We start from the raw sequence: 461373 nt of genomic DNA on the forward strand, positions 1-461373 counted from the left end.
GGGCGTGTGGGTGATTGCCGGCAATCCGGCCAAGGTGCGCTGGCGGCCGGTGACGGTGCTGGGCCTGGACGACGACCATGCCACGGTTGCCGGCAAGCTGGCGCGCGGTGAGCGCATCGTGGCACTGGGTGCGCACCTGTTGCGCGACGGCGAGCAGGTGCGGGTGGTCAACACGATTGCGCCTGCCGCCGGCGCCACGACCGGCGCCAAAGCCGCAGCCGCGGCAGGAGCGCAGCCGTGAGCGAAGGTGGGTTCAATCTTTCCGCGCTGGCGGTGCGCGAGCGCTCGATCACGCTGTTCCTGATCGTCCTGATTTCGCTGGCTGGCCTGGTCGCCTTCCTCAAGCTTGGCCGTGCCGAAGACCCGGCCTTCACCGTCAAGGTCATGACCATCGTGACCGCCTGGCCCGGCGCCACGCCGCAGGAAATGCAGGACCAGGTCGCCGAGAAACTCGAAAAGCGCCTGCAGGAACTGCGCTGGTACGACCGCAGCGAAACCTATACGCGTCCCGGCCTGGCGTTCACGACCTTGACCTTGCTGGACAGCACACCACCCAGCCAGGTGCAGGAGCAGTTCTATCAGGCGCGCAAGAAGGTGGGCGACGAAGTCGGCAACCTGCCGGCCGGCGTGATCGGGCCGATGGTCAACGACGAATATGCCGACGTCACCTTCGCGCTGTTCGCGCTCAAGGCCAAGGGCGAGCCGCAACGTTTGCTTGCGCGCGATGCGGAAAGCCTGCGCCAGCGCATGTTGCACGTGCCGGGCGTCAAGAAGGTCAACATCATCGGCGAACAGCCCGAGCGCATCTTTGTCGAGTTCTCGCACGAGCGCCTGGCCACGCTGGGCGTCGGTCCGCAGGAGGTGTTTGCCGCGCTCAATGCGCAGAACGCCTTGAATGCGGCAGGTTCGGTGGAGACGCGCGGGCCGCAGGTGTTCATTCGCCTGGACGGCGCGCTCGACAGCCTGCAGAAGATCCGCGACACCCCGCTGGTGGTGCAGGGCCGCACCCTGAAACTGTCGGATATCGCCACGGTCAAACGCGGCTACGAAGATCCGTCCACCTTCATGATCCGCAGTGGCGGCGAGCCCGCGTTGCTGCTGGGCATCATCATGCGCGATGGCTGGAACGGGCTGGATCTGGGCAAGTCGCTGGACAGCGAAGTCGGCGCAATCAATGCCGAGCTGCCGCTGGGCATGACCCTGAGCAAGGTCACCGACCAGGCGGTCAACATCGACGCGTCGGTGGGCGAGTTCATGACCAAGTTCTTCGTCGCACTGCTGGTGGTGATGCTGGTGTGCTTCGTCAGCATGGGCTGGCGCGTGGGTATCGTGGTGGCGGCCGCGGTGCCGCTGACGCTGGCGGCGGTGTTCGTGGTGATGCTGGCCACCGGCAAGAACTTCGACCGCATCACGCTGGGGTCGTTGATCCTGGCGCTGGGATTGCTGGTGGACGACGCCATCATCGCGATCGAGATGATGGTGGTGAAGATGGAGGAAGGCTACAGCCGCGTCGCCGCATCGGCCTATGCGTGGAGCCATACCGCCGCGCCGATGCTGTCCGGCACGCTGGTGACCGCGGTCGGCTTCATGCCGAACGGCTTTGCCGCCTCCACTGCCGGCGAATACACCAGCAACATGTTCTGGATCGTGGGGATTGCGCTGATCGTCTCGTGGGTGGTGGCGGTGGTGTTTACGCCCTACCTGGGCGTCAAGATGCTGCCGGATCTGAAGAAGATCGAAGGCGGCCACGCCGCGATGTACGACACGCCGCGCTACAACCGCTTCCGCAATGCGCTGGCACGCGTCATCGCGCGCAAGTGGTTGGTGGCCGGCTCGGTGGTGGGCCTGTTCGTGCTTGCGATCCTGGGCATGGGCATCGTCAAGAAGCAGTTCTTCCCGATCTCCGATCGCCCTGAAGTGCTGGTCGAAGTGCAACTGCCGTACGGCAGCTCGATCACCCAGACCAGCGCGGCCACGGCCAAGCTGGAAGCCTGGCTGGCCAAACAGGACGAAGCGAAGATTGTCACCGCGTATATCGGCCAGGGCGCGCCGCGTTTCTTCCTGGCGATGGGTCCGGAGTTGCCGGATCCGTCGTTCGCCAAGATCGTGGTGCGTACCGACAACCAGCACGAGCGCGACGCATTGAAGCTGCGCATGCGCAAGGCGGTTGCCGAAGGCTTGGCCTCCGAAGCGCGCGTACGCGTGACCCAACTCACCTTCGGCCCGTACTCGCAGTTCCCGGTGGCCTACCGGGTCAGCGGGGCGGACCCGCAGGTGGTGCGTGGCATCGCCGCGCAGGTCAGGCAGGTGATGCAGGACAGCCCGATGCTGCGCACCGTCAACACCGACTGGGGCACGCGCACGCCCACGTTGCATTTCACCCTGGACCAGGACCGCCTGCAGGCGGTGGGGCTGACCTCGGCCGCGGTGGCGCAGCAACTGCAGTTCCTGCTCAGCGGCGTGCCGGTCACGTTGGTGCGCGAGGATATCCGCAGCGTGCAGGTGATGGCGCGTTCGGCTGGCGATACGCGCTTCGATCCGGCACGCATCGCCGACTTCACCCTGGCCGGTGCCAACGGCCAGCGCGTGCCGCTGTCGCAGGTGGGCAAGGTGGATGTGCGGATGGAAGAGCCGATCATGCGCCGCCGTGATCGGGTGCCGACGATCACCGTGGGCGGCGATGTCGACGACCAACTGCAGCCGCCGGATGTCTCGGCGGCGATCACCAGGCAGCTGCAGCCGATCATCGACACATTGCCCAGCGGTTACCAGATCAAGGAGGCCGGTTCGATCGAGGAATCCGGCAAGGCAACCACCGCGATGCTGCCGCTGTTCCCGATCATGCTGGCGGCCACCTTGCTGATCATCATCCTGCAGGTGCGTTCGATCTCGGCGATGGTGATGGTGTTTCTGACCAGCCCGCTCGGCCTGATCGGCGTGGTGCCGACCCTGATCCTGTTCCAGCAACCGTTCGGTATCAATGCGCTGGTGGGCCTGATCGCGTTGTCGGGCATTTTGATGCGCAACACGCTGATCCTGATCGGGCAGATCCATCACAACGAGGCCGAAGGGCTGGACCCGTTCCATGCGCTGGTGGAAGCCACCGTGCAGCGTGCGCGGCCGGTGATCCTGACCGCGCTGGCGGCGATCCTGGCGTTCATCCCGCTCACGCATTCGGTGTTCTGGGGCACGCTGGCCTATACGCTGATCGGCGGCACCCTGGCCGGCACGATCCTGACGCTGGTGTTCCTGCCGGCGATGTATTCGATCTGGTTCAAGATCCGGCCCGATTCCGGTAGCACCCGGGCAGCGACGCAGCACGCCTGATGCCGCTCGGCCGTGGCGGCCAAGCCGCCATTATCGAAGGCGGCGGCGCGCGGTCGTTCACCCGCGTGGGCCGCGGCCGCGGCCTGCGAGGAACCGGTAGCCGGCCGGCAGGCCGGCGTGCGGGAACCGTGGCGCCGCGCAGGGCACAGACGACAGTGCGTCTTTGCCTTGCGGTTTGCCTGGTGAGGCGGAGACTCAGACCTGGTCGGTCGGAAGCACGAAGACTTCGGCGATGTTGACGTTGGACGGTGCCTGCGCCGCGAACAGGATGGTGTCGGCACTATCCATCGGGTCCAGCATGCGAACCGTGCCGGCATAACCGGCCATCATGGCCTGATATTCCGCGCTGGTGGTCTGTGCCGGAAGCTCGGTTGCGACGATGCCCGGTTGAAGGCTGGTGACGCGGATGTTGTGCTTCTTGCCGACTTCCATCCGCAGGCCTTCGATGAACGCGGTCACTGTAAACTTGCTTGCCGAGGACACCGCAAGTCCCTGGCCAAACACCTTGCGCCCGGCGATCGAGGAAGTATTGAAGACGTGGCCGGACTGTTGCTTGATCATCTGCGGCAGCACCGCTGCGGCCACGTTGGGCACGCCTTTCACATCGACATCGTCAGCCAGGTGGCAGGCCGAGGTGTGCGACACGCCATCGTCGTGCATAAGGCGGCGGCCTGCCCGCCTGTGCCAGCCTGCATCGACGGGCCGCCCGTCGCGCCGTAGCGGCGGCGTGTATCCATGCTGGCGCAGGGCGCGCGTGGCGTTCTCCACGCCGAGGCAGGCAAACGCTTGCGCCCATGCCGCCGGCCACCGAATCCCCGGCCATTCACCCAGAATGGCCGTGTGGCCTCACAATAGGCGGCCAGCTCCCAACCGATGTCGCCATGCGCAAGACCTACCAGCTCAACCTCGAAGGCAAGAACCGCGACCGTCTGCTGGAATCCAGCAAGCACGATATCCGCAAGTACATCCGCCGCGAGCGTCGCAAGGACTTGCCGGAAGGAGCGGATTATTGGGATTTCGACATGCGCTTCGGGGTGGACGAGGCCAGTGCTGCGCCGCTGCCGCCGGCCGAGCTGATCCGCTCGATCAATGCGCTCACCAGCGAAGGTGGCGGGCAGTTCTTCGTGGAAATCCTGCGCAAGCCCGGCAAGCGGACTGCGCGTGCCGATGGCGACAGCGCCGCGGGTGGCGAGCTGGATTTCGAGCAGGACTGAGTCTTCGCGTGGCGTCCGCCTTGGCGTGACGCCAGCGCGTCAGGTGTCACCCACCGCCTTCAGTCGGGCTTGCCTGCCTGCGTCGCCGCTGCCGCGCGTTGCTTGTCCTTCTTGCTCGGCCGCCTGCCCTTGATGCCGCCGTTGTCGTCCGCAGCGCGCGTGCCGGTATTCGGCATCTGTGTTGCAGGCGCCGCGGTCGCCGGGCTCGGCTCGAACCCGGCGACCACGCTGGTCGGTACGCGCAGGCCCTGGCGTTTTTCGATCAAACGCCATTGCGGCTGGCTCTCTGCCGTGATGAAGCTGATCGCAAGACCGCTGGCGCCGGCGCGTGCGGTGCGGCCGATGCGGTGGGTGTAATCCACCGTCGAGCGCGGCAGGTCGTAATTGATCACGGCCGGCAGCGCGTCGATATCGATGCCACGCCCGGCCAGGTCGGTGGCCACCAGCACCTGCAGCTCGCGCTGTTTGAAGGCGTGCAAGGTACGCTCGCGCCGGCCCTGACTCAACTCGCCGTGCAGCGGCTGCGCGTTGATGCCGGTCTTGCCGAGTTTTTCGGCGACTTTTTCGGCGGTGTGCCGGCTGGCGACGAACACCAGCACATGCGACCAGCAGTGTTCCTGCAGCAGGTGGCGCAGCAGCTGCGTGCGCTGGCCGGCATCGACGGCGATCGCGCGTTGTTCGATCGCAGGTGCAGCCTCCGGGGTGGCGGCAACGGTGATGCGCAGCGGGTCGCGCAGGCGGCGCTTGGCCAGCGAGGCGATGCCGGGCGGAAACGTGGCCGAAAACAGCACGCTCTGGCGCTGCGTCGGCAGCAAGGCCAGGATGCGATCGAGCTCGGCGCCGAAGCCCAGCTCGAGCAGACGGTCGGCTTCATCCAGCACGAGTGTGGCGACCTCGCTCAGGCGCAGCGCGTTGTGGTCGACCAGATCCAGCAGCCGCCCGGGCGTGGCGACCACGATATCGGCACCACCACGCAGGGCGAGTAGCTGCGGATTGATCGAACTGCCGCCGGTGGCCGCCACGATCTTGAGCCGCCGCGGCAGATGCGCGGCCAGTTGGCGCAAGGTGTCTTCCACCTGCGCGGCGAGTTCGCGCGTGGGCACCAGCACCAGCGCACCGAGCACGCGCGGCGCTGTGTCGGGCGCCAGGCAACGTTGCTGCAGCAGCGGCAGCGCATAGGCCAGCGTCTTGCCCGAGCCGGTCTGCGCCATCGCGATCAGATCGCGCCCCTGCAGCATCGGCGCAATGGCCTGCTGCTGGATCGGCGTGGGCGTGTGGTGACCGGCGCGTGCCAGTGCAGTATCGAAGAATGGCTGCAGCTGTGGCGACAGCGAGAGATGGGCAAATGACATGGGCCGATTATCCAGGCATTTGCGCTGCAATGGTCGGTGGGACGTCATGCAGGGTTGCCGCTGGGCAATGCATCGATGGGCGGGCAGGGCGCTGCAACCAGAGCGCAGCGCCGCCGCGCGGCAGCGCGTCTCTCCATATCGTCCAAGTCCATCGCGGCACAACGCGTAACGCAGTCAAGACTTCGACCCCATGGATTCTTAGGCGCGATCAGATGCTTAAGTCAAAGCCTGGTGCATCGAATGCGCGGTGCCCTCACCGCTTGCGGGACACGCCGTGAATCCATCCGTGGAGGCTCCTTGGCGGCATTCATGCCGCCAAGGGTCCCGCAAGCGGCGAGGGCACCGCACCAGAAAGTTAGTCGGTGGTCGAATGAAAGCTGCTTGCTCGACATGCATCGACCACTGAGCCATTGAACCCACCCATCGTTCTCCAACGATGCACATCGCGCACCGCTCTTGACCGTGCACACAGACCATCGCGACTGGTCCTTGCCCACCCACCGTCGCGGGACCTTACGCGGCATGGATGCCGCGTAAGAGCCTACAGGGACGTACTTGCGGCGTGTCCTGCTATGGTGCGCGGGCAAGGGCCCTGCAGCCAAACCCGGGGTTTGCAACTGATCGGATGCGCCGCAATCCAGACGCCGCGTCATGCCTGCTTGTAACCGCGCACACCGACCATCTCGACTGGTCCTTGCCCGCTCACCGTCGCGGGACCTTACGCGGCATGGATGCCGCGTAAGAGCCTACAAGGACGTACTTGCGGCGTGTCCTGCGATGGTGGGCGGGCAAGGGCCCCGCAGCCAAACCTGGCATTGGCAACTGATCGGATGCGCAGTAATCCACACGCCGCATCACGCACTGCTCTTAACCATGCACACCGACCATCTAGACTGGTCCTTGCGCGCCCACCGTTGCGGGACCTTACGCGGCATGGATGCCGCGTAAGAGCCTATAAGGACGTACTTGCGGCGTGTCCCGCGATGGTGGGCGGGCAGCGCCTCGCAGCCAGGATCAGCCGCTCTACCTGCAATCCGTGCCTCAGTTGGCCAGCGCCAGATCGTCCAGCAGTGCGCGCAGGAAGCGCGCGGCTTCGCCGCCGGTGGCTGCGCGGTGGTCGAAGGTCAGCGACAGCGGCATCACCTTGTGGGTTTCCACCCCGCCCATCACCGGAGTGAGTTGGTAGCGTGCGCGGCCGGCGGCGACGATGGCCACGCATGGCGGCACTACTACCGGGGTGGCGTAGCGGCCGGCGAACATGCCGAAGTTGGACAGCGAGATGGTGTAGCCGCTCAGTTCCGACGCGGCGATGCTGCGGTTTTCCACCTGCTGGCGCAGCCGGTTGACGCTCTCGCGGATGCCGTGCGCGTCGAGCATGTCGGCATTGCGTAGCGCGGGCACGAACAGGCCTTCTTCGGTATCCACCGCAATGCCGATATCCACCTGGGTGTGCAGGGTGCGGCTGAGCGCCTCGCCGTCGAACCAGGCATTGAGCGCCGGCACCGACTGGCACGCCCGCACGATGCCGCGCACCAGCCGCACGGTGACATCGTTGCCGGGCTGCCAAGCGTGGATGTCGGCATCGTCGTTGAGCGTGGTCGGCACCACCTTGCTGTGCGCATCGGCCATGACCCGCGCCATGTTGCGACGCACGCCCTTGAGCTGCTCCGGCTGGCCTTTGGCGACCACGCTGGGTGATTGCGTGCGCATGGGTTTGCCGTTCGCAGACAGCGCTGCACGTTGTTGCGCATCGCGCGCTGCAGTGTTTGCGGCCTGCGTGTTCGCAGCGGCATGTTGCGCGGCTGCATTCGCGCTGTTGCCATTGATCGGCGTCACCGACGCACTCGCACGCGGCGCAGACAGCGGCGCGCTGCCGGCCGCGGCGGCCTGCTTCACATCGGCCATGGTCACCGTGCCATCCGGGCCGCTCGCACGGATCTGCGCCAGGTCCACGCGCAGCTTGCGCGCCAGCGCGCGCACGGCCGGCATCGCGCGCACGCCGCCCACGGCAATCGCCTGTTCGCTCTGCACCGCGTTGGAGCTCTGCATCGCGCCGACCACGGTACCGGCGTCGTCACGCTCGCTCCCGCCACTGGAATCGGCGTCGGCAATCTCGCCGCCGTTGTCGGAGGTGACCACGCGCGCGGTCGGGCCGGCCGCGCTGTCGCCGGTGCTGGGCGTGTGCGTGGGTGCGGGGCCATGCGAGTGCCCTGTGTCCTGACCATCGGCGCGCTGCGGCTGCGAGGCGTCCAGCGCGAACTGCGCCAGCATCGCACCGGTGACGATGATGTCGCCGGCGGCACCGGCGAGCTTGGTCACGGTGCCGGAAAACGGCGAGGGCACCTCGACCACCGCCTTGGCGGTCTCCATCGAGACCAGCGGGTCGTCCAGGCGCACGCTGTCGCCCTCCTTGACGAACCACTCGACGATGGTGGCGTCTGGCAGGCCTTCGCCCAGGTCGGGCAGGTGGAAATTCTTGGCTTCGCTCATGGCAGGTTCTCTTGCGCCGCAGGCAGCGGCGGCGTGGTGTCGTCGAGGAGTTCGAGGTCGGCGGCCGGCAGCCAGCCCTGCATGCCATCGGCACGCTCGGACCACCACCAACCACCATGTTCGTAATGCAGCAGCACGTCCTCGCCCTGGTGGGCATCGAGTTCGCGTGCGTCGTAGTCGCGCAGGGCTTCGGCCTGGCCGTCGCCCAGCGGGCGCAGCCAGGCCACCGGGGCCCAGCCGGCATGGCCGTCGCCGGTGTTGACCCAGGCGAAGGCCGGCCATTCCTCATCGCGCACGCCGATGGTCACCTGCTGGCCAGCACGGAAGCGGATCGGGTTGGCGTACGCGGCACGGTAATCGCAGAGCAGACGGGCGCGCATGTCAGCCGGCGGCCACCGCGCGACGGGCGGCGGTGACGATGCGCTCCACGCTCGGCAGGTACTTCATTTCCAGCCGGAACAGCGGGATATGGGTGTCGTAGCCGGTGACGCGTTCGACCGGTGCGAGCAGGTCGTACATCGATTTTTCCGCCAGCTGCGCGGCGATCTCCGCACCGAAGCCGGCGGTGCGCGGGGCTTCCTGCACGATCACGCAGCGGCCGGTCTTGGCCACCGATTCGGCAATGCTGTCGAAGTCCAGCGGGCGCAGCGTGGCCACGTCGATGACCTCGGCGCTGATGCCTTCGCCGGCGAGCTTGTCGGCCGCTTCCAGCGCTTCCTTGACCTGCGCGCCCCAGGTGACCAGGGTGACGTCGGTGCCGTCGCGCAGCACGAAGCACACGTCCAGCGGCAGCGCTTCGCCGTCGTTGGCGACCACTTCCTTGTACTGGCGGTAGATGCGCTTGGGCTCCATGTAGATCACCGGATCCGGGTCGCGGATCGCGGCCAGCAACAGGCCATAGGCGCGCTGTGGCGAGGACGGCAACACCACGCGCAGGCCGGGCACGTTGGTGAAGATGGCCTCGTTGGCTTCGCTGTGATGTTCCGGCGCGCGGATGCCGCCGCCCCACGGCACGCGCAGCACCATCGGGCAATGCAGGCGGCCGCGGGTGCGGTTGCGCAGGCGTGCGGCGTGGCAGATCAGGTGATCGACCATGGGATACACGAAGCCGTCGAACTGCGCTTCGGCCACCGGCTTCATGCCCTGCGCGGCCAGGCCGACGCTCAGGCCGGCGATGGTGGTTTCATCCAGCGGCGTGTCCAGCACCCGCTCGCTGCCGAAGCGCTGCTGCAGGCCGGCGGTGGCGCGGAACACGCCGCCGTTGACGCCGACATCCTCGCCCAGCACCAGCACCGCAGGGTCGTGTTCCAGCTCCCAGGCCAGCGCCTGGGTGATGGCTTCGATCAGGGTGATGGGCGAACTCATGGCGATCTCTCCGCGCGTGGCTGCGGCGTTGTAAGGGGCACTGGCCTGCTGCTGTGTCGCAGCCAGGTGCGACTGGTTGAGCTCATCCATGACGGGCCTCCTGCGCCATCACCTCGGCGCGTTGGGCCAGCAACTCGGCCGGCGGGTCGCCGTAGAGGTAATCGAACATCGCTTCCACCGGCTGTACCGGCGTGTTGAGGTAGGCGTTGACCTCTTCGTCCACGCGCGCGCCGCATTCGGCCTTCCAGGCGGTTTCCTGCGCCTCGTCCCACAGGCCCTGCGCGGTGAGATAACGGCGCAGCCGCAGCAGCGGCTCGCGCGCCCAGCCCTGCTTGACCTCTTCTTCGCCGCGGTAGCGCCGCGCATCGTCGGCGGTGGTGTGATCGGACAGGCGGTAGGTCAGGAATTCGATCACCGTGCCGCCGTCGCCGGCCAGTGCACGCGCACGCGCCTGGCGCATCGCCTCGAGCACCGCGATCAGGTCGTTGCCGTCCACCTGCAGGCAATGCAGGCCGCCGGCCAGGCCCTTCTGCGCCAGCGTCTGCGCGCCGGTCTGCGCCGAGCGCGGCACCGAGATCGCCCAGCCGTTGTTGATCACGCACAGGATCAGCGGCAGCTTGTAGGCACCGGCCGAATTGAGCGCGGCGTAGAAGTCGGTCTTGGAGCTGCCGCCATCGCCGCAGCAGGCCACAGCGACCTGCGGCTTGCCCTGCAGCTTGAACGACAGCGCCGAACCGGCCGCGTGCAGGCACTGGGTGGAGATCGGCACGCAGATCGGGAAGTCGATCGCCGCGTCGGCATCGCGCGGATAGTCGCTGCCGCGTTCATCGCCGCCCCAGTACAGCAGCACGTCGCGCGGACGCACGCCGCGTTCGAACATGGTGCCGTACTCGCGATAGCTGGGCGCGAACACATCGCCGCTGCGCATCGATGCGCCGATGCCCACATGGGTGGCTTCGTGGCCGAGGCAGGCCGCATAGGTGCCCAACTTGCCGGTGCGCTGCAGCGCAACCGACTTGCTGTCGAAGGTGCGCACGAACAGCATGCGCTTGAACAGCGCGAGCAACTGTTGCGGGTTGGCGGCGTCGGCCGGCAGGTCGTCGCGGACGATCTGGCCGTCCGCATCCATGTATTGCAGATATTCGATCTCGAACTGCGCGGCTACGCTCATTGCGGCGACACCTTCACCAAGAAGTTTCAAATGATATGAGTTGCGATGTTAAGGACCACGCAGCAAAAAGCTGTCCTGCACCGCAGCACACAATGATGCTGGCTTGCACAAAAAAAAGGGCGCGGACCAGGCCGCGCCCTTTGTCGCAGTACAGAACTGCGACGTGTTGCACTGCGATCAGCGGCGGCCGGTGCCTCCACCGATCGGGGTGACGATCAGCGCCGTGTTGTCGGCCGGGTTGGCATCGGGCGAGGTCGAGCTGGCGCTGGCCTGCACCCGCACCGCGCGTTCGGCCGGGATCGGCTTTGCCGCGACGGTCAGCTGGAACACGGCCTGCGCGCCCGGCTGCACTGCGGCGGCGGTGCTGCAGACAAACACTGCGTTGCGCAACGACGGCAGTTGCTTGGTGCAACGCCAGCCGCTGGGCGGCACCAGCAGCGACAGCGCCGACACCGTGTTGCCTTCGATCCGCACGCTGGCACCGGTGGCCGCTGCGTTGCCGCGGTTGTCCAGCAACACCCGGTAGGTGGCATTGAAGGCGGTGGTGGGCAGCGTGGCGGGGCCTTCCAGGCGCGTTGCCAGATCACTGCGCAGCGCTGGCTGCACACTGACGGCGGCGGTGTCGGTGTTGTTGTCCGGCTGCGGGTCGGGCGTTTGCGAGGCGACCGAGGCGGCCAGGGTCAGCGTGCGTCCTGCCAGTTCCGCGCCAGCGTCGACCTGCACGGCAAAGCGCTGTGCATTGCCGGATGCCAGCGAGGCGATGGTGCAGGTGACCACTGTCTGGGTCGCGGTTTCCGGCGCCTGACAGCTCCAGCCCGGTGCCGCGGTGACCCGTGGGCTGACCGCGGCATCGAAGGCCAGTGCCACTGCGGCAAACGCCGCGCTGTCGGGCCCACGGTTCTCCACCTCCACACTGAAGTCGATCCGCTCGTCTTCGGTGACCTGTGCGCGTGCCGCAGTGACCGTTGCGCCCAGGTCGGCACGCAACGCGGGCGCCATGCGCAGCAGCACCACGGTGGGGTCGTGGTCGGACAGGCGCGTGGGCGTATTGGCATCGTTGCGCGCGGTGCCGGGGAAGTCGGCATTGATGCGTGCGTGGCCCACCGACAGCGAGGCGATGCCGGGTGCGCGCATCAGCGCCTCGTTGGCCAGGATGTGATCCAGCGACTGCACGTTGCCGTCGAAGGCGTACGAGTAGCTCTGGTCGGGCGTGTTGAACCAGGTCAGGTCGGTGTAGTCCGGGTTGACCAGGTCCGCGCCATCGCCGCTCACCACGGTCTGCGCATCCGGCGCCGGCCTGCCGGTGACGGTGCCCATCGCATCCACATAGCCGTCGTTGAACTCGAAGGCGTTGAAGTCGCCCATCACCAGCACCTGTTCGGCCGGGTCGAGCTGCTGGCGCGTCTGCAGCAGGCGCGCCAGGTACTCGGCCTGGGCCTGGCGTTTGGCGCGGATGCGGGTGCCTGCGGCATCGTCGGTCTCGGCGCCGTTGAGCGAGCGTTGATGCACCACGATGGCGGTCAGCGGCAGCACGCGGCCATCGGCCTGATGCACCCTGGCGCTGAGCACCAGCGGCGGGCGATCGTTGAGCAGGCTCACGCCACCGCCCGGTTCGGTCCAGGTGGTGGTCTTGCCCTCCTGGGCGATGGACACAACTTCCACGCGCGGCATGCCGGCCGACACCGCACCGGTCTTGACCAGGAAACCGACGTCGATGCCGCCGACGTCATTGCCTTCCTGCAGGTAGGCCACGTACTGCGGGTTGGGCTGGCCGGAGGCGATGGCATCGGCGTTGATGCGCGCAGCCAGGGTCTGCAGCACGCTGATGTTTTCCACCTCCACCGTGCCCAGGATGTCGGGCGTGTGCAGGTAGTTGCGGATCGCCAGCGAGGCCTTGTTGAGGCGGGCCTGGAACGCGGCCGGGGTGAGCACCGGTTCGCCGATCGCCGGGTCGTTCTGGTCGTCGAAGAAGCGCTCCATGTTGTAGGTGGCCACGGCCACGTCGTCGGCCTGCGGTACCGGTGCCGGGCGCGGTTGGTCGGCACCGTTGCAGTTCACCTGCGGGGTGCGTTCCGGATACAGCGTGTAGCGGCGGAAGCTGTAATCCAGCGGGCCGGTGACATCCAGCACGACGCAGCCGGAGGCCAGATCCAGCCGTTCGGCGCCCACGCCGGCACTGCCGACGGCGATCACTTCCGGGTTGGTGTTCCAGCGCGGCACGCCGGCAGGCGAGCCAGCCGGCAGCGGGTCGGGCAACTGCACGCCGGGCTCGCGAAAGGCGCGCGGCAGGCCGGTGACCACTGCATGGAACACGCCATTGCTGGTGGCAGTGGCGTTGGTCTCGTTGACGCTGCCGCCGGTGGGGGCATTGACGGTGAGGCTGGCGGCGGTGACACGCATGCCTTCCAGCGCTTCGAGCTGATCAAAGGCGCCGTTCGGGTTGGGGAAGTTCGCGCTCAACGCCACCGGCATCGGCAACGGGTTGCCGGTGGAATCGGACAGCACGGTCAGGCTGCCGCCGATCTCGGTCAGCGGCGGCTGGGTCGGGTCGGCGGTGGGCACGTACTCGAGCACCGTGCCCTGCACGCGCACCCGGTTGCCGATGGCGGCGGCATCCGGCGGTGCGCTGCCGGTGTAGACGTAGACGCCTTCGGAGGTGGCCGGATCGCCATCGGTTTCGGCATCCGGTGCCTGCAGGAAGAAGCCGGCGCTGCGACGGGCAGTGACGATGCCCGAGGTGGCGACCACCTGGCCTTCCAGCGGCGAGCGTGCGCCCTTGCCCTGGATGGCGTGGATCGGCAGCAGGCTGAAGTCGTCGTTGAGGATGGTGCCGGTGGCACTCAGCGTGGCCGGCAACGCGCCGGTGAGGCCGCTGATCTGCAGCGCGAAGGTCTCGTCGGGCTCGGGCGTGGTGTCGCCCAGCACCTCCACGGTGATGCTGGCGCTGCGCTCGCCGGCGGCGATGCGGACGCTGGAGGCGGGCAGGGCGACATAGTCGCTGCCGGCCGTGGCCGTGCCATCGGCGGTGGCGGCGGTGAAGCTCACCCCGCCTGCGCCGGCCGGCTGGCTCAGGCTCAGCGTGAACACGAAACTGCGGCTGCCGCTGTTGCCTTCGGCCTGGCTGACGTCGGCCAGCGTGGCGATCGGCTGGCCGCCGCCGCTGCACAGCCGTGCGGGGCTGGCGGCGTTGCGCGGCGCCGGCGCGCCGGTGGCGAAATCGGCCGCGTTGTTGTCGGTGTCGGTGCAGCCATCGCCGCCGCGCAGCACTGCCAGCGTATTGCTGGGCGCCGGCGTGGGCGCATTGCCTTCGGCGCAGCTGGCGGTGCTGCCATAGCCGACCAGGTCGGCATTGCCGGTGGGGCAGGCGCCGCTCAACGCGGAGGCGCTGTTGCTCAGCGCCACCTTGCCGGCGCCGCCGCCCATGGCGATGGTGCCGGTGGCGTCGGGCGTGGGCAGCGCGACGCTGCCGCCGCTGCCATCGGCCTGCTTGACCAGGTAATAGCCGCCGGCCGGAACGCTGCCTGCCAACGGCGTGACCTGCCAGCTGCTGCCGGCGGCCGAGGCGTATTGCACCGACCAGCCGTCCAGGCTGACCGTGGTGCTGCCGATGTTGTGCAGCTCGACGAAATCGCTGCGGAAGGTGGCACCGCTGTTGCCGCCACCGCCGTAGACCTGGCTGATGACGACCTGGGCATTGGCGTGGCCGGCAACCGCCAGCGCACAGAGAAGTAAGGCTGCACGACGCTGCAACACATGCATGAGATGAGAGTCCCCTGATCCATGAGACGTGAAGCGCTCCCCTGGTCCGGCCACGTCCCTGGCCGGCAGCGCCGTTCGATTCTGCATGAATTTGCAGACCTTGGTTGACGATACGGTGACATCGGCGCAGCGGCTGCGACTGCCCTGTCGAAAGCGGCAGGATTTTTCAGGTGTGAAGTACCGGTCGCGTACGCCACGGCATCGTCAGGCTGCCAAGTAGGCAGGCCACCCAGGCAAACCGGACGCTTCTACGGCAGCGCGCTGCCGCGACATGCATCAAGGCCGCGCGCTGCAACTCCTGCCTCCCGAATCCCGAATCCCCAATCCCGAATCCCCAATCCCCAATCCCCAATCCCCGCCACTGAGCTACCCTGACCGGCCCGATCCACCTGCACTGCCATGCCCGTCGACAAGAACCTGCGTGACCTGGAACCCGGCATCCACACCGATCTGGAGGGGCGGCTGACCTACGGCGGCTATCTGCTGCTGGACCAGTTGCTGTCGGCGCAGCAGCCCCTGTCCGAGCCGGCGCACCACGACGAGATGCTGTTCATCATCCAGCACCAGACCTCCGAGCTGTGGCTGAAGCTGCTGGCGCACGAGCTGCGCGCGGCGATGGTGCACCTGCAGAACGACCAAGTCTGGCAGTGCCGCAAGGTGCTGGCGCGCAGCAAGCAGGTGCTGCGCCAGCTCACCGAACAGTGGTCCGTACTGGAAACGCTGACGCCGAGCGAGTACATGGGATTCCGCGACGTGCTGGGCCCCTCGTCCGGCTTCCAGTCGCTGCAATACCGCTATATCGAGTTCCTGCTCGGCAACAAGAACCCGCAGATGCTGCAGGTGTTCGCGTACGACCCGCAGGGGCAGGCGCGGCTGCGCGAGGTGCTGGAAGCGCCCAGCCTGTACGAGGAGTTCCTGCGCTACCTGGCGCGCTTCGGGCATGCGATTCCGCCGCAATACCAGGCGCGCGACTGGACCTGCGCGCATGTGGCCGACGACAGCCTGCGTCCGGTGTTCGAGCGCATCTACGAAAACACCGACCGCTACTGGCGCGAGTACTCGCTGTGTGAGGACCTGGTCGATGTGGAAACCCAGTTCCAGCTCTGGCGCTTCCGCCATATGCGCACGGTGATGCGGGTGATCGGCTTCAAGCGCGGCACCGGCGGGTCCAGCGGCGTGGGCTTTCTGCAGCAGGCGCTGGCGCTGACGTTCTTCCCGGAGCTGTTCGACGTGCGCACCTCGGTGGGCGTGGAAGGTCGTGAGCCGGCGGGTGGTGGCCGCGGTGAGCCTGAAAAGGGCTGAGCGGGTCGCTACGGGCGTCATCCCCGCAGAGCGGCCGCCATCAGGCCGGCGAGTCCTGCGAATTTGACGCGTACATGACGTCTAAGTGATCCTCGCGCGTCTCCCGGGGTACGCTCCGGGCACCCAGCCATTACTGAATACGCAAGGGACATTCCATGAGTGTTGACGCTACCGCGCCGACTTCCGCCGCCACCCCGCCGCCGCCGGCACCGCCCGAGTTCCCCACGCTGCTCGGTCATCCCCGGCCGCTGTGGATGCTGTTCATGACCGAATTCTGGGAACGCTTCGCGTTCTACGGCATTCGTTGGGCGCTGGTGCTGTACATCGTGGCGCAGTTCTTCAACGGCGATGCCACCGGCCAGGCGCCGGCCGGACGCACCTACGGCGCCTATCTGGCGCTGGTGTATGCGGCAGCGATCTTCGGCGGCTACGTGGCCGACCGCGTGCTCGGCTACCAACGCTCGATCCTGGTCGGTGCGGCCGTGATGGCCACCGGCCTGTTCCTTATCGCCATTCCCGACCACACCATGTTCGAGATCGGCCTGGCCACCGTGGTGGTGGGCAACGGGCTGTTCAAACCGAACATCTCCACCATGGTCGGCAAGCTGTACTCGGTGGCCGATCCGCGCCGCGACAGCGGCTTCACCATCTTCTACATGGGCATCAACCTCGGCGCGATGATCTCGCCGGTGCTGACCCAGCTGCTGGCCGAAAAGGTGTTCGGCACCGACGCCATGCCGTCCTACAAGATGGTGTTCATGGCCTCCGGCGTGGGCATGCTGATCAGCCTGGTGTGGTTCTGGATCGGCCGCGCGCAGCTCAAGGGCATCGGTGCACCGGCGCCGAACGCGCAGGGCATCGGTCGCGTGCTGATGGTGCTGGTCGGCTGCGTGCTGGCCATCCCGGTGGTGTACTTCCTGCTCGCCGTCGGTGCGGACGTGCTGCAGATCGTGCTGACCGTGTTGTTCGTCGGCCTGTCGGTGATGCTGCTGGTCGAAGGCATCCGCGAAGGCAAGGTGCAGCGCGACAAGGTGATCGCAATGCTGATCATCTTCGCCTTCAACGTGCTGTTCTGGATGTTCTTCGAACAGGCCGGCAGCTCGTTCACCTTCCTGGCCGACAACATCGTCGACCGCAGTTTCGGCGACTGGACCTTCCCGACCGCCTGGTTCCAGTCGGTGAACTCGATTGCCATCATCACGCTGGCGCCGATCATCGCCTGGATCTGGGTCAAGGCCGGCCGCTTCAACCCGTCGATTCCGCGCAAGTTCGGCCTGGGCCTGCTGTTCAACGGCCTGGCGTTCCTGCTGCTGATGTTTGCACTGTCGAGCCTGGTCAACGATGCTGGCAAGGTGCCGTTCTGGACCTTGTTCATGGTGTACGTGATCCAGTCGGTGGGCGAGCTGTGCCTGTCGCCGATCGGCCTGTCGATGGTGACCAAGCTGGCGCCAGTGCGCCTGGTCGGTTTCGGAATGGGCGGCTGGTTCCTGTCCACCGGCATCGGCAACAACCTGTCGGGCATTTTTGCCGGGCATGTCAGCGGAAGCGAAGGGATGAGCGTGTCTTCGGCCCTGAGCGGGTATACCTTCGGATTTTGGGCGCTATTGGGCGCTGGCGCGGTGTTGTTCCTGATCGCGCCGTTGATCAACAAACTGATGCATGGTGTGAAGTGAGGAGAACAGCGATGCCGATCAAACCCACTGTCTGTGGCCTGCTGCTGGCAGGTCTGTTGAGCGCCTGCGGGCAGCCCACCGAGCAACAGGAGGCGCCACGGCCGCTGGATACCTCGATGCAGAAGCCGCCCAGCGCCGATCCCAGCCAGCCGGTGTCCTCGGGCAATACGCCCACCGCGGCGGACATCGCCGCGGCGGCGGCACTCAATGCGCAGTACGACCCTTCGCGCGATCCGGCCGCCGATCTGGAGACCGCCAAGGTCGAGGCCAAGCGCGGCGGCAAGCGCATCGTGCTCAATGTCGGCAATGCGGCCTGCGAGCCGTGCAAGGCGCTGGACGAACTGATGGGCGGCGATGCGGAGCTGCGCAGCTTCCGCGACGCGCACTTCGTGGTGGTCAAGGTCAATCGCGATGCGGCCAACGAGAATGCCGCGTTCCTGTCGCAGTTCGCCCAGCTCAACGACTATCCATCGCTGCTGGTGCTGGACAACGACGGCAAGCTGCTGACCACCCAGACCGGCCCGGACCTGCGCAAGGGCGAGCGCTTCGACCGCAGGAAGCTGTTCGACTTCCTCAAGCAGTGGGCGCCGCCGCAGGCCTGATCCGTCGTTGCCGTGGCATGCAAAAACCCCCGCACTGCGGGGGTTTTTTTATCAGTCCTTGCCGGCCATGCGCGGCAGCCCGTCCTTGGCCAGCCGGTCGATCAGTTTTTCCAGGACCTGCTGCTCCTCGGCACTGAACACCGACATCAGCCGCTGTTCCATCTCGTTGACCAGCGGGGCGACGGTCTCGTAGACCTGGCGGCCGGCCGGCGACAGTGCCAGCATCGAGCGGCGGCGGTCGTCGCCATGGGTTTCGCGGCGGATGAAGCCGCGCTCCAGCAGGCGTGCAACGGCGCGGCTGACTGCAACTTTATCCATCGCGGTGCGGTCGGAGACCTCGCTGGCCGAGGAACCCGGATACAGCGCCAGGATGGTGATCACCCGCCACTCGGGGATGGCCATGCCGTAACGATCGCCGTAGACCTTGGCGATGTTGCTGCTGATGCGGTTGGACAGCACGCTCAGGCGATACGGCAGGAACTGCTCGAGGTTGAGCAGCACAGGATGCGGCGGCGGGGTGGGGGCGTCGAGATCGCTCATGTTGCACTGTGTCTTGATTTTGGTTTCATTTGCAACTACAAACCTTGGGTGGCCTGCGCATTCTCGCGGGTCTTCTGCCACCCCGCATAGCCCTGCGGACGGCCTAGCGTGGAGAAACGACGATGAGCGCACAACCGAGCAGTACCGCAACCCGCCCGAACCTGGGCATGCAGGTCACCACCTTCGACAATCCGATGGGGATCGACGGGTTCGAATTCGTCGAATTCGCCGCGCCGGCCGACCAGGCGGCGCAGCTACACGACTATTTCCGCAAGATGGGCTTCAGCGCGGTGCTGCGCCACCGCAGCCGTGCCATTACCGTCTATCGCCAGGGCGGGGTCAACTTCCTGCTCAACGAAGAGCCCGATTCGTTTGCCGCCGATTTTGCCGCCGCGCACGGCCCGAGCGCCTGCGGCTTTGCGATCCGCTTCCGCACCCCGGCCGAGACGGTGCTGCAGACCGTGCTGGGCAACGGCGGCGAAGCGGTGCAGGACAAGGCCGACACTCGCGCCGTGCCGGCCCCGGTGGTCAAGGGCATCGGCGACTGCATGCTGTATCTGGTCGACCGCTACGGCGATGCGGGCAGCATCTACGACGCCGACTACGAGCCGATCGAAGGCGCCGACCAGCACCCGGCCGGCTTCGGGCTGACCTTCATCGACCACCTGACCCACAACCTGTACTTCGGCAACATGCAGCGTTGGTCGGACTATTACGAGCGCCTGTTCAACTTCCGCGAGATCCGCTACTTCGACATCAAGGGCGCCAAGACCGGCCTGGTGTCCAAGGCGATGACCGCCCCGGACGGCATCGTGCGCATTCCGCTCAACGAGTCCTCCGACCCCAAGAGCCAGATCAACGAGTATCTGGACGCCTACCACGGCGAAGGCATCCAGCACATCGCCTGCTTCACCGACGACATCTACAGCTCGGTGGAAAAGATGCGCGAGGCCGGCGTGACATTCCTGGATACGCCGGATACCTATTTCGACGTGGTGGACCTGCGCATCCCCGACCACGGCGAGGATGTCGAACGCCTGCGCCGCAACAAGATCCTGATCGATGCTGACGTGGACACCAAGCAGCGCAAGCTGCTGCAGATCTTCACCCAGAACTGCATCGGCCCGATCTTCTTCGAGATCATCCAGCGCAAGGGCAACGAGGGCTTCGGCGAAGGCAATTTCCAGGCGCTGTTCGAGAGCATCGAGCGCGACCAGATGAAGCGTGGGGTGCTTTGAGGGCGGGGATTGGGGATTCGCTGTTCGGGATTCGGGATTCGGGATTTGTGGTTGGTGCGGTTAACTGGGTCTGTGCGGGCTTGAGTGGTGCAAAGTGTTGCGATGTCCAGCCTGGCTGCCCGTCACGTCGGATGTGGTTCCGGTACGGATCCAACGAAGCGGGTGGCAAGTGGTCGCAATCAAGCGCGCTCAGGCAAGGTATTTTTCCGACGACACAAAGCAACGAAGACGCACGTCGTTAAAGCCCCTCTCCCCGCCAGGAGAGGGGCTTAATCCGCCAGGTTTAGCTCTTCTACGGTAGGAAGGCGGCCTGATTCAACTCAATCCCAACCTTCTGCATCCGGGAAGGGAGGGCCAAGATCCGGACGCATGCCATGCATAACAACCAGCACTACATGACCGGTTTCGGCAACGCGTTTGCGACCGAGGCGGTGGCCGGTACCTTGCCGGTGGGGCAGAACTCGCCGCAGCGTGTGGCGCACGGGTTGTATGCCGAACAGTTGTCCGGCACCGCGTTCACCGCGCCACGCAGCGAGAACCGGCGTAGCTGGCTGTACCGCATCCGCCCGGCGGCCGTGCATGGCAGTTTCTCCCTGGTCGAACAGTCGCAGCTCCACAACGATTTCGGTCGCGGCCCGGTGCCGCCGGATCAACTGCGCTGGAGCCCATTGCCGCTGCCGTCCACGCCAACCGATTTCGTCGACGGTCTGTACACCATGGCCGGCAACGGCGGGCCGGAGGCGATGTCGGGTGTCGCCGTGCATCTGTATGCGGCCAACGCATCGATGCACGATCGCTTCTTCTACGATGCCGATGGCGAGCTGTTGCTGGTGCCGCAACTGGGCCGCCTGCGCATCCACAGCGAGCTCGGTGTGCTGGAGCTGGAGCCGCAGCAGATCGGGGTGATACCGCGCGGTGTGCGTTTCCGCGTCGAGCTGCCCGATGGCGAGGCGCGCGGCTATGTCTGCGAAAACTTCGGCGCATTGCTGCGGCTGCCCGACCTGGGGCCGATCGGCTCCAACGGGCTGGCCAATGCGCGCGACTTCGAAACGCCGCATGCGGCTTACGAACAGCGCGAAGGTGCGTTCGAGCTGGTGGCCAAATTCCAGGGCCATCTGTGGCGTGCGGACATCGGCCACTCACCGCTGGACGTGGTGGCCTGGCATGGCAACTACGCGCCGTATCGCTACGATCTGCGCCGCTTCAACACCATCGGCTCGATCAGCTTCGATCATCCGGATCCGAGCATCTTCACCGTGCTGACCTCGCCCAGCGACACGCATGGCACGGCGAACATGGATTTTGCGATCTTCCCGCCGCGCTGGCTGGTGGCACAGCACACTTTCCGCCCGCCGTGGTTCCATCGCAACGTGGCCAGCGAGTTCATGGGGCTGGTGCACGGCGTCTACGACGCCAAGGCCGACGGCTTCGCGCCGGGTGGTGCCTCGCTGCACAACTGCATGAGCGGGCATGGCCCGGATGCGGCGACCTTCGACAAGGCCTCGCATGCGGACCTGACGCGCCCGGATGTGATCGCCGACACCATGGCCTTCATGTTCGAAACGCGTGCGGTGCTGCGCCCCACCCAGCAGGCCTTGCAGGCCGCGCACCGGCAGGGCGACTATCAGCAGTGCTGGTCCGGATTGCGCGCGGCGTTTCAGGCGCCCGGCTCAGAGGATGCGCAGTAACTCAGGCAGTTGGGCGAATGTGCTGATCAGGCGCTACGGCAGTCAGAGGTCGCAGGTGTCGGATCGAGGGTTCCAGTTGTCCGCTCAAGCCGCCTGCAGCGCATCCGGCAACAGCTCGCCAATCCGGGCACGTACGCGCTCGGCGTAGCTTGCCGAGGTGATCTGCGGCAACGCGCGCAGCGCGTCGGCAATAGCGGCGCCGATGGCGTCCTCGGCGCGTGCGGCCTGCAGCTGCCGATGCAGCGCCGCGGCGGCCGGGTCGCGTTGCAGCTGCAGGATGTCGAGCAGGTACAGCCGTGCATTGGTGGCCGCGCGACGGCGCTGGCGCTGCAGGTCTTCTTCGCTCGGTGGTGCCGCTGGCGGCGTCACGTGGGTACCGGGCACGCCCGCCGGCGAGGAATCAGACGCCTGGGCAGTGCGTGTCGCACTCCCTGCCTGCGTGCCGAACTCCAGATAGCCCATCGCGCAGAGCGCATGCACCAGCGCGGCGCCGTCGCCGCCCAGCAGCACGGCCAGCGTTGCCAGATCGCGCTGGCCGTCGGCCAGGATCAGCGCCCGTCGCTGCAGCAAGGTGAGTGGACTGCGGTGCGATTGCAGCGCGGTGAGGGCGAGCTCGGTCTTGCGTGGGGTCATGGCGGCGGTCCTGCGAGGCACCCAGCTTGCCCGCCGCCAATGAAGCGCCGATGACATCGGTACGAGGCAATGCCAGCGCGTTCTGCACATCGTCGCGATGTGGGCTGTGTACGCTGTAGCGGACCCGTAAGGAATGCATGCATGACCACCAGATTGCTCGGTTTGATGGGCGCATTGCTGTTGCTGACCGGCTGCAACCGTGCCGAGGACGCCACCACGGCCGCGCCCGACGCGGCACCCGCACCGGTGGCAGCCGCCAACGACCAGCCAGCCGGGGAGGTTCCGCCGGCCACTGCGCCGGCCGGCACGCTTCCGCCGCAACTGCGCCAGCAGCCGGCTGCGCTCGCGCGCCTGGATGGGTACGGCGATCTGCGCCTGGGCATGGACGCAGCGCAGGCGCGCGCTGCCTGGGGCGGCGACCTGCGCGGCGAACCGGCGACCGACGGCGGCTGCTATCTGCTACGGCCGCAGTGGGCCGAGGATGCACGCCGCTTCGGTTTCATGTTCGAAGGCGATCGCCTTGTGCGTTATCAGACCAACGAACCCAAGGAGCTCGCCCCGGGCGGCGGCAGGGTCGGCATGACGCTGGCGCAGCTGCGCGCGCTGTATCCGGCAGGTCTGACCGAACAGCCGCACAAATACGTCCCCGGCGCGTTCACCCTGCGCATGGCCGATGCGGCCACCCGGTCCGCATTGGTGTTCGAGACCGATGCCGACGGCAAGGTCAGCAGCTGGCGGGTCGGGCAGCCGCCGCAAGTGGATTATGTGGAAGGCTGCGGCTGATCCGTCACGGCCGCCGCGGCGCCGCATCGGCGGCGCAAGCGGCTTCCGGCAGCGCAGCGTGCGCGCGCATAGTCGATTGGTAGCATGCGCGTAGAGCAACGTGTCGAGACCATCCGGGCAGGGGGTCTCGAAGCAGCTGCGCAGCTCAGCGCGGATCCTTGTCCGGCTCGGCGTGCTGTTTGGCGGTTTCCGCGTTTTCGCCCACATCGCCTTGCGTCTGCGGTGTGGGCAGGCCTTCCTTCTTCATCTCGCCATGGTTGGGCACTTCCGGGCGGTTTTCCATCATCAGCGACAGCGCGGCCTTGGCCATCAGATGGGCACTGATCGGTGCGGTGATGAACAGGAACACGGTGATCAGCAACTCGCGCGGTTGCGGGTCCACACCCAGGAACAGGTGATAGCCGACCGATGCCAGCAGCACGCAGCCCACCCCCAGGGTGCTGGCCTTGGTCGGCGCATGCAGGCGCTTGAAAAAATCCGACAGCTTCACCAGGCCGAGCGCGCCGATCAGGATGAAGAAGGTGCCGACCAGCAACAGCGCGCTGAGTAGATATTCGGTGAGCGCAATCATTCGACGATGTCCCGACGCAACACGAACTTGCTCAGCACCACGGTGCTGCCGAAGCCCAGCATCGCGATCACCAGCGCGGCCTCGAAGTAGATCGGCGAATCCAGGTACATGCCCAGCAGCATCAGCTCGGCGATGGCGGTGATGGACAGGGTATCCAGCGCCAGGATGCGATCGGGCACGCTCGGGCCGCGCAGCAGGCGCCACAGCGCCATCAGCATGGCCAGGCCCACCGTGTGCATGCAGATGACGATGGTCGATTCGATGAACATGTGGCCGGTCACGGAAAGATCTCCATCAGGGGCTTCTCGTAGCGGGTCTTGATCTCGGCGATCAAGGCGTCCGGGTCGTCCAGGTGCAGCACGTGTACCAGCAGATACTTGCGGTCGTCCGAGAGCGCCGCCGACACTGTGCCGGGAGTGAGCGTGATCATGCTGGTCAGCGCGGCGATGCCGTGGATGTTGGCGATATCCAGCGGCACCCAGATGAAACCGGGGTGGATGCGCGACTCCGGGCCTAGCACCTGGCCGGCCACCTTGATGTTGGAGCGCACGATGTCGCCGGCTGCCACCAGCAACATGCGCGGCACCGAACGCAGCGAGCCGATGCGGGCGAACTCGCGGTCCAGGCGCGCCGCAAAGATCGGCACCACCCAGCCCAGCAACAAGCCCAGCACCCATTGCTGCGGCCCGAAGCTGTCGCTGAGCAACAGCCAGAAAATAAAGACCGTCACGCTCAGCGACGGCGAGGGCAGCAGCCGGCTGCGCAGCGGCATGCGCGTACTCATGGCTGCCTCCGTTGCGGCGTGGTGGCGCGGACCTGCTCGACGTAGGCGCCGGGATCGCGCAGTTGCACGCCAGCCGCGTCGGTGTAGCGCATCAACGGGCCGGCACCGGCCGTCATCGCCACCAGCCCGCTCAGCAATAGCAGCGTGGCGGCGGTTTCCACCGGGCGCATGCGTGCACGCCGTTGCGGCTGCAGCTCGGGAACATCCTGCACCGCTTCGGGCACGCGCCAGAACAGGCGCACGCCGGCACGCGTCAGGCCGATCACCACCAGCAGGCTGCTGCCCAGGATGGCGAACCACACTGGCCCGACCAGGCCCTCGGGCACGTGCTGCAGCAACGCGGCCTTGGCCAGGAAGCCGGACAACGGCGGCAGCCCGGCGACCGCGACCGCGGCGACCATGAACATCGCGCCGGGGATCCCGCGCCGCGGCAGTGGCGCGACCACTTCCTTGCGGTCGCTGGCGCTGCCGCGGCGACGCCGGATCAGGTCCGACACCATGAACAACGCCGCAGCCACGAAGCTGCTATGCGGCAGGTAGTACAGGCCCGCACCCAACGCGCCGGCATCGTCCAGCGAGAAGGCGATGAACAACGTCGCCGCCGAGAACACCACCAGATACGACACCATCACCCGCAGCCGCGATGCGGCCATCACCCCGAACGCGGCCATCAGCAGCGTGGCGATGCCCAGCCACAGCAATGCGTGGCGGCCGAAGCCCTGCAGCGCGCCGGCACCGGCGCCGAACCACAGCGCCGACACACGCAGCGTCGCGTACAGCCCGACCTTGGTCATGATGGCAAACAACGCCGCCACCGCCGCCGGCGCGCGCGAATAGGTCTCCGGCAACCACAGGTACAGCGGCAGCAACGCGGCCTTGCTGCAGAACACCAGCAGCAACAGGCCCAGGCTGGCCTTGGCCAGCGGCAAGTCCTGCGCCGGCAACGCGGCGATGCGTTGCGACAGCTCGGCCATGTTCAAGGTGCCGAACACGCCGAACAGCAGGCCCAGCGCGATCAGGAACAGGGTCGACGCGCACACGTTGAACACCACGTAATGCAGGCCCACACGCATCTGCAGCCCGCGCCCGCCGCTGAGTAGCAGACCGTAGGAGGCGATCAGCATCACTTCGAAGAACACGAACAGGTTGAAGATGTCGCCGGTCAGGAACGCACCGTTCAAGCCCATCAGCTGGAACTGGAACAGTGCATGGAAATGCGGCGCGCGCCGGTCCCAGCCGGCGCAGGCATGCAGCAGGCAGGCCGCGCCCAGGATCAGGGTGGTCAACAGCATCCACGCCGACAGGCGGTCGCCCATCAGCACGATGCCGATGCGCGCCGGCCAGTCGCCGAGCAGGTAGACCAGTACCTGGCCTTCGGCGGCGCGCGCGAACAAGGCGATGACCGCTGCGGCCAGCAAGGCCATGCTCGCCCATGCCACCGTGCGCTGCACGCGCGGCCCATAGCGGCGGTGTTCGACGAACAGCGACGCCGACGCGCCCAGCATCGGGATCAGGATCGGCAGGATCAGCAGATGGTTCATCGCCGGGCCTCGCGCGTGTCCACGCCGGTGGTGGCGTCTTCATGCGCATCCACGTGATCGCTGCCGTTGTCGCTGCGGCTGCGGATCGCCAGCACCAGGCTCACCGCGGTCATCGCGAAGGCGATCACGATCGCGGTCAGCACCAGCGCCTGCGGCAACGGGTCGGTGTAGTGCATCAGGTCGGCCGGCACGCCCTCGCGCAGCACCGGCGCCTGGCCGCTGCGCAGCCGCCCACCGGCGAAGATCAGCAGGTTGGTCGCGTACGACAGGAAGGTCATCCCCAGGATCACGTCGAAGCTGCGTGCGCGCAGCAACAGGTAGATCGCCAATGCGGTGAGAACGCCGATCGCGCTTGCCACTGCCAGTTCCATCAATGCTGCTCCGCGGTGCGTGTCGAACGTTGGGTGGGGTCGATCTCGCCGCGCTGCGAGCTGCGCGTGCGCGAGGGTTTGATCGTGCCCATCATCGACAGCATCAGCATCGCCGCACCGAACACCACCAGATACACGCCGACATCGAAGCCCAGCGCGCTGGCCAGTTCCAGGTCGCCCAGCAGCGGCAACGGAATCTCCAGATGCCCGCTGCTCAGGAACGGCATGCCGAACACCAGCGCACCGGCACCGCTGACCAGCGCGCACAGCAGGCCGATGCCGATGAGGCGGATGTAGTCGAAGCCGAAGCGCGATTCCACCGACGAGGCACCCTGGATCACGTACTGCATCAGCAACGGCACCGCCAGCACCAGCCCGGCGATGAAGCCGCCACCGGGCGCGTTATGGCCGCGCAGGAACAGGAACAAGGACACCGTCAGCGTCAGCGGGAACATGATCTGCGCCAGATCGGCCGGCACCGGCAACTTGATCGGCGGCCCGGGCATGCTGCGCTCCGGCGCCATCCGCGAGCGCCGCAGCAGCGCGTGCACCACCAGCCCGGCGATCGCGAACACGGTGATCTCGCCGAAGGTATCGAAGCCGCGGAAATCCACCAGGATCACGTTGACCACGTTGCGCCCGTAGGCTTCCGGCAGCGCACGCTGCAGCAGCTCGCCGGCAACCGTGTGGCTGGGCTGGGTCATCAAGGTATAGGCCAATGCGGCAAGCCCGGCACCACCGACGACGGCGATGCCGGCATCGCGGAGCTTGCGCAGGCGCGCGGGCTCGGGCAACGAGCGCTCGGGCAGGTAATTCATCGCCAGCAGCATCAGCACCAGCGTGACCATCTCCACCAGCAACTGGGTCAACGCAAGATCCGGTGCCGACAGGAACACGAAGGTCATGCTGACCGCCAGGCCGGTGCCACCCAGCACCAGCACCGCGAGCAGGCGCTGCTTGTACAGGAACAGGCTGCCCAGGGCGCAGGCGATCATCAGCAGCCAGATCGTCCAGCCCAGCAGCGGCAGCGGGGTGGGCGCGGGCCAGGCCGGCAATGCGCCGCCCTGCAGGAACGGCACCAGCGCCACTACGACAGCGCTCAGCACCAGCAGCATCAGCATGCGTTGCAGGTTGCCGTTGGTGACCGCATCGGTCATGCGCACGGTGCCGGCGAACAGCGCGCGCAGATTCCAGTTGAACAGCGCCTTGCCGGGCGAGCGGTTCTGGATCGCGTACATGTCCAGCGTGCGGCGCAGCGCCATGTACAACAGGGTACCGCCCACCATGCCGGCGATGCTCATCGCCAGCGGCCAGTTCCAGCCATGCCACAGCGCCAGGCTGTAGTCGGGCAGGCGCGCGCCCAGGATCGCGCCGGCACCGGCGCGCAGCACCGGCGCGATGGTCCAGGCCGGCACGATGCCCACGGCCACGCAGATCAGCACCAGCACATCCACCGGAATCCGCATCCAGCGCGGCGGCTCGTGCGGAGTGGTGTCCAGGTCGCGCGGGCCCTCGCCAAAGAAGGTGTCGTGCACGAAGCGCAGGCTGTAGGCCACGCCGAGCAGGCCGGCCAGCAGCGCGGCGATGCTGGCCAACACACGCATCGTCTGCGGCGCATCGGTTTCCAGCGCCACGGCAAAGAACATTTCCTTGGACAAAAAGCCGTTGAGCAGCGGAACGCCGGCCATCGCCAGCGAGGCGGTGATCGCCAGTACGCTGGTGACCGGCATCAGGCGGCGCAGGTTGCCCAGCTTGCGCATGTCGCGCGTGCCGGTCTCGTGGTCGATGATGCCGGCGGCCATGAACAATGAGGCCTTGAACACCGCGTGGTTGAGGATGTGGAACACGCCGGCCACCACCGCCATCGGCGTGGACAGGCCGAACAGCATCGTGATCAGGCCCAGATGCGAGATGGTCGAATACGCCAGCACGCCCTTGAGATCGTGCTGGAAGATCGCGTGCCATGCGCCGAGCAACAGCGTGATCGCACCGATGCTGGTGACCGTGTAGAAGAACAGGTCGGTGCCGGCCAGGGCAGGATGCAGGCGCGCCAGCAGGAACACGCCGGCCTTCACCATCGTGGCCGAATGCAGGTACGCCGATACCGGCGTCGGCGCCGCCATCGCGTGCGGCAGCCAGAAGTGGAACGGGAACTGCGCGCTCTTGGTGAAGATGCCCAGCAGCACCAGCCCCAATGCATAGGGATACAGCGGACTGGCGCGAATCAGATCGCCGGCCGCCAGCACCGCATCCAGCTGGAAACTGCCGACGATGCGGCCGATCATCAGGATGCCGCCGAGCAGGGCCAGGCCGCCACCGGCCGTCAGCACGAAAGCCATGCGCGCGCCTTCGCGCGCATCCTTGCGGTGCGACCAGAAGCCGATCAACAGGAACGAGCTGATGCTGGTGAGTTCCCAGAACACCATCAGCAACAGCAGGTTGCCCGACAGCACCATGCCGAGCATCGCGCCCATGAACAGCATGAGATAGGCGAAGAAACGCGATGCGCTGTCGCGTGCACTCAGGTAGTAATGCGCATACATCACCACCAGCGCACCGATGCCCAGCACCAGTAACGCGAACATCCACGCCAGGCCATCGAGCCGCAACGAGAACATCAGGCCGATCTGCGGCAACCATGCGTACTGGCTGCCGATCACCTCACCGCGCAACACGGCCGGTGTGAGCGTCGCCAGGATGACCAGCCCGCCCAACGGCGCGGCCGCAGCCAACCACGCAGTGATCGAACGGGAGGTGCGCCAGAGCAGCGCAGTGGCGGCCGCCATCACAAATGGCAGCGCAAGCAGGATTTCCAGCGAGAAAGGCATGCAGGGAACACAAGATTCGCGAGCAGGCCAGAGAGCTTAACAAATCGTTGACTGACGCCAGCGTCAACGCCGTGGCTGCGCGCCTGCGCAAATCGCGGCCGGATCGGCGTCGCGCCGCTGCCTGTCACTCGCTATGCTGGGATCACCCAGACTGCATCCGAGCCCTGTGACTGCTGCCGATCCCGCTCCGTCCACTGCCGTTTCTGCGCCGCGCGCCCTGGTGTTCGGCGGCAGCGGTCAGATCGGCGAACGCCTGCTGACGCGGCTGCTCGGCCGCGGTTGGCAGGTGACGGCCTGGTCGCGCCAGCCACGTGCCGCGCGCGCCGGGCTGATCTGGCGGCAGGGCGATCTGGCCATGCCGGCTGCCGCGGGCGAGGCATTCGAGGTGATCTTCAGCTGCGGTCCGCTGGACCATTTCGCGCGTTGGTATGTCGAAAATCCGGTGCGTGCTCCGCGCATCGTGGCGTTCGGTTCCACCAGCCTGGAGGTCAAGGAACACTCGATCGACGCGGCCGAGCGCGATGTCTCACAGCGCCTGGCAAATGCGGAACAGGCGCTGTTTTCCGCAGCCCAGGCGCGTGGCGCCGCGGCGACGGTGCTGCGCCCGACCCTGGTCTACGGTGCCGGGCGCGACCGCACGCTCACCCAGATCGCCGGGCTGGCGCAGCGCACCGGCGCCTTCGTGCTGCCGGCCAACGCGACAGGGCTGCGCCAGCCGGTGCATGTGGACGATCTGGCCAGCGCCGCGCTGGCGGTGGTCACCCAGCCGGCGACGCAGCAGCGCAGCTATGCCGTCGGCGGCGGCGAAGTGCTGGCCTACACGCAGATGGTGGAGCGCGTGCTGGCGGCGCTGCCGCGACCGGCGCGGCTGTATCAGGTGCCGCCCGGCCTGTTCGGCCTTGCCCTCACCGCTGCGCAGCGGCTGGGGCGCCTGCGTGGCATCAATGCGGCCGCTTTGCAGCGCATGCGCGATGACCTTGTGTTTGACCTGGAACCGGCGCGTCGCGACTTCGGTTATGCGCCGCGCGCCTTTCGTCCCCTGCCCGAAGAACTCGGCATCGGCGAGTGAGGCTCGTCTGGGCGTATGTGCTTCGAAGACCTGCATGGCGCGCGGTCCGCTAGCTCTGCTGCGCAAGGCGATGCGGCACGACCGTTAGCCGCTGCAGCGCTTCGGCGTAATCCGCTGCTTTCAGGTCATGACCACGCCGGCGACCGGCCACGTTATGGCTGTCGTCGCGCTCAGTACCGCCAACCCAGCTGACGATAGAGCTTGGCCAACACCCAGATCGGCCCGATCAGCAGATAGGTCAGGTCGGTCAGGAAGCTCGGCTTGCGGCCCTCGATCCGGTGGCCGACGAACTGCGCGACCCAGGCCAGCACGAACACCGTCAGCGCCGTGGTGAACAGCCCGGTGAGCCCGAGTCTGCCTTCGAGCAACCGGCACAGGCAGCCGAAGAAAAAGAAGATCCCCAGCATGCCCAGCCCGAGCGGACGCGATAGGCGGTTGTAGTACGACCAAGCCGCGAACATCGACAACGCCGCCCACACGCCGCTGCTGAACCAGGTGCCGCCAACCGGGATGCACCACAGCAGGGCCACCACCGACCACAGGATCGCCGGCACCGCCAGCACGTGGATCTGCTGATTGGTGGTGTTGCGGTGGTCGTCGGCGTAGCTGGCGAAATAGCGGTCGATCGGTCGCGCGGTCTTGGTGCGTTCGGTCATGTTCCCTCCCAGGAATGACCCAAGCATACGCGCGCGGATGGCACTGTGGCAGCCGTACTCCCTGCCACGCACAGTGCGCGTGGCAGGGGCCGGTGTGCATCAGTTGACCGACACGGCGCTCCACGCTGCGGCAACCGCGCGGTACTGTGTGGATGTGCTGCCGTATAGATCGGTGGCCGCGCTCAACGTGGCCCTGCGTGCGGCCGCGTAGTTGGTCGAGGAGGTCATGTAGACCGTCAACGCGCGGTACCAGATGCGGCTGGCCGCTGCCCGGCCGATCGCCGTCAATGCCGTATTGCCGTTGCAGACCAGCCCGGCCGGCGTCACGTTCCAACTGGTGCCCGACCCGAAGCCGCTCGGCACCACCGCGCCTTCGGCCAGCAGATAGTAGAAATGGTTGGCCACGCCCGAGCTGTAATGCACATTGAGCGAGCCCAGGCTGCTGCTGTAGCAATCGGGCGAATCGCCATCCAGGCTGGGCTTGAACATGTAGCGCAAGGCCAGCGTCCCGCTGCTGTTGCCCGGGATGATCTTCTCGCCGATCAGGTAGTTGCCCGGCTGCGCGCTGTTGTTGGCGGAGTACTCCACCATCGCGCCCATGATGTCGGACGTGGCTTCGTTCAGGCCGCCCGACTCGCCCGAATACACCAGGCGCGCGGTGCGGCTGGTCACGCCATGGGTCATCTCGTGGCCGGCCACATCCACCGACACCAGCGGCGTGAACGTGCTGCCGTCGCCATCGCCGAAGGTCATGCAGAAGCAGCTGTCCTGCCAGAACGCGTTGTTGTAGCGGCTACCGTAATGCACGCGGCTGCGCGCACCGACACCATCGTTGGCGATGCCGCTGCGCGCATGGGTGGTGCGGAAATAGTCCCAGGTCAACGCCACGCCGTAATGCGCATCCACTGCCGCGGTCACCGTATCGCTGTTGGCGCCGCTGCCCCAGGCGTTGTCGGCATCGGTGACCAGCGTGCCGTTGCCGGAGGTGCTGTTGCGCATGTTGTAGGTGGCGCCGCTGCCGCGGCTCAGATCGGTCAACTCGTAACCGCTGCTGCAACGCGTCGTTGCCAACGCCACGCTGCCTGCATACAGCGAACGCCCGGTGCCGGCCGCACTGGTGCCACCCGCGCAGGCGGTGTGCACCGTGTCCCAGGATTCGAGAATGCGTTGATTGATTGCGTCGACGATGTAATGCATTTCGGTCGGCGTCTGATCGGGCTTGATGCCGCTGTAGATCACTTCATAGACCAGCCGCGGTGCGCCCTGGCGCGCATACAGGGCCAAGCTTGCGCGCGGCGCGGCATCGGGTGCCAGATCGAACTGCGCACCGGCCGCGCGCACTGCCGTGTCGGCATCGATGCCGGGCACGATGCTCGGGCGCGCGCTGGTGTCCATGCTCTGGCTCAACTGACGCATCACTCCGCGCCGCGAATGCACCACCACATCGCCGCCGATCACCGGCAGGCCCTGATACGTACGATCGAAGCGCACATGCTCGCTGCCGTCGGCATCGACAATGCTGTCGCGCGCGACAAACGCATCGGCCGTTGCACGATTGGCCAGCGCCGCAGCGTGATTGCCCAACAAGGATTGCGCGCGCGACACCGCGGCATCTGCAGAAAGATCCGCAGCAGTGGCGACAGCAGACAACGATAGCGCGCAGCAGATCGCAGCGCCCAGGACATGAACTTGCATGACGACTCTCTCCCCGAAAACGTGCAATGCAAAGATCGGCGGCGATACGCATCACGGCCGATCGCGACTGGCAACAGGTGCCGGCAGATAAACTTGCACAGTCCATGACAGCACAGTAGTAAAAGTTACAGCTGTGTTGCGTTCTGTGCGCCGCGCCACTTTGCGGTGTGGAGGGCATCGCAGAGCAGCAGGAGTGTCACTGCGTGTGCGACATCGCCAGCGCAGCAGGCTTGCCGTCTTGTCGCAATCTGGAGGGTGCACCAACCTCCAGCGACGCACAATCCGCTGGCAACAACAGGCAATCCGCGCAGGTGTGTGCAGTCAGACGCGGCCGCAGCGACGCTCTCGGCGCTACTGTCGAAAGCAGACAGGCACAAAAAAACCGGCCAGACATCTGGCCGGTTTTTCGTGCTGCGGCGTTGAACCGTCAGCGGCCGCCGATCGCGACCCGCTGCTGCTCATCCTGCGCACGCTGCTGCGAAGCCTGGCCAGCCAGCAATTGCGCATTGGTCTGTTCCAGCGGGGGAGCTGGCTGGTTCAGATCCACCGCCGCACGGAAGCCCGGCGTGGTGCCCATGACAAATGCCTTGCCATCCTGCACGGTGACGTTCTGCAGTTTGTCTGCCGAATCGATACCGTTCTGCTTGGCCTGCAGGGTGACGTGGGCCGCGGTCTCGTTGGAGATCATGCTGGGCAGCTTGCTGCGGATTGCGTTGTGCAAGGCATGGTCCGGATGCGAGGCATCGTCGAGCGACGGCCCCTTGGGTGCAGCAACCGGCGTCTGCACTGCCTGTGCCTGGGCCGGTTGTGCGGACAACGCGGCCTGCGTGTTGCGCCCCACCACGCCATCGGGCTGCAGCCCGTGTTGCTTCTGGAACGCAATCACCGCCTCACGCGTGTTGTCGCCAAAGCGGCCATCCTCGGCAAGCCGGTTGCCCTGCGCATCGCGCACGCCGAGACGGTTGAGGTCCTGCTGCAGCTTGCCCACATCACTGCCTTGCTCACCATGCCGCAGCGTGCCATTGCCAGGCGCTGCCGCCGGCTGGGGCGCGCGCGCGCCGGACTCCTGCTGATGGCCCTGATTCCAGAATGTCTCCGGACTGGTCAGCTTGCCGTTGGCATCGCGCAGCTGGTAATGCACGTGCTGCGCGTACTGGCTGTTACCGTTCGGGCCGCGTCCACCCATTGTGCCGATGGCATCGCCTGCAGACAGCGTCTGACCTTCCTTCACCTTGAGCGCGTCCAGGTGCAGGATCTCGTGCGAGTTGCCCTGTGCATCGCGAATCTTGACGGTGCCGTAGTTGCCGCCCGCGAAGGTGACGGTTCCGGCGACCGGCGAATGCACCGTCGGGTGCTGCATGTTGCGGCCTGTCTGGCCACCCTGGTAGTTGAAGTCGGTACCGCCGTGATCACGGGCACTGCGATGCTCGCCGTAATGGCCGGTGATGTGCGGTGCCGTCCCGTTCTGCGGTGGGAGCATCCGTTCCATCGTCTGCTGAAACGAGCTGGATCCACCATGCTGTGGCTGCACAGGTGCTGGTGCAGTGTGCTGCACCGGCTGTCCGAGCTGGCCATGGGCTAGATTGTTCATCAGTTCTGGAGTGATATCGCGCTGCCAGCGGGCAAACCGGTTCTCGCGGTCGGCCAATCCATTTGGCGGATCGCCGCCGTTGATCGCAACACCTGCCGCATGCGCGTCCTGCCTGGCGGCCTGCGGCACGTTGTTTTGCCAGTACCAAGTGGCGATGCGGGATGCGTTTTCAGGTTGTGCCGCCAGATCGGGGTGTGCCACCAGATCCAGGTTCAACGCTTCGCCCGCCGCACGATATTGGTCCTTGCCGGTGAGCTGCATATAACCGCGGCCACGGTACAGGTAGCCGTCGCCGGGCTCGTTATTGCCCATGCGTCCGCCATACATCAATTCGGCCAGTTTTTCCGGTTGCCCGCGCAGGGCATCCAAACGTGCCTGCTCCAGGGCTTCGGGGCCCTCACGCAGTGCGGAGCGCACCTTCGAACTCACCTGTGAGGATCCGTGCGTGTAGCGGAACCCTTCTTCCAGGCGGTTGAGGCCCATCGATTCATGACCCACCTGGGCCATGAAGTTTGCCAGCTCCTTCGGCTGGGTAATGCCTGCAGCATAGGCTGACTGGAGCAGCCCTGTTTCACGATCGGTTGCCATGGTGTAACTCCTCATTTCTCAGCAACATGAAATAACGGACTCCTTCCTTGTCCGTGCAAACCATTACGTCCCTTTAATTCGCCTTCTCGGCTGCGGCGTCGTCCAATGCCGCAGCTTTCTTCAATGTGGATGGATCAAACTCCTGAAACGCCACCGTGCCGAAGTCTTTGGCGGTCAATTCCAGGGTGTTGTGCTGCTCGGTCTCGGTATCGGACAGGTCACGCACCACCTTGTCCAGCAACCAGGTCTGCTTGTCTGCCGAATACTTGAACGTGAAGTCGTCTGCCCAGCGCTCGCGCGATCCGCCGGAAATGGAAATGGTGAATTGCCCGGTCTGGATGCGCGAAAACGCGTAGGGGTCGCCTGCCAGACCGCCGCAACGGGCGCATGGCACGATCTTGCTGTTTTCTGAGGCCTTCTGCAGCGCACCGTTTGCGGTCTGCGTCAGCAACACCACCGTACGCGGTTGTCCCTCGCCAAGTTTTTCGGCGCCGCTGGAGGGTGGTGAAATCACCATCAACGCATCGGAGCGGCCCGCGCCAGTCAGATCGCCACGGATGGTCTCCAGAGCCTTCGATCCCGCCGGAATGAAGGAGTCTATCGTGCCCATAGGTACAGTCCCTTGTGTCGGTGTTGCGGGGGTTGGTGCGGCAGGTGCGGACGGCGTCGTCGCCGCGGTACCTGCGGCGGCGGTCGACTGCCCGGTCGCACCGCCAGCTTGAGGTCCGTTACAGGCCGCGAGTGCAACTGCCAATGCAGGGCCGATCAGTCGGAAAGGACGCAAGGTTATCTCCTGAAACGTTGGCGGATATGCCATTACCAGTGTCGCCACTAGCGCGCTGATTAAAGGGACTGGTCGTCCACCTTAACCAGCATCCAGCAGGGGCGCTGGGCGAAGTGGTAGACCTGCTGATCGCCGGTGTCCGGCGTGCGGACCAGTACCTGGCGGCCATCGGCCTCTTCGGAAATCGTGACCTCGCGGCCGCCGTTGCGGGCTGCCTCCAGGTTGGGAATGACAGGCCATTCGACCTTGGCCAGCGGAACCGTGCGGGTGACCGGGGTGGGCTCGGGCTGCGCGTCCGGGTCGAGTTGGATCATCGTCAGCGGATCGGCGGTGGCCTTTTCCTGTACCGCAATGTCTGCACTGAAGCTTTTCAGAAATGCAGAGAAGTCGGCGTTGGGGCAGGTTGTCGCCTGCGCAGGCGTTGCCGGAGCGGTGGCAGGTGCCGGGGCTGCGGGTGCTGCATTCGCAGCAGGCGTCGCAGCGCCGGCGGGCTCAGCTTGCGGCTTGCAGGCGACCAGCGCCAGGCTCAGCGCGAGAGCGTGCAGAGACGTTCGGAAACGGGCCAAGGGATCCTCCTGATCATAGCGGGGCAACTGGAACGCGGGCAGGATGGTATACGCGCGCTGCTTGCCAATGTGTGAAGGCTGGCGGAGTCGTGGCTTGCGCAAACTGGCCGGCATGCGGCAGGCCAATACCCTCGCAGAACAAGCAGCCTGACGGTGGCCCGGTGCTCGGGTGAGTCCACGGCCATTGATTGCGGTCAGCAAAGCCGGGTTATCTCGATCGATCCTGCGCAAAAGTCATGATGATTTGATCATGGTTTGGCCGGGGATTTATCCGGTATGGCGCGGCTGACTATATCCCGTTTGAAAATACATCGAGTGCATCCGCACCCACCCATCCCTGCGCGCAGTCGCCGACATACTGGCCCGGCGCGGCAACATTTCAGCTCTCGCCAGTGGCGGTCTTCGAGCGTTGGATCGGCCTGTCGCCATATGTTCCGCATGCCGGGTTGTTCTTGCATCCGGCGACGCTGTCTGCAGGAATCGCAATGACGCGGTAATACGGAGGTTTCTGTCCGACGCGGCTGCGGAATGAAAAGTATGAGAGCGCCATTGCGACTTTTCTGGGCAACAGACCGCGTCAGGTGCGTCCTTCAGCGCTCAATAAAGAGCGCTGCCCGCCATTGTTGCTTTACTACAGCCTCAAAGCCCCGGACGCGGGGCCTTGGAGATCAATCGACCGAAATACCCGCCAACCGCTGCAATGCCTCGGCGTATTTTGCGCGCGTGCGTTCGATCACTTCTGCCGGCAGGCTGGGGCCGGGTGCGGTCTTGCCCCAGTCCAGGGTTTCCAGATAATCGCGCACGAACTGCTTGTCGTAGCTGGGCGGGCTGGTGCCGAGTTCGTACTGGTCGGCCGGCCAGTAACGCGACGAGTCCGGGGTCAGCATCTCGTCCATGATGTACAGGCGGCCATCGGCATCGGTGCCGAATTCGAACTTGGTGTCGGCCAGCAGAATGCCGCGCTCGGCGGCAAAATCGGCGGCGAAACGGTAGATGCGCAAGGTGGCATCGCGGACGCGTTCGGCAAGCTCGGCGCCGACAGTCATGACCATCGCATCGAAGTCGATGTTTTCGTCATGGTCGCCGACCGCGGCCTTGGTCGACGGGGTAAAGATCGGCTCGGGCAGTTTCTCGGCCTGGCGCAGGCCGTCGGGAAGTTCGATGCCGCTGATCTTGCCGGTACGCTGGTAATCCTTCCAGCCGCTGCCGATCAGGTAGCCGCGTGCGATCGCTTCCACCGGCACCGGCTTGAGCTTGCGCGTGACCACGGCGCGCTTTGCATACAGCGCCGGGTCCACGCCCTCGGGCAAGACCTGCTCCACGCTGATGTCGACCAGATGGTTTGGCATCAGGTGTTCGGTCTTGTGGAACCAGAAGTTGGAGACCTGGCACAGCATCTCGCCCTTGCCGGGGATCGGGTCGGGCAGCACCACGTCGAACGCGGACAGGCGGTCGGTCGCCACCATCAACAGATAATCGCCCGGGGGCGCGTCGGCGGGCAGGCGCTCGCGGGGAATGTCGAAGACATCGCGGACCTTGCCACGGTGACGCAACGGCAGGCCGGGCAGATCGGATTGCAACAGCGTGGTCGACACAGGCACTCCTAAGGACGTCGCAATGACGCTGTCCCCGGGACCCGGCGGGCCCGCGGGTGGGCAGCGGGCCGCGTAGTGTACGGCGCTTCGGCGCGCGCCGCTGTATTTATTGGGGCCGCCCCGGTGGGCGGCGTGCATGCCGCGTCAGCCAGGCCGGGCGGGCGTTCGGGTAAGATCGCCAGCCCGCCTTCCCGCCCCCGATTGCCCATGTCCTGGTACGGAAAACTGCTCGGCGCACTGGCCGGCGCCCTGCTGTTCCGCGGCGCGCCGGTACTCGGGCTGATGATCGGCCTGGCGATCGGGCATGCGGTGGACGCCGGCTGGTTCAAGCGCCGCGCCGACAACCCGTACGAAGCGCTGGGACTGGAGCCGGACGCCACCACCGCCGAGATCGACCTGGCCTACCGCCGGCTGATGTCGCGTTACCACCCGGACAAGGTGGCCAACGCCGAGCCGGAAGCACGCCGCCAGGCGGAGAAGAAGGCCAGCCAGATCAATGCGGCCTACGATCGGATCCAGCGGCTGCGCAAACGCTGATCCAGCCTACGCTGCAATATCGCTGCCAGGCACCCGCACAGGGTCGGCATGGGCGCCACAAATGAAAACGCCCGACCCATGACAGGTCAGGCGCGGTCACTCGGACGCTAAGCACTCAAAAGCGATAGGTCGCCGTCAGGCGCACCGCATTCGACGAAAAGTCGGTATCGCTGCGACGCAGGTCGGTGCCGGCCGGATTGACGCGCAGAAACGGGTTGGTCGCCGGCGCGGTACCCGGCCCGACCCGCACGCGGGTGTCTTCGTCCTGCAGGCGGGTGAACAGGTATTCCACACCGACCGAGACGTTGTCGCTCAGGCGGCGCTGCAGGCCCAGGCCGGCCTGGTAGCCGTCGGCGCTGTCGCCGCCGCTGCTGGTGAAGCTGTTGGCGGTGTTGCTGCTGGAGAAGCTGTGGTCGAACTCGCCGCGTGCCACGCCGGCGGTGAAATAGGCCAGAAAGTCGCCCTGCGCGCCAAAGGCATAACCGATACGGCCGCGCAGTGCGGCGGTGCGGTTGAGCTGGCGGGTGAAGGTGTAGAACGCCGGGGTGGTGCTGAAGGCGCTGACGCTATCGCGCAGGTCGTTACGGGTGTACTCGGCAACGACGCCGTAGACCCAGTTGCCGGCCTGCCAGTCGTAGCCCAGCCGCGCACCGTATTCGGCGCCACCCTTGTCCTTGCTGCAGCCGCTGGCCGGAGTGCGCCCGGCCGCCGCGCCGCCGCAGAACCCGGGCGAGAAGGCATCGGCGCCGGTCGGGGTGCTGACCTGGTCGCCGTCGCGGCCGTCCAGGTTGGTGTCGAAGCCGAAGCGGCCGCCGGAAACGCCACTGACGTCGGCGCCGCCGACATTGGCGCCGATCGAGAAACCTGACCAGTCGGCCGGGCCGGTCTGGGCCCAGGCGGACGGGGCGAGGGCCATCAAAAAAACAAGCGCAGCGGAGGCGAGCGGGGTGGTCTTCATGCGGTGTCCTTGGCGAAAGGGCGCGGTGCGCCGGTTCAGCTGCATACGCAGGCTGGACCGCTGCGGATGCACTGGCTTTGCGCGCCTGCGACAATGTGTTTTCCGTTCCTTGACGAGCTGCCCATGCAACCGACGGCGATTGCCCCGTCCATCCTGTCCGCCGATTTCGCCCGTCTGGGCGAGGAAGTGAACAACGTCCTGAAGGCCGGCGCCGACTGGGTGCACTTCGACGTGATGGACAACCATTACGTGCCCAACCTCACCATCGGCCCGATGGTGTGCCAGGCGCTGCGCAAGCACGGCATCACCGCGCCGATCGACGTGCACCTGATGGTCGAGCCGGTGGACCGCATCGTGCCGGACTTCGCCGAGGCCGGCGCCACCACCATCAGCTTCCATCCCGAAGCCAGCCGCCATGTGCATCGCACGATCCAGCTGATCAAGTCGCACGGCTGCCAGGCCGGCCTGGTGCTCAACCCGGCCACCCCGGTGGACATTCTGGACTGGGTGCTGCCCGAGCTGGATCTGGTGCTGGTGATGTCGGTCAATCCCGGCTTTGGCGGGCAGGCCTTCATTCCCTCGGCGCTGGACAAGCTGCGCGCCATCCGCAACAAGATCGACGCGCTGGGCAAGCCGATCCGGCTGGAGATCGATGGCGGGGTCAAGGCCGACAACATCGGCGCGATCGCTGCCGCCGGTGCCGACACCTTCGTCGCCGGCTCGGCGATCTTCAACGCGCCCGACTATGCGCAGGTGATCGCGCAGATGCGCGCGGCGGTGGATGCGGTGCGATGAGCGCGCCTGCGCTGCAGATCCGCGCCGCCACGCCCGACGATGTGGCGCTGCTGCATGAGCTGATCACTGCATTGGCGGTGTACGAACGCGAGCCCGATGCGGTCAAGGCCAGCCCGCAGGACCTGCGCGCCAGCCTGTTCGGCGAGGGCGCCACCGCGCATGCGCTGATCTGCGAGCAGGACGGCCAGGCGCTGGGATTTGCGGTGTATTTCTTCAATTACTCGACCTGGCTCGGCCGCAACGGCCTGTATCTGGAAGACCTGTTCGTGCGCCCGCAGGCGCGCGGGCAGGGTGCCGGTCTGGCCTTGCTGCGGCACCTGGCCCGGTTGGCCGTGCAGCGTGGCTGCGGGCGTTTCGAATGGTCGGTGCTGGACTGGAACCAACCGGCCATCGACTTCTATCAGGTGGCCGGTGCGCGCCCGATGGACGGCTGGACCGTCTACCGGCTCGACGGCGAGCGCCTGGTCGCGTTCGCCGCCGGCGCCTGAGCGCGCCCTGCGCGCCGCCGCGGCACGCAAAGAGAAGGCCGCTCCCCTTGGAGCGGCCTTCGAGAAAATTGGAGGCTGATCCTGCCTCCGCCCGTCGTCCCTGCTATGGCCTTCCACTCTCCGGGTTCTCGGTGACATGCCGATGACAGCCCGGCGACATTGCGTATTCACGATGCGCGCAGCGGGCCGCTGCTAGCCTGCGTCCACCACCCCCACAGCATTGGCAGCGTGCATGGCCGCGTCCCACTGGCGTCTGATCCTCAACGGCAAGTCCACCGACAATCTGGACCTGCGTGAGGCGGTGGGAGCGCTGCGCAAGCGTGGCATCCAGCTTGAGGTGCGGGTCACCTGGGAAGACGGCGATGCCGAGCGCTATGTCGGCGAAGCGGTTGCCGACGGCGCCCACACCGTGATCGCGGCCGGCGGTGACGGCACCTTGAGCGAAGTGGCCGCGGCGCTGGCGCATCACACCGCCGATGCCGCCACGCTGCCATCGCTGGGCCTGGTGCCGCTGGGCACCGCCAACGACTTCGCCACCGCCGCCAACCTGCCGATCGAACCGCTCGCTGCGTTGACGCTGATTGCCGAGCGCCCTGCCGAGCCGATCGACCTGCTGCGCATCGACGCCGAGCACGGCCCGCACTGGTGCGCCAACGTCGCCAGTGGCGGGTTCGGCACCCAGGTCACCGTCGAAACCGACGAAGGCCTGAAGAAGATGCTCGGTGGCCTGGCGTATCTGATCACCGGCATGTCGCGGCTGGGCCGCATCGACCCGATCAGCGCCCGCTTCAGCGGCCCGGATTTCAGCTGGGAAGGCGAGTTCATCGCGCTTGGCCTGGGCAACGGGCGCCAGGCCGGCGGCGGCCAGGCGCTGTGCCCGGAGGCCCTGATCGACGATGGCCTGCTCGACGTCACCATCGTGCCCGCGCTCAACGGCGAAGTGGCCGCCACCCTCGGCACGCTGGTCACCGGCGGCAAACAGGCCGCGCTGGAACGTGTGGCCGTGCGCGCGCGGCTGCCGTGGCTGGAGATCGTCGCCCATCAGCCGCTGACCTTGAACCTGGATGGCGAGCCGGAGACCTCGCTGCATTTCCGCATCGAATGCGTGCCGGCGCGGTTGCGGATGCATTTGCCGGTGGAGTGCCCGTTGCGGAGCGCTTGAGGGTGGGGAGTCGGGAATCGGGATTGGGGAATCGGTAGAGCGTGGGCTGGCTGTTCTGCGCCAGGCTGGCCCGCCCGGCTTCGCAATTTGCTTGGCTTTCGCCTCGGGCCTGCTGCCCTGGCGCGGCAGTTGCGCTACAGTAGGGACGTGTCCCGCTTGACGACTCCACGCTCCTTCTCTTCCGCTCGCCGCTGGTGGCGATGGTGGCCCGTTGCCGTCGTCCGCCCCGCCACAGAGTCCCGGAAGGAAAGTCGTCTTGATCACTGCAGAGCAGTTCCAGCGCCAGGCCGCTGAAGGTCACACCCGTATTCCCGTCGTCCGCGAAGTGCTGTCCGACCTGGACACGCCGCTGTCGGTCTATCTGAAGCTCGCCGACGGCCCCTACACCTATCTGTTCGAATCGGTCGAAGGTGGCGAACGCTTCGGGCGCTATTCCATCATCGGCCTGCCGGCGCGGCGCGTGTACAGCTTCCGCGGGCATACGCTGGAAATCAGCGAGCACGGCGAAGTGCTGGAAACCCGCGAGGTCGCCGATCCGCTCGCCGAAGTGGACGCCTTGCGCGCGGAGCATTCGGTGCCGCAGCTCGACGGCCTGCCCGGCTTCACTGGCGGCCTGGTCGGCTGGTTCGGCTTCGAGTGCATCCAGTACATCGAACCGCGCCTGGGCAGCGGCGACAAACCCGATGAGCTGGGCACGCCGGACATCTTGCTGATGCTGTCCGAAGAGCTGGCGGTGTTCGACAACCTCAAGGATCGGCTGTACCTGATCGTGCACGCCGACCCGCGCCAGCCGCAGGCCTATGTGCGCGCCAACCGGCGCCTGGACGAACTGGCGCACCGGCTGCGTCAGGGCGGTGCCGGGTATCCGCAGGCGCAGGTTTCCGATGCGATCGACGAGTCGGACTTCCACTCCTCGTTTACCCGCGAGGAATATCACGCGGTGGTGCGCAAGGCGCAGGAATACGTGCGCGCCGGCGACATCTTCCAGGTGGTGCCGTCGCAGCGCTTGCGCGTGCCGTTCCGTGCGCGTCCGGTGGATGTGTATCGCGCGCTGCGCGCGCTCAATCCCTCGCCGTACATGTATTTTCTCGATGTGGGCGGCACGCAGGTGGTGGGCTCCTCGCCGGAAATCCTGGCGCGCCTGCGCGATGGGGTGGTCACCGTGCGGCCGATCGCCGGCACCCGCCCGCGTGGTGCCACGCCCGAGCAGGACAAGGCGCTGGAAGTCGAATTGCTGGCCGACCCGAAAGAGCGCGCCGAGCACGTGATGCTGATCGATCTCGGTCGTAACGATGTCGGCCGCGTGGCCGAACCGGGCACGGTCAAGGTGGGCGAGCAGTTCGTGATCGAACGCTATAGCCACGTCATGCACATCGTCAGCGAGGTCACCGGCACGCTCAAGGCCGGCCTGAATTACAGCGACGTGCTGCGTGCGACCTTCCCGGCCGGCACCGTCAGCGGCGCGCCGAAGATCCGCGCGCTGGAGATCATCCGCGAACTGGAGCCGGTCAAGCGCAACGTCTATTCCGGCGCGGTCGGTTACATCGGCTGGCACGGCGATGCCGACACCGCCATCGCGATCCGCACGGCGGTGATCCAGGATGGGTATCTGTACGTGCAGGCCGGCGGCGGCGTGGTCTACGACTCCGACCCGGATCTGGAATGGCAGGAGACCATGAACAAGGGTCGCGCGCTGTTCCGTGCGGTCGCGCAGGCGGCCAAGGGGCTGTGATGGACGGGCAGGGCAACGCTGCGCGCATCAGCTTCCGCAACGATTACAGCGAGGGCGCGCACCCGCGCCTGCTGCAGGCCTTGGCGCAGGCCAGCGCCGAGCAGAACGCCGGCTACGGCACCGATCGGCATACCGCGCGTGCGGTTGCGTTGATCCGCAGCGCAGTCGCGCAGGCGCAGGCCGAGGTGCATTTGCTGGTCGGCGGTACCCAGACCAACCTGACCGCGATCGCGGCGTTCCTGCGCCCGCATCAGGCGGTGATCGCGGTGGAAGCGGGGCACATCGCCACGCACGAAACCGGCGCCATCGAAGCGACCGGCCACAAGGTGCTGACCGTACCCGCATTGCACGACAAGCTGACCCCGGCGCTGATCCAGCCATTGCTGGATGTGCACGGCAACGAGCACATGGTGCAACCGCGCCTGGTCTACATCTCCAACAGCACCGAGAGTGGCACCATCTACAGCCGTGCCGAGCTCGAGGCGCTGTCGCGTTTCTGTCGCGCGCACGATCTGCTGCTGTATCTGGATGGCGCACGCCTGGGCGCCGCGCTGACCGCCGAGGGCAACGATCTGGATCTGCCCACGATCGCCGCGCTGACCGATGCGTTCTACATCGGCGGCACCAAGAACGGCGCATTGCTCGGCGAAGCGCTGGTCATCGTCACTCCTGCCTTGCAGGCCGACTTCCGCTACCTGATCAAGCAACGCGGCGCGCTGCTGGCCAAGGGCATGCTGCTGGGATCGCAGTTTGCCACTCTGTTCGAAGATGGCCTGTTCTTCGAGCTGGCCGCACACGCCAATGCGATGGCCCAGCGCCTGCGCGCGGGATTGCTGGCCGCTGGCGCGCAGTTCACCAGCGATTCGCCGACCAACCAGCAGTTCATCGCCGTCAGCGCGCAGCAGGCCGCGCAGCTGGCGCAAGGCTACGACTTCGAGCGCTGGGAAGTGCGCGCCGATGGCAGTCAGGTGATCCGCTTCGTGACCTCGTGGGCGACCACGGCCGCGTCGGTCGACCGGCTCTGCGCGGACTTCGCAGCGCTCAGTCATTCGGCCATGCATCCATAACCATCTATCTCATCAAGGAAGACCCCGATGAAGCGAGTTGCCCTCTGGATTTTCGCAAGCCTGTTGATGCTGCCGCTCGCGGCGACAGCGCAGGTCAACAGCCTGCCGTCACAGCCGCATTTGCTGGTGAAGGGCCAAGCCTCGCGGACGGTTGATCCGGACCGTTTCATCCTAGATCTCAAGGTCAGCAACACCGATCTGCAGCCTGACCTGGCGCGCAAATTTGTCGAGGAACGCGCCCGATCGGTATTGGACGGCCTGCGACGCAACCACGTGCTGATGGATTCGCTCTATGCCTCGTCGCTGTCGATCTCCCCGCAGTCGCGCTACGAAAATGGCAAGTCGGTGTTCCAGGGGACCCGCGTGGAGCGCAAGATCCGCGGCACCTTCTCGTCCCTGAAGGACGTGCGCGCCTTTCTGGGTGGCCTGGAGGCCAACGAGAATGTCCAGGTGTTGTCGATGCAGAGTGCATACGCCGATGCGGCCAAGCTGCGCGCCGAACTCAAACGCGAAGCCGCAACGCAATCGCGGGAATCCGCCCAAGGGCTGGCCAGCGCCTACGGCGTGCGGCTGACCGGGATCTACAGCATCTCCGATGTGGCGCCCAGTTTTGCCTACGGCGTCGAAGCCGGCACCTGGTCTGCGCCTGCAGCGCCAACGCCCAGCTCCGTGGTTTCGCCGCCCTCGCCACCGGCACCCCCACCGCCGCCGCCGCCGCCACCTGGTGCAGATGGCAAGGTGCAAGGCCTCGGCGAAAGCCTGCTGACCGGCACGATCACCTACACCGAGAACATCTATGCGGTCTTCCTGATCGCGCAATGAGTCGCTGCCGTGCGGGTCGTCTGCGCGCAGGGCGTCCATGACATGGGGAGCGCCTGCCCACCGGGGTGCGCGAACCGTAGTATGTGCGCGACCGCAGCGCCAGCGTGAACCGGCCGGTGCGGGAACTGAAGGATTTCCGCAAGCTCGCGGTACCAGCAGGCGGTAGCGCGCCGGTGGAGTTCGTGTTGCGGCGTGCGGACCTGTTGTTCATCGGTCAGGCATTGGAACCGATCGTGGAGCCGGATGTATTCGCTGTGTGGGTGGCGCCATCGGCTGAAGCTGCAGGACTGACGGCGAGCTTCGAGTTGATGGAGTAAGGTGACGTGCGGTGACGTTGGTCGATGTTCATGACCTCGAGCACCGTTTGCGTCTGAAGTCCGATGATGACCTTTGCCCGGGCGGTCGGTACGACCGCCCACGCGGATCACGTGCTGCGCAATGATGCGTAAGAGCAGAACGCGGGTGGGCCCGGAAATCCGGGCCCACCGCGGCTTGGTCAGAATTCCTGCCAGCCTGCGCCGTCTGTTGCGCCGGTGACTGACTCGAGTTTGCGTGGTGCCCGGTGCGGAACAACCTTTGCAGGTGTCTTCAGGGGCGCTGCCGTTTTCCTGCTGCCGGAGTTCGCAATGGCTGATGTGGCAGCAGCTGCGCCGACCGGAACAGCTTTCTGTCCGTCGATCTTGAAGACCGCCACCGCCTCGGTCAGCTGCGTCGCTTGCTCTTCCATCGCACGTGCTGCAGCCGTCGCTTCCTCGACCAGGGCTGCGTTCTGCTGCGTCGTTTCGTCCATCTGCGTGACCGTGATGTTGACCTGCTCGATACCGGCCGACTGCTCCTGCGACGCCGCGGAAATCTCGCCCATGATGTCGGTCACGCGCTGCACGCTGGCTACGATCTCGGCCATCGTGGCGCCTGCGGTATGCACCAAGGTCGAGCCTTCGGCGACCCGCTCGACCGAATCGTCGATCAGGCTCTTGATCTCCTTCGCCGCAGCGGTGGAGCGTTGGGCCAGCGTGCGCACTTCCGAGGCAACCACGGCAAATCCGCGCCCCTGTTCGCCGGCACGTGCCGCTTCCACGGCGGCATTCAAGGCCAGGATATTGGTCTGGAACGAGATTCCGTCGATGACGCTGATGATGTCGGCAATCTTCTTGGACGAGGCCTCGATACCGGCCATGGTGCCCACCACCTTGCTCACGATCTCGCCGCCCTGGGACGCCACGCCTGCCGCGCCGATCGCCAGTTGGTTGGCTTGACGTGCGTGCTCGGCGTTCTGGCGCACGGTGGAGGTGAGTTCTTCCATCGAGGCAGCGGTTTCCTCCAGGTTGGCCGCCTGTTGTTCGGTGCGCTGCGACAGGTCCTGGTTGCCGGCGGCAATCTCGCTGGCCGCCGAATTGATCGACACGGCCGACTGCTGGATGCGGCCAACGATTTCGGCAAGCTGCGCGGCGGTGGTGTTGGCGTCATCGCGCATCTGCGCGAACACACCCCTGAACTCGCCGGTCATGCGTGCGGTCAGGTCGCCTGCGGCGATGGACTGCAGCAGCGAAGACAGCGATTGCAGGTTGCTGTCCGCGGTGGCCATGAGCAGGTTCAAGCTCTCCACCATGATGCGGAAATCGTACTGGAAACGCTCGGCATCGCCGCGCGCGGTGAAGTCACCGTCCGCGGCAGCCTGCGCCAGCTGCTTGATCTCGATGTTCATTGCGGACAGGTTGGCCTTGACCTCGTCCATGGTCTGCGTCAGCACGGCCTTCTCACCGGGCAGGCGCTCCATGCTCTCGCTCAGGTCGCCGATGGCATAGCGGCCCATGATCCGTGCAAGGTTGGACTGCACGGCCAGGTGGGAGGCCACAAGCGCATTGGTGTCCTCGGCCATGCGGCCGTAGTCGCCCGGGAAGGCCTGGGCATCCATGCGGAAGCTGGTCTGGCCTTCGTCGTGGCGCTTGGCCATGTCGCCCTGTGCAGTCAAAAGGGCCTGCAGCTGTGTCTGCATGCCCTGCATGGCGCGCAGCAAGCGGCCGGTCTCGTCCTTGGCCTGTGTCTGCACGTTGTTGCCGAGCTGACCATTGGCGATCGCCTCGGCTGCGTTGGTGGCGCGTGCCAGCGGCTGGGTCAGGCTGCGGGTGATGAGCCAGGCTAGCAGGCTGCTGACCAGCACGACCGCGGCACCGCCGAGGATGAGCAGGAGCTTGCCGCGATCCATCGACCGGACTGCTTCTGCGTAGGCCTGTCTGCTCTGTCCTTCCTGCCGGGTGACGAGCTCGCGGATCTTGTCCTGCCAGGCGAGCGTGGCAGGCCGCGCCTGTTCGCTGAGGATGTCCTGGGCCTGCGCGTTCTCGTTCTTGGCGGCCAGTGCCATGACTTCGTCGTTGAACTTCACGGAAGTCGCCCGACGCTCGTCCATCTCGTTACGGATCTTCCGCCCTTCCTCCGAGCTGGACAGCGTATCCAGCCTGGTGCGCAGCTCCTGGTAGCGCTGGCGCTGGGCGTTGATGGTGTTGAGCGCTTCGGTGTTGAGCTCCTCGCTTGTCGCCATGGCATACGTGCCCAGTGCGATCAGCAGCGAGGAGTTGGCATCCAGCATGCCGTTGCCGATCTGGATCTTGGCGGTGCGGTCGAGAACGATGAAGTCCAGCTGCGCGCGTGCGTTCGCCATCGTGCTCAGGCCGGTGGCCACCAGCAGGCCTGAGAGAAGAATCAGGATTCCGAATGCAACGGCCAGGCGGTGGCCGACGTTGAAGCGTTGAAGAAAGGCGATCATGGACGTCCCAGAAGAGATCAGTGGAGGCATCGATTTCCACGCTGTTAGCGAGCCTGGCACCGGTTCCCCAATAACGGCGTCCTTGTCCAAAACTGGAATGTCTGTCACTAAATTATCATCGCACCCTTCAGAAAACGCCCGAGCTGTCGGGGTGCTCCTGACGCAAGTCAGGACGGGCGGCTGCACGCCTGGCACAAACCGCTGTTCGCCGTGCCGCCGTCTTGCCATCCTCAGGCTCGGCAACACCTGCCTGCGTTTTAAAACGCGCTGACTACATGGCGATGTTGCCGACCTGCCTGGCTACATGTAGATGGCTCTACTGATCCGGGCGCCGAAGCCTGCATCGGGATTGGTTGCGGAGTCGCCCAGCCTTTCCTGCATGACCGCCACGGCAAGGTCGCGACGTTTCGCCAGTCGGCTGCGGTCGGCGCTGGCAAGTGCATCGCCCATCTCGCTCCTGGTCAGATCGGTGCAATACGCAGGCGCTCCTGGCTGCTGGCGCCAGGAATCAGCCAGCTGGCCCGAATAAAACGCGTCGAAGCCGGTGTCATTCACCAATGCCATCGCGACCTCGCGATCGTTGTCGCGATCAGCCGCCACGGGGATGGCGATACGGCCGGGCGCAGTGGCCGGCTGGCCTTTCTCGGCAAGCGAACCAGACCCGATCGCATTCCATGCCTTGGCGATCGGGCGACCCAATTGCTCAGCCACCCACAGGCTCTCGACCTGGCCCGCTTCAATCGCGTCAATCTTGCTATCACGCGCGGGGTAGTAGTTGGACGTATCGATCAGTACGACATCACTTGAAACCTGCGCCAGCAGCGGCTTGAACTCCGGAATCCTGTTCAACGGGATCGAAAGGATGATGGCATCGACATCGACCACACACTCTTGCGCAGTCACCGCGCGAGCGCCCGAGGACAGCAGTTGCAGGTCAATCGTCTCTGGCCCACGCGAGTTGGCAACCTTGACCTCATGGCCGAGCGAACTCAACTTTTTCACCAACGTCTTGCCGATATGGCCGGTGCCGATAATGCCTAGCTTCATGATGCGTTCTTCTGTGTAGAGAGCGGGATGGTTTGCGGGGCGAGGGAAGTGCCTTTCACGCAGGAAGCGCCCAGCCCGAGCGCAGCACGTCCTGCAGCGCCTGCCGCGCGTCGCTGTCCGCGTCACCGCTGGCAGCTCCTGCCCAGGCGATCGCAAGCGCGGCAAGAAAGATGTCGCGGCCAGTCAACGATGCCCTCGCCTGACCAGAGCGTTGTGCAGCCTGCAGAAACACGCCTGAGGCCTCGACCACGGATTGGCAGGTCGGCATCAACACCGAACTTGGCTGGGACCATGCGGCCCGTAGCGGCTCCGGAAGACCTTCGTAGGCATTCATCCAGTTTCCCAACGCCTCGATCCATCGTTGCAGCGCACGCCCCGGGTCGTGCTCTTCTGCCCTGATGGCCATGCGTGCTTGCTCGAGGTTGGCGTAATGCGTTTCCAGTAGCGCTGCCAGCAGGGCGTCGCGGCTGGGGAAGTGCCGGTACAAGGTCCCCGGGCCAACGCCTGCGCGCTTGGCAATGCTGTCCATCGACACGTCGATGCCTTCCTCGGCAAAGGCGTTGCCGGCGACCTCGAGAATATGGGTCCTGTTGCGTTGGGCATCGGCGCGGGGAGGGCGTGGCTGAACGTCGGAGGACATGGGTCGGTTAGTCTGGCTCTTGATATCCGGAGTGTATCTCCATATATTTCCCGACACAAACGGAGCGTGTCTCCTTTTTGCTGGGCACTCTGAACCGGGAGGTTTCGAGACTGCGGGCGGCGATCGGCCGTCGCCGTCTCCGCCGGTTGCCACCGCCGGACGCACGCACCACCACTGCAGATCGAGGAACGCATGAGCCACTCCAAGACGATGATCATTGGCCTGCACCTGGGCAATGGCTACGGGTCTCAGCCGGGAGCCTGGCGCATGCCGTGGGTGGATCCGACCAACTACACCAGCTTCGATGCCCGCGTGCGTCAGGCGCAGGCCGCCGAGCGTGGGAAATTCCAGTTCATCTTCCTGCCTGACGGTCCGAGCGCGGTGGCCGATATCGACAACGAAGCGCCTCACTTCAACCTGGACGTGATGATGACCCTGGCTGCCGTTGCGCGCGGCACCGAGCGTATCGGTCTGGTGGCCACCGGCTCCACGACGTTCAACGAGCCGTTCAATCTTGCGCGGCAATTCAAGGCGCTGGACATCATGAGCCACGGGCGTGCCGGCTGGAATGCGGTGACCTCCAGTGGCGAGGATGTCGCCGCGAACTACGGGCGAAAAATTCCGCCCAGCGCGGATCGTTACGCACGTGCGCACGAGTTCGTGCAACTGGTGCAGGCGTTGTGGGGCAGTTGGGGGAAGGATGCCTGGCTGCACGACCAGGCCTCTGGCCGGTTTGCCGACGCCAGGCAAATTGCGCCGATCAACCTGCAAGGCAAGTTCGTCGGCTCCCGCGGACCGCTGTACATACCACCCTCCGAGCAGGGCCAGCCGGTGATCTTCCATGCCGGCGGCAGTCCCAATGCGTTGGAGCTGGCCGGACGTTATGCCAGTGCTGTGATCGGTGCGTGTTTCAGCATTGAAGATGCCCGCGCGCAACGCACCGCCTTCCGCAACGCCGCCAAGCAGGCCGGCCGCGACCCGAACGAGATCAAGTTCATTCCAGGGCTGATGACGACAATCGCGCAGGATCGCCGTGCGGCACTGGATCGCCGGATTGCACTGACCGCGCAGACGTTTCCTCAGCGGCTGGGTTACCTGCAACAGATGCTCGGGCTACGTCTGGATCCTGCTGCACTCGAGCGGCCTCTGTCACCCGCGCAACTGGCTGCGGCACGCCCGTCGCCGCATGATCCTCGCTCGACAAAGGCGCTGCAGATCGCGCGGGAGGGCTGGAGCCTGCGCGACATCCTGGCCCATGGCGTCATCGACTATCACCCGGTGATTGTGGGCCCGGCGGTCGAGGCGGCCGACCACATGCAGGCCTGGTTCGAGGCAGGTGCGGCCGATGGTTTCTGGATCTCACCGGATATCAATGACGACGGCATCGATGCCTTTGTCGATGGAGTCGTGCCGATCCTGCAGCAACGCGGTCTGTTCCATCGCGATTACCGGGGCACCACGCTGCGCGACCACCTGGGCGCACCTGCCCAATACGGGCGCGATCCACGCATCACTGCGTGAGCCGCAGCACGTCACACACATCGGAAGGAGCACACATGAACATCGGCATCATTGGCGCAGGCAATATCGGTGGCACCCTGGCACGCAAATTCGTCGCGGCCGGGCATGTCGTCAAACTGGCTGGTTCAAAAGGCCCCGACAGCATTCGCGAATTGGCAGAAACGATCGGCGCCGAGCCTGTCGCCGCTGAAGAGGCGGTCAAGGACGTCGAGGTGATCGTGCTGTCCATCCCGTTCGCCCGGATCCCCGAGGTTGCCGGCCTGTTCTCCACGGTACCCGCAGAGGTGGTGGTGATCGATACCTCGAACTACTACCCGCAGCTCGGCACCAGTATCCCGGAAGTCGACGGCGGCAAGCTGGAAAGTGTCTGGTCCAGCGAGCAGCTTGGTCGGCCCATCATCAAGGCATTCAACGCCGTGCTCGCCAGGACACTGGCTGAGCGCGGCAAGCCCGCAAGCACGCAGAACCGGATCGCCATCCCGGTGGCAGGCGACAGTCCGGCCGGCAAGGCGATCGCGCAGCAACTGCTCGACGCTGCCGGGTTCGACTCGGTCGACGCGGGAAATCTTGCAGATTCATGGCGGCAGCAGCCAGGCACGCCTGCGTATTGCACCGAGCTTCCGACCGCTGAGCTGGCGTCAGCGCTCAAGGCCGCAGTGAAGGGTGATGCACCGGGTCATCGCGATGCACTGATGGCCGAGTTCTTTGGCGCCGACGCACCGCCAAGTCACGAGACGATCGTTGCGCGCAATCGGGCAGTGACCGCGCCGCGCTGAGATCCGTTTCCAGGGGATCGGAAGAACCCTCGCGAGGAGCGGGTGCCAACCCGAATGGATCCAGCCGGTTGCACATCGCACCGGTATGGTCCGCGCGCTGCAAAGGTCTCAAAGGCGCTCACCTGGAAGCACTGGATGCGCGCGGCGAACATGCCTGCGCATCTCGCGGTAGCAGCCTTGCAGCCATTCATGCGCCACGGGTGAATGACCGGCGTCAGCACGGCGGTGGCGCCGTGCTGACGAGTTGGATGTTCTGCGCCAGCCCTAGAACTTGACGGTAGAAAGCATTCCCAGCATCTCGTCGTAGCTGCCATTGGCCGCCGCATCGCGAAGAAACCTGGCGCGTTCCACGACAATCTCCTTTGGCGTGTTTTCTGCATGCAGCAGCGCCAGTGCTTCGTCGAGGAATTCGTCCAGGGGCATGGCATGTTCGTCGTTGCCCTGGCCGTACAGTTTGGTGCGAACGCCCGGAGGCACCAGCTCCACGACTTGCACGGTGCTGTCGGCCAGCTGCACACGCAAGGCTTCGGTGAACGAGTGCACCGCGGCCTTGCTGGCGCTGTAGGTCATTGCAGCCGGGAACGGCACAAAGCCCAGCGCGGAACTGACGTTGATGATGACGCTGTCGTTGTTGCCGGCAAGTTGCGGCAAGAATGCATAGGTCATGCGGATGGTGCCGAGCAGGTTGATGGCAATCGCCTCTTCGGCAGCCTGCAAGGACTCTGGCTTGAAGACGTTCTCGCTCGGCATGATGCCGGCATTGTTGATCACCACATTCAAGGCGGGGTAGCGCTCGGCCGCCACGCGGCTGGCCTGGACGATGGAGTCCGCGTCCGCAACGTCGATTTCGATTGCCTCGATGCCTGGATGCTCGGCAGTGATCTGATCCAGCAGCGCTTTCTTTCGCCCTGACACGATGACCATGTTGCCAGCCTGCTGGAGCCGCAGCGCCAGTCCGAGGCCGATGCCAGAGGTCGAGCCGGTAATGAGGATGGTGTTGCCGCTGTTCTTCATGGATGTTTCCTGGGTACGGAAGGGGTAGAATCCAAACGGACAACAGTCCGCTTGCCCTGAAACGTTGGCGGACAACTGTCCGTTTGTCAATAATTTCAGTGAGGAGCAGGGTGTGGAAAAGCCAACGCGGTCCGATGCACTGCAAAACCGCGAGCGCATCCTGTCCGTGGCGCTTGCGGAGCTGGTGCGCTCGGCCGATGTGCCACTGAGCGCAATCGCCAAGAAGGCGGGCGTCGGGCAAGGGACCTTCTACCGCCACTTCCCGACGCGGGAGGCCTTGGTGGTAGAGGTCTATCGCCATGAAATGCTGCAGGTCACCGGGTTCGCCGAGCAATTGCTGAAGACGCGTCCGCCGGAGCAGGCGCTACGCGAGTGGATGAACCGTCTGGCCGAATACGCCATTACCAAGGCGGGCCTGGCGGATGCGCTTCGGGTTGTCGCCAACGCGAAGGAGTGCGCAGGCAACGCAGGCTATGCCCCCGTGATCGCTGCCGCCCAATTGCTGCTGGATGCCAACGAGAAGGCCGGAACGATTCGTCCAGGGATCACCACGGACAAGTTTTTCCTGGCGATCGCAGGGATCTGGCAGATCGACGCCACCGAGAACTGGCAGCCACGCCTGGCCTGGCTCATGGAGACGGTGATGGAAGGATTGTGCGCGGGAGCGCCAGGACGGCCCGCAGGCGGATAGTGGCGGCAAGCGCTGGATTCGAAGCGCGCAGCAGCGCGCATGCCGCACCCGCTAGGTCTCCAGCTTGCCTTGCTTGAGCTTTTCCCACATGTCTTCGGCTTGCCGGGGTAAGCCGCCGGTGTGACGTATCAGGCAGATCTCCATGCCGATATCCCAGTGCGTGTCGCCGGGCGCTGCATGGACCAGCAGCCCTTTGGCGAGGTCCTCTTCCACCAGTGTGCGCGGCAGCCACGCGATCCCGGCACCAGAGCGGCACATGGCCAGCAAGGTCGCTGCAAGATCGGAAGTGAGCGCAGGTGTCAGGCGCGGCTCCACATCCTTGAACGCTGGATGCCCGGCGATGATGCGGCCCAGGCCGGAATCTGCACTGTAGGACAGCAAGGGCATTGCATCGGTTGAGGCAAGCGACCAACGCGGACTGCCGTCGCCGTTTTCCTTCGCTGCACTGAAGGGCTGGAGCACATCGTTGCCGACCACAACCCGCTCGAACTGTTCCGTGTCCAGCCCAAGACGCATCCGCGGATGATGGTGGCAGAGCAGGAATTGCGCTGCCCCTTGCAGCATCAATTTTTCGCACGCCCTGAGCGTGTCGGAGACCAGCTGAAACGCACCGATACCGGTGTTTGATTCGATGCGCCTGACAAATGCCGGAAAGAACGTGAAAGAAAGAACATGGGTGGCGAGGAACGCTAACGCAGGCCGGTGTCGCCCGGCCACTTCCAGTGTTTCCTGCCGCGCAGCGTAAATACCCGAGACCAACCCGGATGCTTTGCGAACGAACGCTTCGCCGGCCGGCGTCATCAGCACTTCCTTGCGCGAGCGCGTGAACAGCGGCGTGCCCAACCATTCTTCGAGGGCATGAATGCGCCGACTGAAGGCCGGCTGGGTGACAAAGCGACGTTGTGCGGCGCGCGAGAAATTCAGGGTCTCAGCCAACGCCAAGCAGTCTTCGAGCCATGTCAGTTCCATGATGCCGATTGTGCATCAAGCGCATAAAAAAGGCATTGGCAGCGTTTGGGCGCTGGCACTTACGCTCCGACTCGAGCTTGCAACGCCTCCACAGGCAGGTTGTCCAGCAAGCGGCAATTCCGGTGGGTTCGCATGTCGACGGGAGCGGGCGATCATGCAGAAACAAAGTGGCATAAGACAGGTGCTTGGCCAACTCTACGTGCAGGTCCTGATCGCCATCGTCATTGGCGGTCTGGTGGGCTACGTGTGGCCGCATCTGGGTGTGGTCTTGCAGCCTGTTGCGGAGGGTTTCATCAAGCTCATCAAGATGCTTCTGGCACCGATCATCTTTGGAACGGTCGTGGTCGGGATCGCCAAGATGGGAAGCGTCAGAGAGGTCGGAAAAACCGGCATCAAGGCGCTGATTTATTTCGAGGTCGTGTCGACACTCGCGCTGGCGATTGGTCTTGTCGTGGTGAACATCATCCGCCCCGGCGAGGGCATGAACATCGATGCCGGTTCGATCGACAGTAGTGCGATCGGACAGTATGTCGATCGCGCAAAAGACGATGCTGGCATGATCGATTTTGTGCTGAACATCATTCCCACCACGCTGGTGGACGCCTTCGCCAAAGGCAGCATGCTGCAAGTCATCCTGGTATCGGTGTTGTTTGCAGTGGGGCTATTGCAGCTGGGCGAGCGTGGAAAGCCCCTGGTCGATCTCATCGATAACGGGCTGCAGGCACTGTTCAAGATGATCAACATGGTGATGCGACTCGCGCCACTGGGCGCCGGTGCGGGCATCGCTTTCACGATCGGCAAGTATGGCCTCGCCACCCTGTGGTCGCTGGGGCATTTGATGCTGGCCGTCTACGTGACGTCGGCACTGTTCGTGTTTGTGGTGCTGGGAGCGATCGCACGGTGGACGGGCTTTCCACTTTTGCACCTTCTCCGGTTCATCAAGGACGAAATACTTGTCACGTTCGGAACCTGTTCCACCGAAGCCGTGCTGCCGCGCATGATGATGAAGCTCGAACTGGCCGGCGTGCGCAAATCGACGGTTGGCCTGGTTCTGCCCACCGGATACACCTTCAATGCGGACGGCACCTGTATCTACCTGACCATGGCAGCCATCTTTGTAGCGCAAGCGACCAATACGCCGCTGCCGGTCTACCAACAGATTGCCTTGCTTGGGGTGTTGTTGCTGACCTCGAAAGGATCGGCGGGTGTCGCTGGCGCGGGTTTCGTTGCGTTGGCCGCCACGCTTTCCACCATCGACACGGTGCCTGTTGCGGGGCTGGTGCTTCTGCTGGGCGTCGATCGCTTCATGAACGAGGCCAGGGCGGTGGTCAACCTGATCGGCAACAGTGTCGCCACGCTCGCCATTGCCAAGTGGGATGGCGCGCTGGATCTGTCCAAGACCCGGGAAATCATGCGTCGTCAACAAGCGGGCGAGCCCATGCCTGTCGCAGCCTCTTCAACCGATCCATAACTCACACCAACCTGCGGGAGACCACCCAATGCGTATCATCGATGTCGTTGAAATCACCAAGCCGATCTCCTCGCCGATCCGTAACGCCTACATCGATTTTTCGAAGATGACCGCCAGTCTGGTGGCGGTGGTCACCGATCAGATGCGCGACGGCCGTCGGGTCGTCGGCTACGGATTCAACTCCAATGGGCGCTATGGACAGGGCGGGCTGATACGCGAGCGCTTTCGCGATCGCATCCTGGAGGCAGACAGTGCATCGCTGTGCAACGACGCCGGCGACAATCTGGATCCGTCCAGGATCTGGAAGGCGATGATGTCCAACGAAAAGCCGGGTGGTCACGGCGAGCGCTCCGTCGCAGTGGGCACGCTGGATATGGCGATCTGGGATGCGACCGCCAAGATCGCCGGCATGCCGCTGTTCCGCTATCTGGCGCAGATGAAAGGCCGGCAAGCCAATCCGCGCGTCTTCGTCTATGCAGCCGGTGGCTACTATTACCCGGGCAAGGACAACAGTGCCTTGCGCAAGGAGATGCGCGGCTATCTGGACCGTGGTTACAACGTGGTCAAGATGAAGATCGGTGGCGCGTCCATTGACGAAGACCGCGGCCGGATCGAGTCGGTGCTTGAGGAAATCGGCAGCCAGGCCCGCTTGGCGGTGGATGCAAATGGGCGCTTCGACCTGGAGACTGGCATCGCCTACGCCAAGATGCTGCGCGACTATCCGCTGTTCTGGTACGAGGAAGTCGGTGATCCGCTCGACTACGCGCTGCAAGCCGCCCTGAGCGAATTCTATCCGGGGCCGATGGCAACCGGCGAAAACCTGTTCTCGCACCAGGATGCACGCAACCTGCTGCGCTACGGCGGCATGCGCCCGGACCGCGATTACCTGCAGTTCGATTGCGCGCTGTCGTACGGCCTGGTCGAGTATCTGCGCACGCTGGAGGTGCTGGAGCAGTTCGGCTGGTCGCCCGCACGTTGCATCCCGCACGGTGGTCATCAGATGTCGCTCAACATCGCCGCAGGCCTGGGTCTGGGCGGCAATGAGAGTTACCCGGACCTGTTCCAGCCATATGGCGGGTTTCCGGATGGCGTCAAGGTCCAGGATGGACACATCGTGATGCCGGAATTGCCGGGTATCGGCTTCGAGGGCAAGTCCGACCTGATCAAGGTCATGCGTGAGCTGGCCGAATAGGACGGGATGGCATTGGCTGCGTTTCTGATGGGCGAACCACCTGCGCGGGGCGTGCCTGTGCCGACCTTCGCAGGCGCATCAGGACTATGCCCCGCCTCACCCCAGCCAGTCGGCGCAGGCGGCTGGCTTGTTCCCGTCGGCGCAACGTGTCTGCGCCTTCTGGCGCAGGCGGGTCAGGACTGCGCTGCCTGTCGGGCTCTGCTTGCTCCAGGTCTTCAGTGATGCGCCGACTTCCTCGAAGTGCTGGCGATTGTCTTTGAGATAGCCATCGGATTGCCGCGCCAGATCGCCGATCACTCGGCTTGCAAGCGTCTCGATACCTGTACCGTCCTCCGGGCTGAGCCGGACCAGCGCATCCAGATAGGTCATGCCCCGCTCAACCACGGTCCCCTGGCTACCATTCGAATCGTAGGCCTGCTTGAACCATGACAGCGCAGCCTTGGTGTCACCGCGCTGTTCGGCCAGGATACCCAGGTAGGGCATGTAGTAGGACGGTGTCTTGCTACGCGTCAACTCGGCCTGCATCAATTGCGCAGATCCCTTGTTATCGCCCACCAGCGCCAACAAGCCGGCAGCACTTGTAATCGTGGACTGACGCTCTTCATCGGTCTTGGCTTCCGTCACCGCCCACTGCACGCGCTGGTGCACGGTCGTGACCACGTCTGCAGGCAGCGGAGGTTGCGGCTTATTCATTTCCGCTCTGGTCGGCTGTCCCTGTGCCAGGCGAGCAAGGTCGATCTCGGCATACCCGGTCCGCAAACGATCAACGATGGGCAAGGTGGGATCGGCATAGGCCTGCGCCAACGCCTGATTGAACTCCCTGGACAATGCGGCACGTTTGCCCGGATCGTCGGTCGCAGAAGCAACCAGCGTGGCAGCACCACGCACCAGCACATCAAGATTGTTGCGCACCTCTGACGGGTTGGAAAACACGGTTTGCAGCAACGTGTACGTCGCCGGGCTTACGACGGGCTTCTGCCTGGTGACAGCTACTGCCAGCAGCTGGAAGCGACGCTGCAAGGCCGGCTGTGGTGCCGCCTTCGCCAGTGCAGCCAGGGTGGCGGGCGCAGCCTTTGCATCGACCAGTTGGTCGTCCTGCAACCAGCTGTAATTGCCGAGAAGAGTCCACTCGTCCGGCTTTAGCGTTTGTGGAGCGTTGAGCGCCCGCTCCAGGATCTGCTTTGTACTCGCGGTGGATTGAGCTGCAACGCGCAGGCTATCGACAAGCTGGGCGGTACTGCTGTCGCCCACCAGCCGGGTGATTTCGCTGCGATCCGGGCGTAGCAGGATGACCGTGGGATACCCCCTGACGCCGAAGCGTTCGGCCCAGGTCTGGGCTTCTTGCAGGTCTGCGTCCAGATGCACTGCCACGAATTGCCGCGTCTGCGCGATGAACCCCGGGTCCTTGAACGTGGTGGCCTTGAGCCGGTTGCACGGTGGGCACCAGATGGCGCCCCAGTACAACAGGAGTGGTTTGCCGGTGTTCCTGGCCTCCTCCAGGGCTTTTTCTACATTCCCCTCATGCCAGTTTATCGCGGGCGCCGCTGCAGGCCGCGTTGCTGCCGCGGGCGGCGCCGATACCGCCGACGGCGTTGATCTGTCGCAGGCCGTCAGCGCTGCCAGCAACGCGGAAAGAGCGATGAGCGTGGGGGACGGCGAACGAAACGACAGAGCCATGGGAAGCCTTTGCGTGATGGAGGTCAGCTGAGCGCGGTTGTCTGGAAACACCTCCACGCATGCCAATTTCTCGAAGCATCACGTCTTTCAAGTTTGCCCGGAGCGGAGGATGCGAACTGCCGTCACGCCGAACGCATCGTTAGGGACGCATGGCGGCGAGCATTGGATCCAGGCTGGAGACAGCCGGCGTTCCGCGCGTGAGGTGCAAGTTGTCTAGCTGGTCCGGACCTGTCGGAGCACTGTGGTCCGGGGAGGGACAGCGTGGATGACGCGTCTGCATGGCTGATCGCGTTGATCGCACACAGGAGCGCTGAGCGAGCCCGTGCGAAGATATGCTTCGGTGTTGCTCGCTCCCCGGCCGCTTGGGTATCCAGGCGGGTTGAAAGGGATCAGGGCGGGTATCGGCGGGTTGTTTCGGGCTGTTGCCCTTTAAAAACAAAGAGATAGGCCTGAAATGTTACTGATGCTCGACAACTACGACAGCTTTACCTACAACCTCGTGCAGTACCTGCAGGCGCTGGGTGCCGAGGTCACGGTGGTGCGCAACGACGCGATGAGCGTGGATCAGATCGCCGCGCTCAGGCCCGAGCGCATCGTGATCTCGCCCGGCCCGTGCACCCCGAACGAGGCCGGTATCTCGCTGCAGCTGATCGAGCAGCTGGGCCAGACCACGCCGATCCTGGGTGTGTGCCTGGGGCATCAAAGCATCGGGCAGGTCTATGGCGGCGATGTGATCCGCGCCGACAACATCATGCATGGCAAGACCTCGCCGATCCGCCACCAGGGCAAGGGCGTGTTCGCCGGCCTGCCGGACAGCTACGAAGCCACCCGCTACCACTCGCTGGTGGTGGACAAGACCACCTTGCCCGACGCGCTGGAAGTCACCGCCTGGACCGAGAATCCGGATGGCTCGATCGAAGAGATCATGGGCCTGCGTCATCGCCAGTTTCCGGTCGAAGGCGTGCAGTTCCATCCCGAGTCGATCCTGACCCAGCACGGTCAGGCCTTGCTGAAAAACTTCCTGCAGCGTTGATCGAAATGCGCAGCGCGCACGTCGCAAGGGCCGCCGTAACCTTCGTCAGTCTCGATGCAGTCTTCGGCGCCATCGATGCACCAGCGACCCATGCGCGCAATGCCTGCAATGACCTACGCGATAGCATGCGGCGGGTTTCCCGCCTCGCTTCGTTCACACCTGCATCCGGATCACGATGAGCACCGCCAGCGACAGCTTCCACTTCTACGAACCAGGCCAGGGCCACGGGCTGCCGCACGATCCGTTCAACGCCATCGTCGGTCCGCGGCCGATCGGCTGGATCGGCTCGCGCAGCGCCGAGGGCATCGCCAATCTGGCGCCTTACAGCTTCTTCAATGCGTTCAACTACGTGCCGCCGATCGTCGGTTTCGCTAGCATCGGCCGCAAGGACAGCCTGCGCAATATCGAAGCCACCGGCGAGTTCAGCTGGAACCTGGCCACGCGCCCACTGGCCGAGGCAATGAACGCCAGTGCTGCGATGGTGCCGGCGGAGGTCGACGAGTTCGTGCTGGCCGAGTTGCAGATGGCGCCATCGCGGCTGATCGGTGCCCCGCGCGTGGCAGCCAGTCCGGTCAGTTTCGAATGCCGGCTCAGCCAGCTATTGCCGCTGCAGAGCGCAGCCGGGCAGGCCATCGAAACCTGGCTGGTCCTGGGCGAAGTGGTCGGCGTGCATCTGGCGCACGCGGCGTTGCAGGACGGCATCTACGATCCCGCAGCCGTGCAGACGATTCTGCGCGCCGGCGGCGCCGCCGACTATTTCGAAGTGCAGGCGCAGGCACGCTTCCGCATGCGGCGCCCGGGCCAGTGAGCGCTGCGCGCCGCGTCGCTGCATGGCATTGCCGCCATGCGCGACTGCAGCGCCAGCATTGATCGACCAAGCTCGCTGCCGCCTATCTTTCCCACGTTTTGCCACGGTCCTCGTCCATGCCCATCACCCCGCAAGAAGCCCTGCAACGCACCATCGAACACCGCGAAATCTTCCACGACGAAATGGTCGAGCTGATGCGCCAGATCATGCGTGGCGAGGTCTCGGACATGATGGTCGCGGCCATCCTCACCGGGTTGCGGGTCAAGAAGGAAACCATCGGCGAGATCGCCGGCGCAGCCACGGTGATGCGCGAGTTCTCGCGTCGCGTGGAAGTGGATGATCGCCGGCATATGGTCGACATCGTCGGCACCGGCGGCGATGGCTCGCATACCTTCAACATCTCCACCTGCGCGATGTTCGTGGCCGCCGCCGGCGGTGCCAAGGTCGCCAAGCACGGCAATCGCAGCGTCTCGTCCAAGTCCGGCAGTGCCGACGCGCTGGAGGCGCTGGGCGCGGCGATCGAGCTGCAGCCCGAGCAGGTCGCCGCCTCGCTGGCGCAGACCGGTATCGGCTTCATGTATGCGCCGGTGCATCATCCGGCCATGAAGGTGGTGGCGCCGGTGCGCCGCGAAATGGGCGTGCGCACCATCTTCAACATCCTCGGCCCGCTGACCAACCCGGCCGGCTCGCCGAACATCCTGATGGGGGTGTTCCATCCGGACTTGGTCGGCATCCAGGCGCGCGTGCTGCAGGAACTCGGTGCCGAGCGCGCGCTGGTGGTGTGGGGCCGCGATGGCATGGACGAGCTTTCGCTGGGGGCCGGCACCCTGGTCGGCGAGCTGCGCGATGGCCAGGTGCGCGAATACGAAGTGCATCCGGAGGATTTCGGCATTGCGATGTCGGCCAGCCGCAACCTCAAGGTGGCCGATGCCGCGCAGTCGCGCACGATGCTGCTGCAGGTGCTGGACAATGTGCCCGGCCCGGCGCTGGACATCGTCGCGCTCAACGCCGGTGCCGCCCTATACGTGGCAGGCGTGTCCGACAGCATCGCCGAGGGCGTCGTGCGTGCGCGTGCGGTCCTGGCCGATGGCTCGGCACGTGCAAGACTGGACGCCTATGTCGCCTTCACCCGGCAGATTGCCTCACAGGCCTGACCCCTCCCACTGCACCGGCAGGCATGCGGCGGCATCCCGATCATGACCGCTGGCATGCTGGGGCTGGCGCGTGGCGGCCGGTTGCGGCCGTCTTGACCGATAATGCCCGACCGCCAGGACCCGATACGATGAGCGATATCCTCAACACCATCCTTGCCCGCAAGGCCGAAGAAATCGCCGAGCGCAGTGCGCGCGTGCCGCTTGCCGAGCTGATCGCGCGCAGCGCCGACCTGCCGCTCACGCGCGGGTTTGCCGCCGCCATGCAGGCCAGCATCGCCGCCGGCGAGCCGGCGGTGATCGCCGAGGTGAAGAAGGCCAGCCCGTCCAAGGGCGTGATCCGGCCCGACTTCCACCCGGCCGACATTGCGGTCAGCTATGAATTCGGCGGCGCCAGCTGCCTGTCGGTGTTGACCGATGTGGACTTCTTCCAGGGCGCCGATGCCTATCTGCGCCAGGCGCGCGAGGCCTGCACGCTGCCGGTGCTGCGCAAGGACTTCACTGTCGACCCCTACCAGGTCTACGAGGCGCGCGTGCTCGGCGCCGATTGCATCCTGCTGATCGTCTCGGCACTGGACGATGGGCAACTGGCCGAGCTCTCCGGCCTGGCCATGCAACTGGGCCTGGACGTGCTGGTGGAAGTGCACGACATCGACGAGCTGGAGCGCGCGGTGCAGGTGCCGGTGCCGCTGGTGGGCATCAACAACCGCAATCTGCGCACCTTCGAGGTGACGCTGCAGACCACGCTGGACATGCGCGCCGCCGTGCCGCGCGACCGCATCCTGGTCACCGAAAGCGGCATCGTCACTCCGGCCGACGTGCAGTTGATGCGCAGCCACGGCGTGAACGCGTTTCTGGTCGGCGAGACCTTCATGCGCGCGGCCGAACCCGGCGAGTCGCTGCGTCAGCTATTCTTTGCGCATGACTGAGGCGTATCCCGTACCGCGCGACGACGCACCGCTGGTGGTCTTCGATTTCGACCACACGCTGTATGACGGCGACTCCGGCAGCCATCTGTTCGCCTGGCTGATCAAGCGCAACCCCTTGCGTCTGCTGGTGGCGCTGTTGGCCTCGCCGATCCTCGGCCCGATGGTGGCGATGCTGCCGACCCGCCGCCGCGGCGTGTCCGGGTATGTGTGGATCGCCACCTTTGGCCTGCACCGCACGCGCGAGTTCAACCGCTTCATCGATGCGTACGTGCTCAAGCATGAAGCGCAGATCCGGCAGCGCCTGTTGCCGCACGCCTTGAAGGTGTTCACCGACCACCGCGCTGCCGGCGACCGCGTGGTGGTGGCCACCGGCGCGCCGCCGGAACTGGCGCGCGCCATTCTGGGCTTTGTCGCCCATCAGGATGTGCCGGTGATCGGCAGCCTGGTCGGCCCACGCCTGGGCGCGGTCACCGCGCGACGTCACTGCCACAACGAAGAGAAGATGCGCATGCTGCGCGAACGCGGCTATGCCGACATCGCCATTGCCTATTCGGACAGCACCGCGGATCTGCCGCTGTTGAAGGCCGCGCGCGCGCCGGTGGTGGTCAATCCGAAGGCCAATCGCGAAGCGCTGTTCCGGCAGGTGCTGCCGGCCGGCACGCCGATCCTCAACTGGGGATGTCGCGATCGCGGTGGCAAGGCGCTGTAGCGCCTGGCGCCGGTAGCGGCGCGCAGCCCGGCGGACACGGCAGGTATTCGAACTCGGCAGCTACCGCACAGAGGCACGGATTGATTCGCGCGCATCCAGTGGCTGTTCACCAAGATTTACTGGTCACGCCAAGCCCGCCGAAGCAGCAGGGAAGGGTAAGCAGCTAGTAATGCACGGCGCGCACGCAGCACGCGGCGGCGCAGCGCGCCCGACTGCATCAGTCCGCATACCGTGCGGCATGCGGTTCGCTGCGGCTGGTGCAGTGCTGCACCAGCCGCGACCACAACCGGTCAGCGGGTGCCGTAGAGCACGACGGTCTTGCCGCGTGCATGCAGCAGGCCGTCGGCCTGCAGCTTCTTGAGCACGCGCCCGGCCATCTCGCGCGAACAACCCACCAGACGTGCCAGCTCCTGCCGCGATACGCGCAGCTGGGTGCCCTGCGGATGACTCATCGCTTCCGGCTCCTTGGACAGGTCGTGCAGGGTGCGCACGATGCGGTCGGTCACGTCCAGGAACGCCAGGCGGCTGGCTTTCCTTGTGGTATCGAGCAACCGCTTGGACAGCTGAACGCCAATCGCGTACAGGATGCGGGGTGCATCCGGCGACAGACTGGTCTGGAACAGCTGCTGCAGCCGCTCGTAGCTGATCTCGGCCAGCTCGCACTGGGTGCGGGTGCGCAAGATCACCTCGCGGGTATCGGATTCGATGAACAACCCCATCTCGCCGACGAACTCGCCGCTACCGAAGTAGCCCAGCACCAACTCACGATCGTCATCTTCCTCGGCAATGATGCTCACCGAGCCACTGATCACGTAATAGAGGGTGCCAGCCGGGTCTCCCGGCCGGAACACATCGGTCCGGGTCGGATAGCGCCTGCGATGGCTGTGCGCCAGGAAACGCTCGATCGTGCCCGCGTCCAGCGCCAGAGAAGGGGTAGCGTTACGTACCGTCGTAGTCACAACCGTCGTGTTTCCTGGGCTCATGGTAGTTCCGCGTGTAATTCCTGAAGCTTAACGGCATGAGTCATGCAAGGTAAACCATTCTTAACGTCGGCATTTCGTTGCTGGGATCTTTGGCTCATAATTGTTTCCTTTCCCGCCTTCCATAAGGACAGACCGACGTGGTCAAGCCGTTGCCTCGCCTGAGGCTACAGGGGTTCAACAACCTCACCAAGGCGTTGAGCTTCAACATCTACGACGTCTGTTACGCGCGTACCGAAGAGGAGCGTCAGCGCTACATCGAATATATCGATGAGCAGTACGACGCCGATCGTCTGACGCAGATCCTGACCGATGTTGCCGAGATCATTGGCGCCAACATCCTCAATATCGCACGACAGGACTACGATCCGCAGGGCGCATCGGTCACGATCCTGATCTCGGAAGAGCCCGTCATCGACAAGAAGCAGGCCGGCAAGGAGCTGATCTCCGATGCCGTGGTCGCTCATATGGACAAAAGTCATATCACTGTCCATACATACCCCGAGACGCATCCGCAGGAAGGCATTGCCACGTTCCGCGCCGATATCGACGTCGCCACCTGCGGCGTGATCTCGCCGTTGAAGGCGCTGAACTACCTGATCGAGAGTCTGGAGTCGGACATCGTGATCATGGATTACCGCGTCCGTGGCTTCACCCGCGATGTGAAGGGCAAGAAGCACTACATCGATCACAAGATCAACTCGATCCAGCACTTCCTCGCCAAGAACGTGAAGTCGCGCTACGAGATGTTTGATGTCAACGTCTATCAGGAAAACATCTTCCATACCAAGATGCACCTGAAGGACTTCGACCTGGACCAGTACCTGTTCGAGGAGCGCGCCAAGAATCTCTCGTTCAAGGAGCGCATGAAGATCGAAACGCTGCTCAAGCGCGAGATCGAAGAACTGTTCCACGGGCGCAACCTGAGCGAGTAAGCGCAGCGAGCGAGCTGTTGCGCGACCTGCCTGCAGGCGCGCGAAAGAACCAAGGCGGGACGGCCCGCCACGCGATGACCTCGCGTTCCACAGCCGACGGCGGCCCAGTGTGCAAACACTGGGCCGCTTTTTTTTTGTGCGTTTTTCAAGTGAGGAGTAATGCGATGCCCTGGATCTATCTGCTGCTGGCCGGCCTGTTCGAAATCGGTTTTGCCATGGGCCTGAAGTACAGCGACGGCTTCACCCGCCTGTGGCCGACCGTGCTGACGATCGGTCTGGCGGGCATCAGCCTGTGGTTCCTGACCCAGGCACTGAAGACCATTCCCGTCGGCACCGGTTACGCGATCTGGACTGGGATCGGCGCGCTGGGCGTGACCATCGCCGGCATCGCGTTGTTCGGCGACAGCGCGTCGTGGTCGCGTCTGGCCTGCATCGGCCTGATCGTGGCCGGGGTGATCGGGCTGAAGCTGGTGGGGTAGTCGTGGGCCTGCCTCCCAAGATTTGCTGTGCAAACCTTGGGCCCCACTTCGTAGCAGCCTATCCCCCCGCCTTCGGCGCGCCCCCTTAACAAAGGGGGCTCTGCTCCAGTGGGGTGTTGCGAGGTGTGGGGCATGGTTTGCTGGGCGCCGTCAGCCGTCAGCCGTCAGCCGTCAGCCGCCAATCCCCAATCCCCAATCCCCAATCCCCAATCCCCAATCCCCAATCCCCAATCCCCCCGGCTACAGCCGGTACGCCACCGCTTTCATCAGCTTGGAGGCCAGGGCCATGGCGCTGGGGATCGGGGGTGGGAGAGTGCGCGCGCCGGCCTGCTCGGCCTGGTCGGCGTGGCGGGCCTCGTCGATCTTCATCACGCGCAGGATCGCGCGGCTGCGCTGGTCGCCCTCGGGGAGGGTTTCCAGGTGTTCGTCCAGATGGGCCTCGACCTGGCGCTCGGTTTCGACCACGAAGCCTAGGCTCCAGTCGTCGCCGCGCAATCCGGCCAGGGCGCCGAGCGCGTAGCTGCCGGCGTACCAGAGCGGGTTGAACAGGCTGGGGCGGCTGTCCAGCTCGTGCAGGCGGTCGGCGCACCAGGCCAGATGGTCGGTTTCTTCCTGCGCCGCCTCCAGCAGATGATGCTGGGTGTGGGCATCGCGGGCGACCGCGGCCTGGCCAAAATACAGGCCTTGCGCGCAGACTTCGCCGACGTGGTTGATCCGCATCAAGCCGGCGGCGTGGCGACGCTGGTCCGGTTCCAGTGCGACGTCGGGCGTGTCGGCGGCCGGGTTGGGCCGCTCGGCGGGCGGATTGCCGAATACCGTGTCCAGCGCGCGCTGGGCTTCGACCAGCAGCCGGTCGAGCGGGCCATGCAGTCGGAAAGAGGAGATCTGGGTCATGCGCCGATTCTGGCCCCGGACCGAGCCGCTGCCAACCGCCAGCGCTCCAGCCAGCAGGCGACTTGCGTGGTCTTGTATCGTCCCGTACAATCCCGCCTCTTCTGTTTCGCCTTCACAACGCGTGGCAAAGTTCCAGCGGTCATTGCCGCTGCAATCCGCCCGACCACTCAAGAGTTTTCTCATGACTACGTTCACCGCCAAGTCCGAGACCGTCCAGCGCGACTGGTATCTCGTTGACGCCGCCGGCAAGACGCTCGGCCGTCTGTCCACCGAACTGGCCCGCCGCCTGCGCGGCAAGCACAAGCCGGTTTATACCCCGCACGTCGATACCGGCGATTACCTCGTGGTGATCAATGCCGAAAAGATCGTGGTCACGGGCAACAAGCTGAAAGACAAGAAGTATCACCGCTTCACCGGCTACATCGGTAACCTCAAGACCGAGAGCCTGGAGCAGGCGCTGCAGCGCCACCCGGAGCGCGTGATCGAAATCGCCGTCAAGGGCATGCTGCCGAAGGGCCCCCTGGGCCGCACCATGTACCGCAAGCTCAAGGTCTATTCGGGTGCCGAGCATCCGCACGCCGCCCAGCAGCCGCAAGTTCTGGATATCTAATCATGGCTATCACGCAAAACTACGGCACTGGCCGCCGCAAGTCCTCCACCGCTCGCGTGTTCCTGCGCAAGGGTACCGGCAACATCACCGTCAACGACCGTCCGCTGGACGAGTTCTTTGGCCGTGAGACTGCACGCATGATCGTGCGTCAGCCGCTGGAACTCACCAAGAACACCGAAAGCTTCGACATCCTGGTCACCGCCTCCGGCGGCGGCACCACCGGCCAGGCCGGTGCGATCCGTCTGGGCATCGCCCGTGCGCTGGTCGAGTACGACGAAACCCTGAAGTCCGAGCTGCGCAAGGCCGGCTTCATGACCCGTGACGCCCGCGAAGTCGAGCGTAAGAAGGTCGGTCTGCACAAGGCTCGTCGCGCGACCCAGTTCTCCAAGCGCTGATCCATTGCGTTTGTTGCGTCCCGGTTCGCCGGGGCGCCTGCTTCAAAAGCCCGGCCATGCCGGGCTTTTGTCGTTTTGGGGCCTGCGCAGTGGGCGCCTGCAATCGGTGGCCTGCTGTGTCGAGGCAGATTTTTCCTTGACCAGGTCAGGTGACTTTCGCAAACGCTGGCTGGTCATCTCGTGTGTACCGGCCGCTGCGCCTGCGCACGGCGGCATGGGGTGACGCCGCCGTGGCCGGGCTCTGTGCCTGACTGTTGGGTGCCTGTCTGACCCGGGATCCATTTTCGACCAGGGCGGGTGCCGCCTTCGGTGATCGCTGTTCGGCCTTGGGGCGGGAATGCCTGCTGCACGAATGCCGGCAAGCAGTAATCGGGCAACAAAAAAGGCCCGATCGTCAGATCGGACCTTTCGTGTTTGGCTGCCCCGGATGGATTCGAACCACCGAATGCCTGAGTCAGAGTCAGGTGCCTTACCGCTTGGCGACGGGGCAATAAAACGTGTTGAACCAAGAGTATTGCATGCCCAGGTGGGCCTGAAAACCTTGGTGGCTATGGGTGGACTCGAACCACCGACCCCAGCATTATGAGTGCTGTGCTCTAACCGGCTGAGCTACATAGCCTAGGGAGCCGGTAATTCTTACCAAGCGCCCGCGTGTTGTCAAGCATTTCGTTTTCAGCTTGTGAGCCGGCCGTCGCCGTGGCAGAGTCGGTGACAGTAGATTTTCAGGAGTCCGCATCGTGATCGATCCGGACGGTTTCCGGCCAAACGTCGGCATCGTGCTGATGCGAGAGGATGGTCAGGTGTTCTGGGCACGACGTGTGCGCAGGGACGGCTGGCAGTTCCCGCAAGGTGGCATGAATACCGATGAGACACCCGTAGAAGCCATGTACCGCGAGTTGCGCGAAGAAACCGGGTTGTTGCCCGAGCATGTCGAATTGCTCGGTGCCACCCCCGGATGGCTGCGCTATCGCCTGCCGAGCCGGGCAGTGCGGCGCAATGAGCGTCAGGTCTGCATCGGCCAGAAGCAGGTCTGGTTCCTGCTGCAGTTCACCGGCCACGAATCCCATCTCAAGCTCGACCACACCGACACGCCGGAGTTCGACCACTGGCGCTGGGTGGATTTCTGGTATCCGGTCGAGCATGTGGTGATGTTCAAGCGTGGGGTCTATGCGCGCGCGCTGCGTCATCTGGCTCCGCTGGCGCAGACCATCGCGGGCTCTGCGGCGGTCGGGGTGATGCCCGAGCGCGCGCTGGAGGCCTGGTTGCCGGGCAGCAGCGCGGCCGGGCACGACAGTCCGCGCAAGCGTCCACGCAAGCGGGGCGGGCCTCGTGCGGTACGGATTAATAATGATTAACGTTTGGAATTGACACCTATTCTCGTTTGCGGTGCAATCAGCGCCGGTCCTCTCCGGATCGCCAGCACCCGACCGATACCGTGTACGTCTGCATCTGTAATGGGGTCACCGACCACCAGATCCGCGAAGCGGCCGAGAATGGCTGCGCCAGCCTAGCCGAGCTGACCATGCGCACCGGCTGTGGTTCGAACTGTGGGTCGTGCCTGGAAATGGCGGGCGACGTGCTGAGCCAGGCCCATGCGAGCCGTGCGCTGCCGTTGCCCATGCTGGGGCTTGCCAGCGCTGCCTGAGCGCCTTCCGCTGTGCTCGCGCACTGTCGGTAACGGACTGCCGCGAGCAGGTTGCCGGTCTGGCTCGCTCTACAGTCGTTCTGTCGCGCCGCCAAGGCGCGATCGATAGGTCGCCTTCCTGGCTGACCATCATGCGGTCAGGTCGTAACCCTGCGGTTGCCGTTCGATCGACAGCGCGCGATCGTTCGGCGAATGATCGATGCGCACGTTACGTGCAACAGGCCATCTGCCGGCCACCTGCGGGCGGGCAGGCGTCGCGCAACTGATCACGATTCGCGTTCCTTCATGCGCCGCGGCAACGCGCTACAGTGCGGCCGGCTCACTGTCTCGGAGACATCGCATGAAGGGCGATACCAAGGTCATCGAGTACCTCAACAAGGTGCTCTACAACGAACTCACTGCGATCAACCAGTACTTTCTGCACGCCAAGATGCTGAAGAACTGGGGCCTGAAAGAACTGGCCGAGCATGAGTACAAGGAATCCATCGACGAGATGAAGCATGCGGACAAGCTGTCCGACCGCATCCTGTTCCTCGAAGGACTTCCGAATTTCCAGGCGCTGGGCAAGCTGCGCATCGGCGAGAACCCCACCGAGATGTTCCGCTGCGATCTGGCGCTTGAGCGCGAGGCAGTTGCCGTGCTGCGCGAGGCCGTGGCCTATGCGGAGACCGTCAACGACTACGTCAGCCGCCAGCTGCTGGTGGACATCCTGGAATCGGAAGAAGAGCACATCGACTGGCTGGAAACGCAGCTGGATCTGGTGGCGCGCATCGGCGAGCCGAATTACCTGCTGACCAAGCTGGACGACTGAGGGCGCTCAGCGCGGTGCTGGTCGGCGTTGTGTCGGGATCAGCGCAATAGGGTGAGTCAGTAGGCGCTTGTACTGCTGGGGAGCATGCAGGCGCTGCGGGCGCTGCATGGGTGTCGTGCTGTCGCTGTGGCTGGCCGCATTTGGCTGCGCGCACCTCACCCCCACCTCTCTCCGCGCTCCCGGGCCCGCGTCTGCGACGCGGGCGCTCCAGGGCACGCACGCCAGTGGCGCGCAAGCCCTGCCTTTTCGCCGCGGCGGAGCAGGGCGGAATTTTTCTTCGCGGGATGTCTTCGACTGTGTTGCCTGGCGGTTGTTGTCGTCGGCTGCAGGCTTGCGCGGTTCAGCCGGCTGTGCGGGCCTTGGCCTGGAGGCGGGCGACCTGGCCGAGCAGCGCCAGACGGGCGCGTGCGTATTCGGCAATGACCAGCGCCACCATCACCGAGGGGCGTTCGATGGTGCCGGTGCGCGCGGCCAGTTCGATCCGGCGCGCGGCATTGGCCAGCGCCTGGGCGCCGACATTGGCGCTGGAGGATTTGAGCGTATGCGCCAGATCGCGCAGCTGCATGCTGTCGCGGTTGGTGGCTGCGGTTTCCAGGCGCTCGATGATGCCGGGTGCGTCTTCCAGGAACAGCTGCAGGATGGTGATGGTGTCCGCGCCCGCCACCTCGTACAGCTCATCGATCACGCTGTTGTCCAGGATTGGCAGGGCGCGCGCCTGCGCGGCGCTGACGCTTTCGGGATCGCCTGCTGCCTGGCTGCCGATGGCCGGGCCAGGCAGCAGCGGTTGGCGCGGCAGCCAGCGCTGCAGGCAGGCGTCGAGCTGCTCGCGGGCGACCGGTTTGGACAGATAGTCGTCCATGCCGGCGGCCAGGCAGCGTTCGCGATCGCCGGCCATGGCGTTGGCGGTCATCGCCACGATCGGGATCGGGCGGCCGCCGCTCTCGGTTTCCATCGCGCGCCAGCGGCGGGTGGCGGCATAGCCGTCCAGCACCGGCATCTGGCAATCCATGAAGACCATGTCGTAGCGGGTGGACTCCATGCTGCTCAGCGCGGCTTCGCCATCGGTGGCGGTATCGGCGTCGAAGCCGAGCACGGCCAGCAGTTTCTGCGCGACCAGCAGGTTCACCGGGTTGTCTTCCACCAGCAGGATGCATACATCGCGCGCGTTGGCCAGCGCCGGCGCCATCGGCTCGGGAATCATCGCCGCGGCCAGCGTGGCCGCGTGGGCCGGCCTCGGCTCGGGCGGCAGCACCAGCGAGCGCAGGGTCTCGTCCGGGCTCTGGCGCGGCACCAGGGTGGCATTGTCCTGCAGCTCGGACGGCACCGGCTCGTCGCCGTACAGCCAGATCAGGCGTGCGCCGCTGAGGTCGTCCGGGCGCGCGAGTGCGCGATGCACGGCGCGTGCGCTGTAGCGCAGCGTGTCGTGGTCGGCGATGACGCAGCGGAAGCCTTCGCTGTCGCTGTGGCGACGCACCCGCTCCAGCGCTTCCTGGGTGGTTTCCATCAGCACGTGCGATACGCCCCAGCTGTCCAGCAGGCGCTTGAGGCGCTGCAACAGGCGGGTGTCGGAGCTGATCACCATCACTCGCGCGGCATCGGCGCCGGCGTTCTGCTGCAGGTCGCCGATGACCTTGAGCAGCGGGATTTCGAACCAGAACGTGGCGCCGCGCCCGGGCTCGGACTCCACGCCGATGCGGCCGCCCATCAGGTCGATGATGCGCTTGCAGATCGCCAGCCCCAGGCCGGTGCCGCCGTACAGGCGCGTGGTGGAGGCGTCGGCCTGGGCGAATGAGCGGAACAGGCGTGCCTGCTGATCCGGGGCGATGCCGATGCCGGTGTCGCGCACCTGGAAGCGCAGCAGATGCTGGGCGCGGGTCTCGCCCAGGCGACGCAGCTGGATGTCGACGCTGCCGCGCTCGGTGAACTTGATCGCATTGCCGATCAGGTTGCCCAGCACCTGGCGCAGGCGGATCGGGTCGCCGCGCACCAGCAGGCGCACCGACGGTTCGATATCCAGCCCCACGCGCAGCTGCTTGCCTTCAGCGGTGCGCTGCAGCAGCTGCACGACGCCGTCGAGCAGCTCGCGCAGGTTGAAGGTGGTGATCTCCAGTTCGAGCTTGTTGGCTTCGAGTTTGGAGTAGTCGAGGATGTCGTCGACGATGCGCAGCAGCTGCAGCGAGCTGCCGGTGGCGGTCTGCAGCATGTCGCGCTGGTCCAGGCTGAGCTGGCCGCTGGAGATCAGTTCCAGCATCGGAATGATGCCGTTGAGCGGGGTGCGGATCTCGTGGCTCATGGTGGCCAGGAATTCGCCCTTGGCCAGCGTGGCGGCCTCGGCGGCCTGCTTGGCGCGCAACAGTTCCTGTTCGAGCGCGCCGTGACGCTGCAGTTCCTGCTGCAGGCGCTCACGCGCGAGGTCGGCTTCTTCCAGGCGTTGCAACAGGGCGTACTGCGCGCGCGCGCTGCGGTAGCCGGCAACGGCAGCGCCCAGACCGAATACCACTGCCAGTGCTGCAGAGAGTGCCGTCACTGCGCGCCACGGCCCGTCGATGGCCGACCACTGCAGGCCGGCACCCAGCGCAGCGACCAGCGCGGTCAGCGTGGCCAGGCTGCTCCAGGCGCGAAGGCCTCCTGCCCGCGCTGTCACTCAGAGCACCGCGTTCGTGAAGTCGAAGTCCAGTTCCTTGCCGACCGTCTGCACCAGGTTGCCCTGGATGAAGTCCACGCCGCTCATCCACATCGCCGCAGCCGCCTGCGGATCTTCGATGCGTTGGCCGATGATCAGCAGGCCGCGCTGATGGGCGATATTGATCACGCTGCGCAGTTCGTCGCGGACTGCCGCGTTGCCGTGGGCATCGGCGAAGCGGTTGGCCATGCGCACGAAGCTCAGCGGCAACTGGCCCAGCAGCGCGTTGGCCTCGTCGCCGGGCTCGAACTGGCTCAGGCAGAACTGCACGCCGGCCGGCATCAATTTGGCGCAGAACTGCTGCACGGTGACCGCGTGGATCAGGGCATCGTCCAGGCGCAGGTCGACGATCAACGATTGCCCGGCCACGCCGCGCTCGACCAGCGCCTTGAGCAGCCAGTCGGCAAAGGCATCGCGTGCCAGCGTGCGCGGCGACTGCGACACAAACAGCCGCAGCGGCGGGTGGGCGTGCTGGTACAGATGCAGCAGGCCGAGCGCGTGATCCATGACCTGCTGGTCGAGATCGGCGATGCGTCCGGCCGCTTCGGCGGCGGGAATCACCTGGCCGGCCGACAGCAGCGTGCCGTCGGCCTGGCGTAGCCGCAGCAGCACCTGGTATTGCGCGGTGTCGCCGCCGGCCACCGCCACGATCGGTTGATAGGCCAGTTCGAGCTGGCCTTCGACCAGGCGCAGTTGCTCCTGTTGTTCGGCCTGGCTGGGGGCCAGATAGGCCTGCACGCCGTCGCTGCGCAGGCGTGCCTGCAGCGCGGTGCGCTCGACCGCTTCCAGCGCGCTGCCGGTGTCGTCGAAGCCCAGGCCCAGCGGTGCCACGCCGATGGCGCAGCGCACGTGCACCGATTCTTCCTCGCGTACCGGGAAGGCATGCGCCGACAGCCGCTGGCGGATCTCCAGCGCGTGCTGTTCCAGGCTGGATTCGGGCATGTCCACGCCCAGCAGCAGGAAGCTGTTGTCGTTCAAGCGCGCCAGTGGATACGGGTGCGCGGCGCTGGCCAGGCGATGCCCGGCCTGGGTCATCAGGCGCTCGTAGGCGGCATAGCCGTAGCGCTCACGCAGGCCGAGCGCGCTGGCGATTTCGATGAAGAACAGGCCGCCGGCCTGCTTGCGCGCCAGCGCATCGGCCAGCAGTTCCATCACATGGCCGCGCGTCGGCAGGCCGGTTTCCGGATTGCTGCGCACGCTGACCGGTTCGCCCGCCTGCTGCAGCGCCTGTTGGCGTGCGCGGCGGATGCGGTTGGAGACTGCGGCGATCAGGTGACGTGGGCGGATCGGCTTGGTCAGGAAATCGTCGGCGCCGCTGTCGAGCACTTCGAACTGACGCTCCGGATCCGGGTCGCCGGTCAGGAACACGATCGGCAGCAACTGCTGGCCCGGCTGCTGGCGGATCAGGGTGGTCAGGCGGATGCCGTCCAGCTCGGGCATGTGCAGATCCATCAGGATCAGATCCGGGTGGTAGTCCTGGATTGCCTGCGGCACGCTGGCGGCGGTCATTTCCACCTGCGCATGCATGCCGGCGCCGTGCAGCACGCTCTGCGCAAACAGCGCCTGTGAGCGGTCGTCCTCGACGATCAGCACGCGGTACGGCGCGTCGGCGGCGACGTTGTCATCGCCCTCGCGCGGGGGTGAGGCGGTCGTCGGTGTCGGCGCTGCGGCCGTCGCGTGCGTGCTGCTGCCTTGAGCAGCGGACTGCGCTGGCGCCATCGGCACGATCATTGCGGGTGCGGCAGCGAGCGCAGGCGCCGGAATGATGGCCGCGCTCACCGGCTCGGCAACGGTGGCCGCCGCCGCGGCCTCGTCGGCCCAGCGGCGCCAATAGTCGGCCGGCGGCGTTTCGGCGCGCAATGGACGATTGCGCGTGGCGGTGTCGTCACGGGTGAAAGGAACCGGATCTCGGGCGGCCATCGATACTCCCTGCAGTCGCGATGATTATGCGATGAACTTCACGATAGCGGGGAGCGACGTGCAGCCGGCGTGGTGGTGGAACGCATCGGCGCGACCAGCCGGCGCATGCCCCGCCACAGCAGTCGCCAGACCCACCACACCACCAGTGTGGCCAGCACGCTGGAGCCCACCGCAACACTGAGTGCCAGCCACGGGTGCGCCAGTGCCAGCGCCAAGGCGGTGGTAGTGATGGTGTCTTCGGCCAGCGAGGCGACCCAGTTGCTGGCCGGTTCCGGCGAGGTGTTGAGCAAGGCGCGGGTGCCGGCCTTGAGGGTATGGCTGGTCAGCGCCACGCCGGCGCCGGCGGCCAGCACGCCGGTGCTTAGATCACCGTCCGGCGACAGCGTGGCCGCGGCCAGGAAGGCGCCGGCCGGCACGCGTGCCAGGGTCTGCAGCAGATCCCAGCCCGAATCCACGCCGGGAATCTTGTCGGCGAAGAATTCGGCCACCGCCAGTGCACCGGAGGTGCCCAGCACCCACCACGATTGCGCCGGGTGCAGGGCGGGCGGCAGCTCGATCCAGCCGAGCAGGCCGGCCAGGCCGACACCGAACACGGTGAGATAGACACGGATGCCGGCCAGCCAGGCCAGCAGGATGCCGATCACGAACAGATGGGCTTCGCTCATGGCGTCGTCGATCCCTGCAAACAATTGCAGAACTATCGCAGAACTTTCGGATAACCGCCGGTCCAGCGCCAGCACGACGGTCAGTGGCGCTCTGGCACACTACGCCGCCCATGACTGCGCCGGCCCGTCCGGACCCGATGCCCATGCGACCAGCCGCACGCGTTCAGATCGTCCAACGTGACTCCGGCGGTGGCCGTTCCCGCGGCCGCTGGTTATGGCTGGTGATCGCACTGGTGTGGCTGGCATCGCTGGGCGGGGCGTGGTGGATGGCCAGCCGCACTGCCGCGCCGCGTCTGGTCCAGGCCGAGGCGGCGCTGCAGCAGGCGCAGCGCAACCAGGCCCAGCAGCGTCGGCAGATCGCGCAGCTGCAGCAGCGTCAGGTCAACCTGGCGATGTCCGACAAGATCAGCCGCGCCGCCAATACCGAGGTGCAGGCCTCGCTGGCCGAGCGCGACGAGCAGATCGCCGCACTGCGCGCGGATGTGGCGTTCTACGAGCGCCTGGTGGGCTCCACCGCGCAGCGCAAGGGGCTGAACGCGCACTCGGTGCAATTCACCGCCGAGGCCGGCGGCACCTGGAACTACAGCGTGGTGCTGACCCAGAACCTCAACCGCGGCGCGATCAGCCAGGGCCAGCTGCGCTTTGCGGTGGAGGGCGTGCGTGCCGGCAAGCTGGTCACGGTGAGCTGGAACGAGCTGCACCAGAAGCCGGATGCGGCCGGGCAGCCGTACTCGTTCCGCTATTTCCAGCAATTGGACGGCAGCGTGATCCTGCCGAAGGATTTCACTCCGCAACGTGTCAAAATCGCCCTGAGCGGCGATGGGGCGCCGGTCAATCAGACATTCGACTGGAAAGTCGCCGGGAATGGCGCGGGGGAGTAGCTGATGTTCGGAAACAAATCCAACCGTGGTGCGCAAACCGTGGTCGACACCTTGATCGGGCCGCAGGTGGTCATCCGCGGCGACCTGATGTTCAGCGGCGGGCTGTATGTGGAAGGCCGCATCCTGGGCAAGGTGATTGCCGAAGACGGCGCCAGCGCCACCTTGACGGTGGCCGAGCACGGCAGCATCGAGGGCGAGGTGCGCGCGCCGGTGGTGATCATCAATGGCCAGCTGACCGGCGACGTGCATGCCGCCGAGCGGGTCGAACTGGCCGCCAACGCGCGGGTGCAGGGCAATGTGCATTACCAGGTGGTGGAGATGAGCGCCGGCGCGCAGCTCACCGGCCGCCTGATCCATGCCGCCACCGCTGGCGCGACCGCCGCGTTGCCGGCGCCGGAGGCCGGCCGCGTCGAGCCGGTCAAGGCCTTGCAGGCCGAGACTGCCGACGCCTGAGGGTGTGGCCTGCAGCTGAAGCGGGCGCCGGATTTGGCAAGCAGCGCTTGAAGTGGGGCCGCCTGGCCCCCATGCTGACGCCATGAGCACGCTCGTTTCGCTACCCACCGCCGCCCCGGCCCCGGACTATCAGTCCATCGACCGGCCGCTGAACTTTTCCGTAGCCGCCGCCAGCAAGGTGCGCGAGCTGATCCAGGAAGAAGGCAACGCCGAGCTGGCGTTGCGTGTCTACATCCAGGGTGGCGGCTGTTCCGGCTTCCAGTACGGCTTCGAGTTCGACGAGAACCGCGCCGAGGACGACCTGGCCGTGGCCACCGACGGGGTGACGTTGCTGGTGGACCCGCTGAGCCTGCAGTACCTGATGGGCGCCGAAGTGGACTACACCGAAAGCCTGACCGGGGCGCAGTTCGTGATCCGCAATCCGAACGCCAAGACCACCTGTGGGTGCGGTAGCAGCTTCAGCGTCTGAATCGACGCGGTTGCTGGTGCCTGGTTGTTCGTGTGTGATGTTGCGGTCGAGTCGCGGGCAATCTGCTGCCTGCGACGTTCTCAGGTCTGACATGGTGCAGTGATAGCGGCAGTCGCGTGAATGTGTCGATACGGCCTCACGCTGTGCGCCGCTTGCGCGCGCTGTATGACTCTTGGTGCGACGCGTGTTGCGGGTCAACGACACCGCATCCGGGCGGATTTTCAAACGCCGATCTATGTGATCCATGCACTGCGCAGATGCCCGCCGATGCACTGGCGAAGCGCCACGCGCTATCGATGTACATGTCCAACGCGCTGTGAACATTCGCCTGCTGCGGGGTTCGCCATGCGCGCGCAAGCTTCGTGCGCGCGAGCTGGGCCGCGTGCGGCGATGGCGATACTGCACGCATGCCCAGCGCTGGTGCCAGCACATGCCGATTTGGATTCATGCATCGCGTCTTGCCTTGCGTGACGCGCGCGGGCGGTCGCCACTGCGCTGACCGAGCGTACCGCGCACCGCGCCGATCCCACCCCATGGCGCAGTCACCGCGCCGCCCAGCCCGCGGACGTTGATCGCGCAACGGATCTCGATCCTTCGACACGCCAGTCCCCTGCCCATTGCAGTCATCCACGAGAGACGCCTCACCATGTTGCAGATCAGATCCCGATCGATGCTGGGCCTGCTGGCCATGCTTGGTATCGCCAGCGCAGTGCTTGCACCCAGCGTGCAGGCATCGTCCGCACGCGGCAGCTTGCTCAGCAGCAACTTCCTGACCAGCTACACCCGTGATGCGATTGCCGCGTTGCTCACCTCCGAGCCGAAGGCCGAACAGCCCAGATGCAACGTGCGCGTGGCCGAGTTCAGCTATGCCACCGTCGGCGTCGATGGCGAGCCGGCCACTGCGTCGGGCGTGGTGCTGATTCCAGGCGGCGAGCGTTGCAGCGGGCCGTATCCGTTGCTGGGCTGGGGGCGGTCGACAGCGACGATCCGCAACGAGGAACAGGCCAAGGACATCCGTGACGCCAAGGGCGACGACCCGCTGGTCACACGTCTGGCCAGTCAGGGCTATGTGGTGGTCAGCAGCGATTATCTGGGGCTCGGTCAATCCAGCTACGGCTTCCATCCCTACCTGCATAGCGCGACCGAGGCCAGTGCGACGATCGATGCCCTGCGCGCGGCACGCAGCGTGCTGCAGCGCTTGAAGACGCCGTTGTCCGGCAAGGTCATGCTGTCGGGTTATTCGCAAGGCGGCCATGCCGCACTGGCAACCCAGCGGGAAATCGAAGCGCATCTGTCCAGCGAGTTTCATCTGGTTGCCAGCGCGCCGATCTCCGGGCCCTACGCGCTGGAGCGGACCTTCGTGGACAGCTGGAGCGGGAGCAACGCGGTCGGCGAAAGCAGCTTCGGCATCATCCTGGGCAGCTACGCGATCGTCGCGATGCAGCACACGTATCGCAATATCTATCTGGCGGCCGGACAGGTGTTTCAGGATCCGTGGGCGGCCCGAGTCGAGGCGCTGTTCCCCGGCAAGCTGGGCCTGACCGATCTGGTCCTGGGCGATACGCTGCCCGGGATCGACCAGCTCAAGGCGTACTTCCAGCCCGGGTTCTATCGCGATTTTGCCAATAATCCCGCCAATCCGTTCCGCAAGGATCTGGCACGCAACGACCTGCTGGACTGGGCGCCGCAGACGCCGACGCTGCTATGCGGTTCGTCCAACGACGCCACCATTCCGCTGAAGAATGCGGTGACCGCGATTGCCGCTTTCAAGCATCGCGGCAGCACCCAGGCAGCATTGGTCGATATCGGCAGTGGCGACCCCAACGACAACTCGGCGTTCGTGCATCTGACCACCAACGAACCGTGCATCGTCGCCGTACGGCATCAGCTGCTGGACAAGCAGCGCTGAGGCCGGGATGGGGTGTCGCTGACAGCGCTGGATGATCAGCGCGTCCAGGATCGGCGCTGGACGCCTCGCCCTGCGATGGAGCCTTGTCGCTGTCACCGGCGACAGGGCTGAAGATGCCGGGACTCGGACCCGGATGGCTGCGACACCATGTCGATCGCACGTGGCCTGCTCTGCAATGTAGCGCGCAATGTGACGCACTCATGACCGCCCGGCGGGCGCCAGGTGGTGTCGACGTCTGAACGCGCGCCGCCGGCCGGGCCTGCATCGATGGTGCGCTGCTTGCGGGCGATGCCGATTATCGGCAGGCTTGCGCCGATGTCAGAGTCTTCTTTTTCAACCTCCGGTTTTGCCTTCACCCATGCGCCGCTGGATCGTGGCGATCTGTTGCGTGACGATCCCGCGGCGCTGGCGCGTCTGTGGCCGCATGGCCGCGTGCTGCTGCTCGATGCCAAGGGCACTGCGCTGGCCGATGCGGATGGCCAGCCGCTGCTGATGGACGGTGCCGCGCTTGGCGACGGGCCGGACGGGGCGATCTTTCTTGGGCTGCGCGATGACGTCGGCTGGTTCTGCCTGCCTTCCGATGTGCTCGGTGTAGAAGCGCCGCAGCGCATTGACCTGCGCCAGGCCGCCGCCGACTGGCCGGCAGACATTTCTACCGCGTTCGCTTACGCGCGCGCGATGCTGCACTGGCAGTCGCGCACGCGCTTCTGCGGCGTCTGCGGCGGGGCGATCGCGTTCCGCCGGGCCGGCTTCATCGCCCATTGCACGCAGTGTCAGACCGAGCATTACCCACGCGTGGACCCGGCGATCATCGTGGCGGTCAGCGATGGCGCGCGCTTGCTGCTGGGGCGGCAGGCAAGCTGGGCGCCGGGGCGTTATTCGGTGATTGCCGGCTTTGTCGAACCCGGCGAGTCGCTGGAGCAGACCGTGGCGCGTGAGGTGTTCGAGGAAACCCGCGTGCAGGTGCAGGACTGCCGCTATCTGGGCGCGCAACCATGGCCGTTCCCGGGTGCGTTGATGCTGGGCTTCACCGCGCGCGCTGCGGCAAGCGAGGTGCCGCAGGTCACCGGTGAACTGGAGGACGCGCGCTGGGTCAGCCATGCCGAGGTCACCGCGGCATTGGCCGGCGAAGGCCAGATCGGGCTGCCGCCGCGCATTTCCATCGCGCGGGCGCTGATCGAGCATTGGCATCGCGCGCATGGCTGAGCCGGGGCGGGCGCTGCAGCGCAGGCGGATCGGGTGCGCCTGCATCGGCTCGGCTAGACTCGGCTGAGGAGGCCCACCCATGTTCACCACCCTGGTTGCTGTCGTCGTCGCACTTGCGTTGGGCCACCTGGCGCCCGCCCAGGTGGCGCGGCTGCGGCGTTTCGAATGGTTCGGCCAGTGGCTGCGCCGGCTGGACAGCCATGCCGCCGGGCGCGGTGCGTGGCAGGGGCGCTATGGCGTGGTGCTGGCGCTGTTGCCGGCCTTGCTGGTGGTGTTGCTGCTGCAATGGCTGCTGGACGATGTCTGGCGCGGGTTCTGGGCCTTGCTGTTCGGCGTGGCGGTGCTGGCCTGGACCTGGGGGCCGCGCGATCTGGACCGCGATGTGGAAGCGGTGATCGACGCCGACGAACCAGGCGCGCGCCGCGATGCGATCGCGCAGCTGCAGGCCGCCGGCGGCAGCGTGCACGAGGATGCGCCGTCGCTGGTGGAAGCGGTGGTGGTCAACGGGCTGCGGCGCTGGTTCGCGGTGCTGTGGTGGTTTTTGCTGCTGGGGCCGTTCGGTGCGGTGCTGTATCGGCTGACGGCGCTGGCGGTGGAAGGCCCGCTCTCGGTGCTGCTGCCGCCGCGCAACCTGGCCGGCGCGCGCTGGCTGCTGGCTGCGCTGGAATGGCCGGTGGCGCAGTTGATCACGGTGTCGATGGCGCTGGTAGGCAATTTCGATACGGTGTTCCGTGCCTGGCGGCAGGCGCATGGCAACCGCTGGTCGCTGGAGCCGCATTTTCTCGGTGCGGTGGCGCGTGCCAGCGTCAGTGCCGAACTGCGCGAAGAAGCGCACGACTACACCGATTCGGGGCTGGTGCCGGTGTGGCGCCGCCTGCCGGAAGTGCGCGATGCGATGAGTCTGGTCTGGCGCGTGCTGCTGCTGTGGATGGTGGTGCTGGCGTTGCTGGTGATCGCCGGCTGGGTCCGGTAGGCGCGCAGCCTGATTTCGATCGAGCGGCTGTTCGCGACCTGCTAACCCGGTGCCAGCAAGGTAAACGGGTACCAAGGCAAATTCCTGGCAACCCAATACGTCGGCAACGCCCATAACCAGAACTTCGGCTCGGACATGACGGCCACGACGGGTGCAAACCAGCGCGCGCGCCAGCCGGTTTTCCAGGCGATCAGGCCGGGCAGGGTGAACAGGCCGAGCACGGCGGCCGGGTTCATGGCGAAGGCGCCGGGCAGATCGAAGTGCACCAGCGCATACAGCGCGCGGGTCATGCCGCAACCGGGGCAGTAGCAGCCGGTCACGGCACGGAACACGCAGGGCGGGAACGGGCTGTTGCTCGCGTTCGGATCGAAGCGATACAGCAACGACACACCGAAAGCGGCCACGCTGGTGGCCGCCCCGAGTCCAAGCCAATGGCGTGGACGCAGTTCCATTACTGCATGTGCTGCAACTGCTGCATGTAGTCCATGTAGCCCTGCATGCCGCCGGTGGCGACCATGCCGATGTTGATCAGCAGGCCGATGACGGCCAGCACGCTGGTCACGATGCACCAGGTCTTGGCGGTGTTGGAGGCGCGACGTGCGCCGTCAATGTCGCCCTGGTTGAGCAGGCCGTTGACCTTGCTGGAGAACACGATCGCCACGATGCCGGTGATCAGGGCCGGGCAGCACAGGCAGAAGCCGAGCACGGTGGAGACGATCGCCCAGATCAGGTGATTGGGAATCGGGCCCGGTGCGGCGCTGGGCGAGGGATGGATCGGCGGTGGGATGGCACTCATGGTGAAGCTCCTTGGGTGGTAAACAACAGCGAGATGTTGCAGCGCGTGGGGAAGGCAGCGATGGGCCGCGCAGGCAGCGTCCACCGATCACGGCGAACGCGTCTGACACGGTGATGTGGCGTATGACGACTTCCCCCGGTCCTTCTTGTCGCGCCCGCTAGGCGAGCGCGGCGGCAATGCGTGCAATGGCGCACAGGCTACTCGCGGCACGCGGCGGACGCAAAGCCCGCGCTGGCCGCAGTCACGGTTGATCCTGGCGCAGTGCACGGACCTGCTGTTCGAGCAGCGCGGCGGTCGCCGCGTCGCCGGGAACCGCTGGGCCGGCGGCCACTTCGATATGCGCGCGGATCCGGCGCGGCACGCGCATGCGGCCCAGGCGGGTGTCGCGGCGGCTCCACATGCTCGACCACATGCCACGCAGCGCCATCGGAATCACCGGCACCTGGCGGCGTTGCAGGACCTTTTCCACGCCCGACTTGAACGGTGCGATCTCGCCATCCCTGGTCAATGCGCCTTCGGGGAAGATGCACACCAGCTCGCCGTCGGCCAGCGCCGCATCGATACGGTCGAAGGCCTGCTGCATCAGCGCGGGGTCTTCGCGCGCGCCGGCGATCGGGATCGCCTTGGCGGTGCGGAAGATCCAGCGCATCACCGGAATGCGGAAGATCTTGTAGTACATGACAAAGCGCACCGGGCGCGGAATCACCGCCGACAGGATCAGCGCGTCCATGTAGCTGACGTGGTTGCAGACCAGCAACGCGGCGCCTTCGTCGGGCACGTGGCGGTCGATGTCGCGCGTGCGCAGCCGGTACAGCACGCTCACCAGCACCCAGCTGAGAAAGCGCATCAGGAACTCGGGCACCAGGGTGAAGATCCACAGCGCCACCAGCGTATTGGCCAGCGCCAGGGCCAGGAACACCTGCGGAATGCTCAGGCCCGGCAGCGGAATGCGCACGCCGAACAGCACCAGCTGCGGCAGCTGCAGCGCGATGCCGATGATGGCGGCGGTGACGATGAACAACGAATTCTGGATATTGAGCCCGGCGATCACGCGCGAGAGTTCGGCCTTGGGCGTGCGGCTCTGGATCAGCGCAAACAAGGGCACCACGAACAAGCCGGTGAACAGGCCGATGCCGACCAGGTCCACGATCAGGCGCACGCTGCCGGCCTGCTGCACGAACTGGCCGATCGACAGATCGGTGGCCGGTGCAACACCGGGACGCGCGAAGTACAGGTCCAGCAGAAATGCGCTGATGCCGAACGCGCCCAGCGGCACCAGGCCGATTTCCACGGTGCGTCCGGACAGCCGCTCGCACAGCAGCGAGCCGACACCGGTGCCGATCGAAAACAGCGCCAGCGCGAACACGTACAGATCCTGCTGGCCGCCAAGATTGACCTGCGCGTAGGTGGGCAACTGCGCGGTCAGCACGGTGCCGACGAACCAGAACCACGACACCCCGAGCACGGCGTTGCGCACCGCCGGCGTGCGCCGGGTCAGGCGCATGATGGCGCGCGATTCGGGGATGGGGTTCCAGTTGATCTTCAGCTCGGGCGCGCCGGCATCGACCTTGGGCACCAGCCGCGCGACCAGATTGCCGGTGACGGCAATTGCGATCACTGCGGTGGCCGCGGCGACCGGCCCGTGGCTGCCGGCGATCTGGAAGATCAGCCCGCCGAAGATCATGCCGCACAGGATCGAGATCGAGGTGCCCATCTCGACCAGGCCGTTGCCGCCGGTGAGTTCCTCCGGTTTCAGCACCGAGGGCAGGATCGAATATTTCACCGGCCCGAACAGCGTGGACTGCAGGCCGGTGCAGAACAGCGCAACCAGCAGGATCACCATGTTCTCGGTGACAAACCCCACCGCCGCCAGCGACATGATCGCAATCTCCATCGTGGTGGTGATCACGATGAGTTTCTGCTTTTCCAGCTTTTCGGCGATCTGCCCGGCCAGCGCGGAGAACAGGAAGTACGGCAGGATGAACAGTGCCGGCGCCAGATTGGTGTACAGCGTGCGTTGCGCCGCATCGATGCCCAGGTAGAACAACAGGCCGATGATGGCCTGCCGATAGACGTTGTCGTTGAACGCGCCCAACGCCTGCACGGCGAAGAACGGCAAGAAGCGGCGCTGCCTGAGCAGGGCGAACTGACTGTGACCGGACATGCAGTTTCCTTTGCGAACGCGCGCAGCCTAGCAGGCTTCCACGGCGCGCTGGTGCATGCAGACGCGCTCAGCGCGGCGCGCGTGCCGATGGCGCACGTCGCGCGGCCTGTGCGCGCAGCAGCGCCATGAAGGCCCGTGCGGCCGGGGTGGGATCGGGCCGCCACACTGCATAGGTCAGAAAGCCGAAGCGCTCCCTCAGCGCGACCGTCACCACCCCGCGCATGGCCGTGGCCATGGTCTGCGGCACGATGCCCACGCCCAGGTCGGCCGCGACCAGTTCGCGCATCAGATCGGCATGGGTGACCTCGTATTGCTGGCGCTGCCGCAAGCCGGCCTGCGCGAAGGCCGCATCGACGATGCCGCGCACGCCGGCGCCGGCGATCAGCCCGGCCATCGGTTCGTCGTCCAGCTCGGCCAGCGCCACCCGCTTGCGCGTGGCGAAGCGATGGCTGGGCGCCACGATCAAGGCCAGGGCTTCCTCGTGCAGCAGCAGCCGCTGTTCCGGCACCGCGACCTGCGGGCCGACGCCGACCAGGGCCACATCCAGCCGGCCTTCGCCCAGGTCGTGCAGCAGGGCCTCGCTCATGGCGGTGCGCAGGTGCACGTCCACCCGCGCATGCGCGCTGCGAAAGGCGCGCAGCAGCGTCGGCAGCTGCACGGTGGTGAGCGAGGAGATCTGCCCCAGCGTGAGCCGGCCGCGCACCGTGCCCAGGGCCTGGGCCATTTCCTCGTGCAGGCGTTCGGCCGCGCGCAAGGTGGCGCGGGCGTTGTGCAGAAACACCTCGCCGGCTGCGGTGGGCCGCACCTGACGGGTGCCGCGCTCGAACAGGCGCGCACCGAGGGATTCCTCGATCTTGGCGACCTGGTGGCTGAGCGCCGATTGCACGGTGTTGCACCGGCGTGCGGCGGCGGTAAAGCCGCCTTCCTCGGCCACGGCCACGGCAAACTCCAGCTGGCGCAGGGTCAGCATACGATCTCCAAACGCGATGGACACGGTGAAAACAATACATTGGAAAGATGCCGCATCGCTGCCCACACTGCGCCCATTCCTACAGCAGGCACCTGCCATGACCGTCGAACCGATTGCCCACCCGCCATTGCCGCGCCGACTGGTGCTGCTGATGGCCGCCGCCACCGGGCTGGCGGTGGCGAGCAACTACTACGCCCAGCCCTTGCTGGAGACGGTGGCGCAGGCGTTCGGGATCCAGGTGCGCAGTGCCGGGGCGGTGGTGACCGCTGCGCAGCTGGCCTACGCGGCGGGGCTGCTGTTGCTGGTGCCGCTGGGCGACCGGCTGGAGCGGCGCGGGCTGATCGTCGGCCTGTTCGTGCTCAGTGCGCTGGGCCTGCTGGTGAGCGCCGCCTCGCATAGCTTCGGCATGTTGCTGGCCGGCACGATCGTCACCGGTGCCAGCTCGGTGGCGGCGCAGATCCTGGTGCCGTTTGCTGCGACCCTGGCCGCCCCGCACGAGCGTGGGCGGGTGATCGGCACGGTGATGAGCGGCCTGTTGCTGGGCATCCTGCTGGCGCGCACCGCGGCCGGGGTGTTGGCCGGCGTTGGCGGCTGGCATACGGTGTACTGGATCGCCTCCGGCCTGCTGCTGGTCACCGCCTGGCTGCTGTGGCGTGGGCTGCCGCGGCACCCGGGCAATGCGCAGCTGTCGTATCCGCAGCTGGTGAGTTCGGTGCTGACGCTGCTGCGCGACGATGCGGTGTTGCGCTCGCGTGCGGTGCTGGGCGGGCTGATCTTTGCCGGCTTCAGCATGTTCTGGACCACGCTGGCGTTCCTGTTGTCCGGGCCTGCGTATGGCTATGGCACGGCGGTGATCGGGCTGTTCGGCCTGATCGGTGCGGCCGGCGCGCTGGCCGCCAACCGTTCCGGTCACTGGTCCGACCACGGCCATGGCGACCGCGTCAGCTGGGGCGGGCTGGTGATGCTGCTGCTGTCGTGGGGATTGCTGGCGTTTGCGCCGCAGTCGATCGCGCTGCTGATCGTCGGCGTGCTGCTGCTGGATATCGCGGTGCAAGGGGTGCATATCGCCAACCAGAGCGTGATCTACCAGCGCAATCCGAACGCGCGCAATCGCATCACCTCGGCCTACATCACCTGCTACTTCATCGGCGGTGCGGTGGGTTCCACGCTGGGCACGGCGGCATATGCGCAGGCCGGCTGGAACGGTGTGGTGATCGGTGGGGCGGTGCTGGCGGTGGCGGCGCTGGGCTGGGTGGGACTGAGCGTGGCGCGCAAGCACTGGAAGTAGGTGCGGCTGCCGGAACGGCGCCGCGGCCACCGGATCAAGTGGCCTGCGCGCGCATCGCGGTGCGTCGGCATCGCCGCCCACATCGATGCGGCAGTGGCTGCGCGGCGTGCATGCGCACCGTGCATGCGCACCGCCGACGACGCACTAGGCCTTGCTGGTCGCCAGGCGCGGTGTGCCTTCTGCCGGCGCGGTGGTGACCGCCACGGCAGCGGCACGCAGTTTGGGCAGCAGCCGCAGGGTCAGTGCCAGCTGGTCGCGCACCAGGCGCTGCTTGGGCGGCAGTTGCACGGCATGCTGCTCCAGCGCTTCGGCAGTGGCGATTTCCTGGCTTTCGTCGTGTGCCGGCAGCGGCTGGTGTTCGCGCAAGGCGGTGGCGATTTCGCCCAGCGCGCGCTGCAGGTAGTCGCCGGCCTGCGCGATGGCAGGATCGTGTTCGCCATCGAGCGCGGCGCGGTGCGCGCCGAGCGCAGACAGATAGCCGAGCAAGGTGTTGGACAGCGCCAGGAAGCGGAAGCCGGCATCCAGGTTGCGCCGATAGCGGCCCGGTTCGCGCAGCATGTTGGACAAGGCCACCGACAACGCGGCATCGGCGTTGTGCATGTCGCGGCGCGCGATGCGGTAGGGCAGGTCGTCGCGCATGCCGCTGGCGTATTGCTCCAGCACCTGGGCCAGATAGCGCGCGCAGCTGGCCAGCACCGTGGCCATCACCTGGTTGAGGCGGCGGCCCTGCCAGTCCGGCAGGATCAGGAACGAGGCGGCCGCAGCGATTGCGCAACCGATCAGCGTGTCGATCAGGCGTGGCCAGATCAGCACGAAACCATCGCCAAGCAGGTTGAAGCAGAACAGCGCCATCACGGTGATGCCGGCGGTGGCCAGCATGTAGCGATCGGTGCGGGTGATGAAGAAGATCAGCGCGGCGGCCAGCGCCAGCAGCAGCTGCACTTCGGTGCCGGGGAACAGCTGCATCAGCGCCCAGGTGGCGACCAGGCCGATCAGGGTGCCGGCGATGCGCTGCACCAGCCGCAGGCGGGTGGCGCCGTAATTGGGCCGGCACACGAAGGCGGTGGTGAGCAGGATCCAGTAGCCGTTGTCGGCATGAATGGACTGCATGATGGCGTAGCCGACCACCAGCGCGATGGCCATGCGCAGGCCGTGGCGGAACAGCACCGAGCCGGGCGTGAGTTGCTGCATCAGACGCGCGGCCATTTCGCGCAGGGTGTGCGGCGAGGAGTCGCGCAGGCGGGTGTCGAGGTTGTCGCTGGTGGAATCGGATTGCGCCGCTTCCGACAGCTTGCGCTCGATGCTCTGCAGGTTGGTCACCAGCAATTCCAGCGCGCCGAGCAGACGCGCCAGTGCGGGGTCGGCACGCGCGTGCAGGTAGTCCAGCGATTGCCGCAGGTCTTCGGTGGCCAGGCGGCTGTTGTCGCCGTAATCGAACGGATGGCGCAGGCGGATCGCCTCGCCCAACGCGGCGCAGGCCTTGCCCTGCAGCGCGAGCAGGCGCTGGCAGCGGTACAGCACGTCGCTGTGGAAGAACGCGTCGGTCAGCGCTTCGTAGGGATAGTGCGAGGAGCTGGCGCGCTCGTGGAATTCCTGCGCCATGTAGTACAGGCGGAAATACAGGCCCGATTGCACGCCCGGCCGCCCCGAGCGGCCGAAGCGGCTCATGATCGCGGTCTTGGCGGCGTTGAGCGCGCCGACCACCTTGGCGTTCTGTTCGGCCAGCGCCAGCCGGCGTGCGTGCAGGTCGCTCTGCCGCACCGGTTCGAACAGGTCGGCCTTGAGCTTGAGATAACGGCCCAGCTCGAAGAACAGCCGCGACAGCCGTTCGCGCACCGGGCGATTGGCGAACAGCAGGGTCCACAGGATCGACAGCACGCCGTACCAGGTGGCGCCGATCAGCAGCAGCATCGCGCCATGCCAGGCGATCGACGGATCGTGGCTGCCGTGCTGGTCCATGCCGATCATGGCGTAGATCGACAAGGCCACGGTGGCCTGCGCGATTGAGGCGTAGCGCTCGCCCAGCGCGCCGAGCAGGGTCAACGAGAAGGTCGCCACCGCCATGCCGGTCACGAACGCCAGCGGATACGGAAACAGCAGCACCACCGACGCGGCAGCAGCGGCAAAACATAGCAGCGACAGCAGCACCGACTTGATGCGGCCCAGCCAGTTGTCGTCGGTCTCGGCGATGGCGCTGGCGATCGCGCCCAGAAACAGCGCCGGCACCGCGGTGAGCTGCTGCCAGTGCCAGCACACGCCCATTGCCACCGCCAGCGCGATGAACACACGCAGGCCATAGCTGGCCTTTTCATGGGCCCACAGGCGGCTCAGGCGGGTTTCGAAGGAAGTGGTGGCCACAGTCTCTGCAAGGCAAGGTGCCCGGGCATTATTGCCGCAGGCACGCGCCATCGGGGTGGAGGGCGGCTAGTTCTTTGTCAGTAGCCGCGTTGTCGCAAGTGCCTTGGGCAAGCCGCTCAGGCCTGTGCGCCCTGCTCGCGGGCGATCGCACGCCAGCCGATGTCATTGCGCTGAAAGGCGCTGGCCCAGTGGATCGGCTGCAGACCGGCATAGGCATTGCGCTGCGCCTCCAGCACGCTGTCGCCCAGCGCGGCAACGCACAGCACGCGGCCACCGGCACTGACCACCTCACCGGTCGCATTCAATGCGGTGCCGGCATGGAAGACCTTGGCGGTGGCCGGCACCGCGTCCAGGCCGCTGATGACCTCGCCGGTGATCGGGGCTTCGGGATACGGCCTGGCGGCGATGACCACGCCCAGCGATGGGCGCGGGTCCCACTGCGCTTGCGTCTTGTCGAGCTTGCCGTCAATGGCGGCGTCCAGCAGATCCACCAGGTCCGACTGCAGGCGCAGCATCACCGGCTGGGTTTCCGGGTCGCCGAAGCGCACATTGAACTCGATCACCTTGGGCGCGCCATGCGCATCGATCATCAGCCCGGCGTACAGGAAGCCGGTGAACGGCACGCCGTCGGCGATCATGCCTTGCACGGTCGGCTCGACCACCTCGCGCATCACCCGCGCGTGCACCTCGGGCGTGACCACCGGGGCCGGCGAGTACGCGCCCATGCCGCCGGTATTGGGGCCGGTGTCTCCATCGCCGACACGCTTGTGGTCCTGGCTGGTGGCCATCGGCAAGGCGTGGGTGCCGTCGACCATCGAGATGAAGCTGGCCTCTTCGCCATCGAGGAATTCCTCGATCACCACGCGCGCGCCGGCATCGCCGAAGGCGTTGCCCGAGAGCATGTCGCGCACCGCGTCTTCGGCTTCGCTCAGCGTCATCGCCACGATCACGCCCTTGCCGGCGGCCAGGCCGTCGGCCTTGACCACGATCGGTGCGCCTTTCTCACGCACATAGGCCAGCGCGGCGTCCACCTCGGTGTGTACCGCGTAATACGCGGTGGGGATGCCATGGCGCGCCAGAAAATCTTTCGCGAAGGCCTTGCTGCCCTCCAGCTGCGCGGCCTTGGCGGTGGGCCCGAAGATACGTAGGCCGGCGGCGTGGAAACGGTCGACCACGCCCAGCACCAGCGGCACTTCCGGGCCGACCACGGTCAGTTCGACATCTTCGCGCTGCGCCAGCGCCAGCAAGCCATCCAGATCATCGACCTTGATGGCGACATTGCGGCACTTGGCTTCGGTCGCGGTGCCGGCATTGCCGGGTGCCACCAGCACCTCGCTCACGCGCGCGGACTGCGCGATCTTCCAGGCCAGGGCATGTTCACGGCCGCCGGAGCCGATGACGAGGATTTTCATGTAAGTGCCGAGATTGGGGAGTCGTGATTGGGGATTGGTTGAAGCAAGGCAGAGACCGGAAACAGGAGAGACCAGGGCGACGTTGCCACTCCCGAATCCCCACTCCCGAATCCCGGCACGTCAGTGCCTGAAATGCCGCACGCCGGTGAACACCATCGCGATGCCGTGTTCGTCGGCGGCGGCGATCACTTCGCCATCGCGCATCGAGCCGCCCGGCTGGATCACCGCCTTGATGCCGGCCGCAGCGGCGGCATCGATGCCGTCGCGGAACGGGAAGAACGCATCCGACGCCATCACCGAGCCGGCCACCGTGAGCTTGGCTTCTTCGGCCTTGAGCGCGGCGATCTTGGCGCTGACCACGCGGCTCATCTGCCCGGCGCCCACACCGATGGTGCGGTGGTCCTTGGCGTAGACAATCGCGTTGGACTTGACGTACTTGGCCACGCGCCAGGCGAACAGCAGATCGCTCAGTTCGGCCTCGCTGGGCGCGCGCTGGGTGACCACGCTCAGTTCACCCAGCGACATGCCGCGGTTGTCGGACGACTGCATCAGCAGGCCCGAGCCGATCCGCTTGGTGTCGTAGTTGTTGAGGCCGTTGCCGTGCGGGATCTTGAGCACGCGCACGTTGGCTTTCTTGGTCGCATAGTCGAGTGCGCCCGACTCGTAGTCCGGCGCGATCAGCACTTCGACGAACTGGCGATCCAGAATCGCTTTCGCAGTCGCCGCATCCAGGGTCTTGTTGAAGGCCAGGATGCCGCCGAAGGCGCTGGTCGGGTCGGTGGCGTAGGCCAGCTCGTAGGCATCGCCGCAGCCTGCGCCCACCGCCACACCGCAGGGGTTGGCGTGCTTGACGATCACGCAGGCCGGCGCATCGAACTGGCGCACGCATTCCCACGCCGCGTCGGCATCGGCCAGGTTGTTGTAGCTCAGTTCCTTGCCCTGCAATTGCTGGAAGGTGGCCAGCGTGCCCGGCACCGGATACAGGTCGCGGTAGAACGCGCCAGCCTGGTGCGGGTTCTCGCCGTAGCGCAGGTCCATCACCTTGACGAAGTTGGAATTGATCTGTGCCGGGAACGGGCTGCGCGTGGGCACGTTTTCGGTGCTATCGGCCACCGCCGACAGATAGTTGCTGATCGCCGCGTCGTACTGCGCCACGCGGTTGAACGCGGCCACCGACAGCGCAAAGCGCCTGGCCGCCGACAGCTGGCCGTCGTTGGCGTCGAGTTCGGCCAGCAGCTCGGCGTACTGCGCCGGGTCGGTGGCCACCGCCACGCGGGCGAAGTTCTTCGCCGCGCTGCGCAGCATCGCCGGGCCGCCGATATCGATGTTTTCCACCGCATCGGCCAGCGTGCAGTCGGCCTTGGCGGTCACCGATTCGAACGGATACAGGTTCAGCACCAGCAGGTCGATCGGCACGATGCCGTGTTCGGCCATCACCGCTTCGTCGATGCCGGCGCGGCCGAGCAGGCCGCCGTGCACCAGCGGGTGCAGGGTCTTGACGCGGCCGTCCATCATCTCCGGGAAACCGGTCAGCTCGGCGACGTCGGTGACCGGCAGGCCCGCCTCGCGGATCGCCTTGGCGGTGCCGCCGGTGGACAGCAGCGCGACGTTGCGCGCTGCCAGCGCGCGGGCCAGATCGATCAGGCCGGTCTTGTCGGAAACGGAGAGCAGGGCCCGGCGCACGGGCAGGAGATCAGAGGCCATCGGTGGGGGATATCAAAGCGGAGCAGCCCATATTGTAGGCCGCGCCGGCGCTTGAATGGACCCGAGCGCCCGTAATGGCGTCGATCCATGCGCCGAAAAGGCGTTGCCAGGCGCTGCTGCAGTCTATGGCGGGCGCGCTGTCGCGCGGCGGCATCAGCGCCGACCGGGCGTTCGCAGCAGCGGTGGCGTTGCTGGTGGCCGCCGCGGCACCCGCTGTGGCCGGGCATGAACGTGTGCCACCGCGACGGGATTCGATGATTGCGCAAAACTCTTTTTGGTTCCGGTCGTGCACTGACGAACACAATCCGGAGCCGGTCGCAGATTGATCAAAAAGACCTGTCTTCGGGCGTGGAATGCATGCCTGTTCTTCGGTCATGCGCACCTGTCTTCTGCTACGGCGACAGTTGCCAGCGCCGGGCTGACCGACGATCTGTGCTCGCTGATTGATTCACTCAACCGGTTCACCAGCAACGACGCTTTCGGCGAGGCGTCCCGTCGCTACTTGCTGCAACGGCTGTCGCGCAGGAGCCAGCCTTGCCATCACTCCCCGCTGCGTCTTGCCGTCACGGCCGTCCATGACCCTGCGATTCAAGCAAGACACCGCAGCGCGCGTGCGCCTTGTGGCGTTCGTCGATGACCAACCGTCGCAGTGCCGGTACTGCCCTTGCCAATGGGCCGATCCGTCTCGCCCTCACGGCGGGACGCTCCGCACCCGTTCGTCGGCCAGGGCATGCATGCCGGTTTGCGCAGCTGCTCGGAACATTCCTATGAGATCACCCTTATGAATCGCGAAAAAGTCCTGGCATTACGCACCTGCACCAACAACATGTCCGATCACTGCGGGCTGATCTGGCCGCAGTCGGGCAGTGTCGAATGCCGGCATTGGCAACCCAGCATCAAGCAGGAAAACGGCCTGACCGGCCTGTTGTGGGGACAGGGAACCAATGCGCATCTGAACATGCATGCCGATGCGCACTGGGTGGTCTGCATGGTCGATACCGCCGACATCATCTGGCTGGGCGAGGAGGGGATGATCAAGTTTCCCCGGGCCGAGGTGGTCTACGCCGGCAGCCGTGCCGGTGCCATGCAGTGCATTGCCGCGGGCATTGCGCAGCACGCGCCGCCCCAGCCGGAGCCGCCGGCAACGCCGGTCATTGCCGCGGATTTCATTCCCAAGGCAGCGCAGGCGCAATTCACCGCACCGCTCGTCGAAAGCGCTGCACATTCCACCGCGCCAATGCCGGTTGCGACCCACGGCATCGATCCACAAACCGCACAGGCTTCAGCTGCGATCCTGCGCACACGCGAAATCGCCACCTACGGCAGCACGCTCACCGGCGCCGATCAGAGCCAGCTGATCGCAGGCTATGGAAGTACCGAAACCGCGGGTAACGGCAGCGAGTTGATCGCCGGCTATGGCAGCACCGGCGTGGCCGGATCCGACAGCACCATCGTCGCCGGCTACGGCAGTTCCCAGACCGCAGGCGGCGGCAGCACACTGACGGCCGGCTATGGCAGCACCCAGACCGCGCGCCATGGCAGCGATCTGACTGCAGGTTACGGCAGCACGGAAACCGCGGGTGCAGACAGCTCGCTGATCGCCGGCTATGGCAGCACGCAAACCTCCGGCGGCGACAGCTCGTTGACTGCCGGTTACGGCAGCACCCAGACCGCGCAGAACGGCAGCGACCTCACCGCAGGCTACGGCAGCACCAGCACCGCGGGCACCGACAGCTCGTTGATTGCCGGCTATGGCAGCACCCAGACTTCGGGCGGAGAAAGCTCGCTGACCGCCGGCTATGGCAGCACGCAGACCGCGCAGGACGGCAGTGACCTCACTGCCGGCTACGGCAGCACCGGCACCGCAGGTGCCGACAGTTCCCTGATTGCCGGTTATGGCAGCACGCAGACCTCGGGTAACGACAGCTCGCTGACTGCAGGCTACGGCAGCACGCAAACCGCCCGCACCGGCAGCGACCTCACCGCCGGTTATGGCAGTACCTCCACCGCCGGTGCCGACAGCACGCTGATCGCCGGCTATGGCAGTACGCAGACCTCGGGCGGCGACAGTTCGCTCACTGCGGGCTACGGCAGCACGCAAACGGCGCGCAAAGGCAGCGATCTGACCGCCGGCTACGGCAGTACCTCCACCGCCGGTGCGGACAGCACGCTGATCGCCGGTTATGGCAGCACCCAGACCTCCGGTGGCGAGAGCTCGCTTACCGCCGGCTACGGCAGTACGCAGACCGCGCGCAAAGGCAGCGACCTGACCGCCGGCTATGGGAGTACCTCGACGGCCGGTGGCGACAGCACCTTGATTGCAGGGTACGGCAGCACGCAAACCTCTGGCGGTGACAGTTCACTCACCGCCGGCTACGGCAGCACGCAAACGGCGCGCAGCGGCAGCGACCTGACCACCGGCTATGGCAGTACCTCCACCGCCGGCGCCGACAGCACGCTGATCGCCGGCTATGGCAGTACGCAGACGTCCGGTGGTGATAGTTCGCTCACTGCCGGCTACGGCAGTACGCAGACCGCGCGCAGCGGCAGCGACCTGACCACCGGCTACGGCAGTACCTCCACCGCCGGCGCCGACAGCACCTTGATCGCCGGCTATGGCAGTACGCAGACATCGGGCGGCGACAGCTCGCTTACCGCCGGTTACGGCAGCACGCAAACCGCGCGCAAGGGCAGCGACCTGACCACCGGCTACGGCAGTACGTCCACGGCCGGTGGCGACAGCACCTTGATTGCAGGGTACGGCAGCACGCAAACCTCTGGCGGTGACAGTTCACTCACCGCTGGCTACGGCAGTACGCAGACCGCCCGCAGCGGTAGCGACCTGACCACCGGCTACGGCAGTACCTCCACCGCTGGCGCAGACAGCACCTTGATTGCAGGGTATGGCAGCACGCAAACCTCTGGCGGTGACAGTTCGCTCACCGCCGGCTATGGCAGCACGCAGACCGCGCGCAAGGGCAGCGACCTCACCACCGGCTATGGAAGTACCTCGACGGCTGGTGCCGACAGCACGCTGATTGCCGGTTATGGCAGTACGCAAACCTCCGGTGGCGACAGTTCCCTGACGGCGGGATACGGAAGCACGCAGACTGCCCGCAAAGGCAGCGACCTCACTGCCGGCTACGGCAGCACCTCCACTGCCGGTTCGGACAGTTCGTTGATCGCCGGCTACGGCAGCACGCAGACGGCCGGCTTCAAGAGCATCCTGACCACCGGCTATGGCAGCACCCAGACCGCGCAAGAGGGCAGCATGCTCACTGCCGGCTATGGCAGTTCTTCCACCGCGGGCTCGGACAGCTCGCTGATCGCCGGTTATGGCAGCACGCAGACAGCCGGCTTCAAGAGCATCCTCACCGCCGGCTACGGCAGCACGCAAACCGCGCAGGAACGCAGCACGCTCACCACCGGTTACGGCAGCACATCGACGGCAGGGCATGACAGTACGCTGATTGCCGGCTACGGCAGTACGCAGACGGCCGGCTACAAGAGCATTCTTACCACCGGCTATGGCAGTACCCAGACCGCGCAGGAAGGCAGTTCGCTGATCGCCGGCTACGGCAGTTCCTCCATGGCCGGCCCGGACAGCTCGCTGATCGCAGGGTATGGCAGTACCCAGACCGCCGGTTACGACAGCACCCTGACTGCCGGTTACGGCAGCACCCAGACCGCGCAGAGCAGCAGCTGGCTGATCACCGGTTATGGCAGTACCTCCACCGCCAGCTTCCAAAGCTCGTTGATTGCCGGCTATGGCAGCACGCAGACGGCCGGTTACGAAAGCACGCTGACCGCCGGATACGGCAGCACCCAGACCGCGCAGGAAATCAGCTGGCTCACCACCGGTTACGGCAGTACGCAAACCGCCGGCCATGGCAGCATCCTGACTGCCGGTTACGGCAGCAATTCCACCGCCGGCTACGAAAGTACCCTGATTTCCGGCTATGGCAGCACGCAGACGGCTGGTTACGAAAGCACCCTGACGGCCGGTTACGGCAGCACGCTGACCGCGCTGGAAAACAGCTCGCTCACCGCCGGCTATGGCAGTACCGAAATCGCCGGGTTTTCCAGCACCCTGATCGCCGGTTACGGCAGCAGCCAGACCGCCGGTGGCGACAGCACGCTGACTGCCGGCTATGGCAGCACCCTGACCGCGCAGGACAACAGCTCGTTGACCGCAGGCTACGGCAGCACCGAAATCGCCGGGCAGGACAGCTCGCTGATTGCCGGCTATGGCAGCAGCTTGACCAGCGGCGTGCGCAGCTATCTGACCGCCGGCTACGGCAGCAACCAGATCGCCAGCTATGGCAGCTCGCTGATCGCAGGACACGAAAGTACCCAGATTGCCGGTCACCGCAGCATGCTGATTGCCGGCAAGCTGAGTTCGCAGACGGCCGGCTCGCGCAGCACGTTGATCGCCGGCATGGGCAGCGTGCAGACCGCGGGTGACCGCAGCAAGCTGATCGCCGGCGCCGACAGCACCCAGATCGCTGGCGATCGCAGCAAGTTGCTGGCCGGTAGCAACAGCTTCCTCACCGCCGGGGACCGCAGCAGGCTCACCGCCGGCGATGACTGCACGCTGATGGCGGGCGACCGCAGCAAGTTGACCGCTGGCAAGAACAGCATCCTGACGGCGGGCGCCAACAGCAGATTGATCGGCAGCCTGGGCTCCACCCTGACCGGTGGCGAGGACTCGGTGCTGATCTTTCGCTGCTGGGACGGCAAGCGCTACACCAACATCATCGCCAAGACCGGGGAAGAGGGCGTCGAGGCCGACACCGCCTATCAGATCGATGACGACAAGAACGTGGTGGAGAAGTTCGACGATCCGTTCGACACGCTCGCCACCATCGTGCCGGACCATGGCGGCGGCCCGGCCCCGGCAGCGGATCAAGCAGCGGTGACGCAATTGCCGAACTGAGCAGGCAACTCGCCCAGGCGATCGGCATCGCCGATCCAGCACTGCAGCCAACTGCCGGATCCCCGGCGGTTGACCCGATCAGATGAAGAGCGCGCGCGAGCAGGGCACGCTGGGCGCGACGGAAGTCCTGCGCCGAGGCGTGGGATCAAGAGCGAACACTTTGGGCAGCCCGACCGGGCATCAACACGCAGAACATTCCACAACGCGCAACGAGATCGGCCATCGGCCGCGTCATCACCAAGCGTGCCAGCGCAGCGCATTACCAGCCCGCAGCACACCCCAACGCTCTAACGATTCCCCAATCCGGATTCCCGATTCCCGGCTTACGTCAGCCCGTACTCTTTCAGCTTCTTGCGCAGCGTGGCGCGGTGAATGCCCAGCATCGCCGCCGCGCGGCTCTGGTTGCCTTCGCAGTGGTTAAGCACTTCCACGAACAACGGGATCTCCATCTCGCGCAGCACGATTTCGTACACGTCGTCGGCGTCGCTGCCGTCCAGGTCGCGCAGGTAACGGCGGACGGACTGGGCCACGTGTTCGCGCAGCGGCGACTTCGGGGCGCCACGACTGGTGTCAGGACGAGAGGGGGCTGCGTTCAAAGGAGGTTTCCCAGTGTCACGAAGCCGGGACGCGTGGCCGGCGAGGGGGAGTGAGTCTAGCGCGTGACCTCCCCGCTCGCCACGCCCGTGTGGCCGTGGGCGCAGGTCGGGTCCGCTCAGCGGAAGTCGAAACTGAAGGCCGCCGTGCTCGCGGCCGGTTCGCGCACGCGAAAGGCCACCTGCACCGCCTGGCCCGGCGCGAGCGTGTCCTGCGCGGCTGGCGGCTGGCCCAGATACTCCTGCGGCGCCAGCACACGCGTGCCGATCACCCGCCCGTCGGCGTCGGACAGCGACAGCTGCAGCCACGGCCAGGCCTGCGCCCAGCGTGCCTCGTTGCGGAAGCTGGCCTGGATCTGCAGCACGCCCGGCACCCCGGGCAGCGGGCGCACCTCGCGATTGAGCAAGGTCAGTGCGGCCGGCTCGCGCCAGGCCGGCAGGGTGCAGCGCGCCACCGTGCAGGCGGCGCTGACCAGCGGACGCCAGCGCGCATCGGCGGCCAGCTGCGCACGGTCGGCGATGATGATCTGCAAGGCCAGCAGGCCGACCAGCCCGACCAGCAACGCCCACTGGCGGCCGCTGGCGCGCAGCCGTGGCCGGCTCAGCCCGCGCCGTGCGAATGCAGGCGCGGCCTGGGCTGGCAGTGGATGGAACTGGGCGGGCGCCGCTGCGCCGGCAGCGTCCGCGTCGCTGCCGCCTGGCTCGGCGTCCGTGTCCGGAGCGCTGCCGGGTGCTGGCAGGGCGGCCAGGTCGGAAGCGGGGGCGGACGCGGTGCCTTGCTCACGCTGCCGGTCTGTGCCTGCCACGCCGCCTGCCGCCACGCCACCCGGATGCGGGGTGGTCGGCTGTGCAGCGGCAGTGCCGTCGAGCGCGCTGCGGGTGTCGCTGCGGCCGGCCGCTGTGTCTTCGGCAGGATCGCCGGGCAGCTGGGGCGTGGTCGCCGTGGTCCACGCCAGCCGGTCCGGCTCGGCGGCATCTGCCGCGGTCTGGCCGGCATCGCCAGGTGGCAGCACGACGTCCACTGGCATCGAGTCGCTATGCGGCGTCGCCGCCGGTGGCGCAGACGGCGGCGGAACGAGCGGCGCCGCCGGGGCGGCCACCGGCTCGGCCAATGGTGCCGGCACCAGTGCGTCGGCCGGCACCGGCGGCGCGTGCAGCGGCGCGTCGGCCGCGGGCACCACCGGGGTCGGGATCAGCGACGGGGCAGCCGGCGTCGCACGCAGGAACGTGGCCAGGGGGCGGCGCGGTGGCGGAGTCTCGGACATCGGCAGGCGTGCAGCGGGAAGAACCCTATTCAACCACGCGCACGCCAATGGGCGAACCCGGGCGCGTCATGCGTGCGGCACGCAGCCGCAAGCGCAGATGCCGCTTCCATCGACTGCGGGGTACGCATCCCGTTGGCTGGCCAACCGTCGCGCCGCTGTGACCACCCCGCCGCAGCCCAAGGCCGCATTCCAGCGCAGACCGCACTTCAGCCAACGAGCAAACGCAACAACCGGCGCACGTCATCCACATCCGACTGAGCCAGCTACCAACACCGAGCTTGCCTCACAAACGAAGCCCCAAGCAGCCTGCCCCCGATTCCCGATTCCCGATTCCCGATTCCCGATTCCCGATTCCCGAATCCCCAACTCAACGCCGACGCCGCGTCTTGCCCTCGGCCAGCAACAGATCGAGCAGGCCGCTGCGCTGGCGCGGCGCCAGCGTGTCGAAGCGGTTCAGCAGCACGCGTTGCTGCTCGTCCAGATGGCGGTACTGCGCGGGTTCTTCGGCGATCGTCGGTACCGGTGGGCCGAAGGTGCGCTCGCCGCGGCCGGTGGCCAGGTATTCGAACGCCATGCCGCTGCGCTTGGCCAGGCCGATCAGGTTGTCCACCGAAGGCGCGGTGCCTTCGGCCATCTCCCACTGCGCCACCGCGCTACGGGTCACGCCCAGCTCGCCGGCCAAACCTTCCTGGGTCAGCTTGGTCAGGGCGCGGGCTTCGCGGACGCGTTCGTACAACTTGCTCACACGGCACCGTGAGTGGGGAACGGGCCGGGAGATATAGCCCTAGCAGCAATCAGAGATAGTTCGTATACCTTTCATATGCCGATATGTTTGCGATACTGTCCGGGCGTCAATGATGACGGGATCACAGCGAACTCAAGGAGGATATCCATGGTCGAGCCAGCCGCTCCCAAATCCGCCCGTTCCACCACGCCTTCAACGCCGCCCGCCGCGCCACCGCCCGCGGCATGGCCGGCACATTCGCCGCTGGATCCGGCGATCACCCGCTTTCGGGGCGCGCCGTGTTACCAGGTCTGGCAGCGCCAGGACGCGTGGACCGCGGTGGCCGACGGCACGCAGTGGTCGGCCGGGCTGGCGCCGCGGTGGTGGGCGCTGCGCCAGCGGCACTGGCGGCTGCTGGCGCTCAGTGTGGGTTTGCTGGCGCTGGCCGGCGGCCTGGCCAGCCTGGGCCCGCGGACGTGGTCGCTGCCGGCCTGGGCGGCGTTGCTGCTGGCCGAGCTGGGCCTGCGCGTGCAGCTGGCCCGGCAGGCCGGGCCGTGGCGCAACGCGGCGCTGCGGCGTGCCGGCTGGCAGGCGGTGACCCGCCTGCGCGCCATCAGCGTGGCCGATGCGGTGACCACCGCGCAGATCCGCGCCGGCCGGCCACACCGCTGACCCGACGCGGCGTCAGTGGCGGCGCACGCCGTCGATGCGCATCCAGTCTTCGTCGCGTTCGCAACGCAGTTGCTCGAACCAGGGCGCGTAGCGCTGCAGCAGCTCCTCTTCCTGACCATGCAGGATGCCCGACAGCGCAATCCGTCCGCCCGGCGCCACGCGTGCGGACAAGGTGTCGGCCAGCGCATCCAGCGCCGAGGCCAGGATGTTGGCGACCACCACCGGATAGGTCTGCACCGGCTCGTCCTGCGGCAGGTACACCGCCAGCTGCGCCTGCAAGGCGTTGCGCTCGGCATTGTCGGCAGTGGCCAGCAGCGCCTGCGGATCGTTGTCCACGCCCACCGCGCTGGCCGCGCCCAACTTCAGCGCGGCGACGGCGAGAATGCCCGAACCGCAGCCGAAATCCAGCACGCTGCGGCCCTGCAGCTCGCCACTGCCGGCCAGGCTGTCCAGCCAGCGCAGGCACAGCGCGGTGGTCTGGTGCGTGCCCGAGCCGAACGCCAGGCCCGGATCCAGACGGATCACTGCGGCGTCGGGCGCTTGCGCGGCCTCGGGCAGCGCGTGATTCCACGGCACGATGAAGGTGCGCGCGCCGAACTGCATCGGCTTGAACTGATCCATCCAGGCGCGTTCCCAGTCGCTGTCGTCGACCGTGCGGAACGCGACCTGGCTCCAGTCCAGCCCGGGGTCGAACGCTTCCAGCGCGGCGAGTAGCACCAGCGCATCGCTGTCGCCGTCGAACAGGGCGTTCAGCACCATGGTGTTCCACAGCGGCGTTTCGCCGACGCCGGGCTCGAGAATGGCGCGCTCGTTGCTGGTATCGGCATTGGCGTCGAGCAGCGTCACCGCCAGCGCGCCGATGTCGTCCAGCGCATTCTGGTAACGGGGCTGGGTGGCGTCGGAGCAGGGCAGGGTCAGTTCAAGAAACGGCATCGTGGCGGTCGGGCAATTCGAAAGCGTGCATCGTAGACCATTCATGCAGGCGGGCTCCTGCGCGACGGGGGCCGGATAGGCAGACGCACCGCGTGCGCGATACGGCGGATGCCGTCGCCTGATCGGTGCAATCCGCACATGCGGCGCGGTGGTGCCGGCCGCTGCCGGCGCAGCACGCGGGCGCGCCGGCAACCAGACGCCCGCTGCGCACCACGCACGCCACACCTGCGCAGATCACCGTCCTCATGCAATGCACCGTCCGCCGTTCGCATCGGCAGCGTCCGCTTGCGCGCCAGCGTGCGTGGGCGCGGGTGCTAGACTCCGCGCCGTCGCTGCGGGGCTTTCCGCAGCAGGGTCGCCGCTGTCCATGCCGCTTGCTCGTGCCCGCCATCTCTGGCTGTTGCTGGCTCCCGTCGCGCTCGCGGCGGCGGCCTGGTGGCATGTGCGCGCGCAACCGGGCGATTCGCCCACCGCCGCGCTGCCGGCGGTTGCCAGCAATGCCCGTGCCGGCGCGCCGGCAGCGGTGGCGCACGCGCCCGCCGAACGCGGCACTGCCCTGCAGCTGCCCTACCGCGATGCGGTGGACGCGCAGCCTGACCTGTACCGCTATGCGCAGCAGTTGCAGCAGCAGGTGCGCGCCGGCAATGCGCAGGCGGGCTGGCGCCTGAGCCGCGTCTACGATTACTGCGCGCCGTATGCGTCCAGCCCGGCCGGTTACGCCGCCGACAGCGCCTGGATCGCCGCGCAACACACGCCCGGCGTGGCGGCGATGCACGCGGCGCGCACGCGCGTGGCGCAACGCTGCGCCGGCTTTGCGCCCAGCGACGGCCTAAGCCCGCGGCTGGTGGCGCAGCAACGGCAGGCAGCCGCGCGTGCAGGCAACCTGGCTGCCGAGGCGGCGTTGCTGGCGCTAGGCGAGCCGCTGCAGCGCTCACCCAGCTACAAGCGCGCGCTGGTGCAGCGCGTGCTGGCCTCGCGCGACCCGGAGGCCTACCTGGCGCTGGCGCCGGCAATGGGCGCGCGCGCCAGTGGCGATGACAGCCTCGACGGCTACGTGGCCGGCGATCAGTTCGCCGAGCTGGCCTGGCAGGTGGCTGCATGCCGGCTGGGGCTGGATTGCAGTGCAGACAGCACCCTGGTCACCAGTTATTGCGCCAACGCGGGCATCTGCTCGCGCAACAGCGCACAGGATTTCGTGTCGTTCGTATTCGATGCCGCGGTGCCGCGGCAGGGAGCAGACAGAGTGGATGAGATGGTCGATAGCTTGGTCTCCGAGCCGGGAGCGCAGTCATGAATTACCGTCGCCTGGCGCATGGCGCCAAGTTCTGGTTCTGGGTCGCGTTGTTCGTGGCGTATTCGGCCGCGGCCGTGGGCATCGTGATGATCGACACCGCCGATCACCGCTACCAGCCGCTGTCGGTCAAGTCGACCACGGTCGCCGCCGACGAACAGCAGCGACGGCATGGCGCCAGCCAGGTGGCCGCGGTGTACCGCGCCAGCAGCGCGATGCCGTTTTCGACATTGCCGGCCGGCTCCACCTTCCAGGTGGTGTGGCCGGATGGCTCCACCGAAACCATGACCGTGGTCGACCCGGCCTCCTCCAGCGGCATCGTGCCGGTGCCGGGCAGCCAGCAGCCGGCGCCGCGGATCCGCTAGCACCCAGGATCCGGTAGGAGCGCACCTGGGCGCGACGAGGTTCCACCGATAAAGCGCGGTCGCGCCCGGGTGCGCTCCTACGCATAGGTCGGCTGGCCGTGTGAGGCACTGCCGGCGCGATGCACCGGAAATAACGCAACAAGCCCGGTTTCCCGGGCTTGTTGCGCGGTGCACTGGCCGGTGCGATCAGACCAGCGCGATCGACTTGTTCTTGCGCTCGGCCAGGCGCTTTTCCAGATAGTGGATGTTCTGCCCACCGGCCTGGAAGCCCTTGTCGCGCATGATGCGCTGCTGCAGCGGGATGTTGGTCTTGATGCCGTCCACCACCATCTCGCTCAGCGCCACGCGCATGCGCGCAATCGCGGTCTCGCGATCGGGGCCATGCACGATCAGCTTGCCGATCATCGAGTCGTAGTTCGGCGGCACCTTGTAGCCGGCGTAGATGTGCGTATCCACACGCACGCCCGGGCCACCGGGCGGATGGAACGCGGTGATCAGGCCCGGATTGGGCATGAAGGTTTCCGGGTCCTCGGCATTGATGCGGCACTCGATCGCATGCCCACGCAGCACGATGTCGCTCTGCTTGATGGTCAGCTTGCGGCCGGCGGCAATGCGCAACTGCTCGCAGACCAGGTCGATGCCGGTGATGCGCTCGGTGACCGGATGCTCCACCTGGATGCGCGTGTTCATTTCGATGAAGTAGAAACGCCCGTCTTCGAACAGGAACTCGAAGGTACCCGCGCCGCGATAGCCGATGCGGATGCAGGCATCCACGCAGACCTTACCGATCTCGTTGCGCAGTTCTTCGGTGATGCCCGGGGCCGGCGCTTCTTCCACCACCTTCTGGTGGCGGCGCTGCATCGAGCAATCGCGTTCGCCCAGATGGATCGCGCCGCCCTGGCCGTCGGCCAGCACCTGGATTTCCACGTGACGCGGATTTTCCAGGAACTTCTCCATGTAGACCTGATCGTTGCTGAAGGCGGCCTTGGCTTCGGACTTGGTGGTTTCGATGGCGGCCTTCAACGCGGCCTCCGAATGCACCACGCGCATGCCGCGCCCGCCGCCGCCGCCGGCGGCCTTGATGATCACCGGGTAGCCGATCTCGCGCGCCACCTTGGTGTTGGCGACGATGTCGTCGCCCAGCGGGCCGCCGGAACCCGGCACGCACGGCACGCCGGCGGCCTTCATCGCGCGAATCGCCTCCACCTTGTCGCCCATCAGGCGGATGGTGTCGGCCTTGGGGCCGATGAAGATGAAGCCGGATTCTTCCACGCGCTCGGCAAAGTCGGCGTTTTCCGACAGGAAGCCGTAGCCGGGATGGATGGCCTGCGCATCGGTCACCTCGGCCGCGGCGATCAACGCCGGGATGTTGAGGTAACTGTCGCTGGAGGCGGCCGGGCCGATACACACCGACTCGTCGGCCATGGCCACGTGCTTGAGGTTGCGGTCGACCGTGGAATGCACCGCGACCGTGCGGATGCCGAGCGTGTGGCACGCGCGCAGGATGCGCAGCGCGATTTCACCTCGGTTGGCGATGACGACTTTATCTAGCATGGGATTGGGGATTCGAGAGTGGTGATTCGTAGAGGGCGCCGGGCTCGCGCAGATGGCGCGATTCGTCCAGCGTGCGGATCAATGCATTGAGCCTGGCAAACGTGCGATTCAAAAGATCCAGGGTTGCCGTATCGGGCGAACCGAACTGCAGCCGTGCGGCAATCTGCAGTTGCGTATCCAGTTCCGCCAGCGAACCCCGCGCCATCGACAGATAACGCAGGTACTCGGCAGTGGAACGCCGCGCGGCGCCTTCGGCAATGTTGGAGGGCACGCTGATCGCAGCGCGCCGCATCTGTGCCGTCAGTCCGAAACGTTCGGAATCAGGAAAGTCGTGGCTCAGGCGGTAGATCGCTTCGACAAGCGACATCGCATCGCGCCAGACCATCAGGCGCTCATGCGGTCGCTCTTGCGAATCCCGGCTTTTCCACAGCCGTATGGCTGTCATCACGACTCTCCCATCCCCGCCGCTCAGCCAATCACAAACAACGGCTGATCGAATTCCACTGGCTGGCCGGTTTCGCCGAGGATGGCCACGATGGTGCCGGAGACGTCGGCTTCGATCGGGTTGAACATCTTCATCGCCTCGATGATCGCCAGCGTTTCGCCGGCCTTGACCTGCTGGCCGACGGTGACGAAGGCCGGCTTGTCCGGCGAGGGCGAGGTGTAGAACGTGCCGACCATCGGCGCGCGCAGCACGTGGCCTTCCGGCAGGGCGGCAGCCTGCTTGGCGCCGCCGGTGGAGGCCTCGGTGGGCGACTGCATCGGCATGCTGGGGGCGGCCGGGGCCTGCGCGGGCGGGGCAGGTGCGTACTGCTGCACCGGCGCGCTCATCACGGTGGTGCCCTTGGGCACGCGTGCCAGGCGCACGCTTTCTTCGCCTTCCTTGATCTCGATTTCGGCGAGATTGGATTCTTCGAGCAGGTCGATCAGTTTCTTGATTTTGCGGAGATCCATACGGGCCTCATGAGGTGAATCGGTGGAGGTTGCCGGCGGCTGCCGGCGGAAGGGGGTCAGGCCGTCGGCGCGGGCGCCGGCGTGGGTGAGCGGGATGTCATGCGTCGCGTTCCAGCCGCGCGATCACCGCTTCCAGCGCCAGCCGGTAGCTGTCGGCACCAAAGCCGCAGATCACGCCGTCGGCCTTGTCGCTGAGATAGCTGTGGTGACGGAACGGCTCGCGCGCATGCGGGTTGGACAGATGGATTTCCACGAACGGCAATCCCACGCCCAGCAGCGCGTCGCGCAGCGCCACCGAGGTATGGGTGAAGGCGGCCGGGTTGATCAGGATGTAGGCGGTGCCGTCCTCGCGCGCGGCGTGGATGCGCTCCACCAGCACGTGCTCGGCATTGGACTGCAGGCAGGCCAGCGCATGCCCGGCGGCCTGCGCACGGTCCACCAGGGCCGCATCGATCTGCGCCAGCGTGGTGCGCCCGTAGACATCCGGCTCGCGGGTGCCGAGCAGGTTGAGATTGGGGCCGTGCAACAGCAGCAGGTGGGCCATGACATCCGGGAGAGCGGAAAGGCCGGAAGTCTGCGCGATGTCGCCGATGCTGTCCAGATAGGCGAAGTTAGGTCTGTTTTAAACGATTGTTTTAATTTCGCGGTGGCACGCTGCCGCGTGGGTGTGCCAGGCCCTGTGGGGCTGCGGTTTCGCGGCAGGCGCCCAGCCTTCCCGGTCGGTCGATCGCATGCCGACCATCTGCTGAATCACCATGGGGCGTAGTGCAGCGCGTCCATTCGCGGAAGCGGTGCGTTCGCTGCCGTGCGTCCCGGCCCCTGCTATCTGTCGTGCTGTCGAGCGGCGTGCTCGGCAACGCCGGCTGGTGTTCGCCGGGATCCAGCCACTTCAGCGCCGATCGGCGCTCGCTCCCTTCATCATCGACCCATGCCGTCCATGCATCAGGCACGCCGGTCGAGCCAGCGTGCCGGCCCGCGGGTCTGACCGACCGGCTCACCTAGCCGCGCGCAGCAACGCATCCTCGGTGATCGCGTTGGTCAGCACGGTCGGCAGCACCGCCGGCGGCGCGCCGGGGCCGTAGACCACGTACAGCGGCACGCCGACAGCCTGGTGCTGGTCGAGGAAGGCGCTGATCCTGGGGTCGACGTTGGTCCAGTCGCCTTTCATGTAGACCGCGTCGACGCGGCGCAGTGCGTCGCGGAAGTCGGCGCTGCTCAGCACGTTCTTCTCGTTGGCCTTGCAGGTCACGCACCAGTCGGCGGTCATGTTGACGAACACCACGCGGTTGTCGGCGCGCAGGCGGTCCAGCAACTGCGGCGAGAACGCCACTACGCCTTCGGCGGCAGTGGCGGCCGGCAGGCGCAGGCGGGTGACCCCGACCACCGGCACGATCGCCAGCACCAGCATCACCGCGGCCAGGCCCATGCCGATGCGATGGCTCTTCCAGCGGCTGCGCTCGAAGCAGAACAGGCCCAGTGCCAGCAGGGTGGCGCCAACCAGCATCAGCGCCAGCGCGTCCACGCCGCGCTGCTTGCCCAGCACCCACAGCAGCCAGATCGCAGTGAGATACATCGGGAACGCCAGCACCTGCTTGAGCGTTTCCATCCACGCGCCGGGCGTGGGCAGGCGCCGCGCCAGCGAGGGAATGAAGCCGATCAGCAGGAACGGCAGCGCCAGGCCCAGGCCCAGCGCCAGGAACACCAGCATCGCCAGCAGCGCCGGGGCGGTGAAGGCATACGCCAGTGCGGTGCCCATGAACGGGGCGATGCAGGGGCTGGCCACCACGCAGGCCAGTACGCCGGTGAAGAAATCGCCCAGCGGGCCATTGCGCGCTGCCAGCGACTGGCCGATGCCGCCCAGATTGCTGCCCAGCGTGAACACGCCCGACAGGCTCAGGCCCACCGCAAACATCAGATAGGCCAGCGCCGCGACGAACCACGGCTGCTGCAGCTGGAAGCCCCAGCCGGCCGCCTGCCCGGCCGCGCGCAGGCCGATCACCAGCGCGCCGATCGCCGCAAACGACACCAGCACGCCCAGCGAATACCAGATCGCATGGCTGCGCGCGTGGCTGCGGCTCTCGCCGCTGTGGGCCAGGCCCAGCACCTTCAGCGACAGGATCGGCAGCACGCAGGGCATCAGGTTCAACACCAGCCCGCCGAGCAGGGCCAGCACCAGCATGGCCAGCAAGCCCTTGTCGGTGTGCGGCGGCTGGGTGCGCTGCGGATTGTCGGCCGAGGCATCTGCGGCCGGCGCTGCAGTCGCCGCGGGCGTCGGTGCCGGCGCCGGTTCCGCAGGCAGCTGCCCGGCCGGCAGCGGCGAGATCATCAGCGGCGCCGCCTGCGCCTGGTTCTGCGGCGACACCGTGCCGGCGGGCAACTCCAGCGCCACCCGACGGGTCATCGGCGGGTAGCAGATGCCATCGGTCTGGCAGCCCTGGAAGGTCGCCACCAGGGTCGCCTTGACCGGTTCGGCATGCTCGCGCAGCAGCGGCAAGGTGACTTCGGCCTGGTCGAAATACACCACCACATCGCCGAAGTGCTCATCGCGGTGCGCCTTGCCCTGCGGCCAGCGCGGCAGCCCGGGACGCACGCCGCCGGCGCCTTCCAGCGCCAGCGAGGTGCGGTCGCGGTAGATGTAATAGCCGGGCGCGGGGGTGAAGCGCAGCAGCAGGCTGTTGCCGTCGCCGACGATGGCTTCGAAGGTGAAGGCCTGCTCGGCCGGCAGCGGCAGTGCGTCCACGCCGGCGGCCTGGCCGGTGCTGCCGAACAGCCGCGGGCCTGCCGGTGCGCGCGGCACCAGTGCGCCCAGGTTTTCGCGTGGGGTGGCGGGCGTCGTGGCGGGAGCCGAGGCATCGGGCAGGCGCACGCGCAGCTCGCGGCGTTGCGGCGGGTAGCACACGCCGGCGTCGGCGCAGCCCTGGTATTGCACCTGCAGCACGGCGGTCTGCAACCCGGCATCGGCCTTGCCGGCCAGCCTTGCCTGCAGCTGCTTGCGGTAGGTCTGCACCTGGCCGAAGAACTCGTCGTGCTTGCTCTCGCCTTCCGGCAGCGCCAGCTCGCCGGCGGCAAAGCCTTGCCCGGATTTGACGCTGATGCGGTGGCGATACAGGTAATAGCCCGGCGCGATCTTCCAGTGCAGCGCGATGCTGTCGCGGCTATCGGCGGTGGCGCTCAGGGTGAAGGCCTGATCCACCGGCAGCAGGTCGGCCTCGGTGACCGCGGCCTGCGCGGGCAGGGGCGCCACCAGCGCCAGCGGCGCGGCGAGCAAGGGTATGGCCAGCAATGCGCAGCGGGCGATCCAGCGGGACAGAGACTTCATGGACGTCAGGATTCCTTGCGGGTTTCGGCCCGGACCCAATCGAGATACGCCGGCAGCCCGGCGCTGGCTTGGACCGCGATCGCCTCCGGCAGTTCATACGGATGCAGCGCCTGCAGCCGCGCGATGGCGTCCGGCAGGCGGTCTTCCCAGGTCTTGATCAACAGTTGCACTTCCTGGCTGCGCTCGATCGCCCCGTTCCAGCGGTACAGCGACTGCACGCCGGGCAACTGGGTGACGCAGGCGGCCAGGCGCTCGTCCAGCAGCACGCGCGCAATGCGCTCGGCGCTGTCGGCATCCGGACAGGTACTGAACAACAGATGGAGGGAAGAGGCGCTCATGTGACCGCGCAGTGTAATCCCCTGTTTGCGGGGGATCGACCGCAGATTCTGGAACAGGGCATTAAGTTCGCTGGGCCTGGCGGCTGGGCGGCGATGCCTGCGCATTGGTGGCCGACCATGCGAGGGTGCGATGGCGCTGCAGCGGAGTAAGTGGGCGTAGTGCGGGGATGTGGTCGGAACAGGCCGAGCGACCACGCGCTGGCCGGGCGAGACAGCGAACCGGGGCTCAGCCGGTTATTTCATCCACCCAGCAGGCACGCCATGCTGCGACTGGCGTTTTGTAGATGCTGTCATACACGCCGACCTGCGTTACCCAGGTCCTGCGCCTGCCCACTGACGTTGCAGGTCGCGGGGCCGACGGCACTGCGCAGCAGGCGCGCGAGCGGGCATGTGGATTGCCGCTGCAGGCCGTCTCCCGGCCCGGCGCCTGGGGCACCGGGCCGGGCCGGATCAATTGGCCAGCTGGCAGCTGGCCGGCTTGGCCGAGGTGAACAGGCTCGAGGTCGCCCATTCGGGGTGATCCACGAACGGGTTGCGGTTGCCCTGGAAGCTGAAGATCACCTGGTTGCGCGCCCGCTCGGCATCGTCCGGCGGGTCGGCCTGGTGCCAGGCCAGCAGCGTGGACAACAGGCCCATATAGGCGGGCGAAGCCGAGGTCTGCACGATCTTGCTGCGGTCGTCGGTGAGTTCCAGGTCCGGCTCGGACTGCCCGGTGGCCGCGTCGGTGCCGCCTTCATAGCGGATCGCCATGTACATCACCGCACGCGCCATGTCGCCCTTGCGCTTGCCCCATACCTCGAAGGTGCCGCCGTTGCCATCCGGGGTGCGCACCCAGTTGGAATTGCCCGGATAGCGCCCGCTGCCGCCGCCACTGCCGTCATTGACCTCGGTGACCCGCTCGCCGCAGCTGCTGGTGCAGGCCGCGTACGGCTTGTTGCCGCGGTCGGCGTTGAAGGCGGTGTCGGTCAGATACAGCATGTGGGTGTCGGTGTAGGGCGCATACGGCAGCCCCTTGTCGCCGCTGGCGCTGCCGAAGCCCAGCGAGTTGGGCCAGGTGTGCTCGCGGTTGTAGGTCAGCCCGCTCCCGGTGCCGGCACGGTCGCTGCCCTTGGCGTAGCTGCGGTTGCGGTAGGCGTCCAGGATCCGGCCGCTGTTGTTGGGATCTTCGTCGGCCATCTCCAGGATGGTCCAGGTGCTGGTGCCCGAGCCGCTGTACGGATAGACCGTGTGGCCCTTGATCACGGTGTGCAGCGAACAGCGCAACTGGCTGGCATTGGCGGTGTTGACCCGCGAGTAGTAACCGGTGCCGCCGCCGCTGGCGGTGGCCACGGTGAAGGCGATCGACTGGTTGGCGGCCGGGCTCAGCCCGCTGGCATCGCGGATGGCGCTGGCGGTGATCGCCAGGGTGCAGCGCTCGCCACCGACCAAGGCGGTGTTGGTGGACAGGCTGAAGCGGGTGCCGCTGGTCGGGTAGCTCAGCGCCACCGTGCCGGAGCTGGCGCAGCTCAGTGCGAAGGCGCCGCTGCTCAGCGTCACCGCCTCGCTGAAGCCCACGCTCAGGTCGCCGGCGGCGGGAAAGCCGGTCGCGCCCTGGGTCGGGGTGGTGCTGGTGATCGTCGGTGCCGCGCCGGTCTCGCCGCCACCGCCGCTGCCGTTGAAGCTCTGGCCGCGGTTGCACGCGCCAAAGGTCTGCGCCGACGAGCCGGCCCAGCTGAAGTTGGACGCGCTGCTGCCGGTGCCGGTCAGTTGCAGCGAGCTGCCGACCGCGCTGCTGTTGCTCTCGCTGACCGGCAGGTTCTGGCTGGTGATGCCGGCGGCAGGGCCGCCGCTGGCGGTGATGGCGCCTTCGTAACTGAGGAACTGCACCAGCTGGCCGTTGGGGTCGACCAGCGCCACGCCGTCGTTGGGCCCGTTCTGCACGCCGTTGCTGGCGTAGCCGACCGTGACCACGCGCACCTGGCTGCCGCAGCTGACCAGGCTGCCTGCCGGCACCGCCGTGTTGGCGTAGACCGTCGCCGCGCCCGGCGTGCTGCCGTTGTACAGATAGATGCGGTAGCCGCTCAGCGATTCGCCGGCGGTGGCCACCACTTCCACCCCTTCGCCGCTGTCGCCGGAGGCGCCTGCGTCGTCGTAATGCAGTTCGTTGATGAACACCGCCGCGTGGGCGGTGGGGACGGCCAGCGCGAGCGCACAGGCCAGCGGAAGCGTGCAGCTGGGGGCCCAGCGCAAGGGGAAAGCACGGGCAGGGGACGGCAACCTCATCGACAGCTCCTTGTGATCGGGGAATGCGTGGCCGACTGTAAAACGTGTGCATGACAATCGGTGGAACCTGGTTCCATTTTTAGAGCGGCTGCTCCGGCGACTGCTCGGTGCGCACTGTCCGGCGTGCCAGTGGCTCGGTAGACGGTCTCAGGCGCAGCCGGCGATTGCGCAGCCCGGTTCCCACCACGGTTCCCACCCGGCTGACCGTCGCCAGCGGGCAATGCGCGCCAGGTCGTGTCGGCCGCTTCGCGGTCCTGGCACGGAACTGCCCGGCGAAAATTTTTTGCCCCCAGCCCTTGAAAGCTGGCCACACAGCACAATCTCTGGCCCGCACCCGCTCTGTCGGGTTTTTTCCGCGCGCTGTGCTGGCAGTCGTCACATGCGAGTGCTAACATCGCCGATAATTTCCAGACCAATCAATCACTTAAGAGGGTCTTTCTCTATGAGCATCAAGCCGCTTCACGACCGCGTTGTAGTCAAGCCGATCGAAGCCGACGAAGTTTCCGCCGGCGGCATCGTGATCCCGGACTCCGCCAAGGAAAAGTCCACCAAGGGTGAAGTCGTCGCCATCGGCGCCGGCAAGCCCCTGGACAACGGCAGCCTGCGCGCGCCGGTGGTCAAGGTCGGCGACAAGGTCATCTACGGCCAGTACGCCGGCAGCAGCTACAAGTCCGAAGGCGTCGAGTACAAGGTGCTGCGCGAAGACGACATCCTGGCGGTCATCGGCTGATAGCCGTTGCCGGCGGGATTCGGGAGTGGGGATTCGGGATTGGCCACTGCGCTTGGCGCAGCTGATCCCGCATCTCCCCCGAACCCCGCTTTAGCCAATCCCCAATCCCCAATCTCAAATTCCGGAGTTACAACAAATGGCTGCTAAAGACATTCGTTTCGGTGAAGACGCACGTACCCGCATGGTTCGTGGCGTCAACGTGCTTGCCAATGCCGTCAAGGCCACCCTGGGCCCGAAGGGCCGCAACGTCGTGCTCGAGAAGAGCTTCGGCGCGCCGACCATCACCAAGGACGGCGTCTCCGTCGCCAAGGAAATCGAACTGGCTGACAAGTTCGAGAACATGGGCGCGCAGATGGTCAAGGAAGTCGCTTCCAAGACTAACGACAACGCCGGCGACGGCACCACCACCGCCACCGTGCTGGCCCAGGCCCTGATCCGCGAAGGCGCCAAGGCCGTGGCCGCCGGCATGAACCCGATGGACCTCAAGCGCGGTATCGACCAGGCCGTCAAGGCCGCCGTCGTCGAGCTGAAGAACATCTCCAAGCCCACCACCGACGACAAGGCGATTGCCCAGGTCGGCACCATCTCGGCCAACTCGGACGAGTCGATCGGCAACATCATTGCCGAAGCGATGCAGAAGGTCGGCAAGGAAGGCGTGATCACCGTTGAAGAAGGCTCGGGCCTGGAAAACGAGCTGGACGTGGTCGAGGGCATGCAGTTCGATCGCGGCTACCTCTCCCCGTACTTCATCAACAACCAGCAGAGCCAGTCGGCCGACCTGGACGACCCGTTCATCCTGCTGCACGACAAGAAGATCTCCAACGTGCGCGACCTGCTGCCCGTGCTGGAAGGCGTGGCCAAGGCCGGCAAGCCGTTGCTGATCGTCGCTGAAGAAGTCGAAGGCGAAGCGCTGGCCACCCTGGTGGTCAACACCATCCGTGGCATCGTCAAGGTCGTGGCCGTCAAGGCACCGGGCTTCGGCGACCGTCGCAAGGCGATGCTGGAAGACATGGCCGTGCTGACCGGCGGCACCGTGATCTCCGAGGAAGTGGGTCTGGCGCTGGAGAAGGCCACGATCAAGGACCTGGGCCGCGCGAAGAAGGTGCAGGTCTCCAAGGAGAACACCACCATCATCGACGGCGCCGGCGACTCGGCCACGATCGAAGCCCGCGTTGGCCAGATCAAGACCCAGATCGAAGACACCTCGTCCGATTACGACCGAGAGAAGCTGCAGGAGCGCGTGGCCAAGCTGGCCGGTGGCGTTGCAGTGATCAAGGTCGGCGCGTCGACCGAAATCGAAATGAAGGAAAAGAAGGCCCGCGTCGAAGACGCCCTGCACGCCACCCGTGCAGCCGTCGAAGAAGGCGTGGTCCCGGGCGGCGGTGTGGCCCTGGTGCGTGCGCTGGTGGCCGTCGGTAACCTGACCGGTGCCAACGAAGACCAGACCCACGGCATCCAGATCGCCCTGCGCGCGATGGAAGCCCCGCTGCGCGAAATCGTGGCCAATGCCGGCGAAGAGCCGTCCGTGATCCTGAACAAGGTCAAGGAAGGCACCGGCAACTACGGCTACAACGCGGCCAACGGCGAGTTCGGCGACATGGTCGAGTTCGGCATCCTGGATCCGACCAAGGTCACCCGCTCGGCGCTGCAGAACGCAGCCTCGATCGCCGGCCTGATGATCACCACCGAAGCCATGGTGGCCGATGCACCGAAGAAGGACGAGCCGGCGATGCCGGCCGGCGGTGGCATGGGCGGCATGGGCGGCATGGATTTCTGATCCACGCCACTCGGCTGTTGCAGCACAAAGGACCCCGCCGAAAGGCGGGGTTTTTTTGTGGGCAATCGTGGATGCCGCAAGAGGTCGTGCGTGGCCACGCAGACCCCATCATGACCCGTAGGAGCGCCCCTGGGCGCGAAAGGGCTTCACCGGGAATGCCCCAATCGCGCCCGGGTGCGCTCCTACCGGGCACCGATGCGGCCAACGATTCGCGAACCCGACCGTGTCGAACCCACGCGTGCATAACCACGCAAACCCCATGACCCCGTAGGAGCGCCCCTGGGCGCGAAAGGGCTTCACCGGGAATGCCCCAATCGCGCCCGGGTGCGCTCCTACCGGGCACCGATGCGGCCAACGGTTCGCGAACTCGACCGTGTCGAACCCACGCGTGCATAACCACGCAAACCCCATGACCCCGTAGGAGCGCCCCAGGGCGCGAAGGAGCTTCACCGGGAATGCCCCAATCGCGCCCGGGTGCGCTCCTACGCGGCGCAGATGCCAGCGGTCCGCGCAATCGGTTCGCGGCCCCAACCGTGTCGAACTCGGCGCTTGCATGGCCACGCAAACCCCATGACCCCGTAGGAGCGCCCCAGGGCGCGAATGGGCTTCACCGGGAATGCCCCAGTCGCGCCCGGGTGCGCTCCTACGCAGGGGCGATGCCATTGGCTTGCGCAATCGGTTCGCGGCCCCAACCGTGTCGACGTGCGTGCCATCGCGTGGATCGCGAACCCCATCACACTTGCATGACAGTGTGTTGACATCGATGTCAGCGCCAACCTAGCGTCGCTGGGCAGGCGCTTGCGCCGAACGGTCGGGGGGCCATCGGACAGGGGGCGGCGATGCGGTGCATCGCTCGCAGGCGTCGTTGCAGTGGAACGCCACGCCGGCCATGCCGGCCTCTCCCGGGGATCTTATGAACTGCCGCAGTCATCGCCTTGCCTTGTCGATTTCCTTGTCCCTCGCCCTGACCGCCGCCATCGCACCGTCGGCGGCGGCCCAGCAGGCCGAGCCGGAGCAACCGCGCGCCACCTCCACCCTGGATGCGGTCAGCGTCACCGGCTCGCGCATCAAGCGCGCGCAGGTCGAAGGCGCGCAACCGGTGGTCACCATCTCTGCGCAGCAGATCCAGCAGGAGGGCTTCGCCACCGTCTACGACGTGCTCAACAGCATGAACCAGCAGGGCTCGGTGGAGGCCGATACGCAGTGGGGCTCGCATACGCCCAACGCCTCGCCGATCAACCTGCGCGACCTGGGCCCGGGCCGTACCCTGCTGCTGGTCAACGGCCACCGCGTGGCCGACTACCCGCTGCCGTACGGCGGCGAGAGCAACTTTTCCAACTACAGCAACATCCCGTCCGCGGCGGTGGAGCGCATCGACATCCTGACCGGCGGCGCCTCGGCGATCTACGGCTCGGACGCAGTGGCTGGCGTGGTCAACGTGATCCTCAAACGCGATTACCAGGGCGACCAGGTGCGGCTGCGCGGCGGCACTGCCACCGAAGGCGGCCGCGACAGCTTCGACGTGTCCTGGGCCGGCGGGCGCACCGGCGAGAACTGGAGCCTGACCTACGCGCTGCAGGCCACCCGGCGCGATCCGCTGAGCGGGCGCGATCGCCCCGAGATGGACGATTCCGACGACATGGCCTATTCCAACTGGACCGGGCAGAACCGCCGCTACGGCTTCAACCCGTTCACCGGCCTGAGCCTGGTCGATGCCAACACCAACGAACGCCTCGCGCCGCCCGCCGGCACCTGCGCGCGCTTCGGCGGCGAGTTCATCGACGGGCAGCGGCTGAGCTACAACCAGAACACCGGGGTGGTCACCAACGCCGGCGACTACTGCGGCGTGGCCCGCGACTACGGCGACTGGGGGCTGGTCACCGGCAGCGAGGACTACTCGGCCTATCTCTACGGCACCTGGAAGTTCGGCGAGCACACCGAAGCCTGGGCCACGCTGTCGGCCAACCGCAGCATCGGCCGCTGGACCTACGACCCGCCGTACGTGTATCTGGGCCCGTTCCAGGACGCCGACACCGGCCGCTCGCTGTACGCGATCCGGCAGCTCACCCGGCGCGAGGCCGGTGGTTGGGACCGGCTGGCCAACTACAACAAGGAGCAGTCCTGGGACCTGAGCGCCGGCTTGCGTGGCGTGTGGGCCGACCGCTTCGACTGGGAGCTGAGCGTGGGCCGCTCGCGCTACACGGTGGACGAATACGTACGCACCGTGGACACCGCCCGCGCCACCGATTATTTCCTCGGCAGCCCCACCGGCACCGCCGCCGACGGCACGCCGATCTATGCGATCAACCAGGCGCGCCTGTATGCGCCGCTGTCCTCGAGCGAGTACGACGAGCTGGTCGCCAAATCGCATAACTCGGCGTATTCGTGGGTGAACCAGGCCAGCTTCAGCCTGAGCGGCGATCTGGTGCAGGGCTGGGCCGGGCCGATCCGCTTCGCCACCGTGGCCGAAGTCGCCAAGCAGGGCTACCAGCTGTCGCCCGACCCCTGCGCCAACGAGTGCTATCCGGTCGATGTGGTGGACAGTGGCGGCGGCGAGCGCATGCGCAGTTCGGCCGGGCTGGAATTGCAGATTCCGCTGCTGTCGACGCTGAGCGCCAATGTCGCCGGCCGCTACGATCGCTACGGCAGTTACCGTTCTTCTGCGGCGATTCCGACCGATGTCGGCACCCAAAGCGACACCACCTGGAGCGCGGGTCTGGAATGGCGCCCGGTCGAGAGCCTGTTGGTGCGCAGCACGCTGGCCACCAGCTTCCGCGCGCCGGACATGCATTACGTGCTCGGCGAACCCAGCTCCACCAACCAGACCGTGATCGACCAATACCGCTGCATCGCCACCGGCGCGTATCTCACCGGCGGCTGCAACGACGAGAACAGCAACATCTACTACACCGTGGACGTGAACCGTCGCGGCACGCCGGATCTGCGCTCGGAAACCGGCCGCTCGTTCACCGGCGGGGTGGTGTGGGACATCGTGCAGGGTCTGTCTCTGAGCGTGGATTACTACCGCATCGAGCTGGAGGAAATGATCAAGGATCTGGACCGCGACGAGATCCTCTCGGCCGAAGCCGGCTGCCGCACCGGCACCACCATCAGCGGCGGCGCCTGGAACAATCCCGGCGGCGCCGGCTATTGCGACACCATCACCTCGCGCGTGTTGCGCAATGCCGACGGCACCATTGCCAGCATCGAGCGCGGCCCGATCAACCTGGCGCAGATGGAAACCTCCGGCATCGACGCCTCGCTGAAATACCGGCTTGCCACGGCGGGTTGGGGCAACTTCCAGTTGTCGCTGGACTACAACAATCTGCTGGCCTATCGCGAGCAGATCTACCGCACCGACAGCGATGAAAACCGCCGCGACGAACGCGTGCGCAGCCGTGTGCGCGGCAGCGTGCACTGGGACAACGGCGGCGCCTGGGACTGGACGGTGTACTTCCGCCGGCTCGGGTCCATGCGCGCGGTCAACTGGGGCACCTGCGAGCGCTTCGACGACGGCTACCAACCCAGTGCCTCGGACGCATGCGTGGTCACCGACACCGCCAACGTGCATCTGGGCGAGAGCAGCAAGCGCTACTTCGGCCGCGTCGGCCCGGCGATCTACTGGAACCTCAGCACCGGCTACAGGATCACCGACCACGCCAAGGTCAACTTCTACGTCAACAACGTGTTCAACGAAGTGGGCTACGAGAACAAGGAGCGCTTCTACGGTTACGGCTTCTACAACACCACCTTGTTCAACCCGATCGGCCGCGAAGTGGCGGCGGAATATGTGTTTACGTTCTGATTGAAGGTGGTGGCCGCATCGCACGTCACGGCACAGCGCCGTGGCGTGCGATGCATGGTCGATGGCATCTGCACAGGCAAGCCGTACGCGATCCCGGCCTGCCAACGCGCGCGTGGTAATGCCGCGCATCGGTTCGCCCAGCTTGTCGTGCGCCGCGGTGGTCGGCGCGACACATGCGGCCTGCAGGCCCCCCGCATTGGCAGCGCTGCAACGTTCCGTTGCCGATGAAACAGTGGCAACGGCCAAACGTGCGTGGTATCAATGCACTCAATGAACGCACCCCGCAGCCAGTTTTACTTTTGGTACTACGGTTTTCCGATGCCGCTGGCGGAGGACGGATTGCGCTCACCCTGAAGAAATCTTCAGCAGCATTCCCGAAAAGCCGCCAGCGCACACTGGCGGCTTTTTTGTTGCCGCCGCGCCTGGCTCCCTGATGCAACACCGCCCACCGAGACACTGTTATGCCGCCTGTGACCGATGACCTGCGTATCCGCAAGATCGAAGCCCTTGCCCCGCCCTCGCAGCTGCTGTCGCTGCTGCCCTGCGACGAGCGCGCCTCCGAGACCGTGACCAATTCGCGTGCCGCGCTGCACGAGATCCTGCATGGCCGTGACGACCGCCTGGCGGTGGTGATCGGGCCCTGCTCGATCCACGATCCGGTCGCGGCGATGGACTACGCGCACCGCCTGCGCCCGCTGCGCGAGCAGTTCGGCGACGCGCTGGAGATCGTGATGCGGGTGTACTTCGAAAAGCCGCGCACCACCATCGGCTGGAAGGGCCTGATCAACGATCCGGATCTGGATGGCAGCTTCCAGATCAACAAGGGCCTGCGGGTGGCGCGCGGTCTGCTGCGCGACATCAACAACCTCGGCCTGCCGGCCGGTGTGGAATTCCTCGACATCATCTCGCCGCAGTACATCGCCGACCTGGTGGCCTGGGGCGCGATCGGCGCACGCACCACCGAAAGCCAGGTGCATCGCGAAATGGCCTCGGGCCTGTCGTGCCCGGTGGGCTTCAAGAACGGCACCGGCGGCGACGTCAAGATTGCGGTGGACGCGGTGGGTGCGGCCTCGCACCCGCATCATTTCCTGGCCGTGACCAAGGACGGCCACACTGCGGTGGCCGCGACCGCAGGCAACCCGGATTGCCACGTGATCCTGCGTGGCGGCAAGCAGCCCAACTTCGACGCGGCCAATGTGGAAGCGGCCAGCCAGGTGCTCAACACGTCCGGCTTGCCGGCCCGCCTGATGATCGACGCCAGCCACGCCAACAGCGGCAAGAATCCCGAGAACCAGCCCAAGGTCATCGACGATATCGCCACGCAACTGGAAGGCGGCGAGACCCGCATCGTCGGCGTCATGGTGGAAAGCCACCTGGTCGGCGGACGCCAGGAACTGGTGCCGGGCTGCGCACTGACCTACGGCCAGAGCATCACCGACGGCTGCCTGGGGTGGGACGCCTCGGTGCAGGTGCTTGAGCGCCTGGCGACAGCCGTACGCGCACGTCGCGCAAGGCGGGTTGCCGAAGCTGCGTGATCGTTGATGCGGTGGGGCGAGAACACGAGGCTTCGCGCGGACCCTCATCCGGCGCTACGCGCCACCTTCTCTCGCCGGGAGAAGGGAGAAGCCCCTCTCGAGCAGCCTGGCAGTGAACACAAGCGCACGCGTGCTGATGGCCGCTCCAGAACGAGAACGCCGGGCCGGCGCAGGGAGCCGGCCCGACGGATTGGACACCACCCAGTGGTGACCCGTCGCGCCCAGCGGCAGGAGGGGGAGAGAGCCGTCCTGCCGCCGAATGCGAGCGGGCAGGAACGTTATCCTCCACATCCGTGACATCGCGATGTCGCAGCATGTCGATGCCAGCAATGAAGTTCGCGAAGCGTTAAACACTGGCATGACGGCCGTGCTCCGATCCCTCTAGCAACACCGCCACGCTGCGCTAAACCGCCGATTCCCGATTCCCGATCCCGCTCACCCCAACATATCCCCCGTCTCCAACCAGCGCTGATGCCACGACAGCGCCTCGGTCAGCAGATGCGGGGTGTGCTTGCCATAGCTGTCGCGATTGGCGCGCGCCACATAATCTTCCAGCGCATCGCGGTAGCGCGGGTGTACGCAGTGATCGAGCAACTGGCGTGCGCGTTGCTTGGGTGTGAGGCCGCGTAGATCGGCCAGGCCTTGTTCGGTGACGATCACCGAGACATCGTGTTCGGTGTGGTCGACATGGCTGACCATCGGCACGATCGACGAGATGCTGCCGGCCTTGGCGATGCTGGGGCTCAGGAAGATCGACAGGAAGCCGTTGCGCGCAAAGTCGCCGGAACCGCCGATGCCGTTCATGATGCGGCTGCCCATCACGTGGGTGGAATTGACGTTGCCGTACAGGTCGGCCTCGATCATGCCGTTCATGCCGATGCAGCCGAGCCGGCGCACCAGCTCCGGATGATTGGAAATCTCCTGCGTGCGCATGATGATGCGCTGCCGGTAGAAATCGATATTGCGCTTGAACTCCTCGTTGCCCTCCGGGCTGAGCGCAAAACCGGTGCACGAGGCGTAGCGCAGCACGCCATCGCGCAGCAGCGCGAGCATGCCGTCCTGGATCACTTCGGTGAACGCTTCCAGGTCGCGGAAGCCGCTGCGTGCAAGCCCCGCCAGCACCGCATTGGGGATATTGCCCACGCCCGATTGCAGCGGCAGCAGGCTGGCCGGCAACCGGCCCTTGCCCACTTCATGGCGCAGGAACGCGATCAGGTGCTCGGCGATGCGTTCGCTGCTGTCGTCGGCGGCAGCGAACGGGCTGTTGCGGTCCGGGCCATGCGTGCGCACCACTGCCACGATCTTGTCCGGATCGCAGCGCAGGCTGGGCTCGCCGATGCGGTCGTCGCCGTGGATCAACGGAATCGGCTTGCGCTGCGGCGGCAGCGCAGTGCCGTAGTACACGTCGTGCATGCCATCCAGGCCGGCCGGCTGCCAATCGTTGACCTCGATGATCACCTTGCTGGCCAGGTCCAGCCAGGTCTTGTTGTTGCCGATCGAGGTGGACGGCACCAGGCTGCCGTCGGCGCGGATCGCCGAGACTTCCACCACGGCGGTGTCGATCTGGCCGTAAAAGCCGAACCACACGTGCTGGGCGACGTGGCTGAGATGGATGTCGATATAGTCCAGCGTGCCGGCGTTGATGCGTTGGCGCGCGTCCGGGTCGGACTGGAACGGCATGCGCATGGCGATGCCGTCGGCCTTGGCCAGCGCGCCATCCAGTTCCGGCGCGGTGGATGCGCCGGTCATCAGCTTGATCTGGAATGGCTGGCCCTGCAGATGCGCCGCTTCGATGCGCTGTGCCAACGCCATCGGCACCGCCTTGGGGTAACCGGAGCCAGTGAAGCCGCTCATCGCCACGGTCTCGCCGGGCTGGATCAATGCGGCAGCGGCCTCGGCAGAAACCAGGCGCTCGCGCAGCGGCGCGTACAGGATGCGTTCGTCGGACATGGGCGGCACAGCGGGACAGGGGATTGCCATTATCGCCGCTGCATGCGTTGGCCGCGCTGCGACCATGGTGCAATGCAATGGTGCGGATGGCCGCAACTGCGTGCGAAGCGGGCTGTTGCGTGGCAGGTCGGTTGGGGCAATACATCGACGCTGCGTCCGCTTTCGTTGCCGCTTCTGCAGCCTGGCGTCGGCGTCGCCGCTGGCAGGCCTGCGGTCGCCTGGTGAGCGCAGGCCGGCAAGCCCTGTGCACTGCTGCGCTGTGGTACATCGTCAACGCATCCCCAGCTGCCGTGCAGCGGATGCGGTGATGCGCTACCGGCCATGTTCACGCCTCGCCGCCAGCGCAACCGCGATAGTGGCGGCAGACTCGACTTCTGCCTGCGCCCATGTCCTCTCTTCGCGACCGCTTCCAGCGCTGGCCCCGGCCAGGGCGCATCGCAGTGGTCGTGCTGGTGGCGCTGTATGCGCTGTATCTGCTGGCCGGCAACCTGTTTCTCAACACGCCGCTGTTCGATGCCGTCACCAACCGGCAGCCGCATAAATTCACCATGCAGACCGGCCCGGCACTGACCGTGTTTCCGGGGCAGGTGATGGCCTGGAACGTGCGCATGCGTGGGCAGGCCAACCGCACCGTGTACGTGTTTCACGCCGACCGCGCCAATGCGCGCGTGGCCTTGCTTGCACTGTTGCGGCGCGAGGTGCGCCTGCCCTGGCTGCATGCCACCGGCCTGGAAGCGGAAGTGGAAACCTCCGACACGCCCATTCCGCCACCGCCGCGCGGCGATCAGGGCTGGACGCTGCGCTTCGATGCGATCACCAGCAACAGCATCCGCAGTGCGCGCCTGGGCAAGCTGCTGATCGCCGGGCAGGGCCACGGCAGCGTCGGCTTCCTCAAGCAGCTCAAGGGCGGGCCGTCGGAGCTGTTTCCCTCCGAAGCGGGCTTTCGCGATGCGGTGGTCAGCTATGACGGGGTGCAGGTGTTCAATGGCGCGCAGCTGGATACGCAATTCCAGTTTCCGCGCCATTACCGCGACCAGGCGCCGGGCCTGCGCAAGCTCGGCATTACCCATGCGCGCCTGCAGCTGAAGGCGGCGACCGTGGCGTTGAAGATCGACACCGGCGCGCCGCACGTGGACATCCGCAGCGGGCCGTCCGCGGCGCGGGTGGAGGCCGACATCACGCTGGATCGCGGCACCCTGCAGGAGGGCAGCCATGCGGTCTGGCGTCTGCCGTTGATGGCCGGCGTCGGCGCGACCGACCGCGGCATGCTGGCGCTGCAGCTGGACGTGGCGCGCGACATCCGCGTGCAGGCACGCCTGCCGCGCGACGAGAAGACGGGCAGCGAACTGCAGGCCGATCTGCGCATCGCCGGACGCAGCATTCCCTTCCAGGATCCTGCGCAGGTACTGCCACGCCTGTCCGGGCAGGTGCGCGGGCGCTGGCAGTTCGAATCGCTGAACTGGATCGCCGAGCTGTTCGTGCGCAAGCCCTGGTTCCAGCTCGCAGGCGGCGGCCTGGTCGAGGCCGATCTACGGCTGGCGCAGGGCCGGCTCGCCAGCGGCAGCAGCCTGGAGATTCCGCGTGTGGAGGCGGTGGCGCAGGTGTTCGATACGCGGCTGGCCGGTATCGCCAAGGCGCATGGACGCATCGACGATGCCGCCACGCCGCAGGCGCATCTGGAGGTGAGCATCCCCACCTTCAAGGCCGCACCGCGCGATGCGCCCAGGCAGGTCCTGCTGGACGGCCGCGATCTGCAGCTGGCCATGCATGGCGATGCCGAACTGGCGCGCCTGCGCGACACGCTCAAGGCGCAGCTGCGTTTCAGCGATGCGCGCGTTCCCGATCTCACCGTCTACAACCGTTACCTGCCCGGCAAGAACGTGCGCCTGCTCGGCGGCAGCGGCAGCCTGACCGGCGATGTCGCGCTCAATGCCGCCGGCGATGTGGGCAGCGGCCACGCCAACCTGCGCGGGCAGGGCGCGCATCTGGCGCTGGCCGGCGTGCAGATGCGTGGCGATGCCGAATTGCAGGCGCAGCTGCAGCGTGCCGATTTCAAGAACAAGTTCTTCGACCTCAGCGGCACGCGCGTGCGCCTGCGCAATATGCGTGTGGGCGACGACAGCAGCGACTCCAACTGGTGGGGGCAGATGCAGGTCGGTGCCGGCACCATCCAGGCCAGCGCACCGTTCCAGGTGGATGCCGATGCGGCGATCCGCATGCGCGATGTCGCGCCGCTGCTGTCGGTGTTTGCGCAACGTGCCGACTATCCGCGCTGGGTACTGGGCTTGCTGGATTCGGGCGAGCTCGACGCCACCGGCAGGGTACGTTGGCGCAAGCAGCAGTTGCTGATCGACGACCTGCATGCGGAGAATGCGCGGCTGTCGCTGCGTGCAAGGCTGGCCTTGAACGATGAGCAGCGGCGCGGCGATCTGTATCTGCGCTGGGGCGTGCTGGGCGCCGGGATCGAACTCGATGGCAAGCAGCGCCAGTGGCATCTGGCCGGCGCGCGCGAGTGGTACGACGCGCAGCCGGGGTTGTTGCCGGCGGTATCGAAGGCGAAGTAAGCGGCTCGTTGTCTGAGGCTTGCGTATTGCGGCCAGCTTTGCCGTCTTCGATGAGGCAGTGCGCGCATTGCCGGGCATGTAGGACATCCACTGCACACCGGGCAGCCTGCCGGTGCCCAGCCGCAATCGCCGCTGCGCACCGCGCTCACGGTTTCCTTGGCACACTGCGCCACGCCGCGTGCGCGGTCTTCAGGAGCCTGCCGTCATGACGATGCCTGTTCGCGCCCGCTGGCAGACCTTGCCCCGCCCGGTGCGTTGGCCGTTGCTGGCGTTCCTGGTGGTGTACGCAAGCTATCTGCTGCTCGGCAACCTGTTGCTCAACACGCCACTCGGGCCGGCCGCGCTCAATCGCAAGCCGGACCGGTTCACCATGCACTGGGGCCCGGCAGTGACCTGGTGGCCGGGCCGGCTGACGCTGTGGAAGGTGGAGTTGCAAGGCCGCTCCACACGCACCCGCTGGAACGTCAGCGCGCAGCGCATGAGCGGGCAGGTGCGGCTGTTGCCGTTGCTGCATCGGCAGTTGCTGGTGCCGGAGCTGCATGCGCACGGTGTGCGCGGCGGCATGCAGGCGGCTGTACCCACAGCTGTTACCGTGGCGACGCCAGCGCCGGGGACAGCGCCGAACACGCAGGTGGCTGCCGCGCCAGCGGCTGACGCAGCCGGTACGCCGCAGCCAACGACCGCGCAGGACAAGCCACCCACACGCACCCCAGACGTCGCGGCGAGCACGCAGCCGCCCGCACGGACGACCGGCGCAGCCGCCCGCATGCCGCCATCCGCCGGGGTCGCCAATACCGCTGGCGCACCCGCAGGTCCCGCATCGACCGCTCCGGCCTGGACCCTGCAGTTCGACCGCATCGTCGCCGATCAGGTGCAGGCAGTGACGCTGCGTCAGCTGCGGATCGAAGGCGATGGTCAGCTGCAGCTCGGTCTGTTCAAGCAGTTGCGTGGCGGGCCGATGGAAGTGTTTCCCTCGCAGGCGCGCTTCGACAACGCACGCATGCGCTGGGGTGACAGCGAAGTGCTGCGCAACGGCCAGCTGCGCATCGAAGCCAGCATCGCGCGGCATGCGCCGGAGCAGGCACGTGGGCTGGCAATGCTGCAGCTTGCCGATGCACAGGTGAGCGTGCATGGCGACACCGCGGCACTGGATGTCGTACGTAATGCGCAGGGGCGCCACACGCTCGCCACACGCGCCGGCACGGGGCGTGCGGATGGGCAGTTGCGCTGGATACGTGGCGCCTTGCAGCCCGGCAGCCAGCTGCAATGGCGCGCACCCCTGCACGACAGCACGCGCACGCCGGCCGCCCTGCTGGGCGAGCTTGCAGCGCAACTGCAGGTGGATCAGGACATGCGCCTGCAGGTGAGCATGCCCGAGCCGGCCGATGCCGGGCTGACCCTGGATGCGGATCTGCGCGTGCAGGGCCGGCAGCTGCCGCTGCAATCGATGCGCAGCCTGCTGCCGCGCACCTCCGGGCATGCGCGCCTGCACTGGCAACTGTCTTCGCTGAGCTGGATTCCGGCGCTGTTCCCGGACGTGGACTGGCTGACGCTGGAAGGCGACGGGCTGGTGGATGCGGATCTGCGCATCGATCGCGGCCAGCTCGGTGCCGGCAGTCGCCTGCAGGTGCCGCACGTGCGTGCGCATGTCGGCGTGATGGGGCATGCGATCGATGGGCAGGCCAGTGCCGACCTGCGGGTGAGCGCCGATGCGAACGGGCAGCTGCTGCCGGCACTTGCCTTGCAGATGCAGCAGTTCTCCATTGCGCACAGTGATGCGCCCACGCGCCCGTTCGTGCAGGGCCGCGATCTGCGTCTGGATCTGCAGACGCGCGCCGATGCACGCAACCTGGCCACGCTGCGCGACGCCACGCGCGCGCATCTGGTGTTCGCCAATGCGCGCGTGCCGGATCTGCGTGCCTACAACCGCTATCTGCCGCGGCAGCAACTGCGTTTCGATGGCGGCAATGGTGTGCTCAGTGGCGATCTGCAGATCGAACCCGGCGGGCGTATCGGCAAGGGTGGCTTGCGCATCGGTGCGCGTGCGGCGCGGCTGCAGTTTGCCGGCCTGGCACTGCGTGGCGATGTGGATGCGGATCTGCGCTTGCAACGCGGCGATCTGCGTGCGGAAAACTTTCGCCTCGACGCCAGCACCATCCAGCTGCGCAATATCGGATTCACCGGGCCGGATGGTCAGCGGCGCGATGGCTGGTGGGCGCGCATCGTGCTGGAGGACACCCGCATGCAATGGCACCAGCCGGTTGGTGTGGATGGACGCGTGCGCATCCAGGTGCGCGATCTGGCGTTCCTGATGGCGCTGTACGCGCGCGACCGTTCGATTCCGAACTGGATGCTGCGGCTGGTGGATGCAGGCCAGGCGCAGGTGACCGGGCGCGTGCATTGGCAGGGCGACACCGTCATCGTCGATCGTTTGCAGGCGCGCAACCAACGCTTCCAGGTGGATGCGCGCCTGCGTTTGCAGGGCAGCCAACGCAGCGGCAGTCTGCTCGCGCGCTGGGGCATGTTGAGCGCGGCGGTTGGGTTGCGCGGCCAGACCCCGGAATGGCATCTGCTGCGTGCACCGGAGTGGTACCAGGCTCAGCCCGATCTGCTGCGCTGAGGTCGGCGCGCGACAATGCGGTGTGAAGGAAAAAGCGCCAGTTCTGTACTGCCTGGTGTTGTTTTGCAGTGCAGCGTGCAAGTGGCGTTCGGGGCGCGCACTATGATCCTGCATCCCGACGTGGGGGAGGGAGCAAAGCCCGCTGGCAGTTCGCTGCAAGCGGGCTTTTTTATTGCCTGAAGCTTGGCCAGTCAGGCCACTTGGCCTCCGCTCAGCGCGCGAAACGCCCAGATGTTGAAGGCTTGCCCAGGCCACTGCCGGGTCGCTTTGAGCATCAACCGCCTACCTGTTCTCGATCCGCGTGATGGGGGGCCAGCGGCCGCGCCTGCATACGTCGCCGGCTTCCGCTAGAATGAGATCAATTCTCATTTATCACCGGGCGCCTTGCCGCCTGGGTCCAGCCGTCCAGGAGGTCATCGTGTCGGTCACGCAAGGCGCGCTTCATCAGCAGGTGGAGCGCCTGTACACCGACCACCACGGCTGGCTGCAGGGCTGGCTGCGGCGCAAGCTGGGCGATGCGTTCGTGGCTGCCGACCTGGCGCAGGACACCTTCATCAGCGTGATCAGCGCGGGCGCCGCCGACGAGATCCGCGAGCCGCGCCCGTTCCTGGCCACCATCGCGCGCCGGCTGATGGCGCACCGGCAGCGGCGCAAGTTGCTGGAAACCAGCTACCTGGAACTGCTGGCTGCGCTGCCGGAGGAATTGGCGCCGTCGCCGGAGCTGCAACTGCTGGCGCTGGAAGCGGTGCAGCAGGTGGACCAGGCGCTGGATGGCCTGCCGCCCAAGGTGAAGGAAGCCTTTTTGCTGGCGCATCTGCAGGAGCTGAGCTACGCGCAGATCGCGCAGCGGCTGGGCGTGTCCAGCAGCTCGGTCAAGCAATACCTCACGCGTGCCAACCGGCATTGCCTGTTCGCCCTGTCGGCGTGAGCTGCACGGATGGCTGATGCCGCCTCACGTCGTGCGCGCACCGCTGCCGGCCAGCGCGCGCCGCTGGCCGGCGGGCAACCGATCAGCGCCGAGGTCGCCGACGAGGCCGCGCAGTGGCTGACGGTGCTGATGTCCGGCACCGCGAGCCAGGCGCAGCTGCAGCGCTGGCAACAGTGGCGCGATGCGCATCCGGACCACGCGCGGGCGTGGGCGCATATCGAGGCGGTGACCGGGCGGCTGAAGACGCTGACCCCGCAGGCGGCCTATCGCAGCCTGTCGCCGTATGCGGGCAGCAACGGCCAGGCATCAGCTGGCCGGCGCAAGGCGCTGAACCTGCTGCTGTGGGGCGGGGTGGCCGGGGCCACCGGCGTGCTGGCCTCGCGCACCGAACGCTGGCAGCGCGCCACCGCCGATTACGCCACCGCGACCGGCCAGCGCCGCGATGTGCAGTTGCAGGACGGCAGCCGCATCACCCTCAACACAGGCAGCGCCATCGATGTGCGGTTCGACGCGCAGCAGCGGCTGCTGCAGTTGCTGGCCGGCGAGATCATGGTGACCACCGCGCACGCGCTGGGCGCGGGCCACGATGCGCGGCCGCTGCTGGTGCGCACCGCGCAGGGCGATATCCATGCATTGGGCACGCGCTTTTGCGTGCGCCAGGACGAACACGACACCCGGCTGAGCGTGCTGGAAAGCGCGGTGGAGGTGCGGCCACGTGCGGCCGCGCAGGCCGTCGGGCGCGTGCATGCGGGGGAGCAGTGTCGGTTTACTGCCGAGGCGCTCGGCGCCATCGCGCCGGTCGATGCACAGGCCGCGGCCTGGGTGCGCGGGCAGCTGGTCGCCGACGAGTGGCGCCTGGATGCGTTTCTCGCCGAACTCGACCGTTATCGCGCCGGGCTGTTGCGCTGCGACCCGCAGGTGGGCGGCCTGCGCGTCTCCGGCGTGTTCCCGCTGGACGACACCGACCGCATCCTGGCAATGCTGCCCAGCGTGCTGCCGGTGCGGGTGAGCCGGCGCAGCCGTTACTGGGTGACGGTGCAGGCGGCCGGGCAGGGCTGAGGCGCCGCCAGCCGGCACCTCGCCGAAAAAAGTTTGCATCCGGGCTGCCCGATCGCCGCAGTTGTGGCACCTCCCCAATGACGGTGTCAGTGCGACACCAAACCTTTGTGGGAACAGCATGTCGATCACTGCCCGCCGCCGCGGCCAACTTTCCTCTTCGTCGTTGCAGCGCAACGCCCTGGTGCAGGCCGTGCAGCGGCCGCTGGGCACGGCCGTGGCGGTTGCGCTCTGCAGCCTGGGCGTGTGTGCGGGCATGCCCGATGCCATCGCCCAGACCGCGCCTGCCACGCAGGATGCACGCCAGGCCTACCGCATCCCCGCCGGCCCGTTGGCGCCGGCGCTGCGTGAACTGGCCGGTTCGGCCAACCTGTTGCTGAGCTTCACCGCCGCGCAGACCGACGGCAAGACCACCGCCGGGCTGGATGGCAGCTACACCGCACCGGCCGCCCTGGCTGCGCTGCTGGCTGGCAGCGGCTTGCAGGCCGTGCCGTTGCAGACCGGCGGCTACGTGTTGCGCGCCGCGCCGCAGCTGAGCGCGAACAATAGCGAGGTGGACGCGTGGCTGCTGCCCACCGTCAAGGTCACCGCGCAGGCCAACCGCAGTGCGGCCACCAGCGGCACCGGCAGCTATACCGCGCGCGCGGTCAGCATCGGCCGCGGTGAGCAGGCGCTCAAGGACATCCCGCAGTCGATCAGCGTGGTCACCCGTCAGTTGATGGACGAGCAGAACATCACCTCGGTCTACGACGCGCTGGCCAGCACCACCGGCATCACCATCGTGCAGAGCCCGCAGGGCGGCAAGTACATCTATTCGCGCGGGTTCGACATCACCACGGTGCAGTACGACGGCGTGCCGCTCAATCGCGGCATGTATGGCCGGGCGAGCAACTACAGCGCCAACATGGGCATCTACGATCGCGCCGAAGTGCTGCGCGGTGCGGCCGGCCTGCTGCAGGGCGCAAGCAATCCCGGTGGCGCGGTGAACCTGGTGCGCAAGCGCCCGCTGGATGTGCCGGGCGTCAGCGTGATGGTGCAGGGCGGCAGCTGGGATCGCTACGGCGCGCTGATCGATGGCGGCGCCAACCTCAGCGCCGATGGCGCATTGCGCGCGCGTGGAGTGATCGACTACCAGGAGCAGCGCTCGTTCGTTGATGGGGTCACGCGCCGCACGCCCACCTATTACGGCACGCTCGACTACACGTTCTCGCCGCAGACCCAGCTCAGCCTGGGCGTGAGCTACGAACAGGTGGAAGGCCGGCCGTTCTTCGGCGGTCTGCCCAGTTTCAGCGATGGCCGCGATATCGGCCTGCCACGCCAGACCAATCTGGGTGCGGCATGGAACCGGCAGTCCTCGTCCAATCGCGGGCTGTATCTGGACCTGGACCATCGCTTCAATGCCGACTGGGTGTTCAAGCTCAGTGCGGTGCAGGTACGCGAGCTGCACGATCTGAAATATGCCAGCTCCAGCCGCGCGATCAATCCGGCCAACGGCATCGGCGCGCTGCTGGCCGCGCGCACCATTTCCGATGCGGACGCCTTCGGCTTCGACGCCAATGTGATCGGGCAGTTCAATGCACTGGGGCGCAGGCACGAGTTGGTGATCGGCAGCAACTTCGCCGAGACCACCGTGGATACGGTCTACGGCAACAAGAACAACTTCCAGACCTTCAATGTGTTCAATCTGCAGCGCAATGTGCGGGCGATCAGCGATGCGGAAATCTTCGCCAATGCACGCGAGGCCCGGCATGGCACCTCGCGCGAATTCGGCTTGTACGGCGCACTGCGCTGGCAGCTGACGGATCCGTTGAGGGCCATCGTCGGCACCCGCGTGAGCTGGCACGACACCCTGTGGAACACCACCACCACCGGGCTGTCGCCGTCGCAATCGATCGAGCACACCCGCGAGACCGGGCAGGTCACGCCGTATGCCGGCCTGTTGTACGCCTTGAGCCCGACCTGGTCGGCCTACGCCAGTTATGCGGACATCTTCCAGCCGCAGAACGCGCAGACCGAAGCCGGCGAGATGCTCAAGCCGATGACCGGTGCCAACTACGAGCTTGGCATCAAGGGTGAGTGGCTGGACGGACGCATCAACAGCGCGTTTGCGCTGTTCCAGATCGAGCAGAAAAACCGCGCCCAGGCCGACCTGACCACCAGCCCCACCTGCCGCAACAACGATTTCTGCTACATCGACAGCGGCAAGGTGCGCAGCCGCGGGTTCGATGCCGAAGTCAGCGGCGAGGTGCTGCACGACTGGAACGTGTTTGCCGGTTACACCTTCAACCGCACCACCTATCTGCAGGATGTCAGCAGCCAGGGCCAGACCTTCAACAGCTACACGCCCAAGCACCTGCTGCGGGTATGGACCACCTACCGTCTGCCGGGCGTGCTGCAGGACGTCACCGTCGGTGGCGGTGTCAGCGCGCAGAGCGCGGCGTATCGGCAGATCGGCACTGCCACCGCGCCGATCCAGGGGCGTGCGGTCTGGAATGCATTGGCGCGGTACCAGGTCAACCGGCAATGGTCGGTGGCGGTCAATCTCAACAACGTGTTCGACAAGCACTACTACAACACCTTGTCGAGCTTCGTTAACGGGCGCTATTACGGCGAGCCGCGCAACGTGATGGTGACCCTGCGCGGCGCGCTGTGATGCGGGCACCAGCGCTGCGGTGGCGCATGGCGCGTGCCGGATGAAAGAAGGCTTTCGCCAAAGCATGGCCTGGCTGCACACCTGGTGCGGCCTGAGCTGTGGCTGGTTGCTGTGCGCGATCTTCCTGACCGGCACGCTCAGCGTATTCCGCGATCCGATCACCAGCTGGATGCAGGGCACACCGGCCTTGCCGAGTGCGAGCACGCAGACGGTCCTGTCGGAAGCAGCGCTGGTGCCGCGTGCACTGGCGCAGCTGCATCAGCTTGCGCCACAGGCGCGCCTGTGGCGGATTACCTTGCCCGCGCAGCCGGGTGAGGCGCTCACGCTGTTCTGGCGGACACCAGAGGGCCAGGATCAGGCAGCGCTGGACCCCGGGAGCGGCGAGTTGCTGCCGTCTCCGTGGGGCCGGCAGACCGAAGGCGGCCGGCATTTCATGAGCTTCCACTACACCTTGCACGGCGGCATTCCCGGCTATTGGCTGGTGGGCTGGGTGTCGCTGTGCGGGCTGATCGCGCTGGTATCCGGGGTGATCGTGCACAAGCGGATCTTTCTGGATTTCTTCACCTTCCGCCCGGGCAAGGGACAGCGCTCGTGGCTGGACGCGCACAACGCCACGGCGGTGCTGACGCTGCCCTTCCTGCTGATGATCGTCTACACCGGCCTGGCGTATTTCTACACCAGCTACATGCCCGCGCCATTGCACGCACTGTATGGCAGCGACGAGGACGCCTACACGCGTTACGCCGATGACCTGTCGCCGGCAGTGCCTGCGACCAGCGCAGACGAAGCAGCAGTCAACAACGTGCCCGCCTATCTGCCGGAGCTGGTGCAGCGTGCAGACTCGCTTAACTCTGCGCCCGCGCAAACGCTGGTGATCGAGCGGCCCGATCAACCCGGCAGCAAGCTGCGCGTGATCGCGCGCGTGGCCGCGACCGGCAGCTCGCGGCGCCTGCTCAACCCAGCCAATAGCGTGGTATTCGACGCGAACAGTGGCGCGCTGCTGGAGCGGCACGCGGATGCCGCACGCACGGACCTGCACGCGCAGGATGTGGAAGAAGTCATCAAGACCCTGCACGTGGCCGGGTTCGGCGGCTGGACCAGCAAATGGCTGTATTTCATCTGCGGCCTGGCCGGCACCTTGATGATGGCCACCGGCACCTTGCTGTTTTCGATCAAGCGGCGTCGGCGTAGCGAGCAGGAGTTCGGCGCGGCCACCGCCGGCATCTATCGGGTGGTGGAAGCGCTCAATGTCGCCGCGCTTGCGGGAACCGCCTTGGCGAGCATTGCGTCTTTTTATGCCAACCGCCTGGTGCCGATCGCGCAGGCCGGGCGCAGCCAGATCGAGATCCACGCATTCCTGTGGGTATGGGCAGCAACGCTGTTGCATGCGCTGCTGCGCCCGCCCGCGCGTGCATGGGTGGAGCAACTGGCGATGACGGCGCTGCTATGTGTCGGCTTGCCGCTGCTCAATGCGGTCACCACCGGGCAGCATCTGGGCGTGTACCTGGTTGCCGGCGACCTGCAGCGCGCCGGGGTCGAGCTGGTCTCGCTCGTCTTCGGCGTTGCATTTGCTTACGCAGCGTATCGGGCGCACCGCAGCGCCGTGCGACCGGTACCGACACGCGCCAGGCGTGGTGCCGCTGCCGCGATGGATGTGTTGTGAAGCCTGCTTCGAGCACCGCGTCGGTGACGCGCTACCGCTGGTCGGTTGCCGGTCGCGTGCTTGCTGCCAGCGTCGGCGGCTATGCGCTGACCTCCACCGGCTGCAGCGTGCTGGCGCAGCTGCTGTCGCGGTTCGCCGGCGTGTCGCCTGCGGTCTCGGTGCTGAGCATGACCTTGCTGAGTTTCGCCATCTACACCGTCGTCGTGCTGTGGATGTTTCGTGCGCGCAGTGCATTGCGCATGTGGGGCTGGCTGGGCGTGGGTATCGCTGCGCTGGGCGGTGCGAGCTGGTTGCTGGGACATCCGCCATGGATGGGCTGATCACCGCGCTGCTGGACACCGCGCTCTGCCATGCCGCGATGATGGCCCTGGCCGTGGCGATGCATCGCCACTACGAGCAGCTCACCGGCCGCCGCACTGCGCCGATCATGCAGCGATGGTTGCTGCGTGCGATGGCTGTCTTTCTGTTGATCGCCGCGCTGATGCTGTGCGTGCTCGCTTGGGGCGGAACGGTGGGCACCTTGTTGTGGCTGGGGTTTGTCAGCGTGGCCGCGCTGTGGGTGGCGCTGGGCCTGGCGTACGCGCCGCGCTGGAGTGCGTGGCTGGCAGTGCTGCTGGGCTGCGTCGCATGCGGCGTGATGGGTTGGCACGTGCTGTAGTTTGCTGTTGTTTGAAAGCCACACACACCGACCATCTCGACTGGTACTTGCCCGCCCACCGTCGCGGGACCTTACGCGGCATGGATGCCGCGTAAGAGCCTACATGGACGTACTTGCGGCGTGTCCTGCGATGGTGGGCGGGCAAGGGCTCTGCAGCCAGTCTGCAGAGCCGCCGCTCTACAACTGATCCATCTGCACTTTCCAAGCCCCAGTACACAAGGCACAAGGCAGTCGAGACCGAGAACGGTGGGCTTGTTCAGCCGCGATCGGATGCTTGAATCAAAAAGCTCGGTGAGTCGAGTGCGCGGCGTCCTCACCGCTCGCGGGACACGCCGTGAACCCATCCCTGGGGGCTCGGTGGCGGCATCCATGCCGCCACACGGTCCCGCAACCGGCGAGGCCACCGCACCAGACAGTTGGTCGGCTGCTTTCCTGAAAGCGTGTGACTCGGACTGCGTCGCAGACGTGACATTTTCAGGTTGCGTGTTGGAGGCCTGCCTGCCGCTCGGCTTGCGATGGAGAAATGATGAAAGTTGGGCGAATGCCGAGTGATCCAACCAGCGCACTTCGTGAACCGCATGCACCGCTTGCAACCATGCAGACCGACCATCTCGCCAGGTCCTTGCCCGCCTACCGTCGCGGGACCTTACGCGGCATGGATGCCGCGTAAGAGCCTACAAGGACGTACTTGCGGCGTGTCCTGCGATGGTGGGCGGGCAAGGGCCCTGCAAGGAAGCCTCAGATCACATGCTTCGCCTCTGCTTGCCCGCCTCATCCGGCCTGAGCGCAAACAGCCGGCTTTCGAACTCTGACGCTGTTCAACACGCGATACCTTCACCACTTCCGGGACACGTCGTAAATCATCCGTGGAGTTCCATGGCTGCATCCATACGGCCAAGGAGCCCGCAACCAGTGAGGACATCACGCCCGCCGACATGACCGCATGCTGATGGGACTACACGCAGCGCGGTGGTAACCCCTGTAGTTGCATTGCTGCCTCTAGACACCGCTGGATCAACCGTAGACACGTGCCGCCATCGCGCAGGGATGCCAGAATCGGCGCATGTCGCTGCCTATCTCATCCGTGTCTCCTGCGCTCACCGCCCTGATCGAGCGGGCTGTGGCGCGTGTCCGTCATGCCGTGCCGGCCGACCAGCCCTGGCCGGGCGATGACTTCGCTCGGCAGCTCGAACAGGTTGCGCTCGCCAGCGAGTTTGCGCTCGATACCTTGGCGCGTCAGCCGGCATTGCTGCAGCACCTGGCGCAGCCGGATCCACCGCCGTTGCCACTACCGGTGCTCGACCCCGCACAGCCCCAGGCCTGGCCGGCGCAGTTGCGGCGCTACCGCAGTGCCGAATCCACGCGCCTGGTCTGGCGCGATGTGCTCGATCTGGACAGTGTCGATGCCACCCTGGCCGGTGCCACCCGCCTGGCCGAAACCTGCCTGCAATGTGGGCTGCAGGCGTTGGAGCAGCAATTCCGCGACCGCCATGGCCAGGTGATTGCCGAAGACGGCAGCGTGCAGCGGCTGGTGGTGTTCGGGCTGGGCAAGCTCGGTGGTGGCGAGCTGAATTTTTCCTCGGATGTGGATCTGGTCTATGCGTATCCGCAGGGCGGCCAGTCCGATGGTGCCCGCCCGTTGGCAGCGGAGGAATATTTTGCGCGGCTTGGCCAGCAGTTGGCCAAGCTGCTCGACGAGACCACGGCCGATGGATTCAGCCATCGCGTGGATCTGCGTCTGCGCCCGTTCGGCACGGCCGGGCGGGTGGCCCTGTCGTTCACCGGCATGGACCAGTACTTCCAGCGCGAAGGACGCGACTGGGAGCGCTATGCCTGGCTCAAGGCGCGCGCGGTGGCCGGCGATATCGATGCCGGCGAAGCCTGGCTGGAGACGCTGCGGCCCTTCGTCTACCGGCGTTATCTGGACTTCACCGCACTGGACGGCCTGCGCGAGATGAAGGCGGCGATCACTGCCGAAGTCGCCCGCCACGATCGTCTGGACGACATCAAGCGCGGGCCGGGCGGCATCCGCGAGATCGAGTTCCTGGCGCAATCGCTGCAGCTGATTCGCGGTGGGCGCGAGCCGAGCCTGCGCGAGCGTCGCCTGTTGCCTGCCTTGCAGGCGCTGGTGGAGGCCGGCCAGATCGATGCGGACAACGGGCATGCATTGACCGAGGCGTATCGCTTCTTGCGCCGGCTCGAAAATCGTCTGCAGATGTTGCGCGATGCACAGACCCATGCCTTGCCGCAGGCGCCGCTGGATCGCGAACGCATCGCGCTGGGCCTGGGTTATGCGGATTGGCCGACATTGCTGCAGGCACTCGCCCCGCAACGCGCGCGCGTTGCCGCCGAATTTGCCGAGCTGCTGGCACCGCGCGTGCGCGCCACCGCCCCCGATGCGCTTGCCGACTACTGGCGCGCCTTGCCGGAAGGCGATGCCGCGCCGCTGGCTGGCATTGGATTGCACGATCCAGCCGGCGCGCATCAGGTGCTGGCCGATTTTGCGCAGTCCTCCGGCGTGCGTGCGCTCTCCGATACCGCAAGCGCGCGGCTGGACCGCGTCATGCCGGCGCTGCTGCATGCGGCCACCCGCGCCAGCCAGCCGGATGCCGCCGTGCGCCGCGTGCTCGGCCTGCTGCAATCCACCTTGCGCCGCACCAGCTACCTGGCGCTGCTGGACGAACAACCCAGCGCACTCGCACGCCTGGTCGATGTGCTCTCGCGCAGCGCCTTGCTGGCCGAGCGCCTGGCTGCGCATCCGCTGTTGCTGGACGAACTGCTCGACACCCGCATCAGCGGTCCGTTGCCCGACCGCGATGCGTTGCACGCTGCGTGCCTGGACACCTTGCAGATCGAGGACACCGAAGCGGCGCTGCGCGAACTCAACGAGCGCCGGCTCGCCTTGAGCTTCCGCATTGCGCTGGCCACGCTCGATGGCCGCCAGCAGGCGGTGGACAGCACCCAGCAACTGGCCTGGTTGGCCGAAGCGGTGGTGCAGACGGTGCTGCAGCTGGCGCGCCGCGAACTGATCGCCGCGCACGGGCAGGTGCCGGGCGGGGCGTTCGCCATCATCGGCTACGGCAGCCTGGGCGGCCTGGAGCTGGGCTTCGGCTCGGACCTGGATCTGGTGTTTCTCTACGACCATCCACGCGAGGTGGAAGCCTCCGATGGCAAGCGAGCGCTGGAAGCAGGGCGCTGGTTTGCGCGGCTGGCGCAGAAGGTGATGACACTGCTGGCCGCCGAAACCGGCGCCGGCCGTCTCTACGAGATCGATGTGCGGCTGCGCCCGGATGGCGGCAAGGGCGCGTTGGTGTCATCGCTGGCCAGTTACCGCGACTACCAGCGCGAGCGCGCCTGGACCTGGGAGCATCAGGCGCTGGTGCGTGCACGTGCGGTGGCCGGCGATGCGGCGCTGTGCGCGGCCTTCGCGCAGGTGCGTGCCGACACGCTGACACGTGTGCGCGACACCGCCGTGCTGCACGAGGACGTGCGCAAGATGCGCGCGCGCATGCGCAGCGAACTGGATCGCAGCGATGCGGGGCGGCTGGATCTCAAGCAGGGCGCCGGCGGCCTGGTCGATCTGGAATTCGTCCTGCAGGCCGGCGTGCTCGGCCAGGCCGCACAGCATCCTGAGTTGCTGCTGGCCTGCGCCACGCCCGCCTTGATCGATGCCTTGGTGCAGGTGCAATGGCTGCCGGCCGAGCGTGCCGCACCGCTGCACCAGGCGCATGCCGCCTTGGTGGAAGCGGGCCTGAGTTGCACCCTGGATCGCCGGCCGCGGCTGATCCCGCCAACGCCTGCCATCGAGCAGGCACGGCACAGCATCTTCACTACCGCGCACGCGCAAGGGCTGGAGTTTCCGCTCGGCAAGGACGTGGCAACGCTACCGCCTTGAGTGGCCGGTAGCTGGCGTTGCAAGGTGAGATGCGTGCAGCGCGCAGGCCGGGTAGGCAGAAACGCGGGTGCGTTGGAGTGGCGTCCCTGCACCGCGCCTGCTGTTGGCCTGATTGCCGGTGCGCAGGCGAGCCGGTCAGCCCTGCGGGCGCGGCGCACTGCGCCACAGCAGTGCGCGGAACGGGCCGAGCAGGAACACACCCATGCCCAGCTTCACCGCCAGGTCGCCGGCCGCCCAGCTGATCCATGGCAGTCCAGCGCCAGCAAAGGCGATGCTCCAGAAGATCGTCGTATCCAGCGTGGCGCTGCAGGTGGTGGCCACGATCGGCGCACGCCACCAATTGCCACTGCGCAGCCGGTCGAACACGCTGATATCCAGCAGCTGCGCAGCGATGAAGGCGGTGCACGAGGCCGCCGCGATGCGCGGGGTGGCCAGCCAGAGCGACAACACCACCGCCAGCGCAAACCCGCACCAGGCGACCTTGCGCGCCGCGCGCGGGCCGAAGCGGCGATTGATCAGGTTGCTCACCAGAAACGCCAACGGATACGAGAACGCGCCCCAGGTCAGCCAATCGTTGATCGGGTACTGCACCAGGATGTTGGACAACAGCACCACCGTGCCCATGGCCAGGACCGCCCACGCCAATGCGCGCGCGGTGAGTGGGGTGAACGGCGTCGGCGCGGTGCTGGACATGAGGGTGCGGTAGTGACAGAACAGCGCGGATTATCCGCGTGTTGGCGTATGTGGGCCAGTGCACCAACGCGTATGCACGACACGGCCGCGAGCTGCTGGTTCAACCAGTGTGCCGGTCAACGCATGGCCGCCAGCATTGGTGAGTGACGCGGTGCGGATCGCTCGTGCTCGCGTAATCGCGCGATGCGTGAGCGCCGCGCTGCCGTTCGAGCGCATGCCGGCGGGTCATCAGGCAATCTGCGTGTACAGCGTTGCCGATTACGGCGCGATCAGCACGCTGGCAATTACCTGCGTGCGTGCCACGCATCGGTGCGCCAAGGCTCTGCATCGGCACGTGGCAGTACGCGTCGGTGATCAACAAACCATTGCGCAGGCAGTTAGGCAGACAGTGGAAGATGCCTCTGCGCGCACCGCAGGTACCGCACGCACCGCACGTAGCGCCGTATCCGCAAACGGTGCGTCAGTGACGCGCCATCCTGGCCGACAGCGTCTGCAAGCCGCTTCCCTGCATCACCAGGTGGTGCTGCTGTTCTGCGCGGCGGATTCCGCGGTTGGCACGAATGCCAGCGCCTGGCCTTGTGGCGACTGCACCGTCCAGCCGGCACCAGCCGGGCTCGGCTGGAAGGTCACCGTCTCGCCAACGCGAAAGCCCGCAGTCGGGTCGTCCTGGCGGGCCGGCCAGCGCAGCAGCGCGGTGTTCTCGGCGTTTGCCGGATCCTGCAACTGCACCTGGCAGCCGCCGTCAGTCTTTTTTTCCACCGACTTCACCCGCATCGGCGGCAATGGCCCGGCCGAGGCCTTGTGCGATGCGTCGCTCAAGGCTTCCGAGCCTGCGATCGCACTATGGCCCAGCGCCAACGACACGAAATACGGCGCGGAGATCACCAGGATCGCCGACATCGCCGAGGCATCGCCACGGGTGATCGTGGTCAGGCCCGCATGGGCCTGCATCGGCTGGCCAAACGAGATGGCCAGCAGCAGCCCGAGGCCGGCAGATCGAAGAGGGATGTTCATGGAGATGCTCCGTGCGTGGCAACGCTGTGTGGAATGGCTTGGTCCTGCTGCAGCATGTGTTGCTGCTGCAGGAAATCGAACACCGACTCGACCGTGATCACCGAATAGTTGCCGGAGATGCGCTCGCCGGCGGGATGGTCGGTCACTGCGGCATTGGCGACGAAGAAACGTGCGCCGATGCGCTTGCTCAGATCCAGATGCAGGCGCGTAGGTTGGTAGCCATTGCGTTTGAGCCAGGCTTGCGCGCTGCGTCGATCGCTCACCGGTGCAGCTGTCGCCTCTGCTGCGCTGGTCGCCGCCAACGCCGCCGCCAGCACTTCGAGCACCCACTGGTTGGAATTCTGATAATCGGTGGAGAACGGGTAGGCGATCATGCTGTAGCGCGCCTCGTGCAGCGCATGTGCCAGCGTGGCCGGATCCTGCAGCAACGTGCGCAGTTGCTGCTGCAGCACCGGTGCCGGCACGCCGACGCGCAGATCGGCAGCGAGGGCAGTTTCGCCGATGAAGTTGCTCAGGCCCTCGTGATACAGCGCGGAGTTGTCCGACTTGCAGTGATTGAGCAGGTGTTTCACCCGCCAGGTGCCATCGTCCTCGCGTAGCGCGAAGGCCAGATGGCTGTGTTTCAGCCCATAGCGGCTCAGATCCTGGCCGCCGCGTGCCAGCAGCACGACCTGCGCACCGTCCACTGCATCCAGCGCCTGTTGGGTGGACCTGGCCATGTCGAACATCGCCGCCAGCGTGGCGGGCGTTGGATAGTGCGGGGTGCACACCGGCGCGGCGATGGCGGGGAGTGCGCAGGTCAGGGAGACGAGCAACAGCGCCGTTGCAAACCAACCGCGCCGTTTATGTGCAAGTTGCATGGGGAGTGCAGCGTCCTTGTGTCTGCCCCGTGGCATCGGCGGCGGCACCATCATACGTGCAGGCGCGCACGCACCAGTGCGGCGATGCGCTGGGTTTCGCGCAATGGGTGAAGTTGCGGCGGCGTTGCGAAAACATCGCCGGCATCGCACAGACGGCCACGCGCCTGCAGTGCCCGCACATACGTCGCCACTCGTCCCTGCGCCTGTCCGGCAAACGCCGCTGCCACCGGGACCCGCGTGGCGCAGGCTTCGGAGAGCAGGTTGACCGAGTCGGCACTGGCCACGATCGCATCGGCCCAGCCCAGCAGGCCGGCGTACGGATTGGGCCCGTCGCGCTCGTCGCACCACAGCAGGCCTGGCAGCCCTGCATGCATCTTGCGCAGCATCCCGATCGCCTCGTGCGGCGTACGCCGTGAAGTGGTGACCAGCAGGCTGCCGCCGGCGGCGAGCACCTGCGCGCGCAGGTGCGTGCACAGTACCGCAAGCGCTTCGGTGGTCCAGGGCAGCTGCGCGGTGGGGCCGCCGATCAACAGCGCCACGCGCGGGCCGGGCAGCGCGCCGAGCGCGGCGAAGGCGGCGCGCCCGGCGGCCAGCCAGGCATCGTCCACCGGGTGCAGGCTGCCGAGCAGGGTAAGCACGTTGGCGCCACGCAGCGCATCGTGCTCGGGCACGACCAGCAGATCCCAGTGGCGCGGGTCCAGGCGCGGATCCAGCAGTTGCACCACCTGGCTGCCGTGCGTGCGCAGCAGCCGGGTGGCCAGCGCGGCCTGGCGCCCGCAGCCGATCGCCAGCGCCGGCGGCTGCTGCAATTGCCGGGCGAAGCCGGATCCAAACGCCGCCTGCGCGCCCGGCAACAGGCGCGGTGCGGCCCAACGCCATGGCGCGCGGGCCTGCAGATGCAGCGCCGTGACCGGCGTGGAGTGCAGCGCCTGCGCCAAGGCCTCGGCCTGGCGTGCATTGCCGGCGCGGCCGTCGCTGACCGCCCAGGTCAGCGCCATCGTTTCAGATCCGACATAGATTTGTTTCAGATTGAGCGTGTGTTGCAGCAATCGCGTCACTCTACACTGCGGGTCTTCACGCTGGCGCCGGTGCTGCACCCTACTGTCGCCCATTCCCTTGTTTCCCGGAGTCTCCATGTCCGACTTGCTCGACGCTGCCGCGCTGGATCAGCTGTTTCGCACCGCCCGCACGCAAAACGCCTTTCTCGACAAGCCGGTGAGCGAGGCGCAGCTGCGCGAGCTCTACGATCTGCTGAAGTGGGGCCCGACCGCCGCCAACGGGTCGCCGGCGCGTTTCGTGTTCGTGACCACGCCGGAGGGCAAGCAGAAGCTCAAGCCGGCACTGTCCGAGGCCAATGCCACCAAGACGCTGGCCGCGCCGGTCACGGTAATCATCGGCTCCGATGAGCAATTTCACGAAAAACTGCCGTACCTGTTCCCGCATGCCGATGCCAAGAGCTGGTTCGAAGGCTCGCGCGAGATGCGCGTGTCCGGCGCGTTCCGTAACAGCTCGCTGCAGGGCGCCTACCTGATCCTGGCCGCGCGTGCGCTGGGTCTGGATGCCGGCCCGATGTCCGGCTTCGACAATGACAAGGTGGACGCGGCGTTCTTTGCCGGCACGCCGATCAAGTCCAACTTCCTGGTCAATCTGGGCTATGGCGATCCGGCCGGGCTGTTCCCGCGGCTGCCGCGGCTGAGCTTCGACGAAGCCGCACGCATCGAGTAATAGCGGCGGGCACCGCAGCTGCGCGCACCGTCGGGCGTGCGCAGCCGGCGCTCCAGCAGGCAGGAGCCACGTACACTCCGGCTTCGGGGCGCGCCACCCGCACCACCTGACGACCGCGCCTTGTGCAATCCGCCCCAGGCGCCCGTTTCGATTTTCCTGCAGTCCTCGTCCGTCTGCGTCTGTTCCATCCGCGTTGATCCAATGCGGTCCCTCATCTCAAGGAGTTTCAATGAAGACCACCCACAAACTGTTGCTGCCGCTCGCCCTGACCCTGGCCATCGCCGCCTGCTCCAAGCCGGCCGACAACGCCGCCGCACCTGCTGCCGAAACCCCGGCCGCCACCGCACCGGCCGATGCCGCTGCCACCACCCCTGCCCCGGCTGCTGCGCCGGCCGCCTCGACCGCGCCGGCTGTGGAAGTGGCCTCCGGTACCTACACGCTGGATCCGAGCCATACCGACGTGATCGCGCAGTGGAGCCACTTCGGCTTCTCCAACCCGAGCGCGCATTTCGGCAATGTCGACGGCACCCTGGTGTACGACGCGGCCGACGTGACCAAGTCCACCGTGCAGGTCACCCTGCCGCTGTCGGGCCTGAACAGCTTCACCGCCAAGTTCGACGAGCACCTGAAGAGCGGTGACTTCTTCGACGCGGCCAAGTTCCCGACCGCCACCTTCAAGAGCACCAAGGTCGAAGCGGCCGGCCCCAACAAGCTGACCGTCACCGGCGACCTGACCATCAAGGATCAGACCAAGCCGGTCGTGCTGGACGTCACCCTCAACGGTGCCGGCGAGCACCCGATGAAGAAGGTGCCGGCAGCCGGTTTCGACGCCACCACCACCATCAAGCGCACCGACTTCGGCGTGGGCCAGTACGCCCCGAACGTCAGCGACGAAGTGAAGATCCGCATCACCACCGAAGCCCTGCAGGCCAAGGCCGGTGACGCTGCTGCTGCCAAGTAAGTCGCAGCGCAGTCGATGCATCGGTGCGAGCGATCGCACCGATGTGCGGAACGCAAAAGCCCGCCAATCGGCGGGCTTTTGCTTGAGCGCTTGACCGCAGCCACGGCGCGCGTGGCGCAGGCCCAAACAAGCGCACCTGCACCCACCCCCCCCCGGCTTTTGTAGGAGCGGCCCAGGCCGCGACAGCTCCACCCTCCGCCCCGCCACGATGCGCACGCCAACGCCTCACTCCGCAGCAGGGTTCGTCTTCCAGTAGCCCTTCGCGCGCACCGAGTCCTTGTCCACGCCCATGTGCTCTTCGAGAAACTTGCGCATCGCACGCGCGCGCATGGATTCGGTACCGATCCAGTAGAACGTGTCGCCGTCGTGCGGCTCGTAATCGCGCAGGCTGTCTTCCAGCAGCGTGCTGCTGGCGGCATCGAAGCCGTTGCGTTCCAGCCAGTACACGTCCACCTCGGCGGCGCTGAGCAGTTCCTGGCGCTCGGCCGCATCGGCGATTTCGATAAAGACCTCTGCATGCATGTCGGCGGGCATCGCTTCCAGCCAGCGGCCGATCGCGGGCAGCGCGGTTTCATCGCCGATCAGTACGTAGTGGTCGTAGTCGTCGGCAACCAGGAACGAGCCGCGCGGGCCGCCGATCTTCAGCGTATCGCCGGGCTGTGCCTGCGCCGCCCAGCTGGAGGCCACGCCGTCGCCGTGCAGCACGAAGTCGATGCTCAGCTCGCCGCTTTGCGGATCGAATGCACGCGGGGTGTAATCGCGGCCGGGCGAGGGCAGCGCGCCTTCGGCATAGCGCGGGCCATCCGGCGTCATCGTCGGCAGCACGAAGGCGCCATCGGAATTAGGGAAGAACAGCTTGACGTGATCGTCCGGTGCCTCGCTCTGAAAGCCGGCAAGCTCGCTGCCGCCAAACACGATGCGACGCATCTGCGGCGTCAGCGATTCGCAGCGCACCACCTGCACGGAGCGCAGGCGCGGATCGCGGCGGAGTTGGGTGTGGGTGTGGATGGCCATGTAGTGCGATTCCTGGATGTGGCGCGCAGATGCGCGGCGGGGGAGTGACTGCAAACGGTGATGCGACGATCTGGCCAGCGAGCTGGCAAAGAACAGCGGTTGTTGCTCACCCTTCTCCCATCGGAAGAAGGTGCCCCGCAGCGGCGGATGCCGGTACGGGCGAAGCCGCGTGCATCTCCCAAACAAGCAAGATCGATGCCGTGCAGCGACACGCTGATCAAATCGCGGAACAGCGCAGGAACAGCAATGCATGCATGCCACTGACGCCGCGTAACGCAAACACCGCGATGACGCGTCACTGCCGCAAGTCGCATTCAAACCGGTATCGGTTGGCTTCGGACCACGGCGATAGACGCACTCAGCCGTCGTCGCGCTCCATGCCGTCAGCGGCGGCGTTGAGTAGCGTGGCAATGCGTGTGGTTTCTGCATTCGTCCATTGCCCGTGCCGCGCAAACAGGCCGTGCTTGATGCGGTGGATGGCCTCGCGAATCGGCGCCGGGGTCTGTGCCTTGATCAGCTCGCGTGCGCGGCGGTGGGTGCGGGCCAGCGCCGCATCCAGTGCATCTCGGTGCTGCGCCGCATACGTACGGCCGGAGGGGGTGACCTGGTAGCGCTTACGTCCTTCGTCCAGCGCGGTCTGCACCCAGCCATCGGCTTCGAGCTGCGCCAGCGCCGGATAGATGGCGCCCGCGCTGGGCGTGTACAGGCCTTTGAACAGTGCAGTGATCTGCCGCATCAGCTCATAACCATGGCGTGGCTGTTGCTCGATCAGCGCCAGCAGCAGCAAGCGCAGGTCGCCATGTTCCAGCGGCCGTGCGCGCCCGGCGCCGCCGCGACGCGTCGCACTGGGCGCTGCAGATGGATCGAGCTCGCTCGGCAGGTCGTCGTGGCGGGAGCGCATTGTTATTCGATATATCGAAGAATGGCGAAAAGATATATCGAAGTGTGGCGGCCCGCAAGGGCCTGCCTGTCGCCCGGCTGACCGGCCTGGCCATCCCTGCCGCCCATGCTGCAACGCGGCTAGACACGGCTGGCCTCCATAATTACGATGTAATTACTTCGACATTACGGGCTTGGCCCGGTGAGGCAGACGCATGAGTCGACAGTGGGACACCCAGGCCGAAAGCCGGCGCCAGCGCCTGCAGCGCGCCGCAGCCCTGGCGCCGCAGGGGCGCGTGGTGGCCGCCGACGACGTGGTGGCGCTGCTGGAGGCGGTGATCGAACCCGGCGACCGCGTCTGCCTGGAAGGCAACAACCAGAAGCAGGCCGACTTCCTGGCGCGCTGCCTCACCGAGGTGGACCCGGTGCGCGTGCACGACCTGCACATGGTGCAATCGGTGTTGTCGCTGCCCGCGCATCTGGACGTGTTCGAGCGCGGCATCGCCAAGCGGCTGGATTTCTCGTTCTCCGGCCCGCAGGCCGCGCGCCTGGCCGGGCTGGTCGGCGAGGGCCGCATCGAGATCGGCGCCATCCACACCTACCTGGAATTGTTCGGCCGTTACTTCATCGACCTGACACCGCGCATCGCGCTGGTCACCGCGCAGGCCGCCGACCGCCACGGCAATCTCTACACCGGCCCGAATACCGAAGACACCCCGGTGATCGTCGAGGCCACCGCGTTCAAGGGCGGCATCGTGATTGCGCAGGTCAACGAGATCGTGGACACGCTGCCGCGCGTGGACATCCCGGCCGACTGGGTGGACTTCGTCACCCAGGCGCCCAGGCCCAACTACATCGAACCGCTGTTCACCCGCGACCCGGCGCAGATCTCCGAGATCCAGGTGCTGATGGCGATGATGGCGATCAAGGGCATCTACGCCGAATACGGCGTGGACCGGCTCAACCACGGCATCGGCTTCGACACCGCCGCGATCGAATTGCTGCTGCCCACCTATGCCGAATCGCTGGGGCTGAAGGGCAAGATCTGCCGGCACTGGGCGCTCAATCCGCATCCGGCGCTGATCCCGGCGATCGAATCGGGCTTCGTGCACTCGGTGCATTCGTTCGGTTCGGAACTGGGCATGGAGGCCTATATCGCCGCACGTCCGGACATCTTCTTTACCGGTGCCGACGGCAGCATGCGCTCCAATCGGGCGTTGTCGCAGACCGCCGGCTTGTATGCCTGCGACATGTTCATCGGCTCCACCCTGCAGATCGATCTGCAGGGCAACAGCTCCACCGCCACGCGCGACCGCATCGCCGGTTTCGGCGGCGCGCCCAACATGGGCTCGGATGCGCGCGGCCGCCGGCACGCCAGCGACGCCTGGCTCAAGGCCGGGCGCGAGGCGGCGCGTCCCGGCGAGATGCCGCGCGGACGCAAGCTGGTGGTGCAGATGGTGGAAACCTTCCGCGAACACATGGCACCGGCCTTCGTCGACAGGCTCGATGCCTGGGAACTGGCCGAGCGCGCCAACATGCCGCTGCCGCCGGTGATGATCTACGGCGACGACGTCAGCCACGTGCTGACCGAGGAAGGCATTGCCAACCTGTTGCTATGCCGCAGCGCCGAAGAGCGCGAGCAGGCCATCCGTGGCGTGTCCGGTTACACCGCCGTCGGCCTGGGCCGCGACAAGCGCGCGGTGGAGAACCTGCGCGATCGCGGCGTTATCAAGCGGCCGGAAGACTTAGGGATTCGTCCACGCGATGCCACGCGCGACCTGCTCGCCGCGCGCACGGTCAAGGACCTGGTGCGCTGGTCCGGTGGGTTGTACGACCCGCCGAAACGTTTTCGCAACTGGTAGGGGCACAGCATGGAAACCCTGCGGTATCGCTTCGATGGCCAGCATGGCGCACGCGCCGGGCTGGACCATGCGCTGGTCGGCGTGGTCGCCTCCGGCAACCTGGAAGTGCTGGTCGAGCGCGTGCCGCTGGACGGCGCGATGGAGATCGAGATCCTCACCGCTGCGCGCGGGTTCGGCACGATCTGGCAGGCGGTGCTGGACGATTTCGCCGCGCGCCATCCGCTGCGCGATGTGCGCATCAGCATCAACGATGTCGGCGCCACCCCAGCGGTGGTGAGCCTGCGCCTGGAGCAGGCGCTAGACGTCCTGCAGGGAGCCGCCGCATGAGCCACCCCTCTCACCCCGTAGGAGCGCACCCGGGCGCGACGGGCTTTCCCGGTAACGCCGCAGTCGCGCCCGGGTGCGCTCCTACGCGCGTCGTTAGGAGCACCACTGTCGATAGTGCCGAGCGCAGCAATCCCGTAGGAGCGCACCAGGGCACGACGGGCTTTCCCGGTAACGCTGCAGTCGCGCCCAGGTGCGCTCCTACGCGCGTCGTCGGGAGCACCACGGTCGATAGTGCCGAGCGCAGCAATCCCGTAGGAGCGCACCAGGGCGCGACGGGCTTTCCCGGTAACGCCGCAGTCGCGCCCGGGTGCGCTCCTACGCGCGTCGTGGGGAGCACCACTGTCGTTAGTGCCGACCGCAGCAATCCCGTAGGAGCGCACCAGGGCGCGACGGGCTTTCCCGGTAACGCTGCAGTCGCGCCCGGGTGCGCTCCTACGCCTGTCGTTGGGAGATACGTATGAGCACCACCATTCCCATGGCCGAGCGCAGCTATTACGAGGCCGATGCGCGCGAGCGCATCGATGGCGTGCTGGATGCTGGCAGCTTCCGCGAATTCGTCGGTCCGCGCCGTCGCCTGATCAGCCCGCATCTGGCCCAGCTGGACACGCCCGGCGCCTTCGATGACGGCATCGTCGTCGGTGAAGGCACACTGCGTGGGCGCAACGTGCTGATCGCCGCGCAGCAAGGCGCCTTCATGGGCGGCGGCGTCGGCGAGGTGCACGGTGCCAAGCTCACCGGCCTGCTCGAACGCGCCGCCGCCACGCAACCGGCGGCGGTGCTGTTGCTGCTCGACACCGGCGGCGTGCGCCTGCACGAAGCCAACGCCGGCCTGATCGCCATCTCCGAAATCATGCGTGCCACCTTGAACACGCGCGCCGCCGGCGTGCCGGTGCTGGCCTTGATCGGCAGCGGTAACGGCGCCTTCGGCGGCATGGGCATCGTGGCGCGCTGCTGCAGCGCGGTGATCATGTCCGAAGAAGGCCGCCTGTCGCTGTCCGGCCCGGACGTGATCGAAACCGTGCGCGGTGTGGAGGAGTTCGACGCGCGTGATCGCGCCCTGGTGTGGCGCATCACCGGCGGCAAGCACCGCTATCTGCTGGGCGAGGCGCAGACGCTGGTGGCCGACCGCATCGCCGCATTCGCCGAGGCCGCCGTGCAGGCGCTGGACACGCTGACTGAGCCGGAAGGCGAGGCCGCATTGCAGGCGCTGGAACTTGCACAGCAGCAGTTGGCCACGCGCATCGCCGCCTATGGCGATTGCCGCGACGGCCTGGAGATCTGGCAGCGGCAGGGCATTGTCGATGCGCAGCGCCTGCCGCTGCTGGATACCGACGCCTTCCTCGCCGCCACCGCCGACCGGAGCACGCCATGGAACTGAGCCAACTGCTGGACCAGCTGTTTCCGCTCGGCCACGCGATCGCCTGCAACGACGATGTGCTCACCGGCAGTGCCACCACGGCCGCAGGCGAGGTCACCGTGATCGGCACCGCCAACAAGCTGGAAGTCGGCGTGGACCACGCGCTGGCACTGGCGGCGACCGTGTTGGCGAGCACGCGCGCGCATCCGCAGCGGCCGATCGTGATGCTGGCCGATACCGCCGGGCAACGGCTGGCGCGCCGCGACGAACTGCTGGGCATCAACGGCTATTTCGCGCATCTGGCACGCACGCTGGATCTGGCGCGCAAGCGCGGCGCGCGGCTGGTCACGCTGGTGTATGGCGAATCGGTCAGCGGCGGCTTTCTGTCGTTCGGTCTGATGGCCGATCACATCCACGCATTGCCGGATGCGCAGATCCGCGTGATGGATCTGCGCGCGATGGCGCGCGTGACCAAGCAGAGCGTGGACACCTTGCAGGCGCTGAGCAAGAGCTCGCCGGTGTTTGCGCCTGGCGTGGAGAACTACGTGCGCATGGGCGCGGTGGAGTCGCTCTGGGATGGCGATCTGGCGCAGGCGCTGGGCGATGCCCTGGCCGCGCCCAGCGATGGCGATCAACGCCGGGCACGTGGCGCGCAGCGTGGCGGGCGCACCCTGGCGCGCGATGTCGCTGCCGCAGTGGCCGCGGGCGAGGGCTGAGCATGCCCGGCCGCCACGCACTGGTGTGGCTGCATCCCGGCGCGCGCTGGCAAGCGCTGACGCCGGGTGCGCAGCCACGGCTGCAGCAGTGGTTTGCCGCGGGTCTGCCGGCAGTGGTGGCGCGTGGCGATGGCAGCGAGGCGCCCGGCAGCCTGCGGCTGGGCGTGCCGTTGCCGCCAGACGAAGGCAAGCAACGCCTGGCCTTGAGCGCCGGCCTGGACGAGGTTGCGCGCAGCACCGCGCCATTGGCGCTGGACGCGGTGATCGCAGCCGCACCCGCCGCGATGCAGCCTGCACTGCAGGCCTTGCTGACCCAGTGCGATGCCAACGCCCTGCAGCCGCGCGTCTTCGGCAGCTTCGCATGGCAGGCCCTGACCGGGCTTGCGTATGTGCACGCGCAATCGGATCTGGATCTGCTGTGGTCCATCGCCACACCCGAACAGGCGCAGGCCGTGGTGACAGTGCTGCAGCGCTGGGAACAGCGCCACGGGCTGCGCGCAGACGGCGAACTGCTGCTGCCCGACGACACCGCGGTGAACTGGCGCGAATACGCCGGCAGCGCGCAACAGGTCTTGGTGAAGTCCACCGACGGCTGTCGCTTGCTGCCGCGCAGCGCGCTGTTTGCGGTGTGGAGCGCGGCATGAGCACGCTGGTCGAACGCACTGCCGATGCCAGGCGCTCCGTGACGCCTTGCAACGCGGTGGAGCGCCGGCGGCCAGTGACAGGAGCCAAACAAACGGGCATTGCACCATCCCTAGTTGATGCGGTCAGCCAATCGACGCACCTGATTCGTGCCGATCGCGAATCGACGCTCGCACCGACACTGGCACCAACACCGGCAGCAACGCACGACGTACCGCCGCAGCCGCTACTGCGCCTCGCGCTCGAAGGCGCTGGTTCGGATCGCGTGCATGCGCCATCGCGCGTTGCATGCACGCATGGCGAGCTGCAAGACAGTGCAGCCCGACAACACGCATTGCATCCTGAAGCCGGCACTGCCAGCGCACTGGCGCATCGGCTGGGTCGGCTGGCGGTCGCCGCCCTGCATGCGGAACTCGGCTGCGCGCCCAAGCCCGGCCTGGTCACGCCGTTCGACAGCGGCAGCCATGCCGATATGGATGCGTCGACGTTCCTGCGCAGCCTGTTCGCCCTGCGCGGCTATTTCGTCGCGATTGCACAGGCCGGTATCGACAACGCGCCGTTCGGGCAATTGCGCCAGCTCGGCATCGCGGCCGAAGCGGCGATGCTGCGCGCCACCGGCGGCATCAACACTCATCGCGGTGCAATCTTCAGCCTAGGCCTGCTCACTGCGCAGGCGGCGCGCTTGCGTGGCGTGCATGGGCATGCCCCTAGCGGCGAAGCAGTCTGCGGCGCGGTGCAGGTCTGGCGCGGTGCATTGCGGGCCGCGCCGCTGGATCCATGCAGCAATGGCCAGCGCGTGCGCGCGGCGTTTCAGATCAGTGGCGTGCGCGAGCAGGCCGCGGCCGGGTATCCATTGCTGCGCGAGATCGCACTGCCGTCTCTGCGTAGCGCACTGCGCAGCGGCGCGACGCGCGAGGCCGCGCTGGCGCAGACCTTGATGCACCTGGTTGCCGAGGTCGACGATCTCAACCTGCTGCATCGCGGCGGGCAAGACGGGCTGGCTTACGCAAAGGCGCAGGCGCATGCGTTTCTGGCCGATGGCGGCATCGCGCACCCGCAGTGGCGCGCGTGCCTGCACACCATCGGCAGGCAATTTGTCGCGCGTCGCCTGAGCCCGGGCGGCAGCGCCGATCTGCTGGCCTGTGCCTGGTTCCTGCACTGTCAGGAGACGGCATGAGCCTGTATCGGCCACTGGCACCTGCGAAGGCAACGTCCATGCAGGCGTGTGGCGGCGCGGCCCTTCGCACTGCCTCAGTGAACGGCCTGCTTGTCCTGGTCGCGGAAGAAGAAGCCCGCAGCGCGAATCAGGGCGGCACAAGCACAGCGCGCGCGGCTGCCTGCAAGCAGGCCACCGCATGAGCCTGGCCGTGCTCTGTCCCGGCCAGGGTGGGCAGCACGCCGCGATGTTCGCGCGGGTTGCCGATGCGCCTGCCGCGGCCGAGGTAATCGCTGCCGCGAGCACGGTGCTTGGCGCCTCGGCGCAAACGCTGGCCGCAGACAACTCCCGCTACACCAATGCCATCGCACAGCCGCTGGTCTGCGCCGGCGCGCTGGCGCACTGGCAGGTGCTGCGTGCGCAGCTGCCCACGCCGGTGTTGGTGCTGGGCTACAGCGTCGGCGAGCTGGCCGCGCATGCGGTTGCCGGCAGCATGGAGATCGCCACCTGCTTGCAGCTGGCTGCCACCCGCGCACGCCTGATGGATGCGGCCCGCCCGGACCATGCCGGCTTGATGGCGGTACTCGGCCTGCCGCTGCGCACGCTCGAGGCGCTGTGCCGGACGCATGGCGCGGCCATCGCCATCGTCAATGGCGACGACCACGCCGTGCTCGGTGGGCCGCAGGCGGCGCTGCAGGCACTGGGCGATGCAGCGCAGGCGCAGGGCGCACGTGTCACGCCGTTGCCGGTGAGCGTGCCGGCGCATACGCCGTGGTTGCGGGCGGCTGCCGACGCCTTCGCCGTCGAATTGAACAATGCGGCCGTGCAGGCGCCCAGGCTGCGTGTGCTGGCCGGCATCGATGCGCGTGCCGTCACCACGCAGGCCCTGGTGGTGGACACGCTGGCCGCACAGATCGCGCAGACCGTGCGCTGGTCCGAGGTGCTGGTGCAGGCTGCCGAGCGCGGCGCGCGGGTGTTTCTCGAACTGGGGCCCGGTAGCGCATTGGCGCGCATGGCGCGCGAGCGCGTGCCGGGCTGCGAAGCGCGATCGGTCGACGAATTTCAGAGTGCCCACGGGGTGGTCGAGTGGGTCAACGCCGCATGCGAGCGCGCGGCATGACGGTCGAGGTGGTGCACACGGCGTAACCCTTGGGTGGCGGGTGGCCATCCGTGCTGTACGCGTATCAGGTGTCTGGGAGGGCGCATGACCCCGCAAATTGCAACGATTCTTGGCTTGGTGATCATGTTCATCGTCGCCACCGCATTGCCCATCAACATGGGCGCGGTGGCCTTCGCGCTGGCCTTCATCATCGGTGGCGTGTGGGTGGGGCTGGACGGCAAGGAGGTGCTGGCCGGCTTTCCGGGCGACCTGTTCCTGACCCTGGTCGGCATCACCTATCTGTTCGCCATCGCGCAGAAGAACGGCACCATCGATCTGCTGGTGCACTGGGCGGTGCGCGCGGTGCGCGGGCGCATCGTCGCCATTCCCTGGGTGATGTTCGTCATCACCGGCCTGCTCACCGCCTTCGGTGCGCTCGGGCCGGCGGCGGTGGCCATCATCGGCCCGGTGGCGCTGCGCTTTGCCAAGCAGTACCGCATCAATCCCTTGATGATGGGCCTGCTGGTGATCCATGGCGCGCAGGGCGGCGGCTTTTCGCCGATCAGCGTGTATGGCGGCATCACCAACAAGGTGGTGGAAAAGGCCGGGCTGGACGTCACCGAGATGGCGGTGTTCCTCACCAGCCTGGGCTTCAACCTGATGATGGCGATCATCTGCTTCTGCGCCTTCGGCGGGCTCAAGCTGATGCGCCGGCAGGAGGTCTCGCTGGCCGATGCGCAGTATGTGGCGGTGGCCGACGACCAGGCCTCCAAGCGCCCGTTCGCGATCGAAGGGCATGGTTCGCTGGTGGCCGCCGGTGGCGGCACCTTGTCGACCAATCCGCTGGCGCTGGAGGCGGTCGCCATCACGCGCGATCGGGTGATCACGCTGGTCGGCCTGCTCGGTCTGGGCATCGCCGCGCTGGTCTACAACCTCAACGTCGGCTTGGTCTCGATCACCGTGGCGGTGGCGCTGGCGCTGATCTCGCCCAGCGCGCAGAAGGGCGCGGTGGACGGCATCAGCTGGTCAACGGTGTTGTTGATCAGCGGCGTGGTCACCTATGTGGCGGTGCTTGAAAAGGCCGGCGCGGTGGACTACATCGGCACCGGCGTATCGCATATCGGCATGCCGCTGCTGGGGGCGCTGCTGGTCTGCTACGTCGGCGGCATCGTTTCCGCATTCGCCTCGTCGGCGGCGGTGCTGGGCGCCACCATCCCGCTGGCGGTGCCGTTCCTGATGCAGGGCCAGCTCGGCGCGGCCGGGGTGATCTGCGCGCTGGCGGTGTCGTCCACCATCGTCGATGTCAGCCCGTTCTCCACCAACGGTGCGTTGGTGGTGGCCTCGGCCGCCAAGGAAGAGCGCGACGCGCTGTTCCGCCGCTTCCTGGTCTACAGCGGGCTGGTGGTGTTGCTGGGGCCGCTGGTGGCCTGGCTGCTGTTCGTGGTGCCGGGCTGGCTGTGATCCGGCCCGTGTCCGGCAGGGCATTGGGGCGCCCCGGTAGAATGGGCGCCCCCACGCCAGCATCGACGACCCGCCTGCCATGACCCTCGCCCCTGATTCGCGCAACGCCAAGAAGCGCGTACCGCTGTACGAGGAAGTGGCCGAGCGCCTGCGCCAGAAGATCTACGACTACGCGCTGCCGCCGGGCGAATGGATCGACGAGCCGGCGCTGGCCGAGGAACTCGGCATCAGCCGCACCCCGCTGCGCGAGAGCCTCAAGCTGCTCGCCGCCGAAGGCCTGGTGCAGCTGGACGCCGGCCGCGGCAGCCGGGTCACGCGGCTGACGCTGGAAGACCTCAACCAGTTGTTCCCGGTGATGGCGATGCTGGAAGGCCGCTGCGCGCACGATGCGGTCAAGCGCATCGACGCAGCCGGCGTGCAACGCCTGGAAGAGCTGCACGCGGCGATGGAAGCCGCCGCCACCGCTGGCGACCTGGCCGAGTACTACCGCAACAATTATCTGATCCACGAGACCGTGCAGCAGTACGCCGGCAATCCGTGGTTGATCCGGGTCACCCACGATCTGCACCGCATCCTCAAGATGCACCGCGGCCGGCAGCTGTTGACGCCCGGGCGCATGGCGCAGTCGCTGGCCGAGCACCGCGAGCTGATGGCCTGCGTACGCGGCGGCGACGCCGAAGGCGCAGAGCGCACGATGCACGGCCATCTGTTGAGCCAGGGCCAGGCCTTGGCGGCGTATGTGGCAGCGGGTGGCATGTTGAACGTGCCGGCGCCATTACCGAGGGTGGGTGGGGTCTAGCAGTCGGCGCTGTCCGGGCGCACCACCACGCGCATCGAGATCGCACATCCCTTCTCCCATCGGGAGAAGGTGCCCGAAGGGCGGATAAGGGTACGTGCGCACGCAGCACCGGAAAGCTTCTCGCTCTTGCGAATCCCCAATCCCCGCCGCCTACTCCCCGCCCAACGCAAGCAAGTCATCCACGCGTTCGATCAACCGCGTCTCAGCCAAGCCGGCAAACACGTCCGGATGCGCATAGCCCCACGCAACTGCAGCAAACGGTAAGCCCACCGCTTGCGCCGCCTCCCAGTCGGCGACCTGGTCGCCCACGTACACCGCCTGCGCTGCGGTATGTCCGGTGCTGCGCAACACGCGACGCAAGGCGCGCTGTTTGCCCAGCAGATGCGCACCGCCGTCGATCACTGCGAACTTCGCGCCCAGCTCCTCGCCCAGCGCGCGCTGCACATTCTCCACCGAGTTGGACGACACCAGGGCCAGGCGGGTGCCACGGGCGTGCAGGGCCTGCAGCACCCCGGCAATGCCGTCGAACAAGGCCATCGGCGGGGCAGCACGCATCAGGCGGATGAAGTCGGCAGCCACCAGCGGGATGCGCCAGCTGCTCAGGCCCGATTGCTTGAGCAGCTGGCGGGTGCTCAGGCGGCGTGCGGCGTCCACTTCATGCGCTTGCGCAGCGCGGAACCCGTGCCGCGCGGCCAGTACGCGCTGCGTGCTCAGAAAGAAACCGAACGAGTCGGCCAGGGTGCCGTCGAAATCGAAGATGATCAGCTTGGGCATTGCAACGCGGGGATCAGGGCGTCATAGCCTAACCACTGCTGCACTCATGCCGTACGCAGACACGCCACCGATGTGCGCGCAGGCGAGGCGACACCGCAACGCGATCGGCACAACCACTGCAATCATCGCCAGACGGCGCGCGTCCGATGCCGGGGTCGGCATGCACCTCTCGTATCCTTCTGCCGAGCGCGCCGTCTACATCCAGCCGGCGCCTGTTCGCCATGCGGCGCTAGCCGCGCTCAGGCCTCGGCGAAATGCGGCACGATCGGCGTATCGCCTTGCGCATGCTGTTCGATGACCTTGCGCTGCATCGCCGCCAGGTAGGCATCCAGCTCTTCGGTGGAGGCGAAGACATCGCTCAGCGGCACTGCCTTGACCATGTCGAAGACCTTGCGGATCTGCGGCTGCGGGTTGGTCACCAGCACCTTGCCCTGGCGCGTGGCCAGTGCCCTGCGCGCCTTGAAGATGCAGCGGATGCCGGCGCTGGAGATGTATTCCAGCGCGGTCAGGTCCAGCACCAGCGTGGTGATCAGGGTGCCCAGCAGCGGCGACAGCGCCGCGTCCAGATCCTGGTAGGTGTGGGTGTCCAGGCGCCCGGTCAGGATGACGCGTTGACGGGTGTCCTGCGGCGGGTCGATCTGAATGGCGAGCGTGGTCATGACAGTGCCTCGGGGACGGGGGCGTACGGGTGGAGCAGGGTGACGCGCACCACGTTGTATGCACCATCGCGGCGGTAGTCGATGTGATCGGCGAACTGATGCACCAGGAACAGCCCCAGCCCGCCGATCGCGCGCTCGTCGAGCTCGGCACTCAGGTCCGGCATCGCGGCGGTGCTGGGGTCGAACGCACTGCCGGGGTCGTGCATCTCCAGCACCAGCGCCTGCGGGTCCAGCTGCAGTTGCAGGCGCAGCGGCTGCTCGGCGCACTGGCCGTGGGTGAGCGCATTGCAGCCGAGCTCTTCCACGATCAGCCGCACCTGGCCGATGCGCTCGGCGTGCAGGCCTTCCAGCGTGAGCGAGTGTTCCAGCGCGTCGTTGGCGCCGGCCAGCTGGGCCAGCGAGGGCGCGATGGCCAGGTCGAGCTTCATCAGGTCGTTGCCTTTCCGGGGGCGTCCCGGCCAGCGTCTGCGACCCGCCCAGCATGCTCCTGGCGCAGCCGGATCGCCAGCAGGGTGATGTCGTCGTACGGGTCGGCCTGGCCGGTGAAGTGGGCGATGTTGGCGATCACCGCCTTGCACTGCGCCGCCGCGCTGCGGCGTGGCCGCAAAGCGCCGAGCAGGCGCTCCAGCCCATAGCTGGCCCCTTGCTCGTCCATCGCCTCGGTCACCCCGTCGGTATAGCCCAGCAGCGTCTGCCCGGCGCTCATGCGGCCCTGCAGGACCGGGTAGGCCACCTGCGGCTCGATCCCCAGCGGCGCGCCGGTGTCCAGCGGCAACGGCCGCGCGCTGCCGTCGATGTCGATCAGCACCGGCGGCTCATGGCCGGCACTGGCCAGCCAGTAGTCGCCGCTCACCACGTTGATCACCCCGCACAGCACCGTGGCGAACATGCAGGTGTCGTTGTTTTCGGCCAGCCGCGTGGAGGCGGCGATCAGGATGCTGTCCGGGCGCGTATGCCGGCGCGCGGCGATTTCCAGCACGCTCACCGCGCGCGCCATGAACAAGGCGGCCGGCACGCCCTTGTCGGACACATCGCCCACCACAAACCACAGCAGCCCCGGCTCGGTCTCGACGAAGTGGTAGAAGTCGCCGCCCACCGCCTTGGCCGGTTCCAGCCAGGCGCAGGTTTCCAGATGCGAACTGGCGCGGTCGAAGGTGCGCCCGGAGGGCAGCATCGCCTGCTGGATCTCGCGCGCAATCTGCAGCTCGCTGTGCATGCGCTCGCGCGCGGCGGTCATCTCGCCGATCTGCGCGATGTGGTCGCGGATCGCATCGCGCGCGCTGTCGAACGCACGCGCCATCACGCCCACCTCGTCGCGGCGTTCGATGTGCTGCAGCGGGTATGCGAATTCGCCACGGCGAAAGTGCTCGGCGGTATCGGTCAATTCCTCGATCGGGCGCGTCAGCTTGCGCGTGATCCGCCCCATCAGCCACCACCACACCACCGCGCCCAGCAACGCCGCCAGCGCCACCCACGCGGCCAGCCAGTTCAGGCCCGCCAGCACATAGCCCTCCGAGGCGGACAGCACGAAGGTCCAGCCGCTGCGCCCCACCGCCGCGCTATGGGTCAAAAAGCGCTCGCCATCCGGCGCGGTGTGCGCAAACGAGACCGGCTGGCCCGCCGCCACCGCGCGCTGCAACGGCAGCAGGTCGGGCCGCGAATGCGCCACGTAACGCTCCAGCGTGTAACGCAGGTTGAGCGCCGGGTCGGGGCTGAACACCAGCATGCCTTCGGGCGACAGCAGCATCGGCTGGATGCCGATGTCGCGCGGCAGCTGGTCGATGATCTCGCGCAGGTGCTGCAACGGCAGGTCCACGCTGACCATGCCCACCGGCGCGGCATCCACCGCATCGCCCGGGCGGCGCAACGGCAGGTTGTAGCTGGTGTACAGCGCGTTGCCGCCATTGGCGTTGAGATACGGCTCTGACCACCACGCGCGGCCTTCGCGCTGGGTGCGCAGATACCACGGCATCGCGCGGTAGTCGTAGCCCAGGTCCTGCACCGATTTCTCTAGCACGCGCGTGCCGTCGCGATGCACGTACCAGACAAACCCGGTGTCGCGCGCCTTCTGCGTGCGCGGCTCGATGATCAACCGCGCCGCACCGATATCCGGGTCGCCGCTGAGCGTGGCCAGCAGCAGCGCGCGCAGATTGAACGGCTGCAGCCCCACCGCGCTGCTGCTGGCCGCCAGCGTGCGGCCGCTCACCTGCACCGAGTCCAGCATCGCCGCCAGGCTGCGTGCGGTCTGCTCGGTCAGGCCATCCACCTCGGTGCGCGCCGCCTCCACCAGCTCGGCGCGTGCGCCCAGGTAGAACACCGTGCCCAGCAACGCCAGCAACACCACCAGCACCGCGGTGGCGGCCAGCAACACGCGCATGCGCAGGCTGTGCCGCCAGTGCACCCGCGGGGTGACGGCCACGCTGTCGGCTGGCGATGTGGGACCCGTGGCGATGGCGCGCTTCCGTGGCGGCGGATGGCCCGATCATGGCAGTTTTGCGGGCGCCGGCAACCGGCTCACGGCCGCCTCATCCTCAGCTGCCGTAAATTGACCCCAGCGGGTCAAGCAAACTAGATTGACTCCCCCTATCGCCATGGAGGCCGGCCTTGCGCCAGATTCTGACCCCGAGCCTGCTGGCCCTTTTGCTTACGGCCTGTAACGCCCCGGAGACCAGCATGACCCAGACCCAATCCCCCGCAACCGAGGCCGCCGCAGAAGCCGACGTCGAGGCCGGTAGCCGCGGCCTTGCCAAGTTGAATCCCAGCCCGCGCAAGGCCTACGAGGTCACGCTGACCCTGGACAAGGCGCCCGGCGCCTTCGGCCTGGTGCAGGGCGCGGCGCAGTACGACGTCAGCAACGAAGCCGAATGCGGCAAGATCCAGCCCGAAACCGGCACCGCCGGGCGCATCACCAGCCAGGAAGACTTCGCACTCAAGAAGATCTCCGACACCGAGTACCGCGGCACCGTCTATCTGGACCTGATGCAGGACGAGGACTATTACGGTCGCGGCGTCTGCCACTGGGAATTCAGCGGTGCCAGCGTGCTGCTGAAGGCCACCGGTGCAGAGGAAGAGACCCGCTTCCTGTCGTTTATCGAAGGCAAGACGGTGACTGCGCAGCAGCCACAGACGAAGTACTACTGGAAGGAAGGGTATCCGCGCTCGGAGTCCAAGAGCTTTCCGGACACCGGTGAGCTGAGCCCGGACAAATTCAAGCCGGAAATCCGCGACAATCTCTTCACCATCACATTGGCTGCCAAGGAAGTTGCGCCATGAGCATCCCATCGCCGCACTATGCGGGCTTGTCGGAAGATGTCTACAAGGATCGCGCCGTCGGCCGGCGCGCGCCAGGTCAGGAAGAAATCGTCGTGGTCGAGGGGCAGCGTTATGCGGTTCTCGACCACGTCAACAACAAGGCCACCGGCTATCAAGGCACGATCTACCGGCGTGAAGGCAGCGGCGACATCGTGGTCGCCCATCGCGGCACCGAGGGCGCGGTCAAGGACATTCTCACCGATGCGACCATGGTCACCTCGCGGACCAATCCGCAGGCAGCCGACGCGCTCGCGCTGACCAAAAACGCGATGGACATTGCCAAGGACGTCGGCAAGCGAACCGGGCACCAACCCGAAGTCACCGTCACCGGCCACTCCCTGGGCGGTGCGCTTGCGCAGGTCTCCGCGCACCACTACGACCTCAAGGGCGAAACCTTCAACGCCTACGGTGCAGCCAGCCTGAGTTACCGCATTCCCGAAGGCGGCAACAGCGTGATCAACCACGTGATGGCGTCGGACCCGGTCAGCGCGGCCTCGCCGCATTTCGGGCAGGTACGCATCTACGCCAAGCCGGATGAAATCGCCACGTTGAGCGGCGCCGGCTACAGCAACAGCAAGGCCAATTTCCTGATTCCCGACTACCCGCTGGTGGCGGCGGGCGGTTCGCTGGGCGCGCACAAGCTGGGCAACTTCCTGGGCGAGCATTCGGCGCTCACCGACCCCAACGCGCGTCCGCTTGCCGAAAAGAACGCGCGCATGATCGACGAATACCGCAGCGATGTGGACGGGCTGCGCACCGGCACCACCATCCTGACGCGCAGAGCGCGCGGCCTCGGCCAGGACGCCATCGACGCCATCCGCGGCCCGCTTGCTCCGGGCGAGCCTGCCAAGCGCGACGCACGCGAGCACGGTAACGAGCACACCTCGCTGCGTATCGACCAACCGGGGCATGTGGGCAATGCCTTGTTCCAAGACGCGCAGCGTGGCGTGCACGCACAGGACGCACGTGCAGGGCGCGCGCCCGACCAGCAAAGCGCCCAGTTGTCCGGCTCGCTCGCCTCGGAAATGCACGCCGCCGGTGGCCAGCGCATCGACGCGGTGATGATGAGCCCCGATGCCGCACGCACCTTCGCCGTGCAGGGCCGTGTGGACGACCCCGCGCAGCTGCGTGTCAGCGTGGAAACCATGACCGCGATGAACACCCCGCTGGAGCAGAGCAGCCAGCGCGTGGCCGACAATGCCGCACGCCAGTCGCTGGCGCTGGAGCAGCAGCAAACCCAGACCCAGCAACAACAGCAGGGTACACGCGCGCTGGGCTGAGTGCGTTATGCATGCGTGGCGTTGGGCAGCCGACAAAACGGCTGCGCAGCCGTCAGGTGGGCGCGGTCGCTGCCTGGAATCGGCGTGGACCACGCGTGCACTGTGGTGCTGAGCGCGCCATCCGCTGCCATCGCGTGGTGCACAGAAAAAACGCCGGCTTGCCCGGCGTTTTTCGTTCGGCCGCTGCCCACCTACGGACGCGAGCGTGTCGAGTGCGCAGAGCGGGCAGGGCAGCTGGAAGGCGAGGCGGTCTTCACGCGTCGGGCTGCTGCTGTCGAACTGGAATCGCAGCTTGCCGCGTAGCGCCGGTGACGGTGATCGAGCCAGGGTGGTCGTTCCAGAATCAGCTGTCAGCCACAGCCACAGCCACAGCCACAGCCACAGTCACAGTCACAGTCACAGTTACAGCCACAGCCACAGCCGCAGCCGCAGCCGCAGCCGCAGTCACGCAGCCGCAGTCACAGCACGGCCGCTGCGCGCGGTGAGCGGTGAGCGGCGTACGTACGGCGAGGGTGTGCGCTTCCAGCAACGCGCCCCGGTGCCGGGAGGCCCACAGCACGTCGCCGCACCGCATCGCATCGAGCCCAGGTCTGCTTGTGCTGCCGTAACAGTCGACCACACCTGTCACCTCAGCGACCGATGTCCAATCGCAGACCCGCTGCGCACTATCGCGGCGGTTTTCTGTTGCACCCGCACAACAATGCGCTGGCCAAAATACCGCCAGCTCGCTGGCGCAGGGCGTTTGCCGCCGCGAGATATGCCGCAACCACGCAGCAGCTATAGCGAGCGCGACCGCATTGCGCCGCCGTGCTGCAATCGCCACCGTTTCGCGGCGTGTCTGGCCGCTGCGGGCAGCGCCGTATCGCCACAGGCACGCGGCGAATTCAGGGGGATCAGCCAGGGCGCCATGTGGCGCGACATCCATCGATCAAGGGAGAGGGTTCATGCACGTTTTTCGCAAGGGGTACCACCGTTTGCTGCTGGTGCTGCTGCTGGGTGGCCTCAGCGCCGGCGCCGGCGCGCAGGGCATCGCCAAGGGCGCCGATGTCAGCTGGCTCAACCAGCAGGCCGCGGCCAACCCGCCGCAGGTGTTTCGCGATGCTTCCGGCAACACCACCGACTTCATCAAGCTGTTCAAGGATGTGGGCGGCAACGCCATCCGCCTGCGCGTGTGGGTCAACCCGTCCGGCGGCTGGAACGATGGCCGCGACACCCTGGACAAGGCCAAGCGCGCCGCCGCGCAGGGCATGCGCATCATGATCGACTTCCACTACAGCGACAGCTGGGCCGACCCCGGCAAGCAGACCAAGCCGGCCGCCTGGGCGGGCCACTCCGTCGCCCAGCTCAATACCGATGTCTACAGTCACACCCAGGGCATCCTCAAATACCTCAAGGACAACGGCATCACCGTCAGCTGGGTGCAGGTGGGCAACGAGATCAACAGCGGCATGCTGTGGAACGAGGGCAAGACGCCCAACTTCGCCACCCTGGGCCAGTTCATCAACAGCGGCTACAACGCCACCAAGGCGGTGTACCCCAACGCCAAGGTCATCGTGCACCTGGCCAACGGCTACGACAACGCCAACTTCCGCTGGTTCTTCGACAACCTGCGCTCGGCCGGCGGCAAGTGGGACGTCATCGGCATGTCGCATTACCCGCCGGTCGGCAGCTGGCAGGACTACAACAGCCGCCTGGACACCAACATGCGCGACATGATCTCCCGCTACGGCAGCGACGTGATCGTGGCCGAGGTCGGCATGGACTGGCAGCAGGCCGCCACCACCCGCGCCATGCTCACCAACCTGCTCAGCCGCAGCAGCGCCATCGGATCGCGCGTGCTCGGCATCTTCTACTGGGAGCCCAACGCCTACCCCGGCTGGCAGGGCTACACCATGGGCGCAGTCAACAACAACGGCCAGCTGACCGAAGCGCTACAAGCGTTCTGACCCTCCCATCGTAGGAGCGCACCCGGGCGCGACGGGCTTCACCGGTAACGCCCCTCGCGCCCAGGTGCGCTCCTACAGGGCGCCAGGCGCATCCCCTAGGCGTAGGAGCGCACCCGGGCGCGACCGGGCTTTGCCGGTAACGCCTCTCGCGCCCGGGTGCGCTCCTACTGGGCAGGCGTGTCGGTCCTTTCCGGCTGGTGGCCCTTATCCTTTGGTCGTATACCGGCAGCGCCCGCTGCACCGGATCGTCGTCCCAGCCGGCATCAGTACCCCACCCACGCACGACACCGTCCCATTCCATACGCACCCGTAGCGAGGAATGGCAACAGGTGCGTGCGGTACACTTGGGGGTTCACGAATTCACGATGTCGACACACCCGCGGGGTGTGTCCCCCCGGGAGCGCTAATGAACTGGTTGAACGAAGTGCTGCACAACGATCCGAACCCGCTTGAGACGCAGGAGTGGCTCGAATCGATCAAGGCCGTCATCGACGTCGAAGGCCCGGAGCGCGCCCATCAGCTGCTGGAAGGCATGGTCGAACAGACCCGCCGCGCCGGCGCTTACCTGCCGTTCTCGCCCACCACCGAGTACGTCAACACCATCGCACCGGCCAACGAGGCCAAGAACCCCGGCGACTCCGCGCTGGAGTGGAAGATCCGCTCGATCATCCGCTGGAACGCCATGGCCACCGTCGTGCGGGCCAACCGCAAGCCGGGCGACCTGGGCGGCCACATCGCCTCGTTCGCCTCCAGCGCCACGCTGTACGACGTGGGCTTCAATCACTTCTGGCGCGCGCCCAGCGACCAGCACCCGGGCGACCTGCTGTTCATCCAGGGCCATAGCGCCCCGGGCGTCTACGCCCGCGCCTTCCTGGAAGGCCGCATCAGCGAAGCCCAGCTGGACAACTTCCGCATGGAAGTGGACGGCCAGGGCATCTCCTCCTACCCGCACCCGTGGCTGATGCCCGAGTTCTGGCAGACCCCCACCGTGTCGATGGGCCTGGGCCCGCTGGCCGCCATCTACCAGGCGCAGTTCATGCGCTACCTGGAAAACCGCGGCCTGATCGAGAAGTCCGACCGCAAGGTGTGGTGCTTCATCGGCGACGGCGAGTCGGACGAGCCGGAAACCCTCGGCGCCATCGCGCTGGCCGGCCGCGAAGGCCTGGACAACCTGATCTTCGTGGTCAACTGCAACCTGCAGCGCCTGGACGGCCCGGTGCGCGGCAACGGCAAGATCATCCAGGAACTGGAAGGCGTGTTCCGTGGCGGCGGCTGGAACGTCATCAAGCTGCTCTGGGGCGGCTACTGGGACGCGCTGCTGGCCAAGGACACCGACGGTGTGCTGCGCAAGCTGATGATGGAAACCGTCGACGGCGAATACCAGAACTGCAAGGCCTTCGGCGGCGCCTACACGCGCGCCAACTTCTTCGGCAAGTACCCGGAGACCGCGGCCATGGTCGCCGGCCTGTCCGACGACGACATCTGGCGCCTGAACCGTGGCGGCCACGACCCGCACAAGGTGTACGCCGCCTACCACCAGGCCGTGAACACCAAGGGCATGCCCACCGTGATCCTGGCCAAGACGGTCAAGGGCTACGGCATGGGCTCGGCCGGTGAGGCGCTCAACCCCACCCACCAGACCAAGAAGCTGGACGACGCGGCGGTCAAGCACTTCCGCGACCGCTTCAATATCCCGGTGACCGACGCCCAGCTGGAAGACGGCCAGGTGCCGTTCTACCACCCCGGCGAAGATTCCCCGGAAGTGCAGTACCTGAAAGAGCGCCGCAACGTGCTCGGCGGCTTCTTGCCGCAGCGCCGTCCCAAGGCCAGCAAGTCGTTCGTGGCGCCCACGCTCGACAAGTTCGAGCGCCTGCTCAAGGACAGCGGCGAGCGCAGCTATTCCACCACCATGTCCTTCGTGCAGAGCCTCAACATTGCCCTGCGCGACAAGGAGCTGGGCCCGCGCATCGTGCCGATCGTGGCCGATGAGGCGCGCACCTTCGGTATGGAAGGCATGTTCCGCCAGATCGGCATCTATGCCCCGTTCGGCCAGAAGTACAAGCCGGTCGACGCCGACCAGCTGATGTACTACCGCGAAGACCAGACCGGCCAGGTGCTGCAGCAGGGCATCAGCGAGCCGGGCGCCATCGCCTCGTGGATGGCCGCCGGCACCAGCTACTCGGTGTCCGACGTGCCGATGCTGCCGTTCTACATCTACTACTCCATGTTCGGCTTCCAGCGCGTGGGCGACATCGCCTGGCAGGCAGCGGACATGCGCACGCGTGGCTTCCTGCTCGGCGGCACCGCCGGCCGCACCACGCTCAACGGCGAAGGCCTGCAGCACGAAGACGGCTTCAGCCAGGTCATCGCCGGCTCCATCCCGAACGTGCGTAGCTACGACCCGACCTTCGGCTTCGAAGTCACCGTCATCATGCAGCACGGCATGAAGGCGATGATGGAAGACCAGATCGACGAGTACTACTACATCACCCTGATGAACGAGAACTACGCCCACCCCGGCATGCCGGACGGCGCAGCCGAGGGCATCATCAAGGGCATGTACCTGCTCAAGGACGCCGGCAAGCCCAAGAAGGGCGAGCTGCGCGTGCAGCTGCTGGGCAGCGGCACCATCCTGCGCGAGGCCATCGCCGCGGCCGAGCTGCTGGACAAGGACTTCGGCGTCACCGCCGACATCTGGTCCTGCCCCAGCCTCAACGAAGTGCGCCGCGACGGCTACGCCGTAGAACGCTGGAACCGCCTGCATCCGGAATCCGAACAGCGTAAGCCGTACGTCACCCAGTTGCTGGAAGGCCGCCAGGGCCCGGCCATCGCTGCAACCGACTACGTGCGCGCCTTCGCCGACCAGATCCGCGCCTTTGTGCCGATGACCTACACCGTGCTCGGCACGGATGGGTTCGGTCGGTCGGATACGCGTGCGAACTTGCGCCGCTTCTTCGAAGTGGACCGTTACTACATCGCGCACGCGGCGATTGCCGCGCTGGCGAAGGACGGGAAGATGACAGGTAAGGATGTGGCCCGGGCGATCAAGCAGTACAAGATTGATCCCGAGAAGGCGAATCCTGTCGGGGTTTAAAAAAAATTATGGGGCGAGCATAACTCGCCCTTCTTTTTTACCAAGCCTGAGCTAAGGAAGGAATATGTCTGTCAAGAGCGAGGTCGATTCCAAGCGGCGTGAGATATCTTCGGAGAACCTCTCCATGTCCGTTGGTGAAGTTTTAAACCTTTACAAGGAAGGTGAACTTGATATTCATCCGGAATTCCAACGCGTCTTTCGTTGGGTCCCTCAGCAAAAATCTCGCCTAATTGAGTCGCTTCTGCTTGGTATACCCCTTCCGCCCATCTACGTGGCCGTAAACGAAGATGGAATCTGGGAGGTCATCGATGGCGTGCAGCGACTCTCTACGATTTTTGAATTTATGGGCGAATTATCAGGCCCGAAATCCGAAACGGAGGACGAGGTTGAACCAAAGCCAGCTTTTGTCCTCGAGGCGACTAAGCATTTACCTTCGTTGAAAGATGTCACTTATGCATCTCTCGATCAAACGCTTAAGCTTGAATTTAAGAGAACTAGGCTTGACGTTAAGATATTGGAGCGTGAAAAAGGCGCGGCTTCCACGGGCAAGTTTGATCTCTTTGAGCGCTTAAATACATATGGCGCATCCCTTTCGCCGCAGGAGATTAGAAACTGCATCCTTGTAAGTATTAATGCGCCTATGTACAGGGAGATTAAGTCTCTTGCTGAAGAGGATTCTTTTATTGCATGCACGCTGTTAAGCGATACCCAAAGAAGCGAGCGGTACGATATGGATCTCGTTCTTAGATTCCTGACGTTGAGAGATGCAGATCCCCGGCAGATCGGCGATGTTCACGACTTTCTCCGTGATCGCATGGAAATTCTGGCTCTTGATCCAAAGTTCAAAATTTCGAAAGAAGTCCATCTTTTTAAAGAGATGTTTGCCTACCTGGATCACGAAATTGGGGGGAATTCTTTCCGTCCCTGGGATGCCCGGATAAATGCGTTTAGAGGCGGATTCTCGCTTGCAGCATTTGAAGGATTGGGCCTCTCAATCGGAAGGCACTGGTCAAGGATTAAGGCTGCCGGTGATGAATTTGACGTCAGTGATGTGATTAAGAAAGTGTGGGCAAGTGATGCTTATAAGAAGAGTTTTTCTGGGCTTCGAGCGCGAGAGCGAATGTTGCGAGTGATGCCAGTGGCTGATCGAATTATATTAGAGGCCCTAGAAAAGTCTGAGAGTAGAAAGCAGGGGTTGCGTAGGCGAGCAGTTAAGGCGGTCAAGGCAAAAAGTAATCTCGAAAAAAGTTCTAACCTTGGGGCAAAAAAGAAGGTTAAGAAGAATTTAAAAAAATAGCTGTAATCGTTCAACTGGTTTGAAAATTGATCCTGAATTTATGCGTAGCTGTCTGACTTTAGGTTGCATGGAAGTGGAAGGATCAATTTATGCCTCAGACAATTGAATATTTGCAACAAAAAATTGATCGAGAGCTGGCTTGGAGAAAAAAAGAATTAGTTGGAATACTGAGGGGGGCAACTAGAGCCTCTGCTTCGAAAGTATATTACTGTCGTGCTGGTGCGGTTATGCTATGCGCGCATTGGGAAGGTTTTTTAAAAAAAGCAGTAGAGATTTACGTGGATTTCGTTTTTTCTCAACAGCTTAGCTTTAGCGAGATGAGCTGTAATTTTGTCGCGATTGCATTTTATAGCGATGTTGTTGAGGCCGCGAAGTCGAGTTTTCCTGGATCCGAACGTCACCATTTGAGGTTGGCGAAGAAGATACGGGACGCAGCTTCTGGCCCGGCGCGTTGGGAAGTGACGACTCGTAGTAATCCTAGCTCTGAGGTTCTTAGAGAACTATTGAGTTCAATTGGGATTGACTCGGAGCTTGGAATGGGCGTCAGCGAATGGGCGCGGACAAGAACTTTCATTGATGCACTGTTGCTTGGCGAACGTCATAAGATCGCACATGGTGAAGGGCTTCGAATTGATGGGGATGTACTTCGAGAGAGATTTGGACTGATGCTAGATTTGTGCCAGAGCCTAGCTAACGCAATATTGGATGCTGCGGAGGGTGGAACATATCAAGCGGGAGCTCGATTTGAAGCTGTGAGTTCTTAAAGAGCTGTGCGAATAATACGGCTAAATTCACTTACAAATCGGCTGTGCTTGCTTGCGTAACCTATGAACGGGTCTGACGCCACAAATCGGCGGGTCTTGGCTTCGACTATTGCGCAGAATGAGCCTTGGCCCAGAGCTCGCTGCTGCTGCAGATGAAGGCCGATACTGATGAGCAATTCATCGACAGGGCTTTATCGAGAAGGGCGCGGCAGGCGTTGGATTGTTCAATCGGATCGTTGCCAAGCGTAGGCCAACAGGGGTGTGGCGTCATTTCAAGTGCCCACGCTGACCAAGGTTTAACTGGGGAACTTGACTAGCGATACGCCGCCGGTTCGTCGGTAAGGCGAGCGCTGGAGTAACGGGGTCAGGTTAACTTATCAGTCGACTGTGTTCGGTTTGCGTGGCCGGTGCGCGGGCTTGACGCCCGCAAAGCGGCGGGTCTTGGCTTCGACCATCGCACGGAAGGCGTCATGGCCCAGCGCTTGCTGCTGCGGTAGATGAAGACGAATGCTGGCGAGCAGTTCGTTGGAGAGGGCTTCATCGAGCAGGGCACGGTGGGTGTCGGATCGCTCGATTGGGTCGCTGCCAAGCGCGAGCCAATAGGGATGTGGTGTCAATGCGGAGTGACTGCGCTGGCCTACGTTGGCTGGGCAGCTGGACCAGCGATACACCGCCGGGTCGTCGGTCAGGCGAGCACGTACCGGGTGGAGTTCAATATAGCGATAGCCGCGAAGGACGTAGTCCGCGCTGTCCAAAAGGCAGGCTTTGTAGCGCCCTTCCCATGGTGTGCCGGTGCGCCCGTGGCCGCCACTGAACAGCGCCACGTACGTTGTGCCCAAGCCGCTGCATCAGTTGCCCGATCCATCCCGTTGCTGGGGCGTGGCAAGCAAGTGCACATGGTTGTCCATCAACACATGGACATGCAGCTGGCAGCCTATGGCGTATAGGGCATCACGCAATAGATGCAGGTAGCGCAATCGGTCGCCATCATCCAGAAAGCACGGCAAGCGGTTGTTCCCGCGCTGCATGATGTGCTGCGGGATACCGGGAAGGTCGATATGCGGAAGTCTGGCCACCTAGCAAGACTCGCAGCAAGGTATTGGTTCTGACAGCGAGGGACACCCTCCCAAAGGGTAAGGCCGCAGCCTGAAATTTGCGTAGAAAGTGACCTTGCCGCTGTCAGCGGTGTATAAATAAGTAGAGCCATAGACGCGCGGCTCGCTAGTCTTGCTTAAAGTGAAGGGATACACATGCAACGATACGGGCAGCTTCTGCTGTGTGTTCTGGTCTGCTCAGGCATCTCGCTGCTGACAAGTTGCCAGCCACAGACAACCCAGACGCAGGACTTGCCAACACGCGTTGCAGCTGATGGGCAGGTCCCCATCGTACGACCGCTGCAGTTGGCGGCGATGACCAGTCCGATGGTGGTCGAATTCAACGTGCAGCCTCCTGGCAAGAGCGCGACTGGCACACTGTTCCTGGGTATCCGCGTCGGTGACGAGGATGCTCTGAAGTCACTTGAAGCTGCTCAAGCGCTCCGCAGATCCGGCCTGCACGCTGAGCTTGTTCTGAAACGGCTTGAACCAAGCGGCGCAGTCAACATCCCATTGGTGCGCGTTGAATCGCAGGCAGGCGTTCCCGCTCGGACCGTCGCCGTGAGTGCAGACGGGCGTGTTCCAGGCGTCTGGCTGGACGAGGTGGATGGCTCGTCCCTTCAATCTGCGGGTCTGGAATATCCAGAGCGTCGTTACACGCAGCTTGCCTTCGCATGGGCGCAAGGAATTCAGCCTGGCAGGTATCAGCTGAGCATCAGGCTGCTTGGCCAGCCGCCGCAGTTGGCATCGATCGAATCCGAGTTGCTGGTCGCTTACCGGCACAAATCAAAGTAGGAACACCTCATGGACGATAAATACGCTGTCACTCTCTACGTTGCCGCGCCGGGGACACCGCTTCTTGACGGTGGAACATCAGCGGCAGGGCACATGTATTACACAGTCACGCACGGGAAGGAACAAACCAGCTTCGGGTTTGCGCCCATCGAGCACGGCGTGATGTCAGGGCCTGGAAAGGTCTACAACGATGACGCCGATCAATACCAAAAGCCTTTCTATCAACGCACGATGGAGATCAGTAAGGATCAGTACGAAAAATTGATGGAGTTTGGTGCAAAGCCCGGCGAACACGGCTTCAATACGCAGTTTCACGGCGCAATGAACAGTTGCATCGATTACACATGGGGCGCTGTCAATTACGCCGGTCTGCATCGTACCGACCTGAAGTTCATACAGGATAAGGAGTTCGAGGGTGGCCTGAAACCGCTCAGCAACGTTGAGTACATCCGTAGTATCAAAGCCCCTGTTCCCGACAGCGAATTGAACACTGAGCAATACAACCCGATGCCGGAGCGGACACTCCTGCAGCGCGTGATCAGTGATGCGCAGTTGCCAGACAAGGATCGTGAGATGCTCAACACGATTCGGGAACAGGTTGCAGGCATCGATCAGCAACATGGCAGGGCCTACGATGCCACTAGCGAGAAGATTTCCGTTAGTTTGCTGGCAACCGCGAAGGAGGGCGGACTGAGCCGCGTAGACCACGTGGTTCTCGGAAACACTCCCGGTGATGGAGCAGGCCAGCGCCTATTTGTAGTGCAAGGCGAGTTGGATAACCCTGCTCACCTCAGAGCATCGATAAAGGCCGAAGAAGCAGCAAAGACACCTGTCGAGCAGTCATTCGCAAAGGTCGAGCAAATCTCTAACACCCAACAAGAACGTGCGTTGGCAGCACAGCAGGAACCTGCACTTGAGCAAAGTCGGGCGCCGATGCAGATGGGTTGATCGCCGTTGGTTTGGCTGGGAAAGGGGGCCGGTTGGTGAGGAAATGGCTGGGTCAAGGTGCTTAGCCGATAAGTCAGCTTGACGCCGGCGAAGCAGCCGGTCCTTGCTTTGAGTATCAGGAAGAAGACGTCGTGGTTGCGCTGCTTCCATGGCTAACTGCGAGTTGCGAGGCTGGACTATGGGGCGCGTTGTCAAGGCAGTGTTGGTTTTGGGACTTGTGCTTGTGGCCGCGCCTACGGGTTGGGGTTCTTTATTCGCTACCAACTGCCACAGTGACGGCTGCCTAGGTGTTCTGGTGCTATGGGCGGTAGGGTTACTTCTCGCGCTGTTAATGGTGCTTGGGTTGATTACTCGCGGCTTAGTAATCCGTTGGAAAGGTGGCAAGTTCCCTCAACAAACATGGCAATTGTGTGGGATCGCATTGGCCTTTTGGGGCGGGATCGTGGCTTTGGGATACTTCTTCGCCACCACGCGGTCCTAGGCCGGCAGGATCGGTAAAAATGACATGAGCGATCTCGCAGAAGCCTTCCTATCACCCGACCAAAACTAGTCGCCGCTTCGTAAGTAGGCCGCTTAAAATGCTGTTGCCTGCTGGATAAAATTTTGTGTAATGTCTCAATTGCTCCGGTGATATGAGAATGCGAATAACGGGGTCAGGTCCACTTATCAGTCGACGGCGCTTGATTTGCGTGGCCGATGAGCGAGCCTGACGCCCGCAAAGCGGCGGGTCTTGGCTTCGACCATTGCGCGGAAGGCGTCGTGGCCCAGGGCTCGCTGCTGCTGTAGATGAAGACGAATGCTGGTAAGCAGTTCGTCGGAGAGGGCTTCATCGAGTAGCGTGCGGTAGGCGTTGGATCGCTCGATCGGGTCACTGCCAAGCGCAAGCCAACAGGGATGTGGTGTCAGTGCGCAGTAACGGGGTCAGGTTAACTTATCGCCAAAAAGGGCGGGCAAAAGGGGAGGCGGCAAAAAGCGGTAAAAGAGGGGCGAAGGTAATTAAGCGAACCGGTTGTACAGGCCCGCGTGGCGATGTCTGACAGCGCGGCTGTGTCGCTGCAGTCAGGCTGAGGTCTTCTTCTTGAGCAGCAGGCTCGGCCATGCCGCGTCAGCCGCCTCTGGAACTACCCGGCGTTCCGATGCGTGTCGTCCAGAGAGGCGTGAACCGGTGAGCGATCTTCTTGGACAATGAGGATCGGCATCACTACTGCCTGCTACTACGCATGGCCTGCGAGCGTTTTGCTTTGCAGGTGCAAGCGTTTCTGCTGATGGACAACAGTGTGCACCTGCTAAAATTAAAGGCAATAACTAAAGGATGATGCTTTGAAGAAAATAATTCCATTGCTTCTGTTGGTATTTTCGTTGGCGTCGGAAATTGCGTCGGCCGAGATTAATCATGAAAAAAATAGTTATGGCATTGCTATAAACAGGCAGATCCAGAAGTGGTGGGAAAACGATTCGCAAAGTGCGATTATATCGTCTGGCTCAAGTTGCGCTGTGCGTATTTTGCAGATTCCAGGTGGTGAGATCGTGGCTGTTGATGTTCTGCCAAACTGTGAGTTTAACGATTTGGGTCGTTCCATCGCTGTTGAAGCTATTCGTCGCGCCAGCCCTCTTCCCTATCGTGGGTTTGAGAGTTCCTATGAGCGCGAGTTAACGATAGTTTTACGAGCGTCTAATTCGGAAGATCGGCGACTTGCATCCGAGCGTAAGCGGGAAACGGAGGAAATAAGACGGGAGAACGCCAAGTCTGATGCGCAATGGAAAGCGGGTGCCGGTGCTAGCATGAAGCGAATTCTCTATTCAAATGAGTGCCTTGGTCACCTGCGCTGGGAGCTACATACATTGCAGCTAAGTGATCCATCTCCCGTCTTTATCACGCTTAAAGAAGATGGTCGGGTGCGGAAGGTCGATGCCGTCGCAGATGGCGTCGTGGATAAATATTTAATTGTAGCGCTGAACTCTGCTCGGCCATGCCAACGGGTTCCGTCTGAGCTACTAGATAGTTCGGGAGGTATCCAGCTTGGCCCAGTTATTTTGGGATCTCGTATCGGGTAATAACGGGGTCTAATAACGGGGTCAGGTTAACTCATCAGTCGGCGGTGTTCGGTCTGAGTGGCCGATGAGCGGGCCTGACGCCGGCAAAGCGGTGGGTCTTGGCTTCGACCATTGCGCGGAAAGCGTCGTGGCCCAGGGCTCGCTGCTGCTGCAGATGAAGACGAATGTTGGCGAGCAGTTCGTCGGAGAGGGCTTCATCGAGTAGCGTGCGGTAAGCTTTGGATCGCTCGATCGGGTCGCTGCCAAGCGCAAGCCAACAGGGATGTGGTGTCAGCGCGGAGTGCTTGCGCTGGCCTAGGTTGGCTGGGCAACTGGACCAGCGATACGCCGCCGGGTTGTCGGTCAGGCGAGCACGCACCGGATTGAGCTCAATGTAGCGATAGCAGCGAAGGACGTAGTCCGCACTGTCCACAAGACACGCTTTGTACCGCCCTTCCCATAGCGTCCCCGTGCGCCTGTCGCGGCCATTGAACAATGCGACGTAGTTTCGCCCAAGCCGCTGCATCAGTTGCCCGATTCGTCCCGCTGCAGCTGGCGTGACCAGCAAGTGCACATGGTTGTCCATCAATACGTAAGCGTGCAGCTGGCAGCCTGTGGCGTGCAGGGCCTCATGCATCAGGTGCAGATAGCGCAATCGATCGCCATCATCCAGAAAGCAGGGCAAGCGGTTGTTCCCGCGTTGCACGATGTGCTGCGGGATGCCAGGAAGGTCGATGCGTGGAAGTCTGGCCACCTGGCAAGACTCGCAGAAAGGCATTGGTGCTGATAGCGAGAAAGCCCTGGCGAAAGCTGAGGCCGTAGCCTGAAATTTGGGTAGGAAGTAAACCTGACCCCGTTAGCGACCCCGTTAGCGCCCGATACCTTGATCGCTGCGTTGCCGGCGTCGACGACATGTCCACCAGACGTCTATCGGGTGGGAGCATGGGGCTGCGGTAAGAATAGGCAAGGATTGGGGGCGCTATGGAGTAGCTTTGTAGCGGCAAGGCCGGCAGAGATTCCAAGAGCAATCATGATCACTGCGGCGTACTGGGGACGTGATCCAGGATTCACTGACGCGGGTGCCTCTTTGTGTTGCGTCCTCTTGGTAAGCATGTCGAGCTGTCGGGCTGCACTGTCCCAATCATTGCACTGAACCAAAACCTGATGCACTTCATCGCCATCATTTATCTGCACTCTGTAAAAGCGCCTGCTAGTCTCGTACTCGATTCGAGATTCAGTGAGCTTCAAAGTAAGCGAGTCGCAAAGTATCTTGTCCGTACCCGAGTAGAGTATTTCCATGGAGTGAACGCTCCTATTGGGCCATGCAGAAAAACGCTGGCGGCTTGAGTGAATAGTGAGATAGGTAGCCGCATGACCGACTGAATGTTGCGGTTACGCATTTTATTGCTAAGACTAACGCGGTCAGGTTGACCTGACCCGCCAGCACAAACTTTAAAACTAAGGTGAAAATTTTTCTTCTGTATCCACGTAAACCAGCAAGACCTCTTCGCCCGCATAGGGAACGGTGACTTTCGGCATCCAAAGCTCGGCTGGTGGTATGACAGCTTTCGCCATCGCATCGCACCTAGCACTAATGCCACATCTGCGGATGGCAATGCGCAAGACGCCGCGGTCACTTAAAAAGTCAACGCCGGGAGAATAAAATTGGCTTTCCGCTGGCATGCGATAGGTGATTTGGAGCGAGTTGGATCCCACCTTTGCAACTTTGACAGGCTGCACGTCAATCTCCCTGTAATCAGAGCGCATACTTACTTCTGCAGAAGCAGTCGAGATTGATAGCGAAAGTAGTGCTGTCCCAAAAATGAGCCTAATTTTCATATCTAAGTTCATGCCAAGGTTTGGGATCCGTCTAGAAACGTTAGCACCTGCCATCTCCGTAAGCCAAAGCTAACCTCAAACGCCGGAAGCGAGCTACTTGCAAAATGCCTAAATAATTACGTGTTGTCTCTGCTAGGCTGGTCAAAGGCTGCTATAACCAGGGTAATCAGACTTGCAGCCTTGGTGCATCCTGCTTTTGATTCTGCTCCTGAGCTTCAGCAGTCATCGCAAGCGCATGCGTCTGTTCGGCAGATTGCACGCGGGCTTGGCTTTGCTCAACTGACCTTTCCACCGCATCTGCCGTGCGCATTTGCTCCCGGTGATATACCGAAGTGGCGGGATCTCCCTGGACCAGGAAGACGTACTCTCCCGCGGCTGCACGGGTGCCTGCTTGGCCAAGCACTACGTTGTCCACGCGTTCCAGTCCCTGCTCTTTGGCAAGGGCATACAGGCTCCAGGTCATACGGTCACTTGCCGCATCGGGAATACGATTCAGCGAATGATCGATCCGGTGTACGCCATCCTGGATTTGAGCAAACATGGGATCGGTAGGCGTTGGAGCCTGTGCGCTGAGCTTGAAACCATCCGATGATCCACGCGACGGTGCGGCCGGATCCTGAGGTACCAACGGCTGCCCACTCGTAGGAGGCGCGATTCTACGATCGTCCGCATCGAACCACTGTTTGCCGTCAAACCTGTATCCGCTGCGTACCGATGCCGCGCCGACGTCTTGATAAAGGTCTTCCCCAAAATCCGGTGCGTTGACTGTCTCACCTTGTGCGTTCTTCGGCAGAACAGGTTGAACGCCGCTGGCCTTCAGCAAGTTGCTGACAACACCGTTGCTGTTGTTGTACAGCGGAGAATATTCCAGTTGTGCCTGATTGATCTGGTCCCCAGCCTTCAGGGCAGACTCAAGTTTTGTGGATAACTCCTGGTCAGAACCGCTCCAGGCAACGATGCGCTCGTGGCGCTCGCCCGGTGCGGGCCAGTCTGGTGCGGTGACTGTCGCTTTCACGATGTTGCCCTTGGCATCCCTCGCAAGAGCCGGCTCGGAAGGATCCAACTGGTTCAAAGGCACTGGCTCGTAGTTGCCGTCTTGTTTGAGCCGGTACCCAATTTCATAAGGGGCAATGTAAGGGGCTGCTTCAACTCGAATGTGGCCAAACTTCTCCGAGCCAAGAACTGTGCTCTCGGCAAAGTTCGCCAGGTCATTCCCTTCGGCCCTGGTGTCTGGTCCCCCGCGTACTACAGTCTGGCTGCCATCAGAGTTCTGAAAGAGCAGGTAAAGATGGCGGCGGTCACCAGCAACCTCGCTTGCCCCCACCCAAATTGTTGCCTTCTTCTGCTCATCCATGACTTATTCTCCAATATCCTGCGGAGCTCGATTCACTACCAGTTTGCTCAAGTAGATTCCGTCAGCAGAGTGAAAGCCCACCATCCAGGTAACCGGCACAGCTGGCGCTGTCACCGATGGCTGCGCCTCTTTCACGACAGGGAAAAGCGTGCACATCATTGACGCTTTGTAACCTGCGCCAGGAGAGTTCAGCGCTTGGCAGCGAAATCCAAGATCCTCAAGGTTCTTCTGCGCAGTCGTAAGCGGTGACCCGATAGGATTAGCGGCCTGAAGCTCTTGCCTCGCCTTGGCGGCAGACTGCTGAGTATTAAAGCTGGGCCGTGAGTCTTGCTGCATGGCAGAGCACCCTGATATGAAGAAGAGACTAGCAGCTGCTAGCAATGCTAAAGAGCTAAGGTTGGCGTGAGGATTCGTTCGCATGACTTGACAGCTCCAACGCAATCACACAGATGGTCATCCATGCGTAGTTCGGTTGCAAGTATGCGCCCCAAGAGATAGCGGAGCTATGAAGTTACAGTGGCGGGCTGACCTGACCTGACTTAGCCTGGCCCCAATCTTATGCGTCAGCTGCTATTACGTCTTTCTCTTTGCCCTTTAGCGCCATGTCGAGCAAGTACTCATAGGTCTGCAGCTTACCCCTAGCCGATGTGGCAACCCAGCAGATCATCCAGAAGAACAGCAGAAAAATCCCCACTATTGCTGTCAATGGAGACATCGCCAGAGGATTGCCACCAGCGCGCAGAACCAGAAAGAGCGACGCCGCAACCGGCAGAAGGCCTAGCTTGTCGATGCTTCCAGCCAGTAGCGCAATGCGGCCCGCACGGCGTGTATGGCTGTAGCGAGCGTGATCCAGCATGACTTGCAAGGTTGCTGCCGGATACCCTTGCAGCCAGGTCACCTCCTGCATAAATTGCTCTAGCTGATGATCAGTGCGCATTGCTTGATCTAATGTCCATCGACGCAGATCACTCGCGATCCCGTAAATGCCGAGCAGCATCAGGACGCCCAATGCTACTAATGCAACCCGGAGGCCGGCGGTTGCTACCTTTACTAGCAACTGAGGCGGAACACTCGTGAAGCTGAGGAATGATGCAATCAGCGTCGAAGCGATTGCCAACGCCATGACGATGCCTGCGCCGCGCACGAGGCGGCTTGGGCTGGCGGTATCTGCTGGAAACTCCGGTAGCGCGCTGAGGCGCTCTTCTAATGCCTTGAAAGTCAAAGGCACGACCGGTGCTACGCCGCTACTTTCCATGACGCCTGCCATCGTTGAGTGATACGGCAAGATTAGAGGTGTCTGATCTATACGACCAGGTGGAAACGTTGGGACAGCACGAAAAATTTTCTAGTGCGCCCGGTGCGTGCCAGGTCTGTGATCTTAAATATCTGAGCACACGGGCTGTGCATCCGTGCTTTTTGGATCTGCCTTTTAAGAACAGATCGCGACAGTTGACATCGCGATCCGTGCGCTGCAATCTCCAAGTCAAGGAGCGTCGAAACTCCTCACACAGCGGTGCCCACCTCCGTCAAACCGGTGGGTTTTTTGTGCCTGCATCCTGCAGGTACAAGCCGACGCAATGCCTGCGTCGGGAGGGCGGCTAATACAACACCCGCAAGGGGAATACGCCCGCCGGCTGTGTGCGGTTTCGAACCTCCCGACATCCCGTCGCCGTTGGCGGCGGTTCTTGGGTCGTTCCAGGAGGGCGTTGCCATGTCTACCGCACCATCCACGCCGGCATCTGTGCCGGTTGATCTGTTGCCAACCTTCGCTCACCGCCTGCGGTGGGATGTGCGTGAGGTGCTGCGCCGGCTCGTCGCACGCGCGACTGTTGAGCAGGTGAGCGACAATCCTGCGCACCCGCTGAGTTGCCAGCCCGCTGTGTTGCCGCACCCCTTGCGCCGCCTGTCGGCACGCAGGGCTGTGCCATTGCAGCAGTGCGTCGCTGCATCCATCACCCGCCACCACCCGGAGGCGCCATGACACGCCGCCGCCCACCCACGGCATCTGCCAGCGCACGGCCCACCCGCACGCGTGCGCGCCCCGCGCCGCCCAAGCGGGTGCAGTGGGTTGTTGTGGAGCCCGACCGCACCAAGCTGCCACCGATGCTGCCACCCGACCCGGACGCCTCCCCGCAAGGCCCCGGCACGCTACGCGCACCCCGCCGCGCCCGCCGCCCGCGCCAATGCACGGTCAGCTACACCCATTACCCCGGCGCCCACGACCACGCCGGCGACCAGCACGTGCCCCACGTCCGCCTCAGCGGCCTATGGCTGGAACAACTGGGCTTTGCCATCGGCGCCAAGCTGCGCATCACCGCGAGCGAAGGGCAGCTGCTGATGGAGGTGTTGCCGCCGGTGGAGGTGCCGGCCAAGGCGCCCAGTGTGCGGCGATGATGGTGCGGCTGCCAGACCCCTTGCGATTGACCTCGGTGCCGGATGCCACTAGCGTCGCAGCCACACCAGCGCACAACGGACGCTTCATGATCGCGCGCCCCCTCTACGCCTTGCTCGCCACCCTCGCTCTGGGCGCATGCGCCCATACGTCGGCCACCCCAGCCCCGGCACCCGTCACGGAGACATCTGCCATGAGTTCCTCAGCCGATCACGTACCTGCAGATCCTTCCAAAGGTGGACCACGTACCGCGCAGGAAGCATTGGAGCGGGTACTGGAGCTGATTCGCACAAGCACCAGTATTGAATCGTTCACTGCCGACCATGTGTCTCGAGCAATGGGCCAGTCGGTACAGCACCGCGGTGATGGTTCCGGGCGGTTCGGTGCCAGCGGAGTGCTGACCCGAGACTGGAACTACGGGTTTGGTGTCAACAAAACCGAAATAAAGGGTGCATGGTTCGAGTTCCTGTTCCTGCCTAATCCGCCAGAAGTGTCTCCGTCTATGTCGGATATCTGCCAGATCGACTTCGAGGCATTTGCGGCGCACCTCGAAAAAATGGGTTTCTCGCGACAACGCAATCTTGTCGAAGATGGGCGATGGATGAGCGATATCTTTCAACGCCCAGGGATGCGCGTAGAGCTCTTCCCGCGTGGAGAGGCTGACGAACCTTTAGCGCGCACCACTCATCAGTGCGTCGAGTGGGTTCAAATTCGCTAGTCCAAGGAGCGGACATGTTGAGCCAAGAAGCAAGTGCTGTGGTGGCGTCATTCGGTCAGCAACCAGGTGTCACACGTGAGCATCTGGACAACTTCAACCGGGTCCTGAACGATTCGCCCGAGTTGACCCGCCAGATCAACGAGGCGGTGCAGAAAAAGGTGCTGAAAGGCTTCGCGCCGTTGAACGATCCGCATGCGGGAGGCACCTATGATCCACGCGATCAGGAAATTCACCTGCCGCTTGCAGCGCTGGTGAATGATGCCAACGGCAAGCATGCAGCAGCAGGCGATTTGACTTTCGTCTTGGGACATGAAATTCAGCATAGCCTTTACAGTCCCACTGCTGCGCTTGCGCGGGAACAGTTCAAAACAGAGGCAATAAAAATTGCCCGTAGCACGCACGATTACACTGCTGCTGGCGAGAAGGTGCTGGCCAGTAACCGTGCGGACGAAGCAACGGCCGAAATAGCCGGATGGAACGCTATCGTGAGTGCGGCCAAGAGTCGTAATCCTAATCCTACGCTTGAAGATGTGTACCTATTTGCGGATGGTCGGGCCAGAGATTTTGTCACGCGCAGCGGTTATCCAAGTGTCTATACGCCCAAGGCAAACCTGACGTTCAATAGCGACCTGACGTTGTCGCCCACGGCGGGTAATGTCGAGGCAATGGGAGTGAATTACTTCGACAAATCGGTCAAGGACACCCGTATCGGTCATGCGGGCCAGTCCGACTACGTCAACCATTACGGTCCGTGGGTGGTCGGCACAGCCGCCATCTACGAGCGACACTACAACAAGTCAAAGCCCGGCGAGCCGGAGCAGCCAATGATCCTGGATATGCAGCGCCTGGGGTTCAAAGAAGAAATTTTGGAGCACAATGGCATTGACCTGGGCAGCGACACCCGCCCCATGCCATACCTGGACAGTAGTACGCAGCCGCCAACCCCTGGGCTCTTCCAGCACAGCAAGGACACTCACCTGCACGTCTCGCCGATTTCTGCCCAGGCGCTGGAGCAGGAGCTGCGAGAGCGCGACCCACAATCGCCACGTCCCCCAGCGCAGACGCCCTCACAGCCAGGCCACCCAGACCACGCGCTATACCAGCAGATCAAAAGTGGTGTGATGCAGCTCGACGCTCAGCACGGCAAAGAGTGGGACGGGGCAAGCCAGCGCATGACTGCCAGCCTGCTTGCGCTGGCCAAAGAGGAAGGGTTGTCGCGGGTGGATCATGTAGTGCTCAACAACCCAACAGGTCAGCTGGCCGGCGGCGAGAAGGTCTTTGTCGTCCAGGGCGCCCTCAACGACCCGGCACACCAGCGCGCACACATGCCGACGGTGGACGCCGTGCAGACAGCAGAGGCCCAGTCGTTCGATCGTCTGCAGGCAATCAACCAAACTCAGGCCCAGGCACGCGAACAGCAGCAGGCGCTGGAGCAGTCGCAGCAAGCCGTTACCCAGGCCGGACCGTCAATGGTGCGCTGAGAAATTCCACGCTGTCGGCACCGGCTGTTGCTGAGTGCGACGAAGGCTGAGAGGTGCCTGTGCAAAATTCGATGATCTACGTCGTGTTCTGGTTGCTCGTTACGACGGGTTGCACCTGGAGCTTTGCTCAATTTGGGATGGATAAGCCCTCCGGTCCCTCGCTCTGTGCAGAGGTTCTGGACTGGGAGAGCGCAACCGCGCCTCAGGCGCTGCGAATGACGCCGCAGATCGTGGAGGACCAGAACGGCCGGTCTTATCATTTTGATCTCGGTGGACGAAAGGGGCTGCGCGATCTGGCTGCGAGTTGTGGAATCGGTGTTTATGCTGAATGCAGCTTTGACGCAACTTATTCGAATGGGCATGTCTTTCGATTTTCTGAGCTGTCGACATTTAGCCTCTGGAAAAGTCGAGAGGAGTTCTATCTCGTCTATCATGTCGTTGCCCCTGAGGGGGAGTTGGAGAAGGGATTGCGAAGAGTCGTCAAGGTGGATGATCCGCCCTCAGAGATCTGCAATCAGATCGGTGACTACTCAAATTTAATGTAGTTGCCCGATCAGGATGTCAACGACTTGCTTAGTTGCCTGGGTCCGGAATTTATCAGGAGGGAAAGTCGCTACTCCTGCCAAGATGCGCGTGCATTGCGCTTCTGGTTAAACATCGCTCTACCTCAGGAAGGGGCCGCTCCGTATGTCATTCGCTATCTTCCGTTCTTACGTTTCGGCATCGGCTGCAGTGGTTGTTGCCACCTTTGCAGGATGCGCCATGACCGAGCCGCCAATCTCAAAAGAACAGTTCTCCGAGCATGTTGTGACGCTGCTGGCCGGCAAGGACTCGGCTGTGGTCGAAGCCGGCAAGCTGACCGATTTCCCTTGGAAGACGCTGTGCTTCGAGCGCGATGACAGCCTGTTGCTGAAGTTCGATCGCGACGGAGAGACATCCGTGCTGCCGTTGCCCTATGAAGAGTTCTTCGTGGATGAGGCACATGTGAGCAATTCCCTGGAGGACAGCTGTGTCACGCCATCCGATCGCATCCTGATCAAGAAGAAGTCTCCGGGCTATCAAGGGCCTGTCGAGTTTCAACGGGTAGCGCGCGCAGTTGGGTTGAGCCGCGGTCGAATCTGGGAGTCTGGGCAAGCCAGGCATGCGGTTGCGCAGGAGTATGTTGGCATCGGGACAAGCTGAGCGGCGCACCACGTGTGGCTGGTCGAATTTGATAGTGAATGCTCTAGTTCTTTTGCCTGGCCAGCGCTTTCCTGCATAACGCAAGGTTGGTTCGTGCTGCGCGTACGATCGCCAGATAGCGATCCGCAAGGACCGGTGGCCAGTTCTCCATCACTGCGTCGTCGTCTGCCGCCGCGTCTTCGGCGTAGGCATTCAACGTTTCCAGACACTGCGCATACAGCGCGTTCTTGTACTGGGTGATCGCCAGATCATTGCGGATCTCTCCCTCTTCTTCCCATTCCAGTGTAGGCCCGCATTGCGCCAGGACCGGGGACAGGGTGGTCAATGCCGTCCTGTAGTCCTCGCGGTCGTAGTGCTGCTGAAATGCCGCGCGCGTGCGGGCAAGGGCGTTGCGGCTGCAACCATCCTTGGCCCGCAGGTAAGGTGCTTCGAAACCGCCGTTGTAGCCGCACAAGGATTTGCACTCGACCGGCGTGGTGGTGGTCACGTTGACACCTTCGGCGGTGTTCGCGAATTGCACTTGGCAATCCGTGAGGCCCGTCTCGCTTGTGGCAATGCTTTGTCTTCCCTCAATCACGCCTTCCAGGAAGCACATGGCTTGGCCAGTGGTGCTTTCCAAAGAGAATCGTAGCGATTGCTTGTGCCTGGTCAGTAGTAGATGCCCCCATCCCTTTTCGGTGATGTATTCGCCGGGCACCAGGGCGACGCTTGCTGCGGGGTCGTCCGAGGTTGGTGCGAATTCGGGCGAGCCGGCAGGCGGCTTCGCGAGGCATAGCGTGGTGGCAAGTGCCATAGATGTCAGGCAGGCCAGCGTCAGAACGGGGATTTTGTGTTTCCTGTCCATGCGTCTGCTGTGGTGTCCCGGAGATGATGGAGCGATGGACATCGACATCACCCTTGATGCGCATCACCGCAATGCCGCCCGCACCGTCTGCAACGAGGCGGCAAACAGGTCGACGGCGCGCTTTCCCTCGTTGTCCTTGATGGTTTTGTCGGCACCCCTGGCCAGGACGAGGGCGTAGTTGGGCGCGCTCTCATCGTTGCTTTCCTGTTCGGCGGCGTAGTGCAGCAGGGTGCGGCCCCTGGCGTCGCGCGCGTTGATGTCGATCCCCAGGCTCAGCAGAAAATCGAGAAAGGCCACTTCCTTCGGGAACGTGTGGCGCGGGAGCCAGTGACGGGCGGTGAGGTTATGCAGCAGGGTTTGCTGGCCCGGTTGCAGGGCCAGCGGGTCCAGCCCCTTGCTCATGATCAGGCGCACCAGGTCCGGCTGGAAGCAATAGGCCAGCGACGAACGGCCATCGGCGTCGGTGCGGGTGGCGTCCGCGCCCAGTTCCAGCAGCGCGGTGATGGGGCTGTCGCCATCGAGCGTGTGGGAGAGCAGCGCCGACTGCAGCGGTGTGTAGTGCTGCGAGTCGTCGGTGTTCTGTGCGATGGCCTGCGCGTTGATGTCGGCGCCGCCGGCGACCAGCACGCGCACCTTTTCGCCGGTGCTGGCGGTGTGCAGCGGCGTGGTGCCGTGGATGTCGCGTGCGTTGGGATCGGCGCCGTGTGCCAGCAGCACGCGTGCGGTGGCCACGCCGCCCCAGCCGAGCATGGTGGTGCCGTTGTCCCAGCGTGCGTCCGGGTCGGCGCCGGCGTCCAGCAGCGCTTCCAGCATGTCCAGATAGTCCTGCAGACTGAGGTGGTTGCGCAGCTTGCTGTCGACGTCTTTCACCGCCTCCTCGCTGGCCTGCTGCAGGGCGCGCTTGGCGGCGCGATAGCGCGCGCGGGTCTGTGCGTCCTTGGCTTGGGCGATCATGCCATCCAGTGAGTCGAGGCTGCCGATGCTGATGCTGTCGATCAGGTGCTGGCGGTAGTGCGCGCGCGTCATTGCGGCGATCGGCCCGCGGGTGACCACCAGGTCGTGCAGCGGCCAGTAGCGCTGATTGGCCCAGCCGTTGACGCGTGCGCCGTGCGCGATGAGCCAGCGCACGGTGGCTAGCGTGCCGTGTTTGACCGCGGTATTGAGCGGCAGCAGCCGTGTATTGAGCGTTGCGCCGGCCTTGAGCAGGCGCTCGATCATCGCCGTGTTGTCGTGCCGGGTGGCGTAATGGATGGCGGTGGAAAACTCCTGGTCGGATGCGGTGTGTTCCATCAGCCAGTCGCTGTCAGGGGTGCAGTCGGGGACGGCGCCTGCCAGTAATGCGGCCTCGACGCCGACGAGTGAATTGGCGCGTGCGGCGTCCAGCAATGCGCGATCGGCAGCGCTGCGCTCCACGATCGGCAGCGGCGGCGTATCGGGGTCGGGTTGTGCCGGGTCGCGTTGCAGCCAGGCCAGCCACGCCTTTGAGCCCTGGTTGCCGGCATCCAGGTAGAAGGTGTCGTCTTTCTGGCCGTTGCCGAAGCGCATCCACGAGGCCCATTCGGTGCCGGCCATGCCTAGCGCCGACATCTGGGTGATGAAGCTGAAGAAGTCCGGCGCCAGCGCCAGGCCGTGCAGCATCTCCAGTTCGTGCGAGAAATAGCGTACCGGTTGCCTGGCCGGATCCGCATGCGTGGTGTCGATGGTCAGCCAGTCGCCGTTGATGAGGTTGTAGAAAGCGAACTGGTGTTCCCACAGTGCAGGACGGTTGGGTGCCTCGGACAGATCGCGCGTGGCCAGCTCCTGCTTCCAGTCCTGGAAGACGGGCAGGGCCATCGTATCGATGTGCGTCAGGCTCCATACCGTGTCGCGATTGCAGCTCATCGACGGCAGGTCTTGCTGTTCCATCGCGCGCAGATGCGAGGGCACAGACCAGCCGAAGCTTACTTGCGCCGACAGCCCGCGCAGGACGCGACGCAGTTGGGCGGGGATCGGCAGGCGGTGACGGCGTTCGAGCGATAGCAGCTGGCGTTCTGTCGCAGGCGGGGCGATCCGTAGCGGCGTCACCTGCCAACGGCGCTTGCGGGCGATGGCTTCCATCCAGCGCCATTTCGCCTGCCACTGGCTCCAGCGCGTGTGCAGGGCGCTGTCCTGCGTGGCGCAGGCGCCGAGCATGCCCGCTGTGCCCAGGACGACGATGCCGGCTTCGAGAAATTGACGACGGGTGACCTTGATCAGGTGCGGTTCCTCGCAGAAGGCGGAAGAGACAGCTGCTTGCGGGGCGAAGGATAACGCGCGAGGCGATCGGTGCCCGGCAGCAGGCAACGTGTGCGCGACACACCAGGGCGCGACGCCGGAATGCCTGCAGCGCAGACCTTGCGCTCTGTTGCCCGGGCTCGATAATCGGCACGACACCGTGCGGCGGCTGCGATACGTGTTGCCTGCAGCCAGATGTGGCTGAACTGCATCGGTGCGGGAGCAGCGTCAATCCACGGAGGATGCAGATGCAATCGACATCGCAGATGGAAGACAGGTTCACCCCGGCCACACGGCTGTATGTCCTGCTGGCGCGGGACGCACGCACCGGGGTGATCTTCCGGCGTGGGCCCAGCAAGCAGGTACAGCTGATCCGCTGGGACTTGCGCACGGATACGTTCGAGCACGGGCAGTGGTTCAAGGGCCGCATCTACGAGCGGCGTTGCGACCTGTCGCCGTCGGGGCGGCTGTTGGTGTATTTCGCGGCCAAGCACAAGGGCGATTTCGGAACCTGGACAGCGCTGTCGCGCCCACCGTTCTTCACCGCGCTGGCGCTCTGGCCCAAGGGGGATGCGTGGGGTGGCGGTGGTGCGTTTGAGGACGAGCAGACGCTGCTGTTGAATCATCGCCCGCAGGCAGGCCGCGAGCCGTTTCCGCTGCCGACCGGCTTCGGTCTGAAGCACGGGATGACGGTGCGGCCGTTCGGGCAATGGTCCGGCGGTGGCGAAGACGAGCCGATCGACAGCATGCTGCGGCAGCGCGCTGGCTGGCGAACGCTCGACGGCGGTGAGGGCGAACGCGGCGGTTTGCGAAGCGGCCTGCTCTACGGCTTCACGCGCCCACGCGTGTGCGAGAAGGACGGCAGTGGCGGGCGTCGGCTGCAATCGCTGTTGCGTGCCGTGGGGCGCCAGAACGATGCCTGGTATGCGCTGGATCATCGCGTGCTGGATCGCGACGGCGCCGTGCTGGTGGACCTGCCCGGCACCGACTGGGCCGACTGGGATGGCGGCGACCTGGTGTTCGCGCGGGGCGGCTGCCTGTATCGATTGTGCAAAAGCGATTTCCGGCGCTATTCCGAGCAGGATGAGCAGGCGGCTCGGCTGCTGCATGACTTCAGTAAGGCGCGGTTTGCGCCGGTGGCACCCACAGCGGAGGCGCTACGCTATTGAGGGGCTGTGCGCGATGCCTGTGCGCTGCCGGCATTGCGAGCGGACAAGGCCTTGGAATGCGGCGCCGCGTTGCCTGCGCGGCGCCGCGGCTTGCGGCAGCAAGATGTCGACCTGCAAGGCCTCCGTACACACGCCTGAGCCGCCAGCCGCGTATCGGCGGCGTGGTGCGGCAATCAGGCGCCATCGTTTGCGCGCAGGTGATCGAGCAGCAGCGGGTGCAGCAGCGGTGGCATGGGCGCAGTGCCTGCCCCGTGCTCCCACTGCTGCAGGAATGGCGCCAGCCATTGGCGATGCCAGACAGTTGGACGGGCGCGTGCGGCCAGCCGCTGGCGCAACTGTTCGACATGTGCGTTGGCACGTGTCTGTTCGCCGCACTCCAGGTGGAAGAACGCGAATACCAGCAGCACGCTGTCCGGGCTGGCGAATATCACCTCGGGCGGCACCACGCCGTTGTCGTCGCCGTGTTCCAGCAGCTGCAGCCAGATGTCGGCGGAGCGTTGGAACCAGGGGCCGGCCAGCTGATCGGTGATGCGGCTGAAGAAGTGCATATCCAGTGCGGGCAGTGCCGTCGCCAGACGGGCCAGGGCAGCGCTCAGCACGGCGTCGCTGTGGGCTGGATTCAGTGCCCAGCCGCCGTAGTGGCCCACGTCCGCGCTGTCCAGGACCTGCTTGCCCATGAAGGTGGTCGCATCAGCCACGCAATGCAGGTCATGCAGCTGCGTGGTCGCCGCGCGCTGCTGCCAGGCCAGCAGGCGGGCATGCTGCAGCCCCGCCTGGACCATCAGCTCGCCCAGGGTCGGGTCATAGCTGGCCCACAGACACTGACGGCTGCCGTCGTGGTCGCGGATCCATTGCCAACGATGGCTCGCTTCAACCGTGACAGCAGACCAGCCAGCAGCGCGCAGCGATGTGCCCAGGTGTTGCTCCACCAGTTGCGGGAGCAGCTCGCGTAGACGCACCTGCTGACGTGTGGCCTTGTCACGCGCAGTGCGTAACGCCGCAGGCGTGCGCTTGGGCTGCAGGAAAAACCGCAGACCCATCTCGCGCTCGATCTCACCGGAGGTGCCGCTGTCGGCCAGCCGCGGCACGGCCAGGTCCTCGGGTGCGCCACGGCGAGGCTTGAGCGCGCGGAGTGCGGCCAGCGCACGGATGGCGCGCAAGGTGTCGGAAGCGAGCAGGCCGTCCAGGGTGGGGGCGATACCGTCGGCGGCGTCGAAGGTCTCGTCCAGCCAGCCGTTGACCAACAGGCCGTAGCAATCGGTGAACAACGCGCTGTCATCGGCCTGGTGGGCGAGGTTGAGAACGTCGCCGAATACTTCTGCCAGCGGTAGCGTGTGGCCGGTGTTTGGTCGGCGGTAGACCACGCGTGCCTGGTCTTGCCATTGCAGATAGACCTCGCCCTGCGCGTCCTCCAGCCAACCGGGCGCTTCGGCGACCAGGGCCTGCGCGCGCAGGGTCGCATCGTCGATCTCCTCGACCGCCGTACGCACCAGCACGCCATGGCGCAGTAGCTCGGTGTGCACGCGGAACCAGGTCAGGCCGGTGTCGTAACGCGCCTGCAGCCCAAGCAGGCTACGCATGAGCGCTGCCTTGTGCGTGCGACTCAAGCTGCCGCGATCGACCAGCTGGACGCAGCGTTCGATGAACTCCTCGATAGCGTGTTGTGACATCCCTGCCTCCTGTACGTCAGTGGTCAACGTGCGGGCACCATCATGCCAGTGGTCCGGGCGACCGCGTGAGTGGGAAAGGTCGCGGGCGGGAGCCGTGCCGCCCGGCGCGGATCCGCTGCCTGTTCGTGCGCTGCTGCGCACTTTTCATCTCAGCCAATAACGGGGTCAGGTTAACTTATCAGTCGGCGGTGTTCGGTCTGCGTGGGCGATGAGCGGGCCTGACGCCCGCAAAGCGGTGGGTCTTGGCTTCGACCATTGCGCGGAAGGCGTCGTGGCCCAGGGCTCGCTGCTGCTGTAGATGAAGACGAATGCTGCGACGTAGTTTCGTCCAAGCCGCTGGATCAGTTGCCAGATCCGTCCCGCATCAGGTGGCGTGACTAGCAAGTGCACATGGTTGTCCATCAAGACGTCAGCGTGCAACTGGCAGCCTGTCGCGTGCAGGGCCTCATGCATCAGGTGCAGATAGCGCAATCGATCGCCATCATCCAGAAAGCAGGGCAAGCGGTTGTTCCCGCGTTGCACGATGTGCTGCGGGATGCCGGGAAAGTCGATGCATGGAAGTCTGGCCATGGCACAAGACTCGCAGCCCGGCGTTGGTACTGATAACGAGGAAACCCTCCCGAGAGCTGAGGCCGTAGCCTGAAATTTGGCTAGGAAGTGAACCTGACCCCGTTAGCGCAGCGTTTCCAGGCATGGCGCGTACTGGGCAGTCTTGTCTTGGACGATTGCCACGTCGTTGCGCATATTTCCCTCCTCGTCCCATCCCGGCGTCTGCCCGCACTGCGTCAGGACGGGAGACAGTGTAGAGAACGCTGCTTGATAGTCCTTGCGGTCGTGGCGCTGCTGAAATACCGCGCGTGCGCAGGCCGGCAACGTGCGGTCTCCGCGCTCCTCCAAGCGGAAAGAGCCATGCGGTTTAATTGCCTCGGTTCCCTTAGCTAGTGCGAAGAGACGTACACCGCATCCGCAAATGCCTCGGGAATTGCAAACGTCTCCCGCATCCTCCGCGCCTCGGCCGCCGGCGTGGCACCAAACAACCGCCGGAACTCACGACTGAACTGCGATGGGCTGGTGTACCCCACCGCATGGCTCGCCGCTTCCGCCGTCAGCGATTGCCGCACCATCAACAACCGCGCCTGGTGCAGCCGCGTCGACTTCACGTACTGCATGGGCGAGACCTGCGTGATCGCCTTGAAGTGGCTCTGGAAGCTGGGCGCGCTCATGCCTGCTTCGCTCGCCAGTCGGGCCACGTCCAGGGGCTGCGGATATGAGGCGTGAATCAAACGTAGCGCCTGGCTGATGCGACCGAACTGGCCGCGCATGGCCAGTGCACTACGCATGGCGCTGCCCTGCGCGCCCGTCAATACGCGGAAATAGAGCTCGCGTAGCAGTCCCGGGCCGAGGACGGCGGCATCCAGTGGCTTCTGCATGGCCTCGAGGAAGCGCAGGACCGAATCGCGCATGGCGTCGTCCACGGGCGTGGACATCATGCTCTGCGGTGGCTGCAGAGTGTCGGCCAGGCCTTCGCGGTCGATCTGTTCCGCCACTTCCGCGGCGAGCGGGAAGTCGAGATGGAGGTAGAGGGCCAGCAGGGGGTGGGCCGGCGTGGCGTCCGTTTCCATCGTGAAAGGCACGGGCACCGAGACGGCGAGGTACTGGTCCGCGTCGTAAAGGTAGAGCTGGTCGCCGAAGTAGCCACGCTTGCGGCCCTGGCACACGATGACGATGCCGGGGTCGTAAAGCACGGGCGTGCGGGCAAGCGCTCGGTCGGAGCGGAGGATGCGGACGCTCGGCACCGCCGTGAGGTTATAGCCCTCGTCGGGTGCCAGTTCGCGCAGAAGTTTGAGCGTGCGAGCCTTCGGAGCATCCATAGGAATAGGCAAGAATAAAAGCCAATTGTGACTTATCGACCTGGCAATGGTGGCGGATTATGCATTCCAAGACCAACCAACGGAGCACCCATGGGCAACCCGAAGACCCTCCTCATCACCGGTGTCAGTAGCGGTTTGGGCCGTGCCCTGGCCCGGCAAGCCGTCGCCCAGGGCCACGTGGTCATCGGTACCGTTCGCAACGCGGCGGCGAAACGCGTCTTTGAAGACCTCGCTCCCGGGAAGGTTCATGGCCGCCTCCTCGACGTCACCGACTTCGCCGCCATCGACGGCGTCATCGCCGAATTGGAGGAGAATGTCGGCCCGGTCGACGTCCTCGTAAACAACGCTGGCTACGGCCACGAAGGCATCATGGAGGAGTCGCCTCTCGAGGAGATGCGCCGCCAGTTCGATGTCAACGTATTCGGCGCCGTCGCCATGATGAAGGCCGTGTTGCCGTACATGCGCCAGCGCCGCCGCGGCCACATCCTCAACATCACCTCGATGGGCGGCCACATCACCATGCCCGGCATCGGATACTACTGCGGCAGCAAATTCGCGCTGGAAGGCATCTCCGAGACGCTGGGCAAGGAAGTTGGTCCGCTAGGCATTGCGGTGACAGCGGTGGCGCCGGGTTCGTTTCGCACCGATTGGGCGGGGCGTTCGATGCAGCGGGCGCCGCGATCCATCGCGGATTACGACGCCATCTTTGATCCCATCCGCCAGGCCCGCGAGGAAAAGAGTGGCAAGCAGCCAGGCGACCCGGTGAAGGCAGCACGCGCGATGCTGAAGGTGATTGCCGCGGAAAATCCGCCGGCGCATTTGCTTCTGGGGAGCGATGCGTTGACGCTGGTGCGAGCCAAGCTGGCTGCGTTCGCAGCGTCCATCGCCGATTGGGAAAAGGTGACCATTTCAACCGACGGCTGAAGATGCGTCTCTGGTGCAGCGCACTTGCTAACGAGGAGGGGGAGCGCGATGAGTCTTATCGCGAGCACCGATCGGCGCCCCTACGACACGGGGTAGCGGGGGAGGCACCGGGCAGGTAGTTCAGTTCATGAAGGGCAATGAACACCGATTCCGCGCTTCTGGCCCGTTTGCCAAAGGATGGAGTGACGGCTTTGGTGTTGATGAAACCAGACTTGGCGGACGATGCGTCGTACGAGTGCCGAACGACGTCGGTAGCAATCGGCCTTGTTGCTTACAAACCTCACGTCTGGATCGTGTCCGCCACGTCGGATCTCGCACCAGCTGGAAGAACGGATGACCCATATCTGGAAAGGGCAAGCATCTGGTGATTTCTGACGGCGAATCGGTCATGCAGTATCGCCGGTGCAATTGACAGGGTTGAGGTGTGCAGAACGTGTGTGTTGATGTGGACGGAGGCTGACTGACGCGCAAAACGTAGGGGGTTAGCATCGCTTGCCGTCATAGAGGAAGAGGTGGGGCTGCGGTTCGGTGTGCGGCGCCCACCACCCACTCTCCATCTTTCGGCTGCACTGCTCATGTTCAGATCCACTTGCATGACCCTCGCGCGCGCGTTGCGCTGGTGCGTCGTGTCGCAGGATGCGTGGGGAATTTGGTGGGCAGCGGCACTTGGCCGAAGGCGCGGCGATCACGATGAGCTCGCGTGACGGGCCGCCCATGGCGCGCGGGCAGCCGTCGCTCGCCGAGAGGGACCGTCTCCGCGCCGAGTTCGACCAGGCACTGGCCGCACTGCATGCCGAGCTGTTGGTGTACCTGCGCCGCCGTACGCGCGATGCCGAGACCGCGGCAGACCTGGCACAGGAGACCTTCTCGCGGATGATGGTGTACCGCGATGCGCCCAACATCGGCGACCGCCGGCTGCTGATGTACCGCATCGCGCACAACCTGGTGATCGAGCAGCGGCGCTCGCGTCAGCGGCGGCTGGCGGCGCAGCACGTGTCGCTGGACCAGGTCGCACCGATCAGCGCCGACGAGGCCGGCGTGGATGAGATTGCCGATGCGCGCCAGACACTCGATGTGCTGCTCAAGCGCACCTTGCTCGAGCTGCCGCCGAAGTGCCGGCTTGCGTTCAAGCTCAGCCGGTTCGACGGGCTCACCTATCCGCAGATCGCCGCGAGGATGGGGATCTCCACCAAGATGGTGGAGAAGCACATCAGCCGTGCGCTGCTCGCGTGCCGCGCGGCGGTGGGGGAACTGCCGCAGTAACCGGGCTGCAAGGCGGTTGGCTGGCGCCGCCGGAAGATGCTGGTAGCATCGTGCGCGAGGCCGCAGCAGACGGCCCGTCGGGAGTCACCAGCCATGCGTGCAGAGTCCGGGCGCATCCACGCGCAGGCGGCCGCCTATCTCGTTCGACGCGGCAGCGAGACTGCTGCCGAGCGCGCTGCGCGCGAGGCGTGGCTGGCTGCCGATCCGCGCCATCGTGCGGCCTACCAGCAATTGCTCGAGGTGGACGAACACGCATCGGCAGTGCTGGATGACCCCGAGTTGCAGGCCGCCACTGCACGCGATCTGGAACTGCTGACGCCGGCCTCCGGCCGGCGTCGTCGCTGGCGCTGGCTGTTGCTGGCAGCGATGCTGGTTGCCGCGATCGGCTACGCGGTGCATCACCTGCTGGTGCAGTAGCGCGCACTCAGCGCTAGGCACTCAGCAAACCGCACTGCGTGTTGCGGAAACCGTTGAATGTGCGCTCTGTTGCAGCGCTGCCTGCATATTGCACACGTTGTTGGTAGGGCATTGCGCTTGCGCAACATCACTTGTTGTCGGGGGACGCAATGGCGATGGTGCCGCGCCCAGGACGCGAAGGATGCACATGCAAACACGACGGGCAGTATCGGGGAGCGGTGTCGGTTTTGATCATGCACGCAGCAGACTGGCCTTGGCGGTGGTCTCGCTGCTGTCGCTGCACAACCTTGCTGCACAGGAACGCACGGCGGTGCGACGCGTGCAAACCCCAGCGGTGGAAGCGGATGCGCAGCGCGGTGATGCGCCTGTGCACGTAGCCACGGCCGGCATGCTCTGGTGATGGCGATGCAGGCGTAGTGGACGCGTAGCAGGTAGTGGGGAGAGGGCAATTGCATACACAGCGATGACGTGTCGGGCCCGGATGGGTGCCGAGCCATTTTGCGTGCGCAATGATTGCTCGAAAATCAAACAGTTAGTGATACTGGTCGCTGCTCGCCGCGCTGCGGTGCCCGCGTTTCAGCAGTCGGGTGCAGGACCGATCTTGCTCAGCTGGCGATGCGCGCCGGGTCGACCCGGAGTGCGCCGTCGGCGGGCCAACCCAGGCAAGCCAAAGGACGCAGCATGAAGACACGCACGTTACGCAACGCCATTTCCATCGCCCTGCTAGCCGTGGCGAGCGGTGCGGCAGGTGCGGTGGGGGCACGGGCAGCGACAGCGCAGGGGGCGACGCAACCTCCGACAGCGGCGCAGAAAACGCCGGCAGCCGTGGCACCGAACGCAGGCGAGCCGCCCAGGCCCGGCTCGCCGGAGACTGCGATTGCGGCGGCCGCGCCGGCACAAACCGCCGCGACCGAGTTGGAATCCATCGAAGTCACCGGCACGCGCATCAAGGGCGGTGCAGTTCCGTCGCCGGTGATTTCGATCAGCGCGGCGCACATCCAGGAAGAGGATTTCAGCGATCTGGGCGAGGTGATCCGCAGCGTGCCGCAGAACTTCTCCGGCGGGCAGAACCCGGGCGTGCTGAGCGGCAATCTGGCCGGGGCCGGCAATGCGAACCAGAACATGACCGGCGGCGCGAGCCTCAACCTGCGCGGGCTGGGCGCCGATGCCACGCTCACCCTGCTCAATGGGCGCCGGCTGGCCTATGGTGGATTCACCCAGGCGGTGGACCTCAGCGCGATCCCGGTGGAGGCAGTGGAGCGGCTGGAGATCGTGGCCGACGGTGCGTCGGCAATCTATGGGTCGGACGCGGTGGGTGGCGTCGGTAATGTGATCCTCAAGCGCGACTACGACGGGGTGAGCGTTGGCACGCGCTTCGGGCGGGCCACGCAAGGCGGGCTCACCTCGCGGCAATACAGCGTTACGGCCGGCACCACCTGGCGCAGTGGTGGAGTGATCGCGACCTATCAGGACGTGTCCGCAGACCCCATCTACAGCCGTCAGCGTAGTTACACCACTCAACTCACCGACCCGTCCACGCTGTATCCGGGCAGCGACCTGCGCAGCGGGCTGCTGAGTGCCTACCAGGCGCTGGGCGACAACGCCGAATTGCGCCTGGATGCGTTACGCACTGAACGCGACCAACTGCACTTTTACGCTGTCAGTGGTCGCAACAGCCGGGTCACTCCGACCACCACCAGCCTGCTGCTGTCACCGAGCCTTGTGGTGTGGTTGCCCAACGACTGGACGCTGACATTGGGCGCCACCGACGGCAACAGCAAGCACGATCAATACCGCCAGGAGACGGCGCTGGCTAGCGGTGCGGTGAGCGTGACCGACCTGTGCTATTGCAACGACAGCCGCAGTTACGAGCTGGGCGCCGAAGGGCCGCTGTTCGCGCTGCCGGCAGGCGATGCGCGCCTGGCCACCGGGGTGGGGTATCGCAGCAACACGTTCCGCAACGTCAACCACGTCAGTGGCGTGGAGACGATCGACGGCAGCGAAAGCGCGCGCTTTGCCTATGCGGAGCTGAACCTGCCGGTGGTGGGCCCGGCGCAGGGCGTGCCCGGTGTGCAGCGACTGACGCTGACAGCGGCGGTGCGCGGGGAGGACTACAGCAGCTTCGGCGGGGTGACGACGCCCAAGTTCGGTGTGCTGTATGCGCCTGGCAGCGATGTGACGCTCAAGGCCTCGTGGGGCAAGTCGTTCAAGGCGCCCACGCTGTTCGAGCGCAACTACGCGCAGGAGGCGTGGCTGTTCCAGCCGGGCGCGTTCGGCGGGGTAGGCTTTCCCGCCGGGACGACGGTGCTGGTGGCCGATGGCGGCAACCAGGATCTGCAGCCGGAGCGCGCCATCACCCGCTCGGTCTCGCTGGCCTGGCACCCCGAGGCGCTGGATGGCCTGGAGGCGGAGCTGACCTGGTTCGGGGTGGACTACAGCAACCGCGTGTTGCAGCCGATCGCCAATGCCAGCCAGGCGTTGCGCAATCCGATCTACGCGCCCTTCGTGGACCGCACGCCGACGCCGCAGGCGCAGGCCGATGTGATCGCGCTCGCCAGCCGGTTCTCCAACTTTGCCGGCGTCGCCTACGACCCGAGCCGGGTGGCGGCAATCATCTACACGCAGTACGCCAACGTGGCGCAGCAGGACATCGAGGGTCTGGACCTGAGCGGTAGCTACCAGGTGGCGTTGGCGCGCGGCACGCTGACCTTGCGCGGCTCGGCGAGCTGGCTGGACAGCACGCAGCAGACGTTGCCCGCGCAACCGACGTTCGATCTGTCCGGCACGCTGTTCAACCCGCCCAAGCTGAGCAGCCGCGTGGGCGCGGTGTGGAAGCAGGGCGGGCTTACCGCCTCGCTGTTCGGCAACTACCGCGGCGGGGTGCGCAACCGCGCCGACGGGGTGGAGTCGGCATCGTTCACCACATTCGATATGGCGTTGCGCTACGCCACCGGCGCACGCGGCGATGCGTGGGCGGGGCTGGAGTTCGGTGCGTCGGTGGACAACGCCTTCGATCGCGATCCGCCGTTGTATCGGGTGACCTCGCCGCTGTACGTGGCGCCGTACGACTCCACCAACTATTCGGCGATTGGTCGCTTCGTGAGCGTGTCGGTGTCCAAGCACTGGTGATGCGTGGGCTGCCTGCTGCAGCCGATGTATTGGCGATGGTCCTTGAGCGTTGCTGAGAGGAGTGTGTGTGTGAGGAATCACAAACCATGGCGCCTGCTGCTTGCAGGCGTGCTGATGGCGGCAGGTGCATGCGTGGGACACGCGCAAACGGTATCGTCCCAGCGATTGCTGGAGGTGGTGGATATCGGCAGCCCCACGCTGTCGCCGGATGGCCGCAGCGTGGCCTTTCGCACCGAGCAGGCAGCGGTGCAGCGCAATACCTACGACAGCGTCTGGTACGTGCAGGGCCTGCAGGACGCTGCGCCCAGACGCATTGCCGATGGCGGCGTGCCCTTGCGCGATTCGGCAGGCGGGTCCTTGCCTGCAAAGGTGCTGTGGTCGCCGGATGGGCGCTGGCTGTACTACCGCGCGTTGATCGATGACGTGATTGCGGTGTGGCGCGCGGCGGCGGACGGTTCCGGCGCGCAAGCGGTGACCCACGATGCGGCCGACGTGCAGGAGTTTTCGCTGGACGCGGATGGGCGGGTGCTGCGTTACCGCGTCGGCGCCACTCGCGCGCAGGTCATGGCGGCCGAACAGGACGAGTATGCGCAAGGCATCCGGATCGACGAGACGGTGCCGCTCGGGCAGGGCCTGTTCCGCTCGGGCAATGTGCAAGGACGCCTGGCGACGCAGCGCTTCGGCACGGTGTGGTTCGATCGCACCGGCTTGTCGGCGGATGTGCCGGAGCACTGGCTGGCGCTGGACCTGGCCACGGTAACCACGCGGCCACTCGCGGATGCGCCGGTGCCCGCGGAGGAATCGCCCGTCAGTACGCACGGTGTCGACGGTGACGTGTGGCAGTCCGTGCCTGCGCCCGGTGGTGCGGTGGCGGTGTTGTCGCGTGTGGGTGATGGCAAGGGCCAGCTATTCCGTCCGCAGGTGGCGCTGTCAGTCCTGCCCGGTGCACACGCCCGCAAGGCCGTGCGCTGCACCGCGGCGGCCTGCGTGGACAAGGCAATCAGTGCAGTGCAGTGGCGCCCGGGGAATGCGGAGGTGCTCTTCACCATCACCGATCCTGCATTGGGCCTGGCGCAATCCATCCAGCGCTGGAATCCGGCCACCGGGCGGGTGCGGTTGGTGGTGCAGGGGCGCGGTTTGATCAATGGCGGGCGTGACCCGGCGGCACGCTGCGGTGCCTCGGCCGTTGCGCTGGTGTGCGTGACAGCCGAAGCCGATCGCCCGCCGCGTCTGGAACGTATCGGGCTGGACGATGGCACACGGCAGGTGCTGTTCGATCCCAACGCGGAGCTTGCAGCGGACATGGCGCATGCGACGCCTGCACGGCTGTTGCAGTGGAGCGATGCACGTGGGCGGCGATACAGCGGGCAGTTCTTCGCGGCACACGGTACCGGCGCGGGCAAGCTGCCGTTGTTCGTCACCTACTACAGCTGCCCTGGCTTCGTGCGCGGTGGCGTGGGCGATGAGTGGCCGCTGGCCGTGTTGGCGCAGGCAGGCATCGCAGCGCTGTGCATCAATCAGCTGCCCGGCTACACCATGGATGCGGTGGAACGGCACGGCGAAGGGCTGGCGGCGGTGGAAAGCGCAGTGGCGTTGTTGTCGTCACAGGCCGGCATCGATCGCACGCGGGTGGGCATGGGCGGGCTGAGCTTCGGCGGTGCGGTGACCCTGTGGACGGCCACTGAGTCGAACCTGCTCGCCGCCGCTTCGGTAGCCAACCCGGTGGTGTCGCCGTCGTACTACCTGTTCGGCAGCATGAAGGGCGAGCCCTTCCTCAAGGGGCTGCGCGACATGTGGGGCCTGGGTGCACCGGAGCAGACACCCGAGCGATGGAAAGTGTTGTCGCCGGCGTTCAAGCTGGAGCGGATTCGCGCGCCGATCCTGTTCCAGCATTCCGAGCAGGAGTATCTGTACGCGCTGGATTACCTGATTCCCCTGCTGCGTGCGCAACGCGCCGAGTTGTACGTGTTTGCGAACGAGCCGCACCAGAAGTTCCAGCCGCAGCACAAGTTGGTCGTATATGCGCGCAACGTCGATTGGTTCCGCTTCTGGTTGCAGGACTACCAGGACGCTGCGCCGGAAAAGGCCGCGCAGTATGCGCGCTGGCGCGCAATCAAGGCGGCACTGCCGTCGCGTGGCGACTAGCGTGTGTGGCGCAGCTGACGCGTGGCACGTTGGCAGCTGCGCCACGCACCTACGCAGTGCAGGCAACCTCAGCGCTGATGACGGACCCAGTTCTCGACCGCACACAGGTCGAAGATGCGCATGACGCTGTGGTCGCCGTCGGCCAATGTGTGGTCGAAATGGTAGCGCAGGGCATCGGCGTCCAGCAGCCCCTGGCCTGCAAGCCGACCCTGCAGCAGATAATCGCGGATCTGCTGCCTGCCCCGACGATAGACCGCGCCGGAGTAGTTCATGAAGGTGCCTTTGCTGCGGCGATGCAGAATCTGCGCAGGCAGCACATCCGCAAACGCATCGCGTGCGACGGCGCGATTGCGGCCGCCAGCGATCCACATCCAGCTCGGCACTGTCAGGCAGGCCTCCACCACCGGTTGCGAGAGCAGCGGCATGCGCAGGTGCCACGATGCACTGCGCGCCAGTCCATCACGGAACACCTGGGTGCCGGCCAGATCGACGATACGTTCGCGGTCGCCGGGCAGGCTGTCGGGTGGGGCATCGAACCAGGGATGCGATTGCAATGGAACCTCAGCCTGCGTGCCTAGCAGGAACGATCGCTCCGGCTTGCGTGGCGGTCCGGCCTTGGCGAGGAGTTTCTTGATCGTCAACCTGCCTGCTTTCCACAGCGTGCACTGGTGCAGTTCGGCAAGTGCATGGACTGCGCTGAAGCCGGCGCGCAGGCCGCCTGCACGGAAGGCGTCTGCGGCGGGCGCGGCGGTTCTGGTGTTGCAGAACACGGTGTCGCCACCGCCGCCGGAAAAGAAACTGGTGATGGCCAGCTGCGTGCCGATCGCTTCTTTCAGCGCATTGGAGGCATGCTGCAGAAACCAGGTGCTGGGCGCGACCGCATGTGCCGGCGGTGCGAAATCGACCGGTGCAGCGTCGAACCCCAGGGTGCGCACGATCAGCTCGGTGCCCAACAGATCGCTCATCTGCCGGGCATAGTGCCGTTCGTCGGCGCCAGGCACCGGCGTAACCAGATTGCAGCACGCCACGCGCGCGGTGGTGTCTTTCAGGCATGCAGCCAGGATGGAGGAGTCCAGGCCGCCAGAGAGTTCCAGCAGCACGGACACATCGGTCCGCGCCCAACACGTGACGCTGGAGGCGACCGCCTGACGCAGCTGTGCCTGTGCGTCGAGTGGGTCGTGCCGGCGCCGAGAGGCTGCGACGAAATCCCAGGGGTTCCAGACTTGCTCGACACTGCTGTGGTTGGAATGTAGACACAGCTGGCTGCCCGGCAGCAGTTCGCGTACGCCGACAAGCCCGGTGCGCTCGGTCTTGAGGTGCGGGTAGTGCAGATGATGGGCGATGGAGTCCCAGTCGATCTCACGCGTGTACACACCCGCATGCGTGGCGATCGAGATGTCTGAAGCGATGAAGCCATGCTGTAGCGCGTAAACGCATGCCACGCCGCCGGAAGGCTCGCGCATGACGGTGATGGCGCTCGGGTCCGCGCGCGGTGCATGCAACAGCAGGTACTCGCCCCAGTGCGTCTCGATCAGGTGCCGTGTCCGTTGTGCTGCGGACAACGCATGCAGCGATGCGCCGTCCAGCAAGGGGGCGTTGTCGCGCTGCGAAAAGACATGGCCGATCAGTGCGCCACCACCAGGCAAGTCGAGCACGGGCGTGTCGTCTGATGCATACAGGTCGATGTGCCCAGCGCGTTGCCGTAGCTGTAACCCGATCTGGCGCAACGACGCATCGATACCGGCGCGGTCGCCATCGCGGTGTGCCTGCGCATGGTTGAACAAGGCGATGTAGCGGTACATCACACCACCCGGATGGGGGTATGCGCGTGGACGTTGCCGACCGTGTCGTTCAAGACCAGATCGCCTGTCTGTACCCAGCAATGGGCCGAAAATGGATCGAGTGCGACCCCGAAGACAAGCTGGGCGTCGAGCTGGCGCCTGCGCAGGAATCTTGCCAATGCGACTGAATCGAGCAGGCAGCGCATCTCGACCGGCACCCACACGCGTGCGCGCCGGAAGACGGACGCCGCATCGATGAGCCGTTGCTCAAGTCCGGCGACCGAGCGTTGCTGCATCCCCCGACCCTGTGCTCCAGCGGAGAGGCTGCCAAGTACCCTGCCAAGCGGGTTGCGCTTCAATGCCAGGCGTGTGGACAGCACAAGTGCCAGCACCTCGAGCTTTTCAAGCAGCTGTGGTCGTCGCGCCGGTACAGGCATTTCCATCGCGCTACGCAAAACAGGCATGACGGGAAGCTGCGGGCCGGCGGTCGCTTGCGACCGCTCCACCAGCAAGCCCCGTTCGACAAGGTCGTTGATCTCCAGGTCCGACGCCGGGTCATGTGCCAGGTAGGCGAGCAGGGAGTGCTCCAGTGCCTCGGGCAGACGGAAATAGCGGTCGTTACCGACATCCAGGAACACCAGGCGCTCGCCAATGCGGCAGAACGTTAGGTCGTTGCGCAATGTGTAGCGGTGCATGGCGCTGTCCTTGAGAGAAGGGGCGCACCGTTGCAGTGCGCCCCGTGGCCTGGGAAGTTGCTCACCGGCATGTACAGCCGAGTGGCGACTGCCGCGCGTTGGCAGCGCCTAGTCCTGGCTGATGCCCAGCGTGGTGATGCCACCCATTTCTTCGCCTGCCAATGGCCCGCCCTGTGTGTCCAGGCTTGCGATCCCAAGCACGATGAGATCCTGACCAAACGTCGTGGTATGCGCGTCGTTGTTGCTGGTATCCATGGTCTCTACTCCTGGTGGAAGAGGCGTGCACTCAGGCACGCCTCGGGTTCACTCTTCGGAAATGCCAGGCACGTTGAAGCCGCCGATTTCTTCGCCAGCGAGCGGGCCGCCTTTGGTGTCGGTGCTGGCAACGCCAAGCACCGTGATCTCGCTGGATGCATCGCTGTGGGTGGTGTCATTGATGTTCATCGCTGTCTCCTGGTTGTGTCATGGGGATCCATGACGCAGACACGTTAGGAAACAGCTGTATTGATTTTCAAATGATTAAGTCGTGACACCGTCATAATTAAATGCACTGTGTGACCGTCGTCGAAGATGACCGCAATCCTGGCCGGTGGCGTCGCTTCGTACCTTCGCGCCGCATCAGGCACAGGTTGCCGGCAGCTCGCAAGCACAGCATGCAGGTCCCGCAATGTGCTGCGTTGACGACACTCAGTTGCCGAAGCTGGAAGCCTGATTGAGGCGCTCATTCATGACCGCCACGATGCGCGGCACGGCCTGGATGCGGCGTACGTGATAGGCATGCAACGCTGTCTGCAACGCGGCAAGGTTGCGCTGCTGCCAGTGCAGCGTGAGCTCTGCCAGTTCTTCCTCAAGAGAGTCGAGCAGGCCATGTTTGGCACGTCGCACCGGTGCCAACCGGTCGTTGGTCTGTCTGACGGCATGATGCAGCGACCAATGCGCAGCGGCGTGGGCAATGGCGTCGAAGAGCTTCCAGGTCTGCTTGACCACGTCCGCAGGTGCGGTGGTGGGCTCCAACTCGCCAGCGGCGTGCGGTGTCGATGCAACGCCGATATCGCAGGCCATCCGCAACAGGCGGTCCATCCAGTCGTAAAGATCCCGCAGCGCGACCTCGGTGAGCAGCGGCACCTGCAAGCCATAGCGTGCGTGATCGATGACCAGGCCTTCGCCGACCAGGCGATGCAACGCAAGGTGTACTGGCGTGGGGCTGACCTTGAACTCGGCAGCCAGCGTTGTCGGGTCGATGCGCTGACCGGGTCGATACCGGCCGGATTGCAGTGCGCGCCTGACCTGCGCATAGGCGATGGTACGTTTGGAGTGGATCCCATGCATGGCGAACTCCTTGTCTGACCGCGACTCCTCCCCTGGCCGGATCGTACATGCAATGGCTGCGGCAGGAGTTGCTGCGGTAGTCCTTTTTTGGCCACAGTCCTGTCGCATCGCGCTGCGGAGGAGGCAGGCTTGGAGTCAATACCCTGTCCCGACAGTAATAGTTTTAATAACGCACAAACTGGGATCAAAAAAGAGGGCCGCCTGGTATGCCAGGGCGGCCCTCGTATGGACATTATCTGTTCCTGCTATCGCGTGGCACGCCTGTCGTGCCAGACGCTGTGCCTTGTTTAGCGGAACGACTCGCGCAGCCGCTTGCCTGCGTACTCCTGTGCGGCCTTGGCCTTGGCAACGACGGCGGCGCAGCCAAAGAACTCGTGCGTCACGCCGGTGTAGACCTCACGCTCGACCGGTACGTTGGCGTCCTTGAGTGCGTCTTCCAGCTTGGCGCCGTCGCTGCGCAGCGGGTCGATGGTGGCGTTGATGATCGTCACCGGTGCCAGGCCGCGCAGGTTGGCGTTGACCAGGTCCAGACGCGTATCTGCCTTGTCGGCGTCGCTGCGGATCAGGTGCCCCACGAACCATTCGATCATGGTCTTGTTGAGGGGCTTGGCGATGGCGTTTTCGATGTAGGACTCGGTGTGCAGGCTGCCGGTCTGCCCGACGGGGTAGACCGCCAGAATATGCGTCGGTGCCGGCAGCCCCTTGTCGCGCGCGGCTACCGCCGTGGCGATCGCGAGGTTGCCGCCGGCGCTCTCGCCTGCGAGGGCGACACGCTGCGGGTTGCCGCCGATGCTTGCCGCGTTTGCCAGCACCCATTCGTAGGCGGCGAGCGCGTCGTCCCAGGCGGCGGGGAACTTGTGTTCGGGCGCCTGGCGATAGTCTACCGAGACCACGATGGCGCCGGTTTCCTTGGCGAGCCCGCGCGCGCCGCCATCATAGACCTCGGCATTGGCGATCACCCAGCCACCGCCGTGGAAATAGACAATGACCGGCAGTGCGGTGCCGCCCTGTGGGGTATAGACGAAGGCCGGGAGATTGCCGGCGGGCGTTTCCAGGGTGTGGGAGGTGCGCTTGACGCCGGGCACCAGCGCCTCCGGGTCGGCGGACTTGCCCTGGTCGTGCAGGAGCTTCTTGACCGCATCGGCAATGGTCGGCTGCTGCCGGGCTTCGGCCGGCGTCAGCTTCTCGATGGCCTTGGGTTCGAGCGCATCGTGGGCCTGGGCCAGGTCGTGCATGTCGTCATCGGCACGGATGGCGCCGATGACGTTGGAGAGGGTGTCGATGATCGGGTTGGGCTTGCCGTGCTCTGTCATGTGGGCGTCTCGGTTGATTGACCGTGACGTTAGCGGCGGTGCAGTCAATGGGGCGACAAGGGAGCTCGGCCGTTATGCACATGGCGGCAACATTCGCAGCAGGCGCCGGTGCAGGCACCTGGCGATTGAAAGCCCTTACCAATCCGTCGGCGCATAGTCCTTGAGGAACTGCCCCCACACATGCTCGCCGGTGTTGGCGCCGTGGATGATGGGGTCGACGATGCGCGCGGCGCCGTCGACGATGTCCAGCGGCGGGTGGAAGCGTTCCTGCTGAACCTTGAGCGCGGCGATGTCCGCCGGATCCTCGTCGGTGACCCAGCCGGTGTCGACGCTGTTCATGTGGATGCCGTCGTTCTGGTAATCGGCCGCCGAGGTGCGCGTCATCATGTTCAACGCGGCCTTGGCCATGTTGGTATGCGGATGCCGGGTGGTCTTGAAGTTGCGGTAGAACTGCCCTTCCATCGCCGAGACGTTGACGATGTGCTTGTCGCGCTCGGGCGTGCGCAGCATCAGCGGCTTCAGCCGCGCGTTGATGATGAAGGGCGCGATGGCGTTGACCAGCTGGGTTTCCAGCAGTTCCACCGAGGGCACTTCGTCCATCAGCAGGCGCCAGGAGTTGCGCCCGCGCAAATCCACCTGCTGCAGGTCCTGATCCAGGCGTCCATCCGGGAACAGGTGCTGCTGGCCGACCAGTTCGTCGTCCAGCAACGCCACCTGCGACAGCTCGGCGGCGCGGGTGAGCCCATCGGCGCCGTCCAGGCCGCGGCCATGCACCGCCGGCAGCGCCATTGCCGAGGCATCGCGCAGCAGTTCGGGCGTGCGCAGGCCCTCGTAATGGCCGACCAGGTTGCGTACGGTTTCCGGCAACTCATGCAGCGCGGCGGTCTCGCCGGCCATCATGTGCGCGTAGAACTGCGGCGGGCGGCGCACGGTCTGGCAGGCGTTGTTGATGATGAAGTCCAGCCGGTCGCGGGTGGCCAGCAGCTGGCTGCAGAACGCTTCCACGCTGGGGGTGTGGCGCAGATCCAGGCCGAACACCTGCAGGCGATGGCCCCATTCGGTGAAGTCCGGCTCCTGCGCATAGCGCGCGGCCGAATCGCGCGGAAATCGCGTGGTGACGATCAGTTCCGCGCCGGCGCGCAGCAGCTTCAAACCGGCCTGATAGCCGATCTTGACCCGTCCGCCGGTCAGCAGCGCCACGCGTCCGCGCAGGTCGGCGGTTTCGGTGCGCTTGAAGTAGTTCAGCTCGGCGCAGGCCGGGCACATCTGGTCGTAGAAATGATGCAGCTGGGTGAACTTCTGCTTGCAGACGTAGCAGTGGCGCAACTCCGGCGAATGCGTGGGCTCCGGTGCGGCAGTGGCATTCTGGCCGTTGTGCGCGTCGTGCAGGCCGGCGGCATGCGGCGGGAAGAAATTGGGCGTGCTGAACACCGGTTTGCGCCGCAGCGCGCGGATGCCGCGCTGCTCGAGCAGCGCTTCGGCCTTGCGCACCTTCTCCTGGTGCCGCTCGCGCTCGCGTTGCTTGAGCAGCTGCCGCCGCGCCTTGGGCTCGGGGTGATAGACCCTGGCCACCACCTGGTGCAGCCGCACGCGGTCGGCCTCGGGCAGCGTGTCGAGCACGCTGCGGTCGGCCTCGATGGCCTCCAGCAGGTCCAGCGCCGCGCGCAGGCGGTCGGTCAGGGGCAGGTCGTCGGCGGGCGGGGGTGGGGTGTTGGTGTTCAAGATGGATCCGGAAAAGAGCGACAGAAGGCGGAGCGCATGCAGCGGGCGGCGCGGTGGACGCGATGGATGGCGGCCAGCGGCCACGCTGGCCTGGACCGCTGCCGCCGCAGGCCGGAGCGTCCGGACCGCGGCTATTTTCGCCGATCCTTGGGTGTGCGCGCCAATGACAGGGCTGGATGGGCTGCGGCAGTGCGGGCGTCGCTGCCGGGGATGCATCCAATCGCCGCGCAGGGCGTGCGCCCGGTTCAGCTCTCAGCACGCGGCTGGAAGGCCTGCGTGCACGTGCTTGCATGCAGCGACGTGTTGCCGCCCGTCATGCGGGAGGCCGGGGTGCGATCGCATCCCGGATTGGATAATCTTTCCCCATACCGGAGGGGCCTCACGCCCGTCCATTCAAGGGGACATTGATGAAGAATTCCATGCTGGCTTTCGGGCTGGCCGGCTTGCTCTGTGCGTGTACGGTGGTCTCGCCCGATCCGGGACAACAGGCCGTGCTGGTGGATAAACCGCTGTTCTTTGGCAAGGGGGGCATCCGCCTGGACGATGTGCGTGATCCCGGGCGCACGTACACCTGGTTGACCACCTCTGCGTCATATGTGGATGTCACCCCGCAAACCGTGCAGGTGGCCTTCGACGATTTCTCCTCCAGCGACAATATCCTGTTGGACTTCTCGACCCAGATCCAGTACCGGATCACCGCCCCGGCCTTGCTGCTGTCCGGGTTTGGGCAGGACTGGTTCAAGAACAATGTCGCCAGCCAGTACGCGTCCATCGTGCGCGATCAGGTCAAGCGCTACGACATGACCAAGATGATGAGCGACCCGGATACCGCCAGGAAAATCGACGATTCGGTCACCCAGAACGTCAGCGCGCTGGTCAAGCAACAAGGCTTGCCGATCCAGATCCAGAACATCACGCTCGGACGCGCGCGCCCCAATCCGGACGTGTTGCAGCAGATGAACCTCACCGCTGCGCAGCAACAGCGTGTCAAGACGCTGGTCGAGGCGACGACCGCAGAGCGGCAACGCGAGCAGGAACAGGTTGCCAAGGCCGATGCCGACAATGCATACCGCAACCGCATGGGCCTGACGCCCGAGCAGTACCTGGCCAGCCAGATCGCCGAGCTCAATGCCGATGCCTGCAAGAAGGCGCAGGCCTGCTACATGGTGCCTTCCGGCACGTCGGTGATTGCCAGGTAGCGTGCGCTGCCGGCCGATGGCAACGCGGGGCTCCTGTTGCCTTGCAGTGGTGGGTCTTCGGTCTGCAAACGCTGCTGGCTGCTCGCGTCCGCTCACGCCACCACGGCCGCTCACGCACTCTCCAGACCGGCTGGGCTAGGGTTGCGGCCTACTGTGGTAGCGGAGAAGGCAGCATGGGCCTGTTGGTCGATGGCAAGTGGCAGGACAGTTGGTACGACACCGACAAGAGCGGTGGGCGTTTCGAACGCTCGCAATCGCAGTTCCGCAATTGGGTGACGCGCGATGGCAGCCCCGGCCCGCATGGGGACGGTGGCTTTCAGGCCGCTCCCGGGCGCTATCACCTGTATGTGTCGCTGGCCTGCCCGTGGGCGCATCGCACATTGATCTTCCGGCGCCTGAAAGGTCTGGAGTCGATGATCGACGTGTCGGTGGTGCACTGGCTGATGGGCAAGCAGGGCTGGACGTTTGCGCCAGGGCCGGGCGTGGTGGGCGATGCGCTCCACCAGGCGCAGCATCTGTACGAGGTCTATCTGAAGGCGGATCCGCAGTATTCCGGGCGCGTGACCGTGCCGGTGCTATGGGATCGCGAGCGCAACACGGTGGTCAGCAACGAGTCGGCCGACATCATTCGCATGTTCAATAGCGCCTTCGACGCGGTCGGCGCTGCGCCCGGCGATTTCTATCCGGCGCCGCTGCGCGAGCAGATAGATGCGATCAATGCGCGCGTGTACGACACCGTCAACAATGGCGTGTACAAGGCGGGCTTTGCCACCACGCAGGCTGCGTACGAAGAGGCGGTGGTGCCGCTATTCGAGAGCCTGGATTGGCTGGATGCACGCCTGGGCCAGCAGCGCTACCTGTGCGGCGACCGGCTCACCGAAGCGGACTGGCGCCTGTTCACCACGCTGGTGCGTTTCGACGCGGTGTATGTCGGCCATTTCAAGTGCAATCTGCGGCGCATTGCCGATTATCCGCAGTTGTCCGGCTACCTGCGTGAGCTGTATCAGATGCCGGGTATCGCAGACACGGTGAATTTCCAGCACATCAAGCACCATTACTACCAGAGTCACGACATGATCAACCCCACCGGCATCGTGCCGCTGGGGCCGGTGTTGGATCTGCAGGCGCCGCACGGGCGTGGCGGCTGATGCAGCTGTTCGCCGAATGCTGCCGGATATCCACGTGCTGCCCTAAGCTGTGCGCCTTCGATACAAACAGGAGTGATGCGTGCTGAATCATGTGATGGTGGGATCGAACGATATCGCGCGATCCAGGCAGTTCTACGATGCAGTGCTTGGCGGCGTCCTCGGTGCCGCCGAACCGCTGGTCAATCCTGCCAACTCGGGCCATGTGCGCCTGTTCTATCGCCACGCCGGCAGTACGTTCGTTGTCAGCGAGCCGATCAACGATGCGCCCGCGACCAGCGGCAACGGCGCCACCGTGGGCTTCAGCTGCGGCTCGCCCGAGCAGGTGCATGCCTTCCACGACGCTGCGGTGGCGGCAGGTGGTGTGTCCATCGAAGATCCACCGGGCGTGCGTGAGAGCCGCATGGGGCCGGTCTGGCTGGCCTACGTGCGCGACCCGGACGGCAACAAGCTGTGCGCGATCTATCGGCCTGCATAGGCTGTAATCCCTGCGCTGCTGCAACTGCCGCAGCGCGAGCGCGCACCGAGTCATCGCTTCGCTATGGCGACGGTGGAACAGCCGCCGCCATAGCGCGCCCTGTGGTTGCAGCGCGCGACAGGCTTAGGTGAGTGACGTCGCGCTAGTGCTTGGCCGCGTCGCGCATGATCAACGTCGCTGCGCCCACCGTGATCGCGTCTTCGACCACGCCGGTGCTGGTCTGGCCGTAGCGGTCGATCGCACGCATGCGCAGGTTGAACGTGAGATAGGCGGCCGCCACTGCGGTGGACGCGCCCAGGAGTGCGGCGACGCCGCGCTGGTGGCGCGGAGCCAGGGCCGCGCCGACGATCACGCCGGTGGCGATGCGCGCGATCATGCCGGGCAGCACGATGCGGTCGGGCGCGGTTTTCATCTTGTCGCCTGCCAGCTCGCCGCCGGCAAGCGCGAGCATGCCGGCCGACGCCAGCGGATTGGCCAGCAGTGGCGGTGCGCCGTTGTCGGCAGGAAGCTTGCCGGTACGCGCAGCATTGGTGACCGCCGCCAGCGGCGTCATCGAGCGCATGCCGGCGACGGCGCCCATCAGGATGGAATGAATCAAAGCCATGTACACCTCTGCGTGTGCTCAACAATCGCAGGCGGAATGCGCTGCGTGCGGCACGCTGTATGGATGTGCACACACTAGGCCGGCGCATGTATGGGCGTTGGCAAGAGCTTGTGCATGCCGTGCATTGGCGGCGCCCGCACGGCACTGGATGTGCGGGCGATGCGCCGCCCGGAATGTATCGGCTTGCGCCGCGCAACCAGGCGCGCGGCATTGCACTCAGGGAGCCTTGGTGCCCAACAGGAACTTCAGCCCATGGGTGATGCCGCGCGGCGCGACACTCAGGTGATCTTCGTCGTTGAGCACCTCCAGCTCCAGCTGCAGCGACGGATACTGTCTCGCGCGCAGCGTCTGCACCAGGTTCCTGGCATCGATCACCATGTCGTACTGCTTGTTGTAGCGCATCTGCTCGTACTCGCCGACATACATGTAGACCCGCGCCGGCGCATCGGTGTGTACCGCAGCGAAGCGCTTTTCCTGCGCGGCCGTGGCGTGCTCGCCGTACCAATACGAGGGGCTGCCAAGCAGATAGCCGGAAAACATCTGCGGTGTGCTCAACAGGATCTGGGTGCCGAGCAGGCCACCGTAGGAATGCCCGAGAAACAGGCGCTTGCCTTCGTCGGTTCGGTAGCGGCCGGCAATGAAGGGCAGCACCTGCTGGCGCAGGTAGGACGCGTAGGCCGTACTGCCACCGTGGGTTGCATTGGGCGGTGCGGTGCCGCCATTTTCCAGTGTCGGGGTGTAATCGCGCCGCCGGCTGGGCATTGGCTCGTCGCCCACCGCGTAGGACAGCCCGACCAGGATGAAGTCCTCGATTGCCGGCCCGTCGCCGTTCAAGCGGCGCGCGATCTGCCGCACCACCGGGAACGCATAGTCGCTATCGGTGACGTAAAGAACCGGATAGCGACGCTCCGGGTGGTCGGCGTAGCCGGCCGGCAAGCCGACAACGACCTGATAGCGGCGGCCTGATGCTGGATCCGGGACATCCCAAACCTGGCTGTCGACAATCTCGTACGGCTGGCCTTCGCCGCGTTGCCCAGCTAGCGCGGTCGCCATGGCCGCTTTGGCAGGTGCCGGTGGTTGCTGCGGCACAGCCGCCTTTTCCTGCGGTGCGGGTGGTGCATTGATGCAGCCAACCAGTGACAAGGCGAGCAGCCCTGCCGGCAATGCCTTGTTCAAGGTTCTCTCCTGACCACGCGCGGCATTCCCGCGCATCAATTCAAACGACCGACATACGCCAGCACGGGAGCGGCCGCCATATCGTTCGGGTTGGTGCCAGGCAGGCCTTGCGGCACGTCCATGCCCTTGCTGCGGTAAAAGTCGGTCCAGTACTGCGAGATCTTGCCGGTCTGCAGGTTCTTGAAGTTCATCGGTTGCAGGGCGAAGACGTGCCGTGCGCGGAACGCGCGTTCGATGAAGTCCGAGCAGTAGTAGCTGTTGTCGTCCTGCAGGTAGGTCTGGTTGTAAGGCTTGCCGAGCATGCGCCGTGCCTGCGCGATGGCGCCGGGGATCGCATTGCGCTGTTCTTCCGTCAGCCGGTATACATGGATCTGCCGATGCTTGGCGTTGGCTTCTTCGACGAATGCCTGCAGCGGCTGCTGCCGCGAGCCTTGTTCGTCTGCGTGCAGCAGCACCTGTCCGGTAGCGTCATGGGCGAGCAGTGCCACATGATCGAAGCTGGGGGCATCCTGCCTGGCGGTGGCATCGTCGATGGCACCGCTCAGGCCGGTGCGGGCGGCGGTGACGAACAGCAAGTCGCCGTCCTGCAGCTGTACGGCGATGGAGGTGGTGGGCAGCAGTACCAGTGCAAGCACGGCGAGCAAGAAGAGGGTGCGCATGGGAGGCCGGCAGGTGGTGCAAGGGCCACCATTATCGCCAGGAACGCGGGCCGGCTGCCGATGCGCGATGCGCTCTGTAGAATGCAACTGCCAGCGGGCGTCGCCGCCGCCATCGCGTCGCGGCAATCCCTGTCCGTCTGGAGTGTTGCATGCGTGCTTCTTCTGCGTTGTCGCCGATCGGCCGGCTGTTTGCGGTGGCCGCCTTTATCGAGGGGCTGACCTGGGCCGGGTTGTTGCTCGGCATGTTGCTCAAGTACGGCACGCACACCACCGAGCTTGTGGTGTGGCTGTTCGGGCGCCTGCATGGCGCGGCCTTCCTGTTCTATGTGGCGGTCAGCGTGCTTGCCGCGCTGCGCCTGCGCTGGCCGTGGTGGGCGTGGGCGCTGAGCCTGCTGGCCGCGTTGCCGCCGCTGGTGACGGTGCCGCTGGAAATGTGGTTCCGGCGTATCGGTCTGTTGGGCCCGCGCGCACGCGCCGGTACCTGAGCATGTCGGCGCAGGCCAAGCAACATTGATGCCGCGTGCTTTGCATGGCACCGCGCCAGACGATGGACTCCACAAACCGCCTTTGCCACCATAGGCGGACCAAGGAAGAGGCGGAGTGTCGCAATGCATTATTGGATGAGGGTGGCGACTGCCGCGCTGGCAGTGGCAATGACCATCGCGGTGCCGGCTCGCGCGCAGACGCCGCCGCAACCGCTGGATCTGACGCCCTATCTCAAAAGCGACCAGTTCGAGCGGATCAAGATCTCGCCGACGGGTGAGTATTTTGCACTCACCATGCCGCTGGAAGATCGCACCGTGCTGGGCATCGTACGGCGTCAGGACAAGGTGGCCACCGCGAAAGTCACCGGTGGCGCCAACAGCGTGGTGGACGATTTCTGGTGGGCCAGCGACGACCGCATCGTGGTGTCGATGGCGCAGCGGCTGGGGTCGCGCGACGAGCCGATGGCGATCGGCCAGCTGCATGCCATCGACGCCGATGGCAAGAATGGCCGCCTGTTGGCCAGCCCCTATGGCACCAATCCGGATATCAACGGCGTGCAGTTGAAGATGGACCTGGAGCCAGGCACGTTCATGCTCGATACCTTGCCGGGCGATCCGCGCAACATCCTGGTGTCGACGATCCCGTTCGTCGGCGACCCGAACATCCGCATCGACAAGCTGGACATCCAGACCGGCCGGCGCAGTACCGTGGCGACCTCGCCGGTGCGGCGCGCAAACTTCGTGACCGATCAGCAGGGACGCATCCGCTTCGCCAACGGCGCCGACGTGAGCAACGTCAGCAAGCTGTATTACCGCGACGACGATGCCGCACCGTGGCGGTTGGTCAATGATGCCGCCAGCAGCGGGCATCGCGAATTTCCGCTCGGTTTTGCGGCCGATGGCAACAAGGCCTATCTGCAGGTGGAACAGGCGAGCGGCACCGATGTGCTGGTGGGATGGGACCCGGCCAGCGGCAAATCCACGCCGTTGTTGCACGACGACACCGTCGACCCCTACCGGATCCTGCGCGATCTGGACGGCACCACGCCGATCGGCGCGTCCTACATGAGCGACCGGGTGCGCAACCGCTTCTTCGACGAGAAGTCACCGACGGCCAGGCTCTACCGCAGCCTGGAAAAAGCCTTCGACGGCAACGCGGTCTACATCACCTCGGCCACCCGCGACCGTCGCCTGGTGCTGGTGTACGTGTGGAGCGATCGCAATAACGGCGACTATTACCTGTTCGATACGGTCAGCAAGCATGCAGACCGCGTGTTCAGCCGCCGCGAGTGGTTCCCGCCCGATGCCGTCCCGGCGAGCAGGCAGGTAAGTTTCCAGGCGCGCGATGGCCTGCAGTTGCACGGCTATCTGACCCAGCCGCTGCATGCCGAGGCAGGCACGCCGCTGCCGTTGATCGTGATGCCGCACGGCGGGCCGTTCGATGTCTTCGACAAATGGGAGTTCGATGACGAGGCGCAGCTGCTGGCCGTCGCGGGCTACGCGGTGCTGCGCGTCAATTACCGCGGTTCGGCCAATTACGGGCGTGCCTTCACCCAGGCCGGCGCCAGGGAGTGGGGCGGGCGCATGCAGGACGATCTCACCGACGCCACCCGCTGGGCGATCGCGCAGGGCGTGGCCGATGCCTCGCACATCTGTCTCTACGGCGCCAGTTACGGTGGCTATGCTGCGCTGATGGGCGTTGCGAAGGAGCCGGCCCTGTATCGCTGCGCCGCCGGCTATGTCGGCGTCTACGATCTGGACATGATGGCGCGCGACACCGCGCGCTACGCGCGCTGGGCCAAGAACTGGACCGGCGACTGGCTGGGCGCCCGCGACACCCTGGCGGCACGCTCGCCGGTGATGCTGGCCAGGCAGATCAAGGTGCCGGTGTTTCTGGCGGCAGGCGGCAAGGACGAGCGTGCGCCGATCGAACACACCAAGCGCATGGAGCGCGCACTGAAAGGCGCCGGCGTGCCGGTGGAGGCGCTGTATTTCCCCAATGAAGGCCACGGCTTCTACACCGAGCCGCATCGTCGCGAGTACTACACCCGCTTGCTGGCGTTCCTGAGCACACAGTTGGGTGGCAGTACGGCGAAGTAGGCGGGTGGTGGTTCCATCCGGCGTTGTCCGGATGGAACGTGTGGCCAAGCTGCGCAGCGATCGGTGAGTGTCGCGGCCGGGGCCGCTCCTACGTGGCAGGGGCCTTCGGGTCGCCGGCCCCCACCCGTGCGTGCGCTCAGTTCTTGGGCATCGGCTTCATCTGGTAGTCGGCCGGCGGCGTGGCACCGAGCAGGTGTTGCACGAAGTAGTCCCAGCGGCGGCGGCTGACATACGGGGTGAGCTCGCCATAGCCGTGCTTGGCGTTGGGCAGCATCAGCATGTCGAAGGTCTTATTGGCCTTGATCAGGGCATCGGCCACCAGCAGGGTGAGATATGGCGGCACGTTGTCGTCCAGGGTGCCGTGCACCAGCATCAGCTTGCCCTTGAGTTTGCTGGCGTGGGTGGCGTTGGCCTGGTCGTCGTAGTTGGAGCTGCCGTCCTTGTTGACGATGTGCTCGCCGTGATACTTCTCGGCCCAGTCGTCCTCGTAGCCGCGGTTGTCGTGGTTGCCGCTTTCCGACCAGGCCACTTTGAAGAAGTCCGGGTAGCGCAGCATCGCGGCGGTGGATGCATTGCCGCCGCCGGAGTGGCCCCAGATACCGACGCGGCCCAGGTCGATCCACGGATAGCGCTGGCCGAGTTCCTTCAGGCCGGCCACCTGGTCGGGCAGGGTGTTGTCGCCCATGTTGGCGTACCAGGTGTCGTGGAAGGTCTTGGAGCGCCACGGTGTGCCCATGCCGTCGATGGCGACCACGATGAAACCCAGCTCCGCCAGCGATTGATTGTCGCCATGGCCGGCAAGGAAACTGCGGCCGCGGACCGAACCGGTCTGTGGGCCGGGATAGACGTAATCGATGATCGGGTACTTGCGCGCCGGGTCGAAGTTGCTGGGCTTGAACATCAGGCCATACAGCGTGGTCTTGCCATCGCGCGCCTTGACCGTGATCGGCTCCGGCGGCACCCAGCCGGCGGCCTTGAGGCGGCTGATGTCGGCAGTGGCGATCGTGCTGACCGTGCGTCCGTCGCCGGCATCGCGCAGCAGCGTGACCGGCGGCGTGACCGAGGTGGAGTAGGTATCGACAAAGCGGGCGCCATCGGGTGCCAGCGCAATGCTGTGATCGGCGACTTCTGGCGTGAGCAGCACCGGCTCACCACCGTCCAGGCTCACCTTCCACAGCTGCTGGTAATACGGGTCCACGCCCGGGCTGCGGCCGACGCCGACAAACCACGCAGTGCGTGTCACCGGGTCCACGCGCAGCAGTTCGGTGACGTTGCCCTGGCCGTTGGTGATCGCGCGCTTGGGCTTGCCGGTGGCCAGGTCGTAGAGATACAGCTGGCCCCAATCGCTGCGCTCGGAAAACCACACTGCCTCGTTGCTGCCGGGCAGGTACGCCCAGTTGGCGGCGACCTGGCCGCTTTCGTAATAGGTCTTGGCGGTTTCGTCGAAGGCGGTGCGCACGTCGCCGGTGGCGACATCGGCAATGCGCAACCAGGCCTGCTTGTGGAAGCGCGAGGTGGAGACGAAGGCCAGCGTCTTGCCGTCCGGCGCCCACTTCACATCGTCCCACAGGCCCGGCGAGCAGCTGACGTCATCGCACAGGGTGGAGCGGTGCTGGTCGGGCGGCAGTTTCAGCCGCAGCACGCTGCGCGTGGGCACGTCGATGACCACGCGCTCGATCATGGTCACGTCCTTGTCGCCGGCCAGCGGATATTTCCACGACTGCAGTTCCGGATGCCCGAGCTTGGTGCTGACCAGGTACATGTCGCCGGTCTTGCGCTGGTCCTGCTGGAAGGTGGCGATCTTGCGCGAGTCCGGCGACCACGCAACGATGGCGTTGTCGCTGTGCTGCCAGCCGGCGTTGTCGGTGGCATAGCCGAAGTTTTCCACGCCGTCGCGGGTGAGCTGGGTCTCCTGGCCGCTGGCGAGATCGCGCACCCACAGGTTCCAGTTGCGGATGAAGGCTTCGCTGCGCTTGTCCGGCGACAGCACGCCCGGTTCGGCCTTGTCCTTTGCATACAGCTTGCTGCAGCGCGCACGCGCATCGCAGACCACGGCGGTGTCGCGCACGTTGAGGCGGTAGCGGCCATCGGCGGTACGCTTGACCACCGGGGCGAAGGTGTCGGCCTTGAGCGGCTTGTCGCCGGTCTTGAGCAGCGTATTGAGCGAGGCGACCAATGCGGACTGCTTGAAGATCGGCGCGCTCTTGCCGGTGGCGGTGTCCAGCTGCAACAGTTGGTTGCCCTTGGCATCGTGGTCGACATAGACCACGTGGGTGGCGTCCAGCCAGTCGATGCGGGTGGCTTGGTGATCGACCAACGGTTGCGCCAGATAGCTGGTGAGGCGCTCGGCGCGGGCGTAGTCGGCCTCGGTCACGGCAGGCGTCTGTGCGCTGGCGAGTGCCGGCAGAGTGGCCAGGGCGATGGCGGCGAACAGCTGCCGCAACGGCAACGGGGTGGGCATGAAAGACTCTCCGGGACGAAAGGAGCGCGCAACGCGGTCGGCGCGACCGTCCGATGCTACCCGCCAGAGGGGCCGGGCGCCTCTGCCAGAAGTCGTGTTCGCGCCATTGTCGACTGGGGCGGGCCGCACGCGTTTCGGCGGCCGACGCGGGGCGGGCCTGTGGTGGAGCGGTTGCCGAGCGCATCGCCCGGTCCGGCATCGCCGCAGCGTGACCGATGAGGTTCGTCGAGCGCGATGCCCATCGAGGCAGATCACACCCGTGGACCGCACGCACGCCGGTGATCGGCCAGCCACTGACTGCGGGAATATCCCGGCATGAACTACGCTTCCCGGCGTCCACACAGGGCCATTGGGCACGATTTGGATTTACTGCACACACGCAACGTTGACTGGAGGCCGTCTGATGTCATGGTTCCGCCGCTTGGCACTGTCCCCTTTTATCAAGGCACACCCGCCGCGCAAGACGCAGCCTGCCCCGGCGGATCTGATTGCCGCCTATGCGCCGCTGCTGCCTGCCAGCCTGCTTGAACTCTGGCGCCAAAAAGGACTGGGGCACTATGGCGACATGCAACTCGCGCTGATCGACCCCCGGCAATGGCAACCGGTACTGGATCGCTGGATCGTCTCGCCACCCGATGCGGTGCGGCGTATTCCGATCGCGCTCACCCCCTTCGGCGCGCTGCTGTACTACCGCAAGCTGACCGCCACCGACGAGGACGTGGTCTACCTGGATCCGGTCTCCAAAGCCGCCGCTGACCTGACCTGGAGCCTGGACGACTTCTTCAACCAGTCCCTGTGCGAGGCGGAATTCTGCGACTCCCTGATCCCACCAGCCCTGCTTGCCGCCGCACGCAAAGAGTGCGGCGCATTGGCTGCGGGCGAGGTCTACGAGATCGATCAGATGATGTTTTCGATGCAGATGTTGCGGGTCGACAAAGTCGATGCGTTGGCGCTGCACACCCGGCTTCGCGATGCTGTCGACGGCCCTGCAATCGTCGCCGATGCAGCGACGACCAATGGCGAGGCATTGCCCGCAGCGCAGCGCCCCATGTTCGAGGGCCTCTTCAACGCGCCACAGTCCGGCAACGACCTGCACGGCGTGTACCTTTCGTCGTATATCGATTGGCATCGCATGCTGGCGATCGAGCCCAACGGGCAGTATCGCCTGCTGTTCTGGAAAATCGATCATCGCAGCCTTGCACGCACCGATGTGCGTGCGTATGCGGGCCGCTACGAGGTAACGCAGACCGAGATTGGCGACGAACAGGTGACGCTCGATATTCGGTTGCGCAGCGACTCCAGTGGTAGCGATGCCAACGATGCGCAGCTGGTGGTCATGCGCTCGGGTACCGACATGTTCCTGCTGCGCGCCGACGAGCTGGCAGACATGGCAACGGCCATGGATGGCTCGAAAACGCTGGGCCGCAGCGAGTACTACTTTCGCAAGGTGGGGTTGGGCGATGCATTTGTCGAGGAGCCATCCGGTGGACGCGCTGCGCCCCCGCTTGCCGATCTTCCACGCGCGTTACAGCAACGGGTGACTGCCGAAGCGATCATCGCCACCATCACCCATGTGGACGACGTCGACCCGGATGCTGAAGACGACGGCGCCGGCACCGTCATGTGCACACTGGACCGAGGCCAGGACGATGGGCTGCGCATGAACATGCCGCTGCGCTCGCCGCCAGACACCGGGCGCGCCCTGTATGGCTGGGTCTGGGAGATGCACCCTGCCGCGTGTCGGGTCGGCATCAACTATCAACGCGGCAGCGATGGCAAGGTGGAACATGGCCCTGTTGTCGGCGATGTGTTGACCAGTCGCCTGAGCGGGGAATGAGATGGCGATGCGCAGCGCAGGCAGTGCTCGCAGCGCGGCAAGCCAGTCGCTTACTTGCCCATGCAGCGCTTCCAGCGCTCGTTCACGCGTTGCGCGAACCAGGCGGTGGTGAGGGTGCGGGTGATCTTGGGGCTTTCCAGCGTGATGCCGGGCAGCACCGCGCGCGGCAGCGGCGTGCCGGCACTGCGCTCGGCCAGCGCGAAGACCTGGCGATACAGCGCGGTGTCTTCGAAATCGGCAGAGTTGCCGGCTTCCAGGGCGCGGCGTAGCTGCCGGTCGCCCATCGCCAGCTGGCTGCCCAGGGCGCGTGCGGCGCGTTCGGTGCCGCCGGGCGCATCCAGGCTGGCACCCGGTGTCAGCAGGTCGCCATCCAGGGTCAGCGCGATGCCGCTGGCCCTGCTCAGCGCCGCCTGGAAGGCGGCATTGCGGCTGGCGTACCAGCCGGCATTGAAGTCGGCAAAGCGGTACAGCAGGGCGTCGTAACTGGCCGGATACCCGAGCAGGTGCCTGGTGCCGAACCACAGCCCGCCGCGACGGCTGAACACCTCGTGGCGGATCGAGTCGCCGGGCGGATACGGGTAGCGCTCGGCATGCTGCTCGGCAAACGCGATGCTGACCTGCATCGGCCCGGCGGTATGCACCGGGTTGAGCCCGTCGAACAAACGCGCGCCCAGCGGCACGCTGCCGGTGAAGTCTTCGAAGATGCGGCTCAGCTCCTGCTCGGTGCGCGCGCTCGCGATGCGCGTGGCATAGCTGCGGCCGTCGGGCGAGTCGATGCGCAGGGCGGCATCGATCATGAAGCCGGGGATGTGATGCGCGCTGGCGCGGCGGTCGATCTCGGCACGCGAAATCTTGCCGAGATTGGGTACCACCGGGTTGGCCTGGTAGGTCGACTCCTGCTCGGTCACCGCCAGCACCGCGCAGATGTGCTCGGCGCTGGTGTCCAGCCCCTGCGAGGACAGTGCCACGTAGACATCGTCGGCCCAGCCGTTGCGATCGCCCAGCGTGGCCGGCAGGCGCCGCGCGATGTCGGCCTTGACCGCGTCCGGGGAGCGCTGTGGCGCACGCGGCGCCTGGGTGGCGCAGGCCGACAGCAAGGCGACGGCGAGCAGCGTGAGCAGGCGGGGCAGGCGGGATGTCACGGCGTCTCCAGGATCCAGGGGGCGGCAGCAGCTGCCGTGCCGCAGTTTACGTGGCTGTCGCGGGGTGGTTGCATGCGGCGATGTGCAGCAGCCGCGACGGCGCGGGTCGCCCGCCGGGGCGAAGCGCTTGCCAAGGAGCACGGCCGCAGGCCGCGGTCCTGCGATCTGCAGGCCGATTCAAGCCCGCTGCATGCAGGCCGCTATCGATCTTGACGCATAGCGTGGCGATCACATGACCTGCCGTGTTCGCCGGTCATCATGACCGCGTGTTTTTCCATCGAAGTGGCGTCAGTCAGACGCCGACATCGCCCCGATTCCACTGCCAGCCAACCATGGGAGAGCTCGAGTGCCGCAGCAACCAGCAAACCCGATGCGGGCCGGGCGGCGCTTGCTGTGCACGGCAGCCATGCGGTGTGGCTCATCGTCGCCGTGAGGTGTCGATGAGCAGTGCGACGCCACGCTGGCGGCGCATGGCCGTGGGGATGGCTGCAATGCTGTTCAGCGCGATGCTGTGGGCGCAGCCGCAGCCGTGGAAGAGCATCGAGACCGCCGCGATCGACGACCCCAGGGCCGCCCTGCAGGCCGCCCAGGCCGCGTTCGAGCGTGCCCGCAGCGATGGCGACGCCGATGCGCAGTTCTGGGCCTTGCTGGCGCAGGCGCGGGTGCTGATTTCGCTGGAAGAGACCGAGCGCCGCCAGACAGTCCTGGCCCAGGCGCATGCGATGCTGGAACGGGTGCGCGGCAACGCGGCGCAGGCGCAGCTGTGGCTGGCGATCGTGCAGGCACTCAGCGATGTGCGCGAGAGCCCCAACCGCGGCATGCTGGCGCGGCTGGAAGCGCTGCGTCAGCAGGCGCGCGCGCTGGGGCGCAACGATCTGCTGTGCGAGATCGAAGCGGTCGACATGTGGAGCATGCTTGCCTCCGGCAGCAGCGACGAGGCCTGGAACGCGGCGCAGGCCAGCTACCAGTGCGCAGTGCGCGAACACAGCTTGAGCCTGGAGCTGGATGCCCTGACCCAGCTCGGCTCGCTGGCCAGCCGCGTGGGTGGTCGTTCGGCAGAAGACAACGACGCCGAAGACTATCTGCTGCGCGCCCTGGCGCGCCTGCGCGGCCAGCCGGCACGCTTCCAGCGCAGCCTGATCGAATACGAATACGGCACCTCGCTGGCAGCGCAGCAGCCGGACGCGTCGCTGCTGCATTTCAGGCGCGCGCTGGCGCTCAGCCGCGAGCTGGGCGATCAGGCCGGCGTGGCCGCGGCATTGACCAGCGCCAGCGAGGTGCTGATCGACGCCGGCGATGCCGCTGCAGCACTGGCAATGGCGCGCGAGGCGCTGCCGTTGATGCAACGCCAGGGCAATGTCGGCCGCGTGGCCGCCTGCCATGCGGTGTTGTTGCAGGCATTGACCGCGCTCAAGTCCGGCAGCCTCGGCATGGAGATCATCGCGGCCCGGGCAGCGGACGACCCCAATCTGCCGTTGGTGCGGCGCGCGCGACTGCTCGATGCCATTGCGCAGGCACTGGCAGCGGAGGGGCGGCATGCCGAGGCCTACCAGGAACTGCAGCGCGCCAACACGCTGCGCGCGCAGAGCCTGGATCGCCAGCGCGATACCGTGATGCTGCGCCTGCAGGCGCGTTACGAAGATGCACGCCGTGGCGCGGAAACCGCCGAGCTGCGCCGCCGCAGCGAGACCGCGCAACTGGCGTTGCAAGCCCGCGAAGCCGGGCAACGCGCCTTGTGGATTGCGCTATGCGCGGCCTGCCTGCTATTGCTGGGCGCGCTGGTGGTGCTGGCCTTCGGTGCGCGCCACCGGCGACAACTCTCGCGGCTGGCGATGCGCGACGAACTCACCGGCCTGCCCAATCGCCGCGCCATTCGTGCCGAGGCGCAGCAACAGGTCGAGCAGGCGGTGCGCTCGCAGGTCCCGTGCATGCTGGCATTGATCGATCTGGACCACTTCAAGCTGATCAACGACATGCATGGCCACGCCGCCGGCGATGCCGTGCTCAAGGCGCTTGCCAGCGCCTCCAGGTTGGCGCTGCGCACGCAGGATCGGCTGGGCCGGCTGGGTGGCGAAGAGTTCCTGCTGGTGCTGCCGGGCTGCAGCGCAGAGGAGATTCCGGCGGTGTTCGCACGGCTGCGCAACGCGGTGGCCGCGATCGAGATCGCCGGCCTGCCCGCCAACCAGCCGGTGCGCTTCTGCATGGGCGCGGTGAGCGTCACTGCGGGGAGCGGCCTGGATGTGCTGCTGGGGCAGGCCGATCTTGCGCTGTACGCCGCCAAGACCGCCGGGCGCGATCAATGGGCGGTGGTTTGACTGCCGCATGCGCGGCTGCGCGGCGCCGGCTGCGACATCTGCGCGGGGCTGCGGCACAATCGTGCGGTGGCGCTGCCACGTTGCCTTCCGTCGATTGAGCGAACCGAGACCGCGTGCGAACCGATAGCCGCCTTTCCCGCATGCTGCATGTGCTGTTGCACATGGCCAGAAGCCAGCAGCCGATGACCTCCGAGCAGATCGCCGGCATGCTGTCGACCAATGCGGTGGTGGTGCGTCGGACCATGGCCGGCTTGCGTGCTGCCGGCTACGTGCAGTCGAGCAAGGGCCACAACGGTGGCTGGCATATTGCGTGCGACCTGACCCAGGTGACATTGCTGGACGTGCACCGTGCAGTGGGCGGCCCGCATCTGTTTGCGATCGGCGCCGATCACCCCAACCCGCAGTGTGGCGTGGAGCGCGTGGTCAACGCAGCCATCGCCGACGCGCTGGCCGAGGCACAAACCGTGTTGCTGCAGCGCCTGGGCACGGTGACGCTGGCAACGCTGGCGGACGAGTTCGATGCACTGTGCACGGCAGCCGCGCTGCCCGCCGGTTCGCCGACAGGCAAACGCAGGCGCTGACGCACACCAGCTGTTGCATACGCCGTTGTACATGGCGTGCAGCCGGGATGGCAGGCGCGCGGTGTGCCTGTGCTTGCAGTCCCGTGCGGCACACGCATGCGCTTTGCGGAAGCTGGTCGGCATCGATCGCAGACAGGGCGCGCTTAGCCAGGCGCAATCGCCAGGACGCTGTCGTTTTTCCCGACCAGGCGTGTAGGTGCGCACCCGCGCAGCACCGCCACGCCGCACTGCCACACAGCGCATCGCCTGCAGGCGATGACGCAAACCGCCGCCGATCACAACAACCGCGACAGCGGGCAGCGCATCACCCCTCGGTCGCACACGCAATCCTTCAATCATCGAGCAGGTAGCAACGTCAGCACAGCGCGGTTGAATCGCCGGTCTTTTCATGTAACATCGAAAAGTACGTAAAGCGGATTTCAACCGGGAGCGGACATGCAGCACGACGTGATCATCATTGGCGGCAGCTATGCCGGGCTGTCGGCCGGGCTGCAGCTGGCGCGTGCCCGGCGCGCGGTCCTGGTGATCGATAGCGGCCAGCGCCGCAATCGCTCTGCCACCACCTCACACGGGTTTCTCAGCCGCGACGGTGCATCGCCTGCGCAGATTGCCGAGACCGGACGCGCGCAGCTGCTGGCCTATCCGAGCGTGCAATGGGCCGACGGCCAGGTGACACGGCTACGCGGCGAGGCGGAAGCATTCGAGGTGACGCTAGCCGATGGCTCCACGCATACGGCGCGTCGCCTTGTCCTGGCGATGGGGGTGGTCGATCGTCTGCCGGCGCTGGCCGGCCTGGCAGAGCGATGGGGCACGCAGGTGTTCGCCTGCCCGTATTGTCACGGCTATGAGCTGGGCCAGGGCCGCATCGGCGTGCTTGCCACCTCCGCCTTTGCGGTGCATCAGGCGGCCATGCTGCCGGACTGGGGTGCAACACAGCTGTTCTTGAACGACGCGGTGGTGCTGGACGAGGCGCAGCACGCGCACTTGCAGGCACGTGGCGTGCACGTGGTGGGCGGCACAGTGGCGGCGCTGCAAGGCGATGGCGACGTGCTGGAGCTGGTGTTGCGCGATGGGCGGGTCTGCGCGCTGGATGGCCTGTTCATCACCACCCAGACCGAGCTCAGTGCCTTGGTCGCATCGCTGGGATGCAGCACCAGCGATGGGCCGCTGGGCCGTCACATCGCGGTGGATGCCATGCAGGCCACTTCGGTGCCGGGCATCGCTGCCTGCGGTGATGTGGCCAACCCGGCGGCATCGATCGCCTTTGCGGTTGCCAGCGGCGCAATGGCCGGCGTGGCAACGCATCGCTCGTTGATGTTCGGTCTGAGCAACTGAGCGGCGTGTTGCGATTTCCCCTGCAGACCATGCCGGCCTGCAGGGGAGATCGTGGCTGCGCTGCTTACTGGCTGACTTCCTGCATCGCAATCTTGTGCTGCTTGGCGTACGCGCGCTGCGCGGTATTCAGCGCTTCCATATCGGTGTTGAGCTGGGTGGACACGGTCTCCAGATCCTTGGCCAACGGCGCCAGCTCGGCGTTGCCGTAGCCGTTGCGCAGGGCCGCCACGCGTTCGAGCGCGGCCATCATCGCGTCGGCACGCTTGAGGTAGGCCGACAGCTTGCCGTCCAGGTCCTTGGCGTTGTCGGGCACGCCCGCGGCCATGGCGGTATTGGCCTGCGCGTTGGCGGCCAGTGCCTTGCGCTGGCTGCCCAGTGCGGTCTTGTAGCTGTCCAGCGGCTTGTGCGCGATGGCATCGGCCACCAGGCTCTGCCCGCGATCGCCCGACACCCACGGGTCGATGATGGTGACCGCGCCATTCCAGACCGAGATGTTGTGCAGCAGGTAGTCGCTGGAGGAGAGCTTGGAGGCGCCGGTGGTGGTGCCGCCACCGCAGGCAGCCAGCAGCAGACTGAAAGAGACAAGCAGGAAGGTGGTGAACGTCTTCAAAGCGAAAGATCCTTGGTACGAGGCCGTTGTTGCCACTGCATGGCGAAGACGGCAAAAACCCCAAGGAAGCGCCCGGACAATCCATGTTGCACTGTTGCTGGCCATCTTCCCTGAGACGAATGCAGCGTGGAGCATTCCATTCACTCTGAGCGAGTGCGCTGCGCCATCAGTATAGCGGCCGCGTGCAGCCGGCAGGTGCGTGGCATGCGCTCGTTGCGCGACCACCAGGTGCTGCATGCGTGCGATGGATGGCCTCGGCCGGTTGCGCTGCGCGTACACTGCGCCGCCACCATCGAACCGATGCCTGCGTGAAAAAGAAGCGGCCCAAATCACCGCCACCTGCGCCAACTCCCGCAGCGTCCCGGATCCACGAATGGATCATCGGCGGGGGAGCCGTTGTCGTGGCGATCGCCTGTTGCATGCGGCTGTGGCTGGTGCTCGAGGCGATCGTCACGGGGCGCTATATCAGCGTCATCCGCGGCCGGCCGACCAGGATCTTCTACGCGGATGCAGACCCGCAGCGGTTCTGGATCGCCGTCGGCTGGGATGCGTTGCTGACCAGTGTGCCGTTGGCGCTCATCGCCTGGTTCACCTACGTTGCCTGGACCACGTACCGACGCGGCAGGCGATGACCTGCGCGGTGGTTGCACAGCATGCGCAGCCGCGCTGTCGACGACGACGCGGCTGCGCAGGCGTGCGGCAAGCCGCTGTTGAGTACACGGTGTTGATCAGCCGTCGGGTCACACGGTCGTGGCAACCGTCTGCGCCGATCGATGCCTGCGCATCATGCGGCCATCAGGGCTGTGTCTGCTTTTGCCTTTGCCTGCGTGATGGCGGCTGCGTCTCGCGCTTGGGCCAGGTGTCATAGCTGTAGACGAACTGCTTCTGATCGGCTCCCATGGTCGGGTCGCAATGCCAGGAAGTGGCGACGCTGCCGGGTTCCAGCACGCCATCGACTTCGCGAACGGCCTGCGCTTCGAACGCGCAGATCGCCCCGTACAGCTTGATATCCCAGTCCGGCGCAGAGGTGGGGTGGGCGTGTTGCACCAGCACGATGTCGCTGCCGTGGAAGTGGTGCACCTGGGCGCCGTGTTGGCGATTGGTGCTGAAGTAGCACGGTGCGCCGATGCCTAGCGGGAGCACTTCGTCATCGCGCAGGATTGCGCACTTGCCGGCGTGTTCGCCCAAACGAATCGTACGCCCGGCAAGGACCGCAGTGGTCACCGGATGGCGGGTGGTGACTTCGGACATGGGCTGCGGCGGCGGCGACGTCTGTGGCGCGGTCTGCGCGTGTGCGCCGGTCATCACCAACAGCGCGGCGAGCAACCAGGTCGGAAAGCGGATGCGCATGCAACGTCCTTGTCGTGGGCGCTGCAGTATCGCAGATCCGTTTGCTGGTCAGGCGCGGCTGGCACGCCGGCCGCACTTCAGTCAGACAGCGACGGCCAGCACCCGGGTCGGCATCTGTCTGCTGCATTGCGGTTTCGCGTGCAGCGTCGACAGGCAGCTGGCGGCGAATGACGGCGCGTTTTCGGTTGCGGCAAACATCCTGCAATCAGCGCCGTGCCGGCAGCGTTGCCAGCACACCATCCAGCGCCAGTTGCGTGCTGAAGCCGGCCTTGCTCAGGCGTTTGCTCACTTCGTTGGGCACATCGCGCCCGCTGGTGAGCCGGTTGGGCGCGCCGGTGTAATGGAACAGGCGCCCGCCACGCCGCAGCACCCGCGCCAGCTGGTCGTAGAACAGCTGCGAATACAGTTCGCCGGCAATGCCGAAGCGCGGCGGGTCGTGCAGGATGGCATCGACCGAATCGTCCGCCAGCGTGGTGATGTGCTGCGAGATATCGGCGTGGGTCAGCTGCAGGCGTCCGCCGTAGGCGGCATCGTCCGGGTCCGGCGACCAGGGATTGAGCGTGCGCAACCACAGCACGTCGGCATTCTTTTCGAACGAGTGCAGCTGCGCCACCCCGGCTTCCAGGCAGCAGGCGGCGAAGTAGCCCAGCCCACCGCAGGTATCCAGCACGATCTTGCCGCGCGGGTCGACCAGCGCCACCTTGCGGCGCGCATCGTCGAACGGCGACAGCTGCGCCGACGGTAGCATCTTGATGCCATCGATCTCGAAGGTGGGCGCACCCCATTCGGTGGGAACGAGCTTGATCAGCGCACCGCTGAAACGCGAGATCGGGGCGAAGTCATCACCGTCCCAGAAGTACAGCGTGCGCTCCTTGAACTTGCCCGGATACGGGTAGCCCCTGCCGCGCCACTGCCAGGTCTGCGCATCCAGCTGCGCGGTGCCGGTACTGCGGCCCAGGTCCAGCGAGCCGGTCCATTGGGTCAGACCGCTGCCGCGCGCGGCAAGCAGCGCCTGGGCATCGGAGGAAATGAGGAGTGGGCCGGAGTAGTGGGGCACGAGTCGCTGGTCTGGGTGGGCAGGCGTCACGCGCGCTGCTGGTGCGAGGGATGGACTGGCATCGTAACCGACCCCATCACGCATGCGCATCCAGCGCAGCGTCGGCATGATGGCGCGGCGGCGCAGCGGCGCTTATCTGCAGCGACACGAGCCGCCGGGTCGTCTGCGACGGTGACGGTGCGATACATGAGCCGTCGTACCCGGATGCATGCGCCGATTCCTCTGACGCACGCCGCACCGCATACTGCGCACTGCCCCCATCGACATGTTGTCCGATTGGCGCCAACTGTGGAGGATCGGCAATGCTGAAGGGTGTGTTGTTGGGGTTTGCCTGTTATGCGGCCTATTCGATCAGCGATGCGTTCGTGAAGCTGCTGGAAGGCACGCTGCCGGTCTACGAAGTGCTGTTTCTCGGTGCGCTGCTGATGCTGGTGGCTGTGCCATTTTTGAAGAAGCCGGACGACCGGTTGCGCGAACTGGTGATGGCCAAGCAACCCAGCCTGTGGCTGTTGCGTGCGCTCACCGGTGCCATCGGCAATCTGACCTCGGTGATTGCGTTCACCACCTTGCCGATGGCCGAGGCGTTTGCGCTGATCTTCCTGATGCCGATCTTCGTCACCGTGCTGTCGGTGGTGTTTCTCAAGGAAGAAGTGCACTGGCGGCGCTGGTCGGCGGTGATCGTCGGCTTCATCGGTGTATTGATCGTGCTGCGCCCGGGCTTTCGCCATCTCACCCATGGGCATGTGGCTGCGATCGTGTGTGGCCTGGTTGGTGCGATCTCGGTCATCACGCTGCGCATGGCCGGGCATAGCGAAAAACGCCTGACCTTGTACGGCGCCGGGGTGATCGGCCCGTTGGTGATGGGCGGGATCATGATGCTGCCGACCTTTGTCTGGCCCACGCTGTCTCAGTGGGGGCTGTTGGCCGGCTACGGCCTGCTTGCCGGCCTGGCGGCGATCTGCCTGATGTACGCCACGCGCATGGCGCCGGTGAGCGTGGTTGCGCCCACCCAATACAGCCAGATGCTGTGGGCGATCGCCTTCGGCTACCTGCTGTTCCACGACCACCTGGACTGGCCGATGGCGGTCGGCATCGCACTGATTCTGGGCGCGGGCCTGTTCACGCTGATCCGTGAGGAGCAGGTGTCGCGGTGGTGGCGGCGGACGAAGATTGTGTGAGGGCGGCGCTGTGCGCCGCGGGAATGGAGAGTCGTGAATGGGGAATCGGAACGGCGCTGCTTCGAACTGCCGCGATGCGCTGGATGCTATTACGATTCCCGATTCCCGATTCCCGATTCCCGCTACGGCGTAGCAGATTCCTTGCGCGGTGCGCGCCAGGCTTCAACGATGCGCGCGTACTCGCCGCTGGCCTTGCTCAGGTGCAGCCACTGGTCGACGTACGCTTTCCAGGGCTGGTCGTTGCGCGGTAGCAGGAAGGCTTTTTCGCCGTATTGCAGCGGCTGCTCCGGTGCGATTGCGCACAGGCCGGGCACGCGTGCCTGCTGGTGGAGCGCTTCGGAGGCGTCGGTGATCATCACGTCCGCGTGCTGCTGCAGCAGCTCCTGGAAGATGGTGGTGTTGTCGGCGAACAGGCGCAGGTGCGCGCGCGGCAATTGTTGGCGCGCGAAAGCCTCGTTGGTGCCGCCGGGCGGTTCGATCACGCGCACATCGGGGCGATTGAGTTGCGCCAGGCTGCGGTAACGCGCCTGGTCGGCGCAGCGCACCAGCGGAATCTTGCCGTCCACATCCAGCACCGCACTGAAATTGGCCTGGCGTTGCCGTTGCAAGGTGACCGAAATGCCGCCGACCGCGATATCGCAGCGATCGGCGAGCAGGTCGGGCATCAGTTGCGGCCAGCTGGTGCGGACGAACGCCACGCGCGCGCCCAGGCTGCCGGCCAGCGACTGCGCCAGCGCGATATCGCTGCCCTCGAACTGCCCGTCGGCACGCAGCAACGAGTAGGGGCGATAGTCGCCGGTGGTGCAGACCCGCAGCACGCCGGATTGCAGCACCGCATCCAGGCGTGAGGCAGGCTCGGGCGCGGCTGCGTGCGCAAGGCCGCAGCTGAGCAGGAACGCAAGGCAGATGCGATGGCGCATGACGTGGCCTCGGACAGATGCGGCCATGATAGTCGTGGCCAATGCGGTGTGGCCGACGTCAACGGCATGTCAGCACGATCCTGCCCGGGATCACGGTGCGGTAGCGCTGCAATGCGCACTGTCGGTGCTTCATTCGAACCGATCGGAGTCACCTCATGCAGCTCAATCCACGCACTGCGCGTCCGATGACCACCGCCATTGCCGGGCTGTCGGCACACGGCACGCCCGATCCGGATACCAATGAAGACGAAATCCCGCTGGAAGAACAGACCCCGCAGCAAGGCGGTTTGCGCGAGGAGGTGGGCGATCTGGAAGAAGACGACGATCAGGCATTGCCCGGCCGCGTCGGTGGCGGGCTTGCGGGTGGTTGATGCGGGGGGTAAGAGCGGCTAACCAAGCACTTGAGTAGCCACCAGGCGTGTGCGGCCGACACTGAGATTCTTCAGCATCGTCTGGATGTTCCCAGGCCGGATGGTCGAGGGCGCGATGCCCTCGTCAAGGGAACTGCACATGCCCGGGTTCGAAGTACACCGGCTTGTTGCCGTCTTCGGGCAGCGCGGGGATCGTGTCCAGGATGGCCTTGCCGCGGATATCGGTGATCCGAATGGACAAGGGCTGGTTGCCGAGCTGCTCGCCGAGGAAGTGGTTGTAGTCCATCTTCTGCAGGCTCTTCCAGCTGCTGCCTTGTTTCACTTCGAACTTGACCACCGGGTAGGCGTGATTGCGCACCTGGATCGCCGCCCACCAGCGCGAGCTGCCTTCCTTGATGCGGTATTGCACGTTGCCGGTGGTGGGTGCGCGCACGATCTTCCAGCTGATCGGGATGCGCCCCTGCACGGTGTCGCCGATCGCCGCGAAGGCGTTGGGCGATAGATCCAGGCCGCCCGATGCGCCCTCCGGGTATAGGTCGGTGACGTAGACCACGGCCTTGCCCTTGGGCCCGGTCACTTCCAGATAGGCGCCGGCCAGTGCGGCCCTGACCCCGCCGAAGTTCATCTGGGTGGGGTTGAGCGCGGTGATGAAGGCATTGCTCGGAATGGGATCCAGCAGCACCGCGCCGCCGGAATAGCCGGAGCTGGTGTAGGTCGCGGTGCCGGTGAAGGTGCTGTTCCAGCCGGTGGCCTTGCTGGCATCCGCGGCAGCGGCCGTCTTTGCCGATGGCGGGGCGGCGCTGGCGCTCGTCAGCCCCCATGCCTGATGCAGGACCTGCAGCTTGTCGGCACGTGGGTTGCCATCATTGGCGAGCAGGCCACCGTTGTTGGCATTGCCCACCTCCCAACTGCCGAGCACGGCACTGCGCATGCCGGTGTTGCGCAGATACCCGCTCAATGCGTGTTGCCATGCCCAGTCGCGTGGATCGCCATCGCCCAGGCCGCCGCCCAGGCTCACCGGCAGCACCGCGTGATCGGCCGAGAATTGTCCGAAGTCGCGCTGCCAGCTCGCCGGCAGGCTGCGCGGAAAGTCGGCCGCTGCAAACACGTCCGCCGCGTCGCGATCCGGCCCGGCCAGCTTCGGCATCAGCAGCAGATGTGCGGGCGGAATGCGCAGCGGCACGCAGGCGAGCGGCTGCAGATTGCTGCCGGCGGCCTTGCGTGCGGAGTCGCTGCAGAGCGCGTCGTTGCCCACGCCTTCCACACCGATCACCCAGGCCGGCGCCTGCTTCAGCACCGCGGCCGCTGCTCGCGCGGCGATGCGGTTCCAGTCGGCGTCTGCCGCATTGCCCGCCCAGTTGGCATTGCGGTAGCCGCTGCTGCCCAGGTCGATCCCGAGCACGCCCGCGGTGCTGCCATAGCGGCGCGCGAGCAGGCCCAGGCCCTCCATCCAGGCGTCGTGCTGCGTGCCCAGCTGCGGCGCCGCGTCATCGCAAGCGCCATCGGCGAAAGCGAGCAGCACCTGCATGCCACGCTGGGTGCTGGCGCGCACCACGGCGTCGAGCAACTGCAGGGAAGTGAGGCCAGCCAGCGCGGGGTCGCCGGCTACCTCGGCGGCGGCCACCGGCCTGGCTTGCAGGGTTGCCGCACAGATCGGCACGCGCACGGTATTGATGTCCGATGCCTGCATCTGATCCAGCAGTTGCTGCAGCGTATTGCTGCGCAGTCCGGTGGCCACAAGCGCTGCGCGATCGAAGCCGGGCCAGGTCACGCCGCGTACCTGCAGCGCCTGGCCGCGCGCATCGGTGAGGTGTCCGCGTGCGTCGACCTGCACGGCCAGTGCGGTCACGGGAGTCAGCAAGGCCAGGCCAAGCAGCAGATGGGCATGAGAGCGCATGGGAGTGTCCTGAGGGATGGCCCGCGCAGGAGACCAGCGATCGTCATCTGCGGTCCGTGCGCCGGGTCAAGGAAGCGGGCAGGAGTGTGGGAGCCGCGGCAGGCAAGCGGCCGCAATGCAACGGGGGTCGCGGTTTGTGCGGGATGCTTGATGCGCCGCCGCTGTCGGCGGTATGTACTTGATGCATCGCCGACCAGCGGTGGCCATGTTGCGCTGCGCGGGTAACGAACGTAACGGCAGGCATGCTGCGGACGTGGTCGACCGGCTGTGCTCGTGCCCTGGCAGTGCATGTGCCTGTGTGTCGCGAGAGCAGACAGCGCTGCAACGTGCATGCGGCAGAGGGGGACTGCTCCAGCGTCGCGTTGCGCGCGTTACCGACGGCTGCGCTTCGTCGATCAGGGCAGCCGCGAACGCGTGGATAAGCGGCGCACCACGATGGGGCAAGCCAACCACCCTTCGCCGACGCACGCTGCGGCCTACCCGGCGCGGCAGCGCAAACCGCTGGTGTGCGCTGCCGCGATCTCGTATTTTTGACGGCTTGTTCACTTGCCGGTGCCGTGCCCATGTCCGATCCGTCCGCGCCCGATCATCTGCAACGCAGTCTCTCCAATCGCCATCTGCAGCTGATCGCCATCGGTGGCGCGATCGGCACCGGGCTGTTCATGGGCTCGGGCAAGACCATCAGCCTGGCTGGCCCGTCGATCCTGTTCGTCTATCTGATCATCGGCGCGATGCTGTTCTTCGTGATGCGCGCGATGGGCGAGCTGCTGCTGTCCAACCTGGAGTACAAGTCGTTCATCGACTTCTCCACCGATCTGCTCGGGCCGTGGGCCGGGTTCTTCTGCGGGTGGACGTACTGGTTCTGCTGGATCATCACCGCGATCGCCGACGTCATCGCGATCGCCGCCTATGCGCAGTTCTGGTTCCCCGGATTGGCGCCGTGGATTCCGGCCATCCTGTGCGTGCTGTTGCTGCTGAGCCTGAACCTGGTGACGGTCAGGTTGTTCGGCGAGATGGAGTTCTGGTTCGCGCTGATCAAGATCATCGCCATCTGCGCCTTGATCCTCACCGGCGCCGGGCTGGTGGCCTGGGGCTTCCGCTCGCCGTCGGGCAACGTGGCCTCGCTGTCGAACCTGTGGAACGACGGTGGCATGTTCCCGATGGGCATTGGCGGCTTCTTTGCTGGATTCCAGATCGCGGTGTTCGCCTTCGTCGGCATCGAGCTGGTCGGCACCACCGCTGCGGAAACCGCAGACCCGCGCCGCAACCTGCCCAAGGCGATCAACTCGATCCCGGTGCGCATTTTGATTTTCTACGTGCTGGCGCTGATCGCGATCATGGCGGTGACGCCGTGGCGGCAGGTGGTGGCCGACAAGAGCCCGTTCGTGGAGCTGTTCGTGCTGGCCGGCGTGCCGGCGGCCGCGAGCCTGATCAACTTCGTGGTGCTGACCTCGGCCACCTCGTCGGCCAACAGCGGCATCTTCTCCACCAGCCGCATGCTCTACGGCCTGGCCGAGGAGCAGCATGCGCCCAAGGGCTTTGCCAAGCTCTCGCGTGCAGCAGTGCCGGCACGCGGCCTGCTGTTCTCCTGCCTGTGCCTGTTGCTGGGCGCGATGCTGGTGTACCTGATCCCCAACCTGGTCACTGCGTTCACGCTGGTCACCACCTTGTCGGCGGTGCTCTTCATGTTCGTGTGGTCGCTGATCCTGTGCGCCTACATCGCGTACCGGCGCAAGCGGCCCGAGCAGCACGCGGCATCGGCGTTCAAGATGCCCGGTGGTGTGTTGATGTGCTACGTGTGCCTGGCGTTCTTCGCCTTCGTCATCGTGCTGCTGACCTTGCAGGCCGACACACGCCAGGCCTTGCTGGCCAGCCCGGTGTGGTTCCTGATCCTGGCGATCGGCTATGCGGTGAAGCGGCAGCAGACGCGCAGCGGCTGAGCGCGCGTATCAGCGAAGACATCCAGCGTAGACCTCATCAAGGCCCCGCACTGCGGGGCCTTGGCGTCTGTGGCTGCACGGCGCTGCGATAAAGGCCACTGTCAGCTAAGCGCGTGATGCGCGCGACGTTGACGCGGATCGGGTGGAACGGGATGCTCGCCGCCATCCATTGCCACGGCCCATCGCATGATCACGACGCACCCGATTGCCGGAACGCAGCACACGCAAGGTTGCTGGGTCGACCTGTGCCAGGCCAGCGCGCAGGAACTGGCGCAGGCCGCAGACAAGGTGGGCTTTGCGCTGCCGGATCGTGCGGCCATCGGCGAGATCGAATTCTCCAGCCGGGTGCGGCGCCAGGGCGAGGTGCTGTTTCTCAACGTGCCGCGCTTTCAGGACGACGATGGCCCGACTGCGCCGCTGGGCTTTGCGTTGTCGCCGACCATGCTGGTGACCCTGCGCGAGCAGCACATGGGCTCGCTGGATGCGGTGGCCGCGCGTCTTGCGCATGAGCCCTGCCATAGCGCCGACGATCTACTGCTGCGCATCTTCGACCAGTTGGTGGGGCGCCTGGCAGACCGGCTGGAATCGCTGGAAGCCGAGGTCACCGATACCACCCGGCAGGTGTTCGACAACCCGCACAAAACCAAGGACCTGGAGCGCATGCTGCATCAGGTCGGAGGCATGGGCCGGCGTCTGGGCGGGCTGCACAATGCCGGGCAAGGCCTGCTGCGCCTGGTCACCTATCTGGATGGCGCTGCGCCGGACTGGTTCGGTGCCGATGCGGCCAAACGCATCGGCTTGCTGCACAAGGACCTGACCACCTTGAGCGAGTTCCAGCAGCACATGGACGACCGCATCGAGTTCCTGCTCGACAGCGTGCTGGGCATGATCAACATGGACCAGAACAACGTGATGAAGGTGATGGCGGTGGCCTCGGTGGTCGGCATTCCGCCCACCGTGCTGGTCGGCATCTGGGGTATGAACTTCGCCTACATGCCCGAGCTCAAGTGGCACGACGCGTATTACTGGGCGCTGGGCGTGATCGTGCTGAGCATGCTGGTGCCGTTGGCCTGGTTCCGCAAGCGCGGATGGGTGTAATACATCAGAGCCGGGAACGCGTAGGAGCGCACCTGGGCGCGATATGGCGTTACCGGGAAGGCCCTCGCGCCCAGGGGCGCTCCTACGAGGAGCCGTCAACGCAATCATCTGTTGCCTACGGTGGCTTGGCCACGCAATGCCAAGCTAGGACAGCACAGTAGCTGCGCAGCGCGCGGCAGACTGCAGGAAACCCGTAGGACCGCACCTGGGCGCGATGCGGCGTTACCGGGACGACGCGGCGTTACCGGGAAGGCCCTCGCGCCCAGGGGCGCTCCTACAGGGTGCCGTCAACGCAATCATCCGTTGCCTACGGTGGCATGACCACGCAATGCCAGGCTAGGGCAGCACAGTAGCTGCGCAGCGCGCGGCAGACTGCAGGAAACCCGTAGGAGCGCACCTGGGCGCGATGCGGCGTTACCGGGACGACGCGGCGTTACCGAGAAGGCCCTCGCGCCCAGGGGCGCTCCTACGAGGTGCCGTCAACGCAATCATCTGTTGCCTACGGTGGCGTGACCACGCAATGCCAGGCTAGGGCAGCCCGGTAGCTGTGCAGCGCGCGGCAGACTGCAGGAAACTCGTAGGAGCGCACCTGGGCGCGATGGGGCGTTACCGGGACGATGCGGCGTTACCGGGAAGGCCCTCGCGCCCAGGGGCGCTCCTACGGGGTGCCGTCAACGCAATCATCTGTTGCCTACGGTGGCGTGACTACGCAATGCCAAGCTGGGTCAGCGCGGTAGCTGCGCAGCGCGCGGCAGACTGCAGGAAACCCGTAGGAGCGCACCTGGGCGCGATGCGGCGTTACCGGGACGACGCGGCGTTGCCGGGAAGGCCCCCGCGCCCGGGGGAGCTCCTACAGGGTGGCTGGGATGCGCAGCTGTCACTGCGCACTGCGCCGAGACCGGAAAACTGCCCAGCTGCGTAGCGTGAGACCAGGCGAGACGCATGTTGATTGCTGCCGGGCGGCCTGGATCAGCCCTTGGCCTGGAAGCTGGCTTCCTCGTACGGTTGCACCACCACCCAGCCTTCGCCGGCAAAACGCATCTGCAGGCTTTCGCCCGAGCCGCGGCCAAACAGCGTGCCGATCGACACGTCGGTGACCAGCTCCGGGGACAGCGTGCCCGACCAGGCCACGGTGGCATTGGGGTCGGTGAACACCGGGCCGCTGGCGGCGGTGACCGGCAGGGTCAGCGGCTCGTAGTGTGAAGTGATCGCCACGATGCCGTGGCCGCTCAGGCGCACGTTGAACAGGCCGCCGGACAGCATGCCGGCCACCTTGCGCATCATCGTGATCTTGTGCTCGACGCCGGATTCGAACGCCAGCACGTCGTTGCCGTTGACGAAGATCGCCTCGCCATTCAAACGCAGCAAGGTCACCAGCTTGCCGAGGTCGGCCAGATACACCCGGCCCTGGCCTTCGGCCTTCATCAGCTGCATGCCTTCGCCGCTGACCGCCTTCTTCAGCAGGTTGCCCAGGCCCTGTTCCAGCAATCCCTCGCGGGTGAACTTGACGTTGCCGGTGCGCGCGACCATGGCGCCGGCCTTGGACCACACCATGCCGTCGAGGCGCACTTCCAGCAGATGCGGGTTTTCCAGTTCGAACGGATCGGGGCTGACGTCCTTTTCCTTGGAATGGGCGAGAAATTCGTTGAGCGTGCGTACGGCCATGGGTCCGTCCTGGAGGGTGAAAGAGTGCGCATGATACGCGGCAGGCTTGTATCTTCGAAGCGTACTGGTGTGCGCGTCGCTGTGCGTCTGCACAGATGGCGCGCCGATGTTGCGGCGCACATGGTGCTCAGTCAGCGCGTCGCGCGCGATGACAGCCACAACCAGGTGCCCATCCATCAAGATCTGTGCGTCGTGGCGAAGTAGTGCTGCAGCTTTTTGCAGCGTCATGGATGCGGGTTGGCATCGACGCACTGCACGGCGATGAAGAGATGACGCCGATACGCCACTGGTGCAGTGACTCTGTGCGCGCCACGTTCCGACGTATGCAATCCCAGCTGCATTACACAGTTCGGCACGAAGGCACGTCGCAAATAAAACAACCGCTCGGTTTGCACAACGCTTCTGAGATCGGCGTCGGATTCGCGGCATTGCTAGCCGAGCTAGATTGCTCCTACAGAAAACGTCTTTACGTTATTCAAGGAGTGGGGCGATGCGCGTTGTGGGTGGCAGTCGAGTGGAAGGTGGCAGGTCTGGAATGTCGCTGCGTGGTGGCGCGATTGCGTCGCTGTTGGCCCTGGCCGCTGCTGCCACTGGCTTGCATAGCGCAGCCGCGCAAGCGGCAGTGGGGCCGGGTGTGGTGAGCGGCGACACCATCGTGCACGACCCTTCGATGCTCAAGCTGAGCGATGGGCGTTACTACATCTATGCCACCACGGGTGTGGTCACCAGTACCGACCGCACCAAGTTCAGCAATGCGGGCGCGATCTTCAGCAGCATGCCGAGCTGGGTGCGCAGCTACAACCCGGACAATCAGCTATGGGCGCCGGATGTGTCCTTCCATGGCGGCAAGTATCTGATGTATTACACCGCCTCCAAGTTCGCCACCAATACCTCGGCGATTGCGCTTGCCAGCAGCAGCACCGGCAAGCCTGGCTCGTGGAAGGATCAAGGCATCGTCTACACCTCCAAGAGCAGCGACGACTACAACGCCATCGACGGCAATCTGGTGGTGGACGGCAATGGCAAGTGGTGGTTGGCGTTTGGCTCGTTCTGGTCGGGGATCAAGCTGATCCAGCTCGATCCCGGCACCGGCAAGCAGCTGTCCGGCAACACGACGCGCTACAGCCTGGCGAGCCGGCCGTCCCCGGGCGCGGTGGAGGCGCCTTTCATCCAGCAGGCCAATGGCTGGTACTACCTGTTCGTGTCGTTCGATGCGTGCTGCAAGGGCGCCAGCAGCACCTACAAGATTGCGGTGGGGCGTGCGCGCTCGGTGACCGGGCCGTACCTGGATCGCGCCGGTGTGGACATGCGCAACGGTGGCGGCACGGTGATCCAGTCCGGGTTGGGCAGCATGCATGGGCCGGGCGGGCAATCGGTGTTCCGCGATGGCGACGGCGACATCCTGGTCTACCACTACTACGACGACCGTGGCGACGCGCGCCTGGGCATCAACCGGCTGGGTTATGACGGCAGTGCATGGCCGGTGGTGCAGTAGCAGCAATCAATCGAACACGCTGCTGCGCGCTGCACTGGCGCAGCGATCAGGCGATGTTTGTTGCAGCGATCCGCTGGCGTTGCCGACTGCCAGAACCGCAAGGCCGCCAGCGCTGCCGGGCATGCCCGGCAGCGGCTGGCGCACGCTCAGCGCGTGGCCGCTTCGGGCTTGCGCACGCGTTTGACCGGCGCCGGCTTGGTCGCGGTGTCCGGATACAGGTTCAACAGCATCAAGGTGACGCCGTTGGTCCAGCCGAAGCCGTCCTGCAGCGCGTATTCGCCACCGCCACCGCCGGCCGCGTCGGCTTCCAGGCCGTATTTTTCGACCAGCTTGTGCTCGCGCGCGAACAGCGCCTGCACCTGGGTGAGGAAGCGCTCGCCGATGGTGCGCGCCAGCGCGTCTTCGCCGTAACGGCGCAGGCCGTCCACCGCCACCCATTGCAGGGGTGCCCAGCCATTGGGCTCGTCCCACTGCTGGCCGGTCTTCACTGCGGTGGTGGCCAGGCCACCGGGGCGTAGCAGGCGCGCACGCACCGTGCTGGCGGTGCGTTTGGCGTGCGCGTCGGTCGCCAGGCCGGTGAACAGCGGATACAGCGCCGCGGCAGTGACCTGGTCGCTGAGCTTGCGGGTCTGCCAGTCGTAGTCGGCGTAGTAACCGGCCGCGTTCCATAGGTGCGCATCGATGGCCTGCTTGCGGCGCAGTGCCAGCGCCGCATAGTCCTGCGTGCACTCGGCACCCGGCTGCGCACAGGCCTGGGCCAGGGTGCGCTCCAGGTGATACAGCAGGCTGTTCAGGTCGATCGGCACGATGGCGGTGGTGCGAATGGTGCGCAGGTTCTGCCCATCGGCCAACCAGCGGCTGGTGTAGTCCCAGCCGCTCTCGGCACCGGCGCGCAGGTCGCGGTAGACCTCGGCGGCCGGGCGGTCGCCGGCCTCGGCGGCGGTGCGGGTGTCGTGCAGCCAGGCTTCCGGGCGCGGGGTGTCGCGCTCGTCCCAGTAGCGGTTGAGCAGGCTGCCGTCGGCCAGACGCACCACATGGCGCGCGGCCTGGCCGGGCTGCAGGTCTTCGCTGCCCTGCATCCAGTAGGCGTATTCCTTCTGCAGCTGCGGCAGGTAGCGCTGGTAGACCGCTTCGCCTTCCACGCCAGCCTGCAGTTCCACCATGTAGGAGAAGAACGGCGGCTGCGAGCGGCTGAGGTAGTAGCTGCGATTGCCGTTGGGGATATGCCCGTAGGTGTCGATCAGGTAGGCGAAGTTGTCCAGCATCTGGCGGCTGAGCGTGGTCTCGCCGCTCTTCACCAGGCCCAGCATGGTGAAGTAGGAATCCCAGTAATACACCTCGCGGAAGCGCCCGCCCGGCACCACGTACGGATGCGGCAGCGCCAGCAGGCTGCTGTAGGGCGGCACGTGGGTCTGGCTGCGCACCAGCTTGGGCCACAGCTCGTCGATGTGTTCGCGCAGCGCGGTGTCCTGGCGGATCGCGTCGGTCTGCACCGGCGGCGACTCTTCGAAATTGGCATCCACGAACTTGCGCAGGTCAAAGCCGGGGTGATCGTGCTGCGCCAGATAGTCGGCGTTGATCAGCGCCGGGTCGCGCAGCGGCAGAAAGTCGACGAAGTGCTTCTGGTCGTCGAACAGCTCGCCGCTCTGCACCGCCTGGAACAGCTCCGGGTAGGCCAGGTCGGGCGTGGGCGGTGTGGCCGCCGGTGCATTGACGACCGGAGTGTCCATGGGCGCGGCGGTCAGCGTGCAGGGCGCCACGAACATGCTCAGCGACAGGCCAAGCAGCGACGTGCAGCACGGGGGCGCGGCAGAACTCATGGCATCTCCAGAACGGGCAGTGACGTGCGGCATGGTAAACGACCGAAGTGGCGGGCGGGGCCGGACGACGGTGTCGGCAGGCCGACAGGCTTCGCACGGAGACGACTGGATTCAGCAAGGTGATCCGGCGCGGTGCTGCAGGTGGTTGCGCGGGTTGGGTTGCCGATTCAGGCCTATCGGCCCGGATCGAGGCAGCTTGAGCCGCGTGCGGACCGCGTCGGATTGCCGACATTGCTGCAAGATGCGCGCCACAGCGCGCGGCGGGCGGCACGTGGCGAACGGCGGGCGGCACTGCCAGTGCACGGCGGCCGGCGTACGTGGGACTGGCCCGCGGCAGTTCGGCCTTGCTCGCCTGACCAATTGCAGCGCCGCGTGGACGCGCCCGGCGGCACGCCGGATAAGGCCAGGTGGCGTGCCGTCCTCGCGCGTCAGCCTTGGCGCACCCGACCGGTCTGCAACAAACGCTGCAGATGCAGCGCGTTGGGCACCGCCAGCCCGGCGGCAGTGTTGTCGAAGATCACCCAGCATTCTGCCTGCGGATGCGTCGCGTCCTGCGCTGCGTTGCGCACCGCGTCGGCCAGTGTCTGCAGCGCACTGGCGTCGTAGCTGCTGTAGTAAATGCGCGGTGCGCCATGCCAGCGCCAGTACTGCGGGCCGGCTGTCGCACCCGGTGTGGCGGCGTCCGGCACCGGCGCCGGATCGGCGGCGCAGCGTGCGATGCGGTGGCGTGCCAGCAGCGCCTGTGCCTGCGGGAGAAACCAGCTGGCATGGCGCGGCTCGCACACCACGCCGCCGTCCCAGCGCCGCCGCAGCATGGCGAAAAACCTGGCCGCCACCGGCGCATCGAACACAGCGCTGGGCGGCAGTTGCAGCAGCAGGCAGCCCAGTCGCGTGCCCAGCGCACCGGCCTGGGCAAGGAAGGCATCCAGCAATGCACCGGTACCTTGCAGGCGTGCATCGTGGCTGATGCTGCGCGGCAGCTTGATCGAAAAGCGGAAATCCTCCGGCACGCTGTCGGCCCAGCGTGCATAGGTACTGGCACGGTGCGGGCGGTGGAACGAGGAGTTGATTTCCACCGCATCAAAACGTGTGGCATAGCGCTGCAAGACGCTGGCACCATCGCCGAATGCGGCGCGGTCGGCGGCCGGGATCGACCAGCCTGCGCAGCCACAGCGCACGCGCGGCAGGGTGATGGATGAACGAGCCTGCATGAGGTGTACGCAAGACGGGTGGGCAGCACTCTATGCATGCGCGCGTGTCAGCGTTGCGTGTGCACTGCGCTCACGGCCGACTCACTGACGACTTCGATACTGGGCACATGCCAGAAGGTCCTTCCCTTGTCATCCTGCGCGAACAGACCGAAGCGTTTGTCGGCCGCAAGATCCTGCGCGTGTCGGGCAACAGCAAGCAGGACATCGCGCGGCTGGAGCAGCAAAAGGTGCTGGCGTTACGCAGCTGGGGCAAGCACTTCCTGATCGAGTGTGCGCACTTCAGCGCGCGCATCCACTTTCTGTTGTTCGGCAGTTATCGCATCGACGAGGACAAGCCGAATGCGGTGCCGCGTCTGCGCCTGGAGTTTTCCAAGGGCCAGCGGTTGAATTTCTACGCCTGCTCGGTGCAGTTCATCGAGCGCCCGCTGGACGAGGTCTACGACTGGACCGCAGATGTCATGAACCCGCTCTGGGATGGCGCGCAGGCACGGCGCAAGTTGCGCGCGGCACCCGGCATGTTGGCCGCCGATGCATTGCTGGACCAGACCATCTTTGCCGGCGTCGGCAACATCATCAAGAACGAAGTGCTGCATCGCATCCGTGTGCACCCGGAAAGCACGGTGGGCGCATTGCCGGCGCGCAAGCTCGGCGAGCTGGTCACCCAGGCGCGCGACTATAGCTTCGACTTCTACACCTGGAAAAAGGCCTTCGTGCTGAAGAAGCATTATCAGGTGCATACCAAAACCAGCTGCCCGCGCGACGGTGCGCCGCTGCAGTATCGAAAGCACCTGGGCAAGGCCGGGCGGCGGGCGTTTTTCTGCGAGGTCTGCCAGCGGCTGTACCGCCCGGAGGATGGCTGAGGTACGTGCGCATCCTGGGCAGCCGGCATCGACCGCCGTAGGGCGAACGACCGCCGGCACAGCCTGCAGGATCCATACCGCCGGGGCAGGGCAGTGCCCGTCGGCAAGCAGGGAGAGTCGATCGCCACGCTCGCTAATGTGAATGGCGGCTGGCGCCTGCGGCCCAAACAACGAATTTCAAACGCGCGCAAACGCCACGCCCGCTAGATTTGCGCGTCCTGCACCGGGTTCACGGTGCGGCGTGCGCATCTCTCATCTCATCGGTCTCCCGCATTGTGATTACCCGCAGGAAGGAAATGCTTGTCCCGCATGTCGCCGCTGTCGCATGCACGGGCGCCATCCTGTTCTTTCTTGCCTGTCTGTTGCTGTATATGCCGCCACCGCGCAACACGGTGCGACACGACGACAGTTTGCAGGTGTATTTCGTGCCGCGCCCGCAGTTGACGTTGCCGGCGCCGGCGACACCGCCGCAGCAACGCGAATCCACACCGCGTGCAGCCCCTGCCGCGGCCTCATCCGCGCGCAGTGCGCCACCGCCGACACGCACCCCACCGCCGCAGCGGCAGGTGGCGGCCGCCAACGTGCCCGCTGGCGAATCGATGGCGGCCCAGCTCTACACCCGCGAAGGCCGCTTGCGCATGCCGCGCGATGCGCAGGTCGACCCGATGGCGCAGGCCGGCGCCGCGGTGCCGCCGGGCATGGCCGACGAACGCGCGCAGGCCAAGGCGCGCAACGTGATGGAACGGGTCAATCCGGTGCAGTACCAGGACACGCGCTTTGCCAAGGACTGGAAGAGCGACGGCACGCTGGGCGATGTGGCGATGCAGGAAATGAATCGCGGCATGAAGAAGTTCAACGACATGCTCAACGGGCCGCAGACGCAGGTGGCCAAGGCGCGACCACCGCCGGATGTGCGCTTCAACCCCGCGCTGGCGGGCAATCAGGCCGAGATGGGCAGCGAGGCGACCGGCGATGCCTATAAGGCCGCGCCGATCGCGCACGAGACACCGCCCGATCTCAAGGGCGAAGCCAGCCGCCGCATCCGCGAGGCGCTGGCCGCGCTGGAGCAGCGCAGTGCGCATTGCGATGCGTCCAAACGCAAATCCCTGTTGTCGCCGGTGCGCACGCACCTGGGCGATCTGGAGCGTGCCGAGCACGCCTTGAACAATGGCGCCGACCCGGTGATGGCCGCACAGATGCTGCCGCGCCAGGCCGACAGCGCCTACGATCTGGCCCGCCGCGCGCTGTGGTACGCGGACCGCCAGTTGAAGCAGTGTGCGATCGGGTGAGTGGGGCAGTGGCTGCGGTTGGGTGCAGCTGACCAGCAGTGGCGGGCAAAACCTCTCTAAGGCTGTACCGATGACGGCAACGTATCGATCACACTCGCAGCGTTGACGTGTGACCGCGACTGAGTCGATTGCGCAGTGCCCTCACCGCTCGCGGGGACACGCCGTGAATCCGTCCATGGAGGCTCCTTGGCGGCATTCATGCGGCCAAGGGTCCCGCAACCGGCAAGGACACCGCATTAGAAAGTTGGTCGGCGGCCAAGTGAAAACCTGGTTGTTGCTCGGCTTGCGATGGAAGATTTTCGGCCGCACGACAATCCGAACAACGCGTAGCAAGCACTGCTCTTGCCGTGCACACCGACCATCCCGACAGGTCCTTGCCCGCCCACCGTCGCGGGACCTTACGCGGCATGGATGCCGCGTAAGAGCCTACATGGACGTACTTGCGGCGTGTCCTGCGATGGTGGGCGGGCAAGGGCCCTGCAGCCAAACCGCAGATCCGCAGCTCTGCACCCGACTCACCCACACCGCTCAATCACCTGGTAGCCGCGCGAAGTGGAAGTGGACGAGCGGCGCTGCGCTTCCCTTCTCCCGGTGGGAGAAGGGAAGCGTCCCGACAGGAATTGAAGAAGTAAGGCAGCTTCGTCAGATATCGGGACTAAAACCCCCTCCCGCCTGGGCGAGAAGGTACGGCTTTCGCGGCAAGCGCGCGCATGCCTTGGAGCGCCCGCGACGCAAGCGCGGTTGGAGGCGCGCAGCGGGAGTTGTGAGGGCAGGTCCATGAAACGGCGGATCAGCCGGCAGCCGGACTGTCGCCCCGCGCTACATCAGGCGCTGAGGCCGTCCTGCGCCAGACTCTGGCGGTAACGGTCTTTCTCGACACTCAGCGCGACTTCCGCGCGCAGGAACACTTGTCCGATCGGCTCGTCGCCACGGGTTGCCTGTGCCTGGCCGATCAGCACCGTCAGCCCGTGCGCGTGCTGCTGCTGGGCGATGTCGCGCAGGCGCTGCAGCTTCTGCTCGGCATTGGGATCGCGCAGTACGGCGATGAATTCGGCGCTGTCGGTCACGCGGTCCACGCTGTCACCGTTGGCTTGCGCCTGCGCGGCCAGGGCTTGGTCGAGCTGTTGCAAGGCGCGACCCAGGAGCCGCTCGCTCTGTTTTTCAGCCAGCGCGGCCAGTTCCTGCACTTCCAGAATCACCAGGTAATAACCGGCATCGGCGGCCGCCGGTGCCACCGGCTGCAGGATCGCCTCGCGCTCGAGCTGCAGCTCGCGCTTGCGCTCGTCCAGCAGGCGCATGGTGACGCGCGCCAGTGCCTGCAGCCCGGTGCGTTGAGTGTCGGTGAGCGTGCGCGGCTCGGTGTCGAGCACGCAGACGGTGCCCAACGCCACCCCGTCGGAGGTGACCAGCGGCATGCCGGCATAGAAGCGCGCGCCGGTCTCGCCGGTGACCACAGAGACATCGGCAAAACGGCTGTCCTGGGTGAGGTCGCGCACTTCCATCAATTGCTCGGGGCTGCGGATGGCGTGATCGCACACGGCCTGGCTGCGGTCGGTCTGCTGCATGCCCAGACCGAGCTGGGCCTTGAACCATTGGCGGTCGCGATCGACCAGCGACATCAGTGCGATCGGCGTGTCGCACAGCGAGGCCGCCACCTGCACGACGTCCTGGTAAGTGTCCTCGGGCAGGCTGTCGACGATGCGATAGCCGTCCAGGACTTGTTGGCGGGAGGCTTCGTCAGCCGGGGGCATTTGCTTCATCGGGTAAGTCGGACAAGCGCGAGCGAGAAAGAGGCCACGATACCGGCACCATCGATAACGCCGCGTGGATTTGCCATGCGCCCAAGCACAGCCTGCAGGGCAGATTCAGATCCGCATCCCCGCCGCGCTGCGCAGGCTAGGGGAAATGCAACCGGCGGACTGAAGCGCCGGCGCGAGATTTCAAACCCGAGTGTGGTGCCTGCGCATTGCACGCAGGAACCGGGGACTCATACGCACACGCACCGTTGCGTACGCGGATCTGGAAACGGCGCGGCTCGAAAGCCGCGCCGTCGGTGTGCGACTGACCAGCCTCAGCGCTTGACCGGCTTGCCGTCCACGTCCAGCACCTGCACCTCACCCAGCTTGAGCGCACGCACCGGGGCTTCGATCTTCTTCAGGTCGCCCACGATCACCCAGGTCATCGCATTGGGCGCGATGATTTCCTTGATGGCCTTCTGCGCGGCCGGCTGGTCGATCGCTTCCAGTCGCGGCTTGAGCGTCTGCACGTAATCGTCGGGGCGGTCGAACTGCACGATGCCTTCGATCGCACCCAGCACCGCGCCAGTGGTTTCGAAGCTGCCGGGCAGGGCGCGGATGCGCTGGTTCTTGATCTTCTCGATCTCGTCGGTGGTCAGCGGCTTGTCGCCGATGATCGCGGTGGCTTCCTTGAGGATCTCGTTGGCCGACTCGGCGGTCTTGTCGGTCTGCACCGGCGCGGAGAACATGTACGGCCGCTGGCCCTGCGCATCCAGCATGCGGGTACCGGCGCCGTAGGCCCAGCGCTTGTTCTCGCGCAGGTTCATGTTCAGGCGCGAGGTGAAGGTGCCGCCGAAGGCGCCGTTGGCCACGCCGATCGCCAGATTGTCCGGCGCCTTGGTGGACGGTGCGAGCAGGCCGGCCAGAATCACCGACTGCGGCGCATCCGGGCGGTTGATCAGGTACACGCGCGGCTTGGGCTGCGCGGCGACCTGGACCAGGTTCTTCTTCGGCAACGGCGTGGCAGGTGCCTTCCAGTCGCCGAAGGCGGCATCCAGCTGCGGGATGATCTGCGCCAGCGTGGTATCGCCGGCCACCAGGATGCGCAGGTTGTCCGGACGCAGCCACTGGCGGTGGAAGGCCTGCAGGTCCTGGGCGTTGAGGCTCTTGATCGCCGCCTCGGTGCCGCTGCCGGTGAGCGGGATGCCGTAGGGGTGGTTCTGGCCGAACAGCAACGGCGGCAGCGCACGCAGCGCCAGGCTGTTGGGCTGGGTCTTTTCCTGCGCAATGCCGGCCAGCCACTGGCCACGGATGCGCTCGATGTCGGCAGCCTTGAAGGCCGGGTTGCGCACGATGTCGGAGAACAGCTGCAGCGACGGCTGCAACTGGTCGTTGAGCGCATCCAGCGAGGCGCTGCAGCTGTCCAGATCGCAGCCGACCGCCGTGATGGCGCCCAGGCGCTGGCGACGCTGCGCCACTTCCACCGAATCCAGCGCGGCGGTGCTCTCGTTCATCAGCGCGGCGCTGAAGCTGGCGGTCCCGAGCTTGTTGCCCTGGTCGGCCGCATACCCGGCATCGAACAGCAGCTCCACCTGGGTGACCGGGATGGTGTGGCGCTCGGCCAGGATCACCTCGACACCGTTCTTCAACTTGCCGCGCTGCAGCTGCGGGAAGCTCAGGTCGGGGAACTGGCTGGTCTGCGGCACGCCCTTGCTGCGGTCCAGCGTGGAGGCGGTGGTTTTGTAAGTGCCGGCGGCCGGCAGCCTGGGCGCCGGCTTGCCGGGTTCTTCGCCACGCGCGACCACTGCCTTGTCTTCGGCGGCGGGATCGAAATCCTTGCCGGCCGGCAGCACGGTGAGCAGATAGTCGCCCTTGCCGAACCAGGTGGCGGCGGTCTGCTTGACGCTGTCCACGGTGGCGGCCTGGCCGCGCTGCAGATCCTGCTTGTAGGCGCCCGGGTCGCCGCGGTAGACCTGGCCCTCGGCCAGGATCACCGCCTTGCCACCGAAGCCGCCGACCTTTTCCAGCCCGCGCACGAAGCCGGCGCGGTAGGCCACCTGCGCGCGCTGCAGCTCGTCGGCGGTCGGGCCCTGAGCAATGAACTTCTTGAGCTCCTCGTCGATGATCGCCTCGACCTTGGCCGGGTCCACGCCGTCCTTCACGTCGGCCTGGATCTGCACCTGGCTGGACAGCGCGAACGGCTGGATCGCCGCCGACACGTCATCGACCAGATTGTCCTGGTAGACCAGGCGCTGATACAGCCGCGAGGTCTTGCCGCCGCCGAGCACGGTGGTGGCCAGGTCCAGCTGGATCGCCGCATCGCTGCCCAGCTGCGGCGCGGCCCAGGTGCGGTAGATGCGCGGCTGCGAGACGTGGTCGTGCTGCACGCCACGCTTCTGCGCGGCCAGCGGAGTCACCCACGGCTGCTGGCGCGCCACCGGCTTGCCGGACGGGATGTCGCCGAAATACTGCAGCGCCTTGGCACGCGCCTGCGCCACGGTGATGTCGCCGGCCAGCACCAGGGTGGTGTTGGCGGCGCCATAGTTGTCGTTGAACCACTGTTTGACGTCGGCCAGCGAGGCCGCGTCCAGATCTTCCATCGAGCCGATGGTGTCGTGCTGGTACGGGTGGTTGGCCGGGAACAGGTTGGACAGGATGTTCTGGTCCACGCGGCCGTAGGGGCGGTTCTCGCCCTGGCGCTTCTCGTTCTGCACCACGCCGCGCTGGGTGTCGAGTTCTTCCTGGCCGATCACGCCGAGCAGGTGGCCCATGCGGTCCGATTCCAGCCACAGCGCGGTGTCCAGCGCGGTGGTCGGCACGGTCTCGAAATAGTTGGTGCGGTCGAACCAGGTGGTGCCGTTCATGTCGGTGGTGCCGACCTTTTCCAGCGGCGCGAAGAAGCTGCCCTTGTTGTTCTCCGAGCCGGAGAACATCAGGTGCTCGAACAGGTGCGCAAAGCCGGTCTTGCCGGCCGGCTCGTCCCCGGAACCGATGTGGTACCAGATGCTCACCGCCACCACCGGCGCCTTGTGGTCCTCGTGCACCACCACGGTCAGGCCGTTGGGCAGGGTGAAGCGGGTGTAGCCGATCTCGGGAATGGCACTGCTGGCCGCGGGCTTGGACAGGCTGGCCGGGGCGGCAGCGACGGCGGGAGCAACGGTACCGGCAGCGACGCCGAGCACACCGGCGATCAACAGGGACAGCGGACGCAGCATGTGACACTCCAGAGCAGGACAATCGGCCGAGGGTAGTGGCTGCCTGTCGGCGTCGCAAATGCTGTCCGGCAGGGGGGCAGGTGCGGCTGCCGGCAGGGCGGCGTGCGACGGGACGCCCGGGCCGGCGCGGGCGGGGTGCGGCAACCACCGGCCCGCCAGCAGGCCCGCCAGCAGGCCCGGCGCACGCGCTCAAGTTGATCATCGCCTCGCCGTTACCTGGGGCGACCTACCTTGCCCAGACGTTGCCCGCCGATCACGCCATGACCGTCCTGTTGCCGCCCGTACCCATTCCCGCCGACGACGCCTTGCGCGTGGAGGCGGTGCGTCGGTTGGGGGTGCTGGATACCGAGCCGGAGGCCGAATTCGACGATATCGCCTGGCTGGCGGCCCACATCACCGGCGCCCCGATGGCGCTGGTGTCGCTGCTGGACGCCGACCGCCAGTGGTTCAAAGCGCGTTGTGGCACCGATCTGGAAGGTACCCCGCGCGCGATGTCGTTCTGTTCCTACACGGTGATGGGGACCGAGCTGCTGGAAGTGCCCGATGCGGCGGCCGATCCGCGCTTCGCGCGCAACCCGCTGGTCACTGCCGCGCCAGGGGTGCGCTCGTATGCGGGCGTGCCGCTGGTCGGCCGTGAGGGCTATGCCTACGGCACCTTGTGCACGCTCAGCACCCAATCGCGGCTGCTCGACGAAGACCAAAAGCAAGGCCTGATCCGCCTGGCGCGGCAGGCCGTCGGTCAACTGGAGGCGCGTCGCGACCGGTTGGCTGCGCAGGCGCAGCGGCAGACCCTGAGCCGTTTGCTGGAAGCCATGCCCGACGGCGTGGTGTCCTGCGACAGCGACGGGCTGCTGCATGAGTTCAACCACGCCGCACGGCAATGGCACGGTACCGATCCGCGCCTGTTGCCGCCGACGCAATGGGCCCAGCACTTCGATCTCTATAACGCCGACGGCAGTGCGCTGCTGCCCACCGAGGCCATCCCGCTGGTGCGCGCCTGGGCCGGCGAGCACGTGCGCAATGCCGAGATGGTGATCCGTGCCACCGGCCAGCCGGCACGCAGCGTGCTGTGCAATGCCGACCCGGTGGTCAGCGACCAGGGCGCGGCATTGGGTGCGGTATGCGTGATGCACGACATCACCCAGTTGCGCGATGCCTCGGCTGCGCTGGCGGGCGAGCGCGCACGCCTGCAGTCGCTGGTGGACGCCTCGCAGGATGTGGCGATCATCGCGTTCGATCCGAACGGGCGCATCGAATTGTTCAACCCCGGCGCCGAGCGCCTGCTGGGCTACGCGGCCGACGAGGTGTTGGGCCGCTGCCCGGCGCAGTTCCACCTGCCGGCCGAGCTGGAGCGGCACATGGCCACGCTGGCGTTGTCGCCGCCGTCGTACATCAAGCTGGCCGCCGCCGCTGCAGGCGACTTGCTCGAAGAAGAAATCTGGACCCTGGTGCGCAAGGACGGCGGACTGCGGCGCGTACGGCTGTGCTTCAACATCATCCACGACGCGCAGCAGGGACTGTCCGGCTATCTGGCAATGGCCATCGACGTCACCGCCGAGCTGCAGGCGCAGGCCGCCGCGCAGCTGGCGGCCGAGCACTTCCGCGGTGCGTTCGAAACCGCCCCGCAGGGCATGGCGATCGTCTCGCTGGATGGCGACTGGCGCGACGTCAACCCGTCGCTGTGCAGCATCCTGGGATATCCGCGCGAGCAGCTGTTGCGCACCACCTTCCAGACCATCACTCACCCCGACGATCTGGACATGGACCTGCGCCTGGTGCAGGAACTGATCGACGGCAAGCGCGACAATTACAGCCTGGCCAAGCGCTACATCAGCCAGCAGGGCGCGGTGATCTGGGCGCAGCTGTCGGTGTCGCTGGTGCGCGACAGCAGCGGCGCGCCGGTGCATTTCGTCTCGCAGATCCAGGACGTCACCGAACGCCATGTCGCCGCCGAGCGTCTGGCCGAAAGCGAAGCGCGGCTGCGTGCGATCAGCGATGCCACCCCCACCCTGGTGGGACATTACGATGCCGCGCAGCGCTGCCTGTTCGCCAACCAGGCGCATCGCGACTGGCTCGGCGTGGAGCCGGCCAGTCTGGTCGGCTGCGCGATCACCCAGGTACTGGGCGAGGAGCTCGGTGCGGAGGCGCGCGCTGCGCTGGCGCAGGTGAGCGCCGGGCAGCGGGCCCACTTCGAACACGTTCTGCGTGGTGGCGCGACACCGCGCGATGTGGAAATCACCCTGGTGCCGGAAATGCAGGGCGCAGCGGCGCAGGCGCAGGGATTCTTCCTGATGGCGCAGGATGTCACCGCGCACAAGACCCTGCATCGGCTGATGCACGAGCGTGCGACCCGCGACGCCCTGACCGGCCTGCCCAATCGCCACGCCTGGTCCGAGGCGCTGCAGGTTGCGGTGACCCAGGCGCAACAGCGGCAGTGCGCGGTCGCGGTGATGTTCCTGGATCTGGACGGCTTCAAACGCATCAACGATGTCCACGGCCACCGCGCCGGCGACGCAGTGCTGGTCGCCTTCGGCCGCTGCCTGCAGCAGGCGGCCGAAGGCCGCTATCTGGTAGCACGCCTGGCCGGCGACGAATTCGTGGTGCTGCTGGACAACCTGCAGGATCCGCAGACCGAATGTGCCGCCGTGGCAGACCGGATCCGCGCCGCATCGGCGGCGGGTGCCATGTTCGGTGAGCAACATCTGCCGATCCGGTCCAGCATCGGCGTCGCCTGGCAACACGGCCAGCAAGCCGACGCTGCCAGCTTGATGCACGCGGCAGACGAAGCGATGTACGCCGTCAAACGCGCCCGCCACGGCAGTGCCACCACCGGACGCGAGGCCGCGCGCTGACGCAGCGCATGCAGCAACACACACTTCTCCAACAGCAGAAGGTGCCCGCAGGGCGGGTGAGGGTACGGCCTACCCATAAAACCGCGTCAATCGCATCGATGATGTTCACTACCGGCGATGTTGAGGCCCATTATCGCGGCCGTCTGGAGAGGTGATGCAGGGGATGGATGCATCGATTGCAGAGCGATGATCTGGGGTTTGGCTGCAAGGCCCTTGCCCGCCCACCATCGCAGGACACGCCGCAAGTACGTCCATGTAGGCTCTTACGCGGCATCCATGCCGCGTAAGGTCCCGCGACGGTGGGCGGACAAGGACCTATCGGGATAGTCGGTATGCATGGTTGTGAGCCGTGCACGTTGTGCGGCTGTCTGCTGATCTGAGGTCTGGTCAGCTTTTTTGGATTCGATGACGCGCTTGTTCTGTGCATATGCGGCTTTCGGGGGCACCCTTACCCGAATCCCCGCTCCGCGCCCCAGCCCGCGGTTGCGTCACGCGCGCCAGTGGCGCGCATGCCGTGCTTTCGCGCTCGCAGGGGGAGGCGCTCTACATCCCTCAATCAAGCCGCCTGCACCACCGAGCGCCGTTGCGTCAGCGCAGCCTGCTCCGGCACCAACCGGAACACTGCCACTGCGCGGGTCAGATCCGCCGCCTGGTCTTCCATGCTGCGTGCCGCAGCGGTGGCTTCTTCCACCAGCGCCGCGTTCTGCTGGGTCATTTCATCCAGCTGCATCACCGTGGTGCTGACCTGCTCGATACCGGCGCTTTGCTCGGTGCTGGCGGCGGTGATCTCGGCCATGATGTCGGTCACCCGCTGCACCGAGCTGACCACCTCGGTCATCGTGCTGCCGGCCTGTTGCACCAGGTCCGAGCCCTGCGCCACCTTTTCCACCGAATCGGAGATCAGCTGCTTGATCTCCTTGGCCGCACCGGCCGAACGCTGCGCCAGCGCGCGCACTTCGGTGGCCACCACCGCAAATCCGCGGCCCTGCTCGCCGGCGCGTGCCGCTTCCACTGCCGCGTTCAAGGCCAGGATGTTGGTCTGGAACGCGATGCCGTCGATCACCCCGATGATGTCGGAGATCCGTGCCGACGATTGCGTGATCGCCTGCATGGTGCTGACCACTTCCTGCACCACGCGGCCGCCGCTTTCGGCCACTTCGCCGGTGCCCTTGACCAGCTGATTGGCCTGGCGCGCGTTGTCGGCGTTCTGGCGCACGGTGGAGGTGAGTTCTTCCATCGACGCGGCGGTTTCTTCCAGGTTCGCCGCCTGGTGCTCGGTGCGTGTGGACAGGTCGGCATTGCCGCTGGCGATCTCGCCGGCGGCGGTGTTGATCATCTCGGCCGAGTGCTGGATGCCCTGCACGATGGTGGTCAGCTGGATCGCCGTACGGTTGGCCGCATTGGCCAGGCGGCCGAATGCGCCCTCGTAATGCGATTCCACCCGCTGCGACAGATCGCCATCGGCAATCGCGGCCATGATGCGGCCGACATCGTCCAGGCCTGCATCGGCCTGCTGCATCAGGCGGTTCAATGCCTGCACCATTTCGGCAAATGCGAACTGGTAGCGCGCCTGCTCGCCACGTGCGGAGAAATCGCCGCGCGCGGCCGCGTCGGCCAGGCGCGCGATATCGCTGTTGATCGCCGACAGATTGCTCTTCACCGTGTCCAGCGCTTCGTGCAGCGCCGCGCGCTGGCCGGGCAGGCGACGCATGTCGCGGCGCAGATCGCCGCGGCCGTACTCGCCCATCAGGTCCATCGCCTCGTTGATGGCATCCAGATGCTCGAACACCACCGTGTTCACGCCATGCGCCAGGGTGCCGTAATCGCCGGGGAAATCCTCCGGAATGCGGTGCGCGATGTTCTCGCCCTGCTGCAGGCGGATCATGGTCTGCATTTCGCCGTTGAAGCGCTGCAACTGGGTCTGCATCTGCTGCATGCTGTGCATCAGCTGGCCGGTTTCGTCGCGCGATTCAACCCGGATATCGTTGTCGAAGCGGCCCGAGGCGATCGCCTCTGCAGTGCGCGATGCTGCCCGCAGCGGTGCCGCCATCGCCGAGGCGATCAACCAGCACAGGCCGATCACCATCGCCACCAAGGCGCCGCCGATCAAGGTCAAGGTGCGGGTGAAGCCCCAGGCCTGCACCTGGATGTCCTCGGCGTACACGCCCATCACCAATACCCAGTTCCAGGCCGGAAAGGTCTTGGCATAGCTGATCTTGGGCAGCTGCTCCTGCTTGCCCGGCTTGGGCGCGTTGTAATAACTGAAGCCGTTGCCGCGCTCGATCGCCGTCTTGATGTCGCGATAGACGTACTGCCCGGCATCGCTCTTGTAGTCGCTCATGTCGGTGCCGACGGCGCGCTTGGGATGCATCAGGATGCGCATCTGCGGGTCGACGATGAAGAAGTAATCCACCCCGTCGTTGGTGCGCATGTCGGCCAGCGTGGTGCGCGCAGCTTCCTTGGCCTGTTCGACCGTCAGCTCGCCGGCCTTGGCTTTGTCTGCGTAGTGCTGCATCACGGTCAGGCCCATCTCCACCTCGGTCTTGACGCTGAGCTTGCGCGCCTCGATCAGGTCCAGATATTGCAAGCGGGCCGCAGCCACTGCCAGCAGGATCACGCCCACCGTCAACAAACTGCACAACAGGACGAACTTGCGGGTAAGCGGGAGATTGGCAACGTGACGACGCAACAGGGAGACAACAGGCATGGGACGGCATCCAGAACGCGCGCAGGGCGCTATGTCATGAATAGCGGCTGATTCACATGCGGGTTGAATGCTAATTGCGGCAGCGTCCGCTTGCGGCAGCTGCAATGTAGGAGCGCCCCCGGGCGCGATGGGGCGTTATCGATAACGCTTCATCGCGCCCGGGGGCGCTCCTACCAGGTCATGGGCATCGATCCAGCGATCGATGGGGACGCGACATTGGTGACTTGCAGACCGTCGGCAGTGTGCAAGGTAATGGCGGACACGCACTGCGTGCCCGCCTTATTGCATTAGCCTGCCGCGCAGAAGCCGAATTCGGCCGTCGCACCGGCGGCCAGGGTGCGGTTGAAGTCCACCCCGCTGGCCTTGAGCGTGCTGCCGCTCTGCGACCAGGTGACGTTCCAGGCGTTGTTGACGGTGCCGGTGACCGGCAGCGAGATCGCCCAGGTGCCGCTGGCGGTGCCGGTGTTGGTGACCTGCACGCGATTGCAGTAGCCACCGTTCCACTGGCTGTCCACGCTCACCTTGGTGCTGAAGCTGCCGCTGGGTGTCGGTGTCGGTGTCGGTGTTGGCGTGGGAGTCGGAGTGGGAGTAGGTGTGGGCGTCGGCGTCGGCGTGGTGCTGCTCACCGTGCCCCACAGCGTCCGCAGCAGCGCCATCTTGTCTTCGCGCACGCTGGTCCAGTCGTCGCGCAGGATGCCGCCGGTGTCGCCGCTGTTGGGATTCCACGACCAGTAGAAGCCCTCGTTGATGCCCTTGCTGCGCAGGTACTTCACCAGCGCGTCCTGCCAGACCTTGTCGCGTGCGTCGCCTTCGCCGTACTTGCCGCCGAATTCGCCCAGCAGCAGCGCATACGTGCCGGCGAACTGGCCGAAGTGGCGGTCCCAGATCGCCGGCATGTTGTTGGGGAAGTTGCTGTCGTTGAAGTACGCCTGCGCGTACACGTCCGGCCCGTACACATGCGGTGCCAGCAGCAGCCGGTTGGCCGGAATGTTCAGCGGGGTGCAGGCCAGTGGCTGCAGGTTGCCGCCCCAGAAGATGCCGCCGTTGGTCGAGCAGACCGGATTGTCGGTGATGCCTTCCACCGCGATGATCCACTTCGGTGCCACCGCCAGCACCGCGGCCGAGCCGCGCTCGGCAGCCTTGTTCCAGTCGGTGGCCGCATTGCCGGTGCCCCAGGTGGCGGCACCGTGCGGCTCGTTCTTCAGGTCCAGGCCGATCACGCTGGGCACGTTCTTGTAGCGGTTGGCGACAAAGCGCAGATCGTCCAGCCACTGCGCTTCGGAATACGAGCCGGTGTACCAGAGCTCGGAGATGGCGGCGCAATCGGGGGTGTGGTGATCCAGCAGCACATACATACCGCGCGCGTTGAACTCGTTGATCACCTTGTCCAGGATCTGCAGCGAGCTCAGGCCCTGCAGATCGGCATTGAGGCTGTAATCGATGCTGGTCGGCATCGTGCTGCTGCGCAGGGTGGCCGGGCAGAACGGCAGACGCACGGCGTTGAAGCCCAGGCCCTGCATCTGGTTGATCATGTCCTTCCAGTTGCGTGCCCACAGACCGTGCATGACATGGTTGCCGGTCTCGAATCCGAATACGTTGACGCCCTTGAGCTGGACCACCTTTCCGCTGTCGTCGACAATCTTGTTGTTGCTGATGGAGTAGCTGAAGGCCGGTGCGGCGGCGAGCGCCAGCGCGGTGGCCAGTGCGAGCGTACTGGCAGTCCTGAAAATGGACATGGTGGTCTCCCTAGCGAACCCGGCTCGACACCCGAACCCGGTGAGGGGGGCATCTTGGTCCGCGGCCGCATCGTTTGGCGTGATCCGGACCACAGAAAGGCGCATTGCCGCACCGGTCACACGCTGGCTGCGGGCCGGGTCGCTTTCGCGCACACTATCGCCGCTGTCGCCTGTCCGCAGGCTGTCCTTTCTGTCCCCGGAGTGTCTTCCAATGTCCTTTCTGCGTGCCGAACTGGCGCAATGGCGCGCCTCGCCTGCGCGCGAACTGATGGCCGGTGCGGTCGCTACCTTTGCGCTGATTCCCGAAGTGATCGCCTTTGCGTTCGTGGCCGGCGTCGACCCGCAAGTGGGGTTGTTCGCGTCTTTCGTGATCGGGATTGTCATCGCGTTCTTCGGCGGCCGCCCGGCGATGATTTCCGCTGCGGCCGGGTCGGTGGCCCTGGTGGCCGCACCGCTGGTCGCCGCGCACGGCTTGCCTTATCTGCTGGCGGCCGGGCTGCTGGCCGGTGCGGTGCAGATCCTGTTCGGTCTGTTGCGGCTGGGCGTGCTGATGCGTTTTGTCAGCAGCTCGGTGCGCACCGGCTTCGTCAACGCGCTGGCGGTGCTGATCTTCGCCGCGCAGCTGCCGCATCTGCAGCACGCCAACCTGGCCACCTGGGGCATGTTGGCGTTGGGCCTGCTCATCATCTACGGCCTGCCGCGGCTGCCGCTGCCGGGCGTGTCGGCAATCCCTTCGCCGCTGCTGTGCATCCTGGTGCTGACGGGGCTGGGCTCAGCGTTGCACCTGCCGCTGGAGACGGTGGCCGATCTGGGCAAGCTGCCCAACGCGCTGCCGGTCCTGCAATGGCCGGCGGTGCCGCTGACGCTGGAGACCTTGCGCATCATCGCCTTGCCGGCGCTGGCCATCGCGATGGTGGGGCTGCTCGAATCGCTGATGACCGCACGCGTGGTCGACGAACTCACCGACACCCCGAGCAACAAGAACCGCGAGTGCACCGGGCTGGGTCTGGCCAATACCGCGGCCAGCCTGTTCGGCGGCATTGCCGGCTGCGGCATGATCGGGCAGACCGTGGGCAACGTGAAATACGGCGGGCGGGGCCGTCTCTCCACCCTGTTCGCCGGGGTGTTCCTGCTGATCCTGATGGTGCTGCTCAAGCCGTGGGTCTCGCAGGTGCCGGTGATCGCGTTGGTGGCGATCATGGTGATGGTCTCGGCCGAGACCTTTGACTGGCGTTCGCTGCGCACCGTGGTCACCCATCCGCGCACCTCCAGCGTGGTGATGCTGGCCACCGTGGCGGTGACCCTGGTCACCCGCAACCTGGCCGCCGGGGTGGCGGTGGGGGTGGTGTTGAGCGGGGTGTTCTTCACCTTCAAGGTGGCCGGGCTGCTGCAGATCATGCACAGCGACGGCGACGACGGCGTGCGTACCTACCACGTGCGCGGGCAGGTGTTCTTCGCCTCGGCCGACGTGTTCATCGACGCCTTCGACGCGCGCCAGGTGCCCGGCCGCGCAGTGGTGATCGACGTCGGCCGCGCGCATTTCTGGGACATCACCGCGGTGGCGGCGCTGGACAAAGTGGTGCAGCGGCTGCGCCATCATGGGCTGGACGTCCAGGTCAAAGGGCTGAATGCCGGCAGCCGGCGCCTGATGCAGGCGCACGCGCTGGGCGACGATGCGCTGGAGTCTGCACTGCCGTAAGCGCGCTGGTGCGCCGGCCGGTCGTGCGCCTGCACATCCGTGTACGCCGGCTGGCCGTGCGCTGCGCCGGCCGGCGGGCGGACTCAAGTTCGCGCGTTCAGCGCCGATGAACCGGCATCGAGACTGCCGGTAACCCGTCGTGATGCCAGTGCGTTCCAGCCCGAGAGGTGTGCCCGCGTGCCGTGACCGGCGCTGCGGGCCTGCGTCTGCCCGCGGGATGGTGCGGCAATGACCACGGCACCGTTGCTGGAACGCATGGTGGACCTGACCGCCATCCGCGATGCCGATCTGCTCGACCTGAGTCTGCTGCGCACCATGCGCGAGGTCTGCGCGTCCGAGGAACTGTCGTTGCTGCGTATCGCACCGGACGGCCGCACCATGGCCGAAACGCGGCTGCGCGAGGATGGCCGGCTGTCGCTGACGGTGGCCGATATCCACGACGCGCAGATGCGCGCGCAACTGGCCGACCTGCACGGGCCGGGCGATGTGGTGCAGTTGCAGCAGGACGGCCGCGCGCTGCTGGTGTACCCGATGATGGAGGCACGCGGCATCCGCACCTGCCTGCGCGTGGGCGGCTCGCACGCACCCGGCGCCGCCGAACAGGTGATGCTGCAGGGCTTTGCGCGCTTTTTCCAGAATTACCGCAGCCTGCTCGACGATGCCCAGCGCGATGCGTTGACCGGCCTGCGCAACCGCAAGACCTTCGACGATGTGATCCTGCGCCTGTTCGCCGGTGGTGCGGATGCAGCGGCCAGCGAAGGCGTGTGGCTGGGGATCGTGGACATCGATCACTTCAAGCGCGTCAACGACAGCTTCGGCCACCTGTACGGCGACGAGGTGCTGTTGCTGGTTGCGCAGTTGATGCAGCGCTGCTTCCGCCAGGACGATCTGCTGTTCCGCTTCGGCGGCGAGGAGTTCGTGATCGTGTTGCGCGGCGTGGACCGCGACATCGCGGTGAGTCTGTTCGAGCGCTTCCGTATGGCGGTGGCCGAGCAGGTGTTTCCGCAGGTCGGCAAGGTCACGCTCAGTACCGGCATCGTCGAGCTCACCGACGGCCAGTTGATCAGCCAGCTGCTCGACGAGGCCGACAAGGCGCTTTACTGGGCAAAGCAGCACGGCCGCAATCGCACCGAGGTCTACGCCGAACTGGTGGCCAGCGGAAAGATGCAGCAGGTCGCCCAGCAGGTCGGCAGCGTCGACCTGTTCTGAGCGGCAGTGGCGCTGGCGCGACGGCATGCATCGCCCGCTGCCGTGCACACCCGATCGAACGCCGCAGTAGCTACACTCCAGGGCTGTTCGGACACTACCTGGGTGCTGCAGTGAAGCGAGTTGTTACCAAACGCGTTGCAATGGGAATGCTGGCGATGGCGGTCTCGACCGCACTGATGGCGGCGACGCCGAGCTTCGATGGCGCGCGCATCTCGCGCGACGTCAAGGAGCTGGCCTCCGATGCCTATGAAGGCCGCGGCCCGGCCACCGCCGGCGAGGAAAAGACCATTGCCTACCTGAGCAAGCAGTTCGCCGACGCCGGCCTGCAGCCGGGCGGCGACCTGACCGACGGCAAGCGCGCCTGGACCCAGGCGGTGCCGCTGCGCCGCGCCGATATCGTCGGCACGCCGACCATCGCCCTGCAGCATGCCGGCAAGCCGCAGGCGCTGACCCAGGGCAAGCAGATCGCCATCCGCGCCGCGCTGGATGGCTCGTCCAAGGTCGACATCGCCAACGCACCGCTGGTGTTCGTCGGCTACGGCGTCAAGGCGCCGGAGCGCGACTGGGACGACTTCAAGGGTGTGGACCTGAAGGGCAAGATCGCGGTGGTGCTGATCAACGACCCGGATTTCGAAACCGGCAAGGGCGCCTTCGACGGTGCCGGCATGACCTACTACGGCCGCTGGACCTACAAGTACGAAGAAGGCGCCCGCCAGGGCGCGCTCGGCGTGCTGGTGGTGCACGAAACCGCACCCGCCTCCTATGGCTGGGACACCGTGGCCAGCTCCAACACCAACACCATGTTCGACGTGGTGCGCGACAACCCGCGTGCCGCGCATCCCACCCTGGAAGGCTGGATCCAGCGCGATCTGGCCGCCGACCTGTTCAAGCAGGCCGGGCTGGATTTCGACACCTTGAAGAAGCAGGCGCAGACGCGCGGCTTCAAGCCGGTGGAACTCAAGGGCCAGGGGCTGAGCGCCAGCTACCAGGTCAAATCCGACGTGATCACCTCGCACAACGTGGTCGCACGCCTGCCAGGCAGCACGCATCCGGATGAAACGCTGATCTACAGCGCGCATTGGGACCACATCGGCGTCGGCAAGCCGGACGCACGCGGTGACACCATCTTCAACGGCGCGCTGGACAACGCCAGCGGCACCGCCGCACTGCTGGAGCTGGCGCGCGGCTTTGCCGCCGGCCCCAAGCCGCAGCGCTCGGTGGTGTTCCTGGCGGTCACCGCCGAGGAAAAGGGCTTGCTGGGCTCGGAGTTCTACGCCTCCAAGCCGCTGTATCCGCTGGACACCACCGTGGCGGTGATCAACATGGACGGCATGAGCCCGTTCGTGCCATCGCGCGATTTCGGCATCTACGGCACCGCAAAACTCGAATTGCTCGATCAGCTCAAGACCGTCGCCGGCCAGTGGAAGCTGCGCTACACGCCCGATCCCAAGCCGCAGGCGGGGTACTTCTTCCGCTCGGACCATTTCTCCTTCGCCAAGCGTGGCGTGCCGGCGCTGTCGTATGCGGCCGGGCAGGATTGGGAAGTGGGCGGCGTGGCCGCGGGCAAGGCCGCCTCCGACGACTACACCGCCAAGCGCTATCACCAGCAGGGCGACGAGTGGAAGCCGGACTGGACCTTCGCCGGTGCGGCGCGCGATCTGGGCGTGCTGTACGCGCTGGGTCAGCAGCTGGCCGATTCGCGCCAGTGGCCAAACTGGAGCAACGATTCGGAGTTCCGCGCCACCCGCGACGCCAGCGAGGCTGCGCGCAAGTAACACCGGCCGCTATGGCGGCAGCGCTTCCGTCAGGCGGCGCTGCTGCTGTTCGATGCGGCATGTGCGCATGCCGCGTCCTGCCTACAGCCATGTGCCCGGTGCTTGCAGGTCTGGTCGGCTAGTTCAAGGCCGAGGCCGCGGGCGTCTGCGCGCGCTCGGGTGCCACGCATGCGTCGCTCGCAGAGCGGCTGATAGGAGGGTTGGTCCCTTGGGCCAGTGCTCGCTCACGGGCGAGTGACGAAGGCGCAGAGCAGTTGATCTGCGGCCTGGCTGCCGGCCCTTGCCCGCCCACCATCGCAGGACACGCCGCGAGTACGTCCCTGCAGGCTCTTTCGCGCCATCCATGCCGCGTAAGGTCCCGCGACGGTGGGCGGGCAAGGACCACCGGAGATGGTCGGTGGGCACGGTGCAAGCAAGGCACGATGCATTCAACGACGCGGCTCAACGTCTTTGTCCATCGCTCGACCAACAGCTTTTCACCTGGCCACCGACCAACTCCCCGGTGCGGTGTCCTTGCCGGCGATTACAGGCGCAACGCAGCCTTCGTGCACTGCGCCGACGTGGGCCAAGCCCTACATCGCTTATTCCGACGCACCGTGACGCGCGACAGAATGCCTCGGATCCGCTCAACCCCACCGCCGTGATCGCGCGTGCCGGCAGGCTGGCGCTGCAACCGATTGCGGGTCCTGGCACATCACTTGCAGTTGTCTGACATGACAGTGCGGTTTGCCGCCCGTGACAGCACGTGTGCCAGGCTGCAATCTGTTGGGGTAGCGTTCGGTCGCTGCGGCGTAGTCTGCCGCGCGGTCCTCGTCGGGTGGGGCGAAGACTGCAGCGCGGCCTTCGTTTCCTTTAACGGTCGATTCTTTAAGATGAGCCGCGACGTCATCGTCGCAGCCAGGAGAGCTTGTGCATCGGAGTGGTCTTAGAGCTGCCAATTCTGCGACGTGGTCCCGCACTGCCGGGCTCGCCCGGACTGCGGTGCATGCGGCGACGTCGCCACGCGTAGCGGGTAGGGATCTCCCGCGTCAGCCCACACTGCCGCGATCGTGCGGCGGGCAGCCTTGATGGACGGCACTGTGACTCTTTCCCCCGCACCAACCGATCTTCCCCCCGTTTCCGCCCTCGACGCCGGTCAGCCCACGCTGCCACCGGAAGCGCCGCTGGCCATGCCCGAGCAATCCCTGCGCGAAGGCCGTCTGCAGGTGCCGCATCAGCGCACCGCGCCGGTCGGCATCGGCGTGCGGCGCTTCTATCTGATCGGCGGCACCTTCGCCACCACCGCCGTGGCGGTGTGGGTGATGCTCAGCGTACTGTGGCCCGATGGCCTCAGCGTGCTGGAAGGCTGCCTGCTCGGCCTGTTCGTGCTGCTGTTTGCCTGGATCGCGATGTCCTTCGCCAGCGCGGTGGCCGGTTTCGTCACCGTGGTGGCGCGCGCCGGACGCAAGCTCGGCATCGACCCGGAAGCGCCGCTGCCGACCCTGCACACGCGCACCGCGTTGCTGATGCCCACCTATAACGAAGACCCGCGCCGACTGCTGGCCGGCCTGCAGGCAATCTACGAATCGGTGGCCGAAACCGGCCAGCTGGAGCATTTCGACTTCTTCGTGCTCAGCGATACCACCCGCGAACACATCGGCCGTGCCGAAGAACTGGTGTACAACGAGCTGTGCGACCGCGTCGGCGGACACGGGCGCATCTTCTACCGCCGCCGCGCCGACAATGCCGCGCGCAAGGCCGGCAATGTCGCCGACTGGGTGCGCCGTTTCGGCGGCAACTACCCGCAGATGCTGATCCTGGACGCCGACAGCGTGATGACCGGCGACACCATCGTGCGGCTGGTCGCCGGCATGGAAAACAACCCGGACGTGGGCCTGATCCAGACCCTGCCGGCGGTGGTCAACGGGCAGACGCTGTTTGCGCGCATGCAGCAGTTCGGCGGCCGTGTGTACGGGCCGATCATCGCCTTCGGCGTGGCCTGGTGGCATGGCGCCGAGAGCAATTACTGGGGCCACAACGCCATCATTCGCACCCAGGCCTTCGCCGATCACGCCGGCCTGCCGTCGCTGCGCGGGCGCAAGCCGTTCGGCGGCCACGTGCTCAGCCACGACTTCGTCGAGGCGGCGCTGATGCGGCGTGGCGGCTGGGCCATGCACATGGTGCCCTACCTGCAGGGCAGCTATGAGGAAGGCCCGCCCACGCTGACCGACCTGCTGATCCGCGACCGCCGCTGGTGCCAGGGCAACCTGCAGCACGCCAAGGTGGTCGGCGCCAAGGGCCTGCACTGGATCAGCCGCATGCACATGCTGATCGGCATCGGGCATTACTTCACTGCGCCGATGTGGGGCCTGCTGATGCTGATCGGCATCGGCATTCCGCTGGCCGGTGGCGGGATCGATCTGGCCGGCGACCTGCCGTTCTCGCCCGCCCGTTACTGGCATGGCAGCAGCCAGGGCAACGCGATCTGGATCTTCGTCTGCACCATGTTCGTGCTGCTGGCGCCCAAGCTGCTGGGCTATATCGCGCTGCTGCTCAACCCGCGCGAGTTGCGCGCCTGCGGCGGTGCCATCCGCGCGCTGCTGAGCATCCTGCTGGAAACCGTGCTGGCGGCGCTGATGGCGCCGGTGGTGATGTACCTGCAGTCGCGCGGCGTGTTCGAGGTACTGGCCGGCAAGGATTCGGGCTGGGATGCGCAGGTGCGCGACGACGGCAAGCTGTCGTGGCCGGCGCTGTTGCGCAGCTACGGCGGGCTGACCGTGTTCGGCCTGTTCATGGGCGCGGTGGCCTATACGGTGTCGCCATCGCTGGCGGCCTGGATGGCGCCAGTGATCGTGGGCATGGCGGTGTCGATCCCGGTCGTGGCTGTGACCTCGTTGCGCCGCACCGGCCTGGCCCTGCGCCGCGCCGGCATCTTCTGCATTCCCGAAGAGCTCGATCCGCCCAAGGTACTGGTGCGTGCGGCCGAGCTGCGCCGTGCCGCCGCACTGGAGCCGTCGCTGATCTGAGCGCGCAGGCGGCGCATGGCTGGATCGGTGCGCGTTGCGATCTCCGCGCGTTTCACGCCAAGTAAAGCGCGCGCGGCAGGCGCCCCAGACCGGTTGGCCTCTCTGGCTCGACCGGTCCGTGATCGGCCCGGCCGATGGCGACATGCATAATGCCCAGCCCGCAAGCGGAGCTGCACAATGCTGGAAGTGATCGAACGCGAGACCGGACCGAATCCGCAATGGACCGTGCTGTGGCTGCACGGCCTGGGCGCCGATGGCAGCGACTTCGCCCCGATGGTGCCGGAACTGGTGCGCCCGGACTGGCCGGCGCTGCGCTTCGTGTTTCCGCATGCGCCGATCCGCCCGATCACCATCAACAACGGCGTGCGCATGCGCGGCTGGTACGACATCGTCGGCATGGATTTCGCCACGCGCGCCGACAAGGCCGGCATCGCCGAATCGGTGGCCCAGGTCGAGGCATTGATCGCCCGTGAGCAATCCCGCGGCATCGCCCCCGAGCGCATGTTGCTGGCCGGGTTCTCGCAAGGCGGCGCGGTGACCCTGGCGGTCGGGCTGCAGCGCAGCGTACCGCTGGCCGGGTTGATCGCCCTGTCCACCTATCTGCCCGAGCCGGCGGCGGCCGCCAGCCAGCTGCAGCCGGTCGCTGCCCGCCAACCTGTGTTCATGGCCCACGGCACCGCCGATCCGGTGGTGCCGTTCGGTGCCGGCCAGGCCAGCATGCAGACCCTGCGCACGCTCGGTTTCGAACTGGACTGGCACACCTACCCGATGGGCCACCAGGTCTGCCTGGAAGAAATCGAGGCCTTGCGCACCTGGATGCAGGCGCGCTTCACCGCCGCCTGAGGCCATGGCCCAGCACGCGCCCCAGACCGCCTGGATGCCGGACCTGTGCCGGCTGCCGCGGTTGGGCGCCATGCTGGGCCTGGCCGAACTGGTGGTGCTGGTGGTGACCCTGGTGCCCGACGCCGGTGCGGCGCGCAGTATCACCCTGTCGCGCTTTGTCTCTGCCAGTGGCCTGGCGCTATGGCTGGCGCTGGCGGTCAGCGTGCTGCTGTGCGTCCTGCGGCCGGCGTTGTCGCGGCTGCCGCCACGGGTGGGCGGGCTGGCCGCGCTGTCGATCGCCGCGGTGGTGGCGATGCTCGGCGCCGGAATCGTGCACGCCCTGTATGCGGCGCTCGACCAGGCCCCGCTCGGTCCCCTGGTCGGCTTCTGGCGCTTCACCCTGGGCAGCGCGGCGACGGTGGTGCTGATCACCGCGCTGGCATTGCGCTACTTCTACGTCAGCGACCGCTGGGAAGCGCAGGTGCAGGCCAATGCGCGTGCTCAGGCCGATGCCTTGCAGGCACGCATCCGTCCGCATTTCCTGTTCAACAGCATGAATCTCATCGCCAGCCTGCTGCGCCGCGACCCGGTCGTGGCCGAGCAGGCGGTGCTGGACCTGTCGGATCTGTTCCGCGCCGCGCTCGGTGCCGGCGAAGGCATGTCCAGCCTGCGTGCCGAATGCGAACTGGCCGAACGCTACCTGGCGATCGAATCGCTGCGCCTGGGCGAGCGCCTGCAGGTGCGCTGGCACCGGCAGGAGCCGTTGCCGTGGGAGCTGCCGATGCCGCGCCTGGTGCTGCAGCCGCTGGTGGAAAACGCCGTGCTGCACGGCGTCTCGCGCATGCCCGAGGGCGGCACGCTGTACCTGTCGCTGCGCCAGCGCGGCAACCAGTTGCAGATCCGTATCGTCAATCCGGCCCCGCAGCCGGGCACCCAGTTGCCGCTGGTGGCCGGGGCCGGGCATGCCCAGGCCAGCATCTCGCACCGGCTGGCGTTCCAGTTCGGGGCCGGGGCACGGATGGCGGCCAGCTGGGCCGAGGGCTACTATGCCTGTGAGATCACATTGCCGCTGTCGTGACGGGGGAGTCGCTGCAGCGAAGGGGGATGTCCATGACGGCCACGCAAGTGCGGGTGCTGATCGCCGATGACGAGCCGCTGGCGCGCGAGCGCCTGCGCCTGCTGCTGGGCGAACATCCGCATGTCGAAGTGATCGGCGAGGCCGAAAACGGCCAGCAGGTGCTGCAGCAGTGCCATCACCTGCATCCGGACCTGGTGTTGCTGGACATCGCCATGCCCGGCGTCGACGGCCTGGAAACCGCGCGCCTGCTGCGCCAGAGCCAGCCGCAACCGGCGGTGGTGTTCTGCACCGCCTACGATCAGCACGCATTGTCGGCCTTCGATGCCGCCGCGCTGGACTACCTGATGAAACCGGTGCGCCCCGAACGCCTGGCCGCCGCGCTGGAAAAGGTGGCCACCTTCCTGGCCGGGCGCGCGCCCAGCGCCACGCCGCCGCCGTTGCGCACGCATCTGTGCGCACGCCTGCGTGGCAGCCTGCGGCTGATCGCCATCGGCGATATCCGCTACCTGCAGGCCGAGGAAAAGTACGTCATCGTCCACCACGCCCGCGGCGAGGACCTGATCGAAGAGTCGCTCAAATCGCTGGAAGACGAATTCGCCGACCGTCTGGTGCGCATCCACCGCAATTGTCTGGTCGCGCGCGCCGAGCTGGTGGAACTGCGCCGCAGCGGCGATGGCCAGGTGCACGCGGTGCTGCGCAACGTGCCGCACCCGCTGGAAGTGAGCCGCCGCTGCGTGGCCAGCCTGCGCGAGCAATTGCGTTAGGGCGTGACCTGTCACGTGTGGCGAGGTGCGTTGCTCGGTCGCGGCAATGTGCTGCGGGCGCCGGCGTGCGCCCCAGGTAGGAGTTACGCGCCCGGTCCGTGATAATGGCCCGATGACCACGCTCCGCATCGCTACCCGTAAGAGCCCGCTCGCCCTCTGGCAGAGCGAACACGTCGCCGCCGCGCTGCGCCAGCACCACCCCGGGCTGGAGGTCGCGCTGGTGCCGATGAGCACCCGCGGCGACGAGGTACTGGACCGTTCGCTGGCCGCGATCGGCGGCAAGGGCCTGTTCCTGAAGGAGCTGGAGCTGGCGATGCTGCGCGGCGAGGCCGACTGCGCGGTGCATTCGCTCAAGGATGTGCCGATGGAGCTGGACGCGCCCTTCGTGCTGCCGGCGATCATGGAGCGCGGCGATGCCGCCGATGCATTGGTGTCCAATCTCTATGCCAACCTGCAGGCGCTGCCGCTGGGCGCGCGCGTGGGTACCTCCTCCTTGCGACGTCAGGCGCAGCTGCGCGCGGCCCGCCCGGATCTGGAATTGATCGACCTGCGCGGCAACGTCAACACCCGCCTGGCCAGGCTCGATAACGGCGGTTACGACGCCATCGTGCTGGCCTGCGCCGGCCTGCAGCGGCTGGGACTGGATGCGCGCATCACCGCGCGTCTGGACGTCCCGGACTGGCTGCCGGCACCGGCCCAGGGCGCGGTGGCGGTGGAATGCCGTGGCGACGATGCGCGTATCCATGGCCTGCTGGCAGTGCTGGACGCCGGCCGCACGCGCGCCTGCGTGGAAGCGGAGCGGGCGATGAATCGCGCGCTGCACGGCAGCTGCCATGTGCCGGTGGCGGCATTCGCGCGTTGGGAAGGGCAGGGCCTGTTCCTGCAGGGCATGGTGGGCAGCGCCAGCGATGGACGCCTGATCCACGCCGAGGCGCACGGCAGCGCCGACGACACCGAGGCCCTCGGCCGCCTGGTCGCGCAAGGCCTGTTCGACAAGGGCGCCGCGCAGCTGCTGGCCGAGCTGTAACGCGCCGTCGCGTCAACGTGTAACGCGACCGACATCGACGCCGAGGCGCAAGCTCCAGACCTGGCCGCGACGCACGCAATGCCCGCCCCCACGCAACCCCCGCTCTTCGTAGGAGCGGCCCCGGCCGCGAGAGGCTCTACCGGGAACGCCCTTCGCGGCCAGGTCCGCTCCTACCGCTCGCGGTTGCGTAGTCGAATGTCTGGGCCCATTGACCGCCGCGTCGCGCGGGGGCCTCTTCGGCAAGCTGCGCTCTTCGTAGGAGCGGCCCCGGCCGCGAGAGGCTTTACCGGGAAAGCCCTTCGCGGCCAGGGCCGCTCCTACAGATTGCGGTTGCGTAGTCGAATGTCTGGGCCCGATTGACTGCCGCGTCGCGCAGGGGCCTCTTCGGCAAAGGCGCGCTCTTCGTAGGAGCGGCCCCGGCCGCGAGAGGCTTTACCAGGAAAGCCCTCGCGGCCAGGTCCGCTCCTACCGCTCGCGGTTGCGTAGTCGAATGTCTGGGCCCATTGACCGCCGCGTCGCGCAGGGGCCTCTTCGGCAAGCTGCGCTCTTCGTAGGAGCGGCCCCGGCCGCGAGAGGCTTTACCGGGAAAGCCCTTCGCGGCCAGGTCCGCTCCTACCGCTCGCGGTTGCGTAGTGGAGTGTCTGGGCCCATTGACCGCCGCGTCGCGCAGGGTCTGTCCGGCAAGCTGCGCTCTTCGTAGGAGCGGCCCCGGCCGCGAGAGGCTTTACCGGGAAAGCCTGTCGCGGCCAGGTCCGCTCCTACCGTTCGCGGGTGTTTACTTGAACGTATAGACCAGGTTGACCGTGGTCAGGGTGTCGGTCTTCTTGTCGCCGTCGCTGACCTCGCTGTTGTGGCGCATCTGCCAGGCGGCCTTGAGCGCGAAGTGCGAGTTCATGCTGACCTGCACGCCGAAATCGTTCTGCGCGTAGGTGTTGTATTCGCCCGATTCCACCAGCAGCGTGTTGATCAGGTCGGTGTTGTCGGTGACGGTGTACTTGAGGTCGAACAGCCCGCGCCCGATCAGCCCGGTCTCGTTGCGGTCTTCGTCGCTGTTGTGCGCGCGCCGGATACCCGGGCCGATCTGCGCATCCAGGTAGAAGCGCTCGGCATCGATCAGGCGCGTGCCGTAACCGATACCGAAGGTGGCCAGGCGGTCGTAGGTGGCAAAGTCGTCGTGTTCGTAACGGCCGGTGGCGGTGAGCTGGCGGTGCTCGCCCAACTGCAGCGCGCTGCCGGCGCTGCCGGTGTAACGCTCGGCAGTGGTCTGGCGCTCGCGCGAGGTGCTGCCGTCGTCGTTGGTGTTGGTGTATTCGGAACTGGAGCGCAGCGCGGTGGCATCCAGGCTGTGGATCCAGTCGCCGTCGGTATAGCGCAGGCGGATCCGGCCATTGAGGCTGTCGGTGGTGCTGTTGCCGTGGGCGGCGGCATAGCCGAGCTCGCCACTGCTCCCGCCCCACGGCGACGGCATCACGGCTGCGGCAGGGTCCGCCGGGGCCGGTGCGACTGCCTGGGCCCAGACGGTGGGCGTGATCAACAACAGCGGCAGCAGGGCAGACAACGGGGCACGGCGGGACATGGGCGGCTCGCTTTGGAGGACAGGGGCGAAAGAGGGTGGAAGCGATTTCATGATAACGGACTGAGCGGCTGCGTCATGAGTAAGTGAACGCCGCGCTTCAGAAGGGGTTCGGGCGTCGGCTTGCGCAACGGCAGCGGCTGGCGCATCGCAACCAGGCCCGGCCTTCGCGCGCTGCAGGCCCGCGGCCCGCCCGCCCGCGCGCAGTGGCGGCGCCGATCCAGGCATGATTGCCGGTGTACAGCGACGCTCACCCTGCCACGCAAAGACTCGGACATAATCGACGCATGGACCGCTACGAACGCATCAACTCCCTGCATCGCTTGCTCAAATCGGCACGCTACCCGGTTACGGTGGCGCGGCTGCAGGATGAGCTGAGCTGTTCCCGCGCAACCGTGTACCGCGACCTGGCGTTTCTGCGCGATGCGCTGATGGCGCCGGTGGAAGGCGACGGCGAATCGGGGTTCCGCTATCTCTCCGGCGAAAGCGACCGCTTCGAACTGCCCGGCCTGTGGCTGAGTTCGGAAGAGCTGCATGCGCTGCTGGCCTCCCAGCAACTGCTGGCGCGCACCGGTGGCGGGGTGTTGTCCTCGATGCTGGCGCCGCTGCAGCAACGCATCGAAGGGCTGCTGGCCGCCCAGGCCGGCGTGTCGCAATGGCCGGTGGACCGGGTGCGGGTGATCCCGCACCGCGGCCGCAAGCTGGACGAAGCCAGCTTCCGCACTGTGGCCTCCGGCGTGCTGGAGCGCAAGCAGCTGAGCTTCGATTACCGCGCCCGTTCCACCGACGAATCGACCAAGCGCACGGTGTCTCCGCAGCGCATTACCCACTACCGCGACAACTGGTACCTGGACGCCTGGGACCACGGCCGCGATGGCGTGCGCAGCTTTGCGGTGGACCGCATCAATCACGCACGCCTGCTCGAGAGCGTGCCGCGCGATGTGCCCGACAGCGAGCTGGACGAGCAGCTGGCAGCCAGCTACGGCATTTTTTCCGGCGCGCCCAAGGGCTGGGCGACCATCGTGTTCAGTGCCAAGGCCGCACGCTGGGTCGCCGACGAGCACTGGCACTCCAAGCAGCAGGGCCGCTTTCTGGCCGATGGCCGTTACGAACTCAAAGTGCCGTACAGCAACTCGCGCGAACTGCTGATGGACGTGCTGCATTACGGCTCGGACGCGGAAATCGTCGAGCCGGTCTCGCTGCGCGAGCAGGCCAAGGCACTGCTGTCGTTGGCCTTGAGCAATTACGACTGAGCATGGCCGGGCTGTAGCGCGGGGTGCGAGTCGTCATGCGATAGGTGCCCGCGCGCGGTGAGGGTGCTGATTCGGCGCCCCCCGCGGCGTGCTGACTGAAATGACCATCACCGGTTGCGCGCGTCGGTGTTGTGCGCTGCATCCGGAGACCGCGCCAGGAGGCCGGCACATGAAGTGGAGATCGGTGCCGGCCGCGACGCCGCACGCCTGGTTTGCCCGACCGGCGCATCCAGCCGGCTGACGGCTGGAACAGTCGACGCCGGCCGGGTAACCGACCGGCCCGCCAATGTCAGCGCTTGTTGGGCACTTCAAAGCCCAGGCGGTCCACCTGCTCGCGCAGCTGCGGCACGCGCTTGAGCTTGTCGGTGTAGATGGAATAGTCGTCGCGCATCTTGTCGACCAGCTTGCGGTACTGGTCGCGGCTCATGTCCGGCTTGCGCGCGAAGATCCAGGCCAGGTCACGACCGGGGTAGGAGATCAGCATCCACGAACCGTCCGGTGCGATTTCCAGGATGCGCTGCTTGGCCGGGATGACCTTGTAGAACCATACCCGCCAGTCGCGGTTGCCGCTCTCGGCATCCACCGAGGCACGCGCGTTGACCTCCTTCTCCGGCTCGCCGAAGCCCTCGCGGTACACATAGCGCACCGCCACCTTGCCGTCTTCGACCAGGGTGTATTCGTCGCGGCTGGTCACGTGGCCGCGCTCGACCGGGTTGGGCATGCGTGCGATCACATACCAGGTGCCCATGATCTTGGACAGATCGACCGCCGGCTCGCTGGCAGGCGTGTCCTTGGCGGATGCCACGGGCAGGCCGAGGACGAACAGAAAAGCGAGGGCGATCGTAACGGTCAGGCGCATCGCAACATCACAAAGGGGCAGTTGGAGCAGCACACTACCGCATGCAGGGGGCAAGTTCGCGTCAACGGTCGGGTCTGGCGCACGTGGCTGCCTCAAACGTGGCAACCGGGCGCCCGGGACCGGGTGCGGAAGAGGGGGCCGTTGGTGGCCTGGCGGTGGTTATCGCGCTGCGGTGCCGGCACCCGGCAAGGCGGTCTCTCCGGTTTTCGCCGCCAGGTCGCAGCCGGTGAGATGGGCGCAGGCAATCCTGCCGGCCTGTCCAGATCCTTCCTGCCACGGAGTGCCGCCATGTCGATTCGTCCTTCCCGTCGTTCCGAACGTCCCGACCCGCGCGTGCTGCGCCCGGTCCGGCAGATCGCCCTGGCCGGCCTGGCCCTGGTGCTGGTGTGGCCAGCCGCGCGCGGCCACAGCGAGTGGATCGGCTGGCTGCCGCTGTGGCTGGTCGGCATGCCGATGCTGGCCTGGTGGAGCCTGCACCGGTTCGCGTTGCCGGCACTGGTGCGGCCCGGTGCGCGGCGCGGCGCGCCACGTCGGCGCGGGCCGCAGGCGCAACGCCGACGCAGCACGTCGCGTGCGGCGACACAGGCGCGCGCGGCCTGACCTTCGGCAGGGTCGGGCGGCGGAGGGCTATGCTACGTTCCCGGCGTTCGTTCTCCCGGAAACATTCATGTCCAAACTCGCCTCGATCTGCCTGGTTGCCGGTCTGATCACCGCTGGCGCCGTCTCTGCAGAGGAAACCGCCGTGTCCAACGATCCCTACGCCTGGCTGGAAGATGTTTCCGGCGCCAAGTCGCTGGACTGGGTCAAGGCCCAGAACGCCAAGACCGAGGCGCGCCTGGCGGCCACGCCGGCCTTCAAGCAGATGGAGACCAGCATCCGCGAAGTGCTGGATTCGGACGCGAAGATTCCCGGCGTGCAGAAGATCGGCGAGTACTACTACAACTTCTGGAAGGACAAGCAGCACGAGCGCGGCCTGTGGCGGCGCACCACGCTGGACGAATACCGCAAGCCGGCGCCCAAGTGGGAAACGGTGCTGGACCTGGATGCGCTCAACAAGGCCGAAGGCGAGAACTGGGTCTGGCACGGCGCCGACTGCCTGCGCCCGGATTACCAGCGCTGTCTGATCGCGCTGTCACGCGGCGGCGCCGATGCCGATGTCACCCGCGAGTTCGACCTGGCCGGCAAGCAGTGGGTCAAGGACGGCTTCTTCCGCCCCGAATCCAAGGGCGGGCTGGGCTGGATCGACCAGGATACCGTCTACGTGTTCACCGATTTCGGTGCCGGCACAATGACCAGCTCCGGCTATCCGCGCATCGCCAAGCAGTGGAAGCGCGGCACTCCGCTCAGCGCCGCCACGGTGGTGTACGAGGGCAAGCCGACCGACATGTACATCGCCGCGATGCACGACGACACGCCCGGATTCGAGCGCGATTTCGTCAGCCGCACGCTGGCCTTCTACAACGAGGAGCTGTATCTCAAGGGTGCCGACGGCAAGCTGGTCAAGGTGGATGCGCCCAACTCGGCCAGCAAGTCGGTCAAGCGGCAATGGCTGACCCTGGAACTGCGCGAACCCTGGACCGTGGCCGGCAAGACCTACAAGGCCGGCTCGCTGCTGGCGACGCGCTTTGACGACTTCATGGCCGGCAAGCGCAGCTTCGATGTGCTGTTCGAGCCCACCGACAGCACCTCGCTGGCAGGTATCGCCTGGACGCGTTCGCACCTGGTGTTGAACGTGCTGGAAGACGTCAAGAACCGCCTGAGCGTGATCACGCCTGGGCAGGATGGCTGGAAGAAGAGCGCCTTCGTCGGTGCGCCGGCGTTCGGCACCGTCGACGTCAGCGCGGTGGACAGCGACGACAGCGACGCGCTGTGGTTGACCGTTACCGACTACCTGACCCCGACCACCTTGTCGTGGGTGGAGGTGGGTACCGCGCCGCAGCCGCTCAAGGCCATGCCGGCGTTCTTCGATGCCGGCAAGGACAGTATCGAGCAGCACTTTGCCACCAGCAAGGACGGTACCCGCGTGCCGTATTTCCTGGTGCGCCCCAAGGCGTTGAAGCTCGATGGCAGCGCGCCGACCCTGCTGTACGGCTATGGTGGTTTCGAGATTTCGATGACGCCCAATTATTCCGGCGGACTGGGCCGCGCCTGGCTGGAGAAGGGCGGCGTCTACGTGGTGGCCAACATTCGCGGCGGTGGCGAATACGGCCCGCGCTGGCACCAGGCCGCGCTCAAGCAGAACCGCCACAAGGCCTATGAAGACATGGCTGCGGTGGCCAAGGACCTGGTCGCGCGCAAGATCACCTCGACCAGGCATCTGGGCGTGCAGGGCGGCAGCAACGGCGGGCTGATGACCGGCAACATGCTGACCCAGTATCCGGAGCTGTTCGGCGCGGTGGTGGTGCAGGTGCCGCTGCTGGACATGAAGCGCTACAGCCATCTGCTGGCCGGTGCCTCGTGGATGGCCGAGTACGGCAACCCGGATACCGACGACTGGAAGTTCATCCAGACCTTCTCGCCCTACCACCTGTTCGACCCGGGCAAGACCTATCCGCCGGTGATCTTCCTGACCTCCACGCGCGACGACCGCGTGCATCCGGGCCACGCGCGCAAGATGGCCGCCAAGATGATCGAGGCCGGCAAGGACGTGACCTACTACGAGAACATCGAAGGCGGCCACGGCGGTGCGGCCAACAACGCACAGGCCGCGCATATGGCGGCGCTGGCCTACAGCTTCCTGTGGGAGCGGCTGGCGGATTGAGTTGTCGACTCAAGGCAACTCCATAGTTCGAGTTGTCTTGATCAGGTGCTGCGTTGAAGAAAGCCCTGGGCCGAATGGTCCAGGGCTTTTTTATTGGTTCCGTCTCCCATCGGCAGAAGGTGCCCGAAGGGTGGATGAGGGTACGCGCGCACGCCACGGGCTACGCCCAGCAGGGTGCCCTTGCGGCCACGCATGGCTGCGGCGCTGGTCTCGCTTCAGGGCGAGCCAAGCCCACAAACAGCAGTGCAAAAGCAGCGACAAATCACAGTCATGGCTGTTTACATCGAGGCAGTGAACCTGCGGCCACGTCCAGGCGCTGCTCGACGAGAGGCGCCGTGCGCACTGGCGCTGGTTCGATCAAAGACGTTGCAAACCACGCGCAATCCGCTCCACCGCCTGCTCAAGACGCGGCAGGCTCTGGGTGTAGGCGATGCGGACGTGCTGATTGGCGCGATGGAAGCCGAAGTCGATGCCGGGAGTAAAGGCGACATGCTCGGTCTCCAGGAAGTGTGCGCAGAAGGCCTGGGCATCGTCCGAGAATGCGCTGATATCGGCATACAGGTAGAACGCACCCTGCGGTTCGACGGCGATGTTCAAGCCCAGTGCACGCAGCGCGGGCAGCAGGTAATCGCGGCGCTGCTGGAACTCGGCGCGGCGGGCTTCGAAGATGGCGATGCTCTCTGGCGTGAAACACGCAAGCGCTGCGTGCTGCGCAATGGTCGAGGCGCTGATGTAAAGATTCTGCGCGAGTTTCTCCAGCTCCGGCACCGCTGCGGGCGGAGCGACCAGCCAACCCAGGCGCCAGCCGGTCATGCCGAAGTACTTGGAAAAACTGTTCAGCACGAAGGCACTGTCGTCCACTTCCAGCACGCTGTGCGCATCCATGCCGTAGGTCAGGCCGTGGTAGATCTCGTCCACCACCAGGTGGCCGCCGCGCGCATGCAGCGCCTGCGACAAGCCGGCCAGTTGCGCGCGCGACAGCACGCTGCCGGTGGGATTTGCCGGAGAGGCGACCAGTGCGCCGACGCTGTCGGCGTTCCAGCAGGCGTCGATCAGGCCTGGCGTCAGTTGGTAATCGGTGTCTGCGCCGACCGGCACCAGTTGCGCGGCGCCTTCGACCAGGCGCAGGAAATGCCGGTTGCACGGATAGCCGGGGTCGGCGAGCAGCCAGTGTTTGTCCGGGTCGACCAACAGGCTGCTGGCCAGCAGCAATGCGCCGGAGCCGCCCGGGGTGACCAGGATGCGTTCCGGATCGATAGCGCAGCCGTACCGCTGCGCGTAAAACCCGGCGATGGCGGCGCGCAGCGCGGGCAGGCCGCGGGCGGCCGTGTAGCGGGTGTGTCCGGCCGCCAGTGCGGCCTGTCCGGCCGCGACGATCGGTGCGGCGGTGGTGAAATCCGGTTCGCCGATCTCCAGGTGGATCACATCGTGGCCGGCCTGTTCCAGCGCATTGGCGCGCGCCAATAGCGCCATCACATGAAACGGCGCGATGTCCTGGCTGCGGCGGCTGTAGCGGGGGGCATGCGAATGTAGGGAGTCCATACCGAAGAGGATAGAGCAGCATGACCTCGGGCACATGACGCTCCCGGCCGGGCTCTTCCACACTCGGGTGCTGGGATGGCATTGCGTTCATCCAACGGACCCCAATCTGATGAAGCCTGTCCTCGCCCTTCTGATCGCCAGCCTGATGACCACATCTGTTCCTTCCGCCTTCGCAGCTCTCCCGTCGCCACCGGACGTGGCCAAGCGTCCGCATGTGGTCAAGGCCCCGTTCGGCGCCACCCGCAGCGACGACTACTACTGGCTGCGCGACGACAAGCGCGAGGACAAGGCGATGCTGGCCTACCTCAACGCCGAGAACGCCTACACCGACACGGTGATGGCGCCGCTCAAGCCGCTGGAAGACACGCTGTATACCGAGATCGTCGGGCGCATCAAGCAGGACGACGCCAGCGTGCCGTATCGCGAGCGTGGCTACTGGTATTACACGCGCTTCGAGGCCGGCAAGGACTACCCGATCCAGGCGCGCCGCAAGGGCAGCATGGACGCGCCGGAACAGATCCTGCTCGACGTCAACCAGATGGCGCAGGGCAAGGGCTACTTCAGCGTCGGCGATGCGGAAGTCAGCCAGGACAATCGCATCCTGGCCTGGGCCGATGATGCGGTGGGACGTCGCCAATACACGATCCGTTTCAAGAATCTGGACACCGGCGAGATCTACCCCGATACGGTGGAAGGCGTGTCGGCCAACGTGGTCTGGGCCGACGACAACAAGACCCTGTTCTATGTCGAGAACGATCCGGAAACGCTGCTCACCGTGCGGGTGAAGAAACACGTGCTGGGCACGCCCTCCAAGGACGACGTGCTGGTGTACGAGGAGAAGGACGACAGCTTCTACATGGGCATCGGCCGTACCCGCGACGACAAGTACATCACCATCGGCGTGGAAAGCACGGTGTCGTCGGAGACGCGTTATGCGCCGGCCGACAATCCCGAGCGGTTCACTCTGCTGGCCAAGCGCGAGCGCGATGTCGAATATCACCCCGAGCATTTCGATGGCCGTTGGGTGATCCGCACCAATGCCGATGGCGCCAAGAATTTCAAGCTGGTGACCGCACCCACCGATGCGACCACGCGCAAGCAGTGGACCGACTGGGTGGCGCACGATGACAAGGTCTATATCGAAAACTTCGAGCTGTTCGACGGGTTTACCGCGATCGAAGAGCGCTCCGGCGGGCTGGAACGCGTACGCCTGCTCAAGGGTGATGGCAGTCATGAGTACGTCAAGGCCGACGAGCCTGCGTATTCGATGGGCCTGGCGGTCAATTCCGAGCCGGACACCGAGTGGTTGCGCTACAGCTACACCTCGCTGACCACGCCGGCGACCACCTACGAACTCAATACGCGGACCGGCGAGCGCAAGCTGCTCAAGCAGCAGCCGGTGATCGGTTACGACGCCGGCAAGTACGTCACCGAGCGCGTCTGGGTAACTGCGCGCGATGGCGTCAAGGTGCCGGTGTCGCTGGTGTACAAGCGCGGCTTCAAGAAGGACGGCACTGCGGCGTTGTTCCAGTACGCCTACGGCAGCTACGGCATGTCGATGGACCCGGCCTTCAATCTGCCGGCGATCAGCCTGCTGGACCGTGGCGTGGTGTATGCCATCGCGCACATCCGCGGCGGCCAGGAAATGGGCCGCCAGTGGTACGACGACGGCAAGCTGCTGCACAAGAAGAACACCTTCACCGACTTCATCGACGTCACCCGCGGCCTGGTGGAACAGGGCTATGCCGCCAAGGACCGCGTCGCCGCTTCCGGCGGCAGCGCCGGTGGGTTGCTGATGGGTGCGGTGGCCAACATGGCCCCGCAGGACTATCGCGTGATGGTCGCGCAGGTGCCGTTCGTCGACGTGGTCACCACCATGCTCGATGCCAGCATCCCGCTCACCACCAACGAATACGACGAGTGGGGCAACCCGGAAAAGAAGGCCTATTACGATTACATGCTGTCCTACTCCCCGTACGACAACGTGACCAGGCAGGCCTACCCGGCCCTGTTCGTCGGCACCGGTCTGTGGGATTCGCAGGTGCAGTACTGGGAGCCGGCCAAGTGGGTGGCCAAGCTGCGCGACGACAACACCGGTACCCAGCCGATCGTGTTCCGCACCAACATGGAGGCCGGTCACGGCGGCAAGTCCGGCCGCTTCCGCCGTTACCGCGAACTCGCCGAGTCCTATGCGTTTGTGCTGGATCAGCTCGGGGTAAAGTAGTTGAGGGGCGGGGATTGGGGAGTCGGGATTGGGGATTGGTAAGCAAAACCCGCCCAATCCTGCGTGCAGACGTCCCCTTATCCGCGGTTCGGGGCCCCTTCTCCCGGTGCGAGAAGGGGATGCCCGGACCATCTCGGCGCCCGCTGGCCGTATCATTTACCCATGACGCGACCGACTCGATTCCGCTGGGCCTGGTGGTTGCTGGCCTATGCCAGCCTGGCGACCGGCATCGTCGGTATCTTCGTGCCCGGCCTGCCGACGACCGTGTTCATCCTGATTTCCGCCTGGGCGGCCTCGCACGGCTCCGAGCGCCTGCACAACTGGCTGCTCTCGCACCCACGCTTCGGCCCGGCGATCGTCGAGTGGCAGACCTATCGCGCGGTCAGCCGCAAGGCCAAGTGGATGGCCACGCTCACCATGACCGTCTGCGCCGGCATCATGCTGTGGTGCGTGCCGGGGTTCTGGGTCAAATGCCTGTCGATCGGCAGCATGGCGGTGGTGGCGATCTGGCTGTGGCTGCGCCCCGAGCCGCCACCGCGCGCGCTGCCCGCTGCGCATTGAGCGCACGGCAGTCAGGGTGTTCTGGCTATACTTCGGCCATGAGCATCATGTCCCGACCGTCTGTTCGTCTCGCACTGGTTGGTGCGACCTTTGTCCTGCTTGCCGCCTGCGGCAACAAGGGCCCGCTGGTAATGCCGCAGAAGCCGGTGCCGGTGGAAGCCCAGCCGGTGCCGCAGCCGCCGGACGCGCCGCAACCGCTGGATGAGTCCTCGCCTGCGCCTGCGCCGGTGAACACCGATACGCAGCCCGCGCCCACCACCGACCAGCCCGCTAGCAGCGGCAATGAGCGCTGACGGCCGCAGCGGGCGTCTGCGTTTCACCAAAATGCATGGCGCCGGCAACGATTTCGTGCTGCTGGACCTGCGCGACGGCACGCCGCCACCGGATGCCGCGCTGGCCGCACGCCTGGCCGACCGCCATTTCGGGGTGGGCTGCGACCAGATCCTGACCATCGAGAACCCGCGCAGCAGCGAGGCGGTGGCCGCGTACGGCATCTGGAATTCCGACGGCTCGGCCGCGCGCCAATGCGGCAACGGCGCGCGCTGTGTGGCGGCCTGGCTGGTGCGCGACGGCACCGCGCAGGGCGATGACTTCGTCATCGATAGCCCGTTCACCTCCCACCGCGTGCAGCGTCTGGACGCCGGCACCTATGCGGTGGCGATGGGCGTGCCGCAATTCGAGCCCACGCAGATCCCGCTGGCCGGCTTTGCGCATGCGCGCGAGGAATACGCGCTGCCGGTGCATGGCGAAACCGTGCGCTTTGGCGCGGTGTCGATGGGCAACCCGCATGCCGTGGTGGAAGTGGGGCGGGTGGAGGCGGCGCCGGTGGAACGCGTCGGCGGCCTGTTGCAGCAGAACGCCGCGTTCCCCGATTCGGTCAACGTCGGCTTTGTGCAGGTGGTCGACCCGACGCATGTGCGCCTGCGTGTGTTCGAACGCGGCGTCGGCGAAACCCTGGCCTGCGGCAGCGGTGCCTGCGCAGCGGCGGTGGTGCTGATGCAGCGTGGCCGTGTCGAGCGCGACGTGCAGGTGTCCTTGCCCGGCGGCGAGCTGCGCATCCGTTGGGCCGGCGAACAACAGGACGTCGTGATGTCCGGTCCGGCCGTGTTCGTCTTCGATGGAGAGTGGAACTGATGAGCGAGAACACGGATAAATTCAGCGCGCACGAAGTGGCAACCTGGTTGCGGCGCCACCCGACCTTCCTCAAGCAGTTCCCGGATCTGGCGGTGAGTCTGCTGGTGCCGCGCGACGACGGCCCCACCGCCTCGCTGGCCACCTATCAGCTGGAAGTGCTGCGCGACAAGAACCGCGAGCTGTCGCGGCGCCTGCACGAGCTTGGCCACAATGCGCAGGACAACGAGCGCCTGGCGGTACGCACGCATCAACTGACCCTGGCGCTGATGCGCCAGACCAGCGCGGCCGACACGCTCAAGGCGATGGCCGCCTCGCTGGCGGAAGATTTCAATGGCGAACTGGTGCGGCTGGTGTTGCTCAAGCCGGTCGCCGGCCTGGAGGCCGACTGGCTGCAGGTCATCGCCGCCGACGATGCACGGCTTGCACCGTTCCGCGATTGCCTGAGCGATGGCGAGCCGATCTGCGGCCGCCTGCAGGCGGAAAAACACGCGCTGCTGTACGCCGGTCAGGCTGCCAACGTGCAATCCACCGCGCTGCTGCCGTTGCCCGGCATCGGCCTGATTGCGGTCGGCAGCAGCGACGCCAACCGTTTCTATCCCGGCATGGGCACCTTGTTCCTGCGCATGATGGGCGAGTCCCTGGGCGTAGCCTTGCAGCGCTTCGACACATGATGCGCCGTGCAGGGTACGCCGATGCGTGCAGCCTGCGCTGGATGGCCGCGCCGATGGTGCGGCAGCGAGGAATCTGAGGTGGCGTCGGTCGACGACTTCCTGGGATATCTGCAGGTCGAGCGGCAGGTGTCGGCGCATACGCTGGATGCCTACCAGCGCGATCTTGCCGCGTTGGTGGGCTGGGCCGGCGAACAGGCCATCGACGATGTGGCGCAGCTCGATAGCGCACAGTTGCGGCAGTTCGTTGCGGCCGAGCACCGGCGCGGGTTGTCGCCCAAGAGCCTACAGCGTCGTCTGTCGGCATGCCGCAGTTACTACGCCTGGTTGCTCAAGCATGGCCGCATTGCCGCAAGTCCGGCGGCCGCGCTGCGTGCGCCCAAGGCGCCACGTAAATTGCCGCAGGTACTGGATGCCGATGAAGCGGTGCGTCTGGTCGAGGTGCCGACCGACGCGCCGCTGGGCCTGCGCGATCGCGCCTTGCTGGAGCTGTTCTATTCATCCGGGCTGCGCCTGAGCGAGCTCTGCGCGCTGCGCTGGCGCGACCTGGATCTGGACAGCGGTTTGGTGATGGTGCTCGGCAAGGGCGGCAAGCAGCGCCTGGTGCCGGTGGGTTCGCATGCGATCGGCGCGCTGCGCGAATGGCTGCGCGACAGCGGCGGGCGTGCCGACACGCATGTATTCCCCGGCCGCGCCGGCGGTGCGATTTCGCAGCGCGCAGTGCAGATCCGCATCAAGCAACTGGCGGTGCGCCAGGGCATGTTCAAGGACGTGCATCCGCATATGCTGCGGCACAGCTTTGCCAGCCACATCCTCGAATCCTCCGGCGACCTGCGCGGCGTGCAGGAATTGCTTGGCCATTCGGATATCGCCACCACGCAGATCTATACGCATCTGGATTTCCAGCATCTGGCCAAGGTCTACGACGCTGCGCATCCGCGCGCCAGGCGCAAGAAAGCTGCTGAGTGAGTGGCGCGGCGTGTGTTGCGCGTAGTAGCGGTTAACCACTTCTCTGAAGTACCGCCGCGTGCGAATCGCCGCTCTAGAGCCGCTCACCCATTCGGAGAGCGGCTAGAGCGCAGGCATCGGCGCTAGTGCGCGGATCCATGCGCGGGCCTGCGTGGTTATTCGGGCCGGAGCGTTTCTTGCAGTGATGCGCATATGACGGCCGCATACTGCGGTGACAGGTTTGCGCAGCAGCGTCTCCGCGCCGGCGACGATCACCCGGTTCATCCCGAAGCGCACACCACGCTCCCAATCGTTCTCGTGTGCGGCTGCTCAATCGCTGCGTGCCGGGAGCGCAGACGCATGCTGTCTGCCGTCTGAGCGCGCTGCATCAGTCGCCCGCGCCGCATGCGCGCAGCATGCTTGAACCCGGCAGGGGCGTCCCCACCTCATTGGAAACCCCCGGAGGACCCATGGACCCCAGCCAGAACCCCAACATCGTTCACGCCACCACCATCATCTCGGTTCGGCGTGGTGGGCATGTCGCCGTTGCCGGCGATGGCCAGGTCACCCTTGGCCACACCGTCATGAAGGGCAATGCGCGCAAGGTGCGCCGGCTCGGCCGCGAGGGGCAGGTGCTGGCCGGTTTTGCCGGCGCCGCCGCCGATGCGTTCACCCTGTTCGAGCTGTTCGAAGCCAAGCTCGACAAGCATGGGCAACTGACCCGTGCCGCCGTGGAGCTGGCCAAGGATTGGCGCACCGAGCGCCGCCTGGGCAAGCTTGAGGCGCTGCTTGCGGTCGCCGACAAGGAAACCTCGTTGATCATCAGCGGGACCGGCGATGTGATCGAACCGGAAGACGGCATCATCGCCATCGGTTCGGGCGGTTCCTACGCTCTGTCGGCTGCCCGCGCGCTGCTGGCGCACACCGAACTCGATGCCAAGACCATCGCCACCGAAGCGATCAACATCGCCGGCGATATCTGCATTTATACCAATCGCAATGTGGTGGTCGAAGAGCTGTGAATCGGGATTTGGGATTGGGGATTCGCAAAAGCACTCCTTTCCCTGCGCCCGGACACGCATCGATCGTTCCTACTCCGCTTTTACGAATCCCCAATCCCCAATGCCAAATTCCGATACTTCAACCATGACTCCGCGCGAAATCGTGCAGGAGCTCGACCGTCATATCGTTGGCCAGCACGATGCCAAGCGTGCGGTTGCCATCGCGCTGCGTAATCGTTGGCGCCGCATGCAGCTGCCCGAAGAGCTGCGCAACGAGGTGATGCCCAAGAACATCCTGATGATCGGCCCGACCGGCGTCGGCAAGACCGAGATCGCGCGGCGTCTGGCCACCTTGGCCAATGCGCCGTTCGTCAAGGTGGAAGCCACGCGCTTTACCGAGGTCGGCTATGTCGGCAAGGATGTGGAACAGATCATTCGCGACCTGGCCGACACCTCGGTCAAGCTGTATCGCGAACAGGCCAAGGTGCGCGTGCGCAACCAGGCCGAAGAACGCGCCGAAGATCGCCTCCTGGATGCGCTGCTGCCGCGCCGTGCGGCCGGGATCGGGTTCGATCCGGAAGCGGCGCGCAACGAGCCCTCGTCGCAGGACAATGACACCCGCATCAAGTTCCGCCGCATGCTGCGCAATGGCGAACTGGACGAGCGCGAGATCGAGCTGGAAGTGGCGGTCAACGCCAGCATGGACATCATGACCCCGCCGGGCATGGAAGAAATGGGCCAGCAGTTGCGGCAGATGTTTTCCAACCTGGGCAGCGGCAAGTCGCAGAAGCGCAAGCTCACCATCAAGGCCGCGCGCCCGCTGCTGATCGAAGAAGAAGCCGGCAAGCTGGTCAACGAAGACGACGTACGTGCGGCGGCGATCGAAGCCTGCGAGCAGCACGGCATCGTGTTCATCGATGAAATCGACAAGGTCGCCAAGCGTGGCGAAGCCGGCTCCAATGGCGGCGATGTCAGTCGCGAGGGCGTGCAGCGCGATCTGTTGCCGCTGGTGGAAGGTTCCAACGTGTCGACCAAGTACGGCACGGTCAAGACCGACCATATCCTGTTCATCGCCTCCGGCGCGTTCCATCTGGCCAAGCCCAGCGATCTGATTCCCGAATTGCAGGGCCGTTTCCCGATCCGTGTCGAATTGACCGCGCTGACCAAGGCCGATTTCGTGCGCATCCTCACCGAGCCCAAGGCGGCGTTGATCAAGCAGTACGAAGCCCTGCTGCAGACCGAGGGTGTGCGCCTGACCTTCGGCGCGGATGCAGTGGAGCGCCTTGCCGAGATCGCCGCGCAGGTCAACGAGCGGCAGGAAAACATCGGAGCGCGCCGCCTTCACACGGTGCTGGAGCGTCTGCTCGATGTGCTGAGTTATGAGGCGCCGGATCGCGACGGCCAGAGCGTCACGGTCGATGCGGCCTATGTCGATGCGCAGCTCGGCGAGCTGGTGCAGGACCCGGACCTGAGCCGCTATATCCTCTGACGGCGAGGGCACCGCACTAGAGAGTTGGTCGGTGGCCGCGTGAAAAGCTGTTTGCCGAAAGTGTGTCGGACTTCGAGCCGGCGCATCAGGGGCACGGCGTGCATCACGCACTGCCCTTGCTGCTCTTAAGCAAGCACACCGACCATCTCGACTTGGTCCTTGCCCGCCCACCGTCGCGGGACCTTACGCGGCATGGATGCCGCGTAAGAGCCTACACGGACGTACTTGCGGCGTGTCCTGCGATGGTGGGCGGGCAAGGGCCTCGCAGCCAAGCCGCAGATCAAGCGCTCTGCAGCCAAACCGCTGCACCCAAACCGCTCAGTCCTCGCCGATATCCTCGTTCCACACGTCCGGGTTGGCCGAGATATAGCCGCCCAGCAGGTCGATGCATTCCTGGCTCTGCAGGTCGATGACAGTGACGCCGTGCTCGCGCAGCCAGGACACGCCGCCCTGGAAGGTGACCGACTCGCCGACCACCACGGTGCCGATATTGAACTGGCGCACCAGCCCGCTGCAGTACCAGCACGGCGCCAGCGTGGTGACCATGATGGTGTCCTTGTAGCGGCGCTGCCGGCCGGCCTTGCGGAAGGCATCGGTTTCCCCATGCACGGAGGGATCGTTTTCCTGCACGCGGCGGTTGTGGCCGCAACCGAGCAGACGTCCGTCGTTGTGGTACAGCGCCGCGCCGATCGGGATGCCGCCTTCGGCCAGGCCCTGGCGGGCTTCGGCAATGGCGGTGTCGAGCAGTGCGCGGTAGTCGGGGGTGGTGATCATGCAGGCTCCTGGGTGGCGGCGTCGGCGCGACGCAGCATGTCGATGTGGGGAATGCCGTCTTCCAGATACGGTGCGGACGAGGGCGTGAAACCGTGTGCGGCGTAGAACGCCTGCAGGTGTGCCTGCGCGCCGAGTTGCACGGCGCTGGCGGGCCACTGCCGGTGCACCAGCCGCAAGCCTTCCCGCAGTAATGCGTGTGCGAAGCCGTGGCCGCGCTGCGTGGTGGAAATCACTACCCGGCCGATGCTCGGCTCGGGGTAACTCACACCGGGCGGTAGCACGCGCAGATAGGCGGCCAACGCACCGTCGTCGGTGCTGCCGAGCAGATGCAGCACACCCGGCAGGCTGTCCTTGCCATCCAGCTCCGGATACGCGCACTGCTGCTCCACCACGAACACATCCGAGCGCAGCCGCAGCAGCGCGTACAACTGCGTGGTGCTCAGTTGGTCGAAGCGCAGGCATTGCCAGTGCAGCGAGGATGGGGACAGGGACGACATCACCGCATGATAGCGGCTGCGTCGCGTCAGTCGACCGCGCTGTCGGTGTCGATCGCCACCACCACCGACATGCCCGGGCGCAGCCGCGGTGCCAGCGCCTGGTTGGGGTCGACGCTGATGCGCAGCGGAATGCGCTGGGCGATCTTGACGAAGTTGCCGGTGGCGTTGTCGGCCGGCAGCACGCTGAATTCCGAGCCGGCGGCCGGGGAGATTTCCTGCACACGGCCGTGCAGACGCGCATTGTCCAGCGCATCCACGGTAAAACTGGCGCGTTGCCCGATGCGGATCTTGGCCATCTGGGTTTCCTTGAAATTGGCCACGATCCACAACGTGTCCGGCACCAGCGACATCAGCTGCGTGCCATTGGTGACGTAGGCGCCCTGGCGCACGCCGAGCTGGCCGAGCTGGCCATCGCGCGGGGCCAGGATGCGGGTGTTGTCCAGATTGATCTGCGCCAGTTGCACGGCCGCTTGCGCATTGGCCACCGCCGCTTCCAGCGCGGCGCGATTGACGGTGACGCTGCGTGCGTTCTCCTCGGCGGCCTGCACGGCGGCGCGCGCCTGCGCCACGCCGGCATCGGCCTGCGCACGTGCGGCGAAGGCGGTGTCGCGGTCCTGTTCGGATACCAGTTTCTGCTCGGCCAACTGCTGCGCGCGCGCATACGCCGAGCGGGTGCGGTCGCGCTGGGCCTGATTGCTGCTCAGTGCGGCGCGTTGTTCGGCGATGGTGGCATCGGCGCTATGCCGCTGCTGGTCCCAGTTGGACAGGTTGGCCTGCGCGGTCTGCAGCTGCGCCCTGGCCTGTTCGAGCTGCTGGGCATAGATGCGGTCGTCGATCCTGGCCAGCAACTGACCGTGTTTGACGTGGGCGAAGTCCTGCACCGGCACCTCGGTGACATACCCGCTGACCTGCGGCGCGATCACCGTGATCTGGCCATGCACCATCGCGTTTTCGGTGCGCTCGACGGCGCTGACGAACGGCGGCAGGCGCCATGCATACAGCACCAGTGCGACACCGAGCAGGGCCAGCCCGCCGAAGCCGATCACGCCACCGATGCGGCGGCGCCTGCGGCGTTGCAGATCGGCAGGAGAGGTTGAAGCTGCAGGTGTATTCATGGGCGCGCGGTGGAAGCAGGAGAGGGGGACGCAGCGGGTGGGCGCAGATAACGCCGCCACACCAGCACGGACAGGATCCACAGCCCGGTGGCGATGGCGATGCAGCCGATCAACAGGAACACGTCGTTATAGGCGAGCACATTGGCTTCGCGCGTGGCCACGCTGCCCAGGGCGCGCACGCCCTGGGCCTGGCGCAGGGCCGGGTCGCCGATGCTGCGGCCGTACAGCGCGGCATAGGCCTGCACGCGCGCGGCCACTTGCGGGTCGGTCAATGCCAGATGTTCGACCAGCTGGCTGGAATGGTATTTCTCGCGCACGACCTGCACGGTGCCGAGCAGCGCGCTGCCGAGCAGGCCGCCCATGTTCTGTGCCATGCCGAACAGCACGATGAAGCTGATCAGATTGCCGGGCTGCGCGATAACCCGGCCCAGCCCGGCCACCATCGCCGGGCCGATGAAAAAGGTGCTGCCAAAGGCGAGCAGGAACTGGCTGACGTACATCTGCTCCGGGCGGGTGAGGCTGGTGGCATCGGCATCCATGAAACAGCCGATGCAGATCGCCGCCACCGCAATGATCAGATGCTCGGCCACCCGCGCCGGATTGATCAGCCACGCGCTGGCGGCAACGCCGACCACTGCACCCAGCAACATCAGCGCGAACAGGGTCTGCAGCTGCGTGTTGGCCAGCCCCAGGGTCTGGAAGAAGCCGATCGCGCCGGTGCTCTGCTCGGACAGCACCAGCCGGATCAGCAGGATCGCCAGGCCCAGCCGCAGCATGTCGCCGCTGGCCAGCCAGCGCGTGTTGATCATCGGGTTGCGGCGGTTGTGCTCGATCCACGCCGCCGTGCACAGCAGCACGATGGAGGCCGCCAGCACCACGCCCAGCCACGGTGTGCTGGTCCACCACAGCAGCCGCCCCAGCGACAGCACCGCCGCCAGCCCGGCCGACCCGGCCGCAAACAGGCTGAAGGTGAGGAAATCCAGCGGCTCGAACACGCGATAGCGGTCGCTGGGTGGCAGCTTGAGCGCCAGCACGCAGGCCAGCGCGAACACCGCCAGGCCCAGTTCGAACAGGTACAGGCCCTGCCACTGCGCAAATTCCAGCAGATCGGTGGAGAACACCCGCGCCAATGGCAGCGCCAGCTGGGTCACCCCCAGCCCGGTCACCACCGCCTTGAGCCGGTATTTGGCCGGGAACGCCTGGATCACGTAATACAGCCCCAGCGAGCTGAGCGCGGCGCCCACCAATCCGTGCGCGGCACGCACGGTGATCGCCGAGCTCAGGCTGTGCACAAACAGATGCGCGAAGGCGATGACCGCATACAGCGCCAGGAAGATCTCGGTGAAGCGCCGCAGCCCGAACTGCTGGCGGAACTTCACCAGCAGCAGGTTGGCCGACATGTTGGTCATCACGTAGGCGGCCGGCAGCCAGGCCATTTCGGTGGCGTAGGCGCCCAGCGTGCCCTGCAAATAGGTCAGGTTGGCGGTGACCAGCGCATTGCTCAGCCCGCCGGTCAGCGCCACCACCACGCCCACCAGCCCGTACTGGATGCGGCGCCGGGTAGAGTGCAGGGGGGTGGAGGCCGACCCGGGCAGGGTGGGCTTCTCGTGGGGCTGCCAGTCGCGCTGGACGTACTTGTCGTGCACGCAGGGCTCGCAGGGCCGGTCGCAGGGAAGGCAGCGATTGTGGTCCGGTTGCGGTCATGGCGGCGTCAGCAGTGCGATAATCCGCCCATGAGCGAATCCCCCTATACCTCCGGTACCACCCATTTCGGCTTCCGCGACGTCGCTGCCAAGGACAAGCAGAAGCTGGTCGGCGAAGTGTTCACCTCGGTCGCGCGCAACTACGACCTGATGAACGATCTGATGAGTCTGGGCGTGCACCGCGCATGGAAACGCTACTTCGTGGCGACCGCGCAGGTGAAGCCGGGCGACCGTGTGCTGGACCTGGCCGGCGGTACCGGCGACATCGCCGTGCTGCTCAAGGAGCGCGTCGGCAACGAGGGCGCGGTGGTGCTGGGCGACATCAACGCCGGCATGCTGTCGGTGGGCCGCGACCGGCTCACCAACCGCGGCCTGGTGGCCGGCTTCGATTACGTGCAATGCAACGCCGAGGCGCTGCCGTTCCCCGATCAGAACTTCGATCTGGTGACCATTTCCTTCGGCCTGCGCAATGTCACCGACAAGGACGCCGCGCTGCGCGAGATGTACCGCGTGTTGAAGGTGGGCGGGCAGGCGCGCGTGCTGGAATTTTCCGAAGTCACCGCCGACTGGTTCAAGCCGATCTACGACTTCCACTCGTTCAAGATCCTGCCCAGGCTGGGCCAGCTGTTCGCGCGCGACGCCGACAGCTACCAGTACCTGGCAGAAAGCATCCGCAAGCACCCGCCGCAGGAATCGCTCAAGGGCATGATGGGCGAGGCCGGATTTGCGCGTTGCCATTACAAGAACCTGACCGGCGGCATCGTGGCGATCCACTCCGGCTACAAGATCTGACCCGGATCCGACCCAGCGTGATCTGAGCGTCCGGTCCGGCGCGCAGCATGCGCCGGACATCGCGCGTCGGACATCGCACGAGCACGCCATGCTCGTGTTCGCTTGCCGCACGATTGCACTGTGCGCAGGTGCGTTTGCCGACAAACTTTTGAGACTCCCGTCGCGTTGGCTCCACCGACGGTCGGCGACACTAGGCGCTCTTTTGCCGGAGACGTGGATGCGCTTGTACGCAGGGTTGTCGCGCGTGTTTCCCCGCTCCTTCAGCGCCAAGCTGCTGGCGGTGACCTTTGTCGGCATCCACCTGCCGTTGCTGTTGTTGATCGCCTGGCTGGCCGCGCAAAGCGAGTTGAGCGGGCGCCCGCTGTGGTCGGTGGTGATCGTGGCGCTGCTGGCCACGCTGGCTGGCACTGCGGCGACCCTGTCGGCCCTGTATCGCCTGCTCGCACCGCTGCGCATTGCCGCCGACGCACTGGATGCGTATTACGCCGATCAACGTCTGCCCAGCCTGCCCGAACATGGCGACGACGAACTGGGGCGGTTGCTGCGTGGCATCAATCGCAGCCTGCGCGGCATCGATGCCGGCATGCGCGATCTGAAGAAGCACGCCTTGTTCGACCCGCTGACCGAGGCCTTGAATCGGCGCGGCTGCGAACAGGCGATGTGCGATTCTGTCACCGCCGCGCAGCGCGAAGGCTGGCCGTTCGTGCTGTTCGTGCTGGACATGGACAACCTCAAGCCGATCAACGACCGCTTCGGCCATCTGGCCGGCGATCGCGTGCTGGTAAGGCTGGTGGAATCTGCCTACGGCTGGCTGGGCGCGCAGGACTGGATCGGGCGCTGGGGCGGCGACGAGTTCCTGATCGGCGTGCATGCCAGCGAGGACGACGCCACGCTCAAGCTCAATCAATGGCTGTCGATGCTCGAACGCGAGGATGCCGACGAGGCGCCGCTGCATGTGAGCGCCGGCAGCGCGGTGTGCGAGCGTGGCCTGGATGCCACCGAGCTGTATCGCCGCGCCGATGCGGCGATGTATCGCGCCAAGTTCTCCGGTGGCCGGCGTCTGGTGCGCGACGGACATGACAGTCCGCGCAGCCATCCGGTGGTTTAGGCGCTCCGGCAATCACCTGGCGGCCGGGTCGCAGGCGGGTGCGCGCTAGGCACGGGTAGCCTGAGTTACGCCATTGACGCGGTTGCTGCGTAAGGTTCGCGCCGATCCGGCCAGCGACATGCACGGTGTCCCCAGCCGGCGCGGGTTGAGCGGCCGGCACGTGCTCGCCATCGGCCGCACGGGCAGGCAACCGCCCGGGGCGTTAAAATGCCCAATTCCCTCGCTGCGGTGCCGTCGATGCGCTTCCCGTTCCTGTCGCTGTCCCTGGCCGTGTCCATTGCGCTGGCCGGCTGTTCCAACGAGTCCACGCCGCCGGCCGCCAGCACCGCCGCGCCGGCCACCACTGCCAAGGCCCCCGTGAAAGCAGACGCCCGCAACCACGACGAAAGCTCCTACGCCCAGCCGCAGCTGGTGGTCATCAAAGATCTGGCGCTGGACCTGAAGCTGGATTTCGACGCCAAGCAGATCGGCGGCACCGCCACCTACACGCTGGAATGGAAGGACAAGGCCGCCAAGCAGCTGGTGCTGGACACGCGCGAGCTGAGCATTGCGCAGGTGCAGGCCGACGACGGCAAGGGCACGCTGGCGCCGCTGAAGTTCGCGCTGGCGCCGGCCGACAAGACCTTCGGCAGCAAGCTCACCATCGAGGCGCCGAATCAGCCGGCCAAGGTCGTGATCACCTATCACACCGCGCCGACCGCCTCCGGCCTGCAGTGGCTGGAGCCGTCGATGACCGAAGGCAAGCAGTTGCCTTTCATGTTCAGCCAGTCGCAGGCGATCCACGCGCGTAGCTGGGTGCCGTTGCAGGACACCCCGAGCGTGCGCTTCACCTACAGCGCGCACGTGACCTCGCGCCCGGACGTGATGGTGCTGATGAGCGCCGACAACGACCCCAAGGCCGCGCGCGACGGCGACTACAGCTTCAAGATGCCCGAGCCGATTCCGTCCTATCTGCTGGCGATCGCTGCCGGCGACGTGGTGTTCAAGCCGATTTCCGCGCGCTCGGGCGTCTGGGCCGAGCCGGCCATGGCCGGCAAGGCCGCCAAGGAATTCGAAGACACCGAAAAGATGATCGGTGCGGCCGAAAAACTCTATGGCCCGTATCGCTGGGGCCGTTACGACATGCTGGTGCTGCCGCCGTCGTTCCCGTTCGGCGGCATGGAGAATCCGCGCCTGACCTTCGCCACGCCCACCGTGATCGTCGGCGACAAGTCGCTGGTCTCGCTGGTCGCGCACGAACTGGCGCATAGCTGGTCCGGCAACCTGGTGACCAATGCCAGCTGGAAGGACATCTGGCTCAACGAAGGCTTCACCACCTACGTGCAGGCCCGCATCACCGAAGCGCTGTATGGCGTGGAGATGGCCGAGATGGAGCGCGAGATCGACCAGGGCGACCTGCTGGCCGAAGTGAAGGGCATGGCGCCGGCCGACCAGGCGCTGGCGCTGCCGCCGCTGGCCGAGCGCGACCCCGACGAGGCCCTGAGCCAGGTGGCCTACGTCAAGGGCGCGTGGTTCCTGCAGTTCCTGGAGCAGCGCTTCGGCCGCGAGGTATTCGACCCGTTCCTGCGCGGCTGGTTCGAAGATCATGCGTTCCAGAGCGCCACCACCGACCAGTTCGTCGATTACCTCAACAAGAACCTGCTGGACAAGCATCCCAACACGGTCAGCGCGGCCGAGGTGGATGCGTGGTTGAAGCAGCCGGGCATCCCGGCCTTCGCCGCCAAGGCACGCTCGCGCAGCTTCTCGATCGTGGACACCGCGCGCATTGCCTGGAGCGGCAGCGGCACGCTGCCGAGCAAGCAGGTCACCGGCGAATGGGGCACACAGGAATGGGTGCACTTCCTCAGCGGCATGGGCGCCACGCTCAAGCCCGAGCAGCTCAAGCAGCTGGATGAGACCTACCACTTCACCGGCACCCCGAACGGCGAAATCGCCATGCGCTGGTATCCGCTGGCGATCCGCAGCGGCTACACCGATGCGCGCCCCGCTGCAGGCGAGTTCATCGAACGCGTCGGCCGCCGCAAGCTGGTGCTGCCGATCTACGCCGAGTTGTTGAAGACCTCGGACGGCATCGCCTTCGCCGAGCAGGCCTTCGAAAAGGCCAAGCCCAGCTACCACCCGATCACCACCGCATCGGTGGCCGAGATGATCGCCAAGGCCAAGGCAGCACCGCCGGCGCAGCCGCAGCCGTAATGGCAGGGGAGGGCGTTGTAGACGCCCTCCCGCCGCTTTCCTTGCTGCATCGTGCGGGCAGTACCGCGCCCTGCAATCGCCGCTGTAGGAGCGCACCCGGGCGCGACGTGGCGTTACCGGGAATGCTCCATCGCGCCCGGGTGCGCTCCTACGCTGTGTGGCCGTTTGATCGCGGCTGTCGCGGGCAGGCTGGTATCGTTGCCGCTGCCTTTCATGCCTTCCGGAGTCGACGATGAAGTATCTGCTGAGCGCGGCCTTGTGCGTCGCTGCAGTGAGTGGCTGTACCGACCGCGAGGCGCAGCGTCAGGCGCAGGCAAGCGCGCAGGCGCAAGCCAAGCAACAGCAGGCCGACGCACTCGCCAAGCAATACGACGAGGCGGTGAAGGCCGGTAACTGGGACATGGCACGCGCGCATGGCGCCGCACTGCTGGAAGGCTACGCTGGCACCGCGGCGGCCACACGCATCGAACCCGGCTATGCCGACATCAAGGCCAAGGGCGACCAGGCGCGCGAACTGCGCCGCATGCAGGCGTTGTGGCAGTACTCGCAGGTGCCCGCGAAGGGCGGCACGCAGCGCTCGGCGATGATCGATGCCAAGAGCCGCGTGGATGTCGACGGCAGCGGCCCCAAGCCGGTGAGCCTGGTGTTCCGTGATCACCCGCAATGGAAACGCCACAGCTACCTCGTGCTCAAGGCCGGCGACTTCAATTGCTATGGCGGCTGCAAGGTGCAGGTCTCGGCCGATGGTGGCGCAGCACGCCCGATGGCCGCGCACCGCCCCGACACCGATGAAGCGATCGCGATGTTCATCGACGACGACAAGGCGCTGTGGAAGCTGGTGCGCAATGCCAAGCGCATCAGCATCGCGTTCCCGGTGAAAGCCGGCGGCACGCGCACGGCAGAGTTCGAAGTGGGTGGCCTGGATACCACCCAGATGCCGGGCTGGAAGTAGGCGCACCGCCCTTGCACGGCACTAGCTGCGCAGCCGGTGCACGGCATCGGCATAGGAGCTGGTGCATTCGGGTGCGTGCGCGATGTGCGTTCCCTGACGGCTTGCGGCGTTGCCTCAACCATCTCTGGAGTCTCCTCACGTATGGACGCCATGGCCATCACACAGATCTCTCCCGCGTTGTCCGGTTACCGCCATTGGGTGTTCGACATGGACGGCACGCTGACTGAAGCGGTGCACGATTTCGCGTTGATCCGACGCGCGTTGGAGATCCCGCCCGAGGCGGACATCCTGCACCACCTGGCATCGCTGCCGGCCGAGCAGGCCGCAGCCAAACACGCCTGGTTGCTTGAGCACGAGCGTGAACTCGCACAGGCCGCACAGCCCGCACCCGGTGCAGTGGCGCTAGTGCGTGCGTTGCAGGCAGCCGGATGCCGGCTCGGCATGCTCACCCGCAATGCGCGCGCATTGGCGCAGGTGACATTGCAGGCGATCGGCCTGCACGATGCATTCGCCTGGGACGACATCGTCGGCCGCGATGAGGCCGCCCCCAAACCCGCACCCGATGGCCTGCAGTATTTTGCGCAACGCTGGGCGGTGGATGGCGCAGCACTGGTCATGGTCGGTGATCACCACAACGACCTGGCCTGTGGCCGTGCAGCCGGTGCCTGCACCGTGCTGGTCAACACACCCGGCGATCCATGGCCCGGCCTTGCCGACTGGCGGTTGCAGGATTGCACGCAGTTGCTGGCGCAGTGGAACCGCTAGCGTGAGGTTTGGCGAGTAGACCAGACGCACGGAAGGACCGGTCGCGATGCATGGCTGGCCGCGTGTCGCTGGATGACGATGACGATCAGGACACCGTCATCGCATTGGAAGTGACATGCGCTCGAAGGGGCGTGGACGCTGCTGAATCTTGCAACGCGTCATCAGCAAGCCGGACAGCACACGGCTGTCTGCGCCGTACCCTCATCCGCCCTTCGGGCGCCTTCTCCCGAAGGGAGAAGGGAAACGCGGCAGCACCCCGTTCGACGACGTAGCTGGCCTTCGGTGAGGTGTTGCCTTGCGCAAGCCACAGCAAGCTATGTCGCCTCAAGCGTGCAAGGTGCGCAGCACTGACTGACAGGCAGTCCCACCCCCGCTGCACCATCCATGTCACAGCACGCCCGGCGCAAACTGTGCCAGAACCGTGACAGTGCGCCTTGCGCAAGCGACTGCCATCACAACAAACCCTGCTGCTCCAACATGGTGCGTCGCACCAGTGCGCTGGCATGGCGTTTGCTCTTTCCCTCTCGACGTTTCCGACGTCCGCGGTGCAACTGGCGGGTGCAACGCCTGCGCTGCGGAATGTTTCAACCGACTGGTTGTTCAATCGAGAGGGGTAGACGCATATGCACCAATCTTCCTGTCGCAGCCTGCGCAGCAGTGTGCTGCTCATGCTTGCGCTGAGCGCCGCGTTGGCCGGCTGCAAGAAAGACGCCGCCACGGAAACGACAACGCCTGCACCGGCCGCCACTCCCGCAGCCGCGCCGGCCGCCGCCACCGTGGTCGATACCGACAGCGAGTTCACCACCAATGCCAGCAACCCGGATAACTGGGGCGGCATCGGGCGCGACTTCGCGCTCACCCGGCACAGCCCGCTGGCCGAGATCAATCGCGACAACGTCAAGAACCTGAAGATGTCGTGGGAAATGAAGACCGATGCCACGCGCGGCCACGAAGGCCAGCCGCTGGTGATCGGCAGCGTGATGTACATGGTCAGCGCGTATCCGAACAACGTGTTCGCCATCGACCTGGCAGCGCAGGACGACGGCGGCAAGGTGTTGTGGAAGTACACCCCGCAGCAGGACGAACGCTCGGTGGCGGTGGCGTGCTGCGATACGGTCAACCGCGGCGCCTCCTATGCCGATGGCAAGCTGGTGTTCGGCAGCCTGAGCGGCGATGTGATCGCACTCGATGCCAAGACCGGCAAGGAAGTGTGGAAGCAGAAACTCGCGCACCCGGACAAGGGCGAAACCATCACCATGGCGCCGATCATCGCCGACGGCAAGGTGGTGGCCGGCATCAGCGGCAACGAGTTCGGCGTGCTTGGGCGTGTCGCTGCCTACAACCTGGCCGATGGCAAGCAGGCCTGGTCCTGCGATGCGGCCGGTACTGACAAATCGATCTGCCTGGGTGCGGATTTCAACAAGGCCAACCCGCAGCATGGTCAGCTCGGCGATCTGGGCGTCAAGACCTTTCCCAACGACGAATGGAAGCGTGGTGGCGGTGCGGCCTGGGGCTGGTACAGCTACGACCCGAAGTTGAAGCTTCTGTATTACGGCACCGGCAATCCCGGCCTGTGGAGCCCGTCGTATCGCTGCGGCAAGACCTCGCAGGAGGAATGCAACAACGGCGAGCATGACAACAAGTGGTCGATGACCCTGTTCGCGCGCAAGATCGATACCGGCGAAGCGGTGTGGGGCTACCAGAAGACGCCATTCGACCAGTGGGACTACGACGGCATCAACGAGCCGATCCTGGTCGATCTGACCATCGACGGCAAGCAGGTGCCATCGGTGGTGCAGTTCGATCGCAACGGCTTTGCCTACGTGCTCGATCGCCGCGACGGCACCTTGCTGCGCGCGCACAAGTTCGTACCGGCCAACTGGGCCGAACGCATCGACATGAAGACCGGCCGCCCGGTCAAGGTGGCCGCGCATTCGCCGCTGGAGCGCGGCAAGAAGGTGCAGGCCTTCCCGTCGGCGATGGGCGGCAAGGACCAGCAGCCGTGCTCGGTGGATCCGGCCAATGCGGCGGTGTTCTTCTGCGGCACCAACAACTGGCATATGGAGCTGGAACCGCAGGAACGCGGCAACACCATGATGGGCCTGCCCTACGTGTTCGCCAACGTGATGATGAAGCCCAACGAGCCGGGTGCACTGGGCATCGTCAAGGCCTTCGACGTGGTGGAAGGCAAATCCAAGTGGGAGATCAAGGAGAAGTTCCCGGTGTGGAGCGGCACCCTGGTCACCGACGGCGGGCTGGTGTTCTACGGCACGCTGGATGGCTGGTTCCGTGCGGTGGACAAGGACACCGGCAAGAAGCTGTGGGAGATGAAACTGCCCTCTGGCATCATCGGCAACCCGATCGCCTACAAGGCCAATGGGCACCAGTACGTGGCGGTGTTCTCCGGCATCGGTGGCTGGATCGGCCTGCCGGTGGCCGCAGGTCTGGATCCGTCCGATCCGTATGGCGCGCTGGGCGCAGCCGGTTTGGCATTTGGTGCCGGCTTCGACAAGATCCCGCTCGGCGGCATGGTGCACAGCTTCCGGATCGATGGTGCCGGCAAGACCGTGACCGCCAGTGCCACCGCCACGGCGGCTGCAGGCGGCACCGCCAACACCGCAGCGAAGACCGCACGATGAGTTCCACGCAAGGCGTTGGACGCGCGCACCGGCAGTTCGCTGCCGGTGCGCGTGGCATGCACCGGCAGCTGTGTCGGCTGCTGGTGCTTTGCAGCCTCGGGCTCGTCGCCGCAGGCTGCACCCGCGAGCCGTCCTCACCGACGGCTCGCGCTTCTGCTTCCGCTGCGGCGCCCGCGACGGCGGCCTCCACTGCGGCACCGGCCACGGCCAGTGCTCCACCGCCAGCGCCCGATCCGCACGTGCTGCGGGTCTGCGCCGACCCGGGCAACATGCCGCTGTCCAACAAGGCCGGCGAAGGCTTTCAGAACAAGATTGCGCAGGTCGTGGCCGAGGCCATGGGCCGGCGCCTGGAATACGAGTGGCGCACCTATTACCAACGCGGGCTGGCACGCAGCACGATCACTGCCGGCCGCTGCGATGTGTTGATGGACCTCAACAGCGATTTCGAGCAGGGCCTGACCACGCGCCCGCTGTATCGCTCGGCCTATGTGCTGGTGACGCGCAAGGGCCTGGATCTGGTGCCGACATCGCTGGACGATCCGGCGCTGAAAACATTGCGGCTGGGCGTGTTCCAGAGCTCGCCCGCACGCCAGGCCCTGTACGAGCACGGCATCAGCGGCCAGGTGCAGTACCTGTTCTACGACTCGGCCACGGCGCCGGAAGAACATCCCGGCAAGCTGGTCGAGCGCGTCGCCGCCAATGAACTGGATGCGACCGAATCCTGGGGCCCGGTGGCCGGTTATTACGCGCAACGCAGCGGCCTGGGCATGGTGCCGCTCAATACCATCGACGATGCGGTGCTGGAGTATTCGATGGCGTGGGCGGTGTCGCGCAAGAACGCGGACCTGCGCGATGCGTTGAACACGGCCATGCAACAGAGTTCAGCAAAGATCGCCGAGATCCTGCGCAGCTATCACGTGCCGCTGGTGCGCTGTGGCGACTGCGTGGTGGCCGGCGATCTGGCCGCGCACGGGCCGTATGCGACGCCGACGCCGGTGTCCAAGGCGCCAAGCCCGGCCGCGTCCTCGCAGGAGCTGGCGCAGCTGCAACTGCGCATCGCCGACGGTGCCGACCCGAACCAGGAACTGGCGCATGCGCTGGATGCAGGCGACGCGGTGCGTGCGGCGTGGCTGTTGCGGCATGGCGCCGATGCCAACCGTCCCAACCTGCTCGGCGAGCCGCCGTTGCATCAGGCCATCCGCAACCAGGAACCGGATCTGGTCGGCCTGCTGCTCGATGCCGGCGCACGCCTGGATGCGCGCGATGGCAGCGGCTGGACCGCCTTGATGAAGGCGGCCTGGGCCAACGATGCCGGCAGCGTGACCAAGTTGCTCGGCAAGCGCGCGCCGGTGGACACCGTCTCCAGTGATGGCTGGAGCGCGCTGGACCTGGCGGTGTCCTACGCCGATGTCGGTGTGGTGCAGGCCTTGCTCAAGGCGGGCGCGGATGTACGGCGTGCCAATGCCACCGGTTTCACGCCGGTGATGTTTGCGGTGGCGCGCGACGACCCGGCGATGCTCGATGCGGTGCTGGCCGGCGGTGCCGACGTCGGCCACGCCAACCAGGCCGGCGTCACCGCATTGATGCTGGCCGCCGCGGCCGGGCGCGACGCGGTGGCCAAGCGCCTGCTGGCGGCCGGCGCCGACCCTGCCGCACGCAATCGCGACGGCAAGACCGCCGCCGCGCTCGCGCAGGCACGCGGCGACAGCGCGCTGGCCGCCCTGCTCACCGAGGCCAGGCGCCCCTCCCGGCAATGACCGTGTCACCCGCCGCGCGCACGGGGTGCGCGGTGCTCCCTCCGATCAGAAAGGTTCGTTCATGCGCAAGTCCACCGTGGGTTGTTTCGATCGTTCCATGCGCGCACCGCTGTGCGCGGTGATGCTCAGCGTCGTGCTGGCGGCCTGCGGCAAGGACGCACCGCCGCCCGCGCCCGCGCCTGAGGCGGCCACCGCACCGGCTGCCAGCCCGCCGGCGCCGGCCACCGGTACTGCTGCACCTGCGGCGGCGAGCGCCGCGGTGCCCAATCCGGCCGCCGGGCCTGCGCCGGATCCGGCCACGCCGCCCGCAGCGCCGGCCACCGTGGTGCCGATCCCGAAGGGGCCAGAGGTCAATGTCACGCCCGAACTGATCGCCGAGGGCAAGAAGATCTATTTCTCCGCCGGCTGCAATGCCTGCCATGGCGGCACCGGTGGCGGCGGCATGTGCCCGCCGTTGACCAACGACATCTGGGTGTATGGCAGCGACGACGACACCTTGCGCACGCTGATCAGCGAAGGCACCGCCGCGATGATCACCCACGGCAAGACGCGGGTCGGGCATGAAAAGGTGGTCGGGCAGATGCCGCCGTTCGCGCCGGTGCTCAAGCCGGGCGACACCGAAAAACTGCTCGCCTTCATCCATTCGATCAACAAGACCGCGGGCAAGGCGCAATGAGGCCAGCGGCGACCGGTTGGCGGTGCCTGCTTGCGGCAACTGCGCTGGGCGCGCTGCTGGCCTTGGCCGGTTGCCGGCGCGATGCGGAGCCGCCGGCGTCCAACGCTGCGCCGGCGGCAGCGTTGCCTGCAACGAAGGCCGCGGCACCGGTGCCCGCAACGCCGCCGGTATTTGCCTATGTGCCCAACCAGCGCAGCGGCACGGTGTCGGTGATCGATACGCACACCGACACGGTGGTGCGTACGCTCAGTGCGCAGGGGCAACTGGGCAAGCGCCTGCAGCAGGTATTGCCGGGCCCGCAGGGGCATCTGTACCTGATCGATGCCGAGCATCACCGCCTGATCGAACTCGATACCGACAACGACGCGGTGCTGCGCAGCGTGGAGATCGGCGAGAACGCCGAAGGCATTGCGCTGTCGCCGGACGGCAAGCAGTTTGCGGTGTGCGTGGAAGGCCAGAACCAGGTGATGTTGATCGATGCGGCGCAGTTCAGCGTGCAACAGGTGATCGCCACGCGCGGGCAGGCGCCCGAGCACTGCGCCTACACGCCGGACGGGCAGTGGCTGCTCACCAGCAACGAGGGCTCCAACGACATGGACATGATCGAGCTGGCCACCGGTCGCTCGCGTGGCGTGGTCGCCACCAGCGGCCATCCGCGCGGCATGGCGTTCGCGCCCGACGGGCACAGCGTCTACATCGCGCAGGAAACCGCCAACGTGGTCGACGTGATCGACCTGCAGACGCGCCAGCGCCGCGCCAGCCTGCCGGCCGGCGTGCGCACGGCCGGCGTGGCGTTGTCTGCCGACGGCACGCGGCTGTATGCGTCCAACGGCGGTGCCGGCACGCTCAGCGTGATCGATACCAACACTGCGCGCAGTCTCGCCGAAATCGCGGTGGGGCTGCGGCCGTGGAATCCGGCACTGACCCCGGCCGGCGACAAGCTGTATGTCGCCAACGGGCGCTCGAACACGGTCAGCGTGATCGACACCGTCGCGTTGCGCGAGATCAAACAGATCCCCGTCGGCGAACTGCCGTGGGGCGTGGTCATCGCGCGCTGAGCGGCGGGCATGCCGCAGCGCGCCAGGGAGGCCGGATGAAGACACGCGCTGCGGTGGCATGGGGTCCGCACCAGCCGCTGACCATCGAAGAGGTGGACCTGCAGCCGCCGCGGCCCGGCGAGGTGCTGGTGCGCCTGGTCGCCACCGGGATCTGCCATGGCGATGCGCATGCATTGGCGCATGCGCAGGCGGGCAGCTTCCCGGTGATCCTGGGTCAGGAAGGCGCGGGCATCGTCGAGGCGGTCGGTATCGGCGTCACCAGCGTGCAGCCCGGCGATCACGTCATCCCGCTGTACATGCCCGAATGCGGCGTGTGCAAGTTCTGCCGCTCCGGCCGCACCAACCTGTGCCAGGCGATCCGCAGCAGCCAGGAGCGCGGGCTGATGCCCGATGGCAGCAGCCGGTTCTCGCTGCACGGCCGGCCGATCCTGCACCACATGGGCATCAGCACGTTTTCCGAATACACCGTGGTGCCGGAGATCGCGGTCGCGCGGATCCAGCCGGAGGCAGCGCTGGATCAGGTCTGCCTGCTCGGCTGCACGGTCACCACCGGCGTCGGTGCTGTGCTCAACAGCACGCATGTGCGGCCCGGCGACTGCGTGGCGGTGTTCGGCCTGGGCGGCATCGGCTTGTCGGTGGTGCAGGGCGCGGTACTGGCGCAGGCCGGGCGCATCATCGCGGTGGACATCGACCCGGCCAAGTTCGCGCTGGCGCGCGCGTTGGGCGCCACCGATTGCCTGGATCCGCGCGACTACGGCGCACCGATCCAGCAGGTGATCGTGGACCTCACCGATGGCGGCGCCGACCACAGCTTCGAATGCGTGGGCGATGTCGGCGCGATGCGCGCGGCGCTGGAGTGCTGCCACAAGGGTTGGGGCGAGAGCGTCATCCTTGGCGTGGCAGACGACGCGCAGGAAATCAGCACGCGCCCGTTTCAGCTGGTGACCGGGCGGGTGTGGCGCGGCAGCGCCTTCGGTGGAGTGAAAGGGCGCAGCGAATTGCCCGGCTATGTCGCGCGCTATCTGCGCGGCGACATCCGGCTTGCGCCGTTGATCACCCGCACGCTGGCGCTGGACGACATCAATCAGGCGCTGGCGGACTTGCGTGCGGCGCGCGGCATCAAATCGATCGTGCTCTATTGAGGAGACGCAGATGGCAGCAGGCACACGCAGCACGGCAAGGTTGCACCATCACGCACTGGCAGGCGCCTGCGCCAGCGCCTTGCTCGCAAGCAGCGCGCTGGCAGTGGCGGCCGATGCGCCGCAGGTGACCTGGCTGGACCGCATCGAGGTCACCGCCACGCCGATCCCCGGCACCACCATCGATGCGGCGCAACTGCCGTACATGGTGCAATCGGCCACCAACAGCGAGCTGTCGCGCGCGCGCAGCAACAACCTCGGCGATCTGTTGCAGCGGCGCTTCGTCGGCGTGGATGGCAACGATGTGCAGGGCAGCGCGTTCCAGAACGACCTCACCTTCCACGGGTTTCGCGCCTCCGCCTTGCCCGGCGCCTCGCAAGGCGTGTCGGTGTATCTGGACGGCGTGCGTTTCAACGAACCATTCGCCGACATCGTCAGCTGGGACATGCTGCCCGAGTCGGCAATCAATGCAGTGACCCTGATGCCCGGCTCCAATCCCTTGTTCGGGCCGAACACGCTCGGTGGCGCGGTGGTGTTGTCTACCGCATCAGGCCTCACCTCACCAGGAGTGCAGGGCGAGCTGAGCATCGGCAGCGGTGCGCGCAAGCGCCTGGATGCCAGTTACGGTCTCGCCAGCCAGGACGGCTGGCATGGCTTCGTCGCGGTGACCGGTTTCGACGAGAACGGCTGGCGCGATGCCTCCGAGGGCCGCCTGGGCACCGTGTTCGGCAAGGTCGGCAAGCAGGGCGAGCAGACCGACTGGAGCCTGTCGGTGCTGCACGGGCGCAGCCGCCTGATCGGCAATGGCCTGCTGCCGGATACGCGCTACACCGACGATGGCCCCGAGCCCGGCCTGTATCGCGCCGACCGCCGCGCGGTGTACACCTCGCCCGATCTCACCCGCAATCGCAATACGCTGTTCACCGCGCAACTGGACCATCGCTTTGATGCGGACACCGCATTGCATGCACTGGCCTACGCGCGCGTGGGCCGCCGCGACACCGTCAATGGCGATATCGGCGAGGACTACGAAGAATTCGTCGAAGAATGCGCCTCCGGCTACGCCGCCGACGGCAGCGCGCTGGATGCCGATTGCGATGTCGCGCGCGCCGATGCCGATGCATTGCCCACCGGCGCGCTCAACACCACCCAGATGCGCCAGGAGGCGCAAGGTCTGGCAGTCAACCTGAGCAGTCAGTGGGGTGCGCATGCGCTCAGCACCGGCGTCACCTTCGATCGTGGTCACGTGCGCTATCAGCAATTCGCCCGCGACGGCTGGGTGCAACCGGACCGCTCGGTCGCTGCCGATCCGGATGCCGAGCGCGCGTTCTTTTCCGGCGTGCGCGGCAGCACCAAGACGCTGGGCGTGTTCGTCGCCGACACCTGGGCGCTGGACGCTGCCACCCATCTCAGTGCCGCAGTGCGCTGGAATCGCGTGGTGGTGGACAACATCCTTTCCACCGCCGACGACGGCGACCGCCCACGCGAGCGTTTCGTCTATGCCAAGGCCAATCCGTCCTTGGGTCTGACCCATCGGCTCGATTCGGGGCTGACGCTGTACGGTTCGGTCGCGCAAAACAGCCGCGCACCGACCGCGATCGAACTGGGTTGCGCCGATCCCACCCAGCCGTGTCGGTTGCCGACCGGCCTGCAGGCCGACCCGCGCCTGGAGCAGATCGTCTCACGCACGTACGAGCTCGGCGCGCGCTGGGCGCCGTCGGCCAACAGCAACGCCAGCCTGTCGGTGTACCGCGCCGACAATCGCGACGACATTTTGTTCCTGCGTGCACCGGACACCCGGCTGGGTTACTTCGACAACGTCGGCCGCACCCGCTACCTGGGCGCGGATCTGGCGCTGCGCCTGCGCAGCGGCGACTGGCAATGGTCGGCCGGCTACAGCTTCCTGGATGCGACCTACCGCAGCGATGGCGAGCTGCTGTCCGGCGAGCGCGTGATCGCCTTGCGGCCAGGCCTGCGCATCGCCGCATTGCCGCGCCACAACCTCAAGCTCGGCGTGGAATGGCAGCACGATGCGCTGACCCTGGGCGCTGGGGTGCGTGCGGTGTCCGGGCGCGTGGCCAGCGGCAACGAGGATGGCCAGGTCGACAATGCCGACGACGACGAGCCCGCACCCGAGCGCATCGACATCGGCACCGCCGGCTACGCGCTGGTGGATCTGCAGGCGCGTTGGCAACTGGGCGCGCGGCTGTCGCTGTTCGCCCGCATCGACAACGTCTTCAACCGCCGCTACGCGACCTACGCGGCCGTGGCCGAAGACGTGTTCCCCGATGGCGAACTCGCGCGTCCGCAGGATGCGCCGGTGGAAACCGGCCCGGCAAGGTTCCTCGCGCCGGGTGTGCCGCGGCAGTATCTGATCGGGTTGCGTTGGGCGTTATGAGGCTGGGGATTCGGGATTGGAGATTAGGGATTCGCAAGGCGCAAGGTGCAATCGCCAGTCGCCCGCAGCGTTATCTGGATGGTGCCGAGCTGCGCTAGTCGAGGGCGCGGTGCCCTCACCGCTCGCGGGACACGCCGTAAACCCATCCCTGGGGGCTCGGTGGCGGCATCCATGCCGCCACACGGTCCCGCAATCGGTGAGGCCACCGCACCAGAGAGTGAATCGGTGGTCGCGTGAAAGCTGCTTGTAGCGCGTTGTGCATCAGGTGTTGAGCCGGCACGTCATGATCGGACAACGCGCATCAATCAGTGCTCCTACCATGCACACCGACCATCTCGACTGGCCCTTGCCCGTCCACCGTCGCGGGACCTTACGCGGCATGGATGCCGCGTAAGAGCCTACAGGGACGTACTTGCGGCGTGTCCTGCGATGGTGGGCGGGCAAGGGCCCTGCAACCAAGCTCCAAATCATCCGCTCCACAATCGCGGCATCGACACGTGGTGCATGCCGCACCAAACAACAGCGGCACCCACCTGATGGTCAAGAAGTGCTCTTGATAAATCGCTCCAAATACCAGCGCCAAGAACCAGCATGGGCTCTAACGAATCCCCAATTCCGAATCCCGAATCCCCGCCCCTCAATTCCCCAATTCCGAATCCCAAATCCCCGCCCCCAATCACCCGGTATCCAGGCCATGCTTGCGCAGCTTGCGATACAGCGTGTTGCGACTGATGCCCAGGGCATCGGCGGTGCGGCTGACATTCCAGCGGTGGCGTTCGAGTTGTTGCTGCAGCACCAGGCGTTCGGCCTGGTCGAGTGCGACGCGGCCGGGCATGTCGTCGGCAGCCACCGCGCCGCCATCGACCAGGCAGGGTGCGCTGCCGGCATCGACGATTTCCTGCGGCAGATTCGGCAGGCGGATCACTCCGTCGCTGCACAATACCGCCGCCGTGCGCAGCACATTGCGCAACTGGCGCAGGTTGCCCGGCCATGCGTAGCTCAGCAGCTTGTGCATCGCTTCTTCGCTGATGCGCACGCTGTGCTCGCTGGTTTCCTCGCGCAGCAGGGTGCGGATCAGTTCGGCCTTGTCGCTGCGCTCGCGCAGCGGTGGCAGGTGCAGCACCACGCCATTGAGCCGGTAATACAGGTCCTCGCGAAACTCGCCGGCCGCCACCCGCTGCGCCAGATCGCGATGGCTGGCGCTGATCACGTGCAGCTCCAGCGGTACCGCGCGTTCGCTGCCCAGCGGGGTGACGCATTGTTCTTCCAGCACGCGTAGCAGGCGGCTCTGCAAGGGCAGCGGCATGTCGCCGATTTCATCCAGAAACAGGGTGCCGCCGCTGGCCTGCAGCAATTTGCCATGGCGGCCTTCGCGCGCGGCATCGGTGAACGCGCCGCGCGCATACCCGAACAATTCGCTCTCGATCAATGCCTCGGGAATTGCCGCGCAGTTGATCGCCACGAACGCGCCGCCAGCCCACGGCGAGCCGCGGTGCACCGCCTTGGCGAATTCTTCCTTGCCGGTGCCGGTGTCGCCGCACAGCAGAATCGACACCCGATGCGCAGCCAGCTTCAAGGCATTGGCCAGGTTGTGGCGCATGCGCGAATCCGAGCCGACATGCTCACCGGGTTGCAGCTCGGTATCCGGTGCCAGCTGCGCCGGCCCACCCACCGCCGGCAGCGCAGCGCGCGCGCGCGGCGGGCGCACCAGTGCGTAGAACCGCCGCCCATGGCAGGCGCAGCGGATCGACCACAAGGTGCCGGCATCGCTGCCGGCGCGATGCTCGAGGGTGTCGAAATCCAGCTGCATCACCTGCGCGATGTTGCGGCCCACCAGCTGGCTGCGATCGATCTTGCCCAGTTGCTCCAGCACCGCCTCGTTGACTGCCAGCACGCGGCCATCGGTATCGATCGCGATCAGTGCCTCGTGCAGCAGGCCGGCGAACTCGGGCCGGCTATGGAAGCGCAGGATGAAGGCATGGCCGAACTGGTTGAGGAAATGCGAGCGCGAGATCTGCGCCGCCGACATGCTCACCAGGGCCACGGTGTGGCGCTGGATCTGCTTGCCGTCCTGCGCGTTGGGGGTGGACGCATCCAGCACCGCCAGCAGCCCGCCATGCGGGTCCAGGATCGGCGCGCCGCTGCACGACAGCGGCAGATGGCGGGTCAGATAATGTTCGCCGCGGTGCACGCTGACTGCGGTGCGTTCGGCGGCGCAGGTGCCCAGGCCGTTGGTGCCCTGGTGACACTCGGCCCAGCTGGCGCCGCAGAACAGACCGGCCTGGCGGAATTCGCGCAGCAGGGTCGGGTCGTGCACGCTGTGCAGCACGGTCGCCTCTGCATCGGCAAAGATCACGGCGTAGCCGCTGCCGGCGATCTGCTCGTAGAGGTTTTCCATCTCCACCTTGGCAATGCGCAGCACATCGCCCAGACGTTGCTGGCGCTCGCGCACGTGCAGCGCATCGTGCACCAGCGGCTCGGGGGCTGCCTCGGGCAACAACGCGTAATCGTCCAGGCAGCGCCGCCACGAGCGCGACAGTGGTGCGGCAAGCGGCGCGATGTCGCGCAGCCGGCGGATCTGCCGGAGCGCATCCGGTTCGATCTCCGGCAGGGCGATGGACGTGGCGGCGACAACGCTTGGCTCGGACATGGGCCAGCGTTCCTCAGTGGGCGCGAAGCGTCAGTAGAGGCACAGATCGGGCCGATGCTCAAACTGCATTGCAGCAATTGCGGTGCCGACGCGCCCCTTTCCTGCGGGAGCAGGGGTGCGGTGAGGGGGCGGTGCGAAGCGTCGTGCTGTTCACACTGCACGGGGCTTCGCCCGTTCCCTCATCCGCCCCTGTGGGGCACCTTCTCCCGAGAGGAGAAGGGCAAGCGCTGATCAGCGGCGGTGCGCGTCAGAGCGCGTAGCCGAACTGCTGCTTGAACTGGTCGTTGAACTCGGCAAAGTCGAACCGCTGGTTCTGCGTGCCCGGGTGCTCCACCTTCAGCGCGCCCATCAGGTTGCCCATCCGCCCGATCGTCAGCCAGTCGTAGCCGCCCTGGATGCCGTAGATCAGGCCGGCGCGGAAGGCGTCACCGCAGCCGGTCGGGTCGACCACGCGGCGCTCGTGCGCCGGCGGGATGTCGTAGGTCTTTTCCGGCGTATGCACCAGTGCGCCCTTGGGGCCCTGCGTGGTGATGTAGGCCTGCACGCGCGAGACGATGTCCTTCTCGTCCCAGCCGGTGCGTTCCTGCAGCAGGTTGGATTCGTAGTCGTTGACCACCACGTACTGGGCCTGCTCGATGAACTGGCGCAGTTCCGGGCCGTTGAACAAGGGCATCGCCTGGCCGGGGTCGAAGATGAAGGGGATGCCGGCGGCAGCGAACTCTTCCGCATTCTGGATCATGCCCTCGCGCCCATCCGGGCCGACCAGGCCCAGGGTCACGCCCGGCACATCCTTCACGTGGTTCTCGTAGCTGCGCATCATCGCGCCCGGATGGAAGGCGGTGATCTGGTTGTTGTCGTGGTCGGTGGTGATGAAGGCCTGCGGGGTGAACAGGTCGTCGATGATCTTCACCCGCGACAGGTCGATCCCCAGCGTTTCGAAGTGTTCGCGGTACGGGCCGAAGTCCTGGCCCACGGTGCCCATCGGGATCGGCGCGCCGCCGAGCAGATGCAGGTTGTAGGCGATATTGCCGGCGCAACCGCCGAACTCGCGGCGCATGCGCGGGACCAGGAACGACACATTCAGGATGTGCACCTTGTCCGGCAGGATGTGGTTCTTGAACTGGTCCGGAAACACCATGATGGTGTCGTAGGCGAGGGAACCACAGATCAGTGCGGACATCGAGTCAGGCCTTTGCGTTGGGAAATACCCGCCAGTTGCCGGGCATGGCAGCGGGACGGCGCGCGCCGCGGCGCAAAGGGTAACGGCTGCGACCGATCAGGGCCACAACCGCATGCCATGCCCGGCGTGACCGGCACATGAAAACGACGCCGCAACGGCCGATTTTTCCTTGCCCGCACCGGGGGGGATTGCTAGGCTAGTGGACTTCGTTTTCTGCCCAAAATTTCGCCAGTCTGGCGGCGGGCACGCGACTTACCCAGGAACAACTCCCTCGATGTTCAAGAAACTCCGCGGCATGTTCTCCAACGACCTGTCCATCGACCTGGGCACGGCCAATACGCTGATCTACGTACGCGGGCAGGGCATCGTACTGAACGAACCTTCGGTGGTGGCGGTGCGTCAGGACCGCGCAATCGGCGGCACGCGCTCGGTGGCCGCCGTCGGCGCCGAGGCCAAGCAGATGCTCGGCCGCACCCCGGGTCACATCACCACGATCCGCCCGATGAAGGACGGCGTCATCGCCGACTTCACCTACACCGAGGCAATGCTGAAGCACTTCATCAAGAAGGTGCACAAGTCGCGCTTCCTGCGCCCGAGCCCGCGCGTGCTGGTGTGCGTGCCGGCCGGTTCCACCCAGGTCGAGCGCCGCGCCATCAAGGAATCGGCGGAAGAAGCCGGTGCGCGCGATGTGTATCTGATCGAGGAACCCATGGCCGCGGCGATCGGTGCCGGCATGCCGGTGACCGAGGCGCGCGGTTCGATGGTCATCGACATCGGCGGCGGCACCACCGAAGTGGCGGTCATCTCGCTCAACGGCATCGTCTACTCGCAGTCGGTGCGCGTGGGCGGCGACCGCTTCGACGAGTCGATCACCAACTACGTGCGCCGCAACCACGGCATGCTGATCGGCGAAGCCACCGCCGAGCGCATCAAGCTGCAGATCGGCTGCGCCTACCCGCAGGACGAGGTGCAGGAGATGGAAATCTCCGGCCGCAATCTTGCCGAAGGCGTGCCGAAGATGATCAAGATCAACTCCAACGAAGTGCTCGAGGCACTGCACGAGCCGCTGTCGGGCATCGTCTCGGCGGTCAAGCTGGCGCTGGAACAGACCCCGCCGGAACTGTGTGCCGACGTGGCCGAGCGCGGCATCGTGCTCACCGGCGGCGGCGCACTGCTGCGCGACCTGGACCGCCTGATCTCCGAAGAAACCGGCCTGCACGTACAGGTCGCCGACGACCCGCTCACCTGCGTGGCCCGCGGCGGCGGTCGCGCGCTGGAGCTGGTGGACATGCACGGCAACGAGTTCTTCGCGCCGGAGTGAAGCGTTCGGGATTGGGGAGTCGGCATTCGGGATTCGCAAAAGCGGTTCCGGCCCACGGCCCGGTAGGACTGCTCCGCAGTTCCGCGAGTTCACGTTTTAGCCGCATCCGTATCGGGGGCAGCCAACCGCTCCCCGAATCCCCAATTCCGAATCTCCAATCCCGGCCCTGACAGTGCCCTCCTACGCCGGTCCTCCCGTCGCCTCCCGTCCGGGCGAAGTCACCTCCACGCTGCGGCTGCTGGTCTATCTGGTGCTGGCGATCGTGCTGATCGCGCTCGATAGCCGGGGGGGCTGGCTGAGCCAGGTGCGTCTGCAGGCCAACCTGCTGATCCAGCCGATCTGGGCGGTGGCCGGGTTGCCGGGGCGGATCGGCTCGCAGGTGCGCGACAACGCCGCCACCCATGCGCAGCTGGTGGAAGAAACCCGCACCCTGCGCAATCAGTTGCTGGTGGCCAATGCGCGGCTGACCCGGCTGCAGACCGCTGCGCTGGACAATGCGCAGCTGCGCGAACTGCTCAACGTCGCCGAGCGCCGCGGGCTGGACGTGCAGCTGGCGCCGATCCTGGATATCGACCTGGACCCGACCCGGCAGCGCCTGTTGTTGGACGCCGGCAGCCGCGATGGCGTGCTGCTGGGCCAGGCGGTGATCGATGCCGGCGGGCTGATGGGCCAGGTGATCGAAGTGACCCCGCTGCATTCGACCGTGCTGCTGCTGACCGACCCCGACCACGCGGTGCCGGTCAGCGTGGCGCGCAACGGCGTGCGCCTGATCGTCTACGGCCGCGGCGACCGGCTGGAACTGCGCGACATCCCGCTCAGTGCCGGCGTGCAGGTGGGCGACGAAATCGTTACCTCCGGCCTCGGTGGCCGCTTCCCGGCCGGCTTCCCGGTCGGCAAGGTCTCCGAACTGCACCCGGACGACACCCACGCCTTCCTGGTCGGCGAACTGACCCCGGCCGCCAAGCTTGATCGCGGCCGCGATGTGCTGCTGCTGCGCGCCGGCAAGCCGTTGCGGGTGGTGCCTGGGGCCGGGATTGGGGATTCGGGAGTTGGGATTGGTAACAGCAACAGCAACAGCAACGGCAACGGCAACGGCAACGGCGTCGCGGCGGCGGCCGGCGCGCCGGTGACTGCGACACCGCGCACGCCTGCGGGCGGTGTTTCCAACGCAGCGACTGATACCGCGCGCCCGACGGCCGCCGCGGCATCGGGCACCGGTACCTCGGCGCCTGCACGGTCCGCAGCGACACCTGCCGCGCCCGGCGCGCAGCCGTCCAGTGCGCCAGCGTCCGGCCGCCCGGCCAGCACGTCCGCCCGGCGTCCCGCATCGACCGCATCCAACGGCCCGAATCCCGATTCCCGTTCGTCCCCGCCACAGGGCGCTGCTTCCAGCCAATCCCCAATCCCCACTCCCCAATCCCGTCCGGCTCCGCAGGAGACGGACCAATGACCCGCATGCGCAACACCTGGATCCTGCCGGCGAGCATCGTCATCGCGCTGGTGCTGGGCCTGCTGCCGCTGCCGGTGGTGGTGCAGCCGCTGCGTCCGTACTGGCTGGCGCTGGTGCTGGCGTACTGGGTGATCGAGGAGCCGGACCGGGTCGGGCTGGGCATCGCCTTCGTGGCCGGCGTGCTGGCCGACCTGCTGTATGGCGGGCTGCTCGGCGAGCAAGCGCTGCGGCTGGTGATCATGACCTTCATCCTGCAGCGCTTCCGCGCGCGGATGCGCTTCTTCCCGGTCTCGCAGCAGGCGCTGGCGATCGGCGGGCTGCTGCTCAACGACCGCATCGTCTCCTCGGCCGTGCATCTGGCGGTGGGCGAGCCGACCCTGCCGTGGAGCTACTGGTGGGCGCCGCTGCTGGGCATGGCGCTATGGCCGCCGCTGTTCGTGTTGCTGGATGCGGTGCGGCTGGGCAAGCGGAGCAAGAAGTAAGCCATGCACGGGCGTCGTCATCCCAAGAACCCGCATGCGGAGGCCGAGCAGTTCCGCCGGCGTGCGGTGCTGGGCTTTGTGATGGTGGTGATCTGCCTGGTCGGGCTGGGCGGCTGGTATTTCAAGCTGCAGGTGCTCGACCACGAGGTCTATGCCACGCGCTCGGAAGCCAACCGCATCAAGCCCAAGCCGGTGGTGCCCGGGCGCGGCATGATCTACGACCGCACCGGCCGGCTGCTGGCCGAGAACGTGCCGGCCTTCCGCCTTGACGTGACCCCGGACAAGGTCACCGACATGGACGCCATGCTGGCCGCGCTGGGCAAGGTGATCCCGATCGCGCCGGAGGATCTGGAGCGCTTCAACCGCGAGCGGCGCGCACGCCGCAGCTTCCTGCCGGTCACCCTCAAGCTGCGCATGAGCGATGAGGAAATGGCGCGCTTTGCGGTGGAGCGCTGGCGCTTCCCCGGCGTGGAGCTGGAGCCCTACCTGACCCGGCGCTACCCGTACGGGCCGCTGTTCGCGCACATCATCGGCTACGTCGGCCGCATCGACGAGAAGGACCTGGCGGTGCTGGGCGAGGGCAATGCCGCGCTCACCCACATGGGCAAGTCCGGGCTGGAGCGCTATTACGAGCAGGACCTGCGCGGCCAGGTCGGTTACGAGCAGGTCGAAACCAACGTGCAGGGGCGGGCGATCCGCACCGTCGGCCGGGTCGCGCCGCAGTCGGGCGCGGACCTGCGGCTGTCGGTGGATGCCGACCTGCAGCGCGCGATGGTGGCCGCGTTCGGCGAGCACGAAGGCGCGGCGATCGCGATGGACCCGCGCACCGGCGAGATCCTGGGCATGGTCAGCCTGCCCAGCTACGACCCCAACCTGTTCGTCAACGGCATCTCGCATACCGATTTCCGCATGCTCAACGACAACCCGTCGCGGCCGCAGTTCAACCGGCTGGTGCTGGGTGGCGTGGCGCCGGGCTCCACGCTCAAGCCGCTGATCGCGCTGGCCGGCCTGGACAGCGGCCTGCGCCGGCCGGAAGACCGGGTGCTGTCCACCGGCATGTTCTACCTGCCAGGGGTCAGCCGTGGCTGGGGCGACTCGCACCGCGGCGGCCATGGCTGGACCGATCTGCGCAAGTCCATCGCCCAGTCGGTCAATACCTATTACTACCGGCTGGCGGTGGACATGGGCATCGAGCGCTTCGACCACTACCTGGGCGAGTACGGCTTCGGCCAGCCGACCGGGGTGGACCTGCTCGGCGAGATCGGCGGCATCCTGCCGTCGCCGGCCTACAAGTACAAGACCCGCAAGGAGCGCTGGTATCCCGGCGACACCGTCAACATCGCCATCGGCCAGGGCGACTGGAAGGTGACCCCGCTGCAACTGGTGCGCGGGGTGTCGGCGATCGCCAGCGGGCTGCTGCTGCGCCCGCACCTGGTGCTGGAGCAGCGCACCGGCTTCGATCACCCCTGGCAGCCGATGATCCAGCCGCCGGGCAAGCCGATCAGCCCGAGCGCGGCGCACCTGCAGGTGGTGCGCGAGGGCATGATGGACACCATGCGCCCGGGCGGCACCGGCTATGCGATCACGCCGGGCGCGCCGTATCAGATGGCCGGCAAGACCGGCACCGCGCAGGTGGTCAGCCGCAAGGGCGTGGCCGCGGTGGACCCGCGCAGCCTGCCGCTGCATCTGCGCCACCGTGGCCTGTTCGTCGGCTTCGCGCCGGCCGACAACCCGGTCATCGCAGTGGCGGTGGCGGTGGAGGGCGGTGGTTTCGGTACCAGCTCGGCAGCGCCGATCGCACGCAAGATCTTCGACGCCTGGCTGCTCGGCAAGCTGCCCGCCGGCCTGGAGCCGCTGGACAGCGAGCTCGGCATGACCGCGGTGGGCGTCAACCAGTTCGAAGCCGGCGCCACCGATGCGCGCCAGGCCGGCGATGCGGCCGCGGCCACGCTGGACGAGCTGCCGGTGGTGATCGGCCAGACTGCGGTGGCGTTGGACCCCAACACGCCGGCGCAGCCGGTGGTGCCGGATGTGCCCGATGCGGTCCAGGAGACCGACCATTGAGTGACATCCTGCGCTGGCTGGTGGACATGGTTGCGCGTTTCACGCGCAGCCTGGACTGGGTGCTGTGCCTGGCGCTGGGTGCGCTGATGGTGATCGGCCTGTCGGTGCTCAAGAGCGCGGGCGGCGCCGCCAACGGCGATCATCTGGTGATGGCGCAAGCCGTGCGCTTCGTCATCGGCCTGGCTGCGATGTGGGGCATTTCGCGCATGTCGGTGCTACGCCTGCGCGCCTGGACGCCGTGGGTGTACGGCCTGTCGATGCTGCCGCTGCTGGCGGTGTTCGCGCTGGGCACCGGCAAGTACGGTCGCCAGTGGCTGGACCTGAAACTGTTCTACCTGCAGCCGGCCGAACTGCTCAAGATCAGCCTGCCGATGATGGCCGCCTGGTATCTGCACCGCATGCCGTTGCCGCCGCGCATCTCCACCGTGCTGGTGACCGGCGTGATCATCGGCGTGCCGACCGCACTGATCATGCTGCAGCCGGACTTCGGCACCGGCGTGCTGATCGCCGCCAGTGGCGTGTTCGTGCTGCTGCTGGCCGGCCTGCCGTGGTGGTGGGTGGCGGTGGGCGTGGGCGGCGTCTCGGCGGCCGCGCCGGTGGCCTGGTTCTGGCTGCTGCGGCCGTATCAGAAGGACCGCATCATGATGTTCCTCAACCCGGAAAACGATGCGCTGGGCGCCGGCTGGAACATCATCCAGTCCAAGATCGCGATCGGCTCGGGCGGTTTCGACGGCAAGGGGTGGGGGCTGGGCTCGCAGTCGCATCTGAACTTCATTCCCGAACAGACCACCGACTTTGCATTCTCGGTGCTCAGCGAGGAGTTCGGCTGGATCGGCGTGGCGACCGTGCTCAGCCTGTACCTGATCGTGATCGCGCGCTGCCTGTGGATCGCCGCGCAGGCGCGCGACACCTATTCGCGCCTGGTCGCCGGTGCCACCGGCCTGGCCTTCTTCGTCTACGTGCTGGTCAATGGCGGCATGATTTCCGGGCTGCTGCCGGTGGTGGGCGTGCCGATGCCGCTGATGAGTTACGGCGGTACCTCGGCGGTGTCGCTGCTGGCCGGGCTGGGCCTGGTGATGGCGGTCAAGGCGCACCGCCCGGTGCACGGCTACTGAGCCGGCGCGTTCTGCAGCCGACGCTGACAGGCACTCACCTATGTCGAAAGAGCCAATCAAACCCGGCCAGGCGCACTACGCCGCTGGCGACAGGGGCATGGCACGCAGCTGACGCTGCGCAAGGCGCGCGGTTCTGCGCGCTGCGTTGCAATGACGACCTCCCGGCACGGGGCCGCTTCGCGCATGCGGTATCGGGTTCGCGCGGCGTCTGTGAATGGGCACGTCGCTCCGTAGAGTCCGATGCGCCGCCGTCCTGCGCGCGGCCGGGTCGCGTTGCAGCTGCAGGCGCGCGCCATTCCTCTTCCAGGTGACCTCTTCCATGAAACTGCCAACCGCCGCGATCGGCGGTGTCTGTCTTACGTTCGCCGCTCACGCCGGCGCCATCAACCTTGCCACCGGCGATACGCGCGCGGTCTCCGAGCCGGCGATTCCCGCCACCTGCCAGCCGGTGAGCGCCAGCCATACGCCAAGCGGGCGGCTGTTCGACGCCGCGCTGGAAAGCGCACCGCCCGACACCAAAGCCATCCAGGCCGCGCTGACTGCCTGCACCGGCAAGAACGGCAGCGTGCTGCTCAAGGCCGGCACCGGCAACGCGTTTCTCAGCGGCCCGCTGACCATTCCCACCGGCGTCACCCTGGTCGTCGATCAGGGCGTGACCCTGTACGGCTCGCGCAATCCGGCCGACTACGGCAGCGGTTGCGGTGTCGCAGGCGCCAAGAGCGGCGGCTGCCTGCCGCTGATCAGCGTCAAGGGCACCAGGTCGGGCGTGATGGGCGTACGCACCGGCGGGCGTCAGGGCACGATCGACGGGCGCGGCGATCTGCCCATGCTCGGCAAGAGCACCACCTGGTGGGAGTTCGGCGAAAACGCCAAGGCTGCCGGCCAGGTGCAGAACAGCCCGGACCTGATCAAGGTGCAGAACTCCAACACGTTCACCCTCTACAACATCAATCTGATCAATGCGGCGTACTTCCATTTCTTCGCGCATATCGTCGATGGCCTGACCATCTGGGGCGTGCGGGTGAAGTCGCCGGCGACCAGCCCCAATACCGATGGCCTGGACCTGGACAGCGTGGTCAACGCCAGCCTGGTCGACAACGATGTAATGGGCGGCGACGACTGCGTGGCGATCAAGACCATTGCGTCCAGGTCCGGCAACATCAGCGTGCGCGACAACCGCTGCTACGGCACCCACGGCATCTCGATCGGCAGCGAGGTGATGTCCGGGGTCAACAACGTGCTGGTCGACAACAACGCCATCACCGCCACCGACGATGCCGGCAACCGCAGTACCGACAACGCCGGGCTGCGCATCAAGACCAGCCTCGCCAAGGGCGGCCCGGTCAGCCTGGTCACCTATCGCAATACCTGCCTGTACGGGGTGACCAGCCCGCTGGTGATCAACCCGTTCTATTCGGTGGGCGGGAGCGGCACCAAACCCAGTTTCGCCGGGGTCGTCGTCAACGGCCTGCGTACCACCGGCGATGTCGGCCTCAAGGGCAAGGGCTGGATCCTGAAAGGCTTCGATGCGCAGACGCCGCTGGACCTGACGCTGGCCAATGTAGCCACCGGCAATACCGCGGTCTCCGCCAGCGATGCGCAGATCGGGCTGAGCAACAGCGCGCTCACCCCGACCGGCAGCAACGTCACCACCTCCAGCGTGCAACTCAGTGGCAGCGTGCCCACCTGCTCCACTGCGCCACGCTTCCCGGCCCTGTGATCGACCAGGCGCGGCCACCCGGCCGCGCCTGACGGCCGGAGTGACATCAAAGGAAGCAAAACCTGCCACTCATGCGGTCAGATGAAGAGGCCAGAAGCCGGCCCACGGCATGCCGCAAAAACGCAAAGCCTCGCCAGCGCCTGGCCCGGTCCACCAGACAACCCCAGTCGGCACACGAGCACCCCCGCACCCCACAATTCCCGAATCCCGAATCCCGAATCCCCATTCCCCATTCCCCATTCCCGCGCAGCGCCCAAACCAATCCCCAATCCCCCCTCCCAAATCCCCGCCGCCCAGAGCGGCAAGCTAAAGCTCTTTCCTTTCATGGTCTTATTGCCAGAAGTTCATCTGTTCTCTGTTACCCTCGGCCGATGATTCGATGCACTCTGACCTGCCTGCTCACCCTCGGCCTTGTCGCCTGCGCGACTCAGCCCAGCCCTCCGACCCCGCCGCCGGCCGCCAGCGCGCCCCCGGCCAAGCCGCCGAGCGCCCCGGTCGCGCCCGTCAGTGCCGCTGCCGAAGCGCCCGCGCTGCCGCCGGTGGACCTGACCCCGGTGCCGTTCGAGATCGCCCGCGCCAACTTCGTGCGCGACACCGCCGCCAAGTACGGCATCGACGCCGCACAGATCGAAGCAGTGCTGGCGCAGGCGCAATTCAAGGACGGCATCGTCACCGCGATGTCGCGCCCGGCCGAGCGGGTCAAACCGTGGAACGAATACCGCCCGATGTTCATCACCCAGGCGCGAATCGATGGCGGCCGCAAGTTCCTGGCCGAGCATCGTGCCGAGCTGAGCAAGGTCGAAGCGGCCACCGGCGTGCCGGCGCAGGTGATCGTGGCCATCATTGGGGTGGAGACCAGTTACGGCAGCAATGCCGGCAAGTACCGCGTGCTGGACGCGCTGTACACGCTGGCGTTCCGCTACCCGCGCAGCGGCGACCCGGCCAAGCTCGAACGCGAAGTGCGTCGCGAGCTGTTCTTCCGCGATGAACTCGGCCAGCTGTTCGCACTCGGCAAGGAAGAGCAGCTCGATGTCACCACGCTGATCGGCAGCTATGCCGGCGCGATGGGCATGGGCCAGTTCATGCCGTCCAGCTACCGCCAGTTCGCCGTCGACGGCGATGCCGACGGCAAGCGCAACCTGTTCACCGACCACAACGACGTGTTCGCCTCGGTCGCCAACTACTTCGTCAAGAAGGGCGGTTGGGTGCGCGGTGGCCAGGTCGCGGTGCCGGCCACGCTGGCCGCCGGCCACGAGGAATTCAATCCCACCGACTGGTCGCCGGTGTACACGCTGGCCGACCTGTCTGCGCGCGGCTATCACCCGAATACGCCGGTGGTGGCCGGCAGCACCGCCACCCCGATCACCCTGGACGATGCCAACGGCAAGCAGTACTGGTTGGGCTTCCAGAATTTCTACGCGATCACCCGTTACAACATTTCCAAGATGTACGCGATGGCCGTGTTCCAGCTGTCCGAGGCCATCGCCGGCAAGGAGTTACCCCCGGCATGAACAGCACGACAGGCCCCAAGTGGCTGATCCCGATGGCGCTGATGCTCGGCCTGGCGGCCTGTAGCAGTGCACCGAAGAAAAGCGCCGGCACCGGCGGTAGCGGCGCGATCAAGGGCGTCAAGGTCGACGGCAAGGGGCCGGCGTATGTGGCCACCGATTGCCCCTCGACCTCGCCCTACGCACCCGCCAAGGAAGACCCGTCCACGCGCGGCGACTACACCGCCGGCGGCCTGTACAAGCCCGGCGTCAAGGACACCACGCCGGACCACGTGCCCAACGTGGCCTGCATCCCCGAACCGCTGGTCACCAACGAGCCGCGCTCGGCGGTGGGCAACCGCTCGCCGTATGAGGTGCTGGGCAAACGCTACGTGGTGATGGACAACCCCGGCGACTATGTCGAACGCGGGACCGCCTCGTACTACGGCAGCAAATTCCACGGCCGGCTGACCTCCAACAAGGAGGTCTACGACATGTACGCCTTCACTGCCGCCCACAAGACCTTGCCGTTGCCCAGTTTCGCCCTGGTGACCAACACCGACACCGGCGACTCGGTGGTGGTGCGCGTCAACGACCGCGGCCCGTTCCACGATGGCCGCGTGATCGATCTGAGCTACGCCGCTGCGGTCAAGCTGGGCATCACCGGCAAGGGCACCGGCAACGTCGAGGTACGCGGTCTGACCGAAGCCGACAACGGCAATCTGCTGGCCAAGCGCCGCAGCGGCCGCGCGCCGGTCAGCACTGCGGTGGCCGCCGCACGGCCGGCCGCCAGTGCCAGCCAAATCGATGGGTTGGTGCAGCGCCTGCCCACCCGCACCGTGCCGGCCGCCGCCCCGCGCGCAGTGGCCGCCAGTGCCGCCGCTCCGGTGGCCGCCGCAGTGGCAGGCAGTGCAGGGGCCGCTGCGATTCCCGCGGGCGAGCGGTGGCGCTACCGCGTGGCCGATTCGCGCCAGCCCGGCAACGCCGACAACTTCGATGCCTGGATGAAGTCGCAAGGCGTGCGCGTGGCCACCGGCAAGCCGGCTGCCGCCGCGCCGCGGCCTGCCTCGGCTGTCCCGGTTGCGGTCGCGCCGGCCGCCCCGGTCGCGGTGGCGGCGATCAAGCCCGCCGACAGCGCGCCGGCACGTCCGCTCAGGAGCGAACCGGTACCGGTCAAGGCGCCGAGCGTGGCCGAGGCGGCATTGGGCGACATCCTGTTGCAGGTGGCCAGTTTCGCCAGCCGCGAGAACGCCAACCGCGCGCTGTCGCAGCTTGCCTCGGCCGGGATTGCCGGTGCCAGCGTCAGCGACATCGTCAGCGGCGGTCGCACCTTGTGGCGGCTGCGCGTCAATGCGCGCGATCACGCCAATGCCTCGGAAATCGCGCAGCGCATCGCCGGCCTGGGCTTCGGGCGCCCGCAGATCGTCGCCAACTAGCCACGATCGATCCGGCAGCCAAGGCGTCGGTGGGTAGGCCGGCGCCCGCTATCGACAGCTAGCGTCGGGCAGCCGAAATCACCACGCGCCCCATGCAGCTTGCTCGATCGCCCAGTGCGTCAGCCACGTTCGGCGCGTCGTCTGCCCCCATCGCTGAACTGCGCAGGCGCGCGCAGCATCGCGTGCGTCGCCCTGATCGCCGTGGCGCCTTACAATTTCGCATTACCTAGCCTTCGGGCCCGTCAGGAGTCGTTCTTCAATGAAATTCCGCTTCGCCGCCGCTGCGGTGGCCACGTTCGCCTTTGGCCTGGTCTGCGCGCAGACCCCTGCGCCGCAGCCGACGCCTGCCGTTGCCGCTGCGCCGGCCGCCGTCCCGGTTCCGCCCGCACCCGCGCCGGCGGTGTCCAAGTCCTGGATCCTGATGGATTACGCCACCGGGCAGGTGCTGGCTGGTGAAAACATCCACCAGCAGCTGGCCCCGGCCAGCATCACCAAGGTGATGACGTCCTACGTGGTCGCTGCCGAAATCAAGAATGGCAAGGTCAAGCGCGACGACCAGGTCATGATGAGCGAGCGCGCCTGGCGCGAGGGCGGTGCCGGCACCGACGGCAGCTACAGCGGCTTCCCGGTCAACCAGACCGCGCGTCTGGAAGACATGGAAAAGGGCATGGCGATCCAGTCCGGCAACGATGCCGCGATCGCACTGGCCGAGCATGTGGCCGGCAGCGAAGAAGCCTTCGCCTCGCTGATGAACAGCTACGCTGCCAAGATCGGCATGAAGGACTCCTACTTCGTCAACGCGCACGGCCTCAGCGCCGAAGGTCACCATTCCACCGCCTACGACCTGGCGATGCTGGGCCGCGCGATGGTGCGCGATTACCCGGAGACCTATGCCTACAACAAGATCAAGGAATTCCAGGTCGGCAGCATCAAGCAGAACAACCGCAACCTGCTGTTGTGGCGCGACCCGGCGGTGGACGGCATCAAGACCGGCCACACCTCCGAGGCCGGCTACTGCCTGCTGAGCTCGGCCAAGCGCGGCGACCAGCGCCTGGTGGCGGTGGTGATGGGCGATTCGTCCGAGCGCCAGCGCGCCGACGACAGCCTGGCCCTGCTCAACTGGGGCTTCCGCTTCTTCGAAACCCACAGCCTGTACGCGCCCGGCAAGGTCGTGACCAAGCAGAAGGTCTGGAAGGGCCAGCAGGACGAAGTGCAGCTCGGCGTGGCCCAGCCATTGCTGGTCAGCCTGCAGCGCGGCCGCTACAACGACCTCAAGCCCAGCATGGAAGTGGCCAAGAATCTGCAGGCCCCGATCAAGCAGGGCCAGCAGATCGGCACCGTCAAGGTCAGCCTGGACGGCAAGATCATCGCCCAGGCCCCGCTGGTCGCCATCAACGCAGTCGAGGAGGGCGGCTTCTTCAAGCGCCTCTGGGATGCGTTCTGGATGTGGTGGGAATCAGAGTGATCCAAAGAAAAAGCCGGCTTTCGCCGGCTTTTTCTTTGCGGGGATTGGAGATTCGGGATTGGCAAAGGCGAGAGCAGCAGCGAAGCACCAGCAGCCCGCTCTTGCGAATCCCCAATCCCGACTCCCCAATCCCAGCCCTCAAAGCATCCGGCTGATCGTGAAACTGCCATACACCGGCGTTTCGCGCTGGGTGTCGAATTCGCGGGTGCGGTGGTAGCGGGCGATGGCGAACTTCCAGCGGCCGTACATCACCGCCAGGCCGTAGCCGACGTCGCCCACGAACGGGCGCTTGTCCACGCTGTGGCTGTTGCGGAAGGTGTTGCCGTCCAGGGTGATGTCGCGCAGCACCCAGCGCGCATCGGTGGTCAGGAACAGATGGCCCGACCAGCCGCTGGCGCGTCCGAGCCGGCTGGGGGCGGTGTTCTCGCCGGCCGGGCGGGTCGGGGTGCTGCCGAAGTCGTCCGGCAGCTTCCAGCCGAAGCGCACCTCGCCACCGGCATTCAGATGCGTGGCCATGTTGCCGACCGCGCCACCCCAATGCGAGATGAAATCCCAGCCGAAGCCGTCCGCATTGACTGCCGCATCGCCCGGCCAGCGGCGCATGCGCTCGTGCACCAGGTTGATCAGCGGCTCGTTGTGCAGCTGGTTGTCCCAGCCCTGGAATTTTTCGTCGCCCAGCACATCGTGGATCGCATCCTGCGCTTCCTGCGCAAATGCCCACGGGCCGACTACGCCGACCTGCAGCTGGGTGGTGCGCAGATGCGCATCGTTGCGCGCGTTGTAGCCGAAGCTCGCCAGCAGGATGCCCGCATACGGGCGATCGTCCGGGATCACATCGCGGCGGGTGGGATCGGTGGGAGTGAAAATCGCCTGGCCGATCGAGAACACCATGTTCTGCTGGTCGAACTCGCCCGGATGCAGACGCTCCAGATAGCCGTTGACCCAGCGCGCGGTGCGCGGCAGGCAGGGGTCGTCGGTGTAGTCGACCAGGTTGGGCGACACCAGCGTCAGCACCGCGCCGTTGGAATAGCCCTGGTCCTGATCCTCTCCGCCGAACAGGTCGTTGTCGACCCGGAAGTTCACCGCCGGCGGCGTCCGGCTCATTCTGCTGGAATCGCACTGGTCGGCAGCCACGGCCGGCATCGACAGTGCGGAAAGAGAGAGCAGCAGGGCAGCGGACAAGGCGCGCGGTCGAAGCATGGAGGGCCTGGAAAGGTAAGGAGGGGCGATGTTCAGCAAAGGTGCCTGCGGCCGCTGCTGCGCCGCGTGAATGTGTCCAAGAGCAAGAACATTTTCTGCCGGCGCCCCACCGTGTAGAACCATCACCGGCACATATCTGTGTTTGGTCCGGGACTGTAATGGCAGATTCTTGCTGAAAGTTGGGGGCGGCCCGCCCGGCTCCCCGGCCGTGACGCGCTCATCCGTTCGACCAGTGCGGGCTTGGGTTTGTCTGGCATCGTCCCGATAATGGGCGGATGGAAATCAGCACCGACAACCCCGATCACGGCTTCCAGTTTCCCGGTACCTTCGAGCTCAGCGCCATGGGCGCGGCCGAACGCGGGCTGGAAAGCGAACTTCCGCGCCTGCTCGCCGCCACCGGTGTGGAGCTGCTGGAGGAAAGCATCAGTTGGAAGCATTCGTCCAGCGGCAAATATGTCTCGGTCAAGATCGGCTTCCGCGCCGAGAGCCGCGAGCAGTTCGACGCTGCGCACCAGGCGCTGCGCGACCACCCGGAAGTGAAGTGGACGCTGTAGCGGTCCAGGCTGCGGAAAGCGCTGTTCCCGTCCTGCCGGCGCAGTTGCGCGATCTCGGCCGACAGGCCTACGCGCCAGTGTGGCGTGCGATGCAGCGTTTCACCGATGCGCGTGATGAGGCCACCGCAGACGAAGTGTGGGTGGTCGAGCATGCGCCGGTGTTTACGCTGGGCCAGGCTGGCAAGCCCGAGCATGTGCTGGCGCCGGGCGAGATTCCGGTGCTGCAGGTCGATCGCGGTGGCCAGGTGACCTATCACGGCCCCGGCCAGCTGGTGGTCTATCCGCTGCTGGACCTGCGCCGGCTCAAGATCGGCGTGCGCGATTACGTGTGCAAGATCGAGCAGGCGCTGATCGACACGCTGGACGAATGGAATATCGTCGCCGAGCGCCGCGAGGGCGCGCCGGGCGTGTACGTGGGCGGGGCCAAGATCGCCGCGCTCGGGATCCGGGTGCGGCGCGGCTGCACCTTCCACGGCCTGTCGTTCAATGTGGCGATGGACCTGGAGCCGTTCCACCGCATCAACCCCTGTGGCTATCAGGGCCTGCAGGTGACCTCGGTGCTAGACTTGGGCGGCCCCTCCGGGATGGACGCCGTCAAGGCGGTGCTGCTCGATCAGCTGGCGCGCCAGTTCGGTCTCGTCCTGCAGCCTGTCTCCGCGTTGCCCGACCTTTCGCTTCCGGCCTGAGCGCCCGTTACTGCCATGACCCAGCCTATCGCCCGTTCCATCCCCTTGCAGGTCGTCTCCGGCGACACCGCCGCACCTGCGCCGCTGCAGACCGGCGTCAAGCAGATCGGTGGCGACAAGATCAACCGCTCGCCGGTGCAGTTCGTCGATGCGCCGGTGTTGCGCAAGCCGTCGTGGATCCGGGTGCGGATTCCGTCCGGCAATGCAGTGCAGAACCTCAAGGCCAAGCTGCGCGAAAACCGCCTGGTCACGGTCTGCGAGGAAGCCAGCTGCCCGAACATCCACGAGTGCTTCAGCCACGGCACCGCCACCTTCATGATCCTGGGCGAGGTCTGCACGCGGCGCTGCTCGTTCTGCGATGTGGCGCATGGCCGGCCCAAGCCGCCGGATGCAAACGAGCCGGCCAGCCTGGCCACTACCGTGGCCGACATGGGCCTGAAGTATGTGGTGGTGACCAGCGTGGACCGCGACGACCTGCGCGACGGCGGTGCCCAGCATTTCGTCGACTGCATTTCGGCCATCCGGGTCAGCTCACCCAAGACCCGTATCGAGATCTTGACCCCGGACTTCCGCGGCAAGGGCCGCATGGACCGCGCGCTGGAGATCCTGGCGCTCAGCCCGCCGGACGTGTTCAACCACAACATCGAAACCGTGCCGGATCTGTACCCGAACGTGCGTCCGGGTGCCGACTACCAGTGGTCGCTGACCCTGCTGCAGCGCTTCAAGGCGCAGCATCCGTCCATCGCCACCAAGTCCGGCATCATGCTCGGCCTGGGCGAGACGATGGAGCAGGTGCAGGCCACCTTGCGCGACCTGCGCGCGCACGATGTGGACATGATCACCATCGGCCAGTACCTGCAGCCGACGCCGCATCACCATCCGGTGATGCGCTACTGGACGCCGGAGGAATACAATGCGCTGGAGGACTACGGCAATGCGCTGGGCTTCAGCCACGTCGCTTCAGGGCCGATGGTGCGCTCCTCGTATCACGCCGATCGTCAGGCCGCCGGCGCGGGCGTCGCTGCTTAAGCCAGCCGATCACGCCTGCGCCCACGCTCAGGCGGGCGCGGCCGCCAGTGCCGGCGTCAGCTGATGCCGCATCCGGCCGCATGCCGAGTGCATGTCGTCGCGAACTGCCCGCGACCGCCCGCGAGTAGCTCCGATGATTTCGAGCTAGAACGACCCACACGACCCCGCACACCGCGGGGTCGTGTCGTCTCCGGCCGCTGCTCTCGGCTTGCAGGGTACGGTCGCGTTCACAATCCGCTACAGGCCCGGCGCTAGGCTGATTCAGCCAGCGGATGACAACGCCAGCAACTTTCGGCACTGTCATGCTGTCTGATCCGTTCACCGCCTTTCTTTCGTCGGCCCTGTGCCGAGAGCCATTCGATGACCTACAACGTTTCTGCGTCCATGAAGGCCGGCCTGCTGGCGCTGGTGTTGACCACTCCGATGGCCTTGCTCGCACGCGCCGACACGGCGTTGCCGGCGGCAGCCACGCCCGACCAGGCCACAGCGACCAAGCTGGTCTATGGCCTGCTCTCCGACAGCCGCTACGCCTACCGTCCGCGCACGCTGGACGAGGCCATGACCAAGGACGTGTTCAAGCGCTATCTGGAAACCCTGGACGGCAGCAAACAGTTCTTTACCCAGACCGACATCACCGGCTTCGCACCGTTGGAAGCAGGCGTGGGCGACGCGCTGCGCGGCGGCAAGCTGGATCCGGCGTTCCAGGTGTTCTCGGTCTACAAGAAGCGCGTCGACCAGCGCGTCAAGTACGCGCGCGACCTGCTCAAGCAGGACTTCGATTTCACCGGCAGCGACAAGTTCGAGTACGACCGCAAGGACGTGCCTTGGGCTGCCGACGACAAGCAGCTGGACGTGCTGTGGCGCCAGTCGGTGATGAACGACTGGCTGCGCCTGAAGCTGGCCGGCAAGAAGCCCGAAGACATCCGCAAGACGTTGGACAAGCGCTATGCGGCGCTGGCTGATTCGGTCAACGAGTTGAAGGCCGAGGACGTGTTCCAGTTCTTCGTCAACGCCTACACCAACGCAGTCGATCCGCATACCGACTACTTCACGCCGCGCACGGCCGAAAACTTCAATCAGCAGATGTCGCTGTCGTTGGAAGGTATCGGTGCGCAGCTGCAGAAGCAGGACGACATGGTGGTGATCCGCGAGGTCATCCCGGGCGGTCCGGCAGCGGTGGATGGCACGCTCAAGCCGGGCGATCGCATCGTCGGCGTGGGCCAGGCCAAGAACGGCGCGATCGAGGATGTGATCGGCTGGCGCATCGACGACGTGGTCGCCAAGATCCGCGGCAGCAAGGACACCCAGGTGCGCCTGGAATACATCCCGGCCGAATCGGGCATCGACGGCAAGCACCGCACCGTGACGCTGACCCGGCAGAAGGTGCGCCTGGCCGAGCAGGCCGCCAAAGGCGAGACCATCACCCTGCCGGCCAAGGGCAACGAGCCGGAGCGCCGCATCGGCATCATCAAGCTGCCGGGCTTCTATCAGGATTTCGAAGGCCGTCGCCGCAACGCGACCGACTATGCCTCGGCAACGCGCGACGTCGCCAAGCTGCTGGCCGGCTTCAAGACCGACAAGGTCGACGGCGTGGTGTTGGACCTGCGCAACAACGGCGGCGGTTCGCTGGACGAGGCGATCGAGCTCACCGGCCTGTTCATCGAGCAGGGCCCGGTGGTGCAGGTGCGCGAATCCGGCGGCCGGGTCACCGTCAATGGCGACAGCAATCCAAAGGTGGCCTGGGACGGTCCGCTGGGCGTGCTGATCAACCGCGGCTCGGCATCCGCATCGGAGATCTTTGCCGGTGCCATCCAGGACTATGGCCGCGGCCTGGTGATCGGTGAAACCAGCTTCGGCAAGGGCACGGTGCAGAACATCGTCGACCTGGACCGCTGGCCGGCGGCGGAAGGCCAGCGCTACGGGCAGGTCAAGCTGACCATCGCGCAGTTCTTCCGCGTCAGCGGCTCCAGCACCCAGCACAAGGGCGTGGTGCCGGATATCGCATTCCCGGCCAGCGTGGATGCCACCGAGTTCGGCGAGAGCACCTACGACAACGCGCTGCCGTGGACGCGCATCGCCGCCGCACCGCACACCCAGTACGGCAACTTCGCGCCACTGCTGCCCAAATTGCAGGGCCTGCACACCGCGCGTATCGCCACCGACAAGGAATTCCAGTGGTGGGAAGAGGACGTCAAGCAGTTCCGCGATGAGAAGGCCAAGAAGTACATCTCGTTGAACGAAGCCGAGCGCGTTGCCGAGCGTCAGAAGCAGGATCAGCAGCGCAAGGATCGCCAGCAGGTGCGCAAGCAGCTGGGCCTGCCGCTGGACCCGCTTGCCGAAGACAGCGACGACGGCCTGACCGGCAACGAGCGCGATATCGTCAAGGACACCGCGCGTGAGAAGGCCGCAGAAAAGCGCCCGGATCCACTGCTGCACGAATCGGCCGCCATCCTCGCCGATGCGCTGGGCCTGCTGTCGCAGGACCAGCCGCTGTCGGCGCAGGTGCTGCCGCAGTCGACCGCGCCGGGACGTTGGGCCGACTGATCGTTCGTCGAACAGCTGGCGACGACATCAGCGTTAAATACAAGAAACGCCACCGCATCGCGGTGGCGTTCTTATTGGCCGCCCCTTTCATGTCTGGCACGACGTCGCGAGCGGATTTGACTGACGATCGATTGCCGGCTGCCGTGCCTGCGTGTCGTGCGACGCCCGTTGTGCTTATGCCAGTGCCTGCCAGACACCTTGCAGACCGAGCACCAGCAAGGTGGTGAAAAAGAAACGTCGAAACGTCTCGGCAGAAATGCGGTTGCGCACCCAGGCGCCCAGCCACATGCCGATGGCGGTAGGTAGCAGTGCCCACAACGACGGAGCGATCGCCGCGCGGGGTAGCGCGCCGTGCCAGGCCAGGGCACTGGCCAGCGCCAGCGTCGCCACGCCGAAACACCAGCCCAGGGAGCGGATCAACAGCTCGCGTGGTAGTTGCAGGGCGGTGAGGTAGGGCAGTGATGGCAGCACGAACACGCCGGTGGCGCCACTCAACAGACCGGTGGCCAGCCCGGCCAGTGGCCCTGCCCACGGTTCGTGACGTGCCTGCATCGTCCAGTGTCGACGGGCCAGCCCAAGCAAGGCGTACAGCGCCAGCAGCGCGCCCAACCCGGCGCGGACCAGGCTGGGGTCGGCGCCTGTCAGCACCCCTGCACTCAGCCAGGTGCCCAGCGTCACGGCGGCCAGCAATGGCCACAGACGTCGCAACAGGGTCGCGGTGTCCGGCCCCCAGGCTTGCTGCACATTCGTCACAAGCGAAGGCAGAACCAGTAAGGTCGCTGCCTCGGCAGGCGTCAGCCACAGACCCAGCAGCCCCATCGCAACGGTCGGCAAGCCCATCCCGGCCACGCCCTTGACCCAGCCTGCCAGCAAAAACACGCCTGCGATCAGATACCAGTGGGTGTGCAATGTCTCCATGCAGCCAAGGATCCGGGCTTGTTCCGCGGCAGACAATGCGTGATTGTTTGATGCAGGCTTCGGCAGCGCCGAAGGCTAAGGCGGGATGCCGCGCGTGCAGAGGCCCCTGGCTTGGCTGGCCTGTCCTGTCGGTGGCGAGCGCATGTCGATGACTGCACGTGCTTGTGGAGCGCTCATGCATCTGGAATTTGTCGATTTACGGTTGTTCATCGCAGTGGTCGAGACCGGCAGCATTACTGCCGGTGCACAACGCGCGGCGTTGTCGCTGGCCGCTGCCAGTGCGCGGATTCGTGCGCTGGAGCTGCAGGTGGGCGCCGTACTGCTGGAACGCGGGCGCCGCGGCGTCAGTCTGACTCCGGCCGGCGGCGTGTTGCTGCGGCACGCACGGCAATTGCAGCGGCAGGCCGAGGCGCTGCAGCTGGAGCTGGGCGGCTACGGTGGCGGTGGCCAGGTGACGCTGCGGCTGGCGGCCAATACCGCGGCGCTGTCGGCATGGTTGCCCGAACGGTTGGCGGATTTTCTCATCGCACATCCGCAGCTGGATCTGGCATTGACCGAGCAGGGCAGCGACGAAGCTGCCGATGCGGTGCGCGAGGAACGCGCCGACATCGCCGTGGTCGCGGGTCATGCCGATCTCAGTGGGCTGCAGGTGCTGCCGTTCCGTGAGGATCGGCTGGTGCTGGTGATGGCTGCAGCGCATCCACTGGCCGGCGCCGCGACACTGCAATTGAGCGAGCTCGCCGGAATGGACACGCTGGGGCTGGCCGGCGACAACGCCTTGCAACGGCATCTGCGCGTGCAGATGAACCGCGCCGGCGTGCAGGTGCGCATGCGTGCAAAGGTACAAGGCATCGACGTGTTGTGCCGCATGCTCGCACAAGGCATGGGCGTGGCGATTCTCCCGCACGCCGCAGTGCAACGCTCATGCGTGCGCGATCAACTGGCCACGGTGCCCCTGGATGCAGCCTGGGCACCGCGGCAACTTTCGATCGTGCTGCGTTGCGAGCCTGCGCCGTCGACCATGCTGCAAGCGCTAGTGGATTGGCTGCAACACGACTGAGCTGCGTCGCGTCAGAGCGGCCGGCATCGTGACAGCGTCACGTCGCTGGCGCGATCAACGCGGCCAGGCGAATTCGGCCAGCACCGGATAGTGGTCGGACGGCAATACACCGCCGGGACGCTGATCCAGCGTGGAAAAGCGTGTCGGTGTCAGGCCGCGGAACAGGATCCAGTCGATACGACGGGTCGGCTGCGTGGTGAAGTCCTGGAAGGTTTTTTCCGGGCCTTGCGGTTCGGGGGCACGGGCGCGTGCATCGCCAAGCGAGGCGGTGAGGACGCGGTAGGTGCCCTGGTCAGGATCGCTGTTGAAGTCGCCGGTCAGCACCACCGGAATGTTGGCCGGCAGCGCCGCGATGCGCGACAGGATCAGGCGCGCGCTGTGCTCGCGGGCGGCCTCGTCCTGGTCGCGGTGGGCGAAGTGCGTGTTGAGCAGATAGAAGCGGCGCTTGTCGCTGCGGCGCTCGAACAGGGCCCAGGTCACCATGCGCGGCAGGTCGGTGTTCCAGCTGCTGCTGCCGGGGACCTGTGGCGTTTCCGACAGCCAGAAGTCGCCCGATTCCACCACCGACACCGCGCGGCTGTCGTAGAACACGCCCATGTGCTCGTCGCTGTCGTCGCCGCGGCGGCCCTTGCCGAACCAGCGGTAATCAGGCAGTTGCGCAGCCAGATATTGCGCCTGTTCCTGCACCAATTCCTGCGTGCCGAAGACGTCCGGGTGCGCTTGTTCGACCAATGCCGCCATCGCCGTGCGGCGCACGCTCCAGCGCTTGTCGCCATCGGTATCCACCGGCACGCGCACATTGAACGACATCACCCGCAAAGGCGCAGGCGCAGGTGCAGACAACGCAGGCAAGGCGATGCACAGCAGCGCGAGTACGGCGAACAGGGAACGTGAGATGGCGCGAACGGACAGGCGTGACATGCAGGCGGATTCCTCAAGGATCAATCGGCGAGTCTAATCGGCATGCATGACCGAAATGTCATCGACATACCGTGCCCGCTTGACGTCGTCGCACATCGGCGTAGCATTTGCACCAAGCCACCGGATAGACCGCTGGCTGCCTACTCAACCGTGAGGGATTCTCATGGCACCGCAGTACGACTATCTCGTGTTTATCGGGCGTTTTGAGCCCTTTCACAACGGCCACGCCGCCGTCGCCCGCCACGCGCTGGGCAAGGCGAGCAAGCTCATCGTGTTGATCGGCTCTGCCGACACGCCTCGCACCATTCGTAACCCGTGGACCGTCGCCGAACGTGCGGTGATGATCGAGTCCGCGTTGCCGGGCGAGAGCCAGCGGCTGATCCTGCGCCCGTTGCGCGACCATCTGTACAACGAAAGCCTGTGGATTGCCGAGGTGCAGCGCCAGGTCGCCGAGGCCGTGCAGGCCGATGGCGGCACGCCCGATGCGCGCATCGGCCTGATCGGCATGGACAAGGACGCCAGCAGCTACTACTTGCGCGAGTTTCCGCAGTGGCCGCTGGAAGATGTGCAACATACCGCCACGCTGTCGGCCACCGAGTTGCGCCGCTATCTGTTCGAGGCCGGCGAGATCGGTTTCCACGGTGGGTTGCTGATGCTGCGCGGCAATGTGCCGGCGCCGGTGTACGACATGCTGGAAGCGTTCCGGCGCAACTCGCCGAGCTATGCGCAGCTGGTGGCCGAATACCGTTTCATCGAGCAGTATCGCGCCGCCTGGAAGGATGCGCCGTATCCGCCGACCTTCGTCACCACCGATGCGGTGGTGGTGCATTCGGGCCACGTGCTGCTGGTGCGTCGTCGCGCCGAGCCGGGCAAGGGCTTGTGGGCATTGCCCGGCGGTTTCGTCGGCCAGGACGAAGGTCTGCTGGACGGCTGCCTGCGCGAACTGCGCGAGGAAACACGGCTGAAAGTGCCGGTGCCGGTGCTCAAGGGCTCATTGCGTGGACGCCAGGTGTTCGACCACCCCGAGCGCAGCCTGCGCGGACGCACCATCACCCATGCATTCCATTTCGAATTTCCGGCCGGTGAGTTGCCCGCGGTGCGTGGCGGCGACGATGCCGACAAGGCGCGCTGGATTCCGCTCGCCGAAGTCATGGCAATGGGCCCGCGCCTGTACGAAGATCATCTGCATATCCTCGAATTCTTCCTGGGTCGCGGCTGAGGCCGACAAGGATTGCGTGCCGTCACCCACCCAAGGCGTCCGCGCGCAATCCAGGATCGGCTTGAACCGTAGCCTCCCGCCGGCGGACAGACCGCTGGTTCATTCGACGCGAAGGAGCTTCCGTCATGCATTACCTCGATAACCTGCTGCTCAACACCGACAGCTACAAGGCCAGCCATTGGCTGCAGTATCCCCCCGGCACCGATGCGGCGTTTTTCTATGTCGAATCACGCGGTGGCGTCTACGACCAGACCGTGTTCTTCGGCCTGCAGTCGATCCTGAAAGAGGCCATCAACCGGCCGGTGACGCATGCCGACATCGACGATGCGAAGGCCTTGCTGGCCGCGCATGGCGAGCCGTTCAACGAAGCCGGCTGGCGCGACATCGTCGATCGTCTCGGCGGGCAACTGCCGATCCGCATCCGTGCCGTGCCCGAAGGCACGGTCGTGCCCACGCACAATGTGTTGATGACGATCGAATCCACCGATCCCAAGGCGTTCTGGGTGCCGTCGTACCTGGAAACGCTGCTGTTGCGCGTGTGGTACCCGGTGACGGTGGCAACGGTGAGCTGGCAGGTGAAGCAGGTGGTACGCGATTACCTGCAGCGCACCAGCGACGATCCGGAAGGGCAGTTGCCGTTCAAGCTGCATGACTTCGGCGCGCGTGGGGTGTCCAGCCTTGGCTCGGCCGCGCTGGGCGGTGCCGCGCATCTGGTGAACTTCCTCGGCACCGATACCTTGTCGGCGTTGCTGCTGGCGCGTGCGCATTACCACACGCCGGTAGCCGGCTATTCGATTCCCGCTGCCGAGCACAGCACCATCACCAGCTGGGGCCGCGAGCGCGAGGCCGATGCGTACCGCAACATGCTGGCGCAGTTCGCGCGCCCCGGTTCGCTGGTGGCGGTGGTATCGGACAGCTACGACATCTACCGCGCGATCCGCGAGCATTGGGGCACCACCTTGCGCGAGGAGGTGATTGCCTCCGGTGCGACGGTGGTGATCCGTCCGGATTCGGGCGACCCGGTGGATGTGGTCGAGCAATGCCTGCTGCTGCTGGACGAGGCGTTCGGCCATCAGCGCAACGACAAGGGCTACAAGGTGCTCAACCATGTGCGGGTGATCCAGGGCGATGGCATCAACCCGCAGTCGCTGCGCGCGATTCTCGAACGCATCACTACTGCCGGCTATGCCGCCGACAACGTCGCCTTCGGCATGGGCGGTGCGCTGTTGCAGAAGGTGGATCGCGACACCCAGAAGTTCGCGTTGAAGTGCTCGGCCGTGCGCGTGGACGGGCAATGGATCGATGTCTACAAGGACCCGATCACCGACAAGGGCAAGCAGAGCAAGCGCGGTCGGCTGACCCTGCTGCGCGACCGTGCCGATGGCAGCTATCGCAGCGCGTTGCTGGATGAAGTCGACGCGCATGCCGACAGCGAAGATGCGCTGGTGACGGTGTGGGAGAACGGCGTCATGCAGCAGGAGTGGACCCTGGAGCAGGTGCGCGCACGTGCCGACGTCGCGCGCCGCTGACGTTCGCCGCGCGGCTAGCGGCATGCACGCCTCCCTCGACGAAGACTCGTTGCTGTCTGCATCGCCGCTGTTGGCCGGGTTGCGCGCGGCCGCGCCCAGCCTGCGGCGGCGTGTGCCGCAGCAGGACGAGAGCAGCCGATGGCATGCATTGCGCATCGGCGAGCGCGCGTATCGGGCAGCGTTGCCGATCACCTTGACCCCGTATGCCTCGGTACGGCCATGTTCGGCGCGCTGCGGCTTCTGTTCGGAAAACCTGCGTCAACACCGTGGTGGCCCGGCGGCAGCAATGTTGCGGCCAGGGCCGGACTACTTTGCGCAGTTGCGCGCTGCGTTGCAGCTGCTGCACGGGGTGCCGTTGTCGTATTCCTTGTCCGGCCTGGAGATGACCGACGACCCGGACTGGTTGCAGGCCTTGCTGCAGACCCTGGCGACGACGCCCGACGGCCCGTGCGTGGAGCAGCGTGTGCTGTACAGCAATGGTGCCGGCCTGGCGCGCGCGCAGGGGGCACAGTTGCTCGATGCCCTGGTCGACTTCGGCCTGTCGTGGATCGAGCTGTCGCGTCACCACCCGCTGCAGGCCGGCAACGACGCGATCATGCGCTTTCGTCCAGACGAGCCCATTGCCGATGCGGCCATTTTCGCGCGGACGGCGCAACGCGTCGCAGCGCGCCTGCCGGTGCGGCTGGTCTGCATCGTGCAACGGGGCGGCGTGGACTGTGCCGATGGCGTGGCGCAGTACATCGCGTGGGCGCGTCGCTGTGGCGCCACGCAGGTGATCTTTCGCGAGTTGTCGCGTCTGGACGATGCGTACCGCAGCAATGGCACCTGGCGCTATATCGCGCAGCATCGCATCGGCATGGAAAGCCTGTTGGCGGACTGCATGCAGCAGCCATGGTGGTCGCGTTGGCAAGCCGACGGCATGACCGAGGGTTATTACTTCTGGAATCTGCGCATGCGCAGCGACGACGGCCTGGAAGTAGTGTTCGAAAGCGCCGACTACGCAGCCATGCACGCACGCCACGCCACCGGCGACCTCTACAAGCTGGTGTTCTTCGCCAATGGCCGCCTGTGCGCGGGCTGGGACCCGGATGCCGATGTGCTGTGGGAGCCGGGCGATGGATGAGCTCGACCAGCGCAGCTGGTGGACGCCGGCGCCGGATGAGCCGTCCTGGGCATTGCCCGAGGATCTGCGCGCAGCCGATCCGCTTGGCGGGCGCGACTGCGGCTGGGTGAATCAAATGCGTCCGTTCGTGCGGCACTTCAGCGTGCCGGGCGCGCAGGTGTTCGACCCGTTCTGTGGATTCGGCAGCACGCTGCTGGCGGCGACGCTGGAAGGGCGTGGCGCGCATGGCATGGAGATCGATGCCGCTCGTGCACAACTTGCACGTACGCGCCTGCAGCGGCACGGCGTGCAGGCGCCGGTCGTGGTCGGCACGCTGGTCGACACCGCGCCTGCGGCGGCGATCGATCTGTGCCTGACCAACGTGCCGTATTTCGGTTGCCACTGGCGCGGTGCGGCACTGCCGGGGCAGTTGTATGCCAGTGCCGATTACGCAGGCTATCTGTCCGGCATGCGGGCGGTATTGCATGCCTTGCGCAAGCGGATGCGAGTGGATGGCTTCGGTGTGGCGATGGTGGAAAACGTCGTCGTCGGCGGGCGGGTGATCCCGCAGGCGTGGGATCTGGGGCGGATCCTTGCCAGCCTGTTCACCCTGCGCGAGGAGCGGGTGCTGTGCTACCGGCGGCCGGGCGCAGCGCTGGCGCCTGCAGGCACGCACAGCAATCGCAGCCACGAGTACGCGCTGATCTTCCAGCACTGCCGTGCGCAGTTGGACCTGCAGCAGGCAGCGCTGCTGCTGCAGGCGCTACGCGCAGACGGCCTGCCGGTGCAGGTGCACGGCAGCTACGCGCGCTGGCTGCAGGCACCCGAGTCGGTGCCGGAGGGGCCGGCGGATCTGGACCTGATCCTGCAGGCCGAGCAGCCGCTCTGGGACCGCCTCACCGTCTGGCTACAGGCGCAGGGATTCGCCTTGAGCCTGTGGGGCGAGCCATGCCGGGCGCCGGTCGCGCTGGCGGCGGTGCGTGCCCACCACTATCTGCGCGCCGAGCGCATCGGCGCAGACGGCGGCCGCCTGCAGCTGGACCTGCAACTGCCAGCGGATGAACCGCCGTTGCCCTGATCGGCCAAGCGACGCCGCGCGCACACCGGTTGCGGCTATGCTCTGTGCCGGTTTTGGATGCCGGAATGTCTCCATGTCTTGTTCTTCCCTGATTGCGCGCGGTGCCCTGCTTGGCGCGCTGGCAACCCTGGCTGGTTGCGGTGGCAGCAAGGGCGACACCATGCTGATGCGTGAGTCGTTCAATTCCGACGACACCTACTCGCGCAGTGTGGCCTCCACCTCGCCGCAGGCCTGCGAGGCCGCGCGCCGGGTGTTGTTGAGCCAGGGCTATGCGGTGACGCGTGCCGATGCCGCTGCGGTGGAAGGCAGCAAGAACTTCCAGCTCAAGGAAGCCGACCAGAGCGAACAACTCAATCTGCGTATTTCCTGTGCCACGCAGGACGGCGGCAAGGCGCAGGTGTTCGTCAGCGCATTGCAGGACCGTTACGCGCTGAAGAAGAGTTCGACCTCGGCCAGCGTCGGTGTCGGTGTGCTCGGTTCGTTGTCGTTGCCGGTCGGCAGCAGCGGCGATTCGCTGGTGCGCGTGTCCAGCACCACGGTGCAGGACGCGGCCTTCTACAAACGCTTCTTCGACCGTCTGAATTCGTACCTGCCCAAGGTCACCGAAGCGGTGCCTGCACCTGCACCTGTTGCTCCGTCACCGCCACCGCATGCGATGTCATCGGCTCCGGTGCCTGCGGCCACTCAGGCCAGCGAGGCAGCCACTCCACCGGCCACGCCCACTACAGCTGCGCCGCAACCTGCTGCAACGCCTGTCGCACAGCCGCCGGTGGCGCCATTGCCGGTGGAGGCGCAGGACCCACCGCCGACACCAGCCAAGCTGCCGCAAACCGAGCCAGCAAGCCAACCGTGACGAAGCGATTCAGGCTCTGCTCCAGAGCCTGAATAGCCGGTTGCACGCTTCACGTCGCGTTCTCGACCAAGTGGCGAAAGTGCAGCCATGACTCGCCAAGGGGCGAGATGGAGACAGACGATGAAGATGCGCAATTCCCTCGTGGGTATGTCCCTGATCGCGTTGATGGCAACCAGCACACTGGCGCAGGCGCAAACGCGTTCGTACCAGCAGCGTTACACCGAAGCAGATGAGGGCCGCAAGTTCGGCGATGGCACGCGCGTGCGCTGCCGCAATGTCGAAGTGCAGAAGAACTCGACCGATCCCAATCGCATCGGCGGGACAGTTGCCGGCGCGGCCATTGGTGGCCTGCTCGGCAACCAGGTTGGTGGCGGCAACGGCAAGAAGCTGGCAACCGTGGCCGGTGCAGTTGCCGGCGGCGCAGCGGGCCGCACCATTCAGGGCAACCGCCAGCAAGCCAACGGTAACCGTCAGGTCGAGCGCGTCTGCGAACGCCGCTGAACCTAATGCAGTGAATCCTACGAGCCCCGGTCCTGCCGGGGCTTTCTACGTCTGAGGATGCAGCAGCTTGCTGCCGATTTACACCACCTTGTACCGATGAGTGCGTTTCAGAAGCCCCGCCCGCGGCGGTGGACGGGAGTGATGCGGCCTGCGTCAGTATCAGTAGTCGCGCCGCATCGACCGCGCCGCCGCCTCTCAGTGCGTCTATGCGCGATGGCGCTGCTCGGTGTGCAGCTGTTGCAGGCTGCCGCGGCCGCGCCGAGCGAGACCGCACGCAAGGCGTCCGTTGACTGTGTGGATGCCTTGCTGCAGAAGCTGGGCTGGAGCATTCGCAGCGCCGCAGTGGGTGCGCCGGTGATCCAGCGCGGCGAGCCGTGCACGCGCGGTTCGCTTGCGCAGGCGCGTGCGGCCGGCGATCTGCAGCTGACGCTGCCGGCCAGCTGGAACGCGCAGCAACGCGGCGCCGCGCTGAAGGCCTTGCTGGACGACAGCGCCACCCAATGCGCATACGCGTTCGAACTCGGTGCGGCCACACGGCGTGCCACCACGCAGCTACAGGACAACCCGGGCTACCGGTTTTCGGCGCTGCAGCTGGGCTGGATCGGATTCGGCTGGCGTGGCGCGGCCTCGCAGGGCTGGAGCGGCTTTCGCAGTTTCGGGCGCGGCTATCAACCGCGCGGCAGCAATGCGCAGGCGCTGGATGCGTTCTATCGCGGCCAGGTGCGCTCCGAATGCGGAGTGGGGCGGCAGGTGGCCCAGCTGGCCACCCAGCGCGAGTTGTATGGCGATGCCGGATTCGATCAGGTGTTCACCTCGGGCGAGTTGTCGATCGGCACGTTTCTGACCCTGCACGACACCGACAGCATCCTGCTGGGTGCGCATGCCGGCGAGTTCTTCGCCGACGGCAAGGCGGCCAGGACCGCGCAGCTGGGCCGGCAGGCATTTGTCGGCGCGCCGGGATTTATCGCGCATGTGTTCGACAAGTCGTTTCTGGACGACATCCACAACCAGGCCGAAAACTTCGTGGTGGTGGACGTCAGCGATGCGGCGGCGCAGGCGCTGGCGCAGCACGGCGGCTTTGCGCACTACGACGCGCGCAACCGGCAGATCTGGGAGCTGGCCAGGGAACTGCGCGGACCGGGCAAGCGTCGCTTCGAGCGGCTGTTGTACGAACGCGATGCCGCGCTGCGCGCCACGCTCGACCCGCAGCAGCAGGCACGCCTGCAGACGCTGCAAGGCATGCTGGATGACCCGTTCTACCAGGGCTTTCTGGTGTACGTGCATCCCAAGGGCATCAAGCCGATCGGGTACCACGTGGCGCGCCTGCTCGATCGCAATCCGCGCACGCCGTATGCCATCGACCTGACCTTGCACAATCTGCGCAGCACCTTGTACTGGCGTTGGATCGACTGGCAGCTGCAACAGTGCGGCGCCGGCACCGCGACGGAACAATCCATTGAGAATTCCGCCACGCCAGCGTACGCCGGGCGTGGCACCCTGCACTGATCAGATCATGAGGAGCGATTATGGAACTGGGTATGGTGGGTTTGGGCCGCATGGGCGCCAACATGGCCGAGCGCCTGGTGCACGGCGGACACCGCGTGCATGGCTACGATCCTGGCGAAGGTGCGCGTAGCAGTGCGCAGGCCAAGGGCATTGTCACCGCCGATGCGCTGGCTGCACTGGTGTCCGCGCTGCCGAGCCCGCGCGTGGTGTGGTTGATGGTGCCGGCGGGCAAGATCGTCGACGACACCCTGGCGCAGCTGCTGCCGCTGTTGCAGGCCGGCGACATCGTCATCGACGGCGGCAATTCGTACTACAAGGATTCGCAACGCCGCGCCGCGCTGCTGCATGCCAGTGGGATCGCCTTTGTCGATTGCGGCACCAGCGGCGGCGTCTGGGGCCTGCAGGAAGGCTACAGCCTGATGGTCGGCGGCGACGAAGCGGCGGTGACCACGCTGCATCCGGTGCTGGCCACGCTGGCGCCGGCAGCGGACAAGGGCTGGGGCCGCGTCGGCCCGAGCGGCGCCGGCCACTTCACCAAGATGGTCCACAACGGCATCGAGTACGGAATGATGCAGGCCTATGCCGAGGGCTTCGCGCTGATGCAGCACAAGACCGACTTTGCGCTGGACCTGCACCAGGTGGCCGAGATCTGGCGCGATGGCAGCGTGGTGCGTTCGTGGCTGCTGGATCTCACCGCCGATGCGCTGGCGCACAATCCGACCATGGCCGGTATCGCACCGTTCGTGGCCGATTCGGGCGAAGGGCGCTGGACGGTGGCCGAGGCGATCGACCTGGAAGTGTCGGCGCCGATCATCACCTTGTCGCTGATGGAGCGGCTGCGCTCGCGCGACAAGGATTCGTTCACCGACAAGCTGCTGGCCGCAATGCGCAACCAGTTCGGTGGTCATGCGGTCAAGACCACCACGGAAGCCGCGCCGACGATCGGCAGCAAGGACGTCTGAGCGATCGCGCCGATTCCTGCGCGCCTGCATGGCGCGCAGTGCAGGTCTGTGCCATCGCGTCTGTGTCCGGCGATTGCCGGCGTGTCCGCTGACTGATGGCAGTGCGCATCGATGCAGTGCCCGGGCGTGGCACCGCAGAATGCGAGCGCGCCATTGCCGATGCCCAATATCGGCTGGGCGCCTGCACCGGCGCCCGGCCGTGCATCAGTCGCGTGAACCCGCGTTCGCGCCTTCCAGCCATTGCACCTGGCCCGAGGCGGCGCTGCGTTGCGCCAGTTCCAGCAGTTCCATCACCTGCACCGCGTCGGCAGCGCTGACCGGTGCCGGTCCGGCGCCTGCCAGGGCATCGCGAAACGCGGCGTAGCACTGGCGGTAGTCGCCCGGCGTAGTGTCGGGTTGATGGGTATGCACGCGGCCTTCGTCGTCCACGCGGGTCAGCGTGCCCGGAAGCGGGTCCACGCCCCAACCGGCGGTACCGGGGCGGCGTCCGGCGCGTAGCTGGTCTTCCTGGGTATCCAGCCCATGTTTGAGGTAACTACCACGGGTGCCGTGCACGGCAAAGCGCAGGCCGCTGTCGGCCACCAGCGAGCCGGCGTGCAGGATCACGCGCAGCCGCGGGTAACGCAGGGTGACGTGGAAATAGTCGTCGCTGCGCGCCTGGTTGCGCTGGCGCTGCAGGTCCGCGCCGATCGCCTGTGGCGTGCCGAACAGCTGCAGCGCCTGATCGAGCAGATGTGGCCCCAGGTCGTACCAGAGACCGGCGCCGGGGATATCGCTTTCGCGCCAGCGGTCGCGCACCTGCGGCCGGAAGCGGTCGAAGTGAGAATGGAATTCCACCACCTCGCCCAACTGGCCTTCGTCGATCAGCCGGCGCACGGTGAGGAAGTCCGCATCCCAGCGCCGGTTCTGGAACACGCTGACGATACGCCCGGCCGCCGCCGCAGCAGCGACCACCTCGCGCGCCTGTGCGGCGTCCAGTGCAAAGGGTTTGTCCACCAGCACATGCTTGCCGGCGGCCAGGGCCTGCAACGCGAATGGTGCGTGGGTCTGGTTGGGGGTGGCCAGCACCACCGCATCCAGCGCCGGATCGGCCAGTGCCGTTTCCAGATCGGCCAGCACGGCGACATCGGGGAAGTCGGCCTGCACCTGCTGCGGCTTGGACGACACCACGCTGTGCAGGGCCAGGCCCGCGGTGCCGGCGATCAGCGGGGCATGGAAGGTGCGGCCGACATAGCCATAGCCGACGACGGCCAGATTGAACGGTTTAGGCATTGAAAACGGTTCATCGCAACGACGGAGGAGGCCTGCATGGTATTGCACCCACCCGTGTGCGCCGGGTTCACAACCCCTGCATCCGGCAGTCACGTGTGCACGACGAGCGCCACTGCAGACTGCGGCCACATTCACAGGAGGGTACATCCGATGAAGAACATCACACATGCACGCAAGTTGCTGGCTCTGGCGCTGTCGCTCGGTCTGACGCTGGGTGCCTCGCAGGCATTCGCTGCGCCGCAGGAGCACGCCGCGCACAAGGATCACGCTGCCGACAACATGAACGAATCCAAGAAGCCGGTGACCGACACCTGGATCACCACCAAGGTGAAGGCCGATCTGCTGGCCACCGACAATGTGTCGGGCACCGACGTCAAGGTCGAGACCAAGAACGGCATCGTCACCCTGACCGGCACGGTTGCCACCAAGGCCGAGCACGACAAGGCCGTGGCAGTTGCCAAGGGCATCGAAGGCGTCAAGAGCGTCAAGTCCACCGGCCTGAAGGTCGTCGCTGCAAAGATGTAACTGCAGCGGTAGCGAATGCCGGGCCAGCCGAGGCGAGGCGGCTGAACCGAGCACAAGGCGCACTCCATGGGGTGCGCCTTTTTTGTTGCCTGCGCGCACGACGGGCACGCCGACGGGCGGCCGGGTGCTCGCACCATTTTCACGTTTACTGCACTTATGATATGCCCATTCAGCTATGTCGCCGTGGGAGTGATCAGGCTGAATCGTTAATCTCATCCTGGGCCTGATCGGAGACAATGCCGACTTGCCTTCGGGGCCTTGGCAGCGAGCGGATACAGACCTAGCAATGCAGACAACGGTCCAAGAAGACAGATGGGATCGCTGGCGCCTGCCATTACTGGCGGTTGCCGTGTTTCTGATTGTGGTGGTGCCGTCGCTGCTGCTGCAGCAGATGGCGCACAACGCCAACCAGGCCGCGGTGTGGGTGTCGCATAGCCAGGAGGTGCAGGAGACCGCCCAGCGCCTGGAAGCGGCGATGCGCGATACCGAATCTGCGGCCTTGATGCGCTCGCATGGCGTGCAGCGCCCGGCCCTGCTGGAGCGCATGCGGCGCGGCCGGCGCGAGTCGCTGGCGGCGGTGCAGCGGCTGATCGTGCTGACCAAGGACAACCCCGCACAGCAGGTGCGGATGGGGCGTATCCAGAGCACCATCGAGCGGCGCCTGTTGCTGGCCGAGCGGATTGCGGTGACCACCGCGCCGGAGCAGATCCGTCTGCTGATCAACGACATGACCCTGAACAACCCGATCCGCGTGCTGATCGACGAGTTGCAGGACGCCGAGGGCAAGCTGCTGGAGTTGCGCAGTGCGCGCGCCGACACCGAACGCACGCATTACGCGGTGTTGAGCTGGGGCACGCTGGTGGTGCAGTTGCTGCTGCTGGGCACGGTGACCTGGTTGCTGCAGCGGCAGATCCGTCGCCGCCTGGCCGCCGAACAGGAATACCTGCGCGCCAACGGCCGCGCGTCGTCGGTGCTGCAGACCGTGCGCGAGCCGATCGTGCTGCTGGATTCCGGCCAGCGCATCCTGCTGCACAACCCGGCGTTTGCCGAGTTGTACGGGCTGGACGAGCGCGGCAACGAATCGATGCCGCTGGAGGACGTGGGCGATGGCGTCTGGCGCGATGCGCAGATCCATCAGCGGCTGGCCGACGTGTTGCTGCGCGGCCGCGAGTTGTGGGACTACGAACACGAGCAGCGCGCCGCCGATGGCGTGCAGCGCACCATGCTGATCAACGCGCGGCGCATGCCGCTGCCGGACACCAGCGACGAAGACGTGGTGCTGATGACGGTCAGCGACATCAGCCTGCAGAAGGCCTCGCAGCTGCGCATCCAGGAGCTCAACCGGCAGATGGAGGGCAAGGTGGAGCAGGTGTCGGAGGTCAATCGCGAGCTGGAAGCCTTCAGCTATTCGGTCTCGCACGACCTGCGCGCGCCGCTGCGCCATGTGGCCGGATTCTCCGACAAGCTGGCGCGCCACCTGGGCGATGCGGCGGACGAGAAATCGCGTCACTACATGGAAGTGATCAGCAGCTCGGCGCGGCGCATGGCGTCGTTGATCGACGATCTGCTGGTGTACTCGCGCCTGGGCCGCAGCGCGCTGCGGTTGCAGGCGGTGGACATGCAGTCGCTGGTGTCGGAGACCCGCGCGATCCTGGATTCCAACGTGCAGAGCGAGAACACCGGCCACCGTGTGGACTGGCATATCGCGCCGTTGCCGGTGCTGGTGGCCGACGAGAACATGATGCGCCAGCTGTGGATGAACCTGCTCGGCAACGCCGTGAAATACAGCACCAAGCGCGAGGTGGCCAGGATCGAGGTCACCTACACGCCGATGGCCGACGGCGGCCACCAGTTCAGCGTGCGCGACAATGGCGCCGGCTTCGACATGGAATACAGCGCCAAGTTGTTCGGCGTGTTCCAGCGCCTGCACAAGGCCAGCGAATATCCCGGGACCGGTATCGGCCTGGCCAGCGTGCGGCGTGTGCTGACGCGTCACGGCGGCCGGGTCTGGGCCGAAGGCGCGGTCGACGAAGGCGCCACGTTCTATTTTGTGCTTCCTCCTGCGCTTGAAGCGCCCAACCAAGAGTTCAATGTATGACCGCCATCCGTACCATTCTTCTGGCAGAAGACAGCCCGGCCGATGCGGAAATGGCCGTCGACGCGCTGCGCGAAGCCCGCCTGGCCAACCCCATCGTGCACGTCGAGGACGGCGTGGAGACCATGGACTACCTGTTGCGTCGGGGCATCTTCGCCGATCGCGAGGAAGGCCTGCCGGCGGTGTTGCTGCTGGACATCAAGATGCCGCGCCTGGACGGGCTGGAAGTGCTCAAGCAGATCCGCAGCGAGGAGTCGCTCAAGCGCCTGCCGGTGGTGATCCTGTCGTCCTCGCGCGAGGAGAGCGATCTTGCCCGCAGCTGGGACCTGGGCGTGAATGCCTACGTGGTCAAGCCGGTGGACGTGGATCAGTTCTTCAACGCAGTCAAGACGCTCGGCACCTTCTGGGCGGTCATCAATCAGGCACCGGAGCTGGACTGACCCATGCTGCAAGAGGGGGGCAAACTGGAGCAGCTGAAGATCCTTCTGGTGGAAGATTCACCGGAAGACGCCGAGCTGTTGTCCGATCAGCTGCTCGATGCCGGGCTGGATGCGGCGTTCGAGCGTGTGGACAGCGAGCCGTCGTTGCGTGCCGCACTGGATGAATTCCAGCCGGACATCGTGCTGTCGGACCTGAGCATGCCCGGTTTTTCCGGCCATCAGGCGCTGCGCCTGGTGCGCCAGAGCGGCGCCACGCCCTTCATTTTCGTCTCCGGCACCATGGGCGAGGAGACCGCGGTCAAGGCGCTGCAGGACGGCGCCAACGACTACATCATCAAGCACAACCCGACCCGTCTGCCGAGCGCGGTGATCCGCGCGATCCGCGAGGCGCGCGCCGACCTGGAACGCCAGCGCGTGGAGAGCGAGCTGATGCGCGCGCAACGGCTGGAAAGCCTGGCAATGCTGGCGGCCGGGTTGAGCCACGACCTGCGCAACATCCTGCAGCCGTTGCTGATCGTGCCCGACCTGCTGGCCGGACGCACCGACGATCCGCAGCTGCGCCAGCTGGCCAACGTGGTGGCCGAGTGCGGCCGGCGCGGGCACGAGATGGCCGAGTCGATGCTCTCGTTCGTGCGTGGCTCCAACAAGCCGCGCGAGCAGGTGTCGATCGCCAGCCTGTTCCAGGCCGTGCAGATGTTGCTCAAGAGCAGCCTGCCTGACGGCGTGCGCCTGCAGATGGACACGATCCCGCTGGATCTGACCATCGAGGCCAACTACACCGAGTTGCAGCAATGCCTGCTCAACCTGGGCCTGAATGCGATCCAGGCGATGCCGGGCGGCGGGATGCTGACCCTGTCGGCCGATCGCCACGACGGCACGCGCGTGCGCATGAGCGTGGCCGACACCGGCGTGGGCATGAACGAGGATACCCGCGCACGCCTGTTCAGTCCGTTCTTCACCACCAAGGCCGATGGCACCGGCCTGGGGCTGATTTCCTGCAAGCGCATCGTCGAAAGCTACGGCGGCAGCATCGTGGTCGACAGCCGCCTGGGCGAGGGCACGCGGTTCGACATGATCGTGCCGATGCGTGCGGCCGCAGTGACGATTGCCGACACCGAGCCGCCGCTGGCGTTGGGGCATGGGCAGCGCATCCTGCTGGTGGATGGCGAGGCCACGCGCCTGTCGCTGCTGGGCAATGCCTTGTCCAGCCAGGGCTATCAACCGCAGCTGGCCACCGATGGCGCGGCGGCGCTGCAACTGGTGCAGCAGCACGCGATGCCGGACCTGGTGATCATCGACAGCGACATCATCCAGCTCTCGGCGGTGAGCGTGTTGTTGAGCATGCAGGAGCTGGGCTACCACGGCCCGGCGATCGTGCTCGAGGATGTCGGCGCGCCGCTGCAACGTTCGCATTTTCCGCCGGACATCCCGGTGCATGTGCTGCGCAAACCGCTGGAAATGCGCCGGGTGTTCCGCGCGGTGGCGCATGCGCTGGAAGCGGCCTGAGGCCAGGGTCTGGCGCGCTGCGGGCGGGCAGGCTCAGATGCGGCACGATTGCAACAGTTGACGCCCACGCTGGCCGCATGCGCGAATAACGCATGACCACCGTGCTTCTCAGCCTCGGCAGCAACGTCCAGCCGACCCACTACCTGCGCTTGGCCGTCGACGCCTTGCGCGCACGCTTCGGCCAGCTTGCCGTCTCGCCGGCGTACCGCACGCCGGCGGTGGGCTTCGACGGGCCGGACTTTGTCAACAACGCCGTGGCGCTGGACACGGACATGGACCTGGCTGCGCTGGATCATTGGCTGCATGCGCTGGAAGATGCGCACGGCCGCGATCGCAGCGGCCCGCGTTTCAGCGACCGCACCCTGGACGTGGATGTGGTGTTCTTCGGCGATTGCATCATCGAAGGCCCCGGTCATCTGCGCATCCCGCGGCCCGAGCTCAAGCATGCCTTCGTATTGAAGCCGCTGGCCGATATCGCACCCGACTTTGTCGACCCGCTCAGCGGGCAGACCCTGGCCGTGCTGTGGCAGGCGCACCCGCAGCACGGCATCGCGTTCATGACGGTGGCGCTGGATGCGGCCCCGGCGCTGGACGTGGCGCGCTAGCGCCATTGCAGCTCAACTGAGCTGGCGGCCACCGTCCACATGCAGGGTGTGGCCGGTGACGAAGCCGGCGTCGTCCAGCAGCCAGCGCACCGCCTCGGCGATTTCCTCGGGCGTGCCGATGCGGGCCAGCGGCGTGCGTGCGAGCAGCGCCTGCCTGGCCGCTGCGGATTTGCCTTGCTCCGGCCACAGGATCGCGCCGGGCGCGACCGCGTTGACGCGCACCTCCGGTGCCAGCTCCAGCGCGAGCGAGCGGGTCAGCATTTCCAGCGCACTCTTGGACGCGCCGTACAGCGGGTGATTGCGCATCGGCTGCTGCGCGTGCAGGTCGGTGATGTTGACGATGGCGCCGCGGTGCTGGCGCAGCTGCGCGGCGGCAGCCTGGGCGATGAAGAACGGTGCGCGTGCATTGACTGCGAACAACTCGTCCCATTGCGCGGCTGTCGCTGCGCCGAGCGCGGTGGGGTAGAACGCGGAGGCATTGTTGACCACGCCATCCAGGCGGCCGAACGCGGCGATGCAGTCGGCGACCAGCTGCGCCGGCGCCTCCGGCAGGCGCAGGTCGGCGTGCAAGGCCTGCGCGCTGCCGGCGCGCAGGGCGCACAGCTCCGCTACGCGCGCGCCGAGCGCCGCGCCGGAGCGGTGCGCATGCAAGGCAACGCGGTAGCCGGCCGCATGCAGCGTGGTGGCGATCTGCGCGCCAATCCGGCGACCTGCACCGGTGATCAACACCACCTTGGAACTGTCTGTCATGGCGTACTCGCTCGGCGTTGCAAAGGGCTCGGCTATCCTGTGCATTGTCCCCGCAACCGGTGCCCGCATGCACGCCGACCTTCCTACTCCCGATCCGGATGCCCTGGCGCATAGCGACCGGCTGGCCGCGCATCTGCGCGCCGAGATCGCCGCCGCCGGTGGTGCAATTCCGTTCTCGCGTTTCATGGAGCTGGCGTTGTACGCGCCGGGTCTGGGCTATTACAGCGCCGGCTCCAGCAAGTTCGGCGAGGCTGGCGATTTCGTCACCGCACCGGAGCTGGGGCCGTTGTTCGCGGCCACCGTGTCCGGGGCGCTGGCACCGGTGCTGCAGCAGCTCGGGCCGCAGGCGCGCGTGCTGGAAGTGGGCGGCGGCAGCGGTGCATTTGCCGAAGTCACGCTCAAGCGTCTGCTTGAGCTGGATGCGCTGCCGGAGCGTTACGCGATCCTGGAGCCCAGTGCCGACCTGCGCGAGCGTCAGCGCGAGCGGTTGGGACGTAGCCTGATCCCGCCGGTGTTCGATCTGGTGGAGTGGCTGGACGGGCCGTTCCCGGACGATTGGGACGGGGTGCTGTTCGCCAACGAAGTGATCGACGCATTGCCCACGCCGCGCTTCACGCTGCGCGACGGCGAGGTGTATGAAGAAACCGTGGTGCTGGATGCGCAGCAGCAATTTGCGCGCGGTGAGCAGCCGGCCGATGCCTTGCTGGGCGCGGCGGTGCGGCATCTGGAACGTTATCTGGAGCAGCCCTTCGCCGATGGTTATCGCTCCGAGCTGCTGCCGCAGTTGCCCTACTGGATCCAGGCGGTGGCTGGCGGTCTGAAGCGCGGCGCGATGTTGTTCGTCGATTACGGTTACCCGCGTGGCGAGTTCTATCGTGCGCAGCGCGAAGACGGCACCCTGCGCGCGTTCTATCGCCATCGCATGCATGAGGATTTGTATCGCTGGCCGGGCCTGCAGGATCTGACTGCGTCGGTGGACTTCACCGCGTTGGCCGAGGCCGGCACCGGAGCCGGTTTCGAGTTGGCCGGTTACTGCACGCAGGCGAGTTTTCTGCTCGGCAATGGCCTGGATGCGTTGTTGGCGCAGGCCGACACGCGCACCGACGAAGTAGGGCGCATGCGGCTGCGCGAGCAAATCAAGCGGCTGACCTTGCCCAGCGAAATGGGCGAGCGCTTCCAGGTGATGGGTTTTGCGCGCGACGTCGATTTTGCGCCGGCATTTCTGGCGGGCGATCTCACGTGGCGGCTGTGACGCAGACGCTGCGCCCGTTTCATCGGCCGCGGTTGTGGGTGGGGTTGTGGATCGCTGCGATCGTGGTGGTGATCGCGGTCTGCCTGGGGCCGCCGCCGGAGATTCCGGAGCTGCCGGATAACAGCGACAAGGCCGAGCACTTTTTGACCTTCGCGCTGTTGTGCTGGGGCGCGGTGCAGTTGTTTGGCACGCGCCGCGCGCAGGTTGGTGCGGCCATCGGTCTGGTGGCTTTAGGCGTTGGCATCGAGATCGCGCAAGGCGCACTGACGACCAATCGAAGCGCCGACCCATACGATGCGCTGGCCGACACGCTGGGCATTGCTGCAGGCCTGTGCCTGGCGTGGACGCCGTTGTGTCTTGTGATGTTGCGGATCGACCAGCGCCTGTTCGCGCGGGGTTGAGTTGCGTGCGCGCATGCGTGTACGAATGCGCGTGTGCGCCAGGCACTGCCGTTATCGAGCGGTGTACTTGCGATGGCGCATTGACGCATCGGCAGCGGGTAGCGGGATGTCGTGGCAGCTGCCTGCAGCGTGTGGAGTCCCGGATCCGGCGCAGGGCTGCATCAGGGAGCAGCCACGCGTACATCATCGGATGAGACGTCGATCGCAGCTTGTAGATGCGCGGGTTACAGCTTCATGTTCAGGCCAAGATAGAGCTGGCGCCCTGCCGCTGGCGAAAACATCGGCTGCGCCTGCGTCCAGAAGAAGCTGTCGTACCACACGTAGGCATACTCGCGGCCGGTGGCATTGCGGACCTGCAGATCCACGCTCCAGGCGGGATTGATGGAGTATCTGGCGGTGAGATCCAGGGTGGCGAAGCCGCCGTATTTGCCGGCCAGGTTGCGCTCCTCCAGATAGTAGTCGCCTTGCGCGCGGCCCTGCATTCCCAAGCGCAGCGCAGCGGTCGGGCGGTACTCGACGCCGACGTTGCTGATGTAACGCGGCGTTGCGGCCACTTCGCGGCCGACCAGCGACACGCTGGCATCGCGGTCGTCGCGTTCGATCTTTGCCTCCTGATATGCGTGCGATGCCCATAGCGTCCACCTGTCGCCCAGCTGCGCATTGATCTGCGCATCCACCCCACGCCTGCGTGTCTTGCCCAGGGTGACGGTGGTGCCGGTGGCGGGCATGTTGGAGACTTCGTTGGCCGCATCCTGTTGCCACACCGCAATGCGCGCCTGGCCGCCCTGGAACGGGCTGAATTTCATGCCCAGCTCCACGCCGGTATTGGTGGATGGGCGGACGTCCGCCTGCCCGGCGGTGAGGTAAGCCGGCGCCGTGGACCCGGTCAGCACCTGGAAGCTGCGGCCCCAGTTGGCATAGACGTTGGTGGTCGGGGTGAAGGCGTAGACCAGGCTCAGTTTGGGCTGCTCGATGGTGCCGTAGCGCTGCAGCGGCGCGCGAACGCCGCCGGGCAGTTGGGTGTCGCCGTCGAAGCGGTCCACACGGTAGGCCGGCACGATCTTCAGCGCCTCGGTCGGCTGATAGATCGCCTGCACGTAGGCGCCCCAGTTGTCGAAGGTGTGGCGGTCGTCGTTCTGGATGCGTGCCGGCGTGGCATTGAAATCGGTGGGCTCGGCATAGCTGAAACGCTCGCGTCGGTAGGCGTTGTCCTGATGCTCGTAGTTGATGCCGCCTTCCAGGGTGAGCGTGTCGCTGCTGCGCCAGGTCAGCGTGTTGAGCATGCCGACCTGGGTCTCGTCCCAGATGCGGCGCTGGCGTGGCGCATTGCCGGTGGGCAGGTCGCTGAAGGTCACCCGGCGGTCGTCGTGATAGCGGTTGGAGTAAAGCTTGGTGCCGAAAAACAGCCCGTCTGCCAGCTTTAGATCCAGATGGACGCCGAACTGGCGCATGTCGCGGTCGTCGCCGTCGTTGCGGTTGCGCAGGTCCGAACTGCGACGGTCTGCCTGCATTTCCGCTGCGGTCATGAAGCCGGGTTCGTCGGCCTGGTTGTGATAGACGCGTGCGGTCAGGCCGATGCGCATGCCGTCGTCGAGGTTGCCGTAGAACCATTTGCCGCCCAACGAATACTTGCTGGAGGTGTCGTGGTCGCGGTAGCCATCGGAGGCCTGCACGCCGACGAAATAGTTCTGTGCAAACCCGTCGCGTTCGCGTCCCACGGCCAGCTGCGCATCGCGGGTGTTGAAGCTGCCGTAGGTCAGGCGCGCGTCGGTGTAACTGCCGCCCTGGCGCGTGCCGAAATTGATGTTGCCGCCGATATTGTGCAGGCCGTAGCGCGGATCATTGGTGCCGCGCACCACTTCGATGTAACTGATTTCCAGCGGGAACAGCATGTCGATGAAGCGCTGGTTGCCACTGTTGACGTTGCTGGGGATGCCGTCGATCAGCGTCTTGATCGCATTGAGGTAACCCTCGCCGTTGAAGGCGCGAAAGCTGACCTTGCCCGATTCGGCGCCTTGCCGGGTTTCGGTGAGCTGGATGCCGGGCATCTGCCCGAGCAGCTCCCAGCTATAGGACACGTTCTTGTCCTCGATCTGATCGGCCCCCAGCACGTCCACCGAGGTCAGTACCTGATGCGCGGTGAGTTGGCCTTCGCCATGCTGGTGGACATCGACCTTGCCGAGCGTCAGCGCTGAATCGGACGACTGTGCGCGTGCCTCAGGGAGCAGCAGAACGGCGCCGACGGCCGCCGCGAGAATGTGGATCTTCATGGATCGGACAGCACCAATACGAAGTGGGAAACCGAATGTGGCATCTTTTGCAATATTATAACATAAATAACAAATCTTCGATCCCAGCTGCAGGGTGCTTGCGGTGCGCGTGCGCTGCCGGGGGCTGGATCGCGGCGGCCAGCGCGCTTCGCACCGCGCTCAGCGGTGGCTGCGGTCAGCAGGATTGGAGGCCGGCAGCAGCTCCGGTGACCAGGCGTGGCTGGCCCGGCGCAACAGGCTTGGGTGGCAGGCGGCAGGGGGGGGGGCTGGTCGCGTCGGTACGTGCCGGCCGCTGGTGCCGGTGTTCTGCGGAGCGTTAGCCAGGCATGCGTACCGCGCGTTCGCGCAACCACTTGGTCGCCACCCACTTTTCGCCGGCCAGGACCGGTGCGCCGGCATGCAGGCTGCGTGTCATTGGATGCGGGCGGTCGTAGCTGAAGAACACCGCATTGCCTTTGACGGCGGCAACGTCCAGGTGCGCATCGGGAAAGCGCGTGGCGCCGCCGCGTTCCGGGGTGTTGAGATACATCACCAGCGATGCGACGCGTTGGCCGCCGGCCTGCAGCAACACCGGCGTGCCGGCGGCCGCGGGGTCGAAGTAATCGTAGTGCGGTTGATACTCGGCGCCGGTGGCATAGCGCAACACCTGCAGTCCCTCGCCGTGGTCCACGGGCCAGTCGAGCAGGCGGGCGATGCGTGCTTCGATGCGTTGGCACAGCGCATCCTGCCCCAGCTGCAGGCACATGCTGTGGCTGGTGCGTGCGGCATGCACGATCTGCGCGCCGTTGTCGTTGTCCACCGTGCGCGAACGCGCCAGACGTGGCTGCGCCAGTGCGATCAATGCCTCGCATTCGGCATCGGACAGGAAATCGCCCAGCACCACCACGCGCGGCAGCAACAGGCTGACCAGCACGCGCACCTGGCGATCGCCCAGGTCCAGCAACGAGGCATCGTTGTCCTGCAGCACTGCCGGCACGCGCACCGGCACCGGCAGGCCATGGGTCTGCGCGTGCTGGTGGATGTGGTCGCGCAGCAGGGCCTCGACTGCGTCGATGGCGTCCTGTTCGTTCCAGCCCTGATCCAGGAGCGGCTGTAGCGCTTGTTCGGGCGGCTGGCCGGCCATTGCCTGCGCAATGATCCAGTCGCCCAGGGCAGCGGGGATGGGAGGCGGAGTCATCCTCCTACAGTGCATGTCAATGTGTGGCAGGCATGTGTCAATTGTGTCGTCGTAAGACAAATGAAACAGACAGCCCCTATAAAAGTGACGGGGATCTTGAACGTGCTCGCCACTGCAGTGAGCGGAACGCAACCAATTCTTGACGACTCCTCTTCATACCGGACCTTCCTTGACCTGGAGATCAGCCGCATGTCCGTTCGCAATAGCAGCAAGACACTTCTCATGACCTTTGGTACCGCGCTGGCCTTGTCGGCCTGCGGTGGTGGTGCCGATCGTGTCGCCTCGCCCGGCGAGGGCGCATTTCCGCCGGCACCGACGCCGGCTCCCGCACCGACCCCGGCGCCCACGCCTGCACCCACGCCCGCTCCGGCACCGACCGGCCCGGCCGCCGATTGCCCGACCGGTTTCTCCAACGTCGGTACCATCGCCAACAACACGCTGCGCGCCTGCCAGCTGCCGGACACCATCAACGGCAACCTGGTGGTGCCGGCACGTGCGGGTACGGCGTATTCGATCAGCGGACGCGTCAACGTGGGCACCGACCGCGGCGGCAACGCCATCGCACCGGCCGCCGGCAGCACGCAGGGCATCCTGACCATCGAGCCGGGCGTGACCCTGTTCGGTTCGGCGGGTAGCGACTACATCGTGGTCAACCGCGGTTCGCAGATCTTTGCCGAAGGCAGCGCCACCGCCCCGATCGTGTTCACCGCGCGCCAGGCGCTGGAGGGCCAGGTCAGCGCCAACACCATCGGCTTGTGGGGTGGCATCGTGGTGCTGGGCCGTGCGGCCATCAACAACTGCCCGGGCACCACGGTCTCCGGTACGCCGGAATGTCAGGCGCAGGTGGAAGGTACCAATGCGTTCTACGGCGGCAACAGCGCCACCGACAACAGCGGCTCCATGCGCTACCTGCGGGTGATGTATTCGGGCTTCGAAATTTCGCCCAACAACGAGCTGCAGGGCATCACCCTGGCCGGCGTGGGCAGCGGCACGCGCCTGGATCATGTGCAGATCCACAATAGCTCCGACGACGGTATCGAATGGTTCGGTGGCACCGTCAACGGCAGCCACATCGTGATCACCGGCGCCGACGACGATTCGCTGGATACCGACGCCGGCTGGAACGGCGCCCTGCAGTTCGGCATCGTGGTGCAGCGCGCCGGTGGCGGCGACCGCATGAACGAGTGGAGCAGCCTGCGCCGTCAGCCGTATTCGCGCCCGAAGGTGGCCAACTTCACCTACGTGGGCAATGCGCGCGCCGGTGCGGCGATCATGCTCAACCAGGGCACGCAGGCCGCGTTCTACAACTCGGTCGTCACGCGTCCGGCCGGTGGCAGCGGTGATGGCCTGGTGTGCTTCAACCTGGCCGATGCCGACACGCTCGGGACCTTCAACTCGGTGTTCTTCGCCTGCCCGACGGCCTTCGGCAGCGACGCGCGTGCGGCCACCCAGTTCGCGGCCGGCACCAACAACGTCGCCAACGGCGTGTCCACGTTGCAGAACACCTTCGTCAATGGCGCCAACGAAAGCGCCGTGCCGGCCTTCCAGGGCTTGAACGGGGTGAGCAGCTTCTTCCAGCAGGTGAACTACATCGGTGGCGTGCGCGATGCCAACGACACCTGGTGGCAGGGCTGGACCTGTGGCCTGACCGCCGATCGTCCCTGCTGAGGCACAGCATCACCAGGCGGCCATCAGGTCGCCTGGTGATGCGTCCAGCTTCATCTTTCAGTTGCCAGGGCTCCCACGATGCGAACCTCCGCTGTCGCCCGTCTCTCGCGGACGGGCCTGTCTCTTTCCATTTCCACCTTGCTGTTTTCCGGCGCTGCGCTGGCGCAGTCGACCACCACCGATGCCGGCTCTGCCAGCGGCAGTAGCAGCACCGCCACCAGTGCGCCCAAGCAACTCGACCAGGTCGTGGTGCGCGGCGAGTACATTCCCGAACCGATGCTGCAGACCTCGGAGGTGGCATCGTTCGTCACCCGTGAGGACATGGAGCGCACCGGCGACAGCAGCGCGGCGGTAGCGCTGACGCGTGTCACCGGGCTGAGCCTGTCGCGCGGCAAGTATGTGTATGTGCGCGGCCTGGGCGAGCGTTATTCGTCGGCACTGTTCAACGGCTCGCCGTTGCCCAGCCCCGAGCCGATGCAGCGCGTGGTGCCGCTGGATCTGTTCCCCAGCGACGTGCTGGCCAGCGTGACCGTGCAGAAAACCTATTCGGCCGATTATCCGGGCGAATTCGGCGGTGGCGTGATCGATCTGCAGTCGATGGCGGTGCCGGACAAACCGTTCCTGTCGCTGACCGTGGGTGGCGGCGTCAACAGCGTCAGCACCGGCGAAAAAGGCCTGACCTATTACGGCTCCGGCGATGACGAGTGGGGCTACGACGACGGCACCCGCAAACAGCCTGCCGCGTTGCGCGATGCGATCCAGAGCGGCCGGCGCGTGGATCTGGGCAGTTTCTCGCGCGAGGACATCCGCCGTATCGGCCGCAGCTTGAACGACGCCAACCTGTATGTGCTGCAGGAAAAGGACAGTATCGCCCCGGACGTCAATGTCGGCGGCAGTGCCGGTTACAGCATGGACGTGGGCGAGGCCAAGCTGGGCATCATCGCGGTGGCCAGCTACGACAACGAGTGGCGCACGCGCACCGGCAGGCAGCAGGACGGCATCTTTGTCGGCGATACGGTCGAGTTCAATTCCAACTACGACTTCGCCACCACCCGCAACAACGTGCGCACCAACGGCATGCTGGGCCTGGGCTGGGAGTACGGCCGCCACACCATCGGCTGGACCACCTTGTATGTGCACGATGCCTTGAAGGTGGCACGCAGCCGTGCCGGCCGCGATGAGCTGGCCGGTTTCGATGTGCGTGACGACAACACCGAGTGGTACGAGCGCCAGCTGATCAACAACCAGCTGCGCGGCACGCACGCGTTCGGCGAGTACGACGATCTCAAGATCGAATGGCGCGCAGCGGTGGCCAATGCCAGCCGCGATGTGCCATACGAAACCGGCATTCGCTACGAGTTGCTCGATGGCTACTGGGCGCACGATGCCTCGCGCGTGCAGAACTACACCCGCTTCAGCAAGGTCGACGACAAGGTGGCCAGCGGCGGGGTGGATGTGACCTGGCGTTTGCCGATCGAGCACGACTTCACCGTCAAGGGCGGTCTGGCCTATCTCGACAACGATCGCAGCGCGTGGAGCCGCGAGTTCCGCTTCCTGGCGCTGGACGGCCCGCTGCCGTTCTACAACCAGTTCCAGCGTGTGGATTACCTGATCTCCGATTACAACCTCAGCAACGATCTGCTGCGCCTGCGCGAGACCACCGGCAGCTTCGGTGCGGCCGCGTACGATGCGACCCTGAAGGTCAAGGCGGCGTATCTGCAGGCCGAGGGCGAGATCGTGCCGACCCTGCGCGCCACCGTCGGTGTGCGCTACGAAGACGCCACCCAGGCGGTGCATCCGTACGACATCTTCACTGGCGTACGCCAGGACAGCGTGGCACCGCTGGAGAACAGCTACGCGCTGCCATCGGCCACGGTGACCTGGAATTTTGCCGAGAACCAGCAGCTGCGCTTTGGTGCGTCCAAGACCATCGCGCGCCCGCAGTTCCGCGAGATGGCGCCGCAGCAGTATCTGGACCCGGATATCGACCGCCAGTTCTTCGGCAACCCGTTCCTGGTCGATAGCGAGCTGGTCAACCTGGATGCGCGGTACGAGTGGTTCTTCGAGCCGGGCGAGTACTTCACCGTCGGTGCGTTCTACAAGAGCATCGACAAGCCGATCGAAGCCATCGTCAACGATGCACCCGGCGGCGGCATCGTGCAGAGCTTCATCAATGCGCCCGAGGCCACCTTGTACGGCATCGAGCTGGAGGCCAAGAAATATCTGGACCTGCCGATCGCGGCCGACTGGTGGGGCGACAAGCGGGTGTTCGTGTCCGGCAACTACACGCGCACCAAGTCGGAGGTGAGTGCCAGCGATGGCGACACCGTGCAGCCGTTCGGCTTCACCGCACCGGTGCAGGCGACCTTGTTCATCCGCGATGGCTCGGCCTTGCAGGGGCAATCCGATGACATCGCCAACCTGCAGATCGGTGTGGAAAGCGAGAGCACCCACAGCCAGGCCACCTTGATCGCCAATTATGTCGGTGAGCGGGTGTCCGCGCGTGGTCGACCGGGGCAACCGGATTACATCGACAAGCCCGGCACCTCGCTGGATCTGGTGATCAAGAAGGGCCTGGTATGGTCGGGCAATACGCTGTCGTTGAACTTCGCCGCACGCAACCTGCTCAAGACCAAGTACCAGGAATATCAGAGCCTGGGCAGCAATCGGGTAGACCTGTACGAGTACCAGCCCGGCGTGACGTATGACCTGAGTGTGACAGCGCGCTTCTGATCCGACGCCCGCTGCCGGTATCGCAAACGCCCGCCCTGCCTCGCATGGCGGGCGTTTGCATCTGGGTCCGTGTCGCCGTGTGTCGGCCTGTGTCATCACTTTCTTCGAACTGACACATTGCTGCCGCATTCTGTCATCCGACCGCAATCCTGAGACGGATGTTCGCTTTGCAGCGCGCTTTGCCCTCCTTGAAACCCCTGATGTCGGCGCGCGGCCGCAGCGCACTGGCCTGCGTGCTGCTGGCCTTGCTCGCGCTGCAGTGTGCGCGCGTGGTGTGGGTGATGATCACCCCGATCGGTCCGTTGGGCACCGCCCAGGTCGCCACGCCTGCACAGGCGGAATTGCCGGCACTGCGCCGCGATGTGTTCTATCGCAGCGTTGCGGAGGCGAATAGCGACGGCATCGTGTTGCATGGCGTACGCGCGGGTGGCGCGCAAGCGGCTGCGTTCCTGAGCAGCGGCGACGGCAGGCAGGGGGCATATCGCATCGGCGATGGCGTGGTGGCTGGGGTGACGGTGCAGGCGATCGCGAGCGATCACGTGCTGCTGCGTACCCGTAGCGGCGTGCGACGTCTGGCATTGGTGGAATCCACCGCGTCTGCGGCGGCCACATCGCCGGCAACGACCACGACTGCAGCAGCGGGCGGCGCACCTGCGGTGACGTCGAATGTCGGCACCGCGGCTGGCACGGCCACGGCGGCGGCCGTTGACCCGCAACAACTACTGACCACCGCCGGGCTGCGTGCAAGCGAAGACGGCAGCGGCTTCACCGTGATGCCGCGCGGCGATGGTGCGCTGCTGCGCCAGGCCGGCCTGGCGCCGGGCGATGTATTGACCCAACTCAATGGCCGCACGCTCGATGCCGAACACCTGCGCGAGCTGCAGGACGAACTGCGCGATGGCCAGGCGGCCACGCTGACCTACCGCCGCGACGGCCAGACCCACACCATGACCTTGAAGCGCCCGCAATGACTGCTGCCCGCCCCAGATGGCTCTTTTCGGCCACGTTGTTGCTCGCCCTGCCGGCGGTGCCGATGCTGTCGCTGCATGCCGCCGATGCGCCGGCCGTGCGCCTGCAGGATGTGGACCTGCGCGCCTTCATCCAGGATGTGTCGCGTGCCACCGGCATCACCTTCATCGTGGACACGCGCGTGCAGGGCACGGTCAACGTGGCGCGTGCGCAGGCGATGTCGGAACAGGATCTGCTCGGCATGCTGCTGGCGGTCTTGCGTGCCAATGGCTTGATCGCGGTGTCCAGCGGGCCGTCGACCTATCGCATCATTCCCGACGATACCGCTGCACAGCAGCCGGCCAGCGCCGCCAACGGCAACCTGGGATTTGCCACGCAGGTGTTCACCCTGCAACGTGTGGATGCGCGCAGCGCCGCGGAGATCCTCAAGCCCTTGATCGGGCGCGGCGGCGTGATCATGGCGATGCCGCAGGGCAACAGCCTGTTGATTGCCGACTATGCCGACAACCTGCGCCGGGTACGCGGCCTGGTCGCGCAGATCGACACCGACCGCGCGGCGATCGACACGGTGAGCTTGCGCAATAGCTCTGCGCAGGAACTGGCACGCACGCTGACCTCGCTGTTCGGGCAGGGGGGCGAGCGCAGCAATGTGCTGTCGGTGTTGCCGGTGGAAAGCAGCAATTCGCTGATCGTGCGCGGCGACCCGGCGCTGGTGCAGCGGGTGGTACGCACCGCGGTGGATCTGGACGGGCGCGCCGAACGTCGCGGTGATGTCAGCGTGGTGCGGCTGCAGCACGCCAGCGCCGAGCAATTGCTGCCGGTGTTGCAGCAGCTGGTCGGGCAGACCCCGGGCAACGAGGCACAGCCCGGGCAGGACACGCGCTCCAGCGCGGTGGATGTGGCCGCCGGCGCTACGGGCGCTGCACAGACGCAGGTGATCACACCGGCCGCCGGCAAGCGCCCGGTGATCGTGCGCTACCCCGGCTCCAACGCCTTGATCATCAATGCCGACCCGGAAACCCAGCGTGCCTTGATGGATGTGATCCGTCAGCTGGACGTGCATCGCGAGCAGGTGCTGGTCGAAGCGATCGTGGTGGAGATCTCCGACACCGCCGCCAAGCGTCTGGGTGTGCAGCTGTTGTTGGCCGGGCGCAATGGCACGGTGCCGTTGATTGCCACGCAGTACAGCGGCGCCTCGCCCGGCATCGTGCCATTGGCCGCAGCGGCGGCCGGCACGCGCAGCAACAACGGCGAAGACGATTCGGTGCTGGAACAGGCGCGCAATGTGGCCGCGCAATCGCTGCTGGGCCTGAGCGGCGGCCTGATCGGGCTGGCCGGGCAAAGCAACGATGCGGTGTTCGGCATGATCATCGATGCGGTCAAGAGCGACACCGGCTCCAACCTGTTGTCGACCCCGTCGATCATGACCCTGGACAACGAGCAGGCGCGCATCCTGGTCGGGCAGGAAGTGCCGATCACCACCGGCGAAGTGCTGGGCGCGGCCAACGACAACCCGTTCCGCACCATCCAGCGCCAGGACGTGGGCGTGGAGCTGGAAGTGCGCCCGCAGATCAATACCGCCGGCGGCATCACCCTGGCGATCAAGCAGGAAGTCTCGGCGATTGCCGGGCCGGTCAGCGCGCAGTCGTCGGAGCTGGTGTTCAACAAGCGCCAGATCGAAACCCGCGTGGTGGTGGAAAACGGCGCCATCGTCGCGCTCGGCGGCCTGCTCGACCAGAACGACCGGCAGACCGTGGAGAAGGTGCCGCTGCTGGGCGATGTGCCCGGGCTGGGCGCGCTGTTCCGGCACAAGTCGCGCAATCGCGACAAGACCAATCTGATGGTGTTCATCCGCCCGACCATCATCCGCGACGCGGCCGATGCGCAGCGCATGACCGCGCCGCGCTACACCTATCTGCGCGATCGCCAGTTGGCCGATGGTGACCCGGAAGCCGCGCTCGATGCGTTGGTGCGCGACTACCTGCGTGCGCAGCCGCCGCAGCTGCCGGCCGCGCCATCGTCGGCCGTGCCCGCACCGGCAACAACGCCTGCGCCCGGCGCGCGTCCCGCGCAGCGCTGATGCCATGAACACCGCGCGCGCCAGCATTTCCTACGCGTTCGCCAAGCGCCACGGCGTGGTGCTGCTGGGCAGCGACAGCGCCGCGCAGATCGGCCTGCGCGAAGGCGGCGACGTGCAGGCGCTGATCGAGCTGCGGCGTGCGCTGGGCATGCCGTTGCAGGTGCGCACGCTGGCGCCGTCGGTGTTCGACCGGCATGTGTCGGAGATCTACGCCGATGCCGGCATGGAGCAGGGCGTGCAGGTCGAGGCGTTGGACCTGCACGGCAGCCTGGATTCGTTGATCGACGACATCCCTACCGCCGATCTGCTCGACAGCCAGGACGATGCGCCGATCATCCGCCTGATCAACGGCATCATCGCCGAGGCCGCGCGCCTGGGCGCCTCGGACGTACATCTGGAATCCTACGAATCGCGGCTGCGCGTACGCCTGCGCGTGGATGGGGTGATGCGCGAGGCGGCCACCTTGCCCGGACGCATCGCGCCGTTGCTGGTGTCGCGGGTCAAGGTGATGGCGCGGCTGGATATCGCCGAAAAACGCATCCCGCAGGATGGCCGCGTGTCGCTGGTGATGGGCGCCAAGGCGCTGGACGTGCGCGTGTCCACGCTGCCGACGCGCAGCAGCGAGCGGGTGGTGCTGCGCATCCTGGACAAGGAGCAGGGCACCTTGTCGCTGGCCCAGTTGGGCATGCCACCGGCGGTGATGCACACCGTGCAGCGCGCCCTGCAGGTGCCCAACGGCATCGTGCTGGTGACCGGGCCGACCGGCTCGGGCAAGACCACCACGCTGTATGCGGCGCTGAGCCTGCTCAACGATGGCTCGCGCAACATCCTCACGGTGGAGGACCCGGTGGAATACGCCATCGACGGCGTCGGCCAGACCCAGGTCAACGCACGTGTCGGCATGACCTTCGCGGCCGGCTTGCGCGCCATCCTGCGCCAGGATCCGGACGTGGTGATGATTGGCGAAATCCGCGACGCCGAGACCGCGCAGATCGCCGTGCAGGCCAGCCTCACCGGCCACCTGGTGCTGTCCACCGTGCACACCAACGATGCGGTGGGCGCGGTCACGCGGCTGCGCGACATGGGCATCGAACCGTTCCTGCTCGCGTCGAGCCTGCGGCTGATTCTGGCGCAGCGCCTGGTCCGTCGCCTGTGCACGCAGTGCCGCGCACCGCGCCTGCTGGATGCCAGCACGCGGCAGATGTTGCAGGCGCCCGACGATGCAACCATCTACGCCGCCGTGGGCTGCGCGGCCTGCCACCACAGCGGTTATGCCGGGCGCGTGGGCATCTACGAAGCCATCGCGGTGGACGATGCGATGCGCCGCCTGATCGGCGACAACGCCGACGAGGATGCCCTGGCGGCAGCGGCCTTCGCACGCGCAGCGCGCCTGGGCGATGCCGCGCGCGCCGCTGTGCTGCAAGGCCTCACCACGCTGGAAGAAGCGCTGCGGGTGACCCGCCAGCAGGACGATGCGCATGCCGCGGTTTGACTACACCGTGCTCGACCTGCATGGGCACAGCCGTCAGGGCGTGATCAGCGCGGACACGGTACAGGCTGCGCGTGCGCAACTGGAGCAGCGGCAGTGGGTGCCGGTACGCGTGGAGGCGGCGGTGGCGGCCAGCAGCGTGCGTCCGGCGCGTTTCAGTGGCAAGGATCTGGTGCTGTTCACCCGTCAACTCGCCACGCTGGTGGAAACCGCGCCGCTGGAAGAAGCGCTGCGCACCATCGGCACGCAATCCGAACGGCGCGGCGTGCGCCGGATCACCGGCCAGACGCATGGGCTGGTGGTCGAGGGCTTCCGCCTGTCCGATGCGATGGCGCGCCAGGGCACTGCGTTTCCGCCGCTGTACCGCGCGATGGTGGCCGCGGGCGAGAGTGCCGGGGCGCTGCCGCAGGTGCTGGAGCGCCTGGCCGACCTGCTGGAGCGGCAGGCGCAGGTGCGCAGCAAGCTGCAGTCTGCGTTGGTGTATCCGGCGGCGTTGGCCCTGACTGCCGGTGCGGTGGTCATCGTGCTGATGACCTTCGTGGTGCCCAAGGTGGTGGACCAGTTCGATTCGATGGGCCGCGCATTGCCATGGCTGACCCGCGCAGTGATCGGCGTGTCGAATTTCCTGTTGCATGCAGGCATTCCGTTGCTGGTGGCACTGGTCATTGCGGTGATCGCAGCGCTGCGCCTGCTCAAGCGCCCGGAGTTACGCCTGGCGGCCGACCGTGCGGTGCTGCGCGCGCCCTTGCTCGGCCGGTTGATCCGCGACCTGCACGCCGCACGCATGGCGCGCACGCTGGCGATCATGGTCAACAGCGGGCTGCCGTTGATGGAAGGCCTGATGATCGCCGCGCGCACCGTCGACAACCGCGCCTTGCGGCTGGCCACCGACAACATGGTCACGGCAATCCGCGAGGGCGGCAGCCTGGCCGCGGCGATGAAGCGCGCCGGCGTGTTTCCACCGACGCTGCTGTACATGGCCTCCAGCGGCGAAAACAGCGGGCGCCTGGCGCCGATGCTGGAGCGCGCCGCCGATTATCTGGAGCGCGAGTTCGAGTCGTTCACCACCGCGGCGATGAGCCTGCTGGAGCCGGCCATCATCGTGCTGCTCGGCGGGGTGGTGGCGGTGATCGTGCTGTCGATCCTGCTGCCCATCCTGCAATTCAACACCCTCGCGCTTGGTTGAGCGCGGCCGCCCATCCCTGGAGATCCTCATGCAGTCCATCCGTCACCGCCAACGTTCTTGCTCGCTGTCCTCGCAAGCGCGAATGCGCGGCTTCACCCTGGTCGAGTTGATGGTGGTCATCGTCATCATCGGCCTGCTGGCCACGGTGGTGATGATCAACGTGATGCCCAGCCAGGACCGCGCCATGGTCGAGAAGGCGCGTGCCGACGTGGCGGTGCTGGAGCAGGCGCTGGAGACCTATCGCCTGGACAACCTCAGCTACCCGAGCACCGAACAGGGCCTGCAGGCCTTGCTCAATGCGCCGAGCGGATTGACCCGGCCCGAGCGCTATCGCCAGGGCGGCTACATCCGCCGCCTGCCGGAAGATCCGTGGGGCCACGCATACCAATATCGTCGCCCGGGCCGCAGTGGTGGCTTCGACGTCTACTCGTTCGGTGCCGATGGTGCCGAAGGCGGCGACGCCGACAATGCCGATATCGGCAACTGGCGCTGAGTCGCAACAGTGCTCGCGCAAACGGCCATGGCAAGGCAAGCACGGGCATGTGCGTCGCGGGCGCAGGCGCGCGGCTTCACCCTGCTCGAACTGCTCGCCGTCCTGGTGATCACCGCGCTCGCCAGCACCTTGGTGGTGCTGACCTTGCCCGATACGCGACGCGACCTGCACGACCAGGCCGATGCATTGGCCAGTGCCTTGCTGCATGCACGCGACGAAGCCATCCTGAGCCTGCGCATGGTCGAGGTGACCGTGGATGCAGGTGGCTACAGGTTCCGCCGCCAGGCGCAGCAACGCTGGGTGCCGCTGGATGAAAAACCGTTCGCCGCGATGCGCTGGCCTGCCGGCGTGCAGACGCAGTTGCCGGTGGGCGGGACGCAGTTGAGCGTGCGCTTCGATCCCACCGGTGCGGCCACGCCGCAACGCATCGCGCTGGCCGACGGCCAGCAGCAGCTGCAGGTGGTGGTGGACGCCGCCGGCGTGGTACGGGTCGATGCGCCCCTGCAGTGATCCCCATGCCTGCGCCGGGTTTTCGCTGCTCGAACTGATGGTCGCGCTGGCGATCTTCGGCATGGCCGTGGTTGGCCTGCTGAACCTGTCCGGCGAAAGCACGCGCACCGCGGTGGTGCTGGAAGAGCGCGCCCTGGCTGCGGTGGTTGCGGAGAATCAGGCGATCGACGCGATGCTGGCGCCCACCGCCGCAGCAGTGGCGCCGGCGAACGGGCAGGAAATGCTGGGCGGACGCAGCTGGGACTGGCGGCGTACGTCGATGCCAGCCGGCAGTACCGGCATCGTGCGCATCCAGGTGCAGGTGCGCGCCGCAGCGCAGGCGCAGGAAATCGCCAGCCTCAGCGTCTTGCGGAGCGCCGAATGATGCGTGCACCTCGCAGCGCAGCGGGCAGTTGTGGCAGCGCAGGCTTTACCTTGATCGAACTGCTGGTCGCCCTGGCGGTGTTCGCGCTGGTAGCGGTCGCCGCGGTGGTGGTGATGCGCCAGAGCATCGACCAGCGCGATGCGGTGCGTGCACGTTTGCAGCAGGTCCGCGAGTTCCAGCTTGCACATGGCCTGTTGCGCAGCGACCTGCAGCAGGCCGCAGTGCGGCGCACGCGCAACAGCGAGGGCGGCGCTGCACGCACCGCGTTCGTCGCCAGCCCGCCCGGTGTGCCGGGGCCGCTGTTCGGTTTTGTGCGACGCGGCTGGAGCAACCCGGATCAGGCGCCGCGCGCGTCGCTGCAATACGTGGAATACCGGGTGGTCGATGGACGCCTGGAGCGCAGTGCACGCCCCGCACTCGACGGTGCAGTCGCCGGTCCGCCGCAGGTGGTGTTGCGTGGGGTGCGCTCGGCGGTGGTCGGGTTCCATTATCGCGCGCAGTGGAGCGATGGCTGGAGCGGCGGGCTCGACGCACTGCCGGATGCGATCTCGCTGGAGCTGGACCTGGAGCAATGGGGCCGCGTGCGCCAGTTGTTCCTGCTGCCGGAGGGGCGCGGATGAAGGCCTTGAACGCATGCAGGCAGCAACGTGGTGTCGCACTGCTGACGGTGCTGTTGCTGGTGGCGGTGATGACGTTGCTGATGGTCGCAGTGCTGGACGATCTGCGCTTTGGCCTGCGCCGCAGCGGCAACGGCGAGGCAATGACGCAGGCGCAGTGGTATGCGTTGGGCACCGAAACCATCGCCCGGCAACGCCTGCAGGCACTGGCCAGGCGCGACCCGATGCGCACCACGCTGGAGGGTGGCTGGAACGATCAACCGGTGACCTTCCCGCTGGACGACGGCGCAGTGAGCGTGCGGCTGCGCGACCGCGGCGGCTGCTTCAATCTCAACAGCGTGGTCGCCGGTGCGCCCGAGCAATGGCAGCGCAGCGACGACGGCGCAGCGCAGTACCGCGCCTTGCTGGAGGTGCTGGGCATCGCACCGCAACAGGCGCAGGCGCTGACCGATGCGCTGGTGGACTGGATCGACAGCGATAGCCAGCCCGGTGCGCAGGGCGCCGAAGACGATCGCTACCTGCAAGCGGCAGTGCCGTTGCGCAGCGGGGCGACCCTGCTGGCGGGCGTCAGCGAGCTGCGTGCCATCGCCGGCTACACGCCGCAGGTGATCGCGCAGCTGCGGCCGCACGTGTGCGCACTGCCGGAGGCGCGGCTGTCGCCGGTCAACATCAATACGTTGCGTCTGCAGGATGCGCCGGTGCTGGTGGCGCTGACCGGAGGCGCCCTGGAATTGCCGGCCGCGCGCCGCGTCATCGCCGCGCGGCCGGCCGGCGGATGGCGCGACGTCAAAACCTTCCTGAGCCAGCCAGCGCTGATCCAGGCCGAGCTTTCCAATGCAGTGCTGGAACAGATCGAATTACGCACCCGTTATTTTTCCCTCTACAGCCAGGTCGACCATGCAGGCGCGCAGGTCGTGCTGGACGCCTTGCTGCAGCAGGATCCTGCCGGGCGCGTGCGGCTGGTGGCGCGCCAATGGAGTTCCGACGAATGAGTACCACCTTGCTGTTGCTGCCCGCCGATGCCACCGCGCACGCGATCACCGTGCGTGTGGACGCGCATGGCCAGGTGCTGTCGCAGCGTGTGGCCAGCGCGCCGTATGAACCGTCCGCACGCACAGTGCTGGTGGTGCCGGGCGTGGATGTGCATCTGCGCTGGCTGAGCCTGCCCGGCCGCAGCATCGCGCAGTCGGTCGCGGCCGCGCGCCTGCAACTGGCCGAACATCTGGCGGTGGAGACGCCGGCCCTGCATGTGGTGATCGCCGATCGCAACGAGGCCGATGGCACGCGCCTGGCCGCTGCGGTGGATGGCGCAACGATGCAGCAGTGGTTGGCGCGCGCAGCACAGCTGGGCGTCGTCCCCGATGCGGTGGTGCCCGATTGCCTGTTGCTGGAGCCCGGCGCGGACGCTGCGGCGGCAGTGGTGGACTGGGACGGTCGCTGGCTGATTCGCGGCGCAGGCCTGGCCTGCAGCCTGGAGCCGGAGGCTGCGCGCATGCTGCTGCGCGAGCGCGCGCCAGCACAGCCACCAGCGCACGACACCGCGCACGCCATTGCCTGCCTTGCGCAAGGCGCCACGCGCGCACCGATCAACCTGCTGCAACACGCGTTCGCTGCGAGGCCGGCTGCTGCGCGCACGGTCACTGCGCGCCGTCTTGCGGCGCTGGCCGCACTGGTACTGCTGTCGCCGCTGGTGCTGGTGCTGGCGCAGACACTGCGCTACGAAATCGGCGCGCGCCTGCTGCAATCGCGCGCCGCCGCGCAGTTGGGCGTGCGCGATGCAGCGGCGGTGCCGGCCGCGCTGCAGGCACGCCGGCACACCGGGGCAGCGGCCGATCGCCTGGCCATGCAGCTCGGCGACTTGTTCGCAGCGGTCGATGCCATGCCGGCGGCGGAACTGGATCAGATCGACTACCACGCCACACAGCCGCTGCGCGGCACCCTGCTGCATGCCGATGGCGCCAGCCTGCAACAGTTGTCCACGCGGCTGGCCGGGGAGGGGTGGCAACTGCAGCCCGGCAGCAGCCAGGGCGAGGACGATCGCCTGCGAACGCCGTTCGTGCTGGAGCCATTGCGATGACTGCACCTGTGCAACGCGGCATGCAATGGTGGCAGGCACGTGCGCCGCGCGAGCGGCTGATGCTGGGCGTGATGTGCGCCGCCGTAGCCGCGTTCGTCGCCTGGTACGCGCTCTACACCCCGTTGCGGCACTGGCGTGCCCAGGCGCAGGCGCGCTATGCCGCTGCGGCGCAGCTGGTGCTCGACGCATCTGCGCAGGCATCGGCGAGCAGGCGCGCGGCTGCTCCTGGTGCGGCGGCACTGAACGAGCTCATCGCAAGCAGCGCACGCGATGCCGGTGTCGGCATCACCGCCCAGCAGCGCAACGCAGCGGGCGGGGTGGACGTGCAGATCGATGCGGTCAGCGCCGCCAGCTTGTTCGGCTGGCTAGAGCGGCTGCGCCAGGCGCATGGCGTGGCGCCGACGCAGCTGAGCATCGTGCGCGACCAGGGCCAACTGCGGGTACGCTGCGGGTTTGCGGAGCCTGCACAGTGACGCGCCTGCGTTGGACCCTGGTCTTTCTGTTGATGGTGGGCATTGCGCTGCTGGCATGGCTGCCCCTGCGCCTGGTATTGCCACGCGAGGGCTTGCCGTTCTCGGCGCTGGATGTGGAGGGGCCGGTATGGGCAGGCACCTTGCGGCAGGTGCAATGGCAAGGCATCGCTTTCGGCGATGTCATGGTGCGGCCGCGCATCTGGCCGCTGTTGCGTGGACAGCGCCAGGTGCACCTGCAGGCCCCGCAGCTGCAACTGCTGCTGGTGGATGGCGCGCAACACGGTATCGGCGATGCGCAGGGCCAGCTGCTGTTGCGCCAGCCGGCGGGCATGGCCTTGATCGATCTGGCGGTGGAGCTGCAGCAGGTGGATCTGCTGTTCGATGCCACCGGCTGCGTGCAGGCAGGTGGGCGGGTCGGCCTGCAACTGCTGGCGAGCGGGGCGGGCGAGCTGCCCGGTCTGCCGCCGTTGCGCTTGTCCGGGCAGCCGCGGTGCATGGACGACAGCGCCGTGCTGAGCCTGCTGCCCGATGCACCGTTGCCTGCCGGCGTGCAGGCCGATGCACAGCTGCAAGTGTGGCGCGATGGGCGTTGGCAATTGCAGTCACGCATCGATCCGGGGCAGGACGCAGTGTTGGGTGTGGGCCTGCAGTTGCTGGGCTTCGCCGCCACTCCGGAGCGCAGCTTGTTGCGCATCGACCAGGGGCAATTGCGCTAGGACTGCTGTTACGCGCGGCGCGGCGAGAAATCTGTCGCCTGCACCATTAGCGTGCATGCCCGGAGGCTGGTGTCTTCATCGCGGCCGCTGCGAAGGCACAGTTCATTGATCCGTTGACAACGTTGTCGGCGTAGGACCCTGCGTAGTCATTGCGCCAGTTGCTGGGTTGCTTCGATAAGGCAGAAGTGCTGCTTCCGATACACGGGAGCGTGCGGTATGGAGTGTGATCCAGCCCGCAACGCTTGCGCTGCGGCCCACACATTCCGGACCCGCCGGAATTGGTCTGGTTACCGGGGATTGGTCAGCGACTGGTCCTGTGACAACGATGCCCGCCACGCACCCAAATGATCCTTTGTGCACCGTCGAAGGTCTTGAAAAGCAGGGCTCAGATGCGTTCGCAGCCGCCGGTCAAACACTTTCGGCAGTGACTGTTGACACGATCTTTTAAAGACCATAAGAATCAAATCCACTGAATTGGTATTTGCCAGTCAGGGCCGTTGATCAGCAATGGCATGCGATGTCCGTCCTGGGAGGGAGGCGGCATCGGCACCCACGGGGGGCCGTACGGGGTGCTCGCAGACAACAGATCGCAGGCGGTTCCGCACGTCCGGAACTGGTGGCCTGTGCGCGTGTGGGTGGGTTGCCCAGCGTCGTGATCTGTCTTTGCTGATCGATCGGAATGCCAGCCGCGTCGTCGTCCAGCCATTCCACCTCAGGATCTCCCATGTCACCTGTCCCGCGTGCCTCGTTGCGTTGTTGTTCGCCCTCCTCGCTGTCCGTCGCCATCGCGCTGTCGCTGCTTGCCTGCGGTGCCAGTGCGCAGACGCAACAATCGCCGCCGCCGGCATCGGCGCAGATCTCCCAGCTCGATACCGTCAAGGTCACCAGCTCGTACCAGAAGAGCCTGATCACCGCGATGGACAACAAGCGCGACGATGTGCGCATGACCGATGGCATCTCTGCACAGGACATCGGCAAGTTTCCTGCCGAGAACATCGCCGAGGCGATCCAGCGCATCCCCGGCGTGCAGATCTCCACCATCAACGGGCGCGGCTCCACCATCAGCGTGCGTGGTCTGGGCCCGCAGTATTCGGCCACCACCATCAACGGCCAGGTGATCAAGAGCGCCGACTTCACCGACGGGTTCCGCTACGACATCATCCAGCCGGAAGTGGCCGCCGGGATCGAGGTGATCAAGTCGCCGTCGGCGGACATGGATGCCGGTGGCCTGTCCGGCACGGTCAACATCAACACCACCAAACCGCTGGACTACCAGCAGACCAAGTTGCTGTTCTCGGCCAAGACCCAATATGCAGAGTTCGCCGGTGGCTCGCCCACGCCCAAGGGCGTGCTGACCTATATCGACCAGTTCAAGTTCGGCGGTGGCGATCTGGGCGTGTTCCTCAGTGCCGGCTACCAGAAGCTCAAGGACCGCGCCGATTATCTGTGGATCGACCGCTGGTACACGCAGGACACCGACGCCGGCACCTTGTACATCCCGCGTCGTCCGCGCTATCGCTCGATCGAGCGCGAGACCACGCGCAAGATGTTCAATGGCGGTCTGCAGTGGAAGCCCAACGACCAGCTGGAGATGAACCTCACTGCGCTGTATTCGCAGGACAAGACCGCCAACGACATGAACCAGCTGGTGTACTCGTTCGAGCGCACTCCGCTGACGGTGCTGCAGACCAACGGGTTGACCGCCACGCAGGTGTCGGCATCGGACTACTGGCTGGAGAACAACCGCCAGATCGAACAACACGATCTGTCCACACAGTTGCTCACCTACGACTTCAAATGGAAGGGCGATGCCTGGACGCTCAGTGGCGCGGCCAATTACACCCAGGGCAAGACCGACGAGAACGAACGCGCCGCGATCCTGGGTCGGATCCCCTCGGCGACGCTGCTGGATACCTCCAATCCCGACGCGATCTCGCTGACCACCGATGCCGACGCCACCGATGCCAGCGCCTGGGACAAGCGCAATCTGGTGCGTAGCGAGTACCCCAACGGTTCCATCCAGTCGCTCAGCAACAAGGAATGGTCGCTGCAGCTGGATGCCGAACGGTATCTGGAGCTGGGTGCGTTGAATGCGGTGCGCTTCGGTGCCAAGTACCGCCGCGAAACCTTCGAGCGCGACGTGCGCCGGCGTGACTTCCTGTACCTGCTCAGGACCGGTGCGGTGTCGGGCTTCGACATGTTCCCGGAGCTGTCGGCCGCCAACAGCACGGTGAGCAACTTCCTCGACGGGCAGCTGGCCTCGCAGGACAGCTGGGTCACCCCGGACATCGCGGCCTACGCACGCTCGCTGGCGGCGGCCGGCATCAGCGTGCCGGTGCTGTTCGCACCGCAGAGCAGCTACAGCATCGAGAACGACATTTCCTCGGCCTATGCGATGGCGCGCATCGACACCGACATCGGCAGCATGCGTCTGCGCGGCAACTTTGGCCTGCGCTACGAAAACACCAAGCGCACCACCGACACCTACCTGACCCAGGCGCAGGCCGCCAGCGACGATGCCAATGTGGTGATCGGCACCGCGCGCGCGCCATACGAGTATTCCAACTGGCTGCCCAGCCTGAATCTGGTGCTGGACATGCGCGACGACCTGCTGCTGCGCTTCGCCGCCGCCAAGGTGCTGGTGCGGCCGATCCTGGACAGCAACACCGCCATCGCCTCGACCATCTCCACAGGCACCAATACCGGCGGCACCACCACCTATGTCGTCACCCAGGGCCAGACCGATCTGAAGGCACTGACCGCCGACCAGGCCGACCTGAGCCTGGAGTGGTACTACGGCAACGGTGGCGCGCTGACCGTGGCTGGTTTCTGGAAGAACATCAAGAACGGCACCTTCAACAGCATCGTCTGCCCGGCCGCCTTCAACGGCACCGCGCTGTCCAGCAATGCGGCCGGCGACTGCGTGGACAGTGGCGGCGATATCTACGAGATCACCGCCACCACCAACGACCCGAGCAAGGTCAAGATCCGCGGTTACGAACTGGGCTGGACGCAATCGCTGGATGCCTGGCTGCCGATCGACGGCTTCGGGGTGACCACCAACTTCACCCGGGTGATTCCGCAACGCGATACCGATTTCCAGATCCGCAACCTGTCCGAGCAGACCTGGAACGCCACCGCGTACTGGGAGAGCGCGCATTATTCGGCGCGCGTTTCGCTCAACCATCGCAGCGAGTACGAACAGGACAGCAGCGACAGCTTCTTCGCGCGCGAAGGCCACACCATGAAGGCGCGCACCCAACTGGATGCGGTGCTCGGCTACCAGGTCAACGACAGGCTGAGCTTCCAGCTCGGTGGCTTGAATCTCACCAACCGCACCGAGCAGGCCTACAAGGACATCGCCAGCCGCTGGCAGATGACCGGCGTCACCGGTCGCAGTTACTACTTGTCGATGCAGTGGGACATGCTGTGATGCCGGGCCAGCGAGCACTGCGCCGGCAGGCATCGCTGCGGGTGGCAGCCAGCAGCACAGGCAGCGCCGCAGGCATGATGGATGCATGCCCTGCAGTGGCTGCGCGCGTGGATGCGCGGCATGCGTCACGGAGCGCGCCTGCGGTGCAGGCTGGCGGGCGCCATCATGCGCAGGCGTGAGTTCCTTGCCGGCAGCGTCTGCGCCTCGTCGCTGCTTGGCGTGCCGGCGCTGCTGCCTGGCGCGGCGAACGCTGTAGCGACACGCGCGGGCAGTGGCGGCACGCCGCGTCCCGCGCCACCGCCAGCGGGCACCGATGGCGCAGGCCAGTGGCTGGACCTGGACGAGGGCTGGCGTTTTCATGCCGGCGATCTGCCGCCGCCGCGCCTGCTGGCGCAGGACGAGACTTACGACAACGCCAAGGCCGGCCGCGCCTGGGGCGCAGCGGCGCCGGACTACGACGACACCGGCTGGCGACAGCTGCAACTGCCGCACGACTTCGTGGTGGAGCAGGCGGTGCGCGCCGACGCCAACATCGCGCAGGGCTATCGCCCGCGCGGCATTGCCTGGTACCGGCGCACGCTACGGCTGGACGAGTCCGTGCGCGGCCAGGCGGTGGAACTGCGTCTGGACGGCATCGCCAGCCATGCCACCGTGTGGGTCAACGGCATGCTGATGGCGCGCAGCTGGAGCGGCTACAACGGGCTGGTCATCGATCTCACGCCGGTCGCGCGCTACGGCAATGCCGTGAACAGCATCGCCATCCGCGTCGATGCCGAGGCGATGGACGGCTGGTGGTACGAAGGCGGCGGCATCTACCGGCACACCTGGCTGGTGCTGCGTGCGCCCTTGCATATCGCCGGCGATGGCCTGGCGGCGGTGCCGCGCGAAGGCCCGGGCGATCTCTGGCAGCTGCCGGTGCAACTGGACCTGGTCAACAGCGGCGAACAGCCTGCCGAGGCGTGGGTGGATGTGGCGCTGCGCGACCCAGACGGTGTTGTCGTGGCGAGTGGCGAGACGCAACTGCGCGTGGCTGCATTCGGTACCGTGCAGGCGGCCATCAGCATGTCGGTGCCGCAACCGCAGCGCTGGAGCGTGGACACGCCGGTGCTGTATCGGGTGCAGGCCAGCGTGCGTGGCGCGGACGGCCGCAGCGACCGTGCCGAGTGCGAGATCGGCTTTCGCAGCCTGCGCTTCGATGCCGACCACGGCTTCTTCCTCAATGGCCGCCCGCTCAAGATCAAGGGCGTATGCCTGCATCAGGACCATGCCGGCGTCGGTGTGGCGCTGCCCGATGCCTTGCACGCGTTTCGCCTGCAGCGCTTGAAGTCGATGGGCTGCAATGCCATCCGCCTGCATCACGCGGTGGCACCGGAACTGCTGCAGGCCTGCGACCGGCTCGGCATGCTGGTGATGGCCGAGAACAGGCTGTTCAATCCCGCACCCGAGTATGTGGCGCTGCTGCAGAACATGGTGCGGCGCCAGCGCAACCATCCCAGCGTGTTCCTGTGGTCGCTGCTCAACGAGGAGCCGCTGCAGGGCACCGCCACCGGTTACGCGATCATGGCGCGCGCTGCCAGCGCCGTGCGCGCGCTCGACGACAGCCGCCCGATCACCGCCGGCATGAACGACGGCATGTTCGCCACCCGTGGCGCGGCCGATGTGGTGGACGTGCTCGGCTTCAACTACCGCCAGTTCAACTACGACCGCGTGCATGCGGCGCGGCCGCGCACGCCGATGCTGTCCAGCGAGGACACCAGCGCGTTCCAAACCCGCGGCGCGTGGTTCACCGACCTGGACGCGCACGTGGTGGCCGAAGACGACAGCCTGGCCGCGGACTGGGGCAATACCCACCGCCGCGCCTGGCAGCTGATTGCCGAACGCCCGTTCGTCGCCGGCAGCTTCGTCTGGACCGGCTTCGATTATCGCGGCGAACCCACGCCGTTCGAATGGCCGTCGGTGGGCGCGTTCTTCGGCATCATGGATCAATGCGGATTTGCCAAGGGGGCCTACTGGTTGCGCCGCGCGCTGTGGATCGACGACGCGCCGGTGCTGCACCTGTTGCCGCACTGGAACTGGCCCGGTCGCGAGGGCCGGCCGATCAAGGTGATGGCGTTCTGCAATGCCATGCAGGTGGAGCTGTGGCTCAATGGCCGCTCGCTGGGCAAACAGGCGGTGGATCGCGCGCAGATGAATCAGTGGCAGGTGGCCTATGCGCCGGGTGTGCTCGAAGCGGTGGCCTGGCGCGACGGCCGCGAGGTGGCGCGTACGCGGGTGGAAACCACCGGCGCAGCGGTTGCGCTGCGGCTCACGCCCGACCGCCCCCAGCTGCGCGGCGATGGCCGCGATGCGCAGCCGGTGACATTGGAAGCGGTGGATGCGCAAGGTCGCCACGTGCCCGATTGCAATGCAATGCTGACGCTGCAGATCAGCGGCGGCCGCTTGCTGGGGGTTGGCAATGGCGACCCGAATGCACACGCCGCCGATCAGGGCGTGCAAGTGGCCCTGTTCAACGGGCTGGCGCAGGCGATCGTGCAGGCCGGGCGTGGCGCAGGCGTGTTGCGGCTGCAGGCGCGCAGCGCAGGCGTGCGCGATGCGGTGATCGAGATCGCGTGCGTGGCGGTGCCGCTGCCAGCCACGGTGCCGATCGTGGCGCCGGTGATGGTGGTCGAGAGCTGGCGCCACACCGCCGCCTTCGCGCAGCCGCCGGCACCGGATCTCTCGCGCCGCCCCAACGACAACAACAGCTGGAGCAACACGTTGCCCGGCACCCTGGAAACTGCGCCCGAACGCGCCGGCTACGTGTTGTACCGCACCCGGTTCACGCCGTGGCAGGGCGTGCAGGCCCACGGCGGCATGCTCGACCTGGGCCGCCTCAGCGGGCCGGCGCAGGTGTTTCTGGATGGCCGTGCAGTGACGCAGGCGGCGGCCGGCACACCGATCAAGTTGGCGCTTGCACCCGCGACCGGCGCGCGCACGCTGGCGGTGATCCTGCAGGTCGCTGCGGATCAACCGTTTGGATTCCACGACGTCGTCACCGTGCAGTATCGGAACTCGCCATGATTACCTCATCGTTTTTCCCGTCCGCGCCCGCGCGGCTGTTCGCCGGCACAGTGCTGGGCGCCTTGCTCGCCGTTCCCCTCACCGTGCTGGCTACACCGCCCGCACAGGCGGTGCTGCAACGCCTGATTGGCGCACGCGCCACCCAGTTCGAGATGCGCGTGGCACCGCGCGGCGACGGCGCGGACTGGTATCGCATCGATGCCGGCGGCGACACGGTGCGCATTGCCGGCTCCTCGCAGGTGGCCTTGGCGCGTGGCGCCTACGCTTATCTGGGCCAGGCCGGTGCAGCCTCGATGAGCTGGGAAGGCGACCGCGTGGCGCTGCCGGCGCAATGGCCGGCCTACAGCAGCGGCCAGGTGCGCACGCCGTTTGCGCATCGCGCCTATCTCAACACCTGCACCTACGGCTACACCACGCCGTTCTGGGACTGGCCGCGCTGGCAGCGCGAGATCGACTGGATGGCGTTGCACGGCATCGACATGCCGCTGGCGATGGAAGGGCAGGAGGCGATCTGGCAGGCGCTGTGGCGCGAGTTCGACGTGGGCGATGACGCGCTGGCGGAGTATTTCTCCGGCCCCGCATTCACCCCGTGGCAGCGCATGGGCAATATCGAAGGTTATCGCGCACCGTTGCCGCAGCAATGGATCGACAGCAAGCGCGTGCTGCAGACGCAGATCCTCACCCGCATGCGCGAGCTGGGCATGCAACCGGTGCTGCCGGCGTTTGCCGGCTACGTGCCCAAGGCATTCGCGCAGGCGCATCCCAACGCGCGCATCTACCGCATGCGCGCCTGGGAAGGCTTCCACGAAACCTACTGGCTGGATCCACGCGATCCGTTGTTCGCCCAGGTCGCGCGCCGGTTCCTGGAGCTGTACACGCAGGCCTATGGCGCAGGCGAGTTCTATCTGGCCGACGCCTTCAACGAGATGCTGCCGCCGGTGGCCGACGACGGCAGCGACGTGGCCGCCGCCAAGTACGGCGACAGCATCGCCAACTCTGATGCGGCACGTGCCAAGGCCGTGCCGGCGGCGCAACGCGATGCACGCCTGGCCGAGTACGGGCAGGCCTTGTATCGCTCCATCGCGCAGGTCAATCCGCAGGCCACCTGGGTGATGCAGGGCTGGCTGTTCGGTGCCGACCGCGAGTTCTGGCAACCGCAGGCGATCGCCGCGTTTCTCGGCAAGGTACCCGACGCGCGATTGATGGTGCTGGACATCGGCAACGACCGCTATCCCGGCACCTGGAAGGCGGCGCAGGCCTTCGACAACAAGCAGTGGATCTATGGCTACGTTCACAACTACGGCGCCAGCAATCCGTTGTACGGCGACTTCGCGTTCTATCGACACGATCTGCAGGCCTTGCTGGCCGATCCGGACAAACGCAACCTGCGCGGCTTTGGCGTGTTTCCGGAAGGGCTGCACAGCAACTCGGTGGTTTACGACTATCTCTACGCGCTGGCCTGGGAGGGCCCGCAGCAATCCTGGTCGCAATGGCTCACGCAATACACCCGCGCGCGCTACGGCCGCAGCGATGCGGCCTTGCTGCAGGCCTGGTCGGATCTGGAAGCGGGCATCTACCAGACCCGCTACTGGTCGCCGCGCTGGTGGAACAAGCGCGCCGGCGCGTATCTGCTGTTCAAGCGGCCAACCGCCGACATCGTTGGCTTCGACGACCGCCCCGGCGATCCGCAACGCCTGCGCCGCGCCATCGACGCGTTGCTGCAGCAGGCCGACCGCTATGCCGACGCACCGCTGTACCGTTACGACCTGATCGAAGACGCACGGCATTACCTGAGCCTGCACGCCGACCGTCAATTGCAGGCGGTGGTGCAGGCCTACGACGCCGGCGAGTTCGCACGCGGCGATGCGCTGCTGGCGCGCACCACGCAACTGGTGCAGGGGCTGGATGTACTGGTCGGCGGCCAGCACGAAACCCTGGCCGACTGGACCGGCCAGGCCGCCGCAGCCGCCGGCAACGATGCCGCACTGCGTCGTGCCTATGTCGGCAATGCGCGTGCGCAGGTCAGCATCTGGGGCGGCGACGGCAATCTGGCCGATTACGCGTCCAAGGCATGGCAGGGCATGTACGCGGATTTCTATCTGCAGCGCTGGACGCGCTTTCTCGGCGCATACCGTGCGGCACGCAAGGCGGGCACACCGTTCGACGCAGCGGCAGTCAACGCGCAGCTTACCACGTGGGAGCGCCAATGGGCCGCGCAGGACGAAGTGCCGAAGCGACAGCCACCCCGCGACCCACTGACCTTGCTGCGCGGCTTGCTGGCGCAGGTGGACGCGCATGATGGTTTGCAACGTGCCATGCAACGCAATGTGCAAGGCAGTACGCACAGTGCAACGCAAGGCATTGCCCAAGGCGACGTGCACGGCATGGCGCACGGTGCCATTCGCGGCACCACGCAAGGTACTGCCCAATGAGCAGATCCATATTGCACATCGCGGCCCTCCATGAGCGCTTCCGTACCGAAGCAGCGACACTCGCCACGGGCAGCACGTCTGCAGGCCGCCTCCCCCTGCAGTCGCTGGGCAAGGAACTGCAATGAGCGCACAAACACTCCCTGCTGCAGCTGGCACTGCAACCGCAGCACCCAGGCGCGAACGCTTCCTGTCGCTGGACGTGTTCCGCGGCCTGACCATCTTCCTGATGATCCTGGTCAACACCGCCGGGCCCGGCGCGCAGCCATATGCGCAGCTGACCCACGCGGCCTGGTTCGGCTTCACGCTTGCCGATCTGGTGTTTCCCTCGTTCCTGTTCGCCGTCGGCAGCGCGATGAGTTTTGCGCTGGCCACCGGCACGCCGCACCGGCAGTTCCTCGCCCGCGTGGGCAAGCGCGCCGCGCTGATCGTGATGTGCGGCGTGCTGATGTACTGGTTTCCGTTCTTCCACCCGCAGCCCGATGGTGGATGGGCGTTCACTGCAGTCGATCAACTCCGCCTGACCGGCGTGCTGCAGCGGATCGGCCTGTGCTATCTGCTCGCAGCGCTGCTGGTGCGCTATCTGCCGCCACGCGCTATCGCGCCGGTTTGCGTCGCGCTGCTGCTGGGCTACTGGGCATTGCTGTACGTCTTTGGCGAGCCCGGTGCGGAGCTGAGCAAGACCGGCAACGCCGGCACCCGGCTGGACCTATGGCTGTACGGGCATGCGCATCTGTATCGCAAGGATGGCGGCTTCGACCCCGAGGGCCTGCTTGGCACGCTGTCGGCCACGGTCAACGTGCTGGCCGGCTATCTGGGCGGGCGCTTCCTGCAGCGGCACGGCAAGACCGGTGCCGCCAAGCGCAGCCTGTTGCTGGCGGGCGCGGGGCTGGTGCTGCTGGCGTTGCTCTGGCACCCGGCCTGGCCGCTGTCGAAGAAGCTCTGGAGCGGGTCGTTCGTCGCCTGCACGGTGGGCCTGGATCTGCTGGCGCTGGGCGTCCTGGTCTACCTGCTGGAGTTGCGCGGCTGGAGCGGCGGCAGCGGCTTCTTCACCGTGCTGGGGCGCAACCCGCTGGCGATCTACCTGTTCTCCGAACTGTTCGTGGTGGTGCTGCGGCTGATTCCGGCCGGCAGCTCCGGGCTGGACCTGTACGCCTGGGCCGGCATCCGCGTGTTCCAGACCATCGCGCCGGGCCCGCTCGGGTCGCTGCTGTGCGCGCTGAGCTACACGCTGCTGTGTTGGTGCGTGGGCTGGTGGATGGATCGGCGGCGCTGGTATCTGCGGCTGTGATTGCCCGACCCGGCAACCGGTGACGCAGCCCGGGCGCGGACAGTGCCGCACCGGCTTGGTCATCGGCATGCATCCCGCCCTTGAGCAGCGCGGTGGACACCTGCGTCAGCCAGGCTTGTCATCGCTCCCGACGATCCACAGCCGCTAATGCGCTGCAGGCAAATTGGTACTATATTGGACCTAACGAATCCAAGTCGGTCCGGAGGACAGGCAATGGTCAAACCGAAAACCGAAGCCAGGACGGACACCGACCCCCGGATGGACGCGCTGACGCTGGACGCCTCCGCGCCGACGCCGCTGTATCTGCAACTGGCGAGCAAGCTGGACGAGCAGATCCGCGGCGCGCAGTGGAAGGCCGGCGAAGCGCTGCCGGCCGAGCGCCAGCTGTGCGAGCGGCTGCAGATCTCGCGGGTGACGCTGCGCCAGGCCGTGGACGTGCTGGTCGAACAGGGTTTGGTCTCGCGCCGGCAGGGCGCCGGCACCTTCGTCACCACGCAGATCCAGCACCAGCTCAGCGGCCTGACCAGTTTCAGCGAGACGCTGCGCATCAAGGGCTACGAGCCCGGCACGCGCTGGCTGGAGCGGCGGCTGCGCCCGGCGCATGGCGAAGAGATCCTGCGGCTGGGGCTGTCGCCGGATGCGGCGGTGGCTTCGCTGACCCGCCTGCGCAGCGCCGACGACCGGGTCATGGCCTACGAGCATGCGGTGTTGCCGCAGCGCATCGTCGCCGACCCGCAGCAGATCGGCGATTCGCTCTACAGCTACCTGGATGCGCAGGGCACCCCGGTGGTGCGCGCGCTGCAGTACTTCCGCGCGATCAATCTGCCCGCGCGGCTGGCCGAACACCTGCGCATGAAGACCGGCGAGGCGATCCTGCATGTAGTGCGCGTGGGCTATGCGCGCGACGGCAGCGCGATCGAATTGACCGACACCTATTGCCACAACGATTTCTACGATTTCGTCGCCGAACTGCGTCGCTGATCCAGCGCGGCGCCCCCCAACCGACAACTCAAGAGCCAGCCGATCCATGACTACCGCCAGGCCCGCAAATCCCGTTGTCTCGATCGCCATCGTCGGCGTGCTGTTCTTCATCATCGGCTTCTTCACCTGGATCAACGGGCCGCTGATCACCTTCGTGCGGCTGGCGTTCGACCTCAACGAGGTCAATGCCTTCCTAGTGCTGATGGTGTTCTACCTGTCGTACTTCTTCCTGGCGCTGCCGGCGTCGTGGATCCTCAAGCGCACCGGTATGAAGAAGGGGCTGGCGCTGAGCCTGGTGGTGATGGCGGTGGGCGCGGCCGGCTTCGGCCAGTTCGCCACCCAGCGCTGGTATCCGGGCGCCTTGGGCGGCCTGTTCGTGATCGGCAGCGGCCTGGCGCTGCTGCAGACCGCGATCAACCCGTACATCAGCATCCTTGGGCCGATCGAGAGCGCGGCGCGGCGGATCGCGCTGATGGGCATCTGCAACAAGATCGCCGGCATCCTGGCGCCGATCCTGATCGGCTCGCTGGTGTTGCACGGCATCGGCGATCTGTCCGCGCAGGTGGCCAGCGCCGATGCGGCGACCAAGCAGCAGTTGCTCACGGCCTTCGCCGCCAAGATCCACGCACCGTATCTGGTGATGTCCGGCGTGCTGCTGTTGCTGGCGATCGGCGTGCTGTTCTCGCCGCTGCCGGAGCTGCGGGCCTCCGAGGCCAACGCCACGCCCGGCAGCGCGGTTGGCGTGCAGAAGTCCAGCATCTTCCAGTTCCCGCACCTGTGGCTGGGCGTGTTGTGCCTGTTCGTCTACGTGGGCGTGGAAGTGATGGCCGGCGATGCGATCGGCACCTACGGCCACGGCTTCAATCTGCCGCTGGACAGCACCAAGATCTTCACCTCCTACACGCTGGGCGCGATGCTGGTTGGCTACATCGTCGGCCTGGCGTTGATTCCGGGTGTGATCTCGCAGGCGCGCTACCTGAGCGTGTCGGCGGTGCTGGGCGTGCTGTTTTCGCTGGGCGCGCTGCTGACCCACGGCTATGTGTCGGTGGGCTTCGTGGCCGCGCTCGGTTTTGCCAACGCGATGATGTGGCCGGCGATCTTTCCGCTGGCCATTCGCGGGCTCGGCCGCTTCACCGAGATCGGGTCGGCCTTGCTGGTCATGGGCATTGCCGGCGGCGCGATCATTCCGCAGCTGTTCGCCATTCTCAAACAGCACTACGACTTCCAGGTCGTGTTCGCTGCGCTGATGGTGCCGTGCTATCTCTACATCCTGTTCTATTCGCTGCGCGGTTACCGTGTGGGCCTGCCGGCCCAGGCCAAGTGAACCAGGCAGCATGATGCGTTCCGACGAACAAGGCACACCCATGCGCAGGCCCACCATCAAAGATGTCGCCGAGCGCGCCAAGGTCTCGTTGAAGACCGTGTCGCGCGTGATCAACAACGAACCGTCGGTGATGCAGGCCACGCGCGCGCGCGTGCTGCGCGCCATCGCCGATCTCGACTACGAACCCGATCCGTCCGCGCGCAACCTGCGCAGCGGCACGCCGTTCGTGATCGGCCTGGTCTACGACAATCCCAACCCGTATCACATCATCGGCATCCAGAACGGCGTGCTGGCCGCCTGCCGCGAAACCGGCTTCGGCCTGCAGATCCATCCCTGCGATTCCACCTCGCCATTGCTGGCCGAAGAACTGGCCGAATGGGTGCAGCGCTCGCGGCTGGCCGGCGTGGTGCTGACCGCACCGATGTCCGAGCGCCCCGAGCTGATGGCCGGCCTGGCTGCGCGCGGCATCAAGAGCGTGCGCATCATCGCCGCCACCGACGATCCGGGCGACGGCCCCTGCGTCTATATCGACGACCGCGCTGCCGCCTACGAGATCACCGAGCATCTGGTCCAGTTGGGCCATCAGCGCATCGGGTTCCTGTGGGGTGGCCCGCAGCACCGCTCCAGCGGCGAGCGCTACGCCGGTTACGAGGCCGCGTTGAAGGACTACGGCATCACCCTGGACAAGCACCTGGTGATTCCCGGCGATTACACCTTCGACGACGGCTTCCGTGGCGCGCGCCGGCTGCTGTCGTTGCGCGAGCCGCCCACGGCCATCTTCGGCAGCAACGATGAAATCGCCGCGGGCGTGCTGGCCGCGGCCAAGTCCACCGGCATGAACGTGCCGTATCAATTGTCGATCGCCGGCTTCGAGGACAGCCCGTTCTCGCGCCAGTCCTGGCCGGCGCTGACCACCGCCAAGCAGGCCACCGACGACATCGCGCGGCATGCCGCACGCCTGTTGATCAGCCAGCTGCGCAGCGATGCCTACGACGACCAGCCCGCGCAGTTGCAGAACCGCGGCTTCGTGCCGCAGCTGGTGGTGCGCGGTTCCACTGCACCGGCGCAGACGCCGTCCGCCAAATCCCTTCCTCCCGAATCCGCCTGAGCACGATGAGCCTTCCCACCGAAACCGAGACCTTGATGTTCCGCGAGGCGGCGCAGACCGCCGACGTGGTCGCCGCACAGTTCGCCCGCAATGCCGACACCGTCGCCGCCCTCGCGCAGTCGCTGCGCGATACGCCGCCGCCGTTCGTGGTGACCTGTGCACGCGGCAGTTCCGATCACGCAGCGACCTATGCCAAGTATCTGTTCGAAACACAGCTGGGCATCGTGACCGCCTCTGCATCGCCGTCGGTGGGCTCGGTCTACGCATCGCCGCTGCAGTTGCGCGGCGCGCTGTACATCGTGATTTCGCAATCGGGCAAGAGCCCGGACCTGCTGCGCAATGCCGAGGCCGCCAAGGCGGCCGGCGCGCGCGTGGTCGCGCTGGTCAACGTCGAGGATTCGCCGCTGGCGCAGCTGGCCGAGGTGGTGATTCCGCTGGGCGCAGGCCCGGAAAAAAGCGTTGCCGCCACCAAGAGTTATCTCGCCTCGCTGGCTGCGCTGCTGCACCTGGGCGCGGTGTGGAAGAACGATCCGGCCCTGCTGGCGGCGGTGGAGGCACTGCCGCAGCAGTTGCGCGCCGCCTGGCAGGCTGACTGGTCCGCGCTCACTGCCGGCCTGGTGCCGGCACACAACCTGTTCGTGCTCGGTCGCGGCCTGGGCCTGGGCGCGGCGCAGGAAGCGGCGCTGAAGTTCAAGGAAACCTGCGGCCTGCATGCCGAGGCGTACAGCTCGGCCGAGGTCAAGCACGGCCCGATGGCGCTGGTGGGGCCGGGCTTCCCGGTGCTGGTGTTCGCCCAGCCCGACGAAACCGGCGCCGGCACGCGTGCGCTCGCCGCCGAATTCCGTGCGCGTGGCGCGCAGGTATGGCTGGCCGCCCCTGACGGCGACCTGCCGCTCGTGGATGCGGCGCACCCGGCCAGCGCGCCGCTGCTGACCGTGCAGAGCTTCTACCGCGCGATCAACGCGCTGGCCCTGCAGCGTGGCAACAATCCCGATCTGCCGCCGCACTTGAACAAGGTCACGGAAACCGTTTGAACATGGATGCTTCCCCGATTCAAGCGTTGTGCAACGCACGCGTGCTCACCGACGATGGCTTGCAGGATGGGCTGGTGGTGCTGCTGGCCGGCACGCAGATCCAGGCCGTGGTGGCGGCCGACGATGCGCGCGTTGCGCAGGCGCATACGCGCGTGGATCTGGGCGGCGCCACCTTGCTGCCCGGCTTCATCGACATCCAGGTCAACGGCGGTGGTGGCGTGTTGTTCAACAATGCGCGCGACCCGCAGGCGCTGGCCACGATCGCGGCCGCGCATCGCCGCTACGGCACCACCGGCATGCTGCCGACATTGATCAGCGACACCGCCGAGGTGATGGCCGAGGCGATCGCCGCCACGCGCCAGGCCATCGCGCAAGGCGTGCCCGGCGTGCTCGGCATTCATCTGGAAGGCCCGTACCTGAGCCCGGCCCGCAAGGGCACGCACGACGCGCACAAGTTCCGCCTGCCCGACGCGCACGAGATTGCCGTCGATACCTCGTTGGACAACGGCGTCACCCTGATCACGCTCGCACCCGAGCGCGTGCCGCTGGACGACATCCGCGCCTTTGTCGCCGGCGGCGCGATCGTGTTTGCCGGCCACACCGCGGCCAGCTACGAGCAGGCGCGCGACGGCATTGCCGCCGGCGTCAGCGGTTTCACCCATCTGTACAACGCGATGTCGCAGTTGGCCGGGCGCGAGCCCAGCGCGGTCGGCGCCGCGTTGGAAGACCCCGATGTGTGGTGCGGCATCATCGTCGATGGCGTGCACGTGCACCCGGCCAGCCTGCGCGTGGCGCTGGCCGCCAAACCGCGCGGCAAGCTGTTGCTGGTCACCGACGCCATGCCGATGGTCGGTGCCGACAGCCCCAGTTTCGACCTGTACGGCGAAACCATCACCGCCGTGGACGGCGTGGTACGCAATGCCGACGGCGCACTGGCCGGCTCGGCGCTGGACATGGCAACGGCCGTGCGCAACAGCGTGCAGTGGCTGGGCGTGGATCTGGCCGAAGCCGCGCGCATGGCGTCCACCTATCCGGCGCAATGCATCGGCCTGGGCCAGCGCCTGGGCCGCATTGCACCCGGCTATCAGGCCGACCTGGTGCTGGTGGATGCCGACGTGCAGGTACTTGCCACCTGGGTGGCCGGGCAGCGCGAGTAAGTCCGCGCGCCGCCGCACGAACCCGTTCGTGCGGCGCGATGCGCTTGAAGCCTTGTTTGCGGTCTTGTCTGCGGTGAACCGCCATCGTCTGTACGCTGAGGCGTGATCGTGCGTGCGCGAGTGCAGGGCATGCTTTCGCCAAGCTCCGGAAAGAAATCAGTGTCGAACGATGGAGCGGCCAAGAAGAACTCGGGCGCTTCCGGTGTCACGCAACACGTAGTGCAACCAACGCGCTTTCCGTTGCAGTAAACGCTCGACGATGACGGCAGGCGCATGCGCCTGCAGCACGTCGGCAATGCAGTCGCAGTGGTTTGGCAATGCGCTGCGTACACCATCCACCACATCAAAGCCTGCAACACGCCCTGCATCGCAACATTCGGCTGCGCAGCCTTGTGGCATCAGGCCGCTACGCGCAGTGGTCTGCTCATCGAAGCAGATGAATGCGATCGCGATCACGCTGTCATTCCAATATCTGCATCGTCGGTGCGGTTTCAGGCATGAAACTGGGCATTTGTGGCGGCGAGTTGACAGCCCCGGCTGCGAAAGGCACCTTCGCTGATAACGTTGTCAGCGAGCAGGAGCCACTTCTGAATTCTTGAAAGCGTTGTCGTCCGGCTGCTGGTCGGACTGGCGCTGACCCGCATGCCGCTACGGCAGTGCGGGACGCTGCTCGCATCCGGCACAGGGGACGGAGTGCGGGCATGTCACGCGCATCGCGCGTTGTCGTTCAACCACATGGTTGCCACCTGACATCCGTCAAGAGGTCTACGCAATGCCGTCTTCCCGTGTGTTCGAGTTGTCCCGTCACCTGTTCTGTCATGCGCATCCGCTGCGTCGCACCCCATTGAGTACTGCAGTCCGCGGCCTATTGATCGGTGGCGCCGCCCTGGCAGGTCTTGCCGCGTTGCCTGCAGCTGCGCAGGAGCAGGCTGCAGCCCCGCAGGAACAGGCGCCCGCGCAAACCAATCCCTCGGTGTCCACGCTGGACGAGGTCAAGGTCGTCGGCTATCAGGCCAGCCTCGGCAAGGCACTCAACGTCAAGCGCAATGCCGATGCGATCGTCGATGCGATCAGCGCCGAGGACATCGGCAAATTCCCCGACACCAACGTCGCCGAGTCGCTGTCGCGCCTGTCCGGCATCACCGTGGATCGCCAGTTCGGCGAAGGCGAGAAGGTCAGCATCCTCGGCACCGATCCGGCACTCAATCGCGTGCTGCTCAACGGCCAGACCATTGCCTCCACCAGTTGGGGCGGCGATCCCAACGACCCGGATAGCCGCTCGTTCAACTACAGCACGCTGGCGCCGGAAGTGGTCGGCCTGATGGAGGTCTACAAGACACCGGAGGCACGCATCGACGAGGGCTCGATCGGCGGCACCGTGATCGTGCACACGCGCAAGCCGCTGGATCTTGAGCGCAATACGCTGACCGGCACGGTGAGCTACGGCTATAACGATCGTTCCGAGCAGGGCAAGCCGAATGCCTCGGCGCTGTACAGCTGGAAGAACCAGGATGAAACGCTCGGTGTGCTCACCTCGGTGATGCATTCGCAGCGCGTGTTGCGCCGCGATGGCGTGGAGATCTTCGGCTACGACAACGTGCAAGGCGCGGGGTTTCCGGCGGCCGTGGTCGGCAACAACACCGGTGTGTTTCCGACCTCGATCAACACCGCGTTGTTCCAGCAGACGCGCAAGCGCGACGGCGTCAGCGCGGCGCTGCAGTGGAAGCCGGATGCCGATTTCGAGCTCAACCTGACCGGTTTGTACGTCAAGGAAAGTTTCGACAACTACAACCAGAGCCGCTATGGCTACTGGGGTTCCACCCCCGGCGATGCGCAGGCGCTGGGCTTCGAGAACGGCGTGGCGACCTCGGGTACGTTCGGCGACCAGTCCAACACCTACCTGGACGGCTATCTGCGCAACAGCGAGGTCAGCACCGGCAGCATCCATCTACGCGCCGACTGGCATGGCGATGGCTGGAATGCGTCCAGCCAGGTGGGCTACACCAGTTCGCAGGGCGGCGCCGAGCGCATCTACGGCATCCAGTTCCGCAACCTCGCCGGTTACAGCTACAACATCGACGGGCGTCGCACCGCGATGGACTACAGTACCGACCCCACCAACGCGTCGGCGATGCAGCTCAACAATGCCTCGGCCAGCCACAGCCCGCAGTACGACAAGGAACGCTACCTGCAGCTGGACTTCGACCATGCGGTGGAGTGGGGGCCGTTCACCCAGATCCTGACCGGCATCAAGTTGACCAATCATGCCACCGGGCAGTCCTCCTACAGCCGCACCTGGACCCCGAACGACGGCAGCACGCTGGCCGCATTCTCGCCGGGCACCACGCCGTCGGGCTATCTGGACGGCTTGTCGACCAGCGCCGACATGCAGCGCTGGTCGACCATCAACAGCGGCGCCATCAGCCAGTACATCGGTGGCCTGGAGGGCGATGACGGCTTGCCGATCAGCTACGCCGGCAACTACAGCATCGAAGAGCAGAACCGCGCCTGGTTCCTGCAGGGAAATTTTTCCGGCGAGCGCTATCGCGGCAACGTCGGCGTGCGTTACGTGCACACCCGCGATTCCACCGATGGTTTCAGCTATGCGCCCGGTGGCGGCTATACGCCGGTCAACTTCCTCAACAGCTACGGCAAGTGGTTGCCGTCCTTCAACATCGCCTACGACCTGCGCGACGATCTGATGCTGCGCTTTGCTGCGTCCAAGGTGATCGCACGGCCGCGCTACACCAACATGACCCCGTACGTGGCCACCGACGACACCACGCTCACCGCGTCCACGGGCAATCCTGGATTGAGTCCGTACGAGTCCACCAACCTGGGCGCATCGCTGGAGTGGTACTTCTCCGACAGCAGCCTGCTCAGCGGCGAGTTCTTCTCGCGCGATATCTCCAACTACATCCTGACCACGGTGGAAGACCGGGTGTTCTTCAACAACGCCACCGGCGGCTCGAGCACCTATCAGACCTCCGTGCCGACCAACGCCGGCGATGCCAAGGTGCGCGGCGTTGCGCTCAACCTGCAGCACAACTTCGGCAACGGGTTCGGCGTGGTGGCCAACTACACCTATTCCGATTCCAAGACCGACGGCGATTACAGCCTTCCGTACAACTCGCGCAACGCCTACAACATCAGCCCGTACTACGAGCAGGGCAAATGGAGCGCGCGGGTGAATCTGGGCTGGCGCTCGGAATACTTCACCCAGATCGGCCGCCTCAACGGCCAGCAGATGACCGATGCATTCACCCAGGTCGATGCCTCGTTCGGCTACCAGGCCACCGAGCGCCTGCGCGTGGCGCTGGAAGCCACCAATCTGCTGGACGAAACCTACTTCAGCTACATCGGCAACAAGAACCAGCCGTACTACATCTACAAGAACGGCCGCTCCTTCATGCTGAGCCTGAATTTCAAGCTGTGACGTCGGCCGGGCGGCTGCTCTCGGGCAGCCGCCTTGTTGCAATGACGGCAATTCGCGATTGCAATTTCGACCCGGGGATCTTTCGCTAGTCCGGATCTGAGCGGCAACGCTTTGCTTTGCACGGCCACATCCCTGTCGTGTTGCGACAACGGTATGCGCGATGCATCGGCTATGTGCCGGCCTTTCTTGCGGCCGCAATCGCCGCAATCCGCGCCTTCGCCAATGCCTCGCCGATCTGCGGGCCTTGCAGGCCTTGTGCGGCCAGGTCGCGCGCATTGATGGCCAGCGCAGCGGCGTGCAGATGCTTGAGCTGTTCGCCCTGCGGATATGCGGCGTCTTCGCTGCCCAGCCGGCCACGCTTGTCGGCTTCGCAGACCAGCGCGAGTTGCGCGATGCGCTCGGGGCGGCGAAACGCGTCGCAGCGCACCAGCAGCTCGTGCACGGTGCGATCGCGCAGTTCGGCCAGGCGATGCACGTTCAAGTGTTCGCGGCAGGCGGTGATGGCGAGCTGGCGATAATCCTGTGGCACCTTGAGCCGCTCGCACAATGTCTGCAGCGGGGCAACGCCGCGCTGTTCGTGCATGATGTGGCGCGGCCATTCTTCCGCCGGCGTGAGCGCCTTGCCCAGGTCGTGGGTCAATGCGGCAAAGCCCACCAGCGCGTCGCCGGGCGCCAGTCGCGCGGCCATGTCGCTGACCATTTCCTGGTGAATGCCGGTATCCACCTCCGGATGAAACTCGGCACGTTGCGGCACGCCATACAGCGCATCGATCTCGGGCAGGATGACGCGCAGCGCATCGGTGTCGTGCAGCGTGCGCAGGAATGCCGACGGCTGCGCACTCTCCAGCACGCGGCGCAATTCCTGCCACACACGTTCGGGCACCAGGCTGTCCAGCTCGCCGCTGGCGGCCATCTCGCGCATCAGTGCTGCGGTCTCTGGCGCGACAGTGAAACCAAGCGGTGCCAGCCGTGCCATGAAGCGGGCAGCGCGCAATACGCGCACGGGATCTTCGACAAAGGCCGGCCCCACGTGCCGCAGCACGCGCGCCTGCAGATCGCGCGCGCCGCCATACGGATCGAACAGCTCGCCAGTGTCCTCGTCGCGTGCGATCGCATTGATGGTGAAGTCGCGCCGCAGCAGATCCTCCTCCAGCGTCACCGAAGGATCGGCATCCACCACGAAGCCGCGATAGCCGCGCCCGGACTTGCGCTCGGTACGCGCCAACGCATATTCCTCACCGCTGCGCGGATGCAGGAACACCGGGAAATCCTTCCCCACCGGTTTGAAGCCCAGGCGTTCCATCTGCGCCTGATCGGCACCGACCACCACCCAGTCGCGGTCGCCAGCGGGCTGGCCAAGCAGGGCATCGCGGACTGCGCCGCCAACGAGATAGATCTTCATCGCGACATGATGCCCGATGCGGTGCGTGCGTCGTAGGGCGACTGATCCACGGCTTGGCTGCAGGGCCTTTGCCCGCCCATCATCGCGGACATGCCGTAAGGCACAGTGGACGATCTACGGCTTTGCGGATAGATCAGCTGTAGAGCGGGGTGATGTGTGGTTTTGCTGCAGGGCCCTTGCCCGCCCACCCTCGAGGGACACGCCGCAAGTACGTCCCTGTAGGCTCTTACGTGGCATCCATGCCGCGTAAGGTCCCGCGACGGTGGGCGGGCAAGGACCAGTCGAGATGGTCGGTGCGCATGGTCAAGAGCTCTGCGTGTTTCGTATTGTTCGCTACCGATGCGCCGGTTCAACGTCCAATGCACGTCGCCGACAGACAGCTTTTCACGCGGCCACCGACCAACATCCTGGTGCGGTGCCCTTGCCGGTTGCGGGACCGTGTGGCGGCACGGATGCCGCCACCGAGCCTCCACGGACGGATTCACGGCGTGTCCCGCAAGCGGTGAGGGCACCGCGCACTCGCCGACCCGAGCTTTCGATTGCACCTAAACAACGCAACGACGGGAACGCTTGGTTGGCCCCAGAGCCCTAGAGCTTGAGAGCCTGAAGCCTCAAAGCCCGAAGCCTAGGAGCGAACGAAAGGCAAGTACCAGAGCGGCATCGCCTAGCTTGCGCCCCAGGCCAAGACAACCACGCGCAACCGCGCAAGCACGATCACCTCATCCGGCCGCCATGCCCGGCGGCTGACTGGGAGCTCAGTCCTGCGCCGCGTTATTGGTCGCCTGGCCTGGCGTGCACACCGGTTTCAGGCGCTTGTCCACCAGCTTGCCCATCAGGCGATCGCTCAGCGGCAGCATGTCGCCGTTGAGCCGCCAGTCGTAGATCACGCTGAAAGCCAGCACACGCGCGACGTACTCACGGGTTTCCTTGTAGCTGATGGTCTCGATCCAGAAGTCCGGCTCGAAGTTTGGCCGCTGCGATTGCCAGCGCCCGGTCGGCCCCGGGCCGGCGTTGTAGGCGGCGATGGTGAGGTAGGGCAGGCCGTAGGTATTGAGCAACTGGCGCAGGTAGGCGGTGCCGATGGCGATGTTGGTGTCCGGCTCGTACAGGCTGGTGGCGCCCGCGTAACCGGGCAGGGCGATGCCCTTGGCCACGGCCGCGCCGGTGCCCGGCAATACCTGCATCAGACCCATCGCGTTGGCAGGCGAGCGTGCGCGTGGATTGAAGATGCTTTCGGCACGGATCTCTGCTGCCACCCAGGCCGGGTCGATCGCGTTCTTGGCCGCTTCGCGGCGAATGCTGTCGTCGTGATGCAGCGGAAAGCGCAATGCATACAGGCGTTGTTCGTCCGGCTGCTTGCCGAGCGCGAACACTGCGCGATCGAACCAGCCATTCTCGCTGGCCACCTGCACCGCCAGCCGGCGCTGGGTGTCGTCGAAGCGGCTTGCGGCATCGTTCCACTCGGCCACGGCCCAACCGGGGCGGTCGATCTGGAACAAGGCGATGGCGCGGAGCAACGCCGGATCGCGCGCGACGGCGGCCTTGGCCTGCGGGGTGTCCTTGGGCTCCCACGGGCACAGCCGATAAGGCTGCTGCAGACGATCGGCGGCCAGGAAGCCGTGGAAGGTCGGCGATTGCGCGGCTGCGCGATACAGCGGCTGCGCGGCCGCGGCAGCGCCGGTCTTCTCGGCCAGGCGCGCCTCGAAATACTGCCAGCGCGAATCGCTGCGCTGGGTGGCGGGCATCTTGCGGATCGCCGCCAAGGCGGCCGGCCAGTCGCCGCGCGCCATCGCCTCGCGCGCACGCCATTCGTGCAGGCGCTCGTCGTACGAGGCATCGGGCACTGCATTGAGGCGACGCGCCGAATCCGGCAGGTACGACGCCACCGTCCACAGCGCGATCTGGTACAGCACCTGGCCGCGCTGCGCCTCGCTGAAACCGAGCGCGCTGGCCAGCTGCGGCAACTGCTGCTCGGCCGCATCCGGGTCGCTCTTGGCCAGCTTGGCCAGGCCATCGACTGCGATGCGCCGGCTGCGCTCGGTCCTGGGCCAGCTCGATGCACGCGGATGCACCTTGTCCAGAAACGCGGCGTAGTCGTTGGCCAGGGCCAGATCGGCTGCCGGCAGACCGCGTGCGGCCGTGCGCATCACCGCGGGCAGTTGTGCATCGGCGGCCGCCTCCACGCGCTCCCAGCGCAGCGCCGGAGTGAGCTCGCCGCGCGACTCCAGCCCGGCGACCACCGGATCGCAGGCGTCGGGCAGGCCCTTGCCGGTGCGCCATAACGTCAACGCATCGCGACTCCACTGCGCATCCAGCTTGCCGGTTGCCTGTCGCGCGGTCAGCTGCGCACAGCGCAGGCCGACGTTGTCGGTGGGTTTCCAGTTGGCCAGCAACGTGGTCCAGTCCTGACGACGCGCCACTGCCGGCAACCAGGTGCTGCGGAAGCTTTCGGCCACCGGCTGGCCTGCATAACGCTGCAAAAATCCCTGTGCCTGCGTGTTGGAGACGTTGTCGATGTTGCGTTTGAGCGTGGCAAATTCCAGCCAGCCATAGAGCGGGTGACGGCTCAGGGCACCGAGCTGACCGGCATCGGACTGGCCGCGCTCTGCAGCGGCGATGGCATCGCGCATGGCGGTCAGTTGCGGGTCGAGGCTTTGGGCATGCAGCGTGGTGCTGCCAAGGCACAGCAGGCCGACGAAAACAGTGGCAAGACGGGGGGCATAAGTCATTGCGCGATGATACCGAAGCGCGCCTGCGCGCCTGAGTGAATACGTGCAGGATCGATGCCCGCCAGCGTTGTCGGCAGCGACATGCGCCGCAAGGTGCAGATGCGTCCCGTCGGCGCGCGCTTGTGGTTTGCGGCCTGGCGCGCAGTGCGCACCGTTTCCCAATGCGGCACCATCGGCTTGCGGGGCGTTAAGGTTTCGTTTAAAAGTTGGGGCGGACCGCAGGGCACGGGGGCGTGCGGACACTTAGCAGTCCTTCTGGAGAGAGAAAGGATGAAGCGTCTGATTGGCTCCCCGCGGTCATGCCTGGCCGTGAAGTTGTCGTTGTGTCTGGTTCCCACACTCGCCTGGGCGCAACAGCCCGAGGCCGCCCCGAGTACGCGCACGCTCGACAGCGTGCAGGTCACCGGCACGCGCATCAAGACCGCAGAATTGCAGGGCCAGGTGCCGATCCAGACGCTCAACCGCGCCGACATCGAACGCACCGGCCTGACCTCGATCGGCGAGGTGCTGCAGGAACTCACCGCATCGGGTTCGGCGCTCAACGCCAAGTTCAATTCGTCCGGCAACTTCGGCTTCCCGCCCGATGGCGGCGGTGTGGGCGCCGGCTCGGCGCAGGTGGATCTGCGCCATCTCGGCTCCAAGCGCGTGCTGGTGCTGGTCGATGGCATCCGCTGGGTCAACGAGTCTTCGGCCTCCGGCGTGGGCTCGTCGACCGATCTCAACACCATTCCGTTGGCGATCGTGGAGCGCATCGAGGTGCTCGAAGACGGCGCCTCGTCGCTGTACGGCTCGGATGCGATCGCGGGCGTGGTCAACATCATCACCCGGCGCAGCTTCGACGGTGCGCAGGTCACGCTCAACTATGGGCAATACGGCAAGGGCGACGGTGCCAACCAGGGCATGGACCTGGCCTGGGGCACCAGCGGCGAGGATTTCAGCCTGTTTCTGGGCGCCAGCTACGTCAAGCAGGATCCGATCTACGCACGCGACCGCGCGCAGGCCCGCTTCCCGATCCCGGGCACCGGGTTGACCTTTGCCAGCTCGGCAACGCCCGATGGTCGCTTCCAGTTCGTCGACCCCAACACCGGCATGCGCCAGAACCTCACGCCCAATGCCGGCGTCGGCCCGCCGCAATACGATGGCAGCGCCGGCTGTACGCGTAGCGACGACTACCACTGTTTCGGCACCGCAGACCGCTACAACTTTGCCGAACAGAACCTGTTGCTGACACCGTCCGAGCGCAAGGGCGTGTTCGCGCAATTCCGCTATTACTTCAACGACGACGTGCAGTGGTACGTCAAGGCGCTGGGCAACCGGCGCGAGTCGACCAACCAGGCCGCGCCCGAGCCGATCTTTCTCGGCCCCGATGCCGGCACCGGCAATCCGCTGGCCGACAACATCGTGATTTCGGCGCTCAATCCGTTCAATCCGTTCGGCTTCGAGTTGAACTCGGCCACCAACCTGATCCAGATCGGCCGCCGCCCGGTGGAGGGCGGGGCGCGCCGTTTCGAGCAGCAGGTCGACACGCAATACTTCGGCACCGGCCTGGTGGGCACCTTCGAAGGTGCGGCGCGCACCTGGTTCTGGGACATCAACGGCATGTACAGCAAGAATAAGGCCGAACAGACCAACTACGGCAGTTACAACCTCTACAACATCAACCTCGGCCTGGGCGATCCGGCCGCATGCGCGGCGGTGGCCGGCTGCGTGCCACTGGATATCTTCAGCGGCGCCGGCAGCATCACGCCGGAGATGTTGCGCTGGATCCAGCCGGTGGTGCGCGACCGCAGCCAGAACGAGTTGAGCCTGTTCACCGCCAATCTGAGCAGCGAGCTGTTCCAACTGCCTGGTGGTGCGGTGTCGTTCGCCACCGGCTACGAATACCGCAAATACGAAGGGTCCTACCAACCCGATCCGCTCACCGTGGCGGGGCGCTACAACGGCGTGCCGTCGTTGCCGACCTCAGGCAGCTACGACGTCAACGAGGCCTATCTCGAGCTCAATATCCCGATCTTCGCCAATTCGTCGTTGGGCGACAAACTCGACTTGAATATCGCCGGCCGTTATTCGGATTACTCCACTTTCGGTGGTGAGTTCACGCCAAAGTACGGCTTGCGTTGGCAGGTCACCGATGAGCTGGTGCTGCGCACCAGTTATGCAGAGGGCTTCCGTGCGCCGACCATCGGCGAGCTGTTCGGTTCGGCCGCGCGCGCCGATCTGCAGCTGTCCGATCCATGCTCGATCGGGTTGGGCGGCACCGCGCCGCGCGGCAGCGCCGCGAACTGCGCATCGCTCGGCGTACCGGCCGGCTATCAACAGGCCAACCAGCAGATCTCGGTCACCACCGGCGGCAACGAGCAACTGGATCCGGAACGTTCGCGCAGCTTCAGTGCCGGCTTTGTGTTCAGTCCTGGCTTTGCCAGCAATGCCAGCTGGTCCGACCGTCTCGACCTGGAGATGACGTTCTATCGCCATCATGTCGATGGCGCGATCCAGGCAATCAATGCGCAAACCCAGCTGGATCTGTGCGTGGATACCCTGGACGCACTGTATTGCAATGGCATCGGGCGCGCCTCCACCGGCGGCATCAATGCGTTCAACAACCGGTTGACCAATCTGGGTTCGATCAAGACCGACGGTTGGGATGTGGACCTGTTCTGGACGCTGCCGGAAACCGGGTTGGGGCGATTCAAGTTGTCCTGGCAGAACACCTTTGTGGGCCGCTACGAGGCACTCGGTGCGGCAGGGCAGCGCCAGCCGCAGGGGCCGGGCATCGAAGTGGTGGACAGCGCGATCCCCGAGTGGACCAGCAACGCGGTACTGGACTGGTCGCTGGGCAACTGGACCGCATCCTGGACGGCGCGCCACATCTCCAAACTCACCGAGCAATGCGGCGATGCAGTGGAATTTGCGGTGTGTTCCGATCCTGCAGTAGGCACCAATCGCCTGGATGCGATCACCTACCACGATGCACAGCTGGGTTATCGCGTCGATTGGCTCAAGGGGCTGCAGCTCACGGCCGGCTTGAACAACGTCTTCGACAAGGACCCGCCGCTCTGCCTGTCGTGCTCACTCAATGGCTACGACGCCTCTACCTACGACATCCCCGGTGGACGCTTCTGGTATGCGCGGGTCGACTTGAAGTTTTAGTCCATCAGGTCGGGTCGGTCGTAAAGCGGAGGGCGGCTGATCTGCGGCTTGGCTGCAGGGCCCTCGCCCGCCCACCCTCGCGGGACACGCCGCAAGTACGTCCCTGTAGGCTCTTACGCGGCATCCGTGCCGCGTAAGGTCCCGCGACGGTGGGCGGGCAAGGACCAGTCGAAGATGGTCGGTGTGCATTGCTTTCAACAAACAACCTGCAAGCTCTTTGGTGCGGTGTCCTTACCGATTGCAACACCGTGTGGCGGCATGGCTGCCGTCACCGAGGCCCCAGCGACAGATTTATGTCGTGTCCCGCGAGCGCTGAGGGCACCGCGCACTCGACCCAGGGTAGCGCACTGCGTTTTCTAGCATCACCCGCGCACAGGCGCATCGCCGGCCACGTAGTAGTCGGCGGTGCTGCGCGGCAGCGGCGTGCGGCCACGCATGCGGTCGGCGATCTTCTCGGCGATCATGATGGTGGTGGCGTTGAGGTTGCCGGTGATGATGCGCGGCATGATCGAGGCATCGATCACCCGCAGGCCGTCCATGCCGTGTACGCGGCCCTGTCCGTCGACCACCGCCATGTCATCGGTGCCCATCGCGCAGGAGCAGGACGGGTGATACGCCGTCTCTGCGCGTGCGCGCACGAAGGCATCCAGCTCGGCATCGGTCTTGCAGTCCGCGCTCGGGCTGATTTCACGGCCACGATAGGCATCCAGTGCGGGCTGGGCGATGATCTCGCGGGTGATGCGGATCGCATCGCGAAATTCCTGCCAGTCCTGATCGGTGGACTGGTAGTTGAACAGGATCGACGGATGCTGGCGCGGGTCGCGCGACTTGGCATGCACGCGCCCGCGGCTGGGGGTGCGCATTGAGCCCACATGCGCCTGGAAGCCGTGTTCCTTCACCGCATTGCTGCCGTTGTAATTGATTGCCACCGGCAGGAAGTGGTACTGGATGTTGGGCCAGTCGAATTCTTCGCGCGTGCGGATGAAGCCGCCGGCTTCGAACTGGTTGCTGGCCCCGGTGCCGGTGCCGGCGAACAACCACTGCGCACCGATGGCGGGTTGATTCCACCATTGCAATGCCGGATACAACGATACCGGCTTGGTGCAGGCGTACTGGATGTAGACCTCCAGGTGGTCCTGCAGATTCTGGCCAACGCCGGGCAGGTCGTGCACTAGTTGCACGTCGAGTGCGCGCAATAGATCCGGCGCGCCGACACCGGAGCGTTGCAGCAGCTGTGGCGAGGCAATTGCGCCAGCACACACCAGCACTTCGCGGCGCGCATGCGCGTCGATGCCCTCACTGCTGTTGCCGACCAGGTAATGCACGCCGATCGCGCGCTTGCCGGCAAACAGGATGCGGTCGGTGGTGGCATGGGTGACGATGTGCAGGCCATCGCGCGGACGTGCCATGTCCAGATAGCCGCGCGCGGTACTTGCGCGACGCCCCTGCGGCGTCACCGTGCGGTCCATCGGCCCGAAGCCTTCCTGCTGGTAGCCGTTGAGATCGTCGGTGCGCGGGTACCCGGCCTGCACGCCGGCGTCGACCATGGCATGGAACAGCACGTTGTTGTCGTTCTTCGGCGTGGCCACGCTGACCGGGCCTTCGCCGCCGTGATAATCGTTGGCGCCGATGTCGCGCGTCTCGGCCTTGCGGAAGTACGGCAACACGTCGCGGTAGCTCCAGTCTTCCAGGCCCGGTCGCTTGGCCCAATGGTCGAAATCCAGTGCATTGCCGCGGATGTAGCACATGCCGTTGATCAACGACGAGCCGCCCAATCCCTTGCCGCGCCCGCATTCCATGCGCCGGTTGTCCATATGCGGCTCCGGCTCGGTCTCGTAGGCCCAGTTGTAGCGACGGCCCTGTAACGGGAACGCCAGCGCCGCCGGCATCTGGGTGCGGAAATCCAGCCGGTAATCCGGCCCGCCGGCTTCCAGCAGCAACACGCTGACGCCCGGATCTTCGGTCAGGCGCGCGGCCAGCACGTTACCTGCCGAGCCGGCGCCGATGATGATGTAGTCGTATTCGCGTTGCATGGGGTTCTCCTTGTTGCGGTGCCGGTGTGAAGCGGCTTTCAAGACGATTGCGCGGTGGGCGGCTGTTCTTGTTCGAAATGGCGGCGCGGTCTACAGGCTTCAGCTCGCGCAGCTCGCCGGTGTCGCCGGTGACGGCCTGCCAGGTGGCGTCGGCCGGTCAAAACACCGAGGCGTAGCGTTCCAGTTCGACCTGGATGGATTTGGTGCGGGTATAGGCCTGCAGCGTGGCCAGGCCGTTCTCGCGACCCACGCCGGATTGCTTGTAGCCGCCCACCGGCATCGCTGCCGGCGACTCGCCCCAGGTATTGATCCAGCAGATGCCCGCCTGCAGGCGATGGATCAGCCGATGCGCGCGCGCCAGATCCGGTGTCACCACACCTGCGGCCAGGCCGTAGGTGGTGGCATTGGCGCGCGCGATCGCTTCGTCTTCGTCGTCGTAGGTGAGCAGGCTCAGCACCGGGCCGAAGATCTCCTCGCGCACGATGGTCATCACGTCGGTGCAGTCGCTGAAGATGGTCGGTGCGACATAGCAACCTTGTGCCAGCGCGCCATCGCGCAGACGTTCGCCACCGCATAGCAGGCGCGCACCCTCGGCCTTGCCCTGTTCGATGTAGTCCAGCACGCGCTGCATGTGCGCGGCGCTGACCAGCGGGCCGAAGGTGGTGCGCGCGTCCAGCGGGTCGCCGATGTGGATGCGTTGCACGCGTGCCAGCAGCCGCGCCTCGAAGGCGTTGCGCAGCGCGCGCGGCACGAACACGCGCGTACCGTTGGTGCAGACCTGCCCGGAGCTGTAGAAGTTGGCCATCATCGCGATGTCGGCGGCCAGATCCAGGTCGGCGTCGGCGCAGACGATCAGGGGCGACTTGCCGCCCAGTTCCATGGTCACGTCCTTCAGCGACGAACTCGAGGCACTGGCCATCACCTTGCGCCCGGTCGCGGTGCCGCCGGTGAAGCTGATCTTTTCGATCTGTGGGTGCTCGGTGAGCGCGGTGCCCACGCTGGCGCCGTCGCCGGGGAGCACGTTGAACACGCCATCGGGCAGGCCGGCCTCGGTGAAGAGTTCGGCCAGCTTGAGTGCGGTCAGCGGTGTCACTTCGCTGGGTTTGAAGATCATTGCGTTGCCGGCCGCCAACGCGGGCGCGGCCTTCCACAGCGCGATCTGGATCGGGTAATTCCACGCGCCGATCGCGCCGACCACGCCGAGCGGCTCGTGCCGCGTGTAGAAGAAGCTGCCTTCGCGCAGCGGTACCTGTGCGCCCTGCAGCGCCTGCGCCACGCCAGCGTAGTACTCCAGCACATCCGCGCCGGTGACGATGTCCACGCTGCGGGTTTCGCTCAGCGGCTTGCCGGTGTTGAGCGTTTCCAGCTCGGCCAGCGCATCGTTGCGCTCGCGCAGCAGCGCCACCGCACGCAGCAGGATGCGCGAGCGTTCCACCGCGGTCAGTGCCGCCCATTGCTGCTGGCCGGCCGTGGCGCTGTCGACCGCGGCATCCAGGTCGTCGGCACCGGCGTTGTGCACATTGGCCAGCACCTCGCCGGTGGCGGGGTTGACCACCTCGAAGGTGTGGCCGCCGCGGGCGGGAACGTAACGGCCGCCGATATACAGCAACTGGTCGGGAAAACGTGGCATGAAAAAACCTCCTGTGGGGCGCACGCGGCAGCGGCGGCACCTCAGCGAGTGAGATGCAGGAACTGCAGGTGACGCTCGTATTGATCGATGATGTCGTTGATGATCTGCTCGCGGCTGTAACCGACCAGGTCGTAATCCTGGCTGCCTTCGTACAGATACACTTCGGCGCGGTAATAGCGTTGGTTGCGCAGGCGTTGCGCGGCGAAAGACGGCGTCAGGTAGCCGCGCATCACCACCTGGTAGCGGAAACCCTGCTGCTCGCCGTGGTCGACGCTGATTTCCATGTCGTCGTCGTCCAGCCGGCTGCTGACCTGCCAGCCTTCTTCCTGCAGCTGTGCGGTGACCGCTTCGATCGCCGGGCGCACCTGGTCGTGCATGAAGCGATAGACCTCATCGCGCGCCGGGAAATGCATCGCCTGGCCCAGGCGCTGACGCCAGCCGCGGTGATGCCGCGATTGCCCGATCAGCGGGCTGGGGCTGTAGAGCTGCGCACGCTTGCGTTGCGATTCTTCGCTGAGCGCGCGCGACAAGCCCCAGGCCATCAGCAACAACACCGCAGAGAACGGCAGCGAGGCCAGCACCACTGCCGATTTCAATGCGTCCATGCTGCCGGCCAACAGCAGGCCGCCGGTCACCACGGCGGTGAGCACGCCCCAGAACACGCGCAACCAGCGCGGGCCATCGTCGTGCGGCTCGCCGCCGTGCGATGACAGCGTGGACAGCACCACCGTGCCGGAATCGGCAGAGGTGACGAAGAACACGAAGCTGATCGCCACCGTCACCGTGATCACCGTGCGGCTCCACGGGTAGCTTTGCAACAGCGAATACAGCACCGTCTGCGGCGCATCGATGGCCTGTTGCGCCAGCGCGCCCTGGCCGTGATGCAGTAACTGGTCCAGCGCGCTGTTGCCGAAGATCGACAGCCACGCCAGGGTGAAACCGAGCGGTATCAGCAACACGCCGAGCACGAATTCGCGAATGGTGCGGCCGCGCGAAATACGCGCGATGAACAGGCCCACGAATGGCGCCCAGCCGATCCACCACGCCCAGTAGAACACCGTCCAGTTGCCGAGCCAGTCGCTGCGGCCGCCGTAGGCGTACACATCGAAACTCTTGTTGACCACACTGCCCAGGTAGTCGCCCAGGTTCTGGATCAGCGCGTTGAGCAGATACTGCGTGGGGCCGGCGAACAGCATGAACAGCAGCAGCGCGATCGCCAGCAGCATGTTGATGTCCGACATCCAGCGCACGCCTTTCTCGACGCCGGACACCGCCACCACGATCGCCGCGCCCATCATCGCCACGATCAGCGCGATCTGCACCCAATGGGTATGCGGCACATCCATCAAGGTGCTCAGGCCGGCGTTGAGATGCAGCACGCCAAAGCCCATGTCCGCGCCCAGGCCGAACACGGTGGCCACGATGCCCAGCGCATCCACGGTGTAGCCGATCGGCCCGTTGATGCGCTTGCCGATCAGCGGATACAGCGCCGAGCGCAGGGCCAGCGGCAGGTTGTGGCGGAATGCGAAATACGCCAGCGCCATCGCTGCCAGCGCGAACACGCCCCAGCCATGCAGTCCCCAATGCAGGAACAGCAGCTGCATCGCCTGCCGCGCGGAAGCTTCGCCGCTGCCGGTGCCGCCCTGCGGCGGTTGCAGATAATGGGTGAGCGGTTCGGAGACGCAGAAGAAGAACAGCGTGATGCTGATGCCCGCAGCGAACAACATGCCGGCCCAGGAGAGATAGCTGAATTCCGGTTCGTCGTGATCGGCGCCGAGCTTGATGTTGCCGTAGCTGGACAAGGCCACGCCAAGCACAAACACCAGATACACCGTCATCGCCAGCAGGTAGTACCAGCCGACATTGCGCGAGGCCCAGGTCTGCGCGTCCAGCAGCACGCGGCCCGCTTCGAGCGGAAACAGCGACACCAACAACGCAAACGTACACACCACCGTGGCCGCCAGCACGAACACCGGGCGCAGGGTGCGCACCGGCAACAGCTGCGGCTCAACCGCACTCATGCCGACACACTCATATGACGCGTATCACGTGCTGTGCTCCCAACGAAAAACCGCCTGCGTTATCGCACAGGCGGTGTCGAGGGGGTGTCATCGGTCGAGTCCGCCAGTGCGAACCCGTAGCCACTTTGCGGGGCGGCTAGCGCAGCAGCTGCAGCGGCACGCGGATATCCATGCCCACCGCAAGATGGTCGGAGAACGCGGCGGGAATCGCTTCGATATGCTCGATGGTCAGGCTGTCGCTGACCAGGATATGGTCGATCGCCCGGTCCGGACGCCAGCTCGGAAACGTATGCACTTCGCAGCTCGGCGGCTGTAACCGCGTGTGCCGGTACAGCGCCTGCATTTCCGGCCGGTCGGCCATGCAGTTGAAATCGCCCATCAACATCGCGTTGGGATGCTCGGACAACAATTCGGCGATGAAGGCCAGCTGCGCCATGCGCGAATTGGCGCCCAGTGACAGATGCGCCACCGCCACCGCCAGGCCTTCGCGCCCCTGCCCGAACTTGGCTAGCAGGATGCCGCGCCCGCCGATCCGGCCGGGCAGGGCGTGATCCTGCACTTCCAGCGGTTCCAGCTTGCTGAGCAAACCATTCGCGCTGGAGGCCACCCCGCCCATGCGGCGGTTGGGCTGGTGGCTCCAGTAGTGGAAGCCGGCGCGCTCGGCCAGATAGTGGGTCTGGTTGGTGAAGCCCGAGCGCAGGCTGCCCGGGTCGGCCTCTTGCAGGCCGACGATGTCGCGCTCGCCGGCCAGCTTGGCAATGCTGTCCAGGCTGGTGCGCTTGCTGCCCAGCGGCAACGCATGCGACCAGCTGCGCGTGACGTAATCGCTGTAACGGCGGGTGCTGGAGCCGGCCTGGATATTGGCCGTCAGCACCCGCAGGGTGCGCGAATCCGAAGCGTTCACAGGGCGGCGATCGACAGGATCACTTGGCCAGCGTGGCGCGTTCGCGCGCAATCAGGTGATCGGCAATGCGCAGCATGTCCGGGAAGCTCTGGCCCTTGACCAGGTACTTGCCGTTGACGATCAGCGACGGGGTGCCGGTGAGCTTGCTGCGGGTGGCGAACTGCTTGGCGCGGTTGGTCTTGGCCGACACGCCGAAGCTGCTCATGGTGTCGATGAAGGTCTTCTGGTCCACGCCGTACTTGGCGTAGAACGCGGCGATGTCCTGCACCGAATCCTTGCCGCGCTCGCCCTTGAGGGTCTGCTCGGTGTGGATGGCCTTGTACAGCGCTTCGTGGGTCTTTTCCTGCACGCCCAGGGTTTCGGCGGCGTAGAACGCACGGCCGTAGTCGTCCCACGGGCCGCCGAACATCGCCGGTACGTAGACGAAGTGCACGTCCGACGGCAGGCCGGCCTTCCACGGCCCGATCAGCGGCTGGAACGCGTTGCAGGCGGGGCAGACATAGCCGAAGACCTCGGCGACTTCGATCTTGCCGGCGGCCTGCTGGTACGGCTGGCCGCCTTCGATATCCAGATAGTCGGTGCCGGCGACCGGCTCGGGGCCGTTCGGCGCGCGCGGTGCGGCGCTGGGGGCGGCGGCCGGCGGGGTGCTGGCGCTCTCGCCAACTGCAGGCGGTGCGGCGGGATCGGCGGCCGGCGTGGCAGCGGCCGGAGCAGGTGCCGTTTCGGCAGCCGGCGTGGTGGAGGCAGGTGCGGTGTCGGACGAGCCGTCCTGGGCCTTGCAGGCGACCAGGATCGGCAGCAGCGCCATCAGCGTCAGGGCGAAGCGGGTCTTCATCGGATTGGATCTCCAGCGTGGGGCGAGGAAAGGGCCGGACGGCCGCGGGGCGCATGATGCCACGGGCGGCCGTCGGTGGCGGTTACGCGGTTCAGCGCTTGGCAGGCGCAGCGTGTTCGCGGGCGATCAGGTAGTCGGCCACGCGCAGCATGTCCGGGTAGTTGCGCGCGCCGATCAGATAGCGCCCGTTGACGATGATCGCCGGGGTGCCGGGCAGCTTGCTGCGCTTGGCGAACTCGCGCGCGGCATCGAGCCTGGCGTCGACCGCCTGGCTCTTGTAGGTCTCGATGAAGCGCTGCTGCGGCACGCCGTAGCCAGCGTAGAAGGCGGCCAGTTCCTCCGGGGCGACGTTCTGGGTCGGCACGGTCTGCTTTTCGTGGATCGCCTCGAACATGGCGCGATGGCTGCGCTTGGCCACGCCCAGGATGTCGGCGGCGAAGTAGGCACGCGCGAAGGCATCCCAGAACCCGCCGAAGGCCGCCGGCACCGGGGTGAAGCGCACATACGACGGCTGCTTGGCCACCCAGGCCTCCAGGGTTGGCTCGAAGTGCGCGCAGTGCGGGCAGGTGTAGCCGAACACCTCGACCACTTCCACCTTGCCGGCCAGCGGCGCGTACGGCTGGCCGCCGTCGATGACGATGTAGTCGTCGCCCTCGACCGGCGGGGCGTTCTTGTCGGCGGCACAGGCCGCCAGCGGCATCAACAGCAACAACAGCAGGGACAGGCGGGAAAACAGATTCATGCAGGCTCCGTGGGGGTGGGACGGGGGAGGGCGGGAAACGACGACGCCGGTCGCGGGACCGGCGTCGTGACACGCTGTGGCGGTTGCGGCGGTCAGCTCATGAGCGTGCGGGCGTTGCTGTGGGCAGTTGCGCGGCGGCGGCATCGTCGGCGCGGTCGTGCAGACCCTGCAGATAGCTGGCCAGCGCCTGGATCTCCTGCTCGGTCAGCGGGTGCGCCACCTGCGCCATGATATTGAACAGCGCCGGGTTGCGCTCCTGGGTGGTGCCGGCCTGGTATTCCTTCAGGCGCCGCGCCACGTACTCGGCATGCTGGCCGCCCAGGCGCGGATACGCCGGGCCCGGATTGCCGCTGCCGGACGGCCCATGGCAGGCCATGCAGGCCGGCACGCCGCGCGCGACATCGCCACTGCGGTAGAGCTTCTCGCCGACTTGGTAAAACTTCAGGCCCTGGTACGGCCCCTCGTTGACCACCGCATCGTCGGCCACCCCGGCAGCGGCTTTTTGCGTGGCGAAGTAGGCGCCCAGGTCGCGCATGTCCTGCGCGGTGAGGTCCTTGACGAACGGCACCATCACCGCCGACATGCCGGTATTGCGCTCGCCGCTGGCGATCAAGGCGACCTGGTGCGCCACGTAGCGCTCGGTCTGGCCGGCGATGCGCGGGTACATGGCCACCGCCGGATTGCCGTCCGGGCCATGGCAGGCCGCGCAGGCGGCGGCCTTGGTCTGACCGGCCTTGGCATCGCCCCAGGTGGTCTTGGACAGGTCCACCTCCAGCGGGGCAATGCGCACCGGCGGCGGATCGGGGATCGGCGTGACCGCCGACTGCGCAAACGCCACGGCGGCGATGACCGGCACGGCGAGGGCGGCGAGGACTAGCACACGAGCATGGCGCATCAGCTAAAGCTCCGTATGGACCCGGCCCGCGCGCGTTGGGTGCTGGCTGTGGCAGGCGTGCTTCGATTATCGACACGCCTTTGCGCCAGGGTCAACGAACAGTGCAGCAAAACCGTCAGGCCCCGAACGTGCGATCCTAGGGAGATGTCGCTCCTTATCGAACAAGCCCGCTACCACCTGTCCGCCCACAACGCCCGGCAATTGCCCGACGATGGCGGCTACGAGGTCGCCTTCGCCGGCCGCTCCAACGCCGGAAAATCCAGCGCGCTCAACGCGCTGACCCGCCAGAACGCACTGGCGCGCGTGTCCAAGACCCCCGGCCGCACCCAGCAGCTGGTGTTCTTCCAGATCCAGCCCGAGCGCTATCTGGTGGATCTGCCCGGTTACGGCTACGCCAAGGTGCCGCAGGACCTGCAGGCGCACTGGCAGGCCTTCATCGACCGCTATTTCCGCACCCGCGAAGCCCTGCGCGGGCTGGTGGTGGTGATGGACATCCGCCATCCGCTCAAGGATTACGACCTGCAGATGCTCGGCTATGCGGCCGAGCGCGGCCTGCCCGCGCATGGTTTGCTGACCAAGGCCGACAAGCTCGGCCGTGGCCAGCAGATGCAGACGCTGCAGAAGGTCAAGAAGGAAGTGACCTCGCGCTTCGGCGACAGCGTGACCGTGCAGACCTACTCCGGCGAGTCGCGCCAGGGCGTGGACGAGTTGCGCGGCATCGTCGGCGGCTGGCTGGGCCTGGACGTCGCGGCGCCTGCCGCGGAGTGAGCCGGGCCTGGCGCATGACGCCTGGCCTTCAGAGCATCAGGACGGCGAGCCAGGGCTCGCCGTTTTTTCATTGCGGCACCGCGCCGAATTCGGTCGGCACCCATCCGAACGCCTTGCCCTCGCGGCGTACATGACCCAGGCCCGGGAACGGCAGATGCGCGCCGGCCACCCACCAGCGGCCGTCGGCGGCCTGCGCCAGCAGGCGACGCCGTGAGGCGATCGCCTTGCTGCGGTCGCTGTCGGCCTCGAACGAGGCGTCCGGCCGGGCAAACTGCACGGCGTGGTAGTGCAGCACATCGCCCCACACCAGCACCGTGTTGCCGGTGCCGCCGTCGAAGCGATAGGAGACGTGGCCGGGCGTGTGGCCCTGGCTGTCCAGCGCGGTGATGCCGGCCGGCAATGCGCTGATGCCGGGCTGGAAGCGGCGCAGCCGACCCTGGGCCTGATACGGCGCCACCGCCGCGCGTGCCAGCGGGAAGGCGAACTGCAGCGTCGGCACGGCACCGGCCTCCGAGGCCGGGTCCAGCCAGTACGCGGCATCGGCCTCCGACAGCCACACCGTGGCGTTGGGAAAGGCCGGCCTGCCCTGTGCATCGAGCAGCCCGCACAGGTGGTCCGGATGCGCGTGGGTGAGCAGCACATCGTCGACCTGGGCGGGGTCGTAACCGGCGGCGCGCAGGTTACTCAGCACCTGACCCAGGCCGGGCCCCAGGCACTGCGCGGTGCCGGTATCGACCAGGCTGAGGTGGCTGCCGTCCTGGATCAGATAGGCGTTGACTGCCGTCTGCAGCCCCTTGCCGTCTTCGGGCACGTAGCCCTGCGCGAGCAGGCGGTCGCGCTCTGCCGGGGCCACGTTGGACAGCTGTTGCCGCGTCAACGCCACGCTGCCGTCGAACAAGGCGGTGACGCGCAGCGTGCCGATGCGCTGCAGGTAGAAGCCGGGGACCTGTGCGTGGGTGGATGCGGGCGCAGCGGCGTGCGCCAGCGTGGCGCTTGCGGCGAGCAACAGCGGCGTCAGTGGACGCAGGGCGGAAAAAACAGACATGAGCAACTCCAGGACAGGCGGCAAGCGCCGCGGTGTCGTCATGCTGGCCGCGGCGACCTGCGCGATTCGCTCATTGCGCTGCGCGAAGCGCTCGCGTCGGCGATCTAGCGGCTATTGCCGATGCTGGCCGGATCCAGCCCGTAGCGCTGCTGGAAGCGCTGACTGAAGCTGCGGGTAGAGCGATAGCCGGCCCGCGCGGCCACGGTCTTGAGCGGCCAGCGCGTGCTGTAGAGCAAGGCCATGGCGTGCGCCAGCCGCGCGTCGGTGATCAGTTCGCGCAGCGAGCGGTGTTCGGCGGCCAGATGCCGGCGCAAGGTGGCGCCGCTGATGCCCAGGCTGTCCTCGATATCGCGCGAGCGCCACGCCCGCTGCGGTTGCGCGGTGATCAGCGTACGCACCTGCTCGGCAACGCTTGGCGCCGGCGGCAGCAACAGGCCGCCATGGCCGCGGCGGCAGAGGGTGACGACCAGTGCTGCTAGCGCCAGACGTGCTTCGGTATACAGGCCGTGTTGCAGCGCATCGCGCCATTGCCGCAGCGTCAGCGCGAAATCGATCGCCGGCAGTTGCGCGATGTCGGCGCCGGCCTCGGGCAGCGGCTCGTTCCACAATGCGCGTGCAGCGGCCAGCGCCTCTTCGCAGAGGGGGACCACCACGCTCAGGTAGAGCCCGGTCTGCGGGTCGGGCGTGTTGATCACATCGATGCGGCAACGGCGCGTCACCAGGAACAGGTCGCCCGGCACGAACTGCAGCGATTGGGTCGCGCTGCGCACCTGCTTGCGGCCCTGCAGCACCATCGCGAACTGCGCCTGGGTCAGATCCACCGAGCGCGCCCCGTGTTCGCGCCGCGCACTCACGCAGGCAAACCCTTCGGCGCGCTCGCAATGCAGCAGGCTGGCCATCTGCGCGAGCAGGGCGTCGGTGGGTGTGGGCGCAACGGTCATGGCCGGGCGATGCTACAGGATCGCGGCTGCGCGGCTGCGGACGATCAAACGCCGTGCATCCGCGCCTGCGGGAAGTTGCGGGGGGCCAGTTTCAGCCTGGACGGTTGCGGCCTGCGGCGTTCTCCGTCACGCCCGGCCCCGGGTGCCGCGGTCACGCCAGCGCTTGCTGCCTGCCTCGGCCACGCCGTGCGCATGGATGGAAATGTCAGACCCGGCCGATGGCAGCAATTCTTTCCATGCCCTGCGGTTATAGTGCGGGCCTTGCGGTGGCAGGGGAGGACCCCCACATCGTTCCCCTAAATTTTTTTGCGAGCCTGCCCTTGTCGAGTCCCAGCCACGTTGCCGAAACGCCGATCACCGAACGCGCGGAGCTGGTCCAGGTGCTGGCCTCCGGCGAGAAGCCCAGCGCTGACTGGCGGATCGGCACCGAGCACGAAAAGTTCGGCTTCCAGCTCGACGACCTGCGCGCGCCCACGTTCGAAGGCGAGCGCGGCATCCAGGCATTGCTGACCGGGTTGACCCGCTTCGGCTGGGAGCCGGTGCAGGAAAACGGCCACACCATCGCGCTGCTGCGCGACGGCGCCTCGGTGACGCTGGAGCCGGCCGGCCAGCTAGAACTGTCGGGTGCGGCAGTGGAAACCCTGCATCACACCTGCGTGGAAACCGGCACCCATCTGGACGAGGTGGCGCAGGTGGCCGGCGAGTTGCAGCTGGGGTTCCTGGGCATGGGCTTCCAGCCCAAGTGGCGCCGCGATGAAATGCCGTGGATGCCCAAGGGCCGCTACCAGATCATGAAGAACTACATGCCCAAGGTCGGCTCGCTCGGCCTGGACATGATGACCCGCACCTGCACGGTACAGGTCAACCTGGATTACGCCACCGAAGCGGACATGGTGAAGAAGTTCCGCGTGTCGCTGGCGTTGCAGCCGATCGCCACCGCGTTGTTCGCTGATTCGCCGTTCACCGAAGGCAAGCCGAACGGCTACCTCAGCTACCGCTCGCACATCTGGACCGACACCGACGCCGACCGCACCGGCATGCTGGACTTCGTGTTCGAGGACGGCTTCGGCTACGAGCGCTATGTCGATTACCTGCTCGATGTGCCGATGTATTTCTCCTACCGCGACGGCGTCTACGTCGATGCCAGTGGGCAGAGCTTCCGCGACTTCATGCAGGGCAAGTTGCCGGCATTGCCGGGTGCGTTGCCGACGCTGCGCGACTGGTCGGACCACATGACCACCGCATTCCCGGAAGTGCGCCTGAAGAAGTATCTGGAAATGCGCGGCGCCGATGCCGGCCCGTGGGACCGCCTGTGCGCGCTGTCGGCGTTCTGGGTGGGGTTGCTGTACGACGACACCGCGCTGGATGCGGCCTGGGATCTGGTCAAGGATTTCAGCACCACCGAGCGCCACGCGCTGCGCGATGGCGTGCCCAAGCATGCGCTCGGCCTGCCGTTCCGTAACGGCACGGTGCGCGATTTGGCGGTGGAAGCGGTCAGGATCGCCCGCGAGGGCCTGCGTCGGCGTGCGCGCCTGAATGCCGATGGTCAGGACGAAACCGGCTTTGTGGATGTGATCGCCGAGATCGCCGAGAGCGGTGTTACCGCCGCCGAGCGCAAGCTGGCGCTGTATCACGGTGCATGGAAGGGCGACATCGATCGCGTGTTCCGTGAGTTTGCGTACTGAGCGCTTGCTGATCGCAGCAGTGGTCGCGCGCGGCTGATCGATCGCGCGGATCGTTACCTGCCGGCGTGAACTCTCGCGTGCGCGCCGGCCTGCACCGCCGAGCCCGCGGGCGAGATAACGCGCCCTAGCCCAGCCCTAGCGCCGCTCCGGCATGCACGGCAGGCGCACCGTCACCCGCAGGCCGCCACCTGTTGCACGGTTGTCCAGGCGCAGGTCGCCGCCATGCGCCAGCACGATGCTGTGCGCCACCGACAAACCCAGCCCGATGCCGCCGGTGTCGCGATTGCGCGAGGACTCGCCACGCACGAACGGCAACAGCAGCTGTTCGCGCTGGGTCGGGTCGATGCCGGGGCCGTCGTCGTCGATCCACAGCACGCCCTCTTCGCCGTCGCGCTGCAGTTGCAGGCGCGCGCGCTTGCCGTATTTCAGCGCGTTCTCCAGCAGGTTCATCACTGCGCGCCGCAAGGCCAGCGGGTCGCCATCCAGGGTGATCGCCGGGCCGGGCAGCAGTTCGGCATCGGCGCCGATGTCGGTGGCGTTGTCGACCACGCTTTCCACCAGCAGGCGCAGGTCCAGCGGCGCGCGTTTGCCGCGGTGGCGATCGTTCTGGATGAAATCCAGCGCGGCGGAAATCATCGCCTTCATCTCGTCGATGTCGGCCAGCGCCTTGTCGCGCAACGGCGGCTGCAGGCCGTCCAGGCGGAACGACAGGCGCGCCAGCGGCGTGCGCAGGTCGTGCGCGATCGCCGCCACCATGTGGGTGCGTTCGTTGATCAGGCGGTTCAGGCGGGCCTGCATCGCATTGAACGAATCGGCCGCGCGCACGATCTCCGGCGGGCCGCTGCGTTGCAGTGCGGCAGCATCCGGGTTGCGGCCCAGCCGGTCGGCGGCTTCGGCAAAGCGCTTGATCGGCGCCGACAGCGCGCGCGAGAACCACCACGCCAGCGGCACGTTGGCCAGCAGGCCGGCCAGGAACAGCAGCACCACATGGGTCTTGAACTCGGCCGACAGCCGCCGCGGTGGCGACTCGACCGTGCGCCAGCGGCCATCGGGCTGTTGCAGCGCGGCGGTGAAGCCGTCCAGCAAGGGCACGCCCGGGGTCAGGCGCTCGCTTTCCCAGGCGCCGGGGCTGTCGTCCGGACGCAGTCCATTGCCGAACGGCGGGGCACCGGGGGGGCGATCGTGCGGCCAGTCGCCTGGCGCCGGCGGCGAGCGCTGCAAGGCCTCGTGGCGATTGCCGGTGTAACTGGCATCGCCATCATCGGCCCCGAATGCCTGCGATTGGCCGGGCATGCGCGGCGGTGGAGACATGCCGATGCGCGGGCCCTGGCGATCGTCGGCGCTGCGGTAGAAGCGCACGCGCTGCTCGGGGACATCCAGCCAATGGGCCAGCAGCATTTCGGCGAACCCGTCGCGCACCTGGCCTGCCGGCGGCAGCGGGGCCTGGGCCGATTCGTGCACCGTCAGGGTCTGGGTGCCGGCCGGCATGCGCGTGGACAGCAGCGCCACCACCTCCGGCGGATGCACCGGCGGCTCGTAGACCGGAGTGCGCATCACCAGCAGGGCGATACCGACCGCCTGGGCAGTGAGCAGTGCCACCGCCAGCAGCACGAAGGTACGGGCAAAGATCGACAGCCCGCGACGTGCCGGTTTGCTCACAGACGCGAAACGCCCGGCAGCAGCATGTAGCCCTCGTTGCGCACGGTGCGGATCAACTCGGTATGCACGCGCTCGTTGATCTTGCGGCGCAGGCGGCTGATCTGGCTGTCGATGGCGCGGTCGTAGACGTCGGTATCGCGGCCCCGGGCGTAGTCCAGCAACTGGTCGCGGCTGAGCACCCGCTGCGGATGCTCGACGAAGGTACGCAGCAGCGCGAACTCGCCGTCGGACAGGTTGATGAAGATGCCGGTAGGGTCGCGCAGGTCGCGCCGCACCACGTCCAGCCGCCAGCCGGCGAACTCGTAGACATTGCCACGGTGGTCGGCCTGCTCGCTGCTGGCCTGGCTGCGGCGCAGCAGGGCGCGTACCCGCGCCAGCAGTTCGCGCGGATTGCAGGGTTTGGCCAGGTAATCGTCGGCGCCCACTTCCAGGCCGATGATGCGGTCGGTGTCGTTGCCCAGCGCGCTGAGCATGATGACCGCAGGTGAACCGCGCTCGCTGGCCAGCGCCCGCGCCGCGCTCAGGCCGTCTTCTCCAGGCATCATCACGTCGAGTACGATGAGGTCCGGGCGGCGCTGGGCGATGCTCTTGCGCATCTCCGCCACGTTTTCGGCAACGTCCACCTGGTAGCCGTGGGCGCTGAGGAACTCGCCGATCAGCTTGCGCAGGTCCGGGTCGTCGTCGACCACAAGAACGCAGGGTTGTTGCATGTCCATGGAGATCATCGTCGGTGGCGCGGAGCTTGGCCCGCGCAGGGTGGTGGCGACCGGGTACATGGTGCTCGCAGTTGCAGGGCTGGAGCACGCATCATAATGATTGAATTTGTCAACCTTTGGCACACGTGTGACGCAACATGACAGAACGGGACATCGCGCAGGAAACCGGGCCATCGACACTGTGGCGTAGCAATGGCGAGTGTACGCATGACAAGGCGTTTCCGATGATGCGGGTGATCAGCCGCGACAACGGCGTGGGCCTGACCCGGGACATGGTGCTGATGGCGCAGACGCTGCGTGCCGGCGGCATACCGGTGCAGGAAGTGGGCTTCACCAGTCAGCGGCTGCACGACACCGCACGCGAAGCCCGTCTGTGGGCCAGTCGCGCGCTGTTCGGGCGGGTGCCGGTGCAGATCTTTTCCGAGCGCGTGTATGCGCGCTGCCTGCCGCTGGGCCAGACCAACCTGCTGGTGCCCAATCCGGAATGGTTGCTGCCCAAGTGGCTGCCGCGGCTGCCGCAGTTCGACGCGGTGTTGTGCAAGACCCATCACGCGGAGCGGATTTTCCGCAGTCTGGGCTGCACCACGCGGTTCATCGGCTTCACCAGCCCGGATCGCTACGACGCACAGGTCGTGCGTCAGCGTGCGTTCTTCCATCTGGCCGGGCGCAGCACCGCCAAGGGCACCCGTGTGCTGCTGGAGACCTGGCAGCGGCATCCGGAATGGCCGCTGCTGACGGTGGTGCAGAATCCGCGCACGGCCGGCAAGCCGGTGGTGGCGCCGAACATCGACCACCGCGTCCGTTATCTCGACGACGCCGAACTGCGCCGCCTGCAGAACGCGCACCTGTTCCATCTGTGCCCATCCGAGGCCGAAGGCTTCGGGCATTACCTGATGGAAGCGCTGAGCGTGGGCGCGGTGACGCTGGCCACCGACGGTGAGCCGATGAACGAACTCGTTAGGCCCGAGCACGGCGTGCTGATTCCGGTGGCCGAGGTGCACCAGCGGCGTCTGGCGTCGTACTACTTCGTGGACGCGGCGGGCATTGCGCAGGCGGTGGAAACCGCGCTCGCCTTGTCGCAGGCGCAGCTGGATCAGCTGTCGGCCAACGCGCGGGCGTTCTACCAGGCCAACGATGCCGCATTCGCCGCGCGCTTTCGCAATGCGGTGCTGGCGTCGTTGCCGGCAGATGCGGCGGACGTCGCCACAGACGTGGCCCAGGCGGTCGTCGAGAACTGATGCGTTAGCCCCTGGCTTGGCCGGGACACCGCTCTGACAAAGCCCCGGCGTGTTGGATACAGCACGGTGCTGGCGTGGTCCCAGGTCTTGCACGCTGCATGACGGCGCACGCCAGCGATCGGCGCGCAGCGGCAAATGCACGACATATCGCGATGCAACGCTCTCCCTGACCAAGCGGGTATATCCCGCTATTGCCATGTGCGTGCGGTACGCGCATGCGCCATCCAGCCAGGGAGATCGACGATGGTCCAGACACGCACCACAGCCGTTGCCATCAGTGCATTGCTCGCAGTGCTCGGCCTGGGCGGCTGCGCCAGTTTCTGCGGCGCGCCTTCCGGCGGGCCACCGCCGCCGCCCGCGCCACCACAGGCACAGCGTGGTCCGCCACCGCCACCGCCACCGAGTGCGAGCGATCTGGCCGCGATGCAGGCCTGTGCTCAAGAGCAGGGAGTGGCCTTGCCCCGGCCAGTTGCGGCCACGCCGCATCCCGATGCGCCCACGCAGGGCATGGACCGCAGTGCGTTTGAGCGCTGTCTGGCCAGCAACGGCGTGCGGCGGCCAACGCCGTTGCCCGGCGGGCCCTGGCGCGACGGCCCGGCGCCAGATCGCCCGCACGGGCCTGGCGAACCACATGGTCCGCCACCCCACGATCCCGACTTCGACGCCGCGTTGCAGGCCTGTGCCACCGCGCAAGGCATCGCGTTGCCTGCGCCTGACGCGCCGCCCCTCGGCCCGCCTCCGCCCGCGCTGTCGCAATGCCTGGAGGCCGAAGGTTTTGCGCCACCGCCGCGGCATGGCTGATCGTGCTGATCACGCCGCCCGTCGGTTCCAGCTGCTGGCGGCGACGCTGCAGCTGGAGTGAGTTGCGCAGGAGCGGCGGTCGCCCTGCACGATGCATTGCTGGATCCGGACGAAGCGGACGCTGGCCGCGCTTGGCGGCCTCTACCTGGGTTCTCTGACAATCGCCAGGCAGTCGCGAGTCCGATTGAAGCGATTTCCCTCCGTGATGCTTCAGCCGGGTCCTATCCGTACGCCAGGCAGTCGACGACACTCGGCAGTGTCGAGCACGCTACTGACAAGCTCTTCGCCATCGATTGCGCACTGTGTGGGCTCACCCGGTACGAATGATCGACGACGATGCGCGCAGGCAAGAGCCGGCCACGATGAGTGCCGTGCCCGACGACACCATGCAGGACAACGCGGCGCTGCGGGACGAGCTTTCCGGCATGCGTCGCCTGCATGCCCTGCAGGTCAGCCTGGCGGCACAGGCCGATGCGCGCATCGCGCTGCAGGAGATCACCACGCTTGCCTGTGCCTTCGCGCGTACCGACTGCGGCTGCGTGCAACTGGTCAGTGCACACAACAGCGAGATGGAGCTGCGTGTCTATCGCGGACATGACGAACGCAGCGCATTCGTCCAGCAGTTCCTGAAGGACGGCTTCCAGGCGACCTGCGACAGCGTGCGGCGCGAACGCCGGCAGTTGGTGATCGAGGACATCGAAACCTTCACCCCGTTGAAGGGAACGCCCGATTATGAGGCCGCGCTGTGCAGCGGCATCCGTGCTGCCCAGTTCACTCCGTTGTTCAATCGTGCCGGTGGCCTGCTGGGATTGCTCGGGACCCAGTTCACGGTGCCGTATCGGCCTGCGGAGCACGAACTCAGATTGCTCGAACTGCTCGCATGGACGGCTGCCGACTACATCGAGCGCCATCGCGGCGAGCTGGCCTTGCGCATGAGCGAGTCGCGGCTGGCCGCGCTGTCGGCGGCAAGTTCCGAGGTGCATTACCGCATGAGCGCCGACTGGGACGAGATGCACCAGCTGACCGCCGGCGCACGCACTGCCGATGCGATGGCGACCAGCCGTTCCTGGATCATGGATTACATCCCTGCAGAGGATCAGGCGCTGGTGCGGAGCAGGATCGATGCAGGGATCCGCGCGCGCAGCGCGATCGTGTTCGAGCACCGGGTGCGACGCGCCGATGGCAGCATTGCGTGGATGGCGACCAAGGCGGTACCGGCACTGGATGCGGACGGGCGCATCACCGAGTGGTTCGGTGCCGGCGCCGACGTTACCGCGCGCAAGCAGGCCGAGGAACATCTACGCGAAAGCGAGGCGCGGCTGACCTATGTGCTCGATCAGGTTCCGATCGGAATCGGCCTGTTCGATACGCAAGGCCGCTTCACCTACCGTAATCCACAACTGCGTGAGCAGCTGGCAGAGCGGGTGCCCTCGCGCGAGTCATTGCAGGAGCAACCGTGGGCCGGGGTCGACCAGCAGGGGCGGGCGGTTGCGATCGAGGAATTTCCCTGCGCCCGTGCGCTGCGTGGCGAAGATGCGACCATGCCGGTGGATTTCCTCGATCCCCGTGACACTGCGCAGCGCTGGTTGCGCATCACCGCGGTGGCGCTGCGCGAAGAGGATGGTGTGACCGGTGGCGTTGCGGTGGTGCAGGACGTCACGGTGCAGCGCCAGGTGCAGACGGAAGTGGGCGCGCTTGCCGAGCGCAATCGCGACATCCTCGAAAGTATTTCCGACGCCTTCTATGGCGTCGACGCGCAGGGGCGCTTCACCTACATCAACCAGAAAGCCGAGCTGCTGTGGGGGCGTTCGCGCGACCAACTGCTGGGAAACCTGCTGTGGGAGCAGTTTCCCGACTCGATCGGGTCGCTTCCGTATCAGGCGCATGTGCGCGCGGCACAGACACGCCAGGTGGTCAGACTGGAAGCCTTGTCGCCGGCATTGGGGTACTGGGTGGATATCAGCATCTATCCCACCAACGATGGCGGCATGTCGGTGTATTTCCGCGACATCTCCGACAAGAAACGCGCCGACGCGCGGCTGCGTGCCAGCGAAGAACGCTTCCGCACCGCATTGACGATCGAAACCGTCGGTGCGACCTACTTCGACATGGGCGGCCGCCTCACCGATGCCAACGACACCTTCCTGAAAATGAGCGGCTACAGCCGTGCCGACGTGGAAGCGGGCACGCTCTCCTGGCAGGCGCTAACCCCACCCGAAGCCAGGGACCTGTGCGAGCGGGCGTTCGAGGAACTCAGGACCAAGGGCAGCGCCACACCGTATGAGCGCCAATACCTGTGCAAGGACGGAACCCGGCGCTGGGCCCTGTTTGCGTCCAAGCGCTTGCCCGACGGCACCGGCTTCGAGTTCGTGCTCGACATCACCGACCGCAAGCTCACAGAAGCGGCGCTGCGCGAGGTGCAGGACCGCAATGCCTTCCTGCTGAAACTCTCCGACGCGCTGCGGCCGCTGTCCGATCCGGCTGCGATCCAGGGCGAGGCCGCGCGCGTGCTGGGCGAGCATCTGGCCGCCGGCCGCGCCTACTACGTCGAGGTGGATGCCAGGGCGCAGCAGTACGTGGTCGAGCGCGACTGGCATCAGCCCGATGAAACCAGTCATGCACGTCGTTTCGCGTTGACCGACTGGCCGATGCCCTGGCTGCTCGACGCGCAGACCTGGGTGGTGCGCGATGCCGCCACCGATCCTGCATTGCCCGACGATCAGCGCGCGGCCTATCTGGGCAACCAGATCGCTGCGCTGATCGTGGTGCCGCTGATCAGGGACGGCCAGCTGGTGGCGACCTTCGTGGTCAATCAACGCAGCGCACGCAACTGGAATGCCGCCGAGATCCTTCTGGCAGAGGAAACCGCCGAGCGCACCTGGGCAGCGCTGGAGCGTGCGCGTGCACAGGGCGCGCTGCTCGAAAGCGAGGAGCGCTACCGGGTGATTCTGGAGAGCGCGCTCGACTACGCAATCTTTACCACCGATACGCGCGGACACATCCAGACCTGGCCACCGGGAGCGGAGGCGGTGTTCGGCTGGACCGCGGAAGAGGCGATCGGCCAACACATCGCGATGACCTTCGTTGCCGAAGATCGCCTGACCGGCGTGCCGCAGCGCGAGATCGAGCAGGCGCATTACACCGGCGGCGCGCCGAATGTGCGCTGGCATCAGTGCAAGGATGGCCGGCACGTCTTCATCGAAGGCGCAACGCGGCCGCTGCGCAATGGCAGCGCCGAGCCGCTGGGCTATCTCAAGATCGGCCAGGACGTGACCCGACGACGGCAGTGGGAAGATCGCCAGCAGGTGTTGCTGGCCGAGCTGCAGCACCGCACGCGTAATTTGATGGGTGTGGTGCGTGTGGTCTTCAATCGCACGCAGCGCAGCAGCAAGACCATCGCCGAGCTGGCGCTGATCTACAACGATCGCCTGGATGCCCTGGCGCGCGTGCAGGGCCTGCTGTCGCGCCTGAACGAGGGCGATCGTATCCTGTTCGACGAATTGATCCGGGTCGAGCTGTCGGCCATGGGCGCGATCGATGCGCAAGGCCAAGGCGACCGCGTGACACTGGACGGCCCCGCCGGCGTGCGTCTGCGCTCCAGCACCGTGCAGACCTTTGCGCTGGCCCTGCATGAGCTGGCGACCAATGCCAACAAGTACGGCGCGCTTGCACAGGCCGGCGGCCAGTTGCGGGTGCGCTGGCGCCTGCTGGGTACCGCCAAGGGCACCCGCCTGCATATCGAGTGGAGCGAGACCGGTGTGCATATGCCGGCGCCTGGCGAAGCGGCGCAGGGCTCCGGCTATGGGCGCGAGCTGATCGAGCGCGCGTTGCCGTACCAGCTGCAGGCCGAGACGACTTACGCGCAGGGGCCGGACGGCGTGCGCTGCACCATCGAGCTGCCGGTATCGCAGAGCATGCGTCTGGACAGCGACGACAGCTGACGGGCGCGTGTTGCGCCTGCACATGCCCGCCAATGGCGTGCTGCAGTGCGGCGGCGGCCGGCGGGCCGAATCCGCCGCCGTGCAGCAGCATGGGGCGAGGAACTGCAGACGCCTGGATGGACCTTCAACGCCATGGCTGGCGTGGTGGTGTCGCAGCTGGACTCCGATCCAGGCCACAACCGTCAGCAGCCTCTTTGCGCCGACATGCTCACGGGCATGGATTTTTTCGGGCGAATCCATATACTGCCCCCCAGTATCTGGCCGGAGTCGTCATGCCGCATTCGCCGCAGGAAAAAAAGCGGGCGCTAGCACGCGTGCGACGTCTGCGCGGGCAATGCGACGCGCTTGAGCGCGCGCTGGAGGCGGGCGCAGACTGTGCGCCTGTGCTGCAGCAGATTGCCGCAATCCGGGGTGCCGTCAATGGGCTGATGTCGCAGGTGCTCGAAGCGCATATCCGCGAGGACTTCGGCCACGCCGCCGCTTCCGACGCGCAGCGCGCCGAGCGGGTGCAGGAGCTGCTCGGGCTGGTCCGGTCCTATCTCAAATGAACTCCCACCGGGCCGGCGCCTGCCGTGCCCGTCCTTGAACCCCATCGTCAGGAGCGCCACCACATGAAATCCCGTGCAGCAGTTGCATTCGGACCCGGCAAGCCGCTGGAAATCGTCGAGATCGACGTCGCACCGCCACAGGCCGGCGAAGTGCTGGTCCGCATCACCCACACCGGTGTGTGCCACACCGACGCGTTCACGCTGTCCGGCGACGACCCGGAAGGCATCTTCCCGTCCGTGCTGGGCCACGAGGGCGGCGGCATCGTCGAGCAGGTCGGCGAGGGCGTCACCAGCGTCAAGGTCGGCGACCACGTGATCCCGCTGTATACCGCCGAATGCCGCAAGTGCAAGTTCTGCCTGTCGGGCAAGACCAACCTGTGCCAGGCCGTGCGCGCCACGCAGGGCAAGGGCCTGATGCCCGACGGCACCACGCGCTTCTCCTACAACGGCGAGCCGATCTACCACTACATGGGCTGCAGCACCTTCAGCGAGTACACCGTGGTGCCGGAGATCTCGCTGGCGGTGGTGAACCCGGAAGCGCCGCTGGAAAAGGTTTGCCTGCTCGGTTGCGGCGTCACCACCGGCATCGGCGCGGTGCACAACACCGCCAAGGTCAAGCCGGGCGAAAGCGTGGCGGTGTTCGGCCTGGGCGGCATCGGGCTGGCGGTGATCCAGGGCGCGGTGCAGGCCAAGGCCGGGCGCATCCTGGCCATCGACACCAACCCGGGCAAGTTCGATCTGGCGCGCAGCATGGGCGCCACCGATTGCATCAACCCCAAGGACTACGACAAGCCGATCCAGGAGGTCATCGTCGAGCTGACCGATGGCGGCGTGGACTTCAGCTTCGAGTGCATCGGCAACGTCAACGTGATGCGTTCGGCGCTGGAGTGTTGCCACAAGGGCTGGGGCGAGAGCGTCATCATCGGCGTGGCCGGCGCCGGCCAGGAAATCAGCACCCGTCCGTTCCAACTGGTGACCGGCCGCGTATGGCGCGGGTCGGCCTTCGGCGGCGTCAAGGGACGGACCCAGTTGCCGGGCATGGTGGAGCAATCGATGAAGGGCGAGATCGATCTCGATCCGTTCATCACCCACACCATGCCGCTGGAAGAGATCAACGAGGCCTTCCACCTGATGCACGAAGGCAAGTCGATCCGCACCGTGATCCATTTCTGACCGTACGGCCAGGAGCGGCGCGCGGCCGCTTCCGCGCACGTGGTACCCGATACTCCGGGAGGGGCATGATGACCAGCGTCTCGATTCATCCTTCGGTAGACAGTGGTATAGCGCGTGGCGGTGCGGAGAGCTTTCAGGGCGGAACCCTTGAATGCCACTGCGCCAGCGACAAGGTGACCGTGGACGTGGCTGCGCAGACCGCGCACAACCACGCCTGCGGCTGCAGTAAATGCTGGAAGCCGGAAGGATCAACGTTTTCAGTGATTGCGGTGGTGCCGCGCGACAAGGTCACGGTGACCGCGCATGCGGAAAAGCTCAAGGTCGTCGACGAAAGCGCGGCGATCCAGCGGCATGCGTGCACCGGCTGCGGCGTGCATATGTTCGGTCGCATCGAAGACAAGGGGCACGCGTTTTACGGTCTGGACTTCATCCATACCGAGTTGTCGCAGCAGTCAGGCTGGTCGCCGCCGGGCTTTGCGGCGTTCGTGTCCTCCATCATCGAAACCGGCACGCCGCCGGCGGACATGGACGGCGTGCGTGCGCGTCTCAACGAGCTCGGGCTGACCCCGTACGACTGCCTGTCGCCGGGATTGATGGATGCGCTGGCCGCCAATGTGGCACGCAAGAAAGGTTTGCTGCACTGACCGTCCAACCCCGCGGCCGGCGCTCGTGCCGGCCGCGGGTTTTTTATCGAAGGAATCTCATGGAACGTATCGAACACCACGCCTGCTTCGGCGGCTGGCAAGACGTCTACCGGCATCAGTCGCAGAGCTTGAACTGCAGCATGCAGGTCGGCGTCTATCTGCCCCCGCAGGCCGCCGATGGCCCGTTACCGGTGCTGTACTGGCTGAGCGGGCTGACCTGCACCGAACAGAACTTCATCAGCAAGGCCGGCGCGCAGCGGTATGCGGCCGAGCACGGCGTGATCCTCGTCGCGCCCGACACCAGCCCGCGTGGCGACGATGTGGCCGACGCGGACGGCTACGACATCGGCAAGGGCGCCGGCTTCTATGTCGATGCCACCGAGCAGCCGTGGGCAGCGCACTACCGCATGTACGACTATGTGGTGAACGAATTGCCGGCGTTGATCGAAGCGCAGTTCGCCACCACCGGCGCGCGCGCGATCAGCGGCCACTCGATGGGCGGCCACGGCGCCTTGACCATCGCGTTGAAGAATCCGGGCCGCTATCGCAGCGTGTCGGCATTCTCGCCGATCGTGGCGCCCAGCCAGGTGCCATGGGGCGAGAAAGCATTCGGCCAGTATCTGGGGGCTGACCGCGCAGTGTGGCAAGCGTACGACGCCACTGCGTTGATCGCACAGGCACAGGAGCGCCTGCCGCTGTTGATCGATCAGGGCGATGGCGACGAATTCCTCGAGAACCAGCTGAAGGCGCCGCTGTTTGAACAGGCCGCCAAGGCCGCCGGTTATCCGGTCACGGTGCGGCTGCAGCCCGGCTACGACCATAGCTATTACTTCATCGCCAGCTTTATCGGCGAACACATCGCGCACCATGCCGCGGCGCTGCGTGGTTGATCGGCTGGTCGAGTGCGCGGTAGGTGCGTGGTATGCGATGGTGAATGGTGGATGGTGGTGCGCCTTGCATTGCCGCGCCGCGTGGGCCGCGGCATGAGTAAAGCGTCGAATTGACCTCCCTGCTCCCCTCGGGAGAAGGTGCCCCGCAGGGGTGGATGAGGGTACGGGCTCACGGGCGGATGAGGGGACGGCGAAGCTTGGTGGAGCGCGTAGGTCGGCCGGTAGAGCAGCCGATCTGCGGCGTGGCTGCAGGGCCCTTGCCCGCCCACCCTCGCGGGACACGCCGCAAGTACATCCATGTAGGCTCTTACGCGGCATCCATGCCGCGTAAGGTCCCGCGACGGTGGGCGGGCAAGGACCAAGCGAGATGGTCGGTGTGCTGGTGCAAGCAGAGCATGGCGTACCGTTGTTTGGATAACGGCGTCCTGTCAGCTTTTCAATACAGCGCATTCAATAGGCAGGCTTCAACACAACGCCCTGCAAACTTCCTGGTAAGGCGCGCAAGCAGCCTTTTCGCATCTGAAGTCTGCGTCGACCAGCTGCGTCACATCATTATCTTGTCGGCTATCGCCATTGCCACAGACCAAGAACGGCTAACGCACTACCTGCGCCGCAAGCTTGCCCAATCGGCGCATCGCGCGCTCCAGCGTGTCGCTCCATGGCTGGCCGCAGGTCAGCCGCAGGTGATCTGCGTAGTCGCCACGGCTGGAGTACAGATGACCGGGCGAGGTGCCGATGCGTTCTGCCAGCGCGGCCTCGAACACGGCCTGGCCGCTACCGCCGTCGGGCAACTGCAGCCATAGCGATAACCCGCCTGCCGGGTCGCCCACGCGCGTGCCTTCCGGCCAATGCCGCACGATGGCATCGCGCAGCCGCTGCCCGTTGTCGGCCAGGGTGCGGCGCAGCTTGCGCAGGTGCCGTTCCAGATCGTGTTGCGCCAGGTAATCGGCCAGTGCCAGTTGCGGCAGGCTGGCGCTGCCGACGGTGGAAAAATACTTGGCACGCACCAGGGCGTCGGTCCAGTCGCCACCCAGCAACCACCCCACCCGCAGGCCGGGCGAGAGCACCTTGGAGAACGAGCCGCAGGTGATCACGTTGGCATGGGTATCGAAATGGCGCAGCGGACGTGGACGTTGGCCCGACCAATCCAGTTCGCCGTAGATATCGTCTTCGATCACCACGGTGCCATGGCGTGCGCAGCTGTCGAGCAATGCGCGCTTGGCGCTGTCGGGCGTGAGGCTGCCGCTTGGATTGTTGAAGTTGGGAATCAGCACTGCCGCACGCACCGGCGTGCGCTGCAGCAGCGTATCCAGACGCGCGACATCGATACCCTGGCCGGGACGGTTGGGTACCTCCAGCACCTTCAGGCGCAGTGCCGCCACCGCCTGCAGGATGCCGTGATACGTGGGCGTTTCCACCAGCACCACATCGCCCGGTGCGGTGAGCGTGCGCAGCGCCAGGCTGATCGCCTCCATCGCGCCGGCGGTGATCACCACCTCTTCTGCGTCGACGGTGGTTGCGCAGTGTGCATAACGTTGTGCGATCTGCCGGCGCAGTGCGGCGTGGCCTTGCGGCGGTGCGTAATCCAACGCCGTCGAGCGCTGGCGACGCAGCTGCCGCGACAGGGCCGCGGCCAGTTGTGCGGTGGGCAATAGCGCAGGCGCGGGGGTGGCAGTGTGCAGTGGCACCAGGTCGGTACGCGCCAAGGTGTCGAGCACGCGCTGCAAGGCGGGGTTGTCGACCATGCCCGGCTTGCGCCGACGTGTGACGGGTGCTGCGGCCGGCAATGCAGGCGTCGTACTGCGCACGAAGTAGCCCGAGCGCGGGCGCGCCTGCACGCGCCCTTCGCGTTCCAGTTGCAGGCAGGCCTGCACGGCGGTGGCGGTGCTGATGCCATGGTTGGCGGCCAGTTGCCGGATCGAAGGCAGGCGCTCGCCGGCACGCAGGGTGCCGCCTTCGATCTGCTGCCGCAGCTGCGTGGCCAGCGATTCGTACAGCAGCATCTGCGGGCGTCTTCCATCTGTATTGGTCGATTTGCAGCGTATCTGAATCTGTGATGGTCGGGTAGCACGTTGCAGACTGGCCGTGCCCGGTGAGTACGCCAGGTATGGATTTCCTTCTGTGAGGTTGGCCGTGCTGCTTCCTGTGTTTATCGTCGATGCGTTCACCACGCTGCGTTTCAAGGGCAATCCGGCAGCCGTGGTGCCGTTGCAGGCCTGGTTGCCGGAGCCGGTGATGCAGGCCATCGCCAGCGAACACAATCTTTCGGAGACCGCCTTCTTCGTCCGCGACGACAGTGGCGTATTCGACATCCGCTGGTTTTCTCCGCTCAAGGAGGTCGGCTTCTGCGGGCATGCGACCTTGGCCAGCGCGTTCGTGATCGCGACGCACCAGCTGGCGGCGTTTCCACTGCGCTTGCGTGCGCCGGCTGTCGGTGAGATCGCCGTTGCCAGGATGGATGAGCGCAGCTTCGAGCTGCGCTTTCCCAACCAGGAGCCGTCGCTGCTGCAAGTGGTGCCGCACGCGTTGTCTGAGTCGTTATCGATCGCGCCCCAAGCTGTCTATGCGAACGCGCAGGCGTATATCGCCGTCTACGCCGACCAAGCACAGGTGCGTGCGGTGACGCCGGATCTGGGCCGGATGCTGGCACTGGCGCCGCGCGATGTGGCGGTCACCGCGCCAGGCCTTGAGCATGATTTTGTTTCTCGCTACTTCTGGCCTTGCAACGGCGGTAGCGAAGATCCGGTTACCGGATCGATTCATGCCGCGCTTGCGCCGTTGTGGGCGCAGCGGCTGGGCAAGACGCAGCTCACCGCGCTGCAGGCCTCCGCGCGTGGCGGCGAACTGCAGTGCCGGGTCGAGCCGCGGCATGTCTACGTGCGCGGCAGCGCTGTCCAGTATCTGCAGGGAACCATTGCGCTATGAACACTCCCCTATCTGTGCATGCAGTATCGGCCGGCGCTGGGCGACGGGCGGTCTGGCAATTGCTGGTTGCCGAAGTCCTGATCGGTTCGGTCGGCGTATTCGTCCACGAAAGCGGGCAGGATCCGGTGACGGCGGTGTTCTATCGTTGCCTGTTCGGGGCGCTGTTTCTTACCGTATGCGGCTTGGTCGGTGGACAGCTACGAGGGCTATGGCGCGAGCGTGCGCTGTTGCGCGATGCCATCGTCAGCGGTGTGCTGCTGGTGTTGAATTGGGTGGCGTTGTTCGCCGGTATGGCGCGCTCGTCGATCGGCGTGGCGACCATGGTCTACCACGTGTTTCCGTTCGTGATGTTGCTGCTGGCCGCGCTGGTGCAAGGCGAGCGCACGCGGCGTGCCGATCTGGGCTGGACGTTGCTGGCATTCGTCGGCGTGGCCTGCTCGGCAAATCCGGCGCGGTTGTGGCAGGCGGCCGACCGTGGCTATCTGATCGGCATTGCACTCACGCTGTTGGCGGCGCTGCTATGCGGTGCGTCGCTGCTGATGTCGCGCCGTATCAGCCGCGAGCGGCCGCTCGCGGTGGTGACGGTGCAATGCTGGGTCGGCACGTTCCTGCTGGCCGGGTTTTCCAGCAGTGCGGCGTTGCATCCGGGTCTGCACTGGCTGTGGCTGGCGGGCCTGGGCGTGATCCACAGCGGCATCGTCTATGTGCTGTTCTATTCGTCCTATCGCCATCTGCATGTGGCCACGATTGCGGTGCTGGCGTTCGTGTATCCGCTGGTGACGCTACTGCTGGACTATCTGCTCTACGGCCACGCATTGGTGCCGGTGCAGTGGCTGGGCCTGGCGCTGATCGTGATGGGCACGCTGGCGGTGAATCTGAAATGGCGCTGGCCGCGGCGTGTGGCAGACAGCGCACCGGCCTGAGCAAAGTGCCGCCGCGTCGTGCACGCGGCGGCCGTGGAACTCAACGCACGTCGCGCAGTTCCCAGTGGTGCCCGGCCAGGGCCTGCATGCGCTGCTTGAGCAGGTCGCCGGGGATGCTGGTGGTGGCGACCAGGTCCACACGCAGATCGCCCTGCTTGCCGGTAACCGTGGCCGATGGATCGGTCACGCCCAGGCTGGGGTCCACCGCGTCCGGGTCGGCCTGCAGCTGGCGCCAGCGATCGAACCAGGCCGGATCACGCAAGGCGGCCTGCAACTGTTCGGCAAAGGCCTCGGCACCATGGGCACTAAAGCTCACGCTCGCATCGCCGCCGCGGGCGAGCTTGGGGTCGGGCAGGCTGATCGAGTAGCTGACAGGCATGTGCAAGGACTCTGATGGATGACGCCGGTACGTTAGTGCAGCGGCGGTGATCGCTCCGTCGACAGGTGGGGACACGTGGGGAGCCTCCAGCTGCGGCGTCACGCTTGTTTTTGCGAGCGGAGCGGGCGCTGTGCGCTCGCCTCGCCAGGTCTTGACTGCCTCTGGAGAACGAGGATGCAACTCGGAGATCCGGTTGTCTTTGTGTCTTAGGACATTAGGGGAGTAGGTGGCGCGGATAGGTCTGCTGTAGAGCGGTTGATCTGCGGCTTTTTGCAGGGCCCTTGCCCGCCCACCCTCGCAGGACACGTCGCAAGTACGTCCGTGTAGGCTCTTACGCGGCATCCATGCCGCGTAAGGTCCCGCGACGGTGAGCGGGCAAGTACCAGTCGAAATGGTCGGTGTGCATGGTGTTCAACGAACCAGCCTGCAACCGTGCGGTGTCTTCGCCGCGCCCTCGACGCTGTGAGCTTGCTGCAGGGCCCTTGCCCGCCCACCATCGCAGGACACGCCGCAAGTACGTCCCTGTAGGCTCTTACGCGGCATCCATGCCGCGTAAGGTCCCGCGACGGTGGGCGGGCAAGGACCAGTCCAGATAGTCGGTGTGCACGGGCGAGCAGGGCGTGGCATGCAGTGTTTGCAGCATGCCCAATCAGTTGCCAAGACGAGCCGAGCAGTTAGCAGGCTTTCAATGAAGCAACCTCAAAACGTCCTGGTGCGGTGACCTTGCCGGTTCCGGGACCCTTGGCGGCATGGATGCCGCCAAGGAGCCTCCATGGACGGATCTACGGCGTGTCCCGGAAGTGGTGAGGGCACCGCGCCCTCGACCAACGCGGCTTTGCTACGACCTCATAACGTCCTGACTCAAAACGTGGTTGGCCTGGGCTGGGACCGGGCGGCGTGGGTGAGGTCGCGGTTGCTCGGAAACGACTGCATAGCGTGGAGACGTGACTGCAGACCGTCGCCACCCAGCATTTATGCGGAATTTACGCGGCGGCTGTCGCAGGTCCATAGCGACTTTACGCAGCCCGGGAAGACACTGCGCAGGTTGGCGGAGCGGTTCCGCCGTGGACGATCCCGATGCAACCCTTGACCTGTCTGCTCCATCGCCGCTGCGCGCGCGGTGCGGCAGCGCTTTGCCTTGTCGGCCTGCAGACGCTGCATGCGCCGTCGCATCTCGCATCCATCGCGCCGCGTTGCGCGCGCCTCGGGGAGTAGCCGACATGCCTGCCTGGTTGTCCCTGTTGTGCGGCGTGGCCGTACTCGTTGCCGCCGCGTACCTGTTGTACGTGGTCCTGCGCCCCGAAGACTTCTGATGCGAGTGCGCTCCAATGATTGAAACTCTCCTTGTCTACGCGCTGGCCATCGTGCTGGCCTGGCCCCTGGGCCGCTACCTGGCAGCGGTGATGCGCGGCGCCCCGATGCGTGGCGACGTGCTGTTCGGCTGGATCGAACGGCCGTTGTATGCGTTGCTCGGTACCCGCCCGCAGCAGGGCATGTCGTGGCGTGGGTATGCGATGGCGTTCCTGCTCAGCAACCTGGTTGTCGGCCTGCTCGCCTGGGCAGTGTTCATGACCCAGGCGTGGCTGCCGTTCAACCCGGACGCCATTCCGAACATGCGCTGGGACACCGCGCTGCACACCATGGTGTCGTTCGTCACCAATACCAATCAGCAGCACTACTCGGGCCAGGCGCAGTTGTCGTACCTGGCGCAGATGACCGGCATCGTCGGCCTGCAGGTGGTGACGCCGATGATGGGCCTGGCATTGGCGGTGGCGACCTTGCGCGCATTGTTCGGTGGGCGTGCCGTTGCAACTGTGTCCGACGCCTTGCCGGCATCCAATGCGACGGCCAGCGCCAAGCCACGGGTGGCCGGGCTGGAGGAGCCGGAGATCGTCACGCCGCGCCCGGGGCGGCAGCAGTCGGCTGCCGGATTGGAGGCATTGCCGGACGCAGACGTCGGCAATTACTGGGCGGATGTGATCCGCGCCAGCGTGCGTGTGTTGCTGCCGCTGTGCCTGCTGTGGACCGTGCTGCTCGGCTGGCAGGGCGTGCCCTCCACGCTGCAGGGTGCGGCCACTGCCGCACCGCTGGACAGCAGCGCCGGCATGTCCAAGCAGACCATTCCGGTCGGGCCGGTTGCGGCGATGGTCGCGGTCAAGCAGCTCGGCACCAACGGTGGCGGCTGGTACGGCCCCAACAGTTCGGTGGCGCTGGAAAATCCCACGCCGCTGAGCAACCTGCTGGAGACCTTGGCACTGGTGCTGTTGCCGATGAGCGTGGTGTTCATGGTCGGCTATCTGACCGGGCGCAAGCGCCTCACCGCGCTGGTGTTCGGCACCATGCTGACGATGTCGGTCGCGTCCACCGCGCTGTTGCTGTGGTCCGAAGCGCATTCGGCCAGCGCCGGCTCGGCTGCCTTGATGGAAGGCAAGGAGGTGCGTGTCGGCGCGGATGCATCTGCGTTGTGGGCGGCCTTGACCACGCAGACCTCCAACGGCTCGGTCAATGCGATGCACGATTCGCTGGCGCCGTTGAGCGGCCTGGTCACGCTGGTGGACATGCTGATCAACGCGATCTGGGGCGGCATCGGCTGCGGCCTGCAGCAGTTCGTGGTGTATCTGCTGCTGAGCGTGTTCCTGGCCGGTTTGATGACCGGGCGCACGCCGGAGTTGTTCGGCCGCAAGATCGAAGCGCGCGAGGTGCAGTTGCTTGCGCTGCTGATCCTGCTGCAGCCATTGGTGGTGCTGGGCTTCACCGCAGTGGCGCTGGCGGTGCCGGCATTTACCGCCAATTCCAATCCCGGCTTCCACGGCATCAGCCAGGTGTTCTACGAGTACACCTCGGCCTTTGCCAACAACGGGTCGGGTTTCGAAGGCCTGGGCGATGCGACGTACTGGTGGAACCTGAGTTGCTCGGCGGTGCTGGCATTGGGCCGCTATCCCGCGCTGATCCTGCCACTGATGGTGGCCGCGCGCATGGCAGTGAAGCGGCGCGCGCCGGAATCGGCCGGCAGCCTGCAGGTCGAAACGCCAACCTTCGCGCTTACCCTGATGGCGATCGTGCTGGTGCTCACCGTGCTGCAGTTCATGCCGGCACTGGTGCTGGGTCCTATCGCTGAACACCTCGCCCTGGCGGCGTCCTGAGAGTTTGAGCAATGTCTACGATCGATACGACTGAAAAACGCGCGCGCGGTGACGCGGCGTTGTTCGACGCCGCCGTGCTGGTGGCGGCGATGCGCGCGGCCTTCCTCAAGTTGGCGCCGCGGCATCTGCTGCGCAGCCCGGTGATGGCGGTGGTGATGGGTGGCACGCTGCTGGCGGCGGTGATCACCGCCAGCGGGTATGGCAATGCCGGGTTCGGCTGGGCGGTGACGGCGATCCTGTTCGTCACCGTGCTGTTCGGCAATTTCGCCGAGGCCATCGCCGAGGCGCGCGGGCGTGGGCAGGCCGCATCGTTGCGGCGTGCGCGCAAGGATCTGGTCGCCCGCCGGGTGGAAACCGCACTCGGCGGCCGCGAGACCCGCGTGCCGGCGGCAGAGCTGCGCCCAGGCGACTACGTGATGGTGTCCGAAGGCGAATTCGTCCCGGCCGATGGCGAGATCGTGCGCGGCGTTGCAACGATCAATGAAGCGGCGGTCACCGGCGAATCGGCACCGGTACTGCGCGAGACCGGCACCGATCGCAGTGGCGTGATCGGTGGAACGCGCGTGCTCTCCGACGAGATCGTGTTCAAGGTCACCGCCGAGCCGGGGCATAGTTTCCTGGATCGCATGATCGCCTTGGTGGAAGGCGCGAACCGGCAGAAGACGCCGAACGAAATTGCGCTCACCTTGTTGCTGGCGGCGATGACGCTGACCTTCCTGATCGTGGTGGCCTCGCTGCCGGCGATCGCCGGCTTCGTCGGCGTCACGCTGGACCCGCTGTTGCTGATCGCGCTGCTGGTGTGCCTGATCCCGACCACCATCGGCGGGCTGTTGCCGGCGATCGGCATCGCCGGCATGAACCGCGCGCTGTCTGCCAATGTGCTGGCCAAATCCGGCAAGGCGGTGGAAGTGGCCGGCGACGTGGACGTGCTGTTGCTCGACAAGACCGGCACCATCACCTACGGCGACCGGCAGGCCACCGCGTTCCATCCGCTGGCCGGCATCGACCGTGCGCAGCTGCGCGATGCGGCAATGCTGGCCTCGCTGGCCGACCCGACGCCGGAAGGCAAGTCCATCGTCAAGCTGGCACGCCAGCAGGGCGCGGTGGCGGTCGAGCCGGAGGGCGCGCATTTCATCGGCTTCACCGCGCAGACCCGCATGTCCGGCGTGGATCTGGCCGGGCGCAGCATCCGCAAGGGTGCCGGCGATGCGATCGTGGCCTATGTGCAGGCGCAGGGCGCCACGGTGTCGCCGGAGTTGAATGGCCGCATCGAAGAAGTCGCGCGCGGCGGCGCCACCCCGCTGGTGGTGGCCGAAGGCCGGCATGTGCTGGGCGTGGTCGAGCTGAGCGATGTGGTCAAGCAAGGCATCAAGGAAAAGTTCGCGCAGCTGCGTGCGATGGGCATCAAGACGGTGATGATCACCGGCGACAACCCGCTCACGGCCGCCGCGATTGCCGCCGAAGCCGGCGTGGACGACTACATCGCCCAGGCGCGCCCGGAAGACAAGCTGGCCCGCATCCGCGCCGAGCAGGCCGGCGGGCGGCTGGTGGCGATGGTCGGCGACGGTACCAACGATGCGCCGGCGCTTGCCCAGGCCGACGTGGGCCTGGCGATGAACTCCGGCACGCAGGCGGCCAAGGAGGCCGGCAACATGGTCGATCTGGATTCGGATCCGGCCAAACTGCTGGCGGTGGTCGAAGTGGGCAAGCAGCAGCTGATCACGCGCGGTGCGTTGACCACGTTCTCGTTGGCCAACGATGTGTCCAAGTATTTCGCGATCCTGCCGGCGCTGTTTGCCGCGGCGATTCCGTCGATGGCCGCGCTCAACGTGATGCAGTTGTCCAACCCGCGGCATGCGGTGCTGGCGGCGTTGATCTTCAATGCGCTGATCATCCCGGCATTGATTCCGCTGGCGTTGCGCGGCGTGCGCTTTCGCCCGTCCAGCGCCACGGCCCTGCTGCGCCGGAACATGCTGATGTACGGCGTCGGTGGCGTGTTGCTGCCGTTTGCCGCGATCAAGTTGATCGACCTGGCGCTTGTCGCCACTTTGGGGAACTGAGTCATGACGATTTCTTCGAAAACCGGTCCGTCCACGGCGCAGCCGTTGCGCGACGACGGCGCCCTGCGCGGGGCGGTGATGCTGGCGTTGTTCATCCTGCTGGGCCTGGGCCTGAGCTATTCGCTGGTCGCCACCGGCATCACCGGTGCGCTGTTCCCCGCGCAGGCGCACGGCTCGTTGCTGCGCGACGACACGCGTGTGGTCGGCTCGGCCCTGGTGGCGCAGCCGTTTGCCGACACGCGCTATTTCCAGCCACGCCCTTCGGCGGCCAAGTACGACCCGAGCGCGGCGGCCGGCAGCAACCAGGCGCGCTCCAATCCCGACCTGCAGAGCCGCATCGCCGCCACGCGCGCCGAGGTGGCTGCACGCGACGGCATCGCACCGGAGGCGGTCCCCGCCGAGCTGATCACCCAATCCGGCAGTGGCCTGGATCCACACCTGAGCCCGGCCGGCGCCCAGGTCCAGGTGCGCCGCGTCGCCGCCGCGCGCGGCTGGCCGGAACAGCGCGTGGCTGCGCTGGTACGGGCCGCCACCGAACAGCCACAGTTCGGCCTGCTCGGGCAGCCGCGGGTGAATGTGCTGGCACTGAACCTGGCGCTGGATCGCGCGGGGAATGGGGAGTCGGGAATCGGGAATGGGGCCAAGCAACAGCACTAGAGCTGTCAGCTCGCGGTAGGCTGCACCAATCCCCAATCCCGCTTCCCCAATCCCGGCCTCCATGATTGACGCCCGCACCCAACAAGCCGACGCGCTGATCGGCGAACTGCAGCGCGAACATGGCGGGCGCCTGACCGTGTTTCTGGGCGCGGCGCCCGGGGTCGGCAAGACCTACGCCATGCTGTCGCGGGCGCGCGAGCGCCTGCGTCAGGGCATGGACGTGGTGGCCGGAGTGGTGGAAACCCATGGCCGCAGCGAAACCGCGGCACTGCTGGATGGCCTGCCGCTACTGCCGCGCACCCGTATCAACTACCAGGGCCGGGAGCTGGAAGAACTCGACCTGGACGCGTTGCTGGCGCGCAAGCCGAAGCTGGCGCTGATCGACGAGCTGGCCCATCGCAACGTGCCAGGCAGCCGGCACGAACGGCGCTGGCAGGACATCGTGGAACTGCTCGATGCCGGCATCGATGTCTACACCACGGTCAACATCCAGCACCTGGAAAGCCTCAACGACATCGTGCTGCGCATCACCGGTGTGCGCGTGTCCGAAACCGTGCCCGATGCGGTGTTCGACCGCCTGCGCGACATCGTGCTGGTGGACCTGCCGCCGCGCGAACTGATCGAGCGCCTGCAGCAGGGCAAGGTGTATCTGCCCGAGCAGGCGACACAGGCCTTGCAGGCGTTTTTCTCGCCTTCCAACCTCACCGCGCTGCGCGAGCTGGCGATGCAGACCGCGGCCGACCGCGTCGACAGCGATCTGCGCGACACCCAGGCCGCACGCGGTTTGCCGGGCACTGCCGCCTTGCGCCGCCGCGTGGTGGTGGCCATCGATGGGCGTGGCAGCTCGGATTATCTGGTGCGGGTGGCGCGGCGGTTGTCCGAACGACGCGATGCACCGTGGACGGTGGTCACCGTGCAGACGCGCACCGTGGCCGACGCCGCCTGGCAGCTGGAGATCGACCGCGCCTTCGCACTGACACGCCGCCTGGGGGGCGATACCGCGCTGCTGCACGGCGCCAACGTCGCCGAGGCGTTGCTGGATTTCGCCGCGCAAAACGGCGTGTCCACGCTGGTGCTGGGGCGCACGCGCGAACGCCCGCTGGCGCGCATGTTCAACCGCACGCTGACCCAGCAACTGCTGCAACGTGGCGCGCATTACGAACTGGTCATCGTCAGTTCCGCCGATGCGCGCGCACGCGCACGCCAGCGTTGGCGCAATCCGCGCCAGTGGCTGCAGCGTTACGACCTGGCCTTCGCGGCGATCGCCGCCGCCGCCGCGGTCGCGGTGGCGTGGGTGATCCAGCGCTGGACCGACATCGACGACCTGTCGATGGTGTTCATCGTCGCGGTGGTGCTGGTGGCCTCGCGCACGCGCATGGCTGCCGCGGTGATCGCCGCGCTGCTGAGTTTTGTCGCCTACAACTTCTTCTTCATCGAACCGCGCTTCACCCTGCACATCAGCGCGCGCCAGGGCGTGGTGACGGTGTGCCTGTTTCTGATCGCCGCCTTGGTCGCCGGCCGCCTGGCCTCGCGCCTGCGCAGCCAGGTGCTGGCCTTGCGCGCCGCCAATGCGCATGCCAATGCGCTGCAGACGCTGGCCCGCGAGCTCAGCACCGCCGCCGACCTGGGGCAGGTGCTGGAAGCCGGCCGTCGCGCGCTGGCCACGGCCCTGGATGCCGAGGCCTGGTTGCGTCTGGAGCAGCGCGAAAGCGATGCACCGGCCAGCTTCGGTGCACTCGATCGCAGCGCGGCGGACTGGACACAGCGCCACGGTCAGCCGGCCGGCCGCTTCACCGATACGCTGGCCGGTGCGCAGTGGTGGTGCCTGCCGGTGCGGCACGAACGCGGCAGTCTGGGGGTGGCCGCATTGCGCTTCCGTCAGAGCGTGCAGCGGCCCGGCCTGGAGGAGCGTCGGCTGGCCGAAGCGATGGTGGAGGACATCGGCCAGGCGGCGCTGCGCACGCGCTTGGTCGCCGATCTGGAAGGCGCGCGCGTCAGTGGCGAAACCGAGCGCCTGCGCTCGGCACTGCTGTCCTCGGTCTCGCACGATCTGCGCTCGCCGCTGGCCTCGATGATCGGCTCGGCCAGCAGCCTGGCCAGCTACGGCGATGCGATGGACGCCCAAGACCGCCACAGCCTGCTCGACACCATCCAGCTCGAAGGCGAGCGGCTGGATCGCTACATCCAGAACCTGCTCGACATGACCCGGCTCGGCCACACCGGGCTGACCTTGAAGCGCGACTGGATCGGCGTGGACGAGCTGATCGGCTCGGCCACGCGGCGGCTGCAGCGCTACCAGCCGGCAGTGCGCCTGCAACTGGATCTGGCCGCCGACCTGCCGGCGATCTGGGTGCACCCGGCACTGGTGGAACAGGCCATCTTCAACGTGCTGGAGAATGCGGCGAAATTTTCGCCGCCAGGAGTTGCGGTGACCGTGCAAGCGCGGCTGCAGGCCGGCGCGCTGCAGATCGATATCGGCGACCAGGGTCCCGGCATTCCCGAGGACGAGCGCGCGCGCATTTTCGACATGTTCTACAGCGTGGAGCGTGGCGACCGCGGCCGTCACGGCACCGGGCTGGGCCTGACCATCTGCCAGGGCATGATCGGCGCGCATGGCGGCAGCGTGGAGGCGCTGGCCGGCGCCGATGGTCACGGCACCACGATCCGCATTACGCTGCCGTTGCTCGTTCCCGCCGCGCCACCTCGCCCCGATGCCGACTGACCCCACTGCCATCCCGCCTGCCCGCGTGCTGATCGTCGACGACGAGCCGCAGATCCGCCGCTTTCTCGACATCAGCCTGCGTGCGCAGGGCTACCGCGTGCTGCAGGCCGGCACCGCCGAGGAAGGCCTGGCCACGCTGGCCGGGCAGGGCGCCGAACTGGTGGTGCTGGACATCGGCCTGCCCGATCGCGACGGCCACGAGGTGCTGCGCGAGATCCGCCAGTGGTCCAACGTGCCGGTGATCATGCTCACCGTGCGCGCCGGCGAAACCGAAAAGGTCGCCGCGCTCGATGCCGGCGCCAACGATTACGTCACCAAGCCGTTCGGCGTGCAGGAACTGATGGCGCGCATCCGCGCGCTGCTGCGCCAGGCCGGCGCCGGCAGCACGGTGGAAGAGAGCGTGTTCGACGACGGCCGCCTGCACATCCACCTGGGCCTGCGCGAGGTCACCCTCGATGGCGAGGCGGTGCCCTTGAGCCGCAAGGAATACGCCTTGCTCGCGTTGCTGCTCAAGCACGCCGGCCGCGTGGTCACCCAGCCGCAACTGCTGCGCGAGGTGTGGGGCCCCACCCACGAGGAAGACACCCATTACCTGCGCATCCTGGTCGGCAAGCTGCGCCAGAAACTGCACGACGATGCCGCCGACCCGCATTACATCGTCACCGAACCGGGCGTGGGTTTGCGATTTATCGGGGTGACGCGCTGAGGCGACAACGCCACTAGCGCGGTGGCAGCACCTTGCCCGGATTCAGGATCCCGTCCGGATCCAGCGCGGCCTTGATCGCGCGCATCGCCGCCAGCGTCTCTGCGCTGAAGGCTTGGGCCATGAAGTCGCGCTTGGCCACGCCGATGCCGTGCTCGCCGGAGAGTGTGCCTTCCAGCGACAGCACCAGTGCGAACAGACGCGGCAATGCGGCATGTGCGCGCGCGTCTTCGTCGGCATCGGCCGGGTCGTACATGATGTTGACGTGCAGGTTGCCGTTGCCGGCATGGCCGAAGGCCACGATCGGCAACGCGAATTCGGCGGCAAGCCCCTCCACGCCGGCCACCAGTTCGGGGATGCGCGAGACCGGCACCACTACGTCCTCGTTGATCTTGCCCGGCTTGATCGTGCGCAATGCCGGCGACAGCGCACGCCGCGCGGCCCACAACCTGTCGCGCGCGCTGCCATCGGCGGCCACGTCCAGGCTCACCACGCCCTCGCCATCGGCGGCATCGTGCAAGGCCTGCAATGCGTAGGGCAGGGTGTCGTGATCGCCATCGGCTTCGATCAGCAGCATCGCGCCGGCTTCGGGCACATCGCTGCCGTTGCGGCGCAGTAATGCGATCGCACTGGCATCCATGAATTCCAGCATCGTCGGCGTGGTCGGTTGCGCCATGATGCGCGACACCGCCGCCGCGGCGCTGGCCGCATCGCGATACAGCGCGCGCACGCCGGCTTGCGCGACCGCGCGCGGCGTCAGCTTCAAGGTCGCTTCGACGATGATCGCCAGGGTGCCTTCGCTGCCGACCAGCAGATGCGTCAGGTCGTAGCCGGTCGAATTCTTCGTGTACGCACCGCCGCAGCGGATCACCTCGCCGGTGCCGGTCACAGCGACCAGGCCGAGCACGTTGTCGCGGGTGGCGCCATATTTCACCGCGCGCGGGCCGCCGGCATTGGTGGCCAGATTGCCGCCGACGCTGCAGATGTCCGCGCTGGACGGATCCGGCGGCCAGAACAGGCCATGCGGCTGCAAGGCCTGCTGCAATTGGCCGTTGAGCAGGCCCGGTTGCACGATGGCGCAGCGATCGGCCGGACGCAGCGCAAGGATGCGATCCATGCGTACCATCGACACCACCACGCCGCCGGAAAACGGCACCGCCGCACCGGTGGTGCCGGTGCCGGCGCCGCGCGCGACGATCGGCACGCCATGCGCGCGGCAGGCCTGCACGATGGCCACCACATCCTCGGTATCGCCCGGCAAGGCGACGGCGGCGGGCAATGCCCAGCGGCGCGAATCGTCCTCGCCATAGCGGCGCCGCGCGTCGTCGCCGGTCAACCAGCCATCGGGGCCAAGCCGCGCGGCCAGTAACGCGGCCAGGGCAGTGGGAAGCACATCGGTCATGAAGTGTGATCCTGTGGTGCCGTGCGCTGGATGCATTTCCATCCCAGCACCGCGACGGTGAGCGGCAGCCAGACCCAGCGCAGCTCGGAGAGCAGCGTGGCAAGGCCGCGCGCATTGAAGAAACCGTTGGCGAAGGGCGACACGCGAATCGGCCGCCAGGGCGCGAACCAGCGTGCCTCGCTCCAGGGCCAGGTCAGTGCAACGCCCAGGCCACCGGAGGTCATCGCATCCAGCAGCGGATGCGATGCGGCGCAGACGAACAAGAACGCTGCTGCCTGCAGCGCGTCCGCACGCAACAGCCGATGCGCAACACCACCCAGCAGCGCGATCAGCCCGGCAAACAGCAACGAGTGGCTGGCACCGCGATGGCCGAACGCATCCGCGTACGGAACATGCAATGCGAATGCCAGCACATCGGCATCGGGCAACATCGCCGCGACGATGCCGGCACCGAGCAGCCGCGGCGATACGCGGCCGCGTTCACTGGCGCACCAGAGCGCCAGCGGTACCGCGGCATGGGTGATGATGGTCGGCATCGCGCGTGGGTCGTCGTCAGCAATCGTCGGCGCGGAAGGCGTCGCGGATCCAGTTCAGCACCACCGGCTCGCCGCTGGCTTCCACTACATCGAAGCGGCACGGCAAGGTCGCCAGTGCCGGGTGATAGGCAAGGAACAACTGCGCGGCCAGCACCAGCTTGCGGCGCTTGCGCGCATCCACCGATGCCGCGCCGCCGCCGAAGCGGTTGTCGCGGCGATAGCGCACTTCCACGAACACCAGTGCCTGGCCGTCGCGCATCACCAGATCCAGTTCGCCGCCGCGGTAGTTGGCATTGCCCACCACCAGCCGCAACCCGGCCTGCTCCAGCAGCGTGCGTGCGGCCGCTTCCACCGCCGCACCCCGCTGCTGGCGCGCTGCCGGCATGGCGTCAACGGCCGTCGGCGATCGGCACCGGGCGGCCACCGTTGAAGGTGGACCAGGCCGGGGTGCGCAGCACGTTGCCGAAGCCATCCAGATGCAGCGTGCCGGTGGCGCCACGCAGGCCGCCGTCGGTGCCGGTGGCGAGTTTTTCCAGATAGGCGCTGATCTTCCAGGCGTCGTAGCCGAACGCGAACAGGCGCGCGCCGGGTCCGCGTGCGCTGGGCAGCGTGCTGGCAACCTGGGTGGAGGCCGGCAGCCCGGACACGCCCAGCGCGGTCCAGGTTTCGCTGGGGTAGATGATGCCGTCCAGGGCCAGGTCGTCTTCGACCTTGCCGGTGCCGGCCACCAGCTGCGAGGTGCCCACGCGCGATTTGCCGGCGAATCCGCTCAAGGCCAGTTGCGGCGCCAGCGCGCGCGCGGTGTTGCCGCGCACCGCCAGGAATACCGCATCGGCAGCACCGTAGTTGCGCAGCTGCGCACCGATGTCGCCCGGTACCTCGGCCACGCTGATGCTGCCGGCGACGCTGCCGCCGCGTTCGGTGAAACGGTCGCGGAAGGCCTTGATGGTGCGCTTGCCGTTGTCGTCGCTGGTGCCGACGATCAGCACGTTGCGGCGCTCGCGCGAGAGCAGGTATTCGGCGGCCATGATGCCGTCGTCTTCCGGCGCCAGCGAGAAGCCGGCGCTGCCGCTGGGCGGTGCCTTGTTGTCGGTGGGGCGGTTGAGCGCCAGCACCGGCACTGCCAATTGGCCGCGCGCGAACACGGCGCTGACCTCGTCGCGACCCAGCGGGCCGACCACGTAGTCGACCCCGGCGCTCACCGCCTTGTCGTAGGCGGCATTGGCGCCGGCGGCGGTGCCGGCGGTATCGAAGAAGCGCAGTTCCGGGCGGCGGCGGGTTTCGGCGTAGTAACCGGCCAGCAGGCCGTCGCGCACCGGCGCCGAGGCGGTGGCCAGGCTGCCGCTGAGCGGCAGCAGCACGCCCAGCTTGACCGGCGGGCGGTAGCCGTCGCGTTCGGCCGGCGGGCGCTTGCTGGTGTCAAAGCCCCATTGCGCGTCGCGATCGAACGCGCGCGGCAGCGCCAGCCCGCGGCTGATCAAGGCGCGGCCGGCAAAGTTGTATAGCGGGTCGCCCGCCGGCAGCGCCGCGGTGCGGCCCTTCAGCGTGGCATCGTCGAGTGCGGCGAGCAGGCGCACGATCGCGCGCTGGTTCTCGCTGCGCGGGGTGCCGGTCAGGCTGGCATCGGCGCGTGCGCGGTCCGCGGCGGCCCCGAACAGGTCGCCGGTGCCTTCCAGTGCGGCGGCGCGTGCCAGCAGCCAGCGGGTCTGCAGCGGCTGCGGCAGGCCTTGCGGGCTGTCGCCCAGGGCCTGCAGCGCCTGCGCGGCCTGCTTGTCGATCACCGCCAGCTCGCCGGTCAATAGCGCGAAGCGGGCGCGGTCTTCGCCGCTGAGATGGCGCGGGGTCACCTGCGCCAGCAGCGTGCGCGCACGTGCGTCATCGCCGGCGTCGTGCCAGCCGAATGCAGACGCGGCCAGCAGGCGGCTGCGCTGCGCACCGCTGGCGCTGGCCGCCTCGGCTTCCAGTTGCTGCGCCGCCTCGCGCGGCTTGCCCTGGTCCAGCAACGCCAGCGCCGCGCTCTGGGTCGGCGAGGCGGTCTGGGTCACGCTGCTGGTGGCGCAGCCGGCGGCCAGCATCACCATCAGCGACAGTGCGGAGATCCTTGCAACACGCTTGTTCATTTCAGATCCATTGGACGGGGCCCGCCGGGGCGGACCGTTAAAAACGCTACGATTCTACCCTTTGCCCTACGGAATACCGTTGATGACCTCCCCCGGAACCCTGCACGTGGTCGCCACGCCGATCGGCAACCTGGCCGACCTGTCGCCGCGTGCGCAGGAGGTGCTGCGTGGCGTGGCCGCGATCTGCGCCGAAGACACCCGCCATACCCGCCAGCTGCTCGGCCATTTCGGCATCGACCGCCCGCTGCTGGCCCTGCACGACCACAACGAAGAGGCGATGTCCGAGCGCATCGTCGCGCGCCTGCGCGAGGGCGAGTCGCTGGCCATCGTCAGTGACGCCGGCACCCCGCTGGTCAGCGACCCCGGCTTCAAGCTGGTGCGCGCCGCCCGCGCGGCCGGGATCCGGGTCAGCCCGGTGCCGGGTGCCTGCGCCGCCATCGCCGCGCTCAGCGTGGCCGGCCTGCCCAGTGACCGTTTCGGCTTCGAGGGCTTTCTGCCGGCCAAGAGCGCCGCCCGCCGCGAGCGCCTGGCGCACCTGGCCGGGGAAACCCGCACCCTGGTGTTCTACGAGTCCTCCCACCGCCTCGTCGAGTCGCTGGCCGACCTGCGCGGGGCCTTCGGCGACGAGCGCCCGGCGGTGATCGCCCGCGAGCTGACCAAGCTGTTCGAAACCGTGCTCGACGGCACCCTGGCCGAGTTGCAGGCTAGGGTCGAAGCCGACGACAACCAGCGCAAGGGCGAGTTCGTGGTGATGGTGCAGGGCGCCGCCGACGCCGCCGAAGGCCAGCTGGCCGAAGGCCGCCGCGTCTACGCCAAGCTGGCCGAACACCTGCCGCCGTCCACCGCCGCCAAGCTGGCCGCCGAGCTGACCGGTGCGCCGCGCAAGGCCTTGTATGGCGGCTAGGCGTGTTGTTGCAGGAGCACGTGACCTGTAGTGGGATTTTTCTCGGTAAGGCCTCTCGCGCCCGGGTGCGCTCCTACGGGCAATTGCGGGCCTGCCGGGGATGGCGGGGCCGGCTCGCGGCGCCGTTCTGCACGGTGGCGATAGCGTATAGTGCGCCCCGGCGGAGTCGGCCAGACAGTCGCGTCACTCGCAAGAGTGCCGAGGAAAGTCCGGGCTCCATAGGGCAAGGTGCCAGGTAACGCCTGGGCGGCGCAAGCCGACGGAAAGTGCAACAGAAAGATACCGCCTACGTCCCTCGTCACCCCTCTGCCGCCACTGAAGCGTGTCGGCGATGCATATAGGCATCGCCAAGTGCGTTCGGAGGCCGCAGAGGGGTGGCGGGGGGCCGGTAAGGGTGAAATGGTGCGGTAAGAGCGCACCGCGAGTCCGGTAACGGACCGGCACGGCAAACCCCACCTGGAGCAAGACCAAATAGGGATCCATTGGCGTGGCCCGCGCTGGATCCGGGTAGGTTGCTTGAGCGCTGCGGTGACGTAGCGCCTAGACGAATGACTGTCCACGACAGAACCCGGCTTATCGGCCGGCTCCGCCACCTTCTTTCGGGCGTTCGCCCTTCTCAACGCGGGGCCCCTCTGGGGGCCAGAATTCCGCGGCTGTGTCGCTGCCTTCTTTGGGCGTTCGCCCCAAGATCACACCCACGCTTGGTACCGCCTTCGGCATTGCAAAACGCGGGCCCCGCTGCGGGCATGCCAGAACCCCCGCGGCTGTCTCGCTGCCTTCTTTGGGCGTTCGCCCCAAGACCACACCCACGCTTGGTACCGCCTTCGGCATTGCAAAACGCGGGCCCCGCTGCGGGCATGCCAGAACCCCCGCGGCTGTGTCGCTGCCTTCTTTGGGCGTTCGCCCCAAGAAGACACCCACGCTTGGTACCGCCTTCGGCAGTACAAAACGCGGGCCCCGCTCCTAGGTATGCCAAAACCCTGCGGCTGTCGCCGCGCCCCCCTTGACTCAAGGGGGCTTGCACTTGGGTGCGTTGCTGGGGCGCCTTGCCTTGGCTGCGATCACTGTGCGCTGGTTGCGGCAGTCATTGTCGACGCGTCCCGACGATGTCCAGCCGCGTTTCGCCCTGGAAGATCCCGGCGGGGCCGAAGCGGCGTTCGTGGATGAAGCCGCTGCCCTGGTGGTCCACCGCGACGATGGTGCTGGCGCGGGTGCCGTAGCTGGAGCCGTTGATGAAGGCGGCCGAGAGCAGGCGTTCGGTGGGCAGGTCCACGCCGGTGTGGGGCAGGGCGGCGTCGGGCGCGATGGCGGGGTTGCCCAGGGCGCTCCACAGCGGTTGCAGGTCGTCGCTGCCTGCCGCGCACCAGTCGTGCAGGACTGCAGTCAGCGCGGCGGTCTTGGGCCAGTGCGCGTCCAGCGGGCCGTTGGACATGCCGTGGATGCCCGGCGCCAGCGTGCGTGCCAACGGCGGGTGGTTGCTGAGGTGTTCGCAGCGCTCGGCGTCGCACAGCAATAGATTGAATGGCGGGAATTCGTGCGCGGCCGCTGCCAGGTCGCCGGCGTACACGGCCGCGTCCAGGCTGCCGGCCAGGTAGTCGGCAATGAGATGTCCGCGCGAGCGGCCGGACGCCGTGGCGAGCGGGTCGCGGACATTGGTCACCACTGCGGCGCGGCCGTCGCTGCCCAACCCCACCCAGCTGCCGCCCGAGCGCAGGTCGCGGCCCGCCAGCACGCCGTCGGCGGGTGCCGGCCAGGGCGCCAGTGCAGCGGTCGGCCGGTCGTGGAATTCATCGCGGTTGCCCGCCAGCAGCAGACGCCAACGGGGGTGGGTTTTCCAGGCAAGAGCGACCAGGCACATGGCGCCGATTGTCGCCTGTTTGCGCAACGACCATGTGCAGCTGGCGCAGTGTGAAGTGAGACTGCGGTCGGGTTTACATGGCCTTCACGCCCCTGAATTTTTGTTCAATCTCAAAATCTGAGATGAAACAGCAACTTGTGGATAACCTTTGAACAAGTCTCTAAAGAGTGCTGCAACTCATTGATGCGACTGGCGATTTGTGACCTTCAAAGTTGTTGACAACCTTTGACGCGCTGCTAAGGTGGGCAACGGAGGGAAAACCAGGTGTTTTGTGGTTTTTCGTGGTTCAATGATCCCCCAGCGGGTATTCGAGGTTGTATTCGGTGTTTCAGGGCGAGACTGCCATCACGGTGGACGACAAGGGGCGTATGGCGGTGCCAACCGCATACCGCGACCTGGTCACGCGTGTGAGCGGCAATCGCCTGGTGCTCACCTACAACCCGTTCGAAGCCGGGTGCCTGTGGCTGTACGCGGAAAAGGAGTGGGAGCGGGTGCGTGACGATGTGATGTCCAAGCCCAATACCCAACGCGTGATCCGCACGCTGCAGCAGAAACTGGTGGGTTCTTCCGCAGTGCTGGAGCTGGACGCCAATGGCCGTCTGAGCATCCCGGCCAGCCACCGCAATGCGGTCGGCATCGAGAAGAAGGCCGTGCTGCTGGGCATGGGCGACAAATTCGAACTCTGGAGCGAGCAGGCACATCGCGCACTGATCCAGCAGACATTGTCTGACGGGGATCTGGGCGATGAATTGCTCGATCTCAGGTTGTGAGCCGGGGTGCCCGGATGCGCGGTGAAGCGCAGCCCGGTCACCCGGTGTCGCAGCCACCGGCGGCCCATGTGCCGGTGCTGTACACGCAGGTTCTGGACGGCCTGCAGGTGATCGAAAACGGAATCTATCTCGATGGCACGTTCGGACGTGGCGGACACGCCCGTGGCGTGCTGCAACATCTTGGCCCGGGAGGTCGACTGCTGGTGATGGACAAGGACCCCGACGCGATTGCCGTGGCCGAACAGTCGTTCGGTGACGATGCGCGCGTGTCCATCCATCGCGGCAGCTTCGCCGGCCTCGGCCAGGTGGTCGCTGCGGCAACCGTCGACGGCATCCTGCTGGATCTGGGCGTGTCCTCGCCGCAGCTGGACGTGGCCGGGCGCGGTTTCAGTTTCGGCAAGGACGGCCCGCTGGACATGCGCATGGACCCGGATGCCGGCCAGAGCGCGGCCGAGTGGCTGGCGCATGCCAGCGACCGCGAGATCGCCGACGTGCTGTGGACCTATGGCGAAGAGCGCCAGAGCCGTCGCATCGCGCGCGCCATCGTGGCCCGCCGCGCCGAACAGCCGCTGCTGCGCACCGCGCAACTGGCCGATCTGATCGCCTCGGTGATGCCGCGCGGCGACAGCAAGACCCATCCGGCCACGCGCAGCTTTCAGGCGATCCGCATCTACATCAACCGCGAGCTGGACGATCTGGAAGCCGGCCTGGACGCCGCCCTGTGCGCGCTCAAGCCCGGCGGCCGCCTGGCGGTGATCAGCTTTCATTCGCTGGAAGACCGCATCGTCAAGCAGTTCATGGCCCGCTACGCCAAGGCCCCGCCGAGCAACCGCCGCCTGCCCGAAGCGCAGCCGTTCGTACCGACGCTGCAGCTGATCAGCGGCGCCATCAAGGCCGACGACGCCGAACTGAGCGTCAACCCGCGCGCCCGCAGCGCGGTGTTGCGGGTGGCCGAAAAGCTGGGATTCGGGAGTAGGGATTCGGGATTGGAAAAGCGCTCTGAGCGAATCTCGAATCCCGAATCCCCAATCCCGGCGTCTCAAGGAGACGCCGCATGAGCCGCCTGCTGCTCATCGTGCTGCTTGCCTGCAGCATCGCCTCGGCGATCGGGGTCGTGTACATGCGCCACATGCATCGCAAGCTGTTCGTGCAGTTGTCCAAGCTCGAGCACACGCGCGATGAATTGAATATCGAATTCGGCCGGCTGCAGCTGGAGCAGGCCACCTGGGCGGAAAGCAATCGCGTGGATCAGGTTGCGCGTGCGCGCATCGGGATGAAGTTCCCGGAGACCAACGACATCGTGGTGGTGCGCCCATGAGCGGACGCCAGGACAGCCGTTTTGCACGGCACAGCTGCCCGCAGGTTGGCGCACACACAGGTACGCCCATGACAAAACGGCAGGACAGCCGTTTTGCACGGCGTAGCCGCCCGCAGGGTGGCGCACACGGAGGTGCGCCATGAAGGCCGGCCGCAACCGCGCGCGCAGCAACTTCAACCTGCGTGGCCGCCTGACGCTGGTCGGCATCGCGCTGGGCCTGTGCTCGGTGACGCTGATCGGCCGCGCGGCGTTCGTGCAGCTGGTCAACCGCGATTTCTACCAGCGCCAGGGCGAAGCGCGCTACCTGCGCGAACTGCCGATCGCCACCTCGCGTGGCATGATCACCGACCGCAACGGCGAGCCGCTGGCGGTGTCCACGCCGGTGGAATCGATCTGGGTCAATCCGCAGGAACTGTTGCGCAACCCGGACCGCATCCCCGAGCTGGCCAAGGCGCTCGGCCAGCCGCTGGACGAGTTGAACGCCAAGCTGGCGCAGAAGGCCGGCAAGGAATTCATGTACCTGCAGCGCCGGATCAACCCGGACAAGGCACATGCCATTGTCGACCTGAAGATCCCCGGTGTGTTCTCGCAGCGCGAGTTCCGTCGCTTCTATCCGCAAGGCGAGGCGATGGCCCACGTGCTGGGCTTCACCAATATCGACGACCGCGGCCAGGAAGGCCTGGAGCTGGCCTTCGACGAATGGCTGCGCGGCAAGCCGGGCTCCAAGAAGGTGGTGCGCGATGCGCGCGGCGCGATCGTGGAGAGCGTGGATCTGGTACGTCCGGCGCAGCCGGGCAAGGACCTGACGCTGAGCATCGACCGCCGCATCCAGTTCCTGGCCTACAAGGAACTGCGCAACGCACTGGTCGAAAACAATGCGGCCGGCGGGTCGATGGTGGTGATGGATGTGGCCACCGGCGAAGTGCTGGCGATGGTCAACCTGCCCACCTACAACCCCAACGCGGTCACCGGCATCAACCCGTCGGCGCGCCGCAACCGTGCGGTCACCGATCTGGTCGAGCCGGGCTCGACGATGAAGCCGCTGACCGTGGCCACCGCGCTGACCGCCGGTGTGGTGACCAAGGACACGGTCATCGATACCAACCCCGGCTACATGTCGGTGGGGCGCTTCACCATCCGCGATGTGCCGCGCAACAACGGCGTGCTCAACGTCACCGGCGTGATCACCCGCAGCTCCAACATCGGCGCGGCCAAGATCGCCGCCAAGGTGCCGGACCAGACCTTCTATCAGTCGATCCGCAACTTCGGTTACGGCGCTGCCCCGCACAGCGGTTTTCCCGGCGAATCGGCCGGCGTGGTGCTGCAGCCGGCGCGCTGGAGCGGCCCGTCCAAGACCACCATGTCCTACGGCTATGGCCTGTCGGTGACGCCGCTGCAGATCGCGCAGGCCTACGCCACGCTGGGCAACGGCGGCAAGCTGACGCCGCCGACCTTCGTGCGCGGCCAGCACAACGAAACCCGCCAGGTGGTCACTCCGGAAGTGGCGCGCCAGGTCATCGACATGATGGAAACCGTGGTCACCCAGGGCGGCGCCAAGGGCGCGGCGATCCTGGGCTATCACGTGGCCGGCAAGACCGGTACCGCCCGCAAGAACGGCGCCAACGGGTACGAGCGCGGGCATTACAACGCGCTGTTCGCCGGCCTGGTGCCGGCCACGCGGCCGCGCTTTGCCACCGTCATCGTGATCAACGATCCGCAGGGCAAGGTGTATTACGGCGGCCTGGTGTCGGCGCCGGTGTTCCACAGGGTGATGGAAGGCGCGCTGCGGCTGATGGACGTGCCGCCGGACGACATCCAGTCGTGGCTGGCGGCGCAGGCCGCCGGCAAGACCGGGCAGCCGGTGGTCAAGCCGCAGCCGGCCGATCTGGACCCGGCGTTGGTGCCGGACCCGGTGGATGAAGTGTCTGCGGGTATTCCCACCGCACTCGCACCGGCTGCACTGCCCGCACCCGCCCAGCCTGCACCGCTGCAGGAGAGCCGCCAGTGAGCCGCAGCATGCCGCTGTCGCAGTTGTTGCCGGACGTGCCGCTTGCGCACGAGGTGCAGGTGTCGGGCCTGGTGATGGATAGCCGTGCGGTGCGTGCGGGCGATGCCTTCGTGGCGATCGCCGGGTTTGGTGCGCATGGCCTGGGCTTTGTCGACCAGGCGCGCGCCAATGGCGCGGCCGCGGTGTTGTTCGAACCGCCGGCGCCGGCCGATCTGCCGGCACCGGCCGATGCGATCGCGGTGCCGGGCCTGCGTGCGCGCCTGGGCGCGATGGCCGATCAGTTCCACGGCCAGCCCTCGCAGGCGATGCGCATGGTCGGCGTCACCGGCACCAACGGCAAGACCTCCACCGTGCAATTGCTGGCGCAGGCCCTGACGCTGCTCGGCACCCCTGCCGGCACGCTCGGCACCTTGGGCGTCGGTCTGTACGGCAGCGCCGTGCCGACCGGTTTCACCACGCCGCTGGTGCTGCAGACGCATGCCTTGCTGGCGCAGTTGCGCGACGCGGGCGCGCAGGCGGTGGCGATGGAAGTCAGCTCGCATGCGCTGGACCAGGGCCGCGTGGATGCGGTGCATTTCGACGTGGCGGTGTTCACCAATCTCACCCGCGACCATCTCGATTACCACGGCGACATGGCGCAGTACGGCGCGGCCAAGGCCAGGCTGTTCACGCGCGCCGGATTGAAGGCCGCGGTGGTGAACCTGGACGATGAATTCGGCCGCACGCTGCTGGCCTCGCTCGACCCCGCGCTGCGCGCGATCGGCGTGAGTTCGCGCGCGCAGGCCCAGGCAGGCGTGCGTGCGCAGGCACTGCAGCTGGATCACAACGGCATCAATTTCGCGCTGCATCTCGACGGCCAGGTGCATCCGGTGCACTCGCCGCTGCTGGGCCGCTTCAACGTGGACAACCTGCTGGCCGTGGCCGGTGCGTTGTCTGCGCTGGAGATCGCGCCGGCGCAGATCGCCGAAGTGCTCGGTCGGTTGCAGCCGATCCACGGCCGCATGAATCGCCTCGGTGGCGCGCATGGCGCACCGCTGGTGGTCGTCGACTACGCACACACGCCCGACGCGCTGGAACAGGCATTGGCCAGCCTGCGCTCGCATGCACAGGACCGGCTGATCTGCGTGTTCGGCTGCGGCGGCGAGCGCGATACCGGCAAGCGCCCGCAGATGGCGGCCATTGCCGAGGTCAATGCCGACGTGGCGATCGTCACCGACGACAACCCGCGTGGCGAAGATGGCGATGTGATCGTGGCCGATATCCTGCGCGGCTTCGCACGCCCGGATGCGGCCATCGTGCAGCGCGACCGCGCCGCGGCGATCCATCAGGCCATCAGCATGGCCAGTGCCTCCGACATCGTGCTGATCGCCGGCAAGGGCCACGAACCGTACCAGGAAGTCGCCGGCGTGCGGCATGCCTTCGACGACGCCATCGTGGCGGCGCAGGCCCTGTTGCCGCGTACCGTGCTGGGAGTGCGCGCATGAAGCTCACGCCGCTGTCGTTGATCGCCCACTGGGCCGGTGGCGAGCTGCATGGCGACGACGCCATGATCGACACCGTCGGCAACGACACCCGCACGCTGGCCAACGGCAGCCTGTACGTGGCGCTGCGCGGCGAGCGTTTCGACGGGCACGACTTTGTCGCAGACGCGGTGGCGCACGGCGCCAGCGGTGTGCTGGTCGATAGCCTGCTGCCGGAGCTGAGCGTGCCGCAGGTGCTGGTGGAAAATACCGAACTGGCGCTGGCGCGTATCGCCGCCGGCATGCAGCGCGACCGCGCCACGCGGGTGATCGCCTTGACCGGCTCCAACGGCAAGACCAGCGTCAAGGCGCTGCTGCTGGCCATCCTGACCGAGGCCGGGCGTGTCGACGGCACCACCGTGTACGCCACGCCGGGCAACCGCAACAACGAGATCGGCCTGCCGCTGGCGGTGATCGCGGCGCCGGACGATGCGGACCTGGCGATCTACGAAATGGGCGCCGGCAAGCCGGGCGATATCGCCTATCTCACCGAGATCGCCCAGCCGCACGTGGCCCTGGTCAACAACATCGCGCCTGCCCATCTGGAACGCCTGGGCAGCCTGCTCGGCGTCGCCCGCACCAAGGGCGCCATCTACGCCGCATTGCCGGCCGATGGCGTGGCGGTGATCAATGCCGACGATGCCTTCGGTGCCTGGTTCGAGCAGCAACTGCATGCGCAGCCGGTGCAGGGCCGCCGCGTGTTGCGCTACGGCCTGCAGGCCAGTGCCGACATCACCGCGCATGGCTTGCGGCTGCAGGCCAGTGGCGCGCAATTCACCCTGGTGACCCCGCAAGGGCAGGCGCAGATCGCGCTGCCGTTGCCGGGCCGCCACAACGTGCTCAACGCGCTGGCCGCGGCCGGCCTGGCCTTGGGTGCGGGCATCGCCTTGCCGATCATCGCCGCCGGTCTGGCGCAGGTTCGTCCGGTGGCCGGCCGTCAGATCACCCACGCCCTGCCTGGCGGCGCGGTGCTGATCGACGACAGCTACAACGCCAACCCCGGCTCGCTGGATGCCGCCATCGACACCCTGGCCGCTGCGCCTGGCGAAGGCTGGCTGGTGCTCGGCGACATGCGCGAACTCGGCCCGGAAGGCGCGGCCCTGCATGCCGCCGCCGGACGTCGCGCGCGCGCGGCCAAGCTGCAGCGCCTGTACGCGCTGGGCGAGCTCAGTGCCGCCGCCGCACAGGCGTTCGGCGAGGGCGGCCGCGTGTTCGCCACCCATGCCGCGTTGATCGCGGCCTTGCAGGCGGATCTGGCGCAGCTCGCCGTTTCGCCGACCCAAACGCAGGAATCTTCTTCGATGTACGAACACACCGGTGCGGCGGCGCAGACTGCCGCCACCACGGCGCAAACCCCGCCCACGCTGCTGGTGAAAGGCTCCCGTGGCAGCGCCATGGACCGCATCGTCGCCGCGCTGCTCGCACCGGCGGAGGACGCATCCCATGCTGCTTGAGCTGGCGCGTTGGCTGCAGCAACTGGAGAGCCTGTTCGGGCTGTTCAACTATCTGACCTTCCGCGGCATCCTGGCCGCGCTGACCGCGCTATTCCTGTCGTTGTGGATGGGCCCGGCGGTGATCCGCAAGCTGGCCCAGTTCAAGGGCGGCCAGCCGATCCGCCAGGACGGCCCGCAGACGCATTTCTCCAAGGCCGGTACCCCGACCATGGGCGGCTCGCTGATCCTGCTGACGGTGACCTTGTCGGTGCTGCTGTGGGGCGACCTGCGCAACCGTTACGTATGGTTGGTGCTGGCGGTGATGGTCTGTTTCGGTGCGATCGGCTGGTACGACGACTGGATCAAGATCGTGCGCCGCGATCCCAATGGCCTGAAGTCGCGCTGGAAGTATCTGCTGCAGTCGATCTTCGGCCTGGCTGCGGGCCTGTTCCTGTACTACACCGCCGACGTGCCGGCCGCGATCACCTTCTACATCCCGATGTTCAAGTCGATCGCGCTGCCGCTGGCCGGCGTGAGCTTCGTGGTGATCGCCTATTTCTGGATCGTCGGCTTCTCCAACGCGGTCAATCTGACCGACGGCCTGGACGGCCTGGCGATCATGCCGACCGTGCTGGTGGCCTGTGCGCTGGGCGTGTTCGCCTACGCCTCGGGCAACGTGGTGTTTGCCGAATACCTGAAGATCCCGCTGATTCCCGGGGCCGGCGAGCTGATCATCATCTGCTCGGCGATCGCCGGCGCAGGCCTGGGCTTTCTGTGGTTCAACACCTATCCGGCCATGGTGTTCATGGGCGATATCGGCGCGCTGTCGCTGGGCGCGGTGCTCGGCACCATCGCGGTGATCGTGCGCCAGGAGCTGGTGCTGGTGATCATGGGCGGTGTGTTCGTGATCGAAACGCTGTCGGTGATGATCCAGGTCGCCAGCTTCAAGCTGACCGGCAAGCGCGTGTTCCGCATGGCGCCGATCCACCACCACTTCGAGCTCAAGGGCTGGCCGGAGCCGCGCGTGATCGTGCGCTTCTGGATCATTTCGGTGGTGCTGGTGCTGATCGGCCTTGCCACGTTGAAGGTGCGCTGATGAACGACATGTCCCGCCAGGCCACGCGACTGGACGCCATCGGCGGCCGCTACGACCCGTGGTTGCTCGGGGCCGCGGCCACGCTCGCCTCGCTGGGCGTGGTGATGGTGGCGTCCAGCTCGATCGAGCTGTCCGACAACCCGTTCTATTACCTGACCCGCCATCTGCTGTTCCTGGGCATCGGCGTGGGCCTGGCGTTCTGGGCGATGCGCACCGAGCTCAAGACCATCGAGCAGTACAACCAGGTGTTGCTGCTGGCCTGCTTCGGCCTGCTGATGGTGGTGTTCGTGCCCGGCCTGGGCAGCAGCGTCAACGGCGCCAAGCGCTGGATCAACCTGGGCGTGTCGAAATTCCAGACTGTCGAAGCGGTCAAGGTGCTCTACATCGTGTGGCTGTCCAGCTACCTGGTGCGCTTTCGCGACGAGGTCAATGCGACCTGGCCGGCGATGCTCAAGCCGCTGGGTGTGGCGATCGCACTGGTCGGCCTGCTGCTGATGCAGCCGGACTTCGGCTCGTCCACGCTGCTGCTGGCGATCACCGCCGGCATGCTGGTGCTGGGTGGGGTGAACCTGCCGCGCATGTCGATGCCGATCGTGTTCGGCCTGCCGGTGTTCGCCTTCATCGCGATCCTGGAGCCGTACCGGCTGCGTCGCATCACCTCGTTCCTGGACCCGTGGGCCGACCAGCTCGGCTCCGGCTATCAGCTGTCCAACGCCTTGATGGCGGTCGGCCGCGGCCAGTGGACCGGCGTGGGCCTGGGCGCCTCGGTGCAGAAGCTCAACTACCTGCCCGAAGCGCATACCGACTTCATCTTCTCGGTCATCGCCGAAGAACTCGGCTTTGTCGGCGTGTGTGGGGTGATCTCGCTGTATGCGCTGCTGGTCGGCCGCGCGTTCTGGCTGGGCATGCGCTGCGTGGAAATGAAGCGTCACTTCTCCGGCTACATCGCCTTCGGCATCGGCTTGTGGATCAGCCTGCAGAGCTTCGTCTCGGTAGGCGTGAACCTGGGCATCCTGCCGACCAAGGGCCTGACCCTGCCGCTGATTTCCTCCGGCGGTTCGTCGGTGCTGATGACCTGCGTGGCAATGGGCCTGCTGCTGCGCGTGTCCTACGAAATGGATCGTGCCGAGCGCCTGCGCAGCAAGTTGTCGCCGCAGGGTGCGGGCGCAGCGTCGGCCGAGCCGGCCGAACCGGTGGTCGAGTCGGCCACGCCGGCCTATGCGCCCGCGCGCAAGCCGCAGCGCGAGCCGGTCGCCGCCGCACCCGCCCCGGCACCGGTTGCTGCAGCCTCGGCCACGTCTGCGCATGCGTCCGAGTTCCTGCGCGGCACCAGCCGCATGCAGCCGCGCGTGGAACCGACCTTCGGGAGGATTGCATGAGCGCTCATGCAAATCCCGCGCAAACGCCCGCATATCCAGGTGCGGGGATCCGACCAGTGATGATTCTGGCTGGCGGCACCGGCGGGCATATCTTCCCGGGTCTGGCCGTGGCCAAGGTGCTGCGCGCGCGTGGCGTGCCGGTGACCTGGCTGGGCGCCGACGGCGCAATGGAAACCCGGCTGGTGCCGCAGCACGATGTTCAACTCGACACGCTGGCCATCAGCGGCCTGCGTGGCAAGGGCCTGGTGAAATTGCTCGGTGCACCGGTGCGGGTGATGCGCGCGGTGCGCGCCGCCGGCTTCGTGCTGCGCAAGCGCCAGCCGCGCGCGGTGATCAGTTTCGGCGGCTTTGCGGCCGGCCCGGGCGGCCTGGCAGCGCGGCTGCTCGGGGTGCCGTTGCTGGTGCATGAGCAGAACCGCGCGCCCGGCATGACCAACAAGGTGTTGTCGCGGTTTGCGCGCCGTGTGCTGACCGGTTTCCCGGGCAGCTTCGCCGGCGAAGAAGCGGTGGGCAATCCGGTGCGTGCGGAAATCGCAGCGCTTCCCGCGCCGGCCACGCGCCTGCTCGGCCGTGGAACTGCGGTACGTGTGCTGGTGCTCGGTGGCAGCCAGGGCGCACGCGCATTGAACCAGGCCGTGCCGGCGGCACTGGCCGCGCTCGGTCACCCGGATGTCGAGCTGCGCCACCAGTGCGGCGAAAAGCTGCGTGCCGAAGCCGAGGCCGCGTACGCGCAGGCGGGCGTCAACGCCAGCGTCGAACCCTTCATCGCCGACATGGCCGCCGCCTACGCCTGGGCCGACCTGGTCGTGTGCCGCGCCGGTGCCTCCACGCTGGCCGAACTGTGCGCCGCCGGCATCGGCAGCGTGCTGGTGCCCTTCGCCGCAGCGGTGGACGACCACCAGACCCGCAATGCCGAATACCTGGTCGGCGCCGACGCCGCCGTGCTGCTCAAGCAGGACGACACCCTGGCCGCTCGCCTGCAGCAGGTCTTGCAGACCCTGCTCGCCGACCCCGCCCGCCGCCTGGCGATGGCGCAGGCCGCCCGCACCCTGGCCAAGCCGGACGCCGCCGAACGCATCGCCGACATCATTCTTCAGGAAGCCGGGAGTGGAGATTCGGGATTGGGGATTCGTAAAGAGCAACAGCACAAGCAGGAAAGCATGCAGAAATCCGTTAATGGTCAATTCTCGGCGCGATCGATCGCCGCCGTTGCCAATCTCCAATCCCGAATTCCCAATCCCGGCACCTCCACCGGAGGTGCTGCGTGATTCGCCGTCTGCAGGACAGTGGCGACCTGGTGCGTGCGTTTCCGCGCGTGCATTTCGTCGGCATCGGCGGCACCGGCATGAGCGGCATTGCCGAGGTGATGTTGACGCTGGGCTACGAAGTCTCCGGCTCGGACAACTCCGATAACGTGGCGACGCGGCGGCTGGCCAAGCTGGGTGCGCGGGTGATGCGCGGGCATTCGGCGGCCAACGTGCTCGGCACCGACTGCGTGGTGGTGTCCAGCGCGATCCGCGAAGACAACCCCGAGCTGATGGAAGCGCGCAGCCAGCGCATTCCGATCATGCCCCGTGCGGCGATGCTGGCCGAGTTGATGCGGTTCCGTCGCGGCATCGCGGTGGCCGGCACGCATGGCAAGACCACCACCACCAGCCTGGCCGCAGCGGTGCTGAGCGAGGGCGGGCTGGATCCGACCTTCGTCATCGGCGGGCAGTTGCTGGCCGCCGGCGCCAACGCCAAGCTGGGTGGCGGCCAGTGGCTGGTGGCCGAGGCCGACGAGAGCGACGGCAGCTTCCTGCGCCTGAATCCGCTGATGGCGGTGATCACCAACATCGATTCGGATCACCTGGAAAACTACGGCAACGATTTCGCACGCATCCAGGCCGCCTTCGCCGAGTTCCTGCAGCGCCTGCCGTTCTACGGCCTGGCGTTGCTGTGCATCGACGACCCGGAAGTGGCCGCGCTGGCCGGCAAGACGCCGCGCCACGTGATGAGCTACGGCATGAGCGAAAACGCCGACGTGCGCGCCGAAGACGTGGTGCAGGACGGCCCGCGCATGCGCTTCACGCTGCGCCTGCCCGAAGGCACCACCACGCCGGTGACGCTGGCCTTGCCGGGGCGCCACAACGTGCTCAACGCATTGGCGGCCGCTGCGATCGGCTGGCAGCTGGGCGTGGCGCCGGAGACCATCGCGCGTGCGCTGGAAAACTTCGCCGGCATCGGCCGCCGCTTCAACGACCTGGGCGAAGTCACCACCAGCACCGGTGCGCGCGTGCGCGTGGTCGACGATTACGGCCACCATCCGCGCGAGCTGGAAGCGGTGTTCGCCGCCGCCCGTGGCGGCTGGCCGGACAAGCGCCTGGTGGTCGCCTTCCAGCCGCATCGCTACAGCCGTACCCGCGATCAGTTCGATGCCTTCGCCGCGGTGCTGAGCACCGTCGATGCGCTGGTGCTGAGCGAGGTCTATCCGGCTGGCGAAGCGCCGATTCCAGGCGCCGATGCGCGCGCGCTGGCGCGTGCGATCCGTGCGCGCGGCCGCAGCGAACCGGTGGTGGTCGGGCAGATTTCCGGGCTGGCCGAAGTGCTGCCGGACGTGCTGCAGGACGGCGATCTGCTGCTGATGATGGGCGCCGGCGATATCGGCTATGTCGCGCAGCACATCATCAACAACGGTTTCACCGGAGCGAGCGCATGAGCGCGGTGATTCCCAACGCACGTACCAGCGATCCGGCCGCGTTCGGACGCGTCGCCGTGCTGCTCGGCGGTACCTCGTCCGAGCGCGAAGTGTCGTTGAACTCCGGCAGCAACGTGCTCGACGCACTGCGCGCGCGCGGTGTCGACGCGCAGCCGGTCGACGGCATTCCGGCCCTGGCGCAGGCCCTGGTCGAAAAACGCTTCGATCGCGTCTTCAATGTGCTGCACGGTCATAACGGCGGCGGCGAAGACGGCATCGTGCAAGGCCTGATGGAAGCCTTCAAGGTGCCGTACACCGGCTCCAACGTGCTGGGTTCGGCGTTGAGCATGGACAAGATCCGCACCAAGCAGGTGTGGCTGTCGCTGGGCCTGTCCACGCCGCGCTATGCGCGCCTGGCCGCCGGTGCCAGCGCCGACGACATCCATGCCGCCGCGCGGCAGATCGGCTTGCCGGTGATCGTCAAGCCGGCCAACGAAGGCTCCAGCGTCGGCATCAGCCGCGTGTTCGACCAGGCCCAGCTCGAACAAGCCGTGGTACTGGCGGCGCGCTACGACGGCGCGCTGCTGATGGAGCAGCTGATCGAAGGCGACGAACTCACCGTGGCCGTGCTCGGCGAGGTCGCGCTGCCGTCGATCCGCATCGTGCCCAAGGGCCAGTGGTACGACTACAACGCCAAGTACCTGGCAGACGACACCCAGTACCTGTGCCCGGGCCTGGACGGCGATGCCGAGACGCAACTGCGCCAGCTCGCCCTGGACGCCTTCCGCGCTGCCGGCGCCAGCGGCTGGGGCCGCGTCGACGTGATGCGCGACCGTGCCAGCGGCCAGCTGTATCTGCTGGAGGTCAACACCGCCCCGGGCATGACCACCCACTCGCTGGTGCCCAAGGCCGCGCGCCAGCTCGGCATCGATTTCGAAGAACTGGTCTGGCGCGTGCTGGAGCAGACGCTATGACGCGGGGATTGGGGATTCGGGATTCGGGATTGGCCAACAGCGACGCCATGCGCGCCGTTGTTGTTGCCGTGGCGAATCTCCAATCCCTAATCCCCAATCCCGCGCGCGCAGCGCGCGCCGTTGCGATTCCCTATTCCCGATTCCCCATTCCCGCGCGTGGAGCGCGCGCATGAACGCCACCTTGCGCATCCTGGCGTGGTTGCTCGCGGTGGCGCTGGTCGCGTTGCCGGTGGTGGCTGTGCTCAATGGCTGGGTCGGTGCCGAGCGTTGGCCGTTGGCGCGCTTGCGGGTGTCGGGCGACTTCAAGCGAGTGCCGGCCGAAGAGTTGCGTGCGGTGGTCCTGCCATATGCGCGCGCGGGTTTTTTCGCGGTGAAGTTGCAGAACGCGCAGGACGCCATCGCGCGCCTGCCGTGGGTGGAAAGTGCGCAGGTGCGCAAGCGCTGGCCGGACGTGCTGGAAGTGCACGTCACCGAGCACAAGCCGTTCGCGCGCTGGGGCACCGACCGCATGTTGTCCGAGCAGGGCCGGTTGTTCCGCACCCCGCCGTTGTTGAAGGATTTCAAGCTGCCGCAACTCGGTGGCCCGGACAGCATGACCCAGGACGTGGTGGCGCTTTACAACGAATCGCGCGCGTTGTTCGCGCCAACCGGGCTGGATGTGGAGCGTCTGGAAATGGACGCGCGCGGCAGCTGGTCGCTGGGCCTGAGCAACGGCGTGCAGATCGTGATCGGCCGCGACGACGCCCGCGCGCGCCTGCAGCGCTTCGCCCGCGTGCTGCCGCAACTGGCCGACCCGCAACGCCCGATCGCCCGCGCCGACCTGCGCTACACCAACGGCTTCACGGTCGAACGGAATTTGGAAAACGCGGTGCCCGAGACCAAGAAAAAACCTCCGCCGGCCACGCCCGCCGCACATCACACGGTCGTGCTGCAACTCCCTCGCACCCATACCCCGCTTTTCTCCAATCCCGAATCCCAAATCCCGAATCCCGGCTTTAAGACATGAACCGCAAAGGCGACAAATCCCTCATCGTTGGACTGGACATCGGCACCTCCAAGGTCGTCGCGCTGGTCGGCGAGTACTCGCCCGGCAATCCGATCGAAGTGATCGGCATCGGTTCGCATGAATCGCGCGGTCTCAAGCGCGGCGTGGTGGTGGACATCGAGTCCACCGTGCAGTCGATCCAGCGTGCGGTGGAAGAGGCCGAGCTGATGGCCGGTTGCGAGATCCGCTCGGTGTACGCGTCGATTTCCGGCAACCACGTGCAGTGCAAGAACTCGCCCGGCATCGTGCCGATCCGCGACGGCGAAGTGACCTGGAGCGATCTGGAGCGCGTGCTGGATGCGGCCAAGGCCGTGGCCATTCCTGCCGACCAGCGCATCCTGCATGCGATCCCGCGCGAGTACGTGCTGGACGATTCGCAGGAAGGCATCCGCAATCCGGTCGGCATGACCGGCGTGCGCCTGGAGGTGCACGCGCATCTGGTGGTGTGCGCGCAGTCGGCAGCGGCCAACATCACCAAGTGCGTGCAGAAGTGCGGCCTGCAGGTGGACGATCTGGTGCTGTCGTCGCTGGCGTCCAGCGTGGCGGTCCTGACCGCCGACGAGCGCGAACTGGGCGTGGTGCTGGTGGATATCGGCGCCGGCACCACCGACCTTGCGGTCTACGTGCAGGGCGCGATCTGCCACACGGCCTCGCTGCCGATCGCCGGCGACCACGTCACCAACGACATCGCGCACATGCTGCGCACGCCCACCCCTGAAGCCGAACAGATCAAGGTGCGCTACGCCTGTGCACTGGCGCAGCTGGCCACCGCCGAAGAAAGCATTCAGGTGCCGTCGGTCGGCGATCGCCCGCCGCGGCGCATGCCGCGGCATGCGCTCGCGCAGGCGGTGCAGGGCCGTTACGAGGAAATCTTCGAAATGGTGCAGGCCGAACTGCGCCGCTCCGGTTTCGAGGAAATGGTGCGCGCCGGCATGGTGCTCACCGGCGGTGCGTCGAAGATGGAAGGCGTGGTCGAACTGGCCGAAGAAATGTTGCAGATGCCGGTGCGCGTGGGCATTCCCCAGCACGTCACCGGCCTGGGCGAAGTCGTCGGCAACCCGGTGCACGCCTCCGGCGTGGGCCTGCTGCTGATGGGCAGCCAGATCGAACACCCGCGCCGCCCGTCGATCCCGACCGGTCGCGCCGGGAGCTTGTTCAAGAAATTGAAGAATTGGTATCGCGGGGAATTCTGAGGGGCCGGGATTTGGAATTCGGAATTTGGGATTGGCAAGGGCGAAAAAAAGCAGAGTGGTAGCAACGATTAAGTGGAGAGCGGCGAGCGGGTAGGCGGTAAAATTTTTTGCAGGCATTGCGTCGAGGAGTAGGTGCTATGAGTCGTAGAGCGCAACAGCGCATCCATGGCCCAGGCACACGAATCCCGACTTTCAAACAACAACACTCGCCGTGATGCGGAGTGGGACAGGGACCAGCGCGTTTGCGACTCCCCAATCCCCACCCCCCAATCCCGGCTCAAGAGGACACTGACATGGCACATTTTGAACTGATCGAAAAGATGGCTCCCAACGCGGTAATCAAGGTCGTTGGCGTGGGCGGCGGCGGCGGCAACGCGGTTGCGCACATGGTCAACACCAATGTCGATGGCGTGGAGTTCATCACCGCCAACACCGACTCGCAGGCGATCAAGAACTGCGGTGCCAAGCTGCAGCTGCAGCTCGGCACCAACGTGACCAAGGGCCTGGGCGCGGGCGCCAATCCGGAAGTCGGCCGCCAGGCCGCACTGGAAGACCGCGAGCGCATCATGGACGCGCTGCAGGGTGCGGACATGGTGTTCATCACCGCCGGCATGGGCGGCGGCACCGGCACCGGCGCAGCGCCGGTGGTTGCACAGCTGGCCAAGGAAATGGGCATCCTGACCGTGGCCGTGGTCACCAAGCCGTTCCCGTTCGAAGGCCGTCGCCGCATGCAGGTCGCGCTCAAGGGCATCGAGGAGCTGAGCCAGCATTGCGACTCGCTGATCACGATCCCCAATGAAAAGCTGATCACCGTGCTCGGCCGCAACGCCACCATGATCCAGGCCTTCCGCGCCGCCAACGACGTGCTGCAGGGCGCCGTGCAGGGCATCGCCGACCTGATCGTGCGTCCGGGTCTGATCAACGTCGACTTCGCCGACGTGCGCACCGTGATGTCGGAAATGGGCCTGGCCATGATGGGCACCGGCTCGGCACGCGGCGACGATCGCGCGCAGGCCGCTGCCGAAGCCGCCATCCAGAACCCGCTGCTGGACGACGTCAACCTGGCCGGTGCCAACGGCATCCTGGTCAACATCACCGCCGGCCCGGACTTCACCATGTCCGAGTTCGACGAGATCGGCCGCACCATCGAAGCGTTCGCCTCGGAAGATGCGACCGTGGTCGTCGGCACCGTGCTCGACCCGGACATGCAGGACGAAGTGCGCGTCACCGTGGTGGCCACCGGCCTGAACCGTGCGGTTGCCCGCCAGACCCAGCGTCCGGACCAGCGCGCGCCGATCAAGCTGGTGCGCAACGCCACCACCGGTCAGCCGGAGTTCGGCGATTTCGACACCAGCGGCGGCGATGCGGTGTCCAAGGCCGTCGGCGGCAGCATGGGCCTGGGCCTGCGTCGTCCGAGCAGCGACTCGGTCGGCAGCGGCAGCAACAACGGCGGCGGTTCGGCTGCGCCGGCCGCAGACTTGCCCAACGACTACCTGGATATCCCGGCGTTCCTGCGCCGCCAGGCCGACTGAGGATCGTCGGCTGCGTCGCTACGGCGGCGCGGTCCGTCCCGCCCCGGGGTTCGCCCCGGGGGTGCAGTGCCATGTCCTTTCTGCCGGATCGGCCACGATCCGGCAGCTTTTGCAGTGGCGTGACCCGGGGATTACAGTTCCCGTCACGCGCGACTTGTTAAAATTCAGATAATCTCTACGGATTAGACAGCCGGTTCAGCGTCTGTCTGCATTGTTCATCCAGACTTCGCATATGACCCAGCAACGCACTCTCAAGAACACCATTCGCGCCACCGGCGTCGGCCTGCATAGCGGCGACAAGGTGTACATGACGCTACGACCGGCTCCGGTCGATCATGGCGTGGTGTTCCGGCGTGTGGACCTGGAGCCGATCGTCGAAGTCCCGGCCGATGCCGAACTGGTCACCGAGACCACGCTGTGCACCGGCCTGACCTGCAATGGCGCCAAGATCCAGACCGTCGAGCACCTGATGTCGGCACTGGCCGGCCTGGGTGTGGACAATGTCATCGTCGAACTGTCCTCGGCCGAGTTGCCGATCATGGACGGTTCGTCCGGCCCGTTCGTGTTCCTGCTGCAGTCGGCAGGCATCGTCGAGCAGAACAAGGCCAAGCGCTTCATCCGCATCAAGCAGACGGTGGAAGTGCGCGAGGGCGACAAGGTCGCGCGCTTCGAGCCGTACGAGGGCTACAAGCTCGGCTTCACCATCGAATTCAATCACCCGATGATCCCGGCCAAGCAGTCGCGCCAGGAAATCGAGTTCTCCACCTCGGCCTACGTCAAGGAAATCTCGCGCGCCCGCACCTTCGGCTTCATGCGCGACCTTGAATACATGCGCGAGCGCAATCTGGGCCTGGGCGGTTCGATGGACAACGCCATCGTGCTGGACGAGTTCCGCGTGCTCAACGAGGACGGCCTGCGTTACACCAACGAATTCGTGCGGCACAAGATCCTGGACGCCATCGGCGACCTGTACCTGGCCGGCGGCGCCATTCTGGGCGCCTACGAAGGCTTCAAGTCCGGCCACGCGCTCAACAACAAGCTGGTGCGTGCGCTGCTGGCGGATCAGGCCGCCTGGGAATGGGTCAGCTTCCCGGAAGGCACCGTGCAACCGCCGGTCACCTACGCCAGCCCCGTCTACGCCTGATGTCGGGGAATGCCGCAGTCGGCGTTCGAAGTGTGAACTGCGTCGGATTACCGGCCCGTTCTTAACTTTTATTTAAGACTTCTCTAACTCCTGCGTGGCTGAGGCCCGCTAGGATGCGTCGGGTCGTGCGCGGTCTTCGCAATTCTTTCACGCTGCGGCGGCCGCTTCGCACCAGCGGCGCGGTGCTCACCGTTTGGTGGGTGGAACATCCTGCAGGGAGGCCAGGGCATCGCGCAGACCTCTGTGCGTGGCCTCTGAGACGGGGCGCGGACGCTCGCGATTCTGCTGCATTGGGGAATGCAGCGGGGTGGTAGTGGTCTTGATGGTCACTGCGGTGGCCTTCAGTCCGATGGATCGGGCGGCATCCAGTAATTGGGTCTCGGCAAGTCGCAACTTGGCATGCCAGACAGGTGAATCAACCAGAAAAACGAGCTGTTCGTCTCTGACATTGGCCAGCCGGCAACGGGTGGCCAGATGAGGCGGTAACAGGGGGCGCAACTGTCGGTCCAGCGCATCGAGCCACAACGCTCGGCGCAAGGGGTCGCCAGCCTTTTCACCCAACGCGGCCTCGATGGCCGGTTGTGGGACGGAAGGGTTGCGTGCGTTGGACTTGGGCTTGGACATGACACTCATATGGCGTTGAAGAAAGTTGTAATCAAATCTCGCGAAACCCGGGCGCAGCGGTTGGCCCGCCAGTTCCAGGGCTTTGCCGCGGATCGACCGATGGTAGTCCTCGGCGCCGTGCTTGGGCTGGGCATGTTGATCGGCATCGGTGCCAGCACCGCCACCGGCATGGTGACCAATTCCGCGTTGCAGGCCAAGGTTGCCCGGCAGCAGGCCGAGCTGGCCCAGGCGCAGCGCGCCTCGCAGGCGCAGGTCAACGCACTGGCCGCGCGCATGGGCGAGCTGCAGGCGCAGGCCACCCGTCTCAATGCATTGGGCGAGCGGCTGACCGAAATGGGCAAGCTGAAGGACGGCGAGTTCGACTTCGACGCCCCGGTCGGCGTCGGTGGCGGCGACGAGCCGGTCAGCGACATGCCGGTCGAGTCGCTCAAGCAGACGCTGGGGCAGGTCGAACAGCAGTTCTCCGCCTCCGGCCAGCAACTGAACGTGCTGGCCGCGCTGATGTTCGATCATCAGCTCGAGCAGAATTCGGTGCCTTCGCGGATGCCGATCCGCAACACCTACATCACCTCCGGCTTCGGCGGCCGCGCCGATCCGTTCGACGGTGGTTCGGCCTTCCACAAGGGCGTGGACTTCCATGCCAACGTGGGCGACCCGGTGATGTCGGTCGCCGACGGCGTGGTCAGCTATGCCGGCGTGCGCGGTGGCTACGGCAACGTGGTGGAAGTGGATCACGGCAACGGCTATGTGACCCGCTATGCGCACAACTCGCGCCTGGTGGTGAAGGTGGGCGACCTGGTCCGCGCCGGCCAGCAGGTGGCCCGGGCCGGATCCAGCGGCCGCTCCACCGGCGCCCACGTGCATTTCGAGGTGTGGGCGGACGGGCGGGTGGTCAATCCGCGCAAGTTCCTGGGCGATACCAACACGCCGGTGGGCCGCCGCGGGCGCGGTTGACGACGGCGCGGGCGGCGCTTGATTCGTGAAGGCCCGCCCCAAGCTACAATAGGGTGTTGCCATCGACAGGGCGCAGTGCGCCCTGTTTCGTTTACGGCGGCCGGGTCTTGGGGACCGGCGTCGGTCAAACCGTTCCTTTTCAACCGGTTTCTTCAATGATCAACAGTCTGCTTACCCGTGTCTTTGGCAGTCGTAACGAACGCCAGCTGCGCCAGCTCAACCGCCTCGTCACCCAGATCAATGCGCTGGAGCCGACGATCGAGAAGCTCTCCGACGCCGAGCTGCAAGCCAAGACCCCGGAGTTCAAGCAGCGACTTGCCGCCGGCGAGTCCCTGGACAAGATTCTTCCCGAAGCCTTCGCGGTGTGCCGCGAGGCTAGCCGCCGCGTGCTCGGCATGCGCCATTACGACGTGCAGCTGATCGGCGGCATGGTGCTGCACCTGGGCAAGATCGCCGAGATGCGCACCGGTGAAGGCAAGACCCTGGTCGCCACGCTGCCGGTGTACCTCAACGCGCTGCAGGGCGAGGGCGTGCATGTGGTCACGGTCAACGACTACCTGGCGCGCCGCGACGCCGCGCAGATGGGCAAGCTGTACAACTGGCTGGGCCTGAGCGTGGGCGTGGTGTATCCGGGCATGCCGCACAGCGACAAGCGCGAGGCCTACGGCAGCGACATCACCTACGGCACCAACAACGAGTTCGGTTTCGACTACCTGCGCGACAACATGGCGCTGTCCAAGGCCGACCGCTACCAGCGCAACCTGCATTACGCGATCGTCGACGAAGTCGACTCGATCCTGATCGACGAGGCGCGTACCCCGCTGATCATCTCCGGCCCGGCCGACGAGTCGCCGGAGCTGTACATCCGCGTCAACCGCATCGTGCCGCAGCTGACCAAGCAGGAAAGCGAAGAGGGCGAGGGTGACTTCTGGATCGACGAGAAGGGCAAGCAGGTGCATCTGTCCGAGGCGGGCATGGGCCACGCCGAAGAGCTGCTGATGCAGGCCGGCATTCTCGAAAATGCCGAGGACGGCCTGTACGCCGCGCAGAACCTGAGCGTGGTGCATCACCTCAATGCCGCGCTGCGCGCGCATGCGATCTATCAGCGCGACGTGGACTACATCGTGCGCGACGGCGAGGTGGTGATCGTTGATGAATTCACCGGCCGCACGCTGAGCGGGCGTCGCTGGTCCGACGGCCTGCATCAGGCGGTCGAGGCCAAGGAAGGCGTGCCGGTGCAGCGCGAGAACCAGACGCTGGCCAGCATCACCTTCCAGAACCTGTTCCGCATGTACAAGAAGCTGTCCGGCATGACCGGTACGGCCGACACCGAGGCCTACGAATTCCAGAGCATCTACGGCCTGGAAGTGGTGGTGATCCCGACCAACCGCCCGACCGTGCGCAAGGACCATCCGGACCAGGTGTTCCTCAACCGCAAGGGCAAGTTCAACGCGGTGCTGGCCGACATCGAAGACTGCGCCAAGCGCGGCCAGCCGGTGCTGGTGGGTACCACCTCGATCGAGACCTCGGAGATGCTGTCCGAGCACCTGCGCAAGGCCGGGGTCAAGCACGAAGTGCTCAACGCCAAGCAGCACGAGCGCGAAGCCACCATCGTGGCCAACGCCGGCCAGCCGGGCGCGGTGACCATCGCCACCAACATGGCCGGCCGCGGTACCGACATCGTGCTGGGCGGTTCGCTGGAAACCGAGCTGCATGCCATGGGCGACAATATCAGCGACGAGCAGCGCCTTGCGGCCAAGACCGAATGGCAGCGTCGTCACGATGCGGTCAAGGCGGCCGGCGGCCTGCACATCATCGGTACCGAGCGGCACGAATCGCGCCGTATCGACAACCAGCTGCGCGGCCGTGCCGGTCGTCAGGGCGACCCGGGTTCCTCGCGCTTCTATCTGTCGCTGGAAGACAACCTGATGCGCATCTTTGCCTCGGACTGGGTCCAGAAGGCGATGCGCATGATGGGCATGAAGGAAGACGACGTCATCGAAGATCGCCTGGTCAGCCGGCAGATCGAAAAGGCGCAGCGCAAGGTGGAAGCGCACAACTTCGACATCCGCAAGAACCTGCTGGACTTCGACGACGTCAACAACGACCAGCGCAAGGTGATCTACGCCCAGCGCGACGAATTGCTGGATGCCGAATCGGTCAAGGACAACGTCGACGGCATCCGTGGCGATGTGATCTACGACCTGGTCGCACGCTTCGTGCCGCCCAACTCTGTCGATGAGCAGTGGGACCTGAAGGGTCTGGAAGCCACGCTGGAATCGGAGCTGGGCATGCCGCTGGCGCTGAGCGAGATGGCACGCACGCAGGAAGAACTGGACGCCGAGCAGATTGCGGCCAAGGTGCAGGCAGCGGTGGATGCGCACTTTGCCGAGAAGGAAGCGGCGGTGGGCAACGACACCATGCGCGCATTGGAGAAGCACGTGATGCTGACCGTGCTCGACCAGGGCTGGAAGGAGCATCTGGCCAAGATGGATTACCTGCGCCAGGGCATCTATCTGCGCGGGTATGCGCAGAAGCAGCCCAAGCAGGAATACAAGAAGGAAGCCTTCGAGCTGTTCTCCGAGATGCTGGAGAACGTCAAGCGCGAAGTGATCAACCTGCTGGCGCGCGTGCGCATCCGCAGCGAAGAGGAAGTGGCCGAGCTGGAAGAGCAGGAGCGTCTGCAGGCGCAGGCGCGCTTGATGGCCTCGCAGTTCCAGCATCAGGACGCCGGCGGCTACGGTGCCGACGAGGAAGTGGAACAGATGCAGGGCGGCAACGCTCCGGTGCCGGTGTCGCAGGTGACCCGCGACGAGCCCAAGGTGGGCCGTAACGATCCGTGCCCCTGCGGCAGCGGCAAGAAGTACAAGCACTGCCACGGTCAACTCAGCTGAGCTGAGTTGACCGTGGCGCAGCCCGCGAAGCGGGCTGCGCACCAGGCATCCGCGTAGCGGATGCCTGGTTCACGATCCTTGCTTCCGATCCCCGCGCCTTTGGCGCGCCCCCTTACCAAGGGGGCTCTGATTAGGGATGGGATCCTGAGCGGGTCTTGAAGCAGGAAAGGGGATATCGCAGACCGGGTGCGAGGCCACGCTCAGGTTTCGCCGCCCTTGGCCAACTCCCTGCGAAGCCATGGCTTGCATTGCTGCCAGGCAAGGTCGACAAGCACGGCATAGACGCTGGAGGAATCCGGCGAGCTGCCTTGCGGTGGGCCTCGGCACGGCAGGCCAGCCACGCGCTGTCCATCTCTCGCGGCGCCAACGCGGCGCCTTTTGTATGCGGGCGTCTCCGCCGGTGCCACTGCGGGGCGTATGCTCGATCCACATCCTGCGTGGAGTGCGGTCATGGCGCTGCTGTCCAGCCAGCAATTGAAGGTGTTCGTGCCTGCACGCGACTACGCGGTGTCGCAGCGGTTCTATCGCGCGCTGGGCTTCGTGCAGGAGGACGAGGTAGGCAATGTGACCTGCTTCCGGCATGGCGCGCATTGCGCATTCCTGCTGCAGGATTTCTATCTGCGCGAACTGGCCGAGAACCTGATGCTGCACCTGTGGGTGGACGATGCTGACAGCTGGTGGCAGCACGTGCACGACACCGGCCTGGGCGCGCAGTTCGGGGTGAGCTGCAGCGCGCCGGAAGATCGGCCGTGGGGTGCACGCGATTTCACCTTGCACGATCCCAGCGGTGTGCTCTGGCGCATCGGGCATCCACTGTAGGCCGGGATTGGGGATTGGGGATTCGGGATTGGCAGAAGCACACGTGCCGCGCTTTGACCAATCTCGAATCCCCAATCCCCAATCCCCGCCGTCAAGCGATTGCACTGAACGGCTCACTCGCGGCACTCTTGTGCCATGCCTGATTCTCTAAGATCCATCCACGTCGTTGCCGGCGTGATCATTGACGCCCGCGGCCGCATCCTGCTGACCCGCCGTACCGAAACCCGCGACATGCCCGGCCTGTGGGAGTTTCCGGGTGGCAAGCGCGAACCTGGCGAAACCTCAGAACAGGCATTGGTGCGCGAACTCAATGAAGAGCTCGGTATCGAGGCGCAGGTCGGCGAGTGGCTGATGGACGTGCCGCAGTTGTACCCGGACAAGCGGCTGCGCCTGGAAGTGCGCCACATCACCGCATGGAAAGGCAGCCCGCGCGGCCGCGAAGGCCAGGCGATGACCTGGGTGGCCGCCGACAAGCTGACCCGTTATTCGATGCCGCCGGCCGATGTGCCGGTGGTCGGTGTGCTGCGCCAGCCAGACCGCTATCTGATCACGCCCGAGCCGGACGATGACGCGCTGTGGCTGGAAGGTCTGGAGCGTGCGCTGCAGGAGGGCATCACGCGCATCCAGTTGCGTGCGCGGCAGGCCGAACCGGCGCGCTGGCAGGCCTTGCTGCAGCAGGTGATGCGCCTGCGCGGCCGTGCGCGCGCGCAACTGCTGCTCAACCGCGACATCGCACTGGCCAGCGAACTCGGTATCGGCGTGCATCTGGGTTCGGAGCAACTGGCCAGCCTGCAGGAGCGCCCGTTGCCGGCCGAGCAGCCGGTCGCCGCTTCCTGTCACGGGCTGGAAGACCTGCGCCGCGCCCAGCGTCTTGGCTGCGATTTTGCGGTGCTGGGCCCGGTGCAGGCGACCGCGTCGCATCCGGGTGCGACACCCTTAGGATGGGATGGGTTCGAACGCTTGCGCGAGCAGGTCTCCTTGCCGATCTACGCACTCGGTGGCATGCAGGTCGATGACCTGCGCGAAGCCCGTTCGCATGGCGCGCAAGGTATCGCGGCAATTCGTGCGCTGTGGCCGCAGTGACCGTCACTAGGGCCGTGCGGTCTGCTGGGGGTCGGCAGCCTTGCGGTGGTCCGTGTTCGACCAGGTCGCGGTGGCCAGCGTCACCGCAGCTGCTGCGCTAAAACGTCACCCAGAAGCAGTTGTACTGCCGGCGCAGCCGCAACACGCTGCTTGCGGGCGCACCGCTGGCGAGGTTCTGTTCCAGGCGCAGGCCCCAGGGCCGCGGGCGGCTTGGCGGTGCCGGGAGTGGGGCGTCGATGGCGCTGCCGTCCAGGGATGGAGCCGCTGCAGTGCCGGCATCGGCTTCCCAGGTTGGCGGATCGCGTTGCGGGTACATCGGCACGATGTCCAGCAACGGGCGTTGCACGATCGCCTCCAGCCGGCTCAGCACCTGGTTGGCAGCGGCGTCGGACTGGCCGCTCCACAGGTAGAGGCTGGAGAGCCGATTGACGTCGCGGCTGTCCACCGCCAGTTGCAGCAACGACACCAGTTCGCTCAGCCGGCGCGGGCAGCCGTAGCGATGCAGGCCGGTGTTGCCCTGCGTGCGCGCGGCCGGCGGCGGGCGCGCCGCGGCGCCGACATCTTCGCAGCGGCGGTCGGTGAACATGGTCTGCCCGTCCGCTGTCACGCAGCGACGGATCTCCTGCGCCTGCACGCGCGTGGCCGGGCACAGGCAGAACAACAGCAGCAACGGCAGCAGGAGGCGAGGCATCGGCGCAGCGTAACGGGGCGTGCGTGAGCCGGCGAGCAACGCGCCGGGACCGTGGCAGCTTGCACGGCGTTTGCGCGTCACGCGCGCGTTTGCCGCTGATGTGCCCGCGTGGAGATGCCCGCCGAGGGCATGGTTTCGAGCGGCTGGCTCAGCGCCCGAGCAGCTGCAGCACCTGCGTGGTCGGCTTGGCCAGGTTGAGCGTGTAGAAGTGCAGGGCAGGCGCGCCACCGGCGATCAGGCGCTCGCACACGGTGGCCACCACTTCCGCACCGAAGGCGCGCACCGCATCGGCATCGTCGCCGTAGGACTGCATCTTCTTGCTGATCCAGCGCGGAATTTCTGCACCGCACTGCTCGGAAAAGCGCCGCAACTGCGAGAAATTGGAGATCGGCATGATGCCGGGGATGATCGGGATCTCCACGCCCATGCGCTGCACGGCGTCGCGGAAATGAAAGTACGCGTCGGCGTTGTAGAAATACTGGGTGATTGCGGCATCGGCGCCGGCATCCACCTTGGCCTTGAAGTAACGCAGATCGCTCAGCGCGTCGGTCGCCTGCGGATGGGTTTCCGGATACGCACCGACCTCGATCCGGAACGCGTCGCCGTGCTCGGCGCGGATGAAGGCGATCAGGTCCGAGGCGTAACGCAGGTCGCCCGGATGGCCCATGCCCGAGGGCAGGTCGCCGCGCAGCGCGACGATGCGGGTACAGCCGATCGCGCGATACAGCTTGAGCAGCTCGCGGATCTCCTGGCGGCTGCCGCCGACGCAGGACAGATGCGGGGCGGCTTCGAAACCGTGCTTCTGCTTGAGGTGACGCACCGTCTCGGAGGTGTAGCTGAGCGTGGAGCCGCCGGCACCGAAGGTGCACGACACGTATTCCGGCGCGTAGCCCTTCAGCCTGGCCGCCGTGCGGTCCAGCTGGGCGCGCTGGTCGTCGGTCTTGGGCGGGTAGAACTCGAAACTGAGATGCGTCATCGCGGCGGGTCCGGCGGATCGTACTGGCATAATATCGCTTCATCGCGATGAATGCATATTTGGTTGCGGGTGTCCTGCATTCGGTTACCTGGCGTGCTGTCAGCGGAATGACGGCGCGATCTGCGGGGACCTGCAGGCGCTTGCCGCGCGGCGGCGAGCGACGCCTTGCCTTGCAGCGGGCAGGCGAATCGCTTCTGTTGCAGCACTGGTTCCACGCGTAGTGCCGGCCATCGCGTCATCGCCTGCCGTGAGTTGTGGAGACAGTGGTTGCGCCGCGCCTGCGTGACATGTCGCGAGCTGGCTTGCGCCGGACGTTGACGCGGGCAGCTCTACACTGGGTGCACTTTCGACGGAGTGCTGCGCATGAGCGATACCACGATGACCGCAATCGCCATTCGCGATGGCAAGGGCGATGCGGATGCACTGTACGCCAGCGAAATGCCGCGCCCGCGTCCTGCGCCGGGGCAGGTGCTGATCCGCGTGCATGCTGCCGGGATCAATCGACCCGACCTGCTGCAGCGCGCCGGCCACTATCCGCCGCCGCCAGGCGCGCCGCAGACGCTCGGGCTGGAAATCGCCGGCGAGATCGTGGAGCCGGCCGGTCGCTGGAAGGTCGGCGATCGGGTGTGTGCACTGCTGGGCGGTGGCGGATACGCACAGTACGCAGCGGTTGACGCGCGGCATGTGCTGCCGATTCCGCCGGGCATGGATCTGGCGCATGCCGCGGCGCTGCCGGAAACCATCTTTACCGCGTACACCAACCTGTTCGAGCACGGCCGGCTGGCGGCCGGGGAATGGCTGCTGCTGCATGGCGCCACGTCCGGGATCGGCGTGACTGCGATCCAGATGGCCAAGGCCGCCGGTGCGCATGTGCTGGCGACTGCGCGTTCGGCGGGCAAGGCGGCGCAGGCGCGCGAACTGGGCGCCGATGTGGCGATCGACTCCACCACCGAATCGTTTGTCGACGTGGCCAAGGCGCACGGCGGGGTGGATGTGTCGCTGGACATGGTGGGCGCTGCGGTATTCGCCGACACCCTGGAGGCGCTCAACCCGCGCGGGCGCATCGTCTATATCGCCTCGCAGGCCGGCTCGACCATCGAGGTGCCGATCCCGCTGCTGATGCGCAAGCAGGCCATCCTCACCGGCTCGACGCTGCGCCCGCGCAGTGCCGACGAGAAGGCGCGCCTGGCCGCGGAAGTGGAGCGCGTGGTGTGGCCGTGGATCGCGCAGGGCAAGCTGCGCGTGCTGCTCGACAAGCGCTTCCCGCTCGGCGAAGCCGCTGCAGCGCACCGCTATCTGGAGCAGGGCAGCCACCTGGGCAAGGTCGTGCTGGAGATGTGAGCGCATCGCAATGCGCATGCAGCTAGCTCTGTCTGCAGCCGGCGTCGCAGGCCTGGCCATACACTGCCGCAGGCCGGGCGCCCCACCGCAGCCGCCGAGTGCTCCAGCGCGACCAGGTGGAAGGCCACGAACGGCAAGGCGTGCCGTGCAGTTGCACCGATGCAGCATGGCGGCTCCTGCACGGCCACCGGGCGGCGCAGGTATAGCAAAACAAGCAGGAGCGATGTCTCGCAGCGAACCGCAGCCTGACCTTACACTGCGCCGTTGCGTGCGCTGGTGCAGCGCGCCGCTGCACCAGTCTCCGTGCATGCGCCTGAAACGGGCGATCGCGCGGGTCCCGCCACGTCCCTATCAGCCCGAAGGTTTCGATGAAGCATCCAGACGCATTGCGCATTGCCCTTGTCGGCATCGGCAAGATCGCCCGCGACCAGCACGTGCCCACCATCGCCGCGCGTGCCGATGTGCAGCTGGTGGCCACGGTGAGCCGGCATGGCACGGTCGATGGAGTGCCGGCCTACCACAGCCTGGAAGAGGCCTTCGCGGCGCATCCGCAGATTGAAGCGGTGGCGCTGTGCACGCCACCGGTCGGGCGGCACGCGCAGGCACAGGCCGCGCTGGCCGCCGGGCGCCATGTGTTCCTGGAAAAACCCCCGGCCGCCACCCTGGCCGAGATCGACGATCTGCGCGCGTTGGCGCAGCGTGCGCAACGCAGCCTGTTCACCAGCTGGCATTCGCGCTGCGCCGCTGCCGTGGAGCCTGCGCGGGCGTGGCTGGCCGACAAGCAGATCCTGCGCGCGCATATCGCCTGGAAGGAAGACATTCGCCATTGGCACCCGGGCCAGGACTGGATCCTGGAGCCGGGCGGCATGGGCGTGTTCGACCCCGGCATCAATGCGCTGTCCATCGTCACGCATCTGCTGCCGCGCCCCTTCGCGCTGCGCGAAGCGGAGTTGCACACGCCGGAAAATCGCCAGGCACCGCTGTACGCCAGGCTCGGTTTTGTCGATACCGCAGGGGTGCCGGTAACGGCGGAACTGGATTTTCTGCAGACCGGCCATCAGCGCTGGGATATCGAAGTGGACACCACCGATGGCCTGCTCATGCTCAGTGAGGGCGGTGCCAGGCTCAGTATCGATGGCCAGCCGCAGCCAGTGGAAGCCGCCGGCGAATACGACGGCTTGTACCGGCGTTTCGTGCAATTGGTGCGCGCCGGCGAATCGGAGGTGGATGTCACCCCGTTCGTGCATGTGGCCGATGCGTTCATGCTCGGCGCGCGCAAGGTCACCGCGCCGTTCGCCTGGTAGCCGGTCGCACCATCCAACG

Annotated in this window: 372 protein-coding genes, 2 tRNA genes, 1 other RNA gene and 4 pseudogenes (1 of these 379 cut by a window edge); 238 read left to right on the plus strand and 141 right to left on the minus strand. The window is 66.3% G+C overall.

The genetic code is table 11. The features are described from left to right. Positions 1 to 241, plus strand: partial view of an efflux RND transporter periplasmic adaptor subunit gene (locus ACCQ04_RS02190; protein ID WP_226426953.1) — the 3' portion only. It extends 905 nt beyond the left edge of the window; 241 of the gene's 1146 nt are visible here — the last part of the coding sequence; its start codon lies beyond the left edge, outside the window; the stop codon is at positions 239 to 241. Then, a complete protein-coding gene (locus tag ACCQ04_RS02195) occupies positions 238 to 3327 on the plus strand; it encodes an efflux RND transporter permease subunit (protein WP_226426952.1) in 3090 nt (1029 codons plus the stop codon). Before ACCQ04_RS02190 ends, ACCQ04_RS02195 begins: the two co-directional genes overlap by 4 nt. 195 nt (positions 3328 to 3522) lie before the next feature. Here ACCQ04_RS02195 and ACCQ04_RS02200 read toward each other — a convergent pair whose 3' ends face one another. Beyond that, complete coding sequence (locus tag ACCQ04_RS02200) at positions 3523 to 3972, minus strand: SDR family oxidoreductase (protein ID WP_372358641.1); 450 nt, start codon at positions 3970 to 3972, stop codon at positions 3523 to 3525. A 236-nt stretch (positions 3973 to 4208) separates the two neighbouring features. On the opposite strand from ACCQ04_RS02200, the gene ACCQ04_RS02205 reads away from it, so the two are divergent. Further along, positions 4209 to 4541, plus strand: coding sequence for a DUF6172 family protein (locus ACCQ04_RS02205; protein ID WP_211914661.1), 333 nt, complete (start codon positions 4209 to 4211; stop codon positions 4539 to 4541). A gap of 59 nt (positions 4542 to 4600) precedes the next feature. Here the strand turns inward: ACCQ04_RS02205 and ACCQ04_RS02210 are convergent, their stop codons facing one another. From ACCQ04_RS02210 to ACCQ04_RS02235, 6 genes are all read right to left on the minus strand, one after another. Beyond that, complete coding sequence (locus tag ACCQ04_RS02210) at positions 4601 to 5893, minus strand: DEAD/DEAH box helicase (RefSeq protein ID WP_226426950.1); 1293 nt, start codon at positions 5891 to 5893, stop codon at positions 4601 to 4603. Positions 5894 to 6934: 1041 nt separating this feature from the next. Then, complete coding sequence (locus tag ACCQ04_RS02215; protein ID WP_226426949.1) at positions 6935 to 8383, minus strand: dihydrolipoamide acetyltransferase family protein; 1449 nt, start codon at positions 8381 to 8383, stop codon at positions 6935 to 6937. Then, positions 8380 to 8763, minus strand: a complete 384-nt coding sequence (locus ACCQ04_RS02220; RefSeq protein ID WP_016901649.1) for an SH3 domain-containing protein — start codon at positions 8761 to 8763, stop codon at positions 8380 to 8382. The genes ACCQ04_RS02215 and ACCQ04_RS02220 overlap by 4 nt, the downstream gene beginning before the upstream one ends. 1 nt (position 8764) lies before the next feature. Further along, positions 8765 to 9838 carry an alpha-ketoacid dehydrogenase subunit beta gene (locus ACCQ04_RS02225; RefSeq protein WP_065033026.1) on the minus strand — a complete coding sequence of 358 codons (1074 nt, stop codon included), beginning with the start codon at positions 9836 to 9838 and terminating at the stop codon, positions 8765 to 8767. After that, positions 9831 to 10919 carry a pyruvate dehydrogenase (acetyl-transferring) E1 component subunit alpha gene (pdhA, locus tag ACCQ04_RS02230; RefSeq protein ID WP_016901647.1) on the minus strand — a complete coding sequence of 363 codons (1089 nt, stop codon included), beginning with the start codon at positions 10917 to 10919 and terminating at the stop codon, positions 9831 to 9833. Before pdhA ends, ACCQ04_RS02225 begins: the two co-directional genes overlap by 8 nt. A gap of 177 nt (positions 10920 to 11096) precedes the next feature. Beyond that, positions 11097 to 14678, minus strand: coding sequence for a lamin tail domain-containing protein (locus tag ACCQ04_RS02235; RefSeq protein WP_372358642.1), 3582 nt, complete (start codon positions 14676 to 14678; stop codon positions 11097 to 11099). 399 nt (positions 14679 to 15077) lie between these two features. Here ACCQ04_RS02235 and ACCQ04_RS02240 point away from each other — a divergent pair, with 399 nt between their 5' ends. The 3 genes from ACCQ04_RS02240 (at position 15078) to ACCQ04_RS02250 (ending at position 18255) form a co-directional block, all read left to right on the plus strand. Then, positions 15078 to 15980, plus strand: a complete 903-nt coding sequence (locus ACCQ04_RS02240; protein WP_226426947.1) for a tryptophan 2,3-dioxygenase — start codon at positions 15078 to 15080, stop codon at positions 15978 to 15980. Positions 15981 to 16135: 155 nt separating this feature from the next. Further along, entirely contained in the window at positions 16136 to 17653 is a 1518-nt protein-coding gene (locus tag ACCQ04_RS02245; RefSeq protein WP_226426946.1) for a peptide MFS transporter, read from the plus strand. 11 nt (positions 17654 to 17664) lie between these two features. Continuing rightward, entirely contained in the window at positions 17665 to 18255 is a 591-nt protein-coding gene (locus ACCQ04_RS02250; RefSeq protein WP_054592411.1) for a thioredoxin family protein, read from the plus strand. A 51-nt stretch (positions 18256 to 18306) separates the two neighbouring features. Here ACCQ04_RS02250 and ACCQ04_RS02255 read toward each other — a convergent pair whose 3' ends face one another. Then, positions 18307 to 18795 (minus strand): MarR family winged helix-turn-helix transcriptional regulator, encoded by a 489-nt coding sequence (locus tag ACCQ04_RS02255; protein ID WP_016905082.1) that lies wholly within the window; start codon positions 18793 to 18795, stop codon positions 18307 to 18309. Between the two features lie 122 nt (positions 18796 to 18917). Here ACCQ04_RS02255 and hppD point away from each other — a divergent pair, with 122 nt between their 5' ends. Then, a complete protein-coding gene (hppD, locus tag ACCQ04_RS02260) occupies positions 18918 to 20033 on the plus strand; it encodes a 4-hydroxyphenylpyruvate dioxygenase (protein ID WP_046345445.1) in 1116 nt (371 codons plus the stop codon). Positions 20034 to 20407: 374 nt separating this feature from the next. Continuing rightward, positions 20408 to 21721: a homogentisate 1,2-dioxygenase gene (gene hmgA, locus ACCQ04_RS02265; protein WP_102583223.1), complete on the plus strand. Its 1314-nt coding sequence runs from the start codon at positions 20408 to 20410 to the stop codon at positions 21719 to 21721. 84 nt (positions 21722 to 21805) lie between these two features. Here the strand turns inward: hmgA and ACCQ04_RS02270 are convergent, their stop codons facing one another. After that, positions 21806 to 22354, minus strand: coding sequence for a hypothetical protein (locus tag ACCQ04_RS02270; protein ID WP_065033024.1), 549 nt, complete (start codon positions 22352 to 22354; stop codon positions 21806 to 21808). Between the two features lie 165 nt (positions 22355 to 22519). On the opposite strand from ACCQ04_RS02270, the gene ACCQ04_RS02275 reads away from it, so the two are divergent. Next, a complete protein-coding gene (locus ACCQ04_RS02275) occupies positions 22520 to 23137 on the plus strand; it encodes a lectin (protein WP_226427145.1) in 618 nt (205 codons plus the stop codon). A 145-nt stretch (positions 23138 to 23282) separates the two neighbouring features. Here the strand turns inward: ACCQ04_RS02275 and ACCQ04_RS02280 are convergent, their stop codons facing one another. From ACCQ04_RS02280 to ACCQ04_RS02305, 6 genes are read right to left on the minus strand one after another with little or no spacing between them, the layout of a single operon-like run. Further along, positions 23283 to 23708, minus strand: coding sequence for a Na+/H+ antiporter subunit G (locus tag ACCQ04_RS02280; protein WP_047127936.1), 426 nt, complete (start codon positions 23706 to 23708; stop codon positions 23283 to 23285). Further along, the gene (locus ACCQ04_RS02285) at positions 23705 to 23989 is read right to left on the minus strand and encodes a K+/H+ antiporter subunit F (protein ID WP_046345450.1); all 285 of its coding nucleotides are present in this window, start codon (positions 23987 to 23989) and stop codon (positions 23705 to 23707) included. The genes ACCQ04_RS02280 and ACCQ04_RS02285 overlap by 4 nt, the downstream gene beginning before the upstream one ends. Further along, complete coding sequence (locus ACCQ04_RS02290) at positions 23986 to 24492, minus strand: Na+/H+ antiporter subunit E (protein ID WP_016901331.1); 507 nt, start codon at positions 24490 to 24492, stop codon at positions 23986 to 23988. Before ACCQ04_RS02290 ends, ACCQ04_RS02285 begins: the two co-directional genes overlap by 4 nt. Beyond that, complete coding sequence (locus tag ACCQ04_RS02295; protein ID WP_024938212.1) at positions 24489 to 26033, minus strand: monovalent cation/H+ antiporter subunit D; 1545 nt, start codon at positions 26031 to 26033, stop codon at positions 24489 to 24491. Before ACCQ04_RS02295 ends, ACCQ04_RS02290 begins: the two co-directional genes overlap by 4 nt. Continuing rightward, positions 26030 to 26404, minus strand: coding sequence for a Na+/H+ antiporter subunit C (locus tag ACCQ04_RS02300; protein WP_016901335.1), 375 nt, complete (start codon positions 26402 to 26404; stop codon positions 26030 to 26032). Before ACCQ04_RS02300 ends, ACCQ04_RS02295 begins: the two co-directional genes overlap by 4 nt. Continuing rightward, positions 26404 to 29232, minus strand: a complete 2829-nt coding sequence (locus ACCQ04_RS02305; protein WP_226426945.1) for a monovalent cation/H+ antiporter subunit A — start codon at positions 29230 to 29232, stop codon at positions 26404 to 26406. The genes ACCQ04_RS02300 and ACCQ04_RS02305 overlap by 1 nt, the downstream gene beginning before the upstream one ends. 166 nt (positions 29233 to 29398) lie before the next feature. Between ACCQ04_RS02305 and ACCQ04_RS02310 the strand changes: the two genes are divergently transcribed. Further along, positions 29399 to 30301, plus strand: a complete 903-nt coding sequence (locus ACCQ04_RS02310; RefSeq protein WP_226426944.1) for an NAD-dependent epimerase/dehydratase family protein — start codon at positions 29399 to 29401, stop codon at positions 30299 to 30301. 170 nt (positions 30302 to 30471) lie between these two features. Here ACCQ04_RS02310 and ACCQ04_RS02315 read toward each other — a convergent pair whose 3' ends face one another. From ACCQ04_RS02315 to ACCQ04_RS02345, 7 genes and pseudogenes are all read right to left on the minus strand, one after another. After that, positions 30472 to 30957, minus strand: a complete 486-nt coding sequence (locus ACCQ04_RS02315) for an Mpo1 family 2-hydroxy fatty acid dioxygenase (protein WP_104554502.1) — start codon at positions 30955 to 30957, stop codon at positions 30472 to 30474. 99 nt (positions 30958 to 31056) lie between these two features. Beyond that, positions 31057 to 32652 carry a M4 family metallopeptidase gene (locus ACCQ04_RS02320; RefSeq protein ID WP_102250960.1) on the minus strand — a complete coding sequence of 532 codons (1596 nt, stop codon included), beginning with the start codon at positions 32650 to 32652 and terminating at the stop codon, positions 31057 to 31059. 427 nt (positions 32653 to 33079) lie between these two features. Beyond that, positions 33080 to 34831, minus strand: a complete 1752-nt coding sequence (locus ACCQ04_RS02325; protein ID WP_226426943.1) for a peptidoglycan-binding protein — start codon at positions 34829 to 34831, stop codon at positions 33080 to 33082. A 73-nt stretch (positions 34832 to 34904) separates the two neighbouring features. Continuing rightward, complete coding sequence (locus ACCQ04_RS02330; RefSeq protein ID WP_226426942.1) at positions 34905 to 35441, minus strand: hypothetical protein; 537 nt, start codon at positions 35439 to 35441, stop codon at positions 34905 to 34907. Between the two features lie 233 nt (positions 35442 to 35674). After that, complete coding sequence (locus ACCQ04_RS02335; RefSeq protein WP_065033022.1) at positions 35675 to 36181, minus strand: hypothetical protein; 507 nt, start codon at positions 36179 to 36181, stop codon at positions 35675 to 35677. 289 nt (positions 36182 to 36470) lie between these two features. Further along, a pseudogene (locus ACCQ04_RS02340) lies at positions 36471 to 36701 on the minus strand (hypothetical protein); the annotation flags it as partial. A 148-nt stretch (positions 36702 to 36849) separates the two neighbouring features. Continuing rightward, on the minus strand, positions 36850 to 37776 hold the full coding sequence (locus tag ACCQ04_RS02345; protein WP_024938204.1) for a phosphoribosylaminoimidazolesuccinocarboxamide synthase: 927 nt from the start codon (positions 37774 to 37776) through the stop codon (positions 36850 to 36852). A 207-nt stretch (positions 37777 to 37983) separates the two neighbouring features. Here ACCQ04_RS02345 and ACCQ04_RS02350 point away from each other — a divergent pair, with 207 nt between their 5' ends. Continuing rightward, positions 37984 to 38313, plus strand: coding sequence for a J domain-containing protein (locus ACCQ04_RS02350; RefSeq protein WP_016901358.1), 330 nt, complete (start codon positions 37984 to 37986; stop codon positions 38311 to 38313). Between the two features lie 115 nt (positions 38314 to 38428). On the opposite strand, the gene ACCQ04_RS02355 is transcribed toward ACCQ04_RS02350, so the two are convergent. Continuing rightward, positions 38429 to 39271, minus strand: a complete 843-nt coding sequence (locus ACCQ04_RS02355) for an outer membrane protein (protein WP_226426941.1) — start codon at positions 39269 to 39271, stop codon at positions 38429 to 38431. A 123-nt stretch (positions 39272 to 39394) separates the two neighbouring features. On the opposite strand from ACCQ04_RS02355, the gene rpe reads away from it, so the two are divergent. The 7 genes and pseudogenes from rpe to ACCQ04_RS02390 all read left to right on the plus strand — a co-directional run. Beyond that, a complete protein-coding gene (gene rpe / locus ACCQ04_RS02360) occupies positions 39395 to 40066 on the plus strand; it encodes a ribulose-phosphate 3-epimerase (protein ID WP_102254998.1) in 672 nt (223 codons plus the stop codon). Then, on the plus strand, positions 40063 to 40554 hold the full coding sequence (locus tag ACCQ04_RS02365) for a GNAT family N-acetyltransferase (RefSeq protein WP_226426940.1): 492 nt from the start codon (positions 40063 to 40065) through the stop codon (positions 40552 to 40554). Before rpe ends, ACCQ04_RS02365 begins: the two co-directional genes overlap by 4 nt. Before the next feature lie 232 nt (positions 40555 to 40786). After that, positions 40787 to 41716: a lipid kinase YegS gene (yegS, locus tag ACCQ04_RS02370; protein WP_054592401.1), complete on the plus strand. Its 930-nt coding sequence runs from the start codon at positions 40787 to 40789 to the stop codon at positions 41714 to 41716. Between the two features lie 256 nt (positions 41717 to 41972). Next, positions 41973 to 43448 carry an anthranilate synthase component I gene (gene trpE / locus ACCQ04_RS02375; RefSeq protein ID WP_046345463.1) on the plus strand — a complete coding sequence of 492 codons (1476 nt, stop codon included), beginning with the start codon at positions 41973 to 41975 and terminating at the stop codon, positions 43446 to 43448. Beyond that, complete coding sequence (locus ACCQ04_RS02380; RefSeq protein ID WP_184457397.1) at positions 43448 to 44515, plus strand: threonine aldolase family protein; 1068 nt, start codon at positions 43448 to 43450, stop codon at positions 44513 to 44515. The genes trpE and ACCQ04_RS02380 overlap by 1 nt, the downstream gene beginning before the upstream one ends. Positions 44516 to 44542: 27 nt before the next feature. Continuing rightward, on the plus strand, positions 44543 to 45337 hold the full coding sequence (locus ACCQ04_RS02385; protein WP_184457395.1) for an SIMPL domain-containing protein: 795 nt from the start codon (positions 44543 to 44545) through the stop codon (positions 45335 to 45337). Positions 45338 to 45417: 80 nt separating this feature from the next. Next, positions 45418 to 45654: pseudogene (locus ACCQ04_RS02390) on the plus strand (fibronectin type III-like domain-contianing protein); the annotation flags it as partial. Positions 45655 to 45833: 179 nt separating this feature from the next. On the opposite strand, the gene ACCQ04_RS02395 reads toward ACCQ04_RS02390, so the two are convergent. From ACCQ04_RS02395 to ACCQ04_RS02405, 3 genes are all read right to left on the minus strand, one after another. Beyond that, positions 45834 to 48101 carry a methyl-accepting chemotaxis protein gene (locus tag ACCQ04_RS02395; protein ID WP_184457393.1) on the minus strand — a complete coding sequence of 756 codons (2268 nt, stop codon included), beginning with the start codon at positions 48099 to 48101 and terminating at the stop codon, positions 45834 to 45836. A 300-nt stretch (positions 48102 to 48401) separates the two neighbouring features. Beyond that, positions 48402 to 49274, minus strand: coding sequence for an NADPH-dependent F420 reductase (locus tag ACCQ04_RS02400; protein WP_226426938.1), 873 nt, complete (start codon positions 49272 to 49274; stop codon positions 48402 to 48404). Next, complete coding sequence (locus ACCQ04_RS02405; protein ID WP_065050354.1) at positions 49204 to 49788, minus strand: TetR/AcrR family transcriptional regulator; 585 nt, start codon at positions 49786 to 49788, stop codon at positions 49204 to 49206. Before ACCQ04_RS02405 ends, ACCQ04_RS02400 begins: the two co-directional genes overlap by 71 nt. 192 nt (positions 49789 to 49980) lie before the next feature. Here ACCQ04_RS02405 and ACCQ04_RS02410 point away from each other — a divergent pair, with 192 nt between their 5' ends. Together ACCQ04_RS02410 and ACCQ04_RS02415 are read left to right on the plus strand one after the other, a co-directional pair. Further along, positions 49981 to 51309, plus strand: a complete 1329-nt coding sequence (locus ACCQ04_RS02410; RefSeq protein WP_184457391.1) for an NtaA/DmoA family FMN-dependent monooxygenase — start codon at positions 49981 to 49983, stop codon at positions 51307 to 51309. 35 nt (positions 51310 to 51344) lie between these two features. Further along, a complete protein-coding gene (locus tag ACCQ04_RS02415; RefSeq protein ID WP_184457388.1) occupies positions 51345 to 52085 on the plus strand; it encodes an NADPH-dependent F420 reductase in 741 nt (246 codons plus the stop codon). A gap of 264 nt (positions 52086 to 52349) precedes the next feature. Here the strand turns inward: ACCQ04_RS02415 and ACCQ04_RS02420 are convergent, their stop codons facing one another. Continuing rightward, positions 52350 to 53099: an SDR family oxidoreductase gene (locus ACCQ04_RS02420; RefSeq protein WP_184457386.1), complete on the minus strand. Its 750-nt coding sequence runs from the start codon at positions 53097 to 53099 to the stop codon at positions 52350 to 52352. A 112-nt stretch (positions 53100 to 53211) separates the two neighbouring features. Here ACCQ04_RS02420 and ACCQ04_RS02425 point away from each other — a divergent pair, with 112 nt between their 5' ends. Next, positions 53212 to 53790, plus strand: coding sequence for a TetR/AcrR family transcriptional regulator (locus tag ACCQ04_RS02425; protein WP_039522468.1), 579 nt, complete (start codon positions 53212 to 53214; stop codon positions 53788 to 53790). Between the two features lie 51 nt (positions 53791 to 53841). Here the strand turns inward: ACCQ04_RS02425 and ACCQ04_RS02430 are convergent, their stop codons facing one another. After that, complete coding sequence (locus ACCQ04_RS02430) at positions 53842 to 54759, minus strand: LysR family transcriptional regulator (RefSeq protein WP_051750189.1); 918 nt, start codon at positions 54757 to 54759, stop codon at positions 53842 to 53844. Positions 54760 to 54913: 154 nt separating this feature from the next. On the opposite strand from ACCQ04_RS02430, the gene dctA reads away from it, so the two are divergent. Then, positions 54914 to 56230 (plus strand): C4-dicarboxylate transporter DctA, encoded by a 1317-nt coding sequence (gene dctA, locus ACCQ04_RS02435; RefSeq protein WP_226426936.1) that lies wholly within the window; start codon positions 54914 to 54916, stop codon positions 56228 to 56230. A 28-nt stretch (positions 56231 to 56258) separates the two neighbouring features. Then, positions 56259 to 57422, plus strand: coding sequence for a mandelate racemase/muconate lactonizing enzyme family protein (locus tag ACCQ04_RS02440; protein ID WP_184457380.1), 1164 nt, complete (start codon positions 56259 to 56261; stop codon positions 57420 to 57422). 96 nt (positions 57423 to 57518) lie between these two features. Here the strand turns inward: ACCQ04_RS02440 and ACCQ04_RS02445 are convergent, their stop codons facing one another. Further along, complete coding sequence (locus ACCQ04_RS02445) at positions 57519 to 59099, minus strand: thioredoxin family protein (RefSeq protein WP_226426935.1); 1581 nt, start codon at positions 59097 to 59099, stop codon at positions 57519 to 57521. Between the two features lie 454 nt (positions 59100 to 59553). On the opposite strand from ACCQ04_RS02445, the gene ACCQ04_RS02450 reads away from it, so the two are divergent. From ACCQ04_RS02450 to ACCQ04_RS02470, 5 genes are all read left to right on the plus strand, one after another. Continuing rightward, the gene (locus ACCQ04_RS02450) at positions 59554 to 60132 is read left to right on the plus strand and encodes an anthranilate synthase component II (RefSeq protein ID WP_016902431.1); all 579 of its coding nucleotides are present in this window, start codon (positions 59554 to 59556) and stop codon (positions 60130 to 60132) included. A 175-nt stretch (positions 60133 to 60307) separates the two neighbouring features. After that, on the plus strand, positions 60308 to 60940 hold the full coding sequence (locus tag ACCQ04_RS02455) for a flavin reductase family protein (protein WP_016902430.1): 633 nt from the start codon (positions 60308 to 60310) through the stop codon (positions 60938 to 60940). A 116-nt stretch (positions 60941 to 61056) separates the two neighbouring features. Further along, positions 61057 to 62094: an anthranilate phosphoribosyltransferase gene (trpD, locus tag ACCQ04_RS02460; protein WP_102255540.1), complete on the plus strand. Its 1038-nt coding sequence runs from the start codon at positions 61057 to 61059 to the stop codon at positions 62092 to 62094. A gap of 128 nt (positions 62095 to 62222) precedes the next feature. Next, entirely contained in the window at positions 62223 to 63020 is a 798-nt protein-coding gene (gene trpC / locus ACCQ04_RS02465; RefSeq protein ID WP_049818033.1) for an indole-3-glycerol phosphate synthase TrpC, read from the plus strand. Beyond that, entirely contained in the window at positions 63013 to 63729 is a 717-nt protein-coding gene (locus tag ACCQ04_RS02470) for a haloacid dehalogenase-like hydrolase (RefSeq protein ID WP_016902427.1), read from the plus strand. Before trpC ends, ACCQ04_RS02470 begins: the two co-directional genes overlap by 8 nt. 290 nt (positions 63730 to 64019) lie before the next feature. Here ACCQ04_RS02470 and crp read toward each other — a convergent pair whose 3' ends face one another. Then, positions 64020 to 64712, minus strand: a complete 693-nt coding sequence (gene crp, locus ACCQ04_RS02475; protein ID WP_024938194.1) for a cAMP-activated global transcriptional regulator CRP — start codon at positions 64710 to 64712, stop codon at positions 64020 to 64022. A 137-nt stretch (positions 64713 to 64849) separates the two neighbouring features. Between crp and speD the strand changes: the two genes are divergently transcribed. Together speD and ACCQ04_RS02485 are read left to right on the plus strand one after the other, a co-directional pair. After that, a complete protein-coding gene (gene speD / locus ACCQ04_RS02480; RefSeq protein WP_005990692.1) occupies positions 64850 to 65644 on the plus strand; it encodes an adenosylmethionine decarboxylase in 795 nt (264 codons plus the stop codon). A 164-nt stretch (positions 65645 to 65808) separates the two neighbouring features. Next, positions 65809 to 66123 carry a DMT family transporter gene (locus ACCQ04_RS02485; protein ID WP_003483069.1) on the plus strand — a complete coding sequence of 105 codons (315 nt, stop codon included), beginning with the start codon at positions 65809 to 65811 and terminating at the stop codon, positions 66121 to 66123. Positions 66124 to 66363: 240 nt separating this feature from the next. On the opposite strand, the gene coq7 is transcribed toward ACCQ04_RS02485, so the two are convergent. Next, positions 66364 to 67017, minus strand: coding sequence for a 2-polyprenyl-3-methyl-6-methoxy-1,4-benzoquinone monooxygenase (gene coq7, locus ACCQ04_RS02490; protein WP_054592429.1), 654 nt, complete (start codon positions 67015 to 67017; stop codon positions 66364 to 66366). A 181-nt stretch (positions 67018 to 67198) separates the two neighbouring features. Between coq7 and rplM the strand changes: the two genes are divergently transcribed. Together rplM and rpsI are read left to right on the plus strand one after the other, a co-directional pair. Next, positions 67199 to 67627, plus strand: a complete 429-nt coding sequence (gene rplM / locus ACCQ04_RS02495; protein WP_003483082.1) for a 50S ribosomal protein L13 — start codon at positions 67199 to 67201, stop codon at positions 67625 to 67627. Positions 67628 to 67629: 2 nt separating this feature from the next. Beyond that, positions 67630 to 68022, plus strand: coding sequence for a 30S ribosomal protein S9 (gene rpsI / locus ACCQ04_RS02500; protein ID WP_016902423.1), 393 nt, complete (start codon positions 67630 to 67632; stop codon positions 68020 to 68022). Between the two features lie 415 nt (positions 68023 to 68437). Here the strand turns inward: rpsI and ACCQ04_RS02505 are convergent. Together ACCQ04_RS02505 and ACCQ04_RS02510 are read right to left on the minus strand one after the other, a co-directional pair. Further along, positions 68438 to 68512, minus strand: a tRNA-Gln gene (locus ACCQ04_RS02505). A gap of 52 nt (positions 68513 to 68564) precedes the next feature. Then, positions 68565 to 68641 (minus strand) — tRNA-Met (locus ACCQ04_RS02510). A gap of 118 nt (positions 68642 to 68759) precedes the next feature. On the opposite strand from ACCQ04_RS02510, the gene ACCQ04_RS02515 reads away from it, so the two are divergent. From ACCQ04_RS02515 to bfr, 3 genes are all read left to right on the plus strand, one after another. Further along, positions 68760 to 69377, plus strand: a complete 618-nt coding sequence (locus ACCQ04_RS02515) for an RNA pyrophosphohydrolase (RefSeq protein ID WP_024938192.1) — start codon at positions 68760 to 68762, stop codon at positions 69375 to 69377. An 80-nt stretch (positions 69378 to 69457) separates the two neighbouring features. After that, positions 69458 to 69667 carry a (2Fe-2S)-binding protein gene (locus ACCQ04_RS02520; protein ID WP_024938191.1) on the plus strand — a complete coding sequence of 70 codons (210 nt, stop codon included), beginning with the start codon at positions 69458 to 69460 and terminating at the stop codon, positions 69665 to 69667. A gap of 340 nt (positions 69668 to 70007) precedes the next feature. Then, positions 70008 to 70478 (plus strand): bacterioferritin, encoded by a 471-nt coding sequence (gene bfr, locus ACCQ04_RS02525; RefSeq protein ID WP_005990707.1) that lies wholly within the window; start codon positions 70008 to 70010, stop codon positions 70476 to 70478. Between the two features lie 340 nt (positions 70479 to 70818). On the opposite strand, the gene ACCQ04_RS02530 is transcribed toward bfr, so the two are convergent. From ACCQ04_RS02530 to ACCQ04_RS02540, 3 genes are read right to left on the minus strand one after another with little or no spacing between them, the layout of a single operon-like run. Next, positions 70819 to 73083, minus strand: coding sequence for an ATP-binding protein (locus ACCQ04_RS02530; protein ID WP_226427144.1), 2265 nt, complete (start codon positions 73081 to 73083; stop codon positions 70819 to 70821). 39 nt (positions 73084 to 73122) lie between these two features. Further along, complete coding sequence (locus ACCQ04_RS02535) at positions 73123 to 75081, minus strand: EAL domain-containing protein (protein ID WP_226426934.1); 1959 nt, start codon at positions 75079 to 75081, stop codon at positions 73123 to 73125. A 38-nt stretch (positions 75082 to 75119) separates the two neighbouring features. Continuing rightward, positions 75120 to 75746 (minus strand): DUF4126 domain-containing protein, encoded by a 627-nt coding sequence (locus tag ACCQ04_RS02540; protein ID WP_024938188.1) that lies wholly within the window; start codon positions 75744 to 75746, stop codon positions 75120 to 75122. A 143-nt stretch (positions 75747 to 75889) separates the two neighbouring features. Here ACCQ04_RS02540 and ACCQ04_RS02545 point away from each other — a divergent pair, with 143 nt between their 5' ends. The 6 genes from ACCQ04_RS02545 (at position 75890) to ACCQ04_RS02570 (ending at position 81637) form a co-directional block, all read left to right on the plus strand. Further along, positions 75890 to 76627, plus strand: a complete 738-nt coding sequence (locus ACCQ04_RS02545; protein ID WP_311542658.1) for a DUF6776 family protein — start codon at positions 75890 to 75892, stop codon at positions 76625 to 76627. Between the two features lie 3 nt (positions 76628 to 76630). Next, positions 76631 to 77080, plus strand: a complete 450-nt coding sequence (locus tag ACCQ04_RS02550) for a bactofilin family protein (RefSeq protein WP_372358644.1) — start codon at positions 76631 to 76633, stop codon at positions 77078 to 77080. An 82-nt stretch (positions 77081 to 77162) separates the two neighbouring features. Next, positions 77163 to 77549: an iron-sulfur cluster insertion protein ErpA gene (erpA, locus tag ACCQ04_RS02555; RefSeq protein WP_024938186.1), complete on the plus strand. Its 387-nt coding sequence runs from the start codon at positions 77163 to 77165 to the stop codon at positions 77547 to 77549. A gap of 646 nt (positions 77550 to 78195) precedes the next feature. Then, positions 78196 to 79458: a lipase family protein gene (locus ACCQ04_RS02560; RefSeq protein WP_372358645.1), complete on the plus strand. Its 1263-nt coding sequence runs from the start codon at positions 78196 to 78198 to the stop codon at positions 79456 to 79458. A gap of 315 nt (positions 79459 to 79773) precedes the next feature. Next, positions 79774 to 80664: an NAD(+) diphosphatase gene (nudC, locus tag ACCQ04_RS02565; RefSeq protein WP_054592431.1), complete on the plus strand. Its 891-nt coding sequence runs from the start codon at positions 79774 to 79776 to the stop codon at positions 80662 to 80664. Positions 80665 to 80743: 79 nt separating this feature from the next. Further along, on the plus strand, positions 80744 to 81637 hold the full coding sequence (locus ACCQ04_RS02570; protein ID WP_226426931.1) for a cobalamin biosynthesis protein: 894 nt from the start codon (positions 80744 to 80746) through the stop codon (positions 81635 to 81637). Between the two features lie 41 nt (positions 81638 to 81678). On the opposite strand, the gene ACCQ04_RS02575 is transcribed toward ACCQ04_RS02570, so the two are convergent. The 4 genes from ACCQ04_RS02575 to ACCQ04_RS02590 all read right to left on the minus strand — a co-directional run bounded on the left by ACCQ04_RS02575 (position 81679) and on the right by ACCQ04_RS02590 (position 85567). Next, entirely contained in the window at positions 81679 to 82089 is a 411-nt protein-coding gene (locus ACCQ04_RS02575) for a DUF2752 domain-containing protein (protein ID WP_226426930.1), read from the minus strand. Beyond that, positions 82089 to 82433 (minus strand): CD225/dispanin family protein, encoded by a 345-nt coding sequence (locus ACCQ04_RS02580; protein ID WP_016902410.1) that lies wholly within the window; start codon positions 82431 to 82433, stop codon positions 82089 to 82091. Before ACCQ04_RS02580 ends, ACCQ04_RS02575 begins: the two co-directional genes overlap by 1 nt. Before the next feature lie 241 nt (positions 82434 to 82674). Continuing rightward, complete coding sequence (locus tag ACCQ04_RS02585) at positions 82675 to 84597, minus strand: MFS transporter (protein ID WP_024938181.1); 1923 nt, start codon at positions 84595 to 84597, stop codon at positions 82675 to 82677. 67 nt (positions 84598 to 84664) lie between these two features. Beyond that, positions 84665 to 85567 (minus strand): LysR family transcriptional regulator, encoded by a 903-nt coding sequence (locus ACCQ04_RS02590; RefSeq protein ID WP_104576669.1) that lies wholly within the window; start codon positions 85565 to 85567, stop codon positions 84665 to 84667. Between the two features lie 97 nt (positions 85568 to 85664). On the opposite strand from ACCQ04_RS02590, the gene ACCQ04_RS02595 reads away from it, so the two are divergent. Continuing rightward, entirely contained in the window at positions 85665 to 86855 is a 1191-nt protein-coding gene (locus tag ACCQ04_RS02595) for an MFS transporter (protein WP_226426929.1), read from the plus strand. Between the two features lie 144 nt (positions 86856 to 86999). On the opposite strand, the gene yccS is transcribed toward ACCQ04_RS02595, so the two are convergent. The 3 genes from yccS to purH form a co-directional block, all read right to left on the minus strand. After that, entirely contained in the window at positions 87000 to 89213 is a 2214-nt protein-coding gene (yccS, locus tag ACCQ04_RS02600; RefSeq protein ID WP_226426928.1) for a YccS family putative transporter, read from the minus strand. A 116-nt stretch (positions 89214 to 89329) separates the two neighbouring features. Beyond that, entirely contained in the window at positions 89330 to 90625 is a 1296-nt protein-coding gene (gene purD, locus ACCQ04_RS02605) for a phosphoribosylamine--glycine ligase (RefSeq protein ID WP_226426927.1), read from the minus strand. Positions 90626 to 90745: 120 nt separating this feature from the next. Next, positions 90746 to 92329 (minus strand): bifunctional phosphoribosylaminoimidazolecarboxamide formyltransferase/IMP cyclohydrolase, encoded by a 1584-nt coding sequence (gene purH, locus ACCQ04_RS02610; RefSeq protein ID WP_226426926.1) that lies wholly within the window; start codon positions 92327 to 92329, stop codon positions 90746 to 90748. A 74-nt stretch (positions 92330 to 92403) separates the two neighbouring features. Here purH and ACCQ04_RS02615 point away from each other — a divergent pair, with 74 nt between their 5' ends. The 3 genes from ACCQ04_RS02615 to ACCQ04_RS02625 all read left to right on the plus strand — a co-directional run bounded on the left by ACCQ04_RS02615 (position 92404) and on the right by ACCQ04_RS02625 (position 97265). Continuing rightward, positions 92404 to 92655 (plus strand): hypothetical protein, encoded by a 252-nt coding sequence (locus tag ACCQ04_RS02615; protein WP_104569175.1) that lies wholly within the window; start codon positions 92404 to 92406, stop codon positions 92653 to 92655. Next, complete coding sequence (locus ACCQ04_RS02620; protein ID WP_184381108.1) at positions 92652 to 92966, plus strand: hypothetical protein; 315 nt, start codon at positions 92652 to 92654, stop codon at positions 92964 to 92966. The genes ACCQ04_RS02615 and ACCQ04_RS02620 overlap by 4 nt, the downstream gene beginning before the upstream one ends. A 144-nt stretch (positions 92967 to 93110) precedes the next feature. Continuing rightward, entirely contained in the window at positions 93111 to 97265 is a 4155-nt protein-coding gene (locus ACCQ04_RS02625; protein WP_226426925.1) for a beta strand repeat-containing protein, read from the plus strand. Between the two features lie 323 nt (positions 97266 to 97588). Here ACCQ04_RS02625 and fis read toward each other — a convergent pair whose 3' ends face one another. From fis to ACCQ04_RS02640, 3 genes are all read right to left on the minus strand, one after another. After that, positions 97589 to 97861: a DNA-binding transcriptional regulator Fis gene (gene fis / locus ACCQ04_RS02630; RefSeq protein WP_002804983.1), complete on the minus strand. Its 273-nt coding sequence runs from the start codon at positions 97859 to 97861 to the stop codon at positions 97589 to 97591. 116 nt (positions 97862 to 97977) lie between these two features. Then, the gene (locus tag ACCQ04_RS02635; RefSeq protein WP_226426924.1) at positions 97978 to 99123 is read right to left on the minus strand and encodes a DUF3426 domain-containing protein; all 1146 of its coding nucleotides are present in this window, start codon (positions 99121 to 99123) and stop codon (positions 97978 to 97980) included. 367 nt (positions 99124 to 99490) lie between these two features. After that, positions 99491 to 99868 (minus strand): helix-turn-helix transcriptional regulator, encoded by a 378-nt coding sequence (locus tag ACCQ04_RS02640; protein WP_054591306.1) that lies wholly within the window; start codon positions 99866 to 99868, stop codon positions 99491 to 99493. Between the two features lie 141 nt (positions 99869 to 100009). On the opposite strand from ACCQ04_RS02640, the gene ACCQ04_RS02645 reads away from it, so the two are divergent. After that, on the plus strand, positions 100010 to 100519 hold the full coding sequence (locus ACCQ04_RS02645) for a hypothetical protein (protein WP_372358765.1): 510 nt from the start codon (positions 100010 to 100012) through the stop codon (positions 100517 to 100519). A gap of 12 nt (positions 100520 to 100531) precedes the next feature. Here the strand turns inward: ACCQ04_RS02645 and prmA are convergent, their stop codons facing one another. Continuing rightward, positions 100532 to 101452, minus strand: a complete 921-nt coding sequence (gene prmA / locus ACCQ04_RS02650) for a 50S ribosomal protein L11 methyltransferase (RefSeq protein WP_039509979.1) — start codon at positions 101450 to 101452, stop codon at positions 100532 to 100534. 367 nt (positions 101453 to 101819) lie between these two features. Here prmA and ACCQ04_RS02655 point away from each other — a divergent pair, with 367 nt between their 5' ends. Both ACCQ04_RS02655 and ACCQ04_RS02660 read left to right on the plus strand, forming a co-directional pair. Next, positions 101820 to 102746, plus strand: coding sequence for a hypothetical protein (locus tag ACCQ04_RS02655; protein ID WP_046345555.1), 927 nt, complete (start codon positions 101820 to 101822; stop codon positions 102744 to 102746). After that, positions 102743 to 103108, plus strand: a complete 366-nt coding sequence (locus ACCQ04_RS02660) for a hypothetical protein (RefSeq protein WP_016903365.1) — start codon at positions 102743 to 102745, stop codon at positions 103106 to 103108. The genes ACCQ04_RS02655 and ACCQ04_RS02660 overlap by 4 nt, the downstream gene beginning before the upstream one ends. A 186-nt stretch (positions 103109 to 103294) precedes the next feature. On the opposite strand, the gene accC is transcribed toward ACCQ04_RS02660, so the two are convergent. From accC to ACCQ04_RS02695, 7 genes are all read right to left on the minus strand, one after another. Beyond that, positions 103295 to 104662, minus strand: a complete 1368-nt coding sequence (gene accC / locus ACCQ04_RS02665; protein WP_016903366.1) for an acetyl-CoA carboxylase biotin carboxylase subunit — start codon at positions 104660 to 104662, stop codon at positions 103295 to 103297. Next, on the minus strand, positions 104652 to 105107 hold the full coding sequence (locus tag ACCQ04_RS02670; protein WP_184457347.1) for a four helix bundle protein: 456 nt from the start codon (positions 105105 to 105107) through the stop codon (positions 104652 to 104654). Before ACCQ04_RS02670 ends, accC begins: the two co-directional genes overlap by 11 nt. Positions 105108 to 105130: 23 nt before the next feature. Then, positions 105131 to 105616, minus strand: a complete 486-nt coding sequence (gene accB, locus ACCQ04_RS02675) for an acetyl-CoA carboxylase biotin carboxyl carrier protein (protein WP_016903367.1) — start codon at positions 105614 to 105616, stop codon at positions 105131 to 105133. Positions 105617 to 105713: 97 nt separating this feature from the next. After that, the gene (aroQ, locus tag ACCQ04_RS02680; RefSeq protein WP_039811529.1) at positions 105714 to 106160 is read right to left on the minus strand and encodes a type II 3-dehydroquinate dehydratase; all 447 of its coding nucleotides are present in this window, start codon (positions 106158 to 106160) and stop codon (positions 105714 to 105716) included. A gap of 450 nt (positions 106161 to 106610) precedes the next feature. After that, positions 106611 to 108935 (minus strand): protein-disulfide reductase DsbD family protein, encoded by a 2325-nt coding sequence (locus tag ACCQ04_RS02685; RefSeq protein WP_226426922.1) that lies wholly within the window; start codon positions 108933 to 108935, stop codon positions 106611 to 106613. A gap of 5 nt (positions 108936 to 108940) precedes the next feature. Next, complete coding sequence (cutA, locus tag ACCQ04_RS02690) at positions 108941 to 109273, minus strand: divalent-cation tolerance protein CutA (RefSeq protein WP_024940554.1); 333 nt, start codon at positions 109271 to 109273, stop codon at positions 108941 to 108943. A 450-nt stretch (positions 109274 to 109723) separates the two neighbouring features. Further along, positions 109724 to 111535 (minus strand): endonuclease, encoded by a 1812-nt coding sequence (locus ACCQ04_RS02695; RefSeq protein ID WP_226426921.1) that lies wholly within the window; start codon positions 111533 to 111535, stop codon positions 109724 to 109726. Between the two features lie 442 nt (positions 111536 to 111977). Between ACCQ04_RS02695 and ACCQ04_RS02700 the strand changes: the two genes are divergently transcribed. The 5 genes from ACCQ04_RS02700 to ACCQ04_RS02720 all read left to right on the plus strand — a co-directional run bounded on the left by ACCQ04_RS02700 (position 111978) and on the right by ACCQ04_RS02720 (position 119382). Then, complete coding sequence (locus tag ACCQ04_RS02700) at positions 111978 to 112265, plus strand: co-chaperone GroES (RefSeq protein ID WP_003483210.1); 288 nt, start codon at positions 111978 to 111980, stop codon at positions 112263 to 112265. A 136-nt stretch (positions 112266 to 112401) separates the two neighbouring features. Then, positions 112402 to 114042 carry a chaperonin GroEL gene (gene groL / locus ACCQ04_RS02705; protein ID WP_039523170.1) on the plus strand — a complete coding sequence of 547 codons (1641 nt, stop codon included), beginning with the start codon at positions 112402 to 112404 and terminating at the stop codon, positions 114040 to 114042. Positions 114043 to 114955: 913 nt separating this feature from the next. After that, positions 114956 to 117847 (plus strand): TonB-dependent receptor plug domain-containing protein, encoded by a 2892-nt coding sequence (locus ACCQ04_RS02710; RefSeq protein WP_065032202.1) that lies wholly within the window; start codon positions 114956 to 114958, stop codon positions 117845 to 117847. A gap of 224 nt (positions 117848 to 118071) precedes the next feature. Next, positions 118072 to 118281, plus strand: coding sequence for a hypothetical protein (locus tag ACCQ04_RS02715; RefSeq protein WP_126750501.1), 210 nt, complete (start codon positions 118072 to 118074; stop codon positions 118279 to 118281). Positions 118282 to 118308: 27 nt separating this feature from the next. Then, complete coding sequence (locus tag ACCQ04_RS02720) at positions 118309 to 119382, plus strand: 3-deoxy-7-phosphoheptulonate synthase (RefSeq protein ID WP_046345560.1); 1074 nt, start codon at positions 118309 to 118311, stop codon at positions 119380 to 119382. A 435-nt stretch (positions 119383 to 119817) separates the two neighbouring features. Here ACCQ04_RS02720 and scpC read toward each other — a convergent pair whose 3' ends face one another. Further along, entirely contained in the window at positions 119818 to 121332 is a 1515-nt protein-coding gene (scpC, locus tag ACCQ04_RS02725) for a succinyl-CoA:acetate CoA-transferase ScpC (RefSeq protein WP_226426920.1), read from the minus strand. A 386-nt stretch (positions 121333 to 121718) separates the two neighbouring features. Between scpC and ACCQ04_RS02730 the strand changes: the two genes are divergently transcribed. The 10 genes and pseudogenes from ACCQ04_RS02730 (at position 121719) to glnE (ending at position 137369) form a co-directional block, all read left to right on the plus strand. Continuing rightward, positions 121719 to 123896, plus strand: coding sequence for a translocation/assembly module TamB domain-containing protein (locus ACCQ04_RS02730; RefSeq protein WP_226426919.1), 2178 nt, complete (start codon positions 121719 to 121721; stop codon positions 123894 to 123896). A 205-nt stretch (positions 123897 to 124101) separates the two neighbouring features. Continuing rightward, positions 124102 to 124507 (plus strand): annotated as a pseudogene (locus ACCQ04_RS02735) (hypothetical protein); the annotation flags it as partial. A gap of 218 nt (positions 124508 to 124725) precedes the next feature. Then, positions 124726 to 126516, plus strand: a pseudogene (locus tag ACCQ04_RS02740) (hypothetical protein); the annotation flags it as partial. A 418-nt stretch (positions 126517 to 126934) separates the two neighbouring features. Next, positions 126935 to 127444: a sigma-70 family RNA polymerase sigma factor gene (locus ACCQ04_RS02745; RefSeq protein ID WP_016902856.1), complete on the plus strand. Its 510-nt coding sequence runs from the start codon at positions 126935 to 126937 to the stop codon at positions 127442 to 127444. Between the two features lie 9 nt (positions 127445 to 127453). Next, the gene (locus ACCQ04_RS02750; RefSeq protein WP_226426917.1) at positions 127454 to 128503 is read left to right on the plus strand and encodes a FecR domain-containing protein; all 1050 of its coding nucleotides are present in this window, start codon (positions 127454 to 127456) and stop codon (positions 128501 to 128503) included. Positions 128504 to 128621: 118 nt separating this feature from the next. Further along, the gene (locus tag ACCQ04_RS02755; RefSeq protein ID WP_226426916.1) at positions 128622 to 131153 is read left to right on the plus strand and encodes a TonB-dependent siderophore receptor; all 2532 of its coding nucleotides are present in this window, start codon (positions 128622 to 128624) and stop codon (positions 131151 to 131153) included. A 64-nt stretch (positions 131154 to 131217) separates the two neighbouring features. Beyond that, positions 131218 to 132816, plus strand: coding sequence for a PepSY-associated TM helix domain-containing protein (locus ACCQ04_RS02760; RefSeq protein WP_226426915.1), 1599 nt, complete (start codon positions 131218 to 131220; stop codon positions 132814 to 132816). After that, positions 132813 to 133136: a hypothetical protein gene (locus tag ACCQ04_RS02765; protein WP_226426914.1), complete on the plus strand. Its 324-nt coding sequence runs from the start codon at positions 132813 to 132815 to the stop codon at positions 133134 to 133136. The genes ACCQ04_RS02760 and ACCQ04_RS02765 overlap by 4 nt, the downstream gene beginning before the upstream one ends. Further along, positions 133124 to 133474 carry a DUF3325 domain-containing protein gene (locus ACCQ04_RS02770; RefSeq protein WP_226426913.1) on the plus strand — a complete coding sequence of 117 codons (351 nt, stop codon included), beginning with the start codon at positions 133124 to 133126 and terminating at the stop codon, positions 133472 to 133474. Before ACCQ04_RS02765 ends, ACCQ04_RS02770 begins: the two co-directional genes overlap by 13 nt. Before the next feature lie 1063 nt (positions 133475 to 134537). Continuing rightward, the gene (gene glnE, locus ACCQ04_RS02775) at positions 134538 to 137369 is read left to right on the plus strand and encodes a bifunctional [glutamate--ammonia ligase]-adenylyl-L-tyrosine phosphorylase/[glutamate--ammonia-ligase] adenylyltransferase (protein ID WP_226426912.1); all 2832 of its coding nucleotides are present in this window, start codon (positions 134538 to 134540) and stop codon (positions 137367 to 137369) included. Positions 137370 to 137504: 135 nt separating this feature from the next. On the opposite strand, the gene ACCQ04_RS02780 is transcribed toward glnE, so the two are convergent. The 4 genes from ACCQ04_RS02780 to ACCQ04_RS02795 form a co-directional block, all read right to left on the minus strand. Beyond that, a complete protein-coding gene (locus ACCQ04_RS02780; protein ID WP_104569160.1) occupies positions 137505 to 138062 on the minus strand; it encodes a VUT family protein in 558 nt (185 codons plus the stop codon). A gap of 510 nt (positions 138063 to 138572) precedes the next feature. Then, positions 138573 to 139076, minus strand: coding sequence for a hypothetical protein (locus tag ACCQ04_RS02785; RefSeq protein WP_016902864.1), 504 nt, complete (start codon positions 139074 to 139076; stop codon positions 138573 to 138575). Then, the gene (locus tag ACCQ04_RS02790; protein ID WP_226426911.1) at positions 139073 to 139936 is read right to left on the minus strand and encodes a DUF2145 domain-containing protein; all 864 of its coding nucleotides are present in this window, start codon (positions 139934 to 139936) and stop codon (positions 139073 to 139075) included. The genes ACCQ04_RS02785 and ACCQ04_RS02790 overlap by 4 nt, the downstream gene beginning before the upstream one ends. 50 nt (positions 139937 to 139986) lie before the next feature. Then, positions 139987 to 140934, minus strand: coding sequence for a mitochondrial fission ELM1 family protein (locus ACCQ04_RS02795; protein WP_226426910.1), 948 nt, complete (start codon positions 140932 to 140934; stop codon positions 139987 to 139989). Positions 140935 to 141070: 136 nt separating this feature from the next. Between ACCQ04_RS02795 and ACCQ04_RS02800 the strand changes: the two genes are divergently transcribed. Continuing rightward, complete coding sequence (locus tag ACCQ04_RS02800) at positions 141071 to 141661, plus strand: malonic semialdehyde reductase (RefSeq protein ID WP_046345571.1); 591 nt, start codon at positions 141071 to 141073, stop codon at positions 141659 to 141661. Positions 141662 to 141890: 229 nt separating this feature from the next. Then, positions 141891 to 142622: a YceI family protein gene (locus tag ACCQ04_RS02805; protein ID WP_080716308.1), complete on the plus strand. Its 732-nt coding sequence runs from the start codon at positions 141891 to 141893 to the stop codon at positions 142620 to 142622. 225 nt (positions 142623 to 142847) lie between these two features. Here ACCQ04_RS02805 and ACCQ04_RS02810 read toward each other — a convergent pair whose 3' ends face one another. Then, positions 142848 to 143636: a siderophore-interacting protein gene (locus tag ACCQ04_RS02810; RefSeq protein WP_226426909.1), complete on the minus strand. Its 789-nt coding sequence runs from the start codon at positions 143634 to 143636 to the stop codon at positions 142848 to 142850. A 358-nt stretch (positions 143637 to 143994) separates the two neighbouring features. Beyond that, complete coding sequence (locus tag ACCQ04_RS02815) at positions 143995 to 144537, minus strand: PadR family transcriptional regulator (RefSeq protein ID WP_226426908.1); 543 nt, start codon at positions 144535 to 144537, stop codon at positions 143995 to 143997. A 193-nt stretch (positions 144538 to 144730) separates the two neighbouring features. On the opposite strand from ACCQ04_RS02815, the gene mdcA reads away from it, so the two are divergent. The 9 genes from mdcA to ACCQ04_RS02860 all read left to right on the plus strand — a co-directional run bounded on the left by mdcA (position 144731) and on the right by ACCQ04_RS02860 (position 153934). Continuing rightward, a complete protein-coding gene (mdcA, locus tag ACCQ04_RS02820) occupies positions 144731 to 146377 on the plus strand; it encodes a malonate decarboxylase subunit alpha (protein ID WP_104569156.1) in 1647 nt (548 codons plus the stop codon). Between the two features lie 9 nt (positions 146378 to 146386). After that, complete coding sequence (gene mdcC, locus ACCQ04_RS02825; RefSeq protein ID WP_016902872.1) at positions 146387 to 146704, plus strand: malonate decarboxylase acyl carrier protein; 318 nt, start codon at positions 146387 to 146389, stop codon at positions 146702 to 146704. 475 nt (positions 146705 to 147179) lie between these two features. Continuing rightward, the gene (locus tag ACCQ04_RS02830; RefSeq protein WP_372358766.1) at positions 147180 to 148082 is read left to right on the plus strand and encodes a biotin-independent malonate decarboxylase subunit beta; all 903 of its coding nucleotides are present in this window, start codon (positions 147180 to 147182) and stop codon (positions 148080 to 148082) included. Next, positions 148073 to 148777, plus strand: a complete 705-nt coding sequence (mdcE, locus tag ACCQ04_RS02835) for a biotin-independent malonate decarboxylase subunit gamma (protein ID WP_226426907.1) — start codon at positions 148073 to 148075, stop codon at positions 148775 to 148777. The genes ACCQ04_RS02830 and mdcE overlap by 10 nt, the downstream gene beginning before the upstream one ends. Positions 148778 to 148779: 2 nt before the next feature. Beyond that, a complete protein-coding gene (mdcG, locus tag ACCQ04_RS02840) occupies positions 148780 to 149421 on the plus strand; it encodes a malonate decarboxylase holo-[acyl-carrier-protein] synthase (RefSeq protein WP_372358646.1) in 642 nt (213 codons plus the stop codon). Positions 149422 to 149753: 332 nt separating this feature from the next. After that, positions 149754 to 150596, plus strand: coding sequence for a triphosphoribosyl-dephospho-CoA synthase MdcB (gene mdcB, locus ACCQ04_RS02845; protein ID WP_372358647.1), 843 nt, complete (start codon positions 149754 to 149756; stop codon positions 150594 to 150596). Positions 150597 to 150774: 178 nt separating this feature from the next. After that, positions 150775 to 151695, plus strand: coding sequence for a malonate decarboxylase subunit epsilon (gene mdcH / locus ACCQ04_RS02850; protein WP_372358648.1), 921 nt, complete (start codon positions 150775 to 150777; stop codon positions 151693 to 151695). A gap of 84 nt (positions 151696 to 151779) precedes the next feature. After that, positions 151780 to 153135: an SLC13 family permease gene (locus ACCQ04_RS02855; protein ID WP_024937865.1), complete on the plus strand. Its 1356-nt coding sequence runs from the start codon at positions 151780 to 151782 to the stop codon at positions 153133 to 153135. Between the two features lie 79 nt (positions 153136 to 153214). Further along, entirely contained in the window at positions 153215 to 153934 is a 720-nt protein-coding gene (locus ACCQ04_RS02860) for a GntR family transcriptional regulator (protein ID WP_372358649.1), read from the plus strand. A gap of 150 nt (positions 153935 to 154084) precedes the next feature. On the opposite strand, the gene ACCQ04_RS02865 is transcribed toward ACCQ04_RS02860, so the two are convergent. The 4 genes from ACCQ04_RS02865 to ACCQ04_RS02880 form a co-directional block, all read right to left on the minus strand. Next, positions 154085 to 154708, minus strand: a complete 624-nt coding sequence (locus ACCQ04_RS02865; protein WP_372358650.1) for an HAD hydrolase-like protein — start codon at positions 154706 to 154708, stop codon at positions 154085 to 154087. A 239-nt stretch (positions 154709 to 154947) separates the two neighbouring features. After that, positions 154948 to 155367, minus strand: coding sequence for an STAS domain-containing protein (locus tag ACCQ04_RS02870; protein WP_372358651.1), 420 nt, complete (start codon positions 155365 to 155367; stop codon positions 154948 to 154950). Further along, positions 155364 to 155795, minus strand: a complete 432-nt coding sequence (locus ACCQ04_RS02875) for an ATP-binding protein (protein WP_039523217.1) — start codon at positions 155793 to 155795, stop codon at positions 155364 to 155366. Before ACCQ04_RS02875 ends, ACCQ04_RS02870 begins: the two co-directional genes overlap by 4 nt. After that, on the minus strand, positions 155795 to 157744 hold the full coding sequence (locus tag ACCQ04_RS02880; protein WP_372358767.1) for a SpoIIE family protein phosphatase: 1950 nt from the start codon (positions 157742 to 157744) through the stop codon (positions 155795 to 155797). Before ACCQ04_RS02880 ends, ACCQ04_RS02875 begins: the two co-directional genes overlap by 1 nt. A 296-nt stretch (positions 157745 to 158040) precedes the next feature. Here ACCQ04_RS02880 and ACCQ04_RS02885 point away from each other — a divergent pair, with 296 nt between their 5' ends. The 6 genes from ACCQ04_RS02885 to ACCQ04_RS02910 all read left to right on the plus strand — a co-directional run bounded on the left by ACCQ04_RS02885 (position 158041) and on the right by ACCQ04_RS02910 (position 167060). Next, entirely contained in the window at positions 158041 to 158640 is a 600-nt protein-coding gene (locus ACCQ04_RS02885; protein ID WP_372358652.1) for a hypothetical protein, read from the plus strand. After that, a complete protein-coding gene (locus tag ACCQ04_RS02890) occupies positions 158637 to 159959 on the plus strand; it encodes an XVIPCD domain-containing protein (protein ID WP_372358653.1) in 1323 nt (440 codons plus the stop codon). The genes ACCQ04_RS02885 and ACCQ04_RS02890 overlap by 4 nt, the downstream gene beginning before the upstream one ends. Before the next feature lie 944 nt (positions 159960 to 160903). Beyond that, positions 160904 to 161905, plus strand: a complete 1002-nt coding sequence (locus ACCQ04_RS02895; protein ID WP_372358654.1) for an arabinogalactan endo-1,4-beta-galactosidase — start codon at positions 160904 to 160906, stop codon at positions 161903 to 161905. 406 nt (positions 161906 to 162311) lie between these two features. Beyond that, positions 162312 to 164999: a pyruvate dehydrogenase (acetyl-transferring), homodimeric type gene (gene aceE, locus ACCQ04_RS02900; protein WP_372358655.1), complete on the plus strand. Its 2688-nt coding sequence runs from the start codon at positions 162312 to 162314 to the stop codon at positions 164997 to 164999. A 64-nt stretch (positions 165000 to 165063) separates the two neighbouring features. Beyond that, positions 165064 to 166296 (plus strand): GmrSD restriction endonuclease domain-containing protein, encoded by a 1233-nt coding sequence (locus ACCQ04_RS02905; RefSeq protein ID WP_372358656.1) that lies wholly within the window; start codon positions 165064 to 165066, stop codon positions 166294 to 166296. An 89-nt stretch (positions 166297 to 166385) separates the two neighbouring features. Then, a complete protein-coding gene (locus tag ACCQ04_RS02910; protein ID WP_372358657.1) occupies positions 166386 to 167060 on the plus strand; it encodes an MAE_28990/MAE_18760 family HEPN-like nuclease in 675 nt (224 codons plus the stop codon). 377 nt (positions 167061 to 167437) lie between these two features. Here the strand turns inward: ACCQ04_RS02910 and ACCQ04_RS02915 are convergent, their stop codons facing one another. Then, positions 167438 to 167884 carry a transposase gene (locus tag ACCQ04_RS02915; protein WP_372358658.1) on the minus strand — a complete coding sequence of 149 codons (447 nt, stop codon included), beginning with the start codon at positions 167882 to 167884 and terminating at the stop codon, positions 167438 to 167440. Between the two features lie 24 nt (positions 167885 to 167908). Next, the gene (locus ACCQ04_RS02920) at positions 167909 to 168136 is read right to left on the minus strand and encodes a transposase (RefSeq protein ID WP_372358659.1); all 228 of its coding nucleotides are present in this window, start codon (positions 168134 to 168136) and stop codon (positions 167909 to 167911) included. A 333-nt stretch (positions 168137 to 168469) separates the two neighbouring features. On the opposite strand from ACCQ04_RS02920, the gene ACCQ04_RS02925 reads away from it, so the two are divergent. From ACCQ04_RS02925 to ACCQ04_RS02935, 3 genes are all read left to right on the plus strand, one after another. After that, a complete protein-coding gene (locus tag ACCQ04_RS02925) occupies positions 168470 to 168949 on the plus strand; it encodes a hypothetical protein (protein WP_372358660.1) in 480 nt (159 codons plus the stop codon). 9 nt (positions 168950 to 168958) lie between these two features. Next, positions 168959 to 169897: an XVIPCD domain-containing protein gene (locus tag ACCQ04_RS02930; RefSeq protein ID WP_372358661.1), complete on the plus strand. Its 939-nt coding sequence runs from the start codon at positions 168959 to 168961 to the stop codon at positions 169895 to 169897. Between the two features lie 1320 nt (positions 169898 to 171217). Next, positions 171218 to 171952, plus strand: a complete 735-nt coding sequence (locus ACCQ04_RS02935) for a hypothetical protein (RefSeq protein WP_372358662.1) — start codon at positions 171218 to 171220, stop codon at positions 171950 to 171952. A 34-nt stretch (positions 171953 to 171986) separates the two neighbouring features. On the opposite strand, the gene ACCQ04_RS02940 is transcribed toward ACCQ04_RS02935, so the two are convergent. From ACCQ04_RS02940 to ACCQ04_RS02955, 4 genes are all read right to left on the minus strand, one after another. Then, positions 171987 to 172685, minus strand: coding sequence for a transposase (locus ACCQ04_RS02940; RefSeq protein WP_372358663.1), 699 nt, complete (start codon positions 172683 to 172685; stop codon positions 171987 to 171989). Between the two features lie 704 nt (positions 172686 to 173389). Continuing rightward, complete coding sequence (locus ACCQ04_RS02945) at positions 173390 to 173782, minus strand: hypothetical protein (RefSeq protein ID WP_226426898.1); 393 nt, start codon at positions 173780 to 173782, stop codon at positions 173390 to 173392. A gap of 154 nt (positions 173783 to 173936) precedes the next feature. Next, positions 173937 to 175124, minus strand: coding sequence for an XVIPCD domain-containing protein (locus ACCQ04_RS02950; RefSeq protein ID WP_372358664.1), 1188 nt, complete (start codon positions 175122 to 175124; stop codon positions 173937 to 173939). A gap of 556 nt (positions 175125 to 175680) precedes the next feature. Beyond that, positions 175681 to 176379: a hypothetical protein gene (locus ACCQ04_RS02955; RefSeq protein WP_372358665.1), complete on the minus strand. Its 699-nt coding sequence runs from the start codon at positions 176377 to 176379 to the stop codon at positions 175681 to 175683. A 722-nt stretch (positions 176380 to 177101) separates the two neighbouring features. On the opposite strand from ACCQ04_RS02955, the gene ACCQ04_RS02960 reads away from it, so the two are divergent. The 5 genes from ACCQ04_RS02960 (at position 177102) to ACCQ04_RS02980 (ending at position 180897) form a co-directional block, all read left to right on the plus strand. Next, complete coding sequence (locus ACCQ04_RS02960) at positions 177102 to 177518, plus strand: SymE family type I addiction module toxin (RefSeq protein ID WP_372358666.1); 417 nt, start codon at positions 177102 to 177104, stop codon at positions 177516 to 177518. 86 nt (positions 177519 to 177604) lie between these two features. Beyond that, entirely contained in the window at positions 177605 to 178234 is a 630-nt protein-coding gene (locus tag ACCQ04_RS02965) for a hypothetical protein (RefSeq protein ID WP_372358667.1), read from the plus strand. Positions 178235 to 178248: 14 nt separating this feature from the next. Next, on the plus strand, positions 178249 to 179715 hold the full coding sequence (locus ACCQ04_RS02970) for an XVIPCD domain-containing protein (RefSeq protein WP_372358668.1): 1467 nt from the start codon (positions 178249 to 178251) through the stop codon (positions 179713 to 179715). Between the two features lie 71 nt (positions 179716 to 179786). Continuing rightward, positions 179787 to 180260 carry a hypothetical protein gene (locus ACCQ04_RS02975; RefSeq protein WP_372358669.1) on the plus strand — a complete coding sequence of 158 codons (474 nt, stop codon included), beginning with the start codon at positions 179787 to 179789 and terminating at the stop codon, positions 180258 to 180260. Between the two features lie 217 nt (positions 180261 to 180477). Continuing rightward, complete coding sequence (locus tag ACCQ04_RS02980) at positions 180478 to 180897, plus strand: hypothetical protein (protein WP_372358670.1); 420 nt, start codon at positions 180478 to 180480, stop codon at positions 180895 to 180897. A gap of 43 nt (positions 180898 to 180940) precedes the next feature. Here ACCQ04_RS02980 and ACCQ04_RS02985 read toward each other — a convergent pair whose 3' ends face one another. Together ACCQ04_RS02985 and ACCQ04_RS02990 are read right to left on the minus strand one after the other, a co-directional pair. Further along, a complete protein-coding gene (locus ACCQ04_RS02985; RefSeq protein ID WP_372358671.1) occupies positions 180941 to 181741 on the minus strand; it encodes a hypothetical protein in 801 nt (266 codons plus the stop codon). Positions 181742 to 181804: 63 nt separating this feature from the next. Then, positions 181805 to 183913: an ankyrin repeat domain-containing protein gene (locus tag ACCQ04_RS02990; protein WP_372358672.1), complete on the minus strand. Its 2109-nt coding sequence runs from the start codon at positions 183911 to 183913 to the stop codon at positions 181805 to 181807. Between the two features lie 329 nt (positions 183914 to 184242). Between ACCQ04_RS02990 and ACCQ04_RS02995 the strand changes: the two genes are divergently transcribed. Beyond that, on the plus strand, positions 184243 to 185163 hold the full coding sequence (locus ACCQ04_RS02995; RefSeq protein WP_372358673.1) for a hypothetical protein: 921 nt from the start codon (positions 184243 to 184245) through the stop codon (positions 185161 to 185163). A 173-nt stretch (positions 185164 to 185336) separates the two neighbouring features. On the opposite strand, the gene ACCQ04_RS03000 is transcribed toward ACCQ04_RS02995, so the two are convergent. The 3 genes from ACCQ04_RS03000 to ACCQ04_RS03010 all read right to left on the minus strand — a co-directional run bounded on the left by ACCQ04_RS03000 (position 185337) and on the right by ACCQ04_RS03010 (position 188704). Beyond that, positions 185337 to 186833: a hypothetical protein gene (locus ACCQ04_RS03000; RefSeq protein ID WP_372358674.1), complete on the minus strand. Its 1497-nt coding sequence runs from the start codon at positions 186831 to 186833 to the stop codon at positions 185337 to 185339. Between the two features lie 165 nt (positions 186834 to 186998). Beyond that, positions 186999 to 187403, minus strand: a complete 405-nt coding sequence (locus ACCQ04_RS03005) for a transposase (RefSeq protein ID WP_372358675.1) — start codon at positions 187401 to 187403, stop codon at positions 186999 to 187001. A gap of 368 nt (positions 187404 to 187771) precedes the next feature. After that, complete coding sequence (locus tag ACCQ04_RS03010; RefSeq protein ID WP_372358676.1) at positions 187772 to 188704, minus strand: AraC family transcriptional regulator; 933 nt, start codon at positions 188702 to 188704, stop codon at positions 187772 to 187774. 90 nt (positions 188705 to 188794) lie between these two features. Here ACCQ04_RS03010 and ACCQ04_RS03015 point away from each other — a divergent pair, with 90 nt between their 5' ends. The 7 genes from ACCQ04_RS03015 to ACCQ04_RS03045 all read left to right on the plus strand — a co-directional run bounded on the left by ACCQ04_RS03015 (position 188795) and on the right by ACCQ04_RS03045 (position 196582). Next, positions 188795 to 189628: an oxidoreductase gene (locus ACCQ04_RS03015; RefSeq protein WP_126965215.1), complete on the plus strand. Its 834-nt coding sequence runs from the start codon at positions 188795 to 188797 to the stop codon at positions 189626 to 189628. 137 nt (positions 189629 to 189765) lie between these two features. Next, positions 189766 to 189996, plus strand: coding sequence for a hypothetical protein (locus ACCQ04_RS03020; RefSeq protein ID WP_126965214.1), 231 nt, complete (start codon positions 189766 to 189768; stop codon positions 189994 to 189996). Between the two features lie 298 nt (positions 189997 to 190294). Beyond that, a complete protein-coding gene (locus ACCQ04_RS03025) occupies positions 190295 to 190891 on the plus strand; it encodes an RNA polymerase sigma factor (protein WP_372358677.1) in 597 nt (198 codons plus the stop codon). Between the two features lie 93 nt (positions 190892 to 190984). Beyond that, positions 190985 to 191308 (plus strand): DUF4880 domain-containing protein, encoded by a 324-nt coding sequence (locus tag ACCQ04_RS03030; RefSeq protein WP_167763171.1) that lies wholly within the window; start codon positions 190985 to 190987, stop codon positions 191306 to 191308. 253 nt (positions 191309 to 191561) lie between these two features. After that, complete coding sequence (locus tag ACCQ04_RS03035) at positions 191562 to 191708, plus strand: hypothetical protein (RefSeq protein WP_181107050.1); 147 nt, start codon at positions 191562 to 191564, stop codon at positions 191706 to 191708. Between the two features lie 281 nt (positions 191709 to 191989). Beyond that, positions 191990 to 194437, plus strand: coding sequence for a TonB-dependent receptor plug domain-containing protein (locus ACCQ04_RS03040; protein WP_372358678.1), 2448 nt, complete (start codon positions 191990 to 191992; stop codon positions 194435 to 194437). A gap of 69 nt (positions 194438 to 194506) precedes the next feature. Beyond that, a complete protein-coding gene (locus ACCQ04_RS03045; RefSeq protein ID WP_372358679.1) occupies positions 194507 to 196582 on the plus strand; it encodes an Atxe2 family lasso peptide isopeptidase in 2076 nt (691 codons plus the stop codon). Between the two features lie 68 nt (positions 196583 to 196650). Here ACCQ04_RS03045 and ACCQ04_RS03050 read toward each other — a convergent pair whose 3' ends face one another. The 7 genes from ACCQ04_RS03050 to ACCQ04_RS03080 form a co-directional block, all read right to left on the minus strand. Next, positions 196651 to 198384 carry a lasso peptide isopeptide bond-forming cyclase gene (locus tag ACCQ04_RS03050; protein ID WP_372358680.1) on the minus strand — a complete coding sequence of 578 codons (1734 nt, stop codon included), beginning with the start codon at positions 198382 to 198384 and terminating at the stop codon, positions 196651 to 196653. Next, the gene (locus ACCQ04_RS03055; RefSeq protein ID WP_372358681.1) at positions 198384 to 199058 is read right to left on the minus strand and encodes a lasso peptide biosynthesis B2 protein; all 675 of its coding nucleotides are present in this window, start codon (positions 199056 to 199058) and stop codon (positions 198384 to 198386) included. The genes ACCQ04_RS03050 and ACCQ04_RS03055 overlap by 1 nt, the downstream gene beginning before the upstream one ends. Positions 199059 to 199166: 108 nt before the next feature. Continuing rightward, positions 199167 to 199313, minus strand: coding sequence for a benenodin family lasso peptide (locus tag ACCQ04_RS03060; RefSeq protein ID WP_104533192.1), 147 nt, complete (start codon positions 199311 to 199313; stop codon positions 199167 to 199169). A 48-nt stretch (positions 199314 to 199361) separates the two neighbouring features. Next, positions 199362 to 199502, minus strand: coding sequence for a lasso peptide xanthomonin 1 (locus ACCQ04_RS03065; RefSeq protein ID WP_016903879.1), 141 nt, complete (start codon positions 199500 to 199502; stop codon positions 199362 to 199364). A 243-nt stretch (positions 199503 to 199745) separates the two neighbouring features. Continuing rightward, positions 199746 to 200387, minus strand: coding sequence for a GntR family transcriptional regulator (locus tag ACCQ04_RS03070; protein WP_372358682.1), 642 nt, complete (start codon positions 200385 to 200387; stop codon positions 199746 to 199748). Positions 200388 to 200674: 287 nt separating this feature from the next. Then, positions 200675 to 201700, minus strand: coding sequence for an alpha/beta hydrolase (locus ACCQ04_RS03075; RefSeq protein WP_372358683.1), 1026 nt, complete (start codon positions 201698 to 201700; stop codon positions 200675 to 200677). Positions 201701 to 201835: 135 nt separating this feature from the next. Beyond that, positions 201836 to 203422 carry an SDR family NAD(P)-dependent oxidoreductase gene (locus ACCQ04_RS03080; protein WP_372358684.1) on the minus strand — a complete coding sequence of 529 codons (1587 nt, stop codon included), beginning with the start codon at positions 203420 to 203422 and terminating at the stop codon, positions 201836 to 201838. Between the two features lie 419 nt (positions 203423 to 203841). Between ACCQ04_RS03080 and ACCQ04_RS03085 the strand changes: the two genes are divergently transcribed. The 3 genes from ACCQ04_RS03085 (at position 203842) to ACCQ04_RS03095 (ending at position 206244) form a co-directional block, all read left to right on the plus strand. Further along, positions 203842 to 204621 (plus strand): SPFH domain-containing protein, encoded by a 780-nt coding sequence (locus ACCQ04_RS03085; RefSeq protein WP_046345603.1) that lies wholly within the window; start codon positions 203842 to 203844, stop codon positions 204619 to 204621. Between the two features lie 173 nt (positions 204622 to 204794). Beyond that, complete coding sequence (locus ACCQ04_RS03090) at positions 204795 to 205769, plus strand: glutathione S-transferase family protein (RefSeq protein ID WP_039513158.1); 975 nt, start codon at positions 204795 to 204797, stop codon at positions 205767 to 205769. A 79-nt stretch (positions 205770 to 205848) separates the two neighbouring features. Next, on the plus strand, positions 205849 to 206244 hold the full coding sequence (locus ACCQ04_RS03095) for a VOC family protein (protein WP_372358685.1): 396 nt from the start codon (positions 205849 to 205851) through the stop codon (positions 206242 to 206244). 142 nt (positions 206245 to 206386) lie between these two features. Here the strand turns inward: ACCQ04_RS03095 and ACCQ04_RS03100 are convergent, their stop codons facing one another. The 3 genes from ACCQ04_RS03100 to ACCQ04_RS03110 form a co-directional block, all read right to left on the minus strand. After that, positions 206387 to 206848: a membrane protein gene (locus ACCQ04_RS03100; protein ID WP_024937826.1), complete on the minus strand. Its 462-nt coding sequence runs from the start codon at positions 206846 to 206848 to the stop codon at positions 206387 to 206389. A 216-nt stretch (positions 206849 to 207064) separates the two neighbouring features. Continuing rightward, a complete protein-coding gene (locus tag ACCQ04_RS03105; RefSeq protein WP_372358686.1) occupies positions 207065 to 208060 on the minus strand; it encodes an alpha/beta hydrolase in 996 nt (331 codons plus the stop codon). Then, entirely contained in the window at positions 208060 to 208683 is a 624-nt protein-coding gene (locus ACCQ04_RS03110; protein ID WP_372358687.1) for a YiiX/YebB-like N1pC/P60 family cysteine hydrolase, read from the minus strand. The genes ACCQ04_RS03105 and ACCQ04_RS03110 overlap by 1 nt, the downstream gene beginning before the upstream one ends. Before the next feature lie 149 nt (positions 208684 to 208832). On the opposite strand from ACCQ04_RS03110, the gene ACCQ04_RS03115 reads away from it, so the two are divergent. Together ACCQ04_RS03115 and ACCQ04_RS03120 are read left to right on the plus strand one after the other, a co-directional pair. Beyond that, positions 208833 to 209168 carry a DUF3817 domain-containing protein gene (locus ACCQ04_RS03115; RefSeq protein WP_024937823.1) on the plus strand — a complete coding sequence of 112 codons (336 nt, stop codon included), beginning with the start codon at positions 208833 to 208835 and terminating at the stop codon, positions 209166 to 209168. A 123-nt stretch (positions 209169 to 209291) separates the two neighbouring features. Continuing rightward, positions 209292 to 211268 carry an alpha/beta hydrolase family protein gene (locus ACCQ04_RS03120; protein ID WP_506191514.1) on the plus strand — a complete coding sequence of 659 codons (1977 nt, stop codon included), beginning with the start codon at positions 209292 to 209294 and terminating at the stop codon, positions 211266 to 211268. Between the two features lie 136 nt (positions 211269 to 211404). On the opposite strand, the gene ACCQ04_RS03125 is transcribed toward ACCQ04_RS03120, so the two are convergent. Continuing rightward, on the minus strand, positions 211405 to 213729 hold the full coding sequence (locus tag ACCQ04_RS03125; RefSeq protein WP_372358688.1) for a S9 family peptidase: 2325 nt from the start codon (positions 213727 to 213729) through the stop codon (positions 211405 to 211407). A 403-nt stretch (positions 213730 to 214132) separates the two neighbouring features. Here ACCQ04_RS03125 and ACCQ04_RS03130 point away from each other — a divergent pair, with 403 nt between their 5' ends. Further along, positions 214133 to 215566 carry a GAD-like domain-containing protein gene (locus tag ACCQ04_RS03130; RefSeq protein ID WP_372358689.1) on the plus strand — a complete coding sequence of 478 codons (1434 nt, stop codon included), beginning with the start codon at positions 214133 to 214135 and terminating at the stop codon, positions 215564 to 215566. Positions 215567 to 215616: 50 nt separating this feature from the next. On the opposite strand, the gene ACCQ04_RS03135 is transcribed toward ACCQ04_RS03130, so the two are convergent. Then, entirely contained in the window at positions 215617 to 216708 is a 1092-nt protein-coding gene (locus tag ACCQ04_RS03135) for a DUF1615 domain-containing protein (RefSeq protein ID WP_228911384.1), read from the minus strand. Positions 216709 to 217148: 440 nt separating this feature from the next. Here ACCQ04_RS03135 and ACCQ04_RS03140 point away from each other — a divergent pair, with 440 nt between their 5' ends. The 3 genes from ACCQ04_RS03140 to ACCQ04_RS03150 all read left to right on the plus strand — a co-directional run bounded on the left by ACCQ04_RS03140 (position 217149) and on the right by ACCQ04_RS03150 (position 220939). After that, positions 217149 to 219023, plus strand: coding sequence for a GGDEF domain-containing protein (locus ACCQ04_RS03140; protein ID WP_102255609.1), 1875 nt, complete (start codon positions 217149 to 217151; stop codon positions 219021 to 219023). Between the two features lie 140 nt (positions 219024 to 219163). Next, positions 219164 to 219604 carry an Rrf2 family transcriptional regulator gene (locus tag ACCQ04_RS03145; RefSeq protein WP_221202421.1) on the plus strand — a complete coding sequence of 147 codons (441 nt, stop codon included), beginning with the start codon at positions 219164 to 219166 and terminating at the stop codon, positions 219602 to 219604. A 435-nt stretch (positions 219605 to 220039) separates the two neighbouring features. Further along, entirely contained in the window at positions 220040 to 220939 is a 900-nt protein-coding gene (locus tag ACCQ04_RS03150; RefSeq protein ID WP_167708376.1) for an NAD(P)/FAD-dependent oxidoreductase, read from the plus strand. Between the two features lie 64 nt (positions 220940 to 221003). Here the strand turns inward: ACCQ04_RS03150 and ACCQ04_RS03155 are convergent, their stop codons facing one another. Next, on the minus strand, positions 221004 to 221549 hold the full coding sequence (locus ACCQ04_RS03155; protein WP_167708377.1) for a hypothetical protein: 546 nt from the start codon (positions 221547 to 221549) through the stop codon (positions 221004 to 221006). Positions 221550 to 221857: 308 nt separating this feature from the next. On the opposite strand from ACCQ04_RS03155, the gene ACCQ04_RS03160 reads away from it, so the two are divergent. Beyond that, entirely contained in the window at positions 221858 to 222181 is a 324-nt protein-coding gene (locus tag ACCQ04_RS03160; protein ID WP_241236795.1) for a hypothetical protein, read from the plus strand. Positions 222182 to 222344: 163 nt separating this feature from the next. Here the strand turns inward: ACCQ04_RS03160 and ACCQ04_RS03165 are convergent, their stop codons facing one another. Together ACCQ04_RS03165 and ACCQ04_RS03170 are read right to left on the minus strand one after the other, a co-directional pair. Beyond that, complete coding sequence (locus tag ACCQ04_RS03165; protein ID WP_245229827.1) at positions 222345 to 222899, minus strand: hypothetical protein; 555 nt, start codon at positions 222897 to 222899, stop codon at positions 222345 to 222347. Positions 222900 to 223104: 205 nt separating this feature from the next. Beyond that, entirely contained in the window at positions 223105 to 224064 is a 960-nt protein-coding gene (locus ACCQ04_RS03170; RefSeq protein ID WP_372358690.1) for a class I SAM-dependent methyltransferase, read from the minus strand. 194 nt (positions 224065 to 224258) lie between these two features. On the opposite strand from ACCQ04_RS03170, the gene ACCQ04_RS03175 reads away from it, so the two are divergent. After that, positions 224259 to 225134 carry a DMT family transporter gene (locus ACCQ04_RS03175; protein ID WP_046345616.1) on the plus strand — a complete coding sequence of 292 codons (876 nt, stop codon included), beginning with the start codon at positions 224259 to 224261 and terminating at the stop codon, positions 225132 to 225134. A gap of 122 nt (positions 225135 to 225256) precedes the next feature. Here the strand turns inward: ACCQ04_RS03175 and ACCQ04_RS03180 are convergent, their stop codons facing one another. Continuing rightward, positions 225257 to 226054 (minus strand): transporter substrate-binding domain-containing protein, encoded by a 798-nt coding sequence (locus ACCQ04_RS03180; RefSeq protein WP_167708378.1) that lies wholly within the window; start codon positions 226052 to 226054, stop codon positions 225257 to 225259. 155 nt (positions 226055 to 226209) lie between these two features. Here ACCQ04_RS03180 and ACCQ04_RS03185 point away from each other — a divergent pair, with 155 nt between their 5' ends. Further along, positions 226210 to 226425, plus strand: a complete 216-nt coding sequence (locus ACCQ04_RS03185) for a hypothetical protein (RefSeq protein WP_024937810.1) — start codon at positions 226210 to 226212, stop codon at positions 226423 to 226425. A 124-nt stretch (positions 226426 to 226549) separates the two neighbouring features. On the opposite strand, the gene ACCQ04_RS03190 is transcribed toward ACCQ04_RS03185, so the two are convergent. Then, positions 226550 to 228322, minus strand: a complete 1773-nt coding sequence (locus ACCQ04_RS03190; RefSeq protein WP_372358691.1) for an expansin EXLX1 family cellulose-binding protein — start codon at positions 228320 to 228322, stop codon at positions 226550 to 226552. Positions 228323 to 228885: 563 nt separating this feature from the next. Between ACCQ04_RS03190 and cycA the strand changes: the two genes are divergently transcribed. Both cycA and ACCQ04_RS03200 read left to right on the plus strand, forming a co-directional pair. After that, the gene (gene cycA / locus ACCQ04_RS03195) at positions 228886 to 230262 is read left to right on the plus strand and encodes a D-serine/D-alanine/glycine transporter (RefSeq protein WP_039523314.1); all 1377 of its coding nucleotides are present in this window, start codon (positions 228886 to 228888) and stop codon (positions 230260 to 230262) included. A gap of 186 nt (positions 230263 to 230448) precedes the next feature. Next, complete coding sequence (locus tag ACCQ04_RS03200) at positions 230449 to 231360, plus strand: CorA family divalent cation transporter (protein WP_039523317.1); 912 nt, start codon at positions 230449 to 230451, stop codon at positions 231358 to 231360. 969 nt (positions 231361 to 232329) lie between these two features. Here the strand turns inward: ACCQ04_RS03200 and ACCQ04_RS03205 are convergent. Continuing rightward, positions 232330 to 233025, minus strand: coding sequence for an AIM24 family protein (locus ACCQ04_RS03205; RefSeq protein WP_039523320.1), 696 nt, complete (start codon positions 233023 to 233025; stop codon positions 232330 to 232332). A 535-nt stretch (positions 233026 to 233560) separates the two neighbouring features. Between ACCQ04_RS03205 and ACCQ04_RS03210 the strand changes: the two genes are divergently transcribed. After that, complete coding sequence (locus tag ACCQ04_RS03210; protein ID WP_065032145.1) at positions 233561 to 234520, plus strand: arabinan endo-1,5-alpha-L-arabinosidase; 960 nt, start codon at positions 233561 to 233563, stop codon at positions 234518 to 234520. A gap of 146 nt (positions 234521 to 234666) precedes the next feature. Here the strand turns inward: ACCQ04_RS03210 and treA are convergent, their stop codons facing one another. Both treA and ACCQ04_RS03220 read right to left on the minus strand, forming a co-directional pair. Next, positions 234667 to 236340, minus strand: coding sequence for an alpha,alpha-trehalase TreA (gene treA / locus ACCQ04_RS03215; RefSeq protein WP_102583366.1), 1674 nt, complete (start codon positions 236338 to 236340; stop codon positions 234667 to 234669). A gap of 428 nt (positions 236341 to 236768) precedes the next feature. Then, positions 236769 to 237551 carry a DUF72 domain-containing protein gene (locus ACCQ04_RS03220; RefSeq protein WP_226426867.1) on the minus strand — a complete coding sequence of 261 codons (783 nt, stop codon included), beginning with the start codon at positions 237549 to 237551 and terminating at the stop codon, positions 236769 to 236771. 107 nt (positions 237552 to 237658) lie between these two features. On the opposite strand from ACCQ04_RS03220, the gene ACCQ04_RS03225 reads away from it, so the two are divergent. Together ACCQ04_RS03225 and ACCQ04_RS03230 are read left to right on the plus strand one after the other, a co-directional pair. Beyond that, positions 237659 to 238411: a DNA-formamidopyrimidine glycosylase family protein gene (locus tag ACCQ04_RS03225; protein ID WP_226426866.1), complete on the plus strand. Its 753-nt coding sequence runs from the start codon at positions 237659 to 237661 to the stop codon at positions 238409 to 238411. Positions 238412 to 238686: 275 nt separating this feature from the next. After that, the gene (locus ACCQ04_RS03230) at positions 238687 to 239700 is read left to right on the plus strand and encodes a hypothetical protein (RefSeq protein WP_226426865.1); all 1014 of its coding nucleotides are present in this window, start codon (positions 238687 to 238689) and stop codon (positions 239698 to 239700) included. Positions 239701 to 240524: 824 nt separating this feature from the next. On the opposite strand, the gene ACCQ04_RS03235 is transcribed toward ACCQ04_RS03230, so the two are convergent. Both ACCQ04_RS03235 and ACCQ04_RS03240 read right to left on the minus strand, forming a co-directional pair. Continuing rightward, on the minus strand, positions 240525 to 241460 hold the full coding sequence (locus ACCQ04_RS03235) for a GAF domain-containing protein (protein ID WP_184615769.1): 936 nt from the start codon (positions 241458 to 241460) through the stop codon (positions 240525 to 240527). 311 nt (positions 241461 to 241771) lie between these two features. Beyond that, positions 241772 to 244651, minus strand: a complete 2880-nt coding sequence (locus ACCQ04_RS03240; RefSeq protein ID WP_226426864.1) for a M16 family metallopeptidase — start codon at positions 244649 to 244651, stop codon at positions 241772 to 241774. Between the two features lie 86 nt (positions 244652 to 244737). On the opposite strand from ACCQ04_RS03240, the gene ACCQ04_RS03245 reads away from it, so the two are divergent. Beyond that, positions 244738 to 247503: a PAS domain S-box protein gene (locus ACCQ04_RS03245; RefSeq protein ID WP_372358769.1), complete on the plus strand. Its 2766-nt coding sequence runs from the start codon at positions 244738 to 244740 to the stop codon at positions 247501 to 247503. Between the two features lie 556 nt (positions 247504 to 248059). Here ACCQ04_RS03245 and ACCQ04_RS03250 read toward each other — a convergent pair. Together ACCQ04_RS03250 and ACCQ04_RS03255 are read right to left on the minus strand one after the other, a co-directional pair. Continuing rightward, complete coding sequence (locus ACCQ04_RS03250) at positions 248060 to 250192, minus strand: methyl-accepting chemotaxis protein (protein ID WP_181109383.1); 2133 nt, start codon at positions 250190 to 250192, stop codon at positions 248060 to 248062. Between the two features lie 305 nt (positions 250193 to 250497). Beyond that, positions 250498 to 251946, minus strand: coding sequence for a glycoside hydrolase family 5 protein (locus ACCQ04_RS03255; protein WP_166764063.1), 1449 nt, complete (start codon positions 251944 to 251946; stop codon positions 250498 to 250500). Positions 251947 to 252157: 211 nt separating this feature from the next. Here ACCQ04_RS03255 and ACCQ04_RS03260 point away from each other — a divergent pair, with 211 nt between their 5' ends. The 8 genes from ACCQ04_RS03260 to hemC all read left to right on the plus strand — a co-directional run bounded on the left by ACCQ04_RS03260 (position 252158) and on the right by hemC (position 263325). Then, a complete protein-coding gene (locus ACCQ04_RS03260) occupies positions 252158 to 253645 on the plus strand; it encodes a SulP family inorganic anion transporter (protein ID WP_226426862.1) in 1488 nt (495 codons plus the stop codon). Positions 253646 to 253873: 228 nt separating this feature from the next. Then, on the plus strand, positions 253874 to 254854 hold the full coding sequence (locus ACCQ04_RS03265; RefSeq protein WP_226426861.1) for a GGDEF domain-containing protein: 981 nt from the start codon (positions 253874 to 253876) through the stop codon (positions 254852 to 254854). Between the two features lie 146 nt (positions 254855 to 255000). Beyond that, complete coding sequence (locus ACCQ04_RS03270; protein ID WP_024937793.1) at positions 255001 to 256629, plus strand: M28 family metallopeptidase; 1629 nt, start codon at positions 255001 to 255003, stop codon at positions 256627 to 256629. A gap of 1067 nt (positions 256630 to 257696) precedes the next feature. Continuing rightward, positions 257697 to 259634: a glucans biosynthesis glucosyltransferase MdoH gene (gene mdoH / locus ACCQ04_RS03275; RefSeq protein ID WP_046345694.1), complete on the plus strand. Its 1938-nt coding sequence runs from the start codon at positions 257697 to 257699 to the stop codon at positions 259632 to 259634. Positions 259635 to 259811: 177 nt separating this feature from the next. Continuing rightward, positions 259812 to 260477, plus strand: a complete 666-nt coding sequence (locus ACCQ04_RS03280) for an alpha/beta hydrolase (RefSeq protein ID WP_102580419.1) — start codon at positions 259812 to 259814, stop codon at positions 260475 to 260477. Between the two features lie 4 nt (positions 260478 to 260481). Beyond that, the gene (locus tag ACCQ04_RS03285; protein ID WP_024937790.1) at positions 260482 to 261534 is read left to right on the plus strand and encodes a sensor histidine kinase; all 1053 of its coding nucleotides are present in this window, start codon (positions 260482 to 260484) and stop codon (positions 261532 to 261534) included. Between the two features lie 32 nt (positions 261535 to 261566). After that, entirely contained in the window at positions 261567 to 262298 is a 732-nt protein-coding gene (locus ACCQ04_RS03290) for a LytR/AlgR family response regulator transcription factor (protein ID WP_016903806.1), read from the plus strand. Positions 262299 to 262410: 112 nt separating this feature from the next. After that, complete coding sequence (gene hemC / locus ACCQ04_RS03295; protein ID WP_065032133.1) at positions 262411 to 263325, plus strand: hydroxymethylbilane synthase; 915 nt, start codon at positions 262411 to 262413, stop codon at positions 263323 to 263325. Positions 263326 to 264100: 775 nt separating this feature from the next. On the opposite strand, the gene ACCQ04_RS03300 is transcribed toward hemC, so the two are convergent. Further along, positions 264101 to 264901, minus strand: a complete 801-nt coding sequence (locus ACCQ04_RS03300; RefSeq protein ID WP_024940220.1) for a DUF481 domain-containing protein — start codon at positions 264899 to 264901, stop codon at positions 264101 to 264103. Between the two features lie 284 nt (positions 264902 to 265185). On the opposite strand from ACCQ04_RS03300, the gene ACCQ04_RS03305 reads away from it, so the two are divergent. After that, positions 265186 to 266151 (plus strand): helix-turn-helix transcriptional regulator, encoded by a 966-nt coding sequence (locus ACCQ04_RS03305; protein ID WP_024940221.1) that lies wholly within the window; start codon positions 265186 to 265188, stop codon positions 266149 to 266151. Between the two features lie 289 nt (positions 266152 to 266440). On the opposite strand, the gene ACCQ04_RS03310 is transcribed toward ACCQ04_RS03305, so the two are convergent. Beyond that, positions 266441 to 267010 (minus strand): lipocalin family protein, encoded by a 570-nt coding sequence (locus ACCQ04_RS03310; protein WP_039523352.1) that lies wholly within the window; start codon positions 267008 to 267010, stop codon positions 266441 to 266443. A gap of 288 nt (positions 267011 to 267298) precedes the next feature. Between ACCQ04_RS03310 and ACCQ04_RS03315 the strand changes: the two genes are divergently transcribed. Both ACCQ04_RS03315 and ACCQ04_RS03320 read left to right on the plus strand, forming a co-directional pair. Further along, a complete protein-coding gene (locus tag ACCQ04_RS03315; protein WP_024940223.1) occupies positions 267299 to 267610 on the plus strand; it encodes a hypothetical protein in 312 nt (103 codons plus the stop codon). A 67-nt stretch (positions 267611 to 267677) separates the two neighbouring features. Beyond that, positions 267678 to 269771 (plus strand): prolyl oligopeptidase family serine peptidase, encoded by a 2094-nt coding sequence (locus ACCQ04_RS03320; RefSeq protein ID WP_102580421.1) that lies wholly within the window; start codon positions 267678 to 267680, stop codon positions 269769 to 269771. A gap of 357 nt (positions 269772 to 270128) precedes the next feature. Here ACCQ04_RS03320 and ACCQ04_RS03325 read toward each other — a convergent pair whose 3' ends face one another. Further along, positions 270129 to 271313: a pyridoxal phosphate-dependent aminotransferase gene (locus ACCQ04_RS03325; RefSeq protein WP_167708385.1), complete on the minus strand. Its 1185-nt coding sequence runs from the start codon at positions 271311 to 271313 to the stop codon at positions 270129 to 270131. Positions 271314 to 271422: 109 nt separating this feature from the next. Here ACCQ04_RS03325 and ACCQ04_RS03330 point away from each other — a divergent pair, with 109 nt between their 5' ends. From ACCQ04_RS03330 to hslU, 8 genes are all read left to right on the plus strand, one after another. Then, positions 271423 to 273537: a S9 family peptidase gene (locus tag ACCQ04_RS03330; protein ID WP_226426860.1), complete on the plus strand. Its 2115-nt coding sequence runs from the start codon at positions 271423 to 271425 to the stop codon at positions 273535 to 273537. Between the two features lie 162 nt (positions 273538 to 273699). Beyond that, entirely contained in the window at positions 273700 to 274098 is a 399-nt protein-coding gene (locus ACCQ04_RS03335; protein WP_226426859.1) for a YbaN family protein, read from the plus strand. 38 nt (positions 274099 to 274136) lie between these two features. Further along, entirely contained in the window at positions 274137 to 274391 is a 255-nt protein-coding gene (gene lptM, locus ACCQ04_RS03340; RefSeq protein WP_024940228.1) for an LPS translocon maturation chaperone LptM, read from the plus strand. Then, on the plus strand, positions 274381 to 275232 hold the full coding sequence (gene dapF, locus ACCQ04_RS03345) for a diaminopimelate epimerase (protein ID WP_154831410.1): 852 nt from the start codon (positions 274381 to 274383) through the stop codon (positions 275230 to 275232). Before lptM ends, dapF begins: the two co-directional genes overlap by 11 nt. Next, positions 275232 to 275903 carry a DUF484 family protein gene (locus ACCQ04_RS03350; protein WP_226426858.1) on the plus strand — a complete coding sequence of 224 codons (672 nt, stop codon included), beginning with the start codon at positions 275232 to 275234 and terminating at the stop codon, positions 275901 to 275903. The genes dapF and ACCQ04_RS03350 overlap by 1 nt, the downstream gene beginning before the upstream one ends. A gap of 78 nt (positions 275904 to 275981) precedes the next feature. Further along, positions 275982 to 276869 (plus strand): tyrosine recombinase XerC, encoded by an 888-nt coding sequence (gene xerC, locus ACCQ04_RS03355; protein ID WP_024940231.1) that lies wholly within the window; start codon positions 275982 to 275984, stop codon positions 276867 to 276869. 449 nt (positions 276870 to 277318) lie between these two features. Next, entirely contained in the window at positions 277319 to 277870 is a 552-nt protein-coding gene (gene hslV, locus ACCQ04_RS03360) for an ATP-dependent protease subunit HslV (protein ID WP_005997221.1), read from the plus strand. Positions 277871 to 277970: 100 nt separating this feature from the next. Further along, a complete protein-coding gene (hslU, locus tag ACCQ04_RS03365) occupies positions 277971 to 279338 on the plus strand; it encodes an ATP-dependent protease ATPase subunit HslU (protein WP_104561868.1) in 1368 nt (455 codons plus the stop codon). Between the two features lie 318 nt (positions 279339 to 279656). Here hslU and ACCQ04_RS03370 read toward each other — a convergent pair whose 3' ends face one another. The 4 genes from ACCQ04_RS03370 to ACCQ04_RS03385 are packed head-to-tail and all read right to left on the minus strand — an operon-like array spanning position 279657 to position 283370. Beyond that, positions 279657 to 280112 (minus strand): nucleoside deaminase, encoded by a 456-nt coding sequence (locus tag ACCQ04_RS03370; protein ID WP_016903626.1) that lies wholly within the window; start codon positions 280110 to 280112, stop codon positions 279657 to 279659. Continuing rightward, complete coding sequence (locus ACCQ04_RS03375; protein WP_102252848.1) at positions 280109 to 280609, minus strand: GNAT family N-acetyltransferase; 501 nt, start codon at positions 280607 to 280609, stop codon at positions 280109 to 280111. Before ACCQ04_RS03375 ends, ACCQ04_RS03370 begins: the two co-directional genes overlap by 4 nt. A 26-nt stretch (positions 280610 to 280635) precedes the next feature. Further along, the gene (locus ACCQ04_RS03380; RefSeq protein WP_102580428.1) at positions 280636 to 281724 is read right to left on the minus strand and encodes an HlyD family secretion protein; all 1089 of its coding nucleotides are present in this window, start codon (positions 281722 to 281724) and stop codon (positions 280636 to 280638) included. Then, on the minus strand, positions 281721 to 283370 hold the full coding sequence (locus ACCQ04_RS03385; protein ID WP_065049605.1) for an MFS transporter: 1650 nt from the start codon (positions 283368 to 283370) through the stop codon (positions 281721 to 281723). The genes ACCQ04_RS03380 and ACCQ04_RS03385 overlap by 4 nt, the downstream gene beginning before the upstream one ends. An 87-nt stretch (positions 283371 to 283457) precedes the next feature. On the opposite strand from ACCQ04_RS03385, the gene ubiE reads away from it, so the two are divergent. From ubiE to ACCQ04_RS03440, 11 genes are all read left to right on the plus strand, one after another. Further along, positions 283458 to 284219, plus strand: a complete 762-nt coding sequence (ubiE, locus tag ACCQ04_RS03390; RefSeq protein ID WP_226426857.1) for a bifunctional demethylmenaquinone methyltransferase/2-methoxy-6-polyprenyl-1,4-benzoquinol methylase UbiE — start codon at positions 283458 to 283460, stop codon at positions 284217 to 284219. 217 nt (positions 284220 to 284436) lie between these two features. Further along, positions 284437 to 285327 carry a GGDEF domain-containing protein gene (locus tag ACCQ04_RS03395; protein ID WP_226426856.1) on the plus strand — a complete coding sequence of 297 codons (891 nt, stop codon included), beginning with the start codon at positions 284437 to 284439 and terminating at the stop codon, positions 285325 to 285327. Between the two features lie 237 nt (positions 285328 to 285564). Next, positions 285565 to 287520 (plus strand): M1 family metallopeptidase, encoded by a 1956-nt coding sequence (locus ACCQ04_RS03400; protein ID WP_226427136.1) that lies wholly within the window; start codon positions 285565 to 285567, stop codon positions 287518 to 287520. 232 nt (positions 287521 to 287752) lie between these two features. Next, positions 287753 to 288472 (plus strand): hypothetical protein, encoded by a 720-nt coding sequence (locus tag ACCQ04_RS03405; protein ID WP_065049601.1) that lies wholly within the window; start codon positions 287753 to 287755, stop codon positions 288470 to 288472. A 141-nt stretch (positions 288473 to 288613) separates the two neighbouring features. Next, positions 288614 to 289237, plus strand: coding sequence for an HAD family hydrolase (locus ACCQ04_RS03410; protein WP_226426855.1), 624 nt, complete (start codon positions 288614 to 288616; stop codon positions 289235 to 289237). A 623-nt stretch (positions 289238 to 289860) separates the two neighbouring features. Then, positions 289861 to 291876, plus strand: coding sequence for a methanol/ethanol family PQQ-dependent dehydrogenase (locus ACCQ04_RS03415; RefSeq protein ID WP_345778019.1), 2016 nt, complete (start codon positions 289861 to 289863; stop codon positions 291874 to 291876). After that, a complete protein-coding gene (locus ACCQ04_RS03420) occupies positions 291873 to 293633 on the plus strand; it encodes a quinoprotein dehydrogenase-associated putative ABC transporter substrate-binding protein (RefSeq protein WP_226426853.1) in 1761 nt (586 codons plus the stop codon). Before ACCQ04_RS03415 ends, ACCQ04_RS03420 begins: the two co-directional genes overlap by 4 nt. Positions 293634 to 293658: 25 nt before the next feature. Continuing rightward, a complete protein-coding gene (locus ACCQ04_RS03425) occupies positions 293659 to 294309 on the plus strand; it encodes a c-type cytochrome (RefSeq protein ID WP_226426852.1) in 651 nt (216 codons plus the stop codon). Further along, positions 294306 to 295367 carry a beta-propeller fold lactonase family protein gene (locus ACCQ04_RS03430; RefSeq protein ID WP_226426851.1) on the plus strand — a complete coding sequence of 354 codons (1062 nt, stop codon included), beginning with the start codon at positions 294306 to 294308 and terminating at the stop codon, positions 295365 to 295367. Before ACCQ04_RS03425 ends, ACCQ04_RS03430 begins: the two co-directional genes overlap by 4 nt. Positions 295368 to 295402: 35 nt before the next feature. Further along, a complete protein-coding gene (locus ACCQ04_RS03435) occupies positions 295403 to 296509 on the plus strand; it encodes an S-(hydroxymethyl)glutathione dehydrogenase/class III alcohol dehydrogenase (RefSeq protein ID WP_126965491.1) in 1107 nt (368 codons plus the stop codon). A 10-nt stretch (positions 296510 to 296519) separates the two neighbouring features. Beyond that, positions 296520 to 298904 carry a TonB-dependent receptor gene (locus ACCQ04_RS03440; RefSeq protein ID WP_226426850.1) on the plus strand — a complete coding sequence of 795 codons (2385 nt, stop codon included), beginning with the start codon at positions 296520 to 296522 and terminating at the stop codon, positions 298902 to 298904. Positions 298905 to 299580: 676 nt separating this feature from the next. Here the strand turns inward: ACCQ04_RS03440 and ACCQ04_RS03445 are convergent. After that, entirely contained in the window at positions 299581 to 301554 is a 1974-nt protein-coding gene (locus ACCQ04_RS03445; protein ID WP_065032118.1) for a sigma-54-dependent Fis family transcriptional regulator, read from the minus strand. 247 nt (positions 301555 to 301801) lie between these two features. Then, entirely contained in the window at positions 301802 to 302734 is a 933-nt protein-coding gene (locus tag ACCQ04_RS03450; RefSeq protein WP_003482735.1) for a carbohydrate kinase family protein, read from the minus strand. A gap of 274 nt (positions 302735 to 303008) precedes the next feature. On the opposite strand from ACCQ04_RS03450, the gene ACCQ04_RS03455 reads away from it, so the two are divergent. The 9 genes from ACCQ04_RS03455 to ACCQ04_RS03495 all read left to right on the plus strand — a co-directional run bounded on the left by ACCQ04_RS03455 (position 303009) and on the right by ACCQ04_RS03495 (position 315274). Beyond that, on the plus strand, positions 303009 to 304055 hold the full coding sequence (locus ACCQ04_RS03455) for a rod shape-determining protein (RefSeq protein ID WP_003482734.1): 1047 nt from the start codon (positions 303009 to 303011) through the stop codon (positions 304053 to 304055). 172 nt (positions 304056 to 304227) lie between these two features. Further along, entirely contained in the window at positions 304228 to 305505 is a 1278-nt protein-coding gene (mreC, locus tag ACCQ04_RS03460) for a rod shape-determining protein MreC (RefSeq protein WP_372358692.1), read from the plus strand. After that, complete coding sequence (gene mreD, locus ACCQ04_RS03465; protein ID WP_016900812.1) at positions 305502 to 305987, plus strand: rod shape-determining protein MreD; 486 nt, start codon at positions 305502 to 305504, stop codon at positions 305985 to 305987. The genes mreC and mreD overlap by 4 nt, the downstream gene beginning before the upstream one ends. Before the next feature lie 3 nt (positions 305988 to 305990). Beyond that, complete coding sequence (gene mrdA, locus ACCQ04_RS03470; RefSeq protein ID WP_024940728.1) at positions 305991 to 308051, plus strand: penicillin-binding protein 2; 2061 nt, start codon at positions 305991 to 305993, stop codon at positions 308049 to 308051. Next, entirely contained in the window at positions 308048 to 309166 is a 1119-nt protein-coding gene (gene rodA / locus ACCQ04_RS03475; RefSeq protein ID WP_054591925.1) for a rod shape-determining protein RodA, read from the plus strand. Before mrdA ends, rodA begins: the two co-directional genes overlap by 4 nt. Positions 309167 to 309485: 319 nt before the next feature. Beyond that, on the plus strand, positions 309486 to 310886 hold the full coding sequence (locus ACCQ04_RS03480) for a glycoside hydrolase family 28 protein (RefSeq protein WP_226426847.1): 1401 nt from the start codon (positions 309486 to 309488) through the stop codon (positions 310884 to 310886). 371 nt (positions 310887 to 311257) lie between these two features. Then, complete coding sequence (gene mltB / locus ACCQ04_RS03485) at positions 311258 to 312397, plus strand: lytic murein transglycosylase B (protein ID WP_226426846.1); 1140 nt, start codon at positions 311258 to 311260, stop codon at positions 312395 to 312397. Beyond that, positions 312394 to 313809 (plus strand): septal ring lytic transglycosylase RlpA family protein, encoded by a 1416-nt coding sequence (locus ACCQ04_RS03490; protein ID WP_226426845.1) that lies wholly within the window; start codon positions 312394 to 312396, stop codon positions 313807 to 313809. The genes mltB and ACCQ04_RS03490 overlap by 4 nt, the downstream gene beginning before the upstream one ends. 259 nt (positions 313810 to 314068) lie before the next feature. Then, positions 314069 to 315274, plus strand: coding sequence for a D-alanyl-D-alanine carboxypeptidase family protein (locus ACCQ04_RS03495; protein ID WP_016900824.1), 1206 nt, complete (start codon positions 314069 to 314071; stop codon positions 315272 to 315274). Positions 315275 to 315412: 138 nt separating this feature from the next. Here the strand turns inward: ACCQ04_RS03495 and ACCQ04_RS03500 are convergent, their stop codons facing one another. Next, on the minus strand, positions 315413 to 316474 hold the full coding sequence (locus ACCQ04_RS03500; RefSeq protein ID WP_024939686.1) for a lipid A deacylase LpxR family protein: 1062 nt from the start codon (positions 316472 to 316474) through the stop codon (positions 315413 to 315415). Between the two features lie 275 nt (positions 316475 to 316749). Between ACCQ04_RS03500 and ACCQ04_RS03505 the strand changes: the two genes are divergently transcribed. From ACCQ04_RS03505 to ACCQ04_RS03520, 4 genes are all read left to right on the plus strand, one after another. Continuing rightward, on the plus strand, positions 316750 to 317028 hold the full coding sequence (locus ACCQ04_RS03505) for a YbeD family protein (RefSeq protein WP_016900827.1): 279 nt from the start codon (positions 316750 to 316752) through the stop codon (positions 317026 to 317028). Between the two features lie 89 nt (positions 317029 to 317117). Next, positions 317118 to 317714, plus strand: coding sequence for a lipoyl(octanoyl) transferase LipB (gene lipB, locus ACCQ04_RS03510; RefSeq protein WP_228960144.1), 597 nt, complete (start codon positions 317118 to 317120; stop codon positions 317712 to 317714). A 15-nt stretch (positions 317715 to 317729) separates the two neighbouring features. Continuing rightward, the gene (gene lipA, locus ACCQ04_RS03515) at positions 317730 to 318743 is read left to right on the plus strand and encodes a lipoyl synthase (protein ID WP_226426844.1); all 1014 of its coding nucleotides are present in this window, start codon (positions 317730 to 317732) and stop codon (positions 318741 to 318743) included. A gap of 384 nt (positions 318744 to 319127) precedes the next feature. After that, a complete protein-coding gene (locus ACCQ04_RS03520; RefSeq protein ID WP_181097827.1) occupies positions 319128 to 321287 on the plus strand; it encodes a carboxy terminal-processing peptidase in 2160 nt (719 codons plus the stop codon). Between the two features lie 174 nt (positions 321288 to 321461). On the opposite strand, the gene ACCQ04_RS03525 is transcribed toward ACCQ04_RS03520, so the two are convergent. After that, positions 321462 to 322205, minus strand: coding sequence for a sulfite exporter TauE/SafE family protein (locus ACCQ04_RS03525; RefSeq protein WP_104569095.1), 744 nt, complete (start codon positions 322203 to 322205; stop codon positions 321462 to 321464). Positions 322206 to 322380: 175 nt separating this feature from the next. Here ACCQ04_RS03525 and ACCQ04_RS03530 point away from each other — a divergent pair, with 175 nt between their 5' ends. Continuing rightward, the gene (locus ACCQ04_RS03530) at positions 322381 to 323265 is read left to right on the plus strand and encodes a LysR substrate-binding domain-containing protein (RefSeq protein ID WP_226426843.1); all 885 of its coding nucleotides are present in this window, start codon (positions 322381 to 322383) and stop codon (positions 323263 to 323265) included. Positions 323266 to 323319: 54 nt separating this feature from the next. On the opposite strand, the gene ACCQ04_RS03535 is transcribed toward ACCQ04_RS03530, so the two are convergent. Beyond that, positions 323320 to 324186, minus strand: coding sequence for an endonuclease/exonuclease/phosphatase family protein (locus ACCQ04_RS03535; protein ID WP_226426842.1), 867 nt, complete (start codon positions 324184 to 324186; stop codon positions 323320 to 323322). Positions 324187 to 324349: 163 nt separating this feature from the next. Here ACCQ04_RS03535 and ACCQ04_RS03540 point away from each other — a divergent pair, with 163 nt between their 5' ends. The 8 genes from ACCQ04_RS03540 to gnd all read left to right on the plus strand — a co-directional run bounded on the left by ACCQ04_RS03540 (position 324350) and on the right by gnd (position 332936). Continuing rightward, a complete protein-coding gene (locus tag ACCQ04_RS03540) occupies positions 324350 to 325405 on the plus strand; it encodes a bifunctional nicotinamide-nucleotide adenylyltransferase/Nudix hydroxylase (protein ID WP_226426841.1) in 1056 nt (351 codons plus the stop codon). 125 nt (positions 325406 to 325530) lie between these two features. Continuing rightward, the gene (locus ACCQ04_RS03545; RefSeq protein ID WP_226426840.1) at positions 325531 to 326934 is read left to right on the plus strand and encodes a nicotinate phosphoribosyltransferase; all 1404 of its coding nucleotides are present in this window, start codon (positions 325531 to 325533) and stop codon (positions 326932 to 326934) included. A gap of 22 nt (positions 326935 to 326956) precedes the next feature. Continuing rightward, complete coding sequence (locus tag ACCQ04_RS03550) at positions 326957 to 328057, plus strand: radical SAM family protein (RefSeq protein ID WP_226426839.1); 1101 nt, start codon at positions 326957 to 326959, stop codon at positions 328055 to 328057. Next, on the plus strand, positions 328050 to 329114 hold the full coding sequence (locus ACCQ04_RS03555; protein WP_160955174.1) for a DNA methyltransferase: 1065 nt from the start codon (positions 328050 to 328052) through the stop codon (positions 329112 to 329114). The genes ACCQ04_RS03550 and ACCQ04_RS03555 overlap by 8 nt, the downstream gene beginning before the upstream one ends. A 73-nt stretch (positions 329115 to 329187) precedes the next feature. Next, positions 329188 to 329967, plus strand: coding sequence for a DUF2242 domain-containing protein (locus tag ACCQ04_RS03560; protein ID WP_065046483.1), 780 nt, complete (start codon positions 329188 to 329190; stop codon positions 329965 to 329967). A 120-nt stretch (positions 329968 to 330087) separates the two neighbouring features. Further along, positions 330088 to 330468, plus strand: coding sequence for a glycine zipper 2TM domain-containing protein (locus ACCQ04_RS03565; RefSeq protein WP_024939674.1), 381 nt, complete (start codon positions 330088 to 330090; stop codon positions 330466 to 330468). A 213-nt stretch (positions 330469 to 330681) separates the two neighbouring features. Beyond that, positions 330682 to 331974, plus strand: a complete 1293-nt coding sequence (locus tag ACCQ04_RS03570; protein WP_152971639.1) for a hypothetical protein — start codon at positions 330682 to 330684, stop codon at positions 331972 to 331974. A gap of 20 nt (positions 331975 to 331994) precedes the next feature. Beyond that, on the plus strand, positions 331995 to 332936 hold the full coding sequence (gnd, locus tag ACCQ04_RS03575) for a phosphogluconate dehydrogenase (NAD(+)-dependent, decarboxylating) (protein WP_039514966.1): 942 nt from the start codon (positions 331995 to 331997) through the stop codon (positions 332934 to 332936). A gap of 204 nt (positions 332937 to 333140) precedes the next feature. On the opposite strand, the gene ACCQ04_RS03580 is transcribed toward gnd, so the two are convergent. Beyond that, positions 333141 to 334208: an oxidoreductase gene (locus ACCQ04_RS03580; RefSeq protein ID WP_226426838.1), complete on the minus strand. Its 1068-nt coding sequence runs from the start codon at positions 334206 to 334208 to the stop codon at positions 333141 to 333143. 150 nt (positions 334209 to 334358) lie between these two features. Here ACCQ04_RS03580 and ACCQ04_RS03585 point away from each other — a divergent pair, with 150 nt between their 5' ends. The 5 genes from ACCQ04_RS03585 to folK all read left to right on the plus strand — a co-directional run bounded on the left by ACCQ04_RS03585 (position 334359) and on the right by folK (position 339379). Continuing rightward, a complete protein-coding gene (locus ACCQ04_RS03585; protein WP_024939670.1) occupies positions 334359 to 334733 on the plus strand; it encodes a BON domain-containing protein in 375 nt (124 codons plus the stop codon). A 286-nt stretch (positions 334734 to 335019) separates the two neighbouring features. After that, on the plus strand, positions 335020 to 336831 hold the full coding sequence (locus ACCQ04_RS03590) for a sensor histidine kinase (RefSeq protein WP_024939669.1): 1812 nt from the start codon (positions 335020 to 335022) through the stop codon (positions 336829 to 336831). Then, on the plus strand, positions 336828 to 337268 hold the full coding sequence (locus ACCQ04_RS03595) for a response regulator (protein WP_016900854.1): 441 nt from the start codon (positions 336828 to 336830) through the stop codon (positions 337266 to 337268). The genes ACCQ04_RS03590 and ACCQ04_RS03595 overlap by 4 nt, the downstream gene beginning before the upstream one ends. 3 nt (positions 337269 to 337271) lie before the next feature. Continuing rightward, positions 337272 to 338774 (plus strand): hybrid sensor histidine kinase/response regulator, encoded by a 1503-nt coding sequence (locus ACCQ04_RS03600; protein ID WP_024939668.1) that lies wholly within the window; start codon positions 337272 to 337274, stop codon positions 338772 to 338774. A 92-nt stretch (positions 338775 to 338866) separates the two neighbouring features. Beyond that, positions 338867 to 339379, plus strand: a complete 513-nt coding sequence (folK, locus tag ACCQ04_RS03605; protein ID WP_184610204.1) for a 2-amino-4-hydroxy-6-hydroxymethyldihydropteridine diphosphokinase — start codon at positions 338867 to 338869, stop codon at positions 339377 to 339379. Between the two features lie 12 nt (positions 339380 to 339391). On the opposite strand, the gene ACCQ04_RS03610 is transcribed toward folK, so the two are convergent. Next, complete coding sequence (locus ACCQ04_RS03610; protein WP_024939667.1) at positions 339392 to 340129, minus strand: pteridine reductase; 738 nt, start codon at positions 340127 to 340129, stop codon at positions 339392 to 339394. Here ACCQ04_RS03610 and ACCQ04_RS03615 point away from each other — a divergent pair. Continuing rightward, positions 340128 to 341381 carry a class I SAM-dependent methyltransferase gene (locus ACCQ04_RS03615; protein WP_024939666.1) on the plus strand — a complete coding sequence of 418 codons (1254 nt, stop codon included), beginning with the start codon at positions 340128 to 340130 and terminating at the stop codon, positions 341379 to 341381. The two genes, ACCQ04_RS03610 and ACCQ04_RS03615, sit on opposite strands and share 2 nt — an antisense overlap. 32 nt (positions 341382 to 341413) lie before the next feature. Beyond that, positions 341414 to 341782, plus strand: a complete 369-nt coding sequence (locus ACCQ04_RS03620; RefSeq protein WP_255618539.1) for a VanZ family protein — start codon at positions 341414 to 341416, stop codon at positions 341780 to 341782. Between the two features lie 224 nt (positions 341783 to 342006). On the opposite strand, the gene ACCQ04_RS03625 is transcribed toward ACCQ04_RS03620, so the two are convergent. Both ACCQ04_RS03625 and ACCQ04_RS03630 read right to left on the minus strand, forming a co-directional pair. Then, entirely contained in the window at positions 342007 to 344052 is a 2046-nt protein-coding gene (locus tag ACCQ04_RS03625) for a TonB-dependent receptor (protein ID WP_226426836.1), read from the minus strand. Between the two features lie 316 nt (positions 344053 to 344368). Beyond that, positions 344369 to 345229, minus strand: coding sequence for a 2OG-Fe(II) oxygenase (locus ACCQ04_RS03630; RefSeq protein ID WP_104569088.1), 861 nt, complete (start codon positions 345227 to 345229; stop codon positions 344369 to 344371). A 189-nt stretch (positions 345230 to 345418) separates the two neighbouring features. Here ACCQ04_RS03630 and ACCQ04_RS03635 point away from each other — a divergent pair, with 189 nt between their 5' ends. From ACCQ04_RS03635 to nagA, 23 genes are all read left to right on the plus strand, one after another. Further along, positions 345419 to 346897 carry a beta-helix domain-containing protein gene (locus ACCQ04_RS03635; RefSeq protein ID WP_024939662.1) on the plus strand — a complete coding sequence of 493 codons (1479 nt, stop codon included), beginning with the start codon at positions 345419 to 345421 and terminating at the stop codon, positions 346895 to 346897. 78 nt (positions 346898 to 346975) lie between these two features. Next, entirely contained in the window at positions 346976 to 349630 is a 2655-nt protein-coding gene (locus ACCQ04_RS03640; protein WP_167708410.1) for a TonB-dependent receptor domain-containing protein, read from the plus strand. A 158-nt stretch (positions 349631 to 349788) separates the two neighbouring features. Then, positions 349789 to 350601, plus strand: coding sequence for a type II secretion system protein N (locus ACCQ04_RS03645; protein WP_372358693.1), 813 nt, complete (start codon positions 349789 to 349791; stop codon positions 350599 to 350601). After that, positions 350598 to 352679, plus strand: a complete 2082-nt coding sequence (gspD, locus tag ACCQ04_RS03650; protein ID WP_226426835.1) for a type II secretion system secretin GspD — start codon at positions 350598 to 350600, stop codon at positions 352677 to 352679. The genes ACCQ04_RS03645 and gspD overlap by 4 nt, the downstream gene beginning before the upstream one ends. A 4-nt stretch (positions 352680 to 352683) precedes the next feature. Continuing rightward, positions 352684 to 354171 carry a type II secretion system ATPase GspE gene (gene gspE / locus ACCQ04_RS03655; RefSeq protein WP_228911836.1) on the plus strand — a complete coding sequence of 496 codons (1488 nt, stop codon included), beginning with the start codon at positions 352684 to 352686 and terminating at the stop codon, positions 354169 to 354171. Next, positions 354158 to 355354 carry a type II secretion system inner membrane protein GspF gene (gspF, locus tag ACCQ04_RS03660; RefSeq protein WP_226426833.1) on the plus strand — a complete coding sequence of 399 codons (1197 nt, stop codon included), beginning with the start codon at positions 354158 to 354160 and terminating at the stop codon, positions 355352 to 355354. The genes gspE and gspF overlap by 14 nt, the downstream gene beginning before the upstream one ends. 28 nt (positions 355355 to 355382) lie before the next feature. Further along, positions 355383 to 355847 carry a type II secretion system major pseudopilin GspG gene (gspG, locus tag ACCQ04_RS03665; protein ID WP_104609279.1) on the plus strand — a complete coding sequence of 155 codons (465 nt, stop codon included), beginning with the start codon at positions 355383 to 355385 and terminating at the stop codon, positions 355845 to 355847. A 27-nt stretch (positions 355848 to 355874) separates the two neighbouring features. Then, on the plus strand, positions 355875 to 356357 hold the full coding sequence (locus ACCQ04_RS03670) for a GspH/FimT family pseudopilin (RefSeq protein WP_054591900.1): 483 nt from the start codon (positions 355875 to 355877) through the stop codon (positions 356355 to 356357). Further along, positions 356341 to 356721 carry a type II secretion system minor pseudopilin GspI gene (gene gspI / locus ACCQ04_RS03675; RefSeq protein WP_184551420.1) on the plus strand — a complete coding sequence of 127 codons (381 nt, stop codon included), beginning with the start codon at positions 356341 to 356343 and terminating at the stop codon, positions 356719 to 356721. The genes ACCQ04_RS03670 and gspI overlap by 17 nt, the downstream gene beginning before the upstream one ends. Next, positions 356718 to 357341 (plus strand): type II secretion system minor pseudopilin GspJ, encoded by a 624-nt coding sequence (gene gspJ / locus ACCQ04_RS03680; RefSeq protein WP_104609280.1) that lies wholly within the window; start codon positions 356718 to 356720, stop codon positions 357339 to 357341. The genes gspI and gspJ overlap by 4 nt, the downstream gene beginning before the upstream one ends. After that, a complete protein-coding gene (gspK, locus tag ACCQ04_RS03685) occupies positions 357338 to 358330 on the plus strand; it encodes a type II secretion system minor pseudopilin GspK (protein ID WP_226426832.1) in 993 nt (330 codons plus the stop codon). The genes gspJ and gspK overlap by 4 nt, the downstream gene beginning before the upstream one ends. Beyond that, the gene (gene gspL / locus ACCQ04_RS03690) at positions 358327 to 359415 is read left to right on the plus strand and encodes a type II secretion system protein GspL (protein ID WP_226426831.1); all 1089 of its coding nucleotides are present in this window, start codon (positions 358327 to 358329) and stop codon (positions 359413 to 359415) included. The genes gspK and gspL overlap by 4 nt, the downstream gene beginning before the upstream one ends. Further along, positions 359412 to 359888 carry a type II secretion system protein M gene (locus tag ACCQ04_RS03695; RefSeq protein WP_226426830.1) on the plus strand — a complete coding sequence of 159 codons (477 nt, stop codon included), beginning with the start codon at positions 359412 to 359414 and terminating at the stop codon, positions 359886 to 359888. The genes gspL and ACCQ04_RS03695 overlap by 4 nt, the downstream gene beginning before the upstream one ends. A gap of 32 nt (positions 359889 to 359920) precedes the next feature. After that, positions 359921 to 360604, plus strand: a complete 684-nt coding sequence (gene gspN, locus ACCQ04_RS03700) for a type II secretion system protein N (RefSeq protein WP_372358770.1) — start codon at positions 359921 to 359923, stop codon at positions 360602 to 360604. Positions 360605 to 361328: 724 nt separating this feature from the next. After that, complete coding sequence (locus tag ACCQ04_RS03705; RefSeq protein ID WP_226426829.1) at positions 361329 to 364037, plus strand: TonB-dependent receptor; 2709 nt, start codon at positions 361329 to 361331, stop codon at positions 364035 to 364037. 165 nt (positions 364038 to 364202) lie between these two features. Then, positions 364203 to 367097: a beta-galactosidase GalA gene (galA, locus tag ACCQ04_RS03710; protein ID WP_226426828.1), complete on the plus strand. Its 2895-nt coding sequence runs from the start codon at positions 364203 to 364205 to the stop codon at positions 367095 to 367097. Then, on the plus strand, positions 367094 to 369529 hold the full coding sequence (locus ACCQ04_RS03715) for an alpha-N-acetylglucosaminidase (RefSeq protein WP_226426827.1): 2436 nt from the start codon (positions 367094 to 367096) through the stop codon (positions 369527 to 369529). Before galA ends, ACCQ04_RS03715 begins: the two co-directional genes overlap by 4 nt. Positions 369530 to 369650: 121 nt before the next feature. Next, positions 369651 to 370817: an acyltransferase family protein gene (locus ACCQ04_RS03720; RefSeq protein WP_226426826.1), complete on the plus strand. Its 1167-nt coding sequence runs from the start codon at positions 369651 to 369653 to the stop codon at positions 370815 to 370817. Positions 370818 to 371075: 258 nt separating this feature from the next. Next, complete coding sequence (locus ACCQ04_RS03725; protein ID WP_016900882.1) at positions 371076 to 371798, plus strand: GntR family transcriptional regulator; 723 nt, start codon at positions 371076 to 371078, stop codon at positions 371796 to 371798. A gap of 46 nt (positions 371799 to 371844) precedes the next feature. Beyond that, positions 371845 to 373122 carry a sugar MFS transporter gene (locus tag ACCQ04_RS03730; RefSeq protein WP_024940299.1) on the plus strand — a complete coding sequence of 426 codons (1278 nt, stop codon included), beginning with the start codon at positions 371845 to 371847 and terminating at the stop codon, positions 373120 to 373122. Positions 373123 to 373162: 40 nt separating this feature from the next. Further along, positions 373163 to 374230 (plus strand): LacI family DNA-binding transcriptional regulator, encoded by a 1068-nt coding sequence (locus tag ACCQ04_RS03735; RefSeq protein WP_024940298.1) that lies wholly within the window; start codon positions 373163 to 373165, stop codon positions 374228 to 374230. 5 nt (positions 374231 to 374235) lie between these two features. Beyond that, complete coding sequence (locus tag ACCQ04_RS03740) at positions 374236 to 375264, plus strand: SIS domain-containing protein (protein ID WP_016900885.1); 1029 nt, start codon at positions 374236 to 374238, stop codon at positions 375262 to 375264. Between the two features lie 2 nt (positions 375265 to 375266). Continuing rightward, positions 375267 to 376421: an N-acetylglucosamine-6-phosphate deacetylase gene (nagA, locus tag ACCQ04_RS03745; RefSeq protein ID WP_024940297.1), complete on the plus strand. Its 1155-nt coding sequence runs from the start codon at positions 375267 to 375269 to the stop codon at positions 376419 to 376421. Between the two features lie 156 nt (positions 376422 to 376577). On the opposite strand, the gene ACCQ04_RS03750 is transcribed toward nagA, so the two are convergent. Beyond that, positions 376578 to 376877 carry a hypothetical protein gene (locus ACCQ04_RS03750; RefSeq protein WP_226426825.1) on the minus strand — a complete coding sequence of 100 codons (300 nt, stop codon included), beginning with the start codon at positions 376875 to 376877 and terminating at the stop codon, positions 376578 to 376580. Between the two features lie 316 nt (positions 376878 to 377193). Between ACCQ04_RS03750 and ACCQ04_RS03755 the strand changes: the two genes are divergently transcribed. Then, on the plus strand, positions 377194 to 379857 hold the full coding sequence (locus ACCQ04_RS03755) for a TonB-dependent receptor (RefSeq protein ID WP_226426824.1): 2664 nt from the start codon (positions 377194 to 377196) through the stop codon (positions 379855 to 379857). Positions 379858 to 380026: 169 nt separating this feature from the next. On the opposite strand, the gene ACCQ04_RS03760 is transcribed toward ACCQ04_RS03755, so the two are convergent. The 3 genes from ACCQ04_RS03760 to ACCQ04_RS03770 all read right to left on the minus strand — a co-directional run bounded on the left by ACCQ04_RS03760 (position 380027) and on the right by ACCQ04_RS03770 (position 384161). Beyond that, positions 380027 to 381259 carry a multifunctional CCA addition/repair protein gene (locus tag ACCQ04_RS03760; protein ID WP_024940295.1) on the minus strand — a complete coding sequence of 411 codons (1233 nt, stop codon included), beginning with the start codon at positions 381257 to 381259 and terminating at the stop codon, positions 380027 to 380029. A gap of 755 nt (positions 381260 to 382014) precedes the next feature. Further along, positions 382015 to 383988 carry a transglycosylase SLT domain-containing protein gene (locus ACCQ04_RS03765; RefSeq protein ID WP_104577096.1) on the minus strand — a complete coding sequence of 658 codons (1974 nt, stop codon included), beginning with the start codon at positions 383986 to 383988 and terminating at the stop codon, positions 382015 to 382017. Further along, positions 383985 to 384161, minus strand: coding sequence for a hypothetical protein (locus ACCQ04_RS03770; RefSeq protein WP_181123480.1), 177 nt, complete (start codon positions 384159 to 384161; stop codon positions 383985 to 383987). The genes ACCQ04_RS03765 and ACCQ04_RS03770 overlap by 4 nt, the downstream gene beginning before the upstream one ends. Positions 384162 to 384258: 97 nt before the next feature. On the opposite strand from ACCQ04_RS03770, the gene ACCQ04_RS03775 reads away from it, so the two are divergent. Then, positions 384259 to 387138, plus strand: a complete 2880-nt coding sequence (locus tag ACCQ04_RS03775) for a TonB-dependent receptor plug domain-containing protein (protein ID WP_372358694.1) — start codon at positions 384259 to 384261, stop codon at positions 387136 to 387138. 362 nt (positions 387139 to 387500) lie between these two features. Here the strand turns inward: ACCQ04_RS03775 and betA are convergent, their stop codons facing one another. The 7 genes from betA to ACCQ04_RS03810 form a co-directional block, all read right to left on the minus strand. Continuing rightward, the gene (gene betA, locus ACCQ04_RS03780; RefSeq protein ID WP_102252824.1) at positions 387501 to 389171 is read right to left on the minus strand and encodes a choline dehydrogenase; all 1671 of its coding nucleotides are present in this window, start codon (positions 389169 to 389171) and stop codon (positions 387501 to 387503) included. Positions 389172 to 389328: 157 nt separating this feature from the next. After that, positions 389329 to 390801, minus strand: a complete 1473-nt coding sequence (gene betB, locus ACCQ04_RS03785; RefSeq protein ID WP_024940791.1) for a betaine-aldehyde dehydrogenase — start codon at positions 390799 to 390801, stop codon at positions 389329 to 389331. Positions 390802 to 390842: 41 nt separating this feature from the next. Next, positions 390843 to 392822: a choline BCCT transporter BetT gene (gene betT / locus ACCQ04_RS03790; protein WP_226426821.1), complete on the minus strand. Its 1980-nt coding sequence runs from the start codon at positions 392820 to 392822 to the stop codon at positions 390843 to 390845. Positions 392823 to 392958: 136 nt separating this feature from the next. Next, entirely contained in the window at positions 392959 to 393696 is a 738-nt protein-coding gene (locus tag ACCQ04_RS03795) for an endonuclease/exonuclease/phosphatase family protein (protein WP_024940789.1), read from the minus strand. Between the two features lie 49 nt (positions 393697 to 393745). Next, a complete protein-coding gene (locus ACCQ04_RS03800) occupies positions 393746 to 394561 on the minus strand; it encodes a thiol:disulfide interchange protein DsbA/DsbL (RefSeq protein WP_226426820.1) in 816 nt (271 codons plus the stop codon). Positions 394562 to 394652: 91 nt separating this feature from the next. Then, positions 394653 to 395303, minus strand: coding sequence for a thiol:disulfide interchange protein DsbA/DsbL (locus ACCQ04_RS03805; RefSeq protein ID WP_024939456.1), 651 nt, complete (start codon positions 395301 to 395303; stop codon positions 394653 to 394655). A 97-nt stretch (positions 395304 to 395400) separates the two neighbouring features. Beyond that, on the minus strand, positions 395401 to 396198 hold the full coding sequence (locus ACCQ04_RS03810; protein WP_164738852.1) for a c-type cytochrome: 798 nt from the start codon (positions 396196 to 396198) through the stop codon (positions 395401 to 395403). A gap of 144 nt (positions 396199 to 396342) precedes the next feature. Here ACCQ04_RS03810 and yihA point away from each other — a divergent pair, with 144 nt between their 5' ends. Further along, the gene (gene yihA, locus ACCQ04_RS03815; RefSeq protein WP_024939454.1) at positions 396343 to 396966 is read left to right on the plus strand and encodes a ribosome biogenesis GTP-binding protein YihA/YsxC; all 624 of its coding nucleotides are present in this window, start codon (positions 396343 to 396345) and stop codon (positions 396964 to 396966) included. A gap of 67 nt (positions 396967 to 397033) precedes the next feature. On the opposite strand, the gene ACCQ04_RS03820 is transcribed toward yihA, so the two are convergent. Then, positions 397034 to 398011, minus strand: a complete 978-nt coding sequence (locus ACCQ04_RS03820) for an MBL fold metallo-hydrolase (protein WP_226426819.1) — start codon at positions 398009 to 398011, stop codon at positions 397034 to 397036. 104 nt (positions 398012 to 398115) lie between these two features. Continuing rightward, positions 398116 to 398952, minus strand: a complete 837-nt coding sequence (locus ACCQ04_RS03825; protein ID WP_024939452.1) for a helix-turn-helix transcriptional regulator — start codon at positions 398950 to 398952, stop codon at positions 398116 to 398118. A gap of 320 nt (positions 398953 to 399272) precedes the next feature. Between ACCQ04_RS03825 and ACCQ04_RS03830 the strand changes: the two genes are divergently transcribed. Further along, positions 399273 to 400637, plus strand: coding sequence for a glutamate--cysteine ligase (locus ACCQ04_RS03830; protein ID WP_104577217.1), 1365 nt, complete (start codon positions 399273 to 399275; stop codon positions 400635 to 400637). Positions 400638 to 400772: 135 nt separating this feature from the next. Here ACCQ04_RS03830 and ACCQ04_RS03835 read toward each other — a convergent pair whose 3' ends face one another. Further along, on the minus strand, positions 400773 to 402296 hold the full coding sequence (locus ACCQ04_RS03835; RefSeq protein WP_226426818.1) for an ATP-binding protein: 1524 nt from the start codon (positions 402294 to 402296) through the stop codon (positions 400773 to 400775). Next, positions 402293 to 403012 (minus strand): response regulator, encoded by a 720-nt coding sequence (locus ACCQ04_RS03840; RefSeq protein WP_087962308.1) that lies wholly within the window; start codon positions 403010 to 403012, stop codon positions 402293 to 402295. The genes ACCQ04_RS03835 and ACCQ04_RS03840 overlap by 4 nt, the downstream gene beginning before the upstream one ends. A 137-nt stretch (positions 403013 to 403149) precedes the next feature. Here ACCQ04_RS03840 and ACCQ04_RS03845 point away from each other — a divergent pair, with 137 nt between their 5' ends. The 7 genes from ACCQ04_RS03845 to fghA all read left to right on the plus strand — a co-directional run bounded on the left by ACCQ04_RS03845 (position 403150) and on the right by fghA (position 412247). Beyond that, positions 403150 to 404250 (plus strand): glycosyltransferase, encoded by a 1101-nt coding sequence (locus tag ACCQ04_RS03845; protein WP_226426817.1) that lies wholly within the window; start codon positions 403150 to 403152, stop codon positions 404248 to 404250. Positions 404251 to 404757: 507 nt separating this feature from the next. Further along, positions 404758 to 405051: a hypothetical protein gene (locus ACCQ04_RS03850; RefSeq protein ID WP_081280581.1), complete on the plus strand. Its 294-nt coding sequence runs from the start codon at positions 404758 to 404760 to the stop codon at positions 405049 to 405051. A gap of 362 nt (positions 405052 to 405413) precedes the next feature. After that, complete coding sequence (locus ACCQ04_RS03855; protein WP_226426816.1) at positions 405414 to 408992, plus strand: PAS domain-containing sensor histidine kinase; 3579 nt, start codon at positions 405414 to 405416, stop codon at positions 408990 to 408992. Positions 408993 to 409264: 272 nt separating this feature from the next. Then, on the plus strand, positions 409265 to 409540 hold the full coding sequence (frmR, locus tag ACCQ04_RS03860; RefSeq protein WP_016902624.1) for a formaldehyde-responsive transcriptional repressor FrmR: 276 nt from the start codon (positions 409265 to 409267) through the stop codon (positions 409538 to 409540). 63 nt (positions 409541 to 409603) lie between these two features. Beyond that, entirely contained in the window at positions 409604 to 410713 is a 1110-nt protein-coding gene (locus ACCQ04_RS03865; RefSeq protein ID WP_016902625.1) for an S-(hydroxymethyl)glutathione dehydrogenase/class III alcohol dehydrogenase, read from the plus strand. 68 nt (positions 410714 to 410781) lie between these two features. After that, the gene (gfa, locus tag ACCQ04_RS03870) at positions 410782 to 411357 is read left to right on the plus strand and encodes an S-(hydroxymethyl)glutathione synthase (protein ID WP_226426815.1); all 576 of its coding nucleotides are present in this window, start codon (positions 410782 to 410784) and stop codon (positions 411355 to 411357) included. A 59-nt stretch (positions 411358 to 411416) separates the two neighbouring features. Continuing rightward, complete coding sequence (gene fghA / locus ACCQ04_RS03875) at positions 411417 to 412247, plus strand: S-formylglutathione hydrolase (RefSeq protein ID WP_226426814.1); 831 nt, start codon at positions 411417 to 411419, stop codon at positions 412245 to 412247. Between the two features lie 593 nt (positions 412248 to 412840). Here fghA and ACCQ04_RS03880 read toward each other — a convergent pair. Continuing rightward, positions 412841 to 414250 carry an aminotransferase-like domain-containing protein gene (locus ACCQ04_RS03880; protein ID WP_226426813.1) on the minus strand — a complete coding sequence of 470 codons (1410 nt, stop codon included), beginning with the start codon at positions 414248 to 414250 and terminating at the stop codon, positions 412841 to 412843. A gap of 130 nt (positions 414251 to 414380) precedes the next feature. On the opposite strand from ACCQ04_RS03880, the gene ACCQ04_RS03885 reads away from it, so the two are divergent. Further along, positions 414381 to 415172 carry a PhzF family phenazine biosynthesis protein gene (locus tag ACCQ04_RS03885; protein ID WP_046346063.1) on the plus strand — a complete coding sequence of 264 codons (792 nt, stop codon included), beginning with the start codon at positions 414381 to 414383 and terminating at the stop codon, positions 415170 to 415172. Next, entirely contained in the window at positions 415169 to 416095 is a 927-nt protein-coding gene (locus ACCQ04_RS03890) for a DMT family transporter (protein WP_372358695.1), read from the plus strand. The genes ACCQ04_RS03885 and ACCQ04_RS03890 overlap by 4 nt, the downstream gene beginning before the upstream one ends. Before the next feature lie 40 nt (positions 416096 to 416135). Here the strand turns inward: ACCQ04_RS03890 and ACCQ04_RS03895 are convergent, their stop codons facing one another. Continuing rightward, the gene (locus ACCQ04_RS03895) at positions 416136 to 416474 is read right to left on the minus strand and encodes a hypothetical protein (RefSeq protein ID WP_039509881.1); all 339 of its coding nucleotides are present in this window, start codon (positions 416472 to 416474) and stop codon (positions 416136 to 416138) included. A gap of 1220 nt (positions 416475 to 417694) precedes the next feature. On the opposite strand from ACCQ04_RS03895, the gene ACCQ04_RS03900 reads away from it, so the two are divergent. From ACCQ04_RS03900 to ACCQ04_RS03925, 6 genes are all read left to right on the plus strand, one after another. After that, positions 417695 to 417787, plus strand: coding sequence for a potassium-transporting ATPase subunit F (locus tag ACCQ04_RS03900; RefSeq protein WP_006452907.1), 93 nt, complete (start codon positions 417695 to 417697; stop codon positions 417785 to 417787). 15 nt (positions 417788 to 417802) lie between these two features. Continuing rightward, on the plus strand, positions 417803 to 419617 hold the full coding sequence (gene kdpA, locus ACCQ04_RS03905; RefSeq protein ID WP_226426811.1) for a potassium-transporting ATPase subunit KdpA: 1815 nt from the start codon (positions 417803 to 417805) through the stop codon (positions 419615 to 419617). Between the two features lie 11 nt (positions 419618 to 419628). Continuing rightward, positions 419629 to 421677, plus strand: coding sequence for a potassium-transporting ATPase subunit KdpB (gene kdpB, locus ACCQ04_RS03910; RefSeq protein WP_226426810.1), 2049 nt, complete (start codon positions 419629 to 419631; stop codon positions 421675 to 421677). Positions 421678 to 421680: 3 nt separating this feature from the next. Further along, on the plus strand, positions 421681 to 422334 hold the full coding sequence (gene kdpC, locus ACCQ04_RS03915; protein ID WP_226426809.1) for a potassium-transporting ATPase subunit KdpC: 654 nt from the start codon (positions 421681 to 421683) through the stop codon (positions 422332 to 422334). Positions 422335 to 422395: 61 nt separating this feature from the next. Then, a complete protein-coding gene (locus ACCQ04_RS03920; RefSeq protein ID WP_102581971.1) occupies positions 422396 to 425056 on the plus strand; it encodes a DUF4118 domain-containing protein in 2661 nt (886 codons plus the stop codon). Beyond that, entirely contained in the window at positions 425046 to 425762 is a 717-nt protein-coding gene (locus tag ACCQ04_RS03925) for a response regulator (RefSeq protein ID WP_016903095.1), read from the plus strand. The genes ACCQ04_RS03920 and ACCQ04_RS03925 overlap by 11 nt, the downstream gene beginning before the upstream one ends. Positions 425763 to 425775: 13 nt before the next feature. Here ACCQ04_RS03925 and ACCQ04_RS03930 read toward each other — a convergent pair whose 3' ends face one another. From ACCQ04_RS03930 to ACCQ04_RS03945, 4 genes are read right to left on the minus strand one after another with little or no spacing between them, the layout of a single operon-like run. Beyond that, the gene (locus tag ACCQ04_RS03930; protein ID WP_226426808.1) at positions 425776 to 427161 is read right to left on the minus strand and encodes an FAD-binding oxidoreductase; all 1386 of its coding nucleotides are present in this window, start codon (positions 427159 to 427161) and stop codon (positions 425776 to 425778) included. After that, a complete protein-coding gene (locus ACCQ04_RS03935; RefSeq protein WP_226426807.1) occupies positions 427158 to 427697 on the minus strand; it encodes a metal-dependent hydrolase in 540 nt (179 codons plus the stop codon). The genes ACCQ04_RS03930 and ACCQ04_RS03935 overlap by 4 nt, the downstream gene beginning before the upstream one ends. A 16-nt stretch (positions 427698 to 427713) precedes the next feature. Further along, positions 427714 to 428082: a YraN family protein gene (locus ACCQ04_RS03940; RefSeq protein ID WP_054591417.1), complete on the minus strand. Its 369-nt coding sequence runs from the start codon at positions 428080 to 428082 to the stop codon at positions 427714 to 427716. Positions 428083 to 428086: 4 nt separating this feature from the next. Then, positions 428087 to 429817, minus strand: a complete 1731-nt coding sequence (locus ACCQ04_RS03945) for a penicillin-binding protein activator (protein WP_039530705.1) — start codon at positions 429815 to 429817, stop codon at positions 428087 to 428089. Between the two features lie 82 nt (positions 429818 to 429899). Between ACCQ04_RS03945 and rsmI the strand changes: the two genes are divergently transcribed. Together rsmI and rnpB are read left to right on the plus strand one after the other, a co-directional pair. Beyond that, complete coding sequence (gene rsmI / locus ACCQ04_RS03950; protein WP_226426806.1) at positions 429900 to 430721, plus strand: 16S rRNA (cytidine(1402)-2'-O)-methyltransferase; 822 nt, start codon at positions 429900 to 429902, stop codon at positions 430719 to 430721. Between the two features lie 162 nt (positions 430722 to 430883). Next, positions 430884 to 431313, plus strand: an RNA gene (gene rnpB / locus ACCQ04_RS03955) — RNase P RNA component class A. Between the two features lie 492 nt (positions 431314 to 431805). Here the strand turns inward: rnpB and ACCQ04_RS03960 are convergent. Continuing rightward, complete coding sequence (locus tag ACCQ04_RS03960) at positions 431806 to 432579, minus strand: NRDE family protein (RefSeq protein WP_054591405.1); 774 nt, start codon at positions 432577 to 432579, stop codon at positions 431806 to 431808. Positions 432580 to 432902: 323 nt separating this feature from the next. On the opposite strand from ACCQ04_RS03960, the gene mraZ reads away from it, so the two are divergent. From mraZ to lpxC, 15 genes are all read left to right on the plus strand, one after another. Further along, positions 432903 to 433349, plus strand: coding sequence for a division/cell wall cluster transcriptional repressor MraZ (gene mraZ / locus ACCQ04_RS03965; protein WP_011409382.1), 447 nt, complete (start codon positions 432903 to 432905; stop codon positions 433347 to 433349). Positions 433350 to 433363: 14 nt separating this feature from the next. After that, positions 433364 to 434407, plus strand: coding sequence for a 16S rRNA (cytosine(1402)-N(4))-methyltransferase RsmH (gene rsmH, locus ACCQ04_RS03970; protein WP_226427134.1), 1044 nt, complete (start codon positions 433364 to 433366; stop codon positions 434405 to 434407). Beyond that, positions 434404 to 434667 (plus strand): cell division protein FtsL, encoded by a 264-nt coding sequence (ftsL, locus tag ACCQ04_RS03975; RefSeq protein ID WP_005991913.1) that lies wholly within the window; start codon positions 434404 to 434406, stop codon positions 434665 to 434667. The genes rsmH and ftsL overlap by 4 nt, the downstream gene beginning before the upstream one ends. Before the next feature lie 139 nt (positions 434668 to 434806). Further along, on the plus strand, positions 434807 to 436675 hold the full coding sequence (locus ACCQ04_RS03980; protein WP_024939428.1) for a peptidoglycan D,D-transpeptidase FtsI family protein: 1869 nt from the start codon (positions 434807 to 434809) through the stop codon (positions 436673 to 436675). 8 nt (positions 436676 to 436683) lie between these two features. Further along, on the plus strand, positions 436684 to 438159 hold the full coding sequence (locus tag ACCQ04_RS03985; RefSeq protein WP_226427133.1) for a UDP-N-acetylmuramoyl-L-alanyl-D-glutamate--2,6-diaminopimelate ligase: 1476 nt from the start codon (positions 436684 to 436686) through the stop codon (positions 438157 to 438159). After that, positions 438156 to 439649, plus strand: coding sequence for a UDP-N-acetylmuramoyl-tripeptide--D-alanyl-D-alanine ligase (locus ACCQ04_RS03990; RefSeq protein WP_226426805.1), 1494 nt, complete (start codon positions 438156 to 438158; stop codon positions 439647 to 439649). The genes ACCQ04_RS03985 and ACCQ04_RS03990 overlap by 4 nt, the downstream gene beginning before the upstream one ends. Then, positions 439639 to 440724 carry a phospho-N-acetylmuramoyl-pentapeptide-transferase gene (mraY, locus tag ACCQ04_RS03995; protein ID WP_016903082.1) on the plus strand — a complete coding sequence of 362 codons (1086 nt, stop codon included), beginning with the start codon at positions 439639 to 439641 and terminating at the stop codon, positions 440722 to 440724. Before ACCQ04_RS03990 ends, mraY begins: the two co-directional genes overlap by 11 nt. Beyond that, positions 440724 to 442103 (plus strand): putative lipid II flippase FtsW, encoded by a 1380-nt coding sequence (gene ftsW, locus ACCQ04_RS04000; RefSeq protein WP_104608392.1) that lies wholly within the window; start codon positions 440724 to 440726, stop codon positions 442101 to 442103. Before mraY ends, ftsW begins: the two co-directional genes overlap by 1 nt. Further along, on the plus strand, positions 442100 to 443371 hold the full coding sequence (murG, locus tag ACCQ04_RS04005; RefSeq protein WP_226426804.1) for an undecaprenyldiphospho-muramoylpentapeptide beta-N-acetylglucosaminyltransferase: 1272 nt from the start codon (positions 442100 to 442102) through the stop codon (positions 443369 to 443371). The genes ftsW and murG overlap by 4 nt, the downstream gene beginning before the upstream one ends. Then, positions 443368 to 444801, plus strand: coding sequence for a UDP-N-acetylmuramate--L-alanine ligase (gene murC / locus ACCQ04_RS04010; protein ID WP_016902185.1), 1434 nt, complete (start codon positions 443368 to 443370; stop codon positions 444799 to 444801). Before murG ends, murC begins: the two co-directional genes overlap by 4 nt. After that, on the plus strand, positions 444798 to 445754 hold the full coding sequence (locus tag ACCQ04_RS04015) for a D-alanine--D-alanine ligase (RefSeq protein ID WP_226426803.1): 957 nt from the start codon (positions 444798 to 444800) through the stop codon (positions 445752 to 445754). The genes murC and ACCQ04_RS04015 overlap by 4 nt, the downstream gene beginning before the upstream one ends. A gap of 169 nt (positions 445755 to 445923) precedes the next feature. Then, positions 445924 to 446760: a cell division protein FtsQ/DivIB gene (locus ACCQ04_RS04020; protein ID WP_226426802.1), complete on the plus strand. Its 837-nt coding sequence runs from the start codon at positions 445924 to 445926 to the stop codon at positions 446758 to 446760. Beyond that, on the plus strand, positions 446757 to 447992 hold the full coding sequence (gene ftsA / locus ACCQ04_RS04025; RefSeq protein WP_003485272.1) for a cell division protein FtsA: 1236 nt from the start codon (positions 446757 to 446759) through the stop codon (positions 447990 to 447992). The genes ACCQ04_RS04020 and ftsA overlap by 4 nt, the downstream gene beginning before the upstream one ends. 293 nt (positions 447993 to 448285) lie before the next feature. Beyond that, on the plus strand, positions 448286 to 449524 hold the full coding sequence (ftsZ, locus tag ACCQ04_RS04030; protein WP_016902188.1) for a cell division protein FtsZ: 1239 nt from the start codon (positions 448286 to 448288) through the stop codon (positions 449522 to 449524). 232 nt (positions 449525 to 449756) lie between these two features. Beyond that, positions 449757 to 450668 (plus strand): UDP-3-O-acyl-N-acetylglucosamine deacetylase, encoded by a 912-nt coding sequence (gene lpxC, locus ACCQ04_RS04035; RefSeq protein ID WP_024938333.1) that lies wholly within the window; start codon positions 449757 to 449759, stop codon positions 450666 to 450668. Positions 450669 to 450854: 186 nt separating this feature from the next. Here lpxC and ACCQ04_RS04040 read toward each other — a convergent pair whose 3' ends face one another. Further along, positions 450855 to 451301 (minus strand): DciA family protein, encoded by a 447-nt coding sequence (locus tag ACCQ04_RS04040; protein ID WP_024938332.1) that lies wholly within the window; start codon positions 451299 to 451301, stop codon positions 450855 to 450857. Between ACCQ04_RS04040 and ACCQ04_RS04045 the strand changes: the two genes are divergently transcribed. The 4 genes from ACCQ04_RS04045 (at position 451302) to ACCQ04_RS04060 (ending at position 457042) form a co-directional block, all read left to right on the plus strand. Further along, positions 451302 to 452246, plus strand: a complete 945-nt coding sequence (locus ACCQ04_RS04045) for a M23 family metallopeptidase (RefSeq protein ID WP_024938331.1) — start codon at positions 451302 to 451304, stop codon at positions 452244 to 452246. A gap of 155 nt (positions 452247 to 452401) precedes the next feature. Continuing rightward, entirely contained in the window at positions 452402 to 455140 is a 2739-nt protein-coding gene (gene secA / locus ACCQ04_RS04050) for a preprotein translocase subunit SecA (RefSeq protein WP_226426801.1), read from the plus strand. Between the two features lie 450 nt (positions 455141 to 455590). Beyond that, the gene (locus ACCQ04_RS04055) at positions 455591 to 455959 is read left to right on the plus strand and encodes a VOC family protein (protein ID WP_167707768.1); all 369 of its coding nucleotides are present in this window, start codon (positions 455591 to 455593) and stop codon (positions 455957 to 455959) included. Between the two features lie 135 nt (positions 455960 to 456094). Continuing rightward, on the plus strand, positions 456095 to 457042 hold the full coding sequence (locus ACCQ04_RS04060) for a Nudix family hydrolase (protein ID WP_226426800.1): 948 nt from the start codon (positions 456095 to 456097) through the stop codon (positions 457040 to 457042). Between the two features lie 97 nt (positions 457043 to 457139). On the opposite strand, the gene ACCQ04_RS04065 is transcribed toward ACCQ04_RS04060, so the two are convergent. Beyond that, the gene (locus ACCQ04_RS04065) at positions 457140 to 457733 is read right to left on the minus strand and encodes a hypothetical protein (protein WP_024938328.1); all 594 of its coding nucleotides are present in this window, start codon (positions 457731 to 457733) and stop codon (positions 457140 to 457142) included. 148 nt (positions 457734 to 457881) lie between these two features. Next, a complete protein-coding gene (metF, locus tag ACCQ04_RS04070) occupies positions 457882 to 458709 on the minus strand; it encodes a methylenetetrahydrofolate reductase [NAD(P)H] (protein ID WP_024938327.1) in 828 nt (275 codons plus the stop codon). 363 nt (positions 458710 to 459072) lie between these two features. Between metF and ACCQ04_RS04075 the strand changes: the two genes are divergently transcribed. Together ACCQ04_RS04075 and ACCQ04_RS04080 are read left to right on the plus strand one after the other, a co-directional pair. Further along, entirely contained in the window at positions 459073 to 460050 is a 978-nt protein-coding gene (locus ACCQ04_RS04075; RefSeq protein ID WP_065032059.1) for an NAD(P)H-quinone oxidoreductase, read from the plus strand. Between the two features lie 368 nt (positions 460051 to 460418). Then, entirely contained in the window at positions 460419 to 461354 is a 936-nt protein-coding gene (locus ACCQ04_RS04080; protein ID WP_226426799.1) for a Gfo/Idh/MocA family protein, read from the plus strand. Positions 461355 to 461373: the final 19 nt, after the last annotated feature.

Source organism: Xanthomonas sp. NCPPB 2866 (assembly GCF_041475745.2).
Taxonomy (GTDB): Bacteria; Pseudomonadota; Gammaproteobacteria; order Xanthomonadales; family Xanthomonadaceae; genus Xanthomonas; species Xanthomonas arboricola.

Bases quoted from the DNA above. Each gene is read 5' to 3' on its own strand.
- ACCQ04_RS03005 (WP_372358675.1), bottom strand. From the start codon at position 187,403: ATGGCCAGACTTCCATGCATCGACTTTCCCGGCATCCCGCAGCACATC.
- ACCQ04_RS03850 (WP_081280581.1), top strand. From the start codon at position 404,758: ATGGACCGCAGTGCGTTTGAGCGCTGTCTGGCCAGCAACGGCGTGCGG.
- ACCQ04_RS03935 (WP_226426807.1), bottom strand. From the start codon at position 427,697: ATGCCGACCATCATCACCCATGCCGCGGTACCGCTGGCGCTCTGGTGC.
- ACCQ04_RS02910 (WP_372358657.1), top strand. From the start codon at position 166,386: ATGCCTCAGACAATTGAATATTTGCAACAAAAAATTGATCGAGAGCTG.
- gspD (WP_226426835.1), top strand. From the start codon at position 350,598: ATGACTGCTGCCCGCCCCAGATGGCTCTTTTCGGCCACGTTGTTGCTC.
- ACCQ04_RS03940 (WP_054591417.1), bottom strand. From the start codon at position 428,082: ATGCCGGCAGCGCGCCAGCAGCGGGGTGCGGCGGTGGAAGCGGCCGCA.
- nagA (WP_024940297.1), top strand. From the start codon at position 375,267: ATGGATGCTTCCCCGATTCAAGCGTTGTGCAACGCACGCGTGCTCACC.
- crp (WP_024938194.1), bottom strand. From the start codon at position 64,712: ATGAGCCCAGGAAACACGACGGTTGTGACTACGACGGTACGTAACGCT.
- ACCQ04_RS03565 (WP_024939674.1), top strand. From the start codon at position 330,088: ATGAAGATGCGCAATTCCCTCGTGGGTATGTCCCTGATCGCGTTGATG.
- lipA (WP_226426844.1), top strand. From the start codon at position 317,730: ATGACCCAGCCTATCGCCCGTTCCATCCCCTTGCAGGTCGTCTCCGGC.
- ACCQ04_RS02750 (WP_226426917.1), top strand. From the start codon at position 127,454: ATGGCTGATGCCGCCTCACGTCGTGCGCGCACCGCTGCCGGCCAGCGC.
- ACCQ04_RS02885 (WP_372358652.1), top strand. From the start codon at position 158,041: ATGACCCAGACCCAATCCCCCGCAACCGAGGCCGCCGCAGAAGCCGAC.
- ACCQ04_RS03525 (WP_104569095.1), bottom strand. From the start codon at position 322,205: ATGGAGACATTGCACACCCACTGGTATCTGATCGCAGGCGTGTTTTTG.
- ACCQ04_RS03325 (WP_167708385.1), bottom strand. From the start codon at position 271,313: ATGGACTCCCTACATTCGCATGCCCCCCGCTACAGCCGCCGCAGCCAG.
- ACCQ04_RS02905 (WP_372358656.1), top strand. From the start codon at position 165,064: ATGTCTGTCAAGAGCGAGGTCGATTCCAAGCGGCGTGAGATATCTTCG.
- ACCQ04_RS02780 (WP_104569160.1), bottom strand. From the start codon at position 138,062: ATGTCCAGCACCGCGCCGACGCCGTTCACCCCACTCACCGCGCGCGCA.
- ACCQ04_RS03555 (WP_160955174.1), top strand. From the start codon at position 328,050: ATGGATGAGCTCGACCAGCGCAGCTGGTGGACGCCGGCGCCGGATGAG.
- ACCQ04_RS03300 (WP_024940220.1), bottom strand. From the start codon at position 264,901: ATGTCCCGCCGTGCCCCGTTGTCTGCCCTGCTGCCGCTGTTGTTGATC.
- ACCQ04_RS02325 (WP_226426943.1), bottom strand. From the start codon at position 34,831: ATGGCAACCGATCGTGAAACAGGGCTGCTCCAGTCAGCCTATGCTGCA.
- ACCQ04_RS02315 (WP_104554502.1), bottom strand. From the start codon at position 30,957: ATGACCGAACGCACCAAGACCGCGCGACCGATCGACCGCTATTTCGCC.
- ACCQ04_RS02430 (WP_051750189.1), bottom strand. From the start codon at position 54,759: ATGGAACTGACATGGCTCGAAGACTGCTTGGCGTTGGCTGAGACCCTG.
- ACCQ04_RS03480 (WP_226426847.1), top strand. From the start codon at position 309,486: ATGAAACTGCCAACCGCCGCGATCGGCGGTGTCTGTCTTACGTTCGCC.
- ACCQ04_RS03590 (WP_024939669.1), top strand. From the start codon at position 335,020: ATGCAGACAACGGTCCAAGAAGACAGATGGGATCGCTGGCGCCTGCCA.
- ACCQ04_RS03545 (WP_226426840.1), top strand. From the start codon at position 325,531: ATGCATTACCTCGATAACCTGCTGCTCAACACCGACAGCTACAAGGCC.
- ACCQ04_RS02255 (WP_016905082.1), bottom strand. From the start codon at position 18,795: ATGAGCGATCTCGACGCCCCCACCCCGCCGCCGCATCCTGTGCTGCTC.
- ACCQ04_RS03585 (WP_024939670.1), top strand. From the start codon at position 334,359: ATGAAGAACATCACACATGCACGCAAGTTGCTGGCTCTGGCGCTGTCG.
- ACCQ04_RS02890 (WP_372358653.1), top strand. From the start codon at position 158,637: ATGAGCATCCCATCGCCGCACTATGCGGGCTTGTCGGAAGATGTCTAC.
- mdcG (WP_372358646.1), top strand. From the start codon at position 148,780: ATGCCCGGCCGCCACGCACTGGTGTGGCTGCATCCCGGCGCGCGCTGG.
- mdcE (WP_226426907.1), top strand. From the start codon at position 148,073: ATGGAACTGAGCCAACTGCTGGACCAGCTGTTTCCGCTCGGCCACGCG.
- kdpA (WP_226426811.1), top strand. From the start codon at position 417,803: ATGATTGAAACTCTCCTTGTCTACGCGCTGGCCATCGTGCTGGCCTGG.
- ACCQ04_RS02870 (WP_372358651.1), bottom strand. From the start codon at position 155,367: ATGACCACGCTCGCCATTCAGATCGACCCGCCGCAGGACACCCGTCAA.
- dapF (WP_154831410.1), top strand. From the start codon at position 274,381: ATGAGCGCTGACGGCCGCAGCGGGCGTCTGCGTTTCACCAAAATGCAT.
- ACCQ04_RS03350 (WP_226426858.1), top strand. From the start codon at position 275,232: ATGAGCGAGAACACGGATAAATTCAGCGCGCACGAAGTGGCAACCTGG.
- rpe (WP_102254998.1), top strand. From the start codon at position 39,395: ATGCAACCGACGGCGATTGCCCCGTCCATCCTGTCCGCCGATTTCGCC.
- mrdA (WP_024940728.1), top strand. From the start codon at position 305,991: ATGCACGGGCGTCGTCATCCCAAGAACCCGCATGCGGAGGCCGAGCAG.
- ACCQ04_RS03535 (WP_226426842.1), bottom strand. From the start codon at position 324,186: ATGTCACGCCTGTCCGTTCGCGCCATCTCACGTTCCCTGTTCGCCGTA.
- ACCQ04_RS03410 (WP_226426855.1), top strand. From the start codon at position 288,614: ATGGACGCCATGGCCATCACACAGATCTCTCCCGCGTTGTCCGGTTAC.
- ACCQ04_RS03375 (WP_102252848.1), bottom strand. From the start codon at position 280,609: ATGTCGTCCCTGTCCCCATCCTCGCTGCACTGGCAATGCCTGCGCTTC.
- ACCQ04_RS02945 (WP_226426898.1), bottom strand. From the start codon at position 173,782: ATGAACTTAGATATGAAAATTAGGCTCATTTTTGGGACAGCACTACTT.
- ACCQ04_RS02210 (WP_226426950.1), bottom strand. From the start codon at position 5,893: ATGTCATTTGCCCATCTCTCGCTGTCGCCACAGCTGCAGCCATTCTTC.
- ACCQ04_RS02815 (WP_226426908.1), bottom strand. From the start codon at position 144,537: ATGCGCTCCCGCCACGACGACCTGCCGAGCGAGCTCGATCCATCTGCA.
- ACCQ04_RS02810 (WP_226426909.1), bottom strand. From the start codon at position 143,636: ATGGCCATCCACACCCACACCCAACTCCGCCGCGATCCGCGCCTGCGC.
- ACCQ04_RS03060 (WP_104533192.1), bottom strand. From the start codon at position 199,313: ATGGATACCAGCAACAACGACGCGCATACCACGACGTTTGGTCAGGAT.
- ACCQ04_RS02320 (WP_102250960.1), bottom strand. From the start codon at position 32,652: ATGCAAGTTCATGTCCTGGGCGCTGCGATCTGCTGCGCGCTATCGTTG.
- ACCQ04_RS03085 (WP_046345603.1), top strand. From the start codon at position 203,842: ATGCTGGCTTTCGGGCTGGCCGGCTTGCTCTGTGCGTGTACGGTGGTC.
- ACCQ04_RS03490 (WP_226426845.1), top strand. From the start codon at position 312,394: ATGAACAGCACGACAGGCCCCAAGTGGCTGATCCCGATGGCGCTGATG.
- yihA (WP_024939454.1), top strand. From the start codon at position 396,343: ATGTCGCTCCTTATCGAACAAGCCCGCTACCACCTGTCCGCCCACAAC.
- hslV (WP_005997221.1), top strand. From the start codon at position 277,319: ATGGACCCCAGCCAGAACCCCAACATCGTTCACGCCACCACCATCATC.
- ACCQ04_RS02685 (WP_226426922.1), bottom strand. From the start codon at position 108,935: ATGAAGTCTCTGTCCCGCTGGATCGCCCGCTGCGCATTGCTGGCCATA.
- ACCQ04_RS03625 (WP_226426836.1), bottom strand. From the start codon at position 344,052: ATGAAGATCCACATTCTCGCGGCGGCCGTCGGCGCCGTTCTGCTGCTC.
- ACCQ04_RS02350 (WP_016901358.1), top strand. From the start codon at position 37,984: ATGTCCTGGTACGGAAAACTGCTCGGCGCACTGGCCGGCGCCCTGCTG.
- aroQ (WP_039811529.1), bottom strand. From the start codon at position 106,160: ATGGCCCACCTGCTGCTGTTGCACGGCCCCAATCTCAACCTGCTCGGC.
- ACCQ04_RS03925 (WP_016903095.1), top strand. From the start codon at position 425,046: ATGCCGACTGACCCCACTGCCATCCCGCCTGCCCGCGTGCTGATCGTC.
- pdhA (WP_016901647.1), bottom strand. From the start codon at position 10,919: ATGAGCGTAGCCGCGCAGTTCGAGATCGAATATCTGCAATACATGGAT.
- ACCQ04_RS02240 (WP_226426947.1), top strand. From the start codon at position 15,078: ATGCCCGTCGACAAGAACCTGCGTGACCTGGAACCCGGCATCCACACC.
- ACCQ04_RS03895 (WP_039509881.1), bottom strand. From the start codon at position 416,474: ATGCCTGTCAGCTACTCGATCAGCCTGCCCGACCCCAAGCTCGCCCGC.
- ACCQ04_RS03370 (WP_016903626.1), bottom strand. From the start codon at position 280,112: ATGATCACCACCCCCGACTACCGCGCACTGCTCGACACCGCCATTGCC.
- mraY (WP_016903082.1), top strand. From the start codon at position 439,639: ATGCTGCTTGAGCTGGCGCGTTGGCTGCAGCAACTGGAGAGCCTGTTC.
- ACCQ04_RS02875 (WP_039523217.1), bottom strand. From the start codon at position 155,795: ATGAAGCTCGACCTGGCCATCGCGCCCTCGCTGGCCCAGCTGGCCGGC.
- treA (WP_102583366.1), bottom strand. From the start codon at position 236,340: ATGAGTTCTGCCGCGCCCCCGTGCTGCACGTCGCTGCTTGGCCTGTCG.
- ACCQ04_RS02225 (WP_065033026.1), bottom strand. From the start codon at position 9,838: ATGGATGAGCTCAACCAGTCGCACCTGGCTGCGACACAGCAGCAGGCC.
- cycA (WP_039523314.1), top strand. From the start codon at position 228,886: ATGTCCGATCCGTCCGCGCCCGATCATCTGCAACGCAGTCTCTCCAAT.
- ftsL (WP_005991913.1), top strand. From the start codon at position 434,404: ATGAGCCGCCTGCTGCTCATCGTGCTGCTTGCCTGCAGCATCGCCTCG.
- aceE (WP_372358655.1), top strand. From the start codon at position 162,312: ATGAACTGGTTGAACGAAGTGCTGCACAACGATCCGAACCCGCTTGAG.
- ACCQ04_RS02355 (WP_226426941.1), bottom strand. From the start codon at position 39,271: ATGAAGACCACCCCGCTCGCCTCCGCTGCGCTTGTTTTTTTGATGGCC.
- ACCQ04_RS02615 (WP_104569175.1), top strand. From the start codon at position 92,404: ATGGCGTCGATCCATGCGCCGAAAAGGCGTTGCCAGGCGCTGCTGCAG.
- gspJ (WP_104609280.1), top strand. From the start codon at position 356,718: ATGATGCGTGCACCTCGCAGCGCAGCGGGCAGTTGTGGCAGCGCAGGC.
- ACCQ04_RS03740 (WP_016900885.1), top strand. From the start codon at position 374,236: ATGAGCCTTCCCACCGAAACCGAGACCTTGATGTTCCGCGAGGCGGCG.
- ACCQ04_RS02925 (WP_372358660.1), top strand. From the start codon at position 168,470: ATGACCAGTCCGATGGTGGTCGAATTCAACGTGCAGCCTCCTGGCAAG.
- hppD (WP_046345445.1), top strand. From the start codon at position 18,918: ATGAGCGCACAACCGAGCAGTACCGCAACCCGCCCGAACCTGGGCATG.
- ACCQ04_RS02395 (WP_184457393.1), bottom strand. From the start codon at position 48,101: ATGATCGCCTTTCTTCAACGCTTCAACGTCGGCCACCGCCTGGCCGTT.
- nudC (WP_054592431.1), top strand. From the start codon at position 79,774: ATGTCAGAGTCTTCTTTTTCAACCTCCGGTTTTGCCTTCACCCATGCG.
- ACCQ04_RS03550 (WP_226426839.1), top strand. From the start codon at position 326,957: ATGCACGCCTCCCTCGACGAAGACTCGTTGCTGTCTGCATCGCCGCTG.
- ACCQ04_RS03140 (WP_102255609.1), top strand. From the start codon at position 217,149: ATGAGCAGTGCGACGCCACGCTGGCGGCGCATGGCCGTGGGGATGGCT.
- galA (WP_226426828.1), top strand. From the start codon at position 364,203: ATGCGCAGGCGTGAGTTCCTTGCCGGCAGCGTCTGCGCCTCGTCGCTG.
- ACCQ04_RS03500 (WP_024939686.1), bottom strand. From the start codon at position 316,474: ATGCTTCGACCGCGCGCCTTGTCCGCTGCCCTGCTGCTCTCTCTTTCC.
- ACCQ04_RS03635 (WP_024939662.1), top strand. From the start codon at position 345,419: ATGTCCGTTCGCAATAGCAGCAAGACACTTCTCATGACCTTTGGTACC.
- ACCQ04_RS03840 (WP_087962308.1), bottom strand. From the start codon at position 403,012: ATGGACATGCAACAACCCTGCGTTCTTGTGGTCGACGACGACCCGGAC.
- ACCQ04_RS03125 (WP_372358688.1), bottom strand. From the start codon at position 213,729: ATGCCCACCCCGTTGCCGTTGCGGCAGCTGTTCGCCGCCATCGCCCTG.
- gspK (WP_226426832.1), top strand. From the start codon at position 357,338: ATGAAGGCCTTGAACGCATGCAGGCAGCAACGTGGTGTCGCACTGCTG.
- ACCQ04_RS03430 (WP_226426851.1), top strand. From the start codon at position 294,306: ATGAGGCCAGCGGCGACCGGTTGGCGGTGCCTGCTTGCGGCAACTGCG.
- dctA (WP_226426936.1), top strand. From the start codon at position 54,914: ATGCAGAAACAAAGTGGCATAAGACAGGTGCTTGGCCAACTCTACGTG.
- ACCQ04_RS03330 (WP_226426860.1), top strand. From the start codon at position 271,423: ATGAAGCCTGTCCTCGCCCTTCTGATCGCCAGCCTGATGACCACATCT.
- ACCQ04_RS03820 (WP_226426819.1), bottom strand. From the start codon at position 398,011: ATGTCTGTTTTTTCCGCCCTGCGTCCACTGACGCCGCTGTTGCTCGCC.
- ACCQ04_RS02245 (WP_226426946.1), top strand. From the start codon at position 16,136: ATGAGTGTTGACGCTACCGCGCCGACTTCCGCCGCCACCCCGCCGCCG.
- ACCQ04_RS03770 (WP_181123480.1), bottom strand. From the start codon at position 384,161: ATGGTGCCGCATTGGGAAACGGTGCGCACTGCGCGCCAGGCCGCAAAC.
- ACCQ04_RS03775 (WP_372358694.1), top strand. From the start codon at position 384,259: ATGAAGCGTCTGATTGGCTCCCCGCGGTCATGCCTGGCCGTGAAGTTG.
- ACCQ04_RS03760 (WP_024940295.1), bottom strand. From the start codon at position 381,259: ATGAAGATCTATCTCGTTGGCGGCGCAGTCCGCGATGCCCTGCTTGGC.
- ACCQ04_RS03185 (WP_024937810.1), top strand. From the start codon at position 226,210: ATGCAGCTCAATCCACGCACTGCGCGTCCGATGACCACCGCCATTGCC.
- ACCQ04_RS03420 (WP_226426853.1), top strand. From the start codon at position 291,873: ATGAGTTCCACGCAAGGCGTTGGACGCGCGCACCGGCAGTTCGCTGCC.
- ACCQ04_RS03000 (WP_372358674.1), bottom strand. From the start codon at position 186,833: ATGTCACAACACGCTATCGAGGAGTTCATCGAACGCTGCGTCCAGCTG.
- ACCQ04_RS02415 (WP_184457388.1), top strand. From the start codon at position 51,345: ATGAACATCGGCATCATTGGCGCAGGCAATATCGGTGGCACCCTGGCA.
- purH (WP_226426926.1), bottom strand. From the start codon at position 92,329: ATGGCCTCTGATCTCCTGCCCGTGCGCCGGGCCCTGCTCTCCGTTTCC.
- ACCQ04_RS03445 (WP_065032118.1), bottom strand. From the start codon at position 301,554: ATGTCCGAGCCAAGCGTTGTCGCCGCCACGTCCATCGCCCTGCCGGAG.
- ACCQ04_RS02860 (WP_372358649.1), top strand. From the start codon at position 153,215: ATGACCCTCGCCCCTGATTCGCGCAACGCCAAGAAGCGCGTACCGCTG.
- ACCQ04_RS03405 (WP_065049601.1), top strand. From the start codon at position 287,753: ATGAAGTATCTGCTGAGCGCGGCCTTGTGCGTCGCTGCAGTGAGTGGC.
- ACCQ04_RS03640 (WP_167708410.1), top strand. From the start codon at position 346,976: ATGCGAACCTCCGCTGTCGCCCGTCTCTCGCGGACGGGCCTGTCTCTT.
- ACCQ04_RS03235 (WP_184615769.1), bottom strand. From the start codon at position 241,460: ATGAAGCAAATGCCCCCGGCTGACGAAGCCTCCCGCCAACAAGTCCTG.
- ACCQ04_RS02790 (WP_226426911.1), bottom strand. From the start codon at position 139,936: ATGCAACTTGCACATAAACGGCGCGGTTGGTTTGCAACGGCGCTGTTG.
- ACCQ04_RS02405 (WP_065050354.1), bottom strand. From the start codon at position 49,788: ATGTCCTCCGACGTTCAGCCACGCCCTCCCCGCGCCGATGCCCAACGC.
- ACCQ04_RS02670 (WP_184457347.1), bottom strand. From the start codon at position 105,107: ATGACAGCCATACGGCTGTGGAAAAGCCGGGATTCGCAAGAGCGACCG.
- ACCQ04_RS02575 (WP_226426930.1), bottom strand. From the start codon at position 82,089: ATGGAACTGCGTCCACGCCATTGGCTTGGACTCGGGGCGGCCACCAGC.
- ACCQ04_RS03540 (WP_226426841.1), top strand. From the start codon at position 324,350: ATGGCACCGCAGTACGACTATCTCGTGTTTATCGGGCGTTTTGAGCCC.
- mdcH (WP_372358648.1), top strand. From the start codon at position 150,775: ATGAGCCTGGCCGTGCTCTGTCCCGGCCAGGGTGGGCAGCACGCCGCG.
- ACCQ04_RS03100 (WP_024937826.1), bottom strand. From the start codon at position 206,848: ATGGCTTTGATTCATTCCATCCTGATGGGCGCCGTCGCCGGCATGCGC.
- ACCQ04_RS03090 (WP_039513158.1), top strand. From the start codon at position 204,795: ATGGGCCTGTTGGTCGATGGCAAGTGGCAGGACAGTTGGTACGACACC.
- ACCQ04_RS03800 (WP_226426820.1), bottom strand. From the start codon at position 394,561: ATGAAGACCCGCTTCGCCCTGACGCTGATGGCGCTGCTGCCGATCCTG.
- scpC (WP_226426920.1), bottom strand. From the start codon at position 121,332: ATGTCCGACGAACGCATCCTGTACGCGCCGCTGCGCGAGCGCCTGGTT.
- ACCQ04_RS02570 (WP_226426931.1), top strand. From the start codon at position 80,744: ATGTTCACCACCCTGGTTGCTGTCGTCGTCGCACTTGCGTTGGGCCAC.
- ACCQ04_RS03335 (WP_226426859.1), top strand. From the start codon at position 273,700: ATGACGCGACCGACTCGATTCCGCTGGGCCTGGTGGTTGCTGGCCTAT.
- gspF (WP_226426833.1), top strand. From the start codon at position 354,158: ATGCCGCGGTTTGACTACACCGTGCTCGACCTGCATGGGCACAGCCGT.
- ACCQ04_RS02895 (WP_372358654.1), top strand. From the start codon at position 160,904: ATGCACGTTTTTCGCAAGGGGTACCACCGTTTGCTGCTGGTGCTGCTG.
- ACCQ04_RS02205 (WP_211914661.1), top strand. From the start codon at position 4,209: ATGCGCAAGACCTACCAGCTCAACCTCGAAGGCAAGAACCGCGACCGT.
- ACCQ04_RS02700 (WP_003483210.1), top strand. From the start codon at position 111,978: ATGAGCATCAAGCCGCTTCACGACCGCGTTGTAGTCAAGCCGATCGAA.
- ACCQ04_RS02625 (WP_226426925.1), top strand. From the start codon at position 93,111: ATGAATCGCGAAAAAGTCCTGGCATTACGCACCTGCACCAACAACATG.
- secA (WP_226426801.1), top strand. From the start codon at position 452,402: ATGATCAACAGTCTGCTTACCCGTGTCTTTGGCAGTCGTAACGAACGC.
- ACCQ04_RS02420 (WP_184457386.1), bottom strand. From the start codon at position 53,099: ATGAAGAACAGCGGCAACACCATCCTCATTACCGGCTCGACCTCTGGC.
- ACCQ04_RS03280 (WP_102580419.1), top strand. From the start codon at position 259,812: ATGCTGGAAGTGATCGAACGCGAGACCGGACCGAATCCGCAATGGACC.
- ACCQ04_RS02710 (WP_065032202.1), top strand. From the start codon at position 114,956: ATGAACTGCCGCAGTCATCGCCTTGCCTTGTCGATTTCCTTGTCCCTC.
- ACCQ04_RS03645 (WP_372358693.1), top strand. From the start codon at position 349,789: ATGTTCGCTTTGCAGCGCGCTTTGCCCTCCTTGAAACCCCTGATGTCG.
- ACCQ04_RS03450 (WP_003482735.1), bottom strand. From the start codon at position 302,734: ATGTCCGCACTGATCTGTGGTTCCCTCGCCTACGACACCATCATGGTG.
- mdoH (WP_046345694.1), top strand. From the start codon at position 257,697: ATGGACGGCACTGTGACTCTTTCCCCCGCACCAACCGATCTTCCCCCC.
- glnE (WP_226426912.1), top strand. From the start codon at position 134,538: ATGTCGCTGCCTATCTCATCCGTGTCTCCTGCGCTCACCGCCCTGATC.
- ACCQ04_RS03030 (WP_167763171.1), top strand. From the start codon at position 190,985: ATGCGTGCAGAGTCCGGGCGCATCCACGCGCAGGCGGCCGCCTATCTC.
- metF (WP_024938327.1), bottom strand. From the start codon at position 458,709: ATGACGCATCTCAGTTTCGAGTTCTACCCGCCCAAGACCGACGACCAG.
- ACCQ04_RS02635 (WP_226426924.1), bottom strand. From the start codon at position 99,123: ATGTCCGAGACTCCGCCACCGCGCCGCCCCCTGGCCACGTTCCTGCGT.
- cutA (WP_024940554.1), bottom strand. From the start codon at position 109,273: ATGAGCGCCTCTTCCCTCCATCTGTTGTTCAGTACCTGTCCGGATGCC.
- ACCQ04_RS03255 (WP_166764063.1), bottom strand. From the start codon at position 251,946: ATGTCCATTTTCAGGACTGCCAGTACGCTCGCACTGGCCACCGCGCTG.
- ACCQ04_RS03630 (WP_104569088.1), bottom strand. From the start codon at position 345,229: ATGACTCCGCCTCCCATCCCCGCTGCCCTGGGCGACTGGATCATTGCG.
- ACCQ04_RS03580 (WP_226426838.1), bottom strand. From the start codon at position 334,208: ATGCCTAAACCGTTCAATCTGGCCGTCGTCGGCTATGGCTATGTCGGC.
- ACCQ04_RS03145 (WP_221202421.1), top strand. From the start codon at position 219,164: ATGCTGCATGTGCTGTTGCACATGGCCAGAAGCCAGCAGCCGATGACC.
- ACCQ04_RS03150 (WP_167708376.1), top strand. From the start codon at position 220,040: ATGCAGCACGACGTGATCATCATTGGCGGCAGCTATGCCGGGCTGTCG.
- ACCQ04_RS02535 (WP_226426934.1), bottom strand. From the start codon at position 75,081: ATGGCCGCCCGAGATCCGGTTCCTTTCACCCGTGACGACACCGCCACG.
- ACCQ04_RS03260 (WP_226426862.1), top strand. From the start codon at position 252,158: ATGTCCTTTCTGCGTGCCGAACTGGCGCAATGGCGCGCCTCGCCTGCG.
- ACCQ04_RS02330 (WP_226426942.1), bottom strand. From the start codon at position 35,441: ATGGGCACGATAGACTCCTTCATTCCGGCGGGATCGAAGGCTCTGGAG.
- ACCQ04_RS02270 (WP_065033024.1), bottom strand. From the start codon at position 22,354: ATGACCCCACGCAAGACCGAGCTCGCCCTCACCGCGCTGCAATCGCAC.
- ACCQ04_RS02560 (WP_372358645.1), top strand. From the start codon at position 78,196: ATGTTGCAGATCAGATCCCGATCGATGCTGGGCCTGCTGGCCATGCTT.
- gspG (WP_104609279.1), top strand. From the start codon at position 355,383: ATGCAGTCCATCCGTCACCGCCAACGTTCTTGCTCGCTGTCCTCGCAA.
- trpC (WP_049818033.1), top strand. From the start codon at position 62,223: ATGAGCGATATCCTCAACACCATCCTTGCCCGCAAGGCCGAAGAAATC.
- ACCQ04_RS03265 (WP_226426861.1), top strand. From the start codon at position 253,874: ATGACCACGGCACCGTTGCTGGAACGCATGGTGGACCTGACCGCCATC.
- mltB (WP_226426846.1), top strand. From the start codon at position 311,258: ATGATTCGATGCACTCTGACCTGCCTGCTCACCCTCGGCCTTGTCGCC.
- ACCQ04_RS03890 (WP_372358695.1), top strand. From the start codon at position 415,169: ATGAACACTCCCCTATCTGTGCATGCAGTATCGGCCGGCGCTGGGCGA.
- ACCQ04_RS02980 (WP_372358670.1), top strand. From the start codon at position 180,478: ATGACCGAGCCGCCAATCTCAAAAGAACAGTTCTCCGAGCATGTTGTG.
- ACCQ04_RS02970 (WP_372358668.1), top strand. From the start codon at position 178,249: ATGTTGAGCCAAGAAGCAAGTGCTGTGGTGGCGTCATTCGGTCAGCAA.
- ubiE (WP_226426857.1), top strand. From the start codon at position 283,458: ATGAGCGAATCCCCCTATACCTCCGGTACCACCCATTTCGGCTTCCGC.
- ACCQ04_RS03670 (WP_054591900.1), top strand. From the start codon at position 355,875: ATGGCAAGGCAAGCACGGGCATGTGCGTCGCGGGCGCAGGCGCGCGGC.
- ACCQ04_RS03055 (WP_372358681.1), bottom strand. From the start codon at position 199,058: ATGCACCGCTACACATTGCGCAACGACCTAACGTTCTGCCGCATTGGC.
- ACCQ04_RS03310 (WP_039523352.1), bottom strand. From the start codon at position 267,010: ATGCGCCTGACCGTTACGATCGCCCTCGCTTTTCTGTTCGTCCTCGGC.
- rsmI (WP_226426806.1), top strand. From the start codon at position 429,900: ATGACCTCCCCCGGAACCCTGCACGTGGTCGCCACGCCGATCGGCAAC.
- ACCQ04_RS03730 (WP_024940299.1), top strand. From the start codon at position 371,845: ATGACTACCGCCAGGCCCGCAAATCCCGTTGTCTCGATCGCCATCGTC.
- ACCQ04_RS03455 (WP_003482734.1), top strand. From the start codon at position 303,009: ATGTTCAAGAAACTCCGCGGCATGTTCTCCAACGACCTGTCCATCGAC.
- erpA (WP_024938186.1), top strand. From the start codon at position 77,163: ATGAGCACGCTCGTTTCGCTACCCACCGCCGCCCCGGCCCCGGACTAT.
- ACCQ04_RS03105 (WP_372358686.1), bottom strand. From the start codon at position 208,060: ATGCGCGGGAATGCCGCGCGTGGTCAGGAGAGAACCTTGAACAAGGCA.
- coq7 (WP_054592429.1), bottom strand. From the start codon at position 67,017: ATGACCCAGATCTCCTCTTTCCGACTGCATGGCCCGCTCGACCGGCTG.
- ACCQ04_RS03920 (WP_102581971.1), top strand. From the start codon at position 422,396: ATGATTGACGCCCGCACCCAACAAGCCGACGCGCTGATCGGCGAACTG.
- ACCQ04_RS02290 (WP_016901331.1), bottom strand. From the start codon at position 24,492: ATGAGTACGCGCATGCCGCTGCGCAGCCGGCTGCTGCCCTCGCCGTCG.
- ACCQ04_RS03715 (WP_226426827.1), top strand. From the start codon at position 367,094: ATGATTACCTCATCGTTTTTCCCGTCCGCGCCCGCGCGGCTGTTCGCC.
- groL (WP_039523170.1), top strand. From the start codon at position 112,402: ATGGCTGCTAAAGACATTCGTTTCGGTGAAGACGCACGTACCCGCATG.
- ACCQ04_RS03765 (WP_104577096.1), bottom strand. From the start codon at position 383,988: ATGACTTATGCCCCCCGTCTTGCCACTGTTTTCGTCGGCCTGCTGTGC.
- ACCQ04_RS02785 (WP_016902864.1), bottom strand. From the start codon at position 139,076: ATGAACATCCCTCTTCGATCTGCCGGCCTCGGGCTGCTGCTGGCCATC.
- ACCQ04_RS02580 (WP_016902410.1), bottom strand. From the start codon at position 82,433: ATGAGTGCCATCCCACCGCCGATCCATCCCTCGCCCAGCGCCGCACCG.
- ACCQ04_RS03070 (WP_372358682.1), bottom strand. From the start codon at position 200,387: ATGCATGGGATCCACTCCAAACGTACCATCGCCTATGCGCAGGTCAGG.
- gspI (WP_184551420.1), top strand. From the start codon at position 356,341: ATGCGCCCCTGCAGTGATCCCCATGCCTGCGCCGGGTTTTCGCTGCTC.
- ACCQ04_RS02975 (WP_372358669.1), top strand. From the start codon at position 179,787: ATGATCTACGTCGTGTTCTGGTTGCTCGTTACGACGGGTTGCACCTGG.
- ACCQ04_RS02800 (WP_046345571.1), top strand. From the start codon at position 141,071: ATGTCCGACTTGCTCGACGCTGCCGCGCTGGATCAGCTGTTTCGCACC.
- ACCQ04_RS03395 (WP_226426856.1), top strand. From the start codon at position 284,437: ATGCGCTTGTACGCAGGGTTGTCGCGCGTGTTTCCCCGCTCCTTCAGC.
- ACCQ04_RS02235 (WP_372358642.1), bottom strand. From the start codon at position 14,678: ATGCATGTGTTGCAGCGTCGTGCAGCCTTACTTCTCTGTGCGCTGGCG.
- ACCQ04_RS03435 (WP_126965491.1), top strand. From the start codon at position 295,403: ATGAAGACACGCGCTGCGGTGGCATGGGGTCCGCACCAGCCGCTGACC.
- ACCQ04_RS04045 (WP_024938331.1), top strand. From the start codon at position 451,302: ATGGCGTTGAAGAAAGTTGTAATCAAATCTCGCGAAACCCGGGCGCAG.
- ACCQ04_RS03415 (WP_345778019.1), top strand. From the start codon at position 289,861: ATGCACCAATCTTCCTGTCGCAGCCTGCGCAGCAGTGTGCTGCTCATG.
- ACCQ04_RS03990 (WP_226426805.1), top strand. From the start codon at position 438,156: ATGAAGCTCACGCCGCTGTCGTTGATCGCCCACTGGGCCGGTGGCGAG.
- ACCQ04_RS02755 (WP_226426916.1), top strand. From the start codon at position 128,622: ATGTCGATCACTGCCCGCCGCCGCGGCCAACTTTCCTCTTCGTCGTTG.
- ACCQ04_RS02305 (WP_226426945.1), bottom strand. From the start codon at position 29,232: ATGCCTTTCTCGCTGGAAATCCTGCTTGCGCTGCCATTTGTGATGGCG.
- yegS (WP_054592401.1), top strand. From the start codon at position 40,787: ATGGCCGCGTCCCACTGGCGTCTGATCCTCAACGGCAAGTCCACCGAC.
- gspL (WP_226426831.1), top strand. From the start codon at position 358,327: ATGAGTACCACCTTGCTGTTGCTGCCCGCCGATGCCACCGCGCACGCG.
- ACCQ04_RS03220 (WP_226426867.1), bottom strand. From the start codon at position 237,551: ATGCAGGCTCGTTCATCCATCACCCTGCCGCGCGTGCGCTGTGGCTGC.
- ACCQ04_RS02450 (WP_016902431.1), top strand. From the start codon at position 59,554: ATGTTACTGATGCTCGACAACTACGACAGCTTTACCTACAACCTCGTG.
- ACCQ04_RS03900 (WP_006452907.1), top strand. From the start codon at position 417,695: ATGCCTGCCTGGTTGTCCCTGTTGTGCGGCGTGGCCGTACTCGTTGCC.
- ACCQ04_RS02590 (WP_104576669.1), bottom strand. From the start codon at position 85,567: ATGCTGACCCTGCGCCAGCTGGAGTTTGCCGTGGCCGTGGCCGAGGAA.
- accB (WP_016903367.1), bottom strand. From the start codon at position 105,616: ATGGATCTCCGCAAAATCAAGAAACTGATCGACCTGCTCGAAGAATCC.
- ACCQ04_RS02985 (WP_372358671.1), bottom strand. From the start codon at position 181,741: ATGGACAGGAAACACAAAATCCCCGTTCTGACGCTGGCCTGCCTGACA.
- ACCQ04_RS02805 (WP_080716308.1), top strand. From the start codon at position 141,891: ATGAAGACCACCCACAAACTGTTGCTGCCGCTCGCCCTGACCCTGGCC.
- ACCQ04_RS04040 (WP_024938332.1), bottom strand. From the start codon at position 451,301: ATGAGTGTCATGTCCAAGCCCAAGTCCAACGCACGCAACCCTTCCGTC.
- ACCQ04_RS02410 (WP_184457391.1), top strand. From the start codon at position 49,981: ATGAGCCACTCCAAGACGATGATCATTGGCCTGCACCTGGGCAATGGC.
- ACCQ04_RS02365 (WP_226426940.1), top strand. From the start codon at position 40,063: ATGAGCGCGCCTGCGCTGCAGATCCGCGCCGCCACGCCCGACGATGTG.
- mdcA (WP_104569156.1), top strand. From the start codon at position 144,731: ATGAGTCGACAGTGGGACACCCAGGCCGAAAGCCGGCGCCAGCGCCTG.
- ACCQ04_RS02990 (WP_372358672.1), bottom strand. From the start codon at position 183,913: ATGCTCGGCGCCTGCGCCACGCAGGACAGCGCCCTGCACACGCGCTGG.
- ACCQ04_RS03320 (WP_102580421.1), top strand. From the start codon at position 267,678: ATGTCCAAACTCGCCTCGATCTGCCTGGTTGCCGGTCTGATCACCGCT.
- ACCQ04_RS03695 (WP_226426830.1), top strand. From the start codon at position 359,412: ATGACTGCACCTGTGCAACGCGGCATGCAATGGTGGCAGGCACGTGCG.
- ACCQ04_RS02855 (WP_024937865.1), top strand. From the start codon at position 151,780: ATGACCCCGCAAATTGCAACGATTCTTGGCTTGGTGATCATGTTCATC.
- ACCQ04_RS04015 (WP_226426803.1), top strand. From the start codon at position 444,798: ATGAGCGCGGTGATTCCCAACGCACGTACCAGCGATCCGGCCGCGTTC.
- ACCQ04_RS02995 (WP_372358673.1), top strand. From the start codon at position 184,243: ATGCAATCGACATCGCAGATGGAAGACAGGTTCACCCCGGCCACACGG.
- ACCQ04_RS04060 (WP_226426800.1), top strand. From the start codon at position 456,095: ATGCCTGATTCTCTAAGATCCATCCACGTCGTTGCCGGCGTGATCATT.
- ACCQ04_RS03015 (WP_126965215.1), top strand. From the start codon at position 188,795: ATGGGCAACCCGAAGACCCTCCTCATCACCGGTGTCAGTAGCGGTTTG.
- ACCQ04_RS03110 (WP_372358687.1), bottom strand. From the start codon at position 208,683: ATGCGCACCCTCTTCTTGCTCGCCGTGCTTGCACTGGTACTGCTGCCC.
- ACCQ04_RS03170 (WP_372358690.1), bottom strand. From the start codon at position 224,064: ATGCCGACGCTGCGCTGGATGCGCATGCGTGATGGGGTCGGTTACGAT.
- kdpC (WP_226426809.1), top strand. From the start codon at position 421,681: ATGACGATTTCTTCGAAAACCGGTCCGTCCACGGCGCAGCCGTTGCGC.
- ACCQ04_RS03985 (WP_226427133.1), top strand. From the start codon at position 436,684: ATGCCGCTGTCGCAGTTGTTGCCGGACGTGCCGCTTGCGCACGAGGTG.
- ACCQ04_RS03010 (WP_372358676.1), bottom strand. From the start codon at position 188,704: ATGGATGCTCCGAAGGCTCGCACGCTCAAACTTCTGCGCGAACTGGCA.
- folK (WP_184610204.1), top strand. From the start codon at position 338,867: ATGACCACCGTGCTTCTCAGCCTCGGCAGCAACGTCCAGCCGACCCAC.
- ACCQ04_RS02660 (WP_016903365.1), top strand. From the start codon at position 102,743: ATGAATTACCGTCGCCTGGCGCATGGCGCCAAGTTCTGGTTCTGGGTC.
- ACCQ04_RS02215 (WP_226426949.1), bottom strand. From the start codon at position 8,383: ATGAGCGAAGCCAAGAATTTCCACCTGCCCGACCTGGGCGAAGGCCTG.
- hemC (WP_065032133.1), top strand. From the start codon at position 262,411: ATGACCACGCTCCGCATCGCTACCCGTAAGAGCCCGCTCGCCCTCTGG.
- ACCQ04_RS03735 (WP_024940298.1), top strand. From the start codon at position 373,163: ATGCGCAGGCCCACCATCAAAGATGTCGCCGAGCGCGCCAAGGTCTCG.
- ACCQ04_RS03380 (WP_102580428.1), bottom strand. From the start codon at position 281,724: ATGAATACACCTGCAGCTTCAACCTCTCCTGCCGATCTGCAACGCCGC.
- ACCQ04_RS03240 (WP_226426864.1), bottom strand. From the start codon at position 244,651: ATGCTGCGTCCGCTGTCCCTGTTGATCGCCGGTGTGCTCGGCGTCGCT.
- ACCQ04_RS03930 (WP_226426808.1), bottom strand. From the start codon at position 427,161: ATGACCGATGTGCTTCCCACTGCCCTGGCCGCGTTACTGGCCGCGCGG.
- ACCQ04_RS02550 (WP_372358644.1), top strand. From the start codon at position 76,631: ATGTTCGGAAACAAATCCAACCGTGGTGCGCAAACCGTGGTCGACACC.
- ACCQ04_RS03165 (WP_245229827.1), bottom strand. From the start codon at position 222,899: ATGCGCATCCGCTTTCCGACCTGGTTGCTCGCCGCGCTGTTGGTGATG.
- ACCQ04_RS03050 (WP_372358680.1), bottom strand. From the start codon at position 198,384: ATGTACCGCTACATCGCCTTGTTCAACCATGCGCAGGCACACCGCGAT.
- fghA (WP_226426814.1), top strand. From the start codon at position 411,417: ATGGAACGTATCGAACACCACGCCTGCTTCGGCGGCTGGCAAGACGTC.
- ACCQ04_RS03400 (WP_226427136.1), top strand. From the start codon at position 285,565: ATGCGCTTCCCGTTCCTGTCGCTGTCCCTGGCCGTGTCCATTGCGCTG.
- ACCQ04_RS03305 (WP_024940221.1), top strand. From the start codon at position 265,186: ATGGACCGCTACGAACGCATCAACTCCCTGCATCGCTTGCTCAAATCG.
- ACCQ04_RS03855 (WP_226426816.1), top strand. From the start codon at position 405,414: ATGAGTGCCGTGCCCGACGACACCATGCAGGACAACGCGGCGCTGCGG.
- ACCQ04_RS02455 (WP_016902430.1), top strand. From the start codon at position 60,308: ATGAGCACCGCCAGCGACAGCTTCCACTTCTACGAACCAGGCCAGGGC.
- ACCQ04_RS03225 (WP_226426866.1), top strand. From the start codon at position 237,659: ATGCCAGAAGGTCCTTCCCTTGTCATCCTGCGCGAACAGACCGAAGCG.
- gfa (WP_226426815.1), top strand. From the start codon at position 410,782: ATGACCAGCGTCTCGATTCATCCTTCGGTAGACAGTGGTATAGCGCGT.
- ACCQ04_RS02545 (WP_311542658.1), top strand. From the start codon at position 75,890: ATGCGACCAGCCGCACGCGTTCAGATCGTCCAACGTGACTCCGGCGGT.
- mreD (WP_016900812.1), top strand. From the start codon at position 305,502: ATGACCCGCATGCGCAACACCTGGATCCTGCCGGCGAGCATCGTCATC.
- lptM (WP_024940228.1), top strand. From the start codon at position 274,137: ATGAGCATCATGTCCCGACCGTCTGTTCGTCTCGCACTGGTTGGTGCG.
- ACCQ04_RS04080 (WP_226426799.1), top strand. From the start codon at position 460,419: ATGAAGCATCCAGACGCATTGCGCATTGCCCTTGTCGGCATCGGCAAG.
- ACCQ04_RS03440 (WP_226426850.1), top strand. From the start codon at position 296,520: ATGGCAGCAGGCACACGCAGCACGGCAAGGTTGCACCATCACGCACTG.
- ACCQ04_RS03075 (WP_372358683.1), bottom strand. From the start codon at position 201,700: ATGACAGAGCACGGCAAGCCCAACCCGATCATCGACACCCTCTCCAAC.
- ACCQ04_RS03720 (WP_226426826.1), top strand. From the start codon at position 369,651: ATGAGCGCACAAACACTCCCTGCTGCAGCTGGCACTGCAACCGCAGCA.
- betA (WP_102252824.1), bottom strand. From the start codon at position 389,171: ATGCAACGCGAATACGACTACATCATCATCGGCGCCGGCTCGGCAGGT.
- ACCQ04_RS03845 (WP_226426817.1), top strand. From the start codon at position 403,150: ATGACAGAACGGGACATCGCGCAGGAAACCGGGCCATCGACACTGTGG.
- ACCQ04_RS03980 (WP_024939428.1), top strand. From the start codon at position 434,807: ATGAAGGCCGGCCGCAACCGCGCGCGCAGCAACTTCAACCTGCGTGGC.
- ACCQ04_RS02655 (WP_046345555.1), top strand. From the start codon at position 101,820: ATGCCGCTTGCTCGTGCCCGCCATCTCTGGCTGTTGCTGGCTCCCGTC.
- lpxC (WP_024938333.1), top strand. From the start codon at position 449,757: ATGACCCAGCAACGCACTCTCAAGAACACCATTCGCGCCACCGGCGTC.
- ACCQ04_RS03725 (WP_016900882.1), top strand. From the start codon at position 371,076: ATGGACGCGCTGACGCTGGACGCCTCCGCGCCGACGCCGCTGTATCTG.
- ftsA (WP_003485272.1), top strand. From the start codon at position 446,757: ATGAACCGCAAAGGCGACAAATCCCTCATCGTTGGACTGGACATCGGC.
- ACCQ04_RS03065 (WP_016903879.1), bottom strand. From the start codon at position 199,502: ATGAACATCAATGACACCACCCACAGCGATGCATCCAGCGAGATCACG.
- ACCQ04_RS03880 (WP_226426813.1), bottom strand. From the start codon at position 414,250: ATGCTGCTGTACGAATCGCTGGCCACGCAGCTGCGGCAGCAGATCGAA.
- ACCQ04_RS03560 (WP_065046483.1), top strand. From the start codon at position 329,188: ATGTCTTGTTCTTCCCTGATTGCGCGCGGTGCCCTGCTTGGCGCGCTG.
- ACCQ04_RS02295 (WP_024938212.1), bottom strand. From the start codon at position 26,033: ATGAACCATCTGCTGATCCTGCCGATCCTGATCCCGATGCTGGGCGCG.
- ACCQ04_RS02440 (WP_184457380.1), top strand. From the start codon at position 56,259: ATGCGTATCATCGATGTCGTTGAAATCACCAAGCCGATCTCCTCGCCG.
- ACCQ04_RS02730 (WP_226426919.1), top strand. From the start codon at position 121,719: ATGTCCTCTCTTCGCGACCGCTTCCAGCGCTGGCCCCGGCCAGGGCGC.
- ACCQ04_RS02385 (WP_184457395.1), top strand. From the start codon at position 44,543: ATGAAGCGAGTTGCCCTCTGGATTTTCGCAAGCCTGTTGATGCTGCCG.
- ACCQ04_RS02695 (WP_226426921.1), bottom strand. From the start codon at position 111,535: ATGAGGTTGCCGTCCCCTGCCCGTGCTTTCCCCTTGCGCTGGGCCCCC.
- ACCQ04_RS02950 (WP_372358664.1), bottom strand. From the start codon at position 175,124: ATGGATGAGCAGAAGAAGGCAACAATTTGGGTGGGGGCAAGCGAGGTT.
- ACCQ04_RS02470 (WP_016902427.1), top strand. From the start codon at position 63,013: ATGACTGAGGCGTATCCCGTACCGCGCGACGACGCACCGCTGGTGGTC.
- accC (WP_016903366.1), bottom strand. From the start codon at position 104,662: ATGCTAGATAAAGTCGTCATCGCCAACCGAGGTGAAATCGCGCTGCGC.
- ACCQ04_RS03040 (WP_372358678.1), top strand. From the start codon at position 191,990: ATGAAGACACGCACGTTACGCAACGCCATTTCCATCGCCCTGCTAGCC.
- trpD (WP_102255540.1), top strand. From the start codon at position 61,057: ATGCCCATCACCCCGCAAGAAGCCCTGCAACGCACCATCGAACACCGC.
- ACCQ04_RS02585 (WP_024938181.1), bottom strand. From the start codon at position 84,597: ATGTCCGGTCACAGTCAGTTCGCCCTGCTCAGGCAGCGCCGCTTCTTG.
- ACCQ04_RS03285 (WP_024937790.1), top strand. From the start codon at position 260,482: ATGGCCCAGCACGCGCCCCAGACCGCCTGGATGCCGGACCTGTGCCGG.
- ACCQ04_RS03495 (WP_016900824.1), top strand. From the start codon at position 314,069: ATGAAATTCCGCTTCGCCGCCGCTGCGGTGGCCACGTTCGCCTTTGGC.
- ACCQ04_RS03570 (WP_152971639.1), top strand. From the start codon at position 330,682: ATGGCGCTGCTCGGTGTGCAGCTGTTGCAGGCTGCCGCGGCCGCGCCG.
- ACCQ04_RS03120 (WP_506191514.1), top strand. From the start codon at position 209,292: ATGCATTATTGGATGAGGGTGGCGACTGCCGCGCTGGCAGTGGCAATG.
- ACCQ04_RS03705 (WP_226426829.1), top strand. From the start codon at position 361,329: ATGTCACCTGTCCCGCGTGCCTCGTTGCGTTGTTGTTCGCCCTCCTCG.
- ACCQ04_RS03115 (WP_024937823.1), top strand. From the start codon at position 208,833: ATGCGTGCTTCTTCTGCGTTGTCGCCGATCGGCCGGCTGTTTGCGGTG.
- hslU (WP_104561868.1), top strand. From the start codon at position 277,971: ATGCCAAATTCCGATACTTCAACCATGACTCCGCGCGAAATCGTGCAG.
- ACCQ04_RS04055 (WP_167707768.1), top strand. From the start codon at position 455,591: ATGGCGCTGCTGTCCAGCCAGCAATTGAAGGTGTTCGTGCCTGCACGC.
- ACCQ04_RS02720 (WP_046345560.1), top strand. From the start codon at position 118,309: ATGCCGCCTGTGACCGATGACCTGCGTATCCGCAAGATCGAAGCCCTT.
- purD (WP_226426927.1), bottom strand. From the start codon at position 90,625: ATGAAAATCCTCGTCATCGGCTCCGGCGGCCGTGAACATGCCCTGGCC.
- ACCQ04_RS02540 (WP_024938188.1), bottom strand. From the start codon at position 75,746: ATGAGCGAAGCCCATCTGTTCGTGATCGGCATCCTGCTGGCCTGGCTG.
- ACCQ04_RS02250 (WP_054592411.1), top strand. From the start codon at position 17,665: ATGCCGATCAAACCCACTGTCTGTGGCCTGCTGCTGGCAGGTCTGTTG.
- ACCQ04_RS03615 (WP_024939666.1), top strand. From the start codon at position 340,128: ATGGCGTACTCGCTCGGCGTTGCAAAGGGCTCGGCTATCCTGTGCATT.
- ftsW (WP_104608392.1), top strand. From the start codon at position 440,724: ATGAACGACATGTCCCGCCAGGCCACGCGACTGGACGCCATCGGCGGC.
- hmgA (WP_102583223.1), top strand. From the start codon at position 20,408: ATGCATAACAACCAGCACTACATGACCGGTTTCGGCAACGCGTTTGCG.
- ACCQ04_RS02220 (WP_016901649.1), bottom strand. From the start codon at position 8,763: ATGCGCGCCCGTCTGCTCTGCGATTACCGTGCCGCGTACGCCAACCCG.
- murG (WP_226426804.1), top strand. From the start codon at position 442,100: ATGAGCGCTCATGCAAATCCCGCGCAAACGCCCGCATATCCAGGTGCG.
- ACCQ04_RS03595 (WP_016900854.1), top strand. From the start codon at position 336,828: ATGACCGCCATCCGTACCATTCTTCTGGCAGAAGACAGCCCGGCCGAT.
- ACCQ04_RS03865 (WP_016902625.1), top strand. From the start codon at position 409,604: ATGAAATCCCGTGCAGCAGTTGCATTCGGACCCGGCAAGCCGCTGGAA.
- ACCQ04_RS03960 (WP_054591405.1), bottom strand. From the start codon at position 432,579: ATGTGCCTGGTCGCTCTTGCCTGGAAAACCCACCCCCGTTGGCGTCTG.
- ACCQ04_RS02965 (WP_372358667.1), top strand. From the start codon at position 177,605: ATGATCGCGCGCCCCCTCTACGCCTTGCTCGCCACCCTCGCTCTGGGC.
- frmR (WP_016902624.1), top strand. From the start codon at position 409,265: ATGCCGCATTCGCCGCAGGAAAAAAAGCGGGCGCTAGCACGCGTGCGA.
- ACCQ04_RS03200 (WP_039523317.1), top strand. From the start codon at position 230,449: ATGATCACGACGCACCCGATTGCCGGAACGCAGCACACGCAAGGTTGC.
- lipB (WP_228960144.1), top strand. From the start codon at position 317,118: ATGCAGCGTTTCACCGATGCGCGTGATGAGGCCACCGCAGACGAAGTG.
- ACCQ04_RS02830 (WP_372358766.1), top strand. From the start codon at position 147,180: ATGGCCGAGCGCAGCTATTACGAGGCCGATGCGCGCGAGCGCATCGAT.
- ACCQ04_RS03825 (WP_024939452.1), bottom strand. From the start codon at position 398,952: ATGACCGTTGCGCCCACACCCACCGACGCCCTGCTCGCGCAGATGGCC.
- ACCQ04_RS02280 (WP_047127936.1), bottom strand. From the start codon at position 23,708: ATGATTGCGCTCACCGAATATCTACTCAGCGCGCTGTTGCTGGTCGGC.
- ACCQ04_RS02300 (WP_016901335.1), bottom strand. From the start codon at position 26,404: ATGGAACTGGCAGTGGCAAGCGCGATCGGCGTTCTCACCGCATTGGCG.
- ACCQ04_RS02445 (WP_226426935.1), bottom strand. From the start codon at position 59,099: ATGGCTCTGTCGTTTCGTTCGCCGTCCCCCACGCTCATCGCTCTTTCC.
- ACCQ04_RS03180 (WP_167708378.1), bottom strand. From the start codon at position 226,054: ATGCGCCATCGCATCTGCCTTGCGTTCCTGCTCAGCTGCGGCCTTGCG.
- ACCQ04_RS02770 (WP_226426913.1), top strand. From the start codon at position 133,124: ATGGATGGGCTGATCACCGCGCTGCTGGACACCGCGCTCTGCCATGCC.
- prmA (WP_039509979.1), bottom strand. From the start codon at position 101,452: ATGCCGTTTCTTGAACTGACCCTGCCCTGCTCCGACGCCACCCAGCCC.
- betB (WP_024940791.1), bottom strand. From the start codon at position 390,801: ATGCCACGTTTTCCCGACCAGTTGCTGTATATCGGCGGCCGTTACGTT.
- gnd (WP_039514966.1), top strand. From the start codon at position 331,995: ATGGAACTGGGTATGGTGGGTTTGGGCCGCATGGGCGCCAACATGGCC.
- ACCQ04_RS03290 (WP_016903806.1), top strand. From the start codon at position 261,567: ATGACGGCCACGCAAGTGCGGGTGCTGATCGCCGATGACGAGCCGCTG.
- rsmH (WP_226427134.1), top strand. From the start codon at position 433,364: ATGCGCGGTGAAGCGCAGCCCGGTCACCCGGTGTCGCAGCCACCGGCG.
- ACCQ04_RS02960 (WP_372358666.1), top strand. From the start codon at position 177,102: ATGACACGCCGCCGCCCACCCACGGCATCTGCCAGCGCACGGCCCACC.
- ACCQ04_RS03755 (WP_226426824.1), top strand. From the start codon at position 377,194: ATGCCGTCTTCCCGTGTGTTCGAGTTGTCCCGTCACCTGTTCTGTCAT.
- ACCQ04_RS02595 (WP_226426929.1), top strand. From the start codon at position 85,665: ATGACCGTCGAACCGATTGCCCACCCGCCATTGCCGCGCCGACTGGTG.
- ACCQ04_RS03945 (WP_039530705.1), bottom strand. From the start codon at position 429,817: ATGAACAAGCGTGTTGCAAGGATCTCCGCACTGTCGCTGATGGTGATG.
- ftsZ (WP_016902188.1), top strand. From the start codon at position 448,286: ATGGCACATTTTGAACTGATCGAAAAGATGGCTCCCAACGCGGTAATC.
- ACCQ04_RS02930 (WP_372358661.1), top strand. From the start codon at position 168,959: ATGGACGATAAATACGCTGTCACTCTCTACGTTGCCGCGCCGGGGACA.
- ACCQ04_RS04020 (WP_226426802.1), top strand. From the start codon at position 445,924: ATGAACGCCACCTTGCGCATCCTGGCGTGGTTGCTCGCGGTGGCGCTG.
- ACCQ04_RS02380 (WP_184457397.1), top strand. From the start codon at position 43,448: ATGGACGGGCAGGGCAACGCTGCGCGCATCAGCTTCCGCAACGATTAC.
- rpsI (WP_016902423.1), top strand. From the start codon at position 67,630: ATGGCTATCACGCAAAACTACGGCACTGGCCGCCGCAAGTCCTCCACC.
- ACCQ04_RS02715 (WP_126750501.1), top strand. From the start codon at position 118,072: ATGAAACAGTGGCAACGGCCAAACGTGCGTGGTATCAATGCACTCAAT.
- ACCQ04_RS03190 (WP_372358691.1), bottom strand. From the start codon at position 228,322: ATGCGCTCTCATGCCCATCTGCTGCTTGGCCTGGCCTTGCTGACTCCC.
- ACCQ04_RS03530 (WP_226426843.1), top strand. From the start codon at position 322,381: ATGCATCTGGAATTTGTCGATTTACGGTTGTTCATCGCAGTGGTCGAG.
- ACCQ04_RS03520 (WP_181097827.1), top strand. From the start codon at position 319,128: ATGAAGGCCGGCCTGCTGGCGCTGGTGTTGACCACTCCGATGGCCTTG.
- ACCQ04_RS03130 (WP_372358689.1), top strand. From the start codon at position 214,133: ATGTCATGGTTCCGCCGCTTGGCACTGTCCCCTTTTATCAAGGCACAC.
- gspE (WP_228911836.1), top strand. From the start codon at position 352,684: ATGAACACCGCGCGCGCCAGCATTTCCTACGCGTTCGCCAAGCGCCAC.
- bfr (WP_005990707.1), top strand. From the start codon at position 70,008: ATGAAGGGCGATACCAAGGTCATCGAGTACCTCAACAAGGTGCTCTAC.
- ACCQ04_RS03610 (WP_024939667.1), bottom strand. From the start codon at position 340,129: ATGACAGACAGTTCCAAGGTGGTGTTGATCACCGGTGCAGGTCGCCGG.
- ACCQ04_RS03205 (WP_039523320.1), bottom strand. From the start codon at position 233,025: ATGGCCGTACGCACGCTCAACGAATTTCTCGCCCATTCCAAGGAAAAG.
- ACCQ04_RS04075 (WP_065032059.1), top strand. From the start codon at position 459,073: ATGAGCGATACCACGATGACCGCAATCGCCATTCGCGATGGCAAGGGC.
- ACCQ04_RS03810 (WP_164738852.1), bottom strand. From the start codon at position 396,198: ATGCGCCATGCTCGTGTGCTAGTCCTCGCCGCCCTCGCCGTGCCGGTC.
- ACCQ04_RS02880 (WP_372358767.1), bottom strand. From the start codon at position 157,744: ATGCGCGTGTTGCTGGCCGCCACCGCGGTGCTGGTGGTGTTGCTGGCG.
- ACCQ04_RS02275 (WP_226427145.1), top strand. From the start codon at position 22,520: ATGGGCGCATTGCTGTTGCTGACCGGCTGCAACCGTGCCGAGGACGCC.
- ACCQ04_RS02795 (WP_226426910.1), bottom strand. From the start codon at position 140,934: ATGGCGCTGACCTGGGCGGTCAGCGACGGCCGCGCCGGCAATGCACGC.
- ACCQ04_RS02865 (WP_372358650.1), bottom strand. From the start codon at position 154,708: ATGCCCAAGCTGATCATCTTCGATTTCGACGGCACCCTGGCCGACTCG.
- kdpB (WP_226426810.1), top strand. From the start codon at position 419,629: ATGTCTACGATCGATACGACTGAAAAACGCGCGCGCGGTGACGCGGCG.
- mdcC (WP_016902872.1), top strand. From the start codon at position 146,387: ATGGAAACCCTGCGGTATCGCTTCGATGGCCAGCATGGCGCACGCGCC.
- ACCQ04_RS03175 (WP_046345616.1), top strand. From the start codon at position 224,259: ATGCTGAAGGGTGTGTTGTTGGGGTTTGCCTGTTATGCGGCCTATTCG.
- ACCQ04_RS03270 (WP_024937793.1), top strand. From the start codon at position 255,001: ATGCTGGCGATGGCGGTCTCGACCGCACTGATGGCGGCGACGCCGAGC.
- ACCQ04_RS03805 (WP_024939456.1), bottom strand. From the start codon at position 395,303: ATGAATCTGTTTTCCCGCCTGTCCCTGCTGTTGTTGCTGTTGATGCCG.
- ACCQ04_RS02955 (WP_372358665.1), bottom strand. From the start codon at position 176,379: ATGGAAAGTAGCGGCGTAGCACCGGTCGTGCCTTTGACTTTCAAGGCA.
- ACCQ04_RS04065 (WP_024938328.1), bottom strand. From the start codon at position 457,733: ATGCCTCGCCTCCTGCTGCCGTTGCTGCTGTTGTTCTGCCTGTGCCCG.
- rplM (WP_003483082.1), top strand. From the start codon at position 67,199: ATGACTACGTTCACCGCCAAGTCCGAGACCGTCCAGCGCGACTGGTAT.
- ACCQ04_RS03505 (WP_016900827.1), top strand. From the start codon at position 316,750: ATGGAAATCAGCACCGACAACCCCGATCACGGCTTCCAGTTTCCCGGT.
- ACCQ04_RS03315 (WP_024940223.1), top strand. From the start codon at position 267,299: ATGTCGATTCGTCCTTCCCGTCGTTCCGAACGTCCCGACCCGCGCGTG.
- ACCQ04_RS03020 (WP_126965214.1), top strand. From the start codon at position 189,766: ATGAACACCGATTCCGCGCTTCTGGCCCGTTTGCCAAAGGATGGAGTG.
- betT (WP_226426821.1), bottom strand. From the start codon at position 392,822: ATGAGTGCGGTTGAGCCGCAGCTGTTGCCGGTGCGCACCCTGCGCCCG.
- ACCQ04_RS03600 (WP_024939668.1), top strand. From the start codon at position 337,272: ATGCTGCAAGAGGGGGGCAAACTGGAGCAGCTGAAGATCCTTCTGGTG.
- ACCQ04_RS02485 (WP_003483069.1), top strand. From the start codon at position 65,809: ATGCCCTGGATCTATCTGCTGCTGGCCGGCCTGTTCGAAATCGGTTTT.
- gspN (WP_372358770.1), top strand. From the start codon at position 359,921: ATGGTGGGCATTGCGCTGCTGGCATGGCTGCCCCTGCGCCTGGTATTG.
- ACCQ04_RS03210 (WP_065032145.1), top strand. From the start codon at position 233,561: ATGTCGCTGCGTGGTGGCGCGATTGCGTCGCTGTTGGCCCTGGCCGCT.
- ACCQ04_RS02760 (WP_226426915.1), top strand. From the start codon at position 131,218: ATGGCCTGGCTGCACACCTGGTGCGGCCTGAGCTGTGGCTGGTTGCTG.